Consider the following 456,515-nt stretch of genomic DNA (forward strand, 5'->3'; position numbering starts at 1 on the left):
GTCCTCAAACTGCACGGTAATGCCGCGCGCTTTGGCCTCCTTGTCGATCGCCTGGCGGATAATGGTGAGGAAGTTCTGGTCGAAATAGGCCATCGATACGCCGATGGTTTGCGCCCATGCCGGCGCGGAAGCGCACAGCGCCGCCGCCAGCCACAGCCCTTTCAGAAAGTTCATGATGTGTCCCCCCGGGTAAAAAAACGCCGCCGGCCAACCTTGGCGCCGGCGGCAATTCACGGCAATCAGTGTTTTTTGCGGTTGCGACGCATGTCGATCGACACGGCGGCGACGATAATCACGCCTTTGATGATGTCCTGAATGTAAGAATCGACGCCGATAAAGGTGAAGCCGCTTTTGATAAGGCCGAGGATCACCGCGCCGATCAGCGTGCCGGTAATGCGCCCGACGCCGCCCATCAGGCTGCTGCCGCCGATCACCGCCGCGGCGATGGCGTCCAGCTCATAGGACATGCCCATGCTCGACTGGCCGCTGCTGACGCGCGCCGCCAGCACCACGCCCGCCAGCCCCGCCAACCCGCCGGCGATGGTGTAAACCGTCACCAGGTACTTATTGACGTTGATGCCGGAAACCCGCGCCGAGGTCATGTTGCCGCCGATGGCGTAGATGTATTTGCCATAACGGGTGTGCTTCAGCGCGATGTGGAAGATCACCGCGATCACCAGGAAGATGATCACCGGCATTGCGCCCTGGCCGATCGCCGTGAAGCCATCCGACAGGAAGCTGACCGGGTTGCCCTTGGTGTAGTACTGCGCCAGACCGCGCGCCGATACCATCATCCCCAGCGTGGCGATGAACGGCGGAATGCCGGTGCGGGTGATCAGGAAGCCGTTGATAAAGCCGCAGACGATGCCAACCCCGATCCCCGCACCGATCGGGATCGCCGCCGGCAGATCGAGCAGCCCCGGATACATCGGCGAAATGCTGTCCGAGGTCTGCGCCAGGCTGGCCGCCACCACCGCGGTCAACGCAATCAGCGAACCGGATGAGAGATCGATGCCGGTGGTGATGATGACCTGGGTGACGCCCACCGCGATGATGCCGATGATCGCCACCTGCAGCACGATCAGCAGCAGGCGGTTCGGGTTAAGCAGGAACGACTGATCGCGCATGTACCAGCCAAGGATTTCGAAGATCAGCGCAATGCCGAGCATCACGATGAAAATACCGGTGTCTTTCGGCATTTTGCCGCTCAGCCCGGAGAACAGCGATCCCTTGCCCGTTGAATCGGCGGAGAGCGGCTTCTCAATCTTTACGTTACTCATGATGTTCACCCTTCGTTATTCTGAGGCCAGCGCCAGGATCTTTTCCTGGTCCGCGTCGTCTTTGTCCAAAATGCCGGTGATGCGGCCACCGTGCATCACCATCACCCGATCGCTCATGCCGAGGATCTCCGGCAGCTCGGAAGACACCAGAATGATGGCGACGCCGCGGTTGGCCAGCTCGCTGATCAGGCGGTAGATTTCCGCTTTGGCTCCCACGTCGATGCCGCGCGTCGGTTCGTCGAGTATCAGGATTTTCGGCTGCGCCAGCAGCCAGCGCGCGATCAGCACCTTCTGCTGGTTGCCGCCGCTGAGGTTATTGATGATCTGATCCATGGTCGGCGTTTTGATGTTGAGCTTCTTGATCTGCGCCATGCAGTCTTTGGCCATCTGCACATGGCTGACGAAGCCGTTCTTGCCGATGTATTCCGACAGGTTGACGATGCTCATGTTTTCGACCACCGACAGCACCAGAAACAGGCCGGACTTCTTGCGATCTTCGGTGAGAAACGCCAGCCCGCTCTCGATCGCCTTCGCCGGGGAATCCACCTTCACCGCCTGGCCTTCGATAAAGATCTCGCCGCCGTCCGCCGGGTGCATGCCGAACAGGCTTTCCATCACTTCGCTGCGTCCAGCGCCCACCAGCCCGGCGACGCCGAGGATCTCGCCGCGTTTGACGCTGAACGAGACGTCGTGGAACCAGCCGCTGCGGCGCAACCCGGCCACCCGCAGCACTTCCTCGCCGATGTTGTTGTTGAATTTGGGGAACATCTGCGTCAGCTCACGCCCCACCATCATGGTGATCAGCGACTGTTTGGTCAGATTTTCGGTTTTGTCGCAGGCGATGAAGGTGCCGTCGCGGAAAATGCTCACTTCGTCGGTGATGGCGAAGATTTCGTCCATCTTGTGGCTGATGTAAATGATGCCCTTGCCCTGCTCGCGCAGCTCGCGAATGATGGCGAACAGGTGCACCACTTCACCTTCGGTCAGCGCCGAGGTCGGCTCATCCATGATCAGCACGTCGGCGTTGTAGGATACGGCCTTGGCGATCTCCACCATCTGCTGGCTGGCGATGCTCAGTTCGCCCACCAGCGTTTCCGGCCGCAGTTTGATGTTCAGCCGCGCCAGCAGCTCGCGGGTTTGTTCATTCAGCTGTTCGTGGTTGACGAACCCCAGCCGCGCCGGCTCACGCCCCAGCCAGATGTTTTCCGCCACCGTCATGTAGGGCACCAGGTTCAGCTCCTGGTGAATCATGGAAATGCCCGAATGCAGCGCCTGCAGCGTGTCGCTGAAGGTCACCGGCCGGCCTTTGATTTTGATCGAGCCCTCATCCGGGTGATAGATGCCGATCAGGCATTTCATCAGCGTCGACTTGCCCGCGCCGTTTTCGCCCATCAGCGCATGCACGCTGCCGGGTTTGATTTTAATCGAGACCTTATCCAGCGCTTTGACGCCGGGGAACTGCTTGCTGATGCCTTCGGCCTCAAGAACATAAGGGTACATACCGCTTACCTCCGCACTGACCCACGTTTTCTGCGGCGGGCGCTCAGGTGGAGCGCCTGCGGCAGGCTTCAAGGCTTATTTTTTGTTTTTATCGGCGAATTGCTGGTAATTGGCCTGGGTGATCAACTGATAAGGGATCAGCACGTTGCTCTCCACCTTCTCGCCTTTCACCAACTGAACGGCGGTTTGCACCGCGCCTTCGCCCTGGCCTTTGGCGTCCTGGAACACGCTCAGCGCCAGATCGCCTTTTCTGATGAATTCCAGCGCATCGGGCGTGCCATCCACGCCGGCCACCCGCACGCCGGACTTTTTAGCCTGCTTGAGCGCCAGGATGGCGCCGATGGCCATTTCATCGTTGTTGGAGGCGATGGCGTCGATCTGCTGGCCGGTCAACACCCAGTCAGTGGTGATATCCACCGCATCTTTACGCGTCCACTTGGCGGTTTGCTTATCGACAATCTTGATGCCGGGATAGTTGGCCGCCACCTCTTCCACGCCGCGGGTGCGGTCGCGGGTCGATTCATTCGACAATTCCCCCATCAGGATCATCACGTTGCCCTTGCCGTTCATCAGCTTGGCTAACGCTTCCATCTGCAGTTTGCCGGCCAGCTTGGAATCGGAGCCGACGTAGGCCATGCCGGCCGGGAGCGTCACTTCCGGCTTGCGGTTGACGAACACCAGCGGGATCTTGGCGTTCTCGGCCAATTTGATCATCGGCTTGACGCCCTGGGTATCCACCGGGTTGAGGATGATGGCGTCGACGCCCTGGCTGACGAAGTTTTCGATTTGTTGAATTTGCTGCGCGATGTCGCCCTTGGCGTCTTCGAACTGGCCGCTGACGTTGCCGTCGGCTTTCATTTTGTTTTGCATCGACTGGCGCAGAATAGTGAGGAAGTTGTCATCGAAGTAAGCCATGGAAACGCCGATCTTGATGTCTTTCGCCAACACGCTGGCCGGCAGCATGCACATCAGTACGGAGGCGGCGATCAGTTTCTTCAGCTTCATGTTCGTTACCCTTTAATCGTTAGAATGAAGTGGTCTGTTGATTGACAGCTAATGAAAGATATTTTTTACATTCAAACAACATTACGGTCGGTGTTATCCCTTTGATACGGCGAAATTACCGCGTTATCCCCGTATTAAGGCCGTGAACAAAATGGTGATCGATATCTCAAAACAGATTAAAAACAATCAATTGAAATAAACCCCTGGCAGAGCAAGCCGCGTCTTCGCCGCTTTTTTAAATGTTTATTTCATAATTGAGATTATTGAAACTTTTTAACCCAAACAAGCGAAACATGCGTTTTGGAATGGCTTATTAACAAAAACATGACACGGATCTAACAAATGCAGTGAAAGCCATCGGGTAACGCGCCCCGCGCGTGCGCCACGCCGGGCGTCGGCAAAAACTGCGAGCGGGCGCGCAGTTTGCGGTTTCCGCGTTTCCCGACCATCCTTACTCGGCAATAATGGACATATCCCTATCTCAGGAGGACCTGACATGCAGCTCAGCAGTAAGGTGCGGATGAACCGCCTGTTCAATAACGGCAAGTGCCTGGATGTGGCGATCGATCACGGCATCGCCAACGAACCGGATTTCTTAATCGGTCTGGAAGATATCGAACGGGTGATGGGCAACCTGATCGCCGCGCGCCCCGACGCCATTCAGGTCAACTACGGCCAGGCGGAGCTGCTGCAGCGCGCGCCGCAGCGCGAAAAGCCGGCGCTGGTGATGCGCACCGACGTCGGCAACGCCTATAACGCAGCACGCCACCGTGAGATGTGGGCGGTGTTGCACAACCCGGAAGCGCCGATCCTCGCCGCGCTGCAAATGGACGCCGCCGCGGTGGTGGTCAACCTGTATATGATCCCGGATGAACCCGGCATTTTCCGCCAGTGCGTAGAGAACATCGGCCGCCTGCGCCACGCCTGCGATCGCTACGCCATGCCGCTGATGATCGAACCGCTGGTGATGGCCCCGGCCGGCCAGGGCGCCGCCTACGGGTCGCTCGGCGACGTGGAAAAGATCGTGCCGCTGGTGCGGCTGGCGCGCGAACTGGGCGCCGACATCATCAAGGCCGACCCGACCGAACGGGTGGAAGATTTCCACCGCGTGGTGGAAGCGGCGCGCTGCCCGACGCTGGTGCGCGGCGGCGGCAAGGGGGAGCTGGGCCCGGTGCTGGAGAAATCCGCGGCGCTGATGGCCCAGGGCGCGTCCGGCATGGTCTATGGCCGCAACGTCTATCAACACAGCAATCCGTCGCAGGTGGTGCGCGCCCTGATGGCGATCATCCATCAAGGCGCCAGCGGCCAACAGGCGCTGGAGATCTACCACCAGCAGTGACCCGCTTTTGTAACTAAAATAACCCCTTCGCGACCCGGCAGCATGCTATAACCTGCTGCCGGTAACTGCAGCTTGCCTCATTCCTCGCTAGAATACGCCGTGATATCGCCATTCGGAGAACCGCCATGCCAAAACAACGGGTGCCGCTCAAGCTGAGCACCTCCATCACGCTGATGGTGTCCGCCATCATCGCTTCGGTGCTGCTGGTGGTGTTCGCGCTGTTTTTCGTGCAGATGAGCCGCGAAGGGCAAGATCAGCTGCAGCAAAAAGCCATCGCTATCGCCAACACGCTGGCGCTCTCGAGCACCGTGATAGACGGCCTGCAGCGACGCGATCAAAGCGGCGCCGTGCAGCGCTTCGCCGAGCAGGTGCGCCATCAAAACGAGCTGCTGTTCGTGGTGGTGGTGGATATGCAGGGCATCCGCTATTCGCATCCCAAACCCTGGCTGATCGGCAAACATTTCATCGGCGAAGATCTGGCGCCGGCGCTGCAGGGCAACGTCAACAGCGCCATCAACCGCGGCACGCTGGCCCCGGCGCTGCGGGTGGTGGCGGAAAGCCGCTGGATCATCTATTGGACCATCGCCTTCGCCGCGCTGGTCGGCAGCCTGGGCACTTTTTTCCTGGTCTCCGCGCTCAAACGCATCATGCTGGGTTTCGAGCCTTACGAAATATCCAACCTGTTCGAGCAGCGCAACGCCATGCTGCAGTCGATTAAAGAAGGCGTGATCGCGGTCGATAATGATTCCCGCATCACCATCGTCAACGACGAGGCCAAGCGCCTGCTGCGCCAGAGCGGCCCGGTGGAAAACCTGCTGCTGGACGCCGCCAGCAAGCATTGGCCGGCGCAGCTGCATCTGGCGGAAGTGCTGGCCAGCGGCAAGCCGCTGCGCGATCGACAGATCAGCTTCAACGGCAGCGAACTGCTGACCAATACCGTGCCGGTGATCGTCAACGGCCAGGTGACCGGCGCCATCGCCACCTTCCGCGACAAGACCGAGGTCAGCCGGCTGCTGCAGCGCCTGAGCGGCATGGCGCACTACGCCGATGCCCTGCGGGTGCAGTCGCACGAATTTATGAACAAGCTGCACGTGATACTCGGCATGCTGCACATGAAGGCTTATCAGCAGTTGGAAAACTACATCATCAATACCGCCAGCAACTACCAGGAAGAGATCGGCGCGCTGCTGCGCAAGATCCACTCGCCGGAAGTGGCGGGCTTCTTCATCGGCAAGATCAGCCGCGCCCACGAAGCCGGCATCGAACTGACCATCGAGGAAACCAGCCTGCTGCCGGAAACCGACGACGCGGAAACCACGCACGTGCTGATCAGCGTGCTCGGTAACCTGATCGAAAACGCCATCGACGCCATCGACGGCGTTGAAGGCCACGAGATCGGCCTGAGCTTCCATCACCACGACGATCAATTACACTGTATCGTCAGCGACGACGGCCCCGGCATCGATCCGGCGATCGCCGCGCACATCTTTGAACACGGATTTTCCACCAAGGGAACGGGACGCGGCATCGGCCTGGCGCTGATCCGCAGCCATCTGGAGAAACTGGGCGGCGGCATCGATGTCGAGTCCGAACCGGGCGAGCTGACCCAATTTTTCGTGCACCTTCCCTATCAGGCCAAGAGCGAAACCCATGATTAACGTACTGATTGTCGACGACGACCCGATGGTGGCGGAGCTGAACAAATATTACCTGAGCCAGATCGGCGGTTTTCACTGCCAGGCGACGGTCGCCACCCTGGGCCAGGCGCGCGCCCTGCTGGCCGACGCCAGCGTCAGCATCGATCTGGTGCTGCTGGATATCTACATGCAGCAGGAGAACGGGCTGGATCTGCTGCCCGGCCTGCGCGAGCTCGGCGAGAAGACCGATGTGATCATCATCTCTTCCGCCAGCGATGTAAACACAGTGCAAAAGGCGCTGCACTACGGCGTGGTGGATTACCTGATCAAGCCGTTCCAGTTCAGCCGCTTCAAAGAGGCGCTCAGCCACTATCGACAACAGTCGCAGCTGCTGGCGCAGCGCGAGTTTTCGCAGGCTGACGTCGACAGTCTGCTGCGCCGCCAGCCCGGCGGCCAGGAGAGCAAAAAGCTGCCGAAGGGCCTGACCAGCATCACCCTGAGCACGGTCTGCGAGTGGATAGAACAGCAGCACGACAGCGAATTCTCCACCGACAACCTGGCCAACGCCATCGGCATTTCGCGGGTGTCCTGCCGCAAGTACCTCATCTATCTGGCGGAAAGCGGCATTCTCGGCACCCGCATTCTGTACGGCGCGACGGGCCGCCCGGTTTATCTATATCAGCTGAAGCCGGACGCGATCGCCATGCTGAAAGAGCATTGCCGCCCGGCATAAACGACGCCGGGCGCTGCAAGCGCCCGGACGTTGAAAGCTAGAAGTTGTACATGTAACACCTCGCCTCGCGGTGAGGATCTTTCGAGTGTATCCGCAGGCAGCGCTGCTTTTTCTGCTGTTGCTCCAGGTGTCGCTGCTGCCGCTTGGCGGCTTCTGCGGCCTCGCGCTGCTGTTCGCGTGCAATCGCCTGCTCATTGGCCTGCGTCAGGCTGTCGACATTCCACACCTTGTGGCGCAGCGCGCTGCGTTTTTTCTGGTACTCCTCGGGGACTTTATTGTCCTTCGGCGGCGCCGCGTGGTATTCCAAATCCACCCGCGCCTGCGCAAAGCAGGCGCAACATAGGGCCACGCCGACCAACACTAGCCTTTTCATCGATAAACTCCTGACAAATCCCTGTTCTCATCTTTAGCAATTCAGCGGCCGGCCATTCAGCCAGGCGCGGCAATAAACGCCGACAAACGGCCGATGCGGCCCCGTCAGAGACGTCCGCCGCAGACGCAGCGACAGGCAACGGACGATATCGGCACCCTGTTCACAGGCCGATCGGGCGCTCTGATGCCCCTGTGCGGAAGGTCTCGCCGCTTCCTGCGTTTGCAACCGGATTTCCAACGCTTCCCGCTCCGCACGCAGCAGCGCCAGCTGCATGCGCTCCGCCTGAATCTGTTCAGCCAACCAAATATGCTGCAACAAGCCATCCAGCCGCGCCGGACACCCCGCCGCAGAGGGACTTTCCGTCGAGGCGCCGGGCGAGGAATGGCGATCGATGAACGCCTGACTGCAAAATGAGGCCAGCAGCGCCAGCGCCGCAGCGATTAACGAAGGTAGTTTCAATACACAAGCTCCATGAATAAGCCGACTGGGGCGCGCCGCGAAAAACGACGCAGAGAACCGTTCAACAGCCGTTGAGTGAAGACACCTGAGGCTCCGCGGGATCGGGCGCATGTTGCCCTCCCGTCGCCGGCGCTTTCGCGTTTTCGGCATCGCATTCCGCCAGACGCGCCAAGGTTTCGGCCTCATTCTCCGTGGGCGGGGTCGGCTCAGCCATCTCTTGTCGCAGGCCATGCGCCAGCTCTTTCAATTTCTTCTGAAACAGCACGGGAGAAATTCCCTCGCATTGCCGATCGTAACGGGCCGCATTTGCTTGCAGACTCAACAACGACATTATCAACATGGCGACAATACGCTTTGCCATTGAAAACTCCTGTAAGGATGTCTGGGTATGTTGATATATATTCAACAAGCAGAGATTCATCGTTTAAAGATAAATAACGCATCAAAAAAACAGAGTAGCGAATTAATAATAAACCGTTCCACAATATCTTTGAGATAACGTCTGCCGCCCCGCCGAATAAAGAGCGGCGGTTAGCGCCCCCCTATTTTCGACCAGTCCAGCGTACCGCCGATACCGACCCGGCCTTCATTCAGTACGGCAGCGGCGGATTCGCCGGCGATAATGCGCTGTTTCTGTTCTCGCGTTGCGGGCTGCGGTGTCCCCCAATTCCCCCAGTGAGTGGAGGAGGATGAGGATGAAACAGTGGGGTGAATGGCACTGCATCCGTTTAATACAAGACACAATGCCAGAAGAGAATTACGCCATGTCATACTATTTCCCTTAAAATAACGCTATTGGTAGTGACGGTAAATGAAAAACGAGTTTATTTAGTTTAATAACTTTCGCCGCATGCAATCGCCTGCGACAAAAAGAATAAGCAAGTGTTAATCACCCGTTATTTTAATTAACCTGAATCAAACAAATATCGTTCAATAAGACAACGCTAATCGCAGAAATGGGCCAGCAGGCTCAGCGCACTTCCGAGTGCGCTGGGATCTTACTCTTCGCCGTCCGGCTGCCAGGCCAGCAGATCGCCAGGCTGGCAGTCGAGAATGCGGCAGATCTTGTCCAGCGTTTCCAGCCTGACTCCCTTGACCTTGCCGTTTTTCAACAGAGACAGGTTTTGCTCGGTGATCCCCACCTGCTCCGCCAGCTCCTTTGAACGCATCTTCCTTTTGGCCAACATGACATCAAGACTTACGATTATTGCCACTCTATTCTCACACGAAAGAAAGCTGTTCTTCATTCAGCCGCAACGCTTCCAGAAATACCCGGCTAAATACCAGGATTGCGCAGCCTACGATCAGCGAGCGCACCGACTCGCTATTGACGCCATAATAAAGGATAAACAGCATTTTTTCATCGGCGGTCAATACCATCACCTGCAGCAGACCGGCTAACGACGGGAACAACACATCGACGATCAGCAAGATGCCAATGATCTGCAACAGCACCATATTGTTGCGATGCCACACGTTGCCGCGGAAGAATTGATAAAACAGCCCGGCGCCGCACAGCAGCGCGCTGTAATAGGGCAAATAACCGAGCATGTCGATAACCAGCGTGGCGAACAGCGCCCAGCGTTGCTGCGGGATCGCGTAGGCGAGCAGCTCCGGGTAATATTCCCGGTAAGAGGCGACGATATCGCGATAGGCTACGCCCTGCAGCCAGTCCCGCACGATGATGAACATCTCAACGCCGGTGCTGACGATCAGCATCGCCATAATGAGCAAACACAGACAACGCACATACAGCGGCAGATGGATCCTTGGCGCAGCGCCCATAATTTTCTATCCCTTAATCAACAGCAATAAATTATCGTAAAACGATAATTTATTGCTGTCAATGATCAAGTGGACTGATGAGTCAGGCGGTGGTCGCCAACGCGCGGACAATAAAAAAGGCCGGGCTAACCCGACCTTGTTTGACCGCTCGACGCGCTTAGACCAGTTCGATCACATCGAAGTTGGCTTCGCCGCTCAGATCAGCATCGTAATCAACGCCCTGCAGACCGAAGCCGAACAGGCGCAGGAATTCCGCCTTGTAGCCCTGGTAATCGGTCAGTTCGTTGATGTTGCTGTCGTTCAGCTGCTTCCAGATTTCACGGCAGGTTTCCTGCACTTCGTCACGCAGTTCCCAGTCATCCAGGCGCAGACGGTGTTTCTCGTCGGTATCCGGCGCCGCACCGCTGTACAGCTTGGTGGCGAACAGACGCTGGATCTGCTCGATGCAGCCTTCGTGAATGCCCTGCTCCTTCATGATCTTGAACACGATGGAGATATACAGCGGCATCACCGGAATGGCGGAAGAAGCCTGCGTCACCACCGACTTGAGCACCGCAACGTAAGCCGCGCCGCCTTTGGCCTGCAGCTTCTGGTTGATGGCGTGCGCCGCGCGATCCAGATCTTCTTTCGCCTTGCCCAGCGTACCGTGCCAATAGATTGGCCAGGTCAGATCGGTACCAATGTAGGAGTAAGCGACAGACTGCGCGTTATCCGCCAGCACGCCCGCTTCGTCCAGCGCGTCCATCCACAGCTGCCAGTCCTGGCCGCCCATCACCTTCACGGTGTCGGCGATTTCTTGCTCGTTGGCCGGCTCGACCACGGCCTCAACCAGCACGTCTTTGTTGGTGTCCAGCGCGACGGATTTGTACGGCTCGCCGATCGGCTTCAGTGCGGAACGCACCACTTCGCCGGTTTCCGGCATCTTACGCACCGGCGAAGCCAGCGAGTAAACCACCAGGTCAACCTGACCCAGGTCTTTCTTGATCAGATCGATAACGGTCTGACGGCACTCGTTGGAAAATGCGTCACCGTTGATGCTTTTCGCGTACAGGCCTTCTTCTTTAGCTGCCTTGTCGAAACCGGCGGAGTTGTACCAACCGGCGGAACCGGTTTTGCCTTCGCTGCCAGGCTTCTCGAAAAATACGCCGATGGTGGCCGCACCGCTGCCGAAAGCGGCATTGATGCGCGAGGCCAGACCGTAACCGGTGGATGCACCAATGACCAGCACCTTTTTAGGCCCGTTTTTCAGTTCGCCGCGCGACTTAACGTAGGCGATTTGCTCACGGACGTTGGCTTCACAGCCTGCCGGGTGAGCGGTGGTGCAGATAAAACCACGAATTTTAGGTTTGATAATCATAGTAATTTTTTCTTGGTAGCTAAAAACCGAAGGACAATATACCTGATTTTCTCGATATACTTAAGAAAGTGCGAAAACAAGCGCAGTGAACAGACCAGTTTAGTCGAGGGATCAGGGTTGCCCAACTCCGCATCGTGATGCCTCCACGCGCCACGCTTCGCACCCTCAGCGCGTTCAAGCCTTCCCTCTTAAAATCAGCAAAAGTTGATCATGCTTCTGGCGTTGCGTTATGGTGTGGCTGTTTTTCGGTCGAAATCCAGGGAGGAACAAAGAAAAATGGATAATCCACTGTTACTAAAGGAACGTTTAAATACCTACTCGCAAACGATGGCTCGTCAACAAGGACGTATGCTTTTAGAACTCTCAGAGCGCGTTAATAGGGACTTTTTAAAAGATCGGACAGTCGGTAATGCCTTCAGACATGAGATGCACTGCTTTGTGAATGATAAATTGCAAAAATGCCAACAAGTAGGTGAAGCGGCGAATGTTGCAATGAGAGAAATGAAGCAAGAATATCAATCGCTTTCTGAGCAAGAGCGCTTATTGCGAACTGACGCCGTGACACCTTATGCCGTAATGAGAAAGAAAGTCAGTCATGACGCCGTAGTGACCTACGTGTTAGCCGGCGTTGGCTTCCTCTCGGGAATAGCACAAATTTTACTCGGCGTGGGCTTGGATTGGACTGGCGTCGGAGCCATTCCAGGAACGTTACTTTTAATCAATGGCATCAATAATGTCTACGAAAACGGTTATACGCTGTTATTTGGCAAGAATACTATTGGTCCAGGCCGAATGATGTACCGTTCTGCGGCTTCAACGCTAGGCTATTCCCATTCAGCAGCAGACATGGCGTTAGGTGGCGTAGACTTACTGTTATCAGGCTATGGTTTACTAAAACTGTCGCTGAAACCAGAAGCCTGGCGATTATTTCGCTACATCAATACAGACTATATTCGCGGTTGGAGAAACATGGGAAGAACCAGCTTGATGCTTGAAGGTGGCGCAGATGTCTCAACCCTTAATTCCATTTATAAAGGCAGCCAGGAACAGTGATGGAACCAACTTTATATTATATTCTTTCTACTCTCGCTGCCGCGGCCTGTCTGGCCGTGAAATACGGCTTCAGACCGCCTCTGGGTTCCAAGGGTTATGTCGTTCTGGTTACGATATGTTTTTTAATCCTTTGCTGGCAATTTACCCTTTTTGCCAACGGCAACGCGATGTTTATTGCTGACTCTGAAACATGGACCAAAGAAAATTGGCCTCTACGCTACTGTGCGTTGGGGTTTGCTCTTGCACATGCCTTCGCCACTTTCGAATCCTCCAGAAGAAAGAAAAAAGACAAACTTTCCTGAAGTCGTCACCACCAAATGAAACGCCATTTGGTGGTGACAAGGTAGATCCATTACGCCTTGTTCTTTTCCAACTGCTCGATCAGCGTGTAACGCAGCGATGAGGCGTCGGCCGGTACGTTCTCCACCGGGGTGACGCGCACTTTCAGCCGATACTGATAGCCTGGTTCGAAGGTGAAACCCTCGATGCCGGTATAGAACAACTCCCACGGCTGCTGCGCGGAGCGGCGCACCTGCATGCACTTCATCGGGCCGACGCCCACGCAGTCCACCAGCGCGCTGTTGACCAACAACACTTCCGTTTGGCCGCCTTTCTCGTTTGCGGGCTGATTCATCGAGGTTCCCTCCTGGCTGCAGCCGGCCAGCGCGGCCAACGCAACAAATAACAACGCTTTAATTTTCAATGTACTGCACCAATAGTCATCCAGGGGCGCCATGCTAACAAATTAACCGGCTCAAGAGAACGGATAGCGATACGGATCCACACCCCCAGAATATCATTCCTCGGTGCTCTATCAGTCTGGAAAATATCGCAAAATAAACCCCCTGTTCTTATCCGAACCGGTAATTACCCCCGCTATTTTTTCTGTTAAAAACAGCTGGCTTGCGCAAGCTTTACTGAATTTAACTGAATCGATAAAGAGGGAATTTTATGCAAGAGATCGATGCCAAACACTTTCACCTGATCGCCGGCGCCGGTAACTTTGCCGACAACCGCGGCAGCAATGGCCGCGTCAACAACAACGGCGGCAACAAGAACGGGGGCGGGTCATCCAATCAGGGATTCTACGGCAAGCACACCTCGCCGGATTGCGTTAACGGCGTGATCACCGGTTCTCTGGGCGGCCTTGGCGGCCTGGCGGTGGGCGCGCTCAACGGCGGCTGCTTCAAGGAAGGCAGCAAAGGCGGCGGCAACGTCGGTATGGGGAAAGGCGGCAACAAAAACAGCGGCAGCAACTGCAATAGCAATAAAGGCGGCAATACCTGTTCGCGCTAAGCGGTTTTAATTAATCAAAGCCCCGGCTGAGCCTCTCCGTTCGGTCGGTGCTTTCCGTATTTTTGGTGATAACCATGTTTAAACTGTTTCGTACCTTATGCCTGCTGCTCGGCTTCTGGATCGCCACCCTGCTGCTCAGCGGCGCGGGGGTCTCCTTTACCCACGGCTACGCCGCGCCTAAAAATCTGTCGCATTTCGTCGTCTCGCTGGTGGTGGTCGGCGCCATCCTGCTGTGGACCCATAAATTGCTGCGGTTCTTTTTTGCCGAGAAATTTGAGAAGAAACCGCGTTAAGCCGTGTTCTTATTGGGAGCGCCGCCCGCAACGATAAAACCGGCATCGCGAATCGCCGCCTTAACCTGCCTGGCGTCCATCACGGCCGTTTTCACATAGCCAAAAAAGGCCACCCGTGCGCCGGGCAAACGGATTGGCGTCGCCAGTTGGGCCATAAGATCACGATTGCGCTGCGCCATCAGCTCGGCGCGCGCATGCCAAAACGCGGTGGCGTCGGCGCGTGTTTCAGTGGCGGTGTCGAACCGAGACGCCAACTCGCTGAGCGCCTCCCACTCCGCCAACAGGGCGGCGATCACTTCAGGATTAGCCACCTGCTCCCAGTCAGAGGGTAAGGCCCCCTCACGCCACGCCTCGAGATAGCCGGGCAACATCATCTTTAATTGACTCAGTTGCTCGTTCACTGCGGGTTACCTTTTATAGCGCCTGATGCCGGGATATTTCCCATAATGACACTCTCGTTAAACCGTTGATGGGAGCAATGGCAGAAGCTTATCAGCGCCATAGATGACGTAATGACTTTTGGTGCGGCCAAATTAGCGATAGGTGCGGTTGGGGGGTGAGACGGGAGCTCGGGCTGATGGCTGTGACGCGAAAAGAGAAACGGGGATTGTTGCTGGCATCTTAGGTGAAATTTACTTATAAATCAATCACACAAAAAAAGACCGAATACGATTCCTATATTCGGTCTAGGGAAATGGCTCTTGGGAGAGAGCCGTGCGCTAAAAGTTGGCATTTAATGCAGGGCTTGTTCAGCCGTGCACTTTAAGAGTAGCCTACCGCGCCAGTTTTGCCAGCCGCCCGGCGGCCGCGTGATAGTTCCGTGACGAAATAACTATGCGGCAAATGCGCATCAATCTGCGCGCGCTGGGCAAGGCGTTGGCAAACAAGCGGTTAGTCAGCGCACAGCTTCTCGGCGCGTTCGATAAACGGCGCCATGCTCATTTTTTTCCCCGGTTCAGCGGGATCGTCCAGCAGGATCACGTCCAGCGGTTGCGCGCGCTGATGGCCCTTCTTCACCTGCTGCTCCGCCGCGTCGTTGAGCGGGTATTGCATCAGGGTGCTGTTATTCAGCACGAACAGCGCGCCGCCGCTGCGGCACTGCAGCGTCACCTCTTCCTTGGTGAACGCCCACTGTTTGCCGTACTCCAGTTTGGTGATGTTAACCAGTTTGTCTGCCGCCAGCGCGCCGGTCGCGGTTGCCAGCAGCGTAATGCCGAGTAATACCGATTTCATGTGATGGCCTTAAGGTTGCTATTCGCGTCGATTTTCCCGCAGCTTGCCGGCCTGCGGCAAGCTGAAATGTCAAACCGGCGCATAGGTTGCAAATAAACTGACCAGCAGCAGCACCGCTATGCCCAGCCCGACTTCGAGCCAGCAGGCCAGCACCACCCCGCGCTGCGCCAGCGCCGGTACGCGGCTTATTGCCGGTACGATGGCGTAGCGATTGGCCAGCGCCACCATCACCATCAGCGCCACCAGCGCGGTTTTGATCAGCAGCAGGCGCTGATAAGGCGAGCTGAGATTAAGCGGCCAACCGCCGAGTATGATCAGGCTGTTGACGATGCCGGTGACGATCACCGCCGCCACCGCCAGGTGCCCCCAGCGCGAGAAACGGATTAGCGTGGTGATGGCATCGCTGCGCCATTGCGGCGGCTGCAGGTAGCGCAGGCAAACCAGCAGCGGCGCCAGGCTGCCGAACCAGTAACCGGCGGCCAGCAGGTGCGCCGCATGGTTGGCGCGGTGCAGCGCGCCCAGCGCGCCTTCGTGCATCGCCGCGTGGCCGATGAACGCCAGGCTCACCAGCAGCAGCGCTGAGCACAGCGCCAACGCCTGCGCGCGCGGCCGTTCCGGTAGCAGCAGGCTCAGGATCGCCAGCAGCGACAGGCCCAGATGCCAGCGCCACACTTCGCCGAAGGTGGTGCCGAGCACCGCCCACCAAACCTCCAGCCGCCAGGCGTCTTGCCAACCGTCACCCATCTGCCCGGCCTGAATGGCCAGCAGCGCCACGGCGGAAAGCCCGGCAATCCAGGTGCCGGCAAGCAGCAGCGGACGCACATCGCGGGAGAGGATCGGGGAAAGGCGCTGCGGTGCCAATAAGGCGGTGAACAGACTGATGCCAAACATCAGCATCACCGCCGCAAAGTGCACCAAGCGACACAGAACGAACAGGGTCGCCAAACTCACGATCAGTTTACGGTGAAGCTGTACTGGCCTTTGGTTTTATGCCCGTCGACCGACACCACATGCCAGCTGACGTTGTATTTGCCCGCGCTCAGCTCGCCTTCGATCGGCACGTTGACCTGGGTGTTGTTGTTCGGATCGAGCTGCAGCTTGCCGGTTTTCACCACGGCGTTATCCGGGCCGGTGATTTTCACGCCGCTGAAGTTCGGCTCGATGCCTTCGGAGAAGCTGAGAGTCAGCGCCTTCGGCGCCGGGCTGACGCTGGCGTCGGCCTTCGGCGTTTCCACTTTCAGGTGAGCGTGCGCCAAGGCTTGCTGTGAAGACAGGCCAACGAACAGGACGAAAACGGTGGAAAGCAGGCGACAGGAGGAACGAATTTTACCGATCACAGTGGTATCCCTTAACAATATAAAGAGGGTCATAAGGGTTAAGGCCACAGCCAAGACGAGGTATCAGCGGCCCCAACCCACCGCAAATGATTGCGCCACGGGTAAACAGAAAAACGGGTTGTATCGGCTAACCCGCTGTTTTGACTCTACCATCCCTGTAGCGTATCGCGGTAAATCATAACGAGCACGCCTCAGCAAGTCGAGCGCATCACTGGCATTTTGCGATCCGGCAGCACGTATCGCCGCATAACCGCGATAAACGCAGGGTAAAAAAAACCACGCGTCGGGTTTGCCCCGCGCGCGGTTTTTCAATGTTCAGTCAGGGATCAGGCCTGGCCGTTGCCGCCCTGGCCCATCGCGCCCATTTTCTTCAGGTCTTTGTCGATGAAGAACAGGCCTTTGCCGCTGGTGCCCACCAGCGCCAGCTTATCCAGCACGGATTTGAACAGTTTCTCTTCTTCGTGCTGCTCCGCCACGTACCATTGCAGGAAGTTGAAGGTGGAGTAATCGTGAGAGGACATTGCCGCGTGCGCCAGCTCGTTGATCTGACGGGTGATCAGCTTCTCGTGTTCGTAGGTCTGTTCGAACACGTCCGCCAGCGACTCAAACGCCACCGGCGGGGCCGCGATGGTGCCCAGCAGCGGCAGAGAGCCGGTGTCGCTCAGGTAGTCGAACAGACGTTGCATATGCTGCATCTCTTCCTGAGAGTGCTCTTTAAGAAATGCGGCGGCGCCTTCAAAGCCTTTGTCGCTGCACCATGCGCTCATCTGCAGATACAGGTTGGCGGAGTAGAACTCCAGATTCAGTTGCTCATTCAGCTTTTGAGTCATTTCTTGCGTCAGCATAATCATTCCTTTTATTTTGCAGGTCATGAATTTAATTTCCGCGCATTATGCCCTGTCGCCGTAAAAATAAAAACACCTTATTTACATTCAAATCATATTAATTACAAAAATCATAAATATCAATAAATTAAAATATCACCAATACATTGAGAATTAACATGAGAATTATTTAGATCTTTTATTTTAATCAAAAAGCGAATCATTCTTATTTAAAAGAATAAATAGATTGCATTACTCTTGGATAAATATCGCCCACCGCCGCGGCGCAACGGGCTTGCCAAGCGCCGCCGGGTGGATTACCTTCTGCGCAGATTCAATGCGGCAAAGTAAGGAGCATAAGGTGGGTTACAATCTGGCCGAGTTGTCCAAAGAAGAAATGGACAGGGTGAATGTGGATCTCGCCGCCTCAGGCGTGGCGTACAAAGAGCGTTACAACATGCCGGTGATCCCGGAAGTGCTGGAGCGCGAGCAGCCGGAGCCGCTGCGCGACTATTTTCGCGAGCGCGTGGCGCACTACCGCGCGGAATCCCACAAGTTTTCGCGTCTGCCTTACGAACCGAAGGCCAAATAACAAAACCCGCCGTTACGGCGGGTTTTCGTGTCACTTGCCGGCGAACCGGTCGGTGGCGATCATCAGCTGGTGCAAAATGCCCGGTTCATCAAACGAATGCCCCGCCCCTTCCACGATATGCAGCTCCGCCTCCGGCCAGGCCTTGGCCAGATCCCAGGCGTTCTGCACCTGGCAGGCCATGTCATAGCGGCCGTGGACGATCACCGCCGGGATATGGCGGATCAGCGGCACGTTGCGCAGCAGTTGGTCATCGCTCTCCAGGAACCCCAAATGCGTAAAGTAGTGGTTTTCAATGCGGGCGAACGCCAGCGCGAAATCATCCTCGCCGAACGAAGCGGATTCACGGCTTGGCAACAGCGTCACCGTTTCCCCTTCCCACACGCTCCACAGTTTGGCCGCTTCGAGCTGCACCTGCGGATCGGCTGAAGTCAGCCGCTGCCGATAGGCGGCAATCACGTCTTTGCGCTCGTCATCCGACAGAATGGACAGCACGCGCTCCCACTTGTCCGGGAAGAAGCGCGAAGCGCCGTCCTGGTAATACCAATGCAGCTCCTGCTTGCGCAGGGTAAAGATACCGCGCAGCACCATTTCACTGACGCGCTCCGGGTGGGTCTGCGCATAGGCGAGCGCCAACGTAGATCCCCAGGAGCCGCCGAACACCAGCCACTGCTCGACGCCGGCCATTTCGCGCAGCCGCTCGATATCGGCCACCAAATGCCAGGTGGTGTTGTTGTCCAGACTGGCGTGCGGACGGGAGCGGCCACAGCCGCGCTGGTCGAACAGCAATACCTTGTAGCGCTCGGGATCGAACAGCTGGCGATGATGCGCAGAGATGCCGCCGCCCGGCCCGCCATGAATGAAGACCGCCGGTTTACCGTTCGGGTTGCCGCTCAGCTCCCAGTAGATCCGGTGGCCATCCCCAGTGTCCAGCCAACCGCTGTCGTATGCCGCTAACGGCGGGTACAAACCTCGTAATTGTTCCATGGCGCTTTCCGTCTCTCTGTGAGTCATGCTTTCATCAAAGCGGAAGCCGCCCGGCAGGTCAACGGTAAAACCTGAAAACTCGAACGCGCGCCGGGAACTCGGCGCGCGTTTGCTCAAAATCGCAACGACCCGCCTGCAAAATGCCCACAGGCCCGATCAGTTCACGTCTTGTTACGCCTACACGCCTTTACGCATATGCGGCTCGCGCATCTCCTGTGCGGTTTTCGCCTCGATGCTCAGTTCCGCCGTCGGGCGCAGCAGCAGGCGTGCCAAGCCGATGGGTTCGCCGGTTTCCCGGCAGTAGCCGTATTCGCCGTTCTGCAACCGCGCCAGCGCCGCATCGATTTTCGGCAGCAGGCGGCTTTCGCGATCCAACTGGCGGAACAACAGGCGCAGTTCTTCTTCGCGCGCCGCCTTGTCGGCTTCATCGCCCGTCGCTTCGCCGCTGTCGATCGCCTTCTTCAGCTCATCGATGTGCAGCAGCAGTTTTTGCCGCTCATCCTGCAGCAGCTGGCGGAAAAAAGCCCGTTGAACCGAGTTCATGTAATCAGAATCCGGCATGGCCAGCAGTTGCTGCGCATCCGGTAATGTCATCACTGTCATTGCGTTCTCCGAACCCTAAAAGTGTAATATTATAACATAATGATTATTTTAAGCACCCGGTCATCCAAAAACAAAATTTCACGTGCAAACAGCCAGTTACATACTACTTGCACTTTGTCGCTTGCATCCTGTCGGCTTTAGGCGGTTAATGGCTGAGCAAGCCACCCAATCATAGGTAACGAGAGGCCATCATGAGTAAGGGAATGGATAGCAAAAAAAATGCGAAGAAGAAGCCGTTGAAAACCCCAGCAGAGAAACGTGCGGAGAAACGCGCTAAAAAAGCGCATCCGTCTGGTGAGTAAACGTCCTTCCATCCGTCATTAAACCCGCCAAGGCGGGTTTTTTATTGCCTCACTGGAGAGATGGCCAATGCCGTGCTTTACCCTCGCCGCAGCCCAATACCCCGCCGCTGCGGCCAATATCGCCTGCAACCTTGAACGTCACCTTGAATTTGTCGCGCAGGCAGCCGAACAGCAGGTGCAACTGCTGGTTTTTCCCGAACTGTCGCTAAGCGGCTATGAGCTGACCGATGCCGCCGAACTGGCACTGACGCTGGACGATCCGCGTCTGCAACCGCTCGCTGCGGCGGCGCAATCGCATCAGATGACGATCATCGTCGGCGCGCCCTTGCGCAGCGGCCAGGCGCTGCATATCGCCGCCTTGATCTTTCACCCCAACGGCGCGGTGGCCGCCTATACCAAGCAACATCTGCACGGCGCGGAACAACAACGGTTCTTGCCCGGTAATGGCGGCACGCTGCTGGAAATACATCGGCAACGCATCGCGCTGGCTATCTGCGCCGACACCTCGCAACCCGGCCACGCAAGCGCCGCCGCGCTGGCGGGTGCGCAGATTTATGCCGCCGGCGTGCTGGTATCTGAAGCCGGTTACGCGAAAGACAGCGACGCGCTGGCAGGCTATGCCCGTCGTTATGGCATGGTCACGCTGATGGCCAACCATGCGGCGCTGACCGGAGGCTGGATCCCGGCAGGCCGCAGCGCCATCTGGGATGAAACGGGAGCGCTTTTGATTGCCGCACCGGATGACGCCCCTGGTCTTGTCATCGCCGGCAAGACCCGCGACGGTTGGCACGGCCGCCTGTGCCGGTTAAGCTGAGGGTTGACGGCAACGCGGAGGAAAACATGACGTTACGCGTAATAGATACCGAGACCTGCGGGCTGGACGGCGGCGTGGTGGAAGTGGCCTCCCTCGATCTGCTCGACGGTCAATTGGCCAACCCGATGAGCGATCTGGTCAGCCCGGATCGCCCCATCAGCCTCGACGCGATGGCGATTCATCACATCACCGAACAAATGGTGGAAGGTAAACCGCGCATCGCGGTGGCGATCGGCCGCTATCAGGGCAGCCCCTACTACGTGGCGCACAACGCCGCTTTCGATCGCGGTGTGCTGCCGGAGATGAACGGCGCCTGGATCTGTACCCTCAAGCTGGCGCGCACGCTGTATCCGGACATCAAGTACGGCAATCAGTATCTGCGCTATGCGCTGAACCTGGATGTGCAGCTACCGGCGGACGCCACGCTGTACCCGCACCGCGCGCTGTATGACTGCTACGTCACCGCCGCGCTGCTGCAACGCATCATCAAGGATTCGGGCTGGACGCCGGAGCAAATGGTGCAGATCACCGAACAGCCGGTGCTGCTGAAGAAGTTCAAGTTCGGCAAGTATCGCGGGCAGGAGATCGACCGCATCGCCCAGGAAGACCCCGGCTATCTGCGCTGGATGCTGAAATCCATCGACGATCTGAGCCCGGACATGAAACACACGCTGAGATACTATCTGATTGGCTAACACAGCGGGCGGCGCAGGCCGCCCGCCGCACGCCGTTATTCCGCCAGCGCCAGAATGAAGGCGTACTCCAACGCAATATCCTCATAGGCCTTGAAGCGGCCGGATTTGCCGCCGTGGCCGGCATCCATGTCGGTATACAGCAGCAGTTGTCGATCGTCGGTTTTCAGCTCGCGCAGCTTGGCCACCCACTTGGCCGGCTCCCAATACTGCACCTGCGAATCGTGCAGGCCGGTGGTCACCAGCAGATGCGGATACTCCTGCGCTTTCACCTGATCGTACGGGCTGTACTGCTTGATGTAGTCGTAATAGGCCTGCTCGTTCGGGTTGCCCCACTCGTCGTATTCGCCGGTGGTCAGCGGAATGGACTCATCCAGCATGGTGGTCACCACGTCGACGAACGGCACCTGCGCCACCACGCCGTGGAACAGCTGCGGCGCCTGGTTGATCACCGCGCCCATCAGCAGGCCGCCCGCGCTGCCGCCCATCGCGAACACTCGCTTGCCGTCGCCGTACCCTTGGGCGACCAGCGTTTCGGTCACGTCGATAAAGTCGTTGAAGGTGTTCTGCTTGTTGAACAGCTTGCCGTCTTCATACCACAGTTGCCCCAGCTCGCCGCCGCCGCGAATGTGCGCCAGCGCGAACACGACACCGCGATCCAGCAGGCTCAGGCGGCTGGCGCTGAACGCTGGATCCATGCTGCTGCCGTAAGAGCCGTAGCCATACACCATCAGCGGGTTGGCGCCGCGCTGGAAGCTGTCCTGGCGATACACCAGCGAAACCGGCACCTCGACGCCGTCGCGCGCCTTCACCCACACCCGCTCGCTGCGGTAGTTTTCCGGCGTGAAATTCTTCACTTCCTGCTGTTTGAGCATCGTCCGCTCGCCGCTGTCCATGTTCAGCTCGTACAGCGTGGTCGGGGTGGTCATCGACGAATAGCCGTAGCGCAGCAGCGCGGTTTCTGGATCCGGGTTATACGCCAGCCAGGTGGTGTAAGTCGGATCGTCGAAGGCGATGCGCTTCTCTTCGCCGCTTTGCCAGTGGATCTGGCGCAGCAGCGTCAGGCCGGCGCTGCGCTCCTCCACCACCAGCCAGTCGCGGAACAGGCTGAAGCCCTCCAGCATCACGTCGGCGCGGGGGGCGATCAGCGTCTGCCACTGCGCTTCGTCCGCCTGTTCGCTTTGGTACAGGCCGAAGTTCTTGCCGTCCTTGTTGGAGCGGATGTAGAAATGCTGGTGATAGTGATCGATGGCGTACTCGTGATCCTTGCGGCGCGGCACGAACAGCTGCGGCTTGGCGTCCGCGCGATCGGCGTCCAGCAGCAGGATCTCAGAGGTGGTGGTGCTGCTCAGATGGATCAGGATAAAGCGCTCGGAGGTGGTCTTCTCCAGCCCGACGTAGAAGGTGTCGTCCTGCTCTTCGTAAATCAGCTCGTCCTGCTGCGGATCGCTGCCGACTACGTGGCGATAAACCTGATACGGCAACAGCGTCTTGGCGTGCTTGCGCACGTAGTACACCGTCGAGGAATCGTTGGCCCACTCGAAGCTGCCTGAGGTGTTTTCCAGCACTTCGTCGGCCCAGCTGCCGTCGGCCAGATTCTTGAAACGAATGTCATACTGGCGGCGCGACAGGAAATCCTCCGCCACCCCCAGACGCTGATTGTCGGGGCTGACGTCCAGCCCGCCCAGGGTGTAAAACTCGTGGTTCTCGGCGCGTTGGTTGCCGTCGATAAGCACATCCCACTGCTCGCTCTCGGCCTGCGGCTGGCGCACATAAATCGCGTATTCGTTGCCCGGCTCGTAGCGCGTCTGATAGCGATAGCCGTGGCGCACGTAAGGCACCGAATGTTCCTGCTGCGGGATGCGCGCCACCATCTCTTCGTACAGGGCTTCGCGCAGCGTCTGCTGCGGCTTCAACATCGCATCGGTGTAGGCGTTCTCCGCCTGCAGGTAGTCCAGCACCTGACGGTCTGCGCGCTCATCGTCGCGCAGCCAGTAGTAGTCATCCACGCGCGTATCGCCGTGGATAGTGATGGGATAAGGCCGTTTTTCCGCTTTCGGTGGGGTCATCATTGCTAAATCATCCGCTTACATAGATTGCGGCAAGAGTGACACGATTCCCCCCGGCTTGCCAAGCGGCGCTATGCCAGCTCGCGCTTTTTCTCGTTGACGTCGCTCTCGATGCCCTGTTTGACGTCCGCCGGGATCTTCAGCGCCTGCGCCAGCGCATCAAGATAGCCGCGCTCCATAAAGTGATCGACGTCGATTACCAGGCAACTCAGGTAATAAACCTCCAGCGCCTCGTCTTCGTTTTGCACGCTGCGGGCGATTAACGCCGGGTTGAGCGGCTGGTCGAGCGCTTCCTGCACCCAGCCCTGCGCCTCTTCCCCCACCTGCAGTTGCGCCAGGCTGTGATCGATGGCGCGCTGCTCGTCGGCATCGATATGGCCGTCACTCTTGGCGGCGAACACCAGCGCCTGCACCAAACGCTTGGCGCGCAGATCCACCGGCGTGGTTTGCAAACCGAACTGCGGTTCGTCCTGATGGGTCTCTTTCACCCGCTGCTTGTACTTATTCCACAGCACCGCGCCCACCGCCGCGCTGCCGCCGATAATCAGCGCATTCTTGCCGAACTTACCCACCAGCTTGCGCGAAGATTTGTTGGCCAACAGCACGCCGACCAGGCCGCCCAGCGCCGTGGGCGCCAGCAGTTTGCCGATGCCTTCTGCCCCGCCCATCGCGCCGGCCTTCTGCCCGATCAACGTTTGAATCTGCTGCATCCAGTTACTTTTCATCATCTACCCCTTGCGTGAGAAAACGCGGCGCGCAGGCGCGGCCGAACCGACGGTAAACCGCCAGATTAGGGGATCTTTTGTCAATTTACGTCTGGGGGATGCAAACCTGTGTTTAGCGGGCCGGGCGGCCCGCCTGGATGGCTGCGACGTTACGCGTCTTCGTCGCCCGCTTCGTCGTCCTGCTCGTACTCGGCCAGCTCGTCGCGCATCGCCTGGAGGGCATCGCGGGTCATCAACGCCAGCGTGCGGTAGAAACCGGTGGTGGCGTGCGCTTCCACTTTACCGAGGAAGCGGCCGCACCACGGCAGCAGGAACTCGTCGAACAGGGCGATCTGCGCCTGCGCTTCATCTTCCTGCGACTGATCTTCCAGCCAGGACGCCGCCAGCAGCAGCTGGCCGAAATGGTCGGCCGGGGCCTCCGCCAGCGGCATGCCGCGCTGCTGCAGGAAGGTGCGCACTTCCGCCTCGCTGGCGCCTTCAACGTAGTCGGAGCGGAACGGCGACACGCTGCACTCGCTGCCGACGAACATCGCGTTGAAGTCGGTCGCCAGCTGGTTGACGTCGCCGCCCTGCTGCAGGCGCTTCAGCAGGTCATCCTGCTCCAGCGGCCAGTGCTGCTGCAGCTTGCCCTCTTTAATCAGCGCGAACAGCGGCACCAACAGCGGATCCTGCGGCTGGCGGTAGAACAGCGTACCCAGCACGCGGCAGACAATGGAAAACTCATTCATGATAAGGCCTTATACAATACGGAAAATTTTGCCGGGACGATGTCACAAATCGGCCAATTCCGCAATCGCCGGCTTGCCGCGCCGTTCGAGAAAGTCCAGCAACCGGCGCGGGCTGACGTTGAGAATGCGCTCCTGCGGGAAGCCCACCTCGTCGATGATGCGTTCGCAGTGCTCAAAGTTACCCAGCGAAAAGGCGACGTGCGAATCCGAACCCAGCGCCAGCCAGCCGCCGGCGTCGCGCACCGCGGCGGCGATCGCCCGACAGTTGGCCTCGCTGCCCTTGCGGGAGTGGGTGAACGACGAGTTATTCAGCTCCAGCGCCACCTCGTATTTGGCCGCCGCCGCCGCGACGGCGGGAATGTCGATCGGATAACGCGGGTTGCCGGGGTGGCTGATGATATGCACGTCCCCCTGCGCCATCGCGGCGATCATCGCTTCAGTATTGGACGCTTTATCCTGCGGCGCAAACACCGGCTCATGGAAACCGGCGATGATCACGTCGGTGGCCGTCAGCATCGGGCCGGTGCAGTCGATATCGCCCTGCAGGTTTTTGATGTTGGCTTCGATACCGCGCAAAATGCCCACGCCGTTCACCCGGCGCGGCCAAACGTGCATGTTCATAAAGTGCCAGTAGTGCGGCGCATCGGCCATGTCCGGGCCGTGATCGGTGATGGCGAACAGCTGGATGCCCTTCTGCCGGGCTTCGGCGATGTAATCGTGCAGCGTGCTGTAAGCGTGCGTGCTGGCGACGGTGTGCATATGCAAATCAACGGGATACATTGTTTCTCCTTCCAGAGGGCCTGCCCGCAGCGGTGCGGGCGGGCGCGATGACGGTGTCAGCTTATCAGTTACCGAACGGCGGCTGAAGGATCAGTACCCCCGTTGCCTGTCGACCACGCCGGCAGGGGTATGCCCCGCCTCCAGCGCGCGAATGTTGGCGGCGATCTGATCCATCGCCTGCTGCGGCAACGTGATGGCAGCAATATGCGGGGTAATGGTGACACGCGGATGACGCCAGAACGGGTGATCCTGCGGCAGCGGCTCGCGGGCGAACACGTCCAGCGTGGCGGCGGCCAGTTGCCCCTGTTCCAACGCCGCCAGCAGATCGGCTTCCACCAGGTGCGCGCCGCGCGCGATGTTGATGAGGTAGGCGCCCGCGCTCAACTGTGCGAACAGCTCGCGGTTGAGGATGCCAACGGTCTCCGGCGTATTGGGCAGCAGGTTGATCAGCAGTTTGACGCCGTCGAGGAAGGCCGCGCGCTGCGCCTCCCCAGCGAAGCTTTGCACGCCGTCAATCTGTTTGGCGCTGCGGCTCCAGCAGCGCACGCTAAAGCCAAACTCGGTCAGCTTACGCGCCACGCTCTGCCCCAGCACGCCGGCGCCTAGGATGCCGATGGTGAAATCATCCAGCGAGTGCGGATCGAGCGGCTGCCATTCCTGCCGCTGCTGCAACGCCTGATACTCGTCGAAACGGCGGAAATAGCGCAGCACATAGCTCAGCGCATATTCCTGCATCTGCTGCGCCATGCCGGTATCCTCCAGCCGCAGCAGCGGCACACCGGCGGGCAGCGTGCCGGGGTGTTTGCGCTCCTGATCGAGAATGGCGTCGACGCCAGCGCCGAGGGCGAACACCGCTTTCAGATCGCGGCGGTTGGCTAACATCTCGTGCGGCGGGCGCCATACCAGCGCGTAATCCGCCGGCCGCTCGTCGCCGCGCTGCCATTCGCGGATCTCGGCCTGCGGCAGGCGTTGCTTGATGCCGGTCAGCCATTCCTGGGCGTTAAATAAGGGATGGTAATAGATGATGTTCATACTGCGGGCTCCCGTTTGTTTTTATTGGTTTTCCTTCAGCCTTCCGCGATTCATCGCCGGATGCAAGCGTTAAAGCCCAAAATAAAAACAGCCCCGACCAGTGGGGCTGTTGTGCATGTGCACAAAATCAGGCGGCAGACGCGCCGTCGCGCCGGATAAGACGCCGCAACAGCGGAATTAAAATCAGCATCGCCACGCCGACGCCCGTCGCCCCCCAACCCAGCGCGCTGAAGATTTCGCTGTAGCCGGGATTGGTTTGCAGCGGCGTGCTGCCGCTATTTTCCGGCATCAGGCCGGATACGTAGCCCGCCAACACCGAAGCGACGCCGGTCACCATCATCCAGCAGCCCATCATCACGCCCTGATAGCGCGGCGGCGCCAGCTTGCCGATCATCGCGTAACCGATCGGCGAGATCATCAATTCACCGACGCTTTGCAGCACATAGCTGATGACGATCCATTTAAACGCCACCAGCCCGTCGCCGCCCGCCATGCTGATGCCCAGCGGCAATACCAGCATGCCGAGCCCGATGCAAAACAGCGATCCGGAGAACTGCAGCGGAATGTCGATGTTGCAGCCGCGAGCGCGCAGGCGGTTGAACCACCAGGCCAGCAGCGGGCCGCCCACCACGATCACCAGCGTGTTGATGTTCTGGATCCACTGCGGCGCCACCTGAATGCCGTAAACGTTCAGATTGATGTTGTGCTCGGAGAATAGCATCAGCCCCATCGGCGCCAGCTGATACAGCGCCCAGAACACCAGCGACCCCAGCGCCAGGATCAGATAGGCCGCCATTCTGCGGCGCTCATCGCGCGGATGGTGGCGCAGCGTCACGACGCACAGCATCAGGAAGATCAGCGCGCCGAGCACGATCACGAAATGGCCGCTGAACTCGGCATGGGTCAGCATCACGCGGATAATCGGCACCAGCGCCACCAGCACCGCCAACCCGACCAGCATGCGCCAGCGGTATTGGCTGCGGCTGGCGTCGTGGAGCGGCGTATTGAGATCGGCCAGAATGCGCCAGCGACAGACGGCGACGATGATCGCCGCCGCGTTGCCCAGCGTGGCGAACAGGAACAGCGCGCGATAATTTTCCGTCAGTTGGAAATACCCGGCCACGGTAAAGCCAACGAAGAACCCGAGGTTCATGCCGGCGTAATTCCACAGGAACGCCGATTCGCGCCGATCATCGTCCGGTTTGAAACGCTGGGTGAGCATCATATTGATGCAGGTCACGTTGAGACCGCTGCCGGTCAGGAACATCGCCAACCCCCAGTACAACCCCCACACGCCCGCGACGGCAATCAGCGCGCAGCCGAACACCTGCAGCACCATACCGAGCACGAACAGGTTGCGGTTGCTGAGGAAACGGCCGCCGAGATAGCCGCCGAACATGTGCAGGCCATAGTTGAAGGCGCCGAACACGCCCATCATGGCATTGGCGCTGCTTTCGTTGAAACCCAATCGCTTGGTGGCGTACAGCACCAGCGTGGAATAGAGCACGGCGAAACCCAGCGTGGCGAAGATCTGGATGAAGAACAGCGCCCCCGCGCCGGGGGGAATGGCATGGCGCGCTTGCGGCGCCGGCATGGCATCTGAAGGAGTCAAAACGAACCTCTACTGCATTATTATGTAATGAGTCTGTCCCTGTCTGCGGTATCGCCGGCCTGTCAACCGGCAATCTGCGCGGCGACGTGATGTTCCTTGCCAAAAACGCCGCGCCGACATGATTCCATTTAGCGACACATCTGACTAATAATCCAGTATTAATGCATATAACAGCAAACAACCCAACCTCAATGGCGAGATATTGAGCTATCTGTACAGAAAAAAGTCAAACAATCGGCTTTCACGCATTTTGCTCGCTGCCGCCCTGTCCGCCGGCGGCCGAGAGTCAGGATATCGTTCGGTAAATCAGCAAATTGCTGCAAGTTTGGCTAAACAGTCATGAGAATGAAATAAGAGGGTTGACGCTGAGATCAGATTCTCCTACATTAGCGCCCGTCGACAGCGCAAGGCGTTATCGGCAACAAAACGGTGAGGTGTCTGAGTGGCTGAAGGAGCACGCCTGGAAAGTGTGTATACGCGAAAGTGTATCGAGGGTTCGAACCCCTCTCTCACCGCCAAATTCAAAGAGAAAGCCTGGATTCGCGTCCAGGCTTTTTTTTTGCATGGTGCACCGCCGAGAGGGGTGAGAAGCCTCGACAGGGTTCGACAAAACGCCCGCGTTTTGGACCGCCAACGGCGGCCCGTAGGGTGAGCGCAGCGAATCAAGCCCTCTCTCACCGCCAAATTTAAAAAGAAAGCCTGGATTCGCGTCCAGGCTTTTTTTTTTGCATGGTGCACCGCCGAGAGGGGCGAGAAGCCTCGACAGGGTTCGACAAAACGCCTGCGTTTTGGACCGCCAACGGCGGCCCGCAGGGTGAGCGCAGCGAATCAAGCCCTCTCTCACCGCCAAATTTAAAAAGAAAGCCTGGATTCGCGTCCAGGCTTTTTTTTGCATGGTGCACCGCCGAGAGGGGTGAGAAGCCTCGACAGGGTTCGACAAAACGCCTGCGTTTTGGACCGCCAACGGCGGCCCGCCGCGAACGCCTCCCGCCTTACGCTGCCGAGGTTCCCCTTTTTCTCGGTTCTCCTCGAACCGTCTCTCTGATTTTCTCGCCCTTTCATGACTTCTGACGTGTAGTTCGCCGCAGTTTTCAACAAAGTGAACACGGCTTGAGCGGACAAGCAAAAACACAGAAATTATTCTTGACCGGATCGGCCCCACTCCCTATAGTAGCGCCCCGTTGCAGCGATGATTTCGCAACAAAAAAATATGGTGAGGTGTCCGAGTGGCTGAAGGAGCACGCCTGGAAAGTGTGTATACGCGAAAGTGTATCGAGGGTTCGAATCCCTCCCTCACCGCCATATTCTAACGAGAAAGCCTGAGCGAAAGTTCAGGCTTTTTTGTTTGCATAGCGCATCGACCGGGAGGGGGAGAATCCTCGACAGGGTTCGACAAAACGCTCGCGTTTTGGACCGCCAACGGCGGCCCGCAGGGTGAGCGTAGCGAATCAATCCCTCCCTCACCGCCATATTCTAACGAGAAAGCCTGAGCGAAAGTTCAGGCTTTTTTGTATGCATAGCGCACTGACAGGGAGGGTGAGAACCCTCGACAGGGTTCGACAAAACGCCTGCGTTTTGGACCGCCAACGGCGGACCGCAGGGTGAGCGCAGCGAATCTATCCCTCCCTCACCGCCATAAAAAAAGCCCGAACGCAAATTCAGGCTTTTTTATTCCCACTGCCAAACCGCTCAGTGGTGCGTGCATCTCACCGCCGTCGGCTGCGCCAGTGCGCGGCGCCAGTCCCCCGGCGTTTGGCCGAACTGGCGTTTGAAGCTGCGGTTGAACGACTGCTGTGAGTCGAAGCCGAGCGAGATCGCCACGCTGACGATCGGTTCGCCGCTGTTGGCCAGGCGCTCCGCCGACACCTTCAGTTTTTGCATGCGGATATACTCCCCCAACGCATAGCCGGTCTGGCGCTTGAACATGCGCTGCAGATGCCATTTGGAGTAGCCCGCGCGGTCCGCTACGGTGTTGATATCCAGTTTTTCTTCCAGATTGTTGTCGATCCACGTCTTCAAATCGGTAATGAAACCCGTCGTGTTCATGCTGATGCTCCCATCATGTCGGCAGGGTCCCCCTCTGCCCAGTGCGCATACGTTGCAACAGTTTCGCTTTAAATGCAATTTTTATTATTGCATTTACCAGAAAGCCGCCTCTATACTCCACCCAATTAATGTAACCGATATTGATACATTAATGTGACACCAATATGTTTCAAAACCTAACGTTGCGCCATGACAAAGCGCGGCGCCCCTTCCGTCGAACGCCGGCATGAAGGGAAAAGCCCGGAAAACAGGGCTGGGTATGGGGCCAGACAGCGCTTACTTATCGGAATAAAAATAATGCCAAATCAACCAAACTCATCGTTCAACGCCGGCGGCCGCACGCGCGCCTTCGCTCTGGGCCAGCGGCTCTCCGGGGTGGCGCTGCTGGCCGCCCTGCTCGCCGGGTGTGACAACAGCGTCGCGCACAACGCCCCGCCACCGCCGCCGGTGGTCAGCGCCGCCAGCGTGGTGGTCAAACCGATCAGCCAGTGGGATGCGTTCAATGGCCGGGTCGAAGCAGTGCAAAGCGTACAGCTGCGCCCGCGGGTTTCCGGCTACATCGAGCGGGTCAACTACACCGAAGGCGACGAGGTGAAGAAAGGCCAGGTGCTGTTCATCATTGACGATCGCACCTACCGCGCCGCGCGCGAACAGGCGCAGGCGGAGCTGGTGCGGGCGCGCAATCAGGCAGCCCTCGCGCGCAGCGAATCTTCGCGAACCGAGAAACTGATCGGCACTCAGGCCATCTCGCAAGAGGTGTGGGAACAGCGCCGTTCGTCCGCCGCGCAGGCGCAAAGCAACGTGCTGGCGGCGCAGGCCCAGCTCGATATGGCGCAGCTTAATCTCGACTTTACCCGCGTCACCGCCCCGATCGACGGGCGCGCCAGCCGCGCGATGATCACCGCCGGCAACCTGGTCACCGCCGGCGACAGCGCCAGCGTGCTGACGACGCTGGTATCGCTCGATAAGGTTTACGTCTATTTCGACGTGGATGAGGCGACCTTCCTGCGCTATCAGCAGCAGGGCCGACACGACGCGCGCCTGCCGGTGAAGGTGGGCCTGGTGGGCGAAGACGGCACTCCGCATCAGGGGCTGGTGGACTTCACCGACAACCAGTTGAACGCCGGTACCGGCACCATCCGCATGCGCGCCCTGCTCGACAACCGCGATCGCCGCTTCACGCCGGGGCTGTTCGCCCGCGTGCAGATGCCCGGCAGCGCCGAGTTCAACGCCATGCTGATCGACGACAAAGCGGTGATGACCGATCAGAACCGCAAGTTCGTTTACATCGTCGATAAAGACGGCAAGGCGCAGCGCCGCGACATCGACGTGGGCCGGATGGCCGAAGGATTGCGCATTGTGCAAAAAGGCCTGGTGAACGGCGATCGGGTGATCGTCGACGGCATGCAGAAAGTGTTTATGCCGGGCATGCCGGTCGACGCGAAAAGCGTCGCCATGACCACCACCGCCTCCGCCCTTAACTAAGCTCCCAGCAGAGAATTCTGACCCATGGACTTTTCCCGTTTTTTCATCGACCGGCCGATCTTCGCCGCGGTGCTGTCGATACTGATTTTTGTCGCCGGGGTGATCGCCATTCCGCTGCTGCCGATCAGCGAGTACCCGGACGTGGTGCCGCCCAGCGTGCAGGTGCGCGCCGAATACCCGGGCGCCAACCCGAAAGAGATTGCTGAAACGGTGGCGACGCCGCTGGAAGAAGCGATCAACGGTGTCGAAAACATGATGTACATGAAATCGGTCGCCGGCTCCGACGGCGTGCTGGTGACCACCGTCACCTTCCGCCCGGGCACCGATCCCGATCAGGCGCAGGTACAGGTGCAAAACCGCGTGGCGCAGGCCGAAGCGCGCCTGCCGGAAGATGTGCGCCGCCAGGGCATCACTACCCAGAAACAGTCTCCGGCGCTGACGCTGGTGGTGCATCTGGTATCGCCTTCCGGCAAGTACGACTCGCTGTACCTGCGCAACTACGCCACCCTGAAGGTCAAGGATGAACTGGCCCGCCTGCCGGGCGTCGGCCAGGTGCAGATCTTCGGCGCCGGCGAATACGCAATGCGCATCTGGCTCGATCCGAACAAGGTCGCCGCGCGCGGGCTGACCGCCTCCGACGTGGTGAGCGCCATGCAGGAGCAGAACGTGCAGGTCTCCGCCGGCCAGCTCGGCGCGGAGCCGATGCCGACGCGCAGCGACTATCTGCTGTCGATCAACGCCCAGGGCCGCCTGCAAACCGAAGAAGAGTTCGGCAACATCATTCTCAAGAGCGGCGATAACGGCGAGATCGTGCGGCTGCGCGACGTGGCGCGCATCGAAATGGGTTCCGGCAGCTACGCGCTGCGCGCCCAGCTCAATAACAAGGATGCGGTCGGCATCGGCATCTTCCAGTCGCCGGGCGCCAACGCCATCGAGCTGTCGGATGCGGTGCGCGGCAAGATGGCCGAGCTGGCGACCCGCTTCCCGGACGGCATGAGCTGGAAATCGCCGTACGATCCGACGGTGTTCGTGCGCGATTCAATCCGCGCGGTGGTGGATACCCTGCTGGAAGCGGTGATCCTGGTGGTGCTGGTGGTCATTCTGTTCCTGCAGACCTGGCGCGCCTCGATCATTCCGCTGTTGGCGGTACCGATCTCCGTGGTCGGCACCTTCGCCGCGCTGTATCTGCTCGGCTTCTCGCTCAACACCCTCAGCCTGTTCGGGCTGGTGCTGGCGATCGGCATCGTGGTGGATGACGCCATCGTGGTGGTGGAGAACGTCGAGCGCAACATCGAAGAAGGGCTGTCGCCGCTGGCGGCGGCGCACCAGGCGATGCGCGAGGTCTCCGGCCCGATCATCGCCATCGCCGTGGTGCTGTGCGCGGTGTTTGTGCCGATGGCGTTCCTCTCGGGCGTTACCGGCCAGTTCTACAAACAGTTCGCCGTCACCATCGCCATCTCGACGGTGATCTCCGCCATCAACTCGCTGACCCTGTCGCCGGCGCTGGCGGCGCGCTTGCTGAAGCCGCACGGCGCGCCGAAAGATCTGCCGTCGCGCCTGATCGACCGGCTGTTCGGCTGGCTGTTCCGGCCGTTCAACCGCTTCTTCGCCAGCGGCTCGCAGCGTTATCAGCACGGGGTATCCCGCGTGCTGGGCCGACGCGGCGCAGTGTTCGTCGTCTACCTGCTGCTGCTGGTCGCCGCTGGGGTGATGTTCAAGACCGTGCCGGGCGGCTTTATCCCGACGCAGGACAAGCTGTATCTGATTGGCGGCGTGAAGATGCCGGAAGGCGCCTCGCTGGAGCGCACCGATGCGGTGATCCGCAAGATGAGCGCCATCGGCCTGAGCGTGGACGGCGTCACCGATGCGGTGGCCTTCCCCGGCCTGAACGCGCTGCAGTTCACCAATACGCCCAATACCGGCACGGTGTTCTTCGCGCTGGAGTCATTGAGCACCCGTACCCGCACCGCGGCGCAGATCAACGCCGAGATCAACGCGCGCATTTCGCAGATCCAGGAAGGTTTCGCCTTCTCGATCATGCCGCCGCCGATCCTCGGCATCGGCCAGGGTTCCGGCTATTCGCTGTACGTGCAGGATCGCGGCGGGCTGGGTTACGGCGCGCTGCAGACCGCGATCAACACGATGTCCGGCGCCATTATGCAAACGCCGGGCATGGGCTTCCCGATCTCCTCTTATCAGGCCAACGTGCCGCAGCTGGACGCCAAAATCGATCGCGACAAGGCCAAAGCTCAGGGGGTGCCGCTCAATGCGCTGTTCAGCACGCTGCAGACTTACCTCGGTTCGTCTTACATCAACGACTTTAACCGTTACGGCCGCACCTGGAAGGTGATGGCGCAGGCCGACGGCCAGTTCCGCGACAGCGTGGAAGACATCGCCAACCTGCGTACCCGCAACGACAAAGGCGAAATGGTGCCGATCGGCAGTATGGTCAGCATCGGCACGACCTACGGCCCGGATCCGGTGATCCGCTACAACGGTTTCCCGGCGGCGGACCTGATCGGCGACGCCGATCCGCGCGTCCTCTCCTCTACCCAGGCGATGAGCGCACTGACGCAAATGGCCGACAAGCTGTTGCCGAACGGCATGAACATCCAGTGGACCGATCTGAGCTACCAGCAATCGACCCAGGGCAACGCCGCGCTGGTGGTGTTCCCGGTCGCGGTGCTGCTGGCGTTCCTCGCGCTGGCGGCGCTGTATGAAAGCTGGACGCTGCCGCTGGCGGTGATCCTGATCGTGCCGATGACCATGCTGTCGGCGCTGTTCGGCGTATGGTTGACCGGCGGCGACAACAACGTGTTCGTGCAGGTCGGGTTGGTCGTTCTGATGGGGCTGGCCTGCAAGAACGCTATTCTGATCGTCGAGTTCGCCCGCGAGCTGGAAATGCAGGGCAAAGGCATCGTCGAGGCAGCGCTGGAAGCCTGTCGCCTGCGGTTGCGACCGATCGTGATGACCTCCATCGCCTTCATCGCCGGCACCATCCCGCTGATCCTCGGCCACGGCGCCGGCGCCGAAGTGCGCGGCGTCACCGGCATCACGGTGTTCTCCGGCATGCTGGGGGTCACGCTGTTCGGGCTGTTCCTGACGCCGGTGTTCTACGTCACCCTGCGTCGCCTGGTGGCACGCAAAACGCAGACGCAGACGGCGTAATCCTCGTCTTAACATGCAAAAAGGTCGGGCATTGCCCGACCTTTCTTTATGCATCAGAACTCGCGATTATTTATCGGCGGTTTCGGCCTCTTGCGCGGCGGCGTATTCCGCACAGGCGCGCTTGTCACCCCGCTCCAGTTCGGCCAGCGAGTCAGCCACGGTGTGGCGCGCCAGCACCGCGAGCGAAGCCTGCTCGGCCTCGTTCACCACCGATTTGAAATACCAACAGGCGTTGGCGCTCACCAGGCAACGGGCCGGCACTTCAGGGCGTGAGGCCCAGATGCGCTTGTCGTCGATCACCGCCAGGTAGATATCCCGCAGGGTAATCTCTTCCGCCGGGCGGCCAAGGTGGATAGAGCCGTTTCGGCCCAGGGTGGAAACGATGATGCCGTCTTTGGTCAGCGGCACCATCAGTTTGCGGATAAAGCTCGGGTTAGCTTCCAGAGTGGCGGCGAGCGTGGCGCTCGTCGAACGCATGCCCTGCTTCTCAGCTACGGCGACGCTAAGGACCATTTGCAACGCTGTCGGAAAGCGAAAATCTAACATGTCGTTATCTCTGCGAGACGAAATACTCGGGTTTGGCCGGTGCGGCGATTAGCGCCGAACACACCGCTTAATCGCACAATAATATAACAAACGCGGGGGCTTTTTTGAAGTTTTGCCCAGTGATATCGCACGCAGACATTAGAACGATCGTCGAATTCGCGGGCAGACAAAAAGCAGAAACCCGCGTCAATGTTAACGCCGCTCGCTTAACCGAGTTAAACGATCAGAACTAACACTGCCCGCGGGTTTAATTCGAATGCGTCGATCAGGCTCTGTTCAGCACCAGCTGGCCGTTTTTGTCCAACGGGATTTGGGTGCCCGGATCGTGATCCATGCGGATCTTGCCCTGCTGATTGCCGATCTTGTAGGTCACGTCATAGCCCAGCATTTTCTGAGACTTGTCGTAGACCGTTTTGCAACGCTGCTGAACGCTGGTGGTGACGTCGTTATTCTGCATCGCCCCTTGCACCTGGTTACCGGCGTAGCCGCCGCCCAGAGCGCCCACCACGGTCGCCACGTCGCGTCCGCGACCGCCGCCGAACTGGTGGCCGATCACGCCGCCCGCCACTGCGCCCAGCACAGAACCGGCGATGCGGTTTTCATCCTGCACCGGTGCACGGTGCGTGACGGTGACGTTGCGGCATTCCTGACGCGGCGTTTTGATGGTTTCTTTAATCGGCGTTGCGGCGAGCACCTGCGCATATTGCGGACCGGCAGAAAAGACGTCCAGGCTGGCTACCGCGGCAATCCCCAGAGCGGCAGCGATGCCAATCCCAACACCGGCTAACATTGACTTGTTCACAGGAAACCTCCTGAAAGTGTTACCACGCATTTTTTCCGGGTCTGTTACCGGCATGGCACCGCGCTTATTATTTTGCGCATGGGCGGCTTGCGGTATCCCGGTTTACGGCGTGCGCGACGCGCCGTCTGTAAACGAGGTAAAGTCTGCACAATGATTTGAGGGCTCGCAATAAGACAAGGGGACCAAAAATGCGGGAAAACGGCCGTTTTGCCGTTGTTTAGGAGGAATCTTAAGAATTTTACCCATATCGGCGACAGCTTATGCTGAAGAATCAAGCAACCGCCGCCGTTAGCCTCGCCCCGCCATAAAAAAACCCGCGCGGGCGAACCGGCGCGGGTTGATCGACAACGGCGGGATCAGTGCATCTTCAGACGCGGGCGGATCACCCGGTTAATGCCGCCCACCAGCATCATCAGGCCGGTTTTGATGTAGCCGTGCAGCGCCACCTGGTGCATGCGGTACAGCGAGATGTAGACGAAACGCGCAATGCGCCCTTCCACCATCATCGAGCCGCGCATCAGGTTGCCCATCAGGCTGCCGACGGTGCTGAAGCGCGACAGCGACACCAGCGAACCGTGGTCTTTGTACACGTAAGGCTTCAGCGTCTGACCGTTCATCAGCGCCAGGATATTGGTGGCGCAGCGTGAGGCCATCTGGTGCGCCGACTGAGCGCGCGGCGGCACGAAACCGCCACCCTCTTTCGGGCAAGAGGCGCAGTCGCCGATGGCGAAGATGTTCGGATCGCGCGTGGTCTGCAGCGTCGGCTCCACCACCAACTGGTTGATGCGGTTGGTTTCCAGGCCGCCGATGTCCTTCATAAAGTCCGGCGCTTTGATGCCTGCCGCCCACACCATCAGATCGGCGTCGATGAACTCGCCGCCCTTGGTATTCAGGCCTTTGGCATCCGCGCTGGTCACCATGGTGTTGGTCAGCACGCGCACGCCCAGCTTGATCAGCTCCTGGTGCGCCGCAGCGGAAATGCGCGGCGGCAGCGCCGGCAGAATGCGCTCGCCGGCTTCGACCAGCGTCACGTTGAGCGCGCTGTTGTCCAGGCCTTCAAAACCGTAGCTGTGCAGCTGTTTCACCGCGTTGTGCAGTTCGGCGGACAGTTCAACGCCGGTGGCGCCGCCGCCGACGATGGCGATGTTGACCCGCTCTTTTTGCCCCGGCTGCGCCGAGAACTTCAGAAACAGGTTAAGCATTTCGTTGTGGAAACGACGTGCCTGATGCGGGTTATCCAGGAAGATGCAGTGCTCTTTCACGCCCGGCGTACCGAAATCGTTTGAGGTGCTGCCCAGCGCCATCACCAGGATGTCGTACGGCAGTTCACGCGCCGGCACCAGCTCGCCGCCCTGCTCGTCGCAGATCTGCGCCAGCTGCAGCGTTTGCGTCTCGCGGTTGATGTTGGTCAACGACCCCAGCTGGAAACTGAAATGGTGATTGCGCGCGTGCGCCAGGTAGCTGAGCGCATCCACGCCGTCATCGAGGGAGCCGGTCGCCACTTCGTGCAACAGCGGTTTCCACAAATGGCTGTGGTTGCGATCCACCAGCGTGATCTCGGCTTTGTTCTTACGGCCAAGTTTATGGCCCAGGCTGGTCGCCAGCTCCAGACCACCGGCGCCGCCGCCGACAATAACGATTTTCTTCTTTGGCGTTGTCAAAATAACCCCCTAAATGTGAACCATTTGTTATCCCAGGGTAAATAAATAATATCCTTAGAATACATAGGGTTCGCGTAAAATAAATCGGCTCTCTGCAGCCAGAATAGCATGTGAGGTTATTTGGTCATACCAAAATTGACGTACATCAATTTTTTTTGGTTAAAGGCTGGACGAGGGCATTTTTTGGGGATTGCGATTCAAATAGTTAGCGCTGAGTCACAGTTTTAAATTTTGCCGATTGCCACGCAAAATCTGGCTTTGGCGCACAAAAAAGCCGCACTTTCCGTCGGTGAAAAACGGGGAGCGCGGCTCGCGGCAGCGTTATGAAACTGTTAACCCAGCGCCTTGAACGCCTTGAGCCGCTGCAGATGCGGCGAGATGTTTTTGAACTTGTGCGTCTGCTGTTCATCCCACACGATCTCGTAGTAGTGATGCAGCAATTCGGCGCTGCGCCGGTTATCCAGCACCTCGTCGTGGCGCGACAGCACCACCAGACAGCGATCGCGGTTTTTCTCGCGGAAATCCTCCACGCACTTGGTGGCGATATCGCGATACTCTTCCGGCCGGTCTATCTTGCCGTGCATGTGCTCTTCCGGGTACAGGTTGGGATTGAACATCGCCTGGCGAATGCCGCACAGGAAGCCGATGCGCTCCGCCCAGAAGCCGCCAAGGCCGACCCCGCAGATCAACGGGTGCGCATCGCCGCCCTGCTGCACCGCCTTGTCCACCTCTTTCAACAGATGCTGCATGTCGTGACGCGGGTGTAGCGTGCTGTAGCTGATAAAGCGCACATCCGGATCGATAAACTGCAGCTGTAACACCTTTTCATGATTGCCGGGGCTGGTGGAATCGAAGCCGTGCAAATAGATAATCATGTGGATCCTCGCAACAAGCCAAGGGCCGCGGGCGCGGCCCTCATCATTTCCGCTCTGCGCCGCGATGCGGCGCCTGGATTCACCCTTGCGAACGCTGCTTGTGCTCCTCCCAGCGTTCGCTCAGCGCGCTGAGCGCCTTGTGCGCCTGCTGCCAGCGCTCGGAGTCGCGCAGTTCCTGACGGGTGAACTGACCGCGATGATATAACCGCTTCACCTTCTCTGCTTTGACCGGGGACAGGTTATCCAACACGCTGACCGCGCCTGCGCGGTGGTTGCACACCAGGATCATGTCGCAACCGGCATCAAGCGCCGCCTGGCCGCGTTCGGCATAGCTGCCCATGATGGCGGCGCCTTCCATCGACAGATCGTCGGAGAAAATCACGCCGTCGAAGCCCAGCTCCTGACGCAGGATCTGCTGCAGCCAGTACGGCGAGCCGCTGGCCGGACGCGGGTCCGCTTCAGTATAGATGACGTGAGCCGGCATGACGGCGTCCAGCAATTGACGATTGATCAGCTCGCGGAAGATCGCCATGTCATGCTCGCGGATCTGCGCCAGCGGCCGCGGATCGCGCGGGGTTTCCTTGTGCGAATCGGCGCTGACGGCGCCGTGCCCCGGGAAGTGCTTACCGGTGGTTTTCATGCCGGCGCTGTGCATGCCGAGGATAAAGCGCTCCGCCATCGCCAACGCCTGCTGCGGATCGCTGTGGAACGAACGCTCGCCGATCGCCGCGCTGGCATGGCCGATGTCCAGCACCGGCGCAAAGCTGATGTCGATATCCTGCGCGATCATCTCCGCCGCCATCAGCCAGCCGGCCTCCTGCGCCAGGCGGCCACCTTCTTGCGCATCGTTCAAGGCGGCGAACGATTGCGCCGCCGGCAAGCGGGTGAAGCCTTCGCGGAAGCGCTGCACGCGCCCGCCCTCCTGATCCACGGCCACCACCAGCCGATCGTGCGAAGCGGCGCGGATCTGGCGCACCAGCTCACGCAGCTGCTCCGCATCGTGGAAATTGCGGGTAAACAGGATCAATCCGCCAACCAGCGGATGTTTCAGAATCTCGCGTTCTTCTGCATCCAGCTCGTAGCCGGCGACATCTAGCATTACTGGGCCCACGGGCACCTCACTTCATATTGTTCGTTCAGAATTCGGATGATGATAAACAGAATTGCCGGCGCAGCGCCGCGCCCCAGCGCAAAAATTCAACGTCGCCGCTCTGCTGCCAGCGCACTTCAAACCACAGCAGCATCAGATAATCCACCCACGGCAGCCAGCGCTGCACCTGCGCCTGCAGCCGGGCGACGTCGTGATAGCCCTGACGCGCGTAGTGCTGCAAAAAGCGCTGCTGCGGCTCAGCCGCCCAGCCGTTGCCGCGAAACAGCGCGGCGATATCCAACGCCACATCGCCGTCGGCGGCATACTCCCAGTCGATCAGCCGCAGCCCCTCGCCAGTCGCGAGCAAATTGCCCGGGTGGATGTCCATGTGCAGCGGCGCCAGGCGTAATGGCCGCGGCGGCGCGCAGCGTAAGAAATGACGCTGCCAACGCAGCCAGGCGGGGGTTAAACGCCGCGTATCCAGCTGCTGCCAGTAGCGGAGGAACTGCCGCCGCAGATCCAGCCGGTAACCGCTGAGCGGCCGCCGGTGCAGCGTCGTCGCCATCGCCGCCAGCTCGCCGCGTTGATTCAGCATGTCAAACTCAGCTTCTGTGACGATGTCACCTTCGAGCCATTCGAGGACAAGCCACTGATTATTCTGCGCGAAAACCCGTGGCCCCAGCCCCGACGCGCAGCGACGCAAGACCTGCGCTTCCCGCCGTCTGCTCACGCCCAGCGCGCGTTTCTCCGCGCTGTTTTGCCGCGCCAGCAGCGTAATGCCCGATCCGTCGATGCGCCAGCTCTCGCCGGTCAGCCCCTGCACCGGGCTGAAATGACAACCGGCGGTATTCACCGCCGGCAGTCTGGTTTCCATCAATTGTCGCAGCGCGGCCTCAGCGTTTAACGGCGCCATTGCCCGACCAGACGATCTCGCCGGTTTGCACCAGCATCAGCTGCATATCCAACGCCGGCGACTTCACGTCGCCGCTGACGTCGCTGTACAACACGTACTGCGCGCCGACGATGCGCGCCAGGCCAATCGCCTTGCTGCGCGAGCCGAAGCTGTCATCCGCCGACAGGCCCAGCGTTTGTCTGGCGCTCGTCAGCTTCGCTTCCGGCACCACGCTGAAGGTGGAGTTCGATGCCAGCGCCTTATACAGCGCCGCGGTGGCTTTGCCCATCTGCAGCGAGCCGTTGGTGTTGTTCTTGACGCTGTCCAGCAGCAGCACGCTGCCGGCCGTGACGCCATCGGCCTTCAGCATCTGATTCACCAGCGGCTGAACGCTGCCCAGCCAGTCAAGCTGCTGGATTTTCGGCGGCTGCGGCACCGGCTCGGTGGTTGGCGGCTGCGGTTGCTCGACCGGCGGCGTCGGCTGTTCCGGTTCGACGGTGACCGGCGGCAATGGCTGATCCGGCTCAGGCGGGCGCGACAGACAGCCGCTCAGGGTGAATGCGGCCAGCGCCACTAAGACGTACTTTTTCATGCTTTTTCTCCAAACCTGGCAAGCGCTTACAGGTACAGATACAGACGCGCGCTTTTAGCTTCCAGATTACCGTTAATCGAGTAGATTTTGGCGTCCGAGTTAGGCGCCACGACGATCTCACGCGGTTTCTCGAAGGGGCGAATATCCAGCCCCTGCGCGTCGTACCAATAGAAACGATAATGCACGGTGACCGGCGTCGGTTGGCTGTTATTGAGCACCGAAGTCGCCATCACCCGCCCGGAAGCGTTCGAGACAGAGGGCGTATCGGCAAAAATGCCGGCGGTCAGCACCGAAGGATCCATCACCACCGTTTGCCCCCGGTTAACCGCGATGCCGGATGGCGAACTGCACCCCATCAGCAACGCGGCAGGCAGCGCCAACGCCATCAGACAACGCAGAGTTTTTTTACCGCGCATGATTTCCTCGCTTAACGTGACAGCAGCGGCCCCAGCGAGCGGCCACCGACCAGGTGCATATGAATATGATAGACCTCCTGACCGGCGTGGCGGTTGCAGTTGACGATCAGGCGGTAGCCGTCCTCGGCGATGCCTTCCTGTTCGGCGATTTTCGCCGCGGCGGTGATCATGCGGCCCAATGCGGCCTCATGCTCCACGGTCACGTCGTTGACGGTTGGGATCAGCACGTTGGGAACGATCAGCACATGGGTAGGCGCCTGGGGGGAGATGTCACGGAAAGCGGTGACCAGTTCATCCTGGTAAACCACATCAGCAGGGATTTCGCGGCGGATAATTTTACTGAAAATCGTTTCTTCGGCCATCTGGCGTTCCTTGTTTTACACAATTAGCTGTACGCAGTATGAGTGACAAATTCTACTGCTTTCAACCTGATTGCGCACTTTCCACGTCGAGTGCTGCAGATTCGCGCAGGCCGTCGCCCCGCTTGTGCATCTTTTCACTTTGGTTATTCACTATTGTTGCTTTACTTGCCCCGCGCCGCCGCCAATAGTAACCCCATGATTAACAAAGGATAGAGGGCACTATGCCACTGAAGATTGCGGCGCTGTGCGCGCTGTTGCTGAGCGCTGCCGTGCAGGCGGCCACGACGGGCGGTATCGATCTGCAGGCTAACCGAGAGCCGATACACACAGAGAAAAATCCCGCCGCTATCGCGCTGATCCCGGCGAACTTTCACTTCGCGGTGCCCGGCAAGCTGACGGTGGCGGTAGCATTCGAGAACTCTCCGCCGCTGGCGCTGTTCGCCGAAGACAATAAAACGCTGATCGGCAGCGATCCGGACATCGCCCGCCTGGTGGCCGACAGCCTCGGGCTGGAGCTAAATCTGGTGCCCACCTCCTGGGAAGATTGGCCGCTGGGCATCAGCGCGGGCAAATACGATGCGGCGATCTTCAACATCGCCGTCACCAAACAGCGTAAAACCAAATTCGATTTCGCCACCTACCGGGTGGACACGCTGGGCTTTTACGTCAAATCCACCAGCCACATCACCGCGATCAACCGCCCGCAGGACGTGGCCGGGCTGCGGATCATCGTCGGATCCGGCACCAATCAGGAAAACATTCTGCTGGGATGGGATAAGCAGAATCGCGCCGCCGGGCTGCCGCCGGTACAGCCGATCTACGTGACCGACGACGCCGCCACCAACCTCAGCATTCAGTCCGGGCGCGCCGATGCGTTCTTCGGCCCCCACTCCACCGGCGCCTACAAGGCGGCGCTGACCGGCAAAACCAAAATGGTCGGCATCGGCCCCAACGTGGCCTACGTCGCGGTCACCACCAAAAAAGGCAACGGATTGGTGAACGCCGTCAACGCCGCGATCAATGGCGCGATCGTCAGCGGCGAATACGCGCAGGTGCTGGAACGCTGGGGCGAAGGCGACGAAAAGGTCGAGCGTTCAACCATCAACCCGCCGGGCATCGGCGACTAACCACCGATCAGCTGCGGGGCATGCCGACGCATCCACTCGGCCAACGAGTCCAGCGTCGGCCGCAGCGATTTGCCCAGCGCAGTGACCTGATACTCCACCCGCGGCGGCACTTCGGGATACACCTGCCGCGTCACCAGACCGCGTTGTTCGAACAGCCGCAGCTGGCGCGTCAGCTCTTTTTGCGCGATGGGCGCCACCGCCCGCTGCAGCTCGCTGAATCGCACCGGGCCATCGATTATGATCAGCCGGTACAGGATGGGTATCGCCCATTTGCCCGACACCAGATTGACGAAGTCCACCATCGGGCAGGGTTCGCCCGCCGTCGGCAGCGCCGACAAATTATTTTCCGCCGTTAAGGGCGCTTGCGTCGTCATTTCATCCCTCCTCGTCCTTTAGTATCCAAAAGGTGCCTACTATGCAAAAGGAACTATAGCGCAAATAATGCCGCAACAGACGCTAAAGAGGAATCGGTTATGTCACGACTGCAAGGCAAATACGCATTGATTACCGGCGGCACCAGCGGCATCGGGCTGGAAACCGCCCGCCAATTCATCGCCGAGGGCGCAACGGTGGCGATCACCGGCCGCAGCCAACGCGCCTTGGACGCGGCGGGCCAGGCATTGGCAGGCAACGCGCTGCTGCTGCTGAGCGACGCCGGCGACATCCCACAGCAGCGCGCGCTGGCGCAGCAGTTGGAGCAACGGTGGCCGCGGCTGGACGTGCTGTACGTTAACGCCGGCGACGTCACGCATCGCCCGCTGCAGGAGTGGGATGAGCAGAGCTACCAGCGGCTGATGGACATCAACCTGAAGGGGCCGTTCTTTCTGATCCAGGCGCTGCTGCCGCTGCTGGCCAACCCTTCTTCAGTGATCCTGTGCGGTTCGGTCAGCGCCCATATCGGCCTGCCGCAGAGCAGCGCCTACGCCGCCAGCAAAGCCGGTTTGTTGTCTTTGGCCAGAACGCTCTCCGGCGAGCTGCACGCGCGCGGCATTCGCGTCAACGGCCTCAGCCCCGGCCCGACCGAAACCCCGGCGCTGGGTAAGCTGGGGCTGGCGGAAGCGGATGAGCGGGCCTTGCGCGACGATATCCGCGCGCTGGTGCCGATCGGCCGCATGGGCAGCGCGTTGGAGCTGGCCAAAGCGGCGGTGTTTCTGGCGGCGGATGAGTCGGCCTTTATGGTCGGCGCGGAGCTGCAGATGGACGGCGGCGTGGGGAATCTTTAGCCGTCGCGCGACACAATAAGGCCGCTTGCGCGGCCTTTGTCAGTGTCACTCAACTCACCCCTTGAATCGGGTTGGTATTAAAGGTGTAGACCACGATCTTCCACTGGCCCTGCTGTTTCTCCAATACAAATACTTCACGGTTTAAATCGATCAAGGTGGCTCCGTCGCTTATTCGGGTTACCGTCGCGCCGCGATGATGGTGCGTGCGCACATAGGCCATATTCCCGTTCACACTGATGCTGTCATAAGCAAACTCGGTTTCAAATTTCTCGTTTTTAAATAAATTGTCATATTGTTGTCGGCGTTTTTCATTGCTGTCCGCCGTCGGTTTTTCGTTCCATTGCGAGTAACTTTCCGGGGCAAAAAGTGACAAAATTGTTTGCGTATCGCCGGCGTTAAGCGCTGCCTGGTAGCGGTTTATCAGGTTATACACCGCCTTCTGCTCGGCCGCGACGCCCGCCTCAGCGGAAACCCTGTAACTTTGCGATGCGGCCTCGCTGCTTGCGGCATAACTTTGGCCACACAAGCCCACGCCCGCCAATAACAATACGACAGTTAATTTTTTCATATAAATATCCTCTCAGGCGTTATTTCATTATGGCAATACAGGATGCGATTTCAGATAAATAAAAACGCTGGAAATAAATTATCCAATGCCGCGTTAAATTGACAGCCGGCATATTTAAAAATACTCTTTTAATAATTTAAATAATGGAAGCCGTTAACATGAATGAACTGCACGCGCTGCGCGTATTCTGCCAGGTGGTGGAAATGGAGGGGTTCAGCCAGGCGGCAACCAAAATGGGGCTCTCCCCGGCCAGCGTCACATACAGCATCAATCAGCTTGAAAAACAGTTCGGGCAACGCCTGTTCAAGCGTTCAACCCGGCGCTTCTCGCTGACCAGCGCCGGGGAGCGTTGCTATCGCACCGCGCAAGAAATTTTGCAGCAGTTTGACCGGCTGAAAAACGACATGTCGTGCGATTTTGAACAACCACGAGGACCGCTGCGGGTCGAGATAGCCTCGATGCTCAGCAGCATGCATATCGCCCCGGCGCTCCCGGCTTTTTTGGCGCAATACCCAGAGTTGCAGCTCAGCGTGTCGGTCAGCGATCGCTTGGTCAATCCGGCGGAAGATCGCGCCGACGTGTTTATTCGCATCGGCGCCGGCAACATCCCCGAGATGGTCAGCCGCCCATTGCTGCAACCCCGTTATCTGTGCTGTGCGTCTCCCGATTATTTTGCGCGCCACGGCCGGCCGGAACACCCGGAGCAGTTGCAACGCCATCAGCGGCTGGGATTTATCCGTTCAGGCGCGGCGGCGGCGGACGACTGGCAGTTCATTCGTGATGACGAGCGCTACCGTCTGGCGCCCAGCCCGCTGTTGAGCTTCAACCATTCACAAACGCTGTGTGAGGTGGCCAGGAACCATCTCGGCCTGGTTTACTTGCTGGACTGCACGCTGGAAAACTATCTGAAGGCGGGCGAACTGGAACCGATACTGCAGGAGTGGGCGCCCCTTGGGGCGCCAATCAATATTCTCTATCCGCGCCTGCGGGATCGCAGCCATAAAATTCGGGTTTTCGTCGACTTCATCAGCGAACTGTTCGCCGGTAAATCCGCCGGGCACTGATCGCGCAGCTCATCCCAACCCGGGGATATCGACACCGAAAGTCTGCAGCAGCAACACCACGTTGAGCAGCACAATCACCACCGTGCCGACCACCGCCGCCAGGCTGGTCCAGCGGCCGTTGGCGAACTCGCCCATGATGTCGCGGCGGCGAGTGAACATTACCAGCGCAATCATCGGCGCCGGCAGCGCCAGACTCAACACCACCTGGCTGTAGACCAGCGCGTCGGTGGCGTTGACGCCCATCGCCACCACGATGAACGCCGGCACCATGGTGACCAGACGGCGCACCCACACCGGGATACGGAAACCGACGAAGCCCTGCATGATCATTTGCCCGGCCATGGTGCCCACCACCGAGCTGGAAATACCGGAGGCGATCAGCGAAGCCAGGAAGATGCCGGCCGCCGCCGCGCCGAACAGCGGCGTCAGCGTATGGTAGGCGGTGCCGATTTCGGCCACGTCGCTGTTACCGGCGTGGAAGGCGCTCGAGGCCATGATCACCATCGCAATATTCACCAGCCCGGCAAGGGCCAGCGCGATCACCACTTCAATATTGGAAAAACGCAGCAGCTTGCGCCGCTCGCCGTTGTCGCTGGCCGGGCTGCGGTGCTGGGTCAGCCCCGAGTGCAGGAAAATGGCGTGCGGCATTACGGTGGCGCCGATAATGCCGACGGCGATGGTCAGCGCCTGCGCATCCGGCAACTGCGGCGTCACCATACCGATGCCAGCCGCCTGCCAATCCACCGGCACGATGAACATTTCCACCAGGTAGCACAGCGCGATGATGCCCACCAGGCCGCCGATCATCAGCTCAACCGGACGAAAACCTTTTTTCTCCACCATCAGCAGCGCATAGGTGATCACCGCCGTCACCCCCATGCCCGCCAGCAGCGGCATATGGAACAGCAGCGCCAGCGCGATCGCCCCGCCGAGAAACTCCGCCAGATCGGTGGCCATCGCCGCCACTTCGCTGAGCAGCCACATGCCGATCACCACCGGCCGTGAAAACTGGTCGCGGCACATCTCCGCCAGATTGCGGTTGGTGACGATGCCGAGCTTGGCCGACAGCGCCTGGAACAGCATGGCGATCAGGTTGGCCATCACCACCACCCACAGCAGGCTGTAGCCGTATTTCGCCCCGGCCTGGATGTTGGTGGCAAAGTTACCGGGGTCCATATAGGCAATAGAGGCAATCACCGCCGGACCGGCGAACAGCAGTGGCGTAAAGGCGCCGCGCTTGCGCCCGGCAAGGGCGGCGCCAATCGCGATGTTGGTCCGTTCGGTTAACGATGAGGGGGTTGCCGCGTCTCGCATGAAGTACCCTTAATCTTTTACTGGTTATTTTTCCACCGATCATGCTGACAATGTAGCATCGGCTACACTTTATGCAACAGGCGAAATTAATGGGCTTTGTGTAGAGATATTTCTAACTACCACAATGCATGGCATCGAATTGATAATGTGTGCTATTTGGACTAACTTAGGGCAACCCTCCCCGCATTGCCGGGAGACGCCTTTTTTATTCTTACAGGACGCCCTACGCTATGGTTACCCGCGCGCCAGATAACGCCGACCGCCACGCCCAGACCGACATGCCGGACGAGGCCGAGCACGCCCTGCGTTTTAGCCGCGCCCGCGAAGCGCAGTCCAATGCGCTGATCGAAGATTACGTTGAGCTGATCGCCGATTTGCTGCAAAGCACCCGCGAAGCCAGAACCACCGATATCGCGCGCCGCTTCGGCGTCTCTCACCCGACGGCGATCAAAAATATCGCACGGCTCAAAAGCGCCGGGCTGGTGGAGTCGCGCCCTTATCGCGGGGTGTTTTTAACCGAGGAAGGCGAACAGCTGGCGCAGAAGGTGCGCCGCCGTCACCGCATCGTGGTCGATCTGCTGATGTGCCTCGGGGTGCCGAGCGAAACCGCCGAGCTGGACAGCGAAGGGATTGAACACCATATCTCGGACGAAACGCTGGCGGTGTTCGAGCATTATCTGCAAAAACATGCCAACCCCTGAATCCCGGAGCACCGATGAGCTACGCCGTGCAGCAAATCCATGATCTGTGCCTGGTGGTTTTCGCCGAAGCCGGGCCGATGTTGAAAGACGAAAACGACGTCAGCCTGTTTATCGCGCCCGCCTTTGAACATGAGGCAGGGATGATTGCCCTCCCCGTCAACCGCCTGGACGCCACCTTTTTCCAGCTCAGAAGCGGCATTGCCGGCGCCGTATTGCAGAAATTCATCAACTATCGCCTGCGCGTGGCGCTGCTAGGCGATATCACCCCCTGGCTGGCGAAAAGCAACGCGCTGCAAGATTTCGTGCGCGAAGCCAACCGCGGCGAACAGGTCTGGTTCCTTCCTTCTCTCGCCGAACTCGAACAGCGCCTTAGCGCCTGACGACAGGCAACAAAAAAAGGGAGGCTTTCGCCTCCCTCGATAACTCCCCTGCCTGAATCAATGATTACGGATGTATTCGTCCATATCGGTTTTCAGGTTGTCGGACTTGGTGCCGAAGATGGCCTGCACACCGGAGCCAGCGACGACTACGCCGGCTGCGCCCAGTTTCTTCAGGCCCGCCTGGTCAACTTTGGACACGTCGGCCACGCTGACGCGCAGACGGGTGATGCAAGCATCCAGGTTAGTGATGTTTTCTTTGCCGCCGAAGGCCTGAACCAGCGCCGCGGACATTTCGGAACCGCCCTGCGCAGACTGCTCGGCAGCGGTGTCTTCACGGCCCGGCGTTTTCAGATCCAACTTGGCAATCAGCACGCGGAAGATGGTGTAGTACACCAGACCGTAGATGATGCCGACGATTGGGAACAGCCAGATTTTGCTGCTGTTGCCGCTCAGTACGATAAAGTCGATCAGGCCGTGCGAGAAGCTGGTACCGTCACGCATGCCCAACAGGATGCAGATTGGGAACGCCAGGCCGGCCAGGATAGCGTGGATCACGTACAGGATCGGCGCGACGAACATGAAGGAGAACTCGATCGGCTCGGTGATACCGGTCAGGAACGAGGTCAGCGCGGCGGAGATCATGATGCCGCCGACTTTCGCGCGGTTTTCCGGCTTGGCCGAGTGCCAGATGGCGATGGCCGCAGCAGGCAGACCGTACATTTTGAACAGGAAGCCGCCGGACAGTTTGCCCGCGGTCGGGTCGCCCGCCATGTAGCGAGGGATATCACCGTGGAATACCTGGCCCGCCGCGTTGGTGAACTCGCCAATTTGCATTTGGAACGGGACGTTCCAGATGTGGTGCAGACCGAACGGCACCAGAGCACGCTCAACCACGCCGTAGATGCCGAAGGCCACGACCGGGTTCTGATAAGCCGCCCACTGCGAGAAGGTCTGGATAGCCGTACCGATCGGCGGCCAGATGAAGGACAGCACTACGCCCAGAACGATCGCCGCCAGACCGGAAATGATCGGCACGAAACGCTTACCGGCAAAGAAGCCCAGGTATTCCGGCAGTTGAATGCGGAAGAAGCGGTTAAACATATAGGCCGCGATGGCGCCGGAGATAATCCCCCCGAGCACACCGGTATCCGCCAGGTGTTTGGCCGCAATTTCTTCAGCCGGCAAGTGCAGCACCAGCGGCGCAACCACCGCCATGGTTTTCACCATGATGCCGTAAGCCACCACCGCCGCCAGCGCGGAAACGCCGTCGTTGTTGGTGAAGCCCAAGGCGACGCCGATGGCGAAAATCAGCGGCATGTTGGCGAAGACCGAACCGCCCGCTTCCGCCATCACGTGGGAGACTACCGCAGGTAGCCAGCTAAAGTTGGCGGAACCGACGCCCAGCAGGATACCTGCGATAGGCAACACGGACACCGGCAGCATTAGCGATTTACCTACTTTTTGCAGGTTTGCAAATGCGTTCTTGAACATAGTTGAGTGTGCTCCTGAGTAATAATGCTTTGCTACTTCTTGTCGCGATTGGTCGCGCTGCAAGGGGGGGAGAAAAACCCCTGCAATTCAGGGTGTCTGAGCACCCCTTGAATTTATTACGCAGAGTAAAATAAATAGTCTGCGCAATGTTTGATGACAATCACGTTTCGATGATCGAGCCGCGGCAACTTTGCATAAACCGGCTTTTTTTTGGCAAAACAGAGCAAAAAACGCGCACCAATCACCCTGAAACGGGAACGAACCTTACCCGTTTCAGTGATTAATTACGAGCTTAAAAAAAATTACGCAGACAATGACCTACCGCTATAGCCTAGGCCAAAGATCACAGTTCGAGGTGAAATAAGCGTGAAAAGTTGGCGGTGGTCGCTTCGGCCAGCTGTTCCAGGCTGACGCCCTTCAATACCGCCATGTATTCAGCCACATCACGCACATAGGCGGGTTGGTTTTCTTTGCCGCGATGCGGCACCGGCGCCAGATAAGGCGAGTCGGTTTCCACCAGCATGCGATCCAGCGGCACGTAGCGTGCCACTTCGCGCAGCTGTTCGGCATTGCGGAAGGTGACGATGCCGGAGAAGGAGATGTAGAAGCCCAGATCCAGCAAGGCTTCGGCCGTGGCCAGATCTTCGGTGAAGCAGTGCAGCACGCCGCCGCAGTCTTGCGCGTTCTCTTCACGCAGGATCGCCAGCGTGTCCGCGCGCGCCTCGCGGGTGTGGACGATCACCGGCTTGTTCAGATCACGGCCAATGCGGATATGTTCGCGGAAAGAGTCCTGCTGCAGCTCAAGGTTGTCTTTCTGGTAGAAGTAATCGAGCCCGGTCTCTCCCAGCGCCACTACCCGCTCCGCCGCCGCCAGGCGACGCAGCTCGGCGTAATCATAACCCTCTTCCAGATTAAGCGGATGCACCCCGCAGGAGAAAGCCACATCGTTGCGCTCGCCGATCAGTTCGGTCATGGAACGGTAACCCGGCAACGTGGTGGCGACCGCCAGCACATAGCCGACGTCGCGCGCCTTGGCCTTGGCCAGCGCGTCGTCCACATTGTGGTGCAGCGTTTGGTAATCCAGACCGTCAAGGTGGCAATGAGAATCGACTAACAACATAATTTTTAACTCTTATACTTTACAGCGAATGAGGTTGGGAATAGCCGGCGGCGCCAAGCATCTGTTCCCAGCGAAGTAACTGTTCGGTCAGCAGCAGCTCGCGGTTGACGCCCACCACGCTGAGCAGCTGGTGACGGCAGTTCAGCCACTGCTGCACAATCTGTTGCAGCGAGGAGCTGCTCAGCAGGCTGGCCAGCTGATGCACCAGCGGCTGCTGATCCTGATTCAATACATAGTGATGCGCGCCCTGTTGCCACTTCATTGCGTCCACCAATAACGCGCACAGCCAATGCAGGCGTTCGGCGACGTCTTCATGGTTTAGCACCGGCAACAGCGACAGCATATCGCGTTGCGGCAGCGCGGCGCTCAATGCGGCGCACAGGGCGCCGCGCTGTTGCCACTGCTGCGGTTGCAACAGCTGTTCGGCGGCCAGGGGCGCGCCGTCGTGCAGGCGCAGCGCCGTGACTCGGTCTGTCTGAGAGCCCGCCGCCTGCCGGCCCAACCACTGCAGGCTGAGCTGCTCATCCGGGCTGGCCAAATGCCAGTACAGGCAGCGGCTGCGCAGCGTCGCCATCAGCCGCGACGGCTCACGGCAACCCAACAGAAAATAGGTTTTCTCCGGCGGCTCCTCCAGCGTTTTCAACAGCGCGTTGGCCGCCGCCTCGGTCAGCTGTTCCGCCTGCGGCAGCCAAATCACCTTGGCGCCGCCCTGTTGCGCGTGGGCGTACAGCGTTTCAATCACCTGGCGGATCGGTTCGATGCCCAGGCTGCTCTTGCCCTTTTCCGGCGCCAACACATGATAATCCGGGTGATTGCCCGCCAGCATCAACCGGCAGCTGTGGCACTCGCCGCAGCTTTTTTCGCCGTTGCGCTGTTGGCAGATCAACCAACGGCTCAGGCCGTAGGCCAACGCATCGTCACCATTGCCTGCCGCCGCATGCAGCAGCAGCGCATGATGGCCACGGCCGTCGGCGTACTGCCCAATCAGCTGGCGATAAGGGCCATTCAGCCACGGGTACCAGTTCATTATGCGCCTTCCTGCTGCCGCAGCCAGTGGCTGACGCAGTCGCGGATCGCCGCAGTCACCTGCTCCAGCGGCTGGGCGGCGTCGACGGTGACGATCGTTTCGTCCTGCGCCGCCAGTTCGAGATAGCGAGCGCGGGTGCGTTCGAAGAACGGCAGCGCCTCCTGCTCGATGCGATCCAGCTGACCGCGCGCCTGCGCGCGTTGCAGGCCAACCAGCGGAGGCAGATCGAGATAGACCGTCAGATCCGGGTGAAAATCCCCCAGCACGGTGTCGCGCAGCGAGGTCATCAGCTGCGGATCCACGCCACGGCCGCCGCCCTGATAGGCTTGTGAAGAGAGATCGTGGCGATCGCCCACCACCCAGGCGCCACGCGCCAGGGCGGGTTTGATCACGGTTTCCACCAACTGCACGCGCGCAGCGTACAGCATCAAGACTTCGGCCTTGATGGTCGGCAATTCGCCGTCGATGCCGCGCTTGAACAGGTCGCGCAGCTTCTCCGCCAACGGCGTGCCGCCGGGTTCACGGGTGAAGACGATGTCGTTGATGCCATGTTCACGCAGCACATTGACTACCGTGTCGCGCGCGGTGGTTTTGCCCGCGCCTTCCAGCCCTTCGATTACAACGAATTTACTTTTCATTCTTTTCCTTTAACGCCTGGCGGTACACGCGCACCGCCTGGTTATGGCTCGCCAGATTGGTGGTGAAGGTATGCCCACCCTTGCCGTCGGCGACAAAATAGAGATAAGGCGTTTTGGCCGGATTGGCGGCCGCTTGCAGCGAGGCCTCACCCGGCATGGCGATCGGCGTTGGCGGCAGGCCGGCGATCACATAGGTGTTGTAAGGCGTCGGCGTCTCCAGATCCTTGCGCGTGATGTTGCCATTATAGCTCTCGCCCATGCCGTAGATCACCGTCGGATCGGTCTGCAGACGCATGCCGAGACGCAAACGGTTGACGAACACCGACGCCACCTTGCTGCGCTCTTCCGGCACTGCGGTCTCTTTCTCGACGATCGATGCCATGGTCAGCAGCTCTTCCGGCGTTTTGTACGGCAGACTGGTGTCGCGGCCGTCCCAGGCGGCCTGCAGCGCTTTGTTCATGCGGACGTGGGCGCGTTTGAGTAGCGCGATGTCGCTCATGCCGGCGGTATACTGGTAGGTATCCGGGTACAGCCGCCCTTCCGGGGTTTCTCCTGCAGCAATGCCGAGCGCGGCGGCGATCTCCGCGTCACTTTTGCCCGCCAGGGTGTGTTTCAGGTATTTGGACTGCTGGAGCACCTGCTGCCAGTCACGCAGGCGTGAGCCTTCGATAAAGCGCGCGGTGAACTGCGCCTCTTTGCCGCTGGCCAACAGTTTCAGCATCTGGCGCACCGTCATGCCCGGCGTGAACCGGTAGGTTCCGGCCTTGAACTCCGCCAGCTCCGGTTCCAGTTTCAGCAGCCACTGGAACCAGTGGCCGCTGCGCACCAGTTTATCGCGCACCAGTAACCCTTCCAGCGCCACCCGGCCAGTGCCGGCAGGCAGTTTGAAGATAGTCTCTTGCTGGATAGCCAGCGGCGTATCGGCAAAGCGTTCGATCTTCTGGTAGCCCCAAAACAGCAGCGCCAATGCCAGAACAACAATAACAGACAGGACCTTCAGCTTTCTTTTCTTCATCAATCAGCCATGGTTAACAGTGTGGACGCAAAAAATCATACAGCTGGCGCGAATGATAACGCCATGATTGAGCAACGTTTACCGGCAGCAGCGGCATCAGCGCGTTGCTCACCAGGACTTCGTCGGCATCGGCCAGCGTCTCCAGCGGCTCGCTGACGCAGTGCAGACGGTATTCCGATCCCGCCAGCAGCGCGATCACCCGTCGCCGCATCAGGCCCGCGACGCCCGCCTGGCTCAGGTCAGGGGTAAACACCGCTTTTCCCTTACGCCAGAACAAATTAGCCGCACAGCATTCCACCAGCATACCGGCAGTGTCAAGCACCAGCGCCTCGTCGGCGGCCGTCTGGTCAAGATGCGCGCGGATCAGCACCTGCTCCAGGCGGTTCAAATGCTTCAACCCCGCCAGCAGCGGATTGCGCGCCAGCGCCACCGGGCTGAGCGCAAGCGTGATGCCCTGCTCGCGCCACTGCAAATAGTGCGCAGGGTAGCTGCTGCGGGCGACGATGCGCGTCGGGTTTTCGCACCCCGTCGGGCTATAGCCTCGTCCACCGCTGCCGCGCGTCAGTATCGCTTTGACCACGCCGAGCGAAATTGATTCTGCCGCCTGCGCCATCTCGCGCTCGAAAGCCGGCCAATCGGTGGCGGGCAGCATCAGCCGTTGGGCCGCCTGCTGCAGCCGCTCCAGATGCCAGGGCAGCAGCTCGATTTTACCGTCGATAACCCGGGCGGTAGTAAAGCAGCCGTCGCCGAACTGCAGGCCACGATCGCTCGGCGCCAGCGCATCGTGGCGTTGTCCGTTAATCCAGTACATGCTTCCTCCTGTTGCCGGGTGATTTCATTACGCTCGCAGAATAGCAGGCAGCGAGGCAATACGCAGCCCTGCTGACGGCCGGACGCCAGGCGTAAAAAAGCCCGGTTAAAAAACCGGGCTTTTCATCAGCGAATAACCGCGCGAGTTACACTCGGCGGAAGATCAGCGAGCCGTTGGTGCCGCCGAAGCCGAAGGAGTTACACAGGGTGTACTCCATATCGCTGACCTGACGCGCTTCGTGAGGCACGAAGTCCAGATCGCAACCTTCATCCGGGTTATCCAGGTTGATGGTCGGCGGTACCGCCTGATCGCGCAGCGCCAGCACGGTAAAGATGGACTCGATCGCGCCCGCCGCACCCAACAGGTGGCCGGTCATCGATTTGGTCGAACTCACCAGCACACGCTGGGCATCAGCGCCGAAGACGGATTTCACCGCCTGCGCTTCCGCCTGGTCGCCCGCTGGCGTAGAGGTGCCGTGTGCGTTGATGTAACCGATTTGTGACGGGGTCACACCAGCGTCAAGCAGGGCATTTTCCATCGCCAACGCAGCGCCAGCGCCGTTTTCCGGTGGTGACGTCATGTGATAAGCATCGCTGCTCATCCCAAAGCCAACCACTTCGGCGTAGATTTTCGCGCCGCGTTTTTTCGCGTGTTCGTACTCTTCCAGCACCATCATGCCGGCGCCGTCGCCCAGCACGAAGCCGTCGCGGTCTTTATCCCACGGACGGCTCGCCGCCTGCGGGTTGTCATTACGGGTGGACAGGGCGCGCGCTGCGCCAAAGCCGCCGACGCCCAATGGGGTGCTGGCTTTCTCTGCCCCACCGGCCAGCATCACATCCGCATCATTGTAAGCAATGATACGCGCGGCATGGCCGATGTTGTGTACACCTGAAGTACAGGCGGTGGCGATGGAAATGCTTGGGCCACGCATGCCGTACATGATTGTCAGGTGACCTGCAATCATATTCACAATGGTGGAAGGCACGAAGAACGGACTGATTTTCCGTGGGCCACCGTTAACCAGTGAACTGTGGTTTTCTTCAATCAAACCCAGGCCGCCGATGCCGGAACCGATCGCGGCTCCAATGCGGCTGGCGTTAGCCTCGGTGATGTCCAGACCTGCATCCTGCATGGCTTGCATGCCGGCAGCGATACCGTACTGGATAAAGGCGTCCATCTTGCGCGCATCTTTGCGAGAGATGAAATCCTCAGAATTAAAATTCTTTACCAGGCCAGCAAACTTGGTCGCATAGGCAGTGGTATCGAAATGGTCGATCAGGCTGATGCCACTCTGACCGGCAAGAAGAGCGTTCCACGTGGACTCTACCGTATTGCCGACAGGAGACAACATGCCCAGTCCGGTCACAACTACTCGACGCTTAGACACGTTTGTCCTCCAGGGAGGGAAAAATATGACACTAGGGATAGAAAAAACTTAGGCGGTCGAACGACCGCCTAGATATGTTCTCTTACTGCTGGCTAGCGTTGATGAAATCAATAGCTGCCTGAACAGTAGTGATCTTCTCAGCTTCTTCGTCTGGAATCTCGGTGTCGAATTCTTCTTCCAGTGCCATTACCAGCTCAACGGTGTCAAGAGAATCAGCGCCCAGATCTTCAACGAAAGAAGCGTTGTTCAAAACTTCTTCCTGTTTAACACCCAGTTGCTCAACAATGATTTTCTTAACGCGTTCTTCGATAGTGCTCATACTCTTAAATTTCCTATCAAAACTCGCTTTCGCGATGGTTTTCGTAGTGTATAAAATGCTGAAAAAGATGCAACTAAATCCCGGCTGGTCAAACCACGATTTTACGCTATTTTGCGGTTTTTGCCTCAAATAACGCAAATGGTTTTCACATTTTTTAAATCATGTACATGCCGCCATTGACATGTAACGTTTCACCGGTGATATAGCCGGCCTCATCAGAGGCCAAAAATGCAACAGCGCTGGCGATTTCTTTAGCATCGCCCAGCCGGTTGGCTGGAACTGATGACAAAATGCCTGCGCGTTGATCATCTGTCAACGCCCGTGTCATGTCCGTCTCAATAAAGCCAGGTGCCACGACGTTGACCGTAATGCCACGAGAAGCAACTTCACGTGCCAAAGATTTGCTAAAACCAATCAGACCGGCTTTAGCCGCCGCGTAGTTCGCCTGCCCTGCGTTCCCCATGGTGCCGACAACGGAACCGATGGTGATGATACGGCCAAACCGCTTTTTCATCATAGCGCGCATTACCGCTTTTGACAGGCGGAATACGGAAGTCAGGTTAGTGTCGAGGATATCCTCCCACTCATCATCCTTCATACGCATCAGCAGGTTATCACGCGTAATGCCGGCATTATTCACTAAAATGTCGATTTCGCCAAATTCGGCGCGAATCGATGCCAGCACGCTGTCGATAGATTGCGCATCAACAACGTTCAACATAAACCCTTTGCCGTTTGCGCCCAGGTAGCCGCTGATCGCTTCAGCGCCGCTCTCGCTGGTCGCGGTGCCGATCACTTTGGCGCCGCGGGCCACAAACGTTTCTGCAATAGCTCGGCCAATACCGCGGCTCGCGCCGGTGACCAGAACGATTTTACCTTCGAAGCTCATCATTTTCCTCTTTATTGTTCAAGCGCCGCCGACAGGCTGGCGGTGTCGTTCACCGCCGCAGCCGTCAGGGTGTCAACAATACGTTTAGTGAGACCGGTCAGCACTTTGCCCGGCCCCACTTCCAGCAGCGACGTCACTCCCTGTGCTGCGATAAATTCTACGCTCTCGGTCCAACGCACCGGGCTGTACAGCTGACGCACCAGCGCACTGCGGATCGCTTCAGGATCGTTTTCGGTGCGTACGTCGACGTTGTTCACCACCGGCACCTGCGGCGCGTTAAAGGTGATGTCCTTCAGCGCCACGGCCAACTTGTCGGCGGCCGGTTTCATCAGCGCGCAGTGCGAAGGCACGCTCACCGGCAGCGGCAGTGCACGTTTGGCGCCCGCCGCTTTACAGGCGGCGCCTGCACGTTCAACCGCTTCTTTATTGCCGGCGATAACCACCTGGCCCGGCGAGTTGAAGTTGACCGGAGAAACCACCTGTCCCTGCGCGGACTCTTCGCACGCCTTGGCGATCGCGTCGTTGTCCAGGCCGATGATGGCGTACATAGCGCCGGTGCCTTCCGGCACCGCTTCCTGCATCAGCTTGCCGCGCAGCTCGACCAGGCGGATCGCCGCCTTGAAGTCCAGCACGCCGGCGCAGACCAGCGCCGAGTATTCGCCCAGGCTGTGGCCAGCCATCAATGCGGGCGCTTTACCGCCCTGCTGCTGCCACACGCGGAAAATCGCCACGGAAGCCGCCAGCAGAGCCGGTTGGGTCTGCCAGGTCTTGTTCAGCTCTTCCGCCGGGCCTTGCTGCACCAGCTGCCACAGATCGTAACCCAGCGCGGAAGAGGCCTCGCCGAAAGTCTCTTCGACGATCGGGAACTGTGCGGCCAATTCGGCCAGCATGCCAACGGCCTGTGACCCCTGGCCCGGGAAAACAAAAGCAAATTGCGTCATTTTTTATTCCTGTTCAAATCAGAAACGAACCAGCGCCGAGCCCCAGGTAAAGCCGCCGCCGAAGGCTTCCAGCAGCACCAGCTGGCCACGCTGAATTCGCCCGTCTCGCACGGCTTCGTCCAGTGCGGAAGGCACCGAGGCGGCAGAGGTGTTGCCGTGACGATCGAGCGTCACCACCACTTTGTCCATCCCCATGCCCAGTTTTTTCGCCGTTGCGCTGATGATGCGCAGGTTGGCCTGGTGCGGCACCAGCCAATCCAGCTCGCTGCGGTCCATGTTGTTGGCCTGCAACGTCTCATCGACGATGCGCGCCAGTTCGGTGACCGCAACCTTGAAGACTTCATTGCCCGCCATGGTGACATAGGCCGGCTTGTCTTGATTCTGACGATCCTTGTAAGGCAGCGTCAGCAGGCTGCCGTAGCTGCCGTCGGCATGCAGGTGGGTAGACAGAATGCCCTGCTCTTCAGAAGCCCCCAGCACCACCGCCCCTGCGCCATCACCAAACAGAATGATGGTGCCGCGATCTTCAGGATCCAGCGTGCGCGACAAGACGTCCGCGCCGATAACCAGCGCATGTTTGACCGCGCCGTTTTTCACGTACTGATCGGCCACGCTGAGCGCATAAGTAAAGCCGGCGCAGGCCGCAGCCAGATCGAACGCCGCGCAGTCTTTGATGCCCAACATTTGCTGCACCAGGCACGCCGCACTCGGGAACGCGTGAGTCGTCGTGGTGGTCGCCACGACGATAAGCCCAATGTCTTCTTTAGCCACACCTGCCATTTCCAGCGCTTTCTCAGCGGCCTGGAAGCTCATCGTCGCGACGGTTTCATCCGCAGCGGCGATGCGACGTTCGCGAATACCGGTACGCGTGACGATCCACTCGTCAGAGGTATCCACCATTTTTTCCAAATCAGCATTGGTGCGCACTTGTACGGGCAAATAACTCCCCGTACCGAGAATCTTTGTATACATGTACGATCAGTCACTCTTAGGTAATACAGCCTCAAGGCGCGCAGCAATCCTTTCCGGGACTTGCCGCTGCACCGCCTGCACAGCCTGTTCGATTGCGACTGCAAACGCGTGAGGGTTCGCAGCGCCGTGGCTCTTGACTACGGTGCTGCGCAATCCTAACAGACATGCGCCATTATACTGGTCGGGGTTCAGGTGGCCGAACCGCTTGACCACCCGTTTTTGCAACCAACGGCCCAACAATTTCAGCCACCAGGCTCGCTTGTTTCCATCGCCGGACGATTTCAGCAGCGATAAGAACACCCTGACCACCCCTTCCATGGTTTTCAGCGTGACGTTGCCCACGAAGCCGTCGCAGACCAACACATCTGTCTTGCCGGTGAGCAGTTCGTTTCCTTCCAGGTAACCAATATAGTTGATTGCCGGAGTATTTTTTAGCACAGCGGCCGCTTCGCGGATATTATCCAGGCCTTTGGTCTCTTCTTCGCCGATATTCAGCAGCGCCACCCGCGGTTGCGCAATGCCGATCACCTCTTCCGCCATCACCGCGCCCATCACGGCAAACTGCACCAGCATGGTGCTGTCGCACTCGACGTTAGCACCCAGATCCAGCACCACGGTTTTGCTGCGCTGCTGGTTCGGGATCACCGTCATCAGCGCCGGGCGCTCAATGCCCTCCAACGGCTTGACCAACAGCTTCGCCAATCCCATCAGCGCGCCGGTATTGCCGGCGCTGACGCAGCCCTGCGCGTTGCCGCTGCTGAGCTGTTCGAGCGCAATGCGCATCGACGTGCCGCGGCTGGCGCGTATCGCTTGTGAAGGTTTGGCGTCGCCGGCGATCACAGACTCGGCGGGCACGACTTGCAGACGCTCCAGAAGAACCGGATCGGCGTGGGCAAGCAAAGGGGAGATGGCGTCGGGATTACCGACCAGCAAGAGATGAAGCTGTAAATTAGAGGCCAGTGCCTGCAACGAAGCAGGCACTGTGACGCAGGGACCGAAGTCCCCGCCCATTGCATCTAACGCCAGGGTTAGACGAGTCAAGGTATCGCTACTTAGCCGATAACCTTGCGACCGCGGTAGAAACCGTCGGCAGTGATGTGGTGACGACGGTGAGTTTCACCGGATACTTTGTCTACAGACAGAGTAGTCGTGGTCAGAGCATCGTGAGAACGACGCATGCCACGCTTGGAACGGGTTGGTTTATTCTGTTGTACGGCCATGGACCTTACTCCTCAATTACTTACGCTTTAAACTGGCTAATACGGCAAACGGATTCGGTTTCTCCGCCTCGGGAGGCAGTTGGCCAAATACCATGTCCGCTTCGGACACTTCACAGTGTTCAGATTCATGTACCGGAACGACAGGCAGTGAAAGAATAATTTCGTCTTCAATCATTGCCAACAGATCGACTTCGCCAAACTCGTCAACTTCGATCGGTTCGTACGCTTCCGGTAATGCCTCAGCCTGCTCATCATTGACGACCGGGCTAAAACAATATGTTGTGTGAACCTGATGTTCGAACGGGACTCCACAGCGTTGGCACATCAACGTTACCGTGACGTCCGCATGCCCTGTTATCACCGCGAGGCGTTGATTGTCGATATTAAACGACAACGACACCTCAACATCACTATCCACACTGACCACGGAGTCGGCAACACGAGTAACCTGCTCAGGCGCATAGACACCAGCATAGTCCAGGCGTTTCTGAGCGGTACGTACCGCATCAATGGTCAAGGGTAATTTTACCTTTTGCATAGGGCGCGCATATTAACTTTGTAACGACATAGAGTCAAAGAAAAAGGCCGTAAAACGGCTCCTTTCACCAATATTCGCTTCCACAGCGGCCGACAGTTTAAAATGCCGTACCCATTTACGCTACGGTTTGCGAAAAAAATTATGCAGAGATTGCTTTTAGCCTCCACCTCCCCCTATCGAAAAATGCTGCTGGAGAAACTGCAGCTGCCGTTCGACTGCGCCGCGCCGGAGGTGGATGAAACCCCGCTGCCGGGCGAAGGCGCGGAAGCGCTGGTGCTGCGCCTGGCGGCAGCGAAGGCCCAGGCGCTGGCCCTCGCCTACCCCGAGCATCTGATCATCGGTTCCGATCAGGTCTGCGTGATCGATGGCAGCATCACCGGCAAGCCCCATACCGAGGAAAACGCCCGCGCGCAGCTGCGCCAGGCAAGCGGCCAGGCCGTGACCTTCTATACTGGCCTGGCGCTGTACAACGGCCGCAGCAAGCAGCTGCAGGCCCTGTGCGAGCCTTTCCACGTGCATTTTCGCGCGCTGAGCGAAGCGGAGATCGCCGCCTATGTGCGTCTGGAGCAACCGCTGAACTGCGCGGGCAGTTTCAAGAGCGAGGGGTTGGGGATCGCGTTGTTCGACAGGCTGGAAGGCCGGGATCCGAACGCCCTGATCGGCCTGCCGTTGATCGCGCTGTTGGAGATGTTGCGGGCTGAAGGCATCAACCCGCTGGTGTGACGCGGATTATTTGGCGGCCTGCCGGCGCAGCACTTGCAGGCAATGACGCAGTTCTTCGTCCATCGGCGCTTCGATACGCATCGTTTCGCCGGTGGCCGGATGCTCGAAGCGCAGCGCCGCAGCGTGCAGGAACAGACGCTTCAGGCCGGTACCCGCCAGTTGACGATCGAACTCGCGGTCGCCATAGCGATCGTCAAAGGCGATCGGATGCCCGGCATGCAGGGTGTGCACGCGGATCTGGTGGGTACGCCCGGTGATTGGGCTGGCCTTCACCAGGGTGGCGAATTCGTAACGCTCCTCCACCTTGAAGCGGGTTTCCGAAGGCTTGCCTTCGCTGTTGACGCGCACGATACGTTCGCCGCTTTGCAGAATGTTTTTCAGCAGCGGCGCCTGTACGGCCTTGCAGTGGGACTGCCACTGGCCGCGCACCAGCGCCAGATAATCCTTCTGCATGCCCTTCAGCCGCAGTTGCTCATGCAGCGAACGCAGCGCGGAACGCTTCTTGGCAACCAACAGCACGCCGGAGGTATCGCGATCGAGCCGATGCACCAGCTCCAGGAAACGGGCCTCAGGGCGCAGCGCCCGCAGCCCTTCAATCACGCCGAAGCTCAGGCCGCTGCCGCCGTGCACCGCGGTGCCGGAAGGCTTGTTGAGGATCAGCAGGTGGTCATCTTCATACAGAATGCAGTCGGCCAGCGCCGCCACCTTATCCAGCTTCGCCGACACCGGCGCCTCTTCGCGCTCGGCCACGCGCACCGGCGGCACGCGCACCACGTCGCCGGCCGCCAATTTGTATTCGACCTTGATGCGCCCTTTATTAACCCGCACCTCGCCTTTGCGCACGATGCGATAAATCATGCTCTTCGGCACGCCTTTCAGGCGAGCGAGCAGAAAGTTGTCGATTCTCTGACCGGCTTCGTCGTCGGAAATCGTGATGAATTGTACTGCTGGATTGTTCGTTTTCATGGTGCGGGATTCTAAATAGAGCGCGTGAATAGCGCCACATCTTTTTCTGTGCTTAACTGTCTCTCTGACGGCGGGCGAAACCCCAGCGGACAATAAGGCAGCAAGCCGATTTGAACGTTTGCGATTTCTTCCGCAGTTAAGGAAAAGTCACCTTGCTATAACGGCATCAGCAGTGGAATAATGCAGTCACTTTCCGCGTTGATTCTCGTTAAACAGGGAAAACGGTGGAATTATAAAATTTGTCTGATCGCGCAAAAACGCAGCAATGGCGTAAGACGTAATGCGAAATCAAACAATTAGCGGGCTGCGGGTTGCAGCTTGGCCGGCAAATGGAATCAGATCTGTCGACGTAAATCAGAGGCTATTCCCCTAGTAAAAGTGCTGTCTTTCACAAAGAAAAGCAGGCTTACCGAGATAATGCGCCCCTATGCAGGCGACAACCGTGAGGTTGACGACTTTGCGAGAAGACACGGGGCTTTCGGTTTAACTCCGGCCATGAGGTTATTTTGCCCGCAGCTTTGTCGATAATGTAAAAATAACGAGTAAGTTAAGATGAAAAGAATGTTGATTAACGCAACTCAGCAGGAAGAGTTGCGTGTTGCCCTCGTAGATGGACAGCGGCTGTATGATTTGGATATCGAAAGTCCGGGTCATGAGCAGAAAAAAGCGAATATTTACAAAGGCAAAATCACCCGCATTGAACCAAGTCTTGAAGCAGCGTTCGTGGACTACGGCGCAGAACGACATGGTTTCCTCCCTCTTAAAGAAATCGCCCGCGAATACTTTCCTAGCAATTACTCTTCCCATGGCCGCCCGAACATCAAAGATGTCCTGCGCGAAGGCCAGGAAGTCATCGTTCAGGTAGACAAAGAAGAACGTGGCAACAAAGGCGCCGCCTTGACCACCTTCATCAGCCTGGCGGGCAGCTATCTGGTGCTGATGCCGAATAACCCGCGCGCCGGCGGTATTTCTCGCCGCATCGAGGGTGACGATCGCACCGAGCTGAAAGAAGCGCTCTCTTCGCTGCAACTGCCGGACGGCATGGGCCTGATCGTTCGCACCGCGGGCGTAGGCAAATCCGCCGATGCGCTGCAGTGGGATCTCTCCTTCCGCCTGAAGCACTGGGAAGCGATCAAAAAAGCCGCCGAAGGCCGCCCTGCGCCGTTCCTGATCCACCAGGAAAGCAACGTTATCGTGCGCGCCTTCCGCGATTACCTGCGCCCGGACATCGGCGAAATCCTGATCGACAACCCGAAAATTCTCGATCTGGCCAAAGAGCACATCGCCGCGCTGGGCCGCCCGGATTTCAGCAGCAAAATCAAACTGTACAGCGGTGAAATTCCTCTGTTCAGCCACTATCAGATCGAATCGCAGATCGAATCCGCCTTCCAGCGCGAAGTGCGCCTGCCGTCCGGCGGCTCGATCGTCATCGACAGCACCGAAGCGCTGACCGCCATCGACATCAACTCCGCACGCGCAACCCGCGGCGGCGACATCGAAGAGACGGCGTTCAACACCAACCTGGAAGCGGCGGACGAAATCGCTCGCCAGCTTCGCCTGCGCGACCTCGGCGGCCTGATCGTCATCGACTTCATCGACATGACGCCGGTACGCCACCAGCGCGAAGTGGAAAACCGCTTGCGCGACGCCGTGCGTCAAGACCGGGCGCGCATCCAAATCGGCCGCATCTCCCGTTTCGGCCTGCTGGAAATGTCGCGTCAGCGCCTCAGCCCGTCGCTGGGTGAATCCAGCCACCACGTGTGCCCACGCTGTAACGGCACCGGCACCATCCGCGACAACGAATCGCTGGCGCTGTCCATCCTGCGCCTGATCGAAGAAGAAGCGCTGAAGGAAAACACCAAAGAAGTTCACGCTATCGTACCGGTTCAGGTCGCTTCGTACCTGCTGAACGAAAAGCGTGAATCCGTCAGCGCGATCGAAAAACGTCAGGGTGGCGTGAAAGCCGTCATCGTGCCGAACGATGAAATGCAAACCCCGCACTACTCGGTGCTGCGCGTACGCAAGGGCGAGGAAACCTCTACCCTCAGTTACCTGCTGCCGAAACTGCACGAAGAAGACATGGAGCGTCCGCTGGAAGATGCGCCGATGGAACGCAAGCGTCCGGAGCAACCGGCCCTGGCTTCCTTCTCCCTGTCCGCCGATGTGCCGCCGCCGGCTGAAGAACCCGTCGCCGTTGCCAAACCTGTCGCTGCAGCCGCCAAGGCTAAAGCCGCAGCGCCGGCCGCCGCCAAGCCGGGCTTCCTGGGCCGCCTGTTCGGTGGTTTGAAGAGCCTGTTCGCCGGTGAAGAACAACCTGCCGTCGAAGAAGCCAAACCGGCCGAAACACCGAAGGCGGAAGGCAACGGTGAAAACCGTCGTCAGGATCGTCGCGGTCAGCGCCGTCAAGGCACCGGCCGTAAAGAGCGCGGTGAGCGTAGCGACCGTGGCGATCGTCCGGAACGCGGCGAACGTAAAGAGCGCGGTGAAGGCCGTGACAATCGCGAACGCGACAACCGTGAACCGCGTGAGAACCGTGAAAGCCGTGAATCGCGTGAATCCCGCGATGAGCAGCGCCGTAACCGCCGCAACCAGCAGCAGAACGCGCCGGTAGCGGAGGAAACTGCCTCGGAAGAAAGCGCTAAAGCGCCGCGCGAAGATCAGCAGCAGCGCCGTGAACAGCGTGCTGAACGCCAGCGTCGTCGTCAGGAAGAGAAACGTCAGGCTCAGCAGGAAGTGAAAGCGCTGGAAAGCGTTGACGCGGTCGAGAGCACCGACGAAGAGCAGGAAGAACGCCAGCAGCAGAACATGCAGCGCCGTCAGCGCCGCCCTCTGACGCAGAAAGTGCGCATCCTGTCCGCGGAAGAAGAGCTGCAGCGCGCAGCGGAAGAGCTGTTGGCGCCGAAAGCGCCGGTAGCGAAAGCCGAAGATGCGCAGCCAACCGCCGACGACAGCGTGAAGCTGCTGCCGGAAACCGTTGCCGCTCAGGCGGAAGACGATGCCCAGGGCGAAAACCGCGGCAACGGCGAAGGCATGCCGCGTCGTTCCCGTCGTTCACCGCGTCACCTGCGCGTCAGCGGCCAGCGTCGCCGTCGTTACCGCGACGAGCGTTACCCACTGCAATCCCCAATGCCGTTGGTGGGCGCGTTCGCTTCTCCGGAAATGGCATCAGGCAAAGTCTGGGTAAGCTACCCGGTCGCTCAGGTTGAAGAAGCCGAAGTGCAAACCGAAGCCGTAGAGCAGGCGCCGGTTGTCGCCGCAGCGGTTGAACAGCACAGCGTTGCCGTGGAAGAAACTCAGGCCGCGGCCAGCGTCAACGAACCGGCACCAGAAGCCGCCGTTGAAACTGCCGCCGTCACCGTAACGGAAGAAGCGGCAGTCGTAGCGCCGGTTGTTGCCACCCCGGCCGAGGAAACTCCGGCGCCGGTGGAAACCGCCCCGGCAACGGTTGCGGTTGAAGAACCGAAAGCGGAAGAGACTGCCCCTGCAGTGGAAGCTGAGCCGGTAGCTGAAACCGTAGCGGCAGAGCCAGTGGTTGAAGCTAAGCCAGCGGAAGACGAGCCTGTGGTCGAAACTGCACCGGTAGAAGCCGCACCTACGGAAGAAGCGCCAGTGGTAGAAGCCGCACCTGCAGCGGCAGCCGCTCCGGTAGAAAAAGCGCCGGAACCAACGGCCGCCGAACCTGCGCCTGCGGTTGCTCAGCAGCCGGCACCGGTGAAAGCCGTGCAGGACGCGCTGTACAAACACATCGCCACTGCACCGATGACCAAAGCGCCTGCGCCGGCCTATGTGCCGGAAGAACGCAAGCACAGCGACTGGCAGCGCCCTTCCTTCAACTTTGAAGGCAAAGGTTCAGCCGGTGGTCACTCGGCAGTGAGCCAGGCCACCGCGCCGGCCACCAAGCCGCAGCCGGTTAACGAATAAGTTAATCTGCACACCTAAAAAAACCCGCCGACGGCGGGTTTTTTCTTGCCTGCAAAAAGCTCAGGCGATCTTTTTCAGTTTTTTGATGTCCAGAACATCCAACTTGCCGTCAAGTCGACTGACGAACTGCTGAAAATGCGCCGTCTCATTATGCTTATCCAGCGCTTCGCTGCTGGCCCAACGCTCAAAGAACACGAAGGTGCCCGGTTTTTCCAGATCGCGATGCAAATCATATTGCAGGTTGCCCAGCTCCTGGCGGCTCGGCTCGAGAATGTCGTGCACCGCTTCACTGACTGCGGCCTCAAATCCCGCTTTCGCTTGCAGGGTGGCGATAACGCGTACTTCCATTGTTTTCTCCCTTTCCACTTGATGAAAGTCGACGGTATTGGCGTCGGCATCGTTGAAATCATTGTCACTATGCGCCTGCTGCGCCGTTGATTTCAACTTGTCGCCAACAAACAGATGCATCTGCGGCACTTTCCGCTTATCCTTACACCCCGGCGTGAATAAACCCATTATTCGCTTTTCATTAGACGTATTTGACCGCCGGAGCCTAGCTAGATGACCGCACAACCTCAAGTTCTGAAAATCCGCCGCCCAGACGACTGGCATATCCACCTGCGTGACGATGAGATGCTGAAAACGGTGGTGCCCTATACCAGCCAGGTATTTGGCCGGGCGATCGTGATGCCGAACCTGGTTCCGCCCGTGACGACCGTGGCCGCCGCGCGCGCCTACCGCGATCGGATTCTGGCGGCGGTGCCGCAGGGTCACAACTTCACTCCGCTGATGACCTGTTACCTGACCAACTCTCTGGCGGCCAGTGAACTGGTCAGCGGTTTCGAGCAAGGGGTGTTTACCGCCGCCAAGCTGTATCCGGCCAACGCCACCACCAACTCCAGCCACGGCGTCAGCGACGTGACCGGCATTTACCCGCTGTTCGAGCAAATGCAAAAAATCGGCATGCCGCTGCTGATCCACGGTGAAGTGACCGATCCTGCCGTCGATATTTTCGACCGCGAGGCGCGCTTTATCGAACAGGTGATGGAGCCTATCCGCCGTCACTTCCCGGAACTGAAAATCGTCTTCGAACACATCACCACCAAAGAAGCGGCGCAGTACGTGCAGGCAGGCAACCGTTTCCTCAGCGCCACCATCACCCCGCAGCACCTGATGTTCAACCGCAACCACATGCTGGTCGGCGGCATTCGCCCACACCTGTTCTGCCTGCCGATCCTCAAGCGCAACGTCCATCAGGAAGCGCTGCGTCAGGCGGTGGCCAGCGGCTCGGACCGTTTCTTCCTCGGCACCGACTCGGCGCCGCACCTCAAGCATCGCAAAGAGTCCAGCTGCGGCTGCGCCGGCTGCTTCAATGCGCCGAATGCGATCCCGGCTTACGCTGCCGTCTTCGAACAGCTCGGCGCGCTGGAGCACTTCGAGGCCTTCTGCTCGCTCAACGGCCCACGCTTCTATGGCCTGCCGATCAACGAAGATTTCATCGAACTGCAGCGCGTGCCGACCACCCAGCCGGAAGAGATCGCCCTGGGCAATGAATCCGTGATCCCATTCCTGGCCGGCGAAACCCTGAACTGGTCGCTGAAAGGCTGATATTTTTGCTTCGCCCTCTTGCCCTCGCTTACGGTTAACTGTATAAATAAACAGTAAATCGCTTCGGGGGCAATTATGCGTGTTGAAGTCACTATAGATAAAACCCGGCCGCTGCCGTCGGGCGCCATTGAGGCGCTGACCGGCGAGCTGGGCAAACGGGTCAATCGCCAGTTTCCAGGCGCCGTCGTGCACGTCCGTTATGCCGGCGCCAACGGGCTCTCTGTGCTGGGGGGCGCCAAAACCGACCGGGATCTGATTGAGGAAATCCTTCAGGAAACCTGGGAAAGCGCGGACGAATGGTTCAGCGCAGAATAACACTGCAATGCTGTTTTTGCCGGGGGTCGCTCTCCGGCTTTTTTGTTTCTGGCGCCCTGCCCATTCATCGCTTACCCTTACTCTGGAACCAAATCCGCCTCAGCGCTGTATTTAACGCAAAGGAGTAAGCATGGCCCCGGACAAGGTGAAATCCGAAGACGCAATGACGTTTGGCGAATTGCTGGCGCTGATTGCCGATCAGAAAAGACGCTTGAACGTACTGGAAGTGGCCTTCTCTTACCTGGCCTTCAGCCTGGATGACAAAGCCAACCAACGGCTGATCCACAGCCTGAGGCTGGAATCGCAAAGCCAGAATCGCGACGCCGAAACGCAGAAACATTTCGCGCACTTGGCAGAAGAACTGGAAAAATGTCTGCACGGCTCCGCCCCACCCACCGGCGGCGCGGAATAACGCCACAGGCTTTACTCATCGCGCGTTCGCACCCGAATTTGTAGAATAATTGTTCAAATAAATATTTATTTTGCAATTTTAGGTGACAACCCCTCCACCGATGAAAGCGGATGCGTATACTGTAATTGCTCTCATGATGATGAGCCGCATTGATCCTCGTTAGTCACTCACGGTAGTTACTACTCAATAAGGGGTCTTTATGGACAGAAATGATGAAGTAATTCAGACGCACCCGCTTGTCGGTTGGGATATCAGTACTGTCGACGTTTACGACGCCATGATGATACGCCTTCATTACCTGTCTTCACTAGACCAAACGCCCGAAGAAGCCCAAGTAGACCGAACGCTTTGGCTGACCACAGATGTCGCCCGTCAATTAATCAATATCTTAGAGGCCGGCATCGCCAAGATTGAAGCTACGGATTACCAGGATCTTGATCGCAGAAAACATTGATTCATCGTCTCCTACCCCCTAAGGCGCCGCGACCTTTCCCGGCGCCTTTTCTTCGCCTTTCGCCGTTCAATCAGTGCATTGCGTCTGCCAACCTTTTATCATGGGGGCATAAGAAATCGCTATCAAAGAGGGTTGGCACGTGGAATATGATTTGATTGTGGTGGGCAGCGGTTCCGTCGGCGCGGCGGCAGGCTATTATGCCACGCGGGCCGGCTTGAAAGTGCTGATGATCGACAGCGCTATCCCTCCGCACCGAAACGGCAGCCATCATGGCGATACCCGCATTATCCGTCACGCATACGGCGAAGGCGAAAAGTACGTGCCGCTGGTGCTGCGCGCGCAGGCGCTGTGGAATGCGCTGATTCAACAATCCGGCGAGGAACTGTTCCAGTCGTGCGGCGTGCTCAACCTGGGGCCACAGCACTCCGAATTCATTCGCAATTCGCAGCTCAGCGCGCAAAAATTCCGCCTGAACGCGCAAACCCTCAGCGCCGAACAGATCAATCAGCGCTGGCCGGAATTCCGAGCACCGGAAGGTTATGTCGGCGTATTCGAGCCAGACGCGGGGTTCCTGCGTGCCGAGCTGGCGATAACCAGCCTGATCAAGCTGGCGAAAGAAGCCGGCTGCAGCCAGCTGTTCAACTGCCCGGTCAACGCGGTAGAACCCATCGATGGCGGCGTTGAGGTCATCACCGGCGAAGGGCGTTTCACGGCGCGAAAAGCGGTGATCGCCGCCGGCACCTGGGTCAAAGCGCTGTTGCCGCAACTGCCGATCGCGCCACTGCGCAAAGTCTTCTCCTGGCATCAGGCAGATGGCCGCTACAGCGTGAACAATCGTTTCCCTGCCTTTACCGTCGAAGCGCAAGACGGCACGCACTATTACGGTTTTCCGGCGGATAACGACGGCCTGAAAGTGGGCAAACATGACGGCGGCCAGCCGATGGATGCCCCCGAGCAGCGCAAACCCTTCGGCAGCTACGCCAGCGACGGCACGGAAGTTTTCTCCTTCCTGCGGCAATTTTTGCCGGGTGTAGGCGTATGTTTACACGGTGAAGCCTGCAGCTATGATATGAGCCCCGACGAAGACTTTATTATCGATACCCTGCCGGATTGCGATCGCCTGATGGTCATCAGCGGATTGAGCGGCCACGGCTTCAAGTTCGCCAGTGCACTGGGCGAGATCGCCGCGTTGTTCGCGCAGGACAAAGCGCCGCCGGTTGACGTCTCAAGCTTTGGTCTGAAACGATTTAGCTGACCGAAGGATTTCGCTGTCCAAGTCCCCCTCAGGCACTGGACAGCGAAATTTGGCGGTTACAATTTGTTAACCTGCTAACTCTTTTAAATACCAAGTAAAAATCCTGATAACGGAAATTTCTTATATTCAGCAGTTGAATTTCCGAATTGAACACTTGCAGTGTAAGTCCTATTTTACAGAAGATATGCTCCATCGGCTTTCAACAAGGACGTCACCATGAAACTACTTGTCGTGGACGAATGCTGCTTCACCCGGGTCGGTATAGCCAGCTACTTTGCTGATAGTGGGATCACGACGATCAAGTGCTGCCACAGCATTGAATACGCTACATCGCTGTTGGCCAGCTTTCAGCCGAGCCACATTCTGGTGAACCTCAGCAACCAATGCCGCTATAACGAAGCGGACGCGCAACTGCAGGCCTTTATGGAAGCCAGCCAGTCCGCCTTGCTATTTATCTATCTCGACACACCTTACCCTTACAGCGAAGCGCCAATGCGCATCGCCGATAACGCTTTTCTGTTCAATAAAAGCATTCTGCCGCTCACCTTACGCACGCTGCGCGAGAATCCGCTGGCGCTGGCCGATGACGGCGAAGAGCGTTCCCTGTTCAGCCCGCAGGAGCTGACGGTAATGAAGTATTGGATGGCAGAGATGCCTAACTACCGCATTGCGAAAAAACTGCAGATCAGCTCCCATACGGTCTATGTGCACAAGCGTCACATCACGGAAAAGATCAACGCGCGCAACCGGCTGGAGTTTTACTCGCTGTATAACGTGCTGCGCTATTTCTACCCGCCGAGCACGCCGGCGAATTCAACGCCGCTGGCGCTGTTGGCCGTGTAACCTCAAGCCTGCGATAACGCAGGCTTTTTTATCGTCACTTTCCCGCCCCTCACGCGCGGCGCGCTATAAATGACGCCGAGAAAAGGACTATAATCAAGGGTCCTTCTCTTCAGGCGGCTGAAATGTTAAACCGAATACTGGCGGCTATCGTCAACAATGTGCGTGAGCACCTGGTGCTGTACCTTTGTCTGTGGCTGGTGCTGCTGGTGTTGGATGTCTATTTCTTCTTCGTCATGTAATCCATGCCGCCGTTATTTCCCCGATTGAGCTTCAGCCGCTTCGGCGATCCCGCCCAGGTGCTGGAATTCCAGCAGATGAGCAGACCGCTGCTGCGCCCCGGACAGCGGTTATTGCAGATGCGCTATGCCCCGCTCAACCCTTCCGATCTGATCCCGATCCACGGCCAATACGCGCACCGCATCGCCCTTCCTCAGGTGCCGGGATATGAAGGCGTGGGCGTCGTCGTCAATCCGCAGAATGGGCATTCAACGGGCCGACGCGCGCTGGCGGTAGCGGGTAACGGCAGTTGGCAAACGTTCGTCACGCTGCCTGAAGATCGGGTGGTCTGGGTGCCGGACGACATCGACGACGCCTGCGCAGCGCAAATCTATATCAACCCGCTCACCTGCTGGGTGCTGTTGACCCAATGGCTGCCGCTCAGCGCCGGCGACGTACTGCTGCTCAACGGCGGCGGCTCCGCTGTCAGCCTGCTGCTGGCGCAGCTGACGGCGCTGCGCGGCATTCGTCTGGCGGTCGTGGTGCGCAATGCCGCTCATCGCCAGGCGTTGCTGGCCGCCGGCGCCTGGCGCGTTATCGAAGCGCCGCAGCTGGCGGAAATGACGAATTTTGGCGCCCGTGCGGCCATCGACTGCATTGGCGGAGAAGACGGATTGCAGTTGGCGCGGGCGGTTCGCACCGGCGGCGATTTTGTGGCGCTGGGCCTGCTAAGCGGCCGCCAGGTAGACTGGCGGCGCGTGGTGGACGAGTTAAAGCTGCGCGCTTCGCTGTTCCACTTGCGCAAATGGAACGCACAGGCAGCGTCGGCGCAATGGCAGACGGCGTTTTATCAGTTATTCCTGCTGCTGCGACGCGGCCAGCTGGCGCTGCGCCCACCCGCCGCGATTTATCCTTTGCGTCAGTACGCAGCGGCGCTGCATCACGCCGCCCAGCCCGGCGTGAATGGCAAAATCTTCCTCACTCCGGAGGCTGGCGCGGCGGGCGGCCGTCCCCCAGGATAACCGCCAGCCGATAGCCGCCCTCGGTAGTCTCCAGCGCGATGCGCGCCACGATCGTCAGCGGCACCGACAGCAACATGCCCACCGGGCCGAGCAGCCAGCCCCAAAAGATCAGCGACAGGAACACCACCAGCGTCGACAGCCCCAGCCCGCGCCCCATCACGCGCGGCTCGAGGATATTGCCGATCACCATGTTGACAGCGATAAAGCCGCCCGCCACCACCAGCGCATCACCCAATCCGTTGAACAACAGCGCCTGAATCAGCGGCGGAATGGCGGCCAATACCGAGCCAATGTTGGGAATGTAGTTAAGCAGAAATGCCAGCAGCCCCCAGATAAAGGCAAAACGCACGCCGACCGCCGCCAGGAAGATCCAGACGATTACCCCGGTGGCCAGGCTGATGATGGTTTTAATCACCAGATAGCGCGTCACGCCATCCAGCGCCCGCCGCATCGCGGCGAGCCCCTCGTTCGGCTTATCCAGCGCCTGCTGCAGCTTGTAAGGCAGCAACTGCACTTCGAACAGCATAAACACCACGGTCATCAGGAGCAGGAAGACGTTGGTCATCGCGCCAGACAGGTGCCCCAGCATGCGGGTGACCAGATTCATCGCCGCGCTGGGATCGACATACTGCAGCATCGCTTCGCTGGAAAGGCTGATATTGAAACGGCCGGCGTAATGCTGCAGCTCGCGCAGCTTCTCGATCATCATGCCGCGGTACTGCGGCAGCGAACGGGCGAACTCATTCAGCGAAGCCCCCAGCATGCCGATAAACAGCATCACGACCACGATCACCGCCGTCACCAGCAGCGTCACCCCGACGATACGCGGCACCCGTTTACGCTCCAGCATCGCCACCAGCGGATTCAGCACCATAGCGAGAAATACCGCCAGCAAAAACGGCACCACAATGTCGGCGGCGGCTTTCACCCCGGCCAAAATGATCACCAACATCGCCAGCAGGACGGCCAGACGCAGGCTGCTGTCGGTCACACGGGTTCGGCCCATGACGTTTCCTTGTTATTTCACTGGGTTAACCGGCGCCAGGGCGCCGGCTCTTGGCGCTAATGGTAGCAAAATCCGCCGCTGCACCGCAGGGGATTTAGCGCAACCGTTCGACAAAGTTAATCTTTCCGCCCTGCCCTGCGCCGCAATAAATAGGCATAACCTTTGCCAACAAATAATCTCGCCGGGCAACTCACGAGGGGTTTACGTAAAATGACAAAAGCTGACATTAATAGATAATAGCCCCATTTTTCAATGATTAGCATGAACCTCTCGTGAGCGAAACAATATTATCTCCAACGATTTATCTGATTAACTCCGAACATCTCGAACAAATTCACTGACTAATATTTCAAAGTAGTAACATAGTTAAATTTATTATTGATTTTATGTTTCCTAAAGTTTAATTATTGCAGCCAGCCAATCGGTAATCGAAGGAAACAGGATGCTCTGGAAAAATACCGCCGATCGTTTCGGCCATGTGTCAGTGTTGATCCACTGGCTGGTGGCGCTGACGGTGTACGGCATGTTCGCACTCGGCCTATGGATGGTCACGCTGGGCTATTACGACGTCTGGTACCATCAGGCGCCGGAGATCCACAAAAGCATCGGCACGCTGCTGTTCATCGTGATGGTGATCCGCGTGGTCTGGCGCTTTGTCTCACCGCCGCCCAAACCGCTGGCCAGCTATGGCCGCCTCACTCGCGTCAGCGCCATTCTCGCGCATCTGGCGCTGTACGCCGTGTTGTTCGGCATTCTGATCAGCGGCTATCTGATCTCCACCGCAGACGGCCAACCGATCAGCGTGTTCGGCTGGTTCAACGTGCCCGCCACCGTGACCGGCATGGCGGAACAGGCCGACACCGCCGGCGCCATACACCTTTACCTGGCCTGGGCCGTGGTAGTGCTCTCGATACTGCACGGGCTGGCCGCGCTTAAACATCACTTTATCGATCGTGATGTCACTTTGAAACGGATGCTGGGTAGCAGCGCCGATTAACCTTTGGATTTATGGAGATTGCTATGTTGAAAAAGACCGTATTGGGCCTGACCGCAGGCGCCCTGCTGCTGAGCGCCGGTTCCGCACTGGCGGCAGACTACAAGATCGATAAACAAGGCCAACACGCCTTTATCGAATTCCGCATCCAGCACCTGGGCTACAGCTGGCTGTACGGCAGCTTTAAAGACTTCGACGGCGGCTTCACCTTCGACGAGAAAGATCCGTCCAAGGACAAGGTCAACGTGACCATCAATACCGCCAGCGTCGACACCAACCACGCCGAGCGCGACAAGCACCTGCGCAGCGCCGAGTTCCTCAACGTGGAGAAGAACAAGCAAGCCAAGTTTGAATCCACCGAAGTGAAGAAAAGCGGCGACGGTTACGCGGTGGTCGGCAACCTGACGCTGAACGGCGTCACCAAACCGGTTACGCTCGATGCCAAACTGATTGGCCAGGGCAACGATCCGTGGGGCGGCTACCGCGCCGGCTTTGAAGCCAACGGCAAGATCAAGCTGAAAGATTTCGGCATCACCACCGATCTTGGCCCGGCGTCGCAAGACGTTGAGCTGATCATCTCCGTAGAAGGCGTGCGCGAGAAATAAAAAAAAAGCCCGGCTTGGCGGCCGGGCTTGTCGGTTCCTCAGGCTCAGCGGGCTGGGCCTTCTTCTTCCGGTGCCGGAATGTGCATCGTGGTCTGCAACAATCCTTTCGATTTATTGAAAATCTTGACGCCGTTTTCGCGGCCGGCACGGCGCGCGCGCTGCTCTTCGCGCGGCAGCTTCAGCTCTTCGCGGCAAATCTCGCTGCAGCATCCTTCAAACTTGGCGGCGCAGCTCGGGCACTGAATGAACAGCAGATGGCAGCCGTCGTTCTTGCAGTTGGTATGGGTGTCGCACGGTGCGCCGCACTGGTGGCAGTTGGCGATCACATCGTCGGAGATGCGCTCCCCCATACGCTCATCGAACACGAAGTTTTTGCCGATAAACTTCAGCGGCAACCCCTGTTCTTTCGCTTTGCGGGTGTACTCGATAATCCCGCCTTCCACGTGGTAGATGTTTTTAAAGCCGTTGTGCAGCATATAGGCGCTGGCTTTTTCACAGCGAATGCCGCCGGTGCAGTACATGACGATATTCTTGTCTTTGCTGTCCTGCAGCATCTCCACCGCCATCGGCAGCTGATCGCGGAAGGTATCCGACGGCACCTCGATGGCGTTTTCGAAATGGCCGACTTCGTACTCATAGTGGTTGCGCATATCGACGAATACCGTATTCGGATCGTCGATCATCTGATTGACGCGATCGGCCTGCAGATACTCACCGACGTTGCTCGGATCGAAGCTCTCGTCATCGATGCCGTCAGCCACGATGCGCTCGCGCACCTTGAGGCGCAGCACCCAGAAGGATTTGCCGTCGTCTTCCAGCGCGATATTCAGGCGGACCTGATCCAACGCCGGGTGCGAGGCGAACAGCGCGGCTTTGAACGCGTCGAAGTTATGCTGCGGCACGCTGATCTGCGCGTTGATGCCCTCTTTCGCCACGTAGATGCGGCCGAACACCTTCAGTTTTTCGAACTGAACGTACAGGCTGTCGCGAAACGCCTTGGGATCGTCGATGGAGAAGTATTTGTAAAAAGAAACTGTGGTGCGCGGCTCGGTTTCCGCCAGCATGCGCGCCTTCAGTTCCTCATTAGAAATTCGGTTATGTAACACTGGCATGGTGTACTTTCCTGTCTTTCGGGAGGTGACTGATTACCGCGCGCAGCCAGCCGGCCCGCGCGCGGCGCACATCATACCCGAAAAACCGCCGCCGCGCAGCCCTGGCGCTCGCGTGCGCATACCTGCATCGCGCACTCATCCCGGATGCCACCGTATTGACCTTCCTGATAAGGATATCGCCATGGGCTTTTGGCAGGAAACATTGTGGAAAAATTCGGCACTCGATGCATATTTAACGCCCAAAAGGGGATTTTAATGCGTTGTGTTTTCCCGGATCGTCAGAAAAATGCCACAATAGTCGCAAACAATCGGCAGAAACGAACCTAGCGACCGAGCCCACCCGGCCGTCAGACCATGCTATGACTCTGTCATTACACTTAAACAACCGTATTAAAACAGAGAACCCATGACTCAAGTTCCTACTTTCAATCGCTCCTTACTGCACCCGCGCTACTGGCTGACCTGGGTAGGCATCGGCTTGCTGTATCTGCTGGTGTTGCTGCCTTATCCCGTCATCTACTGGCTCGGCACTTCGATCGGGCGATTTTCCATGCGCTTTCTCAAGCGACGCGTCGTTATCGCCCAACGTAACCTCGAACTCTGTTTTCCCGACATGCCGCAGGCTGAACGCGATGCGCTGGTGGTAAAGAATTTCGAATCGGTCGGCATGGGGTTGTTTGAAACCGGCATGGCGTGGTTCTGGCCGAACTGGCGCATCGAGCGCTGGTTCAAGGTCAGCGGCCTGGAGCACATTCAAAAAGCGCGCGACAACCATCAGGGCGTGTTGCTGATTGGCCTGCACTTTTTGACGCTGGAGCTGGGCGCGCGCATTTTCGGCATTCACAACCCGGGCATCGGCGTTTACCGCCCGCACGACAATAAGCTGATGGACTGGCTGCAAACCTGGGGGCGGATGCGTTCCAACAAATCGATGCTGGATCGTAAAGACGTCAAAGGCATGATCCGCGCCCTGAAACAGGGCGATATCATCTGGTATGCGCCGGATCACGACTACGGCCCGCGCAGCAGCGTTTTCGTGCCGCTGTTCGCGGTGGATAAAGCCGCCACCACCACCGGCAGCTACGTGCTGGTGCGGATGGGCAAACCGGCGATCATTCCCTTCACCCCGCGTCGCCTGCCGGACGGCAAAGGCTATGAGCTGATCATGCAGCCGGCGGTGGAAAACTTCCCGCTGGACAACGAACTCGACGCCGCCGCCTTTATGAATAAAGTGGTGGAAAAAGAGATCCTGATGGCGCCGGACCAATACATGTGGCTGCACCGCCGCTTCAAGACCCGCCCGGAAGGCGAGCCTTCGCTGTACTGATCACGCAAACCCGCCGCCGGCGGGTTTTTTATTGCGCGCCCCTTGAGAATCGCCGGCGAGGGTGGGATGGTAATGCTTTTGCCGCCACCCTTGGAGCCGCCATGTACATTGTCAGCCTGACCTATCATCGCCCGATCGCCGACGTCGACAGCCACCTTGACGGGCACATCGCCTGGCTTAAGAAATATTTTCAGGACGGCACCTTCGTCGCCTCCGGCCGCAAGAATCCCCGCACCGGCGGCGTGATCCTGGCCAAAGGCATTGAGCGTGCTCGGCTGGACGCCATCCTGGCCGAAGATCCGTTCAACGCCGTGGCCCACTACGAGGTCACCGACTTTAGCGCCACCACCACCGCCGCCGGTTTCGAGGCGCTGGCCGGACTATAAAACGCTGTAAATTCCGCGCGCCAAGCGCGGAATAAGGTTTAAACGCCATTTTTAAAACTTTATTTCATTTTTTGCCCTATCTGCGTCCCCTCGTTTGCCGTCGCCGCGCCTGCGGCGCATACTTACCACGCTAACTTTCACGTTTTGCCCCATCATCTCGCCACCGGCAAAACGCGTCACCTTTCGGCAGTGGACATTTATGGCTTCGGCAGCAGAACCCGTTAACTGGAAACGCAATCTTTTCGTCGCCTGGCTGGGATGTTTTCTCACCGGCGCCGCCTTCAGCCTGGTGATGCCGTTTCTGCCGCTGTACGTAGAGACGCTGGGCGTTACCGGCCATCAGGCGCTCAACATGTGGTCCGGTCTGCTGTTCAGCATCACCTTCCTGTTTTCCGCTATCGCCGCACCGTTCTGGGGCGCCCTGGCCGATCGACGCGGCCGCAAACTGATGCTGCTGCGTTCGGCGCTCGGTATGGCGATCGTCATGGCGCTGATGGGCATGGCGCAAACGGTCTGGCAGTTTCTCGCGCTGCGTGCGGTGCTGGGGCTGCTCGGCGGGTTCATTCCCAACGCCAACGCGCTGATCGCCACCCAGGTGCCGCGCAACCGCAGCGGCTGGGCGCTCGGCACCCTGTCCACCGGCGGCGTCGGCGGTGCGCTGATCGGCCCGCTGATCGGGGGGCTGCTGGCCGATTTATACGGTCTGCGCCCGGTGTTTTATATCACTGCCGCGGTGCTGTTCGTCTGCTTCGTGCTGACGCTGCTGTATGTCAAAGAACAATTCACCCCGGTGCAAAAGCGCGACATGCTGCACGCAAAACAGGTGTTCGCTTCGCTGAAAAACCCGAAGCTGGTGCTCAGCCTGTTCGTCACCACCATGATCATCCAGATCGCCACCGGCTCGATCGCGCCGATCCTGACGCTGTATGTGCGCGATTTGGCCGGCGCCACCCACAATCTGGCGTTTATCAGCGGGCTGATCGCCTCGGTGCCCGGTGTCGCGGCATTGATGAGCGCCCCGCGGCTGGGCAAGCTGGGCGATCGCATCGGCCCGGAACGCATACTGGTGTTCATGCTGATCGTTTCGGTGCTGCTGCTGATCCCGATGGCGTTCGTGCAAACGCCGTGGCAACTCGGGGTGCTGCGTTTTCTGCTGGGGGCGGCCGACGGCGCGTTGCTGCCGGCGGTACAGACGCTGTTGATTTATAACTGCACCAATCAGGTGGCCGGCCGTATTTTCAGCTATAACCAGTCGTTCCGCGACGTCGGCAACGTCAGCGGCCCGCTGCTCGGCGCCGCAGTCTCCGCCGGTTACGGTTTTCGCGCGGTCTTCGGCGTCACCGCGCTGGTGGTGCTGTTCAACGCCGGTTATTCCTGGTGGTGTCTGCGGCGGCGGCCGGGCTACATGCGGGAAGATACGCTGCAGGAGGAGCAATAGCTGCATTTATCGCCAGTTTCCGCCGTTGGCCGGATCAACGGCGCGTTTCCCCTATTTTTAATAATGCTTTCTCGCCGCCGGTAAATTTTCACCTAACTCAGAACTTTCTTAATACAACATATTGTTTATCAACAAATAATTAACTTCCAGCACATAAAACCCGCTGTCAATCATATTTCTGTCACAACCAACAGAAAAACCAGAAAAGGAGATGCTTGTCGACTTTTCGTCTAAAAAATGGGATACAGGTACTAGACAAAACCAACGACCAGTTATCAAATGGTTAAATAATATCACGCCAGATGTGAACCATCGGCCAAGTGAAGAAAAGGTCAGCACGCTTTCCACGGTTTATCAGCGTTGCAGCCGCGGTTTTGTCGGGTAATCCGCATTGGGCGGATCGCCTTCATTAAATACACATACATACCACAGTACGGGCTGCAGCCTTGCAGCGCCTTTTATTGGGAAATCGTTATGCAATCCTCTGTCAATAAGTCAGAAAGCCGGACCTTCTTCGGCCATCCCTATCCGCTGGGTTCTCTGTTCTTCACCGAAATGTGGGAGCGCTTCTCGTTCTACGGCATCCGTCCGCTGCTGATCCTGTTTATGGCCGCCACGGTGTACGACGGCGGCCTGGGCCTGGCGCGCGAGAACGCGTCGGCGATCGTCGGCATCTTCGCCGGCAGCATGTACCTGGCGGCGCTGCCGGGCGGCTGGCTGGCGGACAACTGGCTCGGCCAACGCAAGGCCGTCTGGTACGGTTCGATTCTGATCGCGCTCGGCCACCTGTCGATCGCGCTGTCCGCAGTGATGGGCACCAACCTGTTCTTCATCGGCCTGATGTTCATCGTGCTCGGTTCCGGCCTGTTCAAGACCTGTATCTCGGTGATGGTCGGCACGCTGTACAAGAAAGGCGATGCGCGCCGCGACGGCGGTTTCTCGCTGTTCTACATGGGCATCAACATCGGTTCGTTCATCGCCCCGTTGATCTCCGGCTGGCTGATCAAATCACACGGCTGGCACTGGGGCTTCGGCATCGGCGGTATCGGGATGCTGGTGGCGCTGGTGATTTTCCGGGTGTTCGCCGTACCGGCGATGAAACGCTATGACCGCGAAGTGGGCCTGGATTCCACCTGGAACAGCCCGGTCGCGAAGAAAAAAGGCGTCGGCGCCTGGCTGCTGGCATTGGCGGTAGTCCTGGCTGCGGTCATCGTGCTGATCGCTCAGGGCACCATCGTCATCAACCCGGTTGAGGTAGCCAGCGTGCTGGTGTACGTCATCGCCGCGTCGGTCACCCTGTATTTCATCTACCTGTTCGCCTTTGCCGGCCTGAGCCGCAAAGAGCGTGCACGCCTGCTGGTGTGCTTCATTCTGCTGATCTCCGCCGCGTTCTTCTGGTCGGCGTTTGAACAGAAGCCAACCTCGTTCAACCTGTTCGCCAACGATTACACCAATCGCATGGTCGGCGGCTTCGAGATCCCGGCGGTGTGGTTCCAGTCGATCAACGCCCTGTTCATCATCCTGCTGGCGCCGGTGTTCAGCTGGGCCTGGCCTGCGCTGGCGCGCAATAACGTGCGTCCGAGCAGCATCACCAAGTTCGTGATCGGTATCCTGTGCGCCGCCGGCGGTTTCGGCCTGATGATGCTGGCCGCGCAGAATGTGCTCAGCAACGGCGGCGCCGGCGTATCGCCGATGTGGCTGGTGGGCAGTATCCTGATGCTGACGCTGGGTGAGCTGTGCCTGAGCCCGATCGGGCTGGCCACCATGACGCTGCTGGCGCCGGAGAGAATGCGCGGGCAAATGATGGGGCTGTGGTTCTGCGCCAGCGCGCTGGGCAACCTAGCCGCCGGCCTGATCGGCGGCCACGTCAAGGCCGACCAGCTGGATATGCTGCCGGATCTGTTCGCTCGCTGCTCAGTCGCGTTGCTGATCTGCGCCGCCGTGCTTATCGTGCTGATCGTGCCGATTCGCCGCATGCTGGAAAATACCCAGTCCAAGAGCGCGCAAAAACCGGCGACCAACGCCTGACGGATAGCCCGTTTTATCTCGCAAACCGGCGCTCGATGCGCCGGTTTTTTTATGCTTGCCAGGCCTGATGCTGCAATACCACTCGGTAGCCATCAGGATCTTCAAAGGTTTGCCCCGCCCGATCCCAATAGGGATTATAGGCGGCGACCGATAAGAATCCCGCCTCCCGCATCCGCTCACACGCGGCCCGCCATTCGTTCTCATCCGGCAGATAAAATACCAGCAGATGATCCTGCGTCGGCGCCTGCCCGACCCGTACCCCGCGATGCTGCGTGAACTCCAGATGGTAGGCATGCTGCGGATGCCCGATCATCATGCCGTCGAACCCCTGATGATCGACAAACTCGCCCAGCTTTTCGAACCCCAGCCCGCGGCAATACAGCGTAGCAATCTCTTGCAACCGATCGGTCGGGCGCGCGATGCGCAACACCGCTTTGGCTATCGACATGTCCTCCTCCTCCTCATGATAACGTCATACAGCGCCATGCCCGCCAGCATCGCCAGCAGGAACGGCCATACCCGGCTTATCTCCGCCCCGGCCAACACCCAGGCTGGACCGGGGCAAATACCCGCGATGCCCCAGCCGATGCCGAACAGCACGCTGCCCGCCAGCAAACGACGATCCAGACGCCCGGCGGCCGGGATCTGCAGCGTTTCCCCCAACAGGCTACGCTCTCGTCGCCTCGCCCACAGGAAGGCCGGCGCCGCCACCGCGATCGCACCAGCCATCACCAACGCCAGCGAGGGATCCCACGCGCCGGTAACATCGAGAAACGCCAACACTTTGGCCGGATTGGCCATGCCGGCGACGATCAGCCCCAGACCAAAAATGACGCCGCTCAGCAGCGCCAACAGCGTTTTAAGCATTCTCAACCTCCCACCAGGTGGCGCATCAACCACACGGTCATAAAGCCCAGCAGCATAAACACCGCCGTGGCGGCCAGCGAACGCGGCGCCAACCGTGCGACGCCGCACACGCCGTGCCCGCTGGTGCAACCGCTGCCCAATCGAGTGCCCAATCCCACCAACAGCCCTGCGGCCGCCAGCCCACCGTTGCCGACCGCGATCTCACCGGACGGCAAAGCCGCAGCGGCAGCATACAGCCAGGGAGAGAGCAGCAACCCGCCAATAAATGCGGCGCGCCAGCCCCGCTCCTGGCCACCGGCACTCAATACACCGCCGGTAATGCCGCTGATGCCGGCGATCCGGCCGTTGAACAGCAGCAGCAGCGCCACCGCGCCGCCGATAATGGCCCCGCCCGCCAGCGCGGAATAAGGCGTGAAGTGTTGCCAGTCAATGGTCATCGCGGTTCTCCGGTTGTGGGCAATAAAGCTGATACAGGGTATGGAGCAGCGCCAGCGCTTTGGCATCGGCCACCGCATAGTAAATCTGCTTGCCGGCGCGCCGGGTGGACACCAACCCTTCCTCCCGCAGCACGCCAAGCTGCTGGGACAGCGTCGGCTGGCGGATATCCAGCGCCTGCGCCAGCTCGCTTACCGCCATCTCGCCCTGACTGAGCCGGCACAGCAGCAGCAGCCGATCTTCGTTGCCCAGGGTGCGCAGCATCGCGCCGGCCTGCGCCGCCGCCTTACGTATCGCGTCAATATCCATTGCCCCTCCATCAATATATAAAATTATATAATATTATTTTATAAAGTATTCGCACACAAAGCCACCGACTGGCGTGAAATAACGCCGCATGGCATGCTGTTTGGTCTTATCCTTTTGCCGCGCGGAGGGCGCCAGCGATGCTGTTTTTTCACGACGTTCTGCCGCCCGATCAGCCTGTCCGGCCGTTTGCCAGGGATTATCATCATGGCGACAGCGAGCCGGAGCACTACCATAACTGCGCGCAGCTGATCCACAGCCTGAGCGGCGTGGTGCAGGTCACTACCCGGCTCGGCAGTTGGGTGGTGCCGCCCGGCCGCGGCGTCTGGGTACCGGCGAAAGTGGTGCACAGTCTACGCATCACCGGCCAGGTAGCGGCCAGGACGTTGTTCATCGATCCGCTGGCGCGCGCCGATCTGCCGGCTCAGTGCCAGGTGGTGCAGGTGTCGCCGCTGCTGCGCGAGCTGATTATCAGCGCGATGGAGATTGCGCCCGGCTACCCCAGCGGCGGGCGCGACGAACGCATCATGGAATTGATTCTGGATGAATTACGGGTGCTGCCGAGCCTGCCGCTGCACCTGCCCGAACCGCGCGAGGCCTCGCTGCTCGCCCTGTGCCGCCATATTCAGGCCACGCTGGCGCAGCCCTGGACGCTGGAACAGGCGGCCGAACGCCTCAATGTCAGCGGACGCACCCTGTCGCGGCGCTTCCAGCGAGAAACCGGGCTGCGTTTTGGCGATTGGGTGCGACGCGCCCGTTTACTGGCGGCGCTGAACGCGCTGGCGATCGGACGTTCGGTGTTGGAAGTGGCGCTGGATCTCGGCTATGACAGCCCCAGCGCGTTCAGCGCCATGTTTCGCCGGGTGCTGGGGGTAGCGCCCAGCGACTATTTCAGCCGGGCCGCGCCGACGTTGACGCCAGATAGCGCCCGGCGACGTTGAACAACGCCTGCAGCGAAGCGCTGGCGGAGTCGACGTCGATGCCAACGCCGTAGCTCGCCTCGCCGTGCGGCAAAACGCAGCGAATGTAAGCCACCGCTCGGCTGTCGCTCTGATGCCCCAGCGTATGCTCGTGGTAATCTTCGATAGCCAACGGCAAACCGAAGCGTTGGCGCAGCGCATCCACCGCGCTGGAAAGCAGGCCGTTGCCGGCCCCCTGCAGCTGCAGAGGCTCCCCCTGCCAGGCGACTCGCGCGTTGAAACTGTACGCTTCCACGCCGTGACTTTCCGTTTGATAGCTCAACAGCTGCAAGCGCGGCTGCTCCACCAGCCCGTAAGTGTCGCGGAATAAGCGCCACAGCTGCGCGACGCTCATTTCCTTACCGCTGCCGTCGGTCGCCCGCTGGACCACCTGGCTGAAATCAATCTGCAAACCGCGCGGCAGCGCCAGCCCATGGTTCTGCTCCAACAGCCAGGCGGCGCCGCTTTTGCCGGACTGGCTGTTAACCCGGATCACCGCCTCATAGCTGCAGCCGACATCGGCGGGATCGAGCGGCAGGTAAGGCACCTGCCACCAGCCATCTTGCCGCTGCCGTTGCGCGGCGAAGCCTTTCTTGATCGCATCCTGATGCGATCCGGAGAAGGCGGTAAACACCAATTCGCCGGCATAAGGATGGCGAGGATGCACCGGCAGCTGATTGCACTGTTCCACCACCTCCACCACCTGCTTCAAGCGGCTGAAGTCCAGGCCCGGCGCCACGCCCTGGGTATAGAGATTCAACGCCAACGTGACCAGATCGACGTTGCCGGTACGCTCGCCGTTGCCGAACAGGCAGCCTTCGACCCGATCGGCGCCGGCCAGCAGCGCCAGCTCGGCGCAGGCGACGCCGGTGCCGCGATCGTTATGCGGGTGCACGCCGATCGTCACATCAGCGCGACGGCTGAAGTGGCGACAGAACCATTCGATCTGATCGGCATACACGTTGGGCGTACTCACCTCCACCGTCGCCGGCAGGTTGATGATCATCGGCCGCTGTGCCCCCGGTTGCCAAACATCCGCCACCGCTTCGCAGATCTCCAGCGCGAACGCCAATTCGGTAAAGCAGAAGGTTTCCGGCGAATATTCGAAGCACCAGACGGTATCAGGCTGCGCCTCGCAATGCCGGCGAATGCGCCGCGCGCCGTTCACCGCTAGCGCCACGGTAGCCGCCTTATCCTGGCGGAACACGATGTCGCGAAACATCGGCGCCGTGGCGTTATACAGATGCACGATAGCCCGCGGCGCCCCCTGCAGCGCCTCGAAGGTGCGGTCGATCAGATCGTCGCGCGACTGCGTCAGCACCTGAATGGTGACATCGTCCGGGATCAGCCGCTCGTCGATCAGGGCGCGCACAAAGTCGAAGTCCGTTTGCGACGCCGAAGGGAAAGCCACCTCAATCTCTTTGAAACCGCACTGCAACAGCAGCTGATAGAACTCGCGCTTGCGCGCGTTATCCATAGGCTCCGCCAGCGCCTGGTTGCCGTCGCGCAGATCGCTGGAGCACCAGCGCGGCGCCTGTCGCAGGGTACGCGAAGGCCACTGGCGATCCGGTAACGTCACCGGCGGGAACGGTCGGTATTTGCTTGAAGGGTCGATTAACATGGGCTTCTCCTGATGCCTGAGTGAACGATACCGTCATTATTTCCCGCCTCCGCGCCTGCTTCTCCCGCTTTGCGGACAACCGTCGTCGCAGAGCGGACAACAAAAAAATTTGCATCCTGCGCCAGTGAGACAACAATTAGTTTTGACGTTTCCCCCACCGCGCCGGCAGCACGCCGGACGCTTTACTCTCATTGTCAACGGAGGCGAACATGAGCCTGTATGCAACCCTGGAAGAAGCCATCGAGGCCGCACGCGAAGAGTTTCTCGACACCGCCGAAGGCGGCGGCGGTGACGAACCGCCGGTGCCGCAGCAGTTCAATCTGCAAAAGTACGTGATGCAGGATGGCGACACGATGTGGCAGGCGGAGTTCTTCGAAGAAGAAGGCGAGGCGGTGGAATGCCTGACGCTGCGCAGCGGTGCGGCGGCGCAGGCGATCTTCGACGGTGACTACGACGAGGTGGAAATCACCGCCGAGTGGATAGACGAAAACACCCTGTACGAATGGGAGGAAGGCGACTTCCAGCTCGAGCCGCCGTTGGATACCGAAGAAGGCCAGGCCGCCGCCGATGAGTGGGATGAACGTTAACCCGCACGACGCTTTGAACGCCAAGGAGGCAGCATGAACATTCGCCAGGCCCGCCCCACCGACTACCCCGCCATTTTGCAGCTGCAGGCGGAAAACGTGCCGGAAGCGCTCGATGAGCGCCAAAAACGGCAGGGATTTATCGTATCGCGCATGAATGAGGCGCAGCTGACGGCGATCAACCGCGGCATCGGCATATGGGTGGCGGAACAGGAGGGCCAACTGGCGGGGTTCGTTTGCCTGATGCCCGCCGACGCGCAGCCGCGGCCGCCGGTGGTGGATGCGATGCTGGCGACGCTCGCCACGCACTCATTCGCCGGACGGCCGCTGAGTGAGCAGCGGGTATTTCTCTACGGCCCGGTCTGCCTCGGCATGGCCTGGCGCGGCAAAGGCGTATTAAAGCGCCTCTACGCCGCAGTCAAAGCGCACACCCGCCATGATTACGACGTGGGCGCACTGTTTATCGACGACGACAATCCGCATTCGTTGGCCGCTCACGTGCAAGGGCTGGGGATGACGGCGCTGGCGCCTTTCCATTGCGGGCAGAAAGGCTACCAGCTGGTGGTGTTCGCCACCCGCTGAGCAGGTTTATTCATAGGGGCCATGCTGCGCATCGAACGGCAGCATAAAGGTGTCCACCACCATCGACAGCGGCACATCTATCACCGTGACGTAACGCCAGGGCGTATCGCGCAAATCCCACTGCACGCCGGGATAGTACTGGTGGCCATGCCCCGCACCGGGCACGGTGCGGCTGATGATGCTGCCGCAACCGGTTAAGACCATCACGCTGGCCGCCACGCAGGCCAGCCGAAGGTAGGAAGAGAGCTTCACGACATTGACTCTGAGCAAAGGGTTGTTTCGCGAGTGAACAACGCATCGGCCGCAGTCTACCACAGTTCCCTTTCTCCACCGGTACCGGCGCGCGTAAGCAAAAGGTAAAAAAAACGGGGAACGCGCCATGCGCATTCCCCGTCTGAGCGTTACCGTTCAGCGATTAACGTCGGCCCGTTGGGTGTGCCAGCGGGTTGTGCGGCAACTGCTGATAGTGCTCACGCCAGGCGGCGCCTTCCGGCAGCAGCCAGACGCGCTGGTGCAGACGAGCCAGCGTGACCGGATCGCTCAGCAGTTCCAGACGCTTGCCCTTCACCAGCTTCTCCGGCCCCAGCTGCAACGCTTCGTTTACCCGCTCCTCGCGATTGCGATCGAGCGTCGCGCGCAGGTGGTGACGCGCCGTCGCCAGCGCCGTCGCCAACGCGTTGAAGGACGGGTTGACCACCGCGTGCATAAAGCCGTTGGTCAACGCGCGGTTGCGGTTGAGATGCAGGTACTCTTCCGTCGCCAGCAGCTCACGCGGCGGATTGTACTCTTCCGGGATCAGGAACAGCTTGGCGCGTTTGCTTTTCATGCCCAGCGTCGCGCGGCTCGACAGCACCGACACGAACGGCGACAGGATCAGCGAGAACACGATTGGCGACAGCCACCACAGGAAACGCAGATCCAGCCACGCCATGCCGCCGGCCCACACCAGGCCCAGCAACATCTGCGAGCCATGGCGGCGGAACGCTTCGCCCCACGGCGTGTCGTCGTCGTCACGCTGCGGCGAATTCCACACCACTTCCCAACCGAGGAAGGCGCTCACCACGAACACGGTATGGAACAGCATGCGCACCGGCGCCAACAGCACCGAGAACAGCATTTCCATCAGCATCGAAATGAACAAACGGAACGCGCCGCCATACTCTTTCGCCCCCTTGGCCCAGATCAGCACGATGCTGAGCAGCTTCGGCAGGAACAGCAGCACCAGCGTGGTGGAGAACAGCGCTATCGCCAGCTCGGGCCGCCACTGCGGCCAGACCGGGAACAGCTGCCGCGGCTGCAGGAAGTATTGCGGCTCCATCAGGGTATGCACCACCTGCAATGCGGTGGAGAGCGCCAGGAACATGAACCACAGCGGCGCCGACAGGTAGGACATCACGCCGGTGAGGAACACCGCGCGGTGCACCGGGTGCATGCCCTTCACCAGGAACAGGCGGAAGTTCATCAGGTTGCCGTGGCACCAGCGACGGTCGCGTTTCAGCTCGTCCAGCAGGTTCGGCGGCAGCTCTTCGTAACTGCCCGGCAGATCGTAAGCGATCCACACGCCCCAGCCGGCGCGGCGCATCAGCGCCGCTTCAACGAAGTCGTGCGACAAGATAGAACCGGCGAAGGAGCCCTCGCCCGGCAGCGGCGCCAGCGCACAGTGCTCGATAAACGGCTTCACGCGGATGATGGCGTTATGGCCCCAGTAGTGCGACTCGCCCAGCTGCCAGAAATGCAGACCGGCGGTAAACAGCGGCCCGTAAACGCGGGTAGCGAACTGCTGCACGCGCGCGTACAGGGTATCCATGCCGGACGCCTTCGGCGCGGACTGGATGATGCCGGCGTTCGGGTTGGCTTCCATCAGGCGAACCAGCCCGGTGAGGCATTCGCCGCTCATCACGCTGTCGGCATCCAGGATCACCATGTAGCTGTACTCACCGCCCCAGCGACGGCAGAAGTCGTCGATGTTGCCGCTCTTGCGTTTGACGCGGCGGCGGCGGCGGCGATAGAAGATGCGGCCGTGGCCGTCGACATCGCGGCACAGTTCCATCCACGCCTTTTGCTCGGCCACGCAGATGTCCGGATCGTAGCTGTCGCTCAGCACGTAGATATCGAAGTGTTCCAACTGACCGGTCGCGGCGACGGACTCATAGGTCGCGCGCAGGCCGGCGAACACGCGTTCGACGTCTTCGTTGCAGATCGGCATGATCAGCGCGGTGCGGTGCGCCGGGTTGATCGGCTCATCGCCCTTGATGGTGGAGGAAATGCTGTATTTGTCCTTGCCGATCAGCAGCTGCAGGAAGCCCATCAGCGCGGTCCAGAAACCGGCCGAGACCCAGCAGAACAGCACGGCGAACAGGATCAGAATGCCGGTTTGCAGCACATACGGCAGCAGCTGCAGCACCGACTGCATCAGATCTTGGTCCAGCATGGCGATAGGATCGATCAGCGCCCAGCCCTGGTAAGGCAAGATGGTTTTCATATACCAGGTGGCGATGCCGGTTTGCACCAGCATCAGCACCAGCAGCACATAGCGGCGCATGGAGCCGACGGTACGCCAGCGGTTCTCGGCCTCGGCCTCCTCTTTGGTGGCGTGCCGATTGTGCGGCGACCGCCCCAGCAGAGAATCCCAGAAGCGCGCCACCGGGTTGGTGCGCCAGGCTTCCGGGAACATGGTGGTGCGTTTGATCGGCGGCGTCGCCTTCAGAATGGCGCGCCCTTCGGCGTCGGTATCGAAGTCGTCATCGCTGACCGCATCCGGCCAGGCGCTTTCGATGCGCGGTTTGACCGAGGCCAGCGCCACGTCATCCGCCGACAGGCTATTGACGTTGGCGTCGGCGGCGCCCATCTGCCGATGTAGCGCCTCCAGAGCCTGAGCGTCATCCGCCGTTTTAGGGGTAAGCGCCTCCGACCGCTCGGCGGTCAGAGGCAGCGCCGCAAGATAATCCTGGGCGGGTTGAGTAGGCTTATTCATTGGCAGGTAGCTGATAGCTCCAGGTTTCCGACAGTGTCTTATCGCCATTGACCAGCGCCGCGCGCATTTCTACCGGCTTCTTGTCGTCTTTCACTTTCAGACGCACCGTCAGGCGCCAGCCTTTGGTCACTGGGTTATAGCGGACGTTGTTTTCTACCATTTCACCGTTGTCGCCGATGCTGATCTGAGAAGCGACCGGCGTATTGGCGTCCAGCGCTTTCAGCACCGGGCCGACGAAATCGACCAGGAAGGCGACGCTGCCGTCAGGCTCGCGGATCAGGTTGGACTGCTTCACGTCACCGGTCGAACGCATGGTCCGCGCCACATAGGCGATGTCTTGCGAATGCAGTTTGTCTTCATCGCGGGTGAAGTTCAGACGGTAGCTCAGCGTCAGCGGTTTTTTGGCTTCCGGCAAGGTATCCGGCGTCCAGAACGCGACGATGTTGTCGTTGGTTTCATCCGCCGTTGGGATCTCCACCAGCTCGACCTTGCCTTTGCCCCAGTCGCCTTTCGGTTCGATCCAGGCGCTCGGGCGCAGATCGTAACGATCGTCCAGATCTTCGTACTCTTTGAAGTTGCGACCGCGCTGCAGCAGACCGAAGCCTTTCGGATTCTCAACGGTATAGGTGCTGACGGACAGGTGTTTAGGATTGTTCAGCGGACGCCAGATCCACTCGCCGTTGCCGGCATGGATAGACAGACCGTTGGAATCGTGCAGCGCCGGGCGGTAGTTCAGCGTCGGCGACGGCTGGTTCGGGCCGAACAGGAACATGCTGGTCAGCGGCGCCAGGCCCAATTTGCCCACCTTATCGCGCAGGAACACTTTGGACTCGACGTCCACGGTGGTGTCACGGCCCGGGATCACCGTGAAACGGTAAGCGCCGGTGGCGCGCGGGGAATCCAGCAGCGCGTAGATCACCAGGTGTTTGTCGCCCTGCTTCGGACGCTCAACCCAGAATTCGCGGAAACGCGGGAACTCTTCGCCGGAAGGCAAAGCGGTATCGATAGCCAGGCCACGAGCGGAAAGCCCGTAAACCTGCCCTTTACCCACCACGCGGAAATAGCTCGCGCCCAGCAGGCTCATAATCTCATCGTTTTTGTCGGCGCTGTTGATCGGGTAGAGCACCTTGAAGCCGGCAAAGCCGAGGTTCTTCACTGATTCAGGATCGTGTTTGACCGAGCCGAAGTTGAAGTAATCCGGGCTGTACTTGATCTGTTTTACGCTGGTAGAGGTGACTTCGTTGATTTTCACCGGCGTATCGAAATACATCCCCTGATGATAAAACTCAAGCTTGAAAGGGGTTTTCAGCTTGCTCCAATAGGCTTTATCGTGATTGAACTGAATCTGCTGATAGTCTGCGAACTTCATCTCGCGGAACTGAGAAGGAAGGTTGCTCTTCGGGGCTTCGAAACCTTTCGCAGCCAGATCCTGCGCCTGCTTGGCCACATCATCAATAGAAAAGGCCCATGCCGGCGAACTGAACAGCGTGAACAATACGGTAGCACCTAACCAACGAACGCTCGCGGCGCGTGGTTGTCCGGATAATATATTAACTAGCACATCCCCCCCTATTCGTGTGCTCAAATCATTTAAATCCATATTAATGGATTACTCAGCTTTCCGACAACATGATAAATGGATGGTTCATGTTTACGGCTCATTGTTTAAGCAGCTGATGGAGCACCAGCGTAGCAAGCCGCGCAACAAGACGCTATGGAAAAATGCGAGGGGCTATAGTAGGGTTCCGGATAACAATTTAACGTTTGACGACTTATTAAGCGTGTTAATGAGCACCCGATTAAATCACCAGCGGTAATCTATGACTAAAGGCAGCAAACAGCGCGAGTTTTTCCTCGATTCGATCCGAGCCTATTTGATGCTGCTCGGCATTCCGTTTCACCTTTCCCTGATTTATTCCAGCCACGTCTGGGCGGTGAACAGCGCGTCGCCCTCCTTCTCACTCACGGTGCTGAACGACTTCATCCACGCCTTCCGCATGCAGGTGTTCTTCGTGATTTCCGGCTACTTCTCCTACATGCTCTACGAACGTTACGAGCGCCATCAGTGGCTGAAGGTCAGGCTGGAGCGGGTGGCGATCCCGCTGTTGAGCTCCATCCCGCTAATTACGGTGCCGCAATTTTTCATGCTGAAATATTTCACCGATAAATTAAACGGCTGGGACGAGTTTTCTCTCTATCAGAAAATAAATGTAACAGTTTGGGAATTGGTGTCTCATCTGTGGTTCTTATTGACCCTGTCATTGTTAACCTTCGCCTGCTTTTATCTGTTCCGCAAAATCAAGCGTCAAACCCGCGAGCCTATTCCAGCGTTAATAAACAGAATGCGTGGATTAGGAAACATCTCACTGTGTTTCTTTATTTATGCGGTATGCTACTCGGCCGCGCACCGTATTATTTTAATTTTCGCGCCGCAGCTATTATCCAATGGCCTGTTCAATTTCGTGGTGATGGAGACGATGTTCTACCTGCCGTTCTTCATCCTCGGCGCCTATGCGTTTAAGTATGTGTGGCTTAAAGAGATTTTCCTGCGCCGTTCGCCGCTGGCGCTGCTCGGCTCGCTGCTGCTGTTTATCGCATATATGCTGAACCAGAAACTGTTGGCGCACAGCAGCTATATGTTCGAGCTGGAAGTGGTGATCAAAACCCTAATGGGGATCCTGATGACCAATGTGGTGTTCTCTTTCGGGCATAACCTGCTGAATTATCACTCGCCGCGCATCACCTATCTGGTCAACGCCTCGCTGTTTATATATCTGGTGCACCATCCGTTGACCCTGATATATGGCGCTTTCGTGACGCCTTATATCGGCAACAACCTGTTGGGGTTCTTGCTGGGCCTGCTGTTTGTGTTCTCGCTGGCCTTCGCTTTATATGAGCTGCACAAACGCATCCCGGTGCTGCGCTTCCTGTTCTCCGGCAAGCCGCAATAAACCTGGCCCCTGTAAACCTGAATGTTTGCAGGGGTTTTCTGTCATATTACCGCCGCGCAAAAAGCCTATACTGGTCGTTTGCATGCAGAGCACACATTGTTCAGCTTGACGTCGTCCGTTAAGGCAAAGTGATACGGCGGCATAGATAACATGGCCGTTATAACTGCAATGCATAAGTAGAAATCCGGATCCCTGCCTTACGGTAGTGATTGGGCTCAACCCCCGAAGGGCTGCGCGATCGCTTGATTGATTCGATGGCGTTACCTGTCTCTCCCTTCCGTCACGACAGAGAGGATTTTGAATGACCGATAAAAATACCCAGGCTCAGGAAGCCGTAGCGGAAAACGCCACCCTGCTGAAGATCCTCAGCAGGTTGCTGTCCGCGCTGGACGCTTCGATCAGCGGTAAAGAACGCAGCGTTTTGGTCGCTGAGCTCTCCAACTTCAATCTCGACGGCATTTCCGAAGCGGAACGCAAACTGGCCACCGAGCTGATCAAACGGTCGCTGGAATCGCTCGACCATTAACCCTACCGCGCCTGCAAACCATTAAGCCTGCCTGCGCGGGCTTAATGGTTTTTCCCGCCGTGCAAACCCGGCATTGTTGCCAAAACCGAAATACAGCAGCCTGATAATGTTGGATAAAAGGCAGAACTTCACCTCTTCCCCTCACTTTCTTAGTTTAATCGCACCAAAGGGTAATAATTGATCGATTGTTTTCGCAATCAGCCTTGGCGTTTTACCCACTAAACACGTTATCATCGAAATACGCGCAGAGTCCCCTATCCCCCAGCCTCAGGAGAACGATATTTTGGATGCCAGCACCATTAACAGCTTGTTCGTCATCGGTGCCGTGCTGGTGGGGGCAAGCATTCTGCTCAGCTCATTTTCTTCCCGGCTCGGCATTCCGATCCTGGTGATCTTCCTGGCGATCGGCATGCTGGCCGGCGTTGACGGCCCCGGTGGCATCGTCTTCAGCAATTACCCGGTCGCTTATCTGGTCAGCAACCTCGCGTTGGCGGTGATCCTGCTCGACGGCGGCATGCGCACCCGGGTCAGCTCGTTCCGCGTGGCCCTGTGGCCGGCACTGTCTCTCGCCACCGTCGGCGTGGTGATCACCGCCGGGCTGACCGGCATGGCCGCCGCCTGGCTGTTCAATCTCGATCTGTTGCAGGGGTTGCTGATCGGCGCCATCATCGGTTCTACCGACGCCGCCGCGGTATTTTCGCTGCTGGGCGGCAAAGGCCTGAACGAACGCGTCAGCGCCACGCTGGAGATCGAGTCCGGCAGCAACGATCCTATGGCGGTATTTCTCACCATCACGCTGATTGCGATGATCGCCGCCGGTGAAACCGCGCTGAGCTGGACCTTCCCGCTGCATCTGATGCAGCAGTTCGGCATGGGCATCGTCTTCGGTCTCGGCGGCGGCTGGCTGCTGCTGACGCTGATTAACCACATCAAGCTGGCGGACGGCCTCTACCCGCTGCTGGCGGTGAGCGGCGGCATTCTTATTTTCGCGCTGACCACCGCGCTGGACGGCAGCGGCATTCTGGCGGTGTACCTGTGCGGCCTGCTGCTGGGCAACCGTCCAATTCGCAACCGTCACGGCATCGTGCAAACCTTCGATGGCCTGGCATGGCTCAGCCAGATCGGCATGTTCCTGGTGCTCGGCCTGCTGCTCAATCCGCATGAGCTGTTGCCGATCGCCATCCCTGCCCTACTGCTGTCGCTGTGGATGATCCTGTTCGCACGCCCGCTGTCGGTGTTTATCGGCCTGCTGCCGTTCCGCAGCTTTACCCTGCGCGAACGCGGCTTTATTTCCTGGGTTGGCCTGCGCGGCGCGGTACCGGTGATCCTGGCGGTGTTCCCGATGATGGCCGGGCTGCCCAACGCCCAGCTGTTCTTTAACGTGGCGTTCTTCGTGGTGCTGGTCTCCCTGCTGCTGCAAGGCACCACACTGTCGTTCGCCGCCAAAAAGGCCAAGGTGATCGTGCCGCCGGCGCTGACGCCGATCTCCCGCGTTGGGCTGGACGTGCACCCGGAAAACCAGTGGGAACAGTTTGTGTATCAGCTTTCGGCGGAAAACTGGTGCGTCGGTGCCGCGCTGCGCGAGCTGAAAATGCCGCCCAATACCCGCATCGCCGCCCTGTTCCGCGGCAAAGAGCTGCTGCACCCTAGCGGCAGTACCCGGCTGCGCGAGAACGATATCCTGTGCGTTATCGGCCATGAGCACGATCTGCCGATCCTCGGCAAACTGTTTAGCCAAGCGCCGGCCGTGACGCTCGACGAACGCTTCTTCGGCGACTTTATCCTGCAATCCGACGCCCGTTTAAGCGACATCTCGCAGGTTTATGGCCTCAATCTGCAAGACGATGTCGACGAGCAACAGACGCTGGGGCAGTTCGTCATTCAGCTGATCGGCGGTGAACCGGTGATCGGCGACCAGGTGGAGTGGGACGGCCTGACCTGGACCATTGCCGAAATGGAGGGCAATCAGGTCAGCAAGATAGGCGTCAGGATCGTGACCGACTAACGCGGCCGCGATATCAGATGAGGGAACTTCTGGCCTTAAGAACGTTCTTAATCACTATCATGATGCATGAAGTACGGCGTCGCTGAATTATATCCGTTTGATATAAAAACAATTTAACAGCGGCGCCAACGGGGATTAGGGATGTGAACGGCAAGACTCGATTTCTTTCGGTGATGATGATCATGGCGCTGGGCGTAGCGGCGCTCGATCTCAGCATCGCCGGTTTGGTCCATAGACTTTTAATTGGATAATTTCAACGTGACGCAGCGGGAACAAGAAAAAGACATTCTGGGGAAAATACTGGTGACGGTGTCCGCGCTTTGCCTGATTCTGGTGGCGGCGTTCCTCATCTGGGGATTCATGCTGGACTGATGCCGAGGACGCTCAGAGATAAAAAAAACCGCCGCGGCGGTTTTTTTATGGGTCAGGCGATCAGATCTTGCAACCTTCGCAGTCCGCTTCGTCTTCGAGGAATTCAGGGACCTCTTTTACCTTCTGCGCCGCTTTTTCTTCGGCTTTCGCCAGTTCGGCATCGATATCAAAATCGAAAATATCATCACTCATCGCTTGGTCCTCATTCTGCTTCGCGTTCAAACGCTGAGTATAATCGACAAGCCACCGGCCGGAAACCTTTCAGTTTGCCGCCGCCAGCTGCGGTGGCTCATCCTGAGGCTTTTTTCCGTAGGCCATGTCGTACACGTCGTAGAAGTCGATTTCGCCCTTGTTGCCGATGATGACTCTCATCTTCTGTTTCAGCGCGGCGCCGATGGACGGCTCATCCAGCAGTTGCTGCACCGCATAAGGCGACAGCGCGCGGGTGAAGTACCACTCGCCGTTATAGCACACCCGCAGATCCAGCACCCCGATGTCTTCAAAGCGGTAGACCGGCCGGATCTCTATCAGCAGCATGGCGAACATGAACAGCACAAAGGCGGTGAAGCCGAGGAAGGCATACATCCCCATGTACGGCACCTGATACATCACGGCGATCACCGCGAAGTAACCGGCGAACATGGCAAGGCACAAATAGCGGTGAGTGCGGGCGAATTCGCTGTTGAAGCGCGGCTTGCCGTCGCGCCCTTCGCGCCGATTGATCTGTTCAATCTCTTTAACCAAGATGCTTTTAATCGCGTCCATCGTTACAACCTTATGCTGGAAACAGCATTGCCATCAAATCTCACCGCTAAAAGTAACACAAGTACAGTTTTGCCGGGTAGATCAGTTAACCAACTTAATGGCGGCAACTGTTATAGTTCGGCTTCAGCGCGGTTGAGCGGCTTTGCCTTGCGCAAACATGAACATGCGCTGGGCGACGTCGTCGGCCTGTTTGATTTTCTGCTTTTGCGGTTCGTTGCTGCGTTGAATGGCGCGGGCGTAGGCGATTTCATGGGCCTGATCGATCATCGCGATGATGCGATCACGTTCAGTCTTCTCCATATTGCCCAACATGGTGGTGATAATCGCCTGGTAAGCGTTGGACGCGGCGGTCAGCGCCTTCTCTCTCGCCTCGAGGGCGGCGACGCGTTGCAAGAGTTCCTGCAGTTGCTCGGAGTGGGACATATCGACCTCCTGTTGCCGGGCAGCAAGCCTGCCTGATTACAGTTTAGCAAAGGATCGAGAGAGAAAGAGGAAGGAAAGCCAGCGGTTACGGTAAAGCACACCCGAAAATCCCAACGAGGAGCCGATAGTGCAAATCAACCCGGGTGCGCTTTACGATAAGCGCGATGAGATGAAGTGAAAGAAAGCTGGCGCGCTATGCAGGACTCGAACCCGCGTCTATCAATTTTCAAGCCAAAACAAGCCATTATAAAACCAATCACTCTGCCAACTGAGTTAATAGCGCGTTCCTTCGCTTCGGGGCGTTATTATCCATAACAACATTATGGACTCAAGCTTTTTTAGCATAATGCCCTGATTTTACGGATAAGTCTTAGGTTATCGCCAGCGTTATGGCCTTATGGCAGCTCAATAATCGGGTAATCGCCGGCGATAAGCGGCTTGCACAAAATCTTGTAGCCATCGCTGTCGAAATGGCTGGCCGCGCTCTGTAGCCGCTCCGCCTGCGCCAGATTGCCGACCGAGCCCAGATAAAACCAATTGTGGATCACATGGTACTGACGCAGCGTCTCGCCCTGCTCCTCCAGCGCCACGCGCCCGGCGAACGGCCAACAGGTGATACGCAGCTGCTCAAGCGCCGCGCTGAGCCGCAGCGCATGCTCCTGCGCCGACTCCACGCCACAGCAGGCGCCCGCGCACTTGCGCAGGCTGTAGCGGAAACAGGCTCGCCCCGCCGGCAGCTTGTCGATCCCCAGCTTGCCGTAACATAAACGATGCTCGTCGGCGATGGCGCGCAGCTTTTCCAGCGCGGCGTGGCGATTGGCAAACAGCCCGTAGAGATGGGGCGTGACGGCGAAGTCGATCTCTTTGGCGTGAGCAATCGTCACCGCATCAGCCTGCAAGCGCAGCGCGCACAGCTGTTTCGAGCGCCGCAGACGTTTGTTGAACAACGGCTGTTGTTGTTTGATCAACTGCGCCTCCAGCAGCAATGCGCCCAACTCACCGGCGGTCTCGATAAAGCTGATGCGTCGGGTTTGGCGCAGCATTTTAGCCTCGTCCTGCGCGCGAAAGTGCGCCATCACCCGGCTGCGTATATTGACGCTTTTACCGATGTAAAGCGGCAGGCTCTCGCTTTGACCGTGAAACACATACACGCCCGGCCCTTTAGGCAACGGCGTCAGGCAGGCGCGCAGGTGCTCCGGGTATTGATAAATGTCGAGTTCTGGCTCGAGGCGGTTTGGCATCATGGCGGTGGCATTATCCTGCTGATGAATGAATACTGGTTTTTTACACAGTATAACGCCCAACGCAGCCGGTTGCACACCCAGCGGATAATAACTCACCGTGATCTTTAACGGGAAAGCCTTTACTATCCCCTTTCCAGCGGGAAAGCGCCTCACGTTTAGCGCCAGTTCAAGCTGGCGCTGCCATGATGGCAGACTGGAACCGCCGCTTTTATCGTTATGGAAAACCTGGGTATGTCATCACTGAAACTCCCCTCCCGCCGTCTGGCGTTGATCGCCGCCATCGTTTTCATCGCCGTCGCCGTCGCGCTGGCCATCTTTTGGCAACGCCCGCCGCAGCAGGATTACGTTACCGCGCCGGCCCGCCTGGGCGATATCGAAAACGCCGTGCTGGCCACCGGGCGGCTGGATGCCATCGAACGCGTCAACGTCGGCGCCCGCGTCTCCGGCGAAGTCAAATCGCTGAAGGTCAAGCTGGGCGATCGCGTCACCAAAGGGCAACCGATCGCCGACATCGACGATCTGCAACAGCGCAACGATCTGCGCAACGCCGAAGCGGCGCTGAACGTAGTCAAAGCCAATATGTTAGCCAAACAGGCCTTGCTGAAACAGGCGGAGTCGCGTTTCAAACGCCAGCGCCGCATGCTGAACGACGAAGCCAGTTCTCGGGAAGACTTCGAGACCGCCGAAGCCTCGCTCGCCACCACTCGCGCCGATCTGCAGGCGCTCAATGCGCAGTTGGTGCAATCGCAGATCGAAGTCGAGAAGAAAAAAATCGATCTGGGCTATACCCGCGTGGTTGCGCCGATGGACGGCATTGTTATCGCCGTGGTCACGCAGCAGGGACAAACGGTCAACTCCAGCCAAAGTGCGCCGACCATCGTCAAGCTGGCGCGGCTGGATATGATGACCATCAAGGCGCAGATCTCCGAAGCCGACATCACCCGCATTTCGCCGGGACAAAAGGCTTACTTCACTATTTTCTCCGATCCGGATAAACGCTACGACGCCACGCTGCGCACTATCGAGCTGGCACCGGAATCGGTGATGAAAGACGACTCGCTCGCCGGCACCAGCTCCGCTTCCGGCTCCGGCACCTCGAACGCCTCGGTCTATTACAACGCGCTGCTGGACGTGCCAAACCCGGAAAACCGCCTGCGCATCGCCATGACCGCGCAGGTGTCCTTGCTGCTCGGCGACGCGAAGAACACCCTGCTGGTGCCGATCCAGGCGGTGCATAAAATCGATGGCAAAGAGCAGCAGGTGCAGGTGCTGACCCAGGACCAGCGGTTGGAAACGCGCAACGTGACCACCGGCATCACCAACAATGTCGACATTCAGATCCTCAGCGGCCTGAAAGCCGGTGAAACCGTGGTGCTGTCGCAGCCCGCCGCCAAATCGGCTGAGGATGGCATCTTCCTGTGAACGCGATCATCGAACTAAAAGGCATCAGCCGAACGTACACCAACGGCGGTCAAGCGTTAACGGTGTTGAAAGACATCGATCTGACCATCGCCGCCGGCGAGCTGGTGGCGATCATTGGCGCCTCCGGTTCCGGCAAATCGACGCTGATGAACATCATGGGCTGCCTCGACGTGCCGGATCGCGGCGATTACTACATCAGCGGCCAGAACGCCGCCCACCTGTCGCCGGACGAATTGGCCCGCCTGCGCCGCGAACATATCGGTTTTATCTTCCAGCGCTATCACCTGATGCCCGATCTCAGCGCGCTGGGCAACGTCGAAATCCCGGCCATCTACGCCAACGCCCGGCGCGATCAGCGTCGGCAGCGGGCGGCGCAATTGCTGGCGCGGTTGGGGCTTGAGGGACGAGAAGACCACAAGCCCGGCCAGCTTTCCGGCGGCCAACAGCAGCGCGTCAGCATCGCCCGCTCCCTGATCAACGGCGGTGAGATCATCCTGGCGGACGAACCGACCGGCGCTCTGGACACCCAATCCGGCCAGGAAGTGCTGGCGATCCTGAGCGAACTGAATCAGCGCGGCCATACCGTGGTGATCGTCACCCACGATATGAAAGTGGCGCAACATGCGCAGCGCGTCATCGAACTGCAAGACGGCAAGATCATCGCTGACAGCGGCCGCAAGTCGGCGTCCGGCCCATCGTTGCCGCCGCCGAACCGCAGCCGGCAAAGCGGCTGGCAACGCCTGATCGACCGCACCCGTGAATCGCTGCACATGGCGCTGAAAGCGATGAACGCTCATCGTCTGCGCACCGCGCTGACCATGACCGGCATCATCTTCGGCATCGCCGCCGTGGTCACGGTAGTGGCGCTGGGCGAAGGCGCCAAACAGCGCACGCTGGAAAACCTCAAAGATCTCGGCACTAACGTGGTAAGCATCTATCCGGGCCGCGATTTCTTCGACGACGCCATCGACAGCATCCGCACCCTGGTGCCGGCCGATGCCGACGCGCTGGCGCAGCAAAGCTTCGTCGACAGCGTCAGCCCGGAAGTAGACGCTTCCGACAGCATCCGTTTTCGCAGCAAATCCGCCACCGCCTCGATCACCGGCGTCGGGCGCGACTATTTCCGCGTTAACGGCGTCGAGCTGTTACAAGGCGTGACTTTCCGCGACGATCGTAATGCGCTGCAGGAAGTGATCATCGACGACAATGCGCGCCAGGCGCTGTTCGGCGATTTCGGCGTCGAGCCGCTCGGCCAGATCGTGTTTCTCGGCTCGGTGCCGGCCCGAGTGATCGGTGTGGCGAAAAGCAATCGCAACTACGCGCCCAATCGCATTACTGTTTGGATGCCCTACAGCACGGTGATGTATCGCATGGTAGGCAAACCGACGCTCAGCGGCATCACCGTTCGGCTAAAGGACAATGTCGCCAGCGAATCGGCCGTCACCGCTATCACACAGCTGTTGACCCAACGCCATGGCGTAAAAGATTTCCGTTTGTACAACTTCGATAAAATCCGAAAGTCCATCGAACGCACGTCAATGACTTTTAGCCTGCTGATCCTGATGGTGGCGTCCATCGCGCTGGTGATCGGCAGCCTGGGCGTGATGAACATCATGCTGGTCTCGGTGACCGAACGCACCCACGAAATCGGCGTGCGCATGGCGGTCGGCGCGCGGCGCAGCGACATCATGCAACAGTTCATGATAGAGGCGGTGCTGGTCTGTCTGATCGGCGGCGCTTTGGGCATCGCGCTGTCGTTCGCCGCCGGGTCGCTGTTCACCTCGCTGGCGGGCGGCATGTTCACCGCCATCTATTCCTGGCAAGCCGCCGCCACGGCATTTTTCTGTTCAACCTTAATCGGCATGATCTTCGGTTATCTCCCCGCCCGCAAAGCGGCAAGGATGGATCCGGTCGTTTCATTGGCCAGCGAGTAACCCATGAAAATTTTATCTCCCCTGGCGTTAAGCCTCGCCGCCCTGCTCACCGCCGGCTGCGGCAATGCCCTGAAAAGCGACTACCGGGCGCCGCAGGTCAACTATCCTGCGGGGTGGCAATACGCTGCCGACAACGCCGCGCCGACGCCGTTCGACTGGCGCGATTTCCACGATCCCGAGCTCGATCGTTGGCTGCAACAGGTGATGGCGAGCAATAACGATCTGGCCGCCGCCGTGCTGCGCGTTTACCGCGCGCGGCTCGAGGCGGAACGCGTCGGCATCAGCACCGCGCCCGGCGTCAGCGCCTCATTAGGCAGCGGCATTAATCGCCCGCTGTCCGAGTCCTCCGCGTGGAATAAAACCAGCAACGCGTCGCTCACCACCAGCTATGAGGTCGATCTGTGGGGCAAGCTGGCGCGCCAGCGCGACGCGGCCGAGTGGAGCAGCCAGGCTTCCGTGCAGGATCTGCAGGCGGCGCGCCTGAAGCTGTTGGCCGACGCCGCCACCAACTACTGGCGCATCGGTTTTCTCAATCAACAAATCAGCGTCAGCCAGGCGAGCATCGCCTATGCCAAAACGACGCTGCGGCTGGCCAACGCCCGTTATCAGGCCGGCAGCATCTCGGCGCTGGACGTAGTGAATGCGGAACAAAACTTGCTGACGCAGGAACGCAGCCTGGTGGCGTTACAACACGATCGTCAACAGGCGCTGAACGAACAGGCGGTGCTGCTGGGCGCGCCATCAGGCCAGGCCACCATCGCGCCCGCGCGCCTGCCGACGACGGCGATGCCGCAGATCAACACCGGCATTCCCGCCAGCGTCCTGAGCCGTCGCCCGGATCTCAGCGCTCAAGAGCTGCGGTTGCGCGCCGCCCTGGCCAACGTCGATGAAAAACGTCTGCAATACTATCCCGCGTTCAGCCTGACCGGTTCACTGGGCGCCAGCAGCAGCGCGCTGCTGGAATTCCTGCGCAACCCGACGGGCAGCCTCAGCGCCGGCCTGACGCTGCCGTTCCTGCAGTGGCGGCAAATGGGCGTGGAGATCAAGATCGCCCGCAACGACTATGAACAGCAAGTTCTGGCCTTCAAGCAGGCGCTGTACAAAGCGATGGGCGATGTGAACAACGCGCTGTCACTGCGCACGCAGCTGCTGGCGCAGGAGACGCAGTTGCGCGCCTCATTGGCGTTGGCGCGTAAATCGGAGCGGTTGAACGAGGTGCGTTACCGACAGGGCGCCGTCACCATTACCGACTGGCTGAACGCTCAGGAACAACGCCGTCAGGCGGAACTGGCGGTGGATGAGAACCGCTTCGCGCAGTACCAGAATCTGGCGAAAATCTATCTCGAATTCGGCGGTTCATCGGCGCCGTAATCTCACCGGCCTGGCCACCTGGCCAGGCGTTTTTTTAGCGGCGAACACATCAATTTTTCCTGTTTTATCTCCCGTATTCTCTATACTGGAAACACCATCAATCAGCCGAAAAATCGCCAGATCGCACAATTATCAGACCATTCTCGCACCAAATCGGTGCAAACACTTAAGTTAAACTGCTGGATTTGATCGCCGCAAGATATAACGTTAAGCTATAGATGCAAAATAATTAGTCACCTAAATGACATAACATCGGCATGAGCGACGCTATTTTGTGATCCACATCTCAACTTAAATGTGGATAATGAATCGTCTTGAACCGCGATTCGATTAGCCGATTTGATAACTCGAAAACAACAGTGAACGGAGATTACGCTTTCACGAACAACGAATAATTCATTAAGGGATGATTATATGAAGTTAAGAAAAAAACGACATAAACCGATGCACATTAACGACATCACCATCATCGATGACAGCAAACTCAAGAAGGCCATTACCGCCGCGGCCCTCGGCAACGCAATGGAGTGGTTCGACTTCGGCGTATACGGCTTTGTCGCCTATGCGCTTGGCCAGGTCTTCTTCCCCGGCGCCTCTCCCGGCGTGCAAATGATCGCCGCACTGGCGACCTTCTCCGTCCCCTTCCTGGTGCGTCCGCTCGGCGGTCTGTTCTTCGGCGCCATGGGCGACAAGTTCGGCCGTCAAAAAGTGCTCTCGGTCACCATTATCATCATGGCGGTCAGCACCTTCTGTATCGGCCTGATCCCGTCCTATGCGTCGATCGGCATCTGGGCGCCGATCTTGCTGCTGCTGGCCAAACTGGCGCAAGGCTTCTCCGTCGGCGGTGAATATTCCGGTGCGGCGATCTTCGTCGCCGAATACTCACCGGACCGCAAACGCGGCTTTATGGGCAGCTGGCTGGACTTCGGCTCCATCGCCGGCTTTGTGATGGGCGCAGGCGTAGTGGTGCTGATCTCCAGTATCGTCGGCGAAGCCAACTTCCTCGACTGGGGCTGGCGTATCCCGTTCTTCATCGCCGCGCCGCTGGGCCTGATCGGTCTCTACTTGCGCCATGCGCTGGAAGAAACCCCGGCGTTCCAGCAGCACGTGGACAAGATGGAGAAAGAGGATCGCAACGCCATCGAGAATCCGCCAAAGACCTCGTTCAAAGAGATCGCGGCCAAACACTGGAAAAGTTTGCTGGTGTGCGTCGGTATCGTGATTTCCACCAACGTGACCTATTACATGCTGCTGACTTACATGCCGAGCTACCTGTCGCATAACCTGCACTACTCGGAAGATCACGGCGTTCTGATCATCATCGCCATCATGATCGGCATGCTGTTCGTGCAGCCGGTGATCGGCCTGACCAGTGACCGCATCGGCCGTAAGCCGTTTATCATCGGCGGCAGCATCGGCCTGTTGGCGTTGGCGATCCCGTGCTTCATTCTGATCAACAGCAACGTCATCGGCCTGATTTTCGTCGGCCTGCTGGTGCTGGCGGTGCTGCTCAACTCCTTCACCGGGGTGATGGCCTCCATCCTGCCGGCGATGTTCCCGACGCACATCCGCTACAGCGCGCTGGCGATTTCGTTCAACATTTCGGTACTGATCGCCGGTGCGACGCCGACCGTTGCCGCCTGGCTGGTGGAAGCGACCGGCAACCTGTACATGCCGGCCTACTACCTGATGGTTGTTGCGGTGATCGGTCTTATCACCGGTCTGTACATGAAAGAAACCGCCAACAAGCCGCTACGCGGCGCGACGCCGGCCGCCTCTGACCGCTCCGAGGCAAAAGAGCTGCTGCAGGAAACCTACGACAACATCGAACAGAAAGTCGAGGACATCAACGCGCAGATCGCCGAACTGGAAAAGAAAAAACAGATCCTGATCGACCAGCACCCCAAACTGGACTGATTCGCACTGACAAGCAAAAACCACCCGCCCGGGTGGTTTTTTTTGCCTGGCGTGCACAGAGTGGTAACTTGACCCGGCGGATGCCGAAGGAGAGATGAATGAATCAGTTTCAGGAGATGGCGACCTATATCGCCGTGGTCGAGGCCGCCAACATCAGCGCCGCCGCCCGCCGCTTGGGCACCACCAAGTCGGTGGTCAGCAAACGCATCCAGCAGTTGGAGACGCGCCTTGGGACTGTGCTGTTCGAACGCGGGAAAACGCTTGGGCTGACCGACGCCGGCCATCTGTTCTATCAGCGCGCCGTTCTCATATTAAGCGAAGTGAGCGATGCCGAAGAGTCGGTGCGAACACTGCACGGCCAACTGCAGGGCCCACTGCGGTTAACCGCGCCGATGGCGTTCAGCATCCGCTATCTGGCGCCGCTGTTATCCGCCTTTATGGAACAATACCCGAACCTCAATCTGGACGTGGAGTACAGCGATCGCCTGGCCAATCTGAATCAGGAAAATTTCGACGTCGCCATCCGTATCGGCGCCTTGGCGGATTCCGACCTGATCGCGCAGCGCATCTGCGCCAACCGTCACTTGATTTGCGCCAGCCCAGCCTATCTTGCGCGTCAAGGCACGCCGACGCACCCGCAACACCTGCAACAGCATCAGGGGTTGCTGTATATTCACCGCGAGCCGACCGGCATGCTGCAACTCCCCATCGAAGGCGAGATCCGATCGTTTCGTATCGGCAAACGCCTGCGCACCGATAATGCTTTTCACCTGCTGGCGGCGGCGAAAGCTGGTTTGGGCCTCGCCATCCTGCCCGCATTTATCGCCGCCGACGCGATACGCGCAGGGGAACTGCGCATTGTGCTGGCCGCCTATTCACCCGACGGCGGCGACATTTCCGCCGTCTATCGCCGTTCAAAACGCGCATCCCCCAAGATCAAGGCGCTGGTGGACTTTCTGAGCGAGCACATTGGCCCTACGCCCAGCTGGGAAACCGCGCTGTCCCCTTTCCTGACGTCAACCTGAAAGGTTCGCAGAACGCGAACGGCAGGTTCGAATTTCGCCCGCTTGTCGCTTTTATCTCCGGGTTTTAGTCTGCAGAACACACCTTCCGCCCGCTCTGGAGACTACGCCATGAAAGACCTGTCACGCCGTCAGCTGATATCCCAAACGCTGGCCGTTTCAGCCGCCGCCACGCTCAGCGCTTGCGCATCGAGTTCCGCGTCGGCGGCGCAAACACAACCGGCCCAACGCGCCAGCGAGCCATCCACCTTCGACGTGATCATCGTCGGCGGCGGTTCCGCCGGCGCGGTGATGGCGGCTCGCCTCAGCGAAAACCCAACGCGCCGGGTCCTGCTGATAGAGGCCGGACACAGTTACGAGCCCTACGATTATCCGCGCCTCATCGCGAACAGCGACGTGCTCGGCGCCAATGGCGACCCGGAATTCGAATGGGGATACCGGACAGAACCCGGCTATGTCAGCCACGCGATCGGCGCCATCCGCGGTAAAGTCCTGGGCGGCAGTTCAGGCGTCAACGGCGCCGTGGCGATCCGCGCCCGCCCGGAAGATTTCAAACGCTGGGATCTGCCGGGATGGCGCTATCAGGATCTGCTGCCCTCCTTCAAAAAACTGGAGACTCGTCATGGCCTGCACGACCGCGCAATCCATGGCGATAGCGGTCCTTTCCCCGTCGTGCAACTCACATTGGATGACATCACGCCAATGCAACGCGCTTTCGTCGCCGCCACGCGCGCCAACGGCTATGACGCCATCGACGATTTTGACGGCCCTTCAGCGAATGGCGTCGGCCCCTACCCGATGAATATCGTCAACGGTGTGCGCGTTAACACCGGCATGGCCTATCTGGATGAGAAAACGCGCGCCAGAGACAATCTCATCCTGCGTGCCGATACGCTGGTCGACCGCGTGATATTTGACGGGCAGCGCGCGATCGGCGTTCGCCTGGCCAGTGGCGAAGAAATCCATGCCGCTGAAGTGATCCTGAGCGCCGGAACCTACGGCAGCGCCGCCGTTTTGATGCGATCCGGCATTGCGCCTGCGCAACAGTCGAAGCGTCTGGGGATCCCCGTCGTCGCCGATTTGCCCGTCGGTGAAAACCTGGTCGATCACCCCTTTTATTACAATGCCTACGCAGCCCGCCCCGACGTCATCGGCAGCCAATCGCCGGTTATCGGCGCCAAGCTGTGGACCCGCAGCAGCCGAGCGGAACCGGAGGAGCTCGATCTGCACATTACCGCGACGCATCTGTTCCCACATGACCAAAGCCCCACCGGCGTCGGTTTTGTCCTGGCGGTGGCGCTGACTCGGCCGCAATCCACCGGACGCATCTGGCTGGAAAGCCGCGATCCGATGGCAGCCCCTCACATTGACCTTAACTTCCTGGCGCAAGAGAGTGACCGTGTTCGCTTGCTGGAGGGGGTTAAACTGGCGCGAAAAATAGGGCAAACCGCTCCGCTGTCTACGCTTATCCACAGCGAGCTTGCGCCTGCCGCAGACAGCGACGAGGCCATTCTGGCCTCGATGGCGGCGACGTTGGATACCTATCATCACCCGACCTCCTCCGCGCCAATGGGGAATGCCGGCGACCCGAAGGCGGTCGTTGACCTTCAGGGCCGCGTGCACGGCGTGCACGGGCTTCGGGTTGTCGACGCATCCATTTTCCCCGACGTGCCCTCCGTCGCCACTAATGTGACGACGATCGCCACCGCCGAGCATATCGCCCGCCACTATGCCTGATCGTTTGGCGGCAAGATAGGCTGTTGAAACCCGGCCGGTCACCCTGATGGCCGGCCTTCGCCATTCCACAGCGGCACAATCGAAATAACGGCGGCACATTTTATCCTGCCGGAAAACGGTGTTACCCTTGTGGCACCGTCACCTCTGCAAAACATTCTCATGGGCAAAATGGATCTTCCCGTCATCATCGGCATCCTGGTTATGCTAACCCTGTGGCTCGGCGCGCTCTTCAACATCGGCGATCTCAGCCTCACCATTTCGCGTCTGTTTCACTGGTTCGAAAGCCAGCGTGGATAACCTGGATTCGCGATAACGCAGGCGGCGAGCAAACATCGGCTATGATTGATAGACGTTACGTCATTTTCCGAGACTGTCGCTCGCGATAAAGAGGACCGCATCATGACCGACTATGTGTTCTACAATCAGATCCTGACCCGACTGGCCGCCAATCATCCCGGCACGCTGGATGAGAAAACTTACGAATTGTGGAAGCAGGACGCCACCAGCCCGCACGCCTTCGCGGATCCCTTCGCCTATCTCAAAACCAAGGGGCTGATACAGGCCTACGTGATGAGCGACATCGACGAGAACAACTATGATATCGATCCGCACCAAACGCGGATCACCGCCGCCGGTCTCGACTTCATCCGCAGCGGCGGGTTCAAATAAGACGCAAAAAACCGCCCAACGGCGGTTTTTTTACCCTAAAAAGCGTCCGGACCGTTTCAGGCGGGGAAAGGCCGATAAAAAATACGCAGCACTTCACTGTCGCCCTGGCGTAGAAAACCGCCTTCCGGCTGCCAGCGCAGATCGCGCGCCAGATTGAGATTCTCCCAGCCGACCGCGCCTCCCACGCCGATGCAAAGATTTTTATTGCCTGCGGCAAATCCCGCGCCGGTGCCGATCATGGCATGCAGCAATCGGGGCGAGGCCGCGTCGCGCATGGAGAATATCCCGATAAAACATCCCTGCGGGGCGCGCAGCATATCCGCCATGGTGCGGATCTCGGTATCGTCGGGGCTGACGAAATGTTTGTACTGCTTATCGAACACCGTCAGCCACAGCTGCTTGTATTTCGCCTTACTGAGCGCGCCGGAACGGTGGGCGCACAGCACCACCGCATCCCAACACATCTCCCCGCTGAGCGAAAGATACTCTTCCGTATTCTCCTGCGGCTTATCGGCATAATGCCGCGCAAATTCAGCGGCATTCAGATGCGGCGGCACGGCCTGTTTGGCGACGTCACTCTTGTAGCGCTTGAAATTCAACCAATGCATGGGAAGTCTCCTCTTCACCCGATAGATTAATAAATCCGCAGCCGTGAATGAGACGAGCCATCAAATCCAGCGCGTCGTCGGCAACGGCGGTGTCGTCGTCGTTCAGCCCCTGTTCCACCGCCCGCTCAATGGCGCTCATCACCGACGTCGCGCTGGTTTCTTCCCCTTGCGCTACCACGTCCAATACGGCTCTGCCGATCGCCAGACAAAGCTCATGATCAAACTCAACCTCTTTATACGGCTGCATACTCACCCCGATAAATTTTTACCCAAGAATACTAGACCACAATGACGCATCGCGCCTGCAGCCGTATCGCGGCGATCGGTGCAGCCGACAGAGAAATGCATCAGGCCCCGGATGGAAGAACCGGGGCCTGATAAATGGCAGGTTATTGTGGCGGCTGTTCGGTAGAGCGAATGATAAAGCAAGTGGCGGTTGCCGAAGCCAGCAATTTTCCTTCCGCCGTTTTGAGCGTGCCTTCCGCGAAAGCGACGTTTTTCGACGCATAGACCAGACGCCCCTCGGCGATCAGATCAATCTCCTTCGGCACCGGGCGCAACATTTTCACCTGCAGATCGACGGTGCCATAACCCGTCCCTGCGCCCAGCGTACTGTGCACCGCGCAACCGGTCACCGAGTCCAAAACCGTGGCGGCGAAGCCGCCATGAACGCCGCCCAGCGGGTTAAGATGGCGTTCGTCGGCCCGCGCCACGATGCGGATATATCCCTCTTCAACCGCGGCCGGTTTCATGGGCACCGTTTCAGCGATCGAAGCCGGTGGAATTTTGCCGGCCATCGCTGCCTGTAATAACGCCAGCCCCGTCATTTTTGTCGGATCCATAACTCTCTCCTCTGGTGGTAAATCCGTCATATAGGAGAGGTCTGACCTCTTGGCTTGCTTTTTCGTGCTGATACCGCTTTCCGCCCGCTCTCTATGTTCTTTGAATGTGACCGACATCACTCTTTAAGGTTAATAACCACAATTTATTAATGCCTTTAGATTTAAAACAACTTTCTGCTGTAAACGCCGCCGGAAACTGAACGTAGTTAAGTTCAACATTATTAAGGCGTATCTATCATGGATTTCTTTCTGCAATTAGCGGTTATATTGGCATGCCTGCTGTATGGGGCGCGTAAAGGCGGCATTGCGCTGGGGTTGCTGGGCGGTATCGGTTTGATGATTCTGGTGTTCGGCTTTCACCTGCAGCCCGGCAAACCGCCGGTAGACGTGATGCTGGTGATCATCGCGGTGGTGGCGGCCTCCGCCACCCTGCAGGCCTCAGGCGGGTTGGACGTCATGCTCCAGATCGCCGAGCGGATGCTGCGGCGCAACCCGCGATATGTCTCGATCATCGCGCCGTTCGTCACCTGCATTCTCACTATCCTGTGCGGCACCGGCCATGTGGTGTACACCATCTTGCCGATCATCTATGACGTGGCGATCAAAAATAACATCCGCCCGGAACGGCCGATGGCAGCCAGCTCGATCGGCGCGCAGATGGGCATTATCGCCAGCCCGGTCTCGGTGGCTGTCGTTTCACTGGTGGCGATGCTCAGCAGCTACACCTTCAATGGCCGCCATCTGGAATTCCTCGATCTGCTGTCGATCACCATTCCTTCCACCCTGTGCGGCATTCTGGCGATCGGTATCTTCAGTTGGTTCCGCGGCAAAGACCTGGACAAAGATCCCGAGTTTCAGAAATTCATCTCGGTGCCGGAGAACCATCGCTACGTCTATGGCGACGCCGCCACCCTGCTGGACCGGGTATTGCCACGCAGCAACTGGATCGCCATGTGGATTTTCCTCGCCACGATCGCCCTAGTGGCGGTGCTGGGGGCTTTTTCCGACCTGCGGCCCAGCTTCGGTGGCAAGCCACTTTCCATGGTTCTGGTGATCCAGATGTGCATGCTGATGGCCGGGGCGCTGATCGTCATCATTACCCGCACCAACCCGGCGTCTATCTCTAAAAACGAGGTGTTCCGTTCCGGCATGATTGCCATCGTGGCGGTGTATGGCGTCGCCTGGATGGCGGAAACCATGTTCGGCGCGCACCTGACGCAGATAGAAGCCACGCTGGGCGTGCTGGTGAAAGAGTACCCCTGGGCCTATGCGCTGATCCTGCTGCTGGTGTCGAAATTCGTCAATTCGCAGGCCGCCGCGCTGGCGGCGCTGGTGCCGGTGGCGCTGGCGATCGGCGTCAACCCGGCCTATATCGTCGCTTCGGCGCCGGCCTGCTACGGTTATTATATTTTACCGACCTACCCCAGCGATTTGGCGGCAATTCAGTTCGACCGCTCCGGCACCACCCGCATCGGCCGCTTCGTGATCAATCACAGCTTCATTCTACCGGGCCTGATCGGCGTCAGCGTCTCCTGCGTCTTCGGCTGGATCCTCGCCGCGGCGTTCGGTTTCTTATGATCTGTAGTGTGGAGCCCTGCGGGGCTCCCTGCAGGCAGGATGGCGGCATGACAAGAAAGGAAAAAAATGCAGGCGTAATGCGAATTTCAGACACAAAAAAACCGCCTCTCGGCGGTCTACGACATTACTACTTATTGCTTTGATTATTCGGTATTTTCGTTCCCTGGTACCCGGGGCGGGACTTGAACCCGCACAGCCATAAGCCGAGGGATTTTAAATCCCTTGTGTCTACCGATTTCACCACCCGGGCTCGGGAAAGTTGGAGGCGCGTTCCGGAGTCGAACCGGACTGGACGGATTTGCAATCCGCTACATAACCGCTTTGTTAACGCGCCTTTATTCTGTTTTGCCTTTTCAGGCCAAAGCCGGTGAATCACCCACTTCGTTTTGTTCTTCGGGATTGCGATGATAAAATCGCTTATCCTAATCATCTGATTCTTAAGTAATTTATTTCGTTACTGCCGAATCGATGGACTGCATTATGGACTAAACCCCCCACCTTGGCAACCCCCCGAAATAGCAAAAAGTTCTCTAACGCTTTCAACTGCTTATTTTGTGGGCGCACTGTTCACAATGCCAACGAAAAGGCAAGCGGAATGTTGATATTATATGCATCGGCTCAGGAATTCACGGGCAAAACGGTTCTTTTTCTCGACAGGAATGGCCCTCCCCGGCTTTTCGCTTGCTTATGGCGAAGGGCTATCGTGCAAAACCTCATCAGTCGGGGCATCACGCAATCTCCGACGCCACCATAAAAACCCGGCGAACATTCCCGGTAAGACCGCGATCGCGCCAAAAATACGCTGATCGGCATTCAGCAAACCGGGGGCAATGGCGGACACCACCGCACACAACAGCAGAAACCACCGCAATTGGCGAATGCCTGAATGGACGATACCGGCAATAGCCCCCGCCAAACATGCCGGCAAAAAACCGAGCGCATAAGAAAAAATGCCGATAAACCCCGCCATGCCCAGCAAGTCGCCGGCATCGAGAAGACTTATTCCCACCCACTCACCGCTGCCGAACGCCATCAGCAGAAACATGAGCACGCCCCCCAACGGCGGGGCGACCAGGCCGAAGAACAGCGCACATCCCGCCGCCGTTCTTATCAGATGCTTTAAAGCACCAGATTCCATACATCCTCCTATACCCGGTTCCAAAAGACCGACCTACCGCTTCGCTTTGCCGATAACCCAGCTATTTGGCGAGGCGACAGCGCAGCACGGCTGTGCCTGAGTGCTCGGATGGTGTCATACGCCGCGTTATTTTCTTCTTGCATGGCGAACCGCCGGACGTACCAAATTATTGTTTCACCGTTTAACGGCTGCATCCAACAGTATGACAACGACAGGAAAGATACGTGAGAAGAGTCAATAATCGATATGGGAAGATGAAGAAAGGTTTCGCCGAATGGCGCAGAAGCAGAAAACGAAAAAGGGGCCGAAGCCCCTTTTCCTTACCTGCCGAATCACGGGGGATTCAACAGGCTAATATTTGGAGCGGGAAACGAGGCTCGAACTCGCGACCTCAACCTTGGCAAGGTTGCGCTCTACCAACTGAGCTATTCCCGCATTACCAGAACTGACTGATTTCTTTGCTATCTTTTGCAATTCATCGTTGTCGTCTGATGCGATGCATTCTACTTACCTGACGTGATGAGTCAATAAAATTGTTGGCCCACCACGATCGTTTGCCGCTTTTTGCAGCGTATCGATCACGGTTCCAGCAAATCGTTACGCGCCGCGTTCAAATATTGGAACATCGACCAGAAAGTCAGCACCGCCGCAATATACAGCAAGCCGATCGCCACATATTCCACAGAGCGATCCGGGCGCCACAGCAAGCCCACCAGCGACATCATCTGCGCCATGGTCTTCACTTTGCCGATCCAGGACACCGCCACGCTGCTGCGTTTGCCAATTTCCGCCATCCACTCGCGCAGCGACGAAATGATGATTTCGCGGGCGATCATGGTGGCCGCCGGCAGCGTGATCCACCAGCTGTGGTAGTGCTCCGCCACCAGCACCAGCGCTACCGCCACCATCACTTTGTCCGCGACCGGATCCAAAAACGCCCCGAAGCGCGTCGTTTGTTTCCAGCGGCGCGCCAGGAAACCGTCAAACCAGTCGGTGACAGCGGCAAACACAAAGATAACGGCGCAAACCATCGGAGCCCAGCTGAACGGCAGGTAAAACGCCAGCACAAAGAATGGGATCAGAACTACGCGAAACAGGGTAAGCCAAGTCGGTATATTCAATTGCATAATGCTACGGTAACTATCTGGCTAAAGTGGAAATTAAGAGTATGTTGCTACATTGCCCTCAGTGTTTCAATGCATTGTAGATCTTTTCTGCCAATGCTTGTGAAATACCCGGCACTTTTGCAATTTCCTCCACGCTGGCGTTCAACAAAGGTTGCAGTCCGCCCATATACTTCAACAGCACCTGGCGCCGTTTCGGCCCTACGCCCTCAATCAGTTCCAGTGCGCTGGTATTTCTGACTTTCGCCCTTCTCTGCCGGTGACCGGTAATCGCATGATTATGTGAATCATCGCGGATGTGTTGGATCACATGCAGCGCCGGCGAATCCGGTGGCAACGAAATCCCTTCGCCTTCCGGCACGAAGAACAACGTTTCTAACCCGGCCTTGCGATCGGCGCCTTTGGCGATGCCGATCAGCAACGGTTTATTCTTGTCCCAGGTGACGTTCAGCGAGTTGAACACGTCGATCGCCATGCCGAGCTGCCCTTTGCCGCCGTCGATGAAAATGACATCCGGGATTTTTTTCTCTTCCAGCGCTTTGCCGTAACGGCGTTTCAGCACCTGCGTCATCGCCGCGTAGTCATCGCCGGGGGTGATGCCGCTAATATTGTAGCGCCGATACTCCGAACGCACCGGGCCGTTTCCGTCGAACACCACGCACGAAGCTACGGTCTGTTCGCCCATGGTATGGCTGATATCGAAGCACTCCATACGATTGATTTCCGCCAGATTCAGCACCTTGGCCAATTCCGCCAGCCGCTGATGGATCGTCGACTGTTGCGAAAGCTTGGTGGTCAACGCCGTTGCCGCGTTGGTACGGGCCAGCTTCAGATAACGGGCGCGGTCGCCGCGCGGCTTGCTTTGAATTTGGATCTTGCGCCCCGCCAACTCGGAGAGCGATTCTGCGAGCAGGTCCTTTTCCGGCAAGCTGAAATCCAACAGGATCTCGCCGGGCAACGTGCGCGCCTGGCTGCCCTGCAGGTAAAACTGGCCGACGAAAGTCTGCACCACTTCGCTCATATCCGTACCGCCCGGCACCTTAGGGAAATAGCTGCGGCTGCCCAACACCTTGCCCTGACGGATGAACAGCACGTGCAGGCATGCCATACCGGCGTCGAACGCCACGCCGATGACATCCAGATCGTCACTGTCGCCCGAGACGAACTGCCGCTCGGTAACGCGGCGCACGGCCTGAATTTGATCGCGTATGCGCGCCGCCTCTTCGAAATTGAGCAGCTTGCTGGCTTCTTCCATGCGGGCAATCAGCTGGTGCAACACCTGTTGATCTTTGCCCGAAAGAAACAGCCGCACATAGTCCACCTGTTGCCGGTACTCTTCTTCACTCACCAGGCCGGCGACGCAAGGGCCCAGACAGCGGCCGATCTGATACTGCAGACACGGGCGCGAGCGGTTGCGATACACGCTGTTTTCGCACTGGCGGATCGGGAACAGCTTCTGCAGCAGCGCCAGCGTTTCGCGCACGGCGTAAGAGTTGGGAAAAGGACCGAAATATTCGCCCTTGGCGTGTTTGGCGCCGCGATGCACCGCTAAACGGGGATGGGTATCGGCGCTGAGAAAAATCAGCGGATAAGATTTATCGTCTCGCAAAAGAACATTATATCGCGGTTGGTACAATTTAATGTAGTTATGTTCCAACAACAGCGCTTCTGTTTCGGTATGGGTAACCGTTACGTCTATTTGCGCGATATTTTTAACCAGCGTTTCGGTTTTACGGCTGCTGACCTGCTGCCGAAAATAGCTGGCGAGACGTTTTTTCAGGTCTTTGGCTTTACCGACATAGATCACCGTGCCAGTGGCGTCATACATACGATAGACGCCAGGTTGGCTGGTGACGGTACTCAGGAAAGCTTTGGCATCAAAACGGTCATTCACTGCTTAACAACGTCTCCGCATTGAACAATCCATGTCGGATGGCCAGGTGGGTCAGTTCGACGTCGCCGCTGATATTCAATTTGCTGAACATACGGTAACGGTAACTGTTCACCGTTTTCGGGCTGAGACTCAGTTGCTCCGAGATCTCATTCACTTTTTTGCCTTTGGTGATCATCAACATGATCTGCAGCTCGCGCTCAGACAGGCAGCTGAACGGCGTTTCGGCCTGCGGCTCCAGCTGGCTCAGAGCCATTTGCTGGGCGATGTCAGACGCGATGTAGCGCTGCCCCGCATGCACGGAACGCAAGGCGTTAATCACTTCCTGCGGCGCGGCGCCCTTGCTCAGGTAGCCGGCGGCACCCGCCTGCATCACCTTCGCGGGCAAGGGATTTTCGGTATGGATAGTCAGCATGATGACTTTGACGTCGGGTGCATAACGCACAATCTTGCGCGTGGCTTCCAGCCCGCCAATGCCCGGCATATTCATGTCCATCAGCACGATATCGACAGCGTTGCCACGGCACCATTTTACGGCGTCTTCACCGCACTGGGCCTCACCGACAACTTTTATACCTTTGATATCTTCAAGAATGCGTCGTATCCCTGCGCGCACCAGTTCGTGGTCATCAACAAGAAGAACGCTAATCAAGGAAAATTCTCCAAAAAAAGGGAGTAACGCAATCAGCCTCTGTTTTCGCCAGAGATATTACTTGTTTTTCAGACAAGAATGAACACAGATTAATACATACTTCCGAATAACTTTGCGGAGCATAGCTGATTTTTCAATTTTAGCCGTCTATGCCGCCGATAAATCGTCACGTCGGAAAAGATCGAGCGACGAAAATAATTTCGTCGCGCTGCGTCAGACACAGGATAGCGCGACAATCATGCCGCGAGGGAGAAATCTGTGTAAGCAATCACGACATGAATAATATTAACACGGCTGTTGGCTGTTTGTAATCATTTGATATTTAAAGCCGCGGCCAACGCGAGCCTGACAGCCGGCGTACAAAACTATTATTACCGACCAACGCCGGCAAAATCAGTGCCACCCGCCCCTAATAATTATAATAACCCCGATTGTTCAACAATAACGAGCCGGGCAAATACTTGTTAACCGCCTCGAAATAACTGGCCGACAATGGATGACCCGGACGTGCAATGAGCAAACTTCACCCACCAGCGCCGCCAGAGCAAGCCCGGTGCAGATGGCTGACGCATGCTATGCTATACTCCGCGCCCAGTTAAATTCGCCGCCGTGCGTGGGCAACTTGCCTATAGTCCGCGCGCGGTGCGCTAAAGCAGCTTGTATCAGGCTACGGCCTCAAAAATCAGGAGAGAAAATGAGCAACGTTGATTTCACTACGTCTGCAAACCCGGAGATCTTGGCGACCGAGGTTGCCTGCCTCAAAGCCACGCTGACGCTGATCCTGAAGTCGATCGGCCAGGCCGATGCCGGGAAAGTCATCATCAACATGGAACGTTTCATCGCCCAGATTGAAGATCCGACTCAGGCGGAAATCTTCAAGAACAGCATTCAGCAAATCAAGCACGCTTACCGCCAGTAAACGTTGCCGCTCAGACCCGCGATTCATGCGGGTCTGTTTTTCCCCGCACTACGCAATACGCCATTGATTCTGCTCAGGCTTTCGGGCAGTGTGTTGGCTTTCCCCCGACACCCGAGACCGTTATGGGCATCTTTGTCAAAGCGCTGATAGGCGCGCTGGTCGTGGTTCTGATCGGCCTGCTGGCCAAAACGCGCAACTATTATATCGCCGGTTTAGTCCCGCTCTTCCCCACTTTCGCTTTGATTGCGCATTATGTTGTCGGCAGCGAACGTTCAATAGCGGCGCTGAAAACGACGCTGATTTTCGGCATGTGGGCGGTGTTGCCCTATCTGGTGTATTTGATTTCGCTGTATTTCCTGATTAACAGTCTGCGGCTGTCGTTAGCGCTGGGGGCGGCGGTACTGTGCTGGATTGCGGCGGCGTGGCTATTAATTACGCTGTGGGGATGGTGGCAAGGACGTTAACGCCCTTGCCTGGGCGGTTACGGCCGCCCTGCCTGCAAAACGAAGCCTCGCTGCCGATCGCCGGCGATACGCAGATAGCGGCTTTCACCGGCGCGCAGCGTCATCGGCACGCTGCCGCTGGTATCTCGCCAAATACACAGAGAGTTCTCTATCATATCTTGCCCGATGCTCACCGAAGTATTGCCCGGCGGCACGCGAAACTCCGCTTTTTCTTTCGCGCCCAGCGAAGCGGCGAACTCCCCATTCACATAAACGCCGGTGCGGCAGCTACCCGCCAGCATTCCACTGTCGCGCACCACCACCACCGTGGCGTATGGCGTATCCGGGATATTCTGATAAAGCATCAGACGGCTTGGGGGCGGTAATTCAGCCTGTTGCGGTGGTACGGCTTGGGTCGCACATCCCGTCAACAGTGCAGAGGCGAACAACAACGCGGCGTAATGCTTCATCCTTGGCTCCTGAAAAAAATAATGCTTATCGTAACAAGAGAATAGCTGCTGTCAGTAGCCTTCATGTCGCAAAGACGAAAAAATCGGATAACTTCCCACTTATCGCCCTGCGCGTCTTTCCGGATAAGAAGATTCTGTATTAAAGACCTTGAAATAAAGGCGATTTTTACAAATTTAAAACTTTACCATGCCGCGTTGGATATCTGCCGCAAACGCGTCACTGACGTAGCTGAAGCCATCCGGCGTGACGTAAACCCGGGTATGACCGGTCTCTGACAGCACTGCCACCATATATCCCAGACTGAGCATTTCATGCGAAGGAACATTCATCGGCGTTAGAAATCCGCGTCCGCGGCACCACTGATAAAAGCGAGTTCGCCCATATCCCAACACGGTGCCAACATCGGAAAGGTGCTTAAAATTATCATAATCCCCTGATGGTGAAGGCAAACCGCCATGGCTTTCAGGCGTTTTCTTTATCCCAGACAAAATAAACTCCTTTTTTGAACCTGTCGCTAACGGTTATCCCTCATCTGAGCTGAATTTAAAAAATCCAAATTTAAAATGCAAATGAATTCCCTGTAACTAAAAAGTATTTAATGGAAGAATTCCGAAAATAAAGGCACAATAAAAAAACAGAAATAAAAAAATAGAGCATTAATACCGTGCATTAAAACTTGGCCATGGGTAAATATCTTAATTCAAAATTCCATTTAAACAGGATAAGAAAATACTTAGCTTGCATACTGTTCTTCCCTCTCATAACGCTGAGATAATGACCAAGCCATGCAGCAAAAAGAGAAAAGATATAAAATCGCTCTGCCCACACACTCTCATCGTCAGATCTGCCCCTTGTAAGCCTCTCCCCTATCGCCGACGGCGCATTTCAGGGTGCCGTTGCCTCAATCACACCTAAACAATAACCATTATCATTTCCAATTGTGTCGTCAGTTGATTACACTTTTTCGCATCGCTGGTTGGGAAGATTCCTAGTCAGTGATCACCAGGATAGAGGAAGAGTTAGGGACACCATGAAGAATTACCGTTGTTTGATTGTTTTGCCGTTATTGATGATGACTGCTTGTACCCAATGGGAAAGACCCGGCGCAGTTGAGAGCACCCGAAATGCCGAATATGCCGAATGCCGCAGTCGTGGCTACGATCGCTTCCCGCCAGACGTCGTGCGGGACGTAGAGTTCAGCTACGAAAACAAATACATCCCTTGCGAGAAGAATAAGAAAGATTGTCCATCGGGATATCGCTATGACAAAGAGCCGTCGATCAAAACGGTACAGACCGATCGCAATCAGTCAGCCCGAAACGCCACCATCGAGGCTTGTATGTACGGCAAGGGCTGGCGAGAGAAAACCTACTATTGGCCGCAGTGGTGATGCAGCGAAATCGATTTGGACTGAAACGCCACTGCCGCGATGCCCCATCAATTATCGTCGTCGCTGCAATGCCTTCCCAGAGCAACCAGCGTTTCCGTCCGCACCGGCGTTAAAGGGACGCGTGGCGGCGGCAAAGGCCACCCCAACAGGTGCCGCGCCGCCGTCGCGCAAACCTTGCCCTGACAGGCTCCCATACCACAGCGGCTGCTCAGCTTGGCCGTGTTCCAGTCAGGTTGATGGCATACCTGTTCCAGCGTGACGTCTTCGCAGCGGCACAGCAGCGTCTGCGGTTTGGCCAGATAACTCATGCGTTCATCAAGCGCAAAAGCGGCCGCTGTCGACGTGGCGAAACGCCGCCATCGCCGCCGCTGCGCCGTCAGGGATTCGGCTTTTGCCTTTTGCCCGGTGGCGGCATAACCGGCGATGGCGCCGGTGGTGAGCGCCAGTTCACTGCCGCCGATACCGGTACACTCCCCGGCGGCATAAATTTGCGCCTGGCTGGTTTGCTGCCAATAATCCACCGCGACGGCGTCGTGTGCGATCCGGCATCCCAGCAGCATCGCCAGTTCAATATTCGCCACCAAACCGAAGCCGCAGGCCAGCCTGTCGCAGGCCACCGTACTTTCCCGCCCGCCGTTGCCGACGCGCACTGACGTCAAGCGCTCTTGCCCCAATGCCGCCAATACTCGGCTATCGGCACGGTAATGAGGCTGAATCAGAGAAAACGACTGACGCAGCTTGGGCGGCCAACGCCACAGGCCGCCGGCGAATGCCGCCAATCGCCGCAGCGCCGCCTGTTCCGCGACCAGCACGACCTCGCCACCGGCCTGTTTCACACTTTTCGCCACCGCCAACAGCAACGGACCGCTGCCGGCTATCACCACCCGCTCACCGCGGATCGCCAGCCCCTGCTTGATTTGCGCCTGTAGACCACCGGCGCCGCTCACTCCCGGCAACGTCCAGCCAGGAAACGGCAGCAGCAGCTCACGGGCGCCATTGCATAGAATCAGCTTTTGATAGCGAATCACGCCGCAGCCTTCGGCGTCTTCATACGCCAATCGGTTAGCGCCACACTGCGCCACCAGCTTGCAGCCGGAGTGCAGCACAATATTTTCCCGCGCCGCCATCGCCTGCCGATATCGTCTCGCCGCTTCAGGCAAAGCCACCTGCGGCCCATCACGCCAGATTTGCCCACCGGGGTGCGGATTATCATCGATCACCCGTATCTGCCCCTCGTTTTCCGCCGCCGCCAGCGCTGCCGCCATGCCGGCCGGCCCGGCGCCGACGATCAGCACCTCGCAATCGAAGTCACTCATCATCGCTCCTCTCAATCCGCATGCCGGATTGGCACAACGTCTGGCACGCCAGGCAGCGCAGACCGTTAATGGTTACCCGGCACTCCTGACAAACGCCCATGCCGCAAAATGGTGCGCGCGGCTGGCGTGAAATCGACAACCGGCAATGATCCCCGCCGCACAAACTGAGCGCCGCGGCAACGCTGATGCCAACCGGCACCCGGTAGGGTTTGCCATCGATGCTCAACGCGAGCGTGTTTTGCCTCTCTTTCATACGGACAACTCCTCGGCGGCAAACGCCCGCGCCGCCAAATACGGGGAATCATCAATCTCCGGCGCCTGCCGGCCGATCTGCGCAGCAAGCAGCGCGGCGCTGCCGAGGGCGGTCGTGACGCCCAGCCCCTCGTGCCCCAACGCCAACCACAACCAGGTATGCCGCGGATGTGCGCCCAACAGCGGCAATCCATCGGCAGAGGCGGCGCGCAGCCCGGTCCAACAGCGAATGATGTTCAGCTGCGCCAGTGTGGGCAAGAAATGCTGCGCGCGCATGAGCATCGCCGCCAGCAGCGGCATATCCAATGACGAATCGACGGAATCGAACTGGCGGGAAGAACCGATCAGCCATTGCCCGGTGGGCCGCGCCTGCACATTGAACGCCACGGAAGCGCCGTCGCTGGCATGCGCGCTGGCGCCATACCCCAGCTCCACCAACTGATGCCGCACCCGCGGCGGATAACGATCGGTGATCGCCAGGTGGCCCTTCTTGGCACGCAGCAACGGCTGCGATAACAAATCATTGGCCCGCAGGCCGCAGGCCAAGACGACCACCGGCGCCGCCAGCTCTCTGCCGTCCGCCAACCGCACAGCCGCCTCGTCCAGCGCGATCGCTTCACCCTGCACCACATCGATCGCCACGCCAGCGTCGGCCAACAGCCAACGCGCCGCCTGCGGCGCATACAAAATGCCGTCGCCCGGCACCCGCAGCCCACCAGCGAGCCCCTGCCGCAGCATCGGCTCCATGGCGGCAACCTGCTCCGCCGTCAGCAGTTCCGCCGCCACGCCCTGCTCCGCCAGCCGCGCCCGCTTTTGTTCGGCGATGGCCATTTCATTCGCTTGCTCCGCTAACCACAGCGTTCCGCAGCCGCGCCAGGCGCAGGCTTGCGGCATCCGGCCCGTCACTTCACGCCATAACCGCAGCGAATAAGCGCTCAACGCCAGCTCGGCCGGGTTGTCGTCCATGCATACCAAGTGCCCCATGCCGGCGGCGGTGGCGCCAGCGCGACAGTCGTCCACCACCGAGACGCGGTACCCCTCCCTCGCCAACCGCCAGGCGCAGGCGGCGCCGATGATGCCGGCACCCACCACGATGGCATCAACTCCCCGTCCGCCGCCCATCAGCGTATGCCCCAGACAAAAGGATCGCGTTCGTCGAGCAGCAGTTGGCTATCGGCGCATACATAAGCCTGCCCACGAATAAAGGGGGTGATGCGCTCGCCGTTCCAGCGGTAATAAGCCTGGAATTCGCTGCCGATGACGCTGGCCTGGCGCCAGTGCATATCGGGCGCCAGTTTGCCGTCCGCCGCCAGACACGCCAGCTTGGCGCTGGTGCCGGTGCCGCACGGCGATCGATCGTAGGCTTTGCCGGGGCACAGCACGAAGCTGCGGCTGTCGGCCTGCGGATCGTCACCGAACAGCTCGATATGGTCGATCGCCCCGCCGTCTTCGCCACGAATGCCCGCCTGTTCAAGCGCCTGCCGGACCGCCCAGGTGAACGCGGTCAGCGCCTCCAGATTGTGTTTATCGATGGTCAACGGCGACTCGCCGATGAGAAAAAACCAGTTTCCCCCCCAGGCAATGTCCCCCGTCACCGGGCCGTAACCGGCCACCTCAACTCGCACCTGGTGGCGATAACGATAAGCCGCCACGTTCTCTACGGTAACGCTGCCGTCATCATGCAGCGTGGCGTTCACCGGGCCGACCGGGGTCTCGATCAGATGACGCCCGGCGCGGATGCGCCCGAGATGCGCCAACGAAGCAATCAGCCCGATAGTGCCGTGGCCGCACATGCCCAGATAGCCGGTGTTGTTGAAAAAGATCACCCCGGCGGTAGCCTGCGGCGAACAAGGCCGACACAGCAACGCCCCCACCAACACGTCATTGCCGCGGGGTTCGAGCATCACCGCGCAGCGCCAATCGTCATAATGTTGCGCGAAATGCGCCCGCCGTTCCGCCATGCTGCCTTCGCCAAGGTCGGGGAAGCCTTCGACGATCAGCCGGGTCGGCTCCCCGCCGGTATGAGAATCGATCGCCCGCAAAGCGGTGATATGCGCAGAAAGTGCCATCGGCGTCTCCAGGGTTAATGAGATGTTACCAATGGCGTTAGCCTGAACGAATGCGCGCATGACGGCTTGATGCGTTTCGGCGTGGCGAATGAAGAAATCAGCACAATGAGGACAGGCTAGCCTGGCCCATCACGGGCATACGTTTAACGCAACCATAACAATAATTTATTTATCATGACGTTACTTTCATGCTAAACCACCGCGTAGCGAGAAATACCGCAGTTTTCAAGCAACCGGCGCGCGCCGTCCGGCAAAAGTATGCGGCGATCCGCATATTTGGTAGCCAGCCGGAAATAGCGCTTGATTCGTTACAAAAAAGTTAATATTGATGCGAAAGCGCCAACCTGGCCGCCTGTTTTTCCGGCTAACGACCGAAAAGGGACTGCTATGCGATCCATTTCAGACCATCAACATCAGATTTCTCCCTCACCGCCTGCCCTGGTGGAGCTGCCGGATCAGGAGGACGTTTTCGCCGTCGAACATTTGTCGCGCCTGTGCGACGGGCTGGCGCAGCAGCGTCCGAACAACCTGCGCGATCTGCTCAATACGCTGGCGCTGATCGCGCCGTTGCTGAACGCGATTCCCAATGTGGTGTTCTTTATCAAAGACGCCCAGGCGCGCTACCTGTTGGCCAACCTGACGCTGGCCAGGCGCTGCGGCTTCAAGACCGTCGCGCCGCTGCTGGGCAAGACGTCCGCCGACGTTTTCCCCGCGCAGCTCGGATCCGGCTACACCGAGCAAGATCTGCGGGTATTGCGCCACGGCGTGCTGATCCAGGATCAGCTGGAAATGCACCTGTACAACGGCCGTGAAACCGGCTGGTGCCTGACGCAAAAGCTGGCGCTGTACGACGCGCAGGGAAAAATCATCGGAATGGCGGGCATTTCACACGATCTGCAAGAGGCCAAAGCCAATCATCCGGCTTACCAACGGCTGGCCGCGATCGACGTATACATCCGCCGCCACTACGCCCGGCCGATCGCGCTCGAGGAGCTGACGGCGTTGACCGGGTTATCGGTGGCGCAGATAGAACGCTACTGCAAACGTATCTTCCACCTCACTCCGCGCCAGATGATCCACAAAGTGCGGCTGGAAAAGGCCACGGAACTGCTGGCGGGCGAGCTGCCGATCACCGACATCGCGCTGCAGTGCGGCTATACCGATCACAGCGCCTTCAGCCGTCAGTTCAAAGCGATGACTGGTTCCACGCCGCGCGATTTCCGCCTGACGCTTTCCGCTTAATTCTCTGATTTACCGCATAAAAATCATTCTTTATGGCGCACCGGCGCCCGATTTCTGCATGCCCGCTTTCCGGCGCCATTGTGCCAATTTCGTCGCAGCAATCGGCGAAAAGCGTCAAGCCTCCCTGTGCAATACCGGTCAATCTGTCGGTGAGCCTCACCAAAGATTCACTTTTTATTAACACTTTCGGATGACAGGACAAACACGATGAGCCATAAAACCCTAAGCTGGAGCGGCGTATTCCCGGCGGTGACGACCCAGTTCCGCAACGATTTTTCTCTGGACCTCGACGCCACGCATACGGTGATCAAAAACCTGGTGCGTGACGGCGTCTCCGGCCTGGTCGTCTGCGGCACCGTCGGTGAAAACACCTCGATGACGGTACAGGAAAAGCTGGCGGTGATCGAAGTGGCTAGGGACGCCGCCGACGGCCAAGTGCCGGTGATCGCCGGCATCGCCGAATTCACCACCGCCTTCGCGCAAAACATGGCGCGTGAAGCGCAAAAGGCCGGCGTCGACGGCATTATGGTGATGCCGGCGCTGGTCTACTCCGCCAAGCCGCACGAAACCGCCGCGCACTTTCGCAGCGTCGCCGGCGCTACCGATCTGCCGATCATGGTCTACAACAACCCTCCCATTTACAAAAATGACGTCACGCCCGACATCCTGACCTCACTGGTCGACTGCGAGAACATCGTGTGTTTCAAAGACTCGTCGGGCGACACCCGCCGCTTTATCGATCTGCGCAACGAAGTCGGCGATCGCTTCGTACTGTTCGCCGGGTTGGATGATGTGGTGCTGGAGAGCATCGCCGTCGGCGCGCAAGGCTGGATCTCCGGCATGTCCAACGCTTTCCCGCGCGAAGGGGAAACCCTGTTCCGTCTGGCGAAGGAAAAACGCTATGAGGAAGCGCTGGCGCTGTACAGCTGGTTCATGCCGCTGCTGCATCTCGATGCCCGCCCCGATCTGGTGCAATGCATCAAGCTGTGCGAACAGCGGGTCGGCCGCGGCAGCGCCATCACTCGCCCGCCGCGTCTGGCGCTGCAGGGTGAAACGCTCTCCGAAATCAACGCCGTGATCGATAAAGCGCTGGCCACTCGTCCCGCGCTGCCGAACGTCGGCCTGTAACGCCTTCACCGCCCGGCCACGCCGGGCGTCGCACTTTCTCTACCGGGGGGACCCATGCCCAACGCTCGCGATGCCGCCATCAGCGGCCAACAATTTATCGGCGGCCAGCGCCGTGCTACGGGAGAAGCGGCGCTGCTCAGCCTGCGCGCCGACGACGGTCAGCCGACCGGCTACCGCTTCCACCAGGCTACGGCGGCAGAAACCGCCGCCGCCGCCGAAGCCGCCGCGGCGGCCTTTGATCCCTATTCGCAATGCAGCGCCGAACAACGCGCGAGTTTTCTCGACGCCATCGCCGAGGAGCTGGACGCGTTGGATGAGACCTTCTTCGCCTTCGCCATGCAGGAAACCGCTCTGCCGCCGGCGCGGTTAAGCGGCGAACGCGCCAGAACCAGCGGCCAGATGCGGCTGTTCGCCACGCTGCTGCGACGCGGCGACGTCGAGGGCGTGCGCATCGACTGCGCGTTGCCGCTGCGTTCTCCTCTGCCGCGTCCCGATCTGCGTCAATATCGCACGGCGCTCGGTCCGGTGGCGGTGTTCGGCGCCAGCAACTTTCCGCTGGCGTTTTCCACCGCGGGCGGTGATACCGCCGCCGCGCTCGCCGCCGGCTGCCCGGTCGTGTTCAAGGCACACAGCGGCCATATGATCACCGCCGAGCTGACCGCTCAGGCGATCGAGCGCGCAAGGGAACGTATGGGCATGCCCGCCGGCGTCTTCAACATGATCTTCGGCAACCGTGTGGGAGCCGAGCTGGTGCAGCATCCGGCGATTCAGGCCGTGGGGTTTACCGGCTCACTGCAAGGCGGCCGGGCGCTGTTCGATCTGGCCGCGCAGCGTCCCCAGCCGATCCCGGTCTTCGCCGAGATGTCGAGCATTAACCCGGTCGTGATCCTGCCGCAGGCGTTGGCTCGGCGCGGGCAGCACATCGCGCAGGAACTGGTCTCCTCCTTCACGCTCGGCTGTGGCCAGTTTTGCACCAAGCCCGGCGTGATCGTCGCGCTGCGCGGCGTCGCCTTCGAACGGTTGGCCGCGACGATGAGCGCATTGGTCGACGCCGCCCCCCCACAGCCGATGCTGAATGCCGGCACGCTCGAACACTACCGGCGCGGGCTGGCCGCGCTCGATGCCCATCCGCACATACGGCATCTGGCGGGGGAGCGCGAGATTCTGCCTCACCGGGCAGCGGCGCAGCTTTATCAGGCGGAGGAAACATTGCTGCTGCAGGCCGATCCGCTGCTGCAAACAGAGGTCTTCGGCCCGGCCAGCGTGCTGGTGGCGGTAGATAACGAAGCGCAGCTGCATGCGGCGCTGGCGGCGTTGCAAGGCCAGCTGACCGTCACGCTGCTGGCGGAAGACGGCGATCTCGATATGGCCGCCGGGCTGACGGCATTGCTGACGCGCAAAGCCGGCCGGGTGCTGTTCAACGGGTATCCAACCGGGGTAGAGGTGTGCGACGCCATGGTGCACGGGGGCCCTTATCCGGCGACCAGCGACGCACGCGGCACCTCGGTAGGCACGCTGGCCATCGAGCGTTTCCTGCGGCCGGTCTGCCTGCAAAACACCCCAGCGGCGCTGCTGCCGCCGCCGCTGCAGGACGCCAACCCGCTCAACCTGCTGCGGCTGGTGAACGGCGTTTACACCCGAGATCCCATAGTTTCACCTGCCCAACATTAGCCCGGCCGCATCTGCCTGCCACTCAATAACAAAAGGGTAATACCATGACAACCCAAGGCAAATTCAAGAAGCAGCTTACGCTCACCGATCTGACGTTCATCGGTCTGGGCGCCATATTCGGCTCAGGCTGGCTGTTCGCCGCCAGCCATGTCTCCTCCATCGCCGGCCCCGCCGGCATCTATTCCTGGCTGATCGGCGGCCTGGCGGTGCTGCTGCTGGGCATCGTCTACTGCGAGCTGGGCGCCGCCCTGCCGCGCGCCGGCGGCATCATTCGCTATCCGGTGTTCTCGCACGGCGAATTGATGGGCTATCTGCTGGGGTTTATCACGCTGATCGCCTTCTCCAGTCTGATCGCTATCGAGGTCGTCGCCGCCCGTCAGTACGCCGCCGCCTGGTTCCCGCTCCTCAGCCAGCCGGGTTCCGGCGATCCGACAGCGCTCGGCTGGCTGGTGCAGTTGGCGCTGCTGTGCTTTTTCTTCGCGCTCAACTACTACAGCGTCAAAACCTTCGCCAAATCCAATAATCTCATCAGCGTGCTGAAGTTTCTGGTGCCGCTGTTGGTGATCGTGGTGCTGTTCAGCTTTTTCAAACCGGAAAACCTGCACAGTCAGGGCTTTGCCCCCTTCGGCTCCGCCGGGGTTGAAGCCGCCATTTCCGCCGGCGGCATCATCTTCGCCTACCTCGGCCTGACGCCGATCATTTCGGTCGCCAGCGAGGTGCAAAAACCGCAGCGCACCATTCCCATCGCGCTGATCCTGTCGGTAGTGCTGTCCACCATCATCTATGTGCTGCTGCAGATAGCGTTTCTCGGCAGTATCCCCAGCGAGATGCTGAGCGGCGGCTGGGCCGGCATCAGCCAACAGTTTTCCCTGCCTTTCCGCGATATCGCCATCACGCTCGGCATGGGATGGCTGGCGTTTCTGGTGGTCAGCGACGCGATCGTTTCGCCCAGCGGCACCGGCAACATCTACATGAACGCCACGCCTCGCGTGATCTACGGGTGGGCGCGCGCCGGCACCTTCTTCAAACTGTTCACCCGGGTGGATGGTGAATCCGGTATCCCGCGCCCGGCGTTGTGGCTGACCTTCGCCCTCTCGGTCTTCTGGACGCTGCCGTTCCCATCGTGGGAAAAGCTGATCGGCGTGGTGTCCGCCGCGCTGGTGCTGAGTTACGCCATCGCCCCGGTCACCGCCGCCGGGCTGCGGCGCAATGCGCCCGATATGCCGCGTCCGTTCCGGGTGCGCGGTTTCTGCGTGCTCGGCCCGCTGTCATTTATCATTTCGGCGCTGATCGTCTTCTGGTCCGGCTGGGACACCGTCTCCTGGCTGCTCGGCTTGCAGATACTGATGTTCTTCATCTACATCCTGTTCAAGAATCAGGTGCCGACCCACGCCGTTAGCCTCAGGCAGCAAATTTGGTCCTCGCTGTGGCTAATCGTCTTCTATGCGCTGACGATCGCGCTTTCCTACCTCAGCAGTTTCGGCGGCATCGGCGCTATTGCTCATCCGTGGGACACCCTCACCATGGCGGTGATTGCGCTGGCGATTTACTACTGGGGCGCCTATACCTGTTTACCCCAGGCCAATTTTATCGGCGATGAAGAAGAATGACCCAGGGAGGACATCGAAATGACAACCATGCACGTTTTGTCGCTGGAACACGCTTATCAACTGGCGCTACGCGCACTGCGCTGCAACGGCTTCAATCAGGCGCATGCTGAGACAGTGGCGCAAAATGTCATTCAGGGCGAGCGCGACGGCTGTGCTTCGCACGGGTTGTACCGGCTGTTGGGCTGCGTCCGCTCATTACGGGCGGGCAAAGTCTCTGCCGATGCGAAACCCAGGCTCTTCGACCAGGCGCCGGCCATCTTGCGCGCCGATGCCGGCGGCGCCTTTTCCCTGCTCGCCTACCGCACCGCTCTGCCGGCCTTTATCGATAAGGTGCGCGCCAACGGCATCGCCGCCCTGGCGATCAACCGCTGCGTGCATTTCTCCGCGCTGTGGGCCGACATCGAACCGCTGACCGAACAGGGTTTAGTGGCCTTAGCCTGCACGCCCAGCCACGCCTGGGTGACGCCGGCCGGCGGCTCACGCCCGCTATTCGGCACCAACCCCATCGCCTTCGGCTGGCCGCGCCCGGCTCGGCCGCCGTTTTTGTTCGACATGGCCACCAGCGCGGCGGCGCGCGGCGAAATCGAATTGCATCGCCGCGCCGGCACCCCGCTGCCGGAAGGCTGGGGCATTGATAAGGCAGGCAACCCCTCCACCGACGCCGCCAGCGTGTTGGAGGGCGCGATGCTGACTTTCGGCGGCCATAAAGGCTCGGCGCTGGCGGCCATGGTTGAATTGTTGGCTGGGCCGCTGATCGGCGACATGACCAGCAAAGAATCGCTGGCCTATGACGACGGCACGGGTTCATCGCCCTACGGCGGTGAACTGATCATCGCGTTCGATCCCGAGCGTTTTCTCGGCGCGGATAAGGAGCGGTATTTCGCCAGCGCGGAGGCGATGTTTGCCGACATGCAAGCGCAAGGCGCACGCATTCCCGGCGAGCGGCGCTATCGGCAACGACGCCACAGCGAACAATACGGCGTGGAAATCCCCAGGACGCTGTACGACGAGATAGCGGCGCTGTGCGATTAGCGCCGAATTGATGCCCCCGCGCCGCCAATCCGGCGCGGGGCGAAGTTTAGCCTGCCTGAGCCAAGTCGCTGTGCAGGCGCTTGCGCCACACGGGTTTGCTGTCCCATTGGGCGAAATGTTTCGCCTCTTTACCAGGTTGCACTTTGTGCCACATGCCCTCTTGCCACCGGATCGGTTCCTTTCCGCGCAACGTTGGGCGGGTCTGTTTAATCGTTCGTTGCAAGACGCTCGCTTCTTCCGTAGTAATGTTCGGCGCCTGTCTGGCGGCGTCCAGCGCGCGGCTTCCCAGCGGCGCCATCACCTGATACAACACTTTGACCTGCTGCAGCGTCGCTTGCTGATTCGTGCTCATGCCTTTGCCGGACCAGTCGTCGAAATTTTCACCGGGATCGTCACCCTGCGCGCGATATTCGTTACCCGGCCCCTCGACGATATTCCAGCCTTGCCAGGTCACCAGGGTATGTAACCCATCGCGATCCTGCAGATTTTCATTCTTGATCTGTTTGAGCACCTCGGCGCGGTTAGGCACACCGATCAGATTCATAAACTCGTCGAGCGCGTTCCAGTGCTCGCCAGCCACCAGACCATTCCAGACATTACGTAAACAGTTCCAGGGGATGGTGTGATGCCAGGTCAGCGTGACAAGCGGTTTGGTTGGCGTATGTTGCCAATGGCTCGGTTCACTGCCTCGATCGCCTCTGATGATCCCATCGACTTCTAATGGCATGGCTGCCCCTCTTCTGGCTGAAATAAAGAATATGCGCAAGGCCGCTGGCCCGGTCGGCATAAAAAACGTCAGCTAAAATCGTAGCAGCTCAGGCTGAGATGGCAATAAAGCAGCCTGCGTTCTGCGGCCGACCGGCGACCGCAGAACGCGCATGAAAACGGCGGGCTTAAAGGAGGATTATCGAACCACCATCACCGATATATTGGCATGGCGAACGATGGCGGCGGCGTTGGAGCCCAACAGATAAGTTTTCACGCTCGGGCGACGTGAACCGATGATGATCAGATCGGCGTCGATCTCTTCCGCCAGTTCCAGCGCCTGATCGCGCGCAGAGCCAAAGCTGACGGTGTAATTGAGGCGATCTAACGGCAGATCGATTTCCGACATGATTTTCTTCAGCTTCTCCACCGCCTTCACTTCCGCCTGATTCTCAAACTCCTTGAGACCGAACGAATAGGCAGTAACAAAAGCCGAGGCATCCGGCAGCGCATGGAAAAAATGCACTTTAGCGCCGGACATCTTCGCCAAATATTCCACATGCTTCAGCGCATGCTCGGTCAACAGATCCTCTTCAATATCTATCGGCACTAAAATAGTCTTGTACATATCACATCCTTTCTATGTAAACCGGGTGCCTACAGAGTACTGCCGCGCACGGGCGCGGTGAACCGCTTTATCACGCTTTTGTGATCGGAGGTAAATACTGATAAGGACAATGCTTAATTTAACAAAATATAAACATCGCGCCGCTAACTGATAGGCGATTAATTATTTATTTCTCGCAATTAAATCAGCTGTAAATAAACCGCTTTGGCGGTGGCTGCGGTCTTATTGGCGACCGAAAGTTTTTTAATCGAGTTACCGATATGGAAATTGATCGTACGTTCACTCACCCCCATCAGCAGCGCGATCTCTTCCGCCGTTTTGCCTTCGCTGCACCAGCGCAAGATATCTTTCTCGCGCAGCGTCAGCACATCTTTTATCGCTTCGTCGTTCACCGATATCAACGCTTCACGCAGCGTTTTGTGGGCGGTTTGCGCCAGCCAAAGGAAAAAGAGTTCATTCACCGCGCCGGCCTGCGGCGTTTGCTGCGGCAGCGTCTTGCCGGCAAAAGTCAGGATCCCCAGGCGACCATAGCAATCCTTGACCGATTGCGACCACCCGGTGTGCAGACCAAACTGCGACATGCGCTGCCAAAGCGCCGGCCGCTCGTGATAAAAACTTTCGTCCCACTGGAATTGCAGCGTGGAATGGTGGGCTCGCTCGATGACAGGATCCTGCAAATACGCCCGCTGCCGCCGATAATCCTCGAGATAGCGCGCCGGAAACGTTCCTTCAACCCGCATTTTTGGCCGGCTCGCCGGATAACAGGAAAAAACGATGTAGGAGAAATAATCAAAACCCAGCGCCTCGACGCAGCGCCCCAGTTGGGTCAGAAAACGTTCGCGATCGGTCAAACTGCCAATCACCTCCGCCATGAGCCGTTGAGTGCGGGTATCCATAACGCAGGTTCTCCAAATAGCGATGTCGATTTATCGATAGGTCAGACTCACTATAGGATATCGCCGCCCGGCGCCAATAGCCGTTTCATATAATAAAAAATACGAACGCTATAACGAAAAAAGCTATTCCCCGGTTTATTTCCCTCAGAATAAGCCTTTTTATTGGGCTGAGCCTAAAAACTACGCGAATAGCATAACCCCGTCTGCAGGTAAACCTGTCATTTCTACCGTTAGACAGCCAAGACACCGCCAATTACTTTCCTCACAGGCACCCGGTGCCGCCGTAAATCCAAAGAGATAATAAGCATTTGCGAATTTCGCATGGCATACAGTGACGGGGATTTTCTATGGCAGAAAGTAATGCGGCAATTCAATCGGCTGCGATTATCGGCGCGGGAACGATGGGCAGAGGCATCGCTTATCTTTTGGCGCAAAAAAGCATTCGTACGGTGCTTTATAATCGCAACGGCAATACCCTCAATCAAGCTCGCGACGCTATCGTGCAAGACCTGAACAAAAAGGTGGAACAGGGCAAGCTCGCGCTGCAGGACAAAGACGCGGTGCTGGCTAATCTGACGTTCTCCGCGGAATTTGGGGCCATCGCCGACAGCGATCTGGTGATCGAAACCATCGCAGAGCATGAGCAAGCCAAACTCGAGGTGCTGGCGGCCATCGCCGCGACGGTCAAGCCCGACACGCTGATCGCCACCAATACCTCCTCACTGTCGCTTAATAAGCTGGCGACGGCGGTGACGCACAGCGAACGCTTTATCGGTTTGCACTTTTTCAACCCCGCGCCGCTGATGAAGCTGATTGAAATCATTCCGGCCTATTTTACCGCACAGGTCACCACCGAACGTTGCCGTCAACTGGTGGCGGCGTTGGGGAAACGCGATGTCGTCTGTCAGGCCACGCCGGGATTTATCGTCAACCGTATGGCCCGCCCCTACTATCTGGAAGGGTTCCGCCTGTTGGAAGAACACGTGGCGCGTGCGCCGCAGATCGACCGCGCCCTCAAAGCCGGCGGACACTTTCGCATGGGGCCGCTCGAACTGACCGATTTTATCGGTCAGGACATCAACTATCAGGTCAGCCGGCAAATTTGGCAGGACATGCAGTACGATCCGCGCTATACCCCGGGCCATCTGCAGCGCTCGCTGGTCGATGCCGGTCTGTTGGGCAAAAAGAACGGCCGCTCCTATTTTTCCGCCGAAGAATCTCCTCCGCCGCTTGCGGCCGCCGTCGATGCGGAGGTCGAGACGCTACGCATTTACGGTGAACATCCTCTCTTTACTCTGCTACAGCAGCGGGCCACCCTGCAATGGCCGCGGCTGCGCGTGGAACAACGGCCGACATTACCGGGCCTGGGCGCCGCCATTCAGGTTAATGACGCTTTCACCGTCAGCGTTACCGATGGCCGCACGGCAAACCAGCTTGCCGAACAGACCGCGGCGGACGCCTTTGTCGTCGATGTCGCCCTGAACTACGGCGATACGGCGTACCTGGTGGCGGCGCATAGCCGCCACGCCTCTGCAGCCAATAAGGCGCTGTTTTTACGCCTGCTGCACACCGCGATCCCGCAGGTGGAATTTATCAAGGATTCCCCGGCCTTGATCGTCGCCCGCGTGCTCAGCAGCCTGATCAACGAGTCGGTGATCATGGTGGAAAGCGGCGTCTGCAGCCGGGAAGACATTGATGTCGCCGCCGTCGCCGGCGTGAACTACGCCGACGGTATTTTCGGCTGGCTCACTCGCCTCGGGGAGGAAAATGTCAGGACGACGCTGAGCAACCTGGCGCAATTGCTGCACGCGGCGCGCTATGCGCCGCATTACACCCTTCTGCACGCCGCCCAACCGGCGCTGACCACCACGCCTTAAGGATCCATGATGAGCATTAAAGATGACGGTGTTTATCTGATCGACGGCACGCGCACGGCGATCGGCGCCTATGGCGGCAGCCTGGCGCATACCCGCCCCGATGATATGGCGGCGACGATTATTCGCAGCCTGCTTCAGCGCCATCCGGCGGCGCAGCAGGCTCTGGATGAAGTGGTGCTGGGCTGCGCCAACCAGTCCGGCGAAGACAACCGCAACGTCGCCCGCATGGCGACGCTGCTTTCCGGGTTGGATCAGTCGGTGCCGGCCATCACCCTCAACCGCCTTTGCGCCTCCGGGTTGGATGCGGTGATCTACGCCGCGGCGAAAATCCGCAGCGGCCTCAGCGAACTGATTCTGGCCGGCGGCGTGGAAAGCATGAGCCGCGCGCCCTATGTGCTGAGCAAGGGCGAAACGCCGTTCGACAAGGGGGTAAAGCTGTACGACACCACGCTGGGATGGCGCTTTGTCAACCCGCGCCTGGCGGAACGCTACGGCAGCGATCCGCTGGGCATCACGGCGGAAAACGTGGCCCAACAGCAGAGTATCTCGCGAGAGGAACAGGATATGTTCGCGTTGGGCTCGCAGCAAAAAGCCCGCCGGGCGATCGACAGCGGTCGATTGGCGCGGGAAATCACGCCCGTGGATGTGCCGGCGGATCGTAAAACCACCCGCATATTCGCACAGGACGAATTCCCCCGGCTCAGCACGTTGCAGCAGTTGCAGGCGCTGAAACCGGCCTTCGCCGCCGGTGGTTCGGTCACCGCCGGCAACGCTTCCGGCATCAATGACGGCGCCGCCGCGCTGCTGCTGGCCTCCGGACGCTACGTGAAACGCCAGGGCTGGCAACCGCTGGCGGAGATCGGCGACAGCGCGGCCGCCGGCGTCGCGCCGGCGCTGATGGGGCTGGGGCCGATCGCTTCCACCGAGCGCTTACTGCAGCGCGGCGGGTTCACCTTGAACGACTTCGACATCATCGAGATTAACGAAGCCTTCGCCGCGCAGGTTCTGGCGGCGCTGAAACACTGGCGCATCGACGCCGGCGACGCGCGCGTCAACCCAAACGGCGGCGCCATCGCGCTCGGCCATCCGCTGGGAATGTCCGGCGCGCGCCTGGTGCTGTCGGCGGCGCTGGAATTACGCGATCGGCAGGCCGGCAACGCATTGGTCACAATGTGCGTCGGCGTCGGTCAGGGGCTGTCATTAAACCTTAAAGCCGTTTAACACAAGGAACATGCTATGAGCGTACTGAACATTCTTGAAGAAAAGTTGGCGGAAACCAAAAAGCAGGGGCGTTTTCGCGAGTTCCTCAACCTTGAACGCGGCGTGCAGGACAAACCCTGGGCCACCAGCCACGGGCAGCAAGGCGAGCGCCGTCTCAACGTCTGGTGCTCAAACGACTATCTGGCCATGAGCCACCACCCCAAAGTGCTGCTGGCCACCACCGACGCGGTTAACCGAGTCGGGTTAGGCACCTGCGGCGCCCGCAGCATTTCCGGCACCTCGGTCTATCACACTGAACTGGAAACGCTGCTGGCCAGCGCCTACGGCAAAGAGTCGGCGCTGCTGTTCACCACCGGCTTCGGCGCCAACGACGCCACCTTGTCCACCCTGTGCGACGCCATCCCCGATCTGATCGTGTTCTCTGACGAACTGAATCACGCCTCGATGATTTACGGGATTCGCTACAGCAAGGCGGAGAAAAAAATCTTCCGCCATAACGACGTGGCGCACCTCGCCGAGCTGCTGCAGGCCGCCGATCCGGCGCGGCCAAAGCTGATCGCCTTTGAGTCGCTGTATTCCATGGACGGTGACTTTGCTCCTCTGGCGCAGATTGTGGCGCTGGCGGAACAGTATCAGGCGCTGACCTATCTCGACGAAATTCATTCGGCCGGCGTGTATGGCGAACGGGGGCTGGGCTATGCCGAACAGCTGGGCCTGTTGGATAAAATCACCATTATCCAGGGCGGGTTCGGCAAGTCTTACGGTGCGGCGGGCGGCTATATCGCCGCGCCCCGTTCGGTGGTGGAAGCCGTGCGCAGCTGGGCGCCGGCATTCGTCTTCAGCACCTCGTCGCCGGCGCCGGTGGTGGCCGCCGCGTTGGCCAGCTTTAAATACAACCTCGAGCACGACACCCAACGCAAGCACCTGCTGGCGATCGTCGATCACCTGAAGACCGGTCTGCGCGCCGCCGGCATCCCGCTGGTGTCGGCAGACAGCCATATCCTGCCGCTGCTGATCGGCGATCCCCATCGCAACAAACACATCAGCAAAGTGCTGCTCGATGAGCACGACATTTACGTGCAACCGGTCAATGCCCCGACGGTGCCTGCGGGCAGCGAACGGCTGCGGGTAACGCCGACCTCGGCGCATTCCCATGCCGACGTGGAGACCTTCCTGGCGGCGTTGAGCCGGGTCTGGGCGGTAAACGATCTGCGGAGGGCGGGATGAAGTTAGCGGATTATAACGGCCATCTGGTCACGCTGTGTCTGATGGCGACCGGGACCTTCGCCATCGGCACCGACGCCTTTATCGTCGCCGGCGTGCTCAGCGACATTTCCGAGACCTTTGCCGTCAGCCCCGCGCAAGCGGGGCAGTTGATATCGGTATTCGCGCTGGCCTACATGCTGTTTGCGCCTCTGACCGCCTGGCTGCTGGGCAACGTCAACCGCAAGCACATCCTGCAGTTGGCGCTGGTGCTGTTCATCGCCGGCAACCTGGCCTGCGCCTGGGCCACCAGCTACCTGCAGATATCGTTCGGCCGAGTGTTGGCGGCATTGGGCGCGGCCTGTTACACCCCGCAGGCCGCCGCCGCCGCGGTGGGGCTGGTGGCGGAAAAACGCCGCGGCCTGGCTATTTCCATCGTCTATGGCGGCATGACGCTGGCCATCGCGCTCGGCATTCCGTTCGGCACCTTTCTGGCCAAACTGATCGGCTGGCGCGACATCTTTCTGTTCATCGCCCTGCTGGGGGCGGTGGCGCTGCTCGGCCTGTCGCTGGCGCTGCGCGCCATTGCGGCGCCGGGCAAACATTCGTTGAAAGAACGGCTCGCCCCGCTGCGGCAAAAGGCGGTGCTGACCACGCTGCTGATCACCTTTTTCGCCGTGTGCTCGGAGCACATTGTTTACAGCTACGTCAGCGTGCTGTTGAAAGACACCCAGTTCGGCCCGGAAGCCATTCTGCCTTTGGCGCTGCTGGTGTTCGGCATTGGCGCGGTGATCGGCAATTTTGCCTCCGGCGCGCTGACCGACGCCCTAGGCAGCAAATTCGTGCTGCTGTTTTCGGTGGCGATCCAGACGCTGTCCCTGTTCCTGCTGGCCTTTTACGTCACCTCGCCGTGGTGGGTATTGGCCATCTTTCTTATCTGGGGCATTACCGGCTGGATGTATCTGGTGCCAATCCAACATCACCTGTTGTCGCTGTCGAAGCGTTTTGGGGCGCTGACCGTGTCGCTCAACAGCTCGGTGCTGTACGCCGGCATCGCGGCGGGCGGCATGCTGGGCGGCCTGACGCTCTACGCGTTGCCGGCCCACTATTTGCCGCTGTTCTCGCTACCGCTCGGCGCCATCGCCCTGCTGTTGACGCTGATCTTTTTCCGCGGGGAGGCCAGCGATGAGTGAATCACCGCCGGTGCTTTACGAACGTTATGGCGCGCAGGTTGCGGTCATCACCCTCAATCGGCCGGAGAAAAAGAACGCCATCAACCTGCAGATGGCCAAGTTGATCCGCAGTTACCTGCGGCAGGCGGATAATGACGATACGATACGCGCGATCGTCCTGGCCGGTCAGCCGGCGGTATTTTCCGCCGGCATGGATGTCACCGCGTTCCGACAGGGCGAACTGCCCATCGTCACGCCGGAGGGATTCGGGGGACTGATCCATGCGCAGATCGCCAAGGTGATCATCGCCGCCGTTGACGGCATCGCTTACGGGGGCGGCTTTGAGCTCGCCCTGGCTTGTGATCTGATCGTCGCCGGCCAGAACGCGCGCTTCAGCTTCCCCGAAACCGGGCTCGGCTTGGTCGCCGCGCAAGGCGGATGCGCGCGCTTGCCGGCGCGAGTTTCTCCCTATGTCGCCCTCGACTGGCTGCTGACCGGCAGAACCGTCGGTGCGCGGGAGGCCCTGTCACACGGCGCCATTTCCCGCATCAGCGAGGGCTCGGCTCGGGAAGAAGCGCTGCGCATCGCCGAGCAGATCGCCGGGAAGGATCTCGCCGCCAGCCTGGCCGTGAAGGCCATCGTGCGCCAGGGGCTGACGCAGCGCGAGGCGCCATCGTTCGATTTTCAGCAGGCGCCGGTCGAACGCCTGCGTCAGGCGGCCGCTCGTCGTTAATCCCCTTATTGCTTGCCGGCTTGCCTGAGCCGGCATTTCCCGCTGCGCCTCCCCGCCACAGCTCATTTTACGCAGCCCGCCTCTCGGCGCTGGGCTACACTGCCGGTAGCCCTCATGCGCTGATAAGGAAAAATAATGCGCCACTTGCCTCTGCTGACCCCCAGACTGATCTTGCGTCCGTTCACCGCCGACGATCTGCCCCACTTTACCGCCTACCGCAACCATCCTGACGTGGCGCGCTACCAGAGCTGGAGCGACTACAGCGCCGCGCAGGCGCAGGCCTTTTTCGCACAGCAACAGCGGCTCGCGTTCAACCGTGATGACACCTGGTTTCAACTGGCGGTCGAGCGCCGCGAGGACGGCGCGTTGCTGGGCGATGTCGCGGTGCATTTTTTCGATGAAGGGCGTCAGGCTGAACTGGGCGTGACCTTCGATCCGGTTCATCAGCGGCAAGGACAGGCGCGCGAGGCGCTAAGCGCCGTCATCGCCCTGCTGTTCGGGCCGCTGGCGAAACACCGCATTACCGCCGTGGTGGACGCGCGTAATCTTCGCGCCGCCGCGTTGTTCAGTAAGCTGGGCTTTCGCCGTGAGGCCTGTTGGCGGCAAAACGTGTTTTTCAAAGGCGCATGGGGTGATGAATTCGGTTTCGCCCTGCTGCATAGCGAATGGCGGGAGCATGAACGACATGACGCTGTTGAATAAATACCTTGGGCAATACCAGTTCTCTGAGCGGCATACGATCGTCATCACCGCGCCGCAATCGCGGGTGTTGGACGCCGTGGCCGCTTACGATCCCAAGCGCGATCGTTTTTTCCGCAGCATGATAGCGCTGCGCGAATTGCCCGCGCGGCTGATGCCACGCGATAAGCCCCGTCCTCCGCCGTTTGGCCTGCATAACTTTTGCCTGCTTGAGCAGGATGAAACCGCGTTGGTCTATGGCCTGATCGGCCGGTTTTGGCAGGCTGAATACGGTTTGGTGAAGGTCGCTGACGGGGCGGACTTTCAGGCCTTCGCTCAGCCCGGCGTCGCCAAACTGGCGCTGGGGTATGCCGCGAGCCCCCTGGAGGACGGGCGCTGCCGTCTGGTAACGGAAACGCGCATCTTCTGCCCCGACAGTGCCAGCCGGCGGCGGTTTACCCCCTACTGGTATGCGATTCGCCTGGTGAGTGGGTTGATAAGACGCCGCATGCTGCGTGCCATTAAAACCGCCAGCGAAAAGCAGACGGCGAATCATTCACCAGATTGATTAATTTAAGAGCATTCCTAGAGAATGAAAATCATTATCAGCCTATTTTTTAATCACAACAAGATAGTGTTGAGAAGCCATTGACCCCGCCCCCTGCGGGGATTTTTTCGCCTATTTATCGCCTGTTTCAGGGAACGCCTGCATAAACAGGAAGGTGCAAGGCTTGCGCTGATACTGATTGATCTGCGGCACCAGCCGGGTGAAATGCTCGGTCTGGCAATGCACTTCGAGAGCCGCGCGATCCGGCCAGCTTTCGATAAAAATAAAGTGCCCGGGATCCTGCTGGTCGATGCACAGTTCATAACTGATGCACAGCGGCTCCTGCCGGGTTTTCTCCACCAGCTCGCGATACCACGGCATAACGGTGTCAATGTGTTCCGGGTGAATGAAATCTTCAGCAATGACCTTCAGCATGTTGCGCTCCTGCGTTCTGTTGTGCCGTGCTTCACCTTATCGCCCTCCCTCGCGAGATGAAAGCGCCACTCTCCAGTGTCGGTCCTCGGGTTCCCAATTCGGTGATAGCGCACACAGATCTCGATCAAAGCGCTTGAACGCCTCCTGGCCCTGTGTGAACTTTCAATTAACAAAAAGGCAACACACCATTCACCATGGTGATATCTGTACCGATATGCCGACGCAATACGCGGCGTTTTTTTCGCCCCTAAAGGCCTGACCATTAGTCCTTTAGACCTTTAAGGCTCACGCAGAAAAGCCATGTCATCGCCGCATGATGGGCCACGGCGCCAGGACGGTCCTTATGACCGACGTTTATCATTCTCAGAAGAGAGGTTACCGCCAGTGAATCACGCCACCTATGCCGCTCCAGCGCTCAACGCCGCCATCCGCAAAACCTGGCGCAGACTGGTGCCATTGATGTTCGCCATGTACTTCATTGCGTTTATCGACAGGGTCAACGTCGGCTTTGCCAAAGACGCGATGGCCATCGATATCGCGCTGTCGCAATCCGCCTTTGCGCTGGGCGCGGGGATATTCTTTGCCGCCTATGCGCTGTTCGGCATTCCGGCCAACCTGTTGATGAATCGCTGGGGCGCCAAACGCTGGCTCAGCGCCACCACCGCGCTGTGGGGGGCATTGTCGGCCTGTACCGGGCTGGTGGCCAACGAGCAGCAATTTATTGTCCTGCGCTTTCTGCTGGGGATCGCCGAAGCCGGCTTTTACCCCGGCATCCTGCTGCTGGCGTCGATCTATTTTCCCAATAAGGTGCGCGCCTCGGTCATTGGCATTTTCGTGCTTGGCGTACCGGCGGCCCTGACGCTCGGCTCACCGCTGTCGGGGGCATTGCTGGAGATGCACGGCGTGTTGGGCAAGCCCGGCTGGTTCTGGATGTTCGTGCTGGAAGGGTTGCCGGCCGTCGTCCTCGGCGTCTTCGCCTTTTTCTATCTCGACGATAGCCCAGGGCAGGCCCGCTTTCTGACCGAGGAAGAACGCAATGCGCTGGTCACACAGCTGGCCGCTGAACAGCAGCGCACCGAAACCAGCAGCGTTAAAGCGGCGATGAGAAGCGGCAAAGTTTGGCATCTGGCGTTGATCTACGGCACCCTGCAAATCGGCGTATACGGCCTGATGTTTTTTCTGCCGTCGCAGATCGCCTCGCTGATGGGCACCCATCTCGGCTTCAAGGCCTCGTTGGTGGCCGCCATTCCCTGGGCATGCTCCGCGCTTGGCGTCTATTTCCTGCCGCGCTATGCCGACAGAAAAACCGCCAGAAGATTGCCGATCGCCGTTGGCTGCATGGTCGCGGCAGCGCTGGGGTTGGTCGTCTCTTCCTATGCCGGCCCGTTGCTCGCTATCGTCGCCCTGAGCTGTTGCGCAGTCAGTTTTCTGGCGGTACAACCCATTTTCTGGACGTTTCCCGCTCAGCTGCTCACCGGTCCGGCGCTGGCGGCCGGCATCGGTTTTTGCACCACGCTCGGCGCCGCATTCAGCTTTTTAGCCCCGCTGATCCGCACTGAGGCGGAACAGCGTTTTCACAGCCCGCATGCCGGGCCGCTGGTGCTGGCCGCCTTTTCGCTGCTGTGCGCCGTGCTGTTAGGGGCGCTCAGACATCGGCATGCTGAGGCACGCAAGCAAGACGCAGAGATAACCGGATAGCGACGCGTTATTTAGCCATTATTGAACCTGCGGATGGGACACTGACAGTCAGCCCTCTCGCCCACAGGTGTTAAATGGATGAATTGACGCACATTATCGCCAAATACAGCCCGGAACCGGAGATGTTGCTGCTGCTGATTTTCCTGTTCGCGTTGGGAAAATCCGTGATCGTGGTGTCCTCCGTCCTGCCGCCTGCCTCGGTGACGCTGCTGATGGGCATCCTTGCGGGCAAACATGCGCTGCCGATCGGCGCGGTTTGGGCGGCCATCGCCCTTGGCGCGGCGTTGGGCTCAATCCTGTCTTTCCACTGCGGCGCACTGCTCTGCCGTCGCGATCTTGGCCGCCGGCTGCCGGCACGCTTTCACGCCCCGCTGCGCAAAGCGCAACGTTCCTTGCAAAAGCGCGGGCTGCCGCTGCTGTTCGCCTCGCGTTTTCTGGCGGTGATGCGTTACACCGTGCCGCTGATGGCCGGCATGCTGCAACTGCCGGCGAGGCACGTCTATGCCACCGCCGCACTCTCAGCCGCCGTTTGGGCACTGCTCTTGATGTCGGCCGCGCATGTGTTCCCCGTTTCTTGACCTGAAAGATTCTTGGGCAAATGCCCCATCCCTGCGCCGACGTTGCGCCAGCGCACAGCCTCCCTTGCCGTATAAAGTACGGTGCAACATCGCAGTTTGCGCCAGATCACCTTTCTGAACATCAGTCGAAAAATGCGAATTTTTTTGCAGAATACGCGCTTAAAACGGCGCCATGAGGGCACAATCAAAGAAATGTCTGAGCGTAACACGCTGATTTGGTTGGCGGGCCGTACAGGGGGCGAACCTCTGTCTCGTTGATTAGGCGTCAACGGCTCATCCGCCTGAGCTAACGGCCCAACGAGATAAATCGCCCTTCTTGTCAGCCTCGCTGTCGAACGCTTACACCCATTACTTTTTCTCATGCGAATTTTACAACCCTTTGTTTAATCAACGAGATAAGCCGCATAAGGTCTGTTAATCCCACCGTTTGAAGAGTAATCTTCCGCTCCCTGAACGTCCGATTTGCCTCCTCTCGTGTAAAGATTGATCGACTTTTATCCCGCGTATAAATGTTGTAAACATGTTGCACAAAGGTGGCGTTATTGCACTACCTTACTAAAGCCGGACCAACCGGATAAATGTATAAAAAAGAGCCACTTCAGAGCTCACGACTTCACTAATGACAGGTAAAACAGGACATCATCAGATGGTAGATCACTCTAAAATAGCGACTGACGCGACGCCCGCCTCAGAAGATCATCTACGGCGAAACCTCACTAACCGACATATTCAACTGATCGCCATCGGCGGCGCCATCGGCACCGGTCTGTTTATGGGCTCCGGTAAAACCATCAGCCTGGCAGGCCCTTCGATCATCTTCGTGTACATGATCATCGGCTTTATGCTGTTCTTCGTGATGCGCGCCATGGGCGAGTTGCTGCTGTCCAACCTGGAATACAAATCGTTCAGCGATTTCGCCGCGGATCTGCTCGGCCCGTGGGCCGGCTTCTTCACCGGCTGGACCTACTGGTTCTGCTGGGTGGTCACCGGCATCGCCGACGTCGTGGCGATCACCGCCTACGCCCAGTTCTGGTTCCCTGAACTGTCGCAGTGGATCGCTTCGCTGCTGTGCGTGCTGTTGCTGCTCGGCCTTAATCTGGCGACGGTGAAGATGTTCGGCGAAATGGAGTTTTGGTTTGCGATGATCAAAATCGTCGCCATCGTCGGGCTGATCGTCGCCGGGTTGGTAATGATCGCCATGCAGTTCCAGTCGCCAACCGGTACCGTAGCCTCGTTCACCCATCTGTGGAATGACGGCGGCATGTTCCCGAAAGGCATCAGCGGTTTCTTCGCCGGCTTCCAGATCGCGGTATTCGCCTTCGTCGGCATTGAACTGGTGGGCACCACCGCGGCGGAAACCAAGGATCCGGAGAAGTCACTGCCACGCGCCATCAACTCGATTCCGATCCGCATCATCATGTTCTACGTGTTCGCCCTGATCGTCATCATGTCGGTGACGCCGTGGAGCTCCGTAGTGCCGGACAAGAGCCCGTTCGTTGAATTGTTCGTGCTGATTGGCCTGCCGGCCGCGGCCAGCGTGATCAACTTCGTGGTGCTGACCTCCGCCGCCTCCTCCGCCAACAGTGGGGTGTTCTCCACCAGCCGCATGCTGTTCGGGCTGGCGCAGGAAGGCGACGCGCCGAAATCGTTCGCCAACCTGTCCAAGCGCGCGGTGCCGGCCAACGGCCTCACCTTCTCCTGCATCTGCCTGCTGGGCGGCGTGGTGCTGATTTACCTGATCCCGAACGTGATGACGGTCTTCACCCTGGTGACCACCGTGTCGGCGATTCTGTTCATGTTCGTCTGGACCATCATCCTGTGTTCGTATCTGGTCTACCGCAAACGGCGCCCGGCGCTGCACCAGAAATCGATCTACAAAATGCCGGCCGGCAAACTGATGTGCTGGGTGTGCATGGCGTTCTTCGTGTTCGTGTTGGTGCTGTTGTCGCTGCGCGAAGACACCCGCCAGGCGCTGATCGTCACCCCGCTGTGGTTCATCCTGCTCGGCCTGTCTTACGTGTTCCTGCGCAAGAAGAAAACCGCGTGATGCAAAAAGGGGCGGATATCTCCGCCCCTTTGCTCTTTTTTGCCTCTGCGCTAATCCGCTTCCGTCGCCACCGCCGCTTTCCCCTTGCGCCGTACGCGCAGCTCGCTGACCACCACCCCGATCACAATCAACGCGCCCCCCAACAACGCGACGCCCGGCAAACGCTCACCGGCGAGCCGCCCGACGATGCCCGCCCAGACCGGTTCGCCGGCGTAGATCACCGTAGCACGCGTGGGTGAAACGCTGCGCTGCGCCCAGTTCATGGTCAGCTGAATCAACGCGCTGGCCAGCCCCAGCCCAATGGCGCTATACAGCAGGTAATCCGAATACGGCGGCGGCGATTCGCCGGTCGGCACCATCATCAAAAATGAGGCCAGCGAGGCGGTCGCCAGCTGCACAATGGTCACCCGGCGGATATTCACCTTGCCGGCGAAGGCGCCGATCAGAATGATCTCTGCCGCCATGCCCAGCGTGCCGGCCAGCGTCAGAATTTCGCCGAGGCTCAGCGACATGTCCGTGCTGCTCGGCGCCGCCAGCAGCATCAGGCCGGTAAAGGCCAGCAGAATACCGATCCACGACATGATGCCGGGGAACCGCCCCAGCACCAGCCATTGCAATAGCGGCACGATCGGCACGTACATGGCGGTGATGAACGCCGATTGGCTGCTGGTAATCGTCTGCAGACCGACGGTTTGCATGCTGTAGCCGAACATGATCGCCAGCCCGATAAGTACGCCCGCCTTCAGTTCATACAGGGTCAGGCCGCGCAGCACGCGCAGCGAAAACAGCGTCAACGCCAGCGTGGCGGTGGCGAAACGCAGACCGACGAAAAAGAACGGCCCGCTGACTTGCATCGCGTGATGCACGGCCAAAAAGGTGCCGCCCCAGATCATGGTGATGAAAATCAACACCGCTTCCGGCAACCTGATTTGCGGAACCACGGCGGAAATAAAGGATTTTTTTGCTGCTGACACCGGCTTGCCCTTCCTGCTGAGTGCAATATAATGCACAGATCCTGCCAGTATGAGATAAAGTCCGGCGATGAGCAATACGGCGCATAACGCGAAAACCGATCCCCCCAAAGTGCTGCAGTACCTGAGCAGCAATCTGCGCGGCTACCGCCAACAGGCGGGCCTGAGCCAGATGGCGCTGGCCGAACTTTCCGGCGTCAGCCGCCGCATGCTGGCGGGCATCGAGGCCGGCGATCGCAACGTCAGTCTGGCGGTGCTCGACAAGATCGCCGCCGCCCTGGCGATTTCGTTCACCGATCTGATTCAGGCGCCAGAGGCTCGCGGCAGCCATCTGGTAGGCGAGTTGGCCTGGCAAGGCGCACAGCCGGGCAGCCAGGCGCTGTTTGCCGCCAGCGTACCGGCGCGCCAACGGGCCGAGCTGTGGGAATGGACGCTGATGCCGGGCGAGCGCTACGACTCGGCGCCGGACGCCGAAGGCTGGAGCGAAATCCTCTACGTGATTGCCGGCACCCTGACGCTGGAACTGGAACAAGGCACGCTGACGCTCAGCGCCGGCGCCACGCAAGCCTTCAACAGCGATCAGCGCTACGCTTACGCCAACCACGGCGATCTCCCGCTGCGCTTTATCCGCAACGTCGCCTTCTGACTGCCCGCCGGCCCGCGCCGGCGGCGGATGTCGTGTCGCTGTCGTGCCGCTGTCGTGGCGCCGCTACCCCGCGCCTCCTACACTGGATGACAGTGACAGCGAACTCGGGAGTGCACCATGCAAAAGTACCGCATCAGACCATTACGCCTGGAAAAAGGCTGGTCGCAGGAGCAGTTGGCGACCATCGCCGGCCTCAGCACCCGCACCGTACAGCGGATTGAAAACGGCGAACAGGCCAGCCTGGAAACCTTGACCGCAATCGCCGCCGCACTGGGCGTGCAGGTCAGCGATCTCAACGCGCCGCCGCAGGCACCGCAGGAAGAGACGCCTGAGGCGCAGCGCCTTCGTCGCCAGGTTGCGGCAGAGGGTAAACTGCTGAGCATGGCGGTGCGTTTCGCCGTCATCGGCGCGATATTGCTCGCTGTCAACGTCTTTACCCACCCGCACTATCTCTGGGCGCTATGGGCGATCGGCGGCATGAGCCTCGCGCTGATCATGCGGGCGGTGCGCACCCTGCTGCTGCGCAACGTCTTCAGCCGCTGGCAGGAACAGCGGCTGGCGCAAAAACTCAGGCGCCTGCCGTGAGCGTTAGCCACTCGGCCAGCCGGGCCAACGCGCTGCCCGGCACGATAGGCTGCGGCGACAGCAGGTAATAGCCGCTGCCGTCGGGCGTAAAACCGAACGGCGCGCTCAACAAGCCGGCGGCCAGATCGTCTCGCACCTGCAGCCATGGGCCGATTGCGATACCAAGGCCGGCTACCGCGGCCTGCAGGCTGAAATAGAAATGGTCAAAGCGCTGTTCCGGATGCCCCGCCAATGTCACCCCCTGCTGATGCGCCCAGTGCCGCCAGGCATCCGGCCGGGTCGCGGCATGCAGCAGTTTGGCGCCCGGCCGCAAAAGCCGCCGTCCGTCCACAGAGGCCGTCAGCCTCGTCAGCGCCTCGGGTTGGCACACCGGCCCGACCTTTTCATTGAACAGCGCCAGGCTATGCGCCTGCTTTCCCCAATCGAAGTCATTGCGCCGGATCGCCGCCGTGATGCCGTCATGGAACGAAAACGGACCGCCGCCCGCCACCAGCTGTAAGTTGATGTCCGGGTGCGCCCGCTGAAAAGCCGGCAAACGCGGGATCAGCCAACGCATCAATAAGGTCGGTTCACACGACAAGATCAGCGGCGCATTGAGCGCCTGCTGGCGCAGCTCCAGCGCGGTATGGTCCAGAATGCCGAAGGCCTGCTGTGTCGCCTGAAACAGCTTGCGGCCCGCCGCCGTGAGCAGTACTCGCCTATGGCGGCGCTCAAACAACGCCACGCCCAATTCCTCTTCCAGCGCCCGCACCGCCCGGCTGATGGCGCCATGCGTCAAATTCAGCCCCTGCGCCGCCTGCGTGAAACTTTCCAGCCGCGCGGCGGCCTCGAAGCAGCGCAGCCCGCCCAGCGGCAATGGCCTGGCTCTATTGCGTGAGTTTTTCTCACCGATATCGTCACTATTCATCGTTTGTCACCGAGAAAAATTACTCTTATAAATCAGTCACTCTATTGATAAAAATCGCAAGGATAACTATGACTGAACTCATCGCTGTCGTCACCATTACTTTACTCGCTGTAATCAGCCCCGGACCGGATTTCGCCATGGTATCGCGCAACAGCCTGCTGCTCTCCCGCCGCGCCGGCATCTTCACCGCCTGCGGCATTGGCGCCGGCGTACTGATCCATGTCAGCTATACGCTGATTGGCGTCGGCGTGTTGATCCAACAGTCGCCCTGGTTGTTTAACCTGCTCAAAGGCATCGGCGCCGCCTACCTGATCTACCTCGGCTTTACGCTGCTGCGCAACGCAACCCATCACGACGCCGCGCCCACCACGACGCCGGCCGCCATCAGCGATCTCGCCGCCCTGAAAACCGGCTTTCTCACCAACGCGTTAAACCCGAAAACCACCATCTTCATCGTCAGTCTGTTCATGCAGGTGGTCTCTCCCCACACCGCGCTCGGCGTACAGATCGGCTATGGCCTCTTTATCGCCGCCGTCCATGTATTCTGGTTCGCCGCCGTCGCGCTGCTGTTTTCCGCGCCGGGCGTCAATGCGCGCTTTTTGCGTTTGCGCCGCGGCATCGATCGCACCTTTGGCGGGCTGCTGATTGTCTTTGGCGCCCTGTTGGCGATCGCCGGCATCAGGTAACGCCACGACGCCAAGTTCGTCATTCGCTTCTATGCTTATCAGGGGTTTTTGTTAATCATCTGAGCGGGAGTACGAAACATGACGAAACTGTTGGTGCTTTATTACTCAATGTACGGCCACATCGAACGCCTGGCGCAGGCGGTGGCCGAAGGGGCGAATCGGGTCGATAACGTGGACGTAACGGTCAAACGCGTGCCGGAAACCATGACGCCGGAAGCCTTCGCCAAGGCCGGGGGCAAACAACACCAGCAGGCGCCGGTCGCCACCCCGCAAGAGCTGGCGGACTATGATGGCATTATCTTCGGTACGCCAACCCGCTTCGGCAACATGGCCGGACAGATGCGCACCTTCCTCGATCAGACCGGCGGCCTGTGGGCTTCCGGCGCGCTGTACGGCAAGGTGGGCAGCGTCTTCTCCTCCACCGGCACCGGCGGCGGCCAGGAGCAAACCATCAGTTCGACCTGGACCACGCTGGCGCACCACGGCTTCATCATCGTGCCGATCGGCTATGCGACGCCGGAGCTGTTTGACGTTTCGCAGGTGCGCGGGGGCACCCCCTATGGCGCGACCACCATCGCCGGCGCCGACGGTTCGCGACAGCCGAGCAACGAAGAGCTGACCATTGCCCGCTATCAGGGCGAGCACGTGGCGAAAATCACCGCCAAGCTGAAAAGTTAATCGCCCTCCTGCACCCGTGATTCAAAGGGCCGCGCATTCGCACGGCCCCATCTTGTTGCCGACCCGCCGCAAGGTTAGAATGCCCCTCCCCCGGCCATTCAGCGTCTGAAGGCCAGGCCCGAATTCGTTCTGCCCGTCGCTCATCGGCTTTCAGCCCGAGGACGGGCGTTCTGTTTTTTGCGCACAGCGAAGGGAATAAGTCAGTGTCTAAAGATTTTGATGAACTAATAAGAGACATGGATCTTATTATTGAAAATGTAGACAGCTTCAAAGCTCTGGCTCCGCGCGTGCCCGAGCCGGCTCCGGCCCCGCCGCCGCCGGTTCATCACTACGACTCGTTCTGCGAAAACATCGCGTTGAAAGTGGTATTGAAGGTGCTGCTGTCTTCGGTGGACAAGATAGTCAAAGTGCAGATCGCCAACAAGGTCGAGCAAGAGATCGCCCAAATTGAGCAGCAGGTGGTGCGCGCCGGCGGCGGGCCGGTATCACCGGACGATCTGGCGCAGATGACGCACTACGTTCGCCGCACGGTCAACGACCTGCTGGAATAACCCCCTTTTGAAACGGCGTCTGTTGGACGCCGTTTTTATTTCTGCCGACTTTAACGTGCGGTATCGCTGTACCATGACTGACACATTCACAACATGAATGTGTTGCATTGTTGTATTCGTTTCACTGCGATAAGTTTAATTTACTGTAAATATATACAGTATTTTTTTTAACTTATTGAGGATATGAATATGCGCTTTAACAACAAGATGTTGGCCCTGGCCGCCCTGCTGTTCGCCGCACAGGCGTCGGCCGAGACGCTCGAATCTATCGACAACTGCGCGGTTGGCTGCCCGACCGGCGGCAGCAGCAATGTGTCGATCGTGCGTCATGCTTATACGTTGAACAATAACAGCACCACCAAATTCGCCAACTGGGTGGCCTATCACATCACCAAAGACACGCCGGCCAGCGGCAAGACGCGCAACTGGAAAACCGACCCGGCTCTCAATCCGGCAGATACCCTGGCCCCTGCCGATTACACCGGCGCCAACGCGGCGCTGAAGGTCGATCGCGGCCATCAGGCGCCGCTGGCCTCGTTGGCCGGCGTTTCCGACTGGGAATCGCTGAACTACCTGTCCAACATCACGCCGCAAAAGTCCGACCTGAACCAGGGCGCTTGGGCGCGGCTGGAAGATCAGGAGCGCAAGCTGATCGATCGCGCAGACATCTCTTCGGTCTATACCGTGACCGGGCCGCTGTATGAACGCGATATGGGCAAACTGCCGGGCACCCAGAAAGCGCACACTATCCCCAGCGCCTACTGGAAGGTGATTTTCATCAACAACAGCCCGGCGGTGAACCACTATGCCGCTTTCCTGTTCGATCAAAACACGCCGAAGGGCGCCGATTTTTGCCAATTCCGCGTGACGGTGGACGAGATCGAGAAACGCACCGGCCTGATCATCTGGGCTGGTCTGCCTGACGACGTACAGGCTTCGCTGAAGAACAAGCCCGGCGTTCTGCCGGAGTTGATGGGCTGCAAAAACTGACGGAAAAACCCGCTTCGGCGGGTTTATTTTTACTCGGGCATCAGACGGCGCTCACTCCGCCAACGGCATCACGCTTACACTCGCTCATCCGCCGCAACAATAAATTGGTGAAAACGTTCGATTTCCAATTTACGCATGGCGTTCATTTTATGCTGGCTGACGGTTTTCTCGGAAATGCCCAACGCCTTAGCGACGCCGGTATTCGGTTTTCCCGCCAGCAGCATGGCCAACACCGAAAGCTCGCGCGGCGACAGGCTCTGCCCTTTGCAGCTCGCGGTGAACATTTTTATTGCCTCAACGAACGTCGTAAGACCGATGTTTTTTTTCAGGCAGTTAAAATTCGCCAGTCGCGGCGTTTCCACGCCGGTTAAGACGATCGTATTGTCAGGCCTGTCGACAATATGCGATAAGAAATTCATAACCCGACAGATAGACGAGAAAGAGACGATGACCACTTCTGCATGACAATACATGGCATGTAATCCACGGCGTGCAGATGAATGCAGACCCATAACTTCAACGCCCTCCAACGACATTAAGATCTGCGATATGCCATAGAATAAATAGTAATCATCAGAAAATATAGCCACTCGCACAGGATCACCCCATTGCTATTTGTCATGGGCGCGTTTTTAACAACGCCCCCATGGCAGTCATGTCAATTAACTTTATTGGTCCGACTTACTTAAGTGAAGAACATAATGAGATCAGCAATGCGGACAGCGATGAAAGATATTTTTCATCCAAATTCATAATGCCATCTTCACTGTATTTCACGTTATTATCTAGAATTTCATGAATACTCTCGACGGCGCATACGGCATCCTTCCAAACTACGCGCCGACCGAAAGGCGAAGCGCCGAGATATTGCGCGCTTTGGCGAAAACCAACGATAAAGTCGCGCAATATATCGAGCACAATCAATACTTCCTCCCTGCTGACACACCGCTTCATTTGCACTTTATCCAGGAAAACGCTGAGCGTGCTTTGTAAGGAAAACAGGTTCTTGAACAACCCGCCGGCGATATCCTTCGGTGTTTTCACGCTGGTTGATATGACAAAAGGGAGCTCTCCATGCTGCGAGATATATTGATAAAGCCCATTTATCGCCGTCGTCGGCTTAATATCCAAACCGCGAAGAATGACGTCAACCTCATCTTTTAGCGATTTTTCCACTTTGACACCGATCTGGATTTGTTCCGTCATACAATTCATCCTCAACATAGAGATCCGGATTAAACACCAATATTATTCAAGCAAATAATATTCGCCACCAATTACCATGTTAAGATTTTTCTTATATGTGGCAACCTGTTTTTTATTATTAAAAATAACAAAAGAATTATTTATATATAATGTTAAGCGTAGCCGATGTGTTAATTCCCCCGCTGCTCATTGCGGTGGGGCTGTAAGGATAATAATAGGCCGCCATGCCGATGGAAAATTGCGCATCCAAGGCATTGCCGGTTCCCACATGAAATAATGAAGTCGCCGCGCCTGGCGTCACGCTGGAAAGCGACAGCGTGACGGGATTATTCGGCGAAGCCGTCTTGACCAGCCGGATGCCAATGCCTTTTGCCGCCTCAGCGCTTTTATCAATCAAAACCGTATTATCCGAAGACAACAGATTATTGCTGGATAAAAACATATTGATATCCCGATCGGCCGTGCCGCCACTTTGCCGATTCTGGCAGCTGAAATTCAGCGTAAAGGGCGTCAGGCCATTTTGCGCCCCCTGAGTAATCTGCGATATCCCCAGCGTCGGCAACTTCACCGCCAGGCCGGCATTGTCGAAAGTGCAGGTCGTCATCTTGGGCGCATACTTGATGGTCATCGGCTGCCCGTACATGTCGCGCTGATCGTAAGGCCAATTGAAACCGTTGAGCAGCCAGGTCAAGATCTTCACCAACTGCTTGGCGGGCCACAAAATGATCTCCAGCAAGGACATCCCGCTCAGATCGGTCACGAACATCACGTCCTTAAGGCTAACCGTGTCGCCGGGTATCGATGTGCCCGTCTTGCTGACCAGACTGAAACGAATATTCATCGGCTGATTCAATTCCGAAGCGGAGTGCGATCCCCAACCGCTAAGTTTTTTGTTGGCGATGTCGTTGGTTATTTCAGCGCGTATCCAATATTTACCGTTGTTGAATCCCAGAATGGTCGCCTTTGTGCTGTCGGTTGACAGGATGCGCGTATAGCCGAATTCGCTGCTCGAGGTTGAACAACTGAATGAACCGCTGTATTGCGTATAAAAACTGCCTTCCCAGACCGGGGTTTTATCGCTGAGCTTATCCGACAAATCGACGTAGATAGGCGGCGCATATTGGATGCCGTTGCCGTAGCATGAAGCGTAACTGTAACCGCTGAACAACAGGGACAGGGTCAGTGCGAGTATCCTGAGCATGGTGTAATTATCCTTTTATCGACATGTGTTGGCTGCGCTGTCCATCGAGATTTTCGGGCGTTCAATCTTGCAGACACCGTCATTCAGCCTGACCTCCAGTGACGTTGGCTGCTGCTCCACCCGCAGATACAGGACGCTGGCCTGCCCGACGAAGCCAATGGCATGCCCGCTTTGATCCGCCACCTCCGCACCAAATGGCAGGGGCTTATTGCCGGGCTTAAAGGCGCGCAGCGTATAAGGCCGACGCCGATCGGTTTCGAATCTCAAATAGTTGACGGCGCCGGCATAGGGCACGCTGTTGGCGATATTGCCGACGATCTCGGCGCCGGAACTGTTGCCGGTATCCGACAATGTCACGGAGTTTTGCCGGTAAGGCGTGGCGTAAGGCACCAAAGCCAGCCCTTCGTCGTTAGTGACGATGCTCTCGTCGCCGTTCACCATCAGCCCTTTGGCCTTGGGCGCGTCCACCACCATCATGGTGTTGCCCATTTCGTTGGACGCCAGCAAATGCCAAGGGATCGCCACCAGACTGCCGCGGGCGCTCATGCCCAACTGTCGATAGTCTGATGATTCACTGTAGGAGCCGCCAACGGTCGTCGCGTTGGCGCGATAGGCGGCATTCACGCTCGCCATGCTGTTGCCGCCGCTTTGATTGCTGCCGGCAAGCGCATAACTCAGACGGTTTGATTCCAGCGCATTGCCGCTCAGGCTCAGCGAGCTTTGCTGATAGTGCGAATCGGTGGCGGATAAGCTGGTGCTGAGATAGGCATTGTTGTCGAACATCGACAACGGCACGCTCAGAGAGAGATAAAACCGCGTCTCTTCTTTGCGATCGGAATTTCTCACGCGACTCGCGGAAATGTTGTAACTGACCCGCGCGAAGGCATTTGAATACCCGAGCTGGTATTCCCGGCTTTTATTCGTATCCGACCAATAGTCGCGCTGGGTGCCGGAGAAATAGAGCGTGCCCCACCCGTCTGCGAGCCTCTGATTTAGGTTCAAATTGAAGGTATTGCGCGGACGAGCGGCGCGAACGGCGTCCCAGGTATTCAAATCCAGCGGGGCAAGCTCATCGTCATCCCGATCGTTCCAATAATCGTGAAAGCGCTTGTCACGCTCGCGGTAGCCTTGATGGGTGTAGATGGCATCGTTGAAACTGTAATAACCTTTGGTCGAATAACGGTAAGCCGCCAGCGTGAAGTTGGTTGCGGTAGCGTCCAAAAACTTGCTGTAGGCGATCCGAAAACTTTGCCCATTCTCATTGCGATCCTGCAAATGCGTCGAGGCCTGAGTCACATCGACGGATACCGCGCCGAACGGCAGATTCCAGCCACTGCCCAGCAGCCAGGCGCGATAGTCCTCGCTGAGGATCGTACCGGCGTAACCGGTGACCAGATTATTGAAGCCGTACTGCAGCGTGCCCTGCACGAAAGCGGGCGCATAGTCGGTATCCGCCTGATTGACCTTACCGGCCACCAGGCCATATTTGCTGACGCCCTGCTTCAACATGTTGGGAACGGCGGAAAACGGCACGGTAAAGGATTGTTCCCGCCCGTCGGCTTCCCTGACCACGACCAACAGATCCCCCGCAGAACCGGTCGGCAATATATTGTCCAGCGTAAAGGCGCCCGGCGGCACGTTCTCCTGATAGATGAGGTTGCCGTTTTGCAATACTTTCACCAGGGCATTGCTCTGCGCCACGCCCCGTACTATCGGCGAAAAGCCCTGCTGCGAATTGGGCCGCATGTTGATATCCGAGGCTAAAGCGCCGCCCCGCACCCGAATCGAGTCGAACAAATCACCCGGCGAATAGAAATCGCCCATCGTCAGGTTCGATTTGATGGCGGCGAAGCCACGCTGCACATAGCGAGTATTATTTTGCCAATCGCTGCCTTGCCGCGAACTGCTGCGGAAATTGCTGCTGTCTCTGAATTGCCAACCCGCCAGATTGATCCCCGATTCCAAACCGGTATAGAAATCGTCGTTTGACGCCTTGTCGCCCTGCAACGACTGCACGTGGTAATAGGTGGCGTTATAGGCCAGCAGCAACGCAGGCACGCCGCGATCCCAAAATTTGGCGTCAACATAGCCGGCCTCTGCGCGAATCACTCGCGACTGGGGCACCGTCAGCTTAAGGCTCAACGTCCCCACATCGAAGTCCGCCCTTCCTCCTTGCACTAACGTTTGGACGGGGATCGGCCCCTTGTCCACCCCGATGGACAAACGACTCATATCGATGCCCAACAGGGCGGCGTCACGATGGGCGATGCGAATATCGCCTTTATGTTCGCCGAACTGCAACGAGAACCGCCCTTTCCAACTCTGGTTGACATACACGTCGACCGTTTGCGTGCCTGCCGGCATGTCATTATTGAGGTAAAAACGCGACAGATCGGATTCGCTGGACGCACCGGCCAATAGAGAAGTGTCGAATTTCATCGCCGATGCTTTATTTAACGGTATGAATACAGATGCGGTCAGTATCGAAAGCAATTTTAGTTTAAGCTTCATGGCCGTTCTTCACGTTAGCGGGCTGTAATGGCTTTAGATTTATAAGCCCCCAGGTCGTCGATATAGAGCAGGGTGTAGGGAATATTCCGGCTCACGCCAACTTTGGTCGGGGCAAAGAGGCTGGAATATGGCCCGACCATCACTGAATCGACCAACAGATTCTTTTTGCCTTTCTGATCAACATTGGCCAACGTAAAATAGTAAGGGCCTTTGTTGATAACCTTAAATCCCTTCCCCGCCGCCTGGAGTTCAATGAAGTCGGTGATGTTATTGACACTGCCGGTTAACCCTGCCGGGCGATAAAATAGCTTGATGCGTGATTTGATGGCTAATTGCAGCGTATTGACGCCCTGCAAATTCTCCGGCGTAGGCGGGATATCCAGCACATTCAAATAAAATACCGACTCACGATCGCCGGGAAGCGCCGCGCTCATTTTTTGTATGCGTAATTGCTGGCCATTATTTCCGGCAACTTTCACAACCGGCGGGGATAACAAGAACGGCACGTTTGCCGTTTCAGGCGTCGAATTTATATCACCGTCATCAATCCATGCCTGCACCAGTGCCGGATCGTCACCATTGTTGACTAACTGAACGATAACATCCTTGTTTTTTTCCGGATAAATAACGCGCGTTCCATTAATTACAATATTGGCATCGGCGCAAAAGCTGCTGAGAAACAATCCAGCAAAGATTAAGCACTGTTTCATAGTCACCCCAGAAGCCAGGCCTTTGCCTTGGGCGCAGGCCTGGCTTAATTGCAATTACAGGTAAGAAATGGTGTAAGTCACGTTGGAACTCAATTCCCCCACTTTTGCTTCCAACGCATTGGTCTTGTAGTAATAGGCGTCCAGCGTCAGCGTTTCGGCATCCGGCGCCGTTTTATCGCCTTTGATCTTGGTGACATAAGGCACGTTCAACGGAATCGGCGTGGATGAACCCGGCTCAGCCAGAGAAAAACCGACGTTTTTCGCTACGGCGGCGTCGCTTTCATTCACGGAGCTGTTCAGCAGATATTTCCCGTCGGTAGAGATATTATTCGCCGAAGAGAAGTAGATCTTCAGCGGCGTACCGGCCGTTCCCGCCGCCGGCGTGCAGCCGGAGAACGTCAGCGAGAAAGATTTCTTGTTTTTGGTGATGGGGCCGACCACGGTGCCCGCATCAGTCACGGAAATCGGGCTGAGCGCAACGGTAAAATCGGCGCTTTTCCCGCCATTGATGGTACAAGTGGTATCCGTAACGGCACCGCTAAACGAAATAACGCCACCGGCGGAATTATCTGCCGCCGTTGCGCCCACAGATGTTAACGCGGCAGCCAATACCGCCAAAGAGATGCCTTGCTTAATCATAATAAACCCCATTACTTTCTTCGCTGAGAGAGCATATATAAAATGACCTACACCATTAAACCGTTTAGAGGCTAACGAAGCTTAGGCAATAGCAGAGTATTGACAGCATCCTGCCATCTAAAAGTTTATATGCGACGGTATATATTTATATATATCCAAGTGTATTCTAAAAGATATCCGACAATGGGAAAAATCTCATTCACCGCCAGATGCAGGACATATTAATTCCAAAGACAAAAAAATTGCAACATCGAATCAAATAATTTTCATAACAATAAAAAAAATGAATCGAGCAATGGCCGGAAGGATGCGCGCCTTAAAAGAGTGAGTACGACAGCCTGCTTACTGCGCGGGTTCAATGAGCGCCGCCATTTCCTCATAAAAGCGCTTGTGGCGTAAAAAACAAAAAACCATTGATATAAAAAGAAAAAACACATACAAAGAAAAATCTTAGATTCCTTAACCCTCCTCATCCCTCCACGTAAGGTTTACTTTTCCCCTACCTTAAAAATTATCCGACCTACCGCTATAGGAGTAGCCCGGAAATGCGATACTCTCTGCACATGAATATTCAGACACACAAGAAACAGCGTCCGAATTTTTCTTTGCTCAGTCGATAAGGGTGAATTTTTCAGAGAAAAATATATCTTTCCCTATCAATATAAAACCCACCTTTAAAGTATATTAAAAAATATACTGAAAGATAATTCATTTAAATAAATCGCTACAGGGGTCAAACAAGATAGGGGAAAAGGGATGCTTCGCGAGTAACGGCGGGAATAAAAAACCCGAGCGCCACAGGCTCGGGTTGATAGCAACACAGATATTCGACGATCAGAGCGGCTTTTCAGTCCGTACGATGCCGTGATTCTTCATCACCTCTTCCATCGTAAGGCTATCGTCATACGGCGTCTCGTCGACCACAACGTCTTTCGGACGCTCATAGGGTTTGGTCGCACGTTTGAACATCCACCACCATACGAACACCAGGAAAGCGCCGGACTTGAGAAAAATCATGGTCCATAGGGCGACTTGATACCAGTTCATCTCTGTCTCCTAAGAGTATTAAGCAAAATCGATAAGGCGGCGTTAATTATCGTGCCGGTCACGCCTGACAGCAGCAGGCATCCGAGCAGCCTGCCTTGATGACCGCATAATCTCACCGATGCGTAGCCCTTATCAATAGCCGTTCGCGTTTCCTGCGAGCGACCGTCAAGTTCTCAGCACGCAAAAGCAAAAAACCCCGCGCTCTAAGAGCGCGGGGTCAGAATGTATGGCGGAGGAGCAGAGATTCGAACTCTGGAACGGTTTCCCGTCGACGGTTTTCAAGACCGTTGCCTTCAGCCACTCGGCCACCCCTCCGCAACGACGCGCACTATAAACAGAGCTTATTCGCTTGTAAAGCCCAGGCGCGTTCAACCGCGCGAAAAATCGACGGAATGATGCAAGCCGGCGAACAAACGCGCGGCCGCTCCCCCCGCTGTTGCAACAATGATAACTAAGGGTAAAGATTGGTAAACAAACTTTAATCAAGCGCTTGCGCTGCCTATCATCGGGATTATTTTGTGATGGCCTGATAAGAGAGATCATTATGGACCGCATTGTCGTCTCGTCTTCCTCGCGCGACTCCCTGCTCAGCACGCATAAAGTCCTGCGCAACACCTATTTCCTGTTATCCCTGACGCTGGCTTTCTCGGCGCTGACCGCAACCGCCAGTACCCTGCTGGGCCTGCCTGCGCCGGGCTTGCTGCTGATGCTGGTTGGCTTCTACGGCCTGATGTTCCTGACGCATAAACTGGCCAACAGCCCGGCAGGCATTCTGGCGGCGTTCGCGTTGACCGGTTTCATGGGGTATGCCCTCGGCCCGATCCTCAGCTCGTTCCTGAACGCCGGCGCGGGCGATCTGATCATGCTGGCGCTGGGCGGCACCGCCGCGGTGTTCTTCTGCTGCTCGGCCTACGTGCTGACCACCCGTAAAGACATGTCGTTCCTGTCCGGCATGATGATGGCCGGTTTTGTGGTGCTGCTGGTGGCGGTGATCGCCAACCTGTTCCTGCAGATCCCTGCTCTACACCTGGCGATCAGCGCGCTGTTCATTCTGTTCTCCGCCGGCGCGATCCTGTGGGAAACCAGCAACATCATTCACGGCGGCGAGACCAACTACATTCGCGCCACCGTCAGCCTGTACGTATCGCTGTACAACATGTTCATCAGCCTGTTGAGCATTCTGGGCTTCGCCCGCAGCAACTGATCGCGTGTTACCCCGCCTTCCAGGCCCCGCTCCGGCGGGGCTTTATTTTTTGCGGCTGAAAAAATTTGCTAAACTGGCGGCCGTTCCGAATTATCCGTTATCGAGGCAGTATGTTGGAGTTTGAAGGTCGGGTTATCGACACTGACGCGCAGGGCTATCTGAAAAACAGCGCCGACTGGCATGAAGGCCTGGCGCCGCTGCTGGCCGCGCAGGAAGAGATCGTGCTCACCGAAGCACACTGGGAAGTGGTGCGCTTTGTGCGCGACTTCTATCAGGAATTCAATACCTCACCGGCTATTCGCATGCTGGTCAAAGCCATGGCGCAGAAATACGGTGAAGAAAAAGGCAACAGCCGCTATCTGTACCGCCTGTTCCCGAAAGGGCCGGCCAAACAGGCCACCAAGATCGCCGGATTGCCCAAACCGGTAAAATGCATCTGACCGCTCCGCCCGCAGCGCCGCTGCAGGCGAGCGCTTAATAGCGAATGCCGAACCCGTCGTAGTCGGTCACGCCCTGCGGCTCCACCAGCACGCGTTCGACGCGCGCGCTGCGCGGGCCGCCCTGCTTCAGCCATGCGACCAGCGAGTCCACCTGCTCCTGTGTGCCGCAGGCCACCACCTGAACGCTGCCGTCATCAAGGTTGCGCGCATAGCCCGTCACCCCCAGCGCCTCAGCCTGCCGCTGAGTGGAATAGCGAAACCCTACCCCCTGCACCACGCCATACACATACGCAGCAATGCAAACTTGTGTCATAATCGCCCCCTTAATTCAGTTTTCGTTATGGCATTGCCGTGCCTTTGCACCGCCGTGTCACTCTTTCTATCCTAGCTGGCAGCATTATTAATTATGACCGTACGCCTGTTTCTCGCCAAAGGACGTGAAAAGTCCTTACTCCGTCGCCACCCTTGGGTGTTCTCCGGCGCCGTTCAACGCGTCGAGGGCAAAGCGCTCTCCGGTGAAACCATCGATATTCTCGACAGCCAGGGCAAATGGCTGGCTCGCGGCGCCTATTCGCCCGAGTCGCAGATCCGCGCACGCGTCTGGACTTTCCAGCAGGATGAAGAGATTAACATCGATTTCTTCATTCGCCGCCTGCAGCAAGCGCAAAGCTGGCGTGATTGGGTCGCGCAGCGCGACGGCCTGGACGGATACCGCCTGATCGCCGGCGAATCCGACGGCCTGCCGGGCATCACTATCGATCGCTTCCAGAATTTCCTGGTGCTGCAGCTGCTGTCCGCCGGCGCCGAATATCAGCGCCCGGCGCTGCTTTCCGCTCTGCAGCATTGTTACCCGGAATGTTCGATTTACGACCGTTCCGACGTGGCGGTGCGTAAAAAAGAAGGCCTGCCGCTGGCGCAGGGCCCGGTGCTGGGCGATCTGCCGCCGGAGCTGCTGCCGATCACCGAACACGGCATGAAACTGCTGGTGGACATTCAGCAAGGGCACAAGACCGGTTTCTATCTCGATCAGCGCGACAGCCGCCTGGCGGCGCGTAACTACTCCGCCGGCCGCCGGGTGCTGAACTGCTTCTCCTACACCGGCGCCTTCGCCGTTTCCGCTCTGATGGGCGGCTGCGCGCAGGTGATCAGTGTAGATACCTCGCAGGCGGCGCTGGATATCGCCAGACAGAACGTCGAGCTCAACAAGTTGGATCTGAACAAGGCAGAGTTCGTTCGCGATGACGTGTTCCAACTGCTGCGCAACTACCGCGCCCAGGGCGAGAAATTCGATCTGATCATCATGGATCCGCCGAAGTTCGTCGAGAACAAAAACCAGCTGGCCAGCGCCTGCCGTGGCTACAAAGACATTAATATGCTGGCGCTGCAGCTGCTGAACCCGGGCGGCATTCTGCTCAGCTTCTCTTGCTCCGGGCTGATGCCGACCGATCTGTTCCAGAAAATTTTGGCCGACGCCGCTGTAGATGCCGGACGTGATGTACAATTTATAGAACAGTTCCGCCAGGCTGCCGATCACCCGGTGATCGCCACGTACCCTGAGGGGCTGTATCTGAAAGGCTTCGCTTGTCGGGTGATGTAACTTGAAATGCGCTGCCTTGCCCCCATATATGAGCAAGGCATTGTTTCTCAGGAGGTCATCATGATTGCCAGCAAATTCGGTATCGGACAACAGGTTAGGCATAAACTGCTGGGGTATTTGGGCGTCGTTATCGATATCGACCCTGAATACTCTTTGGAACAACCCAAAGCTGACGAGATAGCGGCGAACGATGAACTGCGTTCCGCTCCTTGGTACCACGTGGTGATGGAAGACGAGGAAGGCCAACCGGTGCATACCTATCTGGCGGAAGCGCAGCTGGATGGCGAGCCCCAGGAAGCGCATCCCGAGCAACCATCGCTGGATGAACTGGCGGAATCCATCCGTCACCAGTTACAGGCGCCACGCTTGCGCAATTGACCGCGCCAAGACCTGAGAAACCCTGAAAGAGCCCGGCATCGCGCCGGGCTCTTTTTATTTAGCGCTCCAGCCCCAAACGCGGGATTTCGATTTTCGGGCAGCGATCCATCACCACCTGCAGCCCGGCCTGTTGTGCCAGCACTGCCGCCTGGTCATTAATCACGCCGATCTGCAACCACAGCGCCTTGGCACCGATCGCTATCGCCTCTTGCGCCACGCCGTAGGCTGCCTCCGAATTGCGAAAAACGTCGACCATATCGACCGGCTGCGGGATGGCGGCCAGCGTGGCATAAACCGGCTGCCCCAACAGCGTCTGCCCCGCCAGTTTTGGGCTCACCGGGATCACCTGATATCCCTGCGACAACAGATAAGCCATCACCCCATAGCTGGGCCGCGACGGGTTATCGCTGGCGCCCACCAGCGCGATGGTTTTCACCTGCTGCAATAACTCAACAATCTCTTGATCTTGCATCTTCAACTCCCGTTTATCACTGCGTCACTCTTCCGTTTCGAGTGTAACCGATCGGCATTCGCGCAGCTAAACGCTACGCGCAGGAAACTTCAGCGTAATCTTATGGTCTGAGGCTGTCGCGGTTCAGCCACGCACATACGTGTCTAATTACAAATAAATATGTGAAAATGTAAATAAAATACCCGATTGAAAAATTTTGACACAACCTATGCCATGTTCAACACTTAGAGCTACGTCACTTTATAAGGAGATAATGATGAAATTTGGTCTGGTGGTTGCGGCGTTGCTCAGCATCAGCATGCCTGCCGCGGCTACGACCCTGAAACTCTCCCCGGACATCGATCTGCTGGTGGTCGACGGCAAGAAAATGACAGGTTCGTTGTTAAAAGGCGCCGACAGCCTTGAACTGGATGGCGGACAGCACCAGCTGCTGTTTAAAGTGACCAAAACCGTACGTTCCGGCCAGCATACGCAGGCCTATGCGTCCCTGCCGCTGGTTGCCACCTTCAATACGCAAAAGATCAGTCAGGTGGCAATCGAACTGCCGCGCATCGAGAACGATCGTGACACGCAACGCTTTGATAAAACGCTGAACTATCGGGTGGTGGATAAAGAGGGTAATGCCCTGCCGTTCCAGCATGATGTGCTGCATCCCGACAGTGTCACCTTCAATGCCGATTTGGAAAAGGTGATGACGGATTACAATCGCCAAAACCGCCCGGCTTCCGTCCCGCTTTTCGTCCAGCCGAACACAGGCAACACAATAGCCTCCCTGCCGGCCGGCGCACCGGTGAATGCCCCGACGGTGACGCTGAAAGGTGAAAACGTGTCGGAACAGATGCTGCAATACTGGTTCCAACAGGCGGACAAGGAAACCCAGAAGCGCTTCCTGCACTGGGCCAACAAACAACCGGTTCGCTGATCCCTCCCGGCGCCTTAGCCGCAAAGGCGCCTTTTCTTCGCATTTTCAGCTGCAAACGCTAGGCAGTGAAAAACAGTTTCAGTAATCTGTCGCACATCCCCGATTAGCGAAGGACACTGAGATGGAATTGACCACCCGCACTATCGCCGAGCGCAAGCACATTGCGCTGGTGGCGCACGATCACCGCAAACAGGCCCTGCTGGAATGGGTTGAAAGCCACAAGACCATTCTGGCGCAGCACCAGTTGTACGCCACCGGTACCACCGGCAACCTGATCCAGCGTGCCAGCGGCATTCCCGTCACCAGCATGCTGAGCGGCCCAATGGGGGGCGATCAGCAAGTCGGCGCACTGATTGCGGAAGGCAAGATAGACATGCTGATCTTCTTCTGGGATCCGCTGAACGCGGTTCCGCACGATCCGGACGTGAAGGCGCTGCTGCGGCTGGCGACCGTCTGGAATATTCCGGTAGCGACCAACCGTTCGACCGCTGATTTTTTGATTGACTCTCCGCTGTTCAAAAGCGAGGTGGCGATCGCCATCCCCGACTATCAGCGTTACCTGCAAGACCGCCTGAAATAGTCCTTTCGGCCTGGCTGCCGCCAGGCCTGCTGCTTACGGTTTTTTCTGCACCGGAACGCCAAGCTCACGCAGGTGGTCGACGAACACCGAAGGACGTTCACGATCCTGCAACAGCCATACCTGATGTTTGGCGCGAGTCAACGCGACATACAGCAGACGGCGCTCTTCAGCATCCGGAAAGTCCTCCGGCTGCGGCAGTAACACCTCTTCCAACACCGACTCGCGCGCCACGGCGGGGAAGCCGTCACGCCCCTCATGCAAACCGGCGATGATGACGTATTCCGCCTGCTGCCCCTTGCTGGCGTGGATGGTCATAAACTCCAGATCCAGCTTTGGCCAGCGGGTGGCCGCTTTCGCCAGCGCTTCCGGTTTCAGATGGTGGTAACGCGCCAGCACCAGGATGCGCTCATCCGGCTTGGCGTAGCCGCTCAGCTTGTCCAGTAGCGGCTCCAACTGCTCGTGCGGCAGGATCGTCACCGACTTTTTATTGCCCTTGCTCAGACTATTGAGCGGTTTTTTCAGCTGGTGCGGGTTCTGCTGCACGAACCGGTTGGCCACCTCGCCGATGCGTTCATTGAAACGATAGGTGGTATCCAGCGCGCACTGCGCGCCTTCGCCGAAGTTCGTGGCGAAGGCCGTGGTTAACGTCAGTTCTGCGCCGCTGAAGCGATAAATCGCCTGCCAGTCATCCCCTACAGCAAACAGGCAGGTCTGCTTGTTCTGTCGGCGCAATGCCGCCAGCAAGAGCGCACGCTGCGGTGAGATATCCTGAAACTCGTCGACCAGAATATGTTTCCACGGGCTGACGAAGCGCCCCTTGTCGAGAATGTTGACCGCCTGATGGATAAGGCCGGAGAAGTCCACCGCCCCTTCCTCTTTCAAGGCGCTTTTCCAGGCTTTCAGCAGCGGCGCCATCAGCCTGATGCGTTTTGAAAACAGATCGCGGATTTCTTCATCCGCCTGCTCGATCATTTCCGCCTGGCTGCCACCGTGCATGCGCATCAGCCCCAACCAGCGTTCCAACCGGCTTGCCAGGCGATCCGCCAGGCGCTTATCCTGCCAGAAGTCGCCTTCCGGCACTTCCCATTCCAGCTCTTCGGTCAACCATTGACGCCACCCCTTGGCCTGCGCTTTCTTCTCCGCGCACTGTTGGCGCCAATGGGTGATCAGCAGCTCTTTGCGCGCTTTGGCATCGGTTTCCAACCGGCTGATGGCCGGCGCTTTGCGGCTGCCTTGTTGAATGATTTGCAGCGCCAAGGCATGGAAGGTCTTGGCCTGAATACCGACATCACCCAAACGTTCTTTGATGCGGTCGTTCATCTCGCCGGCGGCCTGACGGCCGAACGCCAACAGCAAGATTTGACCCGGTTCAGCCTCCTGACGACGCAACAGCCAGCCGGCGCGCGCCACCAGCACCGACGTTTTGCCGCTGCCGGCGCCGGCCAACACCAGCACGGAATCCTCGCCATTGACCACCGCCCGGCTCTGGGCGTCGTTGAGCGGCGAACTCTCGACGGTCTGGAAGAAATCATGGTGTTGATCCAGCATGCGCTCGGTCCACTGCCGGTTGCGTTGCTCGATGCTGCGCTCCCCCTGCTGCAACCATTGCAAACACAGATGGTAATCAGCCCGGCAGTTATCGAATTCCTCCAGGCGCGCCACCGGCATCGGCAGCGCGGAGAAAGCCTCGCGAATTTGCTGCTGCAGCTTGCCCAGCTCAGACTTTTTGAACCATTTATCTTGTTGTTCAATGCGCTTAATCTGCGCCACCTGCTGTTGCAACACGCCGGCGCTGACGTCGCTCATCTCGGCGCTCCACTGCTGCCACGCCTGCTGCAGAAAGTGATAAAAACGCTGCGTTTCCTGCCATTCGGTGCCGTGCAACCGCACTACTTTTTCGTCCGGTAATTCAAATTCCAGCTCGCCCCAGACGATGCCACGCTTGCACCTGACCTGAATCAGTTGATTGAAGGGGATCAGGTATTCATGTTTTTCCCCGCTCACCTCAACGCCGGCGTGCAGCAACCGCACGCGGTTATAAGGGTGCTGAGCCAGGTGTTTCCCCAGCGATGTCGCTTTAAGTTCCATATCGTCGCGCCATGACTATGTTGAGATTAAATAACGGATATCTGCCAGTTTACCTGCGATAAGCAGTGGCACTCTAGCGCTAAAAAAAGGGTAGAATAGATTTTGCGTTTTTATCGTGAATACGCCCGCATCGCGGTTTGGCTATCATTAGAGCAGAATGACGTCTATGCGTACTGTACTGAATATTCTTAATTTTGTGTTGGGCGGTTTCTTCACCACGCTAGGCTGGCTTATTGCTACGGTGTTCAGCGTGCTGCTTGTCATCACACTGCCGCTTACCCGCTCCTGTTGGGAAATCACCAAGCTGTCGCTGGTGCCGTTCGGCAACGAAGCGATACACGTCGATGAACTGTATCCGGAAAAAAGCAATGCGCTGCTCTCCGCCGGCGGCTCGCTGCTCAACATTATCTGGCTGGTGCTGTTCGGCTGGTGGCTGTGTCTGTCACACATTGCCGCCGGTATCGTGCAATGCGTTTCAATCATCGGCATTCCGGTCGGCATCGCCAATTTCAAAATAGCCGCCATCGCGCTGTGGCCGGTGGGACGCCGCGTCGTCTCGGTAGAAATGGCTCAGCAAGCCCGTATTGAGAATGCTCGCCGCCACTATCAACAGCGTTAATTTTTTCTCCGTTTGAGGAGTTTTTCGTGCTCTCTTTTGCACCCGCAGTTCGTCGTTATACTTACAACAGCAATCTGCTGTATCACTTGCGCATCCTCATTGCGCTGATCGGCACCACCGCCGTTCCCTGGTGGCTCGGCATTCCCAAGCTGACTATCCCGTTAACGCTGGGCGTGGTGGCAGCCGCCCTGACTGATTTGGACGACCGCCTGGCCGGCAGATTACGCAATCTGCTGATCACGTTGGTATGCTTCTTTATTGCTTCCGCCTCGATTGAGCTGCTGTTTCCCTACCCTTGGTTGTTCGCGCTTGGCTTAACCACCTCGACCTGCGGTTTTATCCTGCTGGGCGCCTTGGGGCAACGTTACGCCACCATCGCCTTCGGTGCGCTGCTGATCGCGGTTTACACCATGCTCGGCACTTCCATGTACGATGCCTGGTATCAGCAACCGCTGCTGCTGGTGATCGGTGCATTGTGGTACAACTTGCTGACGCTGGCGGGCCACCTGCTGTTCCCGATCCGGCCGCTGCAAGAAAACCTGGCGCGCTGTTACGATCAACTGGCCAACTATCTGGATGCCAAGGCCAATCTGTTCGATCCCGACGCCGAACGCGCCGCCGACCTGCCATGGATGGATGTCGCGATGGCCAACAGCGCGTTGGTCGCGTTACTCAACCAGACCAAAGCCTCGCTGCTGACGCGCCTGAAAGGCGATCGCGGCCAGCGCGGCACCCGCCGCACCTTGCACTACTATTTTGTCGCGCAGGATATCCACGAACGCGCCAGCTCTTCCCACGTTCAGTACCACGCGCTCAGCCGGCAATTCCGTCACAGCGATATTTTATTCCGCTTCCAGCGTTTGCTGAGCATGCAGGCGCGCGCCTGCCGCCAGCTGGCACAATCGATCCTGCTGCGGCAAAAATACCAGCACAACCCGCGTTTTGAGCCGGCTTTCAGCCGCATTCAGGAGGCCTTGGCACGCATCGCCGAAACCCAGGGCAATAGCGAACAGACCAAGGCGCTGGCGCATCTGCTGAAAAACCTGCATGCGATAGATGCGCAGTTGGCCAATATCGAGTCCGAGCAAACGCTGGCGAGCGGACAAGCGGAAGAGAACAGCCTGGCCGACGATCGCTTGACCGGTTGGAGCGACATCCGGCTGCGCATCAGCCGCCATTTAACGCCGCAGTCGGCCCTGTTCCGCCATGCGATCCGCATGTCGGCGGTGCTGTGCGTCGGTTACGCCTTTATCCAGTTCACCGGTATGCAGCACGGTTACTGGATCCTGCTGACCAGCCTGTTCGTCTGCCAACCGAACTACAACGCCACCCGCCGGCGCCTGGCACTGCGCATCATCGGCACTCTGGCAGGTATCCTGATCGGCCTGCCAATCCTCTATTTCGTGCCTTCCGTAGAAGGACAACTGGTGTTGATCGTCATCACCGGCGTCCTGTTCTTCGCTTTCCGCACCGTGCAATATGCCCACGCGACGATGTTCATCACGCTGCTGGTGTTGCTGTGCTTCAACCTGTTGGGTGAAGGATTCGAAGTGGCCGCCCCGCGCGTTTACGATACCTTGCTGGGCTGCGCCATCGCCTGGGCGGCCGTCAGCTTCATCTGGCCAGACTGGAAGTTCCGCCAACTGCCGGCGGTGGTGGATAAAACGCTGAATGCCAACTGCCGCTATCTGGACGCCATTTTGGTGCAATATCATCAAGGTAAGGATAACGGCCTCGCTTACCGCATCGCACGACGAGATGCCCATAACAGCGATGCGGAACTGGCTTCGGTCATCTCCAACATGTCAGCCGATCCCAAGGCCGACAAAGCGCTGCAGGAAGCCGCCTTCCGCTTGCTCTGTCTGAACCACACGCTCCTGAGCTATATCTCCGCATTGGGGGCGCACCGCGAGCGGCTGAACACCCCGGCCACGCTCGATCTGCTCAATGACGCCGTGTGTTACGTGGACGGCGCCCTGCATCAGGAAGAACGGAACAGCCAGCGCATTGCGCAGGCGTTGGAACAGCTGGCGGAGCGCATCAGCAAAGCCGTTCCGGAACCTGAAAGCAAAGAACAATTGGTCTTGCAGCAGGTGGGATTGGTGCTCGAGCTGCTGCCGGAGCTCACCGCGCTGCATGCCCAAATCAATAAGGCAGCCTAACTATTCAGGGCCCGATCGATGGGCCCTGAATAACTGGCTCATGCCCATGGCGGCGCATCGCCATCGTATGATCGAACCAACGCACTAGCTCGCTGCGTAATTCGGCCGGCAACGCCGCCTGATGATAACCGGCTATCGCCCCGCCCAGCGACAGCAGCACTCGTAGCCCCAAATTAGTCTGCTGTTTCAATAAACGGAGATAGCTGCGTTTGGCGCCATGCAGCCGTAGGTCATAAGCGTTGCGAATGCCCGCTCGCCACAGCAGACGTTCCATATTGACGTCAATATTCGGCAATGCCTTCAGTCGGCCGTGATCGCCAGCCTTAAGCCGCTGCTCCCGGCGCGCCTCCCTGACAGCCTGCCAGGCCAGCCCCACCAGCTCGTTGCGTTCCCGCCACAGCGACTCGTCAACCCAGTAATAGCGCAAGGTAATGGGCACACCGCGTTTGGAATAGACCATATTGACCATTCCGCGGGCGCGAAAGGCGGGTTCCATGCTTGCCGTAGCCCGCAAATACAGCTCCCCCTCCGCTATCACCGCAAACATGACGCCCTCAGCCAGCAGACCGTAACCGCCGAACTGCGACCGAGTCGTGATGGCCCCCAATGCCGCAAAGCAATTTTTAGCCTGCGCGATTCTTCTCGTCGACATCCTTTTCATAGCGTTCCTCCTTTTTAGGTTCTGGCCTTTAGGTTCTGGCCGTATTATTTCTCTCATCAATGAAAAAAGTAACGTGAACAACTAATTAGAAAAATACGCACTATCCGCCCGCCTGCCAATCACAAAAACCATCGGTACAAAAAATGATCGCAATTATGCGAGCCGCTACGAAAATTTGGGTTGATCTTATCCTAAATCAGGGATACTGTATAAACATACAGTAACACGACGGGCGGGAACTTTATGCGTACTCAATCACTCTACCAACCTCATTTCGGCCATGGCTCTTATACAACGCGCAATGTTGCGAAGAACACGGATGTCGGCAAAGAGAATGGCTTGATCAGTGAACTTGTTTACAACGAGCGCCAGCCCGCAGTGGCTCAATTGCTGTTGCCCCTGCTGCAGCAACTGGGCAAGCAGTCTCGCTGGCTTCTGTGGCTCACGCCGCAGCAAAAATTAAGCAAACAGTGGCTGCAGCAATCCGGCCTGCCGGTGGATAAAGTGGTGCAATTGAGCCAGATCAGCCCGGTGAATACGGTTGAGGCAATGGAAAAAGCGCTGCAAACGGGGAATTACAGCGTGGTTCTCGGCTGGTTGCCCGAGCTAACAGAGGAGGATCGTCTAAAATTAAGACGAGCGGCAGAATTGGGTAACGCATACGGGTTTATCATGCGTCCACAACGTGACATTAGCCCGACTCACGGACAGTGTTCTACCCTAAAAATTCACTCTTCTTTGTATCATTAAGTAAATTTAGGATTTTTCCCATCATTTTCGCACCCCGTAAAGGGAACCTTTGCGGGATAAGGCAAAAAGCTAGTCCGGCCGCGGTTCGGCAAGGAAAAACGCCCTGTTGATCGCCGCTTTTTTGAGCGGAGAATGTTAGCAAATATGTACGATTCTGCGTTTTTTTTTAGAGCCTTATCACATCACACTTGTAACTTTCGCGCCACGTTGTAGACTTTACATCGCCAAGGTTGCTCTATAACGTCAGAAAAACTGGCGAGTAACAAACGAGGGCTTAAACCTTGGCGAAGGAATTTAACCAAGGGCTTAAACAGCTTTAAAGCTCATTGCCTATTTGGATGATAACGAGGCGCAAAATGAAAAAGACAGCTATCGCATTAGCAGTGGCACTGGCAGGTTTCGCTACCGTAGCGCAAGCCGCTCCAAAAGATAACACCTGGTACACCGGTGCTAAACTGGGCTGGTCCCAGTACCACGACACTGGTTTCTACGGTAACGGTTACCAGAACGGTATCGGCAATGGCCCAACCCATAAAGATCAGCTGGGTGCAGGCGCGTTCCTGGGCTACCAGGCAAACCAATACCTGGGCTTCGAACTGGGCTATGACTGGCTGGGCCGCATGCCTTACAAAGGCAGCGTGAACAACGGTGCTTTCAAAGCGCAGGGCGTTCAACTGGCCGCTAAACTGAGCTACCCAATTGCTGACGATCTGGACATCTACACTCGTCTGGGTGGTATGGTATGGCGCGCAGACTCCAAAGCGAACTACGGCCGTACTGGTCAGCGTCTGAGCGACCACGACACCGGCGTTTCTCCGCTGGCTGCTGTGGGTGTTGAATACGCACTGACCAAAAACTGGGCTACTCGCCTGGACTACCAGTTCGTAAGCAACATCGGTGACGCAGGTACCGTTGGCGCGCGTCCAGACAACACCATGCTGAGCCTGGGCGTTTCTTACCGCTTCGGTCAGGATGACGTAGTTGCTCCAGTTGCTCCAGCTCCAGCTCCGGCTCCAGTTGTTGAAACCAAGCGTTTCACTCTGAAGTCTGACGTGCTGTTCAACTTCAACAAGTCTACTCTGAAAGCAGAAGGCCAGCAGGCTCTGGATCAGCTGTACACCCAGCTGAGCTCCATGGATCCTAAAGACGGTTCCGTAGTGGTTCTGGGTTACACCGACGCCGTTGGTTCTGACCAGTACAACCAGAAACTGTCTGAAAAACGCGCACAGAGCGTTGTTGACTACCTGGTCTCCAAAGGCATCCCGTCAGACAAAATCTCTGCACGTGGTATGGGTGAAGCAGAGCCAGTTACTGGCAACACCTGTGGCTACAAATCTGGCCGCGCTACCAAAGCTCAGATCGCTTGCCTGGCACCAGATCGTCGCGTAGAGATCGAAGTTAAAGGTATCAAAGACGTTGTAACTCAGCCTCAGGGCTAAGTTTACTCGCCTAATAAAAAACCCCGCAATGCGGGGTTTTTTTTCGTCCTGTTTTTGTCAGAGCATTCAAGGCCTGGTGCAACGAAGGCGCTCTGCCCCGTTTATTTAGGTTCTTTGCCGAGAATCGCCTTCAGGTCTTCTTTCAACGACGACATCTGATTCGCATACTTCTCTTTGCGCTCAGCATCTTCGATAAGCTGCACGACGGTTTCCGACAGCGTCACGCCGCGACGACGCGCCAGGGCAGCCAAACGTTGCCAAACCAAAAACTCCAGATCGATAGATTTTTTACGCGTATGCTGGTGTTCTGCGTTAAAATGACGTTTGCGGCGGGCGCGGATCGTTTGTTTCATCCGGTTATCCAGATCCGGATTCATATGAGCGGCAATCCATGCAAGTACCTTTACCGGCTCATTTTCCAGCTTCAGCAGCTCGTTAACCGCTTCCTGAGCAGCGCTGTTTTCAATGTAGCGGGTAATGAGTTCCCCTTCCCGGTGCTTCTTCACCAGGTACTTCCATTTCCAACCGCTCTCCAGATTTTCCAGTTGCTGATATTTCATCTTGAGCTCTTCAGTGACCGCGTAACTTCAAATAAGCATAACAGCTTTACGCCGAATTTCCCCGGCAATTAAGCCGTCTTTTAGACTGTTTTTTGCACAGTCATCGCGCGATGTCAAACTCCCTGATGCCAACTGGCACTCCACATGTATCAAGCTGCCGTTATTCTTGTATAATCGCCCTTTCCCTTTTTAACGATTGCATCTAACACTTTGACCAATAACCGACTTGAATGGCAATCTTTATTGCCGGACGTAACGCCTTATCAGGCGATATTTGATACCGCCGCTCAGTTGGCACCCGTGCCCTTTTCCGCCATTCAGCCTCGGCTGGAAAATGCCCTGACGCTATTTTGTCACCCCCAATCGCCACCGCGATTCATGCTGTTGAAAGCGCAAGAAACGCGAGAATACCTGGAACTGATCGCTAACGCCGTCAAACCGCTGCTGCCGCAAAACACGGCATGCCTCGGCAGCCACTATGTCATTCAGGATGGCAAGGTCAGCGTAGAGCCTGCCAGCCATGGCGATGAACCTTTCGCTGCCGGCGGTGCTTGCGTGTTCCAAGAGTGGATTGAACCGGAGCAGCTGTTTGGTTGCGTGCGGATCCACAATGGCGACATCACTCTGCAGCCCGGCCTGGTGCACCAGGCCAACGGCGGTATTCTGATCCTGTCAGCCCGGGCGCTGCTGGCCCAGCCGTTGCTATGGCTGCGGTTGAAGCAAATGATCGGCCAGCGTCAGTTCCATTGGGTTTCGCCTGACGAAACCCGCCCGCTGCCGGTCGCCATTCCGTCGATGCCGCTGGACCTGCGGCTGATTGTGGTCGGCGACCGCCACGGCCTGGCCGATTTCCACGATATCGAGCCAGAACTGAGTGAACAAGCGGTCTATGGCGAATATGAAGACGATCTGCAACTGACTGAAGTTGATGATATGGCGCAGTGGTGCGGCTACGTCAACGGTGTGATCGCCGAGCGGCAGTTACCGATGTTGGCGGCCGATGCCTGGCTGCCGCTGATCGTTCAGGCGGTGCGTTATAGTGGCGATCAGGGCATCCTGCCACTCTCGCCGGTTTGGCTTGGGCAGCAGTTGTCCGAAGCGGCACTATATGCCGAAGAAGACCGCATTACGGCCAAAGCGTTTGAAGCGGCATTGAATGCCCGCGAATGGCGTGAAAGCTATCTCGCCGAGCGTATGCAGGATGAGATCGAACTGGGTCAGATCCTGATCGAGACCGAGGGTGAAGTGGTTGGGCAAATCAACGGCCTGTCAGTCCTGGATTATCCCGGCCACCCACGCAGCTTCGGCGAACCGTCGCGCATCAGTTGCGTTGTGCATCTCGGCGACGGCGAATTTACCGACGTCGAACGCAAGGCCGAGCTAGGCGGCAACCTGCACGCTAAAGGTATGATGATCATGCAAGCGTTCGTGATCGCCGAACTGGACCTGGATCAGCAGCTGCCCTTCTCCGCCTCGATCGTCTTTGAACAATCTTACGGTGAAGTGGACGGCGACAGCGCCTCGCTGGCTGAACTGTGCGCCCTGATCAGCGCCCTGTCACAGCAGCCGATCACACAACAGATCGCCGTCACCGGCTCCGTTGACCAATTCGGCAACGTACAGCCGATAGGGGGCGTTAACGAAAAGGTCGAAGGTTTCTTCGAGGTTTGTTTACGCCGCGGCCTGACGGGCAAACAGGGCGTCATACTGCCCGTGACCAACGTGCGCCACCTGTGCCTGCGTCAGGATGTCGTTGACGCAGTGCGCGAGGGACAATTCCACCTGTGGGCGGTAGAGAGCGCGGCGGAAGCCTTGCCTTTGCTCACCGGTTGCCTCTACTCTGACGAACAACAGCCGAATTTGTTGGCGGCCATTCAGGAACGGATTGCGCAGGTGAGCCTGCAGGAACGCCGTCGTCCATGGCCGCTACGCTGGCTCAACTGGTTCAACCACGGCTGATCGGACTTGTTCAGCGTACACGTGTTAGCTAACCTGCGTCCTTCATTAAAATAAGGCTTACTGAGAACATGGTAGATAAACGCGATTCCTATACGAAAGAAGACCTCGAAGCATCCGGCCGCGGCGAGCTGTTCGGCGCCGGTGGCCCGCCGTTGCCGGCGGGTAACATGTTGATGATGGACCGCGTGGTCAAAATGACCGAAGACGGCGGGACTCACAACAAAGGTTATGTGGAAGCGGAGCTGGATATTAATCCGGACCTATGGTTCTTCGGTTGCCACTTTATCGGCGATCCGGTCATGCCGGGCTGCCTGGGCCTGGATGCGATGTGGCAGCTGGTCGGTTTCTACCTCGGTTGGCTCGGTGGCGAAGGCAAAGGCCGCGCGCTGGGCGTCGGTGAAGTCAAGTTCACCGGCCAGGTGCTGCCGACCGCGAAAAAGGTAACCTATCGTATTAACTTCAAACGCGTCATCACCCGCAAGCTGATCATGGGCGTCGCCGATGGCGAAGTGCTGGTTGACGGTGAAGTGATCTATACCGCCACCGATCTGAAAGTGGGCCTGTTCAAAGATACCACCGCGTTCTAATCACGCTGACGAGAAGGCGGCCACTGCCTTCTCTCTAACGTTCTTCGCATGCCGTCATGTTCGACGTGATGGCATTTCTTTCTCTTATCCTTTCCCGGCCTTTCAAAGACTCCCGCCCCTCTTTTTAACCGCCGTTAGCATCATCTTATTATTCAGTTCTCATCAAAGAGGGTTAGGGCCGATAGCGAAGATGCGCTGTTGGGCGATATGAAAACGTTGGGTGCTCCTTATTTCATCGCCCGACACCGAAATGTCTTCCGCCACCGCTCTCTGCCCTATGCTTACCCGAAGCGGCCAAAGCAACAGGCAGCCTGAAAGGCGGCCTCCCTCAATACCCGCATCAGTGCGATAGCGGTTTTTTTGCATCCGGTTATTCTCTTGCCCCTCAAGATCCTCTAACATGACTAGCATGGTAACTACAATTATTGTACTTAGTGAGGAAGGTATGCAAAAAACCCGCTTTAGCGACGCGCCTTGCCCCGTAGCGCGTGCATTGGATCGCGTGGGGGAATGGTGGAGCATCCTGATCCTTCGCGATGCTTTTCAGGGGCTGTCCCGGTTCGACGAATTCCAACAAAGTCTGGGGATGTCACCCACGCTACTGGCGCGTCGCCTGAAGGATTTGGTGGCCCACGGCATTCTGTATAAAGAACGTTATCAAACGCGGCCGGTGCGCTATCACTACCTGCTTACTGAGCGCGGCAACGATTTTCTCCCGGTGTTGGCGGCGCTCTCACAATGGGGCAACAATCATCTGACCGACGGGGACGTCAGCGCCCTGTTGGTCGACGGACGCAACGATCGGCCGATCCAAGTCCAGTTGGTCAATCGTGATACCCAACAGCCGGTGCCGCCGCAGTTCATTACGCTGGCGCCAGGGCCGGCGGCAAGCGACGGCATACATCAACGCGCCGAACTGATGCGGCAGCGGCGCCTCGCCGACTTACCCGAATTTACCAAGGAGCCATCATGAGCAATCGTCGTATCGTCATTACCGGCATGGGCGCCGTTTCACCGCTAGGGTGCGGTGTTGAAGCCATCTGGCAACGTTTGTTAAAAGGAGAATCCGGCATTCGAGCGTTGCCTGACGAGATCGTTGCAGATTTACCGGTCAAGGTCGGAGGACAGGTCCCGGCGCTGGCGCAGGATGCTGAAGCGGGCTTCAACCCCGACGCCTCCGTCGCCCCCAAGGACCAAAAGAAAATGGACCGCTTTATCCTGTTTGCTATGGCGGCGGCGGACGAAGCCATTCGTCAGGCCGGCTGGATAGCCGATACGGACGAAAAACAAGAGCGCACAGCCACCGTCATTGCCTCGGGTATTGGCGGTTTCCCGGCGATTGCCCAGGCGGTGCGCACAACCGACAGCCGCGGCGCCAAGCGGCTGTCGCCGTTCACCATCCCCTCATTCCTGGTCAATCTGGCGGCCGGCCACGTTTCAATCAAACACCACTTCAAGGGGCCGATTGGCGCGCCGGTCACCGCCTGTGCCGCCGGCGTGCAAGCCATTGGCGACGCAGTGCGTATGATCCGCAATGATGAAGCCGATATCGCCGTGTGCGGCGGTACCGAAGCCGCTATAGATACCGTCAGCCTGGGCGGGTTCGCCGCCGCGCGCGCCATGTCCACCGCTCCAGCCGAATTGGCGCAACAGGCCTCTCGGCCCTTCGACAGCGCCCGGGACGGATTTGTCATGGGGGAAGGCGCCGGCATGCTGGTCATTGAAACGCTGGAACACGCGCTGGCGCGCGGCGCCACCCCGCTCGCGGAAATCGTCGGCTATGGCACCAGCGCCGACGCCTACCATATGACATCCGGCGCTGAAGACGGCAACGGCGCCTATCGGGCGATGAAAATCGCGTTGAAGCAGGCGAACGTCGTTCCCGAGGAGGTACAGCATTTAAATGCGCACGCGACGTCGACACCCGTAGGGGATTTGGGCGAAATCAACGCCATCAAACACCTGTTTGGCACGGCCGGGACTGTCGCCGTGACCTCAACAAAATCAGCGACGGGGCACCTGCTGGGCGCCGCCGGCGGGCTGGAAACCATCTTTACCGCCTTGGCTCTGCGCGATCAGATAGCCCCTGCCACGCTAAATCTGGATAACCCCGACCCGGCGGCGGCAGGTTTGCATCTGGTCGCGAAACAGGCAGAATCGATGAACATGACCTACGCCTTATCAAACGGCTTCGGCTTTGGCGGCGTGAATGCGAGTATTTTGTTGAAACGCTGGCGGGATGAATAAGCGCCTGAAACAAAAACCTCCGCCAGGGGGCGGAGGTTATTCCTTTTATTTGACAGGGAGCCGCTTAAGCGGTCACAGCCCTGTCTTCCATGGCTTCTCGCCAACCTCCCAGCCATTGAGACCGGGCGTCCACTGATGATTGGTAGGGACAATGTTCCCTGGAACGCCCTAAAATACCTGCCTGATACCCTCTCGAATGCGCCCTTTCCAGACGATCGCGTTTCTGTCTCTTCATGCCTCGTTTCCCTCATTTTGGTCTGGTGGAAAGAAAACAATGGCTGCTTTTTGCGCAGCCACGAGTAATCAATAGCGCTAAAAGAAGAGAAGATCAATGCGCAAAATTCACGCCAATGTCATATTTGTGAGCTACGCCCGAGGAAAATGCTAAGTGGCTGATCTGCAGAGGAAGGAGTTAACCAATTGAAATTAAATATAAATCCCTGCCAGCGAGAAAAAACGACTTTTCACGCCGACAGGGATTAGACGATTTTAGACCAAATTATGACTAAATGCCGCCCATCTGTGCTGCGATAGCCTGGGCTTCCTGCTGCCACCCCTGCGCCAGAGTGCGCACCAGGGCATCATAGCCGTCTTCACCCTGTTTCAGCTCCAGGCTGAAAGGCCTTTTGATCAAACGCCCCTGGCGGTTCAGCACCCACTCGCCGCGAATGATCGCTTTCCCGTCAAAGCGGCCGTGGAAGCCGCTGATGGTCACGTTCAGCACATCCTGATCGCTGCTCATCGGCTGCGAAGAGACCACCCACCCCGGCAGCGCGCTGCTCAGGTTGGTGACCAGCGTTTGCTGCAGCTGCTGATCGAGCGGGCTGGCCCACAGGTTGTTCTGGGCTATCACATACTGCACGTCGTTGGTCTGATACACCACGCCGCTCTGCGCCAGATAATCCGCCACGCTCACGTGCTCCAGCCACAGCTGGCGCGTGGAGGCGGCGCTGCTGCCGACCACGGCCGGCGCGCCCAGCGCCGGCAACTGATAGTAAGTCTTCTGTGGCGAACTGCTGCAGGCGCTGAGCAACAGCGCCAGGGCTACCGGGATCCATTTCATCATTTCGTGGCCTTCTTCGGCTGAGGGTCATTGCTGCCGGCGGCTTCAAACACCAGCGCGTTGCTCTTCTCATTCAGGGTGCGCAACACCGGTTGCAGCTCACGCAAGACCTGATCGAGGCGCTGCATGTCGCCCACCATCTTGTTGTAAGCCGGTGAACCAGGCTGGAACCCTTTCATGCTGCGGTTCAGCTCCAGCAGCGTTTTCTGCATGTCCTGCGGCAGCGCCTGCATCTCTTTGCTGGCGATGATGTCGTTCAACGACTTCATGGTCTGCTGCGTCGACTTCATGGTTTTCTGGCTTTCCGCCAGCGTCTTGGTCGCTTCGCTGATCATCGGATTGATCGGCATCGAATTAATCTTATCCAACGTCTGCATCAGCTTCTGCTGGATCTGCGCCAGACCGCCGCTGGTGGTCGGCATCAGCGGATAACCGAACAGCTCGCGCGGCCCTTTCCACGGTTTCTCCTGCGGATAGAAGTCGAGATCGATGTACAGCGAACCGGTCAGCAGGTTGGCGGACTTCATCGAGGCGCGCATGCCGCGGGATTCCGCATCTTTCAAGTGCCCTTCAATATCGAAGTTGCCGCCCAGCTGTTTCTGGAAGCGATCCGGCTCGATGCGGATCAGCACCGGAATGCGGTAGTCGTTATCCAGACGCTGCGCCATGCCGTCTTTATAGAACGGCACCTGCGCCACCGTCCCCAGACGGATGCCGCGGAACTCGACCGGCGCGCCCGGCTGCAGGCCGCGTACCGAATCGGAGAAGAACAGCAGGTAGTCTTTATGCACGGTATACAGCGAATCCTGCGTGCTACGCTGGTTGTCGAACAACCGGTACTCCGCCTTTTCTTTCGCCTGTTCGCCGCGATCCCAGCCGTCCGGCACATCGAAGCTGACGCCGCCGCTGAACAGCGTGGTCAACGAGCCCATCTCCACCCGCATGCCCTGTGCCGACATGTCAAACGCCACGCCGCTGTCTTTCCAGAAGCGCACGTTGGTGGTGACCAACTGATCGTAAGGCGCAGTGATGAACAGCTGATAGCGCATGGCGCGCTCTTTAGGATCGAAGTAGCTGGTTTCCACCGACCCGACGCGATAGCCGCGGAACAGCACCGGATCGCCGGCGTTGAGCTGGCCTGACTTCTCGCTGTCCAGCACGATGCGCAACCCTTTGGCGTCCGGGGAAGCCAGCGGCGGCGCATCGAGAAGCTGATAGTTGTCTTTGCCGTCTTTGCCTTTGTTGCCCGGCTGCAGTTCGATATAGGCGCCGGAGAGCAGCGTGCCCAGCCCGGAGACACCTTCACGGCCGATCTGCGGCTTCACCACCCAGAAGGCGGAATCCTGGCGCAGCAATTTCTCCATGCCGGAATTGAGACGCGCCTGCACCATCACCTTGCTCAGGTCATCGCTCAACGTGACGGTTTCCACCACGCCGACGTCAACGCTGCGGCTTTTGATTTTGGTTTTACCCGCTTCCAGCCCTTCCGCCGTCGTGGTCACCAGCGTCACCACCGGCCCCTGATGGCTGAAGTGGTAAAACAGGATCCAGGCGCCGATCAGCGCGGTCACGATGGGAATGATCCACACCGGCGACCAGCGTTTGATCTTCTCGACGTCCGCGACGCTATGATTATTTTCCGTCACCTTGCGGCTCCTTGTTTATTGTTTCACTTGCGCGATCCCAGGTCAGCCGGGGATCAAATGTCATGGCGGCGAACATGGTGAGGATCACCACCAGCGCGAACAGCACGGCGCCCGTCGCGGGATAAATGCTCATCAACTGCCCCATTCGCACCAACGCCGACAACACGGCGATCACAAACACGTCGATCATTGACCAACGACCAACGAATTCGACCACTTCATAAATCAGATGCATACGCTCGCTGTCGGCGCGCGGTTTCTTCCTGCCGTTCGCATCCCAGCACAGCCAACCGATCGCCAACATTTTCAGCGACGGCACCATGATACTGGCGATGAAAATCACCATCGCTACCGGATAAGAGCCGTCCCCCCACAGCAGGATCACCCCCGCCATGATGGTGGAATTCATCTTGTTACCCAGCGCCTCGGTCACCATGATGGGCATCAGGTTGGCCGGAATATACAGCATGACAGAGGTCACCAGCAGCGCCAGCGTCCACTGCAGGCTGTGGCGGCGACGCACGTAGCCCTTGGTGTGGCAGCGCGGGCAGCGCACCTGATCGGCCGGCAGGATCGCCGTGCAGCACGCGCAGGAGCGCACGCCCTGGCGCATGCCGGTGCGCCCCACCGTCAGCGGGCGATTAAGCCGCGGCGCCGGTTCGATATCCTGCCACAGCCAGCGCCGATCCACGCACTGGAAAGCGCGCACCTGCAGCAGACAGAACAGGCAGTAAGGCACGAAGCTGCTGCCGATGCCGATGTCGCCGTAGGCCATCAGCTTGACGAAGCTGACCAGCACCCCGGCGAGGAAAATTTCCACCATGCACCAGGTCTTGAACTGGAACAGCACCCGGGCCATCCACTCTTTGAGACCCAGCGGCAAGCGCACCCTGGCGCACAGCAGGATGATCGCCACCATGCAAAACGCCGGGATCAGCTGCACGAACACCATAAACAAGGTGGCCATGCTGGCGTAGTCTTCCGCCACCATGACTTCCGGGATTTGGATCAGCCGGATTTCGTTGCCGAGGCCGGCGACGCGCATGTTGATAAACGGGAAAATGTTGGCCAGCACCAGCATGAACAAGGCGCTGAGCGCGTAACCGATCGGCCGCTTACGCGGCTCGTCCCAGCGGGCGCTGAGCGTGGTTTTGCAGCGCGGGCATACCGCTTTGCTGCCATAGGCCAGCGGCGGCAGCGCCACCAGCATGTCGCACTGCGGGCACAGCATCAGGTTATCCTGCTGCGCCGCCGAGGGTGCGGAATGACTATGCTGCTGATGATTGTTGTGGGAACACACCATATTCCTCCTAAATAACGTTGCTCACCGGCACGTCGATACCGCCCGCAGCAGCGCGCGGGCGGTATCGCAACGGTCAGCCGTTTTTCATCGCTTCCAGCTCTTCCCAGCGGGCGAAGGCCTGCTCGAGCGCCTGCTCGGCGTTAGCCAACGCCGTCAGCACTTCTTGCGTTTCGCTGTGCGGCCGCGTGAAGAAGTCGGCATCGCTCATCTGCGCCTGCAGCGCTTCGATTTCCGCTTCCAGCTGTTCGAGCCGCTGCGGCAGCTGTTCCAGTTCGCGCAGCAGGTTGTAACTCAGCTTGGCCGCCGCTTTCTTCGGCTGTTCGGCCTTTTTCTCCGCCGCCGGTTTGCTCGCGCTCGGCGCCGCCTGACGAATCGGTTTCGCTGTCGCGCGCTGGTGATGCGCATCGTAGTAACCGCCGACGAAGGCGTTGATCACGCCATTGCCTTCGAAGATCCAGCACTCGGTCACCGAGTTGTCGACGAACTGACGATCGTGACTGACCAGCAACACGGTGCCCTGATAGCCGTCGATCAGCTCTTCCAGCAGCTCCAGCGTTTCGACGTCGAGATCGTTGGTTGGTTCATCGAGGATCAGCAGATTGCTCGGTTTCAGAAACAGCTTAGCCAACAGCAAGCGGTTACGCTCACCGCCCGACAGCGCCTTCACCGGCGTCATCGCGCGTTTCGGGTGGAACAGGAAGTCCTGCAGGTAGCCCAGCACGTGGCGAGGACGGCCGTTGACCATCACTTCCTGCTTGCCTTCCGCCAGGTTGTCCATTACCGTGCGCTCCGGATCGAGATCGGCCCGGTGCTGGTCGAAATAGGCCACTTCCAGCTTGGTGCCGCAGTGCACGCGGCCGCTGTCGGCTTTCAGCTGACCGAGCATCAGTTTCAGTAGCGTGGTTTTGCCGCAGCCGTTCGGCCCCACCAGCGCAATCTTGTCGCCGCGCTGCACCTGGGCGGAGAAACCGCGCACCAGCACCTTTTCGCCAACCTGATAATTGACGTCTTCCAGCTCGAATACGATTTTGCCGGAGCGGGTCGCCTCTTCCACCTGCATCTTGGCGGTGCCCATCACTTCACGGCGCTCTGAACGCTCGACGCGCAGCGCCTTCAGCGCGCGCACGCGGCCCTCGTTGCGGGTGCGGCGCGCCTTGATGCCCTGACGGATCCAGACCTCTTCCTGCGCCAGCTTGCGGTCGAACTCGGCGTTTTGCAGCTCTTCCACCCGCAGCGCTTCTTCTTTGCTCTGCAGGTACAAATCGTAGTTACCCGGCCAGGAAACCAGCTTGCCGCGATCCAGATCGACGATGCGCGTCGCCATGTTGCGGATAAACGAACGGTCGTGCGAGATGAAGACGATGCTGCCGTCGAACTCTTTCAGGAAGCCTTCCAGCCAGTCGATGGTTTCGATATCCAGGTGGTTGGTCGGTTCGTCGAGCAACAACACGCGCGGCGAGCTCACCAGCGCGCGGCCCAGCGCCGCTTTGCGCAGCCAGCCGCCGGACAGCGAGGAAAGCTCGGCGTCGCCGTTCAGCCCCAGCTGCAGCAGCACTTCGCTGATGCGGCTGTCGAGCTGCCACAGCCCCTGGTGATCGAGGATCTCCATGATTTGCGCCATGCGCGCCAGGTTTTTCTCGCTCGGATCGCTTTCCACCAGGTGAGAGATCGCGTGATAGGCCTTCAGGTGTTCCGCCTGCTCCGCGACGCCTTCCGCCACAAAGTCGAATACGCTGCCGCCGATATTGCGCGGCGGATCCTGTTGCAGACGCGCCACGATCAGATCCTGTTCGTAGATCACCCGGCCGTCATCCAGCGGGATCTCTTTGCCTAGGATCTTCAGCAGCGTGGATTTGCCGGCGCCGTTGCGCCCGACCAGACACACGCGCTCGTTGTCTTCGATATGAATTTCGGTGTTGTCTAACAATGGCGCATCGCTGAAAGAGAGCCAGGCGCCGGACATGCTGATTAACGACATAGTAATTATTTTCCTTCGCCGGCGTGAGTCACCAGCCAGCAGTTGTGGATCTGACGGTTACGGGCAAAGTCCTGCGACAGCGTCTTGGCGGTGATCTCTTTCGCCTCCAGGCCCAGTGCGCTCAGCCCTGCCATATCCATTTGGAAACCGCGCTTGTTGTTCGAGAACATGATGGTCCCGTTGCGGCGCAGCAACCGTTTCAAATCTTTCATCAGCGCTAGGTGATCGCGCTGGACGTCAAAGGTGTTCTCCATCCGTTTGGAGTTGGAGAACGTCGGCGGATCGATGAAGATCACGTCGAACTGTTCATTGGCATTGCTCAGCCACGACAGGCAATCGGCCTGGATCAGCCGATGCTGGCGGCCGGTCAGGCCGTTGGCGCGCAGGTTCTTCTCCGCCCATTCCAGGTAGGTGCGCGACATGTCCACCGTGGTGGTGCTGCGCGCGCCGCCCAGCCCAGCATGCACGCTGGCGGTGCCGGTATAGGCGAACAGGTTGAGGAAGTCCTTGCCGCCGCTCATCTCGCCCAGCATACGGCGCGCAATGCGGTGATCGAGGAACAGGCCGGTATCGAGATAGTCGGTCAGGTTGACCCACAGCTTGGCGTTATACTCTTCCACCAGCAAGAACTCGCCCTTCTGCGCCAGTTTCTCGTACTGGTTTTTGCCCTTCTGCCGCTCGCGGGTTTTCAGGATCAGCTGATTCGACGGCAATTCCAGCACCGCCAGCGTCGCGTTGATCACATCGAACAGGCGCTGACGCGCCTTCTGCGCATCGACGGTTTTCGGCGGCGCATACTCCTGCACCACCACCTTGCTGCCGTAACGATCCACCGCGACGTTGTATTCTGGCAGATCGGCATCGTACAGGCGGTAGCATTCGATGCCTTGTTGCTTCGCCCACTTGTCGAGCTTCTTCAAATTCTTGCGCAGACGGTTGGCGAAATCTTCCGCCACCTGCACGCCGCCGGTAGCATTGCCGGCCGGGCTTGCCGCCAGCTGATAGTTTTTCTGCACGCACTCCAGCGGGCCGTTCTTCGCCTTAAACTGGCGCTCGGCGCGCAGCTGCAGGCAGCTCAACAGCTCCGGCGAGGCGCTGAACAGCGACAGCTGCCAACCGCCGAAGGCGCTTTTCATCACGCGCCCCAGCATGTTGTGCAGCGCGATCAGCGCCGGTTCGCTTTCCAGACGCTCGCCGTACGGCGGGTTGCTGATCACCGTGCCGTGCGGGCCTTCCGGCAGCGGGTTGGTCAAGCGCGCGACGTCGCCGACGTTGAAGGTGATCAGCTCGGCGACGCCGGCGCGGCGGGCGTTGCCGCGCGCCATCTCAATCACCCGACGATCGATATCGGAACCGAAGAAGCGAGAGGTAGTTTCCTGCAGGCCGCGACGCGCGCGCACCTGCGCTTCGGTGGTGACTTCACGCCACAGTTCGGCGTTGTGACCATTCCAGGCGCTGAAGCCCCAGTGTTGACGGTGCAGGCCCGGCGCGCGATCGGCGGCGATCATCGCCGCTTCGATCAACAGCGTGCCGGAGCCGCACATCGGATCGAGCATCGGCGTGCCCGGCTGCCAGCCGGAACGCAACACGATGGCGGCCGCCAGGTTTTCCTTCAACGGCGCCTGGCCGGTGAGATCGCGGTAGCCGCGCTGGTGCAGGCCTTCGCCGCTCAGATCGAGCGCCACGCTGGCCATATCGCGTTGCAGAAAGACGTTAACGCGAATGTCCGGCTGCTGTTTGGCAACCGTCGGGCGTTGGTCGAGCTTACGGGTGAAGCTGTCAACGATGGCGTCTTTCACCTTCAGCGCGCCATACTGGCTGTTGCGGATCTCTTCGTTCACGCCGCTGAAATGCACGGCGAAGGTTTTATCCACGCCAAAAATGCTCGGCCAGTCAATCGCCTGCACGCCGAGGTACAGATCCAGGTCGCTGTGCACGCGGAATTCGTTCAGCGGCAACAAAATGCGCGAAGCCAGGCGGCTCCACAGCAGGCTTTGGTACAGAAGACGATCGTCACCCTGAAAATGTACCCCGCCCTGCACCACTTTGCAGTCGTGAGCGCCAAGCGTTTCCAGCTCGCTTTTTAACAGTTCTTCCAATCCACGCGCCGTGCTGGCAAACAGAGAGTTCATATCGTACTTATCACCAAAAAGAAAATTGTTGCGCATTATAGCTAATCCGCACCGCTTGTCATAAAGTTGCTCCCTTCTATTTAATCATCGCACGGAGATAAGGGTGATCACGCTTTCCAGACTCTACGTCCATCCGGTTAAATCACTGCGCGGCTTGCAGCTTTCCTACGCCCAGGTCGGCAGCAGCGGTCTGGCCTTTGACCGCAACTTTATGATCACCGAACCGGACGGCACCTTTATTACCGCGCGCCAATATCCGCAGATGGTGTTGTTCACGCCGGCGCTGTTGCCGGACGGGCTGTTTCTGACCGCGCCGGACGGTGAAAGCGCCGCCATTCGCTTCAGCGACTTCGCAGCCACGCCGCAGCCGACCGAGGTGTGGGGCAACCATTTCACCGCGCTGATCGCGCCGGATGAGATCAACCGCTGGCTGAGCGGCTACTTCCAGCGCGACGTGCAGCTGCGCTGGCTGGGGCCGGAGCTGACCCGCCGGGTCAAGAAACACCCTGAAATCCCGCTGACGTTTGCCGACGGCTACCCTTATCTGCTGATTAACCAAGCCTCGTTCAACGACCTGCAGCAGCGTTGCCCCGGCAGCATCAAGCTGGAACAGTTCCGCCCCAATCTGGTGGTGAGCGGCGCTACCGCCTGGGCTGAAGACGGCTGGCAGGTGATCCGCGTCGGCGATGTGATGTTCGATCTGGTGAAACCCTGCAGCCGCTGCGTGCTCACCACCGTCAGCACCGAGCGTGGCCGCAAGCACCCGAGCGGCGAACCGCTCAGCACGCTGCAAAAATTCCGCTCCGCCGACAACGGCGACATCGATTTCGGCCAGAATATGATCGCGCGCAACAGCGGCATCATTCGCGTGGGCGATACGGTGGAAGTCTTGTCAACCAAGCCGCCGCGCCCTTATGGCGCAGGTAAAGTGGTGGAGAGCGTGCAGGCGCCGCAGGACAGCGCGCACAGCGTCACGATCGAATATGAAGGAAAGGTATTTACCGGCAATAACCAGCAGATCCTGCTCGAACAACTGGAACAGCAAGGCATTCGCGTGCCTTACTCGTGCCGCGCCGGGATTTGCGGCAGCTGCCGCATTACATTGCTGAGCGGTGAAGTCGCGCCCCTGAAGAAAAGCGCGCTGGGCGACAACGGCACCATCCTGTGCTGCAGCTGCATCCCGAAAACTGATTTGACGTTGGCGTAATCCGCCTTATACCGCCCTGTCGTAAGCCGGGGCGGCGCTTTCATCCTGCGCGCAAGGTTTCAGCCGATCGTGCATCACCTTGATGGCGTCACCCAAGACCATGGTGCGGCCGGCGACCGTCAGCTGATTTTGCGCCAGCAGGCACAGGCTGGCGTTATCCCCGGCCTCGACCACCAGCAGGCGCGCTTCCGCGCCGCTTTCCATCACTTTCACCGCCGCCAGCTCGCCGTTTTTCGGCTGCAACGGGTAGTGCTGCTGCGAGAAATGCCAGCTCTTCGGCATCAGCGGTTTCAGGAAGCGGTAGGCGACCAGCGCATTCAACACCAGCTCGGCGCGCTGTTCATGGCTCAGCTTGACCTGCTTGCACTGTTCTTCATAGGTGAAATAAAGGGCGGCGTCATCCACGCAAAAAGCGCATTCATCGAAGGCGTCCGGCGTTAACATTTTGGCCGGGAAACGTGAACGAAAGATCATACCATTAGCTAAATCCAGCATTAGCCGATCGTGTTCGGCATCAAAATACCAACGCCAATTATCGTCAGGTTTTATCTTCATTTCGTATCCTTCTCGCTGCCCATGCCAACGCCGCACTCACCCTAAAAGGCGATTTTATCACCGATGAAATAGCTTAAACATCGGATAATTCCGCGAACGATATTTAAGCTAACGAACAAAATATAGACGAGCCGGGGGCAGAAATAAACCCCCGGAATAAAATGAGAGGAAAAATATTAGATATGGGTAACGATATCTTTAATCAAACGCGGGCCGTGATAGATAAATCCGGAATAAATTTGCAGCAGGCTCGCGCCGGCCTCCATTTTTTCGCGCGCCGCCGTCAGCGAATCGATGCCGCCTACGCCGATAATCGGCAGACGCCCTTGCAGTTCGGTGGAGAGGCGACGGATCACTTCGGTGCTGCGTGATTGCAACGGACGCCCACTTAACCCGCCCGCTTGTTCGCAGTAATTCAGCCCTTGGATCAATTTTCGATCCAACGTGGTATTGGTGGCGATCACGCCATCGATATTATGCCGCACCAGGCTATCGGCAATTTGGATCAATTCTTCTTCAGAAAGATCCGGCGCGATCTTTACCGCCACCGGCACATATTTGTGATGGCGCGCATGTAATTCCTGCTGCTTATTTTTAATCGCAGCCAAAAGATCGTCCAACGCTTCGCCATACTGTAAGGATCGTAACCCCGGCGTATTCGGTGAAGAGATGTTAATCGCGATATATCCGGCATACGGATAAACTTTATCCATGCAGATCAAATAATCGTCTTTGCCCTGCTCGACCGGCGTGTCTTTATTCTTGCCGATATTGATCCCAAGAATGCCGCCGAAATGGGATTTCTTAACGTTTTCAACCAGATTGTCCACACCATGGTTATTGAACCCCATGCGGTTAATCAGGCCTTCCGCCTCAACCACGCGGAACAAGCGCGGCTTGTCGTTGCCCGGTTGCGGACGCGGCGTCACGGTGCCGACTTCCACATGGCCGAAGCCCATCGCGCCGAACGCATCGATGCATTCGCCGTTTTTATCCAGACCGGCGGCCAATCCCAGCGGGTTTTTAAACGACAGCCCCATGCAGCTGACCGGTTTGGTCGGCACGGACTGACGGACAAGAAACGCTAATGGGGTGCCGGTAATACGGCTGAGCTGACGAAAGGTCACTTCGTGCGCGCGCTCCGGATCGAGCTGGAACAACGCTTTCCTGATGAGGGGGTAGTACATGGACTCTCCTGATTTCCCGGTTGCAAACCGGGGGCGTATTATCCGGTATCCCCCGCCTAATTGGAATTGATTAAAGGCAAAAAAAGCCGTTTTTACGCAATCGTTTTCCCTCTTCATCGCCAAATCGGCGCCAATCCGCTTTTACGCATATCCAAATCAAAAAATGAGATTTAAAAAACGCGCCCGGTTGCTGGTAGGTTTAAAACACTTCCCATTAATTTTCTAATTAAACCTAACTTTTAGTTATAAGGAGTGGCAATGCGCGTTATATCACTGGCCGGTAGCCCACGCATCCCATCACGTTCCGCCGCGCTGCTCTCGCTGAGTCAGAACTGGCTGCGGCAACAAGGGGTGGAGGTGACGGCCTATACCCTGCACGACTTCGATGCCGAAGATCTGCTGTACGCCAACTTCAACAGTCCGGCGATCAAGGCGTTTGCCGACCAGCTGGCGCAGGCCGACGGCCTGCTGATTTCCACACCGGTTTATAAAGCGTCGTTCTCCGGCGCGCTGAAAACCCTGCTGGACCTGCTGCCGGAACGCGCGCTGGACCATAAAGTGGTGCTGCCGCTGGCGACCGGCGGTTCTGTCGGTCACATGCTGGCGGTGGACTATGCGCTGAAACCGGTGCTGGCGGCGCTCAAAGCGCAAGAGGTGCTGCACGGCGTGTTCGCCGACGACAGTCAGATCCAGCTGACCGGCGAAAGCGCCACGCTCACCGACGCCGTGGCCGCCCGGTTGGAAGAAGCGCTCGCCAGTTTCTATCTGGCGCTTGGGCGCCGCAAACCGCCCGCGCTGCGCGTCGCCTCGCCGCTGACGGCGCGTCAAACCGCCTGAAATGCCTGGAAAAGGAGAGCCTGAATGAAACAACGCAACGCTTTGCGACGTTGGCTGAACGCAGCGGCCTTCACCGGCCTGCTGTCGCTGGTCTGGGCCAACGCCGCCGTCGCGCAGGATCCGGCGCAATTTCGCATCGGTTACCAGAAAGGATCGGTGAGTCTGGTGCTGGCGAAAAGCCACCGGCTGCTGGAGGAGCGCTTCCCCGCCACCCGCATCAGCTGGATTGAATTTCCCGCCGGCCCGCAGATGCTGGAAGCCTTGAACGTCGGCAGCATCGATCTGGGCAGCACCGGTGATATTCCGCCGATCTTCGCGCAGGCCGCCGGGGCGGACCTGCTGTATGTCGGCGTTGAGCCGCCCAAACCGAAGGCGGAAGTGATCCTGGTGCCGGAAAACAGCCCGATCAAAACCGTCGCCGATCTGAAAGGCCATAAGGTCGCATTTCAGAAAGGATCCAGCTCACACAACCTGCTGCTGCGATCGCTGCAAAAGGCCGGCCTGAAATTTACGGATATCCAACCCGCCTACCTGACCCCCGCCGATGCGCGCGCCGCATTCCAGCAGGGCAACGTCGATGCCTGGGCTATCTGGGATCCTTATTATTCCGCCGCGCTGCTGCAGGGCGGCGTGCGGGTGCTCGGCGACGGCACCGATCTGAACCAGACCGGTTCCTTCTATCTGGCGGCGCGCCCTTATGTCGAAGCCAATGGCGCCTTTATCAGCCAGGTCCTGACGGTGCTGACCCAGGCCGATGCGCTCACCCGCAGCGACCGGGCGCAAAGCGTGACCTTGCTGGCCAACGCCATGGGGCTGCCGGAACCGGTGATCGCCAGCTATCTGGATCACCGTCCCCCGACCGCCATCACACCGCTCGATGCGCATACGATCGCCGCGCAGCAGCAAACCGCCGACCTGTTTTACGCCAACCGGCTGGTGCCGGTGAAGGTCGACATCTCGCAACGCATCTGGCGCCCAAGCGCGCAATAAATACGGGAGAGCATTGACGATGAGCCTGAACGTTTTCTGGTTTTTACCCACCCACGGCGACGGCCACTATCTTGGCAGCGCACAGGGCGCTCGCAGCGTCGATCACGGTTACTTGCAACAAATCGCCCAAGCGGCGGACCGGCTGGGATTCGGCGGCGTGCTGATCCCCACCGGTCGCTCTTGCGAAGACTCCTGGCTGGTGGCCGCCTCGCTGATCCCGGTCACCCAGCGGCTGAAATTTTTGGTCGCGCTGCGGCCGGGTATCATCTCCCCTACGCTGGCGGCGCGTCAGGCGGCGACGCTGGATCGCCTGTCCAACGGGCGCGCCCTGTTCAATCTGGTCACCGGCGGCGATCCGGAAGAGCTGGCGGCGGAGGGGTTGCATCTCAGTCATGAAGAGCGTTACGAGGCCTCGACCGAGTTCACTCATATCTGGCGCCGGGTGCTGGAAGGTGAAACCGTCGATTTCCACGGCAAGCATATTCAGGTGAAAGGCGCCAAACTGCTGTTCCCGCCGGTGCAGCAACCGCGCCCGCCGCTCTATTTCGGCGGATCCTCCGCCGCCGCGCAGGATCTGGCCGCCGAGCAGGTAGAAATGTACCTCACCTGGGGAGAGCCACCGGCACAGGTCAAAGAGAAGATCGAAGAGGTGCGCGCCAAAGCGGCGGCGAAGGGCCGGCAGGTACGCTTCGGCATCCGTCTGCACGTCATCGTGCGGGAAACCACCGAAGAAGCCTGGCGCGCCGCCGATCGGCTGATCGCTCACCTCGATGAGGAAACCATCGCCAACGCGCAGCAGGCCTTTGCGCGCTTCGACTCCGTCGGCCAACGGCGCATGGCGGCGCTGCACGGCGGCAAGAAGGATAATCTGGAGATCAGCCCGAACCTGTGGGCCGGCATCGGCCTGGTGCGCGGCGGCGCCGGCACCGCGCTGGTGGGCGATGGCCCGACGGTCGCGGCGCGCATGCAGGAATACGCCGATCTGGGCATCGACACCTTTATTCTCTCCGGCTATCCGCATCTGGAAGAGGCCTACCGCGTCGGCGAACTGCTGTTTCCGCACCTCGATCTGGCGCAGGAGGAAACGCCCGCGCGCCTTCAACCGGTGCGCCCGCAGGGCGAAGTGGTGGCCAACATCTATGTTCCGCAAAAAGTGTCGCAGAGCTGAGGAGCGCCCCGATGGCAAAGAACGCGCAACGCATCCTGTACCGGCTGGCCCCTTGGGCGCTGCCGCTGGCGCTGGTGATCATCTGGCAAGTCGCCGTCGAAACCGGCTGGCTGTCCAACCGCATTTTGCCGGCGCCGAGTGCGGTGCTGGCCGCCTTCTGGCGCCTGAGCCAAAGCGGCGAACTGTGGCAGCACCTGAGCATCAGCAGCCAGCGTGCGTTGTTAGGCTTCGCCATCGGCGGCAGCATCGGACTGATTCTCGGCTTTATTACCGGGCTGTCGCGCTGGGGTGAACGCCTGTTGGACAGTTCGGTGCAAATGATCCGCAACGTGCCGCACCTGGCGCTAATCCCACTGGTGATCCTGTGGTTCGGCATCGATGAATCCGCCAAGATCTTTCTGGTGGCGCTCGGCACGTTGTTCCCGATTTATCTCAATACCTATCACGGCATCAAAAACATCGATCGCGGCCTGCTGGAGATGGCGCGCAGCTACGGTCTGAGCGGTTTTCGCCTGTTCACGCAGGTGGTGCTGCCGGGCGCGTTGCCGTCGATTATGGTCGGCGTGCGTTTCGCCCTCGGGTTCATGTGGTTGACGCTGATCGTCGCCGAAACCATCTCGGCCAACTCCGGCATCGGTTATCTGGCGATGAACGCGCGTGAATTTCTGCAAACCGACGTGGTGGTGGTGGCGATCGTGCTGTACGCCCTGCTCGGCAAGCTGGCGGACGTGGGCGCACAACTGCTGGAACGCGTCTGGCTGCGCTGGCATCCGGCCTATCAACTGAAACAGGGAGAAGCGCTATGACCCTTCCCGCTCGCCTTGCGCAAGGCACGCCGGTGACGCTGGAGTCCATCGGCAAACGTTACGGCAACCGCACCGTGCTGGATAACATTCAGCTACGCATCTCTGCCGGGCAGTTCGTGGCGGTGGTCGGCCGCAGCGGCTGCGGCAAGAGCACCCTGCTGCGTCTGTTGGCCGGCCTGGAACAGGCCAGCAGCGGCGCGCTGCTCAGCGGCAATGCGCCGCTTGCCGCCGCCAAAGAGGATACCCGGCTGATGTTTCAGGATGCTCGCCTGTTGCCGTGGAAAACGGTGATCGACAACGTGGGTCTGGGGCTGCGCGGCCACTGGCGCGACGCGGCGCTGCAGGCGCTGGCCGCGGTCGGTTTGGCGGATCGCGCCCGCGACTGGCCGGCGGCGCTGTCCGGCGGACAAAAGCAGCGGGTCGCCCTGGCGCGCGCGTTGATCCACCGCCCCCGCCTGCTGCTGCTGGACGAACCGCTCGGGGCGCTGGATGCCCTGACGCGCATCGAGATGCAAGGGCTGATAGAATCGCTGTGGCAACAGCACGGTTTTACCGTACTGCTGGTGACGCACGACGTCAGCGAAGCCATCGCGCTGGCGGATCGGGTGATCCTGATTGAAGAGGGCCACATCGGACTGGATCTGAGCATCGATCTGCCGCGGCCACGCCGCAAAGGCTCGGCCAGGCTGGCGGAACTGGAAGCTGAAGTGCTGGAGCGGGTGTTATCGCCGCCGGTCACCGCGGCCAGCCCACGCCAGGCGGCGAATTGAACGAAAAAAGGGACGGCGCAGGCCGTCCCTTTGGGTATTCACGGTGAGAAGATTAGGCGTCGAGCGCCTTGCTGATCTTCTCGTACAGATCGCCGGACAGGTTTTCCAACCCTTTCAGCTGTTCCAACGCTTTGCGCATCAGCGCCTGGCGACCGGCGTCGTAACGCTTCAGGCGAATCAGCGGTTCGATCAGGCGCGCGGCGATCTGCGGGTTGCGCTGGTTGAGATCGCTGAGGATCTCCACCAGGAATTGATAACCGCTGCCATCCGCCGCATGGAACGCCGCCGGATTGCCTGAAGCGAAGCCGCCGATCAGCGAGCGGGTGCGGTTCGGGTTGCTCAGGCTGAACGAGCGGTGTTGCAGCAGCGCACGCACCTTGCTCAACACATCCGCCGACGGGCTGCTCCCCTGCAGCACGAACCATTTGTCCATCACCAGGCCATCCTGATGCCAGCGCTCGTCGAACGCCGCCAACAGCGCATCGCGACACGGCAACTGGGCCGCAACCGCAGCGGACAGCGCCGCCAGCGAGTCGGTCATGTTATCCGCCTGGCGATACTGTTCGCTCACCAGTTGGTCCGCCAGCGCCGCATCTTCGCCGAACGCCAGATAACCCAGGCACACATTGCGCAAGGCGCGCTTGGCGATGTCGGCGTGCTCCACGCGGTAGCCGTCGGTCTTGTTGGCGTGATACACCGCCAGCCACTCATCGGCCAACTCCCGCGCCAGGCAGCGAACGATCGCTTCGTGCACCGCGGCGATCGCTTCCGGATCGATGGTGGCGAACAGTTCAGCGATTTCGTTCTCCGACGGCAGCGTCAGGATCTGCGCCGCCAGCGCCGGATCCAGCGTCTCGTTCAGCAACACCGCACGGAACGCGTCGGCCACGTGCAGCGGCAGCGACAACGGCTGCTTCTGCTGGTGCCGCGCCACGTTCAGTTTGATGTAGGTCGCAAGCAGGCTCTGCGCCGCATCCCAACGCGCAAACTCATTGCGCGCGTGCTGCATCAGGAAGGTCAGTTGCTGATCGCTGTACGGATAATCCAGTTTCACCGGCGCAGAGAATTCACGCAGCAGCGACGGCACCGGCTTGTGCGCCACGCCGTCGAACACGAAGGTCTGCTCCGCTTCGGTGACGTTCAGCACGTTGTTGACCGGCAGGCCGCCCTTCTGCAGCGCGATGACGTTACCTTCGCTGTCGTACAGCTCGATATCCAGCGGGATATGCAGCGGCAACTTCTCAGGCTGATCGGCGGTCGGCGGGGTTTTCTGGCTGACATGCAGGCGATATTGCTGAGTTTCCGCATCGTACTCGTCGCGCACCGTCAACAGCGGCGTGCCGGACTGGCTATACCAACGGCGGAAGCGCGACAGATCCACGTTGGACGCGTCCTCCATCGCCTGTACGAAGTCATCGCAGGTGGCGGCGCTGCCGTCGTGGCGTTCGAAATAGAGCTGCATCCCTTTCTGGAAGTTCTCTTCCCCCAGCAGGGTGTGCATCATGCGGATCACTTCAGAACCTTTCTCATACACCGTCAGGGTGTAAAAGTTGTTCATCTCGATGACTTTATCCGGACGAATGGCATGCGCCATCGGGCTGGCGTCTTCGGCGAACTGCGCGCCGCGCATCACGCGCACGTTATCGATACGGTTGACCGAACGCGAGCCCAGATCGGAACTGAACTCTTGATCGCGGAACACCGTCAGCCCCTCTTTCAGGCTGAGCTGGAACCAGTCGCGGCAGGTGACGCGGTTGCCGGTCCAGTTGTGGAAGTATTCGTGGCCAATCACTGCTTCGATGTTCAGGTAATCTTTGTCGGTGGCGGTTTCCGCCTTCGCCAACACGTATTTGGAGTTAAAGATATTTAACCCTTTGTTCTCCATCGCGCCCATATTGAAGAAATCGACCGCCACGATCATATAAATGTCGAGATCGTATTCCAGACCGAAGCGGGTCTCGTCCCACTTCATCGAGTTTTTCAACGAGGTCATCGCCCAGTCGGCGCGATCCAGGTTACCGCGATCGACAAACAGCTCCAGCGCGACCTTACGGCCGGAACGGGTGGTGAAACTGTCGCGCAGCACGTCGAAGTCCCCCGCCACCAATGCGAACAGGTAGCAAGGTTTCGGGAACGGATCCTGCCATTGCACCCAGTGGCGACCATCGGCCAATTCACCCTGGCCAATACGGTTGCCGTTCGACAGCAGGAACGGATAGCGCGCCTTGTCGGCCACGATGCGGGTGGTAAAGCGCGCCAGCACGTCCGGGCGATCCTGGTAATAGGTAATATGATGGAAGCCTTCGGCTTCGCATTGCGTGCACAGCGCATCGCCGGACAGATACAGCCCTTCCAGCGCGGTGTTTTTCGCCGGGTGAATATCGTTGACGATGGTCAGAGTGAATTGTGCTGGCAACGCTTCGACGATCAGCTGGTTATCCTGCTGACGATAGGCGCTCCACGGTTGACCGTCGACCTGAATGCTCACCAGCGTGAGATCTTCACCATCCAGCACCAGCGGTGCGTCGGCTGCGCCCTGACGTTTGATTTTACTGACGGCGGTCACGCGCGTGGTTTCCGCGTCCAGACTGAAGTCCAAATCGATGTCGGTCGTGGTGTAATCGGGCGCGCGATAATCGTGGCGATATTTTGCCTGTGGCTGTTGTGTCATAAAAACCCTTAAACGTCTCAGTGAGTTATAGGTGCCAGGTCGCTCTTCTCCTCCGCGCCGTCGCTGGAGATTTCCCCTGCGGCGCTCGGCGAACCTGATTGTGAATAAACTGTATCACAGCTGGCTGAAAAGCCCAGATCCGCCGGGCAAGCGCGATAAAGAAATCAGAGGCAAATCATAGTTCACCCACCAGATGGCAGCGCGGGTGACCAATGGCTAAATAAAAATCAGCATTTAATGCTAAAAAACCGCCTTCGCGGCGCTCCGGCATTGTTGAGGCGGCACAGGCGGCATGATGGTATAATTGCCGAATCAGGCTCAGGGATGACTCGCACTATGAAAATCAAATACGCTATCTATTTTTTCACCCTGTGCCTGATGACCTCCTTCTCGCTGTTCATCGTCGAGGAACTGCTCGAAGCCCATACCGAGTACCGCGATAACCAGCTCAACCTGTATAAGATCGATCGCGCCAAAGAAATCTCCGAGGCCTTTCAGGCTTCGCTGCAGGCTCACCGTCTCAAACGCTTGAGCCTGATCGATCCGCAAATCACTCGCGCGCAGTGTCTGGCCGCCGATCGGGTGGCGCGCGAGAAAATCGCCCGGATCCGCGAGCATCTGAACGACACGGTCGCCAGGGAGCTGGGTGTGCGGCAAAAAATCGCCGCGCTGTCGATGATCGGCCTGATGGAACAGTTGCTGGATAACGACAACCTGCAGCTTTCGCAGGTCAACAACGCCAACGCCAACCTGTTCAACATCAACAGCGCCTATTACATCTCGCAAACCAGCAAGAGCTATTACCGCTACACCTACGATACCCGAATGGTGGATACCGACTCCTTTATGTTTCTCGAGGCCATTCGCCTCAACAACCGGCTGAATATGTCGCTGACGGAGTTAAGCGATCAGATTATCGACGTCAACGTCAGCCCGCTCGATCGCAAAGACGCCTATCTGAAGTCCATTCAGTTGACCGGCGTCCTGAACGCGCTGAGCACCCGGTTGATCTTCATGAAGCTCAACTACGACGACGTGCAAACCACCAGCATCGTCAATCAGTTGCTCAGCCAGGTGTCTACCGAACGCCTCAAGCAGATTACCGATGGGCTATACACCGCCATCAATACCCAAAAGCCCTACCCCGCCGCGCTGATCTCGCGCTATGTCGACGAGTTGAGCGGGCTTTCTCAAACGCTGTATCAACGCAGCTTCGAGCTGGAAACCGTCGCTTCGCGTCACAAGATTTATGACAGCCAGACCACCATTTACGGCATGATCGCGCTCGCCGGTCTGGGGGTGCTGCTGTTCATTTTGCCGGCGCTGGTGTTCTGCACCAACATCAACCGCTGGTTGACCAAAACCCACAACAATATCGTGCGGCTGTCGCGCGGCGAGATGAATATCGATCGCAACGACGCCTTCTACAGCCGGGAACTGATCGCCATCAGCGACGCCATTCAGCAGCTCAGACAATATCAGTTGGACAAGGTCTCGCTGGAAAGCGAGAAACAGCTGCTGATTAAAGAACTTGAGGCCTCTTCCTTCCTCGATCCGCTCACCAACATTTATAACCGCCGTAAATTCTTCCTCGAATGCCAGCTATTGGGCGACGGTAGCTACCCGCAGGCCTTTTGCCTGATCGATATCGACAACTTCAAACAGCTCAACGACAGCTACGGCCACGATGTCGGTGACCGGGCGCTGGTGGAATTCGGCCATCTGTTGCAACGCGCGTTTCGCGCCAGCGACATCTTCTGCCGCTACGGTGGCGAAGAGTTCGCGGTGCTGCTGGGCAACTGTTCGTTGGACAACGCGCGGGACATCATGGAGCAATTGCGCGCCCGCACCCATCGCCTGACGCTGAATCTGACCGACGGGCGGCAAGTGCGTTTCACCACCAGCTGCGGCATTGCGCCGGTCAACGCGTTCACTGCGCTGCAGGCGGCGATCAAACAGGCGGACGAAGCGCTCTATTTTTGCAAAAAGAACGGCAAGGATCGGGTCAGCGTGCACACCCAGGCCGGGTTTATCTGATTTGTTGTTTAAAATAATTAACATTATAATTTTTATGACTAATTAGGCTAAGTCATTCACCTTACAGGCATATCTGGCTTTTTTCCCCCGCCGCCGTCGCCAGCCCGCCATAAAGGCACGTTTAATCCTCGACCCGCTTCGGTGATTTATGGTGTGATGCAGCTTCAATAACAGGATAATCCGGGTATACTCCACCCCCACTTTTATGATTATCCGGATTTGGACACGCGCCTGACGAGGATGCTGTAACGCGCTATGACTCAATACGCTTCCCCGATTTTGACATCACTGCTTGATACCGATGCTTACAAGCTTCATATGCAGCAAGCAGTGTTCCATCGCTATCCCGCGATCAGCGTGGCGGCGGAATTCCGCTGCCGCGGCGACGAACTGCTGGGCGAATATGCCGACGAGATCCGCGCGCAGGTCGCCCTGATGAGCCAGCTGGCGCTGACCGACGCCGAATTCGCTTACCTTTCGGGCCTGCCTTTCTTCCGTCAAGATTACCTGAGCTGGCTGCGCACGTTCCGATACGATCCGCAGCAGGTGACCATCAACAACCGCGACGGCAAGCTGCAAATCCGCATCGCCGGGCCGTGGCGTGAAGTGATCATGTGGGAAGTGCCGCTGCTGGCGGTGATCAGCGAAGTGGTGCACCGCCGGCGTTCTCCGCTGGCGACGCCGGAACAGGCGGTAGCCCACCTGCAAACCAAGTTGGCGCAGTTCAAGACGCTGGCGGGCGATTTGGATCTTTCACGCTTCAAGCTGATGGACTTCGGCACCCGTCGCCGTTTCTCCCAGGGCGTACAACAGGCCATCGTCAGCACCTTGCAGGCCGAATTCCCGTACCTGTCGGGCACCAGCAATTACGATCTGGCGCATCAGCTCGGCCTGGCGCCGGTCGGCACGCAGGCGCATGAATGGTTCCAGGCGCATCAGCAGATAAGCCCGGTGCTGGCCAACAGCCAGCGCGCCGCATTGCAGGCCTGGCTGGATGAATACCCGGATCAGCTTGGCATCGCGCTCACCGACTGCATTACCATGGATGCTTTCCTGCGCGACTTCGGCCCGCAGTTCGCCGAGCGTTATCAGGGGCTGCGCCACGATTCGGGCGATCCCGTCGAGTGGGGTGAGAAAGCCATTGCCCACTATCAGAAACTGGGCATCGACCCCATGAGCAAAACGCTGGTGTTCTCGGACAACCTGGATCTGGAAAAAGCGCTGGCGCTCTATCGCCACTTCTATCAGCGCATCAATCTCAGCTTCGGTATCGGCACGCGCCTGACCTGTGATATTCCGGGCGTTAAACCGTTGAATATCGTGATCAAGCTGGTCGAATGCAAAGGCAAACCGGTGGCTAAGCTCTCCGACAGCCCCGGCAAGACCATCTGCCAGGACCAGGCATTCGTGCGGGCCTTGCGCAAGGCCTTCGATCTGCCGCTGGTGAAGAAAGCCAGTTGAACCTTCTCTATTATATAGAGAGAAAGAAAGCCGGCCCGATTTACGCGCCGGCTTTTTTGTTTTTATCCCGAACGCCCTCTTTTCAGTCAGCCGCGATAAATGTTGCGCCAATCCGATGATTTCTGCTTGTGCTCTGCACCGCGGCAAGTAACATAGCCATTACCCCCATATTCTTGGGTTGTAAGCTATTTCTAAACCAAATTATTAAAGAGAGAAATCTATGAGCGTAGTGCCTGTAGTCGACGTACTGCAAGGTCGTGCTGCGGTTGACAGTGAAGTCACCGTACGCGGCTGGGTACGTACCCGGAGAGATTCAAAAGCTGGTATCTCCTTCCTGGCCGTCTATGACGGTTCCTGCTTTGATCCGTTACAGGCCGTCGTTAATAATTCTCTGCCGAATTATCAGGATGAAGTGCTGCATCTGACCACCGGTTGTTCGGTTGAAGTCACCGGCAAAGTCGTCGCTTCACCGGGCGAAGGCCAGAGCTTCGAACTGCAGGCTACCGCGATCAACGTGGTCGGCTGGGTCGACGATCCGGACACTTACCCGATGGCGGCCAAGCGCCACAGCATCGAATACCTGCGCGAAGTGGCTCACCTGCGCCCGCGCACCAACCTGATCGGCGCCGTGGCGCGCGTACGTCATACTCTGGCGCAGGCGATCCACCGCTTCTTCCATGAAAATGGGTATTTCTGGGTCTCTACTCCGCTGATCACCGCCTCCGATACCGAAGGCGCCGGCGAGATGTTCCGCGTGTCCACGCTGGATCTGGAAAACCTGCCGCGCACCGACAAAGGCACCGTCGATTTCAGCGAAGACTTCTTCGGTAAGGAAGCCTTCCTCACCGTTTCCGGCCAGCTGAACGGCGAAACCTACGCTTGCGCGCTGTCGAAGGTTTACACCTTCGGCCCAACCTTCCGCGCCGAAAACTCCAACACTAGCCGCCACCTGGCGGAGTTCTGGATGATCGAACCGGAAGTGGCCTTCGCTACGCTGGACGACGTCGCCGGCCTGGCCGAAAGCATGCTGAAGTATGTGTTCCAGGCGGTGCTGGATGAACGTGCCGACGATCTGAAATTCTTCGCCGAGCGCGTGGATAAAGACGCTATCGCTCGTCTGGAGCGCTTCGTGTCTTCCGATTTCGCCCAGGTGGACTACACCGACGCCATTGAGATCCTGCTGGCTTCGGGCCAAACCTTCGAAAACCCGGTTTCCTGGGGCATCGATCTCTCTTCCGAGCATGAACGTTACCTGGCGGAGAAACACTTCCAGGCACCGGTGGTGGTGAAAAACTACCCGAAAGACATCAAAGCGTTCTACATGCGCATGAACGAAGACGGCAAGACCGTCGCGGCCATGGACGTGCTGGCGCCGGGCATCGGCGAAATCATCGGCGGCTCGCAGCGTGAAGAACGCCTCGACGTGCTCGATCAGCGTCTGGAAGAGATGGGGCTGAATAAAGAAGACTACTGGTGGTATCGCGATCTGCGCCGGTACGGCACCGTGCCGCATTCCGGTTTCGGCCTGGGCTTTGAACGTTTAATCGCCTATGTCACCGGCGTGCAAAACGTGCGCGATGTGATTCCATTCCCGCGCACGCCGCGTAACGCAAGCTTCTAATTTATACGATCACACGTTTTTTAAACGATTTCGTTACAAAACAAAGGCCAGCATCGCTGGCCTTTCGCATTTTTTAATATTGACGCACGTCACAAAGTTCCCGAAAAATTACATTTGGTTACACATACTTTCCTTTTGCAACCTGATTGGGACATTGGTATCATTTTCGTCCTAGATTAACCCGCCTGTGAATGGAACACTGCGTTCAGACACAGGACGACACCAATCTATCAACAATAGTTCCCAAAGGATTATTGGCGGCAGTGGCAAAGGTGTCCGAATAACACCAATGAGGGTAATAATGATGAAGCGCAACATTCTTGCAGTGGTAATCCCGGCTCTGTTGGCTGCTGGTGCAGCAAACGCAGCTGAAATCTACAACAAAGACGGCAACAAGCTGGATCTGTACGGCAAAGTTGACGGTCTGCACTACTTCTCCAAAGACAAAGGTAATGACGGCGATCAGACCTATGTTCGTTTCGGCTTCAAAGGTGAAACCCAGATTACTGACCAACTGACCGGTTACGGCCAGTGGGAATACAACGTTCAGTCCAACCACGCCGAATCTCAGGGCACCGAAGGCACCAAAACCCGTCTGGGCTTCGCCGGTCTGAAATTCGCTGACTACGGCTCCTTCGACTACGGCCGTAACTACGGCGTACTGTACGACGTGGAAGGCTGGACCGATATGCTGCCAGAGTTCGGTGGCGATACTTACACCTACTCCGACAACTTCATGACCGGCCGTACCAACGGCGTTGCGACCTATCGTAACAACAACTTCTTCGGTCTGGTTGACGGTCTGAACTTCGCTCTGCAATACCAGGGCAAAAACCAGAACGACGGCCGTGACGTCAAAAAACAAAACGGCGACGGCTGGGGCATTTCCTCTACTTATGACATCGGCGAAGGCGTAAGCTTCGGCGCTGCATACGCTTCTTCCAACCGTACCGACGACCAGAAACTGCGTTCAAACGAGCGTGGCGACAAGGCTGACGCATGGACCGTGGGCGCGAAATATGACGCCAACAACGTCTACCTGGCGGCAATGTATGCAGAAACCCGTAACATGACTCCGTTCGGTGGCGGTAACTTCACCAACACTTGCGCAGCGACTGAAAACTGCGGCGGCTTCGCTAGCAAAACTCAGAACTTCGAAGTGACTGCTCAGTATCAGTTCGACTTCGGTCTGCGCCCAGAAGTGTCTTACCTGCAGTCTAAGGGTAAAAACCTGAACGTCCCAGGCGTGGGTTCTGACCAAGATCTGGTTAAATATGTTTCTGTTGGTACCACTTACTACTTCAACAAAAACATGTCCACCTATGTTGATTACAAAATCAACCTGCTGGATGACAACGACTTCACCAAAGCAACCGGCATCGCAACTGACGATATCGTAGGCGTTGGTTTGGTATACCAGTTCTAAGTTGTCTCGCTTATCGGCGGTTCACCGTCGACTAAGTTAAAAAAACAGGGCTTCGGCCCTGTTTTTGTTTGTATCAGCCGGTAACTTTTTATCCTGCCGATTCCCCCTTCCCCATCATTTTTTCTGTCGAATCCTTCACGTTCATAAGATCGCGGTGTTTTTATCGCAAACGGTTGGCAAAGCCGATAACTGGCGCTACCCTGATGCTTCTGTCTGCTTAACTCCGAGATTTGGAAGCACCTGACATGTTTGAAAAAATCACCGCCGCACCCGCCGACCCGATCCTGGGCCTGACCGACATTTTCCGCGCCGACGCCCGCCCGAATAAAATCAATTTAGGCATTGGCGTTTATAAAGACGAAACCGGTAAAACCCCGGTGCTGACCAGCGTAAAGAAAGCTGAACAGTATCTGTTGGAAAATGAGACCACCAAAAACTATCTCGGCATTGAGGGCATCCCGGCGTTCGCCAGCTGCACGCAAGAGCTGCTGTTCGGTAAAGAGAGCCCGATCGTCGCCGATCGCCGCGCGCGCACCGCACAGACGCCTGGCGGCACCGGCGGCCTGCGCGTGGCGGCAGACTTTATCGCCAACCAGACCAGCGCCAAACGCATCTGGATCAGCAACCCAAGCTGGCCGAACCACAAGAACGTCTTTAGCGCCGTGGGCCTGGAAGTGCTGGAATACGCCTACTATGACGCCGCCAACCACGCGTTGGATTTTGACGGCCTGCTGAACAGCCTGAAACAGGCGCAGGCCGGCGATGTCGTGCTGTTCCACGGCTGCTGCCATAACCCGACCGGTATCGATCCAACGCCGGAACAGTGGGCGCAGCTGGCTGAACTTTCCGTCGCCAACGGGTGGTTGCCGCTGTTCGACTTCGCTTATCAGGGCTTCGCCAACGGCCTGGAAGAAGATGCGCAGGGCCTGCGTATTTTCGCCGCCAAACATAAAGAACTGATCGTCGCCAGTTCCTATTCGAAAAACTTCGGTCTGTACAATGAACGCGTCGGCGCTTGCACTATTGTAGCCGCCGATGCCGAAACCGCCGATCGCGCCTTCAGCCAGGTGAAAGCGGCCATTCGCGCCAACTACTCCAACCCGCCGTCACACGGCGCCGCCGTTGTCGCCACTATTCTGGGCAACGATGCGCTGCGCGCGATGTGGGAACAAGAGCTGACCGATATGCGCCAACGCATTCACCGCATGCGTCAGCTGTTTGTGAACACCCTGCAGGAGAAAGGCGCGCAGCAGGACTTCAGCTTCATCATCCAGCAGAACGGCATGTTCTCGTTCAGCGGCCTGACCAAAGAGCAGGTGCTGCGTCTGCGTGAAGAGTTTGGCGTTTACGCTGTGAACTCGGGTCGGGTGAACGTGGCGGGCATGACGCCGGACAATATGGCGCCGCTGTGTGAAGCCATCGTCGCCGTGCTCTAAGCGCGTCGGCGAAAGCCACCAGTTTGAAGGGGCGCGCTATGCGCCCCTTAATTATTTCTGCCGGGAAATGATCGTTACCACACCGCCGGCTCTTCGCGCAGGAACGGGTTGGTCTGGCGCTCGTGACCGAAGGTCGACATTGGACCGTGGCCGGGAATAAAGCGCATGTCGTCGCCTAACGGCAACAGCTTGGTGCGAATAGAGGCGATCAGCGCCTGATGGTCACCGCGCGGGAAGTCGCTGCGCCCCACGCCGCCGTTAAACAGCACATCACCCACCAGCGCCAAACGCGCCTGCTCATTGATAAAGACGATGTGGCCCGGTGTGTGCCCAGGACAATGCAACACCTTGAGCTTCATCTCGCCCACCTGCATCTCATCGCCTTCCGACAACCAACGGGTCGGGGTCAGCGGCGCACACTCTTCCAGCCCGAACATCCGGCTCTGCGCCGGCAAACCATCCAGCCAAAAAGCGTCCTCTTTATCCGGGCCGTAAATCGGCACCTGATAATGTTCCGCCAGCTCCGCCGCCGCGCCGACGTGATCCAAATGGCCGTGCGTCAGCAAAATCTGCGTGATTGTCACACCCTGCTTCGCCACTTCCGCTTTGATTTTTTCCGCTTCGCCGCCGGGATCGACCAACGCCGCCTGCTGCGTGTTTTCACACCAGATCAGGCTGCAATTCTGGCTAAAAGCGGTAACGGGAATAAGATGGTATTTCATAAGGCTCCAACGACAATAACGCCGCCTCCGCAAGGAGCGGCGTTATTCACTGAGGGCACCGCGATTACCAGCTCCGAACCGGGCCGGTATCGATGTGCACGAAGTTGCTACGTGGGTAATATCCTACACCACCAGCGCGCATTTTTAACGCCGCTTTACGGATATTACTCAATTGGATACCTTCAATATGGAAATCCATCGCCTGGCCCTTGGTATGGTAGCTGTGCTTGGCCACACCACGGCTGTGCGCGCGCAATTCGTTGTTGGTATCTACGGAACGGTAACCGGAGATCAGCTGCACCGGCTTGCTGGTACCCAGCAGCCCCTGCAGGCGATAGAGGTGATCAAACAAACTGGGATCGATCGATTTAACCTTGTTGGCGCGATAATCGCGGAACAGATGATTTAGCCGAACCAACTCTTCTTTATTGTAGCCTTTGCCGTCAAAGAACTCGGCTTTAATAGATTCACCGGTATTCAGGTTATTCAACACTAAAATACGCGGTCGAGCGGTGGAAAGACTGGCAAACGCCTGCCCTGGAAGCAGCGCTATGCCCATAGCTGCGCCGCCTAGCGCCAGCCATTTACGGCGATGATGATCAATTTTGTCCATGACTCTGTTAAACCCGGCAAGAATGTCAAAATAAATGCACAAAGCAGCGCACTGTCCGAACCATAACCGCCTGCGTATGCTGAGTCAACCCGCGATACGCCTAGGTTTACAGGCCCCCAGGTAAGAGGGCCTGCGGTATAGCCAAACATTCTGACCGTTATTTATTTATAATTACTGCATTTACTGCATTAATTTTTTGGCCTGAGCTAAAATTTGTGCGCCCGATCTCACCGTATTATCATAATTGTAAATATCTGTACGGAATTGCGGTTGGCCGTCATCCGAAACCCAGGCGGTCAGATAATACAGTTTTACGGGAATACGCTGGCGAATATTCACATAAGTGGTATTCCCTTCTTTCAGCGTGGAGGAAACGCGGCTATTGTTCCAGCCGGCATCCTGCAGCAGCATATTCGCCAAATCGGAAGCCTTGTTCACCCGCACGCAGCCGGAGCTGAGCGCGCGAATGTCTTTCTGGAACAGGCTGTGGTTCGGGGTATCGTGCAGGTAGATCGCGTCCGAACTCGGCATATTGAACTTGAAACGCCCCAGCGAGTTGGTGGCACCCGGCGCCTGGCGCACACGATACGGGAAGTTGCGCGCAGAGACCATGCTCCAGTCGATCATCGCCGGGTTGATCACCTCCGCATCGTTGCTCCAACCCGACAGCACGGTATAGCCGTGTTTCTGGAAATAGTTACCGTCGCGCATCGCCTTCGGCACGATATCCTCACGCACCAGCGTAGTCGGTACGTTCCAAGGCGGGTTGACCACCACGTTGTTCAACGCGCTGCTCATCAGCGGTGTCTTGCGGCTCGGCCGCCCGACGATAACGCGGGAGGACAGCACTTCGTTGCCGTTCTGGTAGTAGGTCAGCGAGTAGTTGGGAATATTCACCATAATGCCGGTGCCGACATGCCCCGGTAAAATTCGCAGACGTTGGATATTCAGCGCCAGCAGCGCGGCGCGGGTTTTCGGTGACACGTTGAGCCACTCGCGAGTGCGCACGCCGATCACGCCGTCCGCCGTCAGCCCCTGCCATTTCTGGAAACGTTTGACGCCCTCCACCAGCTCGTTGGTGTAGAGGTTGTCGCTCACCACGCTGCCGACCTGCGGCGGCGTCTGTTCAGCGGTCAACTCCGTCACTGGCGCCGCCGACGGACTGACCGTCACACGCCCCTTCTCTTCGTCTACCGTCAGCCCGCCGTCATCAGGCTCATTGCTCTTCGCCGAGACGACCGCCGGCTCCGGCTCGGCCTCCGGTGCCGAAGCGGCCAACATGCCGGTGCGCGTCAGGATCTCACGCAGCGCAGGAATATCGTTGCTCATTTGTCCTGGGCGCAGGCTCGGGCCGCTGCCCACCTGCGGCCAGGGGCGGTTATCCGCCAGCATATCGCGCAGCGCCTGATGCATCTTGGCGTATTGCGGGTGCTGCGGCGCGAGCGAATTCACGTAGCTCAGCGTGCGCGCCTGACGCACCGCCAGCTGCCATTGGTTGATCACCGCAGTGGGCGGCAAGCTAAGCTTGTAGGGAATATTGCTGTACAGCCAACTGGTGCCGTTGGCGCCGATAGCGGACACGAACTGCAAATAGCCCAGCATCGCATCGGACAGCACCACATCGCGGCCTACGTCATTGAGCGCCGGATTGGTCAACATCTTCACCCATTGGGTGAACTGCGGCTGCACGCCGGACATCGCCAGCTCGGCCAGCTGCTGTTGAAACTGCTGAACGGCCTCGCGATCCTGCCACATCGGCTGCATATGATTCGCCGCATACAGCGGCGCCAGCGTGGAAAGGTAGTGCAGATCCATGCCGCGCGGCAACGCGGCCAGCAGTTCAGAACGGCTCTGCGCAACGGACATGCCTGCTGATGCCACCGGTAACGCCGTTACGGTGGCCAATGCGGAAAACGACGACACAAGACTACAGGCGATAGCGCCACTCAGCGCCAAACGTCGTAGAGAGTTTCCCTTTTTAAGCAACATCCCTTGCCCCCTGTATGCTCACAAAAAAAACGTCAAAAAACTGCATATAGCTTCAGTATACAAACAGAAAGGCCGTTTCGCCCTGCGGACGTCGAATTACTGTTTATCTGATTAAACTAACCGCTTTTCAACGGATAAAAAAGCAGGACTATCATCCACGCGCACAAAAAAATAGCCACCCTGCGGCGGCTATTTTCAGATTTTTAGGGCGTTTTTCTGCGTTACGGCGTTTCGACCGGCGCAGTGCCCAGCGCCGGCGGCTCGCTGGCGAAACCGCGCAGCCCCACCACGTGCACATGCTCGTGGTTCTGGAACACCTTACGCACCAGTTTATAGGTGGTGCCCTTCTCAGGACTGATGTTTTCCGGCGCCGCGATAATCAGCTGCATCTCCAGACGGTCACATAACTCGAACAGCGTGGCGATCGATTTGGCATCCAGACGCGCCGCTTCATCGAGGAACAGCAAGCGACATGGCGAGATGTCTTTACCGCGCAGGCGGCGGGATTCTTCTTCCCAGCTCTGCACCACCATCACCAGAATTGACATCCCGGTACCGATGGCTTCACCGGTAGACAAGGCGCCGCTTTCCGCACGCAGCCAGCCGTCGGAGCCACGGTACACTTCCACTTCCATCTCCAGGTAGTTGCGGTAGTCCAGCAACTCCTCACCGATGGTCTGCGGCGTGCGCTGCCCCATATCGATCTGCGGATTCAGACGCTGATACAGCTTGGCCAACGCTTCGGAGAAGGTCAGGCGGTTGCTGTTGAACAGATCCTGATGCTGTTCCTGTTGCTCGGAGAGCACGTCCAGCAGGGTGGCGTGCGCTTCGCGCACGTTGACGTTCAGACGGACGCTCTTCACCTGGCCGAAAGCAACGGCCTGCAACCCCTGGTTCAGCATGCGAATGCGGTTCTGCTCGCGCTGAATGGTTTTGCGAATGATGTTGGCCACGCTTTTCGAACTGATCGCCAGCTTCTGCTCGCGCGCGGTCAGTTCTTCGGTCAGACGGCCCAGCTCAATCTCCATCTGCTCGATGGCCTCGACCGGATCATCGGTACGGATGATGTCCTGGCGGATACGTTCGCGCAGGTGTTGGTACACCGCAATATAGAACTGAATCTTACGCTCCGGCCGCTTCGGATCTTCCGACAGACGCAGCACGTCGCGCAGGTGTTCGTTGTCCGCCACCGCCAGACGCAGCGCGCCGAGCGCCTTATCCGACATCGAGCGCAGCTCGTCGCCATCCATATACGCCAGCTCGCGGCGGTGCAGGCGGCGTTCCACGCCGTTGTCTTTCACCAGACGCATCACCGCGCACCAGCCCGCCTTGGCGGTCACCACCTGCTCGCGCAGCTGATGGTAGTCGCGTTCCAGCTTGCGCAGTTTCTTCTGCAGGCCATCCATTTCGGCTTCGCAGAAGGTCAGCTGTTTCTCCAACTGATTGCGGCGAGCGCGGTTGTTGCTCAGCGCCGCATGCAGCTCGTCGCGGCGCTGACGCGCGCGCGCTTCCGCGTTGGCGTCGGCCTGCACGCCGATATCCACCAGCTCCTGGCTCAGCTCTTTCAGCATGTCGCGCTTGGCGTCATACGAGCTTTTCAGCGAGGCCAGCACCTGACTGTATTGGGTGAACTGGGTTTGATATTGACGCAGCTGCTCACGGGCGCGGGCGCGTTCGGCTTCCGCCTGTTCCAGACGCTGGCGCAGCTTGTCGTTGAGATCGTTGTTGGCATTCTGCATGCCGGCGGAGTCGGTATAGCTGAAGTGCGCGCGACGCTGCACCACTTCTGTCAACGCGAACGCCTGCTGTTTGGCCTGACGCTGCACGCTTTGCGCCTGCGCGTAGTCCTGCTGCAGCTGTTCATGCTGCTGCGGATCGCTCTGCAGCACCGACAGCAGCGGCTCCAGTTTGGTCAGCGACACCCCGTGCTGTTGAATGTGGCGCGCGGCGTCCTGCGCTTCTTCCAGCTCTTCACGGATCTCGTCGACGCGGTCCTGCAGCGTTTCATCGTTCAGCACCGACACCAGCGGCATCAGGCGGTTGAGCGCGGAAATGCCCTCTTTGGCCTGATCGTACTGCTGGCGCTGCTGCTGATTCTGCGCTTCGTGATTGTTCAGCGCACGCTCGATCTCGCCGCGACGGGCGTTCAGATTGCGGATCTCCGCTTCCGGGTCAGCGTCGAACGCCACCGCCAGATGGGTGCCGATAAAGCGGCTGAAGGCCTGATGCGAACGCTGGGTTTTCTGCACGTCGAACGACAGCGTGGCATAGCGCTCCGCCAGCGTTTCACGCTCGGCATGCAGCACTTCCAGACGGTTTTCGCGCGCCGCGCGGCCGAACAACGGCACTTCCGGGTAGCGGGAATAACGCCACTGGCGATCGGCGATCTTCACCACCACCGCTTTGTCCTGCTCTTCGACGGCGAATACGCTGTCATCGAACGACTGCGGATCCCCTTCGATCAGGTAAAGATCTTCCGGGCAATCCTCCAGCCCTTCCAGCATCTCGCGCACCAGCGACAGATCCGGCACCACGATGGCGTGGCGCGAAGGGCCGTACAGCGCCGAGAAGTAAGGCGCGTCGTCGATGGTGACGTCATCGTAAATTTCCGACAGCAACACGCCGCCGAAACGTTCGGCCAAGGTGACCAGGCGTTGATCTTCCGCGCCGCCCGGCTGGCTGAGACGTTCGATCTGCGCTTCCACTTCGCGCTTGCGGGCCGCCACTTCGTCGCGCTCGACGGTGGTTTCACGCTCGCGCTCCAGCAGCTGCTGCATGTATTCGGTCACCTGCTGGCTATTTTCCAGCGGCTCTCCGCTCTGATCGCTGAGCTGGCTCAGGGCGTCCTGCGCCGCCAGCCACACCGGTGCGCGCGCCGTCAGCTCACGGATGCGCTGCTGGATCTGCTCCAGCTCCTGGCGCATCTCCATGCGGCGTTCACCGGCTTCGCTGACGTTCTGCGACAGCGCTTCCAGGCGCTCTTCCAGCTCCTGCTGCAGCATGTCGAGATCGTCCGGCTGGTACTCCTGACCATGGCGTTTGCAAAATTCTTGCAGCAGCCGCTCGGCGTCCTGCTGCGAGCGCAGGCGCTGTTCCAGTTCGCTCAGGCGCAGTCGCAGCGGCTGAACGCGCTCGGCGAGGTGTTGCTGCGAAGGCCAGTCGCGCAGCAATTCGCGCGCGCACTGCCAGGCTTCGCTGCGGCTGACCTGGCCGGCGATTTTACCCACCAGCTGATAGGCCTGCTCGAACTGGCCGTGCGCGGCGTCGGCCACGCTCAGCTTTTGCTCCAGCATCAGCAGCGCTTCGGTCGCCTCCTGCTCACGAGCCTGGAAGGTGTCCAGCCACTGTTCGGCGTTGTCGGCGGTCAGGTCCGGCAGTTGGCACAGCGCGCGCGCGCGCTCCAACGCCTGCAGCGCCTGTTGGTACTGAATGGCGCGGGTCTGCTGCACGTCAAGCGCCTGCTGGTAGTCGGCCAGCTGGCTCTTCAGCTCGTCCACTTCCAGCTCGGCCGCTTCGGCGCGCGCTTCGTTCTCGGCCTGCTGCTCGCTCGCCTCGGCCACCACTTCGTTCTGCTCTTCCAGGCGGTAGGTCAGCTCTTCCAGATCGGCTTCATAGCGTTCGATCTTCTCCTGCTGACGCATCGCCGTCTGCACCAGGTTCAGGTGGTCGCTGGCGGCCTGGTAATCGGTTTCCAGATCGGATTCGGCGCCGCTCTGCTCGCTCAGCTCACGCGCCATTTCCACATGGCGATACTGTTCGGCGGCCAGCTGCTTGCGGCTGCCCAACAGATCGCTGCGCAGCGCCAGCGCCCCGTCCAGGTGGATGCGGCGTTCGTTGGCGTGGCGCATATAGTCCGCCGCCACATAGGAGGTGGCCTCGGAGATCAAATGCTTGAACAGGTCGCGATCCGACTGGGTAACGCGGATCGCTTCCAGCGTCATGCGGTTTTCGCGCAGCGCCGCTTCCATGTCCTGGAACGCCTTGCGCACGCCGCTGTTTTCCGGCAACAGGTAGTCGCGCAGCGAGCGGGTGATGGCGCTGGAGATGCCGCCGTACAGCGACGCTTCAATCAGACGATAGAATTTGCTGCGATCGGCGGACGAACGCAGGCGTTTTGGGATCACGCCCAGATCGAACATCAGCGAGTGGTAATCGGTGATCGAGTTGAACTGCTTGAACTGCACGCCTTCCATCTCTTCCACGCGCTCTTTCAACTCTTGCAGCGACAGCACGCGCGCCTGGCGCTCACCCACGGTCTGGGTCAGCAATTCAGTCGGCTGTACCGCGGTCGGCAGGCCCTGGATGGTGAAAGGTTTGATATCGACCTTGCGATCGCGTCCCGCCACCTGCTGCAGACGCACGCCAACCACCACGCGCTGGTGGCGCGAGTTGACGACGTCGAGGGTGGAGTAACATACGCCGGCGCGCAGCTTGCCGTGCAGGCCCTTGTCGCGCGAACCGCTGGTGGCACCCGCTTCGGTGGTGTTACGGAAGTGCAGCAGCGTCAGATCGGGGATCAGTGCGGTGACGAAGGCCGCCATGGTGGTGGATTTCCCCGCCCCGTTCCCGCCGGACAGCGTGGTCACCAGCTCATCGAGATCAAAGGTGCGGGCAAAGAAGCCGTTCCAGTTAACCAGCGTCAGCGAGCGAAATTTACCGCGTTCAATCATTCCTGTTCATCCTCTGCACCGTCAGGAGCGTTATCAACCTGCTGATCCTCAGCGTCATTCTCATCGTTAAGCGACAGGCTGGTTTCAACCGGCATCGCCTCGCCGTCGCGAATCATGCGCAGCTGCGCTTCACGCGGATCGTCGCCGCTGCGCACGTCGGCGCCGAAGCGGAACACCGCCTCGGTAATGCGGAACTTGCTGCTGTCATTGCCCATGAAATAGACCATGCCGAGGCGGCGCAGGCGGTTGAGCGAGGTGCGCACCTTCTCGTGCAGCTTCTGCCGATCGAGATCCGAACCGGTAGAGCGCTGGTTGACGAACTTGAGCAGCTTGTTCTCATCCGCCAGGCTCAGCAGTTCATCGTACAGCTCCTGATGGCTGAAAATGCCTTCATGCGCCAGGCGCTCGGGGCTGAGATACAGGTAACACAAGATCTTGCCGACCATCATATCCAGCTCGGACAGCACCGAACGCGGGATCAGCGTGGTGGAGCGCGGGCGCAAATAGAAGAAACCTTCCGGCGCCCGAATCAGCTCGACGCTGTAACGGTTGTAAAACTCTTCCAGCTCATCCTGGAAATCCATTAAAAAGGCGTGGTTGTCCAGCTCATCGATACCGATGTGACGACCCGCGCGCAGTTGGCTGTCCAGCGCCGGGAACAGCGAGTTGGACAACGCTTTGGCCAGCTTGACTGGCATTACTTGTTCAATATTTGTCGATGACATGGGCCTGGACCTTGGCTCCGTAATCATTGATTGCCTGCCATTCCGCCGGCAACCCTGAGAAATCTGCTTCAGCCACACCGAGGCGCACTGCCTGGTCGACCACTAAACGTGCCACGTCGAAATGACGCGCACGCGGATATTGCGCCAGGTAATCGCGCATCACCGCTGCAAGGTTGAGCGGCATCTGCTGTTCCTGGTACACCTTCAACGCCTCTTCGATCATCGCCGCCAGCTGTTCGCGAATCTCGCTGAACTCTTCGAACTCCAGATCCGGCGGCAGTTCCCCGGTCACTTCCTCGCTGCGCAACGCCAGTTCTTCGTCGCGCATGTCCAGCAAACGATCGGCATTGGCATGGGTCAGCGCCCACGGGTGGTCGAAATAGGTTTGCACCGACTGGCGCAAGCGTTGGGCGAACACGCGGTTTTTATCCATATCGATAGCGGTACGGATAAATTTGTGTACGTGGCGATCGTAGCCGATCCACAGGTCGATCGCCTGTTGACCCCAGCTGATGATGCGATCCAGCTTGCTCTGCAGATCGAACACCAGCTTGTCGACGAAGCCCAGCTCCACGTTGCCGAGGGTCGCGTCCTGGATGCGCAGCAGGTTGGCCTGCAGCTTATCGCCCGCCGCATCCAGCGTATCCTGCAGTTCGCGCAGGGTGCCTGAGGTTTCCGACAGCAGCATTTCGCAGCTGGAGATCGCCGCCCGCCAGTCTTTGCTCAGCAGCGCCGCGATGTCATTTTTCACGCTCTGCTGCTGCTCGTCCATCACGCGTTGCGTCATGTCGATGCTGTCGAAGATTTCCGCCACCGAATATTTCAACGGCGCGAACACGTTGCGGTGCCAATGGAAATCGTCGCCGCCCTCGTCGGCGGCATCGGCGGCGCGCTTCAGTTCCTGCGCCACGATCGACAGCTGCATCGACAGACGCAGCGTGGAGAATTCGCGTTGGCGAATATAGTAATCGGTAATGCCGATACCCAGCGGCGTCAGGCGGTAAATCGCGTTACCGTCCGCCAGTTCGCTGGTAAAGCGGTTCAACAGGCGCTGGCGCACCATGTCGTTGATCGCATTGTTGGCGCGCATCGCCACCGTTTCATGCGTCTGTTCAAAACCCTTGCTGACATGGCGAAATGCATCAACCAGCTCACCTTCGCTCATCTCGCCGTCCAGCCGTTCGCCATTCAGGGTGGCGATAGCGAGCAGAAATGCGAGACGCTCCGTAGGGAGCGAAATAGAGAAATCATTTTTCCGTGCCCAGGCGACCAGTTCGGGTACTGTCTGGGAAAATTCACTCATAGTTCGTCCTTCAGGTTTGGTTTATGCGCCATGACGTGAATATAGCGCCCCAAACTCACGTACGGCTCCTGCCGGCAATAGTGCTGTTCAAGCGCCAGTAACTCTTCAAATTTTTGGGTTTGCAGCTGTCTGCTCTGCAGATAGTCGTGGAACACCCGCACGCCGGTTTTGCCGCTGATGCGCATGCCCAGCTGTTCCAGCCAGCCGTAGACCAATAGCGGATCGTGCGGATATTGCGGCGACAGCGAACGCTTGCGGCGCCGTCTGACCTCGGGATCCACCAATTGGAAGTTACCCAACACCACGTTACGCATCAAGAGACCGTTGGCGTTGAAGAACATCAGCGACAGCGCGCCGCCCGGCGTCAGACAATCGCACAACGCCTGCAGCGCCGCCACGGGTTCAGCGATCCATTCAAGCACTGCATGAAACAATATCAGATCAACCGGCTGTTCCAAATGTTGAGCGATATCCTGCGCAGAACTTTGTACGAATTGCATGTTCTGGCTCACACCTTTCTGCTCCGCCAGCTGCGCGGCGCGCTGGATCATCTCACCAGAAAGATCGCACAACAACACCTGATGTCCTAATTCTGCCAGTTGGCAAGCCATATGGCCTTCACCGCCCCCGGCATCAAGGATGCGCAGCGGCCGCTGCGGCAACTGGGCCAGCAGCCCGGTCAGATCCTGCCAAACCACCGCCTGGCGGATTTTTCCTTTCGTGGTGCCGTAAATATTACGCGCAAATTTTTCAGCAATATCGTCAAAATTACGATCCTGCATGGACAACGGCTCCGCTGATCTCAGTCTTGTCGGCGGCAAAGCGCACGCCCATTCAAACCTGCTATTTTGGCACAGACTGGCTTAGAATGTATCTTCTTGCGGCCTGTTTATGCCTGGATGCCGTTTTTTCACTCAAAAGGATCTGATTTTCGATGCTGTTCAACCTGAAAAAGTTCTTTGGCGCTCTGCTGATGCCGCTGCCGCTGTTGATGCTGCTGATGGGGCTGGCGCTGCTGCTGCTGTGGTTCACCCGCTGGCAAAAAAGCGGTAAGACGATTTTCACGCTGAGCTGGCTGTTTTTACTGCTTTTCAGCCTGCAACCGGTGGCCGACCGCCTGCTGCGGCCGATCGAAGCCGAATACCAGACATATCGCGGCAACGATGCGGTCAGCTACATCGTGGTGTTGGGCGGAGGCTATACCTACAATCCCGACTGGGCACCCAGCTCGAACCTGCTCGGCAACAGTCTGCCGCGCGTGACGGAGGGCGTGCGGCTCTATCTGGCGCACCCTGGCGCCAGGATGGTGTTTACCGGCGCGCCCGGCGGACGCATGCAGAGCAACGCCGCCACGGCAGCGCTGGTAGCGGAAAGCCTGGGCGTGCCGCGCAGCGACATGGTGATCCTGGGGGAACCGCGCGATACCGAGGAAGAAGCCGCTCAGGTAGCCAAGTTGGTCGGCGAACACCCCTTCCTTCTGGTGACTTCCGCCAACCATCTGCCGCGCGCCATGCGTTTCTTCGAGGCTAAGGGCCTGCACCCGATCCCGGCCCCGGCCAACCAATTGGCGATCGACTCGCCGCTGAATATCTGGGATCGCGCCACGCCGTCGTCCATGTTCCTCGGCCATACCGAGCGCGCCTGGTATGAAACGCTGGGCAGCCTGTGGCAACGGCTGAAAGGCGTGGATAGCGCCGGCGCCGAGTAAGGCCCCGTTCAACCGGCCAGCCAGGGCAGCAGCTGTTGCGACGCATAGTCGAACGGCTGCCGCTCCAGCTTGCCGGTATGGATCAAACGCCCTACCGCTTCCCACACCACGTACAGCCAGCGCCGCGCCAGGAAAGCGTCGGCGACCGGCGCCCGCTGCAGATAGCTGAACAACAGTTGGCTGGGCATGCCCGCTTCGCAGAGGCGGAAAAGATCGTATTCGCGCGGCGCCCACAGCACCACACCGGGATTAAGCATCGCCAACAGCTGATCGCTTTTGGGATCTTTCAACATGCTGCGCAGCGACAGGTTACCGTGCACCAGGACGCAGGGATCGTCGAAACCGACGAAGAAATGGGTCAGCGCTTCGCGCGTGCGATACAGCAAACGCCGATCTGCCATGGTCAGCTGTGGGGTGGTGAGATTGACCACCGTCGCCCACAGCACTTCGACCCGCTGTTGATACCAGCAAAACCAGTCATTCTCCTGCGTACTGTCAACGGTGCCGACGCTGCCATGGCTGTCGATGCGGTGCCAGGCCAACATCCCGTCAACGATCTGCTCCATCAACATGTTCCAGCGATCCGGCGAACGCGTTGGCGCTTCGGCCGACACGCCGCGCAGACGCTCGATCAGCAGGATTTCCGTATACGGCGCCTGGTGGGTGCATACCACGCCGTACACCGTGGGCAGGCGGATATCCCCGTCGCGCGCCAGCATCGACAGCTTGTACGCCTCCTGCTGGGCGATGCCCTGGCAGATAAAGCTTTTCGCCATCAGCGGGATGGCGTTGCCCTGGCGATCGTACAGTGAATACATGTGCGCATAAGGCTGTTCGCTCACCCGTTCCAGCCGGCTGACGGACTCACCCAGCACGATGCTCAGTTCGGCGCGTAACTGCTCCATAAGGCATTCACCTCAGGCTAATAAGGGGGTATGCGTAACATCATCGAACGGTGAGCGGAAAAATTCTTCAACGCAGATCAACAAAACGGGGATCAATAATGGGAGGTATTGCATCGTCGGCGCGTTGCGCGCCGCGCCGACGAAATCAGGCTCAGGGTTGAATGCTGTCGCGCACGCGCTGGAGATCTTCCGGCGTATCGACCCCCACGCTCGGGACCGCTTTCGCGACCGCCACGTGGATTTTTTCACCGTACCACAGCACGCGCAGCTGTTCCAACAGCTCGATCTGCTCCAACTGGCTCGGCGCCCAGCTGACGTAGCGGCGCACGAAACCGGCGCGGTACGCATAGATGCCGATGTGGCGCAGCAGGCTATCGCCGATGCTCTCCTTCGACGCGGCGAAACGCTCGCGATCCCAGGGAATGGTGGCGCGCGAGAAGTAGAGCGCGTAACCCTGCGCGTCCATCACGACCTTCACCGCATTGGGGTTGAATGCCTCTTCGGCGCTGTCGATCGGCACCGCCAACGTCGCCATGCCGGCCTGGCTGCCCGCCAGGTTTTCCGCCACCTGCTGCACGATAACGGGTGGGATCAGCGGCTCATCGCCCTGCACGTTAACGATGATCTGGTCGTCGGCAAAGCCGTAGTGCGCGATCACTTCCGCCAAACGCTCAGTGCCGGAATGGTGATCCGGGCTGGTCATGCACACTTCGCCGCCGGCGGCTTCTACCGCTTTGGCAACTTCAGGGTGATCGGTCGCCACGATGACGCGGCTGGCGCCGGACTCACGGGCGCGTTCCATCACGTGCACCACCATCGGCTTGCCGTGAATATCGGCCAGCGGTTTGCCCGGCAAACGGGTTGAGGCGTAGCGGGCGGGAATAATAGCGATAAAACTCATGCGTGCTTCTCGTCCAGCGACAGCGCACGCGCTTCATTTTCCAACAGCACAGGAATGCCGTCGCGCAGCGGGTAAGCCAACCCGTCCGCTTTGCACACCAGCTCCTGGTTTTCTTTATTGAAATAGAGTTTGCCGTTGCATACCGGGCAGGCAACGATTTCGAGTAAACGGTGGTCCATGCATCCTCCGCAAGGGGATAGGTCATCTGGGAAGGCTGTGAGGATAGCATAACGCCCGGCCTCAGGTTAATCATCGGCGGCGCCAAGCCGCCGATATTTCCTCATGGCGCCCGCGCAATGGCTTGAACTGCGGCGCCACACGGCGTAGAATTTTGTGATTAAAATCACAAAAAAGACCGTAATACGTGATCAAACGTCTGCATAAAATCATCGCTCTGTTCGCTAACTTCAGCCACTGAGCCCCCTTTGTAACGAGCGGCGCTTAACTTCGTTTTACCCCACCGACGGCGTCGCTCGTTATCCCACTTCCCAGCCAGCTCCCCATTCAGCGGCCAACGCCGCCGGAATGTCGCCCAGCGCAACGCGTTGCGCGCCGTGCCAATGAGCCGTGCGCGCGATGGCTTGCCGGATATCCTGCGTTCGCTGTTTACCGAAGCGCACCTGCGGCTCCGCATGGAAACTGATGATCTCGAAGATGCCCTGGCGTCGGTGAGCCTTGGCGTCAATCCGCCCTACCAGATCGCCCCGATGCAGCACCGGCAACGTGAAGTAACCGTAGCGGCGTTTTTCTTTCGGCGTGTAACACTCCAGCCGATAGTCAAAGTTGAACAGCTCCAGCGCCCGACGACGATCCCACACCACCGGATCAAAAGGCGACAACAGGCTGGTGACCGCCGATTTGAGTTTGCCCTGCTCCGCCAGCGGCAGCAGTTCCGCCAGTGATTCATGCACATAAAACGGCCCTTCCAGCCCCTCGACCCGCACCGGCATAATCTCGCCCTGCTCCTGCAGCGCTGCCAGCAAGGCTTTTGGCGCCACGCGCTTCAGCCGATAGTAGTCCGCCAACCACTCGGCGCGGAAAATGCCCAGATAGCGGCAGGTGCGGCACAGCATCTGCCGGCGCGCCTGTTCCACGGGCAGCGCATGCCGCGCATCGTCCCAGGCCGGCAGCAGCCTTTCGGTCAGATCGTAAACCCGGTGGAAGTTGCGACGTTCGGCCACCATCAGTTTGCCGGCGGTAAACAGGATCTCCAGATGCCGTTTCTCCGGTTTCCAGTCCCACCACCCGCTGTTGCCCTTCTTCTCGGCGCTGAAATCCGCGGAGCGCACCGGCCCCTGTTGTTCGATGTGCCGCAGCAAGCTGTCCATCGCGGCCTGGTGCTGCTGCACCCAGTCGGCGGAGTATTTCCAGCCCATATCATGCGGCGCCAGCATGCGGTGGCGCAGCAGACCAAAATCTTCGATCGGCAGGAAACAGGCCTCGTGCGCCCAATACTCGAACAGCTTGCGGCCGGCGAGCGCCTGTTCAAGCCACTCCGGCTGATAGGCTCCCAAACGGCTGAACAGCACCAGATACGGGCTGCGAGCAACGACGCTAATGGTATCGATTTGTAACAACCCCATGCGCTGGATCGCATTCACGACGTCATCGGGCCGAGCCTGGCGTTTAAGCGGAGAAAGCAGCCCCTGGGCGGCAAGGTGCAGCGCGCGAGCGGCGGTAAGGGAAATGGTCGGGGTGGTCATCCTGATATCCGTGGCGAGTAGGCAATGGCCTGATAATAGTGGATATCGCGGGATTTATCTTCGCCAGTGCTTGCGGGTGGCGACACCGGCACTGGCGAGGAAGGAGGATGCGATCAGAACGCGATAACGTCTGCCGCGGACAGCCCATGCGAGCTGCGATAGATCGAGAACTCAACGTTCTGACCTTCGTTCAACGACTTATTTTTGGTGTTGGCGATAGCGTTGCGATTGACATAGATTTCGTCGCTGCCATCTACCGGTGAAATAAAACCATAGCCTTCGGCCTGATTAAACCATTTCACACGGCCCATTTTTAACACAGTATTTTTAAACATAACTTATATCCTTTTACTTGAGCATCCTTGACAACGTCATTTTTTATATTGTCTGGACGCTACCAGCCCATCCTAAAGTTTTTCGTAACAAACCTCTCGTGAGCAAAAAATTAAAAAACCCGCACTAAGGCGGGCTTGTTGAACTTAATATCTTCCGCATGACTCAGCGCTGAGCGTCACCATGGTTGTATTAAGATCTCTTTATACGCGTTCCCTGTCTTCTTACAGAGCAACTACGTTGGCGGCAGCCGGCCCGCGCGGGCTGTCCTGGATGGTGTACTCGACGCGCTGGCCTTCAGCCAGGGTCTTGAAACCGTCGGTCATGATTGCGGAGAAGTGTACGAATACATCTTTGCCGCCATCGTGCTGCTCAATGAAACCAAAACCTTTGCTTTCGTTGAACCACTTAACTTGACCCGTCTTCTTAGACATTACTTTTACCTTTAAATATATTTACAAAATCTGCCATAAGAGGCAATTGCGGCCATTTCAGAAACATTACTTATGGGAGGTACTTAGAAGGTTCGTCTTTGAAGCGGAATCGGATGATAACGTTTTTGGAGGAACTGCTTAACTCTAAACTCGAACATAAATAGGTCTGGATTACAGGCCGACTTGCATTTACTCATAAAAATGGTGAATGCACAAGGGGTTTATTGCATTAAATTCATAAATACGCCGAATTTATTTTTATCCCTCTGAATATGCATGACTTAATTTAACGCTCGCCGCGGCCGAACCATCGCATTCCCCTCCTCACCGGGGCATCATTTGTCCGTCCGTGCGCTGCAAATGAGAGCTAACGCATAAAACTCTAATATGCTTGCCACGTCTATAACAAATCCCAAATCAGATGGCTAAACTTGAGGGGAAAACAAGGCAGACGGCTTTTTCGCCAGCACTTTTGCCGCTAAAAACACTATTTTTCAGATTATGCTGAATCAAGGAGCTATGCGCATGACCGCCCAGCAGTTCGTTTCACCTAATGAAATCCGCGCCAGATTCTCTCACGCGATGTCGGACATGTACCAAAAGGAGGTACCGCTGTACGGCGATCTGCTGGAACTGGTGGCGGAAACCAACCGACAGGTTCTGCGCGAAGATGCCGCACTGGCTCATCAACTGCAAATCACCGGCGAGATCGAACGCCTTGCGATGGAGCGCCACGGCGCGATCCGGGTCGGCACGGCGGACGAACTGGCCACCCTGCGCCGTCTGTTCCGGGTGATGGGCATGGCGCCGGTCGGTTACTATGATCTGTCGGTGGCGGGCGTTCCCGTGCACTCGACCGCCTTTCGCGCCGTACACGAAGACGCCCTGCAAATCAGTCCGTTCCGCGTGTTTACCTCCCTGCTGCGCCTGGAGCTGATAGAAGATCCCGCGCTGCGTGAGCTGGCTGAGCGCTTGCTGGCGCGCCGCCGCATCTTTACCGATCGCGCGTTGGAACTGATCGCGCTGCAGGAAGCGCAAGGCGGGCTGAATGAGGTGCAGGCGCAAGAATTTGTCGAACAAGCGCTGGAAACCTTCCGCTGGCACAACCAGGCGACGGTCAGCGCCGAAGAATACCGGCAGTTGCACGATCAGCATCGCCTGATCGCCGACGTGGTGGCGTTTAAAGGGCCGCATATCAATCATCTGACACCGCGCACGCTGGATATCGATCGCGTTCAGCAGGCGATGCCCGCCCGCGGCATTACGCCCAAGGCGGTCATCGAGGGCCCGCCGCGTCGCCGTCGCGCGATCCTGCTGCGCCAGACCAGCTTCAAGGCGTTGGAAGAACGCGTCGATTTCGTCGAGCATGACGGCCGCGTCGTCGCCGGCCATCATACCGCGCGCTTCGGCGAGATCGAACAGCGCGGTGTGGCGCTGACGACTAAAGGAAGAGAACTCTACGACCGTCTGCTGAAGGCCACCAACGATGCGCTGCAGGCGCCGCCGAGCGAGAAAAATGCCGAACGCTATTATCAGCTGCTGGAAGAAAACTTCCGGGCGTTTCCGGATGATTACGCCACGCTGCGCGAGCAACAGCTGGCCTGGTTCCGCTATTTCCCGACCGAATGCGGCCTGGCGGCCAAAGAATCACTGGATAAGCACAGCACCCTGGAGCAACTGATCGATAAAGAACACGTTCGCTTCCAGCCACTGGTATATGAAGATTTTCTGCCGGTCAGCGCGGCGGGGATTTTCCAATCGAATCTGGGGGACAGCCGCCATGCACAGTACAATGCGGCGTCAAGCCGGGCAGCGTTTGAACAAGCATTGGGCAGTGAGGTGATCGACGAGCTGGCGCTGTATCAGCAAACCCAGCAGCGCTCGCTGGAAGCCTGCGCGCAAGCCTTGGGGCTTGTCACGCTGGCATCCTGAGATTACTTAGACAGCAGGGACTCGATATCCTGCAGCAGTTGCTCAGCCTGAGCGGACGGTAGCACCGCATCAACCGGTAGATACCACCAATTGGGCTGGGCAAAGGCGCGACACTTCACCGCGTCCTTCTCCGTCATCAACAGCGTTTGATCTGCATTAACCAACGCCGCCAGCTGCGCCTGCTGATATTCCTGATGATCGGCAAACGCCACTTCCTGCACGACTTCGACGTTCAACTTTTCCAACGTCGCGAAGAAACGCGGCGGATGGCCGATACCCGCCATCGCCACCACGCGCGGCAGCTCGGCCACCGGGCGACGTTCACCGCTCAGCAGGTTCACCGCATCACGCGCCTGCAGACGCATGGCAATTTCCCCGGCCTGCGCCACGCCGCCATTGGCGACGCGCGCATCGACACTGCCAAGCCGCGCAGCGCGCTCGCGCATCGGCCCGGCCGGCAACCACCAGCCGTTACCGAACCGACGCACACCGTCGATGACCACCAGCTCGAAGTCACGCTGTAAAGCATAGTGCTGCAAGCCGTCGTCGGTGATGATCACATCCAGCGGCTGTTGTTGCAGCAGAGCCTGCACCGCCTCGGTGCGCTTGGGCGCGATCGCCACGGGTGCCCCGGTACGCTGATAAATCAGCACCGGCTCATCACCCGCCTCGCGGGTCGACGTATTCTGACCCAGCACCAGAGGATAGACCGCCGACTTGCCGCCGTAGCCGCGCGACACCACCCCAACACGGTAGCCCCGTTGCTGCAGGTGCTCCACCAGCCAGATCACCATCGGCGTTTTGCCGTTGCCGCCGGCGGTGAGATTACCCACCACCACGACCGGCACCGGCGAACGCCAACTTTTACGCAGGCCGCAGCGGTAACTGAGGCGGATCAGCCAACTGAACAGGCCATACAGCCACGAGAGCGGCAATAGCGCCAGATAAAGCAGCGAACCGCCGGACCAGATGCGCTCAATCATTATTGACCAAACTGCATGCGGTGCAGCTGCGCATAGGCGCCCTGCCGCTCAAGCAACTCGGCGTGCTCACCGCGTTCGACGATGCGGCCGTCTTCCACCACCAGGATCTCGTCCGCCTTTTCAATGGTCGACAGACGGTGCGCGATCACCAGTGAAGTTCGGTCTTTCTGCAGTTCGTCCAGCGCGGCCTGAATGGCCCGCTCGGACTCGGTATCCAGCGCAGAGGTCGCCTCATCCAGGATCAGGATCGGGCAGTCACGCAGCAGCGCGCGCGCGATGGCGATGCGCTGGCGTTGGCCGCCGGACAGCATGACGCCGTTTTCACCGATCACCGTATCCAGGCCGTTTTCCATCTTGTTGATGAAGTCCATCGCGTACGCCATTTCGGCCGCTTTTTCGATCTGCTCGCGGCTGTATTCGCTCTCACGCGCATAGGCAATATTGTTGGCGATGGTGTCGTTGAACAGGTGCACGTTTTGCGAAACCAGGGCCACCTGATTACGCAGTGAGGCCAGGGTGTATTCGCGCAGATCGTGGCCATCCATCAGAATTTCGCCTTCCTGGATATCATAGAAACGCGTCAACAGGTTGGCGATGGTCGATTTCCCCGAACCGGAACGGCCCACCAGCGCTACGGTCTTGCCTTCGGCGATGTTCAGGTTGATATCACGCAGCGCCGGCGTTTCCTTGGACGGGTAGTAGAAGGTGACATTGCGGAATTCGATATCGCCTTTCGCGCGCTTCACTTCGCGGGTGCCGGTATCTTTTTCCTGTTCCATATCCAAAATGGAGAACAGCGTCTGGCACGCCGCCATCCCGCGTTGGAACTGGGCATTGACGTTGGTCAGCGACTTCAGCGGACGCATCAGCGCAATCATCGACGAGAACACCACGGTAATGGTACCGGCGGTCAGGGTTTCCATCACGCTTGGGAAGCTGGCGGCAAACAGCACGAACGCCAGCGCCAGCGAAGCGATCAGCTGAATGATCGGATCGGAAATCGAAGACGCGGAAACCAGCTTCATGCCTTGCTGACGCATGCGGTTGCTGACCGAATTAAAGCGCTCGGTTTCCACCTGCTGGCCGCCGAAGATCAGCACTTCTTTATGGCCTTTCAGCATCTGTTCGGCGCTGGTGGTCACCTGCCCCATCGTGTTCTGCATGTTCTTGCTGATGTTGCGGAAACGCTTGGACACCAGGCGAATGGCAATGGAGACGATCGGCGCCAGCACGATCAGGATCACCGACAACTGCCAGCTGTAATAGAACATCATGATGAACAGGCCAATGATCGAAGCCCCTTCGCGCACCACGGTCACCAGCGCGCTGGAAGAGGAGGAAGCCACCTGTTCGGAATCATAGGTAATGCGCGACAACAGGGTCCCGGTGGACTGTTGATCGAAGAAGGCCACCGGCATTCTCATCATGTGGCCAAACAGGCGGCGGCGCATCTGCATCACCACCATGCCGGAAACCCAGGAAATGCAGTAGCTTGAAACAAAGCTGGTTACGCCGCGCATCAACATCAGCGCGATGACGGCCAACGGCATCCACACCAGCACGCTGCTGTCGGTTTTTCCAAACCCATCGTCCAATAGCGGTTTAAGCAGAGACAGCATCAGCGTGTCCCCCGCTGCGTTCATAATCAACGCAATGGCGGCTACAATCAGCCCGGTCTTAAAAGGAGTGATCATCGGCCAGAGTCGACGGAATGTCTGCCAGGTCGAGAGATCTTTATCATTCATCATGCAAATACCAGCATCGGAAGAAATAGCGGCCTATTTTACTCATTATCACCCTCTACGCCAAACCGCTGATGGTACCAACGGGGCATTAATTGTTCGCGAAAGCCCTTAATTTGCCAATCGTTGTCGAAAAAAAGTACCGATAACTGGCCGGAGCGCGTCGTATCGCGCCATATAATGCCATTTGCCCGGTATCTGGCGACCACTTTACGCGCCGGCAAACGCCATTTGTTGTAACGAGATGCTGACGCCAATGCCGCCTGAGGATTGACCGCGCGCAGAAACGGCGGCGTGGAAGAGGTTTTGCTGCCATGATGCCCCACCTGCAACACCGTCGCCGCCAAGCGATCGCGCCGCAATCGGAGCAGCTGCGCCTCCGCCTTTTTTTCCGCGTCGCCGGTCAGCAGCAGGCTGTGTTTCCCGTCGTCGATACGGATCACGCAAGAGTCGTCATTGCCCGGCTTTTTACGCGTTTTCGGCGGCCACAGCACCTCGAATTGCAACCCCTGCCAGCGCCAGCGCGCACCGGCGACGCAGGGCAAGTGCCCCTCCCCGCGCATCGGGCTGCGCACCGTAGCCTGTGGAAACACCCGCCGCACTGCAGGCAGCCCACCGGTATGATCGAGATGGTCATGGCTGATAATGATCTGTTCCAGTTCAATACCCCGCCAGTTTAGCATCGGCAAAATATGGCGCTCGGCGGCGCTGCCACCCGGCCAACGATCGCCGGTATCATACAGTACTCCCTTGCCGTTTTGCTCAATGACCACCGCCAAACCGTGCCCGACATCAAGCATATCGACTCGCCAGCGGTAAGCCGGTTCTTTTTCCCGCCACAGCACGCAGCATATCGCTATCGTCGCCAGCCCCGACGCATAACGCCACCACCAATGAAAACGCCAACAGAAGACGATGAGCCACCCCGCCACGCTGGCCAACAGCGAAGCCGCCCCCAAATCAATCCAACCACGCTGCAGGTAATTCAGCGGTACAAATACCCACTGCAGCGTGAAGTCCGCCAACCACCATAACCCGTAGCTTAACGAGGGGAAGAAACCGACCATCACCGCCAGCAAAATTAACGGCACCGTCACTAAGGAGACTATAGGTACCGCCCAGAGATTGGCCGGCAGCGAGGTGAGCGTCAGGCCCAGAAACAGCGCGGCCTGCATCGGCACCAGCAGCAGCGTCATGCCGAGCTGAATATGCAGCCAGCGCACCGGCGCCAAATACCAGGCCGACCGGAATCGCTCACCGAGCGGCGCCCATTCAAACCAAAAAATCAGGCAACCTACCGCCAGCACCGATAGCCAGAAACTGTCTGACAATACCGCCAGCGGATCGCACAGCAAAATCAGCCCGATACACCATAGCCACACCTGCCAGGAAGAACAATGAACGCCGCGCAGGCGCAGCAACATCCACAATGTCATGGCCAACACGGTACGCACCGCCGGCGGCTGGGCGCCCACCAACCAGACATAGATCAGCGTCGCCACCCAGCCCGCGACCAGAGGAAAACGATAGCCAATCAGATGGGAGGGCAGAAAAAACTGCAGCGCCCGCAGCGCAGCCCAGAACAAAATGGCGACCATCGCCACATGAAGCCCTGAAATGGCCATTAAATGCGCAATGCCGGTTTTCAGCATCAGCGTGCGTAAAGGCTGTTCCAGCGCGGTTCGCTCCCCAAACGCCAGCGCCAACAATACCGCCTTGTAACGCAGCTCACCGATGTTGGTTTCCGCATGGCTGATTATGCGCTGACGCAGGCTACAACCGCCATCCAGCAAACGGGCCTGCCTGACCAGGCCCGTCAACGGCTGGCGCTGTGCGATCGCCCAGCGTTGGCTGTCGAAGCCCCCTTCATTGAGCTTGCCGTGCACCGGCCGCAAGCGCAGTTTCAATTGCCAACGCTGCCCGGCGCACAGCCGCTGCTGTTCCGGGGCCCATAGCGTGGTAAACATCAATGCAGGCGCCAGCCAATGGCCATCGATCCGCTCGATACGCATTAGCGTCTGCTTGCTGGCGGCCGGATTCAACGCGATGCTGCTTACCTGCACCACCGCCGTCACTTCCGGCCCGCGGCTCAAACGCTCCATTTGCCCGATCAGGCTTCCGGCATTGAAAACCGCCCAGGCGAACCCCAACCCCAGGCAGGCCAAATAACGGCAGAATGGCCTGCGCGTGCGCAGCAGTAAACAGACAACAAGCAAAAGCGGCCACAGCAGCCATTGCTCAGGCAACTGCGGTAAAACCAACAGCGGCAGGATGCCGCAGATAACGGCGAATATCGCCAGATCCAGCGAAATTTTGATCGCTTTTCTCCCATCGGCTCAGCCATGAGCAAAGACGCGTCACGGCAAGCAAGCAGGATCATTCAGGCGACACGTCGCCGCCAGCGGGCTTTAACGAAGATGCGCTGAACATGGCAGGATAAGAGAGATCTATGCAGGAGCCACATCGTCAATGCGGCGCAATACGCAACTCGCGAGCGTATCGCGGAGAATTGCAGGCAAAAAAAACGGCGCCTTACAGGCACCGTTTTATATTCTTTTCAAGCAACAACGCTATGAGCAGTCAGCGACTAGCCATAGATATTGGCGCGGTCACGCAACTCTTTGCCTGGTTTGAAGTGAGGAACGTACTTGCCGTCCAGCTCAACTTTGTCACCGGTTTTCGGGTTGCGACCTACACGCGGGGCACGGTAGTGAAGAGAAAAACTGCCGAATCCGCGGATCTCAATGCGTTCGCCCTCAGCCAGCGTAGCGGCCATGTGCTCAAGCATCTCTTTCACTGCATCCTCAACGGCCTTCGCCGGAATATGAGATTGCTGGCCAGCAAGTCTTTCAATAAGTTCAGACTTGGTCATAGTACCTCCAAGCTTTGCAGCTAAACTACCGTATCGGGGCGGTCAGAGACCGCCCCCCGTCATTACTCGCCTTTAGCCGCTTTGAAAGCTTCAGCCATTGCGTTAGAGAAGTTGCCTTCTTCCTGTTTGTTGTTAACAGTTGCGATGGCGTCTTTCTCGTCAGCTTCGTCCTTAGCACGTACGGACAGGCTTACAACGCGGTTCTTACGGTCAACGCCGGTGAATTTAGCTTCAACTTCGTCACCTACGTTCAGAACCAGAGTTGCATCTTCAATGCGGTCGCGAGAGGCTTCAGATGCACGCAGGTAACCTTCTACGCCGCCTGCCAATTCAACTGTAGCACCTTTGGCGTCAACTGCAGTGACTTTACCAGTAACAATAGCACCTTTCTTGTTCATAGACAGGTAGTTATTGAACGGGTCTTCAGCCAGTTGCTTCACGCCCAGGGAGATACGCTCGCGCTCTGCGTCAACTTGCAGAACAACCGCAGCGATTTCGTCGCCTTTCTTGTATTCACGTACTGCTTCTTCGCCTGCAACGTTCCAGGAGATGTCAGACAGGTGAACCAGGCCGTCGATGCCGCCGTCCAGGCCGATGAAGATACCGAAGTCAGTGATAGACTTGATTTTACCTTCAACGCGGTCGCCCTTGTTGTGGGTCTCTGCGAACTGCTGCCATGGGTTGGATTTGCACTGCTTCAGGCCCAGGGAGATACGACGACGTTCTTCATCGATGTCCAGAACCATCACTTCCACTACGTCGCCCACGTTAACAACTTTGGACGGATGGATGTTTTTGTTGGTCCAATCCATTTCAGAAACGTGTACCAGACCTTCAACGCCTTCTTCGATTTCTACGAAGCAGCCGTAATCAGTCAGGTTGGTTACACGGCCAGTCAGCTTGGTGCCTTCTGGGTAACGTTTCGCGATAGCAACCCATGGATCTTCGCCCAGCTGTTTCAGGCCCAGGGATACACGAGTACGCTCGCGGTCGAACTTCAGCACTTTAACAGTGATTTCATCGCCAACGTTGACGATTTCGCTTGGATGCTTAACGCGTTTCCAAGCCATGTCAGTGATGTGCAGCAGGCCGTCTACGCCGCCCAGATCAACGAATGCACCGTAGTCAGTGAGGTTCTTAACGATACCTTTAACTTCCATGCCTTCCTGCAGGTTTTCCAGCAGTTGATCGCGCTCAGCGCTGTTCTCGGATTCGATAACCGCACGGCGAGAAACGACAACGTTGTTGCGCTTCTGATCCAGCTTGATGACTTTGAACTCAAGCTCTTTGCCTTCCAGGTGCAGAGTGTCACGTACCGGACGCACGTCAACCAGGGAACCTGGCAGGAACGCGCGGATGCCGTTCAGCTCGACGGTGAAGCCACCCTTCACTTTGCCGTTGATAACACCGGTTACAGTCTCAGCTTCTTCGTAGGCTTTTTCCAGCGTGATCCAAGCTTCGTGACGCTTAGCTTTCTCACGGGACAGCAGGGTTTCACCGAAGCCGTCTTCAACAGCATCCAGAGCAACGTCAACTTCGTCACCAACCTGGATTTCCAGCTCGCCCTGGGCGTTTTTGAATTGCTCAGCCGGGATGGCAGACTCAGATTTCAGACCGGCGTCAACCAGTACGATATCTTTGTCGATAGCAACAACGACGCCACGAACGATGGAACCCGGGCGGGTTTCGATTTCTTTTAAGGATTCTTCAAAGAGTTGAGCGAAAGATTCAGTCATGTTGTTAATCTTCAGGGTTCTTTAGTTTAACGTCCATTTAGCGTCCCGCCGAATGGGGTTGTTTCACATACCCCGCCATTGGCTCCATGCCGACAGGGTTTAAGGTTACAGGGGTAAAATTTTACCCGATATATTGCGATACCGCTATGACAAATATGACAAAAAGCCAATAGCGCCGCCGCGCTTATTGCTGCGGCAACGCCAACACTTTCTGTGCATACGTCAACGCCTGCCGGATCACTTCTTCAATCGACATGCTGGTAGAATCCAGCACGAGGGCGTCAGAAGCGGGCACCAGAGGCGCGATAGGCCGATTACGGTCACGGTCGTCCCGTTCCTTTATCTCGGCTAAAAGACGTTCAAAGTTAACATTAAAGCCCTTTTCCTGCAACTGCAGCATGCGGCGGTGCGCGCGCTCCTCCGAGCTGGCGTCGAGGAAAATCTTGACCGGCGCGTCCGGGAACACCACCGTGCCCATGTCGCGGCCATCGGCAATCAGGCCGGGGGCCTCGCGAAACGCGCGCTGGCGGCGCAGCAGCGCCTCGCGCACGCGCGGAAACGCCGCCGCTTGCGACGCGGTGTTGCCGACGGTTTCGGTGCGGATCTCATTGCTGACGTCCTCACCTTCCAAAACCACTTGCAGCTTGCCGTCCTGGGCAACGAAGCGAACATCGAGATGTGCGGCCAGCGGAACCAGCGCTTCCTCAGAAGTGATATCCACCTGATGATGCAACGCCGCCAGCGCCAGCACGCGATAGATCGCGCCGGAATCCAGCAAACGCCAACCAAGGGACTCGGCCAACGCTTTACACAGCGTGCCTTTGCCTGCGCCACTTGGTCCATCAACGGTTATCACCGGGGCTGTAGCCGTCATTTCTCTCTCCTTCAGGTAGAAAACCTCACAGAGACACGGCGCGCTTCGACTCGAAGCCCGGGCGCTCTGTCACCTGCCCAATCAGGGGCAAATACGGTGGCGTATTATACGCTGCCCTACGGCGATCTGTTACCCTGGAACTGTCCGGTTGTTGAAAATAAGCGCACAACCGCGAAAAAGTATAGAAGAAACGCCGGTCGCCGGGGGTTAAAAACGATAAAGGCCCGCAAAGGGGCCTTAAAAGAAATGATCTGACGGTTACGCCGGCTGGCTGATGCGCGCCAGCTGTTCGAAATAGTCCGGGAAGGTTTTCGCGGTGCACTTCGGATCGAGGATCGTGACCGGGGTATCCGACAACGCCACCAGCGAAAAGCACATCGCCATGCGGTGATCGTTGTAGGTGCCGATCTCGGCGAACTGCAGTTTGGCCGGCGGCACGACGTGAATGTAGTCTTCGCCCTCGTCCACTTCCGCCCCCACTTTACGCAGCTCGGTGGCCATCGCCGCCAGACGGTCAGTTTCCTTCACCCGCCAGTTGTAGATATTGCGGATGGTAGTCGGCCCCTCGGCGAACAGCGCCGCGGTGGCAATGGTCATCGCCGCATCCGGAATGTGGTTCATGTCCATATCTATGCCGCGCAGTTCACCGCGGCTGCACTCGATAAAATCGTCGCCCCAGGTGATGCGCGCCCCCATCTTCTCCAGCACATCGGCGAATTTGGTGTCACCCTGCACGCTTTTGCGGCCGATGCCGGTCACGCGCACGGTGCCGCCTTTGATCGCCGCCGCCGCCAGGAAGTAGGACGCGGAAGAAGCGTCGCCTTCAACCAGATAGTCGCCCGGCGCGATATACGTCTGGCGCCCCTGAATATGGAACACCCGGTAATTGTCGTGGCTCACCGATACGCCGAAGGTGCGCATCAGGTGCAACGTGATGTCGATGTACGGCTTGGAAACCAGCTCGCCTTTGATGTGGATTTGCGTATCCTGCGGCGCCAGCGGCGCGGTCATCAGCAACGCGGTCAGGAACTGGCTGGAGACGCTGCCGTCAACGGTGACGTCGCCGCCCTGGAAGCCGCCACGCAGGCGAATCGGCGGATAATCGGTCTGTTCGAGGTAATCAATCTGCGCCCCGCCCTGGCGCAACGCGTCCACCAAATGGCCGATCGGACGTTCTTTCATACGCGGTTCGCCGGTCAGCACCACGTCGCCTTCGCCGAGGCACAGCGCCGCCGCCAGTGGGCGCATCGCGGTGCCGGCGTTGCCGAGGAACAGTTCCAGCGGCTGGTCGGCCACCAGCGGCCCAGCCACGCCGGTGACTTCACACACGGTGCGGTCGGCGGAAAGCCGGTAGTTCACGCCCAACGCCTGCAGCGCATTCAGCATATGACGCACATCGTCGCTGTCCAGCAAGTTGGTCAGCCGGGTCGTTCCCTCCGCCAGCGCCGCCAGCAGCAGAGCGCGGTTAGAAACGCTCTTGGAGCCGGGTAAGTTGACGGTGCCATTGACCAGGGCGACCGGTTGTAAAGTCAGGGAATCCACCATGTGAACAAAACTCTCCAATTCTGATAAACGAAACGGCTCCGGAATAATGCCGGAGCCGCTTTAATGCAAAAGGACAACAGCCTGGTCAGCCCGCGCCCGGCGAGCTGACGGGATCAACCGTGACGACGTTCGAAATCGGTCATAAAGTCGGTCAGCGCCTGTACGCCGGCCAGCGGCATGGCATTGTAAATAGAAGCGCGCATGCCGCCAACTACCCGGTGGCCTTTCAGCGCCTGCAGGCCGATGGCCTCGGCTTCGCTGAGGAACACCTTATCCAGCGCCGCATCGGCCAGCTGGAACGGCACGTTCATCCACGAGCGGTTGGCGATCGCCACCTGGCTGCGGTAGAAGTCGGATTTATCGATGGTCGCGTACAGCAGCTCGGCCTTGGCCTGATTGCGTTTTTGCATCTCCACCAGGCCGCCCTGCTCTTTCAACCATTTGAATACCAGCCCGGACAGGTACCAGGCGAAGGTCGGCGGGGTGTTGAACATCGAATCGTTCTCGGCCAGCACAGTGTAATCGAGGATAGACGGCACTTCTTTACGCGCCTTGCCCAACAGATCGTCACGCACAATCACCAGCGTCAGGCCGGCCGGGCCGATATTTTTCTGTGCCCCGGCGTAAATCACGCCGAAGCGGCTGACGTCGAGCGGGCGGGACAGGATGGTCGAGGAGTAATCGCCGATCACCACTTTGTCGCCGAAGTCCGGCGTTTCATCGATGGCTACGCCGTCGATGGTTTCATTTGGGCAATAATGCACGTAAGCCGCGTCGTCGCTCAGCTGCCACTCTTTCATCGGCTTGATGCCGCTCAGGCCGTCGATGCGGGTTTTCACGTCGATGACGTTCGGGGTGCAATACTTTTCCGCTTCCTTGATGGCGCTATGCGCCCAATAGCCGCCGTCGATGTAGTCGGCGGTGGCCTTGTCGCCCAGCAGGTTCAGCGGCAGCGCGGCGAATTGCGCGCGGGCGCCGCCGTGGCAAAACAGCACTTTATAGTTGGAGGGGACTTTCAGCAGATCGCGCAGATCCTGTTCCGCCTGCTCGGCTACGGCGATGAATTCTTTGCTGCGGTGACTGATCTCCATCACTGACGTTCCCAGGCCGTGCCAGTTGCACAGTTCCTGTTCCGCACGACGCAACACTTCCACCGGCAGCATCGCCGGGCCAGAGCTAAAATTATAAACCTGAGTCATTTCCCCTCACCACATTCACTGTTCGCCGCAGAAAAGCGACCTGTCGAAAAGACGCCCGAAGTTAACGCTCGCGTTAACCAACCCTTCGGTTTTATCACTCACGCCCCATGGCTGCAACGCTTATTCGCCCGCCGGCGGCAAACAGGCGCACCGGGTGATGACAGGCTCTGCGGTCGGCGCGTTTTTTTGGACGATAAAACCCTGCGACATGGGGAAATTCAGCGGGTTAACGCGGTGTTTTATGCTGTATTCAGCCGAGATGGCTGCGGGAGCCCGGACGGCCCCCGCAGGAGAGAAAACGATCAGTACTGATTGAACATTTGCTGGATCTGCTTCGCATCTTTGGTTTGCGTCAACGCCAGCTGCAGCAGAATGCGGGCCTTTTGCGGATTCAGCGTGCCGGCGGCCACGAAGCCGTACTTGGCGTCGTCCACTTCCGCATCCTCCGTGGTGGCGCCGGTCGGCACGCGCGAAGAACGCACTACCGCCACGCCGCTGTGCGCCGCCGTCGCCAGGGTGTCGAACACGGTTTTATACAGGTTGCCGTTGCCGACCCCGGCGCTGACGATGCCCTGGTACCCTTTGGCGATCAACGCCTTGACCGGCGCATCAGAGGCGTTGGCGTAGTTGTAAATGATGCCGACCTTCGGCAGTTCGTTCAGCTTGCTGACGTCGAACGGCGTCTCCCGGGTGTGCTTGCGCTGTGGCGAACGCTGATAATCGATCTTGCCGTTGTGGATATACCCGAGCGGGCCGAAGTTCGGCGACTGGAAGGTTTGCACGGCGGTGGTGCTGGTTTTGGTGACATCTCGTGCGTCCAGCACGCTGTCGTTCATCGCCACCAGCACCCCGCGGTTGGCCGATTGCGGATCCGCCGCCGTCACCACCGCGTTATACAGATTGAACGGGCCGTCGGCGCTCATCGCCGTCGCCGGCCGCATCGCCCCGACCAGCACTACCGGCTTGTCGCACTTCACCGTCAGATCGAGGAAATAGGCCGTCTCTTCCAGCGTATCGGTGCCGTGGGTGATGACGAAGCCGTCGGTTTTGCCGCAGTCGGCGTCAATTTTCTTCGCCAACGTCAGCCAGACCTGATCGTTCATGTCCTGCGAGCCGATGTTAACCACCTGCTCCCCCTGCACGTTGGCGATGTTCTTCAGCGCCGGCACCGCATCGACCAGCGCCTCTACGCCCAGTTTGCCCGCGGTATAGTTGGATTTTGTCGCCGAATCGCCGCCGCCGGCGATGGTGCCGCCGGTCGCCAGCAGGGTGATGTTGGGCAGCGCCAGCGCCGAGGCGCTGACGCCGGTCAACAAAAGGGTTAACACGCTGAGTTTCACTGATTTCATTAGATTTCTCCGTGACAGATAACTCGCTGAATTATGGCCTTTATCCTTAAAAAAACTGTGACTTTGCCGCCGCTTTAGGAATACGTGGAGCTCCAGCGTAAAACCCCGTATCATTGCGCGTTTTTAGTACGCGCAAAAAGTGAAGACAATGACGCAAACTTTTATCCCCGGTAAAGACGCCGCCCTGGAAGATTCCATCGCCCGTTTCCAGCAGAAACTGAGCGATCTCGGTTTCAACATCGAAGAAGCCTCCTGGCTGAACCCGGTGCCGCACGTATGGTCGGTGCACATTCGCGATCGCGATTGTCCGCTGTGCTTCACCAACGGCAAAGGCGCCAGCAAAAAAGCCGCGTTGGCCTCTGCGCTGGGTGAATATTTCGAGCGCCTGTCCACCAACTACTTCTTCGCCGATTTCTATCTGGGCAAGCAGATCGCCGAAGGCGACTTCGTACACTACCCGAATGAGAAATGGTTCCCGATCCCGGCGGACGATGCGCTGCCGGCCGGCATCCTCGACGAGCGTCTGCACGCCTTCTACGATCCGCAACAAGAGCTGAGCGCCAGCGATCTTGTCGATCTGCAGTCCGGCAATGCCGATCGCGGCATCTGCGCGCTGCCGTTCACCCGTCAGTCCGATCAGCAAACGGTATACATTCCGATGAACATCATCGGCAACCTGTATGTTTCCAACGGCATGTCCGCCGGCAACACCGCCAACGAAGCGCGCGTGCAGGGCCTGTCGGAAGTGTTCGAGCGCTATGTGAAAAACCGCATTATCGCAGAATCCATCAGCCTGCCGGCGATCCCGGACGAGGTGCTGAACCGCTACCCGGGCGTGGTGGAAGCCATCGCCAAGCTGGAAGAGGAAGGTTTCCCAATCCTCTCCTACGACGCCTCGCTGGGCGGCAACTACCCGGTGATCTGCGTGGTGCTGTTCAACCCGACCAACGGCACCTGCTTCGCCTCGTTCGGCGCGCACCCGGACTTCGGCGTGGCGCTGGAGCGCACGGTGACCGAACTGCTGCAGGGCCGCAGCCTGAAAGATCTCGACGTGTTCACCGCGCCGACCTTCGATGACGAAGAAGTGGCGGAACACACCAACCTGGAAACGCACTTCATCGACTCCAGCGGTCTGATCTCTTGGGATCTGTTCAAGCAGGACGCGGACTATCCGTTCGTTGACTGGAACTTCAGCGGCAGCACGCAGGAAGAGTTCGCCACCCTGATGAGCATCTTCGACAAAGAAGACGCGGAAGTGTACATCGCCGACTACGAACACCTGGGCGTCTACGCTTGCCGCATCATCGTGCCGGGCATGTCCGATATCTACCCGGCGGAAGACCTGCTGCTGGCCAACAACAGCATGGGCGCGCACCTGCGCGATACGCTGCTGGCGTTGCCGGGCAGCGAGTGGGAGCCGGAAGAATACCTGGCGCTGATCGAGCAGTTGGACGACGAAGGGCTGGACGATTTCACCCGCGTACGCGAACTGCTGGGCATTGCCAGCGGCAAAGACAACGCCTGGTATACCCTGCGCGTGGGCGAGCTGAAGTCGATGCTGGCGCTGGCGGGCGGCGATCTGGATCAGGCGCTGATTTGGACCGAATGGACGCAGGACTTCAACGCCTCGGTGCTGAGCCCGGCGCGCAGCAACTACTACCGTTGCCTGCAAACGCTGTTGCTGCTGGCGCAGGAGCCTGAGCGCGAAGCGGCGCAATACTATACCGCGTTCGTGAAAATGTACGGCCAGGAAGCGGTGGACGCGGCCTCGGCCGCCATCAGCGGTGAAGAGCGCTTCAACGGGCTGTTCGCCGTCGATGCCGATCTGAAGGCGTTGCCGGCCCATCAGGCGCTGCTGGCGGCCTACGAGAAGCTGCAGGCGGCCAAGCGCCGTCACTGGGCCAAGGCCTAATCGCCATTGGGGGTACCGCCACTTTTGGGGTACCCTCCCCGGTCAAACGCCGCACTGCGCTGCGGCGTTTTCATTTTGCGGTTTATTTCAACGCATTCTGTTTTATTTTCCCGCAGGAAAATAGGCGGTTAAACGAGCATAAGAATAAATAAACCGGCGATTGTTGCCGGACGGTGAAATAATAATTAACCGATAATTAAACTTTCAGCGACGAACGGCGACAAAACCCCTAAAAATTTAACTTTGACACCCTCGGCACATTGGGTGGATTCAAAAAAAATTGCAAACATTAAAAAATTGTTTTTTGTTTAAATTCAATAAATTAACCATAAAAACCACACAGAAAACATGCCATCTTGGCGCTCTACTTCCCCGCCTTATGATCCAAATCAAATTTTCCCCTATACTGCTTTGCTAGTATCTCATTGCGTTGTTTTAACCCTTAAGAGCGAGAGTTAGTTTGAAAACTGACAGCCCATTCGATCTGATTTTACCTGCGGCAACGGCGAAAATCGCTGAAGATGCCGGCGTGTATAAAGCCACCAAACATCCGCTGAAAACGTTTTATTTGGCGATCACCGCCGGTGTCTTCATTTCCATCGCCTTCGTTTTCTACATCACGGCGACCACCGGCACCGCCGGCGTGCCTTTCGGGCTGGCTAAACTGGTCGGCGGCATCTGTTTCTCTCTCGGGTTAATGCTGGTGGTGGTGTCGGGCGCCGACCTGTTCACCTCTACCGTGCTTATCGTCATCGCCAAGGCCAGCGGCCGCATCAGCTGGGGCCAACTGGGCGCCAACTGGCTGAACGTTTATCTCGGCAACCTGGTCGGCGCGCTGTTCTTCGTGGCGCTGATCTGGTTCTCCGGCGAGTATATGGTCGCCAACGGCCAGTGGGGCCTGAATGTTCTGCAAACCGCAGACCACAAGCTGCATCACACCTTTATCGAAGCCGTCTGCCTCGGCATTCTGGCTAACCTGATGGTCTGCCTGGCGGTCTGGATGAGCTACTCTGGCCGTACCCTGACCGACAAGATGCTCGCCATGGTGCTGCCGGTCGGTATGTTTGTCGCCAGCGGCTTCGAACACAGCATCGCCAACATGTTTATGATCCCTATGGGCATCGTGGTCAAACACTTCGCCACGCCGGAATTCTGGCAAGCCGTAGGGGCGGTACCTGAGCAATTCGCTCATCTGACAGTAAGCAATTTCATCATCGACAACCTGATTCCGGTCACCATTGGTAACATCATCGGCGGCGGTCTGCTGGTTGGGTTGACTTACTGGGTAATTTATCTGCGCGGGGGCCGCGAACAGCACTAAGCTGTGAGTTACCGCGCGCAGAGTTAGAAATCCACAATCAAAGGTAGGTGTACAATGACCGAACTTAACGAGAAATTAGCCAACGCTTGGGAAGGTTTCAGCAAGGGTGACTGGCAGAATGAAGTCAACGTTCGTGACTTCATCCAGAAAAACTACACGCCTTATGAAGGTGACGAATCCTTCCTGGCTGGCGCAACTCAAGCCACCACCACCTTGTGGGACAAGGTTATGGAAGGGATCAAACTGGAAAACCGCACTCATGCGCCGGTTGATTTCGACACCAACGTTGCTTCAACCATCGTTTCTCACGACGCGGGTTACATCGCCAAAGAGCTGGAAACCATCGTGGGTCTGCAGACCGACGCCCCTCTGAAACGCGCGCTGATCCCGTTCGGCGGCATCAAAATGGTCGAAGGTTCGTGCAAAGTGTACGGCCGCGAACTGGATCCGCAGCTGAAAAAAGTGTTCACCGAATACCGTAAAACCCACAACCAGGGCGTATTCGACGTTTACACCAAAGACATCCTGAACTGCCGTAAATCCGGCGTGCTGACCGGTCTGCCAGACGCTTACGGCCGTGGCCGCATCATCGGCGACTACCGCCGCGTGGCGCTGTACGGCATCGACTTCCTGATGGCCGACAAGCTGAACCAGTTCAAATCGCTGCAGGAAAAACTGGAAAACGGCGAAGACCTGGAAATGACCATCCAGCTGCGCGAAGAGATCGCTGAACAGCATCGCGCTCTGGCTCAGATCAAAGAGATGGCCGCCAAATACGGTTACGACATCTCCGGCCCGGCCACCAGCGCCCAAGAAGCGGTGCAGTGGACCTACTTCGGCTACCTGGCCGCGGTGAAATCCCAGAACGGCGCCGCCATGTCCTTCGGCCGCGTGTCCACCTTCCTCGACGTGTTCATCGAACGCGACATCAAGGCGGGCAAACTGACCGAAGAGCAAGCGCAGGAACTGATTGACCACCTGGTGATGAAACTGCGTATGGTGCGCTTCCTGCGTACCCCTGAGTACGATGAACTGTTCTCCGGCGACCCAATCTGGGCGACTGAATCCCTGGCCGGTATGGGCGTCGACGGCCGTACCCTGGTCACCAAAAACAGCTTCCGCTTCCTGAACACCCTGTACACCATGGGGCCGTCTCCGGAGCCGAACATGACCATCCTGTGGTCTGAGAAGCTGCCGCTGAACTTCAAGAAATTCGCGGCGAAAGTGTCCATCGACACCTCTTCCGTACAGTACGAAAACGACGACCTGATGCGTCCTGACTTCAACAACGATGACTACGCCATCGCCTGTTGCGTCAGCCCGATGATCGTCGGTAAGCAAATGCAGTTCTTCGGCGCCCGCGCCAACCTGGCGAAAACCATGCTGTACGCCATCAACGGCGGCGTTGACGAGAAACTGAAAATGCAGGTCGGCCCGAAAGAAGCGCCGATGATGGACGAAGTGCTGGACTATGACAAAGTCATGGCCCGCATGGACCACTTTATGGATTGGCTGGCCAAGCAGTACGTGACCGCGCTGAACATCATTCACTACATGCACGACAAGTACAGCTACGAAGCTGCGCTGATGGCGCTGCATGACCGTGACGTTTATCGCACCATGGCTTGCGGCATAGCCGGTCTGTCCGTTGCGGCCGACTCCCTGTCCGCCATCAAGTACGCGAAAGTCACCACCATTCGCGACGAAGACGGCCTGGCTATCGACTTTAAAGTGGAAGGCGAGTATCCGCAGTTCGGTAACAACGACGCCCGCGTCGATGACATCGCCTGCGACCTGGTGGAACGTTTCATGAAGAAAATTCAGAAACTGCGCACCTACCGCAACGCGGTACCGACCCAGTCCGTACTGACCATCACCTCCAACGTGGTGTACGGTAAGAAAACCGGTAACACCCCGGATGGCCGCCGCGCAGGCGCACCGTTCGGCCCAGGTGCCAACCCGATGCACGGCCGTGACCAGAAAGGTGCAGTCGCCTCCCTGACCTCGGTAGCCAAACTGCCGTTTGCCTACGCGAAAGACGGGATCTCCTATACCTTCTCCATCGTGCCTAACGCGCTGGGTAAAGACGACGACGTGCGTAAAGCCAACCTGGCGGGCCTGATGGATGGTTACTTCCACCATGAAGCCTCCATCGAGGGCGGTCAGCATCTGAACGTCAACGTAATGAACCGCGAAATGCTGCTGGATGCGATGGAAAATCCTGAGAAATACCCTCAGCTGACCATCCGCGTTTCCGGTTACGCCGTGCGCTTCAACTCGCTGACCAAAGAGCAACAGCAGGACGTCATTACTCGTACCTTCACTCAAACGATGTAATAACGCCGACCGGGCGGGAAACCGCCCGGTGCCAACGTCGGGGCCGGTTCTGCCGGCCCTTTTCTCCCACCGCTCTCCCCTGACTCTGTACGAGTCTGTTTTGCCGGACATCTATACTGAAATGGATAGCCGGCAAAACAGTTATCCGGCAACTGACCGGCCGACAGGCATCATTACCCCCGGTGGCGGATCCCCCGCCGCTGCATCGCAGATACCTGGCCGGCGGCCACGCGCCTATTTTTAGACTGCGTTTGACAGTCCATATTGGAGAAAACCCCGCAATGTCAGTAACTGGTCGCATCCACTCCTTCGAATCCTGCGGCACCGTCGATGGGCCCGGGATCCGCTTTATCGTCTTCTTCCAGGGCTGCCTGATGCGCTGCCTCTATTGCCATAACCGTGACACCTGGGACACCCACGGCGGCAAAGAAGTGACCGTCGAAGAGCTGATGAAAGACGCGGTGGCCTACCGCCACTTCATGAACGCTTCCGGCGGTGGCGTGACCGCGTCCGGCGGCGAGGCGATCCTGCAGGCTGAATTCGTGCGCGACTGGTTCCGCGCCTGTCATGCCGAAGGCATCAACACCTGCCTGGACACCAATGGCTTCGTGCGCCGCTACGATCCGGTGATCGACGAATTGCTGGACACCACCGATCTGGTGATGCTGGATCTGAAACAGATGAACGACGAGATCCACCAGAATCTGGTCGGCGTCTCCAACCACCGCACGCTGGAATTCGCCCGCTATCTGGCGAAACGCAACCAGCGCACCTGGATCCGTTACGTGGTGGTGCCGGGCTGGTCAGACGACGATAAATCGGCGCACCTGCTGGGCGAGTTCACCAAAGACATGACCAACATCGAGAAAATCGAGCTGCTGCCTTACCACGAGTTGGGCAAGCACAAATGGATAGCGATGGGGGAAGAGTACAAACTGGACGGCGTACATCCGCCGAAGGCCGAGACCATGGATCGCGTCAAAGGCATCCTGGAAAGCTACGGCCACAAAGTGATTTACTGACTGACGCAGCGCCAAAGAAAAAACCGGCTCATGGCCGGTTTTTTTTTATGCTCAGGCGGCGGCGAACGGCGTGTGATGGCGATCCGGCTTCTGCTTTTTCAGCAGCATCAGCAGGTAAACCAACGCCACGGCGGCTATCATCACGAACAGCACGCGGTCGGAATAGTTCTGCATCAGCAGCGCCGTCATCGATGGGCCCAGCAAGCTGCCGATGGTATAACTCATCAGCAGCGCCTGGTTCATCGCCACCAGTTCGTGCGGCATTGCCTTCTCACAGGCCCAGGACATCGCCACCGGATACAGGGTAAAGCCGGCGCAGCCGAGGATGAACAGTGAAGGCGCCATGGCGTAGTTGCCGAGCATCGCCACGCTGGCGAGGATCACCACAAACACCTGAATGCGCAGCACCAGCAGGCGCCCGTAACGATCGGCCAGGCGCCCGACAGGCCATTGGCCGACGATGCCGGAGCTGACCAACAGCGCCATCCAGTAACCGACGTTGGCATCGCTCATGCCCTGATGAGAGAGATACAGCGGCATCAGGCCATACAGCGAGCCGAGCACGATGCCGGAGATGATGCAGCCGTTGATGCCGAGACGCGCGCTGCGGCGTCTCAGCATTGTCCACACCGCCGCCTGCTGCGGCTCGTCTTCATGGCGGTTGACCCGCGCAAACAGCATCGGCAGCATGGCGCTGATCACAATGGCGGTCACCCACGGCACCACGTGCAGCAATTCGGTCGAGGTCATGCTCAACAGCAATTGGCCGGTCACCGTACCGAGGTAATAGACAATCATATAGGCCGCCAGCAGCTGACCGCGGTTGCTCAGGTTACCGCTGCGCAACAGCGCGCTCTCCACGATCACCCAAATCCAGGCGCAGCCGACGCCGGCGAAGAAGCGCCAGCCCAGCCAGCTCCAAAAATCGATCGACAGCACCATGCCGGCGGTTGCGGCGGCGAACACCAGACAAGAAAGATGATAGCTGCGGGTAAAGCCGACGCGCTGGATCAGTTTGCCCGCCACCAGCGTGCCCAACAGGTTGCCGCTGAAATAAGAGGAGCTGACCATTCCCACCTGCCAGGTCGACAGCTGAGCATGGGTTAACCAAAGAGGCACGAGCGTATTCAAAACGGCAATGGATACCGTGAGCAGCAAGAGGCCGCAGAGCAATAAGAGCACTGGGCGAGAGTATGCGGACATAGTGAGATTGTGACCGAACGCGCAATGAGAGTGCGCGCATCATGCCACTGGCGATAAAAAAGTCAATCGCCTCTTATCATTCCAGCGCACGATTTGTTTCCGGCTAAGCGGCTGAAAAAGCGCTATGCTCAGCGCAGAGCGGATTTAACGACGGAGAAGCGAGATGATTCAGGCAAATGATGCGGCGGTCGAAACCTTGCTGGCAGACATCGGCAGCACGCACGGCGAGCTGCTGGAGATCGTACAACAGGTGCGCCGGGTCGCTGCGGCGAGCGGCAGTGGCATCACCGAATCGGTCAAATACGGCGGCATCATGTTCTCGCATACTCAATTTTTCTGCGGCGTTTTCGCCTACCGCAATCACGTCACGGTGGAATTCGGCCAAGGGCACCGACTGGTAGATCGCTATCAGCAACTTGAAGGCAACGGCCAATATCGGCGGCACATCAAGCTCCACACGCCCACCGAAGTGAAAAGCAAGCACCTGGCGGACTACATTAAACAGGCCTACGCGCTGGCGACAGACTGAATTTCCGACATAAAAAAAAGCGCCCGCAGGCGCTTTTTTCAAATGCTTTGCCGTTTAACCGATGTATTCCAGGCCGCCCATATAAGGACGCAGCACTTCAGGCACCTGAATGCGACCGTCGGCCTGCTGGTAGTTTTCCAGCACCGCCACCAGCGTACGGCCGACCGCCAGGCCGGAGCCGTTCAGCGTGTGGACCAGACGCGGCTTCTTGTCGGCCTTGCTGCGGCAGCGAGCCTGCATGCGGCGCGCCTGGAAGTCCCACATGTTGGAGCAGGACGAGATCTCGCGGTAGGTGTTCTGCGCCGGCAGCCACACTTCCAGATCGTAGGTCTTGCAGGCGCCGAAGCCCATGTCGCCGGTGCACAGCAGCACCTTGCGGTAAGGCAGGTTCAGCAGCTGCAGCACTTTCTCCGCATGGCCGGTCAGCTCTTCCAGGGCATCCATCGAATCTTCCGGACGGACTATCTGCACCATTTCGACCTTGTCGAACTGGTGCATACGGATCAAACCGCGGGTGTCACGGCCGTAAGAACCGGCTTCCGCACGGAAGCATGGCGTGTGCGCGGTCATCTTCAGCGGCAGAGTTTCCTCTTCCACGATCTCGTCGCGCACCAGGTTGGTCAGCGGCACTTCCGCCGTTGGGATCAGCGCGTAGTTGCTGCTGTCGGCTTCTTCTTCCAGCGGACGGGTATGGAACAGGTCTTCGCCGAACTTCGGCAGTTGGCCGGTGCCGTACAGCGTGGCGTGGTTGACCAGGTAAGGCACGTAGGCCTCCAGGTAGCCGTGCTGTTCGGTGTGCAGATCCAGCATGAACTGGGACAGCGCGCGGTGCATGCGGGCGATTTGCCCTTTCATCACCACGAAGCGCGAACCGGTCAGCTTAACCGCGGCGGCAAAATCCAGCCCGCCGGCCATTTCGCCCAGATCGACATGATCGCGCACCGCGAAGTCGTATTGGCGCGGTTCACCCCAGCGGGTGACTTCCAGGTTTTCGCTGTCGTCTTTACCGTCCGGCACGGCGTCGTCCGGCAGGTTAGGCAGCGTCAGGGCATAATCGCGGATCTCGCTCTGCAGCGCATCCAGTTCCGCCTTGGCGGCATCCAGCTTGTCACCCAGCTCGTTCACTTCGCGACGCAGCGGCTCGATGTCTTCCCCACGCGCTTTGGCCGCGCCGATGGATTTCGATCGGGAGTTGCGTTCCGCTTGCAGCGTTTCAGTTTCTACCTGCAGAACTTTGCGGCGTTCTTCCTGCGAACGCAGCAGATCCAGATCGAGTTTAAAGCCTCGGCGAGCCAGTTTGACGGCGACTGCGTCTAGCTCATTACGCAGCAGATTGGGATCGAGCATGCTAATCCTGTGCTTGTTGTTATTGAAAGAAGTGTTGTTGTTCTATGCGGCTGATTTATAGCCGCATAAAAGAAGAGTGATACCCGCTAACCTTACCGCAACGGCCACGCTAGCGGTAGCGTTTTGTCGGGCTATTTTGATCCTGCTCAGCCAGCCATGCCAACTTTTCGCCGATTTTCCCTTCCAGCCCGCGCGAGGTCGGTTGGTAGTAGCGCGTGTTGGCCATTTCGGGCGGGAAGTAGTTCTCGCCGGCGGCGTAGGCGTTGGGTTCGTCGTGAGCGTAACGGTATTCCGCCCCCAGCCCCATTTCCTTCATCAGCTTGGTCGGCGCGTTGCGCAAATGCTCCGGCACGTCATAATCGGCCTGCTCTTTGGCGTCGCGCATGGCGGCCTTGAACGCGGTGTAAACCGCGTTGCTTTTCGGCGCGCAGGCCAGGTAAACAATCGCCTGCGCAATGGCGCGCTCGCCCTCCGCCGGCCCCACGCGGGTGAAACAATCCCAGGCGGCGATCGCCACCTGCATGCCGCGCGGATCGGCGTTGCCCACGTCTTCAGAGGCAATCGCCAACAGACGGCGCGCCACATAGAGCGGATCGCCGCCGGCGGTAATGATGCGCGCATACCAGTACAGCGCGGCGTCCGGCGCCGAACCACGCACCGATTTATGCAGCGCGGAAATCAGGTCGTAATAACGGTCGCCCTTGTTGTCGAAGCGCGCGCTGCGTTCGCCCGACACCTCTTTCAGCAGCTCCGGTGTCAGCACCCGCACGCCTTTGGCGTCGAGCTCCGCCATGTCCGCCATCATTTCCAGGCTGTTCAGCGCCCGGCGCGCGTCGCCGCCCACCAGCTCCGACAGCAGGCGGCGCGTTTCCGCCGGCAGCTCGACGTTCTGGCCGCCAAAACCGCGCGCCTTGTCGCCCATCGCCTGATCCAGCACCTGGCCGATATCTTCGGCGGTCAGCGCCTTCAGCAGATAAACGCGGGCGCGGGACAACAGCGCCGAGTTCAGCTCGAACGACGGATTTTCGGTGGTGGCACCGATAAAGGTGATGGTGCCGTCTTCGATGTGCGGCAGGAAAGCGTCCTGCTGACTTTTGTTGAAGCGGTGCACTTCATCGACGAACAGGATGGTGCGGCGGCCGGCGTCGCGATTTTGCCGCGCCCGCTCGATCGCCTCGCGGATCTCCTTGATACCGGAGGTCACGGCGGAGATCCGTTCGACATCCGCCTGACCGTAACGGCCGATCAACTCTGCCAGCGTCGTCTTCCCGGTGCCCGGCGGCCCCCATAAAATCATCGAGTGCAGCTGCCCGGCCTCGATGGCGCGCGGCAGCGGCTTGCCGGCGGCCAGCAGGTGCTGCTGGCCGATATACTGCGCCAGCGTGGTCGGCCGCATACGCGCGGCCAACGGCTGGAACTCGTTCTGGGAAAAATCGAGCGACAGATTATTACTCACTTGCACCTCACTGGCGCTGGTCGTCCAGCGTCACCCCCTTCGGCGGGGTAAATTTGAATTTGGCCGGATCGGCGGCGACGTTCTGCTGGCTTTTCAGCGTGTAGGAACTGCGCTGGCCATCCTGCTCCACCGCAGCGAAGCTGCGAATGGTACCGCTGTTGGTCACGCTGATGGCGAACTGCTTCAGGTTGCCGCTGGCGGACTTCGGCGTCAGCTCAAAATCATCGCCCTTTTGCTTCACGTTGTACTGTTTCCAGTCGCTGGCATTATTGCGGGTGATCAGCATAAACGGCGTATTGCCGGTGGCGTTCTTCAGCCAGGTCGCCGTCACCTGCTCGACGAACGGGTTATAGAACCACAGGGTCTGGCCATCGGATACCAGCACGCTCTCATCGGGCGACGTCATGTGCCAGTTGAACAGGTTTGGCCGCTTCACCCACAGCTCGCCTTCCCCCTGTTGCACCGCGGCGCCGTCGGCGCTGGTCACGGTTTGTGAGAAGCTGGCGTGGAAACTGTTCACCTTCGCCAGGCGACTTTGCAGATCCTGTGCGGCATCGGCCAGCACGGAGGTAGAAGCGAATCCCGAAAGCAGACAGCAGGCAACTAACAGTTTTTTCATTATTCCAGATACCTTATGAAATGCGTTAACCGCAGGGCGACGCCGTGCGGGTCAAATCAACCCTTTACCCGCTTACTTTACCCGAAGCCGGCGATCGGCCGGTAGGCCAATGTTCCGAGAAGAAACGGGTTTACGCTTCTTTGCACAAGGGCCGCTTAAGCGGCCCTTTCTTATTGAATTGCAATGGCTAAACGACCATCAATCGTGCCGAGGCGGCGCCAACACCTCGCGGTTGCCGTTGTGCCCCTGCTCGCTGACGATGCCCTGCGCTTCCATCTGTTCGATGATGCGCGCCGCGCGGTTATAACCGATGCGGAACTGGCGCTGCACGCCGGAGATGGAGGCGCGGCGTTTATCCACCACGAAATCCACCGCCTGGTCAAACAACGGATCCAGCTCTTCGTCACCGTCCATTCCGCCGCCGGCACCGCCCTCGCCGTCTTCGCCGCCGCTGAGAATACCCTCTTTATATTGGGGCCGCTCGCGCGCTTTCCAATCCTTGACCACCGCGTGCACTTCCTGATCGCGCACGAATGCGCCATGTACGCGCACCGGAATTGAGGAGTTCGGCGCCAGATAGAGCATGTCACCCATACCCAGCAAGGACTCGGCGCCCCCCTGATCGAGGATGGTGCGGGAGTCGATTTTGCTCGACACGGTAAAGGCGATACGCGTCGGGATGTTGGCCTTGATCAGGCCGGTGATCACATCCACCGACGGACGCTGGGTCGCCAGCACCAGGTGGATGCCCGCCGCACGCGCTTTTTGCGCCAGACGGGCGATCAGCTCTTCGACCTTCTTGCCGACCGTCATGATCAGGTCGGCGAATTCGTCGACCATCACCACGATGTACGGCTCTTTCTCCAACACCGGCGGCGTGATGTCCATGCTGTCGGTCGGCTTCCAGAATGGATCCGGGATCGGACGCCCCATCGCTTCGGCCTGATCGACGCGCTCGTTGTAGCCGGCCAGGTTACGCACGCCCAGAGCTGACATCAGCTTATAGCGGCGTTCCATTTCGCCCACGCACCAGCGCAGCGCATTGGCGGCGTCTTTCATGTCGGTGACCACGTCGGTCAACAGGTGCGGAATGCCTTCGTAAACCGACAACTCCAGCATTTTCGGGTCAATCATGATAAAGCGCACTTCTTTCGGCGTGGCCTTATACAGGATGCTCAGGATCATGGCGTTGACCCCGACCGATTTACCGGAGCCGGTGGTACCGGCGACCAGCAAGTGCGGCATTTTGCCCAGATCGGCCACCACCGGCTCGCCGGAGATGTCTTTACCCAATACGATGGACAGCGGCGACGGGTTGTCGCGGAAGGCCGGGCAATCCAGCACCTCGCGCAGGTATACCGTTTGCCGCTTGGCGTTCGGCAGCTCCAGACCGACATAAGGCTTACCGGGGATCACTTCCACCACGCGCACTGCCGAAGTCGACAGCGAGCGCGCCAGATCGCGCGACAGGTTGGAAATGCGCGCCGCTTTAACGCCCGGCGCCAGATCCAGCTCGAAGCGGGTGATGACCGGCCCCGGCAGGATGTCCACCACGTCGGCTTTCACGCGATAATCGGCCAGGCTGGCCTCCACCAGGCGCGCTTTCTGTTCCAGCGCGAAGGAATCGACCGGCTCCACTTCTTTCGGCGCTTCGGTCAGCAGATCCAGCGTCGGCAGAGGCGTGGTCGGTTTCTGCAGCGGCTGATCGTTGCGCATCAGGAACGGGTGAATCAAGCTGTCCATCGCCGGATGCTGCTCGGCCTGAGGTTGCTGAGGCTGCTGCACCTGCGGCTGTTGCTGCTGATATTGCTGCTGATACGGTTGCTGCTGCGGCTGTTGGTATTGTTGAGGCTGCGGGTGCGATTGCTGAGGTTGGGCAGCCGGCGCCGCAGGCTCAAACTGGCCGAACGGCACGTCGTCCTCTTGCTCGCTTTCCAGTTCAATGCGCTCTTCAAGCTGCGGCGACAGCGTGAACATCGGCTCGCTCGGGCCATCGTCCACCAGATCCGCCATCGGCGAGAAGCTGAAAGCATTGCGGGTATCGACCGGGCTGGCGGCCGGCGCCTGCGGAGCAGGCTCTTGCTGGCCATAACGCGCCTGCTGCTGCTCGGCGAATGCCTGACGCAGCGCAGCCTCTTGCCGCGCCGCTTCGTCGTCCTGCTGGTCTTCGCCGTAACGCTGGCTCTGTTGCTCGGCGAACGCTTTGCTCAGCTCAGCCTCCTGCTGAGCCTGTTCATCATCCTGCTCCGGCGCGTAGCTTTCGCCGTAGCGCTGGCTTTGCTGCTCGGCGAACGCCTGGCGCAGCGCGGCTTCTTGCAGCGCCTCTTCTTCCTGCGGGTTCGCCGCCGTCAGCTGTTGAGGCTCCGCCTCTGTCTGGCGCTGTTCCTGTTCGGCCGCACGCTGCGAAGGCAGCTTGATACCGTAGGAAGCCAGCTCGCGACGGGTCGGGATGCGCACCGGGTTCGGCCGCGGCAGCTCAGGACCGATGCCCTGCTTAACCTGCGGGTTGCCGTCGCTGGTCGCCGTGAAGGCCGGCATAAAGGTCGCCGCCGCAACGCCCGCAGCAGCGGCTGCCGCCGTATCCGGCTGCGGTTTGGCGCCGGTGGCGCTGAAACCGCTCGAACTGCCGATGTCAACGCTGTCACGCTGTGCGGCGGTAAAATCAAAGGGAGAACGCGCCGGCGGCTGCGGCGCGGCCGGCTCTTGCCAGTTGCCAAGGCGCGGCTCATCGTCATCCTGATAAGGATCGACAGGACGCGTCGCCTTAGGCGCAGGCGTTTCTTCCGGGATCTCGAAGGAATACAGCGGCGGCGTAGCGTCTTGCGCCGGCGCACTTACCGGGTGCTGATTGACCGAGGCCGGCGCGGCCGGCGCCACCGTTACCGACGGCGCCTGAGCGGCGATCGGCGCAGCAACGGGCTCGTGGATCTCTGCCTTCACCGTCGGTGCAGGCGAAGCCACCGGCGCGCTGGGTGCGGCTACTGCTTCAAGCTCACCATCGTCGGCGCGCAGGCCGCTGAGCAACGGATCGGCGGCGTCTTCCGCCGCCGCTTTGGCGCTTTCGGTAACCGAAGGCGCGGAGAACAGCACGTCGTCATCGGCGGCCGCGGCTCCGGCGGCGGTCGCGGCAACCGCTGCGGCGGCACCCTTCCCTGCCTGCTCAGGCTCGTCGTCAACGTAACGCTCGTCATCTTCGAAATAGCGCTCTTCGCGGCGTGAGCGATTGGTCATCACCGTCGCAACGCCCAACACCGCCCCGCCGATCTTCTCGGCGATCACCAGCCAGGACCAGCCGGTAAACAGTGTCAACCCCGCCGCCCATACGCACAGCAGCGCCAGCGTAGCGCCGATGCCGTTGAACCACGGCAACATGGCGTTGCTCAGCAGGCTGCCGATCACGCCGCCGGAGGCGAAGTAATAGAGATCGTCAACGTTCAGCGCCGCCAACCCACAGGAGGTGAGCACTAACGCCAGGGTGCCGATCAGGCGCAGGGAAAGCGCGAAATAGTCGATGTAGTCTCTGTTGCTGCGTTGGCGATAAGCCGCCCAGCACAGGACCAGCATGATCGGCGGTATCGCGTAGGCGAGCACCCCGAAGGTGAAGAACAGCGTATCGGCCAACCAGGCCCCGACACCGCCGCCCAGATTGTGAATCGGCTCATGCCACGCGGTCTGCGACCAGCTTGGGTCAGACGGGTTGAAACTGACCAACGCAGCCATGAGGTAAACGGCAAAAATCGCTACCACGATAAGCACAGCTTCCAGCAAACGCCGGCCACTGCTGAGTCTTTTCAGGGTAACTTCTTTATCTTCTGTATATTCCTGGCTCAAGAAAGGCTCTCCAGGTTCCTGTTAGCTGACATAGCAACAGCGCCGAGAAACTGCCCCGGCGCCGAAACTGTATGAATAAACAGGAGTGTAACCAATTTAATCAGGTTTTGCACCTGCACCTTACCGTGTTTTGATAACCAGACGGTTACTCTGTTTCACTTCTTCCATCACTACGTAGGTACGGGTGTCGTTAACCCCCGGCAAACGCAGCAAGGTTTCACCCAGCAATTTGCGGTAAGCCGACATGTCCGGTACGCGGGTTTTCAACAGGTAGTCGAAATCGCCGGAAACCAGATGACACTCCTGAATCTCTTCAAGCTTCTGCACTGCCGAGTTGAATTGCTCAAACACATCCGGCGCGCCGCGGTTCAATGTGATCTCCACGAAAACCAGCAGGGACGCATCCAGATAATGCGGGTTCAGCAATGCGGTATAGCCATGAATGAAACCCTGGCGCTCGAGACGGCGCACGCGTTCCAAACATGGTGTCGGGGATAACCCCACGCGCTTCGAAAGCTCGACGTTCGAAATACGCCCATCCTTCTGCAGCTCATTCAGGATGTTGCGGTCGATACGGTCAAGATCTTTACCCGGGCGTTTCTTGTTGTCTGCCATTATTATTGTCTCTCTTATTTTCTTCCGTGCACTTGCCACACCCTAGCCAACGTCAATGTGTAAGGGTTCGTTCCAAGCGAAGACCCGATGCCTGTCATGTGCTTCTTCACTACCATCATTCCACGCCGCGCAGCCTGTCTGTCCAACTCCGCGCAGCGCCGGCAACGATGTTTCGGTCGAGAAAAAATCAGCAAACGCTTGCGCGCCCTGCTCCGCACTCCCGCTGCGTATCGTCGCCTTGCGGCGCAAATACGTACGATTTGCTGGTGTTACGGGGATAATTTCTTCTTCCTATGATGTTTTCGCAAATGCGCAGCGGATTGTCAAAGTAAAAGAAGCAAAATCAGAACAACGTACCGTCATGAAAAGTCTGCATCCCATTTTTGATTATGAATCGCTGGCTGATAAACCCCGGTCGGGAGCGGCGGAAGCCGCAGAGTGCGCCGTTTTTGCACGGTTGGCGATTCGCTGGCCGAATGCGGCTTTGATAAGTTAAATTTCTGCGTTCGACGACCGATTTACCGACAACGGATGCATTAATAGGCGACAACTATCATACAAATCGTTAACAACGTCGCCCGGCGCTTTTTTTACTGCGCCATTTTCCCTACAATCGGCTTCATTGTCCGCCATTGTGGAATAAAGAGGTTATTCATGGGCACGGCTAAACATAGCAAATTACTGATTCTGGGTTCCGGCCCGGCCGGTTACACCGCCGCCGTCTACGCGGCGCGCGCCAACCTGAACCCGGTGCTGATCACCGGTCTGGAACAAGGCGGCCAGCTGACCACCACCACCGAAGTGGAAAACTGGCCCGGCGACGCCGAAGGCCTGACCGGCCCGGCGTTGATGGAGCGCATGCGCGAGCACGCGGAGAAGTTCCAGACTGAAATCGTCTTCGACCACATCAACAGCGTCGATCTGCAGCAGCGTCCGTTCCGCCTGTTCGGCGACAGCGGTGAATACAGCTGCGACGCGCTGATCATCGCGACCGGCGCCTCCGCCCGCTATCTTGGCCTGCCTTCCGAAGACGCGTTCAAGGGCAAAGGCGTTTCCGCCTGCGCAACCTGCGACGGTTTCTTCTACCGCAACCAGAAAGTCGCAGTGGTCGGCGGCGGCAATACTGCCGTTGAAGAAGCACTGTACCTGTCAAACATCGCCGCCGAGGTTCACCTGATCCACCGTCGCGACAGCTTCCGTTCGGAGAAAATCCTGATCGACCGGCTGATGGAAAAAGTGAAGAGCGGCAACATCGTGCTGCACACCGACCATACGCTGGACGAAGTGCTGGGCGATGAAATGGGCGTGACCGGCGTGCGTATCCGCAGCACCAAAGCGGAAAACGAAACCCGTGAGCTGGAATTGGCCGGCGTGTTCATCGCCATCGGCCACAGCCCGAACACCGGCATCTTCGGCGGTCAGCTGGAGCTGGAAAACGGCTACATCAAGGTGCAGTCCGGCATTCACGGCAATGCGACCCAAACCACTATCCCTGGCGTCTTCGCCGCGGGCGACGTGATGGATCACATCTACCGTCAGGCGATCACCTCAGCTGGCACCGGCTGCATGGCGGCGCTGGACGCAGAGCGTTATCTGGACGGCATCGCTGGCGCAGAAGTCTGCTAAGACGTTTTCATCATCGGCAAAAAGCGGCTCTCGAGCCGCTTTTTTTGTTTCTGGGTTCAGCAATCTCTCTCTCCCATCTGTTATAGCCATATTTGCCCGCTTTATTCTTTTCAGTCTGCCGGGTCACGAGGTAACATGAGGCCTCGCTTGTTTGTCGCCGATTGCGCCAAACACTATTATTTAACAGTACGTTAACCCAGCCCGTAACAAACGGGCGCCGGCGACGCAGACGCATATCTGATGAAAAAAACCAGACAGCAACAGTTAACCCGTTGGCTTAAAACCCAGAGTTCGTTAGCGCAGCGTTGGCTGCGCCTTTCCATGCTGTTGGGGTTGTTCAGCGGCCTGCTGATCGTGGCGCAGGCGTGGCTGCTGGCCAGCCTGCTGCACGCCCTGATCATCGAACACACCCCGCGTGAGCAACTGATCCCTTCGTTTATCTGGTTGGCCGTCGCGTTCGCGCTGCGGGCGCTGCTGAGCTGGCTGCGGGAACGGGTCGGTTTTCTGTGTGGGCAGGTGATCCGCCAACGCATGCGCCGGCAGGTGCTGGATAAGCTGCAGCAGCTCGGGCCGGCCTGGATCCAGGGCAAACCGGCGGGCAGTTGGGCCAGCATCATCGTCGAGCAGATCGAGGATATGCAGGATTATTACTCGCGCTATCTGCCGCAGATGTATCTGGCGGTGTTTATCCCACTGCTGATCTTGATCGCCGTCTTCCCGATCAACTGGGCCGCCGGTTTGATTCTGTTGGCGACCGCGCCGCTCATCCCGCTGTTTATGGCGCTGGTGGGCATGGGGGCCGCCGACGCCAACCGCCGCAACTTTGTGGCGCTGGCGCGATTGAGCGGTAACTTCCTCGACCGCCTGCGCGGCCTGGACACCCTGCGGCTATTCGACCGCGCGCAGGCCGAAACCGCGCAGATCGCCAAATCCTCCGAAGACTTCCGCAGCCGCACCATGGAAGTGCTGCGCATGGCCTTCCTCTCCTCCGGCGTGCTGGAGTTCTTCGCGTCGATCTCCATCGCCGTAGTGGCGGTGTATTTCGGCTTTTCTTACCTCGGCGAACTCAACTTCGGCAGCTATGGCCTCGGCGTAACGCTGTTTTCCGGTTTTCTGGTGCTGATTCTGGCGCCGGAGTTCTTCCAACCGCTGCGCGATCTCGGCACCTTCTATCATGCCAAGGCGCAGGCGGTCGGCGCGGCGGAAGCGCTGGAAACCTTCCTCAGCGCCGAAGGCGAGCAGATGGGCAACGGCACGCGGAAGTTGCCCGCCGATCAATCGCTGACGCTACAGGCGAACGAATTGGAAATTCTGTCGCCGAACGGCGTGTTGCTGGCCGGGCCGCTGAGTTTCACCCTGCAACCGCAGCAGCGCGTGGCGCTGGTCGGGCTGAGCGGCGCCGGCAAAAGTTCGCTGCTCAATCTGCTGCTCGGCTTCCTGCCCTACCGTGGATCGTTGACCGTCAACGGCATCGAACTGCGTGACCTGTCCGCAGAGAACTGGAGGCAGCAGCTGAGCTGGGTCGGGCAAAACCCGCACCTGCCGGCGCAAACCTTGCGCGCCAATATCCTGCTGGGCTGCCCGCAGGCCGATGAAACGCAGCTGCAGCAGGCGGTGGAACACGCCTACGTCAGCGAGCTGTTGCCGTATCTGCCGCAGGGGCTCGACACCGAAGTGGGCGATAACGCCGCCCGCCTGTCGGTCGGCCAGGCGCAGCGCGTGGCGGTCGCCCGGGCGCTGATCGGCCCGCGCCGCTTGCTGCTGCTCGATGAACCGGCCGCCAGCCTCGATGCCCATAGCGAACAACGGGTGATGCAGGCGTTGAATGCCGCTTCGCATCAACAAACCACCCTGCTGGTGACGCATCAGCTGGAAGATACCGAAGACTACGATCAGATTTGGGTGATGGATAACGGGCGTATCGTGCAACAGGGCGATTACGCCACCCTCAGCGCCCAACCGGGCCTGTTCGCCACTCTGATCGCCCACCGCCGCGGGGAGCTTTAATCATGCGCGTGTTGCTGCCGTTTTTGGCGTTGTATCGCCGCCATAGCCTGCTGATTAGCCTGGGCATCATTTTGGCGATCGTCACCCTGCTGGCCAGCATCGGCCTGCTGGCGCTCTCCGGCTGGTTCCTGGCCGCCTCTTCGCTGGCCGGATTGGCGGGCCTGCTAACCTTCAACTACATGCTGCCCGCCGCCGGCGTGCGCGGCGCGGCGATCTTCCGCACCGCCGGGCGCTACGCCGAGCGTGTGGTCAGCCACGACGCCACCTTCCGCGTGCTGTCGCACCTGCGGGTGTTCACCTTCAGCAAGATCCTGCCGCTGACGCCGGGCGGCATCGCCCGTTTCCGCCAGGCCGACCTGCTCAACCGCCTGGTAGCGGACGTGGACACGCTGGATCATCTTTATCTGCGGGTGATCTCGCCGCTGATCAGCGCGGCGGTGGTGATCCTGGTCGTCACTTACGGCCTGAGCTGGCTGGATCCTGTGCTCGCCCTGACGCTGGGCGGCATTCTGCTGCTGTTGCTGCTGCTGGTGCCGCCGGTGTTCTATCGCGCCGGCAAACCGATCGGCGGCCAACTCACCGCGCTGCGCGGTCAATACCGCACCGACCTGACCGCCTGGCTGCAGGGGCAGGCGGAACTGGTGGTGTTCGGCGCCGTCAACGACTTCCGCCAGACGCTGAACGCCACCGAACAGCGGTGGCAACGCCGCCAGTGGCAGCAGGCCTCGCTGAGCGGCAAGGCGCAGGCGCTGATGATCCTTGCCAGCGGGCTGACGGTGACGCTGCTGCTGTGGCTGACCGCCGCGGGCATCGGCGGCGATACCCAACCCGGCGCGCTGATCGCGCTGTTTGTCTTCGCCGCGCTGGCGTCGTTCGAAGCGCTGATGCCGGTGGCCGGCGCCTTCCAGCATCTCGGTCAGGTGATCGCCTCCGCCACGCGGGTCAAACAGATCATCGATCGCCAACCGGAAGTCACCTTCCCTGCCGCCGGCCCGGCCGTTGCCGATCGGGCGCAGCTCAGCCTGCAGCAGTTGAGTTTCACCTACCCCGATCAGCCGCAGCCGGTGCTGCGCGACGTTACGCTCGAGGTGGCAGCAGGCGAACACATCGCCTTGCTCGGCCGCACCGGCTGCGGCAAGTCCACCCTGCTGCAGCTGCTGACCCGCGCCTGGCGCACCGACGGCGGCAAAATTCTGCTCAACGGCGAACCGCTGGAGGATTATGATGAAACCACGCTGCGCCGAATGACCACGGTCGTCAGCCAGCGAGTGCATATCTTCAGCGATACGCTGCGGGAAAACCTGCGGCTGGCCGCACCGGATGCCGACGACGCTCGTTTGAGTGACGTCCTGCAGCAGGTGGGGCTCGGCAAATTGCTGGCCGGCGACGGCGGACTGAACGCCTGGCTCGGCGAAGGCGGCCGGCAGCTGTCCGGCGGCGAACAGCGCCGACTGGGCATCGCCCGCGCGCTGCTGCATCCGGCCCCGCTGCTGCTGCTTGACGAACCGACCGAAGGGCTGGACGCCGAAACCGAGCAGCAGATCCTGGCGCTGCTGCGCCGGCATTGTCAGGGCAAGACGCTGATTCTGGTGACGCACCGCCTGTACGGCCTGGAACATCTCGACCGCATTTGCGTGATGGACGACGGCCGGATTGTCGAACAGGGCAATCACGCGGCCCTGATGCGCCAGCAGGGCCGCTATGCCCGCTTTCGCAACCGTATCAGCAACCTGGCGCCTTAATCGGCCCGTAGAGGACGCAGAGACCCTGTATGCGCATCGTTAAACTCTCCCCGCAGTCGCTGGCGTTTCCCTCGCCTGAGGGCGCCCTGCGCGATCCCAATGGCCTGCTGGCGATCGGCGGCGATCTCACGGCGCCGCGGCTGCTGGCGGCCTATGAGCGCGGCATCTTCCCCTGGTATTCGCCGGGAGAGGCCATCCTGTGGTGGTCGCCCGACCCGCGTGCGGTGCTGTTCCCGGCCGAGTTTCATCTTAACCGCAGCCTGAAACGCTTTCTGCGCCACGATCCGTTTCGCATCACGCTCAATCACGACTTCGCCGCGGTGATCGCCGCCTGCGCCCACCGGCCGGATGAAGGCACCTGGATCGGCCCGGAGGTGCAGCGCGCCTATCAGCATCTGCATCGCCTCGGCTACGCGCACTCGGTGGAGGTCTGGCAGGATGATCAACTGGTTGGCGGCATGTACGGCGTGGCGCAGGGCGCGTTGTTCTGCGGCGAATCGATGTTCAGCCGCGTCACCAACGCCTCAAAATGCGCATTGATGGCCTTTTGCCGCCATTTTGCCGCTTATGGCGGGGAATTGATTGACTGCCAGGTGCTGAACGCTCACACTGCCCGCCTTGGCGCGCGTGAAATTCCGCGCCGTCAATTCTTGCAGCAGCTCAGCACCCTTCAACGGCGGCCTTTGGCACCGGCGTGCTGGGCGCCGCAAGTCATATCCCCACAGCCGGTTGAACCGCCCTATCCAGTAAACTAATTGATGGAAACGGTGCAATGTTCACCGACACATCTTTACATAATGGGGGTTTTTCGGCATTATCTTGCCGGTTAAAAACTAAGGTAGTTAGACCTAGAGGATTCGATGGCCAAAGAAGACAATATTGAAATGCAGGGCACCGTTCTTGATACGCTGCCCAACACCATGTTCCGCGTTGAATTGGAAAACGGGCACGTGGTAACCGCACACATCTCCGGTAAAATGCGTAAAAACTATATCCGCATCCTGACGGGCGACAAAGTCACTGTAGAGCTGACCCCGTACGACCTGAGCAAAGGCCGCATTGTCTTCCGTAGCCGTTAATCGGCTCACCGCGCGCCACACGCTGGCGGCATCGAGGATGTAATCCCTCGGGAGCCCTTTCCGTTTACCCCCGCAGCGACGTTAAACAACGGGTTGCAGGTGCGCAGGTAAACTGAGAGGGCTCACTCGTTTCTGTTGTACGGTGAATCTCACCCATAAAAAAAGCGATGCCGAAGCATCGCTTTTTCTTTGCCTGCAGGCAGCCTTAGTGCACCGCGCCCTCGTCCGCCTTGCGCTTGGCGGCGCTGAGGAAGTGGTAAGTCAGCTGTTTCTTGTCCTTGTCCAGCTCGACCTTCACGGAACCGCCGTCCACCAGCGAACCGAACAGCAATTCGTTGGCCAACGGTTTCTTCAGGTTTTCCTGCATGACGCGCGCCATCGGACGAGCGCCCATCGCACGGTCGTAGCCCTTCACCGACAGCCAGTCGCGCGCTTCGTCGCTCACTTCCAGCGAGACGCCCTTCGCATCCAGCTGCGCCTGCAGTTCGACGATAAACTTGTCGACCACCTGCTGGATCACCTCGGTAGACAGATGGTTGAACCAGATGATGTTGTCCAGACGGTTGCGGAATTCCGGCGTAAACACCTTCTTGATCTCTTCCATCGCGTCGGTGCTGTTGTCCTGCTGCACCAGGCCGATCGACTTGCGTTCGGTTTCCCGCACACCGGCGTTGGTGGTCATCACCAGGATCACATTGCGGAAGTCCGCCTTGCGGCCGTTGTTGTCGGTCAGCGTACCGTTGTCCATCACCTGCAGCAGCAGGTTGAACACGTCCGGGTGCGCCTTCTCGATCTCATCGAGCAGCACCACCGCATGCGGATGCTTGATCACCGCATCGGTCAGCAGCCCGCCCTGATCGTAACCGACGTAGCCCGGAGGCGCGCCGATCAGACGGCTGACGGTATGCCGCTCCATGTACTCGGACATGTCGAAACGCAGCAGCTCGATATCCATCGCCTTGGCCAGCTGTACGGTGACCTCGGTTTTCCCGACCCCGGTCGGCCCGGCGAACAGGAAGGAGCCGACCGGCTTGCGCTCGTGGCCCAGACCGGCGCGGCTCATCTTGATCGCTTCCGTCAACGCTTCGATCGCCTGATCCTGGCCGAATACCAGCATCTTCAAGCGATCGCCCAGGTTTCTCAGCACGTCGCGATCGCTGGCCGACACCGTTTTCTCCGGGATGCGAGCGATACGCGCCACCACGGATTCGATATCGGCCACGTTGACGGTTTTCTTGCGCTTGCTGGCCGGCATCAACCGGCTGCGGGCGCCCGCCTCGTCGATCACGTCAATCGCCTTGTCCGGCAGATGGCGATCGTTGATGTATTTCACCGACAGCTCCACCGCGGCGCGGATCGCCTTGGCGGTATAACGCACGTCGTGGTGCGCTTCATACTTGGTCTTCAGGCCGTTGATGATCTGAACGGTCTCTTCCGCCGTCGGTTCGGTGATATCGATCTTCTGGAAACGGCGCGCCAGAGCGCGATCCTTTTCGAAGATGTTGCTGAACTCCTGGTAGGTGGTCGAGCCGATCACCCGGATCTTGCCGCTCGACAGCAGCGGTTTGATCAGGTTGGCGGCATCCACTTGCCCGCCGGAAGCCGCACCGGCGCCGATGATGGTGTGAATTTCATCGATGAACAGGATGCTGTTCTGATCCTGTTCCAGCTGCTTGAGCAGCGCCTTGAAGCGTTTCTCGAAGTCGCCGCGGTATTTGGTGCCGGCCAGCAGCGAACCGATATCCAGCGAATACAGCGTGCAGTCCGCCATCACTTCCGGCACGTCGCCCTGCACGATACGCCAGGCCAGGCCTTCGGCAATGGCAGTCTTGCCCACGCCGGATTCGCCGACCAGCAGCGGGTTGTTTTTACGACGACGGCACAGCACCTGAATCGCGCGCTCCAGCTCACGATCGCGGCCGATCAGCGGATCGATGCCGCCCACACGGGCCAACTGATTGAGGTTGGTGGTGAAGTTTTCCATACGGTCTTCCCCTCCGGACTGCTCTTCGTTCACCGGGTTTTCCGCATTCGGCGCTTGGCCCGGCTCGTCTTTACGCGTGCCATGTGAAATGAAGTTCACCACGTCGAGACGGCTGACGTCGTGCTTGCGCAGCAGATAGGCCGCCTGCGATTCCTGCTCGCTGAAAATAGCCACCAACACGTTGGCGCCGGACACTTCGCTGCGGCCGGAGGATTGCACATGGAAGACCGCGCGCTGCAGCACGCGCTGGAAGCTGAGCGTCGGCTGAGTGTCGCGCTCTTCTTCGCCGGCGGGCAGCGTCGGTGTGGTTTGTTCGATGAAGGCTTCCAGCTCCTGGCGCAACGCGGCCAGATCCACCGTACATGCCTCGAGCGCTTCTCGCGCGGCAGGGTTGCTCAGCAACGCCAGCAACAGGTGCTCCACGGTCATAAACTCGTGTCTGTGCTCACGCGCCCTGGCGAAAGCCATGTTGAGACTGAGTTCCAGTTCTTGATTGAGCATAAGCACCTCCCCAATAGATTGCCTTATTCAGGCTTTTTCCAGCGTACAAAGCAACGGATGCTCGTTCTCCCTTGCGTACCGGTTCACATGGACGACTTTGGTTTCCGCCACCTCGGCGGTAAAAACACCACAGATCGCCTTGCCTTGATAGTGGACCGTGAGCATCAGTTGCGTTGCGCGTTCAATATCATAAGAAAAGAACTTTTGCAGAACGTCAATCACAAATTCCATCGGTGTGTAATCGTCGTTGTTAAGTATAACTTTATACATAGACGGCGGTTTTACCGCATCGATTTGTTTTTCTTCGGCCAAGTGTTCAAAGTTTAGCCAATCGTTGTTATTGCCCATCGCTGCTCATCTTCTCTGCTCTGCCCTCTGATATGGGGACAGGTTTCGGTTATTCAAAGTGGGGATAGTTACTATTTTATCATCTTCGGCATCGTCCCGCCGCACTGTAACGTGCGCAAAAAAACAGGCCAATTGTGACTGAATCGTGGCAATAGCGTTACCTGCTTCAAACTTTGGTGAACTGCTCCCCGCCGACAAAAGCCGATCCCTTGACGCCCCGATCATTTGCTCTAGAGTGTAAATTCGTGGCTGGTGGTCTTTTAACCACCCCTTGTCCACCCTGCTACTCGCCCACGGCGAGTGCGAAATCAGTTATTCATCTCACTTAAAATAGCGTTGCGAGGGATGTAAAAGCATGGAGACGGGTACTGTTAAATGGTTTAACAACGCCAAAGGTTTTGGCTTCATCTGCCCAGCCGGCGGCGGCGAAGATATTTTCGCGCATTATTCCACAATCAAGATGGATGGTTACAGAACGTTGAAGGCGGGCCAGCAGGTCAGCTTTGACGTGCATCAAGGGCCCAAAGGCAACCATGCCAGTCTTATTGTGCCAGTGGAAAGCGAGGCGCTGTCCTAAACGCTTCCGGCAGCGTCGCGCTGCACTGACTCTGACTGCGATAAAAATGCCAGCCGCCGTGTGACTGGCATTTTTTATGCCTGTGACTTACTCGCGCGCCAGCGCATCGATCGGATTCAGCCGCGCGGCATTGCGCGCCGGCAGATAGCCGAACACCACGCCGATGCCGGTGGAACAGAGGAACGCGCTCAGCAACGCCGCCGGCGGGAAACTGATCTGCCAACCCGGCAACACCAGCTGCACCGCCAAACCGATAGCGAACGACAACGTAATCCCCAGCGCGCCCCCCACCAGGCAGACCAAGACCGCCTCGATCAGAAACTGCTGCAACACATCGCCGGAACGCGCGCCCACCGCCATGCGGATGCCGATCTCACGCGTGCGCTCGGTCACCGACACCAGCATGATGTTCATCACGCCGATGCCGCCCACCACCAGCGAAATCACCGCCACCAGCGTCAGGAACAGCTGCAGCGTGCGAGTGGTTTTCTCCGCAGTTTGCACCAGGCTGTCCATGTTATAGGTGAAGAAATCCTTCTTGCCGTGGCGCAACGTCAGCAGACGCGACAGCTGTTGTTCCGCTTCCTTGCTGTCGTAGCCGTCGCGGATGCGCACGGTGATCGAATCGAAATAGTTGTTGCCCATCAGCCGGTTGGCCATGGTGCTGTATGGCACCCACACGTTCAGCGTCTTGCTGCTGCCGAACATCGACTGCTTCTCTTTAGCCACGCCGACCACCGTCGCCGGCATGTTGCCCACCAGGATCACCTCGCCCACCACGTTTTTTTGGTGCGGGAACAGCCGCCGTTGGGTATTGGCGTCGATCACCACCGTCTGCGCCTGTGACTGCACCTGCATCGGGTCGATGCCGACGCCCTGGGTAAAGCTCATGCCGTACACGCGGAAGAACTGCTCGCTGACGCCGTTGACGTTGGCCGCCGCGTCGACGTTGCCCAGCCGCAGCCGCATGCTGCTGCTGATGCTCGGCGACAGCGCGCTGATGTACGGCTGTTCGCGCAGCGCGTCGAGATCGCCGTATTTCAACGATTGCCGGTAGGTCGGATCGTCGTCGCCGAAGTCCTTGCCGGGGTAGATATCGACGGTGTTGGTGCCGATCGATTTGATGTCCGCCAGCACCATCTGCTTGGCGGCGTCGCCGATCACCAGGATCGATACCACCGAGGCGATGCCGATAATGATGCCGAGCATGGTCAGCGCGGTGCGCATCTTGTTGGCCGCCATCGCGCGCCAGGCCATCACCAGCGCTTCGCGAAAGCGGCCGCCCATCTGCCGCCAGGAAGGCGCCGCGGCGGCCAGCGTCAGCGGCTTGGCCTGGGCATCCTCCGACGGCGCCGGACGGGAGTCGGCGATGATTTCGCCGTCGCGGATCTCGATGATCCGTTCAGCCTGACGCGCCACCGCCGGATCGTGAGTCACCAGGATCACCGTGTGGCCCTGGGCGCACAACTGTTTGAGGATCGCCATCACCTCTTCGCCGGAATGGCTGTCGAGCGCGCCGGTCGGCTCATCCGCCAGGATCACCTGCCCGCCGTTCATCAGCGCGCGGGCGATACTGACGCGCTGCTGCTGGCCGCCGGAAAGCTGGCTCGGCCGATAGTTGACGCGCTCCCCCAGCCCCAGACGGCGCAACAGCGCCTCCGCCCGTTCGCGCCGCGCCGCTTTGCCCAGCCCGGCGTACACCGCTGGCACCTCGACGTTATGCGCCGCGCTCAGGTGAGGCAGCAGATGATAACGCTGAAAGATAAAGCCGAAATGCTCGCGCCGCAGCTGCGCCAGCGCATCGTCGCTCAGCGTCGCCACGTCCTGGCCGGCCACCCGATAGACGCCGGCGCTCGGCTTGTCCAGGCAGCCGAGAATGTTCATCAGCGTCGATTTGCCGGAGCCGGAAGCCCCCATGATCGCCACCATTTCACCGGCGTCGATGCTCAGACTGATCCCCTTCAGCACCTCCACCGTCTGCTCGCCGGAACGGTAGCTGCGGCGAATGCCGTTCAGCTGCAACAGCGCCGCCATCAGCCGGCCTCCACGCCGCCGCGGCTGACGATCACCTCATCGCCCGCCTCGAGCCCGCTGAGGATCTGCACATCGATATTGTTGCGCAGGCCGATGGCCACCTCACGCTTCTCTTCCTTGCCCTGTTTCAGCACCGAAACGTGGTAGCGATTGTCGGCGATCTGATCGCCCAGCGCCGCCAGCGGGATCACCAGCGCCTGCTGGACGCCGGCCAGTTGAATGTGCACCTGCGCCGTCATTTGCAAGCGCAGCAGCCTTTCCGGGTTGGGCACTTCGAAACGCGCGTAATAGAAGATGGCGTTGTTGACCTTTTCCGGCGTCGGCTGAATGTCTTTCAGCACGCCGTCGAAGCGCCGGGTCGGATCGCCCAGCACCGTGAACCAGGCCTTCTGACCCGGCTTGAGGTTAATGACGTCGGCCTCCGAGACCTGCGCCTTCACCAGCATGGTGCCGAGATCCGCCAGCGTCAGAATGTTCGGCGCCTGTTGCGCCGCGATCACCGTCTGGCCCTGCAGCGTGGTGATCTGCACCACGTCGCCATCCATCGGCGCTTCGATGCGGGTATAGGCCAAATTGATCTTGGCGGTATCCAGGCTGGCCTGGTTGCGGGCGATCTGCGCATTGATGGTGCCTACCTGCGCCTTCTTCACCGCCAGCTGCGTCGCCGCCTGATCCAGATCCTGACGCGATACCGCCTGCAGTTTGGCCAGCGCCTGGTTGCGCTGCAGCGTAACCGCCGCCAGCTGCTGTTCCGCCTGCGCCTGCAGCAGCTGCGCATGCAGCTCGCGCAGCGTCGCCTCGCCTTCACGGATGCTGTTCTGCGCCTGTTGCGGATCGATAACCCCCAGCAACTGACCTTTTTTCACCTTGTCGCCGATCTCGACATACAGCTTTTCCAACTGCCCGCTGACCTGCGCGCCGACGTCAACCTTGCGCACTGCGTCCAGCTGGCCGGTCGCCAACACGTTCTGCTGCAGATCGCGCTTGGTGACCTTTACCGTTTTGAAATCGGTCGGCGCCGGATGGCGGAAGTGCCAAACGGCCGCCGCGGCAATCGCCGCAATCACCGCCAGTGCGAGTATCCAGCGGCGTTTATGTCCTTTAAACCCTGTCAAAATTGACCTGCCTGTGCTTGTGAATATCGACCGCCCATTGCGGCGGCGGAGCTAAATTAGCACGCACCGTAGGGAATAACTAAACCTTAGCTCAACACAATGTGGAGACACGCTTGGTTACAGTTCGGCATTGAACTCCCGTTTAGTGAAGCCTTGATGAAATAGCGCCATTCAACACAGCCAAGGATTTCATCATGTCACAGCTCAGCTACCCACTCGCCTCCGCCCGGCCGCTTAACGGCTGGCAACTGATGACGGCGCTGATCAATGGCGAAAAGGCACCGAGCAACGCCTGGAAAAAAACCTCGTTTCGCCTGAAGTTTCTCGGCCGTTCGCTGCTCAACTGGCGCACCACCAGCGGCCTGCTCAGCACCCTGGCCAGCAATCCGCTGCTGGAGGAGATCCTGAGCGCGCAGCCGAACCTGCCGTGCAAACTGCATCGTCCCTACCTGGCGGCCAACATGAGCAAGATCGAATGCCTGTTCGCCCTGCGCGATCATTACGATCTCATCGTACAGCGCATGCCGCTGAAGATGCGCCTCGGCCACCTCGGCCCGCACGCCTTCGTGCTGGCCAGCGCGATGGGCAAGAACGAAGCGCCGATCACGCTGGAGCTGGCGGCGATCGACAAACTGAATAAGGAAGGGGAAGCCACGCTGCTGCTGCGCAACGCCAACGGCGTGATGCTGGCGGAGATCACCTTTGCGCTGATGCATTATCAGCAGCAGCCGACGTTGTTCATCGGCGGCCTGCAGGGCGCGAACCATGACGTGCCGCACGCCGAGATCCAGCACACCACCAAAGAGTGTCACGGCCTGTTCCCCAAACGTCTGGTGCTGGAAGGCATTTGCACGCTGGCGCGGCACCTCGGCATCCGCCAGATCGTAGCCGTCGGCAATGCCACCCATATCTATCAAAACTGGCGTTACCAGAGTAAGAAGAAGGACCAACTGCACGCCGATTACGATCAGTTCTGGCTGTCGATGGGCGCCAAACCGCTCGACAGCGGCTATTTTCTGCTGCCCGAACGCATCGCCCGCAAGCCGATCGAAGAGATCGCCAGCAAGAAGCGCGCCGAGTATCGCCGCCGCTATCAGCTGCTGGACGAGCTGGAACAGGGATTGGCGGCGCACTTCTGCGCCCGATAACACCCGGCGGGCCGTCAGTCCGCCCGGCCGCGCGCCAGCCAGATCACCCGTGAGAACATTTTCTTCAGCAGCGGCGGCACCGAGTCCGTGCCCCATTCGCCGGCCTGCATCGCGACCTCGATCGCCAGATCCGGCTTCGAAGAGTGGTGGACCGCTTTCAGGATCACCTTGCGCACCGGCATCTGCGCGTTGATCGGCACCGACGCCATTCGGTGATAGACCGGGGCGAACCCTTCGCGGAACATGAAGTGTTCCATGTCCGGCGCCGGCAGCGCGGTCAGCCGATCGCGTTCGTTGTCTTCATGATTGTCCAGCAGGCTGCGCACGGTATTGGCGTACTTTTTGCCCGCCTCATCGCCGTCCACCAGCGCATGCCACTCGATGCCCATGCGGCGGGCGAAGCGCAGCAGCGGCTTCAGGCCGCACTGAGCGAATTCGATGACCCTTACCCCTTCCGCCTCGAAATGATAGCCGCACTGGCGCGCCAGTTCGTTCAGCAGCCACACTTCGGTCTCGCCCTCCACCAGCAGCCAGCAGCGGGCGAACAGCGACGACGGCCGGTTGAAACGGATGTGAAACGCGATGCGCCGCCCGTCTTCGGCGCTCAGCCCGCGCGGCCCGAGACGGTAGGTCGCGACGCGGCCCGACTCGCGCACCAGCCGGCAGACGTGCTCCACCGGCACCAGCGACACCAGTTCGCTGGAGTTGGTGGTGGTGATGCGCTGCAGCGGCAGCTGATTGAGCAGCCCCCAGGCCACCGAGAGCATGATCGGATGCAGGCGAGTTTCCGGGTCTTCCACCAGCAGCAGCGGCCGGGCGTGCGGATCCAGCTTGACGTCGCCCTTGGCCTGCAGCAGGGTGGAAAACATGCCCAGCAGGATCAGACGCATGCTGCGGCTGTTCGGCTCGGCGACCATGCGGTTGATGCCGTCCAGCGCGCGCCAGGCGTCCTGCTCCGGTTCACCGCCGCGGCGGCGCGGCCGCGCCACCTGCGAGCTCTGCTCGGCAAAGTAGTGCTCGAGCAACTGCTGCATCGCCGCCAGCCCCTGACGCAGCTCGCCGTTGGTCAGCTTCTGCGGATTGCGCACCAGCTCGCGCGTCAGCTGATCCAGCTGCTGCGCCAACGCCTGGGTATCGGGTTTGCGTTCATCGCCGAGGCTGCTGGGGCGCAGGCGGCGAATAAAGCGCGCGTCGCGCAGGCGCAAAACCGGGTGGATGCGGATGATGGCGTGGGCCAGCTGTTCGATATGGTGCAGTTGAAAGGCGTTGCCGTCGGCGTCGAGAAAACCGCGCCAGGTGCACACCGTGCCGTCATCGGCCAGCTCGCCCTCGCAGCGGTAGTGAATGCGGCTCAGGCCGTCTTCCCCCTTGACCCACAACGGCGTCAGATGGCGGTAGCGCGGCAGGTGCGCGTGGCCGATGTCTTTCTCGCAGAAGGTGAATACCACCTGCAGGTGGCGCTCTTTGGCCGCCTCCTCACCGGGGGGAAAATGGAAGTCGTGCGCTTCAAATCGATACAGTTTCTGCTCCGGCGCCAGCAGCAGCGTCAGCGCATCCAGCAGGCTGGATTTACCCCAGGCGTTTTCGCCGAGCAACAACGTGTTATCGTCCAGCATCAGGGACAGCCGATTAATACCGCGAAAACCTACAATTTCGATACGCTCCAAGAACATCCGCCGCCTCCCGTGCGCGCCGTCGCCTCTTCAATGAGGCGACTTTCACAGAGCATGGTCAAAAAACCCCTTGCAGGTCAAGCGGCCAGCGTCAAATCTGCCGCTTTACTCCGGCCGGGCTTTTGGTTAGCGTGTGCTCCTCGCCGCCGTTCGTCGCGCATCAAAACTCAAGGACACTCGTTGCACCATGTACTCAGGACTGTTGATTATTCTGTTACCGTTGATTGTCGGTTACCTCATTCCCTTACGCCATCGCCCGCTGCTGGTGCTGATCAACCGCCTGCTGAGCTGGATGGTGTATGTGATCCTGTTTTTCATGGGCATCAGCCTGGCGTTTATGGAGAACCTCAGCAGCAATCTGATGCTGATCTTCCAGTACAGCGCAGCGTTCTTCTTCTGCATTCTCTGCGCCAATCTGCTGTTGCTGGCGCTGCTGGAGCGGCGCATGCCGTGGCGCAGCAGCCATAAACAGGAAAAGCTGCCTTCGCGCGTGCATATGGCGCTGGAGTCGCTCAAGCTGTGCGGCGTGGTGCTCGGCGGCTTCCTGCTCGGCCTGACGCAGTGGCAATGGCTGCAGTTCGCCCATAAAGGCAGCGAATATGCGCTGATCTTCCTGCTGTTGCTGGTCGGCATTCAGCTGCGCAACAGCGGCATGACGCTGCGCCAGATCGTGCTCAACCGCCGCGGCACGCTGGTGGCGCTGGCGGTGGTCGTCGCGTCTCTGGCCGGCGGCGCGCTGGCGGCGCAGCTGCTGGGGCTGCCGGTCAAGGCCGGGCTGGCGATGGCCTCTGGCTTCGGCTGGTACTCGCTGTCCGGCATTCTGATCACCGACGCCTACGGCCCGGTGATGGGCAGCGCCGCGTTCTTCAACGATCTGGCACGCGAGCTGGTGGCGATCATGCTGATCCCGACGCTGGTGCGCCGCAGCCGCTCCACCGCCCTCGGCCTGTGCGGCGCCACCTCGATGGACTTCACCCTGCCGGTGCTGCAGCGCAGCGGCGGACTGGACATGGTGCCGCCCGCCATCGTGCACGGCTTCCTGCTGAGCCTGCTGGCGCCGGTGCTGATCGCCCTGTTCTCCTGATCCTTTCCCCTTGGGGGCCACCCGGCCCCCAAAGCGTAATCATTCCCATCCGCACGGTAAAATTGCGCTAAATCAAACTTGCCCGCAGTAGTCGCACAAAAGCCTTTTGCAACCCCGATCGCCGATCTATGCTTTTAAACAAGCATTATAAATGCAACTTTAAAAATAAAAGGAAGCGACTATGTTCTGTGTGCAATGTGAACAAACCATTCGAACCCCGGCAGGCAACGGCTGCGCGTATGCTCAGGGCATGTGCGGCAAAACGGCGGAAACCTCCGATCTGCAGGATCTGCTGGTGGCGGCGCTGCAGGGCCTCTCCGCCTGGGCGCTGCAGGCGCGTTCGCTGGGCATCGTCAACCACGAAATCGACAGCTTCGCCCCGCGCGCCTTCTTCTCCACCCTGACCAACGTCAACTTCGATTCCCAGCGCATCATCGGCTACGCGCGGGAAACCCTGCTGCTGCGCGACTCGCTGGCCGCCCGTTGCCGGCTGCTGGATGCCGGCGTGCGCGTCGATCACCCGATGGCGGCCCTGCAGCTGGCCGGTGACGCTATGCCTGCGCTGCTGCAGCAGGCGGCGCAGTTTGCCCTCGACAGCGACAAGGCCGAGGTCGGCGACGACGTACACGGTTTGCGCCTGCTGTGTCTGTATGGCCTGAAAGGCGCGGCGGCCTATATGGAACACGCGCACGTGCTCGGCCAGTTCGACGAACAGCTCTATGCCGACTACCACGCTTTCATGGCCTGGCTCGGCACCCAGCCGCGCGACGTCGACACCCTGCTGAACAACGCCATGGGCATCGGCAAGATGAACTTCAACGTGATGGCGATCCTCGATCGCGGTGAGACCCAGGCCTACGGCGATCCGCAGCCCAGCGCGGTCAACGTGCGCCCGGTGGCCGGGAAAGCCATTCTGATTTCCGGCCACGATCTCAAAGATCTGCGCATGCTGCTCGAGCAAACCGAAGGGCAAAACGTCAACGTCTATACCCACGGCGAAATGCTGCCGGCGCACGGCTATCCGGAACTGAAAAAATTCAAGCATCTGGTGGGCAATTACGGCAGCGGCTGGCAGAACCAGCAGACGGAATTCGCCAAATTCCCCGGCCCGATCGTGATGACCTCCAACTGCATCATCGATCCTAACGTCGGCAACTACGGCGATCGCATCTGGACCCGCAGCATCGTCGGCTGGCCGGGCGTCAACCATCTGGAAGGCGACGACTTCGGCGCCGTGATCCGCCAGGCTCAGGGCATGAACGGCTTCCCTTATACCGAGATTGAGCATCTGATCACCGTCGGCTTCGGCCGCCAGACGCTGCTGAACGCCGCCGATACGGTCATCGACCTGGTGTCGCAGAAAAAACTGCGCCACGTCTTCCTGGTCGGCGGCTGCGACGGCAGCCGCGACGAGCGCAGCTACTTCACCGACTTCGCCCGCAGCGTGCCGCAAGACTGCCTGATCATGACGCTGGCCTGCGGCAAGTACCGTTTCAATAAGCTGGACTTCGGCACGCTGGAAGGGTTGCCGCGCCTGCTGGACGTCGGCCAGTGCAACGACGCCTACTCCGCCATCATGTTGGCGGTCAAGCTGGCGGATACGCTCGGCTGCAGCGTCAACGAGTTGCCGCTCAGCCTGGTGCTGTCGTGGTTTGAACAGAAGGCGATCGTCATTCTGCTGACGCTGCTGTCGTTGGGGGTGAAAAACATCGTCACCGGCCCGACCGCGCCGGGCTTCCTGACCGACAACCTGATGGCGGTCCTCAACGAGAAATTCGGCCTGCGTCCGATCACCACCGTCGAGCAGGATATCAACGCGCTGCTCGCCTGATGCCGTTACGTTATGGGGCCGCCTGCGCCGGCCCCTTTGCTTTTTGAGGTGCCCCGATGACTCAACCCACTCCGCTTTGCCCGAACCGCATGCAGGTGCATTCCATCCGGCGTGAAACCGCCGACGTCTGGACGCTGAACCTGATCTGCGACGTTTTCTATCCCTATCAGGCGGGCCAGTTTGCGCTGGTCAGCATCCGCAACAGCGAGGAGACGCTGCGCGCCTATACGCTCTCCTCCTCGCCTGGCCAGAGCCGCTTTCTCAGCATCAGCGTGCGCTGCCTGCCGGACGGCGCCGGATCGCGCTGGCTGACGCAAGAGGTCAAGCCCGGCAACACGCTGTGGCTGTCCGACGCACAGGGCGAGTTCAGCTGCGAGCGTCACCCGGCCGATCGTTATCTGATGCTGGCCGCCGGCTGCGGCGTGACGCCGATCGTCTCGATGTGCCGCTGGCTGACCGCCAACCGTCCAACCTGCGATATCGCCGTGATCTTTAACGTGCGCACCCCCGCCGACACGATTTTCGCCGATCAGTGGCGCGCGCTGTGCGCCGCCCATCCGCAGCTGCGCCTGACGCTGATGGCCGAGCAGGATCTGCAACCCGGCTACCTCAGCGGCCGTATCGATGAACAGACGCTGCGGCAGGCGGCGCCGGATATCGCCGAACGCACGGTGATGACCTGCGGTCCTGCGCCCTACATGGATCAGGTGGAGCAGCTTTGTCGCCGGCTCGGCGTGCCGGCCGAGCGTTTCCATAAAGAGCAGTTCCACACGCCGACGGCGCAGGCCGATGCCACCGAAGGGCTGACGCTGCGCGCCGCCCGCCCGCTGCGCGAATTCCGCGTGCCGGTCGGCAGCACGCTGCTGGCGGCGATGGAGGCCCATGCCCTGCCGGTCAACGCCGCCTGTCGCGCCGGGGTGTGCGGCTCATGCAAAACCCGCATCCTCGAGGGCGACTACACCACCACCAGCACCATGACGTTGAGCGAGGAAGAGGTAGCGCAGGGCTACGTGCTGGCCTGCAGTTGCCAACTGCAGGGTGACGTCACGCTGGCGTGATCCCCTGGCCCCATCACCGCGATGGGGCATTTATCGGCAAGTTCCCCGCGCCCAGCCCGGTTACACTTTTCCCCGTTCTACGCTCTTTACCCTTCCTGACCGCATCTCGTCCACAGCCGGTAAGCTATGCTTGCAGTTGTTCTGCTGCCACTCACCGGATCGAGTACACATCGTTTTTCAAACCATGTTTGGGGGAACCATGAAGCAAACCGTAGCCACACTGATCGCCAAAACGCTGGATCAAGCCGGCGTAAAACGCATTTGGGGCGTGACCGGCGATTCGCTCAACGGCCTTAGCGACAGCCTGCACCGCATGGGCACCATCGAATGGCTGGGCACCCGCCATGAAGAGGTGGCCGCCTTCGCCGCCGGCGCCGAAGCCCAGCTTACCGGCCAGTTGGCGGTGTGCGCCGGTTCCTGCGGCCCCGGCAACCTGCATCTGATCAACGGCCTGTTCGACTGCCACCGCAACCATGTGCCAGTGCTGGCGATCGCCGCACACATCCCTTCCAGCGAAATCGGCAGCGGCTACTTCCAGGAAACCCATCCGCAGGAGCTGTTCCGCGAATGCAGCCACTATTGCGAGCTGGTTTCCAACCCGGAACAGCTGCCGCGCGTGCTGGAGATCGCCATGCGCAAGGCGATCCTCAACCGCGGCGTCTCGGTGGTCGTCTTGCCGGGCGACGTGGCGCTGCGCATGGCGCCGGAAGACGCGACCCTGACCTGGCATACCCCGGCGCTGCCGCTGGTGCAGCCACCGATGAGCGAGTTGAACAAGCTGGCGGAAACGCTGAACAAGGCGAAGAACATCACCCTGATGTGCGGCAGCGGCTGCGCCGGCGCGCACGATGAAGTGGTCAAGCTGGCCGAGCTGCTGCAGGCGCCGGTGGTGCACGCGCTGCGCGGTAAAGAACATATCGAATGGGACAACCCGTACAGCGTCGGCATGACTGGACTGATCGGTTTCTCCTCCGGTTATCACGCGATGATGAACGCCGACACGCTGGTGCTGCTCGGCACCCAGTTCCCCTATCGGGCGTTCTACCCCACCAACGCCAACATCATTCAGATCGACATCAACCCCGGCAGCATCGGCGCGCACTGCCCGGTCAATATGGCGCTGGTGGGCGACATCCACACCACCCTCACCGCCCTGCTGCCGCAGCTGGAGCCGAAGCGCGATCGGGCGTTCCTAGACAAGGCGCTGGAGCATTACCGCAACGCGCGCAAGGATCTCGACGGGCTGGCGACCGCCGGCGACGACCAACCGATCCACCCGCAGTATCTGGCGCAGCAGCTCAGCCACTATGCCAGCGACGAGGCCATCTTCACCTGCGACGTCGGCACGCCGACGGTGTGGGCCGCCCGCTACGTGAAAATGAACGGCAAGCGTCGCCTGCTCGGTTCGTTCAACCACGGTTCGATGGCCAACGCCATGCCGCAGGCGATCGGCGCTCAGGCCACCGCGCCGGATAAACAGGTGATCGCCATGTGCGGCGACGGCGGCTTCACCATGCTGATGGGCGATTTCCTGTCGCTGGCGCAGCTCAAGCTGCCGGTGAAAATCGTGGTGTTCAACAACAGCGTGCTGGGATTCGTGGCGATGGAGATGAAGGCCGGCGGCTATCTGACCGACGGCACCGATCTGCATAATCCGGACTTCGCGGCGATCGCCAATGCCGCGGGCATCAAGGGCATCCGCGTGGAAAAAGCCTCCGATCTGGACGGCGCGCTGCAGGAGATGTTGGCGCACCCCGGCCCGGCGCTGCTGGACGTGGTCACCGCCAAGCAAGAACTGGCGATGCCGCCGCAGATCAAGTTCGAACAGGCGAAAGGCTTCAGCCTGTACATGCTGCGCGCCATCATCAACGGCCGCGGCGACGAAGTGGTCGAGCTGGCGAAAACTAACTGGCTGCGCTAAGCAAGCTGCCCCGGTGAAATAAAGGGTATATGATGCCATGTACCCTTTTCCTCTCCCTTATATTCCAGGAACCCTATGCTTATCGATCTACGCAGCGACACCGTCACCCGCCCCAGCGCCGCCATGCGCCAGGCGATGGCTCAGGCAGAAGTCGGCGACGACGTCTACGGCGATGATCCGACGGTCAACGCGCTGGAGGCGGAAGCGGTGCGTCTGTCGGGCAAAGAAGCGGCGCTGTTTCTGCCCAGCGGCACCCAGGCCAACCTGGTGGCGCTGCTGAGCCACTGCCAGCGCGGCGATGAATATCTGGTCGGCCAGCAGGCGCACAACTACAAATACGAAGCCGGCGGCGCAGCGGTGCTGGGCAGTATCCAGCCGCAGCCGATCGAGGCCGACACCGACGGCACGCTGCCGCTGGACAAGCTCGCCGCCGCCATCAAACCCGACGATATCCACTTCGCCCGCACCCGGCTGTTGAGCCTGGAAAACACCATCAGCGGCAGAGTCTTGCCGCAGGCCTACCTGCAGCAGGCGTGGCAGTTTACCCGCGAGCGGCAGTTGGCGCTGCATATCGACGGCGCGCGCATCTTCAACGCCGCAGTGGCGCTGAACCTGCCGCTAAAAGAGATCGTGCAGTATTGCGACACCTTCACCATTTGCCTGTCGAAAGGGTTAGGCGCGCCGGTCGGCTCGCTGCTGTGCGGCAGCGAGGCTTTCATCCAACGCGCGCTGCGCTGGCGCAAGATGACCGGCGGCGGGCTGCGCCAGGCCGGCATTTTGGCGGCGGCCGGCCTCTACGCGCTGGAGCATAACGTCGCGCGGCTGCGCGAAGACCATGACAACGCGGTCTGGCTGGAGCAACAGCTGCGGCAGATCGGCGTAGAGATTGCCGAACCCGGCGCGCAGACCAACGTGCTGTACCTGCGCCAAACGCCGGCGCTGGCGGCCAAACTCGGTCCGTGGATGCGCGAACGCGGCGTGCTGATCAGCAGCGGCCCGCTGACGCGCATTCTGACCCACCTCGACGTCAGCCGTCAGGATCTGCAGCGGGTGGTCGAACTGTGGCGGGAGTTTCTTCAGCAGCACGCCTGATCGCTCGGGGCGCAGACCGCGCCCCGCACTCAGAAGATCCAGCGGCCGTAAACCCAGTACCACAGCCCCAGCACCGCCGCCAGATTGAGCGCCACGCTGAGGATGAACCAGGTTTTAAACGGCTGCTTCTGGGTCTTGTGGCGAAACAGCTGCTGCGCCAGCAGCGCGCCCAACCAGCCGCCCAACGCGCCGAACAGCAACAGCGTCGTCTCCGGCACCCGTCGCCATCCCTTGCGCGCCGCCAGCTTATCGCCGCCGTAGATCAGAAACGTCAGCAGGTTGGCCGACAGCAGCCACATCCACACCGGATGCGGCGAGAACAGGCTGGCGATCAGCGCCAGGCCCAGCAGGGCGTAACAAATCACATTGAGTTTCATGGCATTCGGTTTTTCGTGCGATAAGGGGCGCGTAGTGTGAACTCGCGCCGCGGCGGATGCAACCGGCTTATACCCATACAAAAAGTGCATTTAAACCCTGAATTTGGCATCCTGTCGTTCTGCCAATCCTCTACCGCACAAGGCGGCCCGATGACACCCCAACGCGTACTGGTTCTTGGAGCCAGCGGCTATATAGGCCAGAACCTGATCCCGCACCTGATCGAACAGGGGCACCAGATTACCGCCGCCGCGCGGCGCATCGAGTGGCTGCAGGAGCAGAACTGGCCGCAGGTCAACTGCCTGTATGTCGATCTGTACCGCCCGGAAACCCTGAGCGCGGCGCTGTGGGAGATAGATACGCTTTACTATCTGGTGCACGCGATGGGCGACGGCGACGACTTTATCGAGAAGGAACGCCAGGCGGCGGAAAATCTGCGCGATGCGCTGCGCAATGCCGGCGTCAAGCAGGTGATCTTTCTCGGCGCGCTGCAGCCGAACGACGACAGTTCGCCGCACCTGGCGGCGCGCCGCCTGACCGGCGAGATCCTGCGCCAGAGCGGCGTGCCGGTGACCGAGCTGCGCGCCGGCATCATCGTCGGCCCCGGCTCGGCGGCGTTCGAAGTGATGCGCGACATGGTCTATAACCTGCCGGTGCTGACGCCGCCGCGCTGGGTGCGCTCGAAGTCCTCGCCGGTGGCGCTGGAGAACCTGCTGGTTTACCTTGCCGATCTGCTGGCGCACCCGGCGGAGGAACACCGCATCTTCGACGTCGCCGGGCCTGAATACCTCAGCTATCAGGATATGTTCAAACGCTTTATCGCCATCAGCGGCAAGCGGCGCTGGCTGATCCCGATCCCCTTGCCGACGCGACTGATTTCAGTGTGGTTCATCAGCCTGATCACCTCGGTGCCGACGCCGATCGCGCGCGCGCTGATCCAGGGCCTGAAGCACGATCTGCCCGCCGACGGCAAACCGTTGCAGGCCCTGATCCCGCAACGTCTGCACACCTTCGATCAGGCGGTCACCGCCACGCTGCAGCGCGAACTGGAGGTGGTCGATTCCGCCGACTGGGGCTACGATCCGGCGGCGCGGGCCCGCTGGCGCCCCGGCTACGGCTATTACCCGAAACAGGCGGGATGTTCGCTCGACACCGCCGCTTCCAGCCAGGCGCTGTGGCAAACGGTGCAGCAGTTGGGGGGCGAGGAAGGCTATTTCTACGCCAATATCCTGTGGCGGATCCGCGCCCGCATGGACGACATGATCGGCAACGGCGTGGTCTATGGCCGCCCGGCGCGCGCGTCCCTGGCGCTGGGCGACGAGATCGACGGGTGGAAAGTCATCACGCTGAAGCCGCTGCGGCAGCTGGCGCTGCTGTTCGGCATGAAGGCGCCGGGGCTGGGGCGGCTGAGCTTCACCATTACCGATCGCGGCGATCGCCGCACGCTGGACGTGCGCGCCTGGTGGCATCCGGCCGGCTTCAGCGGGCTGCTGTATTGGTTCGCCATGATGCCCGCGCACCTGTTCATTTTTCGCGGCATGGCGAAGCGCATCGCGACGCTGGCCGAGAACCTGGACCGCCAACAGCGCTGAATGCCGTTCATTTGTCGATCAACCGCACAGTTTGCCGCTGTGCTTCGGGGCTTTCCGATTGCATAGCGCACGAAATCACGGAAGAATGGCATCTTATTTGCTGGGAGCGCCGCAAGCGCCCGCCGGTATTCCGATTTTGGGTGAGAATAGAGTCCGTTATGAAGGTATTGGTCACCGGTGCAACCAGTGGGTTAGGCCGTAACGCCGTTGAATATCTGCGCCGCCAGGGCATCAAAGTGCGCGCCACCGGTCGTAACCAGGCGATGGGTGGCCTGCTGGAAAAAATGGGCGCGGAGTTCATTCATGCCGATCTCACCAACCTGATCTCTTCGCAGGCCAAAGCGATGCTGGCGGACGTCGATGTGCTGTGGCACTGCTCCAGCTTTACCTCGCCCTGGGGCACCGAAGAAGCCTTCGAACTGGCCAACGTCCGCGCCACCCGCCGCCTCGGCGAATGGGCGGCAGCCTATGGCGTGGCGCAGTTCATTCACATCTCTTCCCCGGCGATCTATTTCGACTACCACCATCACCGCAACGTAACCGAAGACTTTCGCCCGCAGCGTTATGCCAACGAGTTCGCGCGCAGCAAGGCCGCCGGCGAGCAGGTGATCCAGCAATTGGCGCTGTCCAATCCGCAGACCCATTTCACCATTTTGCGCCCACAGGGCCTGTTCGGGCCGCACGACAAGGTGATGCTGCCGCGGTTGCTGCAGATGATCAAACGCTACGGCAACCTGCTGCTGCCGCGCGGCGGCGCGGCGATGGTGGACATGACCTATCTGGAGAATGCGGTGCACGCCATGTGGCTGGCGACGCTAAAAGAAGACACGCCGTCCGGCCGCGCCTACAACATCACCAACCAGCAGCCGCGCCCGCTTCGCACCGTGGTGCAGCAGCTGATCGACGATTTGGGCATGAAGTGCCGCATCCGCTCCGTCCCCTATCCGATGCTCGACATGATGGCGCGCGGCATGGAGCGCCTGGGCAGCAAAAGCGAAAAGGAGCCGGTGCTGACCCATTACGGCGTCGCCAAACTCAACTTCGATCTCACGCTCGATACCACCCGCGCGCAGCAAGAGCTGGGCTATCAGCCGATCGTCTCGCTGGAAGAAGGCATCGCGCGCACCGCCCGCTGGCTGAAAGATCACGGCAAACTGCACGGCCTGTAATCAACGCCACGCGCCGTACTTCAACAGCAGCGCATCGATAATCGCCTCACTCTCTGCATCCGGCTCGCCGCGAACATCGTCGGGCCGGAAATGCATCTGAAACGCCGCCAGCACATTGCGCTGCTGCCGCGCATCCCACGACGGGTCGATCGCGTAGCCGTAACGCGCCAGCTTTTCGAGCAGCGGTGCCAGCGGCACCGGCGCCTGTCTGTCTCGCCCCGCCAGCAGCCGCTGCACGTCTGCCTCGTCCGGCCATGCGCCGATGCCGGCCTGCGCCAGTTGCCGCCAGGGGAACAGCGGGCCGGGATCCTGTTTGCGCTGCGGCGCGATGTCGCTGTGCCCCACCACGTCCTGCGGCTGAATGCCATAGCGTTGGATAATGTCGCGGCTCAGCGGAATCAACACGGCGATCTGTTCCGCCGTGTAGGGCTGCCAGTGGGTGAACAGCATGCTGCGGGTGAAACCCTTGTTGACGATTTCAATGCCGATCGAGGTGTCGTTGAGATTGCTGCGCCCGCGCCAGCCGCTGGTGCCGGCATGCCAGGCGCGCATCGCCTCCGGCACCAACCGGTACACCGTCGGTTTGCCGTGTTCGCGCTGCGGGTGCGCCGGCAACAGGTAGTGTGCGCTGACGTGTTCATCGGTCAGCGTTTTCAGTGATGAATGAAAGTCTTCCGCCGTATAGTGCATCACCAGAAACCGAATGCGCTGATCGGCGCCCTGCGCCTGATGCAAGGTTTCGAGCTGGTAAGCGCCACGATCGACGAGCGTGTCCTGCTGCGGATTTTGGCATCCCGCCAACAGCACGGCGGCGATGATCCCTGGCCAAATTTTCACTTATCCTCCTGATTGACGTCCGAGAAAGATGTAACGCGACGCGATTGATCTGTATCCAATCATCACGCTCATCGAGAAATAATGACAGATAGCGCCGATGTGCAAGCGAGTGTTGCTCCCGGCTGGCGGCCTTTCCCGCCCATGATAGTCTCAAAGTATCATCTGCGCTGAAAGAGCGGAGTCGAACATGTTCACGCCACGCTATCTGTCCTGGTTGCTCTGTGCCGCCATGCTGCCGCTCAGCGGCTGCGATCGGCAAAAAGTCGCCGATGCGATGGGCGGGAGCGCCCCGCCCTCGGCCGCGCCCGTCACGAGTGCCAGCGCGCCGGCCTATACGCCGCTGAGCGCCGATCAACTGTACCAGTTGGTCAGCCCGGTGGCGCTGTTCCCCGACAAGCTGCTGGCGCAGGTGTTGGCCGGCGCGGGCTATCCTGACCAAATCAGCGCCGCGGATGCCTGGCTGGCGCAAAACCGCGGCTTGCAACCGGCGGCGCTCAGCTCAGCGGCCGACGCTCAGCCCTGGGATCCCAGCGTGCGCGGCCTGGTGCAATTCCCCGACGTGCTCGATCAAATGGCGAAAAACATCCCCTGGACCACCGCCCTGGGCAGCGCCTACCTGAACGATCCCACCGACGTGATGAACGCCATTCAGGTGATGCGTCAACGGGCGGCCAGCCAAGGCACGCTGAAAAACACCCCGCAGCAGCGCATCGTCGTGGCGCCGACGACGCATTATGTCGAACAGCAGCCCTATCGCCAGCGCGTGGTAGCGGCGCCGGGCGAAACCATCGTCATCGAACCCAGCCAGCCGGATACGGTTTACGTCCCGCATTATGATCCCTGGGTGGCCTACGGCACGCCGATCCCAGCCTATCCGAGCTATCGGTATCAACCTTCGGGCTACAGCGGCGGCGACATGTTGGCGGCCGGCGTGATCAGCTTCGGTGTCGGCATTGCGGTCGCCTCATTGTTCAATCAGCACAACAGCGGCTGGCACAACTGGGATATGCGCTGGGACGATCGACGCCAACCGGTGGTCTACCGCGATGCGCCCTACGTATCGCATTCCACCACCGTGGTGAATCGCGTCACCAACATCAACCAATATAACAACGTGAACACTGTGAATCGCAGCAGCACCAGCACGGTGAACAACTACAATACCGCCGCCGCGCCGGCGCCCCGCGTCACTCAACCGACGCCCATCGGCGCGCCGCAACAGCCGCACGTCGCGCCTGCGGCCCACGCGCCGATGACGTTGCCGAACTTTGCGCATACCCAGCCGGTGGTGCCTCACGTACAGCAGCCGGTAGCGGCCGTCCCGCACGTGCGACAGCCGGTCATCGCGCCTCATGCACAGCAGCCGATGAGCACGCCGACGTTCACGCATGCCGTTCCGACGGCGCCTCACCCGCAGCAGCCGACAGCCGTACATTCAGCGCCGCTACAGACGCATCCGATGCCGGCCGCTGCGCCGGTGCATCCAGCCGTCGCGCGCCCGCAGGTTCTGCAGGCCCCACACGTCGCTCAGCCGGTGATCCGCGAACCGGCAGCGCCGCAGCATCCGGCGGCGATAAGCCCGATGCCGGCGCCGCAACAGCGCATCATGCCGCATGCGGCCCCGGCGCCGCAGCGCCATCAGACGTCCGTTCAGCCGATGCCGCATCGCCAGGAGCCGGTGCCCACGAAGCCGCAGGAACACCGCCCAATCGTCGAGCAGCACAAGGTGGGATAAATCAAGAGGATGTCGCCCCGGCGGAATGGCCGGGGCGAAAAGAAAGCATGGCGTTAGCGGCTCACTTTCACCGCGGTGCCGCTGACGGTCACCATCAGCATGCTGCCGTCTTTACCAACGGTTTCATAATCGATATCAATGCCGACCACCGCGTTGGCGCCCAGCTCTTTCGCCTGGTCTTCCAGCTCTTCGAATGCGATCAGGCGCGCCTTGCGCAGCTCTTTCTCATAAGCGCCCGAGCGGCCGCCGACGATATCGCGTACGCCGGCGAAGAAATCACGAAAAATGTTGGCGCCGAGGATCGCTTCGCCGGTGACGACGCCGCAGTATTCGGTGATGGTAAACCCTTCCAGGGTCGGGGTAGTTGAAAGCTGCATCAGAACTCCTTGTTTGATTAATTCAACGTATCTATGACCAGAAGATTGGCATTATGTTCGCTTAATCAATGGCACGCAGTACGAATGCAAGGCCAAAAAACGCATTTATACTGTAAGCTATCGGTCTTCATGGTAGAGACTTTCACATAAGGTAATAAGATGAAAACAAAAACGATTGCGGCTGTTTTACCCTTAGCGCTGTTGCTGAGTGCCTGTACCACGGTGGAACCGGCATACAAGGATATCGGCACCCGCAGCGGCAGCTGTGTGGAAGGCGGCCCGGATACGGTCGCGCAAAAGTTCTATGACCTGCGCATCCAGCAAGGTTCCAGCCTGCCGGACAGCAACCGCCTGGCGCAGCTGCAGCCTTATCTGAGCAAAGTGCTGTATCAGGATCTGGTCAGCGCCGCTCAAAATCCGGGCAAGCATCAGATAACCGGCGATCTGTTCTCCGGCAACGCGCAAGGGCCAAGCAGCGCGTCCGTCGCCAGCGCCTCGACCATTCCCAACACCGATGCGAAGAACATCCCGCTGCGCGTTGACTTGAGCTACCAGAAAGACGCCAACAGTACCGTGAACTGGCAAGACGAAGTGCTGATGGTGCGCGAAGGCACCTGCTGGGTGGTTGATGATATTCGCTACCTGAATGTTCCAGCACACGCCACCAACGGCAGCGTGCGTCAGGTGCTGGAAAACCGATAACCCGCACTCCCCGGCCGACGCGGACCCGCCGCGTCGGTCGTTCCCGTCTCCCCTTGCGCCGCTCAGATTTCGTCCGATAGAAAAAATTTCGCTACCGATCTCACAGCCTGCGCCACAAATCCCCTCCCTCGGCCTGAGTCGCGGTATCTTGTGCTAATCTTTTACTGTCCCGCCGCACACTCATAAATTTTAACGCACAAAGATTGCATAAGTATTCTGTGGAAGTTAACATTTGCGGCATCAATGTCTATTCAATTCTGGCGCATGAGTATTCAACTTAACGGTATCAATTGCTATTACGGCGCTCACCAGGCGCTGTTTGACATCACGCTGGAATGTCCAGCCGGGGAAACCCTGGTGCTGCTTGGCCCAAGCGGCGCCGGGAAAAGTTCATTGCTGCGGGTGCTGAACCTGCTGGAAATGCCGCGTTCGGGTCAGCTAAAGATCGCCGGCAACCAATTCGATTTCAAGCAGGCGCCGGGCGAAAAAGCCATTCGCGAACTGCGGCAAAATGTCGGCATGGTCTTCCAGCAATACAACCTGTGGCCTCACCTCACCGTGGTCCAGAACCTGATCGAAGCGCCTTGCCGCGTGCTGGGTCTGACCAAGGCTCAGGCGATGGAGCGCGCCGACAAGCTGCTCAAGCGTCTGCGCCTGACCGACTTCGCCGATCGCTTTCCGCTGCACCTTTCCGGCGGCCAGCAGCAGCGCGTAGCGATCGCTCGCGCCCTGATGATGGAGCCGCAGGTGCTGCTGTTCGATGAACCGACCGCAGCGCTGGATCCGGAAATCACCGCTCAGATCGTCAGCATCATTCGCGAACTGGCCGGCACCGGCATCACTCAGGTGATCGTCACCCACGAAGTGGAAGTGGCGCGCAAGACCGCCAGCCGCGTGGTGTACATGGAAAACGGCCATGTGGTGGAGCAAGGCGACAGCAGCCACTTCACGCAGCCGCGGACCACCGAGTTTGCCAACTACTTATCACACTAACAATTAACTTGCTGTAATTTGGGGAGTTTGCGATGAAAAAACTAATAATCGCCGCCGTTCTGGCCGGCATCAGCGTTTCCGCCTCCGCAGCCGAAACCATCCGTTTCGCTACCGAAGCCTCCTATCCTCCATTTGAATTTATTGACGCCGGCAACAAAATTCAGGGTTTTGATGTCGATCTGGCCAACGCGCTGTGCAAAGAGATGCAGGCCGAGTGCACCTTCACCAATCAGGCGTTCGACAGCCTGATCCCAAGCCTGAAGTTCAAGCGTTTCGATGCGGTCATGGCCGGTATGGACATTACACCGGAGCGTGAAAAGCAGGTGCTGTTCACCAAGCCGTACTACGATAACTCGGCGCTGTTCATCGCGCAGAAAGGCAAAATCGCCGACGTGGCGGCGCTGAAAGGCAAGAAAGTCGGCGTGCAAAACGGCACCACTCACCAAAAATACCTGACCGACAAGCACCCGGAAATCACCACCGTGCCTTACGACAGCTACCAAAACGCCATTTTGGATCTGAAGAACGGCCGCGTTGATGCGGTGTTCGGCGATACTGCGGTGGTCAACGAGTGGCTGAAGCAGAATGACGCGCTGGCGACAGTGGGCGCCAAAGTAACGGATAAAGACTACTTCGGCACCGGCCTCGGCATCGCGGTACGCCAGAAAAATACCGATCTGCAGGGCAAGTTCAACGCCGCCCTGGACAAGATCAAGCAGGATGGGACCTATGAAACCATCTACAAAAAATGGTTCCAGCAGTAATACGCCCCGATGAATGAATTACAACCTTTAGCAAGCGCCGCCGGCATGACCGTCGGCCTTGCCGTTTGCGCCCTGATCCTCGGGCTGATTCTGGCGATGCTGTTCGCCGTATGGGAATCGTCCCGCTGGAAAGCCGTCAGCTGGCTCGGCACCGCCTGGGTGACCGTGCTGCGCGGCCTGCCGGAAATCCTGGTGGTGCTGTTTATCTATTTCGGCTCGTCGCAGCTGCTGCTGATGCTCTCCGACGGCTTTACCCTTAACCTCGGTCTGTTTCAGTTGCCGATTCAGCTGGCGATCGACAATTTCGAAGTCAGCCCGTTCCTGTGCGGGGTGATCGCCCTGGCCTTGCTCTATTCCGCCTACGCCTCGCAGACGCTGCGCGGCGCGCTCAAAGCGGTGCCGCAGGGGCAGTGGGAATCCGGCCAGGCGCTGGGTCTCGGCAAAGCGGCGATCTTCTTTCGCCTGATCATGCCGCAGATGTGGCGCCATGCCCTGCCCGGCCTCGGCAATCAGTGGCTGGTGCTGCTGAAAGACACCGCGCTGGTGTCGCTGATCAGCGTGAACGATCTGATGTTGCAAACCAAAAGCATCGCCACCCGCACCCAGGAACCCTTTACCTGGTACGTGATCGCGGCGGCCATCTATCTGCTGGTGACGCTGTTCAGCCAATACGTCATCAAGCGCATTGAGCTGCGCGCCACGCGGTTTGAACGGGGGCCGGTCTGATGATTGAATATTTACCGGAAATCCTCAAAGGGCTGCATACCAGCCTGACCCTGACCGTCGCCGCGCTGCTGGTCGCGCTGCTGCTGTCGCTGCTGCTGACGGTGATCCTGACGCTGAAAACGCCGGTTCTGACGCCGCTGGTCAAGGCCTACGTGACGCTGTTCACCGGCACGCCGCTGCTGGTGCAGATCTTCCTGATCTACTACGGCCCCGGTCAGTTTCCGGCGATTCGCGACTACCCTTGGCTGTGGAACCTGCTGTCGCAGCCCTGGCTGTGCGCGATGATTGCGCTGGCGCTGAACAGCGCGGCCTATACCACGCAACTGTTCTACGGCGCGGTGCGCGCCATCCCCGCCGGACAATGGCAGTCGTGCGAAGCGCTGGGCATGTCGCGCCGGCAGACGCTGCGCATTCTGCTGCCGTTCGCCTTCAAGCGCGCGCTGTCGTCTTACTCCAACGAAGTGGTGCTGGTGTTCAAAAGCACGTCGCTGGCCTACACCATCACGCTGATGGAAGTGATGGGCTATAGCCAGCTGATGTACGGCCGTACCTACGACGTGATGGTGTTCGGCGCCGCAGGTCTGGTGTATCTGTGCGTCAACGGCCTGCTGACGCTGCTGATGCGGCTGGTGGAGCGCCGCGCGTTGGCGTTTGAGCGCCGCAACTGAAGCCATCCCCCTTTCCAGCCCCGCCATTGCGCGGGGCTTTTTTTATCCCCATTGCAATATTTAATCATTTATATTGCATTTTAATTCACTCAGTGGCAGGGTTGTCAGCAGGTGTCCTCGCAAAAACCTCTGGCGATTACCAGTAAAAACAAACGATAGCGAAATAATCACTTTCAGGATCCAGACAGGAGCTCTACGCATGAAAAAACTGCTGCTTGCCGCGACGATGTTGGCCGGAATGACCTTTAACGCCACCGCAGCCGAGACTATCCGCTTCGCCGCCTCCGCCACCTATCCGCCGTTCGAATCGCTGGACGCCAACAACCAGATCGTCGGCTTCGATATCGACTTGGCCAACGCGTTGTGCAAACAGATGCAGGCGCAGTGCACTTTCACCAACCAGGCGTTCGACAGCCTGATCGCCGCGCTGAAATTCAAAAAATACGATGCGGTGATTTCCGGTATGGATATCACGCCGGAGCGCAGCAAACAGGTCGCCTTCACCCAACCTTACTATGCCAACTCGGCGATTGTGATCGCGCAAAAAGGCAAGTTCAGCTCGCTGGCTGATCTGAAAGGCAAAAAGCTCGGCATGGAAAACGGCACCACCCACCAGAAATACATGCAGGACAAGCACCCGGAGATTAATACCGTCTCTTACGACAGCTACCAGAACGCTATTCTGGAGCTGAAAAACGGCCGTATCGACGGCGTCTTCGGCGATACCGCCGTAGTGAACGAGTGGCTGAAAACCAACCCGCAGCTGGCGCCGGTCGGCGAACATATCACCGATGCGCAATACTTCGGCACCGGCCTTGGCATCGCGGTGCGTCCGGACAATCAGGCGCTACTGGCCAAGCTGAACGCCGCGCTGGACGCCATCAAGGCCGACGGCACCTACAAGGCCATCAACGACAAATGGTTCCCGCAGTAAGTCCGCATGTGGAGTCGCCATCCTTCGGCGGCTCCATCCGATTGCCACCCCATTCGGTTAGTGCTAAATTTGATACTGAATTTAGCATCAAGGATAACATCATGACGGTTCAACCCATTCTCGCCGACTCCGCAGTCAGCATCAGCGATTTTAAAAAATCGCCCAACGCCGCCCTTAAAGAGGCACAAGGGCAACCGGTCGCCGTCCTGACCAACGGTAAGATTTCGGGATATTACGTCTCTCCGGAAACCTGGGAGGCGATCGCGGAATACCTGGAAGATATCGAACTCGCTGAAATCGTTCGTTCACGGATGAACGGCAAACGCATTAAGGTCAATTTGGATGACTTATAAGCTTGAATTCGAAGAACATGCGCTGAAGGAATTTAAAAAACTGTCCCCGGTGATCCGGGAACAGTTCAAAAAAAAGCTGGCATCGGTGCTGGTTAATCCCCACGTCCCCGCCAACAAACTCGCCGGTTTGCCCGATTGCTACAAAATCAAACTCAGAGCCTCAGGCTTTCGTTTGGTATATCGCGTCATGGAAACGGAGATCGTGGTTCTGGTCCTGTCTGTGGGCAAACGCGAACGTTCAGCGGCTTACACGGCTGCCAAAAAGCGCCTTTAACGCCGCACCAACAGCGTCAACACTTCGTAGTGCGCGGTATGCGGGAACATGTCGAACAGCTGCACCCGTTCGATGCGGTATCCCGGCAACATCTCGATATCTTTCGCCATGCTCTCGGCGTTGCAGCTGGAATACAGAATGTAATCCGGCGCCATCCGGCTCAAATAATCGCACAGCGCCTGGCCGATGCCGCGGCGCGGCGGGTTGACCAACACCAACTGCGGCACCTGCCCTTCGGCGGTGGCGAAGCGGGTGGAATCGAGCGCCTGAAAATCGACCTGCAGCATCCCCAATCGCTGCGCCGACTGGCGCGCGCAGGCGATCGCTTCCGCGCTGATTTCGATGCCGGTCAGGCGAGTTTGCGGCTGCGCGCAGTGCAGACCGAAACCGCCGACGCCGCAAAACAGATCCCACATGCTGTCGATACCCAGCGCGCGCACCCAGTCGCGGGCGGTGGCATACAGATCGGCGGCCACCTGCGGGTTGGTTTGGAAGAAGCTTTGCGGGCGGATGAACAGCGGCACCTGATTGAACTGTTCCTCCAGCGCCTGCTGTTCGGTCAGCGCGATCTCGCGCTCCCCTTCCATGATCGCCATATGCACCGGCTGAATATTGGCGGAGATCACCTTGAGCTGCGGCAGCTGCTGCTGCAGCCACGGCAGCGCGGCGCGCAGCTGCGCCAGCTTGGTTTCCGAGCGCAGCACGAAGCGCAGCATCACGCCGCCGTCGAGCGTGCTTTCGGTCAGCAGCAGGTATTTCAGCTCGCCGCGTTTGCGCGCCACGTTATACGGCGTCAGGCCGGCGCGGGCGATGAAGCTTTTCAGCACCGCAAACATCGGCGCAAAGCCGGCGGGATACAGCGGGCAGTCGCTCAGATCGACCGGCGTGCCGTCGCGGTGCAGCATGCCGAGCAGCGGGCGCTCCACGCTGCCGCTGACCACCATCTTGGCTTTATTGCGAAATGCGCTCAGTTCCCCCGCCGCCGGCTGCAGCCACTGCGCGACATCGCGCCCGGCCAGCAGCGATTGCAGGTGATGCTGTTTGTCGGCCAGCTGCTGCGAATAGGGCTTTTCCAGCCACTGACAGGAACGGCAGGTGCCCGCCGTATACAAAGCGCAATGCATGAAGATACCGTGAAGTCCAGGATGACGAATTAAGGGCGCAGAGTTTACCACTCCGCGCGCCTAAAATCTCACTTGCGCGCGGTGAAGAAGCGGCGGCTGGCGGTGGGGACGAACAGCAGCGCCAGGATCACCGCGTCGGGGACCTTTTGCAGGATCAGAACGTGCAGGATTTGGCCGCTGGTTTCCCCTTCCACGGTGAATACCTCGGGGAAGACGCTGCCGATGGTGGCCAGCAGCAGGTAAAGCACCACGATGCACTGACAGGCCACGTAGCCCCAGCGCCCCCAGTTGCGGCCGCGCATCACCGCAAAACCGCAGCTGATTTGCAGGCACAGCAGCATCAGCCCGGCCAGAAAGATAAAGGTGGAATCCCACGCCTGCGCGCTGGTGCTGACAAACTCCTTCGCGCCGTCGACGCCCAGCTCGCCCAGCAGCAGCACCACGCTGATACACTTGATCGCCACCATGGCGGTGCCCGCCACCATCACCGGCACCGGCGCATCTGAAGTCGATCTTATTCCCTGCCCGCTTTTCAGCATGTCTGACATATCCGTGTTCCGCTACGACGCGCCACTGCCCCTACGCCTTTCGCATTGCCGCGTTGTTGGCGGCAGTGTGAAATTCATTGGAGCCATTCAAATGGCGCATGTAAAGTCAGGTAGTTAGTTGCAATACTTATTGATTGCAAAAATAGCAGGTTTGTTACGATTCAGCTACGGGCCGCCCGCTGCAATTCACGCGATCGTTGTTTTTCCGAGCGCGCCATAAACCACCAGGCGATCAGGCCGAGAATGCCCACCACCAGCAGGATCAGGCTGGCCAGCGCGTTAATTTCCGGATTCACCCCCATGCGCACGCTGGAGAACACCAGCATCGGCAACGTGGTGGCGCCCGGGCCGGAGACGAAACTGGCGATCACCAGATCGTCCAGCGACAGGGTAAACGCCAGCATCCAGCCGGAGATCAGCGCCGGCGCAATCATCGGCAAGGTGATGACGAAAAACACCTTCAGCGGCGGCGCCCCCAGGTCCATCGCCGCCTCTTCAATTGAGCGATCCACCTCGCGCAAGCGCGAACTGATCACCACCGCCACATAAGCGGTACAGAAGGTGACATGCGCCAGCCAAATGGTGAACATGCCGCGTTCCGACGGCCAACCGAAGGCGTGCCCCATCGCCACGAACAGCAGCAGCAACGACAGGCCGGTGATCACGTCCGGCATCACCAGCGGCGCGGTCAGCATAAACGCGAAACCGGTCGAACCGCGAAAACGGCCGAAACGCACCATCACCACCGCAGCGATGGCGCCCAGCACCACCGCGGCAGTGGCGGCGGCGGCGGCGATGGTCAGGCTGAGCCCCACCGCGCTAATCATCGCCGAATCGTGGAACAGTTCGCTATACCAGCGCGTGGACCAGCCGGCCCACACCGTCACCAACTTGGAGCTGTTGAAGGAGTAAATCACCAGCATCAGCATCGGCGCATACAGGAAGGTAAAGCCGACAGTCAGGATGGCGATGCGCCACGGTGAACGCACTACCGGCAAGTTGTTCATGCCTGGCCTCCCATTTCCTTGTTCTGGTGCTTGTGGAACCACAATATTGGCACGATCAGCAACAGCAGCATGATGGTGGCGACCGCCGAGGCCACCGGCCAGTCGCGGTTATTGAAGAACTCCTGCCACAGCACGCGGCCGATCATGATGCTGTCCGGCCCGCCGAGCAGCTCCGGGATCACGAACTCCCCCACCGCCGGAATGAACACCAGCATCGAGCCGGCGATGATGCCGCCGCGCGTCAGCGGCACGATCACGCTGAAAAAGGTTTTCAGCGGCCGGGCGCCCAGATCCAGCGACGCCTCCACCAGCGAGTAATCCAGCCGGATCAGCGCCGTGTAGATCGGCAACACCATAAACGGCAGGTAGGAATAGACGATGCCGATATATACCGCCAGGTTGGTGTGCAGGATCACCAGCGGCTGGTCGATCACCCCTAACCACATCAGAAAGTTGTTCAGCGTGCCGTTGTTTTTCAGAATGCCCATCCAGGCATAGACGCGGATCAGGAACGAGGTCCAGGAAGGCAGGATCACCAGCAACAGCAGAATGTTGCGGGTCGACGCCTTGCTGTGGGCCACCGCCCAGGCCAGCGGATAGCCGATGATCAGGCAACACAGCGTCGAAATCGCCGCCACGCGCAGCGACTGCAGATAGGCGTCGATATACAGCGGATCGTCGGTCAGCTGCAGGTAGTTGGCGAAGTTGAGCGCGATGTTCAGTTTGCCGTCCACCCAGCTCATCAGCTCGGTGTAGGGCGGCACCGCCATCGCCAACTCCGCCAGGCTGATCTTGAACACGATCAGGAAAGGCAGCATAAACAGCAGCGTCAGCCATAAATACGGCAGCGCGATCACCAGCTTGCGGCCATGGGCCATCAGCAGGCGATGGAACAGCGCCCTGAGGGCGCCGGGCGCTTTGGCCGGCGGTTCCGGCGCGCGTTCAGAAAGCAGGGTCATACGGGTTACTCCTCACCGGATCCACTACACCGTCAACACGACGCAGCTGTCGGTTTCCCAACATAGACGCACTTCATCGCCCCAGGTGGGCATCCCCTTGCGGAAGCGGTGGCCGTTTTGCAGCTGGGCGCTGATGATCTGCCCGCTGTGCAGCTTCACGTGGTAGATGGACAGATCGCCCAGATAGGAAATGTGCGCCACTTCCCCCACCGCGAAGTTGCAGCCGTCTTCCGGCACTTGTTCGCACAGCAGGATCTTTTCCGGCCGCAGCGCGACCTGGATCGGCACGCCGTCCACCACCGAGGCGTCCGGATCCACTTTGATCGCATGGCGCAACCCCGGGCTTTGCAGGATCAGCGCATCGTCGTGGCGCTCTTGCAGCACGCAGTCGAAAATGTTGACCGAACCGATAAATTCGGCGCTGAAGCGGCTGTTCGGATGCTCGTAGATCTCTTCCGGCTCGCCGATCTGCACGAACTTGCCGCGGTTCATGATGGCGATGCGCCCCGCCATGGTCATCGCTTCTTCCTGATCGTGCGTCACCATCACGCAGGTCACGCCGACGCGCTCGAGAATGTCGGTCACTTCCAGCTGCATGCGGTCGCGCAACTTCTTGTCCAGCGCGCCCATGGGCTCATCCAGCAGCAGCAGCTTCGGCCGCTTGGCCAGGCTGCGCGCCAGCGCCACCCGCTGCCGTTGGCCGCCGGAAAGCTGGTGCGGTTTGCGCTTGGCGTACTCCTGCATGTGCACCAACGCCAACATTTCCGCCACCCGTTCGGCGATCTCCGCCCGCGGCATTTTGTCCTGCTTAAGGCCAAACGCGATATTCTGCTCCACGGTCATGTGCGGGAACAGCGCGTACGACTGAAACATCATATTGATCGGCCGCTGGTACGGCGGCACATGCGACATATCCTGCCCGTCGAGCACGATCTGCCCTTCCGTCGGCGGTTCGAAACCGGCCAGCATGCGCAGCAAGGTGGACTTGCCGCAGCCGGACGGGCCAAGCAGCGCAAAGATCTCACCCTTATAGATGGTGAGGCTGACGTCTTCGACCGCATTCTGCCCGTCGAAGGTTTTGGTGAGGTTACGGATTTCCAGCAGAGGGGTGAAAACCTTCTGCGACTTGGCTTGAGGACGAGGAATAGCGTCGTTCAATCGGGGTGCTCTCCGGCGTAAAGCGGCACAAAACCACGGCGAGCGCCGTGGCCCAAAACGGCAATGCAGGCGGGGAACACCCGCCTGCCGGTTTACCGACGATGGGGGGCTCCCCCATCATCACTTCCCGCTTTTAACTTTAGTCCATGCGCGGGTAATGACACGGTCCAGCTTCGGCGACTGCACGTTGAGCGTGAACAGCTTGGCGCGCAAATCGGCCGGCGGATAGACGTTCGGGTTATCGCGCACTTCGGCGTTCACCAGCGGCGTGGAATCTTTCACCGCATTGGCGTAGTAAATGTGATTACTGATGTCCGCCATCACGTCCGGCTTCAGCAGGAAGTTCAGGAACTGGTAGGCGGCGTCCTTGCTTTTGGCGTCCGCCGGCATAGCGAACATGTCAAAGTAGGTCAGCGCCCCCTCTTTCGGGATCGCATAGGCCACATTCACGCCGTTCTTCGCCTCTTTGGCGCGGTTGGCCGCCTGCATCACGTCGCCGGACCAGCCGATCGCCACGCAGATGTCACCGTTCGCCAGATCGTTGATGTACTGAGAAGAGTGGAAATAGCGGATGTTCGGCCGCAGCTTCAGCAGCAGATCGTTGGCCGCGCCGGTGTAGTCCGCCGCGTTGGTGCTGTTGGGATCTTTGCCCAGATAATGCAGCACGGTAGCGTAGACTTCGCTCGGCGCATCGAGGAAGGAGACGCCGCAGCTCTTGAGCTTCTCCAGGTTTTCCGGCTTGAAGATCAGATCCCAGCTGTTGACCGGCGCGTCTTTGCCCAACGCCGCCTTCACCTTGTCGACGTTATAGCCGATGCCGGTGGTCACCATCATGTAAGGGATGCCGTATTTGTTGTCTTTGTCGTTATGCGCCACCAGCTTCAGCATCTCGGGATCGAGATTTTTGTAGTTGGGGATCTTGCTCTTGTCGAGCGGCTCGAAAATGCCGGCCTGCGACTGACGCTCGAGGAAGTTGGATGAAGGGACCACCAAATCGTAACCGGTGCTGCCCGCCATCAGTTTGCCTTCCAACACTTCGTTGGAGTCAAAGACGTCGTACACCACTTTGATACCGGTTTCTTTCTGGAATTTGGCCAGGGTATCCGGCGCGATATAGTCGGACCAGTTATACACGTGCAGCGTTTTCTCTTCGGCTGACGCCGTGACGGACGCGGCCATCAACAGACCGGCAACCACACCCGATAACCACTTTTTACGTTGGGTGACCATCCGTAACTTCCTCCAAAACAGGGTAAATCATAGAATTGAACTTGTATCTGCAGCGATACAAAACCTTTCCTGATTGAGCGCAATCGTTGCAACCGCGAAATGAATGGCTATGCATATGATTGCATGCGCCTTTTTGCACTGCCCTGCTCGCGTGGTTACAAGGGAAATCGCAAGCCCTTTGCAGAATCAGCAGCATAGCCGCTGCCATCGCAACCCGCCAGCCCCCAGGGTAAAAAACGCCATTTATCGATTTTTTATGCAATTTTTCTCTATGTGATACGGCATTAACGGCTTAAAAGCCGAGAAAGATCGGGCGACAGAGGCCAAAGTGCAGAATATTTAATTGCGGAGGGGAATCACGGCAACATGCCGCCGGAGCGACGGCATGCTTAAGGTACAGCGAGGATCAGTGCAGCATCGGCTGACGCACGGCGCCAGCGGGGATCTCTTCTTCGTCCCCCATAAACAGCAGATCGTTCGCCCGCGCCTCGAGGATCACCATCGAGACCTGCTCTTCGCCCTGCTGCATGAAGTGGGTGAACTGCTCGTAGGTGATGCCGACCGCCACGCTCAGCGACTGGCAGACGATCAGCTTCGGCAGGTTGTCGTCCTGAATGTCGACAAAGGCCTTGATGGTCAGCGAGCTGGCGTTGATCTGGCTCAGATCCGCCACCAGCGGGATCAGCGCGGTCGGCTTCACCTCGGCCAGCGCGGAGAACAGAATGACGTTGTCCACCAGATCTATCTTGGCGTCGAACACGCCGTCGAAGTTCTGCATGTGCGGCAGGTGCAGCGCCTGGCAGGAATCGCACTCAAAGAAAGAAATGCCCGACTGATCCAGCCAGCGCCGCAACAGCGCCAAATCGGGGACAATGAGTGAATCCATAATAACCAGCCTCACAATATTCAAAACGCGAAAAGGCGCATAGCTTACGGAATATTCACCCGATACGCCACGATCAATGCGGCTTAATTCACTAATTAAGATATTGCTCGGCGGGAAAAGCGCAACGCGCGTACCGTCAGCCGCCCGATTTCAGGCGGAACCCCGGCCGGCCGCGCTGCTCGATGTATTCGATCATCATGCCGGCAATGTCCAGCCCGGTAGTGGTTTCCACCCCTTCCAGCCCCGGTGAGGCGTTGACCTCCATCACCAGCGGGCCGCGCTCGGCGCGCAGGATATCCACCCCGGCGACGTCCAGCCCCAGCGTGTTCGCCGCTTTGACCGCAATCGCCCGCTCCCTGGCGGTGATGGTCACTTTGCGGGCGGTGCCGCCACGGTGCAGGTTGGAACGAAACTCGCCGGGCTTCGCCTGCCGCTCGATGGCGGCCACCACCCGGCCGCCCACCACCAGGCAGCGCACGTCGCGGCCCTGCGCTTCGCGCACGTACTCCTGCACCAGAATATGGGCGTTCAGGCCGCGAAAGGCGTCGATCACGCTTTCCGCCGCCTGGCGAGTTTCCGCCAGCACCACCCCGATGCCCTGCGTGCCTTCCACCAGCTTGACCACCAGCGGCGCGCCGCCGACCAGTTCGATCAGATCGCCGGTATCGTCCGGTGAATGGGCGAAACCGGTGATCGGCAGATCGATACCCTGCCGGGCCAGCAGTTGCAGCGAACGCAGCTTGTCGCGGGCGCGGGTAATGGCCACGGATTCGTTGAGCGGGTAGCTGCCGAGCAGCTCGAATTGGCGCAGCACCGCGGTGCCGTAAAAGGTGATGGCGGAACCGATGCGCGGGATCACCGCGTCATAACGCTCCAACTGACGGCCGCGATAGTGAATGGTCGGCGCCGCCGGGTTGATGTTCATATAACAGGAAAGCGGATCGATGATATCGATGCTGTGCCCGCGATCTTCCGCCGCTTCACGCAGCCGCTTGCACGAATAGAGCGATCCGTCGCGAGAAAGAATGGCAATTTTCACTCGTCACCCCAAAAAAGGCCAACGCCTGCCCCGCAGGCGGGTTAGCGGCCGCGGCGCTCAGGCGCGCGGATCGCTGTCCTGATGATTTTTCGATGCGTCCGCATCTTGCGGCTTGCGGCGATCGTTTTCCGGCGGCAGGCCGCCGCGCATCAGCGGCCCGAACCCCTGCACCACGCGCCATACCAGAAACGCCGCCGCCGGCACCATCAGCGCCACGCCGAGGAAAATCATACCGACCGCCGCCTGTTGCGACGCCAGCCAGCCCGGCAGCTGCAGGTGGCCGTGAATACTGAGGTAGGCCAATACCAGCATCACGATGCCCAGCCCTTCCAACACCAGCACCGGGCGCGGTAAGTCACCGAATGAACGCATATTTTTCTTCTCCAGAAGGTCTGCCCCCAGTGTAGTGAATTCCCGTCGGCGGCGACAGCCCCGGCAGACTAATTGGTTACATGAATCAGATTAACAGGTAATTCCTGCTTTTTTTTCACCGCCTCAACGGGCATAGTAGGCGCCATCTGACGCAGGTAATGACTTTTTCGGTGACGGGATGTCGTTGCGGTAGCGAACAATTTTTTGAAAATCCAATTAAGGAGCGTTGCATGTTTGCAGTAATCTTCGGGCGTCCTGGCTGTCCTTATTGTGTCCGCGCTAAAGAACTGGCGGAAAAACTGACTGAAGAACGCGACGATTTCAACTTCCGTTACGTTGACATCCACGCGGAAGGCATCACCAAGGCCGATCTGGAAAAAACCGTCGGTAAACCGGTTGAAACCGTGCCGCAGATCTTCCTGGACGAGAAGCACATCGGCGGTTGCACCGATTTCGAAGCTTACGCTAAAGAACACCTGAACCTGTTCCAGTAAGTTTTTGAACGACAAAAAAGGCGCTTAACGCGCCTTTTTTTATTGCCGCCGATGCAGCTGATGGAGCGTGTGCAACAGACCGAGGGCGAACAGCATCAGCATCGCGCCGAACACGCACCAGAACACCGCGCTGGTGGCGTAAGCCAGCTCCTGCCAGAACGAATAGGACGGCGTCAGCCAGAAGTGACGGATCAGCAGGCAGAGCGGCAAGGCATAAAGCGCCCCCAGCAGCGGACACAGCAGCCGCTTGCGGCTCGACAGATAGCTGGCGATCGCGCCGGGGATCACAAACAGCAGCAGGCCGGTTTCCCCGTGGTGCTCATGATCCGTGCTGCCGAACAGGCCGGTTTGCTGGCCGAGAAACACCAGGTTGAACAACAGAAAACAGCTGAGAATGCCCAGCCAATATCGATAACTCGTCATGCGAATTCTCCCCCGCCCAATTACCGCATCAATAGAAATCAGCCCGGCCACCCGTCAGGTGACGCTGAACCGAATTTTTTCCTTGGTCAAAAGAGAGTTAAATGCGCACGGCGGCGCAGGAAATCAGCTTTCTGTGCTGGCTGTCATCGGTCATAGCGTCTAGAATGAACGCCGCCGAACGATGGTTCGCTTCGCTTTCTGCTGGTGGTGATTTATGACGTCGTTTTAAGGCTGAATTTATCTCTTATAGTTATCTATATCAAGCACTTACTGGTAAACAATAAGTTATCCTCCGTGAACATAAACGTCGCTAGTTTGTTAAACGGTAACTACATTCTGTTACTGTTCGTGGTACTCGCGCTGGGGCTGTGCCTCGGTAAACTCCGTCTGGGCTCCGTCCAACTCGGTAATTCCATTGGCGTTTTAGTGGTTTCCCTGTTGCTCGGCCAGCAACACTTCGCCATTAACACCGAGGCGCTGAATCTCGGCTTCATGCTGTTTATTTTCTGCGTCGGGGTGGAAGCCGGGCCTAACTTTTTCTCGATTTTCTTCCGCGACGGCAAAAATTACCTGATGCTGGCGCTGGTGATGGTCGGTTCGGCGATGGTGATCGCCATCGGTCTCGGCAAGCTGTTCCACTGGGACATCGGCCTGACCGCTGGCATGCTGGCCGGCTCGATGACCTCCACGCCGGTGCTGGTGGGGGCCGGCGATACGCTGCGCAACACCATCGTCAACGGCCCGGCGCTGCTGGCGGCGCAGGATCATCTGAGCCTCGGCTATGCCCTCACCTACCTGATCGGTCTGGTCAGCCTGATTTTTGGCGCGCGCTACCTGCCGAAGCTGCAGCACCAGGATCTGTCCACCTCCGCCCAGCAAATCGCTCGTGAACGCGGCCTGGACACCGACAGCCAGCGCAAGGTCTACCTGCCGGTGATCCGCGCCTACCGCGTCGGCCCCGAGCTGGTGGCCTGGGCCGACGGCAAGAACCTGCGCGAGCTGGGCATCTACCGCCAGACCGGCTGCTACATCGAACGCATCCGCCGCAACGGCATTCTGGCCAACCCGGACGGTGACGCGGTGCTGCAGGTGGGCGATGAGATTTCGCTGGTCGGCTACCCGGACGCCCACGCGCGGCTGGATCCGAGCTTCCGCAACGGTAAGGAAGTGTTTGACCGCGATCTGCTCGACATGCGCATCGTGACCGAAGAGATCGTGGTGAAGAACAGCAACGCAGTGAACAAACGCCTGAGCCAGCTGAAGCTGACCGACCACGGCTGCTTCCTCAACCGCGTGATCCGCAGCCAGATCGAAATGCCGATCGACGACAGCATCGTGCTCAACAAAGGCGACGTGCTGCAGGTGAGCGGCGACGCGCGCCGGGTGAAGAGCGTGGCGGAGAAAATTGGCTTTATCTCGATTCACAGCCAGGTGACCGATCTGCTGGCGTTCTGCGCCTTCTTCATCATCGGCCTTTTGATCGGCCAGATCACCATACAGTTCAGCAACTTCTCGTTCGGCATCGGCAACGCCGCCGGCCTGCTGATGTCCGGCATTATGCTCGGCTTCCTGCGCGCCAACCACCCGACCTTCGGCTACATTCCGCAGGGGGCGCTGAACATGGTGAAAGAGTTCGGCCTGATGGTGTTTATGGCGGGCGTAGGCCTGAGCGCCGGCGCCGGCATCGGCCACAGCCTGGGCGCGGTCGGCGGCCAGATGCTGATCGCCGGGCTGATCGTCAGCCTGGTGCCGGTGATTATCTGCTTCCTGTTCGGTGCCTACGTGCTGCGCATGAACCGCGCCCTGCTGTTCGGCGCGATTATGGGCGCCCGCACCTGCGCACCGGCGATGGAGATCATCAGCGATACCGCGCGCAGCAACATCCCGGCGCTGGGTTACGCCGGCACCTACGCCATCGCTAACGTGCTGTTAACGCTGGCGGGTTCACTCATCGTGGTGCTATGGCCGGGCATACTCGGCTGATCGATTAGCGGGAGAGATGGATCGGCGATAAAAATATTTTGATTTTTTTGTCGCCGGCCAGAACTTTCGTTGGGGGCCGCAGTCTGAATTAGTGCCACTGCTTTTCTTTGATGTCCCCATTTTGTGGAGCCCGATAATCCCGCCTTTTAGGTTCAAGATTATCGGGTTTTTTGTTGCCTGAAGCAGCCCGCAACACCTGCTGTCGCGGCCTCGTCGTCAGGCATAAAGCATCCTATCTCTGAGCGTCGCTTACGCCAGCCTCCCTATCAATGTGCAGGTTTCAACATAGAAACGCTGCTTGTGGGTTCGCCACTGTTCAAAGAGATGGCGTCACAAACGGGACTTAACAACAGCACTCTCGTCGCCGTCGGCTGGGTGCTCTTTGGTGGCTCATTCCATCATCTTCCTGTATATCATAACGTCATGTTACTGCACTGGAAGAAGACCAGCATTGTCCCCCATGATAGTCGAGACTATCTAATTCACCTGTTTTATTTTTTCTTTAATTTTAATTAGTTTCTTTATATACGCATTGCTCTTATCCCCTTTAGCTATTTCCGCAGAAATCAGCGAGAGGAAGCTATCATTAAAATCATCTTTGGCTAATGGATTAGCTCCATGAGCCAACAGAACCTCAATGTGTTCTGGGCAACTGTTATACAGCGCATTAATTAATGGCGTTTTGTTCATAGCCCCTTTGATATTAACATCAGCTTTGTAAGCTATTAGAGTACTCAATGTCTCTGTATTAACCGCTTGAAAACTTTTGAAAATTATTGGCTGATTGTTTATTTCATCCCTTGCATTAGGCGATAGTCCGCCTTCAAGCATAGCCTGTATCCAGACGCCTTTATCCGCTTTCATGACATACTCAGCCGGGCTACTTCTCCCTTCCGGCCTTGGCTGCAATGGGTCTGCTCCCGCCTTGACCAAATCCGTAATGATCTTGAGCCGCTCTGGCGTGTTCTTGTCAAAGATAGCGTTATTGATCGCCCAGAATAGCAACGTCATATCCGCCTTAGCCGGCCGATTTAACGTTTCTTTGCTTACCGTCGGTAACATCGCATTCAGCTTCTGTCTCTCGCCTTCGTAGATAGTTTTGGCGATGGCCAGCTGCGTCCCTTCAAAATAATCTTGTGGCTGTAGATCCCTACCTTGTTCGCATCCCTGCATCATGAGCATCGACAGCAACATGATAATGATAAGAGCCCTGTGCCTCATGCCATCTCCATTTTAAGCGTAACCACGGTTCAACTTTGCTTTTTCACCGTATCAGCATCCCTCTATGCCCTTGAATACTGAGAACGGCTTATTTACTGACAGGGAGAGGTGGCCATTTCCCACCACGCTTAATTAGCTCGTCTTTGATGCGCTCAAGAGACGCTTTCGCCTCACTACCGTCCGGGCTTCTATTAATCAGCCGTTGTAGTTGATTACCCATCGTCCAACCCGAGTTGCCTCTTATATCACTATCGGCGCCTTTTTCTAATAGAAGAATGACGTGGTCATAGGAGTGATAATCTAAAGCATCGATGAGCAGCGTATCACCCAGTGAATTTCTTATATTTATATCAGCGCCATAATCCAACATGACCTCTAATGTCTCTGTGTTCTTCGCAAGAATACTTTTAAATATAATTGGCTTATTGTTGACTTTATCTTTTGCATTAGGAGATAGCCCCCCATCTAACATGGATTTTATCCAGATTCCCTTATCTGCTTTCATAACAAATTCAGCGGGACTACTTCTCCCTTCCGGCCTTGGCTGCAGTGGGTCTGCTCCTGCCTTAACCAGATCTGTAATTATCTTAAGCCGCTCTGGCGTGTTCTTGTCAAAGATAGCGTTATTTATCGCCCAGAATAGCAACGTCATCTCCGCCTTGCCCGGTCGATTTAACGTTTCTTTGCTTACCGTCGGTAAAACCTTATCCAGCTTTTGCCTGTCACCCTCGTAGATGATGTTGGCGATGTCCAGCTGCGTCCCTTCAAAATAATCCTGCGGTTGTAAATCCATACCTTGTTTGCACCCCTGAATGATGAGCATAGACACTAGCATCGTGATAATGAGTATGATTTTTTTCATATTCGTCCCTTGATTGTGGCAATGTCATCGTCTTTCTCATTTTCAATGCATTGTATCGCCTGGTCTATACCGTGCTTATCCAGCAGTGAACCTGTTCCACCGGGAAGCGTGTGCTTTACTCCCACGGCGTCAGGCGCCAACATGGACAACCGCTCTTTCGCCATCACCGCCGGGGGATAAAATTTAAGGTCTTTGGCATCTTCCCACAAATCAACCTCCTGCAGCTTGGTCAACAGCTCCCCTTTTACGCGATACGCCTGAATATTATCGGCGCTGCCTATTATAGAGCCACCGTATTTTTCGACGGTTCCCGCATTCAGGCCTGCTGCATTAAACGTCCAAGCCGGTTTGCCGCTGGCTATGGAGGTCGCAGAGGCCATACCGCCTCCTAATGAATGACCCGCAACGTCAATATTTGATACTTTCGAAATTTTATCGCCAATACCAACCGCTTTTTTGTAGTATTCAGAATTAAGTCCCATTCCTTGAGCACCGTTGTTTTTCCAGTCACTGAGATTTTTAACGCCTGACAAGTCCCCCCTTAATAAGGCTTTTTGGGCTGCGTGGCTTATCCCCTCCGGGAATTCTGGTGCGCGCGATCCGCGGAACACCACCGTCGGGTTCATCGCCTTACCAAAGACACTCTCGTCTGGCTGATAAACTCGGGCTAAAAAATCGGGATTCATTGGTTTGTCATAAAGCATGTTACTGCTCAAACCTAGCCGACCCAGCGCCCCATCATTGTTACTGATATCCTTCCAGCCTTCAGGGATGTCTATCGTGTCCTTGAGCGGGTTAGTGGTCTTGTAAACATTCTCAGCCAGCTTCGCCTTTTCGACCGCAACGTTGTTCTCTGCCAGGCGCTGTGCCGCCATGCGCGCATCCGGATAAATGCTGCGGTTGCCTCGCCCTATCAGATACTGGCGTTCTTGCCAGCGTTCTGCCTTGGTCATCGGACGGATGGCCTGCACCGTGGCGGCAACGGTTGCCACTGCGGTCGCGATGGCTTGCTGCAGAGGGGGATTGCGGGTCGTATTCTGCCTCGGCGGCAGCACCGTCGGTTTTGCCCGGTGACCATAGCGGCTGACCATTTCTTCATAGCGGGCTATCACGCGCCCGGTAGGATAAAAGGCGGGAAGAGAGCTGCCTGGGTAGCGCTGTAATCGGCCTTCCGCATCGACGTAAAAAGCGTATTTTGTCGGTGACCAGGCGCCCATTCCCTTATCAATCGCCAGCAAGCCGCCCCGGTTGATCTCATCGAGTACGCTGCGCTTCATAGCCACGTCCTCACGATAACCGGTGACGCCAATCCCGGATTGAGCATTGCGGGTAATCGGATACCGGCTGCTTATCGATATGCCGGCTGCGCCGCCGAACAGATAATGCCGTTCCAGCTCATACCGCGCTGCTGTTGGGTTAAGTATCCTGGAAAAACTTTCCGGCGCCGTGTGTTCAGAGGAGAAATGAATCAGTTTCATACGGTGCCTGCCCACTCGCAGGGTTCCGTGGTCGGCACAGGCGCACCATCATCAAGCAACTCGCCAGGTGTGCGGCTTTTACGGGGCTCGTCGAGCGTTAGCGAACGATAACGCATTGGATATCCTTATCTTCTGTGTCATTCCATTAATAGGGAATGCGCAAAATTATCACACTTCAGTAAAGATTTCTTTGCTCTATTTCTATACGCGCGCATCCTCTCCCATCCATGCAGCTGCGTGCTTCCTGTGCCCTTGTGAAGAGGTATTGACTTGCGTATTTCGTTGCCATGTCGCGCCTAAAAGCCACGTCCGAAAGCAATCAGTCGAGTGTCAAAGATGCGGGAATGATAAGGAGACAGGAAGGAGAAAGGCTCCGCCAACCAGGAATGGCCAGCAGAGCGGCGTCAGGCGGCGGTTATTTCTGCTCAGCCTGGCTTACGGTGTCTTCGGCTTTCCAGATGCGGTATTTCACTTCCGCGTCTTTCGGCGCATACACCACGATCGGCAGGCGGCTGTTGTAGCGCTGCATCGCGGCGTCGCCCAGGTTGGCAGCGATGAATTTCTTGGTCTTGGTATTGTCCGGGCAGGCCATCATGGTCGAGGCCGGTTCAGACAGCTTCTCCAGCACCAGGTAGTCGTAACCCCAGCCGGACAGGGTTTTGGTCTCCAGCGTGCCGCCAATCATATGGCGGTTGCAGTCCACTTCCAGCGTCTTGCCGATCAGCAGTTCTACCTTGTAGTTCTCTTCGTGCTCTTGCTTCGGCAGGTAGATCACCTGGCGATTCATGCCCTTCTCGGCTTTCGGGTAAGGCGCGACTTTTTCCAGCGGCTGTTTGCTCATGTCTGCGTCATCGCCAGAGGTCGCCGCCATAGCGCCAGCGGAAACGGCCATCAGCAGGCCGGAAAATACAACGGATGCCTTGTTCATGTTTTATCCCTACACTTTGTCAAATAATCCGACTATAAACTAATACACTACCGCCAAGCCCGCCACAGGTTTAATCTTCTTTACAATAGGTGATAAATAGTGACAATCGCCTGATATAAACCGTTAAGCGGAGCAATTAGCCAGCACACCCTCGGGTTAAGACGAGAAAAACAAGCGATTACCTTCGCACAAGCGGGTGTATCAGATAGGGTTTTCTTGCCGGCGGACTAAGGTTTTCTTAAGACAGAATTATTACAGTGACGTCATTCAATCCTGTCACCGAGCCTGCGCGTGAATCCAGAATCGTCATTAAATCAATCCTCAACGACACCGCAAATTAAGACAACCGCCCTTTACTCCCTGTCGACATCCTTTTACCGTTGGCAGGTTTTTGGCCTGCTGATCAGCGGTCTGGCGTTTCTGTGGCTCTCCCGCAACGAACAGCTGGATTGGGCGATCAGCAACTATTGGTACGATGCCGCCAGCGGGCATTTCCCGTGGCAAAACAATTATTGGCTGGATCTGATCAATCACCGCCTGTTGAAGCAGATAGTGATCGTAGGGGCGGTGCTGACGCTGTTTTGGGGCATCTATCGCCGCAGCGCGCGCCTGATCGTGACCATGCTGCTGATTGGCATCGGCCCGCTGGTGGTGGGCATTCTCAAAGCCACCAGCGCGCACTCCTGCCCGTGGGATCTGATTGAGTACGGCGGCAAAGCGATGTCTTTCCCGCTATTCGGCGCGGTACCGGCGCTGCCGGGCCCCGGCCGCTGTTTCCCCGGCGGGCACGCCTCGAGCGGTTTCGCGGTGATGGCGTTGTTTTTCCTGTTTTATCCGCAGCGTCCGCGCCTCGCCTGGTGGTGTTGGTGCGGCGGCATCGCGCTTGGCATGGTGATGGGCTTTGGTCAGATCATGCGCGGCGCACATTTTCTTACCCATAACCTGTGGGCGGGTTGGTGGGTTTGGTTAAGCCAGTTGGCTATTTATTGGACGGTTAGCGGCTATTGGCGCCGCAAGACGAGGTAACGGTTATGGAACAGTTGAACCATTTTCTTTTCGCCTGGATCAATGCGACTCCGGCGTCTCCCGAATGGATGATCGATTTCGCCACCTTTTTGGCGCGCGATCTGATCATCATCGTGCCGCTGCTGATCGTCGGTCTTTGGCTGTGGGGGCCGCAAAGCCAGCTGGTTTCGCAACGCCAGGTGGTAGCGAAAACCACTATCGCGCTGCTGTTCGCCATGCTTGCCGCTTCCGCTATCGGCGCGCTGCTGCCGCATGAGCGCCCGTTCGTCGCCGGCGTTGGTTATACCTTCCTGCCACACGCGCCGGACAGCTCGTTCCCGAGCGATCACGGCACCGCCATCTTTACCTTCGCGCTGGCGTTCCTGTTCTGGCACCGCGTTTGGTCCGGCGTGCTGCTGATGATCGTCGCCGTCGGCATCGCCTGGTCACGCGTTTACCTCGGCGTGCACTGGCCGCTGGATATGGTCGGCGGTTTCCTGCTCGGCCTGGTGGGCTGCCTGTTCGCCCAACTGGTGTGGAATCTGTTCGGCGATGTCATCGCCGACAGGCTCTCGCGCCTGTATCGTTTCCTGTTCGCCTTCGCCATTCGCCGCGGTTGGGTGAAAGAGTAACCGCACAACATGGCAGGGGCGTTACCGCCCCTGCTTATTTCACACCACGCCGGTAGTCACGCAGAACGCCCGCGTTTTTCCCGCTCCCAGCATCACTCCCTCACCCTCTGGCGCATTCGGGCGGCAGTTTGCCGGCTGGATAAAGGAAAGCAACTGCCGGTTGCCCTGAACGGCGATGCGCCGGAGACCATAGTTGAATTGCCCGGTGGCGAAACGCGTTACATAGCGCCGGCCTTGCGGCGCCAGCATAAAGAATTCGGCTCGGTCCACGTAGCGCGACAGATCCTCGGAACACAGCAGTTCCTGCCCGAGCGCCTCCCCCAACAGCGCCGGCGTCGGCAAGTTTTGGCGGAATACCGCGTCGGGAATGCAATCGTAGTTGAGGCGGCACACATAGCGCAGCGGCTGCGGCCGATCGGCCAGATTGGTGACTTTCATCTCAATGGCGAACTGCGCGCTCTGCGCCGCCAAACGCAGCGCCGGGCCGATGCGCCATCCCTCGCCCAACCGCTCGCCTTCGCCCTGCAACGTCAGCTCGTCGCCCGCCAGCTGCAGCCACACGCGTTGCATCTGGAGCGATGCGCCGTCGTGACTCGGCCAGGCGGGGCAGAACGCGGCGACATCATCGCGCTTTCTTCCAGCGCCCCGCCCGCTGCGGCGGCCCGATTTCAATGAGTAACCGTCAAATTCAGCATCCCAAATCGCCAGGCCCTGATACGGCAAGACCGTCAATGCCCCGCGCCGATTCGCCAGCGTCAGCATTGGCCCGCGCTCTGCGCAGCGATGGGCGCTCACCGCGAAATCCGCATTGCGGAACAGCGCCTGCCGATGCGCCCCGAACGCGGCAGGAACCAGATCAATGTTGATTTTCATCGTTTTCCCTCGACATTTCGCCCGCGCAGGCCGCGAGCGGCCGCTGAAAATGTTATTTAAATAACAAATACACCTCCCCTAAGTTATACATATAACAGTGAGATAACTATGATCTCGTCGACATTTTTCAAATCCCGCTAGGTTTACCCGCATTGTAATGTTATTATTTTCACATTCTCTATCAACGCTCTTTTCTCAACTTCATTAAGGAACCGCGATGACCTCCGAAAACATCGATTACGCCCGCTATGTCGACCACACCCTGCTGGCCATGGACGCCACCGAAATGCAGATCGCCAAACTGTGCGAAGAAGCCCAGCAGCACAACTTCTATGCGGTGTGCGTCAACTCCGGCTACGTGCCGTTGGCAGCCCAGCTGCTGCAGGAAAGCACCGTGAAAGTCTGCTCGGTGATCGGTTTCCCGCTGGGTGCCGGCCTGACCGTCGCCAAAGCCTTTGAAGCCAAAGCGGCGATCGCCGCCGGCGCGCAAGAGATCGATATGGTGATCAACGTCGGCTGGCTGAAAAGCGGCCTGCTGGACGAAGTGAAAGCCGACATCGCCGCCGTGCGCGAGGTTTGCGCGGCGATCCCGTTGAAGGTAATATTGGAAACCTGCCTGCTCAGCGATGCGCAGATCGTCCAGGTTTGTGAAATGTGTCGCGAACTCGATGTCGCCTTCGTTAAAACCTCCACCGGCTTCAGCACCGGCGGCGCTCGGGAAGAGCACGTCAAACTGATGCGCGAGACGGTGGGCAGCGAAATGGGCGTGAAAGCTTCCGGCGCCGTGCGCGATCGCGCCACCGCCGAGAAGATGATCAAAGCCGGCGCCACGCGTATCGGCACCAGCTCCGGCGTTGCCATCGTATCCGGCGCGCAGGCGGCGGCTGGCAGCTACTGATCGTCGGCGCGCCTTGACGGGCGCAGCCAATACACTCCGATGCGGGACAATACGGGCGGCCGATGCGGCCCGATATTGCCCCGCATCGTTGTGTTTAGCGCCGGAAACGGCGGCACGCTTTTTTACCTCTACTACCTGTGGGAAGACGGATCTATGGAAACGCGGCGCGAAGAACGTATCAACCGGTTAGTTCAGGCGTTAAAACGCGCTGACAAGATCCACCTGAAAGAAGCCGCCGCGCTGCTGGGGGTCTCGGAGATGACCATTCGCCGCGATCTGAGCGCCGAGCCGGCGGCGGTGGTGCTGCTCGGCGGCTATGTGGTGACCGATCCGCGCAGCAACGGCGTGACCAACTACTTCGTTTCCGATCAAAAAGCCAAACAGGTCATGGAGAAACGGCGCATCGGCCTGCTGGCGGCGCCGTTGATCAATGAAAACGACACGGTGTTTTTCGACTGCGGGACCACCACCCCGACGATCATAGACGCCATTGCCGACGAACTGACCTTCACCGCCGTGTGCCATTCGCTGAACACCTTCCTGGCGCTGCAAGACAAACCGAATTGCAAGGTGATCCTGTGCGGCGGCGAGTTCAAACCGAACAACTACATCTTTTCCAGCGTCGGCGGCCGCAATGAGCTCGATCACATCTGCCCGAACATCGCCTTTATCTCCGCCGCCGGTCTCAGCCTGCGGCACGGCGCCACCTGCTTTAACTTCGACGAGCTGGAGATGAAGCATCGCGCAATGGCGATGGCGCAGCAAAAGATCCTGGTGGCGGATCACAGCAAGTTCGGCAAAATCAAGCCGGCCTGTATCGGCCCGCTGACGCAGTTCGATCGGGTGATCACCGATCGCCAGCCGGACGCCGACTTCATGGCGTTCTTCAACGATAACGCCATCGCTACCCGCTATTGATCCCCCTTCAGCGCCGTCGGAAGCGACGGCGCGCCGCTGAAATCTCTCTTTTCCCACAGCCCGAGATGAACAAATAATGCGCAATCGATACGCATTTTTCGCTTATCCTCACGCAACATCAGGTTAATAAAATGCAACAGGTCACCCGAGTGATTATTTTCTCTCTGGTCAAACCTGCTTTCAGCTGGATGAATTAACGACTATTTATGGCTTTTATATGATAAATCGCGCCAAAGACCGGGATGTTTAAATAAACGGCCGGTTAGGCTATTGCAGCAAATCTCGCCAATACCTGTTAGCTATCTGTTATTTATATGATGAATGGTTACGCATTTTTATCCGCTAACCACGTAAGTAATTTCCCTTCGTTACTAGCGGTGCTTTTCAATTAAAATCCTTTAAAAACAAATCAATACAGATCATTTGACTTAAAAATACAATGTGATCTACGTCACTAAAACTGCTTAATCCGGGTTTTTAGCTAGATCCAAAACCACGCATAAAATATATTGCTCGGCTTGCTGCTGAGCACAGCGCTTTATCCGGCTAATTATTGTACAAGCCGCATAATCGCAGAAATTTTTATGAGAGCGTTCTCAGCACAAAATCTTACACAAATGTGCAACAAATGCGCGAAAAATCGATAAAAAAGCAGATAACTGCACATATTACGCATTTGAGAGCAGGATCACGGTTGTTTCTACTGTAAATCGTTATCTTGCCGCCAACAAAAATCGACAGGCAAAGACCTGTCGGCAGCGGTAACGACTTTTATCACCCCGTGGCGGTGAAAAGTCTTTGGTGAATTACCCGGCGCTGTGCCTGTGGTAATGAACACAATAAACAACCAGGGGGACGCCAAAACATCCCCGCAAGCAACACCTGATTCTTACCGCAAGCGTTGCCTGAATAGGACGTTTGACGGTTTAACCTTAAGTTTTGCCTTTTAATTTTAAATTCGTGTTCACTTCGGAGATATTTATGGACACTACACAGACCGGCACAATTGCCTCTGCGGCTTCGGGTTCCAGCACTACCTGGCGTAAAACGGATACCATGTGGATGTTGGGCCTGTACGGCACCGCCATCGGCGCAGGCGTCCTGTTCTTGCCAATCAACGCCGGCATCGGCGGTTTGATTCCTTTGATCATCATGGCCATCATCGCTTTCCCGATGACCTTCTTTGCCCACCGCGGCCTGTGCCGTTTCGTTCTGTCCGGTAAAAATCCCGGTGAAGACATCACCGCCGTGGTAGAAGAGCACTTCGGCATCACCGCCGGTAAACTGATTACTCTGCTGTACTTCTTCGCCATCTACCCGATTCTGTTGGTTTACAGCGTGGCGATCACCAACACCGTCGACAGCTTCATTACCCACCAGTTGGGCATGACGTCGCCGCCGCGCGCCATCCTGTCGTTGATCCTGATCGTCGGCCTGATGACCATCGTGCGCTTCGGTGAGCAGGCCATCGTGAAAACCATGAGCATCCTGGTCTTCCCGTTCGTGGCGGTGCTGATGCTGCTGGCGGTATACCTGATCCCTAACTGGACCGGCGCCATCTTCGAAAACGTGTCGCTGTCCGGCAGCGGTACCGGCATGGGTCACGGCCTGATCATGACCCTGTGGCTGGCAATCCCGGTGATGGTGTTCTCCTTCAACCACTCGCCGATCATCTCCGCCTTCGCCGTCGCCAAACGCGAAGAGTACGGCGCAGACGCCGAGAAGAAATGCTCCCGCATTCTGGCTTATGCACACATCATGATGGTGCTGACCGTGATGTTCTTCGTGTTCAGCTGCGTGCTGAGCCTGACACCGGAAAACCTGGCGGAAGCCAAGGCGCAGAACATCTCGATTCTGTCTTACCTGGCCAACCACTTTAACAACCCGATGATCGAGTACATCGCGCCGGTTATCGCCTTCGTCGCCATCACCAAATCGTTCCTGGGCCACTACCTGGGCGCCCGTGAAGGCTTCAACGGCCTGGTCGCCAAGTCGATGAAGAGCCGCGGCAAAACCGTCAGCACCGCCAAGTTGAACCGCATGACCGCTATCTTCATGCTGGTGACCACCTGGATCGTCGCCACCCTGAACCCAAGCATCCTGGGCATGATCGAAACCCTGGGTGGCCCAATCATCGCCATGCTGCTGTTCCTGATGCCGATGTACGCCATCCGTAAAGTGCCTGCCATGCGCAAGTACAGCGGCCACATCAGCAACGTGTTCGTGGTTGTGATGGGTCTGATCGCCATCTCTGCCATCGTGTTCAGCCTGCTCGGCTAATCACGCCCGGCCGGCGCCGCTTGCGCGCCGGCCCTCCCGCACTCCCCCATTTCCCGTATTCACCGCCTGAAACCTGAAGAAGGAGGCGAGACCATGGTCAGCGTTTTCGATATTTTCAAAATCGGTATCGGCCCATCCAGCTCCCACACCGTTGGCCCGATGAAGGCCGGCAAACAGTTCGTCGACGAGCTGATCGCGCACCAGCAGTTGCAGGACACCACCCGCGTGGTGGTCGACGTCTACGGTTCGCTGTCATTGACCGGTAAAGGTCACCACACCGACATCGCCATCATCATGGGCCTGGCCGGCAACCTGCCGCACGATGTGGACATCGACAGCATTCCGGGCTTTATGCGCGACGTTGAGCAACGCGGCCGCCTGCCGCTGGCCAACGGCCACCACGAGGTGGATTTCCCGCTGCACGGCGGCATGAACTTCCACAGCGACAACCTGCCGCTGCATGAAAACGGCATGCGCATCCGCGCCTTCGCCGGTGAACGCCTGCTGCACAGCAAAACCTATTACTCGATCGGCGGCGGTTTTATCGTCGACGAAGAGCACTTCGGCCAGTCCGCCGAGGGCGCCACGCCGGTGCCCTATCCGTTCAAATCAGCGCACGATCTGCAGCAGCATTGCAAGGAAACCGGGCTGTCCTTGTCCGGCCTGGTGATGCAAAACGAGCTGGCGCTGCGCAGCAAGGCGGATATCGACGCGCATTTCGCCGATGTCTGGCAGGTGATGAGCGCCGGTATCGAGCGCGGCATCAACACCGAAGGGCTGCTGCCCGGCCCGATGAAAGTGCCGCGCCGCGCCGCCGCGCTGCGCCGCATTCTGGTGACCGGAGACAAGAACAATATCGATCCGATGAACGTGGTCGATTGGATCAACATGTTCGCGTTGGCGGTCAACGAAGAGAACGCGGCCGGCGGCCGCGTGGTCACCGCGCCGACCAACGGCGCGTGTGGCATCATCCCTGCGGTGCTGGCCTACTACGACAAGTTCATCCGCCCGGTGAACGCCAACTCCTACACCCGCTATTTCCTGGCGTCCGGCGTGATTGGCGCGCTGTACAAGATGAACGCCTCGATCTCCGGCGCCGAAGTGGGTTGCCAGGGGGAAGTGGGCGTGGCCTGTTCAATGGCGGCGGCCGGGTTGACCGAGCTGCTCGGCGGCAGCCCGGCGCAGGTGTGCATCGCGGCGGAGATCGCCATGGAGCACCATTTGGGGCTGACCTGCGATCCGCTCGCCGGCCAGGTTCAGGTGCCGTGCATCGAACGCAACGCCATTTCCGCCGTTAAGGCGGTCAACGCCGCACGCATGGCGATGCGCCGGACCAGCGAACCGCGGGTTTGTCTGGATAAGGTGATCGAAACCATGTACGAGACCGGCAAAGACATGAACGCCAAATACCGCGAAACCTCACAGGGCGGGCTGGCGATCAAGGTCGTGGCCTGCAACTGATCGCCACGGCGAGGCACTTAAGGCGCCGGCCGGTGTGACTTGGCCGGCGCCGTTTCAATAGCGATCCTTTCCTGCCGCAATGCCGGGCTGAATGCCCGCACGAAGCCCCACAGCCCCGGGACGAGCGCTGTGCCGCAGCCAGCCGTAAAGTTCGGCATTACGCCGGAATCCCATTTTGCGCATGACGCTCATCTTGTGATTGCTGACCGTCTTCACGCTAATATCCAGCATCCGGGCGATTTGCGTGACTCCCATCTCCCGCGTCATGCAGCGCATGATCTCTTGTTCGCGCAACGTCAAGCCCCGGTGTTGGCATGCGCAGTTCCTGCCACAGCTCAGTCGGCCCGACCATTTGCTGCGCCGCTCCAGCTCGGCGCTCACCTGATACAGCGCCGAAACCAACGGCATATCGTGGTAGATGACGCCGGCCTCCAGCGAGCAGCGGTTACCGACGGTGCGTTTATGCCGTCCCTCCGGCGTTCGCAACGAGAAATACAGCGTTTTACGCCCCACGGGCTGCGCCTCAGAGAGGTGACAAAAACAGCTTTGCACGCCGGGAGGAAAATAGCAGAACACCAGATCGGCTTCATGAGCCTGCCGCGCATCCACTAACAGCGTGCGCTTGCCGTAAGTGCTGAAGTGCAGCGCCAGAGCCTCTTGCCAACCGGCGCTGAAGTATCGATTCTCATCAAATAACGCGATTTTTATCATCGTGTTCATCCCTGCCCTCCCGCCGTGTCGGCTTCCCGTTTAACCGCCTGGACGCCCTTTGCCGGCGCCTGGCTGTTGTCGATGCGCAATTCATAAACCATGGTGGCGTTGGGCGGCACCTTCGGCGGGTAGCCGGTTTCACCGTAGGCCAGCGCCGGCGGCACGACCATCGTCAACGAGCCGTGGTTGTGCAGATGACTTATCGCCTCCCGGAACAGCGGCGGGTATTCGGACAGCGGTTGCGACAGCACCTTGCCGCTCAGATCCATATCCTGGATCACCGTGCCGTCGGTCAGCTTCTCTTTCACCACAACATCGACCACCGCCGTTGGCGCCAGCGCCCCCTCCCCGGCATAATCCACCCGATACCAGAAGCCCATCGCCGACTGCTTTACGCCCTTTTGTTGACTGAACTGCGTCAGGTAATCGTCATCGCGCCGCCGCTGCTGGTTAACGCGTTTCTCACGCGCGGCCACGGCGGCGGCATCCGCCTGCGCCGTCAACGTATTCAGTTCCTGCGGCGACAGCTGCAAACGTCCCGACACGCTGTCGATAACGCCCGCCAACAGGCTGTCGCGATCCACCGGCACGCCCCAGCTTTGACGCTCCGTCATCAACCCCTGAATATCCCGCCCCAGCGCACTGCCCGCCGCATAGGACAAACGCTTGCGTTCATCCTTCAACTGCTCCGGCGTCATCTCCCATTGCAGCCGCTTACGCAACGCCAGCAGGTCTTCGCGCGCCTGCTGAGTCGCCTTCTGCTCACCGGCCCGCTTCTGCTCGCTTTCTTCCAACGCGGCGCGCAGAGCGTGCAACGCCTCCTGGTGCTCGCGTTGGCGTTGTGCAAGCGTTTGTGCCGATGCCTGTGCGGCAGACTCAAGTTCGGTGACGCGCCGTTCGGCCTGCGCCGCCGTCGCTCTGCTTTTGGCGGTTTCCTGCGTCGCCTGACGCAACAGCGCCTCGGCGCGCTGCGCGTCGGGCGAACCGCGCCAGGCGGCGCCCAGCCCGGCGATCCACTGTTGAAGCGTTGACGAGTCCGGCAACGCCGCGACGGGTGGCGCCGCTTTCTCCGCCCGCAGCGCGGCGAGCTCCTGGCGCAGCGCCGTCAGCGCCATTCGCTGGCGCGCCAGCTGTTGATCGCGCGCCAATAACTCCTGGCTCAGCGTAAACGTTTTGGCCGGTGAGGTGGATTGGCTGTTGTCCGACAGGCGCTTCGCCGGCTCACGCTTTTTTTTCCCTGACTCACGGTCGTCCGGCGCCGTTTTTTCGGTCGCCGGACCGATATTCTGCCGTTGATACTGCTCGGCAAACTGCAGCAGCGCCGGCACGCCGTCGTCCGCTTGCGCGACGCCGGTGAACAGCAAAGCGACACAGCCCAGCAGACGCAGCCTCATTTAACCTGCTCCCCGCGATCCGCCAGCCCGGTCAACACCGCCTGATTCACCCCGGCGCACAGATAGTTGACCTTGTAGCGATATAGCGCATCCACCGTCTCCTGCGTGTCACCGTTTACCCGGGCGCGCAGGTTGGCGTACTGGGAAGCGCCGCTCATCAGGCTGTCGAACGCCTGTTTGTAGCGCTGATACTGTTTCTCGTTGATCGTGCGCAACGCGCCCAGTTGCTCCTGACACTGGCGCAGTTGCTCGGCCTCACGTTGCTTGCGCAACACCTCTTCTGACGGAGGTTGCGCAGCCTGATTTTGGGTGTTCACGGCAGGCTTGCCCGGCTTTTGGCTTTGGCAAGCGGCGGCGCTCAACGCCAACAGGCACAGCATCCCCATGCGCAGGGCGTGATTGACGTGCTTTCTCATCATTGCGTTTCTTGTCCTTGTAGGCGCTTATTCGTATTCCAACGTGAAGGTGGCCACCGCGCTGAAGGTGCCGCGGCCGATGGACTTCGTCTGGATGGCTTCCGGCTCTCCCTGCACATAGGCTTGCAGCGTGAGTGTGGTGTTGCCGGCGTTCAGACGGAATTTATCGCTGGCGCGATTGAGCGGCAGCGCCTTGCCGCTGCTGTCCTCCAGCCCGATGCCGATCCCCGACGCCAGGCTGCCGCCATCCAACGCCAACAGGCCGGGCAGTTTGGCGTTCTCAGAACCGGTAAACGTAATGGCCACCGTATTGCCCAGGCTGAGATCACACTCGGTCAGGTGCAACGCGAAGGTTTGGCTGTGGGTGCGGGTGTTCAGGTACAGGTATTTGTCGACGATGGTGCCGAAATCCAGTTGGATGTCCTCATCCCCCGGTTGTATGACACACGGCTCGGCCACCAGCGTACCGTGAAAGCGCATGTTTTCCGCCGCAGCCGCCGGCTGCGCCATCATGCCGGCCAGCATCACCATGCCGGCTCCCAGCAGCGCGCTTCGGCGCCGGTTCGTCTCTGTCGCGCGCATGACGCCACTCCCTTTGGTTATGCTTGCGCCTGCCAGGCGCAAGCGGCGTATTAGTCGTAATAAAGACGGAAATCGATCGCCGCGCGGTAAGCGCCGGCGCTCAGCGTCGCCGGAGTGCGCACCGGCGTCACCGTATACGTCAGGGTGTTTTGTCCCGGCGTCAGCAATACCGGTTTGTTGCGCGCGCCGAGGCGGACCGGCAGACCGCGGGCATCCGCCAACTGCAACCCCAAACCGGTGACGCCGGCGACCCTGACCAGACCCGGCGCGTCGTCATCCGTCAGCGCGGAAAATGCGACGGACACCGCAGGCTGGCTGCCGCTCCAGGCCAGAACCCCGGTCCAGGCGTCGCGGTTGCTCGCCGGCGCCCGCAGGCAGTCTTTCAGCGTCAGCTCGAAGGCGACCGGCGTGCCGCGATCGCCCGGGCTCTGGAAGTGCGCCGTTCCCGTCTCGCCCAGCCATACCTCCTGGCGGGCGGTGGTCATTTCCAGGCTGCAGGCGCTTTCCGTTAACGCGCCGTAGACGTGGAGCGTGCCGTTCGCCCCCTCAACGTCCCAGTTATCCACCGCGCGGGCCGGCGGCATCAGCATCAACATCGTGCCCACCGTCAGCGGCACCATCAGCGCGGCCAACACCGTCAGGCCAATAGTGTGTCGCTGATGACGTTCATAGGCCTTTCCCAACAGCATGGGGTTCTTTCGTTGCATGATTCGTTCACTCCGCTGTGTTCATGACTTGGTCTTCCCTGCTTGCGCGCGGCGCGTCATTTGGCGACCGGCACGACCTGGCAGGCATTGCCGGCGCAGCGGAAGTTCAACTGCGGCCGACCACCGTAATCGTTGATGTACGCCAGCGACGGGCCGCTGCCGAGGCTCGCGGCTGAGACGTTCAGCGAGGCGCTGGCCTTCGGTGCCACCATCAACGGTTCAAAGCCGGCGGCCCCTTTCCCGCCCTTGCCGGCGCTCGCCTCAACGATCGTCACGTAATACGGGGTCGGGTTGTTCACCACGTACTTGTCGCCCTGCCGGGTCAGCGTCAGCTGCTCCTGCCACGGTGCGGCGTTCTTTTTCGGGGCGAGCGCCGCCGGGCGATAAAACATTTTGATGCGCGTCTGCAACGCTATCTGCAGCGTGTTCGGCTTATTGCTGCGCGGCGGGATCTCGCGCAGGTTGAAGTAATACAGCGTCTCCCTGTCCTGCGGCAGCTGACGCGCCGCCGGCAGCGACTGGATCTTCACCTGGCTCGGTTTGCCCGGCTCCACCCGCTGCACCGGCGGCAGCACGGTGAAAGGGCTTTGGATCTTGTTGCCGCGCTCGTCTTCAATCCACCCCTGGGCCAGATAGGGCAATTGCTTATTCTGATTGCTGATGTTGAGGCTGACCGTTTTCTGGTCGCCGTCGAAAATCACGCGCGTGCGATCCAGCGCGATAGCCGCATGGGCGGGCAGGCCGATCGCGCCGATCGTCAACGCGGCGGCGAGCGAGCTCAAAAGGGAAACGGTCTTTCTGGTCATAGTCAGATTCATCATGTCTTCACGGTTCCAGTCAGCCGAAGGCGGGCGATTCCGCCCCGGCGGTTTAGCGGCGAAGCACGCTCCGCCGGGGGTATCAGTTGGCGTTCTCCGCCGGCTTGTTACCGGTGAGAGGACGGCAAGGCAGCAGCAACGTGTTCATCAGCATTTCGGCCGGCAACGGCGCCGGCAGCTGGATTTCACACTGCGCCGCGCCGTTCCAGTGCACGCTCATGCGCTCGCCGGGGTTGAGGCCGGACAGGTAAACGCTGCCGCCGTCATTGATGATGCCGGTCTCCTGTTTGCGGGCATTCAGCACCGTGGCGCCAAACGGCGGCTCACTGCCGTCCGCCAGCTTGACGATCGCCATCGCCTTCTCGCCGGCAATCACCTCGAACTTGCGGTAGCCGATGGCGCCCTCGGTCAACGTGGCCTGCACCACGGAACGCGTCGCCTCGACGTTGTCGCCCAGGCTGTTGAGATCGATGCTGGCCTTGTTGCGGTAGTAGCTGTTCACATCCGCCACCACCGCCTTGCCGTAACGGTTGGTCAGCACCGTACTGCCGTAGCCACGCACCGGCACGCCGGCGACGCCTTCGGTATCGAGCAGCAAGCGCGTGCCGCCCGGCGTATTGACGCGATGCAGCACCGCCCCTTCCGCCGCCATCGTCAGGCCGCCCTGCGCGCCAATGCCGACGGCGCTATAGCGGCCGGCCTGGTAGCTGGCGTTGGCGTTGATCTGCGCCATATCGCCCTGATGGCTGTAATACCCGCTGGCGGTCGCCCCACTGCGCGCGGCACCCGCGCTGATCTGATAGTTGTTGTGTTCATCGACCCGGTTGTAGTAACCGACCCGATGGGCGTTCTCTTCGCGATCGAGCGTCATGTTGTAACTGAGCGTCCCGGCGCTGCCCCAGGGCAGCGACAGCGACAGGTACATCCCGTCGTCGTTGCGCTCGTTGTAACGGTTGCGATAGGCCGACAGCGATACGCTGACGTTCTTGAAATCGCCGATATCGAAGTAGCGCGATACCATCAGGTTGTAACGATCGTTCGGCGCCCGATCCCAATAGGTTTGGTGGCTGTAGTTGAGATAGGTGCTGAGCCCCAGATCGCGGAACTGTTTGTTGAAGGTGATGGTGTACATCTCCTTGCTCTTGCCGCTGCGTCCCCCTTCGTAACGCGCATCGAGGTAGTCCCCCATGCTCATGAAGTCCTCCTGGGAGAAGCGGTAACCGGCGAAGGTGACCTGGCTGTCGTATTCATCGAAGTTCTTCGAATAGCTCAACCGATACGAACCGCCGGTAAGCGTGCCCTCCTGCGGCAAACGCGCGCGCGACTGCGTGGCGTCGAACGACAGCGCCCCCAGCGCCATCAGATCGCGCCCGATCCCCAGCGACAGCGCGTTGTAATCGCCGCCGGCGATGCCACCGCCGTACAGCGACCAGCCGTTGCTGATGCCCCAGGAGAACTCGCCGGTGCCGAACATCGGCCCGCGCAGGTGATGCCCCCACTCCGACGGTTTGCCCGTCGCCAGCTTGTAACGCACCGTGCCCGGGCGCGTCAGGTAAGGAATGTTGGCGGTGTTCATCTTGAACTCCTGCACACTGCCGTCCTGCTCTTCGACGCGCACGTCCAGCTCGCCGGAAACGGCGTCGTTGATGTCCTGAATGCGGAACGGCCCCGCCGCCACTTGCGTTTCATACAGCACGCGCCCTTGCTGGCTGACCACCACCTTGGCGTTGGTTTTCGCCACGCCGGTCACTTCCGGCGCATAGCCGCGCAGGTTGGGCGGCAACATGCTGTCGTCGGATCGCAGACTGACGCCGGTAAAGCGCAGGCTGTCGAAAATGTCGGAGTTCAGGTAATCCTCCCCCATCGTCAGCCGCGAACGCAGCGCCGGGATCGCCCGATAGGCGTAATAGCGGCTCCAGTCGAACTGTTTGTCAGTCGGCTGAGAAGATCCGGTCTGGTGGTTGAGGTTGGCCTGCCAGTCGGCGCGCAGGCGCCAGGCGCCCAGGTTGGCGCCGCCGGTGCCGTTGCCGCTCAGGCTGTAGCTGCTGCCGCCTTTCTGGTGCTTTTGCGTTTGGGCGTTGACGTTATAGTCAAACAGCAGCCCGGGAATACCGTCATCCCAGCGCGAAGGCGGATCCCAGTTTTCCGAGCTGTACTCCAGATAGGCCTGTGGGATGTTGAGATACAGCGCGGAACTGGCGAGATCGCCGCGCGCTTCCATCCCCGCCAGACTGGAGGCGTCAAGACAGCGGCCGCCGTGTGTCCAGTTCAGCGTGCTTAACAGCTTTTCTTTCAGCCCCAGTTGGTTGACCAATGCCGGTGAAAGACAGGCTTCACTGCCTTTAGGATCGTTCTCAGGCGCCAAAAACGTCACCGGCTGTTCCGGCAGGTCGTTCTTATTGACGTGCACCACCATGGTATAAACGCCCGGCATGATGTAGCCGCTGCGCGTAAATTGGCTCAGATCGATATTTTTACGATCGTTGATGTCTAATACGTCAGTATTGAATTGAATAACGTCGGCGGCATAGACCAACGCGATCGGATTTCCCAGAGAAAGGGCAACACAGAGCCCCAAAGCTTGAAGACGAAATAACTTCCCTGCCGGTGAAAGCATAATAAAAGTCCTTTCAATAACGAATTAACCGTCAGTACGAGAAAAAATCAAAAATAATCCAGCTTAAAACGCACTGTGGAAAAATACGCTCCCGCCTTCAACGGCTGATGATTCGGCATCAACGTCATGGAATAATTCAGCACTCTATTTCCCGGTATTATTCCTTCCATCGGTAAGGGTTTCCCTGGAATAACCGGCGTGCCGTTGCTGTCTTTTATCTTCAATGCGACGCCGCGCGCCTCGCCCTGTACGCCAAACAGAGCGCCTTCCGCATAACCATCAAACGTGACCTGAAAGAATTTCCAATCAGGTTTATTTTCCGGCCGTTCCAAAATGCAGTTGACCAATTCAATACTGAAAGGTTTGGTCATCCCCTGGCCGTCACGAATGATCTGCCCGAGAGGAAGAGTGTCCATATCGATCGTCTGATCGCGGCTGCCGGCGGCAATGGCGCAGGCGGTGTCGATAATGGCGCCGTGCATACTGACCTTGCCCCACCCCTGCGCGGCGGAAGTTGCATAGCCGGGCGCAAACGCCAACGACGCCAAAAGAACGGCACCCGCTCGATTCCTTGGTAAAAACATCGCGACATTCCTTTGACAGGGAGATTCACCAGGCATGCGGCGAACCCCATGCCTGGTTGATTAAGCCTTCGGACTCACTTACTGATAAGCCAGGGTGAAATCGGCTACGGCGGTGAAGTCGCCCGGAACGATGGCGGCGGAAGCGCCTTCGCCCTGCAGGTAGGCGGCGAAATGCAGGGTGTTGTTGCCGGTGTTCAGAGTCTGCGCGGTAGTCGCTTCACCCAGTTTGATCGGCTGACCATTGTAAGAGATGGCTACGCCGGCGCCGCTGGCGGTGCCCGCGATGCCCAGCAGATCCTTATCGGTAGACGATGCTACGCCGCTGAAGGTTGTTTTAACGGTTTTCAGGGTGGTGATGTCGCACTGCTCCAGCTTGATTTCAAACGGACGCGGGTTGGATTTGCCGCCGTTTTTCAACGCCACGTTGGACACCTGGCCCAGATCAACGGTCTGATCGATCGACTCAGGCGCAATAGAGCATGGCGCATCAATAATAGAGCCCGTGAAGGTGACCTTACCGTGTCCCTGATCGGCTGCCTGTGCAAAAGAACTTGCGCCAAATGCAATCACTGCAGCCATCATGATTTTGTTAAGTTTCATAGAACCTATATTCCTTATAAGAAAAAATGCATATTCCAATCAAGAAAAAGAGCAACAGGAAACCTGCTCGCGCTTATATGTGCGCAGCCCTGATTCTTTAGCATCTTGCTAGTTGGTTAACTGCCAAAACCCAAAGGCACCGACAATAAAAAGTCGATAACGGTAAGTCTGCAGCGGCCCACCCATTAATGAATTCGTCCTATAAAAATAAACGAAATCACAACGAGCAGGAGCCAATACTTTCTAATCCGCCCTTCTTGTCCGGCGATGAATATTCTGGCAAATGCCTCTCAGCAAAAAAAGGCTTTTTTTGATCAAGGCGAACATTCGCAATTTATTTCCTAATTAAAGTTAATTTACTGTTATTTTTAGGCTCATAGATCGTAAAAAATACTTTTATAGAGCAATATCCTGTTTTTGCGAGATTCACAAGTAATCAGATCGCAAAGTGGCACTTTGTGAATATAATAAACCAAAATTTTAGGTTTCTGCGTGACACCCCCCTGCCTGAACATAGGTAAAAACGGGGCGGGCAACGCCTTTTTTTTCAATCCTGATAAATAGATAGGAATTTTCTTTGTTCGCGTTTTACCTCGTTGTTGGTAGACGGCGAATGTTTGTTTTTTCTTAGGAATACGGCAATCGGAATACAGAGGAAGTGCTATGGAAGCGTTATCTCCGAAACAAAAGGAAATACGGCAATTGCAGCACGATCTGCTGCAAACATTATTCGCGCAATCGCCCCGTCAATGTCCCGTCGCCGGGCCGCCGCCACAGCAGCAGTGGCTCTCGACACGGCAACTGGCCAATGCCGTCAACGTCGGTGTTTACCGGGCTCGACGGCTGTTATTGGATCTTGTCGCCCGACAAGAAGTGATTGTGACGGACGGCTCCATCAACAACTCGTTGAGGTGGTATCCCACCGCGTTGCTGGGCGGTGGCGATAACAACGGCATACCCAACAAAGATGCATCTCACTCTCCTTTAACGGAATAAATATGGCCAGCCGGCCTGATTGGCAATATTTCATTGCGGAGTAACGCCGCACACCATTTATATATATCGGGATATTATCGTGAGAAAAACAGCCCTGCTATTTTTACGTTGCTGCCTGGCACTCTCTTTCTTCCTGCTGTTTGGCAACGCCAACGCATTTACTTGCCGCACGTCCGATGGCGGACTTATTCCCCCAGGGGGATCGGCCACGCCGGTTGACGTCCGGGTTCGCATCGGACCGCAGCTTTCTTATGGCAAAAACGAAATCGTCAACGTCAGCCAGGTCACCTGTAAAAACGACGTCGCGAGCTGGTACGACTATCTCAAAACCGATAGCCCGGCGCTGTCGATGAACGGCGCGATTTTTGGCTCGATCGGCAGCGGCACGACCATCAACGGCAGCGACTATAACTCCCCGGTGCCTGCCGGCATCAGCGTACTCAGCCTCACCGGCTTGCAGACCCAGTCTGTCGCCATCCGGGTCTATATCGTGTTGAACCGTTTCCCAACGCCGGACATCAAGGTGAATAAGGGTGACGTCATCGGCCAAATCAACTTTATTCAGACCAACGATCAACCGGGCTGCCCACAGTGCGGCGTTTATCGCTGGCGCCTGATCGCCGACAACGACGCCTATTTCGTCACCACCAGTTGCACCATCAACAACGGCCAGCAAATTAATGTCGATTTTGGTCAGATCCGCCAGGACTTCCTGACCCAGAGCGCCAACGACGCCCAGATCAAACAGGACAAAGCGCTCAGCTACCAGTGCGACGATCAGAGTGCGACGCAGGATATTCTGATCCGGATGGTCAGCGACGCCAGCGGCTTCTCCAGCGATTTTATCAAGACCACCAACCCCAACGTCGGCGTGGCCATGGTGCACAACGGCGCGGTGGTAAAGCCCAACAATGCCTTCAGAACGCGCATCGTCAACGGTCTGGGCAACGACACCGTCACCTTTGTGCCGGTGAAGAACAATGTCCCTTACACCAGCATCGCCACCGGTCCGCTGTCGGGCTCGGCCACGCTGATCTTCAGCGCACCTTGAGACGGGAGCCAGAATGAACATGACGATAAAAACGGGCTGCGCCCTGCTGTTGGCGCTGGAATTGATTAGCTCGGCCGCTCAGGCCGCCGATCAGGGCACCAAAGTCAACATCACCGCCACCGTGGTGGCGCCTCCGCCTTGCGTGATCAACGACGGGCGCACCATCGATATCGACTTCGGCAAGGTCGGCATCAAACGCATCGACGGCAGCCGCTATATGCAACGCATCGATTACAGCATCAAATGCGAGTTTCTGGATAACAGCCGCCAGTTGAAAATGAAGATCATGGGCAGCGCGGCGGCCTTTGACAACAGCGTGTTGACCAGCAGCGTCACTGGATTGGGCATCAAGCTGTTGGCCAACGGTAAGGCCTTCGCCATCAATACGCCGCTGAACATCGACTACGCCAATCCGCCGACGCTTGATGCAGTGCCGGTGAAAAACAGCGCCGTCACCCTGGCGGAAGGCGACTTCTCCAGCGGCGCCACCATGCTGGTGGACTATTTTTAAAGCGCCGCTTCGGCCGGATACTGAAAATAAAAAAAGCCGCAACGTCTCCGTTGCGGCTTGGTCGAGGATGGTGCGCCCGGGGCGCTCCTTACATCAGGCTATTCAGCCGAAGATCCCGCCGAACCACTGGCTCAGCTTCATCATCACCATATCCCAGATGCGGCTGAAGAAGTTGCCCTCTTTCACCTCTTGCATCACCACCAGCGGGTGCTGTTCGATGGTTTTGCCGTCCAGCTGGAAATCGATGGTGCCGACCACCTGGTTTTTCGCCAGCGGCGCTTCCAGCGTCGGTTGGGTCAGCTTGTAGCTGGCCTTCAGGTTTTTCATCTGCCCTTTCGGAATGGTGACCGAGGCGTCTTTCGCCACGCCGAGCGGCACTTCGCTGACGTCGCCGAACCACACTTTCTGGGTGACGAATGGTTTATCGGCCTTGATCGGCGTCGCGGTTTCATAGAAGCGGAAGCCCCAGGTCAACAGCTTTTCGCTTTCGCTAAAGCGCACGCGATCGCTCGGCGCGCCCAGCACCACCGAGATCAGGCGCATCGGGCCGTCGGTGGCGGACGCCACCAGGTTGTGACCGGCGCCGCTGGTGTAGCCGGTCTTGATGCCGTCAACGTTCAGGTTGCTGCTCCACAGCAGACGGTTGCGGTTAATCTGGCGGATCTTGTTGAAGGTGAACTCTTTCTCTTTATGCAGCGCGTATTCGTCCGGCACGTCGCGGATCAGCGCCTGACTCAACAGCGCCATGTCGCGCGCGGTGCTGTACTGCCCTTCCGCATCCAGGCCGTGCACCGTCAGGAAGTGGGTATTCTGCAGGCCCAGGGATTTGGCGTAGTTGTTCATCAGGCCGACGAACGAATCCTGGCTGCCCGCCACGTAGTCCGCCAGCGCGATGCTGGCGTCGTTGCCGGACTGGATCACGATGCCCTTATTCAGTTCCAGCACCGGCACCTGATCGCCCGGCTTGATGAACATCAGCGAAGAGCCGCGCAGCGCCGGGTTACCGGGCGCCCAGGCGTCTTTGCCGACGGTGACCATGTCTTCCGGCTTGATCTTGCCGGCCTTGATCGCCTGGCCGATCACGTAGCTGGACATGATCTTGGTCAGGCTGGCGGGATCGAGACGGGTGTCGGCATTGCCTTCGGTCAGCACCTTGCCGCTGTTGTAGTCCATCAGAATGAAGGCCTTGGCGTCTACCTGCGGCGGCGCCGGCGGCTCGGCCGCGTGTACGGCCGGGGCGGCCAGCAACAGGATGCCTACGCTGAAGGTCAGTTTTTTCAGGGAAGTGGATAAGTTTTTTTTCATCATGACGTCGCCAGAGTGTCCATTCAAAACCATTGAAATAGCGTTAACTTTCAAACATGTTCACGTTTTAAGCCAACCAGCGAGAGTGGCCCGGTGCGCGCGTGCCGGCCGCAACCCCCTGCGGCGCCCGTAGCGGGTAACACAACACACCGAAAATGCCCTTGCTGTGAGTTTATGTGATTTATCTTATTTTTGCAGGGTTTAGCGTGAATTTTCAGCATTTTTACATAACTGTACGCAGGCACGCATTTATCGTTCAAAAAAGCATCGAGACGCGCACTTTCGCCCCCATCCACGGCTAAACGGCCAAGCATCTGCACCGCTAAACATCTGCGCTTCCATACGTCTAAAAAAGATTAATATATTCCATAATGGCATATAGAACCGTTATTTGTTCTTTTTAAAGCGCTTATCCTCAGCGCTATCATCCGCACAACGACTTTTATACCGAATAATCCTGGAGATGAGTCATGGCGATCCCCCATTCCGTCATCGAGATGATTGGCAATACCCCGATGTTGGAACTGACCCAGTTTGATACCGGCCCGTGCCGGCTGTTCGTCAAGCTGGAGAACCAAAACCCCGGCGGTTCGATCAAAGACCGCGTGGCGCTGTCGATGATCGAGCAGGCCGAGCGCGACGGCAAACTGCAGCCGGGCGGTACCATCATCGAAGCCACCGCCGGCAATACCGGCCTGGGGTTGGCGCTGGTGGCGGCGCTGAAAGGCTATAAGCTGCTGCTGGTGGTGCCGGACAAGATGAGCCGCGAAAAGATCTTCCACCTGCGCGCGTTGGGGGTAGAGGTGTTGCTGACCCGTTCGGACGTCGGCAAGGGGCACCCGGCTTATTATCAGGATTACGCTAAACGCCTGGCCGGGGAGATCCCCGGCGCCTTTTATATCGATCAGTTCAATAACCCGGCCAACCCGGCGGCCCATACCACCACCACCGCGCCCGAACTGTGGCGGCAGATGGATCATGACGTGGACGCCATCGTGGTCGGCGTCGGTTCCGGCGGCACGCTGGGCGGGTTGAGCCGCTATTTCTCCGAGGTTTCGCCGCAGACGGAATTCGTGCTGGCCGACCCTGCCGGCTCTATCCTGGCGGACTATCTCGACCACGGCCAAATCGGCGAAGCGGGCAGTTGGCTGGTGGAAGGCATCGGCGAAGACTTCGTCCCGCCGCTCAGCGACTTTGACCAGGTGCGCCACGCTTACCGCATCGGCGATGAAGAAGCCTTCACCACCGCGCGCGATCTGCTGCGCAAGGAAGGCGTGCTGGCGGGCTCCTCCACCGGCACCCTGCTGGCCGCCGCTCTGCGTTACTGCCGCGCGCAAACCGAACCCAAGCGGGTCGTGACCTTCGTTTGCGACAGCGGCAACAAATACCTGTCTAAAATGTATAACGACCACTGGATGCTGGAGCAGGGCCTGCTGAGCAAACCGCAGCACGGCGATCTCCGCGATCTGATCGCTTATCGCCACGACGAAGGCGCCGCCGTTTCCGCCGCGCCGGACGACACGCTGGCGATCGTGCACGCCCGCATGCGGCTGTACGACATCTCGCAGCTACCGGTGCTGGAAGGCGATCGGGTGGTCGGATTGATCGATGAGTGGGATCTGCTGAACGCCGTCCAGGCCGACGCCGCCCACTTCAGCCTGCCGGCCGGCAGCGCGATGACCAAGCAGGTCCAGACGCTGCAAAAGGAAGACGGCTACGAGGAATTACAGGCCACCTTCAACCATGGCCACGTCGCGGTGGTGCTCGACGGCGAGCGCTTCCTCGGCCTGATTACCCGCACAGACGTGCTTAACGCCTGGCGCCAAAAATTACGTTAATAAGGATCCATTATGGCCAAGTTTGATACGTTGACCGTTCACGCCGGTTACACCCCGGACGCGACCGGCGCAGTGATGCCGGCGATTTACGCCACCTCCACCTACGCCCAACCGGCACCGGGCGAACATACCGGCTACGAATACTCCCGCAGCGCCAACCCGACGCGCACCGCGCTGGAAAGCGCCATCGCCGAACTGGAAGGCGGCAGCCGCGGCTACGCCTTCGCCTCCGGTCTGGCGGCCTGCTCCACGGTGCTGGAGCTGCTCGATAAAGACAGCCACCTGATCGCGGTAGACGACCTGTACGGCGGCACCTATCGCCTGCTGGAAAAAGTGCGCAGCCGCACCGCCGGCCTGCGCGTGACTTACGTGTCGCCGGCGGATCTCGCCGGGCTGGAACAGGCGATCGAGCCGGATACCAAAATGATCTGGGTCGAAACGCCGACCAACCCGCTGCTCAAGCTGGCGGATCTGAGCGCCATCGCCGCGATCGCCAAAAAGCATCAGCTCATCAGCGTGGCGGACAACACCTTCGCCTCGCCGTATCTGCAACGTCCGCTGGATCTGGGCTTTGACGTGGTGGTGCACTCCGCCACCAAATACCTTAACGGCCACTCCGATGTGGTGGCGGGCGTCGCGGCGGTGGGGAATAACCCGGCGCTGGCGGAACAGCTCGGTTTCCTGCAAAACGCGGTCGGCGGCATTCTCGATCCGTTCAGCAGCTTCCTGACGCTGCGCGGCATTCGCACTCTGGCGCTGCGCATGCAGCGCCACAGCGATAGCGCGCTGCGCATCGCCCAGTGGCTGGAGAGCCAGCCGCAGGTGGAAAACGTCTATTACCCCGGCCTGCCGAGCCATCCGCAGCATGAGCTGGCGGCGCGCCAGATGACGCGCTTCGGCGGCATGATCTCGGTACGGCTGAAAGGCGACGACGCCTATGCGCGCCGGGTCATCCAGCGTTCGCGCCTGTTCACCCTGGCGGAAAGCCTGGGCGGCGTGGAAAGCCTGATCAGCCAGCCGTTCAGCATGACGCACGCCTCCATTCCGCTGGAACAGCGCTTGGAAACCGGCATCACGCCGCAGCTGGTGCGCCTGTCGGTAGGGATTGAGGATGTGGAAGATCTGATCGCCGATCTGCAGCAGGCGCTGGCGGAATAATCACCGCATCAGCGCACCATCAGCCCGGCCGACGCGCCGGGCTTTTTTACGCCCGGCGTTCAGACGCCGATGACGTCCTGATAAAAACGGTGCGCCACATCGGGGTGAGAGCGGATGCGCCCTTTCAGGTAATTGTCGCCCACGTCGCGAAACAGCGGGTTGAGCGGATCGCTGGCCGGGCCGCGCGCCTGCGCCGCCAGCTGCGGCGGCAGTTGATACAGCGGCACCACCGCGTCCAGCCGCGCGCCGAGGAAGAAAGCGATCGACAACCTGTCGCGCCCCGCCGGCGGCGTTTCCACCCGGTGCACCGTGGCGCGCAGGTAGCCGTTGGTCGCGAGTTCCAGCAGCTCGCCGATGTTCACCACGAAGGTGTCTTCACGCGGCTGCGCGTCTATCCATTGCCCTTCGCTCACCTCTACCTGCAGCCCTTTTTGCGCGTCCTGCAGCAAAAAGCTGAGAAACCCGGAGTCCTTGTGCGCGCCGACGCCCTGTGCGCTGCCGGTGGCGTCCCGCCCCGGATAGCGGATAAGTTTGATGTGCTCGTTGGGCTTCTCGCCGTACAAGCGATCGAACGCCTGCTCCGGCAGCGACAGCGCCAAAGCGAAAGCGCGCAGCAGCCGCAGCGACATGGCGGTCATGGCCTGTTGCCACTGCAGCAGCAGCGGTTTCAGCGTCGGCAGCGCCGCCGGCCACTGGTTTGGCCCCTGCAGGCGCGCCCAGCGCGGCGTGTCATCAGACAGCGTCAGCGCCGGGCGCTCGGCGCCGATATCGAACTGCTCGCGCCAGTCAGGCTGCCCGCGCGTGAGTTCCGCCGCCGCCCGGTTGTAACCGCGAAAGTGCGGTGAATGCACCATCTGCACCGCCAGCTTGTCGGCTTCCGGCAGGGCGAAGAATTGCCGCGCGGCGTGCTGCAGCCGCGCATTCAGCGCGCCGTCCACGCCGTGGCCGCGCAGATAGAAAAAACCGACGTCGCGAGCCGCCGCGCGCAGATCGTCGAGAAAGGCGCGCCGTTGGCGCGCATCACCGTCAAGCTGCGAAAGATCCAGCAGCGGCAGCGTCTTCTGCGTCGTCAGATGCGTCATCATGCGGTTCCTCTTCTTCCCCGATCACGATCGGGCTGCCATACAGGCGAATAATCAACATTGTCACTCCCCAGCGGGTAGCTGCATTTGCTTCATAGTTATCACCGCGCTCGCCGGAGCGGCCAATATTGTTGCGTTCTAAGTTATGCAAACGTTCAACAAACTGTCGCAAAACCGTCATCAATGTTTCTTATGCTCTGCGCAATTTCGCCGACGCCGCTGGCTGGCGACGTGCGCTATCCGCTATCCTGTAAACGACCTCATACCCTGCCTGCCGGAGAAATACTGATGGATTTAGCCTTATTCGACCTGGATGAAACCCTGATTGACGATGACAGCGCCAGCCTGTGGATCCGCTGGCTGGTCGGCCAGGGGTTCGCGCCGGCGGAGCTGGAACTGCAGGAGCAGCAGCTGATGCAGCTCTATTATCAGGGCAAGCTGTCGATGGAGGACTACATGCAGGCCACGCTGGCGCCGCTGGCCGGCCTGAGCGTGCAAACCGTGGCCGGCTGGGTGCAGCGTTACATCCGCCGCGACATCCTGCCGCGCGTCTATCCCGCCGCCCGCGAACGCCTGCAGTGGCACCGCGAACGCGGCGACTGCATCCTGGTGATCTCCGCCACCGGCGAGCATCTGGTGGCGCCGATCGCCGAACAGCTCGGCGCCGACGATGCGCTGGCGATCGGCGTGGAAATCAGCGATGGCCGCTTCACCGGCAACACCTACGGCACCATGACCTATCAACAGGGCAAGGTGATCCGCCTGCAGCACTGGCTGGCGCAGCACCCGCACCTGAAGTTCGAGCACAGCCACGGCTACAGCGACTCTCTCAATGACAAGGCGATGCTGCAATTCGTCGACAGCGCCACGGTGATCAACCCCGACAGCGAACTGAGCGCGCTGGCGGCGGAGCGCGGCTGGGAAGTGTGCCGCTGGGAACGCTGAGCGGCAGACAAAAAGTGCCCTGCGGTGTGACAAAAAGCGCGTTGTGGCGTAGGTATAGAGGGTCCTTATTATCCGCTAACGGAGTTATCCCATGCTGACCATTTGGGGTCGTGAGAATTCGAACAACGTCAGGAAGGTGCTGTGGTGCGCCGCCGAATTGGGGCTCAACTATACCCACATCAACGCCGGCGGGGCGTTCGGCAAAGTCAACAAAGAGAGTTACCGCGCGTTGAACCCGAACGGCCTGGTGCCGCTGCTGCAGGACGATGACTTCGTGCTGTGGGAGTCCAACACCATCGTGCGCTACCTGGCGGCGAAATTCGGCGACGCGACGTTCTATCCGCAAGATCTGCAGGCGCGCGCCGCCGCCGACAAATGGATGGACTGGACCACCTCGACGATTGTCCCGGCCTTCACCATCGTCTTTTGGGGCCTGATACGCACCGCGCCGGAGCTGCGCGACATGGCGAAAATCGAAACGGCGATCGCCACGCTGGAAAAACACTTCGACGTCATCGAACAGACGCTGGCGCACCAGCCTTACCTCTCCGGCGGCGCGTTCGGTTTCGGCGATATCCCGCTCGGCAGCTTCGCCTACGCCTGGTTCGAAATGCCGATCGCCCGCCGCCCGCGGCCGAACATGGAGCGCTGGTATCAGCAACTGCGCGCACGCCCGGCCTACCAGCGCGGCGTGATGAGCGCACTCACCTGACGCGTGCGGGGCGTTACGACGCCCCGACCTTCAGCAGCTTGCCGTCCCGTTCGTCCGTCAGCAGATACAGGTAACCATCCGGCCCGCTGCGCACCTCGCGGATGCGTTCGCCGCGATCGCCCAGAAGCCGCTCTTCCGCCACCACCTTGTCCCCCTTCAGCGTCAGGCGAATCAGTGCCTTTTGCGCCAGTGCGCCGATGAACAGCGAGTGCCGCCAGGCGGGGAAGCGCTGCCCATCATAGAACGCCATGCCGCTGAGGCCGGGCGAAACCCGCCAATAGTGGAGCGGTTGTTCGGTGCCGGGCACCCGCTCCCCTTTCGCCTCGGGGATCGGCTGGCCGGAATAGTTGATGCCGTAGGTGGCCAGCGGCCAGCCGTAGTTTTTACCCGGCAGCGGGATGTTGAGCTCATCGCCGCCGCGCGGGCCGTGCTCATGCTCCCAGATTGCGCCACTCCACGGGTTCAACGCCAGCCCTTGCGGATTGCGATGGCCGTAAGACCAAACCTCCGGGCGTTTACCTGCCTGGCCGACCCAGGGGTTGTCCGGCGGCACGGCGCCCTCGGCGGTCAGCCGCACCAGTTTGCCCTGCAGTTTGTCGGTCTCTTGCGCCGTCGGCCGCTGATTGTTTTCGCCCAGCGTGATAAACAGGTAGCCTTGCCGATCAAACGCCAATTTGCCGCCGAAGTGATTGCCGACCGACAGCTTGGGCTGCTGACGGAAGATCACCTTAAAGTTTTCCAGCCGCGCGCCATCGTCGCTCAGGCGGCCATAGCCGACCGCCGTGCCGGCTTTGCCGCCCTCGCCCGGTTCGGCGAAGCTGAGATACACCCGGCGGCTGGCGGCGAAATCGGGCGCCGGCAGCACCTCCAGCAGGCCGCCCTGCCCTTCGGCGTAGACCTGCGGCACACCGGCGATCGGCGGCGACAGTCCTTTATCCTGCTGCCACAGCCGCAGCCGGCCGGGCCGTTCGGTGATAAGCAGGCCTTGTTCCGCCGGCAAGAAGGCCAGCGACCAAGGGTGTTCCAGGCCGTCCTGCAATTGGCTGACCGTCGGCGCGGCGTGCGCCAGGCCGCTGCACAGCAGCAAACCGGCCAGCAGAGTCAATCGGGGCATGGCGTCCTCCTGAAGATGAAATGACCCGTTTAGTGTAGCCCACTCAGCGGCCGCGGTCGTTTGCATTACATTTCAACGGGTTGCCTTTTAGCCGCCATGTGCTTAAGTTAATCCATTACCCAGGAGGAAAAATGGACATTACCGTTACCGACGCGATCGACGAACAAACCCTCGATGCGATCAGGCAAGGCCTGCGCGCTTACAACCTGCCGCATATCGACGCCAGCCACCGCAAGCCGCTCAGCGTCTATGCGCGCGACGAAGCCGGCGCGGTGATCGGCGGCCTGACCGCCGAAACCTGGGGCAACTGGCTGAGCGTCGAGTGGCTATGGGTGGCGGATACCCAGCGCGGCAGCGGCCTCGGCGGCCGACTGATGCGCGCCGCCGAGCACGAGGCGCAGGCGCGCGGCTGCCGCTACGCCCGCCTCGACACCTTCAGCTTTCAGGCGCGGCCGTTCTACGAAAAGCTCGGTTATCAGCTGCAAATGACGCTGAAAGAGTATCCGGTGGAACATGAGTGTTATTTACTTACCAAAACGCTGACTGATTAATGGATGGACGGATGGACAGCAAAAGCATGGTGGTGAACTGTGTAGCGTACAAAGCCGGCCAACGGCTGGGCGAAGTGACCATCGACGATATCAGTGAGGTGGTCAAACAGCCCGACACCTTCATCTGGCTGGGATTAAGGCAGCCGGAGCCGGCGTTTATGCGCAAGGTGCAGGAGGAGTTCGGGCTGCACGATCTGGCGATCGAAGACGCGCTGTGCGCGCACCAGCGGCCGAAGCTGGAGACCTACGGCGACTCGCTGTTCATCGTGGTGAAAACCGCGCAGTGGGGCGAGCACGACGAAATCGAATACGGCGAAACCCACTTCTTCGTCGGCAAAAACTTTCTGGTGACGGTGCGCCACGGCGCTTCGCCCAGTTACGCGCCGATCCGCGCCAAGGCGGAAGAGAACCACAAGCAGATGTGCCGCGGGCCGGGCTTCGCCCTCTATTCGGTGTTGGACTTCGTGGTGGATAACTACCGCAGCGTGGTGGCGCGCTTCGAGAGCACCATCGAGAACATTGAAGCCAACATGTTTCAGTCAGAGTTCGATCAGGCGGCGATCGAGAACGTCTATACCCTGCGCCGCCATCTGCTGGCGCTGCGCAACGCCGCGCTGCCGATGGATGAAATTTGCAACCAGCTGATCCGCCTGCACGAAGAGGTGATCCCGAAAGAGCTGCGCGCCTACGTGCGCGACGTGCAAGATCACGCCCATCAGGTGGTCAGCAATATCGACGACATGCGCGAAATGCTGACCAACGCCATGCACGTCAACCTGGCGCTGGTGACGGTCAAACAAAACGAAGTGGTGAAACGGCTGGCGGGTTGGGGGGCAATCTTGGCCATCCCGACGGTGGTCTTCAGCCTGTACGGGATGAACTTCGCCGACATGCCGGAACTGAAGTTCCCGTGGGCCTATCACGCCACGCTGGGAGTGACCGCCGTCGGCTGCATTTTCCTGTATCAGAAACTGAAGAAATCGGGCTGGCTGTAAGCGCCAGAACGGCGGATTTTCCCCACCGGCGAAGACGATCTGCGGAGCAGCCGGGTCCACCGACCGCCCCGCCGCTTCAATACAGCATCGGACGCCGATCGCGATGCACGTGATTGTGGCGGCCGATGTGCTTGTCATCAGCCGCGCCGATATCCATCGATGCCAGCACCATGCCTTCGCCTGTCAGGCTCTGCGTCAACGGATAGCCGTCGGCGTCGACGATCACCGAACCGCCGATCCACGCAACGCCGCGCTCCGTTTCGCAACGATCGCACACCGCGATGAACAGCCGATTGACGGCGGCGTTGGCCTGCGCCTTCACCATCTCCGCCGGCCGTTCGCCCTGCGGGCGCGGCGCCAGCGGCCAGTTGACCGGCGCGCACAGCAGCTGAGCACCGGCCAACGCAGGCAAGCGCACCCACTCCGGAAACTCGAGGTCGTAACAGATCATCACCGCCAACCGGCCAAAACGCGTCTCGACGACCGGCGGCGGCCGATCGCCGGCGGTAAAGATCAAACTCTCTTCATGCCACAGGTGCACTTTGCGATAAATCGCCCTCACCCCCTGCGCATCGATCAACGCCGCGCTGTTGGCCACCTCGCCATCAGGCAGACGCTCGCAAAAACCGGCGACGATCGCCACATCCAGCTCACTCGCCAGGGCACACCACAGGCTGAGGCTGGGCCCATCTTCGGCCTCGGCCAACGCCCGCGCCTCCGCCTTGTCGCGCAGCACGTAGCCGCTGTTCACCAACTCCGGCAACACGATGACGTTGGCGCCGCGCTGCGCTGCCCGGCGGATCGCCTGGGCGGACAGCGCCCGATTATGTTCCGCTTCCCCTACCCGCAGCGCCAACTGGCAGCATGCGACGCTGATTTTTTCCTTCACTCCCGTTCTCCTTCCAATAATCCCTCGCAACGCAACGCCACCCGCCGTTCGGCTTCGAGATCGAGCTTTCGGCACATGACGACATAAACGCTCCCGGCCACCAGCAAGCCGATCAGAAAAGCGATATCCGCGCCGCCCAGTAAAACAGCAAAGGGGCCAGTGTAAAAGCCCAACGTCATGAACGGCACCATCGCCAGCAGGCCGATCGCGTAGGCCGTCAGACCGGAGCCGCCCCAACGGCCGTAGATCCCCGCCGGGTTGAAGATTTCACCTATCGCGTAATGTCCGCCGCGCACCACGTAAAAGTCCATCAGATTCACCGCCGTCCAGGGCACCAGGAAATACAGCATCAGCAGCACGAAGGTATTGAAGCTGGCGAGATAGCTCGCCGGGATAGCCAACGCCACCGCGAACACCGTCAGAGCGACGACGCCGATGCCGGCCATGCGTAATTTCAACGTTGGCGTCACTTTACGGAACGCGTCAATCGCGCTGAGGCTGGTCAGCATCGCGCCATAACAGTTGACCGCCATGATGCCGACCAGCGAGGGCACCGCGATCAGCACGGCCAGCGTGCCAAACCCCGGGTAAACGGCATTACCCACCGCCTGTACGCTGCCGATCGCATCGGGGGCCGGTAGGGCTGAGGCCAGAAATGCGCCCAGCGACATCAGCCAAAGCGCCGATCCGGCCGCCCCCAGATAAGTCCAAAAGATCACGTTGGCCGACGGCGTTTCATGCGGCAAATAGCGCGAGTAGTCGGAGACATACACCGCGTAGCTGATCTGGTAGCCGGCGGCCGCCGACAGCTGAATCAAAAAAGCCGCCCACGAAAAATGCCCGGCGCCGACGACGGCGTCCATCCGCAGCGACAGCACGGCACCGACCGTCAGCACGCCGAACACCGCCATCATCACATAGGTCAGCCAGCGCTGCACCGCATGCAGCATATCGTGGCCGACGATCGCCAACAGCACGGCCACCGCGATCAGCAACGCATACCAAGGCGGACGATGACCCGGCAATACCGTGTTGATCGCATCGGTCGCGAGAATAACGTTGAACACGTTGAAACCGATGTAAACAAACACCACGGCGGCAAAGGGAACGATGGCGCCACGCAGGCCGAATTGGGCCCGCGACTGGATCATCTGTGGCAGCCCCATGCGCGGCCCCTGATTGGCATGACACGCCATGAAGAACGTGCCGAACCCCACGCCGACGACAATGGCCAGCATTGAATAAAGCGCGCCCACCCCCAACGCCGGGCCGGTGAAACCGACCACCATCGTCGTCAAAACGAAATTACCGGTGAACCAAAACGGCGCCTGATGCCAAACCTTGCCATGCCGCTCGTGACGGGGCACATAGTCTATCGAGCGCACTTCAATTTTTGGGCGTGGCGCCACATTGCGATTGTTCATGTCCCACCTCGTCGTTTCAACGCTCGGTTTGGGTCTGCAGCTGCGGCGCCGGGCGGCTCAGCAGGCTGCCCAGCACGAAGGCGACGCCGCCGCCCACCGCCGTAGATCGGGCTGTTGGCGTCGATGCCGTGCCAGATCATCAGCCCCACCACGCACAGGCTGCCGGTCAGCATGCTGGCGATAGCGCCGGCGCTGGTGGCGCGCGGCCAGAAGATAGCCCCCACCAACGGGATCAGCATGCCGCCCACCAACAGGTTGTAAGCCAGCGTTAGCGCCGCCAGCACGTCGCGCACCACAAACGCCAGCCCCAGCATGACCGCGCCCATGAAAAGCGTGGTGAAGCGCCCGGCGGCCAGCCCGCCAGAAGGTTTGCGCCGGATGGCCGGCAACACGTCCTCCAGCGCGATGGTCGAAGAGGCCAGCAGGCAGGCGCTGGCGGTGGACATCAGCGCCGCCAGGGCCGCCGCGGCCACCAGCCCGCTGACGCCGACCGGCAACACCGCCTGCGCGATGGCGGCGAAGGCGCCGTCGGTATTACTGAGCGACGGCAGCACGATCTTGCCGGCCATGCCGATCAGCGCGCCGGTCACGCCATACAGCACGCAATAGACGCCCGCCCCCAGCCCGGCGAAGCGCGCCACATTGGCGCTACGGGCGGTGAACACCCGCTGCCAGATGTCCTGACCGATCAAAATGCCGAAGAAGTAGATCAGGAAAAATACCAGAATAGTATCCAGCCCGATCGACGACAGCTGGTAGTAACCGGCGGGCAGCAGGCTGGTGAACGCCTCCCAGCCGCCGGCCTTGACGATGCTCATCGGCATCAGCACCAGCATCATGCCGACGGTCATGATGATGAACTGAATGATGTCGGTCAGCGTCAGCGACCACATGCCCCCCAGCGTCGAATACAGCACCACCAGCCCGCCGCCGAGCAGGATAGACGCGCTGAACGACAGGCCGAACATCACCTGCATCACGCTGCCGATGGCGATGATCGAGGTCACCGCCACCATCAGGTCATACGCCAGCATGATCGCGCCGCTGGTGACCCGCGCCGCCGGGTGATACCGCCGCGACAGCACCTGGCTGACGGTATACAGTTTCAGTTTGAGCAGCGGTTTGGCCAGCACCAGACTCAGCACCACAATGCCCAGCCCGAGCGCGCCGCACAGCCAGACGCCGGAGATGCCGTAGGTGTAGCCGAGCTTGACGCTGCCGATGGTCGACGCGCCGCCGAGCACCACCGCCGACAGCGTGCCCAGATACAGCCCCGGCCCCAGGTTGCGCCCGGCCACCAGATACGCCTCTTTGGAGTTGGCGCGGCGAATGCCCATCCACCCCACCGCGCCTATCACCAGAAAGTAAATCACCACAACCAGCAGATCGAGATTCATGGGTACCTCCACTCCGTTGTTATTGTTATCGGGGGCCCGACGCAACCGCTCCGCCGGCAGGGTCAGTACGACGGCCTCAGCGGGCCGGCAGCACGCACAGCATTTCAAACAGCAGATTGGCCGCCAGCAGCGCCGTATTGCCGGAACGATCGTAAGGCGGCGACACCTCCACCACGTCGCCGCCAATCAGGTTCAGCCCACGGCAGCCGCGCACGATCTCCAGCCCTTGCCAAACCGACAGTCCGCCGACCTCCGGCGTGCCGGTGCCCGGCGCGAAGGCCGGATCCAGCCCGTCGATATCGAAACTGAGATAAACCGGCGCATCGCCCATCTGCTCGCGGATCTCCGCCATCAGCGGCGTCAGCGACCGATGCCAGCAAGCTTCGGCCGGCACCACGCGAAAGCCCTGGCGCCGTGACCAATCGAAGTCATCCGCCGCATAGCCGCTGCCGCGCAGACCAATCTGCACCACTTTTTCCGGTGCCAGCAGCCCCTCCTCAAACGCGCGGCGGAAGGTGGTGCCGTGCGCCAGCTGTTCGCCAAACATCTCCTCGTTGGTGTCGGAATGCGCATCGACGTGGATCAGCCCGACCGGGCCATGTCGATGGGCGATGGCGCGCAGCACCGGCAGCGTCAGGGTGTGGTCGCCACCAAGCGTCAACGGCGTGCAGCCGTGCGCCAGGATCTCGCGGTAAGCCGCCTCGATGCGCCGTACGCTGTCCGCCAGGCTGTAGGGGTTAATGGCGACATCCCCCAGATCGGCCACCTGCAGCCGTTCGAATGGGGCGGAGCCGGTGCCCATGTTGTAGGGGCGGATCATCACCGACTCCTGGCGGATCTGGCGCGGGCCATAGCGGGTGCCGCTGCGATTGGAGGTGCCGATATCCAGAGGAATGCCGACAAAGGCGGCGTCCAGACCACGCGCCTGATCGGCGGCGGGCAGGCGCATCATGGTGGGGAGACCGGCAAAGCGCGGCATGTCGTTGCCGCTTTGGGGTTGGTTCAGCATGGCGTTTCCTTGTCTTGGGCTTGCGATAAATTGAAACATTTAAGCAACATTCGCAGACTACCCCGTTGACCGCACCGGCTACCATTCCCGCTTTTGCATGTAAACATCGAAAAACACGATGTAACTAACCCATTGAAGCGTTGATTTTTATTTCAATCTCATGCCATAAGAAAGGCCATATCTTCAGCGCCGCGCCTATTTCTTCGATGTTAAAAATGGGTTAAGCGGCCGACGTTCTGCGGAGGGGGCGATGCTCACTAACCTAAGCGATATCGATCTGAAGCTGTTGCGGGTGTTCGTCGCGGTGGCGGAAGCCCAGGGCGTCAGCGCCGCACAGGAAACGCTGCTGATGAACCAATCCACCATCAGCACCCATCTGGCCTCGCTGGAAACGCGACTGGGTTTTCGCCTGTGCCAGCGCGGGCGCTCCGGCTTCCGGCTGACGCCAAAAGGGGAACGCATGCTGATCGCCTGCCGCTCCTTGTTCAACGCCGCCCGCGACTTCACCCGGGTCAGCCAGTCGCTGAACGGCCTGCTGACCGGCGATCTGCAAATTGGTTTGGTGGATAACCTGGTTTCACTGCCGGGCAACCCGTTCAGTCAGGCCATCAAGCACTTTCAGCGGCGCCACCAGGACGTGCAATTGCAGTGCCGCATCTGTTCACCGAACGAGATTGAACAAGGGCTGCTGCACCGGCAGCTCGATCTGGGCATCGGCTACTTTGGCCAGCAGTTGGAGGCGTTGCGTTATCAACCGTGGCTGGAGGAGACGCAGGCGATCTATTGCAGTGAGGATCACCCGCTGTTCGCGGTGGAAGAACCCGAGCGCGAGCAGATTGAAAACGCGCGCTGGGTCAAACGCGGCTACCTGCTGGCGCACCAGCTGTGCCCGATCGCCCCGCCGCATCTGGCCGCGGTGGCCCACCACATGGAGAGCGTCGCCCATCTGGTGCTGAGCGGCACCTGTCTCGGTTATCTGCCCACCCACTATGCGGCGCGCTGGGTGGAGCAAGGGCTGCTGCGGCAGTTGGGCGGCGCAGCGCTCTCTTACCGCGCCACGCTCAGCCTGGTCAGCCGCCCCGTCCAACCCGACGAGGCGTTGAACGCGCTGTTGGAGGATTTGGCGCGCGCCGGCGAAAAAAAGCCCCGCATGTGCGGGGCCTGACGGACGTTAACTGACCGGCATGCGCGCCGGATCGGGATACTGGTATTCAAAACCCAGCTCGTTGCAGATGCGGTTGCCGTCCACCAGCCGCTCATCCTGTTCCGCTTCGTCGGCAAACTGCGGCGGCTCCAGGTGCAACTGCTCGGCCAGGGCCGGATAGAAATCGCGCTTGGCCGGATGACGCGGCGCGCACAGGTTGTACACGTGGCCGCCCTTGGGCAGCTTGAGCAGCAGTTGGATGGCGGCGATGACGTCGTCCTGATGCACCAGATTCACCCCCTGCGAGCCCCCCTTCACATCGAGTTTTCCCGCCAGGAAGCGGCCTGGGTGGCGATCGGCGCCCACCAGCCCCGCCAGGCGCAGAATGTCCACCGAGGTATTCGGCAGTTCGTGCAGCCAGCGCTCCAGCTCGGCCAATACCCGGCCGGAAGGCGAGACCGGCCGCAGCGGCGACTCTTCGCGCAGCGTGCCGGCGGTTTCGCCATACACCGAGGTGGAACTGGTGAAGATCACCCGCGGCACGCCGAAAGCCATTGCGCTGTCCACCAGCATGCGCACCGCATTGAAATAATTCTCGCTGCCTTCGACGGTGCGGCGCGCGGGCAGCGTGACCACCAGCGCATCCACGCGCAGCAACGACGCCAGATCGTCCGGATCGCAGATCAATTCCGGCGTCAGCTCCAACTGATAACATTCAATGCCGCTCATCCGCGCGGCCTCGACGCCGTCCGGCGTGGTTTTGCTGCCGACCACGTCGTACCCGCGGCCCATCAGCGACAACGCCAGCGGCATGCCCAACCAACCCAGACCAATAATGGCTACCTTTTTCATCCTCTTCCTCTCCTGAAGATCGCAGCGCCCTGCCCTTAAGGCTACGCCACTGCGCGCGGCGATACAATCTGACCGGCTTAAGGTTAGGTAAAGCCGTGTGTGGCTAATAACTCAACCTGTTTCAATAAATTAAATTTATGACGATAAAAAAGAGTTGCACGGCGGACAGCGGATAGTTTAGCTTAATTGCCATACGGTTTTTTACCGACTTTTGCTGAGAGAAAACACCATGACACGCGTTCAGTTCAACCACCATCATCACCATCACCCTGACTAGTCTTTCAGGCGATGTGTGCTGGAAGACGGTTTGTTAATCTTCCAGTGGCGCGCAGAACGCAAGAGAGAGCCCTCGGAAGATTTCTTCCGAGGGTTTTTTTTTTGGCTCCGGACAGACAGAAAAGAATAGTTTTTACAATAGATTCATAAAATTACAGATTAAACAGAGGTTACCATGCTGGACAAGACACGTTTACGGATCGCAATGCAGAAGTCGGGCCGCCTGAGCGATGAATCCCAGGAACTGCTGGCGCGCTGCGGCATCAAGATTAACCTGCAGCAGCAGCGTCTGATCGCCTTCGCCGAAAACATGCCGATCGATATCCTGCGCGTGCGCGACGACGACATTCCGGGTCTGGTGATGGACGGCGTGGTCGATCTCGGCATCATCGGCGAGAACGTGCTGGAAGAAGAGCTGCTCAGCCGCCGCGCCCAGGGTGAAGACCCGCGCTACTTCACCCTGCGCCGCCTCGATTTCGGCGGTTGCCGCCTGTCGCTGGCCACCCCGCTCGACGCCGAATACGCCGGCCCGCAAAGCCTGCAGGACGCCCGCATCGCCACCTCTTACCCGCACCTGCTGAAGCAATACCTCGACAAACAGGGCGTGCGCTTCAAATCTTGCCTGCTGAACGGCTCGGTGGAAGTGGCGCCGCGCGCCGGCCTGGCCGACGCCATCTGCGATCTGGTCTCTACCGGCGCCACGCTGGAGGCCAACGGCCTGCGCGAAGTGGAGGTGATCTACCGCTCCAAAGCTTGCCTGATCCAGCGCGACGGCGAAATGCCTGAAGCCAAACAGCAGCTGATTGACCGCCTGATGACCCGCATTCAGGGCGTGATCCAGGCGCGCGAATCCAAATACATCATGCTGCACGCGCCGAGCGAGAAACTGGATGAGATCGTCGCGCTGCTGCCGGGCGCCGAACGCCCGACCATTCTGCCGCTGGCCGGTGCGCAGAACCGCGTGGCGATGCACATGGTCAGCAGCGAAACCCTGTTCTGGGAAACCATGGAAAAACTGAAAGCGCTCGGCGCCAGCTCGATTCTGGTGCTGCCGATTGAAAAGATGATGGAGTAACGCCATGTCGACCTTCAACACGCCGATAGATTGGGCAACGTGCAGCGCCGAACGCCAGGCCGAGCTGCTGATGCGTCCGGCGATCGCCGCTTCCGACAGCATCACCCGCACGGTGAATGAGATCCTCGACAACGTGGAGGCCAACGGCGATCGGGCGTTGCGCGACTACAGCGCCCGTTTCGACAAGGCGGAAGTCTCGACGCTGCGCGTCAGCGCCGAGCAGATCGCCGCCGCCGCCGCGCGGTTGGGCGACGACATCAAACAGGCGATGGCGGTGGCCGTCGCCAACGTGGAAACCTTCCACAACGCGCAGCGACTGCCGCCGGTGGACGTCGAAACGCAACCGGGCGTGCGCTGCCAGCAGGTGACCCGCCCAATCGACTCGGTGGGCCTGTATATTCCCGGCGGATCGGCGCCGCTGTTCTCCACCGTGCTGATGCTGGCGACGCCGGCGCGCATCGCCGGCTGCCGCCGGGTAGTGCTGTGCTCGCCGCCGCCGATCGCCGATGAGATCCTGTATGCGGCGCAGCTGTGCGGCGTGCAGGAAGTGTTTCAGGTCGGGGGCGCGCAGGCGATCGCCGCCCTGGCGTTCGGCACCGAAAGCGTGCCGCGCGTGGCGAAGATCTTCGGGCCGGGCAACGCCTTCGTGACCGAAGCCAAGCGGCAGGTCAGCCAGCGCCTTGACGGCGCGGCCATCGATATGCCGGCCGGTCCTTCAGAAGTGCTGGTGATCGCCGACGCCGGCGCCACCCCGGCATTTGTCGCTTCCGATCTGCTGTCGCAGGCCGAGCACGGCCCGGATTCGCAGGTGATCCTGCTGACGCCGGACGCGGCGATGGCGCAGGCGGTGGCCGACGCGGTGGAAAGCCAGCTGGCCGAGCTGCCGCGCGCCGACACCGCCCGTCAGGCGCTGGCGAGCAGCCGCCTGATCGTGGCGCGCGATCTGCCGGAGTGCGTGGCCATCAGCAACCGTTACGGCCCGGAGCACCTGATCATTCAGACCCGCAATGCGCGCGATCTGGTGGACGGCATCACCAGCGCCGGTTCGGTGTTCCTCGGCGACTGGTCGCCGGAGTCCGCCGGCGATTACGCCTCCGGCACCAACCACGTGCTGCCGACCTACGGCTACACCGCCACCTGCTCAAGCCTCGGGCTGGCCGATTTCCAAAAACGCATGACGGTGCAGGAGCTGACGCCGCAGGGCTTCAGCAACCTGGCCGCCACCATCGAGACGCTGGCTGCCGCCGAGCAGCTGATCGCCCACAAGAACGCCGTGACCCTGCGCGTCGCCGCCCTGAAGGAGCAAGCATGAGCATCGAAAAACTGGCGCGCGCCAACGTTCGCGAACTGACCCCTTATCAATCGGCGCGCCGCCTCGGCGGCAAGGGCGACGTATGGCTGAACGCCAACGAATACCCGATCGCCCCGGAATTCCAGCTGACTGCGCAAACCTTCAACCGCTATCCGGAGTGCCAGCCGGCGCAGGTGATCGAACGCTACGCCGCCTATGCCGAGGTCAAGAAAGAGCAGGTGCTGGTCAGCCGCGGCGCCGATGAAGGCATCGAGCTGCTGATCCGCGCCTTCTGCGAGCCGGGCAAAGACGCCATTCTGTTCTGCCCGCCGACCTACGGCATGTACGCCGTCAGCGCCGAAACCTTTGGCGTGGAGCGCCGCACCGTTGCCGCCAAAGAGGACTGGCAGTTGGATCTGCCGGCCATCGCGGACAGCCTGGACAACGTGAAACTGATCTACGTCTGCAGCCCGAACAACCCGACCGGTAACCTGATTGACCCGGACTCTCTGCGCAGCCTGCTGGAGATGGCCAAAGGCAGAGCGATCGTCGCGGTGGACGAAGCCTATATCGAGTTTTGCCCGCAGGCCTCGGTGGCCGGGTGGCTGAGCGACTATCCGCACCTGGCTATTCTGCGCACGCTGTCGAAGGCCTTTGCGCTGGCCGGCCTGCGCTGCGGCTTTACGCTCGCCAACGAAGATCTGATTGCCCTGCTGCTGAAGGTGATCGCGCCTTACCCGCTCTCGACACCGGTGGCGGATATCGCCGCGCAGGCGCTGAGCGAAGAAGGCATCCGCACCATGCGCCAGCGCGTCACCGACATCGCCGCCACCCGCAGCTGGCTGCAGCAACAGCTGGAAAAATGCGCCTGCGTCGAGCAGGTTTTCGCCAGCGACAGCAATTACCTGCTGGCCCGCTTCACCGCCTCAAGTAATGTGTTTAAAAGCTTGTGGGATCAGGGCATTATCTTACGAGACCAAAACAAACAGCCCGGGTTGTCCGGCTGCCTGCGCATCACCATAGGCACCCGCGACGAATGTCAACGCGTGGTGGACGCCTTGTCCGCCCTGCCCGGCGCCAACCAGACTCGCCAGGAGCCAATGTGAGCCAAAAAATCCTCTTTATCGATCGTGACGGCACGCTGATCGCCGAGCCACCGGAAGATTTCCAGGTTGACCGCCTGGACAAGCTGGCGCTTGAGCCGGACGTGATCCCTTCCCTGCTGGCGCTGCAACAGGCGGGGTATCAGCTGGTGATGATCACCAATCAGGATGGGCTCGGCACCGCCAGTTTCCCGCAGGAAACCTTCGATCCGCCGCACAACCTGATGATGCAGATCCTTAGCTCGCAGGGCATTCAGTTCGCCGATGTGTTGATCTGCCCGCACCTGCCGGCGGACAACTGCGACTGCCGCAAGCCGAAGACCGCGCTGGTGAAGGGTTATCTCGAACCCGGCGTGCTCGATACCGCCCACAGCTACGTGATCGGCGATCGGCCGACCGACGTGCAGCTGGCAGAAAACATGGGCATTCAGGGGCTGCGCTACCAGCGCGGCGTGCTGGGCTGGAAAGAGATCGTGCGCCAGCTGACCCTGCGCGACCGCCATGCGCGGGTTAACCGCGTGACCAAAGAGACGCAGATCGATGTCAACGTCTGGCTGGATCGCGAAGGCGGCAGCAAAATCAAAACCGGCGTCGGCTTCTTCGACCACATGCTGGATCAGATCGCCACCCACGGCGGCTTCCGCATGGAGATCGACGTCAAAGGCGACCTGTATATCGACGATCACCACACCGTAGAGGACACCGGCCTGGCGCTGGGCGAAGCGTTGAACAAGGCGCTGGGCGACAAGCGCGGCATTGCCCGCTTCGGCTTCGTGCTGCCGATGGACGAGTGTCTGGCGCGCTGCGCGCTGGATATCTCCGGCCGCCCGCACCTGGAGTACAAGGCCGAGTTCAACTATCAGCGCGTCGGCGATCTCAGCACCGAAATGGTCGAGCACTTCTTCCGCTCGCTCTCCTACACCATGGGTTGCACGCTGCACCTGAAGACCAAAGGCAAAAACGACCACCACCGGGTCGAAAGCCTGTTCAAAGTGTTTGGCCGCACGCTGCGCCAGGCGATCCGCGTCGAGGGCAATACCCTGCCGAGCTCGAAAGGAGTGCTGTGATGAACGTGGTGATTTTGGATACCGGCTGCGCCAACCTGGCCTCCGTCACCTATGCGGTGCGGCGCCTGGGCTATCAGCCGGAAGTGAGCCGCGATCCGGAGATCGTGCTGCGCGCCGACAAGCTGTTCCTGCCGGGCGTCGGCACCGCGCAGGCGGCGATGGATCAGCTGCGCGAACGCGATCTGATCGAACTGATCAGGGCCTGCACTCAGCCGGTGCTGGGCATCTGCCTCGGTATGCAGCTGCTGGCGGCCAGCAGCGAAGAGAACGGCGGCATAACGACGCTCGGCCTCATCGATACGCCGGTAAAGCAGATGACCGACTTCGGCCTGCCGCTGCCGCACATGGGTTGGAACCAGGTATCCGCGCAGGCGGGCCACCATCTGTTCCGCGGCATCGATGACGGCGCCTACTTCTATTTCGTTCACAGCTATGCGATGCCGATATGCCCCAGCACCATCGCTCAGGCGAACTACGGCGAGCCCTTCACCGCCGCCGTGCAAAAAGACAACTTCTTCGGCGTGCAGTTTCATCCAGAACGTTCTGGAGCGGCCGGCGCGCAACTGTTGAAAAACTTTCTGGAGATGTAGGCAGCATGATTATTCCGGCTTTGGATTTGATCGACGGCAACGTGGTGCGTTTGCATCAGGGCGATTACGGCCAACAGCGCGACTACGGCAACGATCCGCTGCTGCGCCTGCAGGACTATCAACAACAGGGCGCCCAGGTGCTGCACCTGGTCGATCTGACCGGCGCCAAAGATCCGGCCGCGCGCCAGATCCCGCTGCTGCGCAAGCTGCTGGCGGGGGTTAACGTGCCGGTGCAGGTCGGCGGCGGCATCCGCAACGAGCAAGACGTCAGCGCCCTGCTGGAGGCCGGCGCCACGCGCGTGGTGATCGGCTCCACCGCGGTGAAACAGCCGCAGTTGGTGCAAAGCTGGTTCGAACGCTATGGCGCCGACGCGCTGGTATTGGCGTTGGATGTGCGCATCGACGCGCAGGGCGTGAAGCGCGTGGCCATCAGCGGCTGGCAGGAAGACTCCGACGCCACGCTTGAACAGGTGGTAGAGCAGTTCCTGCCCTACGGGCTGAAACACGTGCTGTGCACCGACATTTCGCGCGACGGCACGCTGGCCGGTTCCAACGTGGCGCTGTATCAGGCGATCAGCCGCCGCTATCCGCAAGTGGCCTTCCAGGCCTCAGGCGGCATCGGCAATCTGGACGACATCGCCCAGTTGCGCGGCAGCGGCGTTGCCGGCGTGATCGTCGGGCGCGCCCTGCTGGAAGGTAAATTTAGCGTTGAGGAGGCGATTGCATGCTGGCAAAACGGATAATCCCGTGTCTGGATGTTAAAGACGGGCAAGTGGTGAAAGGCGTGCAGTTCCGCAACCACGAAATCATCGGCGACATCGTGCCGCTGGCGCAGCGCTATGCGCAAGAAGGCGCGGACGAGCTGGTGTTTTACGATATCACCGCCTCGAGCGACGGCCGAGTGGTGGACAAAAGCTGGGTTTCGCGCGTGGCGGAGGTGATTGATATTCCGTTCTGCGTCGCCGGCGGCATTAGAAGCGCCGAGGATGCCAGCCAGATCCTGTCTTTCGGCGCCGACAAAATCTCCATCAACTCACCGGCGCTGGCCGATCCCGCTCTGATTAGCCGCCTGGCAGATCGCTTTGGCGTGCAGTGCATCGTGGTGGGCATCGATACCTGGTTCGACAGTGAAACCGGCAAGTATCACGTCAATCAATATACCGGCGACGAGAGCCGCACCCGCGTCACCCAGTGGGAAACCCTCGACTGGGTGCAGGAAGTGCAGCGCCGCGGCGCCGGTGAGATCGTGCTGAACATGATGAACCAGGACGGCGTGCGCAACGGTTACGATCTGCAGCAGCTGCGCCGAGTGCGCGAGGTCTGCAAGGTGCCGCTGATCGCCTCCGGCGGCGCGGGCACGATGGAGCACTTCCTGGAAGCGTTCCGCGATGCGGACGTCGACGGCGCTCTGGCGGCATCGGTGTTCCACAAACAAATCATCAATATCGGCGAACTGAAAAGGTTCCTGGTCGAACAAGGCGTGGAGATTCGCGTGTGCTGACAGAACAACAGAGAAACCAGCTGGACTGGGAGAAAACCGACGGCCTGATGCCGGCCATCGTGCAACACGCCGTTTCCGGCGAAGTGCTGATGCTGGGTTACATGACGCCGGAAGCGCTGGCGACCACCGAGCAGAGCGGCAATGTCACCTTCTTTTCGCGCACCAAGCAGCGCCTGTGGACCAAAGGCGAAAGTTCCGGCCACTTCCTCAAGGTGGTCAGCATCACGCCGGACTGCGATAACGACACGCTGCTGGTATTGGCCAACCCGATCGGCCCGACCTGCCACCTGGGCAACAGCAGCTGCTTCCATCCGGCCGCCAGCGACTGGACGTTCCTCTATCAGCTGGAACAGCTGTTGGCGGAGCGCAAGCATGCCAGCCCGGACAGCTCATACACCGCCAGCCTGTACGCCAGCGGCACCAAACGCATCGCGCAGAAGGTCGGGGAAGAAGGCGTGGAAACCGCGCTGGCCGCCACGGTCAACGATCGCGAAGAGCTGACCAACGAGGCCTCGGATCTGATCTATCACTTGCTGGTGCTGCTGCAGGACCAGGATTTGGATCTGAGCGCGGTGATCGGCCGGCTGCGCGAGCGGCATCAGAAAAAAGCGTGACATTAAATCACGCGCAATAAAAAAGCCGCCGGGCGTTAACCTCGGCGGCTTTTTTTATCGCTCAACGAGTGGGCTTATTCCATCCATTCGGTATGGAACACGCCTTCCTTGTCGATGCGTTTGTAGGTGTGCGCACCGAAATAGTCGCGCTGCGCCTGGATCAGGTTAGCCGGCAGCACCGCTGAACGGTAGCTGTCGTAGTAAGCGATCGCGGCGGAGAAGGTTGGCGTAGGGATACCGTTCTGCACGGCATAGGCCACCACGTCACGCAGCGCCTGCTGGTACTCGTCGGCGATTTGCTTGAAGTATGGCGCCAGCAGCAGGTTGGCGATATCGGCATCCGCTGCGTAAGCGTCGGTGATCTTCTGCAGGAACTGGGCACGGATAATACAGCCGGCGCGGAAGATCTTGGCGATTTCGCCGTAGTGCAGATCCCAGTTGTTTTCTTTGGACGCGGCTTTCAGCTGAGAGAAGCCCTGCGCGTAGGATACGATCTTGCCCAAATACAGCGCGCGACGCACTTTCTCGATGAACTCGGCTTTGTCGCCGGTGAACGGTGCCACTTTCGGCCCGGTCAGCACTTTAGACGCGGCAACGCGCTGATCTTTCAGCGAGGACAGGTAGCGTGCGAACACCGATTCGGTGATCAGCGACAGCGGTTCGCCCAGATCCAGCGAGCTCTGACTGGTCCACTTGCCGGTGCCTTTGTTGGCGGCTTCGTCCAGGATCACATCGACCAGGTATTTACCCTCTTCGTCTTTCTTGGTGAAGATGTCTTTGGTGATGTCGATCAGGTAGCTGTTCAGCTCACCCTTGTTCCAATCGGCGAAGGTTTCGGCCAGCTGTTCGTTGCTCAGGTTCAGCGCCTGCTTCAGCAGAGAATAGGCTTCGGCAATCAGCTGCATGTCGCCGTATTCGATGCCGTTGTGCACCATCTTCACATAGTGGCCTGCACCGTCAGCGCCGATATAAGTCACGCAAGGCTCACCTTCCGCAACCGCAGCGATTTTCTCCAGGATCGGCGCCACCAGCTCGTAAGCTTCTTTCTGGCCGCCAGGCATGATGGAAGGCCCTTTCAGCGCGCCCTCTTCACCGCCGGAAACGCCGGTGCCGATGAAATTGAAGCCCTGGTCGGACAGTTCGCGGTTACGACGGATGGTGTCCTGATAGTAGGTGTTGCCGCCATCGATCAGGATATCGCCCTTGTCCAGATGCGGAGTCAGCGAGGCAATGGTTTTATCCGTCGCTTCGCCCGCTTTCACCATCAGCAGGATGCGGCGTGGTTTTTCCAGCGATTCAACAAACTCTTCAACGGTGTAATACGGCGCCAGGTTTTTGCCCGGGTTCTCAGCGATCACTTCGTCAGTCTTGTCGCCAGAACGGTTGAAAATGGAAACGGTGTAACCACGGCTCTCGATGTTCAGCGCGAGGTTGCGGCCCATTACCGCCATGCCGACAACGCCGATTTGTTGCTTGGACATTTAGGAACTCCTGTCTGAGATAATTACTACATTGTAATCATATAGTTATACAACATAGTAGGGATGCATTGCTTTATTGTACATGATTATTCCTAAGCATGTACCTATCGCAGCCATAACAATCTTTACAAAATCACGCACAGTTGGCAGTTCTGTATACGCCCTGAGCTCATTGCTACATTACCGGTAACATTGCAGAAAAGAAAAGGTTCGGATGTGCGGTCTGCCGCATCATGTCAACGGTTAAAAATCAACCAGAATATGTGGACCAAGATGAGGATACCGCATCGCCGAACCTGCTCCATACCCTCGGAAGAAACCATCCAATGACGCGCCACGCTTGCATTTTGGCCTGTAATCCTACAATTCCTAGCAATTGCACATATCTCATTTGAATATGTCACCACTGGTTACTAGGAACAGACTGAAACCCTGAAAATCCAGAGGCATTACAAGTGATTTGGTGGTAGGATAATAAAGGTTTTCTAGCCTATTTTTGCTGAAAATAGTTTCAGCATATAAATGAAAACTGACAACCCCACCCTCTATTGGTTCTCGCTTACCAAGGGCGGTAGCGTGCTTTTTTAGGCTGAAAACGCTTATGCAGAGCAATGTCCAGCCTAAAAATCAGGCAATCTGTATGCAGGGAATTCAGTGTTCACTTCTGTTTCATCGAGAAATGCGGTGTTTTTTTGCCGAAGTGAACGCATCGAAAAACAGAAGAAAACCTTATATATCACTAATGTGTTCCCCGGCATTACAGTAAGATAGAAACACGCTGGACAATAGCCCGCGGTAATACCATGCAGGTTGCGCGGGAATGAAACAGATTCTGTTTACGATGTGAAAATCTCCGAGAGAAAATGTTGGCGTATTTTCCATGGAGTGCTTACGGAAACGTGTGTTTAGCCCTATAGCTATTTTCACACCCTCCGTCATATCAATAACGCATCCGTTCTACATGATTATATTGCGAAGAAAGTTAAACCATGACGTCAAAAAAGTTAATCAATAGCCTAGGTGTTAAATGAATATTTTCTCTATTCTTGTTAAGACTTTTTATCGGTGTCTTCATACACTTGCCACCAATAAGAATCTTGTTATTTCACTTTCTAAACGGGAAATCGGCAGTAAATACAAAGGGTCATTTATCGGGCTTCTTTGGTCGTTTATTAACCCAGTATTGATGATGGTGATTTATACCTTCGTTTTCAGCGTTGTATTCAAAATTCGCTGGAGTGCTGGAGTCGATTCCAAAGGAGAATTTGCGTTAGCATTATTCATCGGTTTGATTTTCTTCGGGCTTTTTTCTGAATGCATTAACCGCGCTCCCTATTTGATCGTCAGTAACGTCAACTACGTCAAAAAGGTTGTCTTCCCGGTTGAAACACTCCCCATTGTTTCACTCTGCACAGCTTTATTCCAAATGGTGATTAACTTCGTCGTTTGGTTGCTGTTCTATGTCGCTATCGTAGGGATCCCTACGTGGCACATTCTATGGCTACCCGTCATCATCGCACCGTTCCTTATGATGGTTCTGGGCGTATCCTGGTTCCTTTCTTCGCTTGGCGTTTACTTGAAAGATATCGCTCAGGTTATTGGCGTGCTTACCATGATTCTGATGTATCTTTCGCCGATCTTCTATCCGATCTCCATGTTGCCTGACGCATATCACATCTTCATGCAACTCAGTCCATTGACTTATGTCATTGAGCAAGCGAGGGATTGCATGATGCTGGGCAAAAATATCGCCTGGGGGAGCTGGGGCATTTACACCCTCATCTCTTTCGTCATCATGCTGTTAGGTTATGGTTGGTTTATGTTCACGCGTAAAGGGTTTGCTGATGTCATCTGAATTCGCAATTTCAGTCAAAAATATTTCGAAACGCTTTGAAATGTATGCAAATCCTAAGCATCGTTTGTACCAAATGCTTTCTTTAGGCCGCCGTACATTCTTCAAAGAGTTCTGGGCGCTAAACGGCGTTTCTTTTGACGTTAAGCGCGGTGAAACGCTTGGCATTTTGGGCCGTAATGGCGAAGGCAAAAGTACCCTGCTGCAAATTATTGCCGGCACCTTGACAGCCACCTCGGGCAGCGTTGAGGTCAATGGCAAACTGGCTGCGCTGCTGGAACTCGGCGCGGGCTTCAATCCTGAGTTTACCGGCCGTGAAAACGTTTATCTGAGCGGCATCATTCTTGGTATGACGCACAGTGAAATGGAACAGAAATTCCCTGAGATCGAAGCCTTTGCCGACATAGGCGAACATATCGATCAGCCGGTCAAAACCTACTCCAGCGGGATGTATGTGCGTTTGGCCTTCGCCGTTCAGGCTTGCATTAAGCCCGAAGTGCTCATCGTAGACGAAGCGCTGTCGGTCGGTGATGAGAAATTCCAACGCAAATGCTTCGATTATATCGAATCGCTGCGCGCGCAAGGGTGTTCAATCATCCTGGTGACGCATTCCACGTCGACCGTGGAGAAGTTTTGCCAGCGAGCCATTTTGTTGCGAAAAGGCCGGGTAGAAGCCATTGGCAGTGCCAAAGAAATCATCGACCAATACCATGCCCTGCTGTACTCAGATGAAAAAACTTACCTGCGCTATCTGAACAACATTGCTAAAAACACCAATCAGTCCATCAACGCGCCCCAGAAAGAAAGCCAGGACGGCGTCGCCGCCCATGAGGCCTCCATCGCGGAACAAGCCGAGATACAAGCTGAAAGCGAACTGACCAGCGGTGCCCTTATTGAAAGTTGGATCATCAAAGATGCCCACGATCAGCCTTGCGATCTATTCCGCGTAGGTGAAAAAGCCATCATCAGCTTCGATATCAGCGTATTTGGGCCGATAGAAGAGCTGCAAGCCGGCTTGGTCATTAAGACCGTTGAAGGTATTACGGTATTTGGCACCAGCACCTTATACCATAAGAAGAATATGCATAACGCCAAAGGCGGAGATGTTCTTAGGGCAACGTTTGAACTTGACCTGGCACTGTGCGAAGGCAGCTATTTTATTTCACTCGCTATCGCCAACGCCATCAGCCACGCCGATATGTCCTATCTTGATAAGAAAACCGACGTGATCGTCCTTAAGGTTATAGAGCCTCGCACGACAATGTCAGGTATTGCCGCATTGCCTGTTTCTTTATCACTCGAAAAGTGGTCAGGAGAGCATGAATAAATCAATACTTATCATAACTCAGTATTACTCAATCGGTGGGTTGGAAACCTATATCAACACTCAGGTAAAGGATCTGGTCGCCCACGGTTACCAGGTTCATCTTATGTACGCCGTTGTCGCAGACCCGTCATTACTCCCTGACGGGTTGAGCTCGTGCCATGAAAATATTCATTTAAGCAACGGCTCTATCGAACAACTCGTTCAAGGCGTAGACCTGATACGACAGGTTATCAAAGAAAAAGGCATCGATGTCATTCATGTGCATCCTTTTGACTGCATTTTCCCTGCCGTTATCGCCGCAGACTGCGAAAAAATACCGTCGCTATTAACATTGCACGGCCCTCTGTCGCTGCAGCATTTTACTCGGAATATTTATAATCAGGCGTTGGCCATTTATTTTCTCAAAACGCTACATACCATATTTTGCGTTTCGCAGGAAACGGCGGATCAATTGGCGGAGATCATAGACCACCCCTCGGTGATGATCGTTCCTAACCTGATAGACACCGCCCAAACGCATCCCGCTATCACGGATGAGACTGTTGAGAAAAGATGGCTTATCGCCAGCAGGCTGGATGAGGATAAATCCGCAGGGATTATGAAGTTCATTGACTTCGCCAGCCGCTGCCAAATGATTCATGGTATTGATATTTACGGTACCGGTAGTGATGAAGACACTATAAAAACCTACGTTAGCGATAATAACTTCAACGAATGGGTTGGTTTCAAAGGCGTTGTCAGTGACATCCCTTCCGTCATGCCGCAATACGCGGGGTTTGCCGGCATGGGCCGCGGAGTACTGGAAGCCGGCATTAGCCAGCTTCCGGTGTGTCTGGTTGGCTACGACGGCATTAAAGGCATTCTGGACGATGAAACCTTTAAACATGCCGCTTACTGTAATTTCTCAGGCAGAAATCTGGCCAATGCCGAAGAAGATGTGCTTCAAGAGCAATTTGCCGCCGCTCGTCCCCTGCCCCCAGACTTGCTTATTGAATACCAGAGCGATGGCCGTTGGAGCCAAATCCTCGAGAATATGGTTCTCCCGGACAAAGAGCGATACGACAACGGTGATTCGCTGCAACTCTACCAGCAGCTGTGTAAGGCACCATCATCACAGGAAAACGAAAGTTTTTTGATCGCGAATGCCTTTACTGTCGCTATATTTAAAACGCTAGCAAACCAACTGATCGCCAACAGTATCAAGATCAACGCTCATGATGATAGCGTGAAAGAGACCGTCAAAATGGAAGATAAAGCGAGCCAGGCTCCCCTGGACACCCCTGTTAATGCTAATGCAGCAAGTTCAGGGAATGATGTCATCGCCAAGTTAGCTGCGTTGGAAGAACAGAATCTCTCTTTGCAGAATGACGTTAAATCGTTAGTACAACTCCTGACATCGGTAGCGGCAAAACAAGAAGACTATTTCAGAACTTTGCCTCACGCGGTTGCACCGAGTGCAGGGCAAAAACTTCGATATTTGGTTCAGGTTGCCGTTCAATCACTGACCAGAGCGGACAAACGCTATGAACTGGCCAAAACTCTTTATTGGAGACTGCCCGAGTCTGTCAGGCTAAAACTACAGACCCAGCGGCACCGTTACGTTCAAAAACACTTCGAGCACGCTTGCAATAGCGCGATGACGGATACCTCTACACCTGAAGACATTCCAGACTGGGTCGCAGCGGTAAACCAATCAGAGAAAGTCGTCTTCATTCCATGCAGCTTCGAATTCGATGAGCTGGTGAACCAACGGCCAATCAACGCGGCAAAATATTTCTCGGAAAAAGGCTATCAGGTTATCTTTATCGCCTGGCAATGGACGCCACAGGAAACGTTGTCGAAAGGTTGTTCGCAAGTCTGGAACAATGTCTATCAGGTTCCGCTGTATGATTTTGTGAAATACACCCGTCAGTGTCATCTGCATGACAAAACCGCGTTCTTTGTCATCACGATGCCGGCGAAAGTCTTCCTCACTCCGCTCTATGAGTTTAGAGCGCAAGGCTGCAACATCATCTATGACATTATGGATGAATGGGAATGCTTCCATAAGGTCGGACAAGCTCCTTGGTACCAGAAAGAGATTGAAGAAACCCTCATTCTACAAAGCGATTACGTCTGTGGCGTTGCTCCATCACTGCGTGACAAATTTGCTTATCTTCGCAGTGATATTGAAGTAGTCGGTAATGGCTATTCCGAGAAGGTCTTGGGCGATACACGTAATATAGCGAAAGACAACGGCAACAAAGTGGGCTATTTCGGCCATCTAACGGACTCGTGGTTCGACTGGGATATCGTATTTAAATTAGCTGAACAATTCCCACAATATCACTTCGAGATCATTGGTTACGGTGAGCCTGAGTGGGTGGTCAATAAAGCGAAAAATATTGCTAACATCACACTGGTGGGCAAAGTAATGCCAAAAGACCTTCATCAATATGTCAAAGAATGGTCGATCGGCCTAATTCCATTCAAAAGTGGCGAGCTGGCTCAAGCGGTAGATCCGATCAAAATTTATGAGTACCTCTATTTTGGCTTACCAACTCTAGTGACCGGCATTGAGCATATTAAACGCTATCCGATGACCTATTTCTCTGACGGCAGCGACGTTGTCGATCTGTTTGAGAAAACAATCAATAGCGAGCGCCACTCTGACGAGTTGGAAACCTTCTTGCAAGAAACCACTTGGGCAGCCCGATTCGAAGAAATGGAGTTGAACACCCTGAAAAGAAAAGGAATTAGGGAGTTATATGCTTCGTAAAATAGCATTTATCTATCCTTGGGCGACGCATGGCGGTGTTGAGAAAGTCATGCTCACCCGTGCCCGTTTATTAAACGATATAGGCACCTATCAGATTGACCTTCTTTTTACTCATGATTCCGGGGCGGCGAAGGCGATCACCGCCGCACTCTCGGACTGTAAAAATGTCGATGTCAAAATCATCAACTTCGATTATTTATTAACGCAAAATTACAGCCTCATTTTTTGCATTGATTTCCCTGCGGCTCTGACATTTTGCCATACGCACAAATTGAAATACTTTGCGGAATGCCATACAGCCTATAAAGAAAACAGGGCTTACTTGAATAAAATTCCGGACAGTTGCTCGGCAATATTGTGCCCATCCGCGTTCTTTATGAAGCAGCTAGAGCCTGAATTGCACAAAAGTGCCTGTCCATTGTTATTGCTGCGTAATTTCGTTCCTTGGGATCATGTCTCTCAAGAACCGCATGCGATTCCCTCTCTGCCAACATGGTCGAGAAGACCTATTCTCTTCCTGGGACGGATGGACAAGCTAAAGAACCTGACTGAATTACTGGACGCATTCGTTATTTTAAAAGAACGACACGCGGAAAAATACATGCTAGTTCTGTGCGGCCCGCAGTCTTCTGAAATCAACACCAACGCCGAGCTGGAGAGCAGAAATCTAGTGGGCGACACCGTATGCTTGCCGCCAGTGCCATTCTTGAATGTGGACAAGCTGCTGTTGGCGATCTCTCAAGCCAACGGGATTTTTGTGTCGCCATCAACCGGAGAATCATTTGGCTTATCGGCTTCAGAAGCGATTTGTGCAGACGTCCCCGTTGTTTTGTCCAATATCGAAGCACATAACTATTTAGTTGCCACGCGTGAAAATGAGTTTACTTACTCGTTGCATGATGCTCGCCAATTGTCAGAAAAAATAGCCTCTATATCTGACAATTATGCGCAATCTAAAGCATCACTTGCCGCTCTGAAAGAAAAATTTTCCGCCCATGCCTTTATGAACGATTGGGACGAATTGCTACGCAGAACCGAATAGCTATTCGATTACCACCTCCCCATACCGATTTTTATCGTCAGTATGGGGATATTAATTATTGAGACAACCATGTTAAAGAAAATTATGTGCGTTGTGGGTACTCGTCCGGAAGCGATAAAAATGGCGCCGGTGATCAAGGCACTTCATGCCTCCGGTGAATTCGACGTTTGCGTATTGGCGACGGCCCAACACCGAGACCTGTTGGATCAGGCTTTCCAACTTTTCGAAATTGAAGCCGATTATGATCTTAATGTCATGACACCTGGGCAAACATTGCCAGAGTTGACCGCGCGCCTGATGACCAGCATCGACCGAACTCTCGAAGAGGCAGCACCGGATTTGGTTATCGCACAAGGCGATACGACGACCGTCTTCGTGACGTCACTGGCCTGTTTCTACAAGAAAGTGCCTTTCGCTCATCTCGAGGCGGGGCTGCGTACACACGACCTCTATTCACCTTTTCCTGAAGAAGCAAACCGTATTCTTGCCGGACATTTAGCACGCTTGCATTTTGCTCCGACTGAAGTATCTAAAAGCAACCTCTTGCGCGAAGGCATTCCTGCAGAGCATATTCACGTTACGGGAAACACCGTGATTGATGCCTTGCTGACGACCGCACAAAAGACGTTTGATATCGGCGTCGATATTCCCCAAGACGCCCGGATGCTTCTTATCACTTCTCATCGCAGAGAGAACTTCGGCCAACCTATTGTCAATATCTGCAACGCAGCTCTTGAACTTATCGAAAAGTATAGTGATATCTATATTCTTTTCCCCGTTCATCCCAACCCAAACGTGCGCGAAGTCACGGATCGTCTGTTAAAAGAACACGAAAGAATTAAGCTGGTCAGCCCATTTGACTATGGCCCTTTCGTTGCCGCCATGAAGAATGCCTACCTGATTCTTTCCGACTCTGGCGGCGTGCAAGAAGAAGCTCCGGCCTTGGGCAAACCCGTCTTGGTCTTACGTCGCGATACCGAGCGCCCAGAAGCCGTCTCGGAAGGCGTGGTGAAATTAATCGGAACGGAACAAGCGGACATCGTAAGAGAAGCGTCTTTGCTGCTTGATAGCCCTCAGGCCTATCAAAAAATGGCAAAAGGAAGCTCTCCTTACGGTGATGGTGAGTCCAGCCAGCGTATCGTCCGTATCGTCCGCAATTTCTTTACTGAACAATGCCAATGAAAATCGTCTATCTTTCAGCTGTTCCCTGGTTGAGCATAAGTCAGCGCCCTCATTTTTTCGCCAAATATGCGCTGACCCATGCCACCCAGGAACTTTTGTGGATTGAGCCTTATCCTAGTCGTTTTCCCACCCTCGCCGATCTGACCCCCGGCCGCCATGCCCCTGAACCTGCAGGATTGGATTTGATAGAGGGTCTGCAACTGGCTCGGTTGGGTTTTGTAGCCCCCGTGGAGCCGATACCTGCGTTGTTTAAGCTGCTCAACCAAGGGAAAATAAAGAAAATTATTGACGATATAAAGAATTTTATATCTGAAGATACCACTCTGGTTATCGGCAAACCCTGTCTGCTGGCCAACATGCTTATCAAGCAATTTAAATGGCGGCAAGTGTGGTATGACGCCATGGATGATTTCCCTTCGTTTTATTCTGGCCTATCAAAGAAAAACACGGCTAATCTTGAAAAAGAAATCGCCCGACAAGTTGACCGCATATTCTGTTCAAGTCATGCCTTAATTGAGAAATTTTCGTCTATCGCCCCCAGCAAAACTGAGTTGGTGTTGAATGCGTGTTCAGATGACATGCAGAAAATTCATATCCCGAAAACATCGCATGAAAAAATCACATTTGGCTATATCGGCACAATCGCAAGCTGGTTTGACTGGAAGTGGGTGTTCGAGTTGGCCACTAAAAATCCGGAAGCAATCATAAACCTCGTAGGGCCAAGAAAAACCGGAATTCCGGAAAGCTTACCTCAAAATATCATCCTGGAACCCCCTATCCCACACCCCCAGGTAATGAAAAAGATATCCACATTTGATTATGTGATTATTCCATTTTTGCAGAACGACATTACTAAATATGTCGATCCTGTTAAGTTCTACGAATACAGGTTGGCAGGAAAAGCCATCCTATCGACTCCATTTGGCGAGATGCTATGGCATCACAAAGAAGAAGCCTACAATTCTGACACAACGCTAGGCATTACTATACCTGACAACACGCTAGTTTTTCCTTCACCTAAAAAACCAAACGACATCCCAAGATGGAGTGGACGATTCTCTCATGTCTTTACCGGCTATTGAAGATGAAAAATTTCTTACAATCTCATTAGTAATTTTCAAACCGAATCTTGTAGATTTAAGAAAAACCCTTGCCGCACTTGTTGAGACAAACGTTTTTAAAGCACGCGACTGTTATTTATTGGTTGTTGATAACTCGCCAACTACTGATCCTGCAGTCACTTCGCTAATTAAAGAGTTCCTTGACGTTATTCCCGGAAATTACATATCACGACCAGACAATCCTGGCTTTGGAGTGTCACATAATTTAAGCTTAGCTATTAAGTCAAAATACACCCTTATTTTAAACCCCGATTTAGAGATGGATAAAAATGCATTAGAGAATGCATTCTCCTTCATGGATGCTCACCCTGAATGCGGCTTAATTACGCCGTATGCAACCTGGGGGAGCGGGGAAACACAATATTTGTGTAAGCGATACCCTTCTGTATTTGTATATTTATTGCGTTTCTTTGCCTCGGTTAAAGGAAAGCGTTTTTTCAAAAGTTATCTTCGACGCTATGAAATGGCTGATACGCTAACGCCTCACGATGTTTATTTCGATCCGCCTATCGTGAGTGGCTGCTTTATGTTTTTCCGCTACAGCGTACTGAAAGAATTATCCGGATTCAATCCTAAATTCTTTCTTTATTTCGAAGATTTCGATCTCAGCATCCGTACGGCAAAAATTACCAGAATAGCCTATGTCCCTGATGTCAAAGTCGTGCATTACGGTGGCCATGCGGCGCGAAAAGGCTGGGCGCATATTAAGCTATTTTCACGCTCAATGATTACTTTCTTTAATATTCACGGCTGGAAAATTTGGTAACTCCATAGCGAATAAGCTATGCGCCAATTACTGTCGGGTGAGCATGAAAATAACAAAATACATCATGCTCACCCACACGGTGCCGACATTACTCTTGTAAGTAACCCATTTTTCTCAATCGAGAAATCACGTATTCCAGGGCTGACTGCCAATTGGAAGCAGGAATACCTATCTCATTGATTTTATTGCAACTCAAGGTTGAATATTTAGGACGTTTAGCCAAAGTCACATATTGTTCTGATGTTATTTTACTGACCTTTGGCATGCGAGAAATCGCCCCCATCTCCGTAGCAACTTTAAATATGTGCTCCGCAAACTCACTCCAGCAGACCTCTTCATCCCCGCAGAAGTGATAAATCCCTCCCTGAACCTCACAAAGCAACATTTTTATCATCGCGTCTGCGATGTCCCCCGCATATGTCGGGCAACCGCGTTGATCGGCTACGATATCAAGAGATTCACGTTGCCGAGCAAGCCTCAGCATGGTTTTAACGAAATTTTCGCCATATTCACTGAAAACCCAAGAAGTGCGAAGAATTATCGCATCTTGCATTTCTGATACGATGGCCAATTCGCCATCACGCTTGGTTTTCCCGTAAATGCACAGTGGGCGGGTACCAGCCAACTCATTGTAGGGAAGCTTGCCCAGGCCATCAAAAACATAATCTGTAGAAATATGAAGCAGTCGGCAATCCATTGCCTTTGCAACCAAGGCCAAATTGGCTGGGCCCACAACGTTGGCTAACAACGCAGCCTCGCAATCTTGTTCCGCTTTATCAACGGCGGTATAGGCTGCAGCATTTATGATCGCCGTCGGTTTAAACTCCTGGACGACGGCCTTAACCTGCTCCAATTTGGAAATGTCCATCGTATTGCGGTCGGCCGCTAAAATAACCCAATCGGCGGGTACCCGATCGATAAAACAGCGCCCGACCTGCCCTTTAGCCCCGGTTAAAAGAACTCTCATTAAATCAGTTCTCTGAGAAATTTGCCGTTCTTGTCCTTTTCCGACAAAACAGGGTGCCGAACAGGCCAGGCCACGCCGACATCGGGATCATTCCACATCAGGCACCTTTCATGTTCTGGCGAATAGTAATCCGTGCACTTATATTCAAAATCCGCGATCTCAGAGAGCACGACAAAACCGTGGGCCAAACCTGGCGGGATCCAAAGCTGAGTTTTGTTCTCTTCCGATAGCACAATGCCTTCCCACTTGCCAAATGTGGGTGAGTCTGGGCGAATATCTACAGCAACATCATAAACTTCGCCTCGCACCACACGAACCAACTTGCCTTGCGGCTTGATATCTTGATAGTGCAGTCCGCGCAAAACCCCCCGAGAAGAGCGTGAATAATTGTCTTGGACGAAGTCCAAATCAATATCCAGCATGTCTTGAAAGCGACGCTTCTCGAACGTTTCCATAAAAAAACCGCGAGTATCACTAAATACCGTTGGTTGAATGACTTTGACTCCATCGATTTTAGTATCGATAACCTGCATTCTGCGTACCTCATAAGACGCGAGAATTTGTGCTCAAAAATTCTCGCAAAATACAGTCACTTACAACATCTTAGCTTTATTGGCGCGATGGCGAAAAACGTAAACAAAGCCTAATCCTCCTTATCGCCACCTGTTAACAACATGAGAACAGAGGCAAACAAGGGAGCCAGGAAGCATCATTTTGAGGTAAACGATTGATAAAATCCGTGACCAACCACAGCGTCTTCCTCTCAACGGCTTGATACTCACTACCATTAGCGCAAAACTTCAGTGTACCTTACTGATGCAAAGTAAGAGAAATGGTGGAGTTTATCGCTTCACAAGCCTGATAGGCTAACATACTCGCTGCTCTTGTCTCTCTCAACAGATCTTCAACAAGGCATTTCCAGGAGGGAACATCTCATATTCACACACCAGATACCGTGACCATCAATACCCTGCGGTTTTATGCCATAACGACATATCGTCCCAACAAAGTATCTTCAATGGCACCAGTATAATCTGATAGCGCGGATTTTTCATAAGGAAGTACTGATTATTATCAGATAAAGCCCATAAAAACGAGGGTGATCAGCCCTCGTCGATAGGTAGTCTCACACTCTTGGCTTTCGATTGTCTTGCAGCTGGCCTAACACCTCTCTGAGCGCCGGTAACAGATATGCTTAACGGTAGCCCTGCGGGTTTTTCTTCTGCCAATTCCAGGTGTCACGCATCATGTCATCGAGACCCCGGTTAACTTTCCACCCCAACTCTTGGTAAGCCAGATCGGCATTCGCCCAAAACGCGGGTAGATCGCCTTCGCGACGTGGCAAAATTTGATAGGGGATCGTTACGCCTGACGCTTTCTCAAACGCCTGAACCATCGCCAGTACAGAATGCCCTACGCCAGCCCCCAGGTTGTAGGCCTTAAACCCATTGATCTTCGGCAGATGATCCATCGCTTTCAGATGGCCTTCGGCCAGATCCATGACATGAATGTAGTCACGCTCACCCGTACCGTCTTTCGTCGGATAATCCCCACCGAAAATCCCCAGTTTATCTAACTTACCGATCGCTACCTGCGAGATGTAAGGCAGCAGGTTATTGGGAATACCGTTCGGATCTTCGCCGATCAAGCCCGATTCATGGGCTCCAACCGGGTTAAAGTAGCGTAAAGCAATAATCGAAAATTGCGGCTCAGCCTTAGCAAAATCCTGCAGAATCTGCTCCACCATCAGCTTAGACGTGCCATAAGGGCTGGTCGTGCCACCGATTGGCGTAGTCTCGACGTAGGGCACCGGCGAGTTGGCACCATAAACGGTGGCGGACGAACTGAAGATAAACGCATGAACGCGGGCACGGCGCATAGCGTCCAGCAACACCAGTGTTCCGGTGACGTTATTCTGGTAGTATTCCAGCGGCTTACGCGTAGATTCCCCTACCGCCTTAAGACCAGCGAAGTGAATGACGGCCGTAATCGGGTGCGCTTCAAAGATCCGATGCAGGCATTCCTCATCCTGGACATCGCCTTGATAGAACACCGCCGCTTTCCCCGTCAGCTTTTCCACACGGTGCAACGATTCCGCAGACGAGTTCGACAGATTGTCCAACACCACCACATCTTCGCCTCGTTCCAACAGAGATAAAACGGTGTGAGAACCAATGTAACCCGTGCCGCCGGTGACTAAAATTGTCATTCCAACCCCTTATACTCCGGATGTACCGAAAAATATCTCTTCGTTCTGTAAGAAAGCCTCTTACCAAGCCGCCTAAACAGGCTTGCATCGCCTCCCCGAAAGACATCATACCGCTCTCTGAATACGGCATGAAGCGAGAGCGGTAAAACCGCTCTCGTCACTGACTTATCACAACCCTTCAAAACAAACATTACGCTCCTGCGGCCAGCAGCGCCAAAATTTCGTCAGTTTTCTCTTGCATCAGCGCAACATCGGCACGCGATTCGACATTAAGACGCACCACCGGTTCCGTATTAGAAGAACGCAGATTGAAACGCCAGCCTGCGAACGCCATGCTGATGCCATCGGTGTAGTCCACCTCATCGGCATGCGGTAAATAGTGTTGTTTAACGCTTTCAATGGACATGGCAGGCTGAGCCAGCTTGATATTGATCTCACCGGAAGACGGGTAGGCGGCAATGCGATCCTGTACCAGTTGTCCCAGCGTTTGTCCCTTCACACTGACCAGCTCAGCGACCAGCAGCCATGGGATCATGCCACTGTCACAATAAGCAAAATCACGGAAATAGTGGTGAGCGCTCATCTCTCCACCATAAATGGCGTCTTCCGCACGCATGCGTTCTTTAATGAAAGCATGGCCGGTTTTCGACATCACAGGTACGCCCCCGGCATCGGTGACCACATCGACGGTGTTCCAACTCAGGCGTGGATCGTGGATGATCTTCGCGCCCGGCTGTTTCTGCAAGAAGGCCTCCGCCAGCAAGCCGACGATATAATAGCCCTCAATGAAATCGCCTTTTTCATCGAACAGGAAGCAGCGATCGAAATCGCCGTCGAACGCAATGCCCATATCAGCGCCATGCTCACGCACCGCATCGGCGGTATCCGCACGACACTCAGGCAGCAATGGGTTGGGAATACCGTTAGGGAAAGAGCCGTCCGGCTGGTGATGCACCTTGATAAACTCCAGCGGCACACCCCGCGCCTTCAATTGCGCCTCAATAGCATCGATCACATGCCCTGCCGCACCGTTGCCCGAGTTGATCACTAGCTTCAATGGCTTGAAGTTGTTCACGTCGACGTAGGACAGAATGTGCTCTACATAAGCCCCTAATACGTCCTGGCGAACATAGCTACCGCGCGTTGCAGCCGGCGCCTGAAACTGATTTTTCTCCGCCAGTTCTTGGATCGCTCGTAATCCGGTATCGCCGCTAATTGGGCGGGATCCTTCACGCACCAACTTCATGCCGTTGTAATCAATAGGGTTATGGCTGGCGGTCACTTCCACGCCACCATCCGTTTTCAAATAAGTCGTGGCAAAATAGATTTCTTCGGTGCCGGTTAAGCCGATGTCGATAACATCGGTACCCGCATCCTGCAAGCCTTTCGCCAACGCCAGCTTCAGGCTTTCACTGGTTAACCGCACATCGCTTCCCAACACGATATTTCTGGGCTTCAAAAACTCGCCGTAGGCGCGTCCAATACGATACGCGATGTCCTCATTCAGCTCTTCACCCAGTTTTCCCCGAATGTCATAAGCTTTAAAACACGTTAACTTTTGCATTGCCAAACCCTTTCTTAAACTCTGCCATAGCGATCTTGCAAACGTTCAATATCATCTTCTTCCAGATAGTGTCCCGACCTGACTTCGATCATTTCCAAATCGATTTTTCCCGGATTCTCCAACGTATGAACACTACCCGCGGGGATAAAGGTGGACTGGTTTTCCGACAAGAAGAACGTTTTATCATCAACGCTAACTTTCGCTGTCCCACTCACAACTACCCAATGTTCAGCACGATGGAGATGTCTCTGCACGGAAAGTCCTTCCCCCGGCCGTACAATGATTTTCTTCACCTGGAAGTGCGTACCGCTGTCAATGTCACAAATCTTGCCCCAAGGACGGTAGGCGGTGGAGTGCTGGCGAAAATGATGGAGATTGCGCTTTTTAAGCTCATCGACCACTTTCTTAACATCCTGCACTTTGTCTTTGTGAGCAATCAGCAGCGCATCATTGGTATTAACCACGATAAGGTTTTCCAATCCAATGGTCGCGACCAACGCAGATTCAGACGAAATGTAGTTGTCACTGGAGTCGATCGAGATAACCTCACCCACGTTGACATTGCCCAACGGGTCTTTTTCTGACACTTCCCACAATGAGGACCAAGAGCCGACGTCGCTCCATCCCGCATCAATAGGGATCACAACAGCATCATGTGTCTTTTCCATCACCGCATAATCGATGGAATCACTTGGGCAATGTTTGAAGATATCTTGTTCAACCCGGATAAAATTCATGTCGCGTTGACTTTTAGATACAGACTGCTGGGTTGTGCTGAAGATGTCGGGACTGAACTGCTGCAATTCCTGCAAGAACTTGGCCGTCTTAAACATGAACATACCGCTGTTCCAGCTGTAATCACCACTGGCAAGGTATTCTATCGCTTTCTCTAAACGTGGTTTTTCCACGAATGAATCAACCTTAAAGCAATCATTGGATAGGTGACTGCCGCGTTTTATGTAACCGTATCCGGTTTCCGGATGCTCTGGAATGATGCCAAACGTGACCAGTTGATTGTTGTCGGCAAAAGACATTGCCGTCTGGATCGCCGCATGGAAATTCTCTACTTTCGTGATCAGATGGTCTGCAGCCAGCACCAAAAGCATGCTGCCCTCGTCTTTTTCAGCAGCAAGATGAGCAGCCAGCGCCACGGCGGGTGCTGTATTGCGCCCTACGGGCTCCAAAATAATATTGGTCGCTAATTGCCCAATCCCTCGTAATTGCTCTGCAACCAAAAAGCGATGTTCCTCGTTACAGATGACCAAAGGAGCGGCAACTTCGATACCGGTCAGACCCGACAAGCGCTGTAACGTCTGTTGCAGCAAGCTCACGCCGCTGTCATCAATAGATAAGAACTGTTTAGGAAACGATTCTCGCGACATCGGCCACAGGCGACTCCCAGTACCGCCGGCCATAACCACAGGAATTAGTTTGGACATTATCTACCCTTTACTCAGTCATCATTCTTATAAGGACGACGCCACGTATCAGCAGCATCATACTAAATACCGTACAATTATTAACCAATTGTTACACTTTGCGAAAAGCATGTATCCCTCTAACCTACCGTTCCTTAACAGAAAGTTATGTATAGAAATTAGTCAGGCAAGCATAAATATCGAAGGAACCACCAGCCGATAACATAACGTATTAACGCAAAAAAGAGCAGCATAGTGCTGCTCTTTCAGATTAATGCTCATAGTGAATATGTTGTTATCGACTGCGGGTAAAATACTGCGCCACGCGCAGTACATCTTTCTCGTCTAACGTGCCGGAGTCACTCAATAGGGTGATCCAGGATTTGATATAAGTGTATTTAGCAGAGGCCAAATCGCGCTGTGCGCTATAGAGCTGCTGTTCGGCATTGAGCACATCGACGTTGACACGTTGCCCAGCCAGCACGCTTTGCCGGGTCGCCGTCACCTGGGTCGTCGCCGATTGAACCGCCAGTTCATAGGCCGCCACTTTAGCGCTGCTGCTAATACACAAATTGTACTGTTTGCGCAGATCGTTGAGCGTGGTGCCCGTTTGCGCATCCATTTCATACATCGCTTGCCCGTAACGCGCCGCTGCCTGGCGGGTCGATGCCGAAACACCGCCACCGGAATAAATAGGCATGCTGACCTGCACGCCAATGCTGTCAGTACGGTATTTCTGGTTAACCGTGTTGTCGCTGCTGGAGTCGTTTTCCGAATGCGAAGCATACAGCTGAACCTGTGGCATAAAGCCAGCCCGGTTCCTTTCGACATCATACTTAGCAGCATCCACGCCATGACGCGAGGCGGCCAATACAGGGTTGTTCTCCAACGCGATCTTTTGCCACTCTTCGAACTTGGACGGGATTAACGGCGCCACTTTGAATTTACCCGGCCGCAAGACCTGCAATTCATCCAGTTGGTTCAGCGGCATGCCGATAATTACTTCCAATTCACGCTGTGCGGCATCCAGTGCATCGCGCGCTTCTATCACCTGTGCTTCAGCCAGGCTATAGCGCGCCTGAGTTTCGGATACGTCGGTAATGGTACCTTCACCGGCGCTCATCAGGCGATCGTTCAAAGTCAGCTGTTCCTTGTAAGCCGCCTTTTGCGCTTCGGCCAACGCGATTTGATCCTTGGAATAAGCCACTTCGACATAGGCGTTAATCACCCTCACCGCCAAATCCAGCAACTTACCGCGATAGCGCTCGTCCGACATCATGGTCTGCGCTACGCCGGCTTTGTACCTGGCGTAAGCTTCATAATCGAACAGCGGCTGCGTCAGCGTGATCGAACTGGAATAGCTGCGATATTGCTGCCGCCGGGTAACCTCCGAAACATTGCCGAAAAAGTCGCTTTGCGGGTACTTCTGAGTTTGCCAGTTGCGCGGCGAATTCTGGTAGTTCAGCGATACCTTCGGCAGCAGCCCTGCCCTGCCGATATTTTCGTTTTCATCTCCCGCTTCTTTCTCTTTTATAGCCGCCCGAAAGGTCGGGTCCTTTTCTAATGCCAGCGAATATGCGTCTAAAATCCCTATCGAATAAACCGGCGCAGACATCGCAAACAAAAGGGTGCCGATAACCAGACCGGCAGCCTGTCGTTTTGAATGAATCAAAATTATTCCTCGGTTAATGAAGTATGAGCGCGATCCAAAATAGGTTTAAACAGATAGCTCAACAGCGAGCGCGACCCCGTTTTCACGAACACCTCCACCGGCATCCCCGGCTTGATGTCCTCGCCACTGAGCATTTTCATGCCCTCCGGCGAGACCGTGACCTGCATCTGGTAGTAAGGTTCGCCATTGGCTTTGTCGACCAGGCGGTCGGCGGAAACCAAGGTGACGGTTCCCGGAATTTTCGGGGTTTTGTTTTGGTTGAAGGCGGTAAACATCAGATCCACCGGCAACCCGTTGTACACCTTATCGATCAGGTCGACTTTGAGGCGAGAATCCACCACCAAAGTCGCCTGGCTGGGCACAACGTCCATCAGGTGGTCACCCGCTCCCACGACGCCCCCCTGAGTGAAGATATTCAATCCAACCACGGTGCCGTCCACCGGTGAGGTGATGGCGGTGTTGCCCAGATCGAAATCGGCCATTTGCAGCTTGTTGCGGAATTCGCTGGCGTCCATTTGAGTTTGCGCCAGCTGCGTTCTGACTTCGCGCTGGTAGTCGGCGAAACGCTGATCGATGCGTTGCTGTGATTCCAGCAACTGCTTTTGCAATTGGCCAATCCGCCCCACCGTTTCATCAATGCTGCTATTTACCTCGGCAAACTGGCGCTGCACTTCCAGGTAACGGTTACGCGGTAGGTAACCGTCCGCCGCCAACTGCTTCATGCTGTTCATCTGCTCACGCAGGCTGGAAAGCTGGATCTGTTTGTTACCGCGCGAATCCTGCAGTCCTTTTAATTGGAAACGGATTCCGTCCATTGACTGCTTATAGCCGTCGATTTCACTTTGCAGCGCTTGGCGGCGGGAGGCGAACAGCTGCGTTTGCAATGCAATGATTTCTGCCACGCGAGGTTTATCTTTCACCGCGTCCAAAATGGGTGAGAAAGTCACTATGCTCAACCCATCGCGTTCTGCCAGCAAGCGCCCTTCTGTCGCCAGCGTGGTGTAGTACTGATCCCGCAGCGAATCAACCTGAGCTTGAGCCTGCACCTGGCTGAGCTGCACCAGCACCTCACCGGCTTTCACTTTGTCGCCATCTCTGACCGCAATATTCTTAATGATGCCGCTGGCCGGGGCCTGCACCGTTTTGCGGTTGCCGGAAACGGTTACCGATCCCGGCGACGCCACCCCTTTATCCAACGGCGCAAAGGCCGCCCAGGCTAAAAACCCGAACAGACCGATCCCGACCACCAGCCACCCCATACGGGTAAACCGCCGTTCATCTTGTGGGATCTCTTCAGTATACGAGTCTTGCGGCTCGCCAATATGCGTAGACATACCAACTCCTTTGACTGTCGGCGACGCAAAAGCGCCGCCGGGCAAGTTCACGGCTTAATTAATTTGAGTTTTAGGGATTTCGCCTTCATCCGGCTCGGAGTTCACCGCACGCACCGCCTGCGGAGGCACCTGCGCTTTTTGCGCATTCGCCAACGCCTGCAGCACCTGCTGCGTTGGGCCGAATGCATTGACGTTCCCGTTAACCAACAGCAACAGCTTGCTGGTCATCGACAGCAGATTGGTGCGGTGAGTGATCAGGACCACCGTCTTATTACGCTGTTTAAGGAACATGATGGCCTGGTTCAACGCTTTCTCGCCGGCATCATCCAGGTTGGAGTTAGGCTCATCCAACACTACCAACGCGGGATCGCCATACAATGCCCGCGCCAAGCCGATACGTTGCTTCTGCCCGCCGGACAACCCTGCACCACCGTTGCCGATCACCGAATCGTAACCGTTAGGGAAACGCAGGATCAGTTCATGCACACCAGCCAGCTTGGCAGCCTCAATCACTTTCTCTGAATCGATGTCGTTAAAGCGAGCGATGTTCTCGGCGATAGTGCCGGCGAACAACTCGATGTCCTGCGGCAGATAGCCGATATAGGGCCCCAGTTCGTCTTTGTTCCACTGGTAGATGTCGGCATTATCCAACCGCACTATCCCTTCGCTCACAGGCCAAATACCGACCAGTAAGCGCGCCAATGTTGATTTGCCCGACGCACTCGGACCGATAATCCCCAGCACATCGCCGGGTTGAATGGCAAAACTTACGTTATGCAGCACCGCATCCCCTTTCGATCCCGGAGGCGTGGCGGTCACGCCTTCTACGGAGAGCACACCTTCCGGACGCGGCAGCGACATGCCGGTACCACGCTGCGGATGCGTTTCCAGCAGCTTGACCAAGCGGCCATAAGAAAGTTTGGCCGCGCTATAGCTTTTCCAAACGTTAATGACCTGCTCGATCGGCGCCAACGTTCGCCCCATCAATATAGAACCGGCGATCATCATGCCGGGCGTGATGTGCCCATCAATCGCCAACCATCCCCCCAGGCCCAACACTAAGGACTGCAGCGACATACGCACGAACTTGGTGATTGACGTGACCCGCGATGCGCGTTCGCTGGCGATGCGTTGGCTGTTCAAGAACCGCTGGTGCAGACCGAACCACCGGCGTTTCAGGTTAGGCAACATCCCCAAAGCCTCGATCACTTCGGCATTTCGCAGATTGGTGCTGGCCAAATTACCTGACATGATCGACAGCTTGCTGGCTTCTCCCAGCGGCTTTTTCGAAACCACTTCATTGATTACCGCCAATGCGATCAGCAACAGCGCACCGACCAGGGCGAAAAGGCCCAACCAAGGGTTAAAGAGGAATATCACCAACAGATAGATCGGAAACCACGGCGCATCAAAGAAGGCGAACAGCGCGCTACCGGTGAGGAATTGGCGCAGATTGGTCAAATCGCTCAGCATCTGACCGGCGTCAGACGAACCGTTTTTCAGATTCGCTTCGTAGGCCGCGGTATAGACTCGCGTGTTGAGACGCATATCCAGCTGGCTGCCGATGCGGATCACCACCATGCTGCGCACGTATTCCAACAGCGACATCATGCCGAACATGCCCAGCATGATCAGCGTCAGCATTAACAGCGTGATTTCATTGCGCGAAGGCAGCACCCGGTCGTAAACCTGGAGCATATAAATGGAAGGAACCAGCATTAACAGGTTAATAAACGCAGTAAATATACCAACGGTCCAGAAGACTTTGCTGCGTGTACGTATAACATCCGCAATTTCGTTGCGCGGGATAAATTGATTCACGTTCTGCCCTTACATCATGTGCACTGTCAGTCCAATCCGCATTGACCCCCTCCCTAAAGAAATTCCTAAAAAAAGAATTATCCCGAGAAGGCTCACCTCAAAGAAATGCCCGAGACTGCAGATACTTTCGTTAACTATAGGTAGAGAAAGTGAAAACCGGCAAGGTGGGCCATAAAAAAAAAGCCGATCAACGCGCCTGACAAAAGCCAAATAAAACAATGCGATATGAGAAAATAAAAGCAAGAAGGGAAGATAACGAAATGGAATAACTTAGAGAGAATGACGCCGCTCACAAAATTAAACATGCGGGGGATTACGCCCCCGCATTATTTAACCCCAAATAGTTCCATGTGAAATTATTTGTTCTTGCAGCTTTACCCTTAGGCGTAGTGCAGAGTATCCACCAATTGCTGGTGGTTCTGGCCAGTCAGGTATACGACGGTATCGTTAAGATCCAGCGCGTGGTTATCATTGTTGTCGATAATCACATAGGAGCTGGCGGTATTGCCGCCACCGCTGAATACAACGGATGCCACACCCACTTTCGACGTCAGCGAGTTGTTGCCATCCAGACCGAGAATACCGCCCAGAAGGCCGATAACGCCATTGGTCAAACCGCCCACCAGGGTCCCCAACAGCGCATCCAGCGTATCTGCTGAGCGCGTGCCGTAGTCCGCGACCGCCGTGCCGCTGGCGTCATTGGAGATAGTCAGGCCGCCATGGTTAACATCGACAATCTTGTCTTTGAGGCTGCTAAAGTCTTTGATGGTCACACCGGCCTGCGTATTACTCGCTTTGATGTCGTAGATGTTCGCACCCGCACCGCCGGTCAGCGTGGTGTTGCCAATCACGCCCAAAGTGTCGGCAGCGCTTGAGCCTTCTACGGTCAGTTGATAACCGTTCAGACCCAACGCCGTCAGCACAGGCGCAAGCAGGTTGGTAGTGACGACGCTCAGCGGCAGAATGTTCAGCAGTTGAATGATAATGCCGTCACCGGTGCCGCCATGGCTGGAGTCGAGATTCAGACCAGCGGTGTTAGTGGATGCATTGATATCACGCACGTTGCTAAAACCGCTGCCCAGCGTCAGATCCAGCGCGTGATCACCGGTCACGTTGATGGTCTGAACCTGCGCATTGGTGCCGGCCAACGACAAGATATTGTCAAAACTACCGGTCCCGCCCGAAGCCACGTTCACCGTACTCAATGCAGTACCACCAATCAGGCTGCTGCTGCTGTTCAGGCTGATGGCGCCGGCATTCACGTTGGCAGAACTCACCGCATCAAAGTTGATGTTGAAGTGGTCGGTGGCGTTTTGGACGAAGGTAAAGTTCAGCGTACTGGCGGAGGTCGCGTCACCTTTCACTTCCAGCTGTGCGGCGTTACCGCCGGCAGCGTTGATGACGTTGACGTTAGCCAGGCCGGAGATCACGAAGCCTTGCGTCCCCAGGTTGGTCGCCGCTGCGTTCTGGGTGACTGTGCCGCCCGTAGTGCCTTCTACCGTAGACGTGCCGTTGGTCAGGCCAAAGTCGAAGGTGTTGGTTGGCGTAGTGACGCTGGTGGTGGTCGGTGAACCAATCAGCGGTGTCGTAATCAGCGTACCGACAGACTTACCGATATAGCCGGTCAGATCAATCTGCTCAAAGTTCGAGAAGTTGTTGGCGTTGCTGCTCACTGTGCTGGTGCGAACGCCCAGGGCGTTCTGGTTAGTCACTACGGTTTTGGTGATGAAGTTGGCGGAGATGGAGTCGGTACCTGCGCCGCCATCAGCCTTAACCGTGTTCGCGACAGTGTTCGCCCCACCGGAAACACCGTTGCCCGCCCAGTGCAGGCTGTCGTTACCGGCGCCGAGGTTAAACTTCGCCGTGCCGGTCGCGATGTTTGCCGTCGAAGTAACGACCACGTTGTCTGCGCCGGAGCTGGCATTCAGGATCACGTTGCCGTTGTTGACGGTGACAGCAACCCCTGGGTTGACACCGTTGTCAGACAGGTTAACCGTTGCCGCGCTGGTGCCGTTGATGGTCAGGTTGGCCAAGTGATCGGCGAACTTCAGGTTGACCAGGCTGGCGGCATTGGCGTTCAATTGGACATTCGTCAGTACAGCTGTTTCGGCGTTGCTAATTTGGTGTGAAGCCCCGGTATTTACTGCTCCCGTAGCGTTACCGCCCGCAGCCGTTGCGGTCAGCGAAGCTGCCGTTTTGTACAGCAGACTGGTACCGATATCAAACTCAAATGCGTGCTGCTGAGTCACGACTGTCGCATCAGTTGCCGTTGAACTCCGCAGATCATTGATGATGGCTAATGTGATAGCGGTTTTATCCGTACCCAACGCAATATACGGCGCGAGCTGGGCAGCGGTGCCAGCAACACCATGAACATCAGTATAAACAAGCTGAATAAAATCGCTTAAAGTAATGCCTTTCGGGAAATGAATACCAAACTCGCGAGAAACTAGAAACTCTTTAATGATCCCGTCATAATTTTTTGCGCCACGCTCGAGTTGTCGCGTATAGCTACTCAACCCTAAAGCATCAATTTGACGGTCAAAAACAGATAAGTAAAGAGATGCAAGTTGCTCTTTATTAGCCATGTTTGAAGGCAAGTAACCATCATTATAACTTGGAGAACTAAGCACTAGTTTTTGTTTAGCTGCTAAATCGGAGCCTGATGTGATAGTTTTCAATGTATCATATACATGGACGATCACTTGAGCTCGACTGGCTCCAGATGACAGCTCATTAAGATATCCATTGAGCTCAGTGGTCGTCGGATCCCGCAAGTAACCAGCTTTAAAAATACTTTTGACAAAGTTAGTCGCGGTTGCAGTGACCAATCCTGGACGAAGTTGTAGTAAAGCAGTTGCTGCATCTATTTCTGTAGCAGTACCACCATTAATGCCGGTACCAATGGATTGCAAGATAGCATCAGTTGGGTAAGTGCCCATAATATAAGCAATTCCCTTAACTGTAGTCCCTCCCAATCCTGTCGCAGCACCGTCCCCCGCATAGAGGGCCGTATTCAAAATTTGTTGAAAACTTTGCTGCTGAGATAATAAAGTACTGTCAAAACCGTTATAAGTAACCAGGTTAATAGTAAGTGATGCAATGTTTTGTGCCAAAGTGTTGCCGTTAGTTAAATACCCCGAGAGCACGGTGCTAGAAGGTGCAACACCATAAACCTTAGTATATATGGTAGTTAAAATATCGGAGTCCGATTTTCCAGCATAGAGCGCTTGTCCATCGGTTGATGTCAGTACAGTGTTAACAAAATCACTCGTTGTTTGCAGGCCATACTGGATATTTTGAGCCTGGAGGTCAAAAAAAACCTGGTTAGCCTTTTGACCCAGTATAGCGTAGTACATCGCGACAACGTTCGTTTGAACTGCTAAAGAAGCCATAAAACCCCCAATCATTCAATATGATGGACGATAAAAAAGCAAAAGATAACCACGACTAGCAATTTAAGTTAAGTACAGCTTTTTTTTACTGTCAAGAATAGAAAATAATAATTTTCCTACAAAACAAAAAAATAAGCCAAACTACTAGCCCACTAATTAAAAGACAGTCACATACGATAAAGAAGATATCAAAACAGATAAAAAAACTTAAAGTCACATAGTTGTTTAGAAGAGTCCAACTATCAGCGCGCTCTTGTCTGAAATAATCATTAAAGTGTAAAATTAAATCCACATTCTAAATAATCCTATTAATAATAATTTAATTCATCGATAGAAAAGCACTGAAATATAGTTGACAACATTATCCACACCCACTATATCTCGCCGGTTAAAAGAAAGAATACTTTATTTTTCTACATCCAAATAGGCTTACAGACCATAAAGACCCACCCATTCAGTAGGAATGGCTGATTTTACTTTGGTATAGGTGAAACAGGCTATCGTTGGGGAAATCTGCTGAAAGATGAGTGAATTGAGATCACGAATAAGAATTGGAGAGGTTTTGGGATGGCATAACTACAACATTATTCAAAACTAAATAATGAAAGCCAGCAACAGCCAAACTGGCACCATATTCAACTCAGGATAAGCATATATAGTAACGGCTCAGAAATGCCAGAAGATCAGCTTTACTGGGACTCGAGCTAGCTCAGTATGCACATACTGGTTTTTTATAAAAAGCAGAATCAGAGCAATACCAAAGAGTACTTGTGGCACATACGAGAATTTATAGAAGTCCGTTTTTAATACGGCTGTTCAAACAGTTAGCTACATTGTAAAAATTAATTGATTAACCAAATATTTATTGCCTATACGGATTACATCTAAGATACAAGCCCACCGCCCTACGTTATGGCAACTCAATGTTTACAAAGATCGGCAAAGAGTCATATTAATCAATGCAGGATATGGGCTTTGTGTCAGGTAATTTTCTTTACGGCGTCACAGCCATTGATTTAACACGGAATTATAATTGTGAATGCCTAGCGATCCATACAGTTAAGACACCAAGATAAAATGAGGCAAGTATAATGCAAGCTCTCAAACTTGCCAACAGCTAGATTTACATGCAACTTCAAGAATAATTTAGCGAAATGGAACCTAGGATAAAAAATTGGCCTAATGAAGACTACGAAGACTACGAAGACTACGAAGACTACGAAGACTACGAAGACTACGAAGACTACGAAGACTACGAAGACTACGAAGACTACGAAGACTACGAAGACTACGAAGACTACGAAGGGAGAGTGAAACACAAGAACCTACTTATAGAAGAATTTAACAATAGCAGATGAAGCAAAGCCCTTAATATCCATTGACTCTTTACACTGAGTATAACATGAAAACGAGGATATTAACGCAGCGTAGCTAGTCAGATATAAAAGGTAGCGCTTCAACTAAATACTTTCTGTATTTTAAAAAAGCAATAATAATATCGAAGAAGTTCTGTTTATGAGCAATAAATTAAAAAGATAATATAGAAGGTGCAATAATCATGAGGATTATTGTTAGATCAAGAGAGGACTCATCTTAGAATGAGTCCTCCTGTGTGAAAATCATCATTGAAGTTAACTACTTCATGAAGATTGATAAGGCAGGATTGAATTAAGAAGAATATTACTATTAAAATGAGAGCCCCTCCTCCAGATTTTTAGGAGGGTGTAAAAATATTGTATCGTGAATAAGAAATCGTTCAATAAATAAAAATCAGCACTTCCGCATCATCCCGCAATTTTTTTTGTTTTGTGATTGGTAATAATATAGAAATAAGTCAGTATTATAAAACTATCGACAGTAAAGAAAGAAACCGTTGCTGTGAATATAGCCACGATAGCAACATCATAACTATCCAGTTTAAGTATCAAAAACGCAAATATCACTCCAACAAATCCTAACAGTCCCATATCCATAATTAATCCGGATAGCCCTACAGCAGGAATTAGGCCTTGTTCAGTGAGATAACCAATCAAGGGTTGATAATCTACGATACAGTTGTACTCAGTGTTGCATCCATAGAGAAGATTACCAATATTCATATGGAGCATAAGATATGATGCCGACAAACGGTGAGCAATGGAGTCATTAATGGTAAAGTAGCTCGGAGCCCCAATATTTAAAAATTGTGCCAATGATACAAAAATAACAATGAACCCGATAAAGGTTACAATAACCGGAACCTTTCTCAACAATTTTCTCATAGGGTGAAGAATAAAGAAAAGAACGAGCGTAATCGATGATTTCGAGAGACTGAAAAGATAACCAAGAAGAAAAAGTGATTTCTCGATGAAATTAAGCTTATGATCTCTTGAGCGTATCATGAAAGAAATAATTAGCAGAGAAGCAAAAAAACCGGCCTCTCGCGATAAACCTGACATGCGGGGAAAGAGGAAGAGTGTATATTGATTCGTAAAAGTCATCGTTGCGAACTCGCCCCAGAAAAACTTCGATATGGAGCCTGGACCAATCGCCGCAGAATAAGAGGGATTAATCTGATACGCAATGAATTGTATTATACACCATACAATCGATACGAGCATGCAACAATAGACTTTATTGGTAATAGGTGTTCCCACTTTGACGAGATAGGATACCCCTAAGATAAGCACAAAAGACTTAAGTGCTAAATCATATCTAAAGAATAAAAAACACATACTTAACCAAATAAAGATACAAAGCAAAACGGCCTTAGAAACCGCCCTAAAAGACCTAATATATTGATAATCAAAAAACACTAGCGGAATCCACAAGTAAATCGTCGTATTGGCAACGAAAGGACTTAAAGGACTTGCAATTATAAACAGTGCTATTAACCACCTTAAGGCTTTTAGATAAAAAGACTCACTACACTTACTGTTCTCAAGAAGCATATTCTCTGACACTATTGTCATCATATTTCCTTTCTTAGAAACTTATGACAGGCTAAAATCATTATAAAAATATGCACTTAACGGATGGACGCAAGTGCATATAAACTTAAATCACTTAATAAGCGCCATCTTTTTTAAGCACGACATTAATAGTTTTAAAAAGTATGGCGATGTCGTTCCATAGCGCCCAATTCTTAACGTACCATGCATCAAAATAGACTCGGGTATCATAATCAATATCATTACGACCACTAACTTGCCATAGTCCCGTCATGCCAGGTTTTGCCATCAAATAGTAGTCAACATCACCTGCATAACGCTCAAGCTCAGCCTCAACTATAGGCCGCGGTCCAACCAAACTCATTTCGCCAATAAAAACATTCCAAAGTTGTGGAAGTTCATCAAGACTAGTTTTCCGTATGAAAGAACCTATCTTAGTAATACGCGGATCATTTTTTAATTTGAAATCTTTATCCCATTCTTCACGCGCTACAGGATCATTAGCAAGTAATTCAGCCAAAACTTCTTGCGAATTTACAACCATTGAACGGAATTTTAAACACTTGAATTTTCTTCCGTCACGGCCGATTCTTTCATGCCCATAGATTGGCTTTCCACCATCACGTGATACCGTATAAGCTAAGAAAAGCAACACTGGTGACAAAACGAGCATTATTGCAAATGAACCGAAAATGTCAAAGATACGTTTAAGAAAACGCGATGAGCGTTTTGCTAAATTATTGCTGACCCTCAGAATCATTACCTCATGACTGAAAATAAATGACATATCCGTACCGTAAAGAGGTACTCCTCGCAGAGTAGGAATGACAGATACTGAACGACAATTATGCTTTGCTAAATTTTTTAGCCACCAATCACGCAAGCTATGTTGCTCAAATTCAAGAGCCACAATGAATTGAGTATTTTCTATGTCTGCAATTTCCCATAATTCCTTTTCACTATTAATTACAGAAATACCATTGTATTCTCTTTCACATGGTGAATCTGTGCACACAAACGCGGAAACGTTGAATCCTAAGACTTCTTCACTTTGTAGAGCAGCATATGCCTCAAATGCGTTGCGGCCAGATCCGATGATAATCGTATTCTTTTTCCACAAATTGAGTTTATTAAGAATGTGTTTGGCTAAGCTACGACCTAACGGAACAGCGACAAGGATCACCGCCCAGGTAACCAACCATAATAACCGAGAAAAGTTCCATTTTGAGAATGCAACTAATGCCAGATCTAGAACCGCGAAAATAATTAATGTTCTAATAATTTCTTTCAATTCAAACCAAAAAGGCTTCCGGTAAGAATAGTGTCTAAGTCGGGTCCAAAACCATCCAATGCAAATGACAGACAGGAAAAAATGAGATAAAAACCTCATATTAATTTCGTTTGCGGGAATAAAAGCAGACACGTTATCAAAAACAGAATATACAATACAATAAGCAAAAACAATTGCTAAATTGAAAAATAATAAATCAGCCGCAGCAAGAAATATTTTTGGGATAGCCCCCCCCCAAAACATATTATTTCTTTTCATCAGTTTTACCCATTTCTGAATAGCCTTAATCGTTTTATAAAAACCCGAATAAAATAAAATGCTACACTTATCTCAGCTGAAGCATTCTATTCGAGAACCTACGATAATAACTTAGTATGCTATTTTCTTACTCTCTTCAAATTGTTCCCACTTGGATGTGATATATTCACCCATTTCTTTCTTGAAACGTTCACATGAAAATTTCATCGCATGATTTCGACAATCTTCAGCGACAAAGTCATCTTTTATTTTTTCAAAATGCTGAACAGCAGCTATCACAGACTGAGGCGTTTGCTGATCAAACAGAATACCCGTTGGTTGTGTAACTCCAAACGGCCTTACCGTTTCGAGAGATCCCCCTTTTCCGTAAGCGATTACAGGAGTTCCACAAGCCTGGGCTTCCACTGGAGTAATACCGAAATCTTCTTCCGCTGCAAAAATAAATGCACGAGCTTTTTCCATGTATTTTTGCATTACATCATTGGGTTGATAACCTAAAATTTCAACATTCCCGGCTGCTTTCGACTTTATCTTTTTCATCTCACTGCCATCACCAATCACAACCAATTTTTTATCTGGCATGGCACTGAATGCATCAACAATAAGATCGACTCTTTTATAAGGTACAAGGCGTGATGCGGTGACATAATAATCTTCTTTTTCCGAGCAGAAGTTGAAACTCTCGACATCCACAGGCGGATAAATAACATCAGCATCGCGTCCATAAACTTTTTTTATTCTACGAGCAATAAATTGAGAGTTTGCCACAAAATGGTCAACGCCATTAGTAGTTCGACAGTCCCAAATCCTAATTTTATGTAGCAACCATTTCGCAAGCATTCCTTTCAATCCGCGATCTAAACCAGACTCTTTCAAATACTGGTGCTGTAAATCCCACGCATAGCGAATTGGTGAATGAACATAACTAATATGCAATTGGTCAGGTCCGGTGAGAACTCCTTTTGACACAGCATGTGAACTAGAAAGAATAACATTGTGACTAGAAACATCTAGTTGCTCTATGGCAAAAGGCATTAATGGAAGATATTTTTGGTATGCTCTCTTCGCCTTTGGCAAGGTTTGTATAAAAGTAGTTTTAGCTTTCTTTCCTTTGAAATTAATACGTGACTCATCCGATAAGAAATCAACAACAGAATATAAGTCAGCTTCTGGATAAATTTCAAAAAACTCTTTAATAACCTTCTCTGCACCGGCATACGTGACTAGCCAATCAGCAATAATTCCGACGTTGATTTTCTCTTGAAACATAGAAATTCCTTGAGCCATAACATTTATTCTCAGATGAACTGATGTGATATTAAGCGGATCAGTTTCTAATTTAAGCAATCAACAAGAGTATTCAATTGTTGTGCTGAGTTCACCCAAGAAAATCTTTTAACATTTTCGCGACCTTTTTCGATTAACTGAACACGAAGCGTTGGGTTATCTCTTATCATATACATTGCATTGACAATTTCAGATTCATCTTCTGGATTGAAGAAGATTGCACTATCCGACAAGACTTCTGGCATTGAAGCTGCGTTAGATGACAGAACAGGGCAATCACATGCTTGCGCCTCCAAAGGAGGAATACCGAATCCCTCATATAGGGATGGAAATATGAATGAGTATGCGTTTGAATAAAGTTCAACGAGTTCATCATCTGAAACTCGACCGAGAAATTCAATTTTATTTTTGCAATTTTTGATCAACTCATCCAAATCTATGCCGCCAAGATTCTGACTCTTCTCACCGATTATTTTTAAAGAGTAGCCATCAAATTTTTCTGCTTTTGAAAAAGCTTTTATTAAACCATGAAAATTCTTATGGAAACTAGGAGAAGAAACAGCCAAAAAATATTTATTTGCCTCCTGAGAGTTAGAGGTTATTGCTTTTTTTTTGAAAACATCACTTGATGCATTATAGATGACATTTATTCTATCTTTGCCATAATGGTAAACACTATCAATTTCATCCTTAGAAAACTCACTAACCGTTATTAATGCACGGCTATTCTTCAGCATCAAAGGAATAAAAGTGTTATAAATTGAGCGAAACTTCCATGAATAGCTTTGAGGGAATTTTTTATATGTAACATCATGGTGCGTTACGACCTGATTTCTATAAAAAACTGGGCCAGTATTGCCAAGATTAATCAGGAGTCCTCCTCCATTCTTCTTAAGGTAATTAGGAAGGGTTATTTGTTCCCAAAAGTGACCTCCCCTTTCTCCGATTTTAATTACATCAAGCTTAGATGCTATCTCGTCTCTCAAAATATCCGGAGGTGCCAGGAATACAACATCGCTTCTTATTTTTTTAAACTCAAGACTAATTTGCTCTGCAAATCGCTGTACTCCAGTCAGATTTTGGGTTAAAAATCTCGCGTTGACATATATCATAACCAGGTAAATACCTTATTTTTGACTATTAACTTTTAAACTAAGCACGCTAAAAAACTAGGGTAAGAGAGAAGTCTTACCCTAGTGTTAAAAACTAAATCCTAGCTTTTATACTCATATTGATAATAATCATAATAGTTAGTAGCCCGCCGCTCAACAGCATTCAAGATAATACCTTTAACTTCGATGCCATTTTGCTCAAAACGCCTCATACTTACTTCGATCTCTTTCACTGTATTCATCGCAAACCTAGCAACCATTAAAGATGTTCCAACATGGTGACCTATGATAGCTGCATCAGTAACAGCTAAAATCGGTGGCGTATCAATAAGCACGAGATCGTAATTTTTAGTAGCCCAATCAACAAGGTCTCCAAAACGTGAGGTCATCAGTAATTCAGCAGGGTTAGGTGGAACCTGACCACGAGAAATGAAGTCCATACCTTCTATATCAGTTTTCTTTATCGAGTTCTCTATTGCTATTTTTCCAGCTAAAATATCTGATAAGCCATTTGTTCCTTCAAAACCCAGCAAACTATGCGAATAACCTTTTCGCATATCGGCATCTATAATAAGAACCCTTTGCCCGGTTTGAGCAATAACAGCAGCTAAGTTAATGCTAACAAAAGTTTTACCAATATTAGGACTAGCACCAGATATCATTAAAACATTGTTTTTTGCCTCAAGCATTGCGAAATGCAAACTAGTACGAAGACTTCGAATAGCTTCAATAGCTAGGTCTGCAGGGTTTTCTGTAGAAAGAAGATTACCTTTGCCTGGTTGATAACGTTTTTTATAGTGAACAAACGTCTCTCTATCTTTCTTTTGTTGCCACTCAGAAAATGGAATGCTCGCATATACGTTTATTCCTTCCTGTTCAAGCTGCTCTGGGCTTTCAATGCCCTTATGCAACATTGTTTTTAGCAAAACAATACTTACGGATATCAGCAGGCCTAAAATTGTTGCAATGATAATAATTAACAACGTGCGTGGTTGTACAGGTTTGATCTGAGTGATGGCCGGATCAACCACACGGACATTACCAACTGTGCTCGCTTTGGTAATGCTTAACTCTTGCTGTTTATTTAATAACTGCATGTAAATTTCTTTACCTGCATCAACATCACGTGTTAACCGAATAATCTCTTGTTGAGTCTTCGGCATGCCATTAATTTTCTTATTTAAGTTACCTCGCTCTGTCTCCAATGTTTTACGCTTTTCTAACAATGCCCGATAGGCAGGGTGTTCTTTAGTGTAAAGCTTGGATATCTCGGCCTCTTTGAACGTTAACTCATTGAGTTGTGACTCTGTGGCTACAATAGTATCCAGCATGGATTTCGCTTCAAGAGAGAGGTCGACAGAAGAGTTTTGTTGTCTGAAAAGATTCAGCTTATTTTCAGCCGTATCTAGTGACTCTCGTACGATCGGTAATTGCTCTTTTAAGAATGCCAGACTTTTTGCGGCCTCTTCCGACTTTCTTTCAACATTTTGCAATAAATAATTATTACTAATGCTTTGCAACACTTTTTTGCCTTGAACAGGATCAGTACTCAAATAACTGAGATTAAGAACACCGGTATCCTTTCCTTTATCCACAACAGTCAAAGCTTTTAAAACTGTATTTATCGCATTAATTTTGTGCACTTTTTCAACAAAAAAGCTCGTTTCCGGATCCGCATCAATATCTGTTACAAGTAAACTTGCAAAATCCGATGTTGATAGTGTACCAACTTGCCCTTTAAGAATTTCCTTATCATCAGCTAACAGAATATAATTATTTTTATCGACAACCTTAAGTTCCATCTGGGAACCAATCAGATCTTCACGTACATTAAGGCGCGAGAGTGCAATTTTTGGCTCTTTCTCTGAGATTAGCTGCTCCCAGACACGACCAAGAATAGGGAATCTTTTGACGGAAACTATAGTATCGAGACCAAGATCATCGACAGTTTTCCCTACTACCATCCTGGACTGGATCAATTCTATTTCGGTCGATGATGTACTGGAGTCATTGTTAGAGATCATTTGTGAAAGATCGCTAAGTATTGCATTCCCTGCCTTGTTTTCAACCTGAATTAAAGCATCTGATTGATAGACGGGAGTTGCGAATATGACATATACCATGCTCACAACAGAGAATAAAAGGGTTATACCAATAATCAACCAACGATGATCAATCAGTATTCCAAATAACCTGCCGAGATCGATGTCATCCTGACCATTGCCAGTAGTGCCAGCTCTTTTATTTTCAGTCATTATCATCTCTATTCATCAATTTAGTGCTTTAACCCATTTCTGAGCTGACTCAGCTAACAGCTTATAGACAAACTCAAAGACTTCGTCGCTCTTACGATAAGGGTCGACTACTTCTTTTCTATCGTTCCAATGGCCATAAAGCATCGTTTTGCCACGTGCCTCAGGTGCGAATTGACACACCGCATCAATATGCTTACGTTCCATAACAAGAATAAGGGAGCTCTTCCTGCACATTTCGGCGGTTAATTGGCGTGCAACATGCCCATCCAGACTTAACCCATGCTCATTAGCAACGTTGATGGCTTTGGCATCAGCAGAATTGCCCACCAAAGCAGAAATGCCTGCTGAGCTAATTTCTTTATGAGGAAGCAACTCCTTTAATAAACGCTCACCGATAGGCGAACGACATATGTTTCCGACACAAACAATTAAAATTGAATCAAACATGTCTCAATTCCTACGGCCAGTTTCGGATACGTAAGCTAGCTTCGGTTAGATTATTGAAGCTAGAGATTGTAGGCGCAAGCTGTACTATTACGCGGTTCCAACGAACGACAGGTGCAGCTGTAACATAAACAACATCATAAGGCTGCAAATGGAATTCAGTACCCATAACCATAGCAGTAGCATCAGCCATATTAAGTTGATATATATCCGCAATCTTTTTGCCTTGCGTTCCACGCAATGGTCGAATAACAAACACACCTGTTGCATCAGCAGTGTTTTGATCCAAGCCGGCAGAGTTACCTAATGCTTCTGTTAAGGTCATACCACTGCGATCCATTTTTAATGTCGCCGGGGATTTAACTTCACCCATAACAAAAACTTTTAAATCATCGTTACGTGGTACATAAATAATGTCACCAGGATAGAGCAACTGATTTTGAGTTAAATCACCATTCTGCATCAACTTTTGAAGCGATATTATTTGCTCTTTACCATTGTGCGTCAAAACTACATTTCGCCAATCGGCATTAGCACTGAGTCCGCCTGCAGCATTAATGGCATCTAATACTGTCAATGGAATATTGGTAATTGGCTGTTGACCTGACTTCTCAACCTCACCAGTAATGTAAGCTTTCTGAGATCTAAAGGCAGCTATATTCACATCTACTTGAGGACTTTCAATATATTGAGTCAGACGACTAGAGATTTCACTTCTTACCTGGCTGGCTGTTTTCCCTGAAACTTTTACCTTTCCAATGTAAGGGTAGAAAATAGTCCCATCGGATTGTACCCAGTTACCGGTATCACTCGCACTGCGATACTGACCTGCAGGCGTAGTTAGTTCTGGATGATCCCACACTGTGATGTTTAAAACATCACCAACACCAATTCTGTACTCATAATTCTTCGTTGCTTGCTCTAATAGCACGTTAGGCTGAGCAACAACTTTTACCGGTCTAAGTTTGGCGATAAGTGAGGGGGTCAAAGGGTAAATGTTGACTAGCTCATCAATCTGAAAGTCGCTATCTTCTTGTTTTACAACATTTTTGCTATCAGTTGTTAGGTGCTGACCGGGAGCAATTGCACATCCCGTTAGCATAGCTCCATATACAATGATTGCTAAAGCTTTAACTTTTGGATTTATCATTATTGATCACTACCATCTGAATATTTAAGTTAAATTTTTGGCGTTCGCTGGCGAATGTGAGCGATTATTTTACTCCGAAGAGACATCACAGAATCACCACTGACATCATATAGGCTGTCCGTAGGTAAGTAATCTAACATACCATCCCTAGCAGCAGCAATGATTGGCACATTTCTTTCCAAAGCTTCCAGCATAACAAGCGGCACGCCTTCGAACAGCGATGGTATTACTAGAAAATCAATCTTGTTCTTTTCTGCGACATCCCAAGAGTTGGTTGCCCAGCCATGAAACACCATCGATATATTATCTGGTAATTTTCCCTGCATGTTTTTTAAATTGTTTAGATCAGGACCATCACCCACTACATGCAATGCAATTTGATATTCGCCAATCCCTGAAAGGGCCTCTACTAATACATTATGTCCTTTTTGATGAAATTGCACACGGCCAATGATGAAAATATTAACGACATCAGTGACACAAAATTCCCGCACTGTGAAAGATGCTGAGGTTTTTTCAACGAAATTATGAACAATAAGGACTTTTGCTTTTCTATTTCTATTTATTATTTCTTTTTCAAAAACCTTCGATATCGTTATATAATTATTGCATAGCCTATAAGCTATGGTTGAAAAACTGTCTTTTAACCATGCAGCTTTTGCCGCCATTCTCTTGAAAGAATGAGCGTAAGGTATATAACTACTGACAGTTTTATTAAGCAATTTCCCCGCAACAAAGTAGCCCACCCCCTGGAGAATATCACCTTGAACAACAATGATTTTACTTCCCTTTGGGGTTGAACGCAGCAACCTTATGCAGCGCAGTACGTATACCGGATTAAAAAGAGCATGGAGAAACTCGGGTTTGAATAAATTAGCTTTAAATGATTCGTACGCAATTTCATTTTCTAACAGTGTTTTTTTTATTTTTATATTATCGCTAGGAACATACGCCAGAAAACTTCTTTCTTTAAATTCTTTTTGCTGTCTCAGTAACTTGATAAGTTCTATCGCCATAATCTCATGTCCACCCACTATTTTGGAGGGAAAAATGAAACATACTGGACAATCTTCAAGCGCTGAGGAAAAGAGTTTAATATCACTTTCTATCATATCATTCATACGCAGGGCTACCCGTACCTATACTACAATTTGGTTTTTATTTATAGGCAGTATTCATAAAAATAATGACTACTTTGTTTTAATAGCTAAAAGTCAAAGCAGTCCTTATTAGTATATTAAAAAATGTCTATGTCTATAGCGGCCAAGAAAAAATCATCCAACTAGAATATGGTGAACACTTGCGCTGAAGCTTTATAAATAAAACAAAATTTGCTATGACAATATCCATATAATGACGAGGATTTATTTTCGAGGCATTAAGCTAAATAGCATGCTACGGTGTAGCATCAAAAAATTAGCTCCGTGCAAAATCTTTGCATTTTGCTATCAATTCATTTGCATATTGAAGGTGAATGTCTTTGTTTTTGATAACAGTTCTAAGCCCTATTTTTTCACCAGAATACTCAAAGTTTGTAGTCGACTCAGCTTTATCATCAACATCAATTCTATTGAAGAAGTCAAACAGACCATCAAATCGACAATTGTCGACCTTATTCTTGAAGCCGCCATTAACGAAGATAACCGGAGTTCCCATAGCTAAGCACGGTAATGCTGTGTGAATTCTCGACGTCACTACCAGTCTTGCATTAGCCAAGCGTTGTAGGAAATCATCGGCTAACTTGAACCCTTCCTTCGCATCAATATACGGTATAATTTGTGTTTCAAACTTGGCTTGCTCTAATAATTCTGCATCGAAATACTGATTTAGTATTTTTTTACGGTGAGTGAATTCAAAAGCACGCCCATTTAGAATTCGTTTACCAAAGCGGAGAGGCTGACGGATTAGTTCAGGCAGCGTCTTTGAGTCATACATTACGTCGATGAAGTAGATATCATCAGTAACATTATTTCGCTTGTAAGTCTCTCCCAGGGTTAATGTCATACACCCCGAGTAATACGCATCAACCCCTTTTTTTTGTAACAAGTCACGTGTATAAAAATCGCGACAACCGATGGGAGAGTACTTTTTAAAATGCTCGATCGCTGCCGGAGTCAACATTTTTTCTGCGACAGTCGAGTTAATATGTATCGATACATATAACGGACTGACATCATCTGATGGTGGGAAATTTTCAGGTAAATCCATATACCAGGCATTCATAATCATTTTTGTTTTATTGCCTGCATATGAATTCATATGGTCACGAGGGATGAAATTATCCACATGCGGGAAGAATTGTTTAGCAGCTGTACTTTGGACATAGTCCCCAAGGTTAATCCAATTACGCTTAACATATACTTCACTTTCGTAAGTTAATACGCCATATTCATTATTCATTATTCAACCTTAATATATTAAACCCGTTTAAACCGATTTTTAATCATCATGATAATATTTACCCTCTCTTTTTTGCTCACAATAATTATAGAGAACATGAACAAGACGGCAAAGAGGTTAATTAACACCAGACTTACGACACCGAAGAAACCACCTACTATATAATAACTACAATAATGACTAAAAAAGATACAAACCAGAGCTACAAATACCAATCGAGGGAAGTCATATAATAAGAAACGATTGACGCTCACCCCTATGACCTTGCTTACATAAATGACTCTGAAAATCAATAAACCTAAAGTGCAAAATATTCGTGCTGATACTGCGATATAAATAGAGTAGCCGGCAGAGTAAAGAATTAGTGTCAGTACTAAAGAAAGTAGCATGATTGAAGAAACTATAATTTGATAGTTCCTTAGCTTTCCCACTGCATAGATTGCAGTCACATAAGGACCCGACATCGAATCTATCAGGACATATATAGCTACTATCTTTATAAGACCGACCAAATACTCGGGAGGCGTATTTAGCCAAATTCCGGCAATAATTTTCGCATCAATAAAAACCGGTATTGCAGAAACCATGACAACAAACGCAGTTAGTTTGCAAGATAGCGATAATAGAGACTCTACTTCACGATGGTTACCAATCGTATACTGCTTTATTATTTGAGGGTTAAATGCTGTCTGCAAGGTACCGATAATTCTATTAAAGGCAATTAATACTTGTTCTGCTAACCAGACAGCACCGTTCGCTACGACGCCTACAAAATAATAGGTTAGCAACGCTATCCCCTGAGACAACCCAACCACGCTTAGTGATCCCAGCATCGACCAGCTTGAGAAGAAGAAAATTTCCTTCAGCAAACCCGCGCTATCCTTCTGGCGAAGATTTATTTTACAAATACTTAACCGAGAAGTACAAAACTTAAGATAAACTGAAAAGACAAGAAAATAGCCTATTAGCAAGAATATCGCATACCAGATAATTTTATTTTCAGTCACCGAGACCGAGAAAATAAACACCATAAACCATCGCTGGAAGGCATCAAATATACCGATCTTGGCGAATAAATCCATTTTTTCACATGCAATCATTGATGCTATAAATGGCGTTTGCATTATTTGGAAGAGCAAAGAAAGAATTGATATTTGATAGACCCAAAATATATCATCGAGCCTTGCCTCTGGCACTTTTAACTTATGCAGCAAAAACCAAAGTCCGACTGTCTCTGCAATGATAATTATCAGGGCACATATAATCAAATGAACAATTATACTGACGTTAAATACTTTACTCGTCCAGGAAAAATCCATCTTTCCCAAGCCAACAGATAGAAAACGCTGTGTAGCCAACGCCGAAACATTCTGAATGAACGAGAACAGTATGATTATACTACCGACCAAACTATACAAACCGAAATCATAAACACCCAAGGCTTCCAGAACCATTCGTGATGTATATAGCGTCGCAAACATGATTAACAACATGCGACCATACAGCATGAAAGTATTTTTCGCCATTAATTTTTTATTGACCACTTAGAGTTCTCTTCTCAGTAAAATAAAACTGACGTCGAGCGCCCATAACTCACCTCCCCTTTCAGCCCCCTATCCTTATGATGTAAAGAGCATAATGAATTGCGGTTCTAGATACATTACATTGAGGCTTCGTTTAACCGAATTAGATTATCATAAACAATAAACTAATTTTCTCTTGTTAACATCAAGGACTTTTACGTAGCAAAAAGAAAGACGAGCAAACTCCCGATTGCTCGACTTTTTTAAATAATTTCTATACGGCTGTAGTTACTTAGCTGGCAGCGATCCAAAATCAAATTGTTTAAGCCATTCTCGAAATGCGCCACCCTGTATTGGATGGCGTATCCCATAAGTCACGAATGCCTGTAGATAACCAAGCTTCTCACCGCAGTTAAACGACTCGCCAACCAATCCAGTGGCCTCGACCGTCTGATACTTCAGTAATTCGGCTATAGCGTCCGTCAGCTGAATACGCCCCCAGGCGCCCGGCTCGGTTTTTTCCAGAATGGGCCAGATAGCGTCTGACAGTACATAGCGCCCAACAGCTGAATAGTTGGATTTTAGTTGAACACCGCTGTCCGGTTTTTCGATAATCGCGGTAATGGGTGAAGACTCACCTTGCCGCAACGCATTGTTCTGGCACTCCACAACGGAGTAATTGCGCAAAATGCGCTCATCCACAGGCTGTATCAGCACCTGGCTCAATCCCGTCTCTTCGAAACGAGAAATGAGGTGCGGCAGGTTATCTTTTCTAAGATCAGCTTTAGCATCGTCAAGCAACACATCTGGCAACAGCACCACGAAAGGAGAGTCTCCGATCAGTGGTTTAGCACAAAGCACTGCATGACCCAGCCCTTTAGGTTGCCCTTGCCGAATATGCATCAACGTTACGCCTTTCGGCGTTATCGATTGGACTTCATCCAACAACTGGCGCTTAACGCGTGCCTCGAGCATCGCTTCCAATTCAAAGGACGTATCGAAATGGTTTTCTATTGCATTTTTAGATGAATGCGTAACCAGAATGATCTCTTTGATGCCTGCCGCTACGCACTCATTAACAATATATTGAATCAAAGGCTTATCGACGATCGGCAACATCTCTTTAGGAATCGCTTTGGTCGCCGGTAGCATATGCATGCCAAGGCCAGCGACAGGAATGACAGCTTTCAACTTCGTCATGCTCGTCCTCTTCAATCTTGTGAACGTACTCAGCCACAATGTTAGTTGTTATTCAAGGCCTGCTTCAACCATCGCGAGAAATCTTCACCTTCTGTGGCATGGCGCAGACCGTATTGCACAAAGGCCTTCATATAACCGAGTTTATCGCCGCAGTCGTGTGATTTACCGCTCATATGGAAGGCTTCCACTATTTGCTCATCCATCAGCATGGCGATAGCATCGGTCAATTGGATCTCATCGCCGGCGCCAGGCGGCGTCTTCTCGAGCAGCGGCCAAATAGCGGCGGAAAGCACGTAGCGCCCCACAACCGCCAAGTTAGAAGGCGCTTCCTCACGCGAGGGTTTTTCAACCACTGCCGACATCGGCGCACTTTCGCCTGCAGCCAGTGCTACTCCCGCACAATCCACTACGCCATATTTTGACACATCCTGCTCTGGCACCGGTTCAACCATGATTTGGCTGCACCCTGTCGCCTCAAAACGCTGGATCATTTTAGCCAGGTTTTCTTTACGCAGATCCGCGGTGGCGTCATCCAGCAACACATCCGGCAACAAGACGACAAAAGGGGAATCCCCTACCATGGGTTTCGCGCACAATACCGCATGCCCGAGCCCTTTCGCTTGCCCCTGGCGCACCTGCATCACAGTCACATCCGGCGGACAAATGTTTTGCACTTCGTCCAGTAGCTGGCGTTTTACACGCGCTTCCAGCACGGCTTCCAATTCGAAAGAAGTGTCAAAATGGTTTTCAATCGCATTCTTGGACGAATGAGTGACCAATACGATGTCTTTGATACCAGCGGCAACACACTCGCTGACAATGTATTGGATAAGTGGCTTATCGACCACCGGCAACATTTCTTTAGGGATCGCCTTGGTGGCCGGCAACATCCGAGTTCCTAAACCCGCCACTGGGATCACAGCTTTCAGTCTTTTCTGCATTTCCACTTCCACAAGCAATTAACTGATTTATATAGTATAAACAACGAATTTTAGGCAAAATATGGCAGCGCAAACAATTCGATCAGACACGCTACCGCCCTTGGCTTATAGCTGCCAAAACGCTGTTATGAAAATTCCTGTACACAATCCAATGAACGCTAAGCACACTTCTGTACATGACAAAGAGCGCGCATCACACGTTGGTATTTCGCAGCTTGAAGAACAACGAGAATCTATGCCCTTATAACCAAAAAACGCGAGTTATCTTCGCTTATATGGCTAAGATTCTTATACTATTGACTTGCTGATACAAGCCTTAGATACCCGTGGCTAGGTGTTTTCAGAATAAGACTACTAACTCGCTGGAGCCGTGCAAATAATAGCATAAGAATCCTATTTCAATACGTTGATATCATTGATATTTAAAGCGTGTGTCTTTTATGAACAGCTTAGTTAGCATTCTCATACAGCGTTTCTCCATGATGCCAAGTACACCTGAATGAGCTTTGAATTATTGGTTTTTTTCTACCGAAATAACCTGTTTTCATCCATCTCCCCGGATTAGAGTTGAATTTTACCGCCTCAGCGCCCATCATTCCCGTGCGGCATAAGCCGTAGAACTTACAGGTGAAATTGGGCGTATGGAATGGATCGCTGATCCAACAATTTGGGCCGGCCTGGCCACATTGGTCGTGCTGGAAATCGTTCTGGGTATAGACAACCTTGTCTTCATCGCCATTCTGGCGGATAAACTACCAAAACAACAAAGAGATAAGGCTCGTGTCGTCGGTCTGTTGCTGGCGCTGGTGATGCGTCTGGCGTTGCTCGCCTCCATCTCGTGGCTGGCGACGCTGACCAAACCGATGTTCATCGTCGCAGAACACCCCTTCAGCGGCCGCGATCTGATCATGCTGGTCGGCGGGATATTCCTGCTGTTCAAAGCCACCATGGAGCTGAACGAGCGGCTGGAGGGCAAGGATGAAGAACAGCATGGCACACGCAAAGGCGCGCGCTTCTGGCCGGTGGTGGCGCAGATCGTGGTGCTGGATGCCGTCTTCTCGCTCGACTCGGTGATCACCGCGGTCGGCATGGTCGACCACCTGGCGGTGATGATGATCGCGGTCTGTATCGCCATCGGCCTGATGCTGCTGGCCAGCAAGCCGCTGACGCGCTTCGTCAACGCTCACCCGACTATCGTCATTCTGTGCCTGAGCTTCCTGCTGATGATCGGTTTCAGCCTGGTGGCGGAGGGCTTCGGCTACCACATTCCGAAAGGCTATCTCTACGCGGCGATCGGCTTCTCGGTGATGATCGAAGCATTGAACCAACTGGCGCAATTCAACCGCCGTCGTTTCCTGTCGAAGGTGCGGCCGCTGCGCGAGCGTACCGCCGAGGCGGTGCTACGCATGCTGAGCGGCAAACATGAAGAAGCCGAGGTCGACAGTCATTCCGCCAATCTGCTGGCCGACAGCGACAGCGAAAACGGCGAGATCTTCAATCAGCAAGAGCGGCGCATGATCGAACGCGTGCTGGGTATGGCGCAGCGCACGGTCAGCAGCATCATGACCTCGCGTCACGACGTCGAATACCTTGAGCTGAACGATCCGCAGGAGAAGCTGACGCAATTGCTGGAGCGCAATCAACACACGCGCATCGTGGTGGTAGAAAGCAGCGCCAGCGATGAGCCGTTGGGCGTTATTCACACTATCGACGTCCTCAAACAGCAGCTGGCGCAGGCGCCGCTGGATCTGCGCGCGCTGATACGCCAACCGTTGATCTTCCCGGAACAGCTCACGCTGTTGAGCGCCCTTGAGCAATTCCGCCAGGCACAGACGCACTTTGCCTTTGTGGTCGATGAGTTCGGTTCCGTCGAAGGCATCGTCACCCTGACGGACGTGATGGAAACCATCGCCGGCAACTTGCCGGAGGCCGGCGAAGAGGTGGATGCACGCCACGACATTCAGCAAAACGAGGACGGCAGCTGGATCGCCAACGGCTATATGCCGCTGGAAGATCTGGTGTTGTACCTGCCGATGCCGCTGGAAGAAAAGCGCGAATACCACACGCTGGCGGGGCTGCTGATGGAACACAGCCAGCGCGTGCCGCAAGAAGGCGAACAAATCACGATCGGTGACTACCTGTTCGAGCCGTTGGAGGTCAACAGCCACCGTATCCTGAAAGTGAAAATCACCCCGCCTCCCCCACCGGAGGACTACGAGGTTTAACATTGAGGCCGGGTATTGCCCGGCCTTGGTTTTACTGGGGAACCAGCAACTCCGTCGCCACGATCACCACCACCAGCCCGACAATCACCGGCACCGAAGTGCGCTTCACCACGTCGAACGGTGAGATTTTCGCCATGCCGGAGACCGCCACCACCACGCCGGAGACCGGCGACAGCGTGCGGCCGAGGTTAGACGCCTGCAGCATCGGGATCACCAGATAAGCCGGGTTAACGCCCATTTGCGCCGCCAGTTTCGGGATCAGTTCGACAAACGCATAGAACGGCGCATTGCCGGAGCCGGTGGTCATGGCCGCCAGCATGGTGATCACCACCAGCACCAACATCATGATCAAACCGCCGGTGCCGAACGACTGCGCCAGCCCGATCAACCCGCTGATAAAGCCGACGGTGCTCAACCCTTGCGCGAAGACCCCGGCGGCCACCAACAGCATGACCACGCTGGAGAATGCGTCCGCCATGCCGCGATAAGCCACTTCCAGGCCGCTGAATACCTGTTTCGCGCTGAAACTGCGCACGAACTCAATCAATGCCGCCAACAGTATGCAACCCACCAACACGGTAATGATGTGCAGCTCCGGTCCCCATTTGCCGTCGAAAATCAGCACGCCGAGGATCGGTGTAAACGGCAATATCGCGTAAAATCCCGGCGCATGGGTTTTGATTTCGCTGACGTCCATGATGTGATGCTGTTCATTGCTCTTTCTGTCGAGATAACGCTGCCAGAAAAAATGCGCCACAGCCATGCAGACAATGGCGGCAATCGAGATAGGCAGCGTGGTTTTGAACGCGAAGTCCACCAGCGGCATCTCCGCCGCTTTGGCCGCCAGCACCACGTCGCCGGAGGTCGGTGCCAGAATAATCGCCGCCGGCGAAGCGCAAATGGCAGCCGCCGCGCCGCGGCTGATGCCCACGTTCACCATCAACGGGAACAGCGTCGCCATCAGCAGCACGCCGAGGCCAGTGGCGGAAGAGACCGCCAGCGACATCAGGCAAGCGACAAAATACGCCGCCACCATCAGCAGATAAGGCGAATTGATCATCTGCAGCGGACGCGAAGCCAGCTTGACGACCACGTCGTTGGCGCCGATATGCGTCATGTAGGCGGCAAAGCCGCACAGCATCATGATCATCATGCCGAGATCGCCGCCGCGGCTCATCAGCAAAATCTTGACGTATTCGATCATGTCGGTCGCGCGCCAGCCGGTTGAGGCGGCGCCGGACGGCAACAGCGTTTTCCCCATCAGGGCGCTGATGCCGAGCAGCAGCAGCCCTCCCACCAACAAGACGCCGGTAGCGGAATATCCCTTGATAATGTAACGGCCCACACAGGCAGCAACGGTAATCCCAATAGCGAGCTCAATCATAAGTAACCCCGGAGAGAATAGACCAATATAGACTATGGAAACTGAACGCCTTAATCGTGATACAAATCAAACAAAATAGGAAATCTCTCAATTAATTGATTACACCTTGAACAACAAGAATAATCTAATAATAACGCCATCTCTTTTTATAAAAACAATTCAGTAACACCTTGAAAAAACATTTAACAACTTGTGATTTACAAGCTTTTATCAGATGCTACTATCGCAGATGACCGTCATCTGACAGTGTTTTTTATGGGTGGACATATGAACAGAAGAGATTTGGTAAAAACTATTATAGCAAGCACTTCAGGTATTTTAGTAGGAAAATCTTATGCTGAAGATAATGTCAGAAGTATTATATCCAGCAGCACAGAACAAGATCTATCTTCAAGTAACAGTTTATCTGTCCTCTCATCAAAACTATCCGGCTACGATGGTGCCAAGTATATAGGCCGCTGCCCCGACATTGATACATTAAGAAAAATAACCCCTCAATTTCCTGGGCAAAAAATTGATGTGGTTAGCTTTTACTCAACTAATGACATTAAATCGACAGGAGGGGGGGAGTTTTATTCTGCTCGATCAAAAGACCTAAAAGAAAAAAATGGCATTGTTGTTAGGGTTGATGAAAGCTGGTGTTGGATACGAGTTGACTCCGTATCGACAAATATTTGGCCAATTGAATGGCTAGGTGTCAGGGTCGGTTCAGCTCAGTACGGCGAGGACAACTCAAATATTCTCCAAGAGTCAATGGTAAATAACTACCGAGTTGAATTAGTTTTTCCGAGCGGCGTCACTTACCTCAAGCCAGGAATATTGCGGATACCTGGTAATTGGGCAGGAGTTCTGAGAGGGAGCAATACAAGAAACTGTATAATATCGCCAAGCGAAGACCCTAAAAATCCCGACACGATACTTTTAGAATATAATCATGAAAAAATATTCAGCTGGGGATTAAGAATAGAAAATATTTCGTTCGATGGTAATAACTATACGTTGAGCGCCCTACGTATTAATAATGTCGGATATATTTATACCAATAATCTACAGATCTACTCTTTTCATGGTTGCAATCTTTGGTTGGATAAAGTACAAGACTCTGTTTTTGAAGCAACTAATATTCAAGATGGAGGTTATTCTAACGGTGATGCTAGCGATAATTCGCAAACAACACATCCTGCATTATTATTAACGAGCACAATAAAAAATGATGCATGCAACATGATAAGATTTAATAACTGTCAAATAGAAAATAATAAGTGTAGTCCTTATGTTCGCATTAAAAGTGGAATTGGCCTCATGTTCACCCAAACACATGCTGAGGTTAGAAACCCAAATCAATGGGGGAAAAGAGACTTTTTAGAGGTTGATAGTGCTGATGTACAAATAATCGAGCACGCAGGTTCTCGTTTCAGAAATGCAGTATTAATTAAAGGATATGGCGCAACCACGATAAGCGGAGGGCGTGCATTAGGTGGTGATATTAAGACCATAGCGGAGGGGAAAAGAGGTGCTATTTCTTTATCCAATTGCCGCACAGGAAATATATTAATTTCAGCCTACGGTGGAAATCACCAGTTTTCAAACGTCTACGCAGCTGATGTCATATTAAATAAAACTGCGGGCTCTATAAGATGGTTTGGTGGCGCGATAGGTCAATTGTCAGTAAATGGCTCGGTCAATCCATCTCTTGGGGTTCATTTTGATGGTGTTATCGCATCTAAAGACGTTTATTTCAATGATAAACTCAATAACAGAAATTTATCTCATTCATTTATAAATAGTACTGTACTAGGGAGTGTGATTTTTAACTGCATTAATGGCGTATATTACGCAAACAATGTTGTAGGGAAAGAGTCAATAGGAGCAGAACAGAAAATTTCAATCCCAAGCAATGTGCGAACAATTTACAGTAATGCGGTGCCTACATCTGGTAGTTACAATCAAGGAGATAGAGTCATAAATAATCTCCCCATAGCTGGTAGCTGGGATGGTTGGAGATGCGTAGAATCAGGCTCTCCAGGTGTATGGAAAGGTTACGGAAAAATCGCCGATTAATTCCACTCATGTTAGATCAAGGGGGCAAAGCCCCCTTGATGTTATTCAAAGCTTGTCGAGCAGCTTTTTCAGATCCTGACCTTCGCGCGAATCCTTGTTCTTTTCAGCCCATTTGTTCAGCGCATCTTTAGCCCGATCCTGCAGCGTTTTACGCAACACCTGATCGACCTGCAGTTGATAGTTGAGCTGTTGCCACGGCCCATAGACCCGCAGCGGGATCGGCGTTTTTTGCAGTTGCTCGATCAGCTCGCCTCGCCCTTGCCATCCGCCGGTGACGCGCACGTTAAGCGCCATATCGCACTGTTTGCCCGGCATATCGATGCTGCCGGCGCCGGTCAGCGCCAGCAAAGGAGAATCCGCCGTCAGACCGCTGAGCTTGATCGTGCCCTGATTCAGACTGGCCTGCGCCGAGACGTTTTTGACCTCGGTATAACGCTGATAGCTGTCTTGCCCGCGCACGCTGTTATCGTTGCGCGCCACAGCCTGCTGGATCAGCTGCTGAATGTTCAGGCCATGCAGTTGCGCATCCTGCATCGCCAGCTGCGCCGTACCGCGCCAGCGGCGCTCAAATGACTGTGAAGAGAGGCGATCGCCGGTCAAATCCCCTTTCATGCTGAATTTGCCGGTCAACATCTGCGGCATGTCGAAGGCTTTGAGCACCGTGCCCAGTTCAACCTGGTTCAGCGCCGGCTGCACGCTGATCACCGGTTTATTGCCGCGCGCGTCCAGCGAGCCCGGCAAGGAGAAATCACCGCCGGCCAATTGTCCGGCGAGTTTATGCAGCGTCAGCAGTCCGCGTTGGTTGTCCGCCACGACGGCCAACTGAGTGACGTTCATACCGCGATAGGTCAACTGCGCGGCCTGCAGATTCAACTGCGCATTGAAATCGCGCAGCGCCTCTAAATTCTGCTGCCGATCGTCAACCTGGCTGGCGATCACCGGCGCGGAAGTCACAGCGGGTTGTTCGGCGGTATTGGTGCTGGATTGCCATCCGGAGAGCGCATCGAGATCGAGGTTAGCCGAATTGAGGTTCACCACATAGCCGGGCACCGCCCCCAGCGTGGCGCTGATATCGCCGGTCAATTGGCTGTTATTGGCACTGACGCTCAGCTGGCTGACGGCAATCTGCGCCGGCGTCTGCTGATAGACCACCTGCGCATTGCCCTCTCCCTGAATACCGCCGTTCGGAATATCCGCACCCGCCAGTTGATAATTGAACTGGGTGACTTTGGCGCCAATCTGGCGAGGGAACTGCTGCAAGTCGACATCGGCCGCCATGCTGAAGGTCAGGTCGCGCTGATCGCGATTGACCCGGCTGGAAAGTTCCAGCTGCGCCTGTCGCGTCTGCGTTTGTTGCAGGGTGAGATTGATATCCCGGACATTAATTTGCTCATTGTCGGCGCGCTGCCAAATCAGCAGACTGTCCACGACCCGCAGATTATCGATATCGAACTTCCAGGCCGCATCTGCCGCGTCTGTGCCAGTGCCGGCCGGCGCGATCGGGGCATCCATCTGCGAATGCTCTTCGCTATCGGGTGTGAGGAGAATGACGGCGTTTTTCAGCATCACCTGTTTCACAAACAGCTGATGCGACAGCAGAGGCAACAGTTTGACATCGAGGCGCATATTTTCCGCGCTCACTACCGGCGCTTTCGCGCCCGGCGCGGTCAGCGTCATGCGCCCGGCCAAAATGCTGAGCTGCGGCCAGATATGCCAGCGCAGGTCGCCTTCGAGCGTCAGCTGATAGCCGCTCTTCTGCTCGACCTTTTTGACCATGTAACCGCGAAAATCATTCGGATTGACCAGCAGTACCAGCGCGGACATCCCCGCCACCACAACCACCAGTAAAATCGCCAATGTCGTCAGTAATCTTCTCATGCCACCCTCTTGTCAGCGCCACACCGACGGTGCATCCCGCGCCGTTAGTCCTTGTCGATTCGACTGGCTACTGCGCCCTGCTGATCGCGATATTTTGCGTCCTGCCGGCTGTTGTATGGCCGGGCCGCCGGGCCGGACAACGGTTCAAAGCTCAAGGCCCCGATCAGCATGCCCGGCCGCAGCGCCAGCGGCAGCTTGCCGGAGTTGTAAAATTCCAGCACGATGCGTCCGTGCCAGCCCGGATCGATACGGTGCGCAGTGACGTGCACCATCAACCCGAGGCGCGCCAGAGAAGAACGGCCATCGAGCCAACCCACCAGATCGTCCGGCAGCGTCACGGATTCGAACGTCACCGCCAGGGCCAGCTCGCCGGGATGAAGGAAAAACGCCTCGCCTTCCGGCAGGACAATCTCGTCGCTCATCACGCGATCCAACGCAGCGCTGACTTCGTCTTTCGGCCCGCTCAGATCGATAAAAGGCGCGGTATGGCCGCTGAACACGCGGAACTGGTTGCCCAAACGGACATCTACTGTGGCCCCGTTGATGCGTTCGAGCGGCGGACGCGGGGAAATCACCAGTTTCTCGCTATCCAGCCAGGCTTCTATATCGCGGTCGCACAGTCTCATGTCTCTCTTCTCCATCAAAACGCGTAACTAAACAAAAATTGCCACACAACGGGCGAAAGGTCTACGCCGGGGTGCAAATAGTTGGCCACCGGCCGGAAATACACATTCCCGGCCATTAAACGGCATTATTCAAAGAATTGGCTGATTTTGGCTTTCAGAATATCGATCGCGATGCGGTTTTTGCCGCCGCGCGGGACGATGATATCGGCGTATTGTTTGGAAGGTTCGATAAACTGCAGGAACATCGGGCGCACGGTCTTCTGGTATTGCGCCATCACCGAATCCATCGAGCGGCCGCGCTCGTTGACATCGCGCTTCATGCGGCGCATCAGGCAGATATCCAGCGGCGTGTCGACGAAGATCGAGAAATTCATCTCCTGGCGCAAGCGGATATCCGTCAGCAGCAAGATCCCTTCCAGAATAATGACTTTTTTAGGTTTCAGGTGGACGGTTTCTTTCTTGCGCGTGTGCTCGGTGTAGCTGTACAGCGGCAGTTCGATCGCTTTGCCGGCCTTCAGCATCTGCAAATGCTGGAACAGCAGGTTGTGATCCATGGCGCTCGGGTGGTCATAGTTGGTTTTGACCCGTTCTTCCATGGTCAGGTGACTCTGGTCTTTATAGTAACTGTCTTCTGGAATAACGCCGATGTGCTCATCGCCGACCTGCTCGCGGAGTTCGCGGTACAACGTGCTGGCAATAAGGCTTTTTCCGGAGGCAGATGCGCCAGCTATACCAATAATGACGCACTGATGCGGATTGTCAGTCATAAAATTAAAGACCTGATTTCGTAATGTGAAGGGAGGGAACTAAAACGCGACAATTATAGGGAGTCGTCGGGGTTTGCGCCACTGTATATTGCGCGACGGCGGGCGAATTCAGGCTATCGCGCCGTACCGGCGATATGACATTTTAAGAATCTCACGGCTAGGGCAATGCCCCGCAACAGGTTACACTCCTGCGCTGACTTAGGGACCCCGTAGTCTTTCATCGGAGAGTGATGTGCTGGATTGGTATTTTTTGACTTTTTTCGGCGACAGTATGCTGCTGCTGCCCTGCGCGCTGATTCTGTTTTTGTTGCTGATCGTGTTTCCCGCCACTCGCGCGGCAGGCTGGCAATGGGCGCTGATCTTCGGTTTCACCGGCGGGCTGGTCTGCCTGTCCAAGTTGGCCTTTATGGGCTGGGGCATTGGTAGCGCAAGTTATGACTTCACTGGATTCAGCGGCCATTCGGCCCTCGCCGCGAGCATCTGGCCGCCGCTGCTTTGGGCTTTAACCGGTCGATTTTCCCATCCGGTGCGCAGCATCGCGTTGTTGACCGGGTGGATATTGCCTTTCACCATCGGCGTGTCGCGCCTGGAAATCCGCGTGCATTCGGTATCCGAGGTCATCAGCGGGCTGATTTTAGGCTACCTGGCCAGTGCGCTGTTTTTATGGCTGCAGCGAGGGAAAGCGCGACCACAGCTTGCCTGGTCGCATTTGGCCATTGCGCTGGCCTTGCCGTTGGCGCTGATGGGGCAGCGGCAGCCGGCCCCCACCCAGGGATTGCTGGAACATATCGCCAAAACGCTGGCGCAGATCGAACGCCCTTATATCCGTGCCGACCTGCACAAGCCTACCCGTACCCCATAAAAAACCCGGCGTTTAAGCCGGGTTCTTGCATTGCGATAGGCTGATTACAGCGCGCGGAACGCAATCTCCGTCGGGATCGCCTCGCCCTGCCAATACATCTGCGCAGCCACGCGGCCGGCCAATTGACGATACATGTCGGCGAATTCGCTCTCCGGGCGGCTGATCACCGTCGGCGTACCGCGATCCAGATCTTCACGCAGCGAGATATGCAGCGGCATCTGCCCCAGCAGACGGCTGTTATATTTCTGCACCAGCTTCTCGGCGCCGCCGGTACCGAAGATCGGCTCATGGTGGCCGCAGTTGCTGCAGATATGCACGCTCATGTTCTCGACAATGCCCAGTACCGGCACATGCACTTTCTCGAACATTACGATGCCTTTGGCGGCATCCAACAAGGCGATATCCTGCGGCGTGGTGACCACCAGCGCGCCGGTCACCGGAATGTTCTGCGACAGCGTCAGTTGGATGTCACCGGTGCCCGGCGGCATGTCCAGCACCAGGTAATCCAGATCCGGCCACAGCGTATCCTGCAGCAGCTGCATCAACGCCTTGCTGGCCATCGGGCCGCGCCACACCATGGCGTTGTCGTCGGTCACCAGATAACCGATGGAGTTGGTCGCCAGCCCGTGCGCCATGATCGGCGCCATATGCTGACCGTCCGGCGAGGTCGGCCGCTCGTGTTCGGTGCCCAGCATATTGGGGATCGACGGGCCGTAAATGTCGGCGTCCAGAATGCCGACCTTGGCCCCTTCGGCGGCCAGCGCCAGCGCCAGGTTGACGGCGGTGCTGGATTTCCCCACTCCGCCTTTGCCGGAGCTGACGGCGATGATGTTGCGCACGCCTTTGATCCCGGCCTGCGCGTTGGCGCGCTTCAGCGTCGTGATATCGTGTTTCAGCTTCCAATCGATGGCGCCGGCGCCGGTCACGCGCAGCAGCTCAGGGCCGACGCTCGCCTGCAGCGCTTCAAAGCCGCTCTGCCAGGCAAAGGGCATCGTCAGTTCGATATGCAGTACATCGTCCAGCAACGCGCAGTGATGGATAGCCTTCAATGCGGTCAGGTTGTTTTTCAACGTCGGGTGTTCAAAGGCGGCCAGTACACCGGTCACCAGGGCGCGCAGAACTTCGGGGTTGGTCTGCTCAGGGGATTTTGCGTTCATCCCGGCTCCTTGATTTTGAATGGGTAGCTTCCGGCTAAGCATACCAGAACTGCGCGGCGGCTGGCGCGTATAACCTGTAAGAAACCGCCCTAGCAGCGAAGGGCGCGATCGGTTAACATCGAAGGCCCTTTTATTCATTACAGAAAGCAAGTTCTCACTATGGCTCAAGTCGCGAAAAAATTATTGGTGACGTGCGCGCTACCGTACGCAAATGGTTCCATCCATCTCGGCCACATGCTCGAGCACATCCAGGCGGATATCTGGGTGCGTTACCAACGAATGCGCGGCCACGAAGTGCATTTCATCTGCGCGGACGACGCGCACGGCACGCCGATCATGCTGAAAGCGCAGCAACTGGGCGTTAAACCGGAAGAAATGATCGCGGAGATGAGCCAGGAGCACCAACAGGATTTCGCCGGCTTTGGCATCAGCTATGACAACTATCATTCGACCCATAGCGATGAAAACCGTGAGCTGTCCACCCTGATTTACAGCCGCTTGAAAGAAAACGGGTTTATCAAGAACCGCACCATTTCTCAGCTGTACGATCCAGAGAAAGGCATGTTCCTGCCGGATCGTTTCGTGAAAGGCACCTGCCCGAAATGCAAATCGCCAGACCAGTACGGCGACAACTGCGAAGTGTGCGGCGCCACCTACAGCCCGACGGAACTGATCGATCCGAAGTCCGTGGTTTCCGGCGCGACGCCGGTGATGCGCGACTCCGAGCACTTCTTCTTCGACCTGCCGGCCTTCAGCGAAATGCTGCAGGCGTGGACGCGCTCCGGCGCGCTGCAGGAGCAGGTAGCGAACAAGATGCAGGAGTGGTTCGAATCCGGCCTGCAGCAGTGGGACATCTCCCGCGATGCGCCTTACTTCGGCTTCGAAATCCCGGATGCGCCGGGCAAATACTTCTACGTCTGGCTGGACGCGCCGATCGGCTACATGGGCTCCTTCAAGAACCTGTGCGACAAGCGCGGCGATCTGGACTTCGACGAGTTCTGGCGCAAAGACTCCACCACCGAGCTGTACCACTTTATCGGCAAGGACATCGTCTACTTCCACAGCCTGTTCTGGCCGGCGATGCTGGAAGGCAGCCAGTTCCGCAAACCGAGCAACCTGTTCGTGCACGGTTACGTGACGGTGAACGGCGCCAAGATGTCCAAGTCGCGCGGCACCTTCATCAAGGCCGGCACCTACCTGCAGCACCTCGACGCCGACTGCCTGCGCTATTACTACGCCGCCAAGCTCTCTTCACGCATTGACGACATCGATCTCAATCTGGAAGACTTCGTGCAGCGCGTCAACGCCGACATCGTCAACAAGGTGGTGAACCTGGCTTCGCGCAACGCCGGCTTTATCAACAAGCGCTTCGGCGGCAAGCTGGCCGACACCCTGGCCGATCCGGCGCTGTACCAGACCTTCGTCGACGCGGCACAGAGCATCGCCGAAGCCTACGCCGCCCGCGAGTTCAGCCGCGCAATCCGCGAAATCATGGCGCTGGCCGATCTGGCCAACCGCTATGTGGATGAGCAGGCGCCGTGGGTGGTGGCGAAGGAAGAAGGCCGCGACGCCGATCTGCAGGCCATCTGCTCGATGGGCATCAACCTGTTCCGCGTGCTGATGACTTACCTTAAGCCGGTGCTGCCTTCGCTGACCGAACGCGCCGAAGCGTTCCTCAACGCCGAGCTGAGCTGGGACGCGATCCCGCAGCCGCTGCTGGGCCATCAGGTGAACGCGTTCAAAGCGCTGTTCAACCGCATCGATCTGGACAAGGTCAACGAGATGGTCAGCGCCTCGAAAGAAGACATGGCCGCCGCCAAGCCGGTGACCGGCCCGCTGGCTGACGATCCGATCCAGGAAACCATCACCTTCGACGACTTCGCCAAGGTCGACATGCGTATCGCCCTGATCAAGAGCGCCGACTTTGTCGAGGGCTCCGACAAGCTGCTGAAGCTGCAGCTGGATCTGGGCGGCGAATCGCGCCAAATCTTCTCCGGCATTCGCTCCGCTTACCCGGACCCGAAAGCGCTGGAAGGCCGTCTGACCATCATGGTCGCCAACCTGGCGCCGCGTAAAATGCGCTTCGGCGTGTCAGAAGGCATGGTGATGGCGGCAGGCCCTGGCGGGAAAGAGATCTTCCTGCTGAGCCCGGACAGCGGCGCGCAGCCTGGCATGCAGGTCAAGTAATCGCGCAGATGCGCGGCATAGGGAGGGTCGAGCTTGCTCGGCCCTTTTTTTTTTTATTGCCCCAACCCCCACGTTATAAGCATGAAGAAAAAGTCATAACCGCCCTGATTCCCCTGCCCGCCGCATCCGGCTATGATGCTCCGAAACCCAAAATAGACGTCCAGACAGAAAGACTGCTATAACAGACCTTCACCGGGATCGTTTCCCTGCTTTTTTGGAGCCTATAATAATGAAAAACCTCAAGACTTCGCTGCTCGCCCTCAGTCTGTTGTCCGCCCTGCCGCTGCAGGCGGCGGAAAACGCCACCGTACCCGCCGCCATCGCTCAGCATCAGGGGCCGGTGCGCATCGCGGTGATCCGCAACCTCGGATCCGACGACAACACCACGCAATTTTTGGCGGGCGCCATTCAGGAAGGGCGCAAGCTGGGCTTTAAGGTGGATACCTTCCTCAGCAATGGCGACGACGCGCGCTTCCAGGACTTCGTCAATCAGGCTATCAGCCAGAAATATGACGGCATCATTCTCTCGCAGGGGCGAGCCCCCTATTCCACCGACCTGGTCAAGCGCATCGCGGCGGCCGGCATCGCCGTCGCGGCTTTCGATACCGACGTCAGCGGCAGCGTTCCCGGCGTCACCGTCTCGCAGCAGGACGACGCTTCACTGGCCAATGCCTCCTTCGGCCAACTGGTGAAGGATTTCAACGGCCAGGCCAATATTGTCAAACTGTGGGTGGCCGGCTTCCCGCCGATGGAACGCCGTCAGGCCGCTTATCAGCAGTTGCTGAAACAGCATCCGGGCATTCATGAGCTGGAATCGATCGGCGCGGTCTCATCCGACGTGCAGGGCGATACCGCCAATAAGGTGGGCGCGGTGCTGGCGAAATACCCGAAAGGCAAGATCGACGCCATCTGGGGCACGTGGGACGCCTTTACCCAAGGGGCTTACAAGGCGTTGAAAGAGAACGGCCGCACCGAAATCAAGCTGTACAGCATCGATATCTCCAATCAGGATTTACAGCTGATGCGCGAGGCCGGCAGCCCGTGGCAGGTCAGCGTGGCGGTGGATCCGAAGCTGATCGGCGCGGTCAACCTGCGCCTGGTGGCCAACAAGATCGCCGGGGAAAGCACGCCGGACAACTATCAGTTCAAAGCGGCGATCATTCCGCAGGCGCTGCTGCTGGCGCAACCGGGGCCGGTCAACGTCGCCGGCCTGGCGAAGATCATCCCCGGCTGGGGCAGCAGCAGCGATTTCGTTCAGCCGTGGTTCGCCACGCTGCAGGCCGAACACGGTAAATAATGCTGTTTTTCACGAGGCTGCCGACGCAGCCTCTGTTTTTCAGATAAATATCGGCAGCCCCCTTCCGTCCCCGCCAAAATGCGCTATGTTATCTGCATCGCCCAATAACTGTATGCATAAACAGGTTTCAAATGAAGGGATTCCCCTCGCTGATCAACGTACTGCTGGCCAGTTCGCTGGTGTTGACCATCGGCCGCGGCGTCACGCTGCCGTTCATCACCATCTACCTCACCGAGCACTTCCAGCTGTTGCCGAAAAGCGTGGGCGTGATCCTGGGCGTCAGCCTCACCCTCGGCATCATCGCCAGCCTGTACGGCGGCTATCTGGTGGACAAATTCAGCAAAAACCGCCTGATCCTGCTGTCGATTTTATTGTTCGCGCTGAGTTTCTTCGCCATTCCCTGGATCCCGCGTCCCGGCGGCGTGATCGTGGTGCTGGCGATCCTGCATACCTGTTATTCGGTGCTGAGCATCACCATTAAGGCCTGTTTCGCCGACTGGCTGCCGGTCGAGCAGCGCATCAAGGCTTTCTCAATCAACTACACGCTGGTCAACGTCGGCTGGGCGATCGGCTCTGCGCTCGGCGTTCTGGTGGCCGGGCTAAGTCCGCTGCTGCCGTTCTACCTGTCAGGCGGCCTGGCGCTGGCGACGGTGACGGCGCTGAGCCTGCGCTTGCGCGGTGGTGAACAGCGCCCGGCACCCAGCGCCGCCGCACCGGCCGCGCTGGCCAACTTCCGTCAAACGCTGGCCATCTTGCGAAGCGATCGACGGCTGATCTACTTCACCCTCGGCAGCACGCTGGGCGCGGTGGTGTTCGGTCAGTTCACAGGCTATCTGTCGCAGTACCTGATCACCGTCTCCAGCGCCGAGTTCGCCTACAAAATCATCGGGTTGGTGATGATCGTCAACGCCGGTATCGTCATCGCCCTGCAATACCTGCTCAGCCGCGGCATGCGCCAGGAGAATATGCTGCGCTGGTTGGCGCTGGGCACGCTGTTTTTCATCGTCGGGCTGCTCGGTTTTATGGTGGCCGGCCAGGCGGTCTGGCTATGGCTGGCGGCGATGGCGGTGTTTACCTTAGGCGAGATCATCGTTATCCCGGTGGAATACATGTTCATCGACTTTATCGCGCCGCCGCACCTGAAAGGCAGCTACTATGGCGTACAGAACCTCAGCGCATTGGGCGGCGCCATCAACCCGGTGCTGTGCGGGGTCATGCTCAGCTACGCCGCGCCGCCGCTGATGTTCGTGATGCTGATCGTCGCCGCGCTGCTCAGCCTGCTGTTTTTCTTCCTCGGCCATCGTTTGGCTGAACGTTCTGCGGCAACGGCCGAAGACGCGCGCTGACCCTGCCTGCAACTCTCAAAGCAGGATGTCAACCCGCCGATCGCGCATGGCAGGCATAGCGAGAATTCATAGTGCGATCTGTGGCGTGGCTCACAGTTTAATTGTATGATGAATGCGTCAGTTAAACGGGAAAAGACAATGGCCAACGTGCTCACACTGTGCTGGAAATACCTCAGGGCCCTGCTCCTCATCTACCTGTGTCTGTTCGTCGGCAACGCAGTGGCGGCGCTGCTGCCTTTCGCCATTCCCGGCAGCATCATCGGCATGCTCTTGCTGTTCGCGCTGCTCTCCACCCAGATCCTGCCGGCCAAATGGGTTAAACCCGGCTGTCATTTGCTGATCCGCTACATGGTGCTGCTGTTCGTGCCGATCGGCGTCGGCGTGATGAAATATTACGACCAGATCGTCGCGCATCTGGGCCCGCTGGTCATTTCTTGCCTGATCAGCACGCTGATGGTGCTGGTGGTGGTCGGCTATACCTCACACTATTTTCACCGCGAGCGCCGCATTGCCGGCAAGCCCGACGACACGGAGGGCAACTCATGATCCACGAAATCTGGTGGTCGCTGCCGCTGACGCTGGCGGTCTATTTCGCCGCGCGCTGGCTGGCGCGCAAGTTGAACATGCCGCTGCTCAATCCGCTGCTAGTGTCCATGGCGGTGATCATCCCGCTGCTGCTGCTCAGCGGCATTTCCTATGAGCGCTACTTCCAGGGCAGCAGGATCCTCAACGATCTGCTGCAGCCGGCGGTCGTCGCGCTGGCCTTCCCGCTGTATGAGCAGTTGCACCAAATCCGCGCACGCTGGAAGTCAATTATCACGGTGTGCTTCATCGGCAGCCTGACCGCCATGATCAGCGGCGGCGCCATCGCCCTGTGGTTGGGCGCCACGCCGGAAATCGCCGCCTCTATCTTGCCGAAATCGGTCACTACACCGATCGCGATGGCCGTCGCGGACTCGCTCGGCGGCATTCCGGCGATCAGCGCGGTTTGCGTTATTTTCGTCGGCATCCTCGGCGCTGTGTTCGGCCACACGCTGTTCAACCTGTTGAAAATCACGACCCCCTCGGCGCGTGGCCTGGCGATGGGCACGGCTTCCCACGCGCTGGGCACCGCGCGCTGCGCGGAGATGGACTATCAGGAGGGCGCCTTCGGCTCGCTGGCGCTGGTGATCTGCGGCATCATCACCTCGCTGCTGGCGCCGTTTGTGTTTCCGGTGCTGTTGCATCTGTTCGGTTGATCAGGATGAAACTTGCGATACATCTCGCATTTACGCCTTTTATTACATTGATTTCATCATTTAAGAGATATTGATCACACTTTAATGTCTCTGGCCTGCCTAGAATGTGATCCCGTTAACCTGTAGAGAGACCTTCCATGCATCCGCGTTTTCACACCGCTTTCAGCGCACTGCCCGCGACACTGCAATCCGCCCTGCAGCCCTATCTGGACGCGTCCGACTTTCCGGCGATGTTCACGGCCGAGCAAGCGGCGGCGATCCGCTCAGGTTGCGGGTTGGACGATGACGCGCTGGCATTCGCGCTGCTGCCGCTGGCGGCGGCCTGCTCGTTAACCCCGATATCGCATTTCCACGTCGGCGCCATCGCGCGCGGGCAAAGCGGCAATCTCTATTTCGGCGCCAATATGGAATTCAGCGGCGCGCCGCTGCAGCAATCCGTACATGCGGAACAAAGCGCAGTGACTCACGCCTGGCTGCGCGGCGAAAAAGCGCTGGCCTCGATCACCGTCAACTATACGCCGTGCGGCCACTGCCGCCAGTTTATGAATGAGCTGAACAGCGGCGGCGCGCTGCAAATCCGTTTACCTGGCCGCGCGCCGGCCACGCTGGCGGACTATCTGCCGGACGCCTTCGGCCCGAAAGATCTGGATGTCGCTTCACTGCTGATGGACGAGGTCAATCACGGGCATCAACTGCCGCTGAACGATGCGCTGACGCAAGCGGCGCTGGCGGCGGCCAACCGGAGCCACGCGCCGTACAGCAACGCCCACAGCGGCGTGGCGCTGGAAACGGCAGACGGCAATATCTACGCCGGCCGCTATGCGGAAAACGCCGCTTTTAACCCGAGCCTGCCGCCGCTGCAGGCCGCGCTGATCCTGCTGAACCTCTCCGGCGGCGACTGCCGAGCTATCCGTCGCGCCGTCCTGGCCGAGCCGCAGGACGCGAGCATCAGCCAATGGGACGCCACCCGCGTCACCCTGGCGGCGCTGGGTTGCCAAAACGTCAGCCGCGCCGCCTTCTAAGCGCACGACGGCGGGGCCATCCGGTTCCGCCGTTAACAGCACCGCCCGCCAAATACAATGCCCCGACGCCGCCAGAGACACTTTCTTTAGTTAAAAAATCATTTGATTGTCGATAATTACGCCAACCTGGTTCATCATCGGGCAACAAATGCTGTACATCTTCTCTTTATCTTTTAGGATCGTCGGCAATACAGTTATCTGATACGTGAAGAGTAAAACTGATGGAACTAGAATACGAAAGCAAACGCCCGCTCTACATCCCTTACGCCGGCCCGATTCTGCTGGAATTTCCGCTGCTGAACAAAGGCAGCGCTTTCACCGAGGAAGAACGTAGCCACTTCAACCTGCACGGCCTGCTGCCGGAAGCGGTGGAGACCATCGAAGAACAGGTGGAACGCGCCTACCGTCAGTATCAGGATTTCAAGAACGATAACGATAAGCACATCTACCTGCGCAACATCCAGGACACCAACGAAACCCTGTTCTATCGCCTGCTGGACTCGCACCTGAGCGAGATGATGCCAATCATCTACACCCCGACCGTCGGCGAGGCCTGTGAGCACTTCTCCGATATCTACCGCCGCGCGCGCGGGCTGTTCATCTCCTACCCGAACCGCGATCGCATCGATGACATGCTGCAAAACGCCACCAAGCAGAACGTCAAGGTGATCGTGGTGACCGACGGCGAACGCATTCTCGGCCTGGGCGACCAGGGCATCGGCGGCATGGGCATTCCCATCGGCAAGCTGTCGCTGTATACCGCCTGCGGCGGCATCAGCCCGGCCTATACCCTGCCGGTAGTGTTGGACGTCGGCACCAACAACCCGCAGCGCCTCAACGATCCGCTGTACATGGGCTGGCGCCATCCGCGCATCTCCGGCGAGGAATACCACGCCTTCGTCGAAGAGTTTATTCAGGCGGTCAAACGCCGCTGGCCGAACGTGCTGCTGCAGTTCGAAGACTTCGCGCAGAACAACGCCACCCCGCTGCTGAACCGCTACCGCGACGAGATCTGCTGCTTTAACGACGACATCCAGGGCACCGCCGCGGTCACCCTCGGCAGCCTGATCGCCGCCAGCCGCGCCGCCGGCAGCCAGCTGCGCGATCAGACCGTCACCTTCCTCGGCGCCGGTTCCGCCGGCTGCGGCATCGCCGAGCAGATCATCGCGCAGATGAAGTCCGAGGGGTTGAGCGAAGACGAAGCGCGCGCCCGCGTATTCATGGTTGACCGTTTCGGCCTGCTGACCGACAAACTGCCGAACCTGCTCGACTTCCAGAGCAAGCTGGTGCAGAAGAGCGACAACCTGGCCGGTTGGGAAACCGCCAGCGACGCCATCTCGCTGCTGGACGTGGTGCGCAACGCCAAGCCGACCATTCTGATCGGCGTTTCCGGCCAGCCGGGGCTGTTTACCGAAGAGCTGATCCGCGAGATGCACAAGCACTGCGAACGCCCTATCGTGATGCCGCTGTCCAACCCAACCTCGCGCGTGGAAGCCCGTCCGGAAGACATCATCAACTGGACCGACGGCGCCGCCCTGGTCGCGACCGGCAGCCCGTTTGCGCCGGTAAGCTACAAAGAGCAGCTGTACCCGATCGCCCAGTGCAACAACTCCTACATCTTCCCGGGCATCGGTTTGGGCGTGCTGGCCTCCGGCGCCACCCGCGTCACCGACGCCATGCTGATGGCCGCCAGCCGCGCGCTGGCGGATTGTTCGCCGCTGGCGACCGACGGCCACGGCGCGCTGCTGCCGAATATCGACGATATTCAGGGCGTATCCAAGTGCATCGCCATGGAAGTGGGCAAAGCGGCGCAGCTGCAGGGTGTGGCGATCGTCACCTCCGAAGACGCACTGTCGAAAGCCATCGAGCACAACTTCTGGCGGCCGCAGTACCGCAGCTATAAGCGCACCTCGTTCTGATTGACGCGCTGAAATGACCCAGCCCGGCTCCGCCGGGCTTTTTTGTGCGGCAAAACCGTCGAAAAATGCGGCGACGCGCGTGCTTCAGGCGGTTCGCGTCTTGCGTCGGTCGGTCAGGTAAAGTAGCCTTGATCCATCTTTTTCAGCCCGGCGCGCGTAAGGCAACAACATGTGGAAACGCCTGATAATCAGCCTGTTCATCATCATTGCGGTGTTGATGGGCTCGGCTATTGCGCTCGATCGCTGGATCAGCTGGAAAACCGCGCCTTACGTCTACGACGAACTGCAGGAATTGCCGCATCGCCAGGTCGGCGTAGTGCTCGGCACCGCCAAGTATTATCGCACCGGCGTGATCAACCAGTATTACCGTTACCGCATTCAGGGAGCGATCAACGCCTATAACAGCGGCAAGGTGAAATACCTGCTGCTGAGCGGCGACAATGCCCAGCAAAGCTATAACGAACCGATGACCATGCGCCGCGATCTGATCGCCGCCGGCGTGGCGCCGAGCGATATCGTGCTGGATTACGCCGGCTTCCGCACCCTGGATTCCATCGTGCGCACCCGCAAGGTGTTCGACACCAACGATTTCATCATCATCACCCAGCGCTTCCACTGCGAGCGCGCGCTGTTTATCGCCCTGCACATGGGCATTCAGGCGCAGTGTTACGCGGTGCCGTCGCCGAAGGACATGATGACGGTGCGCGCCCGCGAGATCTTCGCCCGTCTGGGCGCGCTGACCGATCTGTACATCCTCAAGCGCGAGCCGCGCTTCCTCGGCCCGCTGATCCCGATCTCCGCCATGCACACCGTGCCGGAAGACGCCCAGGGTTATCCCGCCGTCTCGCCGGAACAGTTGGTGGAGCTGGAGCACAAGCTGAAAGAAGAGAAGCAGAAAGCCAAACAGCCTTGACGCGGCAAACGCCCAAAAAAGCCGGAAAAATAGGCCTAATGCCGGTCACTTAAGCCTGACTGGTATTTTTTATCCAGTCTCTTTACGTGACGTGCAGGATGAATTGCCGTAAATCCCCCGAATTTCTCTGTTACTACAATGAACGGCAATTGGAGGGGCCGAAGGCGCGGCCCCTCCACCCGCGCCCTTGCTTAACACCGTCTGTCCGCTGTGCGGAAATTACTCGGCCCACCCTGGGCCTCGCCCCTTCGGGGCCGCTGCAAGCAGCGTTCAAATCTGCTCCCGGCAGATTTGTCCTCGCCGCGTCTGCATTGTCGGGCGGGTCGGCTGCGACAAATGTCCCTGTTAGTCTCGCCTCAACCGGCCTTCCCTGGCCGGTTGCCCCTGACTATGCCGTCTTGCTCGGCAGCCGGTGATGCGCGCCTAAGGTCAACACCCGAGCTGGCAGCTACCGGGCAACCTGTCCCTTATGAGGTTATGACAGAGAAGCGAAATCGGAGATGAGCACGGTATTGGACGCCCTTGAAGACGCCGAACGCAGGCATAGTGCATTAGGAGAAACCGCCATGGACGGCGGTTTCAGGTGAGACAGGCAGGGACGCCTGTCGCAACCGGCCTCAATGCGGTATGGCGGAGAGAGGACAAATCTGCCTGGAGCAGATTTGAACGCTGCTTGCAGCGGCCCCGAAGGGGCGAAGCCCAGGGATGGGCTGAGTAACGTTGGCAAAGCCAACCGTCTGATAGGGCAAAGGCGCGGGTTGCCAGGGGCCGCGCCTTCGGCCCCTGGCTCGGTCGAGGTGCTGGAGCCTCATGATGCACCTCTCATTTATCGACCGAAAACGACTCGAGTACTTCAAAAAAACGCTAACTGACCAGCATTAGGCAATAGGCCGGCCTTGTCGTCTGTGCTGCGGTAAATCTACTTCTTCTTGGCGTATTTCAACGAGTCCAGCGCCACAGCGAAGATGATGATGCTGCCCTTGATGATGTACTGCCAGTACGGGTTGATGCCGATATAGGTCAGGCCGTAGTTGATGACGGTAAAGATGATCACCCCGGTCACCACACCCCACACCGTACCCACCCCGCCGGCAAACGAGACGCCCCCCACCACGCAGGCGGCGATGGCGTCCAGCTCATACATAAAGCCGAGGTTGTTGGTGGCGCTGCCGATGCGCCCCGCTTCCAGCAAGCCGCCGAAGGCATAGAACACGCCGGACAGCGCATAGATCATGATCAGGTTCAGCGGCACATTGACGCCGGAGACCTTGGCCGCTTCCGGGTTGCCGCCGATGGCGAAGATGTTCTTGCCGAAGCGGGTCTTGGTCCACAGGATCCAGACAAATATGATGGCGAGCAGCGCATAGAAGGTGATGTACGACAGCTTGAAGTCGCCGAAGCGCAAGAAGCCTTGGGCAAAGGTGGAGAACTTCGGATCGAAGCCCGCGACCGGCGACGCGCCGACCGAATCGTAATACAGCGAGTTGATGCCGTAGACGATGATCATGGTGCCCAACGTGGTGATGAACGGCGTCACGTTGAGGTAGGCGATAATCAGGCCGTTAACCAGACCGATCACCGCACCGACCGCACACACCAGCAGGATGACCACGGGAATCGACCAGGTTTCCATGTGCGGGAACACTTTGTTGACGTTATCCATCGACTGCAGCAGCGTGGCCGCCACCACCGCCGCCAGCCCCACCTGCCGCCCGGCGGACAGGTCGGTGCCCTGGGTAACGATCAATCCCGCCACGCCCAGCGCGATGATGATGCGCACCGAAGACTGCGTCAGGATATTGCTCAGGTTCATCAGGCTGAGGAAAGTGGGGTCCTGAATGATGATGATGGCCAACAGCACCAGCAACACCACGTAAATGCCGCCTTCCTTGAAATAGGTAAATAAGGTTTTTTTATTTAGCGCGTTCATAATTCGAATCCTTAAAGGTGCAGGGAGGCGAGACGTAAGATTTCATTCTGCGAGGTCTGCTTGGTATTAACGATGCCCGCAACCTGGCCGTTGCTCATCACCAAAATGCGGTCGGTGATCCCCAAAAGCTCCGGCATTTCGGACGAGACGATAATGATCCCCTTGCCCTTCTTCGCCAGCTCGGTCATCAGCTGATAGATCTCGAACTTGGCGCCCACGTCGATGCCGCGCGTCGGTTCATCCAGCATCAGGATCTCCGGCTGCGTCAGCAGCCAACGGCCGATGATCACCTTTTGCTGATTGCCGCCGGACAGCGAGCCGATATGGGTGTGATGCCCCGGCGTTTTCACCCGCATGGCGTCGATCACCCACTGGGTGTCGCTCTTCATCCGCGCGTTGTCCAGCAGGCCGAGCTTGTTTTTATAATTGCGGATGTTGGAGATCAGCGAGTTGAAACCCACGTCGAGGTAGGCGTAAATCCCGGTGGATCGGCGCTCTTCGGTCACCAGCGCGAAACCGTGGTTAATCGCTTCGTTGGCGCTGTGGTTGTCGATCGCCTTGCCGTGCAGCTTGATAGTGCCCGCCACCTTCTCGCGAATGCCGAACAGCGTCTCGACGATGTCGGTGCGCTTGGCGCCCACCAGCCCGGCGATGCCGAGGATCTCGCCCTGGTGCAGATCGAAGGACACATCGCGGATCGAAGGCTGGCGCAGCGACGTCAGGTTCTTCACCTCAAGGATCACCTCACCCGGCGTGTTCTGCCTGTCGGGGAAACGCTGGCTCAGCGAGCGGCCGACCATCATGGCGATGATCTTGTCCATATCCAGCCCTTCCAGCGGCTGGGTGGCGATCCACTGGCCGTCGCGCAGCACCGTTATCTCGTCGCACAGCTGGAAGATCTCTTCCATCTTGTGCGAGATATAGACGATGCCGCAGCCGCGCTCTTTCAGCTTGCGGATGATGGTGAACAGGTGATTGACCTCTTTCTCCGTCAACGAAGAGGTCGGTTCGTCCATGATGACGATCTTGGCGTCATAGGAAAACGCTTTGGCGATCTCGATCATCTGCATCTGCGACACCGACAGGTTGCCCACCTTTTCGCGCGGGTTGATGTCGATATCCAGCTCGTCGAAGATCGCCTGAGTGTCTTTGAACATCTTGTCCTGATCGACGAACAGGCCTTTGGTCGGGTAGCGTCCCAGCCACATGTTGTCCATCACGGTGCGCTGCAGCACCAGGTTCAGCTCCTGATGCACCATGGAAACGCCGTGCTCCAGCGCTTCCTTCGAGCTCTTGAAGTCGATTTCCCGGCCCTGAAATACAATGCTGCCGCTGTCTTTTTTGTAAATGCCGAACAGGCATTTCAACAACGTCGATTTCCCCGCGCCGTTCTCTCCCATCAGGGCGTGAATGGAGTGCGGACGGACGCGTAAATTGACATTGTCCAAGGCTTTGACGCCGGGAAATGACTTACAAATATCCGTCATTTCCAGCAAAAATTCGCGTGAGCTATCGGCCATAAATACACCTGGCTTAACGATCTTGCAGTCGTAAACATCCCCGCCGGCGGTATCCCTGGTGTTGGCGCCGCAGGCGGGGTCTTAGCGGGATCTCAATTCTTATTTAATGAACTGAGACAGGTTGTCTTTATCTACGCCGACGTAAGGGATACGCACGACTTTATTTTCGATTTTATATTGGGTGCCTTCGGTGGCCGGTTTGCCCGCCGCCAGGTTTTTCGCCAGCTCGAAGGTGGCCTTCGCCTGATTGTCGGCGTCATTCAGCACCGTGCCCGCCATCGCACCGGATTTCACCAGCGCCAGCGCTTCAGGCAGCGCATCCACGCCGAACACCGGAATACTGGTCTTGTTGTGCGCTTTCAGCGCTTCCACCGCGCCCATCGCCATGGCGTCGTTGTTGGCGATCACCACTTCGATCTTGTTGGCGTTCGGGCCGGAGAGCCAGGCGTCCATCTTGTCTTTCGCCTGCGCGGTATCCCACATCGCGGTATCCAACTGCAGCTGTTGGGTCTTGATGCCTTTCTCGTTCAGCGTTTTCACCACGTAGGTGGTGCGCGCTTCGGCATCCGGGTGGCCCGGCTCGCCCTTCAGCAGCACGAATTGGATCTGGCCGTCTTTGTTCAGATCCCAGGCCGGATTGGCTTTCCAGTGTTTGGCGATCAGTTCGCCCTGGATCACGCCGGACTCTTTGGAATCGGTGCCGACGTAATACGCCTTGTCATAGCTGTCCAGCGCTTTGCGGGAAGGTTCTTTGTTGTAGAACACCACCGGGATATCGTTTGCGCGCGCCTTATCGATAACCACCGGCGCCGCGGCCGGGTCGACCAGGTTGATCGCCAGCGCTTTCACGCCCTTGGCCAGCAGCACGTCGATCTGATCGTTCTGTTTGGACTGATCGTTCTGCGAGTCATTCATCAACAGGGTAACGTCCGGTGAAGCCTTGGCGTCTTTCTCGATCGCTTTGCGCACCACCGACATGAAGTTATCGTCGTATTTGTAAATCGTGACGCCAATACGGGTATCAGCATGGGCTGCGGCGCCAAACATCATGGCAGCGGCCATGGCGGCCAGGGTGAAAACCTTCTTATTCATTGTCAATCTCCGGTTCTGTGTAGGGTATTACTCGTCTTTGAGCCAATGGTCACCGGCAGTGCGCGCACCCCAGGCCAGGCGATTTCCACTCAACACCTGTCGTCCGTGGATCTTGTTATTTCCGAGAAATGCTGTGTCAGCGCGAGATAAACGGTTACAGCGGCAAGGGCCTTTGCGCCTGAAAACGCCTAGAGCATAGACGGCGTGATGTTAATATTCTGTGAATTTTCTCACAGATTGAAAACGGTTACACAAGATTAAATCGTCAGAGAGTGACCGTCGCCTCACTTTGCCAGGGGGCGACAGAATGGCGCCGCACCAGCGTCGGCATGAACAGATGGCTCGCCTGCGGCTCCGCCAGGCCTGCTGCGCCCTGTAATGCCAGCTCGGTCGCCAACGTGGCCATCGAAACGATCGGGTAACGCACCGTGGTGAGTTTGGGGCTGGTGTAGCGCGCGATGGGAATGTCGTCGAAGCCGATCAGCGAGAAATGCTGCGGCACCGTGATACCGTTTTCTTTCAGCACCGCCATGGCGCCGGCGGCCATGGCGTCGTTGTAGGCAAACACCGCGCTCAGCTGTAAGTTGCGCCCCAGCAGCTCGACCATCGCCGCCTCGCCGCCCTGCAGATCCGGCGAACCGTACGCGCGCCAGCTGTCGGGCGTCGCCAGCCCGGCGGCGGCCATCGCCTGCGCATAGCCTTGCTGACGCAGCGGCCCGTCTTCGATCGGGTGATTGGAGCCCAGATAACCGATGCGCCGATGGCCCTGCGAGAGCAGAAGACGCATCGCCATGTCAGCGCCACTGACGTTGTCCAGCCCAACGCAGCGCGGCTCATAGCCGGGGATAATCCGATTGATCAGCACCATGCCCGGCACCTGATCCAGAAAGCCGATCAGCTCGGCGTCGCTCAGGGCTTTGGCGTGGACAATCAGGGCATTGCAGCGCTGACGGATCAGCACTTCGATCGCATGGCGCTCTTTGTCCGCCTGATGATAACTGTTGCCGATCAGCAGATACTTGTGGTGTTTCTGCGCCACCGTGTCTACCGCTTTCACCAGCGCGCCGAAGAACGGATCGGACACGTCCATCACCACCACGCCCAGCGTATCGCTGCTTTGGGTCGCCAGCGCCTGTGCATTGGCGTTGGGGCGGTAGCCCAGTTCCGCCACCGCCTGCAGCACCTGTTCGCGCGTCTCTTTGCTGGTCAGCGCGCTGTGATTGAGCACGCGAGACACGGTCGCCACGGAGACGCCGGCGCGTTTCGCCACGTCGCGAATAGTGATCGGATGAACTGGAGGCATGCGGGATCCTGAAATCGGGGTAGTGGCCGGTGGCGCTATCCTACCCCGATTGACCCGCAGCGCTGCGTGAATTACGTCACAGGAAAGAAAACGTTTACATACATTTTTTTAACCTGCCGATGGGCGCTCACTTCAGCGCTTTGGATTCCGTTTCACCGGCGGCCATCTGCGTCAATTTGCGCCACAGCCATTCCATCGGCCCCTGTTCGAAGTAACGCAGCCACAGTGCGGAAAAGACCAGGTTGACCAACCAGACCAGCGGCACAAACGCCAACAGCTGAAGCCGGTCGAACTGCTCATAGAGGCCAAAGCGATAAAACAGCGTAGTGCAGATCAGCGTTTGCAACAGGTAGTTACTCAGCGCCATGCGCCCCACCTGGCTCAGCCAGTGGGCGATGCGCAGGCGCGACAGCGCGGGCCAGAAACCGTAACACAGCGCCAGATAGCCCAGCGCCTGCAGCGGCGCGCCCAGCTCGCGCGGCACCTGCAGCAGGAAACCGCTCCAGCGATAGTCCCAGTGCACCTGCCATTGCAGCGCCACCGCCGGCAGTTGGATCAGCACGGACAGCGGCAATAGCCACGCCGCCTGCCGCAGGTAATAGCCGGAGGAATAGCTGCCGCGCAGCCAGCCGCTGCGCATTAGCCCGGCGCCGAACAGCATCAGCCCCGCCAGCTCCCAGCCATACTGCGCGCCGATGGCCAGCAGGCTGGACGAGAGCAGATCGGCGCGGCTGCGCCAGGCTTCGAAACCGCCCTGCAGCTTCCAGAACTTCTCGTACTGCAACTCCGCCACGCCCGGCTGCCAGAAGCTGCCCGGTTCACCGTGCGAGACAAAACCGAGCAGCAGCAGCACCGCCACGCCGATCAGGTAGAGCACCACGCCGGTTTTCAGCAGTTGGAATGTGTCTTTGGCTTCGCGGATCATGCGCCAGCACACCAGGCCGATCAGCCCGTAGGCCAGCAGAATATCGCCGTCCCACAGGAAGATGGCGTGCGCGAGGCCGAACAGCACCAGCCACGACAGCCGCGCGCGGATCCAGCTTTTGCCGCGCCGCAGCAGCATTTGCAGCCCGGCGCCGAACAGCAGCGCGAACATCGCCAGGAACTTGGCCTGGGCGAAGAGATCCAGCAGCACCCAGGTCCAGGCGTCGCGCGATGACGGCATCCCCAGATAGGCCGGATTGAGGTAGGCGGCCTTCGGCAAGCCGAAGGCGCTGATGTTCAGCAATAAGATGCCGAGGATGGCGATGCCGCGCACGCAGTCCAGCGTGGCGATGCGCGGCAGAGGATGACTGTTCATTTTTTATCGCTGTCTTCCGCTCATGAAAAAGGCGCCCGCAGGCGCCTGTTGTCGTTTTGCGAGTCGCCCCGCAACGCCATCACCCCTGGTGATGGCGCACCGCGCGCAGGAACTCCTGGCGGGTATTTTGGCTGGACTTGAACAGCCCCCCCAACGAGGTGGTGGTGGTGGCGCTGGTCGCGTCGCGAATGCCGCGCGCTTTGACACAATAATGGACTGCATCGATCGATACCGCCACGTTATTGGTGCCGAGCAGGGTCTGCAGCGCAACCAGGATCTGCTGGGTCAGGCGCTCTTGCACCTGCGGACGCTGGGAGAAGAACTGCACAATGCGGTTGATCTTCGACAGACCGATCACCGAGTCTTTCGGGATATAGGCCACGGTGGCCTTGCCGTCGATGGTGACGAAGTGGTGTTCACAGGTGCTGGTCAGCGTGATATCGCGCACCGTCACCATCTCATCCACCTTCATTTTGTTCTCAATGACGGTGATTTTCGGGAAGTTGGCGTAGTCCAGACCGGAGAAGATCTCGTCGACATACATTTTGGCGATGCGATGCGGCGTTTCCGCCAGGCTGTCGTCAGACAGATCGAGATTCAGCAGCTGCATGATTTCGGTCATGTGCTCTTTGATGCGACGCTTGCGCGTTTCGCGATCCAGCACTTCCCCGCGCAGCGGTGTCTCCAGACCACGCTCTTCCAGTGCCGCATGCACCAGCGCGGCTTCTTTACTTAATGATGTCATGTATTTGTTCTCCTGCGGACGGAACCCGCCGGCGGCCTGATAGGGCGTGCGGCCGGCGAATTGCTTGCTCTCGTGACGGCAGAGTTTTCGTGGTGGATAACGTGAACCCGGTCAAGATTTTGCCCCCACTGTAGATGAGAGCGCGGCGATTATCCAGTGATAGTGCTTCATCCAGAGGTGAAATCTTCGCATTTAGCACAATCAGGCCGGCTGCGGGTCTCCACGCTTTTTGTATGGATTTTAATCACCGAGTCGCCGTTTTTTGCGCCAACCGCCGCGCCGGGGTATTTACCGCCAGCCCTCCAGCCACCAACAGCGCTATCACCGCCACATACAGCGCCGGTTCCAACCGATGGGTCAAGGCGGTCGACAGCGCCGACAGCATCGGCCCAACCAGCTGGCCGATCGCATAACCGGTGGTCAGCAATCCGGCCATGTAACGCGCATGGCGCGGCGCCAGTTCACGGCCGTGCTGAAGGGCGAGCTGCACCACACAGAGGAAACCGCCGCCGGTCAGCAACGCCCCGAGCGCCAGGCCGGCCACGCCCGGCACCACTTCGGCGCTCAGTACGCCGAGCGCCTGTACCCACAGCGTGATCGCCAACCGGGTTTGGGTAGTCAGCCGATGGCGGGTCACAATGCCGATAACGATCCCCAGCACCGCCGCGCCGCCGAACACCGGCCAGACGAACTGTGCGAACAGGCTGTCGGGAAAACGCGCCGCCGCCATCTGCGACAAGAAGGTCGCCGGCAGGATATAGCCGAAGCCGGCCAGGCTGTAGCTCCACACCAGACGCTTGAGCGCCGGCGTCAGCAGCAGCGGCTCCGGGGCCACGTCCGGGCGATGCAGCTCGCCGCTGCGCGGCAGAAAGGCGCTAATCCCCCCGACCAGCACCAGCGCCAGCCCGCCATACACCAGCCAGGCCTGCGCCGCCGTCAGCCCCAGCGCGTTGATGCCCACCGCCAGCATGCCGCTGAGGAAGATGCCGGCGCCCGGCCCGGCGAACACCGCCGCGCTCAGCGCCGGCCGGCCGTAGTGCGCCAACCGCTCGTTGGTCCAGGCCGCCACCAGCACCATCGCCCAGCCGCTGGCCCAGCCGATGACGAAGCGCAGCGCGCCGTGGATCCATTCATCCTGCGCCAACGCCGACAGCAGCGTCAGCGCCATCGCACCCCATACGCCCAGCCACAGGCGCCGCTCGACGTGGCGCGTGGCGCGCATCGCGTCGTAGGCGCCGCACAGGTATCCCAAATAGTTGATCGCCGCCACCAGCCCAGCGCCGGTCAGGCTGAACTGGTGGTCAGCGATCATCAGCGGCACCTGAGGGGTGAAAGCGAAGCGGCCAATGCCCATCGCCACGATCAGCGCGGCAAACCCGCTCAAGGCAATACGTAAAGCCATACCGGTATCCAAAAGGTTAAAAGAAAGTTGCCAGTATCATGCCGCAGTATTAAACTCACAAAAACTGAATAATAGTTATCAAGTTCATCACGAAACGAGAATATTATGGATCTGACTCAGCTTCGCATGTTCTGCTGCGTAGCGGAAACCGGCTCGGTCGCCCGCGCCGCCGAGCAGCTGCACCGCGTGCCGTCGAATCTGACCACCCGGCTGCGCCAGCTCGAGCAGGAGCTGGGCGCCGATCTGTTTATCCGCGAAAAACAGCGCCTGCGCCTGTCGCCGATGGGCCATAACTTTCTGTGCTACGCCAATCGCATCCTGGCGCTGAGCGACGAGGCGATGAGCATCACCCATGCCGGCGAACCGGCGGGCAACTTTGCTCTCGGCTCGATGGAGAGCACCGCCGCCACCCGCCTGCCCTCGCTGCTGGCAGCTTACCACCAGCGTTTCTCGCAGGTGTCTCTGTCGCTGACTACCGGCACCTCCGGCGAAATCGCCGATCGGGTGCGCGCCGGCACGCTGGCGGCAGCGCTGGTCGACGGCCCGGTGCCCTATGACGAGCTAAACGGCTGCATCGCCTATCCTGAACATATGGTGGTGATCTCCTGTCTCGATCACGCGCCGATCCACAGCGCCAAAGACGCCAACGGCGAAACGCTGTTCGCCTTTCGCGCCAGCTGTTCCTACCGCCTGCGGCTGGAGGCCTGGTTCAAGCGCGAAGGCGCGCGGCCGGGGCAGATCATGGAGATCCAGTCCTATCACGCCATGCTGGCCTGCGTCGCCAGCGGCGCCGGGCTGGCGATGATCCCGCATTCGGTGCTCAGCCTGCTGCCGGGCCATGAGCGGGTTCGGGTTCACACCCTGCCGCCGGACGTGGCCGACACCGCCACCTGGCTGCTGTGGCGCCGCGACGCGTTCGGGCCGAACGTGCGCGCGCTGAAAGAATTGATTATTGAACAGACGGAAACCGCCGCTGTTGATGAAAGCACCCCCAACGATTTATCAGACGTTGTCGATATCGCCTGATTTAAAAAGAAAACCACTGAGGAGACTATGATGGAGATGATCAAAACCCGCGCCGCCGTTGCCTGGGGCCCGAACCAGCCGCTGAAGATCGAAGAAGTCGAGCTGATGCCACCGCAAAAAGGCGAAGTGCTGGTGCGGATCGTCGCCACCGGCGTTTGTCACACCGACGCCTACACCCTGTCCGGCAAAGATCCGGAAGGCGTGTTCCCGGCGATCCTCGGCCACGAGGGCGGCGGCGTGGTGGAAGCGGTCGGTGAAGGCGTCACCAGCGTGGCGGTCGGCGATCACGTGATCCCGCTCTACACCCCGGAGTGCGGCGAGTGCAAATTCTGTAAATCCGGCAAGACCAACCTGTGCCAGGCGATCCGCGCCACCCAGGGCAAAGGCCTGATGCCGGACGGCACCACCCGCTTCTTCAAGGACGGCAAGCCGATCTTCCACTACATGGGCACCTCCACCTTCTCCGAATACACCGTGGTGCCGGAAATTTCACTGGCGAAAATCAACAAGGAAGCGCCGCTGGAGGAAGTGTGCCTGCTGGGCTGCGGCGTCACTACCGGCATGGGCGCGGTGATGAACACCGCCAAAGTGCAACCGGGCGACACCGTGGCGATCTTCGGCCTGGGCGGCATCGGCCTGTCGGCGATCATCGGCGCGCAGATGGCCGGCGCGGGCCGCATCATCGGCATCGACATCAACACCAGCAAGTTCGATCTGGCGCGCAAGCTGGGCGCTACCGATCTGATCAACCCGAAAGACTATGACAAACCGATTCAGGAGGTGATCGTCGAGCTGACCGACGGCGGCGTCGACTTTTCCTTCGAGTGCATCGGCAACGTCAACGTGATGCGTTCCGCGCTGGAGTGCTGCCACAAGGGCTGGGGTGAATCGGTGATCATCGGCGTCGCGGGCGCCGGCGAAGAGATCTCGACCCGGCCGTTCCAGCTGGTCACCGGCCGCGTCTGGCGCGGTTCGGCATTCGGCGGCGTCAAGGGCCGTTCGCAGCTGCCGGGCATCGTCGAGCGCTATCTGGACGGCGAATTCGCGCTGAACGACTTTATCACCCACACCATGGGGCTGGAGCAGATCAACGAAGCGTTCGATTTGATGCACGAAGGCAAATCGATCCGTTCCGTCATCCACTTCGACAAATAAGCCAGGAGGCAGAGATGACGTTGTCATTGGAACTTCTCGAAGAGCACCGCATGTTCGGCGGCTGGCAACAGCGTTACCGCCACGCGGCGCAGAGCCTGAATTGCAACATGACATTCAGCATCTACCTGCCGCCGCCGCGCGATGACAACCCGCCGCCGGTGTTGTACTGGCTGTCGGGGCTGACCTGCAACGACGAGAACTTCACGTTGAAAGCCGGCGCGCAGCGCATCGCCGCCGAGCTGGGCCTGGTGCTGGTGATGCCGGATACCAGCCCGCGCGGCGACGAGGTGCCGAACGACGAAGGCTACGACCTGGGCCAGGGCGCCGGGTTCTACCTGAACGCCACCCAGGCGCCGTGGGATCGTCACTTCCGCATGTACGACTACATCAGCGCCGAATTGCCGGCGCTGATCGAACAGCACTTCAGCGTCAGCGATCGTCAGTCGATCTTCGGCCACTCGATGGGCGGCCACGGCGCGCTGATGATGGCGTTTCGCAACCCGCAGCGCTTCCGCTCGGTATCGGCCTTCGCGCCGATCGTCAACCCGTGCCAGGTGCCGTGGGGCCGCAAGGCGTTCACCGCTTATCTGGGCAGCGACGAGAGCCAGTGGCTGCAGTACGACAGCTGCCATCTGCTGGCCAGCGGCGCGGAGAAAATGCCGGTCCTTATCGATCAGGGCGACGACGACCAGTTCCTGGCCGATCAGCTGCAGCCGGCGCGGCTGGCCGAACTGGCGCGCCAGCGCGACTGGCCGCTGACGCTGCGCATTCAGCCGGGGTACGATCACAGCTACTTCACCATCGCCACCTTCGTGGAAGATCACCTGCGTTTCCACGCCGAGCACCTGTTCCGCTGATAAAAAAATCCGGGCGGTTTAACCGCCCGGATTTCTTCAAAAGCCATCAATCATCTTCGTGCTAACAATACAGCTTATTGAACGGATAATGGCACTGAGACGTCATTTGAGCCCGTTCAAATATGCGCCATACGTTAAAGCATCACCCCTTCAGTTTCGGATCGAGCGCGTCGCGCAATCCGTCGCCCAACAGGTTGAAGGCCAGCACGGTGATGAATATCGCCAGGCTGGGGAAGATCGCCACGTGCGGCGCGATCACCATATCGGCGCGCGCTTCGTTGAGCATCGCCCCCCACTCCGGCGTCGGCGGCTGGGCGCCCAGCCCCAAAAACGACAGGCTGGCGGCGGTGATGATCGAGGTACCGATGCGCAGGGTGAAATAGACCACGATCGAAGACAGGGTGCCCGGCAGGATGTGCCGCAGGATGATGGTCCAGTCCGAGGCGCCGATGCTGCGCGCCGACTCGATATAGGTCAGGTGCTTCAGCACCAGCGTATTGCCGCGCACCAGGCGGGCGAAGGCCGGAATGCTGAAGATCGCCACCGCGACGATCACGTTGGCCATGCCGCTGCCCATGATCGCCACCACGCCGATCGCCAGCAAAATACCGGGAAACGCGAACAGCACGTCGCAGACGCGCATGGTGAGGCGATCCCACCAGCCCTCATAGTAGCCGGCCAGCAGCCCCAGCAGGGTGCCGATCGCCCCACCCGCCAGCACCGAGAACACCCCGGCCGCCAGCGAAATGCGCGCGCCCATCAGGATGCGGCTGAAAATATCGCGCCCGAGGGAATCTACGCCCAGCCAGTGCACCAGCGAAGGCCCCTCGTTCAGCCGGTCGTAATCGAAATAGTTTTCCGCATCGAACGGCGCCAGATAAGGCGCCAGCAGCGCCGCCGCAATCAGCAGCAGCACCAACAGGCCGGCGACCAGCGCCGCCCGCTGACGGCGAAAACGCCGCCAAAATTCGCCCCACGGCGTGCGTACCGCGTTGGGGTCGATAAGCGGCATCGCCTTCAATGCGGCGCTGCGCCGCCAATGCTTAATCATGCCGCGTCCTCATTGGTAACGAATCGCCGGGTTGATCGCCGCGTACAGCATATCCACCAGCAGGTTGATCAGGATGAACTCCAGCGAGAACAGCAGCACCTCGGCCTGGATCACCGGGTAATCGCGCATTTCCACCGAGTCCACCAGCAAGCGCCCCAGCCCCGGCCAGTTGAACACCTTCTCCACCACGATCGAACCACCGAGCAGGAAGCCGAACTGCAGCCCCATCATGGTCACCACCGGGATCATCGCGTTGCGCAGGCCGTGTTTCATCACCACCACGCTTTCCCGTACGCCCTTGGCGCGCGCGGTGCGCATGTAGTCCTCCTGCAACACCTCGACGAACGAAGCGCGGGTGAAACGCGCCATCACCGCCGCCACCGCCGCCCCCAGGGTTACCGAAGGCAGAATGTAGTGCCGCCAGCTGTCGGCGCCCACCGTCGGCAGCCACCCCAGCTCGACCGAGAACACCTGCATCAGCAGCATGCCGAGCGCAAAGGCCGGGAACGAGATCCCCGATACCGCCAGCGTCATGCCGAGGCGATCCGGCCAACGGTTACGCCACACCGCCGACACCACGCCGATCGCCAGACCGAACGCCACCGCCCACAGCATGCTGGCCACGGTCAGCCAGAAGGTCGGCATAAAGCGCGAGGCGATCTCTTCGCTCACCGGGCGCTTGGACACCATCGAGATACCGAAGTCGCCCCGCAGCGCGTTGACGAAAAAGTGCGCGAACTGCTGCGGCAGCGGCTTATCCAGCCCCAAATCCTTGCGCACCAGCTGCACCACCGCCTCGTCGGCCTCCGGCCCCGCCGCCAGCCGCGCCGGATCGCCCGGCAGCAGGTGGACGAACAGGAACACCAGCACCGCCACGATCAGCAGCGTCGGGATCAGGCCCAGCAGTCGTTTCAGAAAATAATTGAGCATCTCATTCCTTCCCCCGCCCGCCGCCGTCGGGCCGCAGGCGGGGATGGGCGCCTTATTTCAGATCGGCGTTATCAAAGTTGAACGAGGTATCCGGCATCACGTAGAAACCGCTCAGCTGTTTGCTGTTGGCCGACAGCAAGCGTTCGGTCGCCAGGAAGATCCAGGGCGCGTCGGCCCAGATGCGATCCTGCGCGTCCTGATACAATTTCTGCTTCTCGGCGCGATCGGTGGTCGCCAGCGCGTCGGTCAGATCCTTGTCCACCTGCGGGTTACTGTAGAACGCGGTGTTGAACTGCTTCGGCGGCGCCGCCTGGGTGGAGAACAGCGGCGACAGCGCCCAGTCCGCTTCCCCGGTCGAGGCCGACCAGCCGGTGTAGAACAGCCGCACGCCGGTGTCTTTCACCCCGACGCTCTCCACCTGCGCCGCGCGCTGCCCGGCGTCCATCGCCGTCACCGTCACTTTCACCCCCACCTGCGCCAGCTGCTGTTGGGTGAACTGCAGCACTTTCTGCGCGGTGCTGTGGTTGTGGGACGACCACAGCGTTGTGGTGAAGCCGTTCGGGTAGCCGGCCTCTTTCAACAGCTCGCGCGCCTTGGCCGGATCATACGGCCACGGCTTGTAGCGGGCGGCGAAATCGATGGCCGGGGGCACCGGCCCTTCCGCCGGCACCGCATAACCGGCGAACGCCACCTTGATCAGCGCGTCCTTGTTAATCGCGTAGTTGAGCGCCTGGCGCACCTTCGGGTTGTCGAACGGCTTTTGAGTGACGTTCATGCTGATGTAACGCTGCAGGATCGACGGCGCAGCCACCACGTCCAGCTTGGCGTTGCCCTCCAGCACCTTGGCCTGCTCGTAAGGGATCGGGAAGGCGAAGGTCGCCTCGCCGGTCTGCAGCATCGCCGCGCGGGTGTTGTTATCCACCACCGGGCGCCAGGTGATGCTGTCGAGCTTCGGCAGCCCCGGCTGCCAGTAGCCGTCGAACTTCTTCACCTTGACGAAATCGGTCTGGTTCCAGGTCACGAACTGATATGGCCCGGTGCCGACCGGATGGAAACCGATCTCCTTGCCGTATTGCTTCAGCGCCGCCGGGGAGATGATCGCCGCCGCCGGGTGCGCCAGATTGTTGACGAACGCCGAGAACGGCGCCTTCAGCACGATCTTCACCGTATTGGCGTCCACCGCCTCGGTTTTGTCGATCATCTTGAACAGGTTATAGCGCTTGAGGTGGCTGTCCGGGTTGCTGGCGCGATCGAGGTTGATCTTCACCGCTTCGGCGTTGAACGCGGTGCCGTCGTGGAATTTGATGCCCTGGCGCAGTTTGACGGTATAGCTCAAGCCGTCTTTGCTGACCTCATAGCTGTCCGCCAGCACGTTTACCAGCTTCATGTCCTTGTCGAAGCCGAACAGCCCCTGATAGAAAGACTTGGCCACCGCCTGCGACAGCGTGTCGTTGGCGTCGTAAGGATCGAGGGTGGTGAAGTTGGAGGCCACGGCGATCACCGCGTCCTTCGCCGCCCAGACCGGGCCGGTTCCCGCCGCCAGCAGTACGGCGGCCAACAGCGCATTGCGTTTGAATGTGTGCTTCATGTCGCTTGTCTCTCCTGAGGTCTTTAAAAAGCACCGGCGATCGGGTGGCGGGCGACAAAGTGCCCGGCGCCAACCTGCACCAGCGGTGCGGTAACGGGTTCATCGCCCAGCGCGCGCACCGGGCTGGGGATCTCATCGGCCGGCAGCGGCTGCCGTTTGTGGGCGTGAGCGGGATCGGCCACCGGCACCGCCGCCATCAGCTTGCGGGTATAGGGGTGCTGCGGGTTGTCGAACACCGCCTGCCGCGGGCCGATCTCGACAATTTGCCCGAGGTACATCACCGCCACCCGGTGGCTGATGCGCTCCACCACCGCCATGTCGTGTGAAATAAACAGAAAAGCGATGCCGAACTCGCGCTGCAGATCGAGCAGCAGATTGACGATCTGCGCCTGAATCGACACGTCCAGCGCCGAGACCGCCTCGTCGGCGATCACCACTTTCGGGTTCAGCGCCAGCGCGCGCGCGATGCAGATGCGCTGGCGCTGGCCGCCGGAAAATTCGTGCGGGTAGCGGCGCGCATGCTCCGGCTGCAGACCGACGCGTTCCAGCAGCCAGGCCACCCGCCTTTCCGCCTCACGGCCGCGCATCACGTTGTGCACCAGCAGCGGCTCCATGATGGAGAAACCGACCGTCAGGCGCGGATCGAGCGAGGCGTAAGGATCTTGAAAAATGAACTGAATATCGCGCCGCAGGTGCTGCAGCGCCGGCCCCTTCAACCGATCGATTCGCCGCCCGGCGAAGGTGATGGTGCCGCTCTGGCTGTCCACCAGCTTCAGCAAAGAACGCCCGGTGGTGGACTTGCCGCAGCCGGACTCGCCCACCAGCCCCAGCGTCTCGCCGGGGTAAAGATCGAAGCTGACGTTTTCCACCGCGTGCACCCGGCGAGTGACCCGATTGAACAGCCCGCCGCGCAGATCAAAACGCGTGACCAGATGCTCCACCCGCAGGATCGGCGCGGCGTCTGGCGGCACGGTATCCTGCGGCGCGGCATCGCCCTCGCCATCCGGCAGCGGAAACTTCGCCGGCAGCGGCCGATCGGCCATCGCCCCCAGCTTCGGCACTGCCGCCAGCAGCGCCCGGGTATAGGCCTGTTGCGGCGCGGCGAACAGCTCGCGCACCCGATTCTGTTCCACCTGTTCACCACGGCGCATCACCAACACCCGATCGGCGATCTCCGCCACCACGCCCATGTCGTGAGTGATGAAGATCACCCCCATCTGCATCTCCTGTTGCAGCACGCGGATCAGCTGCAGGATCTGCGCCTGAATGGTGACGTCGAGGGCGGTGGTGGGCTCATCGGCAATCAACAGCGCCGGCTTGCAGGAGAGCGCCATGGCGATCATCACCCGCTGGCGCATGCCGCCGGAAAGCTGATGCGGGTAGCGCCCCAACACCTCTTTAGCCTCCGGAATACGCACCAGATCGAGCATGCGCAGCGCCTCCTGGCGCGCGCTGCGGTGGTCCATGCCCTGATGCAAACGCAGCGATTCGGCGATCTGCTCGCCGACCGGAAATACCGGATTGAGCGAGGTCATCGGCTCCTGGAAGATCATCGCCATGTCGGCGCCGCGCACCGTGCGCAGCGTGTGCTGCGAGGCGCGCGCCAAATCGAGCAGCGCGCCGTCGCGCCGGCGCAGCGTCATGGCGCCGCTGACGATACGCCCGCCGCCCTGCTCCACCAGCCGCATCAGCCCCAGCGAAGTGACCGATTTGCCGGAGCCGGACTCGCCGACGATCGCCAGCGTCTCGCCGCGATCGAGATCGAACGACAGGTTGCGCACCGCGTCTACGGTGCCGTCCGCTTGAGGAAAGCTGATGCTCAGATCGCGCACCGTCAGCACCCGCTGCGGCGGCAATGACAGCCCGTCGCCGGCGGGCCGGAATGAAACGTCGGTCATACACCCTCCCGGTGAACGCTTAGCGATAAATCCCGACGGACGGCGCATCGCCGACATAGCCAAAACCGCGGTACATCCCCTCGCTGTTGAACGGCAGCGCGATATTGCCGTGGCGATCGACGGCGATCATGCCGCCGCTGCCGCCCAGCGCCGGCAGCTTCTCCATCACCACCCGATCGCTGGCCTCTTGCAGGCTGAGCCCGCCGTATTCGATCAAGGCGGAGACGTCATAGGCCGCCACGCCGCGCATGAAGATTTCGCCGGTGCCGGTGCTGGAGACCGCCACGGTGGCGTTGTTGGCATAGCAACCGGCGCCGATGATCGGCGTGTCGCCTACCCGCCCGGCCTGCTTGTTGGTCATGCCGCCGGTGGAAGTGGCGGCGGCGAGGTTGCCCAGCGCATCCAGCGCCACCGCACCGACGGTGCCGAATTTGCGATCGGGATCGAGCGGCTCGCCGGCCTGCACCGCGCCGTCGTGATCGAGCAATACCCGCCCCTGCTCCGCCTGGGCGCGGTGCAACTGATCAAAACGTTCTTGGGTAAAGAAGAAGTCGGGAGTAACCATTTCCAGGCCGTGGGCGGCGGCAAACTTCTCGGCGCCTTCGGCGGCAAACAGCACGTGTTCGCTGTTTTCCAGCACCGCGCGCGCCGCCAGCACCGGGTTGCGGACACGGCTGACGCCGGCGACAGCGCCGGCGTCGCAGGTGCGGCCGTCCATCACACAGGCGTCCAGTTCGTGGGTGCCCTGATGGGTAAACACCGAGCCTTTGCCGGCGTTGAACAACGGGCACTCTTCGAGCAGCCGCACCGCTTCGGTCACCGCGTCCAGCGCGCTGCCACCCTGTGCCAATATCGCCTGACCGGCGGCCACGATCTCGGACAGCGCCTGAATGTACTGCCGTTCCTTTTCCGCACTCAGCGCCGCCCGGGTAATTGCGCCCGCGCCGCCATGAATGGCAATCACTGGTTTGCTCATTTGCCTGACACCCTGTGTTAATCCCGCCGTAGCACAGCGAATAAGCTGAGCGCGGTATCATTATTATTCAGTCTTTTTTCGATGCTATTTAGCCCGACTGTGGAAGTACAGCATAACGTCCACGCCCCACTTTTAGCGTAGTCCGCTTAGACCGTTTCGCACCTTGAAATAGCTTATTGGAATAAAAACAGCAGGTTATAAAAAGCAGCAAACCGCTGAGAGTGCGGCTGGGATTATTGGTAATTTCGCGAGAGGAAATAGCGGTATGGGGTCATGAAATAAACGTTCACGCTGAATAATCATTATTTCGACGCCCGGCCTGCCGTTTTTTTCCCGGCCGGGCGAAGATACTCCGCGATTAAAAACCGGAACCGGGTTGCTGTAAAAAGGCCTCTTCTTCCGGCGTGCTGATGCGCCCCAATATCGCATTGCGATGCGGGTAACGGCCGAAACGATCGATGATCGCCTTATGACGCAGTTCGAATTCCAGCTGATCGCCGTTATTGAGCTCGGTATACAACACCAGCGCCTGTTGGTGAATCAGCGGCGATTCCGAATGCATGAACGGCAGATAAAGGAAGCCGCGCTGCTCGCGGCTCAGCCGTTCGCACTCGCCGCTGCGGATCGCCTCCTGCGCCATAATCAACGCCATGCCGTCGCAGGCGAACGACTGCGGCGTGCCGCGGAACAGGTTGCGGCTGAACTGATCCAGCACGATCACCTCCGCCAACCGCCCTTCGATGGTGTCGCGCCAGTGCGCCAGCTCCCCCGCCGCCGCCGCCCGCCAGATTTCGCCGAAACGGCTGTGCAGCAGACGATCGAAATCATCGTCCTTTTTGAACCACATCACCGGTTCGATCTCGTCGAACCAGAACTCGATAACCTGTTTATGCATCATGATTCTCCTCTGTTTTACGCAGTTTATACCCGATCGCCCCAGCGCCGCAGTGCGAAAGATGGCGGGCATAACCCGTTCTCCCCCCCGGCGTTCTCTGCCATAATACCCGCACTTTGTCGCTATCAATGCGCACCCTGATTACGGAGTTCCCCTTATGGATCATTGCCATACTTCCGATCTCATCTCCCTGGAGCAAGCGCTGGAAAAAATGCTCGGGCAGATCGCCCCGCTGCAACAGACCGAATCCGTCGCGCTGACCGCCGCCGCCGGCCGCATCACCGCCGCGCCGGTGGTCTCGCCCCTCGACGTGCCGCCGTTCACCAACTCGGCGATGGACGGCTATGCGGTGCGCCTCGCCGATCTGGCGGCCAATGCGCCGCTGCCGGTCGCCGGGAAAGCCTTCGCCGGCGCGCCGTTCGACGGTGAATGGCCGGCCAACAGCTGCGTGCGCATCATGACCGGCGCGCCGATCCCGGCCGGGGCGGACGCGGTGATCATGCAAGAGCAGGCCGAAGTGAGCGACCAGGGCGTGCGTTTTACCGCCCCGGTAGAAGCCGGCCAGAATATCCGTTTGGCGGGTGAAGACATTCGCCAAGGCGCCAGCGTGTTGCCGGCCGGCGTGAAGCTGGGCGCCGCGCAGCTGCCGCTGCTGGCCTCGCTCGGGGTCGCCGAAGTGCAGGTGATGCGTAAGCTGAAGGTGGCGGTGTTCTCCACCGGCGACGAACTGCAGCCGGTCGGCCAGCCGCTGCAGGCGGGCCAGATCTATGACACCAACCGCTTCGCGGTGCGCCTGATGCTGGAGCAGCTGGGCTGCGACGTGCTCGATCTCGGCATTATCCGCGACGATCGCGATGCGCTGCGCGCCGCCTTCGAACAAGCGGACAGCCAGGCCGACGTAGTGATCAGCAGCGGCGGCGTCTCGGTCGGCGAAGCCGACTACACCAAACAGATGCTCGACGAGCTGGGCCAGGTCAGCTTCTGGAAGCTGGCGATCAAACCCGGCAAACCGTTCGCCTTCGGCAAACTGGGCCACGCCTGGTTCTGCGGCCTGCCGGGCAACCCGGTTTCCGCCGCCCTGACCTTCTACCAACTGGTGCAACCGCTGCTGGCGAAGCTGGCCGGCCACAGCGACTGGCGCCTGCCGCCGCGCTTGCGCGCGCGGGCGCTGACGCCGCTGAAGAAATCGCCGGGCCGCCTCGATTTTCAGCGCGGCGTGTTCAGCAGCAACGCCGCGGGCGAACTGGAGGTGAGCACCACCGGCCACCAGGGCTCGCACGTCTTCAGCTCCTACAGCCAGGGCAACTGTTTCATCGTGCTGGAGCGCGAACGCGGTTCGGTGGCGGCGGGTGAAACGGTGGAGATTGAGCCTTTCAACGCCCTGCTGAGGAGCTGAACATGTTGCCGGAATTGACCGATGCCGAAGCGCTGCGCTACAACCGCCAGATCGTGCTGCGCGGCTTTGACTTCGACGGCCAGGAGAAGCTGAAGGCCGCCCGCGTGCTGATCGCCGGGCTGGGCGGGCTGGGCTGCGCCGCCGCGCCTTATCTGGCGGCAGCCGGGGTCGGCCATCTGGTGCTGGTGGATTTCGACACCGTCTCGCTCTCCAATCTGCAGCGCCAGATCCTGCACCGCGACGATCGCATCGGCCAGAGCAAAGTCGCCTCCGCCAGGCAGGAACTGAGCGCCATCAATCCGCATATCCGCATCGACGCCATCGACGGTCGTCTGGAAGACGATGCGGTTACAGCAGAGATCGCCGCCTGCGATCTGGTGCTGGACTGCACCGATAATGTGGCGGCGCGCGACGCGCTGAACCGCCTGTGCCACGCGCAGCAGAGGCCGCTGGTTTCCGGCGCGGCGATCCGCATGGAGGGCCAGCTCAGCGTGTTCACCTATCAGCCGGGCGAGCCCTGCTACCGCTGCCTGAGCCGGTTGTTCGGCGACAGCGCCCTCACCTGCGTCGAAGCGGGCGTGATGGCGCCGCTGGTCGGCACTATCGGCACCCTGCAGGCGATGGAAGCCATCAAGCTGCTGGCCGAGTATGGTCAACCGCTGCGCGGCAAGCTGTTGATGTTCGATGCGATGAGCATGCAGTTCCGCGAGATGAAACTGCCGAAGGATCCGCACTGCGAGGTGTGCGGCGGAGAATGACGGATAAAAAAAGGGCGGGGTAATTCCCGCCCTGATGCGTTGCCGCGAGGGTTATACGATGCCCTGGCTGCGCAGATAGTCTTCGTAGTTGCCGGTAAAGTCGATCACCTTGTTCGGGGTGATTTCCAGAATACGCGTCGCCAGCGAGCTGACGAACTCACGGTCGTGGGAGACGAAGATCAGCGTGCCTTCGTACATCTCCAGCGCCATGTTCAGCGATTCGATGGATTCCATATCCAGGTGGTTGGTCGGTTCGTCCATCACCAGAATATTTGGGCGCTGCATCATCAGCTTGCCGAACAGCATGCGACCCTTCTCACCACCGGACAGCACCTTCACTTTCTTCTTGATGTCGTCCTGGCTGAACAGCAGACGGCCCAGCACGCTGCGCACCGCCTGCTCGTCGTCTTTTTCCTGCTTCCACTGGCTCATCCAGTCGAACACGGTCAGGGTGTCGTCGAACTCGTATTCGTGATCCTGCGCGTAGTAACCGATACGGGCGTTTTCCGACCATTTCACGGTGCCGCTGTCCGGCTGTGCGTCGCCCACCAGCGTTTTCAGCAGGGTGGTTTTACCGATGCCGTTGGCGCCCAGCACCGCGACCTTCTCGCCCACTTCCACCATCAGGTTCAGCTTGCTGAACAACGGGCCTTCATCGAAGCCCTTGGTGAGCGCTTCCACTTCCAGCGCATTACGGAACAGCTTCTTGTCCTGCTCGAAGCGGATGAACGGGTTCTGGCGGCTGGAGGCTTTCACCTCTTCCAGCTGGATCTTGTCGATCTGGCGAGCGCGCGAGGTGGCCTGCTTGGATTTGGAGGCGTTGGCGCTGAAGCGGCTGACGAACGATTGCAGCTCATTGATCTGCGCCTTCTTCTTGGCGTTGTCCGCCAGCAGACGCTCGCGCGCCTGGGTGGCGGCGGTCATGTATTCGTCGTAGTTGCCCGGGTAAACGCGCAGTTCGCCGTAGTCCAGATCCGCCATGTGGGTGCAGACCATGTTCAGGAAGTGACGGTCGTGCGAGATGATGATCATGGTGCTGTTGCGCTCGTTGAGCACGTTTTCCAGCCAGCGAATGGTGTCGATGTCCAGGTTGTTGGTCGGTTCGTCGAGCAGCAGGATTTCCGGATCGGAGAACAGCGCCTGCGCCAGCAACACGCGCAGCTTCCAGCCCGGCGCGATTTCGCTCATCGGGCCATAGTGCTGCTCAACCGGAATACCGACGCCAAGCAGCAGTTCGCCGGCGCGCGCTTCGGCGCTGTAGCCGTCCATTTCGCCGTAGGCCACTTCCAGATCGGCCACTTTATAGCCGTCTTCTTCGCTCATCTCCGCCAATGCGTAGATGCGGTCGCGCTCTTCCTTCACCGCCCACAGTTCGGTGTGGCCCATGATCACGGTATCCAGCACGCTGTACTGCTCAAAGGCGAACTGATCCTGACGCAGTTTACCCAGGCGCTCGTTCGGATCGAGGAACACGTTGCCGCCGCTCGGCGCCAGATCGCCGCCGAGGATTTTCATAAAGGTGGACTTGCCGCAGCCGTTGGCGCCGATCAGGCCGTAACGGTTGCCGCCGCCGAATTTGACAGAGATGTTTTCAAACAACGGCTTACTGCCGAACTGCATGGTGATGTTGTTAGTGCTTAACACAGCGCTCGCTCTTTATACATAGGGAATGTGATTTGGCGCGCATTATGCCACAACGGGGTGCAGAGATCGCGGGAAGTTTCGGTGACATTTTGAGCGGCGCCTACGGCATCCGATCCTTTTCGCAGGCGGCATAGCTGAATTAACGCGGCGGGAACTTCGCGGCAATCATCGCCGCCGTCGGCTGCACGCCGCCCAGGCTCCATTGTTCGGGCGCATGTTCATCGATTCGGACCCAAACCGACTGCCTGAACGCCGGATCGCCTCGCCCTTCTATCTCTACCAGCAGTTCGGTAATGCGGGACAGCAACTCGCTTTTTTGCCGTTCATCCAGCATGCCTTTCACCGTTTGCACATTAACAAATGGCATTATACTCTCCTTGAATATAGATAAGTCTAAAAACAAGACTTAGATTAGCGAAGGAAAATGCCCATGTCAAAATCTCCCGATCTCCCTACCGTTTCTCTTGCCCTGTGCGGGCTGGCGCAGGCCGCGGATCTGCTTGGCGATCGCTGGACGTTACTGATCCTGCGCGAGTCATTCTACGGCGTCCGCCGTTTTGAAGAGCTGCGCGAGAATATCGGTGCTTCACGCCAGGCGTTGAGCAACCGTCTGAATGCCATGGTAGAACAAGAACTGTTGGCCAAACGCGCTTACCGGGAGCCGGGCGAGCGCGAACGACATGAATATGTCTTGACGGACAAGGGGCGCAGCCTGGGGCCTATCCTGGTTGCGCTGATGGCATGGGGCCACCGGCATATTCTGCATGACAGCCCCCACGTTCAACTGGTGGATAAACGCAGCGGGCTGCCGGTGCAGCTGGCATTTATCGATGCGCAGGCGCACGTAGTGCCTGAAGACGCGCTGCAAATGTCGGCCGTTGAGCTCCCCCCGGCCTGACTTACCCATTCTGGTCTACGCTTGATACCAGACTGATTTAGGACAAGGATGCTGAACCATGCCACACCTCTATAACACCGCGCTGCTGATCGGCGCCGCGCTGAGCGCCATCGCCGCCCTGCTGCATATTTGGGTGATCGCCGCCGGGCCGCGCGGCTATCGACTGTGCGGCGCCGGCGATCGCTTCATTAAGGCGGCGGAAGCGGGTAAAAAGTTCCCGGCCGTCGTCACCGCCGGCATCGCGCTGGTGCTGTTTATTTGGGCGCTTTACGCGCTGTCCGGCGCGGGCCTGATCGCGCCGCTGCCGCTGCTACGGCCCGCGCTGTTTATTATCACCTTTATCTACCTGCTACGCGGCGTCGCCGGCCCTTTCGCCCTGCGCGATACCGGCCGCAGCCAACGCTTCATCGTCGTCAGCTCGCTGATTTGCCTCGGCTTCGGGCTGGTGCATCTGCTGGGGATGACGCAGCGCTGGAGTGCGTTGGCGTAACGCCCTGTTCCTGCAAGACGGCGATAAACGCCTGCGCGGCGGCGCTGCGGTAAGCGCCTTGGCGCTGCAGCAATACCGCCTGACGGGCCGGCATGGCGTTGGCCAGCGCCACCTTTTTCAACTGCCGGTTCTCGCGCGCAATCGCGGCCGGCAACAGCGTGGCGAGCTGCCCGCGCCGCACGATCTCGACGATGGCGCCCAGCGCATTGGCCTCCACCGCCACCTGCGGCCGAAACCCCAACTGCGTGCAGTAGCGATCGATAAACTGCCGCGTGGCGAAGTCGCCACTCAACAAGGCCAGCGGCAGATGTCGCCACTCCGCCAGCGTCAGCGGCTGGCGCCGCGCCGCCAGGGGATGTTCAGCGCCGACCATCAGCTCCAGCGTCTCGCTGAACAACACCGAGGCTTCCACCTCCACCGACTGCGCCATCTCAAAGGCAATCCCCAGATCCAGCCGATCCTGCGCCAGCAACGCCTCGATCCGTTCTTGCGCCATCTCCTCAATGCTCAGCGTAATCCCCGGGTAGCGGCGATAGAACGCATCGATCGTCGGCCCCACCAGATAGGCGGTGAACGTCGGGGTCATCGCCAGCCGCAAATGGCCGCGCGCCAGCGTCGCCACGTCATGGATCGCCCGCGCGCCGGCGTCCAGATCCTGCAGCGCCAGGCGAGCATAGCGCATCCAGGCCTCACCGGCGTCGGTCAGCTGCACCCTTCTGCCGCTGCGATCGAACAGCGGCGCTCCCAGCGCATCCTCCAACTGTTTGATCTGTTGGGAGAGCGTCGGTTGCGAGACGTGCAGCGCTTCGGCGGCGCGGGTGAAATTGCCCTGTTCGGCAACGGCCAGAAAATATCGGATATGTCGCAGCAGCATAGCGCCCCAGCTATTAGTAAAACCTATAGCCAGCATTATAAATGGGTCTTAGACCCTATAGCCAGAAGCGTTCATCATGCCGTCATCGCTTACCCCCTAGGGAGAAAGACAATGAAAGAGGTGATTGAAGGCTTCCTGAAGTTTCAGCGCGAAGCCTTTGTTGAACGCACGGCGCTGTTTCAGCGGCTGGCGACCCGCCAAAATCCGCGCACGCTGTTTATTTCGTGTTCCGACAGCCGCCTGGTGCCGGAGCTGGTCACCCAGCGCGAGCCGGGCGATCTGTTCGTTATCCGCAACGCCGGTAACATCGTGCCGTCTTTCGGCCCCGAACCCGGCGGGGTTACCGCCTCGGTCGAGTACGCCGTCGCTGTGCTGGGCGTGGAAGATATCGTGATCTGTGGCCATTCCGACTGCGGCGCGATGACCGCCATCGCCACCTGCCAGTGTCTGGATCACCTGCCGACGGTCGCCGGCTGGCTGCGTTACGCCGATTCCGCCAAGGCGGTCAATCAGGCTTATCCGCACGCCTCTGACGAAGCCCGGGTCGCGTCGATGGTGCGCGAGAACGTCATCGCCCAACTCAACAACATCAAAACGCACCCTTCCGTCGCGCTGGCACTGGATCAGGGCCGCCTGGCGCTGCACGGCTGGGTCTATGACATCGCCAGCGGCGCTATCGAGGCGCTGGACGGCGAAACCCGCCGCTTCGTACCACTCGCCACCCACCCCGAGGTGACCGCCACCCCGGCGATCGCCCGTTTTTAAGCCGACAATAAGGAGCTAACATGACACACTCTCTGCATAACGCCGCCCCGCGCGAAGCGCTCACCGACACCATCATGGCCGCCAAAATTCGCCATAACCTGACGTTCGAAGCGCTGGCCGAGGGCACCGGTCTCAGCCTGGCGTTCGTCACCGCCGCGCTGCTCGGGCAGCATGCGCTGCCGGAACCGGCGGCGCGCACGGTAGCGACCAAGCTGGGGCTGGACGAAGAGGCGGTGCTGCTGCTGCAAACCATCCCGCTGCGCGGCAGCATTCCCGGCGGCGTGCCGACCGATCCGACCATTTATCGCTTCTATGAAATGCTGCAGGTTTACGGTTCCACGCTGAAAGCGCTGGTGCACGAGCAGTTCGGCGACGGCATCATCAGCGCCATCAACTTCAAGCTGGATATCAAAAAGGTCGCCGATCCGGAAGGCGGCGAACGCGCGGTGATCACCCTGGACGGCAAATACCTGCCGACCAAGCCTTTCTAATTGGCCTTTCGCCGGCGGCCTGCGTCGCCGGCAAATTGACAGCCAACCGGCCATTGGCTACATTATCTGCGCTGAAACGCCACCCTGGCGTTTTTCACTGCCCGAGGCCTGTATGTTGGAGATTGTAACCACCCGATAGTCGCTTCCTTGCCGTATGGCGAGGGACTCTGACGTATCCGACGCGCGTTTGCGCGGGGATGCGCGTATCTGGGGTTATTACAGGATCTCCCAACATGAACATTTCCAAAGCGGAACAACGCGTGCTGCACGTGTTGGCCAAAGGCGGCTATATCGCCTTCACCCGCAACGACGCCGGTCGCGTCACCCACGTCGAATGCTACACCCGCGAAGGGCTCGGCCTGGCCGACTGCTCGCTGGCCGTCTTCACCAAGCTCAAAACCAAACGCCTGATCCTCTCTCGCCAGGGGCGCCCTTATCGCGTCACCTTCGCCGGGCTCAAGGCCGTGCGTGCGCAGCTGGATAACCGCTAATCATCGATACCGGCCGGGCAGGCAGCCCGGTCGGTTCAGCCTTATTTAATCAGGATACAACCATGGACATTACTTTACGCCACGAAACGCCGGCCGACGTCGGCGCCATCGCCACCCTGACCGCCGCCGCGTTCCTGCATGCCGAACACAGCAGCCACACCGAGCAGTTTATCGTTAATGCGCTGCGCGCGGCGGGAGCCCTCACCCTGTCGCTGCTCGCCGAGCAAAATGGCACACCGATCGGGCACGCGTCCGTCTCGCCGGTCGCACTCAGCAACGGCGCCGCCGGGTGGTACGGGCTGGCGCCGGTGTCGGTGCTGCCGGCCTGTCAGAGCCAGGGGATCGGCAGCCGGCTGATCCGCCAGTTGCTGGCCGAGCTGCAGGAACGCGGCGCCGCAGGCTGCGTGGTGCTGGGCGATCCGAACTATTACGGCCGTTTCGGCTTCCAGGCGCAGACCGCGCTGACCCTGCCGGGCGTGCCGCAAGACTACTTCCGCGCCATTGCCTTCCAGGGCACGCTGCCGTGTGCGGAGGTCGCCTTCCACAACGCGTTTAACGCCGAATCCTAACCCTGTTGCCGGCGCCGTCATGGCGCCGGTTTTCAGTCCCGTTCGCCATAACGCAAGACGGTCATCCCTTCCTCTTCCGCCGGGGGAACAAAGTACTGTGCCAGGCGCTCAAACTCCGCTTCGCTCAGTGTAAACGGGTGCTCGCCGCGCGCGTTTCTCAGCGTTATCCGGCTCAGGCACTGCGCATGGCTGACGTCGAGAAAATGCAGGCAGTGCGCGACGCCGGCCTCCTCCGCCAACGCTTTGGCCCAGCGCCGCCTGTCCGGCGTATTCATCGGGAAATCGAGCGCCACGGACCAGCCGCCGCGCAGCAGCTGAACGAGGTGCCCGCCCAGCGCCCGCCGTAACCGTTCGGAACAGCGCGCATAGTCTTGCAGGCTGGCCATCTCCTGTTCATACAGCGTCGCCAGCCACGCATCTTCGACCAGCAACAGCGTTTGCGGTTGCTGCGCCAAACGCTGCGCCAACGTCGATTTGCCTGCGCCGGCCTTGCCGCACATCAGGTGTAAAACTGCAGGGTAGGTTTTCATGCCGTTCTCCGGTCGTTGCCGGAAGGGGATAAAAAAACCCGCCTTGCCGGTGGGTTTTTTATTGGCGACACACGCGCTATCCCACCACACGAAGCATGGTGATAATAATTTGCGCGAATGGGCGATAGGATCTTTTCATAACTAAGGAATATGACAACCGTGCGCCGTTGTCAATTCGCCGTCATCACTCCCTGTTCTCGCACAAACTCGGTGAATAAACTCACTTTCTGCTGCACATGCCGGCGCGTCGGGTAAACCGCGAAGACCTGATGCGCTTCGGCAATCTGTTCAGGGAACAGCCGCACCAGCCTACCGGCGGCGATTTCGGGATCCGCCACGAACGACGGCAGCGAACCGATGCCCAGTCCCGCCACCAGCATGTCCCGCAGCATCAGGCTGTTGTTGGCGATCAATCGGGGAGTGAACGTCACGCTCAGGCTCTCCTCGCCGGCGGTGAACTGCCACTGCCCCGGCCTTTCCGCCAGGGAATAGGCCAGACAACTGTGACGCGGCAAGTCATTCGGCGTTTGCGGCACGCCGTGCTGCGCCAAATAGCCGGGTGCGGCGCAAATTCGCTGGTGCACTTCACCCAGTGCCCGGGCACTGAGGGAAGAATCCGGCAGCCGTCGGCGAATGCGCAAGGAAATGTCGAAACCGGCCGCCACCACGTCCAATACCCTGTCGTCCAGCGTCAGTTCCACCTGCAGCTGCGGGTAGCGTTGCATAAACGGCGGCAGCAGCGGCGACAGCACCGTCAGGCCGAACGAGAGCGGCGCATTGACCCGCAGCGTGCCGGAGACCTGCTGCGCACTGGCTGCAACCGTCTGCTCCAGCGCGTCAAACTCGCCAAGCAACCGACAGGCTTCCTGGTAATAGAGCTGCCCGGCTTCGGTCAGGCTCATGCTGCGGGTGGTGCGCACCAGCAACAATGTCCCCAACCGGTTCTCCAACTGCTTAATCTGCTTGCTCAACGCCGCCGGCGTGATCGCCAGATCCTCCGCCGCCTTATAAAAACTGTTGCGCTCAACCACGCGGCGAAAGGCGCGCATCGTCAGTAGCACGTCCACATTATGTCCTATTGGTTAATTATAAATTCAATAAAACACAGATTATTAACCTCAACAACCTCAGTAGACTTTATTCAACCGCTTCCCTGAGTGGGAAGTGAATTTAATCTACTGATAATCATGGAGTTAATAATGAAAAAGACCCTGTTCGCCCTGATGCTCGGCCTGAGCGCCGCCGCCGCCCCCGTCGCCGCGTTGGCGCAATCCCCCGCCGCCGACAGCCGCCAGACGGGTTATGTGCAACCGCTGACCGCCGACAACAGCCTGTTGCTGCTGGTCGATCTGCAGGACATGTTCGGCATGACCATTTCCTCTATCGATCAAACCAATCTGGTGAATAACGCCGCCGGCATCGCCAAGGCCGCCAAGGTGTTCAACGTGCCGACCATTCTGGCCTCGGCCAACGCCAAAAGCTTCGCCGGGCCGGTATTCCAGCAGGTGACGCAGGCACGTCCGGATCTGCAGGTGTACGATCGCACCGCCATCAACGTCTGGCAGGATCGGCGCGTAGTGGATCTGATTAAACAATCCGGCCGCAAGAAAATCATCATCGGCGGATTGTGGACCGCCAGCTGCGTGATGCTGCCGGCACTGTCCGCTCTGGGCGAGGGGTATGAGGTTTATATCCTGTCGGACGTCACCGGCGACATTACGCCAGACAGCCAAAACAACGCCATGCAGCGCCTGATACAGGCGGGCGCCACGCCCATCAACTGGGTGGCGTTGATGCTGGAATGGCAGCAGGACTGGAGCCGCAAAGCCACGGCGGGAGGCGTATTGCAGATCGCCCGCGACCACGGCGCCGCCTGGGGGATGGGCGCCCGTTACGCCGGGGCGATGAAGGTGGGCAGCGAGGCGAAATAAGCGGGTGAAAGCCCGCCGGCGGCGGGCTTTTTCTCAGGTACGGTGATAACAACGGCTATCCTGTGGCGCCTGGTCGCGGCTCTCCAGCCCGTAGTCCCGCACCACTTCCGCCACCCGCAGCCGATACTGCGCCAACACCTCGCCACGGCCGCGCGCCTGCGCCGCCCGGTGCTGTTCGAGATTGCGCCACTGCTGCACCGCCGCTTCGTCGCGCCAAAAAGAGAGCGACAACAAGCGCGCAGGATCGGCCAGGCTTTGAAAGCGCTCGATGGAAATGAATCCGTCGATCTGCGCCAGCAGCGGCTTCAGCGCCGCCGCCAACTCCAGGTAGGTATCGCGCTGCCCATCGGCGGCCTGCAGTTCAAAAATCACGGCGATCATTATCTTCTCCTCTCAACGGTAAAATTACGGTACGCGCGCAGGGTAAGAATGGCGCCACTGCACCGGTTTCAACGCCCGCTCATCAATATCCAGCGAATACGGCCGCACAGCACCAAAGTGCGATGACCACAGGCTAGCAATGGACGCACAGCCATACTTCGTCTAACCTCGAAGTATGTATAACATCGAGATAGAAGATCGTTTAGCGGCGCTGAGCGCCGCCATCGCCGACCGCACCCGGGCGCGCATGCTGTGCCTGTTGATGGACGGGCGCGCCTACACCGCCACCGAGCTCAGCGCGGCGGTCGAGGTCGCCCCGTCCACCGCCAGCGCACATCTGGCGAAGCTGCTGGAGCAGCAGTTGATTGCCTGTGTCAAACAGGGGCGCTATCGCTATTTCCGACTGGCCGGGCAACCGGTGGCCGCAGCGCTGGAAGGCCTGATGGCGCTGGCGGGCGTGCCGCGCCCGTCGCTGAAAAGCCGCACGCCCACCTCGCTGCAATATGCTCGCACCTGCTACGACCATATGGCGGGCGAGGTGGCGGTGAAGCTGCACGATCGGCTGCATGCGCTGAACTGGCTGACCGGCGAGGCAGACTACCGGTTAAGCGACATCGGTCAGGCCGCGCTGGCGCGGCTGGGCGTCGATTGCTCCCCCGCGCCCACCCGCCGCCGCTTCGCCTGCGGCTGCCTGGATTGGAGCGAACGCCGATCTCACCTCGGCGGCGCGCTGGGCGCCGCGCTGTTAGCCGCCTTTATCCAACGCGGCTGGATCCTTCGCCGGCTCGACAGCCGCGAGCTGCAGCTGACCCCCGCCGGTAAAAAAGCGCTGGCCGCACATTTTGACCTCACGGTGTAACCCGGCGACAGGGTAGTTTTACTGCAATACTCTAGGGGTACGCTTAAGCGACCCCGCCAACCCGAGGAGTTTCCATGCTCGATTCCACCCAATTCCCGATCGTCAAACGCTGGCCGGCTCAGCATCCAGAACGGCTGCAGCTCTACTCTCTGCCGACGCCGAACGGCGTCAAAGTCTCCATCATGCTGGAGGAGATCGGCCTGCCTTATGAAGCGCACCTGATCGACATCGGCAACAACGAAACCTGGACGCCGGAATTCCTGGCGCTGAACCCGAACGGCAAGATCCCGGCGATCATCGATCCCGATGGCCCCGGCGGCCGGCCGCTGCCGCTGTTCGAATCCGGCGCCATTCTGCTCTACCTGGCGGAAAAGAGCGGCCGTTTCCTGCCGCAGGACCCGGCGCAGCGTTACGAAACCATTCAATGGGTGTTCTTCCAGATGGCCGCCGTCGGCCCGATGTTCGGCCAGCTCGGTTTCTTCCATAAATTCGCCGGGCGCGAATATGAAGACAAGCGGCCGCTGGAGCGCTACAAAAACGAATCGAAACGCCTGCTCGGCGTGCTGGAAACGCGACTTGAAGGCCGCGACTGGATCATGGGCGCGGAGTACACCATCGCCGATATCTCGCTGCTGGGTTGGGTGCGCAACCTGATCGGCTTCTATGAGGCGCGCGAACTGGTGGAGTTCGACAGTTTCCCTCGCGTCGCGCAGTGGCTGGAGCGCGGTCTGGCGCGCCCGGCGGTGCAGCGTGGGCTCGCTATCCCGGCGCGCGCGGCCTGAGCGTCAAACGGGATGGCCGCCGGGCCGTCCCGCCTTCCGCTGTCATAAAATTGTCATCCCTCTGCTCTACTCTCCTTTCGTAACAATTTGATGTTATTTACATTGTTGTATTACGACAAGGAGCTTACCCCATGCAACCTGCTGTATCCCTGATCGCCGGCGCCGTACTGTCCGCCCTGCTCTGTTCCTCCGCCATCGCGGCGGAAACCTCGGCCAATGCCGATGGCCTGACCGATCGCGCCGCGCGCGGCAACCTCGTCGAACCGGGCGGCGCCCGCCGTCTGGCCGGCGATCAGACCACCGCGCTGAAGGCATCGCTGTCGGACAAAACGGCGAAAAACGTGATCCTGCTGATCGGCGACGGCATGGGGGATTCCGAGATCACCGCCGCGCGCAACTACGCCGAAGGCGCAGGCGGTTACTTCAAGGGCATCGACGCCCTGCCGCTGACCGGACAATACACCCATTACTCGCTGGACAGGAAAACCCACAAGCCGGACTACGTGACCGACTCCGCCGCCTCCGCCACCGCCTGGGCCACCGGGGTGAAAACCTATAACGGCGCGCTCGGCGTGGACGTGAACGGCAAGGATCAACCGACGCTGCTGGAGATCGCCAAGGCGGCCGGCAAGGCCACCGGCAACGTCTCCACCGCCGAGTTGCAAGACGCCACGCCGGCGGCGCTGGTCTCGCACGTCATCTCACGCAAGTGCTATGGGCCGGAGGAAACCAGCGAGAAATGCGCCGCTAACGCGCTGGAAAATGGCGGCCGTGGCTCCATCACCGAACAACTGCTGAAAACCCGCGCCGACGTCACGCTGGGCGGCGGCGCGAAATCGTTCAACCAGCTGGCAAAAAGCGGCGAATGGCAAGGAAAATCGCTGAAGGACCAGGCGGCGGCGCAGGGTTATCAGTGGGTAAGCAACGCCGACGAACTGCAGGCCGTTACCCTCGCCAACCAGCAAAAACCGCTGCTGGGGCTGTTCGCCGACGGCAATATGCCGGTGCGTTGGCTGGGGCCGAAAGCCAGCTACCATGGCAACCTCGACAAACCGGCAGTGACCTGCGAAAACAACCCGGCGCGCACCGCCGCCACGCCAACGCTGGCGGCGATGACCGAAAAAGCGATCGCGCTGTTGAAAGACAACCCGAACGGCTTCTTCCTGCAGGTAGAGGGCGCGTCGATCGATAAACAGGATCACGCCGCCAACCCGTGCGGGCAGATTGGCGAAACCGTCGATCTGGACGAAGCGGTACAAAAAGCGCTGGCCTTCGCCCGCGCCGACGGCAACACGCTGGTGATCGTCACCGCCGACCACGCGCACGCCAGCCAGATCGTCTCCGCCGACGCCAAAGCGCCGGGCCTGACCCAAAAGCTGACCACCAAGGACGGCGCGCCGATGACCCTCAGCTACGGCAACTCTGAAGAGGAATCTCAGGGACACACCGGCACCCAGCTGCGCGTCGCGGCCTACGGCCCGCACGCCGCCAACGTAGTGGGCCTGACCGATCAGACCGATCTGTTCTTCACCATGCGCGATGCGATGGGTATCAAGTAACCGCCCCCTGAACGATGGCCGCCCGCCACGGCGGCCATTTATTATTGGTTACCGCTAGGTATTTGCAATTTAACCGCAATTATTGTGTGATAACGAAATAACGTCTAATTACGCGGCAATTAACCCATGAAAATAACGCGGTTATACGGCCTTTCTTCCCTCTCTGTTTATTCCTGCGACAGCAACCGGCCGTTTTTTGCTTATATTCATTTTTTTTAGTTACAAAAGTAGTTTTTAACATTCTCGCAAACAATAATACCCCGCCAGTAACGTGAACCGATCAATTTGCATCCGGACGGCCTGCAATAGTTCACTTTTCGTTAAAAACCCTATTAACAAAAAGGCATTATCGCTGCCTATCGGCTCACGCCGGGCGGTCGGCTTCATTATTTTCCAGGGTAACTCCCGCTAAATTCTTTCACCTGCAATGAGTAGAATTTACACACAAGAGATTTAATTCAATGAGAAAATTACTCGTCCTGATTTTCAGTCTCAGCCTGTTTAGCGTTACGCAGCAGGCGGCGGCTGAAGAGAAGAATAAAACCGTCGACGTGGTGTTGATCGGCGGCGGCATCATGAGCGCCACCTTGGGTACCTATCTGCATGAGCTGGAGCCGACCTGGACCATCGACATGTACGAGCGCATGAACGGCGTGGCGGAAGAGAGCTCCAACGGCTGGAACAACGCCGGTACCGGCCACTCCGCCTTCAGCGAAATGAACTACACGCCGGAAAAAGCCGATGGCACCATCGACATCAGCAAGGCGGTGAAGGTCAACGAGTCTTTCGAAATCTCTCGCCAGTTCTGGTCTTATCAGGTGAAAAACAATGTCCTGAAAGATCCGAAATCTTTCATTAACAGCGTGCCGCACATGAGCTTCGTGTGGGGCGACGACAACGTCAACTTCCTGCGTAAACGCTATGCGGCGCTGCAGCACAGCACCCTGTTCCGCGGCATGGAATACTCCGAAGATCCTGCGCAGATCAAGCAGTGGGCGCCACTGGTGATGAACGGCCGCGATCCGGCGCAGAAAATCGCCGCGACCCGCATGCCGCTGGGTACCGACGTCAACTTCGGCGTGATCACCCACCAGCTGGTTGACGCGCTGAGCGCCAGCGACAAGTTCAAGCTGAACCTGAGCCACGAAGTGCGCGACATCAAGCGCAACGCCGACCAGACCTGGAGCGTGACCGTTGCCGATCTGAACCGCGACGGCAAAGAAACCACCGTTAACGCCAAGTTCGTGTTCATCGGCGCAGGCGGCGCGTCCCTGACCCTGCTGCAGAAGTCCGGCATCCCAGAAGCCGACGGCTACGGCGGCTTCCCGGTCGGCGGCCAGTTCCTGGTCACCACCAACCCGGAGATCGCCAACCAGCACCTGGCCAAAGTGTATGGCCTGGCCAGCGTAGGTTCACCGCCGATGTCCGTGCCTCACCTGGATACCCGCATGCTGGACGGCAAGCGCGTGCTGTTGTTCGGGCCGTTCGCCACCTTCTCCAGCAAGTTCCTGAAGAACGGTTCGCTGTTCGATCTGATGCACTCGCTGAGCACCTCGAACCTGATGCCGATGACCCACGTCGGTCTGGATAACTTCGATCTGGTGAAATACCTGGTCGGCCAGCTGATGATGAACGACGACGACCGCTTCGCCGCGCTGAAAGAGTACTTCCCGGACGCCAAGCAGGAAGACTGGAAGCTGTGGACCGCGGGCCAACGCGTACAGATCATCAAGAAAGATGCGGATAAAGGCGGCGTGCTGCAGTTCGGCACCGAAGTCGTCAGTTCTGAAGACGGCAGCATCGCCGCTCTGCTGGGTGCTTCGCCGGGCGCTTCTACCGCTGCGCCGATCATGCTGCATCTGATGGAAACCGTGTTCAAAGACAAAGTGGCGACGCCGGAATGGCAGAGCAAGCTGAAAGAGATCATCCCGTCTTACGGCCACAAGCTGAACGGCGATATCGAGATGACCAACAAGATCCGCGGTTACACCAGCAGCGTGCTGGGTCTGAACTACATTGAAGTGAAACCGGAAACTAACTGATTCCCCGTGGTTTCCTGCTGACAAGGCCGCTTTATGCGGCCTTTTTTCTATACCCCTGCCGCTCAAAGAGCATTTTTGGCCACCTATTTACCCCCGGTTTACCCTTGCGTAACGGCGTAGTCACGCCTATTATCAAAGTATATTCTTGGATAATTAAGCTAAGTCACTGTGACCTGAATGTCGTTTTTGCGGGAGAACTAAAACCATGGATCGCGTCAATATCATTCACGATTTACTAGACTGGATTGAAACTCATCTGGACCAACCGCTGCTGCTGGATAACGTCGCCGCCAAGTCAGGCTACTCCAAATGGCACCTGCAGCGCATGTTCCGCAGCACCACCGGCCACGCGCTCGGCAGCTATATCCGCGAGCGGCGCCTGTCGCAGGCGGCGCAGGCGCTGCGCTCCACCCCACGCCCGATCCTGGATATCGCCCTGCAATACCACTTCGATTCTCAGCCGTCGTTCTCGCGCGCCTTCAAGAAACAGTTCGGCAAGACCCCGGCGGTGTATCGCCGCACCACCCGCTGGGATGTCGCGGAGTGGCCGGCGCAGCCGGCGCAGACGCAGACTGAGCAACACCGCGACGCCCCCGCCTTACCGCGCTGGTTTGCCGGCAAACTGCCGGAAGGCGTATGCACCAGCTGGATGGGGCTGCGTTAATCCTCATGGTAAAGGCACAAAAAAGGGTTCAGTTCGCGAGAACTGAACCCTTTCTTTATTGACGAGACACCGAATTATTTGAAGGTGACGTCAATATTCGCCGATGCGCTGAACGGCCCCACTTTCGGGTTGGTGCTCAACCATTTCAGGCTGGCCATAAAGTTCTTTTCAACGATGGTGCCGTTGACCAGGCCCAGATCGACCGGACTGTTCATCATGATCGGCGTATTCGGCGTCGCCGCCTGCGAGATCAAAATCCCGAAACCGCTGTCGCTGGTCGGCAGGATCACGCTGTTATCCTGCAGTGGATAGGTGGTGCTGAAGCTGGCCTGCAGCGTCTCCCCCTGGCAGTCCTGTCCGGTCGTCGGATCGGACATATTGGCGGCCACCGAGAACGGTACCTGTTTCTCGATTTTACCCACCACCGCATTCTGACGCGGGATAGTACCGAAATTCACCGTCGAACCGTTGTTGGCCACCACGGTGATTTTTGGGTTGCAGGAAATAAACTGAATGTTGCCCAGCCCGGAAATGTAGGCGTTAAAGTTACTGTTCGGCGTGCCGTTCAAGCCGCCGACGCCATCAACCTGAAATACCGAGTACGAGTTGTTGTCGTTGATCTTGCCGCCGGCCGGCGGCGCCTTGCCGGTTGCTTTAATGTAGATGGCGTAAGACACGGTTACCGTCAGCGATCTGGCCGGAGACAAACAACGGCTGCCCGAACGGCGACATTCCGTGCCGGGACCGACGTCCTGACGTGCGCCTTTAGTCGGTTTGACATCAATCCCCTGATAAGTGACACCCACTTCGATCGAATTATGGATCTGACTCATCCGGGACTGCGGATCCCAGTACAGGTAGGCGTTCTCCCCTTTCGGGTTGTTCCAGTCATCCGTACATTGGAAGGTCGAAGTAAAAGTCTGCGAACGCCACAGCAACGCGCCCGGCGCGGTGTTGGCGGTCGACACCTTGATGGCTTTATCCAGCACGATATCCTGGCGAATGCTGCCGTTCTGCTTACAAGACAGCGCATAGCTGCTCTGAGAAAACGCGCCCAGCGTGACCAGCAGCCCAGCCGCCAACCCGAGATTCTTGTGCTTTAACAAAGAAGACATATCCTTTCCTTTTACGGTTTTCCGCAGGTCAGCGAAAGTTCCTGATAACCCATCAGCTGTTCGGTCGCCGCTTTCAATTCCGGCACCACCAGTGAGCAGCTTTCGCCCGCGTCGTTGCCCCATTTCACCAGCAGGCGATCCCCTGCGGAAGCCCCTGAAATATAAATATCGCCGTTGGTACCGACAGTACCGTTGTTCTTGCCGTCCGCACTGAAGACGTTGGCGCCAATCGGCGGTACGCTGCCGTCGGCCATCTTGCTGTGCACCAACAGGCTTTGGCCCGTGTGCGTTTCAAACTTCACGCGGGTGATTGCGCCGTAAGTCGGCACCACGTCTCGCGCCGCCATCGGGATATCCAGGCCGTTGCCGATATCTTCGGTGCGCAGCGCCACGCGGTTATGACGGTATGGCGACGCCGAGGTCATTACCGCGTAACCGAAGCGGTCGATGGCGACGCCCGGTTGGTTTTCGATGCGAACGCCTTTGGCGTCTTTGGCTTCCACCAGCACAAAGGTGTTCTGCAGCGGCTGGGTCAACGTCACGCCGCCGGAGTGTGCGACGATGCCGCCCGCCACGCCCAACGAAGATTGTTGATAATCTTTGCTGTAGCTGTAACCGGCATTGATGTTCCCCATGCTGCCCTGGTAACCGACGTTGGCCGAGCTGGTTTGGCCCGAATAACGATCATGGCCGCTTTGCACCGCATAGTTCAAGCGGTTGTCATCCAGCGCGGTACCGCTCAGGCCGGCGCTGTAGGTATTGCCGCTCTGCTTGCTGTGGCCGGCGTTGAAGCTGGCGGTCATATCCGACGAATCCTTGCTGAAGAAGCTGAACGGAATCGATACGGTCAGGTTGACGCTGCGATCTTTATAGCCGTAGTTGCTGCGGCTGTCCTGATAGAAGACGCCATAGCTGATATTTTTATAGCTGCTGTTGAAACCGGTCTGAACGGTGCGGTCTTCGCCGGATCCGCCCCAGTAAGACTGGTTGCTGAGGTTGGCGTACAGCGTCGAATTACCGGCGATGCGCTGGTTGACAGACAGCTCAACGCGCTGGCGTTTGTTGTTGAACCGGCTGGTATAATAACTGCGACGGCGCGACTCCGCCCAGTCCGGCACGCCCAGGTTGCGATCGTTTTGATCGTAGTAATCGTTACGGTAATAGCCGTTCTCATAGCGTTCGCGCTCGGCAACCGCATCGGAGAAATCATAATAGCCGGAGGTCGAGTAACGGTAACCGGCAATGCGGAATTCCGTCCCCCAATCGTTGAGCGACTTGGAATACAGGAAACGGAAACTTTCCCCTTGCTTGTCATCGCCGTTCACCAGGTTGGTGTCGGAATAGGACATATCAAAGGAAACGGCCCCCCAGTTCCCCAGGTTTTTACCCAGGCCCACAACCGCTGAACGGTAGTTTTCCGCCACCAGCACGCCGCCGTAAGGCGTGATGTCATACGACATGCCGTGCGACAAGGTACCTTGTACAAACTTGGGCTGATAGCGGCTGGTGCCGTCGTGGTATTTACCGGCGGTCAGCTGATAGTTCCAAATCCCTTCGCGCAGCATGTTCGGCACCGAGGAGAATGGCACGACGAATGAGGTTCTCGAACCGTTGGCTTCGATGACCGTCACATCCAGGTTACCGCTCAAGGTGCTTGGGAAAATGTCCGTCAGCGCAAACGGCCCTGGCGGCACGTTGGTACTGTAAATGGTATAGCCGTTCTGACGCACTTCAACGCGCGCGTTGGTCGTCGCCACACCGCGCACCACCGGCGCATAGCCGCGCTGGCTTTCCGGCAGCATGTCGTCGGCGCTGGACATCTGCACACCGCGGAACTGAATGCTGTCGAAAACATTGTTATTGGTGTTGGTCTGGCCGATCACCAGACGGCTGCGCAGAGAAACGATGTCCGTTTCCGCCCAGCTGGAAATGTTCTTCCAATGCGTACCGGCGCCCGACTGTTGGTTCAACGTCGAGTTGTTGCGCAGGCGCCAATCGCCGATATTGAGGCCGTTGTTGAGACTCAAAAAGTAATAGTCTGAGGTCTTGTCGTTCTGGTTGTTGCCGTAGCGGTTATGAGTGCCGCTAAAGTTATAGTTAACAAAGCCGGCATTGATGCCACGATCGTAAACTTTCGGTGAAATGGCGCCTTGCGGACGCGGGATCAGAAACACCTGCGGCACTTCCAGATCCATACGCTGTACGGCGGCGTCATAGTTCAGCTTGGCACCGGAGATCTGCTGCGGCAATGCGTAGCATTGCTCGGCACCTGCGGTGGTCAGATCGCCAGGCAGCTTTACGCCGTAATCCTGATAGTCCGCCGCCGTCAGGCACGGGGCGACAGGAGAGTCCTTGGATTCTTTCTTGAACTCGATTTCACGGTGATCGATACGCTGCCCGTTGAGATAGATATCAAACGGATATTTACCCGGCAGAATATCATCCCCGCTGGCCAACGACGCCACCTGGGCGATATTGTCATCGCCATGGATGAAGGAAGTGTTGAACTGCTCCTCCGCCATGGCCATATGTGAGAATGAAAAAGGCACAGCAGAAAAATAAATTACACCATTAATCAGCTTCACCAAACGTTTTGGCGCGAGGGTTGTTATTCTTTTGTGTGCCATTTCTTTCATTCCTTGAAGTGCTTCAAATCAATTCAGTGCGACGTTTTTAATCTCGGTGTGACCGCCATAGTCGTTGATATAGGTAAACGACATATTGCTGGCTGATTGCGCCCCCTGAGGCAGGGAAATACGCAGACTGTCGTGTGGCTTGACCATGTCGGCGTTCACTTTCCAGCTTTTACCGCCGCTCTTGAGGTTCAATACGCCCAGCGTGACGAACAGCGGGCCATCGTTGGTCACGACCAAATTGCCGCCCTGGCGCGTCCATTTCAGCGCTTCTGCCTGCTGCTGCAGGTTGGTTTTCAACGAATCCGGGCGGTAGAACAGCTTGATACGGGTACGGATCGCCACCTGCAGCACGTTATCTTGCTTAGGCGTTGGCGGAATTTCCTGTACGTTAACCCAGAGCAGAGATTCTCTGTCCTGCGGCAAACCGCTGCCGGAATAAATAAAACGCAAAATGGCGTCTTTCTTGGCAGCCAGCTTCAAAATGGGTGGTGTCACCACGATCGGCAAATTCTTAGGCATCTGGCTTGCGTCGCCAGTATCCAGCCAGGTTTGCACCATGTAGGTATCGTCGCTGTCATTGCTGATTGAGAGCGATGCGGATTTACTTGCACTGTTATAGATGACACGCGTCGCATCAACCTGAATGCCGGCAAAGGCATTAACAGAGAATGCGAATAAAATACCAGTCAGAATTTTTTTCATCGGAATGTCTCAACTCTCAAAATTTAGCCATCCTTGGCCAATAACTCTATCTATCCTGCCAGCGAATTATTTGTATTCGATGGTGAAGGTAGCGTTAGAGTTTGCCTGACCGGCAGTTACCAGATCCTGGAAGGATTTGTAACGAGCGCGCAGGTTGAAAGTCGCAGCGCCTGGGTTATCGCCATCAGCAGCAACAGTTACGGTAGCTGGGGTAGCCACTTCCTGAGAGATTGGCAGAGTAGAACCGTTGTTATCCAGAATTTCAACGCCAACGCCAGTTGCGCCGCCAGTTACAGCCAACAGCTCTGGGTGGCCAGCTGGAGTGTTACCGTCGAAACGCAGGGTGTAGTTACCCGCTTCACATTTCTCCAGGCTAATATCGAAAGCTTTAGCACCGCTGGTAGAACCGGCAGTTGGGAAAGCGGTGGTAGGATATTTACCCAGGTAAACTTCTTTATTCTGGTCTTTATCAACAACTTTACAGGTGGACTGTACAATTTCACCGGTGAATTTAACGTTGCCGTTTGCTGCCATTGCGTTGGAAGCAGTTGCAGACAATACCAGGGCAGCCAAAGGCAATAATACTTTTTTCATTTCCAGCTCCATAGAACAATAAAATAATCGATTCAGTGGCGGGCTTATATATATATTGCCGCCACTGAGCATACACTCAGCGATAGCACTCCCTTGCTGAAAAGGAGCGTTGCCTCGATGAACTCATTGCCGGACGAAATATAGACTAAGCATATTCTTAATGTTAAATCGTTTAAAACATTCATAAGCCCCCTCTTGATAGGAATAAACTATCGGCGGATACCTATCGATCGATGTTGACGATTCATATGAATAGGAATAATCTGTGTTTGGGAAAGCTGCAGAGTTCAACATTTTGCGTTAAGGCCTGAAAATCAGAATATTATCCCGAATATTTACATTTAGTAACAGATTGCGACGTTTGGACTTTGGCACGAATTCCGCGTTAAATGGTCTGTCGACACGTTTCGGCCATCCTGACGCTTTAAATAAGAAATTTACCAAAAAATACGGAGTAACTTTCTTTTTAATCATTTAAAATCAACAAGTTAAATATCAATCCAAGGATTGGGAAATGAGCGGTTCTTTCAGAGATAAAAATAACGGCATTAATTATGTTTTCCAGCCAATGTTCGCGAAATCGGGACAATTGCTGGCCGTTGAATGCCTGTCTCGCTTTACGTTTAATAGCGAATATGCCCATTTTTCTCCTGAACAGTTCTTTCGCCATGCCGACAGCGCTACCCGGATTGAGATTTTGATGGATCAGATAAATCTGATCGATAAATACAAACACTGGTTTCATGAAAACCAAGTGATAGCCACTTTGAATGTTGACGATTATTCCCTGCAATCGCTGGCGAATACTCACTTTGCCGAAAGAATTAATGCCCTGCGCTGTATTCATTTTGAGATCAGCGAGAATTCAACCCGGCTGGTGAAAGATCGCGTGCACGGCGATCCGTCATTGAATAGTTATTCATTTTGGCTCGATGATTTTGGTTCTGGCTATGCGGGTTTTTCCGCGTTGTACAACAGCCAGTTCCGCTTCGTTAAGCTCGATCGTTTTCTGCTTTGGGACTTTATGAAAAAGTCCGGCGGCGAGGGCTTGATGCGCGCGTTACTGCGCTTCTTTTACCTTAATCATTACAAGGTAATTATCGAAGGAGTTGAAACTCCCGAACACAAGAAATGGCTGGATGAAATGCCATATTACGCACTGCAGGGAAAGCTGTGGAAGGAATCCAGCATCAAGGATTTGAACTCGCTTCTTACAGCTGAATACTTTTAACTCGGTATTGGTGTTTGCCCTATGTCTAAAAACAACGTTCTTGTGATTAGTGAGTGTAAGTACAGCTATGTTGGCCTGTCGGTGCTGTTGAAGAAACACTACGGCGCGTACGATATCCGCCTGTTTTCCGATTTCATGCACGGCGGTGCCAAAGCGGAAAAGATCACCAAGCACGATATCGCGCTGATTTTCACCTCGCAAAACCTGGAGCAGAGCGTCAACGTGATCGAAAGCCTGGTGTCCCTGCACCAGCAGTACAACAGCAAAACGCGCCTGTTGGTGTTCTATGACGACGAGCGCGTGGTGAAACTGCTGTCGATCCTGGGGATTTCCGTCGAGTTGGTCTCCACCCGCATTCCGCTTTATTCGCTGCAGGAAAAAATCCAGCGGCTGCTGGAAAGCAAAGAGCCGGGCGGTATCCGGGTGCAGAAAACCCGCGAGCTCAGCCCGGCGGAAAGCGACGTGATCTTCAATCTGCTGCGCGGCGACAGCCTGCTGCATATCGCGGAAAAACGCGGCACGCACCCGAAAACCATCTTCTCGCAGAAATACAGCGCGATGAAAAAGCTGCGGCTGCGCAGCATGAGCACCATCTTCGTCGCCGGCAAATAACACGCCCTGGTTTGTTGCGCGGTACGCCGCGCGGCAACCCGCCCCCTCGCCGAGTTAAATTAATGTAACAACCGGCGACAAAGCAGCAACAGACACACAACATCCTCTCCTATTGGCTACGATTTGCACACGGATTATCCGTGAGTCATGTCGTGTGGATTAAAAATAAACATCAGGAGATGTTATGAAGTCGTCCTTATTCAGCCGCTATACCTGCTTTGTGCTGAGCATCTTGCTCACCCTGGTTTTCTTGATCATGATGCACAACCATCCGTGGTTCTGGCTGCCGGCCCTGGCCTGCGGTTGCCTGATGGTGCTGGGTATCTACGATCTCACGCAGCAGCGCCACGCCATTTGCCGCAACTACCCGATCATCGGCCGCCTGCGCTTCTTCTTCGAGTTCATCCGCCCGGAACTGCGCCAGTATTTCCTCGAGCAGGATAATGAAGAAATCCCGTTCTCCCGCACCCAGCGCACGCTGGTGTATCGCCGGGCGAAAAACGAGATGGGCGACAAGCCGTTCGGCACCCTGCTGGACGTGTACCAAACCGGTTATGAATGCATCGGCCACTCGATGCGGCCGGTGGAAGCCGCCGATCCCACCAGTTTTCGCATCACCATCGGCGGCACCGACTGCCGCCAGCCCTACTCCGCGTCAATCTTCAACATTTCGGCGATGAGCTTCGGCGCGCTCTCCGCCAACGCCATTCGCGCACTCAACCTCGGCGCGGCCAAAGGCAATTTCTACCACGACACCGGTGAGGGCAGCATCAGCCGCTATCACCGCGAAAACAACGGCGATCTGGTGTGGGAGCTGGGCAGCGGCTATTTCGGCTGCCGCACCGCCGACGGCCATTTCGATCCGCGCCGCTTTGCCGAACAGGCGCAAAGCCCGCAGGTGAAAATGATTGAAATCAAGCTCAGCCAGGGCGCCAAACCGGGCCACGGCGGCATTCTGCCGGCGAAAAAAGTGGATGCGGAAATCGCCGCCACCCGCGGCGTGCCGGAAGGCGTGGATTGCATCTCGCCGGCCTCGCACAGCGCCTTTACCACCCCGCTGGAAATGATGCAGTTCATCCAGCAGCTGCGCGAGCTGTCAGGCGGCAAACCGGTCGGTTTCAAGCTGTGCATCGGCCACCCGTGGGAGTTCGTCGCCATCGTCAAGGCGATGCTGCACACCCGCATTCTGCCGGACTTCATCGTGGTGGACGGCAAGGAAGGCGGCACCGGCGCCGCCCCGCTCGAACTCTCCAACTATATGGGCATGCCGCTGCGCGAAGGGCTGCTGTTCGTGCATAACACGCTGGTGGGCTGCGGCCTGCGCGACCAAATCAAGATTGGCGCCAGCGGCAAGATCATCAGCGCCTTTGACATCGCCAGCGTGCTGGTGCTCGGCGCCGACTGGGTGAATTCGGCGCGCGGCTTTATGTTCGCCGTCGGCTGCATCCAGTCGCAAAGCTGCCACACCAACCACTGCCCGACCGGCGTCGCGACGCAAGATCCGCTGCGTCAGAAGGCGTTGGTGGTGCCGAACAAGGCGGAACGCGTCTATCACTTCCATCAAAATACGGTGAAAGCGCTGGCGGACATGCTGGCGGCGGCCGGCGTCAGCCGCCCGGAGCAGTTGACCTCACACCATATGCTGCGCCGCATCACGCCGACCGAGATCAAGGTGTACGCCGATATCTATTACTACCTGGAGCCGGGCGCGCTGCTGCAGCCGGAGATCAAAAGCGAGTTCTACGCTCGCATGTGGCGCATGGCGACGCCCAACAGTTTCGATCAGGCAATCTCGCTGCCGGCGGCATGATGGGATAAGGAATAAAAAGAGAGTTGCCCCCTCGCCTTGGGGAAGAGCATATGGAGAGGGGTTGCTTGCTACGGCGGCCCTCCCCCTCAACGGCGAGAGGGCGTGTCGGTTACTGCTTGCGCACCGGCGCATCGCCGGCGACGTAGTAGTCGGCGGTACTGCGCGGCAACGGCGCGCGCTGGCGAATGCGGTCGGCGATCTTTTCGGCGATCATGATGGTGGTGGCGTTCAGGTTGCCGGTAATGATCAGCGGCATAATCGACGCATCCACCACCCGCAATCCTTCCATGCCGTGCACCCGGCCCTGGCCGTCGACCACCGCCATCTCGTCTTCGCCCATCTTGCACGAGCAGGACGGGTGGAAGGCGGTTTCGGCGTGCTCGCGCACGAAGGCGTCCAGCTGCTCGTCGGTCTGCACCTCCGGCCCTGGGCTGATCTCGCGGCCGCGGTATTCGTCCAGGGCAGGCTGCGCCATGATTTCGCGCGTGATGCGGATAGCATCGCGGAACTCCTGCCAATCCTGTTCGGTCGACATGTAGTTGAACAGAATGCTCGGGTGCTGGCGCGGATCCTTCGACTTCACCTGCACCCGGCCGCGGCTCGGCGAACGCATCGAACCGACGTGGGCCTGGAAGCCATGCTCTTTCACCGCGTTGCTGCCGTTATAGTTAATCGCCACCGGCAGGAAGTGATACTGAATGTTCGGCCAGGCAAACTCTGCACGGCTGCGGATGAAACCGCCGGCCTCGAACTGGTTGCTGGCGCCGACGCCGGTGCCGTTGAACAGCCATTCCGCGCCGATTTTCGGCTGATTGAACCATTGCAACGCCGGGTACAGCGACACCGGTTTCTTACAGGCGTACTGCAGATACATCTCCAGGTGGTCCTGCAGGTTCTCTCCGACGCCCGGCAGATCGTGCACCACGTTGATGTCCAGACTTTTCAGCAGCGCCGCCGGGCCGACGCCCGAACGCTGCAGAATTTGCGGCGAGGCGATGGCGCCGGCGCACAGCAGCACTTCGCGGCGCGCTTTGGCATGGGTCAGCTGATTGCTGTCGCCCTGCAGATAGTTAACGCCCACTGCGCGCTTGCCATCGAACACGATGTGGTCGGTCAGCGCATGGGTGACGATCTTCAGGTTCGGCCGTGAACGGGCCTGATCCAGATAACCGCGGGCGGTGCTGGCGCGGCGCCCTTTCGGCGTCACGGTGCGGTCCATCGGGCCGAACCCTTCCTGCTGATAGCCGTTCAGATCGTCGGTGCGCGGATAGCCCGCCTGCACGCCGGCTTCCACCATGGCGTGGAACAGTTCGTTGTTACCGGCCTTCGGCGTGGTGACGCTCACCGGGCCATCGCCGCCGTGGTAATCGTTCGGGCCGATATCGCGCGTTTCCGCCTTGCGGAAATACGGCAGGCAGTCCAGATAGGTCCAGTCTTCCAGACCCGGCGCCTTGGCCCAGTTGTCGAAGTCCATCGCGTTGCCGCGAATGTAACACATGCCGTTGATCAGGGATGAACCGCCCAGCCCTTTGCCGCGGCCGCATTCCATTCGGCGGTTGTTCATGTGCGGCTCAGGATCGGTTTCATACGCCCAGTTATAGCGGCGGCCCTGCAGCGGAAACGCCAGCGCGGCCGGCATCTGGGTACGGAAATCCATCCGGTAATCCGGGCCGCCGGCTTCCAGCAGCAGGACGCTGACGTCGGCGTCCTCGGTCAATCGGGTGGCCAACACGTTGCCGGCTGAACCGGCACCGATAATGATGTAGTCAAATTCCATTCATTATCTCCTTACTTTATAGAGGCCTGGTCAGGCAAAGACGCGAAGCGCGGCTCGGCAACAGGCTGTGTATTTGGGCGCTCTAGAGATTGTCGGCCGCAGCCAACGCGGCTGCGGCTCGAAAGACGACGGGAAGATCAGAATACCGAGGCGTATTCGCCCAGCTCGACCTGCACCGATTTGATCTGGGTGTAGTGTTCCAGCGTCGTCAGGCCGTTCTCGCGGCCGACGCCGGACTGCTTGTAGCCGCCGACCGGCATTTCCGCCGCCGACTCGCCCCAGGTGTTGATCCAGCAAATGCCGGCTTCCAACTGGTGGATCACGCGGTGCGCGCGGGCCAGATCGTGGGTCACCACACCCGCGGCCAGGCCGAAGGTGGTGTCGTTGGCGCGGCGCACCACTTCCTCTTCGCTCTGGTAGCTGAGGATGCTCATCACCGGCCCGAAGATCTCCTCGCGCACGATTTCCATATCGTCGCGGCAGTCGCTGAACACCGTCGGCGCCACATAAGCGCCCTTGCCGAATTCGCCGTGGGTGACGCGTTCGCCGCCGCACAGCAGGCGCGCGCCGCTGTTTTTGCCGCTCTCGATAAAGCGCAGCACCGATTCCATGTGCGCGAAGCTGACCAGCGGCCCGAAGTTGGTTTGCGGATCGGTCGGGTCACCGAGGCGAATGCGCTTCACGCGTTCGAGGATTTTCGCCTCAAACTGCGCCTGCAGCGCCGCCGGCACGAAGACGCGGGTGCCGTTGGTGCACACCTGGCCGGAACTGTAGAAGTTGGCCATCATGGCGATATCGGCGGCGCGATCCAGATCGGCGTCGTCGAAGATAATCAGCGGCGACTTGCCGCCCAGCTCCATGGTGACTTCCTTCAGCGTCGAACCCGACGCGTTGGCCATCACCTTCTTGCCGGTTTTCACCCCGCCGGTGAAAGAGACTTTGGCGATGCCCGGATGGTCGGTCAGGTACTGCCCCACCTCCGCGCCGCTGCCGGTCACCACGTTGAACACGCCGTCCGGCAGGCCGGCTTCGGTGTAGATTTCCGCCAGCTTCAGCGCCGTCAGCGACGTGACTTCACTCGGCTTGAAGATCATCGCGTTGCCCGCCGCCAGGGCCGGCGCGGACTTCCACAGCGCGATCTGAATCGGGTAGTTCCAGGCGCCGATGCCAGCCACCACGCCCAGCGGTTCGCGGCGGGTGTAGACGAACGAGGTATCGCGCAGCGGGATCTGCTCGCCTTCAATGGCCGGGATCAGGCCGGCGTAGTACTCCAGCACGTCGGCGCCGGTGACGATGTCCACCGCGGTGGTTTCCGACATCGCTTTACCGGTATCCAGCGTTTCCAGCGCCGCCAGCTCATCGTTGCGCTCGCGCAGAATATCCACCGCGCGACGCAGGATGCGCGAACGCGCCATCGCCGTCATCGCCGCCCACACCTTCTGCCCGCTGGCCGCGCTGGCCACCGCACGATCGACGTCTTCAGCGCCGGCGGACTGGACTTCAGCCAGAACTTCGCCGTTCGCCGGGTTAATGGCGTTGAAGGTTTTTCCAGCGGTGCTGTCTACATAGGCGCCATGAATATAGAGCTTCTGCAAGCCAAAACGGGACATAGGATCTCCTTGAGTTAGCCTCCGGGCGGCGTTTGCCCCCGGAGTTGGAACGTGATGTATTCGGTCGTGAGCGCCAGCGCCTGCGCCTGATTGAACGCCGAACCGCGCAGCGCGCTGCGCAGCCACAGCCCATCGATCAGCGCCGCCAGCCCCTTGGCCGCCAACCGCGCCTGCGGCTGCGGCATGACGCGGCGAAACTCGGCGCACAGGTTGGAATAAAGCCGGCGGCCGTTCACCTGTTGCAGCCGGTTGAGCTGCGGCTGGTGCAGGCTGCTGGCCCAAAAGGCCAGCCAGGTCTTCATCGCCGCGCTGTTGATCTGGCTGTCGTCGAAGTTGCCGGCGACGATCGCCTGCAGCCGCGCCGCCGGGCTGTTATCGGTGAGCGCCTGCAAGCGCAACTTCACCGCCTCGCCCAGATGGCTGATCAGATAGCGCATCGTGGCTTCCAGCAGGCCGTTCTTGTCCTTGAAATAATGGCTGATGATGCCGTTGGAAACGCCGGCCCGCCGCGCGATCTGCGCGATGGTGGCGTCATGCATTCCCACTTCGTTTACCGCGGCGAGCGTGGCATCAATCAACTGCTGCCTTCTGATTGGCTGCATTCCTACCTTTGGCATATTTCGACTCTCACAAAACCGACTTCGGCCTTATCTCAGCGGGCAAATTTCACTGCCGTTTCGCCCGTGATTCAGGTCATCATGAGGACTATTAAACTTTTTTTTGATTGAACGTTCAATAAAAATTGCATATATTTTATTGCCGCCTGGTTAAAAAAATGTATTTTCTGGTTGTGGAACTGGCTGATTTTTGTGAGGTAATTAACGAATCTGACCAAAATCAGTGGCTGTAAGCGGTTCCCGCCGCGAAGCGCTCCGGTGCTTCATAAGCAGGCGAAAGCGGCATCGTTCAGGCCATTCCCATGGGGATGGCCGCCGCCTTCATTCGCCCGTTTTCCGGCGGCGCCAACGCGCCCCGAAATGCGGAGCGGCACGATTTTACTCAGTTCAGAGGATGACGATGACAACACGCGAAACCTCCTCCAAACCGCAGCAGGACCGCCTCAACCCTGTGGTTTTCTTCACCTCGGCGGGGCTGATCCTGGCCTTCTCGCTGATGACCATCTTTTTCACCGACTTCTCCGGGCAGTGGATCACCCGCACGCTGAATTGGGTGTCGACCACCTTCGGTTGGTACTACCTGCTGGCGGCGACGCTGTACATCGTGTTCGTGGTGTTTATCGCCGCCTCGCGCTTCGGTTCTATCAAGCTCGGGCCGGAACAGTCCAAACCGGAGTTCAGCCTGATGAGTTGGGCGGCGATGCTGTTCGCCGCCGGCATCGGCATCGACCTGATGTTCTTCTCGGTCGCCGAGCCGGTGACCCAGTACATGATGCCGCCGGAAGGCGACGCGCAAACGCTGGAGGCCGCGCGCCAGGCGATGGTCTGGACGCTGTTCCACTACGGCCTGACCGGCTGGTCGATGTATGCGCTGATGGGCATCGCCCTCGGCTACTTCAGCTATCGCTACAATCTGCCGCTGACCATTCGCTCGGCGCTGTACCCGATCTTCGGTAAACGCATCAACGGCCCGATCGGCCATAGCGTGGACATCGCCGCGGTGCTCGGCACCATCTTCGGCATCGCCACCACGCTGGGCATTGGCGTGGTGCAGCTCAACTACGGCCTCAAGGTGCTGTTCGAGATCCCGGAAAACCTGACGGTGCAGGGCTCGCTGATCCTGCTGTCGGTGATCATGGCCACCATCTCGGTCACCTCGGGGGTCAACAAGGGCATCCGCATCCTGTCCGAGCTGAACGTGCTGCTGGCGCTGGGTCTGATCCTGTTCGTGCTGTTCTTCGGCGACACCGAGTTCCTGCTCAACGCGCTGGTGCTTAACGTCGGCGATTACGTCAACCGCTTTATGGGCATGACGCTCAACAGCTTCGCGTTCGATCGGCCGGTGGAGTGGATGAACAACTGGACGCTGTTCTTCTGGGCCTGGTGGGTGGCGTGGTCGCCGTTCGTCGGCCTATTCCTGGCGCGCATCTCGCGCGGGCGCACCATTCGCCAGTTCGTGGTCGGCACGCTGATCA

At 57.8% G+C, this 456,515-nt stretch carries 423 protein-coding genes, 8 tRNA genes, 3 other RNA genes, 1 pseudogene and 1 other annotated feature (2 of these 436 cut by a window edge); of the genes and pseudogenes, 200 read left to right on the forward strand and 235 right to left on the reverse strand.

All coding sequences use genetic code 11. The features are described 5' to 3' along the window. From ACUTQY_RS07175 to ACUTQY_RS07190, 4 genes are all read right to left on the reverse strand, one after another. Positions 1 to 174 carry the 5' portion of a sugar ABC transporter substrate-binding protein gene (locus ACUTQY_RS07175; protein ID WP_033642732.1) on the reverse strand. 747 nt of this gene lie to the left of the window's left edge, so only the first 174 of its 921 coding nucleotides appear in the window; its start codon is at positions 172 to 174; the stop codon falls past the left edge of the window. A 65-nt stretch (positions 175 to 239) separates the two neighbouring features. After that, on the reverse strand, positions 240 to 1,280 hold the full coding sequence (locus ACUTQY_RS07180; protein ID WP_033652114.1) for an ABC transporter permease: 1,041 nt from the start codon (positions 1,278 to 1,280) through the stop codon (positions 240 to 242). Between the two features lie 15 nt (positions 1,281 to 1,295). Further along, the gene (locus ACUTQY_RS07185) at positions 1,296 to 2,780 is read right to left on the reverse strand and encodes a sugar ABC transporter ATP-binding protein (protein ID WP_033642731.1); all 1,485 of its coding nucleotides are present in this window, start codon (positions 2,778 to 2,780) and stop codon (positions 1,296 to 1,298) included. A 75-nt stretch (positions 2,781 to 2,855) separates the two neighbouring features. Then, positions 2,856 to 3,785 (reverse strand): sugar ABC transporter substrate-binding protein, encoded by a 930-nt coding sequence (locus ACUTQY_RS07190; protein WP_033652022.1) that lies wholly within the window; start codon positions 3,783 to 3,785, stop codon positions 2,856 to 2,858. Positions 3,786 to 4,281: 496 nt separating this feature from the next. On the opposite strand from ACUTQY_RS07190, the gene ACUTQY_RS07195 reads away from it, so the two are divergent. The 3 genes from ACUTQY_RS07195 (at position 4,282) to dcuR (ending at position 7,494) form a co-directional block, all read left to right on the forward strand. After that, positions 4,282 to 5,124: a class I fructose-bisphosphate aldolase gene (locus ACUTQY_RS07195; RefSeq protein WP_033642729.1), complete on the forward strand. Its 843-nt coding sequence runs from the start codon at positions 4,282 to 4,284 to the stop codon at positions 5,122 to 5,124. A gap of 125 nt (positions 5,125 to 5,249) precedes the next feature. Continuing rightward, complete coding sequence (locus tag ACUTQY_RS07200; protein ID WP_445583319.1) at positions 5,250 to 6,782, forward strand: sensor histidine kinase; 1,533 nt, start codon at positions 5,250 to 5,252, stop codon at positions 6,780 to 6,782. Further along, complete coding sequence (gene dcuR, locus ACUTQY_RS07205; protein WP_033642727.1) at positions 6,775 to 7,494, forward strand: two-component system response regulator DcuR; 720 nt, start codon at positions 6,775 to 6,777, stop codon at positions 7,492 to 7,494. Before ACUTQY_RS07200 ends, dcuR begins: the two co-directional genes overlap by 8 nt. 37 nt (positions 7,495 to 7,531) lie before the next feature. On the opposite strand, the gene ACUTQY_RS07210 is transcribed toward dcuR, so the two are convergent. The 6 genes from ACUTQY_RS07210 to fabV all read right to left on the reverse strand — a co-directional run bounded on the left by ACUTQY_RS07210 (position 7,532) and on the right by fabV (position 11,468). Further along, complete coding sequence (locus ACUTQY_RS07210; RefSeq protein WP_033642725.1) at positions 7,532 to 7,867, reverse strand: hypothetical protein; 336 nt, start codon at positions 7,865 to 7,867, stop codon at positions 7,532 to 7,534. Positions 7,868 to 7,900: 33 nt separating this feature from the next. Next, positions 7,901 to 8,326, reverse strand: coding sequence for a hypothetical protein (locus ACUTQY_RS07215; protein ID WP_050440156.1), 426 nt, complete (start codon positions 8,324 to 8,326; stop codon positions 7,901 to 7,903). Positions 8,327 to 8,387: 61 nt separating this feature from the next. Further along, positions 8,388 to 8,687: a hypothetical protein gene (locus ACUTQY_RS07220; protein WP_033642724.1), complete on the reverse strand. Its 300-nt coding sequence runs from the start codon at positions 8,685 to 8,687 to the stop codon at positions 8,388 to 8,390. A gap of 637 nt (positions 8,688 to 9,324) precedes the next feature. Continuing rightward, the gene (locus ACUTQY_RS07225; RefSeq protein ID WP_025302459.1) at positions 9,325 to 9,540 is read right to left on the reverse strand and encodes a helix-turn-helix domain-containing protein; all 216 of its coding nucleotides are present in this window, start codon (positions 9,538 to 9,540) and stop codon (positions 9,325 to 9,327) included. 7 nt (positions 9,541 to 9,547) lie between these two features. Continuing rightward, on the reverse strand, positions 9,548 to 10,111 hold the full coding sequence (locus tag ACUTQY_RS07230) for a DUF2975 domain-containing protein (RefSeq protein WP_033642723.1): 564 nt from the start codon (positions 10,109 to 10,111) through the stop codon (positions 9,548 to 9,550). 157 nt (positions 10,112 to 10,268) lie between these two features. After that, positions 10,269 to 11,468, reverse strand: coding sequence for an enoyl-ACP reductase FabV (gene fabV, locus ACUTQY_RS07235; RefSeq protein ID WP_033642722.1), 1,200 nt, complete (start codon positions 11,466 to 11,468; stop codon positions 10,269 to 10,271). Positions 11,469 to 11,744: 276 nt separating this feature from the next. Between fabV and ACUTQY_RS07240 the strand changes: the two genes are divergently transcribed. Next, a complete protein-coding gene (locus ACUTQY_RS07240; protein ID WP_157993238.1) occupies positions 11,745 to 12,521 on the forward strand; it encodes a DUF4225 domain-containing protein in 777 nt (258 codons plus the stop codon). Next, the gene (locus ACUTQY_RS07245; protein WP_016928136.1) at positions 12,521 to 12,823 is read left to right on the forward strand and encodes a hypothetical protein; all 303 of its coding nucleotides are present in this window, start codon (positions 12,521 to 12,523) and stop codon (positions 12,821 to 12,823) included. The genes ACUTQY_RS07240 and ACUTQY_RS07245 overlap by 1 nt, the downstream gene beginning before the upstream one ends. 50 nt (positions 12,824 to 12,873) lie before the next feature. Here ACUTQY_RS07245 and ACUTQY_RS07250 read toward each other — a convergent pair whose 3' ends face one another. Next, the gene (locus ACUTQY_RS07250; RefSeq protein WP_004940949.1) at positions 12,874 to 13,224 is read right to left on the reverse strand and encodes a DUF4377 domain-containing protein; all 351 of its coding nucleotides are present in this window, start codon (positions 13,222 to 13,224) and stop codon (positions 12,874 to 12,876) included. A 248-nt stretch (positions 13,225 to 13,472) separates the two neighbouring features. Here ACUTQY_RS07250 and ACUTQY_RS07255 point away from each other — a divergent pair, with 248 nt between their 5' ends. Beyond that, a complete protein-coding gene (locus ACUTQY_RS07255; protein WP_033642719.1) occupies positions 13,473 to 13,817 on the forward strand; it encodes a hypothetical protein in 345 nt (114 codons plus the stop codon). A 74-nt stretch (positions 13,818 to 13,891) separates the two neighbouring features. Continuing rightward, on the forward strand, positions 13,892 to 14,110 hold the full coding sequence (locus ACUTQY_RS07260) for a hypothetical protein (protein ID WP_004940942.1): 219 nt from the start codon (positions 13,892 to 13,894) through the stop codon (positions 14,108 to 14,110). Here the strand turns inward: ACUTQY_RS07260 and ACUTQY_RS07265 are convergent. The 5 genes from ACUTQY_RS07265 to ftnA form a co-directional block, all read right to left on the reverse strand. After that, a complete protein-coding gene (locus ACUTQY_RS07265; protein ID WP_046686877.1) occupies positions 14,107 to 14,511 on the reverse strand; it encodes a hypothetical protein in 405 nt (134 codons plus the stop codon). The genes ACUTQY_RS07260 and ACUTQY_RS07265 overlap by 4 nt on opposite strands. Before the next feature lie 490 nt (positions 14,512 to 15,001). Further along, entirely contained in the window at positions 15,002 to 15,343 is a 342-nt protein-coding gene (locus tag ACUTQY_RS07270) for a YebY family protein (RefSeq protein WP_016928154.1), read from the reverse strand. 69 nt (positions 15,344 to 15,412) lie between these two features. After that, positions 15,413 to 16,294, reverse strand: a complete 882-nt coding sequence (copD, locus tag ACUTQY_RS07275; protein ID WP_046686876.1) for a copper homeostasis membrane protein CopD — start codon at positions 16,292 to 16,294, stop codon at positions 15,413 to 15,415. A 2-nt stretch (positions 16,295 to 16,296) separates the two neighbouring features. Further along, positions 16,297 to 16,680 (reverse strand): CopC domain-containing protein YobA, encoded by a 384-nt coding sequence (gene yobA / locus ACUTQY_RS07280; RefSeq protein ID WP_004940886.1) that lies wholly within the window; start codon positions 16,678 to 16,680, stop codon positions 16,297 to 16,299. Between the two features lie 326 nt (positions 16,681 to 17,006). Continuing rightward, positions 17,007 to 17,525 carry a non-heme ferritin gene (gene ftnA, locus ACUTQY_RS07285; protein ID WP_033642716.1) on the reverse strand — a complete coding sequence of 173 codons (519 nt, stop codon included), beginning with the start codon at positions 17,523 to 17,525 and terminating at the stop codon, positions 17,007 to 17,009. Between the two features lie 340 nt (positions 17,526 to 17,865). Between ftnA and ACUTQY_RS07290 the strand changes: the two genes are divergently transcribed. Continuing rightward, positions 17,866 to 18,096 carry a DNA polymerase III subunit theta gene (locus tag ACUTQY_RS07290; RefSeq protein WP_046686874.1) on the forward strand — a complete coding sequence of 77 codons (231 nt, stop codon included), beginning with the start codon at positions 17,866 to 17,868 and terminating at the stop codon, positions 18,094 to 18,096. 30 nt (positions 18,097 to 18,126) lie between these two features. Here the strand turns inward: ACUTQY_RS07290 and pip are convergent, their stop codons facing one another. Together pip and dksA are read right to left on the reverse strand one after the other, a co-directional pair. After that, on the reverse strand, positions 18,127 to 19,080 hold the full coding sequence (gene pip / locus ACUTQY_RS07295) for a prolyl aminopeptidase (RefSeq protein WP_033644252.1): 954 nt from the start codon (positions 19,078 to 19,080) through the stop codon (positions 18,127 to 18,129). Between the two features lie 177 nt (positions 19,081 to 19,257). Continuing rightward, positions 19,258 to 19,683: an RNA polymerase-binding protein DksA gene (gene dksA, locus ACUTQY_RS07300; protein ID WP_033642714.1), complete on the reverse strand. Its 426-nt coding sequence runs from the start codon at positions 19,681 to 19,683 to the stop codon at positions 19,258 to 19,260. Between the two features lie 369 nt (positions 19,684 to 20,052). On the opposite strand from dksA, the gene ACUTQY_RS07305 reads away from it, so the two are divergent. Beyond that, positions 20,053 to 20,799 (forward strand): carbon-nitrogen hydrolase family protein, encoded by a 747-nt coding sequence (locus ACUTQY_RS07305; protein ID WP_128868886.1) that lies wholly within the window; start codon positions 20,053 to 20,055, stop codon positions 20,797 to 20,799. Positions 20,800 to 20,825: 26 nt separating this feature from the next. Then, the gene (exoX, locus tag ACUTQY_RS07310) at positions 20,826 to 21,494 is read left to right on the forward strand and encodes an exodeoxyribonuclease X (RefSeq protein WP_046686872.1); all 669 of its coding nucleotides are present in this window, start codon (positions 20,826 to 20,828) and stop codon (positions 21,492 to 21,494) included. Between the two features lie 35 nt (positions 21,495 to 21,529). On the opposite strand, the gene ACUTQY_RS07315 is transcribed toward exoX, so the two are convergent. The 6 genes from ACUTQY_RS07315 to ACUTQY_RS07340 all read right to left on the reverse strand — a co-directional run bounded on the left by ACUTQY_RS07315 (position 21,530) and on the right by ACUTQY_RS07340 (position 28,419). Continuing rightward, the gene (locus ACUTQY_RS07315; protein WP_046686871.1) at positions 21,530 to 23,563 is read right to left on the reverse strand and encodes a S9 family peptidase; all 2,034 of its coding nucleotides are present in this window, start codon (positions 23,561 to 23,563) and stop codon (positions 21,530 to 21,532) included. 68 nt (positions 23,564 to 23,631) lie between these two features. Beyond that, positions 23,632 to 24,285, reverse strand: coding sequence for a tellurite resistance TerB family protein (locus ACUTQY_RS07320; RefSeq protein WP_033642711.1), 654 nt, complete (start codon positions 24,283 to 24,285; stop codon positions 23,632 to 23,634). Between the two features lie 149 nt (positions 24,286 to 24,434). Then, positions 24,435 to 25,013, reverse strand: a complete 579-nt coding sequence (locus ACUTQY_RS07325) for a TorD/DmsD family molecular chaperone (RefSeq protein ID WP_046686870.1) — start codon at positions 25,011 to 25,013, stop codon at positions 24,435 to 24,437. A 42-nt stretch (positions 25,014 to 25,055) separates the two neighbouring features. Beyond that, positions 25,056 to 25,793, reverse strand: coding sequence for a phosphatase (locus tag ACUTQY_RS07330; RefSeq protein ID WP_122004076.1), 738 nt, complete (start codon positions 25,791 to 25,793; stop codon positions 25,056 to 25,058). Positions 25,794 to 25,883: 90 nt separating this feature from the next. Further along, the gene (ghrA, locus tag ACUTQY_RS07335) at positions 25,884 to 26,825 is read right to left on the reverse strand and encodes a glyoxylate/hydroxypyruvate reductase GhrA (RefSeq protein ID WP_046686868.1); all 942 of its coding nucleotides are present in this window, start codon (positions 26,823 to 26,825) and stop codon (positions 25,884 to 25,886) included. Between the two features lie 127 nt (positions 26,826 to 26,952). Then, the gene (locus ACUTQY_RS07340) at positions 26,953 to 28,419 is read right to left on the reverse strand and encodes a peptide MFS transporter (protein ID WP_046686867.1); all 1,467 of its coding nucleotides are present in this window, start codon (positions 28,417 to 28,419) and stop codon (positions 26,953 to 26,955) included. A 446-nt stretch (positions 28,420 to 28,865) separates the two neighbouring features. On the opposite strand from ACUTQY_RS07340, the gene ACUTQY_RS07345 reads away from it, so the two are divergent. From ACUTQY_RS07345 to ACUTQY_RS07365, 5 genes are all read left to right on the forward strand, one after another. Further along, positions 28,866 to 28,955 (forward strand) — tRNA-Ser (locus ACUTQY_RS07345). Between the two features lie 44 nt (positions 28,956 to 28,999). Further along, positions 29,000 to 29,120: non-coding RNA, RtT sRNA (locus tag ACUTQY_RS07350), on the forward strand. A gap of 529 nt (positions 29,121 to 29,649) precedes the next feature. Further along, positions 29,650 to 29,739 (forward strand) — tRNA-Ser (locus tag ACUTQY_RS07355). 47 nt (positions 29,740 to 29,786) lie between these two features. Further along, a non-coding RNA gene (locus ACUTQY_RS07360) (RtT sRNA) lies at positions 29,787 to 29,906 on the forward strand. A 47-nt stretch (positions 29,907 to 29,953) separates the two neighbouring features. Then, positions 29,954 to 30,073: non-coding RNA, RtT sRNA (locus tag ACUTQY_RS07365), on the forward strand. Positions 30,074 to 30,126: 53 nt separating this feature from the next. Here ACUTQY_RS07365 and ACUTQY_RS07370 read toward each other — a convergent pair. Continuing rightward, entirely contained in the window at positions 30,127 to 30,483 is a 357-nt protein-coding gene (locus tag ACUTQY_RS07370) for a helix-turn-helix domain-containing protein (RefSeq protein WP_033642706.1), read from the reverse strand. Positions 30,484 to 30,780: 297 nt separating this feature from the next. Here ACUTQY_RS07370 and sdeA point away from each other — a divergent pair, with 297 nt between their 5' ends. After that, on the forward strand, positions 30,781 to 31,968 hold the full coding sequence (gene sdeA / locus ACUTQY_RS07375; RefSeq protein WP_033642705.1) for a multidrug efflux RND transporter periplasmic adaptor subunit SdeA: 1,188 nt from the start codon (positions 30,781 to 30,783) through the stop codon (positions 31,966 to 31,968). A 24-nt stretch (positions 31,969 to 31,992) separates the two neighbouring features. Next, the gene (gene sdeB / locus ACUTQY_RS07380; protein WP_046686866.1) at positions 31,993 to 35,136 is read left to right on the forward strand and encodes a multidrug efflux RND transporter permease subunit SdeB; all 3,144 of its coding nucleotides are present in this window, start codon (positions 31,993 to 31,995) and stop codon (positions 35,134 to 35,136) included. Positions 35,137 to 35,202: 66 nt separating this feature from the next. On the opposite strand, the gene ACUTQY_RS07385 is transcribed toward sdeB, so the two are convergent. From ACUTQY_RS07385 to hinT, 9 genes are all read right to left on the reverse strand, one after another. Next, positions 35,203 to 35,682: an RrF2 family transcriptional regulator gene (locus tag ACUTQY_RS07385; RefSeq protein WP_033642703.1), complete on the reverse strand. Its 480-nt coding sequence runs from the start codon at positions 35,680 to 35,682 to the stop codon at positions 35,203 to 35,205. A 265-nt stretch (positions 35,683 to 35,947) separates the two neighbouring features. Further along, positions 35,948 to 36,484, reverse strand: a complete 537-nt coding sequence (locus tag ACUTQY_RS07390) for a glycine zipper 2TM domain-containing protein (protein ID WP_004928798.1) — start codon at positions 36,482 to 36,484, stop codon at positions 35,948 to 35,950. Positions 36,485 to 36,840: 356 nt separating this feature from the next. Continuing rightward, positions 36,841 to 38,145 (reverse strand): NAD(P)/FAD-dependent oxidoreductase, encoded by a 1,305-nt coding sequence (locus ACUTQY_RS07395; protein WP_004928794.1) that lies wholly within the window; start codon positions 38,143 to 38,145, stop codon positions 36,841 to 36,843. Positions 38,146 to 38,477: 332 nt separating this feature from the next. Beyond that, positions 38,478 to 39,020, reverse strand: coding sequence for an alpha/beta hydrolase YcfP (ycfP, locus tag ACUTQY_RS07400; protein ID WP_015377468.1), 543 nt, complete (start codon positions 39,018 to 39,020; stop codon positions 38,478 to 38,480). 79 nt (positions 39,021 to 39,099) lie between these two features. Further along, positions 39,100 to 40,119 carry a beta-N-acetylhexosaminidase gene (gene nagZ, locus ACUTQY_RS07405; RefSeq protein ID WP_046686865.1) on the reverse strand — a complete coding sequence of 340 codons (1,020 nt, stop codon included), beginning with the start codon at positions 40,117 to 40,119 and terminating at the stop codon, positions 39,100 to 39,102. A 37-nt stretch (positions 40,120 to 40,156) separates the two neighbouring features. Beyond that, positions 40,157 to 41,023, reverse strand: a complete 867-nt coding sequence (thiK, locus tag ACUTQY_RS07410; protein ID WP_033650751.1) for a thiamine kinase — start codon at positions 41,021 to 41,023, stop codon at positions 40,157 to 40,159. Further along, positions 41,004 to 41,594, reverse strand: coding sequence for a penicillin-binding protein activator LpoB (gene lpoB / locus ACUTQY_RS07415; protein WP_025302429.1), 591 nt, complete (start codon positions 41,592 to 41,594; stop codon positions 41,004 to 41,006). Before lpoB ends, thiK begins: the two co-directional genes overlap by 20 nt. 26 nt (positions 41,595 to 41,620) lie before the next feature. Continuing rightward, positions 41,621 to 42,010: a YcfL family protein gene (locus tag ACUTQY_RS07420; protein WP_025302428.1), complete on the reverse strand. Its 390-nt coding sequence runs from the start codon at positions 42,008 to 42,010 to the stop codon at positions 41,621 to 41,623. A gap of 11 nt (positions 42,011 to 42,021) precedes the next feature. Continuing rightward, positions 42,022 to 42,372 (reverse strand): purine nucleoside phosphoramidase, encoded by a 351-nt coding sequence (gene hinT / locus ACUTQY_RS07425; protein ID WP_004928776.1) that lies wholly within the window; start codon positions 42,370 to 42,372, stop codon positions 42,022 to 42,024. Between the two features lie 221 nt (positions 42,373 to 42,593). Here hinT and ACUTQY_RS07430 point away from each other — a divergent pair, with 221 nt between their 5' ends. Then, positions 42,594 to 43,499 (forward strand): transporter substrate-binding domain-containing protein, encoded by a 906-nt coding sequence (locus ACUTQY_RS07430; RefSeq protein WP_033642700.1) that lies wholly within the window; start codon positions 42,594 to 42,596, stop codon positions 43,497 to 43,499. Here ACUTQY_RS07430 and ACUTQY_RS07435 read toward each other — a convergent pair. Next, entirely contained in the window at positions 43,496 to 43,873 is a 378-nt protein-coding gene (locus ACUTQY_RS07435; protein ID WP_080273385.1) for a winged helix-turn-helix transcriptional regulator, read from the reverse strand. The two genes, ACUTQY_RS07430 and ACUTQY_RS07435, sit on opposite strands and share 4 nt — an antisense overlap. Positions 43,874 to 43,972: 99 nt before the next feature. Between ACUTQY_RS07435 and ACUTQY_RS07440 the strand changes: the two genes are divergently transcribed. Continuing rightward, entirely contained in the window at positions 43,973 to 44,722 is a 750-nt protein-coding gene (locus ACUTQY_RS07440) for an SDR family oxidoreductase (RefSeq protein WP_060659656.1), read from the forward strand. Between the two features lie 49 nt (positions 44,723 to 44,771). Here the strand turns inward: ACUTQY_RS07440 and ACUTQY_RS07445 are convergent, their stop codons facing one another. Next, positions 44,772 to 45,290 (reverse strand): YybH family protein, encoded by a 519-nt coding sequence (locus ACUTQY_RS07445; protein WP_069100828.1) that lies wholly within the window; start codon positions 45,288 to 45,290, stop codon positions 44,772 to 44,774. A gap of 158 nt (positions 45,291 to 45,448) precedes the next feature. Between ACUTQY_RS07445 and ACUTQY_RS07450 the strand changes: the two genes are divergently transcribed. Next, positions 45,449 to 46,354 carry a LysR family transcriptional regulator gene (locus ACUTQY_RS07450; protein ID WP_342188412.1) on the forward strand — a complete coding sequence of 302 codons (906 nt, stop codon included), beginning with the start codon at positions 45,449 to 45,451 and terminating at the stop codon, positions 46,352 to 46,354. Positions 46,355 to 46,363: 9 nt separating this feature from the next. On the opposite strand, the gene ACUTQY_RS07455 is transcribed toward ACUTQY_RS07450, so the two are convergent. Beyond that, positions 46,364 to 47,668: an Nramp family divalent metal transporter gene (locus ACUTQY_RS07455; protein ID WP_033642695.1), complete on the reverse strand. Its 1,305-nt coding sequence runs from the start codon at positions 47,666 to 47,668 to the stop codon at positions 46,364 to 46,366. A gap of 230 nt (positions 47,669 to 47,898) precedes the next feature. Here ACUTQY_RS07455 and mntR point away from each other — a divergent pair, with 230 nt between their 5' ends. Both mntR and ACUTQY_RS07465 read left to right on the forward strand, forming a co-directional pair. After that, a complete protein-coding gene (gene mntR, locus ACUTQY_RS07460) occupies positions 47,899 to 48,369 on the forward strand; it encodes a manganese-binding transcriptional regulator MntR (protein ID WP_046686860.1) in 471 nt (156 codons plus the stop codon). A gap of 14 nt (positions 48,370 to 48,383) precedes the next feature. Then, positions 48,384 to 48,749, forward strand: coding sequence for a DUF4180 domain-containing protein (locus ACUTQY_RS07465; protein ID WP_046686859.1), 366 nt, complete (start codon positions 48,384 to 48,386; stop codon positions 48,747 to 48,749). A 57-nt stretch (positions 48,750 to 48,806) separates the two neighbouring features. Here the strand turns inward: ACUTQY_RS07465 and ptsG are convergent, their stop codons facing one another. The 14 genes from ptsG to yceD all read right to left on the reverse strand — a co-directional run bounded on the left by ptsG (position 48,807) and on the right by yceD (position 61,117). Beyond that, complete coding sequence (ptsG, locus tag ACUTQY_RS07470; protein WP_033642691.1) at positions 48,807 to 50,240, reverse strand: PTS glucose transporter subunit IIBC; 1,434 nt, start codon at positions 50,238 to 50,240, stop codon at positions 48,807 to 48,809. 343 nt (positions 50,241 to 50,583) lie between these two features. After that, complete coding sequence (locus ACUTQY_RS07475; RefSeq protein WP_046686858.1) at positions 50,584 to 51,360, reverse strand: metal-dependent hydrolase; 777 nt, start codon at positions 51,358 to 51,360, stop codon at positions 50,584 to 50,586. 19 nt (positions 51,361 to 51,379) lie between these two features. Then, positions 51,380 to 52,387: a DNA polymerase III subunit delta' gene (holB, locus tag ACUTQY_RS07480; RefSeq protein ID WP_033642689.1), complete on the reverse strand. Its 1,008-nt coding sequence runs from the start codon at positions 52,385 to 52,387 to the stop codon at positions 51,380 to 51,382. After that, entirely contained in the window at positions 52,387 to 53,025 is a 639-nt protein-coding gene (gene tmk / locus ACUTQY_RS07485) for a dTMP kinase (protein WP_033642688.1), read from the reverse strand. The genes holB and tmk overlap by 1 nt, the downstream gene beginning before the upstream one ends. Beyond that, complete coding sequence (gene mltG / locus ACUTQY_RS07490; RefSeq protein ID WP_046686857.1) at positions 53,015 to 54,040, reverse strand: endolytic transglycosylase MltG; 1,026 nt, start codon at positions 54,038 to 54,040, stop codon at positions 53,015 to 53,017. Before mltG ends, tmk begins: the two co-directional genes overlap by 11 nt. 13 nt (positions 54,041 to 54,053) lie before the next feature. Continuing rightward, entirely contained in the window at positions 54,054 to 54,851 is a 798-nt protein-coding gene (gene pabC, locus ACUTQY_RS07495) for an aminodeoxychorismate lyase (protein WP_033642686.1), read from the reverse strand. A gap of 145 nt (positions 54,852 to 54,996) precedes the next feature. Beyond that, entirely contained in the window at positions 54,997 to 56,238 is a 1,242-nt protein-coding gene (fabF, locus tag ACUTQY_RS07500) for a beta-ketoacyl-ACP synthase II (protein WP_033642685.1), read from the reverse strand. Positions 56,239 to 56,320: 82 nt separating this feature from the next. After that, entirely contained in the window at positions 56,321 to 56,557 is a 237-nt protein-coding gene (gene acpP / locus ACUTQY_RS07505) for an acyl carrier protein (RefSeq protein WP_004719003.1), read from the reverse strand. A 154-nt stretch (positions 56,558 to 56,711) separates the two neighbouring features. Then, positions 56,712 to 57,446 carry a 3-oxoacyl-ACP reductase FabG gene (gene fabG, locus ACUTQY_RS07510; protein ID WP_004928729.1) on the reverse strand — a complete coding sequence of 245 codons (735 nt, stop codon included), beginning with the start codon at positions 57,444 to 57,446 and terminating at the stop codon, positions 56,712 to 56,714. Between the two features lie 11 nt (positions 57,447 to 57,457). Beyond that, the gene (fabD, locus tag ACUTQY_RS07515; protein ID WP_033642684.1) at positions 57,458 to 58,387 is read right to left on the reverse strand and encodes an ACP S-malonyltransferase; all 930 of its coding nucleotides are present in this window, start codon (positions 58,385 to 58,387) and stop codon (positions 57,458 to 57,460) included. An 18-nt stretch (positions 58,388 to 58,405) separates the two neighbouring features. Beyond that, the gene (locus ACUTQY_RS07520) at positions 58,406 to 59,359 is read right to left on the reverse strand and encodes a beta-ketoacyl-ACP synthase III (protein WP_033642683.1); all 954 of its coding nucleotides are present in this window, start codon (positions 59,357 to 59,359) and stop codon (positions 58,406 to 58,408) included. A 6-nt stretch (positions 59,360 to 59,365) separates the two neighbouring features. Next, positions 59,366 to 60,400, reverse strand: a complete 1,035-nt coding sequence (gene plsX / locus ACUTQY_RS07525) for a phosphate acyltransferase PlsX (RefSeq protein ID WP_071841648.1) — start codon at positions 60,398 to 60,400, stop codon at positions 59,366 to 59,368. A gap of 11 nt (positions 60,401 to 60,411) precedes the next feature. Further along, positions 60,412 to 60,579 carry a 50S ribosomal protein L32 gene (rpmF, locus tag ACUTQY_RS07530; protein WP_004927778.1) on the reverse strand — a complete coding sequence of 56 codons (168 nt, stop codon included), beginning with the start codon at positions 60,577 to 60,579 and terminating at the stop codon, positions 60,412 to 60,414. 16 nt (positions 60,580 to 60,595) lie between these two features. After that, positions 60,596 to 61,117, reverse strand: coding sequence for a 23S rRNA accumulation protein YceD (gene yceD / locus ACUTQY_RS07535; RefSeq protein WP_004927780.1), 522 nt, complete (start codon positions 61,115 to 61,117; stop codon positions 60,596 to 60,598). A gap of 141 nt (positions 61,118 to 61,258) precedes the next feature. On the opposite strand from yceD, the gene ACUTQY_RS07540 reads away from it, so the two are divergent. Further along, positions 61,259 to 61,840 (forward strand): Maf family protein, encoded by a 582-nt coding sequence (locus ACUTQY_RS07540; protein WP_033642681.1) that lies wholly within the window; start codon positions 61,259 to 61,261, stop codon positions 61,838 to 61,840. Between the two features lie 6 nt (positions 61,841 to 61,846). Here the strand turns inward: ACUTQY_RS07540 and rluC are convergent, their stop codons facing one another. Beyond that, the gene (gene rluC / locus ACUTQY_RS07545; RefSeq protein ID WP_004927787.1) at positions 61,847 to 62,806 is read right to left on the reverse strand and encodes a 23S rRNA pseudouridine(955/2504/2580) synthase RluC; all 960 of its coding nucleotides are present in this window, start codon (positions 62,804 to 62,806) and stop codon (positions 61,847 to 61,849) included. Between the two features lie 552 nt (positions 62,807 to 63,358). Here rluC and rne point away from each other — a divergent pair. After that, positions 63,359 to 66,727, forward strand: a complete 3,369-nt coding sequence (rne, locus tag ACUTQY_RS07550; RefSeq protein WP_046686856.1) for a ribonuclease E — start codon at positions 63,359 to 63,361, stop codon at positions 66,725 to 66,727. A gap of 60 nt (positions 66,728 to 66,787) precedes the next feature. Here rne and ACUTQY_RS07555 read toward each other — a convergent pair whose 3' ends face one another. Beyond that, positions 66,788 to 67,075: a putative quinol monooxygenase gene (locus tag ACUTQY_RS07555; RefSeq protein ID WP_025302406.1), complete on the reverse strand. Its 288-nt coding sequence runs from the start codon at positions 67,073 to 67,075 to the stop codon at positions 66,788 to 66,790. Positions 67,076 to 67,288: 213 nt separating this feature from the next. Here ACUTQY_RS07555 and pyrC point away from each other — a divergent pair, with 213 nt between their 5' ends. The 8 genes from pyrC to ACUTQY_RS07595 all read left to right on the forward strand — a co-directional run bounded on the left by pyrC (position 67,289) and on the right by ACUTQY_RS07595 (position 72,852). After that, complete coding sequence (gene pyrC / locus ACUTQY_RS07560) at positions 67,289 to 68,335, forward strand: dihydroorotase (protein WP_046686855.1); 1,047 nt, start codon at positions 67,289 to 67,291, stop codon at positions 68,333 to 68,335. Between the two features lie 75 nt (positions 68,336 to 68,410). Continuing rightward, positions 68,411 to 68,650, forward strand: coding sequence for a DNA damage-inducible protein I (gene dinI, locus ACUTQY_RS07565; protein ID WP_033650738.1), 240 nt, complete (start codon positions 68,411 to 68,413; stop codon positions 68,648 to 68,650). 130 nt (positions 68,651 to 68,780) lie between these two features. Continuing rightward, entirely contained in the window at positions 68,781 to 69,062 is a 282-nt protein-coding gene (locus tag ACUTQY_RS07570; RefSeq protein ID WP_046686854.1) for a hypothetical protein, read from the forward strand. Between the two features lie 199 nt (positions 69,063 to 69,261). Next, entirely contained in the window at positions 69,262 to 69,516 is a 255-nt protein-coding gene (gene bssS, locus ACUTQY_RS07575) for a biofilm formation regulator BssS (RefSeq protein WP_004927812.1), read from the forward strand. Positions 69,517 to 69,655: 139 nt separating this feature from the next. Further along, a complete protein-coding gene (gene solA, locus ACUTQY_RS07580) occupies positions 69,656 to 70,771 on the forward strand; it encodes an N-methyl-L-tryptophan oxidase (protein ID WP_046686853.1) in 1,116 nt (371 codons plus the stop codon). A 216-nt stretch (positions 70,772 to 70,987) separates the two neighbouring features. Continuing rightward, positions 70,988 to 71,614: a LuxR C-terminal-related transcriptional regulator gene (locus ACUTQY_RS07585; RefSeq protein ID WP_033642674.1), complete on the forward strand. Its 627-nt coding sequence runs from the start codon at positions 70,988 to 70,990 to the stop codon at positions 71,612 to 71,614. Positions 71,615 to 71,736: 122 nt separating this feature from the next. Then, entirely contained in the window at positions 71,737 to 71,853 is a 117-nt protein-coding gene (locus tag ACUTQY_RS07590) for a DUF2770 family protein (protein ID WP_046686852.1), read from the forward strand. A gap of 3 nt (positions 71,854 to 71,856) precedes the next feature. Then, positions 71,857 to 72,852, forward strand: a complete 996-nt coding sequence (locus ACUTQY_RS07595; RefSeq protein WP_046686851.1) for a zinc-dependent alcohol dehydrogenase family protein — start codon at positions 71,857 to 71,859, stop codon at positions 72,850 to 72,852. On the opposite strand, the gene ACUTQY_RS07600 is transcribed toward ACUTQY_RS07595, so the two are convergent. Further along, positions 72,809 to 73,858 carry an AI-2E family transporter gene (locus ACUTQY_RS07600; RefSeq protein ID WP_046686850.1) on the reverse strand — a complete coding sequence of 350 codons (1,050 nt, stop codon included), beginning with the start codon at positions 73,856 to 73,858 and terminating at the stop codon, positions 72,809 to 72,811. The genes ACUTQY_RS07595 and ACUTQY_RS07600 overlap by 44 nt on opposite strands. Before the next feature lie 442 nt (positions 73,859 to 74,300). Here ACUTQY_RS07600 and ACUTQY_RS07605 point away from each other — a divergent pair, with 442 nt between their 5' ends. After that, a complete protein-coding gene (locus ACUTQY_RS07605) occupies positions 74,301 to 74,855 on the forward strand; it encodes a cytochrome b (RefSeq protein ID WP_046686849.1) in 555 nt (184 codons plus the stop codon). Positions 74,856 to 74,878: 23 nt separating this feature from the next. Further along, positions 74,879 to 75,457, forward strand: coding sequence for a YceI family protein (locus ACUTQY_RS07610; RefSeq protein WP_016928208.1), 579 nt, complete (start codon positions 74,879 to 74,881; stop codon positions 75,455 to 75,457). A gap of 44 nt (positions 75,458 to 75,501) precedes the next feature. On the opposite strand, the gene trhO is transcribed toward ACUTQY_RS07610, so the two are convergent. Next, positions 75,502 to 76,569 (reverse strand): oxygen-dependent tRNA uridine(34) hydroxylase TrhO, encoded by a 1,068-nt coding sequence (gene trhO, locus ACUTQY_RS07615; RefSeq protein WP_033638032.1) that lies wholly within the window; start codon positions 76,567 to 76,569, stop codon positions 75,502 to 75,504. Between the two features lie 406 nt (positions 76,570 to 76,975). Here trhO and ACUTQY_RS07620 point away from each other — a divergent pair, with 406 nt between their 5' ends. The 4 genes from ACUTQY_RS07620 (at position 76,976) to ACUTQY_RS07635 (ending at position 81,748) form a co-directional block, all read left to right on the forward strand. Further along, positions 76,976 to 77,896 (forward strand): Kdo(2)-lipid IV(A) acyltransferase, encoded by a 921-nt coding sequence (locus tag ACUTQY_RS07620; RefSeq protein WP_025159951.1) that lies wholly within the window; start codon positions 76,976 to 76,978, stop codon positions 77,894 to 77,896. A gap of 101 nt (positions 77,897 to 77,997) precedes the next feature. Beyond that, positions 77,998 to 78,282, forward strand: a complete 285-nt coding sequence (locus ACUTQY_RS07625) for a YciI family protein (protein WP_033642669.1) — start codon at positions 77,998 to 78,000, stop codon at positions 78,280 to 78,282. Between the two features lie 199 nt (positions 78,283 to 78,481). After that, entirely contained in the window at positions 78,482 to 79,720 is a 1,239-nt protein-coding gene (gene mdtG / locus ACUTQY_RS07630) for a multidrug efflux MFS transporter MdtG (RefSeq protein ID WP_046686848.1), read from the forward strand. Positions 79,721 to 80,194: 474 nt separating this feature from the next. Further along, positions 80,195 to 81,748: a peptide MFS transporter gene (locus ACUTQY_RS07635; RefSeq protein ID WP_046686847.1), complete on the forward strand. Its 1,554-nt coding sequence runs from the start codon at positions 80,195 to 80,197 to the stop codon at positions 81,746 to 81,748. Positions 81,749 to 81,797: 49 nt separating this feature from the next. Here the strand turns inward: ACUTQY_RS07635 and ACUTQY_RS07640 are convergent, their stop codons facing one another. Genes ACUTQY_RS07640 through ACUTQY_RS07655 form a run of 4 tightly spaced genes read right to left on the reverse strand, consistent with a single transcriptional unit; the run spans position 81,798 to position 83,359 of the window. Next, positions 81,798 to 82,196 (reverse strand): VOC family protein, encoded by a 399-nt coding sequence (locus ACUTQY_RS07640; protein ID WP_046686846.1) that lies wholly within the window; start codon positions 82,194 to 82,196, stop codon positions 81,798 to 81,800. Further along, positions 82,187 to 82,615 (reverse strand): YeeE/YedE family protein, encoded by a 429-nt coding sequence (locus ACUTQY_RS07645; protein ID WP_046686845.1) that lies wholly within the window; start codon positions 82,613 to 82,615, stop codon positions 82,187 to 82,189. The genes ACUTQY_RS07640 and ACUTQY_RS07645 overlap by 10 nt, the downstream gene beginning before the upstream one ends. 2 nt (positions 82,616 to 82,617) lie before the next feature. Continuing rightward, complete coding sequence (locus tag ACUTQY_RS07650; protein ID WP_046686844.1) at positions 82,618 to 83,052, reverse strand: YeeE/YedE family protein; 435 nt, start codon at positions 83,050 to 83,052, stop codon at positions 82,618 to 82,620. Continuing rightward, positions 83,042 to 83,359, reverse strand: coding sequence for an ArsR/SmtB family transcription factor (locus ACUTQY_RS07655; protein WP_046686843.1), 318 nt, complete (start codon positions 83,357 to 83,359; stop codon positions 83,042 to 83,044). Before ACUTQY_RS07655 ends, ACUTQY_RS07650 begins: the two co-directional genes overlap by 11 nt. Positions 83,360 to 83,496: 137 nt before the next feature. Here ACUTQY_RS07655 and ACUTQY_RS07660 point away from each other — a divergent pair, with 137 nt between their 5' ends. Continuing rightward, positions 83,497 to 84,297 carry an AraC family transcriptional regulator gene (locus ACUTQY_RS07660; RefSeq protein ID WP_046686842.1) on the forward strand — a complete coding sequence of 267 codons (801 nt, stop codon included), beginning with the start codon at positions 83,497 to 83,499 and terminating at the stop codon, positions 84,295 to 84,297. Here ACUTQY_RS07660 and leuA read toward each other — a convergent pair. Continuing rightward, positions 84,248 to 85,936, reverse strand: coding sequence for a 2-isopropylmalate synthase (leuA, locus tag ACUTQY_RS07665; protein WP_046686841.1), 1,689 nt, complete (start codon positions 85,934 to 85,936; stop codon positions 84,248 to 84,250). The genes ACUTQY_RS07660 and leuA overlap by 50 nt on opposite strands. A 209-nt stretch (positions 85,937 to 86,145) precedes the next feature. Here leuA and ACUTQY_RS07670 point away from each other — a divergent pair, with 209 nt between their 5' ends. Next, positions 86,146 to 86,523 carry a MysB family protein gene (locus ACUTQY_RS07670; RefSeq protein ID WP_015377419.1) on the forward strand — a complete coding sequence of 126 codons (378 nt, stop codon included), beginning with the start codon at positions 86,146 to 86,148 and terminating at the stop codon, positions 86,521 to 86,523. 33 nt (positions 86,524 to 86,556) lie between these two features. Continuing rightward, positions 86,557 to 87,102 (forward strand): GNAT family N-acetyltransferase, encoded by a 546-nt coding sequence (locus ACUTQY_RS07675; RefSeq protein WP_046686840.1) that lies wholly within the window; start codon positions 86,557 to 86,559, stop codon positions 87,100 to 87,102. A gap of 6 nt (positions 87,103 to 87,108) precedes the next feature. Here ACUTQY_RS07675 and ACUTQY_RS07680 read toward each other — a convergent pair whose 3' ends face one another. From ACUTQY_RS07680 to mdoG, 3 genes are all read right to left on the reverse strand, one after another. Further along, on the reverse strand, positions 87,109 to 87,306 hold the full coding sequence (locus tag ACUTQY_RS07680; protein WP_046688460.1) for a YceK/YidQ family lipoprotein: 198 nt from the start codon (positions 87,304 to 87,306) through the stop codon (positions 87,109 to 87,111). A 211-nt stretch (positions 87,307 to 87,517) separates the two neighbouring features. After that, entirely contained in the window at positions 87,518 to 90,076 is a 2,559-nt protein-coding gene (gene mdoH / locus ACUTQY_RS07685; protein WP_033650723.1) for a glucans biosynthesis glucosyltransferase MdoH, read from the reverse strand. Then, complete coding sequence (gene mdoG / locus ACUTQY_RS07690; protein WP_169539530.1) at positions 90,069 to 91,637, reverse strand: glucans biosynthesis protein MdoG; 1,569 nt, start codon at positions 91,635 to 91,637, stop codon at positions 90,069 to 90,071. The genes mdoH and mdoG overlap by 8 nt, the downstream gene beginning before the upstream one ends. Before the next feature lie 259 nt (positions 91,638 to 91,896). Between mdoG and mdoC the strand changes: the two genes are divergently transcribed. From mdoC to ACUTQY_RS07710, 4 genes are all read left to right on the forward strand, one after another. Beyond that, entirely contained in the window at positions 91,897 to 93,027 is a 1,131-nt protein-coding gene (gene mdoC, locus ACUTQY_RS07695; RefSeq protein WP_047026307.1) for a glucans biosynthesis protein MdoC, read from the forward strand. 301 nt (positions 93,028 to 93,328) lie between these two features. Continuing rightward, positions 93,329 to 93,553 (forward strand): hypothetical protein, encoded by a 225-nt coding sequence (locus ACUTQY_RS07700; RefSeq protein ID WP_033642653.1) that lies wholly within the window; start codon positions 93,329 to 93,331, stop codon positions 93,551 to 93,553. Positions 93,554 to 93,836: 283 nt separating this feature from the next. Continuing rightward, a complete protein-coding gene (locus ACUTQY_RS07705; protein WP_004927894.1) occupies positions 93,837 to 95,558 on the forward strand; it encodes a potassium/proton antiporter in 1,722 nt (573 codons plus the stop codon). A gap of 243 nt (positions 95,559 to 95,801) precedes the next feature. After that, the gene (locus ACUTQY_RS07710; RefSeq protein WP_033642652.1) at positions 95,802 to 95,930 is read left to right on the forward strand and encodes a hypothetical protein; all 129 of its coding nucleotides are present in this window, start codon (positions 95,802 to 95,804) and stop codon (positions 95,928 to 95,930) included. Positions 95,931 to 95,990: 60 nt separating this feature from the next. On the opposite strand, the gene ACUTQY_RS07715 is transcribed toward ACUTQY_RS07710, so the two are convergent. The 5 genes from ACUTQY_RS07715 to cho all read right to left on the reverse strand — a co-directional run bounded on the left by ACUTQY_RS07715 (position 95,991) and on the right by cho (position 98,362). Beyond that, positions 95,991 to 96,122, reverse strand: coding sequence for a hypothetical protein (locus ACUTQY_RS07715; protein ID WP_015377413.1), 132 nt, complete (start codon positions 96,120 to 96,122; stop codon positions 95,991 to 95,993). A gap of 69 nt (positions 96,123 to 96,191) precedes the next feature. Then, a complete protein-coding gene (locus tag ACUTQY_RS07720; RefSeq protein ID WP_033642651.1) occupies positions 96,192 to 96,695 on the reverse strand; it encodes a YlaC family protein in 504 nt (167 codons plus the stop codon). 123 nt (positions 96,696 to 96,818) lie between these two features. Further along, positions 96,819 to 97,118 (reverse strand): sigma-S stabilization anti-adapter protein IraP, encoded by a 300-nt coding sequence (locus ACUTQY_RS07725; protein WP_033642650.1) that lies wholly within the window; start codon positions 97,116 to 97,118, stop codon positions 96,819 to 96,821. Between the two features lie 186 nt (positions 97,119 to 97,304). Further along, positions 97,305 to 97,401: transfer RNA gene (locus ACUTQY_RS07730), tRNA-OTHER, on the reverse strand. 112 nt (positions 97,402 to 97,513) lie between these two features. Then, positions 97,514 to 98,362: an excinuclease Cho gene (gene cho / locus ACUTQY_RS07735; RefSeq protein WP_046688459.1), complete on the reverse strand. Its 849-nt coding sequence runs from the start codon at positions 98,360 to 98,362 to the stop codon at positions 97,514 to 97,516. Positions 98,363 to 98,578: 216 nt separating this feature from the next. On the opposite strand from cho, the gene ACUTQY_RS07740 reads away from it, so the two are divergent. From ACUTQY_RS07740 to ACUTQY_RS07775, 8 genes are all read left to right on the forward strand, one after another. Continuing rightward, positions 98,579 to 99,784, forward strand: coding sequence for an efflux RND transporter periplasmic adaptor subunit (locus tag ACUTQY_RS07740; RefSeq protein WP_089194547.1), 1,206 nt, complete (start codon positions 98,579 to 98,581; stop codon positions 99,782 to 99,784). Beyond that, positions 99,781 to 101,718, forward strand: coding sequence for a MacB family efflux pump subunit (locus ACUTQY_RS07745; RefSeq protein ID WP_033642649.1), 1,938 nt, complete (start codon positions 99,781 to 99,783; stop codon positions 101,716 to 101,718). The genes ACUTQY_RS07740 and ACUTQY_RS07745 overlap by 4 nt, the downstream gene beginning before the upstream one ends. A 3-nt stretch (positions 101,719 to 101,721) precedes the next feature. After that, on the forward strand, positions 101,722 to 103,089 hold the full coding sequence (locus ACUTQY_RS07750) for a TolC family protein (RefSeq protein ID WP_033642648.1): 1,368 nt from the start codon (positions 101,722 to 101,724) through the stop codon (positions 103,087 to 103,089). A gap of 414 nt (positions 103,090 to 103,503) precedes the next feature. After that, entirely contained in the window at positions 103,504 to 105,006 is a 1,503-nt protein-coding gene (gene proP, locus ACUTQY_RS07755; protein ID WP_025302375.1) for a glycine betaine/L-proline transporter ProP, read from the forward strand. A gap of 98 nt (positions 105,007 to 105,104) precedes the next feature. Next, positions 105,105 to 106,031, forward strand: a complete 927-nt coding sequence (locus ACUTQY_RS07760) for a LysR family transcriptional regulator (RefSeq protein ID WP_033642647.1) — start codon at positions 105,105 to 105,107, stop codon at positions 106,029 to 106,031. 108 nt (positions 106,032 to 106,139) lie between these two features. Beyond that, positions 106,140 to 107,765, forward strand: a complete 1,626-nt coding sequence (locus tag ACUTQY_RS07765) for a GMC family oxidoreductase (protein ID WP_342188416.1) — start codon at positions 106,140 to 106,142, stop codon at positions 107,763 to 107,765. Between the two features lie 129 nt (positions 107,766 to 107,894). Next, positions 107,895 to 108,062, forward strand: coding sequence for a hypothetical protein (locus tag ACUTQY_RS07770; protein ID WP_154219868.1), 168 nt, complete (start codon positions 107,895 to 107,897; stop codon positions 108,060 to 108,062). Positions 108,063 to 108,164: 102 nt separating this feature from the next. Then, a complete protein-coding gene (locus ACUTQY_RS07775; RefSeq protein ID WP_033642645.1) occupies positions 108,165 to 108,434 on the forward strand; it encodes a hypothetical protein in 270 nt (89 codons plus the stop codon). Positions 108,435 to 108,490: 56 nt separating this feature from the next. Here ACUTQY_RS07775 and ACUTQY_RS07780 read toward each other — a convergent pair whose 3' ends face one another. The 3 genes from ACUTQY_RS07780 to ACUTQY_RS07790 form a co-directional block, all read right to left on the reverse strand. After that, positions 108,491 to 109,042 (reverse strand): hypothetical protein, encoded by a 552-nt coding sequence (locus ACUTQY_RS07780; RefSeq protein ID WP_033642644.1) that lies wholly within the window; start codon positions 109,040 to 109,042, stop codon positions 108,491 to 108,493. Then, on the reverse strand, positions 109,008 to 109,289 hold the full coding sequence (locus ACUTQY_RS07785) for a hypothetical protein (RefSeq protein ID WP_033642643.1): 282 nt from the start codon (positions 109,287 to 109,289) through the stop codon (positions 109,008 to 109,010). Before ACUTQY_RS07785 ends, ACUTQY_RS07780 begins: the two co-directional genes overlap by 35 nt. A 142-nt stretch (positions 109,290 to 109,431) precedes the next feature. Beyond that, complete coding sequence (locus ACUTQY_RS07790) at positions 109,432 to 109,884, reverse strand: PaaI family thioesterase (protein WP_033642642.1); 453 nt, start codon at positions 109,882 to 109,884, stop codon at positions 109,432 to 109,434. A 237-nt stretch (positions 109,885 to 110,121) separates the two neighbouring features. Here ACUTQY_RS07790 and ACUTQY_RS07795 point away from each other — a divergent pair, with 237 nt between their 5' ends. After that, the gene (locus tag ACUTQY_RS07795) at positions 110,122 to 111,462 is read left to right on the forward strand and encodes an anaerobic C4-dicarboxylate transporter (RefSeq protein WP_033642641.1); all 1,341 of its coding nucleotides are present in this window, start codon (positions 110,122 to 110,124) and stop codon (positions 111,460 to 111,462) included. A gap of 164 nt (positions 111,463 to 111,626) precedes the next feature. Here ACUTQY_RS07795 and ACUTQY_RS07800 read toward each other — a convergent pair. The 7 genes from ACUTQY_RS07800 to uvrY form a co-directional block, all read right to left on the reverse strand. Then, a tRNA-Leu gene (locus ACUTQY_RS07800) sits at positions 111,627 to 111,712 on the reverse strand. Positions 111,713 to 111,722: 10 nt separating this feature from the next. Further along, positions 111,723 to 111,796: transfer RNA gene (locus tag ACUTQY_RS07805), tRNA-Cys, on the reverse strand. Between the two features lie 351 nt (positions 111,797 to 112,147). Next, positions 112,148 to 112,600 (reverse strand): hypothetical protein, encoded by a 453-nt coding sequence (locus ACUTQY_RS07810; RefSeq protein ID WP_046686810.1) that lies wholly within the window; start codon positions 112,598 to 112,600, stop codon positions 112,148 to 112,150. 359 nt (positions 112,601 to 112,959) lie between these two features. Then, a tRNA-Gly gene (locus ACUTQY_RS07815) sits at positions 112,960 to 113,035 on the reverse strand. A 143-nt stretch (positions 113,036 to 113,178) separates the two neighbouring features. Beyond that, a complete protein-coding gene (pgsA, locus tag ACUTQY_RS07820; RefSeq protein ID WP_033642639.1) occupies positions 113,179 to 113,727 on the reverse strand; it encodes a CDP-diacylglycerol--glycerol-3-phosphate 3-phosphatidyltransferase in 549 nt (182 codons plus the stop codon). Positions 113,728 to 113,785: 58 nt separating this feature from the next. Further along, entirely contained in the window at positions 113,786 to 115,618 is a 1,833-nt protein-coding gene (gene uvrC, locus ACUTQY_RS07825) for an excinuclease ABC subunit UvrC (protein ID WP_071845073.1), read from the reverse strand. Then, positions 115,611 to 116,267: a UvrY/SirA/GacA family response regulator transcription factor gene (gene uvrY, locus ACUTQY_RS07830; RefSeq protein WP_004927947.1), complete on the reverse strand. Its 657-nt coding sequence runs from the start codon at positions 116,265 to 116,267 to the stop codon at positions 115,611 to 115,613. The genes uvrC and uvrY overlap by 8 nt, the downstream gene beginning before the upstream one ends. A 694-nt stretch (positions 116,268 to 116,961) precedes the next feature. Between uvrY and ACUTQY_RS07835 the strand changes: the two genes are divergently transcribed. Beyond that, entirely contained in the window at positions 116,962 to 117,186 is a 225-nt protein-coding gene (locus tag ACUTQY_RS07835) for a DUF2594 family protein (protein ID WP_004927950.1), read from the forward strand. Between the two features lie 122 nt (positions 117,187 to 117,308). Beyond that, positions 117,309 to 117,650: a GlpM family protein gene (locus ACUTQY_RS07840; RefSeq protein ID WP_033642637.1), complete on the forward strand. Its 342-nt coding sequence runs from the start codon at positions 117,309 to 117,311 to the stop codon at positions 117,648 to 117,650. Positions 117,651 to 117,667: 17 nt separating this feature from the next. On the opposite strand, the gene ACUTQY_RS07845 is transcribed toward ACUTQY_RS07840, so the two are convergent. Both ACUTQY_RS07845 and ACUTQY_RS07850 read right to left on the reverse strand, forming a co-directional pair. Continuing rightward, a complete protein-coding gene (locus ACUTQY_RS07845; RefSeq protein ID WP_033642636.1) occupies positions 117,668 to 118,099 on the reverse strand; it encodes a hypothetical protein in 432 nt (143 codons plus the stop codon). A 174-nt stretch (positions 118,100 to 118,273) separates the two neighbouring features. Beyond that, on the reverse strand, positions 118,274 to 118,588 hold the full coding sequence (locus tag ACUTQY_RS07850; protein ID WP_033642635.1) for a hypothetical protein: 315 nt from the start codon (positions 118,586 to 118,588) through the stop codon (positions 118,274 to 118,276). A gap of 542 nt (positions 118,589 to 119,130) precedes the next feature. Here ACUTQY_RS07850 and ACUTQY_RS07855 point away from each other — a divergent pair. After that, positions 119,131 to 119,490: a hypothetical protein gene (locus ACUTQY_RS07855; RefSeq protein WP_033642634.1), complete on the forward strand. Its 360-nt coding sequence runs from the start codon at positions 119,131 to 119,133 to the stop codon at positions 119,488 to 119,490. A gap of 47 nt (positions 119,491 to 119,537) precedes the next feature. Here the strand turns inward: ACUTQY_RS07855 and ACUTQY_RS07860 are convergent, their stop codons facing one another. From ACUTQY_RS07860 to ACUTQY_RS07875, 4 genes are read right to left on the reverse strand one after another with little or no spacing between them, the layout of a single operon-like run. Next, entirely contained in the window at positions 119,538 to 120,806 is a 1,269-nt protein-coding gene (locus ACUTQY_RS07860) for an NAD(P)/FAD-dependent oxidoreductase (protein ID WP_046686809.1), read from the reverse strand. Next, the gene (locus ACUTQY_RS07865; protein ID WP_046686808.1) at positions 120,799 to 121,059 is read right to left on the reverse strand and encodes a (2Fe-2S)-binding protein; all 261 of its coding nucleotides are present in this window, start codon (positions 121,057 to 121,059) and stop codon (positions 120,799 to 120,801) included. The genes ACUTQY_RS07860 and ACUTQY_RS07865 overlap by 8 nt, the downstream gene beginning before the upstream one ends. Beyond that, the gene (locus ACUTQY_RS07870) at positions 121,056 to 122,180 is read right to left on the reverse strand and encodes an NAD(P)/FAD-dependent oxidoreductase (RefSeq protein WP_033642631.1); all 1,125 of its coding nucleotides are present in this window, start codon (positions 122,178 to 122,180) and stop codon (positions 121,056 to 121,058) included. The genes ACUTQY_RS07865 and ACUTQY_RS07870 overlap by 4 nt, the downstream gene beginning before the upstream one ends. After that, positions 122,180 to 123,127, reverse strand: a complete 948-nt coding sequence (locus tag ACUTQY_RS07875) for a 4-hydroxyproline epimerase (protein ID WP_033642630.1) — start codon at positions 123,125 to 123,127, stop codon at positions 122,180 to 122,182. Before ACUTQY_RS07875 ends, ACUTQY_RS07870 begins: the two co-directional genes overlap by 1 nt. A gap of 387 nt (positions 123,128 to 123,514) precedes the next feature. Between ACUTQY_RS07875 and ACUTQY_RS07880 the strand changes: the two genes are divergently transcribed. The 5 genes from ACUTQY_RS07880 to ACUTQY_RS07900 all read left to right on the forward strand — a co-directional run bounded on the left by ACUTQY_RS07880 (position 123,515) and on the right by ACUTQY_RS07900 (position 129,810). Beyond that, positions 123,515 to 124,369, forward strand: coding sequence for an AraC family transcriptional regulator (locus tag ACUTQY_RS07880; protein ID WP_033642629.1), 855 nt, complete (start codon positions 123,515 to 123,517; stop codon positions 124,367 to 124,369). A 207-nt stretch (positions 124,370 to 124,576) separates the two neighbouring features. Next, positions 124,577 to 125,497: a dihydrodipicolinate synthase family protein gene (locus ACUTQY_RS07885; RefSeq protein WP_046686807.1), complete on the forward strand. Its 921-nt coding sequence runs from the start codon at positions 124,577 to 124,579 to the stop codon at positions 125,495 to 125,497. Positions 125,498 to 125,551: 54 nt separating this feature from the next. Continuing rightward, on the forward strand, positions 125,552 to 127,168 hold the full coding sequence (locus tag ACUTQY_RS07890) for an aldehyde dehydrogenase (NADP(+)) (RefSeq protein WP_046686806.1): 1,617 nt from the start codon (positions 125,552 to 125,554) through the stop codon (positions 127,166 to 127,168). Between the two features lie 44 nt (positions 127,169 to 127,212). Further along, on the forward strand, positions 127,213 to 128,778 hold the full coding sequence (locus ACUTQY_RS07895) for an APC family permease (protein WP_033642626.1): 1,566 nt from the start codon (positions 127,213 to 127,215) through the stop codon (positions 128,776 to 128,778). 18 nt (positions 128,779 to 128,796) lie between these two features. After that, complete coding sequence (locus tag ACUTQY_RS07900) at positions 128,797 to 129,810, forward strand: Ldh family oxidoreductase (RefSeq protein ID WP_128868879.1); 1,014 nt, start codon at positions 128,797 to 128,799, stop codon at positions 129,808 to 129,810. 46 nt (positions 129,811 to 129,856) lie between these two features. On the opposite strand, the gene ACUTQY_RS07905 is transcribed toward ACUTQY_RS07900, so the two are convergent. The 3 genes from ACUTQY_RS07905 to ACUTQY_RS07915 form a co-directional block, all read right to left on the reverse strand. Further along, a complete protein-coding gene (locus ACUTQY_RS07905; protein WP_046686805.1) occupies positions 129,857 to 130,537 on the reverse strand; it encodes a hypothetical protein in 681 nt (226 codons plus the stop codon). Between the two features lie 177 nt (positions 130,538 to 130,714). Beyond that, positions 130,715 to 131,143 carry a universal stress protein gene (locus tag ACUTQY_RS07910; RefSeq protein ID WP_033642623.1) on the reverse strand — a complete coding sequence of 143 codons (429 nt, stop codon included), beginning with the start codon at positions 131,141 to 131,143 and terminating at the stop codon, positions 130,715 to 130,717. Between the two features lie 179 nt (positions 131,144 to 131,322). Beyond that, the gene (locus tag ACUTQY_RS07915) at positions 131,323 to 132,039 is read right to left on the reverse strand and encodes an autoinducer binding domain-containing protein (protein WP_033642622.1); all 717 of its coding nucleotides are present in this window, start codon (positions 132,037 to 132,039) and stop codon (positions 131,323 to 131,325) included. Positions 132,040 to 132,386: 347 nt separating this feature from the next. Between ACUTQY_RS07915 and ACUTQY_RS07920 the strand changes: the two genes are divergently transcribed. From ACUTQY_RS07920 to ACUTQY_RS07950, 7 genes are all read left to right on the forward strand, one after another. Next, positions 132,387 to 133,916 (forward strand): 3-hydroxyacyl-CoA dehydrogenase NAD-binding domain-containing protein, encoded by a 1,530-nt coding sequence (locus ACUTQY_RS07920; RefSeq protein ID WP_046686803.1) that lies wholly within the window; start codon positions 132,387 to 132,389, stop codon positions 133,914 to 133,916. Positions 133,917 to 133,925: 9 nt separating this feature from the next. Next, entirely contained in the window at positions 133,926 to 135,137 is a 1,212-nt protein-coding gene (locus ACUTQY_RS07925; protein WP_342188322.1) for an acetyl-CoA C-acyltransferase, read from the forward strand. A 15-nt stretch (positions 135,138 to 135,152) separates the two neighbouring features. Continuing rightward, complete coding sequence (hemA, locus tag ACUTQY_RS07930) at positions 135,153 to 136,364, forward strand: 5-aminolevulinate synthase (protein WP_089196867.1); 1,212 nt, start codon at positions 135,153 to 135,155, stop codon at positions 136,362 to 136,364. Beyond that, entirely contained in the window at positions 136,361 to 137,533 is a 1,173-nt protein-coding gene (locus ACUTQY_RS07935) for an MFS transporter (RefSeq protein WP_046686801.1), read from the forward strand. The genes hemA and ACUTQY_RS07935 overlap by 4 nt, the downstream gene beginning before the upstream one ends. Then, the gene (locus ACUTQY_RS07940; RefSeq protein ID WP_046686800.1) at positions 137,526 to 138,245 is read left to right on the forward strand and encodes an enoyl-CoA hydratase-related protein; all 720 of its coding nucleotides are present in this window, start codon (positions 137,526 to 137,528) and stop codon (positions 138,243 to 138,245) included. Before ACUTQY_RS07935 ends, ACUTQY_RS07940 begins: the two co-directional genes overlap by 8 nt. A 135-nt stretch (positions 138,246 to 138,380) precedes the next feature. Continuing rightward, a complete protein-coding gene (locus ACUTQY_RS07945; RefSeq protein ID WP_046686799.1) occupies positions 138,381 to 138,947 on the forward strand; it encodes a GNAT family N-acetyltransferase in 567 nt (188 codons plus the stop codon). Beyond that, positions 138,922 to 139,491: a hypothetical protein gene (locus ACUTQY_RS07950; RefSeq protein WP_232094501.1), complete on the forward strand. Its 570-nt coding sequence runs from the start codon at positions 138,922 to 138,924 to the stop codon at positions 139,489 to 139,491. Before ACUTQY_RS07945 ends, ACUTQY_RS07950 begins: the two co-directional genes overlap by 26 nt. A gap of 111 nt (positions 139,492 to 139,602) precedes the next feature. Here ACUTQY_RS07950 and ACUTQY_RS07955 read toward each other — a convergent pair whose 3' ends face one another. Beyond that, complete coding sequence (locus tag ACUTQY_RS07955; protein WP_033633403.1) at positions 139,603 to 139,905, reverse strand: putative quinol monooxygenase; 303 nt, start codon at positions 139,903 to 139,905, stop codon at positions 139,603 to 139,605. A gap of 384 nt (positions 139,906 to 140,289) precedes the next feature. On the opposite strand from ACUTQY_RS07955, the gene ACUTQY_RS07960 reads away from it, so the two are divergent. Both ACUTQY_RS07960 and ACUTQY_RS07965 read left to right on the forward strand, forming a co-directional pair. Next, positions 140,290 to 141,603, forward strand: coding sequence for an MFS transporter (locus ACUTQY_RS07960; RefSeq protein ID WP_046686798.1), 1,314 nt, complete (start codon positions 140,290 to 140,292; stop codon positions 141,601 to 141,603). Between the two features lie 74 nt (positions 141,604 to 141,677). Further along, positions 141,678 to 142,181 carry a DedA family protein gene (locus ACUTQY_RS07965; RefSeq protein ID WP_033642614.1) on the forward strand — a complete coding sequence of 168 codons (504 nt, stop codon included), beginning with the start codon at positions 141,678 to 141,680 and terminating at the stop codon, positions 142,179 to 142,181. A gap of 220 nt (positions 142,182 to 142,401) precedes the next feature. Here ACUTQY_RS07965 and ACUTQY_RS07970 read toward each other — a convergent pair. Then, a tRNA-Arg gene (locus ACUTQY_RS07970) sits at positions 142,402 to 142,477 on the reverse strand. Between the two features lie 350 nt (positions 142,478 to 142,827). Here ACUTQY_RS07970 and cycA point away from each other — a divergent pair. Then, on the forward strand, positions 142,828 to 144,228 hold the full coding sequence (gene cycA, locus ACUTQY_RS07975; protein WP_033642613.1) for a D-serine/D-alanine/glycine transporter: 1,401 nt from the start codon (positions 142,828 to 142,830) through the stop codon (positions 144,226 to 144,228). A gap of 50 nt (positions 144,229 to 144,278) precedes the next feature. Here the strand turns inward: cycA and ACUTQY_RS07980 are convergent, their stop codons facing one another. Further along, a complete protein-coding gene (locus ACUTQY_RS07980) occupies positions 144,279 to 145,202 on the reverse strand; it encodes a DMT family transporter (RefSeq protein WP_046686797.1) in 924 nt (307 codons plus the stop codon). A gap of 67 nt (positions 145,203 to 145,269) precedes the next feature. Between ACUTQY_RS07980 and ACUTQY_RS07985 the strand changes: the two genes are divergently transcribed. Both ACUTQY_RS07985 and ACUTQY_RS07990 read left to right on the forward strand, forming a co-directional pair. Next, complete coding sequence (locus ACUTQY_RS07985; RefSeq protein ID WP_046686796.1) at positions 145,270 to 145,845, forward strand: helix-turn-helix domain-containing protein; 576 nt, start codon at positions 145,270 to 145,272, stop codon at positions 145,843 to 145,845. A 117-nt stretch (positions 145,846 to 145,962) separates the two neighbouring features. Then, positions 145,963 to 146,430, forward strand: a complete 468-nt coding sequence (locus ACUTQY_RS07990) for a helix-turn-helix domain-containing protein (RefSeq protein ID WP_046686795.1) — start codon at positions 145,963 to 145,965, stop codon at positions 146,428 to 146,430. On the opposite strand, the gene ACUTQY_RS07995 is transcribed toward ACUTQY_RS07990, so the two are convergent. Beyond that, positions 146,414 to 147,337, reverse strand: a complete 924-nt coding sequence (locus ACUTQY_RS07995) for a LysR family transcriptional regulator (RefSeq protein ID WP_046686794.1) — start codon at positions 147,335 to 147,337, stop codon at positions 146,414 to 146,416. The genes ACUTQY_RS07990 and ACUTQY_RS07995 overlap by 17 nt on opposite strands. Positions 147,338 to 147,405: 68 nt before the next feature. On the opposite strand from ACUTQY_RS07995, the gene ACUTQY_RS08000 reads away from it, so the two are divergent. From ACUTQY_RS08000 to ACUTQY_RS08015, 4 genes are all read left to right on the forward strand, one after another. After that, positions 147,406 to 148,023 carry a LysE family translocator gene (locus ACUTQY_RS08000; protein ID WP_033642607.1) on the forward strand — a complete coding sequence of 206 codons (618 nt, stop codon included), beginning with the start codon at positions 147,406 to 147,408 and terminating at the stop codon, positions 148,021 to 148,023. A 78-nt stretch (positions 148,024 to 148,101) separates the two neighbouring features. After that, complete coding sequence (gene wrbA / locus ACUTQY_RS08005; protein WP_033650699.1) at positions 148,102 to 148,701, forward strand: NAD(P)H:quinone oxidoreductase; 600 nt, start codon at positions 148,102 to 148,104, stop codon at positions 148,699 to 148,701. A 236-nt stretch (positions 148,702 to 148,937) separates the two neighbouring features. Further along, positions 148,938 to 149,252, forward strand: coding sequence for a hypothetical protein (locus ACUTQY_RS08010; protein ID WP_084710286.1), 315 nt, complete (start codon positions 148,938 to 148,940; stop codon positions 149,250 to 149,252). 189 nt (positions 149,253 to 149,441) lie between these two features. After that, positions 149,442 to 150,242, forward strand: coding sequence for a DNA/RNA non-specific endonuclease (locus ACUTQY_RS08015; RefSeq protein WP_033650698.1), 801 nt, complete (start codon positions 149,442 to 149,444; stop codon positions 150,240 to 150,242). A gap of 74 nt (positions 150,243 to 150,316) precedes the next feature. On the opposite strand, the gene ACUTQY_RS08020 is transcribed toward ACUTQY_RS08015, so the two are convergent. The 8 genes from ACUTQY_RS08020 to ACUTQY_RS08055 all read right to left on the reverse strand — a co-directional run bounded on the left by ACUTQY_RS08020 (position 150,317) and on the right by ACUTQY_RS08055 (position 157,871). After that, a complete protein-coding gene (locus tag ACUTQY_RS08020) occupies positions 150,317 to 150,754 on the reverse strand; it encodes a helix-turn-helix transcriptional regulator (protein ID WP_197665001.1) in 438 nt (145 codons plus the stop codon). A gap of 169 nt (positions 150,755 to 150,923) precedes the next feature. Next, positions 150,924 to 151,448, reverse strand: coding sequence for a hypothetical protein (locus tag ACUTQY_RS08025; RefSeq protein WP_049866670.1), 525 nt, complete (start codon positions 151,446 to 151,448; stop codon positions 150,924 to 150,926). Positions 151,449 to 151,584: 136 nt separating this feature from the next. After that, a complete protein-coding gene (locus ACUTQY_RS08030) occupies positions 151,585 to 152,649 on the reverse strand; it encodes a fimbrial protein (protein WP_004928073.1) in 1,065 nt (354 codons plus the stop codon). 15 nt (positions 152,650 to 152,664) lie between these two features. Beyond that, the gene (locus ACUTQY_RS08035) at positions 152,665 to 155,160 is read right to left on the reverse strand and encodes a fimbria/pilus outer membrane usher protein (RefSeq protein WP_046686792.1); all 2,496 of its coding nucleotides are present in this window, start codon (positions 155,158 to 155,160) and stop codon (positions 152,665 to 152,667) included. A gap of 14 nt (positions 155,161 to 155,174) precedes the next feature. Further along, positions 155,175 to 155,870, reverse strand: coding sequence for a fimbrial biogenesis chaperone (locus tag ACUTQY_RS08040; RefSeq protein WP_046688451.1), 696 nt, complete (start codon positions 155,868 to 155,870; stop codon positions 155,175 to 155,177). Positions 155,871 to 155,924: 54 nt separating this feature from the next. Further along, positions 155,925 to 156,521, reverse strand: a complete 597-nt coding sequence (locus ACUTQY_RS08045; protein WP_369825806.1) for a fimbrial protein — start codon at positions 156,519 to 156,521, stop codon at positions 155,925 to 155,927. 822 nt (positions 156,522 to 157,343) lie between these two features. Continuing rightward, on the reverse strand, positions 157,344 to 157,556 hold the full coding sequence (locus ACUTQY_RS08050; protein WP_004928089.1) for a hypothetical protein: 213 nt from the start codon (positions 157,554 to 157,556) through the stop codon (positions 157,344 to 157,346). A gap of 227 nt (positions 157,557 to 157,783) precedes the next feature. Further along, positions 157,784 to 157,871: transfer RNA gene (locus ACUTQY_RS08055), tRNA-Ser, on the reverse strand. 229 nt (positions 157,872 to 158,100) lie between these two features. Between ACUTQY_RS08055 and yccA the strand changes: the two genes are divergently transcribed. Continuing rightward, positions 158,101 to 158,760, forward strand: coding sequence for an FtsH protease modulator YccA (gene yccA, locus ACUTQY_RS08060; RefSeq protein WP_033642602.1), 660 nt, complete (start codon positions 158,101 to 158,103; stop codon positions 158,758 to 158,760). 110 nt (positions 158,761 to 158,870) lie between these two features. Continuing rightward, positions 158,871 to 159,200, forward strand: a complete 330-nt coding sequence (tusE, locus tag ACUTQY_RS08065) for a sulfurtransferase TusE (RefSeq protein ID WP_033642601.1) — start codon at positions 158,871 to 158,873, stop codon at positions 159,198 to 159,200. 34 nt (positions 159,201 to 159,234) lie between these two features. Here the strand turns inward: tusE and yccX are convergent, their stop codons facing one another. Further along, positions 159,235 to 159,513 (reverse strand): acylphosphatase, encoded by a 279-nt coding sequence (gene yccX / locus ACUTQY_RS08070; RefSeq protein WP_033642600.1) that lies wholly within the window; start codon positions 159,511 to 159,513, stop codon positions 159,235 to 159,237. Between the two features lie 93 nt (positions 159,514 to 159,606). Here yccX and rlmI point away from each other — a divergent pair, with 93 nt between their 5' ends. Then, complete coding sequence (gene rlmI, locus ACUTQY_RS08075) at positions 159,607 to 160,797, forward strand: 23S rRNA (cytosine(1962)-C(5))-methyltransferase RlmI (RefSeq protein WP_042784137.1); 1,191 nt, start codon at positions 159,607 to 159,609, stop codon at positions 160,795 to 160,797. 60 nt (positions 160,798 to 160,857) lie between these two features. Further along, the gene (gene hspQ, locus ACUTQY_RS08080) at positions 160,858 to 161,175 is read left to right on the forward strand and encodes a heat shock protein HspQ (RefSeq protein ID WP_004928104.1); all 318 of its coding nucleotides are present in this window, start codon (positions 160,858 to 160,860) and stop codon (positions 161,173 to 161,175) included. 58 nt (positions 161,176 to 161,233) lie between these two features. Here the strand turns inward: hspQ and ACUTQY_RS08085 are convergent, their stop codons facing one another. Next, positions 161,234 to 161,647, reverse strand: a complete 414-nt coding sequence (locus ACUTQY_RS08085; protein ID WP_033642598.1) for a CoA-binding protein — start codon at positions 161,645 to 161,647, stop codon at positions 161,234 to 161,236. 256 nt (positions 161,648 to 161,903) lie between these two features. Between ACUTQY_RS08085 and ACUTQY_RS08090 the strand changes: the two genes are divergently transcribed. Further along, positions 161,904 to 162,569, forward strand: a complete 666-nt coding sequence (locus ACUTQY_RS08090; RefSeq protein ID WP_046686791.1) for a DUF2057 family protein — start codon at positions 161,904 to 161,906, stop codon at positions 162,567 to 162,569. Between the two features lie 121 nt (positions 162,570 to 162,690). Continuing rightward, entirely contained in the window at positions 162,691 to 163,149 is a 459-nt protein-coding gene (locus ACUTQY_RS08095) for a methylglyoxal synthase (RefSeq protein WP_033642596.1), read from the forward strand. Between the two features lie 33 nt (positions 163,150 to 163,182). On the opposite strand, the gene helD is transcribed toward ACUTQY_RS08095, so the two are convergent. After that, entirely contained in the window at positions 163,183 to 165,237 is a 2,055-nt protein-coding gene (gene helD / locus ACUTQY_RS08100; protein WP_033642595.1) for a DNA helicase IV, read from the reverse strand. A 166-nt stretch (positions 165,238 to 165,403) separates the two neighbouring features. Here helD and ACUTQY_RS08105 point away from each other — a divergent pair, with 166 nt between their 5' ends. After that, positions 165,404 to 165,856: a YccF domain-containing protein gene (locus ACUTQY_RS08105; RefSeq protein WP_025302313.1), complete on the forward strand. Its 453-nt coding sequence runs from the start codon at positions 165,404 to 165,406 to the stop codon at positions 165,854 to 165,856. Positions 165,857 to 165,882: 26 nt separating this feature from the next. After that, a complete protein-coding gene (gene yccS / locus ACUTQY_RS08110; protein ID WP_046686789.1) occupies positions 165,883 to 168,018 on the forward strand; it encodes a YccS family putative transporter in 2,136 nt (711 codons plus the stop codon). 4 nt (positions 168,019 to 168,022) lie between these two features. Here yccS and ACUTQY_RS08115 read toward each other — a convergent pair whose 3' ends face one another. Then, positions 168,023 to 168,679, reverse strand: coding sequence for a TfoX/Sxy family DNA transformation protein (locus tag ACUTQY_RS08115; protein ID WP_046686788.1), 657 nt, complete (start codon positions 168,677 to 168,679; stop codon positions 168,023 to 168,025). Between the two features lie 243 nt (positions 168,680 to 168,922). On the opposite strand from ACUTQY_RS08115, the gene sulA reads away from it, so the two are divergent. Both sulA and ompA read left to right on the forward strand, forming a co-directional pair. Next, on the forward strand, positions 168,923 to 169,429 hold the full coding sequence (gene sulA / locus ACUTQY_RS08120; RefSeq protein ID WP_033642592.1) for an SOS-induced cell division inhibitor SulA: 507 nt from the start codon (positions 168,923 to 168,925) through the stop codon (positions 169,427 to 169,429). A gap of 356 nt (positions 169,430 to 169,785) precedes the next feature. Further along, complete coding sequence (gene ompA, locus ACUTQY_RS08125; RefSeq protein WP_033644244.1) at positions 169,786 to 170,868, forward strand: porin OmpA; 1,083 nt, start codon at positions 169,786 to 169,788, stop codon at positions 170,866 to 170,868. A 101-nt stretch (positions 170,869 to 170,969) separates the two neighbouring features. Here ompA and matP read toward each other — a convergent pair whose 3' ends face one another. Beyond that, complete coding sequence (gene matP / locus ACUTQY_RS08130) at positions 170,970 to 171,428, reverse strand: macrodomain Ter protein MatP (RefSeq protein WP_033642591.1); 459 nt, start codon at positions 171,426 to 171,428, stop codon at positions 170,970 to 170,972. A gap of 210 nt (positions 171,429 to 171,638) precedes the next feature. Here matP and ACUTQY_RS08135 point away from each other — a divergent pair, with 210 nt between their 5' ends. The 4 genes from ACUTQY_RS08135 to fabF (ACUTQY_RS08150) all read left to right on the forward strand — a co-directional run bounded on the left by ACUTQY_RS08135 (position 171,639) and on the right by fabF (ACUTQY_RS08150) (position 176,221). Then, on the forward strand, positions 171,639 to 173,387 hold the full coding sequence (locus tag ACUTQY_RS08135; protein WP_072055814.1) for an AAA family ATPase: 1,749 nt from the start codon (positions 171,639 to 171,641) through the stop codon (positions 173,385 to 173,387). A 68-nt stretch (positions 173,388 to 173,455) separates the two neighbouring features. Continuing rightward, on the forward strand, positions 173,456 to 173,974 hold the full coding sequence (gene fabA, locus ACUTQY_RS08140; RefSeq protein WP_004928144.1) for a bifunctional 3-hydroxydecanoyl-ACP dehydratase/trans-2-decenoyl-ACP isomerase: 519 nt from the start codon (positions 173,456 to 173,458) through the stop codon (positions 173,972 to 173,974). A 445-nt stretch (positions 173,975 to 174,419) separates the two neighbouring features. Then, positions 174,420 to 174,947: a winged helix-turn-helix transcriptional regulator gene (locus ACUTQY_RS08145; protein ID WP_033642590.1), complete on the forward strand. Its 528-nt coding sequence runs from the start codon at positions 174,420 to 174,422 to the stop codon at positions 174,945 to 174,947. Then, the gene (gene fabF / locus ACUTQY_RS08150; RefSeq protein ID WP_033650690.1) at positions 174,944 to 176,221 is read left to right on the forward strand and encodes a beta-ketoacyl-ACP synthase II; all 1,278 of its coding nucleotides are present in this window, start codon (positions 174,944 to 174,946) and stop codon (positions 176,219 to 176,221) included. The genes ACUTQY_RS08145 and fabF (ACUTQY_RS08150) overlap by 4 nt, the downstream gene beginning before the upstream one ends. 64 nt (positions 176,222 to 176,285) lie before the next feature. Here the strand turns inward: fabF (ACUTQY_RS08150) and rmf are convergent, their stop codons facing one another. From rmf to rlmKL, 6 genes are all read right to left on the reverse strand, one after another. Beyond that, positions 176,286 to 176,456, reverse strand: a complete 171-nt coding sequence (gene rmf / locus ACUTQY_RS08155; RefSeq protein WP_004928150.1) for a ribosome modulation factor — start codon at positions 176,454 to 176,456, stop codon at positions 176,286 to 176,288. A gap of 270 nt (positions 176,457 to 176,726) precedes the next feature. Continuing rightward, positions 176,727 to 177,287, reverse strand: coding sequence for a membrane integrity-associated transporter subunit PqiC (gene pqiC, locus ACUTQY_RS08160; RefSeq protein ID WP_046686786.1), 561 nt, complete (start codon positions 177,285 to 177,287; stop codon positions 176,727 to 176,729). Next, positions 177,284 to 178,930 (reverse strand): intermembrane transport protein PqiB, encoded by a 1,647-nt coding sequence (pqiB, locus tag ACUTQY_RS08165; RefSeq protein ID WP_033642587.1) that lies wholly within the window; start codon positions 178,928 to 178,930, stop codon positions 177,284 to 177,286. The genes pqiC and pqiB overlap by 4 nt, the downstream gene beginning before the upstream one ends. After that, positions 178,917 to 180,230, reverse strand: coding sequence for a membrane integrity-associated transporter subunit PqiA (pqiA, locus tag ACUTQY_RS08170; RefSeq protein ID WP_369825817.1), 1,314 nt, complete (start codon positions 180,228 to 180,230; stop codon positions 178,917 to 178,919). Before pqiA ends, pqiB begins: the two co-directional genes overlap by 14 nt. Positions 180,231 to 180,306: 76 nt before the next feature. Beyond that, complete coding sequence (locus tag ACUTQY_RS08175; protein WP_046686785.1) at positions 180,307 to 182,211, reverse strand: ABC transporter ATP-binding protein; 1,905 nt, start codon at positions 182,209 to 182,211, stop codon at positions 180,307 to 180,309. A gap of 5 nt (positions 182,212 to 182,216) precedes the next feature. Next, positions 182,217 to 184,343 carry a bifunctional 23S rRNA (guanine(2069)-N(7))-methyltransferase RlmK/23S rRNA (guanine(2445)-N(2))-methyltransferase RlmL gene (gene rlmKL, locus ACUTQY_RS08180; RefSeq protein ID WP_089192583.1) on the reverse strand — a complete coding sequence of 709 codons (2,127 nt, stop codon included), beginning with the start codon at positions 184,341 to 184,343 and terminating at the stop codon, positions 182,217 to 182,219. 103 nt (positions 184,344 to 184,446) lie between these two features. On the opposite strand from rlmKL, the gene ACUTQY_RS08185 reads away from it, so the two are divergent. Continuing rightward, positions 184,447 to 185,550, forward strand: coding sequence for a YcbX family protein (locus ACUTQY_RS08185; RefSeq protein ID WP_033642584.1), 1,104 nt, complete (start codon positions 184,447 to 184,449; stop codon positions 185,548 to 185,550). Positions 185,551 to 185,556: 6 nt separating this feature from the next. Here ACUTQY_RS08185 and ACUTQY_RS08190 read toward each other — a convergent pair whose 3' ends face one another. After that, positions 185,557 to 186,105, reverse strand: a complete 549-nt coding sequence (locus tag ACUTQY_RS08190; RefSeq protein WP_004928171.1) for a cell division protein ZapC — start codon at positions 186,103 to 186,105, stop codon at positions 185,557 to 185,559. Positions 186,106 to 186,281: 176 nt separating this feature from the next. Then, complete coding sequence (pyrD, locus tag ACUTQY_RS08195) at positions 186,282 to 187,292, reverse strand: quinone-dependent dihydroorotate dehydrogenase (RefSeq protein ID WP_019454516.1); 1,011 nt, start codon at positions 187,290 to 187,292, stop codon at positions 186,282 to 186,284. Positions 187,293 to 187,550: 258 nt separating this feature from the next. Here pyrD and ssuE point away from each other — a divergent pair, with 258 nt between their 5' ends. From ssuE to ssuB, 5 genes are read left to right on the forward strand one after another with little or no spacing between them, the layout of a single operon-like run. Next, positions 187,551 to 188,129, forward strand: coding sequence for an NADPH-dependent FMN reductase (gene ssuE / locus ACUTQY_RS08200; protein WP_033642583.1), 579 nt, complete (start codon positions 187,551 to 187,553; stop codon positions 188,127 to 188,129). 24 nt (positions 188,130 to 188,153) lie between these two features. Further along, positions 188,154 to 189,119 carry a sulfonate ABC transporter substrate-binding protein gene (locus ACUTQY_RS08205; protein ID WP_033642582.1) on the forward strand — a complete coding sequence of 322 codons (966 nt, stop codon included), beginning with the start codon at positions 188,154 to 188,156 and terminating at the stop codon, positions 189,117 to 189,119. A 19-nt stretch (positions 189,120 to 189,138) separates the two neighbouring features. After that, entirely contained in the window at positions 189,139 to 190,287 is a 1,149-nt protein-coding gene (gene ssuD, locus ACUTQY_RS08210; protein WP_016928301.1) for an FMNH2-dependent alkanesulfonate monooxygenase, read from the forward strand. Positions 190,288 to 190,298: 11 nt separating this feature from the next. Further along, positions 190,299 to 191,093, forward strand: a complete 795-nt coding sequence (gene ssuC / locus ACUTQY_RS08215) for an aliphatic sulfonate ABC transporter permease SsuC (RefSeq protein ID WP_033642581.1) — start codon at positions 190,299 to 190,301, stop codon at positions 191,091 to 191,093. After that, positions 191,090 to 191,863 (forward strand): aliphatic sulfonates ABC transporter ATP-binding protein, encoded by a 774-nt coding sequence (gene ssuB / locus ACUTQY_RS08220; RefSeq protein WP_042784124.1) that lies wholly within the window; start codon positions 191,090 to 191,092, stop codon positions 191,861 to 191,863. Before ssuC ends, ssuB begins: the two co-directional genes overlap by 4 nt. Before the next feature lie 52 nt (positions 191,864 to 191,915). Here the strand turns inward: ssuB and pepN are convergent, their stop codons facing one another. Next, positions 191,916 to 194,534 (reverse strand): aminopeptidase N, encoded by a 2,619-nt coding sequence (pepN, locus tag ACUTQY_RS08225; protein WP_046686784.1) that lies wholly within the window; start codon positions 194,532 to 194,534, stop codon positions 191,916 to 191,918. Between the two features lie 336 nt (positions 194,535 to 194,870). On the opposite strand from pepN, the gene ACUTQY_RS08230 reads away from it, so the two are divergent. From ACUTQY_RS08230 to ACUTQY_RS08250, 5 genes are all read left to right on the forward strand, one after another. After that, positions 194,871 to 196,571 carry a GGDEF domain-containing protein gene (locus ACUTQY_RS08230; protein ID WP_046686783.1) on the forward strand — a complete coding sequence of 567 codons (1,701 nt, stop codon included), beginning with the start codon at positions 194,871 to 194,873 and terminating at the stop codon, positions 196,569 to 196,571. Positions 196,572 to 196,826: 255 nt separating this feature from the next. Next, positions 196,827 to 198,032 carry a nicotinate phosphoribosyltransferase gene (pncB, locus tag ACUTQY_RS08235; RefSeq protein WP_046686782.1) on the forward strand — a complete coding sequence of 402 codons (1,206 nt, stop codon included), beginning with the start codon at positions 196,827 to 196,829 and terminating at the stop codon, positions 198,030 to 198,032. Between the two features lie 220 nt (positions 198,033 to 198,252). Continuing rightward, a complete protein-coding gene (asnS, locus tag ACUTQY_RS08240; RefSeq protein ID WP_042784118.1) occupies positions 198,253 to 199,653 on the forward strand; it encodes an asparagine--tRNA ligase in 1,401 nt (466 codons plus the stop codon). A 301-nt stretch (positions 199,654 to 199,954) separates the two neighbouring features. Next, positions 199,955 to 201,079: a porin OmpC gene (gene ompC / locus ACUTQY_RS08245; RefSeq protein ID WP_046686781.1), complete on the forward strand. Its 1,125-nt coding sequence runs from the start codon at positions 199,955 to 199,957 to the stop codon at positions 201,077 to 201,079. A 245-nt stretch (positions 201,080 to 201,324) separates the two neighbouring features. Continuing rightward, on the forward strand, positions 201,325 to 202,515 hold the full coding sequence (locus ACUTQY_RS08250; RefSeq protein WP_033642574.1) for an amino acid aminotransferase: 1,191 nt from the start codon (positions 201,325 to 201,327) through the stop codon (positions 202,513 to 202,515). Between the two features lie 74 nt (positions 202,516 to 202,589). On the opposite strand, the gene ACUTQY_RS08255 is transcribed toward ACUTQY_RS08250, so the two are convergent. The 7 genes from ACUTQY_RS08255 to cmoM all read right to left on the reverse strand — a co-directional run bounded on the left by ACUTQY_RS08255 (position 202,590) and on the right by cmoM (position 213,319). Continuing rightward, on the reverse strand, positions 202,590 to 203,237 hold the full coding sequence (locus ACUTQY_RS08255; protein WP_033642573.1) for an MBL fold metallo-hydrolase: 648 nt from the start codon (positions 203,235 to 203,237) through the stop codon (positions 202,590 to 202,592). A 64-nt stretch (positions 203,238 to 203,301) separates the two neighbouring features. Continuing rightward, entirely contained in the window at positions 203,302 to 203,850 is a 549-nt protein-coding gene (locus ACUTQY_RS08260) for a YcbK family protein (protein WP_004928217.1), read from the reverse strand. A gap of 180 nt (positions 203,851 to 204,030) precedes the next feature. Beyond that, positions 204,031 to 205,839 (reverse strand): L,D-transpeptidase, encoded by a 1,809-nt coding sequence (ldtD, locus tag ACUTQY_RS08265; RefSeq protein WP_072022477.1) that lies wholly within the window; start codon positions 205,837 to 205,839, stop codon positions 204,031 to 204,033. Between the two features lie 221 nt (positions 205,840 to 206,060). Next, a complete protein-coding gene (gene mukB, locus ACUTQY_RS08270; RefSeq protein WP_046686779.1) occupies positions 206,061 to 210,509 on the reverse strand; it encodes a chromosome partition protein MukB in 4,449 nt (1,482 codons plus the stop codon). Then, the gene (gene mukE, locus ACUTQY_RS08275) at positions 210,506 to 211,234 is read right to left on the reverse strand and encodes a chromosome partition protein MukE (protein ID WP_004928226.1); all 729 of its coding nucleotides are present in this window, start codon (positions 211,232 to 211,234) and stop codon (positions 210,506 to 210,508) included. Before mukE ends, mukB begins: the two co-directional genes overlap by 4 nt. Beyond that, on the reverse strand, positions 211,215 to 212,537 hold the full coding sequence (gene mukF / locus ACUTQY_RS08280; RefSeq protein WP_004928228.1) for a chromosome partition protein MukF: 1,323 nt from the start codon (positions 212,535 to 212,537) through the stop codon (positions 211,215 to 211,217). The genes mukE and mukF overlap by 20 nt, the downstream gene beginning before the upstream one ends. Beyond that, entirely contained in the window at positions 212,534 to 213,319 is a 786-nt protein-coding gene (gene cmoM, locus ACUTQY_RS08285) for a tRNA uridine 5-oxyacetic acid(34) methyltransferase CmoM (protein ID WP_033642570.1), read from the reverse strand. The genes mukF and cmoM overlap by 4 nt, the downstream gene beginning before the upstream one ends. A gap of 152 nt (positions 213,320 to 213,471) precedes the next feature. Here cmoM and elyC point away from each other — a divergent pair, with 152 nt between their 5' ends. Beyond that, positions 213,472 to 214,245, forward strand: a complete 774-nt coding sequence (elyC, locus tag ACUTQY_RS08290) for an envelope biogenesis factor ElyC (protein ID WP_046686778.1) — start codon at positions 213,472 to 213,474, stop codon at positions 214,243 to 214,245. A gap of 8 nt (positions 214,246 to 214,253) precedes the next feature. Here elyC and ACUTQY_RS08295 read toward each other — a convergent pair whose 3' ends face one another. The 6 genes from ACUTQY_RS08295 to cspE all read right to left on the reverse strand — a co-directional run bounded on the left by ACUTQY_RS08295 (position 214,254) and on the right by cspE (position 218,521). Further along, positions 214,254 to 215,150 (reverse strand): YcbJ family phosphotransferase, encoded by an 897-nt coding sequence (locus tag ACUTQY_RS08295; protein WP_033642568.1) that lies wholly within the window; start codon positions 215,148 to 215,150, stop codon positions 214,254 to 214,256. A 151-nt stretch (positions 215,151 to 215,301) separates the two neighbouring features. Continuing rightward, the gene (gene kdsB / locus ACUTQY_RS08300) at positions 215,302 to 216,051 is read right to left on the reverse strand and encodes a 3-deoxy-manno-octulosonate cytidylyltransferase (RefSeq protein WP_046686777.1); all 750 of its coding nucleotides are present in this window, start codon (positions 216,049 to 216,051) and stop codon (positions 215,302 to 215,304) included. Continuing rightward, a complete protein-coding gene (locus ACUTQY_RS08305; RefSeq protein ID WP_004928237.1) occupies positions 216,048 to 216,230 on the reverse strand; it encodes a Trm112 family protein in 183 nt (60 codons plus the stop codon). Before ACUTQY_RS08305 ends, kdsB begins: the two co-directional genes overlap by 4 nt. A gap of 297 nt (positions 216,231 to 216,527) precedes the next feature. Then, the gene (locus ACUTQY_RS08310; protein ID WP_046686776.1) at positions 216,528 to 217,754 is read right to left on the reverse strand and encodes a winged helix-turn-helix domain-containing protein; all 1,227 of its coding nucleotides are present in this window, start codon (positions 217,752 to 217,754) and stop codon (positions 216,528 to 216,530) included. 113 nt (positions 217,755 to 217,867) lie between these two features. Next, positions 217,868 to 218,089, reverse strand: a complete 222-nt coding sequence (locus ACUTQY_RS08315) for a cold-shock protein (protein WP_004928241.1) — start codon at positions 218,087 to 218,089, stop codon at positions 217,868 to 217,870. Between the two features lie 222 nt (positions 218,090 to 218,311). Further along, on the reverse strand, positions 218,312 to 218,521 hold the full coding sequence (gene cspE, locus ACUTQY_RS08320; RefSeq protein WP_004928244.1) for a transcription antiterminator/RNA stability regulator CspE: 210 nt from the start codon (positions 218,519 to 218,521) through the stop codon (positions 218,312 to 218,314). A gap of 525 nt (positions 218,522 to 219,046) precedes the next feature. Here cspE and hglS point away from each other — a divergent pair. Next, positions 219,047 to 220,453, forward strand: coding sequence for a 2-oxoadipate dioxygenase/decarboxylase HglS (gene hglS, locus ACUTQY_RS08325; RefSeq protein WP_046686775.1), 1,407 nt, complete (start codon positions 219,047 to 219,049; stop codon positions 220,451 to 220,453). Between the two features lie 2 nt (positions 220,454 to 220,455). On the opposite strand, the gene lpxK is transcribed toward hglS, so the two are convergent. The 9 genes from lpxK to ansB form a co-directional block, all read right to left on the reverse strand. Next, positions 220,456 to 221,436, reverse strand: coding sequence for a tetraacyldisaccharide 4'-kinase (gene lpxK / locus ACUTQY_RS08330; RefSeq protein WP_046686774.1), 981 nt, complete (start codon positions 221,434 to 221,436; stop codon positions 220,456 to 220,458). Further along, complete coding sequence (gene msbA / locus ACUTQY_RS08335) at positions 221,436 to 223,184, reverse strand: lipid A ABC transporter ATP-binding protein/permease MsbA (protein WP_033642563.1); 1,749 nt, start codon at positions 223,182 to 223,184, stop codon at positions 221,436 to 221,438. The genes lpxK and msbA overlap by 1 nt, the downstream gene beginning before the upstream one ends. Positions 223,185 to 223,219: 35 nt before the next feature. Next, a complete protein-coding gene (locus ACUTQY_RS08340) occupies positions 223,220 to 225,496 on the reverse strand; it encodes a ComEC family protein (RefSeq protein WP_084710285.1) in 2,277 nt (758 codons plus the stop codon). A 269-nt stretch (positions 225,497 to 225,765) separates the two neighbouring features. After that, positions 225,766 to 226,050: an integration host factor subunit beta gene (gene ihfB, locus ACUTQY_RS08345; protein ID WP_004928264.1), complete on the reverse strand. Its 285-nt coding sequence runs from the start codon at positions 226,048 to 226,050 to the stop codon at positions 225,766 to 225,768. 62 nt (positions 226,051 to 226,112) lie between these two features. Then, positions 226,113 to 227,786, reverse strand: coding sequence for a 30S ribosomal protein S1 (gene rpsA, locus ACUTQY_RS08350; RefSeq protein WP_004928267.1), 1,674 nt, complete (start codon positions 227,784 to 227,786; stop codon positions 226,113 to 226,115). 184 nt (positions 227,787 to 227,970) lie between these two features. Then, positions 227,971 to 228,660 (reverse strand): (d)CMP kinase, encoded by a 690-nt coding sequence (gene cmk / locus ACUTQY_RS08355; RefSeq protein ID WP_342188331.1) that lies wholly within the window; start codon positions 228,658 to 228,660, stop codon positions 227,971 to 227,973. Between the two features lie 258 nt (positions 228,661 to 228,918). Beyond that, entirely contained in the window at positions 228,919 to 230,205 is a 1,287-nt protein-coding gene (gene aroA, locus ACUTQY_RS08360; protein WP_046686772.1) for a 3-phosphoshikimate 1-carboxyvinyltransferase, read from the reverse strand. A 113-nt stretch (positions 230,206 to 230,318) separates the two neighbouring features. Continuing rightward, on the reverse strand, positions 230,319 to 231,404 hold the full coding sequence (gene serC / locus ACUTQY_RS08365; protein WP_046686771.1) for a 3-phosphoserine/phosphohydroxythreonine transaminase: 1,086 nt from the start codon (positions 231,402 to 231,404) through the stop codon (positions 230,319 to 230,321). 302 nt (positions 231,405 to 231,706) lie between these two features. Beyond that, positions 231,707 to 232,753, reverse strand: coding sequence for an L-asparaginase 2 (gene ansB, locus ACUTQY_RS08370; protein ID WP_046686770.1), 1,047 nt, complete (start codon positions 232,751 to 232,753; stop codon positions 231,707 to 231,709). Positions 232,754 to 232,901: 148 nt separating this feature from the next. On the opposite strand from ansB, the gene ycaO reads away from it, so the two are divergent. From ycaO to pflA, 4 genes are all read left to right on the forward strand, one after another. Next, positions 232,902 to 234,665, forward strand: coding sequence for a 30S ribosomal protein S12 methylthiotransferase accessory factor YcaO (gene ycaO / locus ACUTQY_RS08375; protein ID WP_033642559.1), 1,764 nt, complete (start codon positions 232,902 to 232,904; stop codon positions 234,663 to 234,665). 460 nt (positions 234,666 to 235,125) lie between these two features. Then, positions 235,126 to 235,986, forward strand: a complete 861-nt coding sequence (focA, locus tag ACUTQY_RS08380) for a formate transporter FocA (RefSeq protein ID WP_019454548.1) — start codon at positions 235,126 to 235,128, stop codon at positions 235,984 to 235,986. A 54-nt stretch (positions 235,987 to 236,040) separates the two neighbouring features. Continuing rightward, the gene (pflB, locus tag ACUTQY_RS08385; protein ID WP_004928286.1) at positions 236,041 to 238,323 is read left to right on the forward strand and encodes a formate C-acetyltransferase; all 2,283 of its coding nucleotides are present in this window, start codon (positions 236,041 to 236,043) and stop codon (positions 238,321 to 238,323) included. Positions 238,324 to 238,604: 281 nt separating this feature from the next. Then, on the forward strand, positions 238,605 to 239,345 hold the full coding sequence (pflA, locus tag ACUTQY_RS08390) for a pyruvate formate lyase 1-activating protein (RefSeq protein WP_031299859.1): 741 nt from the start codon (positions 238,605 to 238,607) through the stop codon (positions 239,343 to 239,345). A 51-nt stretch (positions 239,346 to 239,396) separates the two neighbouring features. On the opposite strand, the gene ACUTQY_RS08395 is transcribed toward pflA, so the two are convergent. Next, positions 239,397 to 240,548, reverse strand: coding sequence for an MFS transporter (locus ACUTQY_RS08395; RefSeq protein WP_046686769.1), 1,152 nt, complete (start codon positions 240,546 to 240,548; stop codon positions 239,397 to 239,399). Positions 240,549 to 240,711: 163 nt separating this feature from the next. Here ACUTQY_RS08395 and ACUTQY_RS08400 point away from each other — a divergent pair, with 163 nt between their 5' ends. Then, complete coding sequence (locus tag ACUTQY_RS08400) at positions 240,712 to 241,077, forward strand: DUF1801 domain-containing protein (protein WP_046686768.1); 366 nt, start codon at positions 240,712 to 240,714, stop codon at positions 241,075 to 241,077. Between the two features lie 54 nt (positions 241,078 to 241,131). Here ACUTQY_RS08400 and serS read toward each other — a convergent pair whose 3' ends face one another. From serS to lrp, 5 genes are all read right to left on the reverse strand, one after another. After that, entirely contained in the window at positions 241,132 to 242,424 is a 1,293-nt protein-coding gene (gene serS, locus ACUTQY_RS08405; RefSeq protein WP_033642556.1) for a serine--tRNA ligase, read from the reverse strand. Between the two features lie 109 nt (positions 242,425 to 242,533). Then, positions 242,534 to 243,820 (reverse strand): replication-associated recombination protein A, encoded by a 1,287-nt coding sequence (locus ACUTQY_RS08410; protein ID WP_046688448.1) that lies wholly within the window; start codon positions 243,818 to 243,820, stop codon positions 242,534 to 242,536. Between the two features lie 67 nt (positions 243,821 to 243,887). Beyond that, entirely contained in the window at positions 243,888 to 244,499 is a 612-nt protein-coding gene (lolA, locus tag ACUTQY_RS08415; RefSeq protein WP_019454555.1) for an outer membrane lipoprotein chaperone LolA, read from the reverse strand. Between the two features lie 198 nt (positions 244,500 to 244,697). Beyond that, on the reverse strand, positions 244,698 to 248,330 hold the full coding sequence (locus ACUTQY_RS08420; protein ID WP_046686767.1) for a DNA translocase FtsK 4TM domain-containing protein: 3,633 nt from the start codon (positions 248,328 to 248,330) through the stop codon (positions 244,698 to 244,700). A gap of 120 nt (positions 248,331 to 248,450) precedes the next feature. Beyond that, positions 248,451 to 248,945, reverse strand: a complete 495-nt coding sequence (gene lrp, locus ACUTQY_RS08425; protein ID WP_004928318.1) for a leucine-responsive transcriptional regulator Lrp — start codon at positions 248,943 to 248,945, stop codon at positions 248,451 to 248,453. 55 nt (positions 248,946 to 249,000) lie between these two features. On the opposite strand from lrp, the gene ACUTQY_RS08430 reads away from it, so the two are divergent. The 6 genes from ACUTQY_RS08430 to infA all read left to right on the forward strand — a co-directional run bounded on the left by ACUTQY_RS08430 (position 249,001) and on the right by infA (position 255,399). Further along, positions 249,001 to 249,441 carry a hypothetical protein gene (locus ACUTQY_RS08430; protein ID WP_129993320.1) on the forward strand — a complete coding sequence of 147 codons (441 nt, stop codon included), beginning with the start codon at positions 249,001 to 249,003 and terminating at the stop codon, positions 249,439 to 249,441. A 158-nt stretch (positions 249,442 to 249,599) separates the two neighbouring features. Continuing rightward, complete coding sequence (trxB, locus tag ACUTQY_RS08435; RefSeq protein WP_019454557.1) at positions 249,600 to 250,571, forward strand: thioredoxin-disulfide reductase; 972 nt, start codon at positions 249,600 to 249,602, stop codon at positions 250,569 to 250,571. A 240-nt stretch (positions 250,572 to 250,811) separates the two neighbouring features. Next, complete coding sequence (gene cydD, locus ACUTQY_RS08440) at positions 250,812 to 252,578, forward strand: heme ABC transporter permease/ATP-binding protein CydD (RefSeq protein WP_033642552.1); 1,767 nt, start codon at positions 250,812 to 250,814, stop codon at positions 252,576 to 252,578. 2 nt (positions 252,579 to 252,580) lie between these two features. Beyond that, a complete protein-coding gene (gene cydC, locus ACUTQY_RS08445) occupies positions 252,581 to 254,320 on the forward strand; it encodes a heme ABC transporter ATP-binding protein/permease CydC (RefSeq protein WP_033642551.1) in 1,740 nt (579 codons plus the stop codon). Between the two features lie 29 nt (positions 254,321 to 254,349). Further along, positions 254,350 to 255,075 (forward strand): leucyl/phenylalanyl-tRNA--protein transferase, encoded by a 726-nt coding sequence (gene aat, locus ACUTQY_RS08450; protein ID WP_033642550.1) that lies wholly within the window; start codon positions 254,350 to 254,352, stop codon positions 255,073 to 255,075. 105 nt (positions 255,076 to 255,180) lie between these two features. Further along, the gene (gene infA, locus ACUTQY_RS08455; protein ID WP_002211347.1) at positions 255,181 to 255,399 is read left to right on the forward strand and encodes a translation initiation factor IF-1; all 219 of its coding nucleotides are present in this window, start codon (positions 255,181 to 255,183) and stop codon (positions 255,397 to 255,399) included. A gap of 205 nt (positions 255,400 to 255,604) precedes the next feature. Here infA and clpA read toward each other — a convergent pair whose 3' ends face one another. Then, on the reverse strand, positions 255,605 to 257,884 hold the full coding sequence (clpA, locus tag ACUTQY_RS08460; protein ID WP_025302261.1) for an ATP-dependent Clp protease ATP-binding subunit ClpA: 2,280 nt from the start codon (positions 257,882 to 257,884) through the stop codon (positions 255,605 to 255,607). A 27-nt stretch (positions 257,885 to 257,911) separates the two neighbouring features. Further along, positions 257,912 to 258,232: an ATP-dependent Clp protease adapter ClpS gene (clpS, locus tag ACUTQY_RS08465; RefSeq protein ID WP_004928347.1), complete on the reverse strand. Its 321-nt coding sequence runs from the start codon at positions 258,230 to 258,232 to the stop codon at positions 257,912 to 257,914. A gap of 355 nt (positions 258,233 to 258,587) precedes the next feature. Between clpS and cspD the strand changes: the two genes are divergently transcribed. Beyond that, positions 258,588 to 258,809: a cold shock-like protein CspD gene (cspD, locus tag ACUTQY_RS08470; RefSeq protein ID WP_004928349.1), complete on the forward strand. Its 222-nt coding sequence runs from the start codon at positions 258,588 to 258,590 to the stop codon at positions 258,807 to 258,809. Positions 258,810 to 258,896: 87 nt separating this feature from the next. Here cspD and macB read toward each other — a convergent pair whose 3' ends face one another. Together macB and macA are read right to left on the reverse strand one after the other, a co-directional pair. Beyond that, entirely contained in the window at positions 258,897 to 260,843 is a 1,947-nt protein-coding gene (gene macB / locus ACUTQY_RS08475; RefSeq protein ID WP_046686766.1) for a macrolide ABC transporter ATP-binding protein/permease MacB, read from the reverse strand. Then, positions 260,843 to 261,958 carry a macrolide transporter subunit MacA gene (gene macA, locus ACUTQY_RS08480; RefSeq protein WP_033642548.1) on the reverse strand — a complete coding sequence of 372 codons (1,116 nt, stop codon included), beginning with the start codon at positions 261,956 to 261,958 and terminating at the stop codon, positions 260,843 to 260,845. Before macA ends, macB begins: the two co-directional genes overlap by 1 nt. Positions 261,959 to 262,152: 194 nt before the next feature. Between macA and ACUTQY_RS08485 the strand changes: the two genes are divergently transcribed. After that, positions 262,153 to 263,106, forward strand: a complete 954-nt coding sequence (locus tag ACUTQY_RS08485) for a VirK/YbjX family protein (protein ID WP_046686765.1) — start codon at positions 262,153 to 262,155, stop codon at positions 263,104 to 263,106. A 14-nt stretch (positions 263,107 to 263,120) separates the two neighbouring features. Here the strand turns inward: ACUTQY_RS08485 and ACUTQY_RS08490 are convergent, their stop codons facing one another. After that, positions 263,121 to 264,779 carry an ATP-dependent endonuclease gene (locus tag ACUTQY_RS08490; protein ID WP_033650660.1) on the reverse strand — a complete coding sequence of 553 codons (1,659 nt, stop codon included), beginning with the start codon at positions 264,777 to 264,779 and terminating at the stop codon, positions 263,121 to 263,123. A 187-nt stretch (positions 264,780 to 264,966) separates the two neighbouring features. Here ACUTQY_RS08490 and ACUTQY_RS08495 point away from each other — a divergent pair, with 187 nt between their 5' ends. The 5 genes from ACUTQY_RS08495 to ltaE all read left to right on the forward strand — a co-directional run bounded on the left by ACUTQY_RS08495 (position 264,967) and on the right by ltaE (position 271,765). Further along, positions 264,967 to 265,863 carry a lysine exporter LysO family protein gene (locus ACUTQY_RS08495; protein WP_033642544.1) on the forward strand — a complete coding sequence of 299 codons (897 nt, stop codon included), beginning with the start codon at positions 264,967 to 264,969 and terminating at the stop codon, positions 265,861 to 265,863. A 181-nt stretch (positions 265,864 to 266,044) separates the two neighbouring features. After that, the gene (gene hcp, locus ACUTQY_RS08500; protein WP_046686764.1) at positions 266,045 to 267,694 is read left to right on the forward strand and encodes a hydroxylamine reductase; all 1,650 of its coding nucleotides are present in this window, start codon (positions 266,045 to 266,047) and stop codon (positions 267,692 to 267,694) included. Positions 267,695 to 267,750: 56 nt separating this feature from the next. Next, positions 267,751 to 268,752 (forward strand): NADH oxidoreductase, encoded by a 1,002-nt coding sequence (hcr, locus tag ACUTQY_RS08505; protein ID WP_046686763.1) that lies wholly within the window; start codon positions 267,751 to 267,753, stop codon positions 268,750 to 268,752. A gap of 199 nt (positions 268,753 to 268,951) precedes the next feature. Further along, entirely contained in the window at positions 268,952 to 270,673 is a 1,722-nt protein-coding gene (gene poxB, locus ACUTQY_RS08510; protein ID WP_046686762.1) for a ubiquinone-dependent pyruvate dehydrogenase, read from the forward strand. A 75-nt stretch (positions 270,674 to 270,748) separates the two neighbouring features. Beyond that, complete coding sequence (ltaE, locus tag ACUTQY_RS08515; protein ID WP_046686761.1) at positions 270,749 to 271,765, forward strand: low-specificity L-threonine aldolase; 1,017 nt, start codon at positions 270,749 to 270,751, stop codon at positions 271,763 to 271,765. Between the two features lie 29 nt (positions 271,766 to 271,794). Here ltaE and ACUTQY_RS08520 read toward each other — a convergent pair whose 3' ends face one another. After that, positions 271,795 to 272,142: a DUF1294 domain-containing protein gene (locus ACUTQY_RS08520; protein ID WP_033642539.1), complete on the reverse strand. Its 348-nt coding sequence runs from the start codon at positions 272,140 to 272,142 to the stop codon at positions 271,795 to 271,797. 150 nt (positions 272,143 to 272,292) lie between these two features. On the opposite strand from ACUTQY_RS08520, the gene ACUTQY_RS08525 reads away from it, so the two are divergent. Both ACUTQY_RS08525 and ACUTQY_RS08530 read left to right on the forward strand, forming a co-directional pair. Next, complete coding sequence (locus ACUTQY_RS08525; RefSeq protein ID WP_046686760.1) at positions 272,293 to 273,732, forward strand: DUF2867 domain-containing protein; 1,440 nt, start codon at positions 272,293 to 272,295, stop codon at positions 273,730 to 273,732. A 158-nt stretch (positions 273,733 to 273,890) separates the two neighbouring features. Next, positions 273,891 to 274,901 carry an NAD-dependent epimerase/dehydratase family protein gene (locus tag ACUTQY_RS08530; protein WP_004928393.1) on the forward strand — a complete coding sequence of 337 codons (1,011 nt, stop codon included), beginning with the start codon at positions 273,891 to 273,893 and terminating at the stop codon, positions 274,899 to 274,901. Here the strand turns inward: ACUTQY_RS08530 and ACUTQY_RS08535 are convergent, their stop codons facing one another. After that, complete coding sequence (locus ACUTQY_RS08535) at positions 274,902 to 275,738, reverse strand: N-acetylmuramoyl-L-alanine amidase (RefSeq protein WP_046686759.1); 837 nt, start codon at positions 275,736 to 275,738, stop codon at positions 274,902 to 274,904. 187 nt (positions 275,739 to 275,925) lie between these two features. Between ACUTQY_RS08535 and ACUTQY_RS08540 the strand changes: the two genes are divergently transcribed. Then, positions 275,926 to 277,473 (forward strand): DUF3300 domain-containing protein, encoded by a 1,548-nt coding sequence (locus ACUTQY_RS08540; RefSeq protein WP_046686758.1) that lies wholly within the window; start codon positions 275,926 to 275,928, stop codon positions 277,471 to 277,473. A 53-nt stretch (positions 277,474 to 277,526) separates the two neighbouring features. Here the strand turns inward: ACUTQY_RS08540 and ACUTQY_RS08545 are convergent, their stop codons facing one another. Then, positions 277,527 to 277,850 carry a heavy metal-binding domain-containing protein gene (locus tag ACUTQY_RS08545; RefSeq protein ID WP_004928400.1) on the reverse strand — a complete coding sequence of 108 codons (324 nt, stop codon included), beginning with the start codon at positions 277,848 to 277,850 and terminating at the stop codon, positions 277,527 to 277,529. A 159-nt stretch (positions 277,851 to 278,009) separates the two neighbouring features. Here ACUTQY_RS08545 and ACUTQY_RS08550 point away from each other — a divergent pair, with 159 nt between their 5' ends. The 8 genes from ACUTQY_RS08550 to ACUTQY_RS08585 all read left to right on the forward strand — a co-directional run bounded on the left by ACUTQY_RS08550 (position 278,010) and on the right by ACUTQY_RS08585 (position 283,264). Continuing rightward, on the forward strand, positions 278,010 to 278,552 hold the full coding sequence (locus ACUTQY_RS08550; RefSeq protein WP_033642535.1) for a lipoprotein: 543 nt from the start codon (positions 278,010 to 278,012) through the stop codon (positions 278,550 to 278,552). Positions 278,553 to 278,816: 264 nt separating this feature from the next. After that, on the forward strand, positions 278,817 to 279,545 hold the full coding sequence (artP, locus tag ACUTQY_RS08555) for an arginine ABC transporter ATP-binding protein ArtP (protein WP_089192582.1): 729 nt from the start codon (positions 278,817 to 278,819) through the stop codon (positions 279,543 to 279,545). Between the two features lie 32 nt (positions 279,546 to 279,577). Further along, a complete protein-coding gene (gene artJ / locus ACUTQY_RS08560) occupies positions 279,578 to 280,309 on the forward strand; it encodes an arginine ABC transporter substrate-binding protein (RefSeq protein ID WP_033642533.1) in 732 nt (243 codons plus the stop codon). A 9-nt stretch (positions 280,310 to 280,318) separates the two neighbouring features. After that, positions 280,319 to 281,035 (forward strand): arginine ABC transporter permease ArtQ, encoded by a 717-nt coding sequence (artQ, locus tag ACUTQY_RS08565; RefSeq protein WP_025159684.1) that lies wholly within the window; start codon positions 280,319 to 280,321, stop codon positions 281,033 to 281,035. After that, positions 281,035 to 281,703: an arginine ABC transporter permease ArtM gene (gene artM / locus ACUTQY_RS08570; RefSeq protein WP_033650651.1), complete on the forward strand. Its 669-nt coding sequence runs from the start codon at positions 281,035 to 281,037 to the stop codon at positions 281,701 to 281,703. The genes artQ and artM overlap by 1 nt, the downstream gene beginning before the upstream one ends. 199 nt (positions 281,704 to 281,902) lie before the next feature. Then, the gene (gene artJ, locus ACUTQY_RS08575; RefSeq protein WP_015377297.1) at positions 281,903 to 282,637 is read left to right on the forward strand and encodes an arginine ABC transporter substrate-binding protein; all 735 of its coding nucleotides are present in this window, start codon (positions 281,903 to 281,905) and stop codon (positions 282,635 to 282,637) included. Positions 282,638 to 282,738: 101 nt separating this feature from the next. Beyond that, complete coding sequence (locus tag ACUTQY_RS08580; protein ID WP_004928423.1) at positions 282,739 to 282,990, forward strand: type II toxin-antitoxin system Phd/YefM family antitoxin; 252 nt, start codon at positions 282,739 to 282,741, stop codon at positions 282,988 to 282,990. Continuing rightward, positions 282,980 to 283,264 carry a type II toxin-antitoxin system RelE family toxin gene (locus ACUTQY_RS08585; protein WP_033633469.1) on the forward strand — a complete coding sequence of 95 codons (285 nt, stop codon included), beginning with the start codon at positions 282,980 to 282,982 and terminating at the stop codon, positions 283,262 to 283,264. Before ACUTQY_RS08580 ends, ACUTQY_RS08585 begins: the two co-directional genes overlap by 11 nt. Here the strand turns inward: ACUTQY_RS08585 and rlmC are convergent. The 9 genes from rlmC to ACUTQY_RS08630 all read right to left on the reverse strand — a co-directional run bounded on the left by rlmC (position 283,261) and on the right by ACUTQY_RS08630 (position 291,587). Next, positions 283,261 to 284,388 (reverse strand): 23S rRNA (uracil(747)-C(5))-methyltransferase RlmC, encoded by a 1,128-nt coding sequence (gene rlmC / locus ACUTQY_RS08590; protein ID WP_046686757.1) that lies wholly within the window; start codon positions 284,386 to 284,388, stop codon positions 283,261 to 283,263. The genes ACUTQY_RS08585 and rlmC overlap by 4 nt on opposite strands. A gap of 68 nt (positions 284,389 to 284,456) precedes the next feature. Next, positions 284,457 to 284,936, reverse strand: a complete 480-nt coding sequence (locus ACUTQY_RS08595) for a YbjO family protein (protein WP_046686756.1) — start codon at positions 284,934 to 284,936, stop codon at positions 284,457 to 284,459. A gap of 161 nt (positions 284,937 to 285,097) precedes the next feature. After that, positions 285,098 to 285,943, reverse strand: coding sequence for a putrescine ABC transporter permease PotI (potI, locus tag ACUTQY_RS08600; protein WP_042784088.1), 846 nt, complete (start codon positions 285,941 to 285,943; stop codon positions 285,098 to 285,100). Next, positions 285,940 to 286,902, reverse strand: coding sequence for a putrescine ABC transporter permease PotH (gene potH / locus ACUTQY_RS08605; RefSeq protein WP_046686755.1), 963 nt, complete (start codon positions 286,900 to 286,902; stop codon positions 285,940 to 285,942). Before potH ends, potI begins: the two co-directional genes overlap by 4 nt. 24 nt (positions 286,903 to 286,926) lie before the next feature. Further along, on the reverse strand, positions 286,927 to 288,060 hold the full coding sequence (gene potG, locus ACUTQY_RS08610) for a putrescine ABC transporter ATP-binding subunit PotG (protein ID WP_046686754.1): 1,134 nt from the start codon (positions 288,058 to 288,060) through the stop codon (positions 286,927 to 286,929). 120 nt (positions 288,061 to 288,180) lie between these two features. Next, positions 288,181 to 289,290 (reverse strand): spermidine/putrescine ABC transporter substrate-binding protein PotF, encoded by a 1,110-nt coding sequence (potF, locus tag ACUTQY_RS08615; protein WP_033642524.1) that lies wholly within the window; start codon positions 289,288 to 289,290, stop codon positions 288,181 to 288,183. Positions 289,291 to 289,696: 406 nt separating this feature from the next. Further along, positions 289,697 to 290,176 carry a type III secretion system chaperone family protein gene (locus tag ACUTQY_RS08620; protein WP_004938666.1) on the reverse strand — a complete coding sequence of 160 codons (480 nt, stop codon included), beginning with the start codon at positions 290,174 to 290,176 and terminating at the stop codon, positions 289,697 to 289,699. Positions 290,177 to 290,312: 136 nt separating this feature from the next. Next, positions 290,313 to 291,215, reverse strand: a complete 903-nt coding sequence (gene rimK / locus ACUTQY_RS08625; protein ID WP_046686753.1) for a 30S ribosomal protein S6--L-glutamate ligase — start codon at positions 291,213 to 291,215, stop codon at positions 290,313 to 290,315. A gap of 57 nt (positions 291,216 to 291,272) precedes the next feature. Further along, positions 291,273 to 291,587 carry a YbjC family protein gene (locus ACUTQY_RS08630; RefSeq protein ID WP_033642522.1) on the reverse strand — a complete coding sequence of 105 codons (315 nt, stop codon included), beginning with the start codon at positions 291,585 to 291,587 and terminating at the stop codon, positions 291,273 to 291,275. Between the two features lie 230 nt (positions 291,588 to 291,817). Between ACUTQY_RS08630 and ACUTQY_RS08635 the strand changes: the two genes are divergently transcribed. Further along, positions 291,818 to 292,081, forward strand: coding sequence for a GrxA family glutaredoxin (locus ACUTQY_RS08635; protein WP_004938676.1), 264 nt, complete (start codon positions 291,818 to 291,820; stop codon positions 292,079 to 292,081). Between the two features lie 39 nt (positions 292,082 to 292,120). Here ACUTQY_RS08635 and ACUTQY_RS08640 read toward each other — a convergent pair whose 3' ends face one another. Continuing rightward, positions 292,121 to 292,504, reverse strand: a complete 384-nt coding sequence (locus ACUTQY_RS08640; protein ID WP_046686752.1) for an inner membrane protein YbjM — start codon at positions 292,502 to 292,504, stop codon at positions 292,121 to 292,123. Between the two features lie 294 nt (positions 292,505 to 292,798). Between ACUTQY_RS08640 and ACUTQY_RS08645 the strand changes: the two genes are divergently transcribed. Beyond that, positions 292,799 to 294,487: an aspartate:alanine antiporter gene (locus tag ACUTQY_RS08645; protein WP_004938680.1), complete on the forward strand. Its 1,689-nt coding sequence runs from the start codon at positions 292,799 to 292,801 to the stop codon at positions 294,485 to 294,487. Positions 294,488 to 294,964: 477 nt separating this feature from the next. Here the strand turns inward: ACUTQY_RS08645 and ACUTQY_RS08650 are convergent, their stop codons facing one another. The 4 genes from ACUTQY_RS08650 to eco form a co-directional block, all read right to left on the reverse strand. Next, the gene (locus ACUTQY_RS08650) at positions 294,965 to 295,708 is read right to left on the reverse strand and encodes an ankyrin repeat domain-containing protein (protein ID WP_046686751.1); all 744 of its coding nucleotides are present in this window, start codon (positions 295,706 to 295,708) and stop codon (positions 294,965 to 294,967) included. Between the two features lie 88 nt (positions 295,709 to 295,796). Further along, on the reverse strand, positions 295,797 to 296,570 hold the full coding sequence (locus ACUTQY_RS08655; protein WP_046686750.1) for an ankyrin repeat domain-containing protein: 774 nt from the start codon (positions 296,568 to 296,570) through the stop codon (positions 295,797 to 295,799). After that, on the reverse strand, positions 296,567 to 298,048 hold the full coding sequence (locus ACUTQY_RS08660) for a hypothetical protein (RefSeq protein ID WP_046686749.1): 1,482 nt from the start codon (positions 298,046 to 298,048) through the stop codon (positions 296,567 to 296,569). The genes ACUTQY_RS08655 and ACUTQY_RS08660 overlap by 4 nt, the downstream gene beginning before the upstream one ends. Before the next feature lie 415 nt (positions 298,049 to 298,463). Beyond that, positions 298,464 to 298,976 (reverse strand): serine protease inhibitor ecotin, encoded by a 513-nt coding sequence (gene eco, locus ACUTQY_RS08665; protein WP_033642514.1) that lies wholly within the window; start codon positions 298,974 to 298,976, stop codon positions 298,464 to 298,466. 291 nt (positions 298,977 to 299,267) lie between these two features. Between eco and ACUTQY_RS08670 the strand changes: the two genes are divergently transcribed. After that, the gene (locus tag ACUTQY_RS08670) at positions 299,268 to 300,002 is read left to right on the forward strand and encodes a phosphatase PAP2 family protein (RefSeq protein WP_033642513.1); all 735 of its coding nucleotides are present in this window, start codon (positions 299,268 to 299,270) and stop codon (positions 300,000 to 300,002) included. A gap of 5 nt (positions 300,003 to 300,007) precedes the next feature. Beyond that, positions 300,008 to 300,613, forward strand: a complete 606-nt coding sequence (gene ybjG, locus ACUTQY_RS08675) for an undecaprenyl-diphosphate phosphatase (protein ID WP_033642512.1) — start codon at positions 300,008 to 300,010, stop codon at positions 300,611 to 300,613. A gap of 39 nt (positions 300,614 to 300,652) precedes the next feature. Here the strand turns inward: ybjG and ACUTQY_RS08680 are convergent, their stop codons facing one another. Then, complete coding sequence (locus ACUTQY_RS08680; protein WP_033642511.1) at positions 300,653 to 301,486, reverse strand: hypothetical protein; 834 nt, start codon at positions 301,484 to 301,486, stop codon at positions 300,653 to 300,655. 217 nt (positions 301,487 to 301,703) lie between these two features. On the opposite strand from ACUTQY_RS08680, the gene deoC reads away from it, so the two are divergent. The 4 genes from deoC (at position 301,704) to ACUTQY_RS08700 (ending at position 307,043) form a co-directional block, all read left to right on the forward strand. Next, positions 301,704 to 302,384 carry a deoxyribose-phosphate aldolase gene (deoC, locus tag ACUTQY_RS08685; protein ID WP_033642510.1) on the forward strand — a complete coding sequence of 227 codons (681 nt, stop codon included), beginning with the start codon at positions 301,704 to 301,706 and terminating at the stop codon, positions 302,382 to 302,384. Positions 302,385 to 302,537: 153 nt separating this feature from the next. Then, complete coding sequence (gene deoR, locus ACUTQY_RS08690; protein ID WP_033642509.1) at positions 302,538 to 303,302, forward strand: DNA-binding transcriptional repressor DeoR; 765 nt, start codon at positions 302,538 to 302,540, stop codon at positions 303,300 to 303,302. 981 nt (positions 303,303 to 304,283) lie between these two features. Further along, a complete protein-coding gene (locus ACUTQY_RS08695) occupies positions 304,284 to 305,582 on the forward strand; it encodes an HAAAP family serine/threonine permease (protein WP_033650641.1) in 1,299 nt (432 codons plus the stop codon). 93 nt (positions 305,583 to 305,675) lie between these two features. Beyond that, a complete protein-coding gene (locus tag ACUTQY_RS08700) occupies positions 305,676 to 307,043 on the forward strand; it encodes an L-serine ammonia-lyase (RefSeq protein ID WP_046686748.1) in 1,368 nt (455 codons plus the stop codon). Positions 307,044 to 307,097: 54 nt separating this feature from the next. Here ACUTQY_RS08700 and ACUTQY_RS08705 read toward each other — a convergent pair whose 3' ends face one another. The 9 genes from ACUTQY_RS08705 to ACUTQY_RS08745 form a co-directional block, all read right to left on the reverse strand. After that, complete coding sequence (locus tag ACUTQY_RS08705; protein WP_033642506.1) at positions 307,098 to 307,763, reverse strand: response regulator transcription factor; 666 nt, start codon at positions 307,761 to 307,763, stop codon at positions 307,098 to 307,100. Next, a complete protein-coding gene (locus ACUTQY_RS08710; RefSeq protein WP_046686747.1) occupies positions 307,760 to 309,148 on the reverse strand; it encodes an FKBP-type peptidyl-prolyl cis-trans isomerase N-terminal domain-containing protein in 1,389 nt (462 codons plus the stop codon). Before ACUTQY_RS08710 ends, ACUTQY_RS08705 begins: the two co-directional genes overlap by 4 nt. Next, entirely contained in the window at positions 309,145 to 309,567 is a 423-nt protein-coding gene (locus tag ACUTQY_RS08715; protein WP_046686746.1) for a hypothetical protein, read from the reverse strand. The genes ACUTQY_RS08710 and ACUTQY_RS08715 overlap by 4 nt, the downstream gene beginning before the upstream one ends. A 24-nt stretch (positions 309,568 to 309,591) precedes the next feature. Beyond that, the gene (locus ACUTQY_RS08720) at positions 309,592 to 310,146 is read right to left on the reverse strand and encodes a fimbrial protein (protein WP_046686745.1); all 555 of its coding nucleotides are present in this window, start codon (positions 310,144 to 310,146) and stop codon (positions 309,592 to 309,594) included. Positions 310,147 to 310,196: 50 nt separating this feature from the next. Next, entirely contained in the window at positions 310,197 to 310,835 is a 639-nt protein-coding gene (locus tag ACUTQY_RS08725) for a fimbrial protein (RefSeq protein WP_046686744.1), read from the reverse strand. Between the two features lie 74 nt (positions 310,836 to 310,909). Next, positions 310,910 to 311,674 carry a fimbria/pilus periplasmic chaperone gene (locus ACUTQY_RS08730; RefSeq protein ID WP_103681969.1) on the reverse strand — a complete coding sequence of 255 codons (765 nt, stop codon included), beginning with the start codon at positions 311,672 to 311,674 and terminating at the stop codon, positions 310,910 to 310,912. A gap of 79 nt (positions 311,675 to 311,753) precedes the next feature. Further along, a complete protein-coding gene (locus ACUTQY_RS08735) occupies positions 311,754 to 314,288 on the reverse strand; it encodes an outer membrane usher protein (protein ID WP_074446877.1) in 2,535 nt (844 codons plus the stop codon). Between the two features lie 47 nt (positions 314,289 to 314,335). Beyond that, on the reverse strand, positions 314,336 to 314,872 hold the full coding sequence (locus tag ACUTQY_RS08740; RefSeq protein WP_033642500.1) for a fimbrial protein: 537 nt from the start codon (positions 314,870 to 314,872) through the stop codon (positions 314,336 to 314,338). A gap of 78 nt (positions 314,873 to 314,950) precedes the next feature. Continuing rightward, positions 314,951 to 315,472 carry a fimbrial protein gene (locus tag ACUTQY_RS08745; protein ID WP_025302212.1) on the reverse strand — a complete coding sequence of 174 codons (522 nt, stop codon included), beginning with the start codon at positions 315,470 to 315,472 and terminating at the stop codon, positions 314,951 to 314,953. A gap of 663 nt (positions 315,473 to 316,135) precedes the next feature. Between ACUTQY_RS08745 and ACUTQY_RS08750 the strand changes: the two genes are divergently transcribed. From ACUTQY_RS08750 to ACUTQY_RS08760, 3 genes are all read left to right on the forward strand, one after another. Further along, positions 316,136 to 316,468 (forward strand): hypothetical protein, encoded by a 333-nt coding sequence (locus ACUTQY_RS08750; RefSeq protein WP_046686743.1) that lies wholly within the window; start codon positions 316,136 to 316,138, stop codon positions 316,466 to 316,468. Positions 316,469 to 316,700: 232 nt separating this feature from the next. After that, positions 316,701 to 317,519 (forward strand): fimbrial protein, encoded by an 819-nt coding sequence (locus tag ACUTQY_RS08755; protein WP_033633691.1) that lies wholly within the window; start codon positions 316,701 to 316,703, stop codon positions 317,517 to 317,519. Between the two features lie 19 nt (positions 317,520 to 317,538). Further along, positions 317,539 to 318,030, forward strand: coding sequence for a fimbrial protein (locus ACUTQY_RS08760; RefSeq protein ID WP_226772988.1), 492 nt, complete (start codon positions 317,539 to 317,541; stop codon positions 318,028 to 318,030). A 102-nt stretch (positions 318,031 to 318,132) separates the two neighbouring features. Here ACUTQY_RS08760 and ACUTQY_RS08765 read toward each other — a convergent pair whose 3' ends face one another. Continuing rightward, positions 318,133 to 319,338: a serine hydrolase gene (locus tag ACUTQY_RS08765; protein WP_033633487.1), complete on the reverse strand. Its 1,206-nt coding sequence runs from the start codon at positions 319,336 to 319,338 to the stop codon at positions 318,133 to 318,135. 467 nt (positions 319,339 to 319,805) lie between these two features. On the opposite strand from ACUTQY_RS08765, the gene ACUTQY_RS08770 reads away from it, so the two are divergent. Together ACUTQY_RS08770 and ACUTQY_RS08775 are read left to right on the forward strand one after the other, a co-directional pair. Beyond that, positions 319,806 to 321,173 carry a pyridoxal-phosphate dependent enzyme gene (locus tag ACUTQY_RS08770; protein ID WP_046686741.1) on the forward strand — a complete coding sequence of 456 codons (1,368 nt, stop codon included), beginning with the start codon at positions 319,806 to 319,808 and terminating at the stop codon, positions 321,171 to 321,173. Positions 321,174 to 321,185: 12 nt separating this feature from the next. Next, complete coding sequence (locus tag ACUTQY_RS08775; RefSeq protein WP_033642498.1) at positions 321,186 to 322,331, forward strand: trans-sulfuration enzyme family protein; 1,146 nt, start codon at positions 321,186 to 321,188, stop codon at positions 322,329 to 322,331. A gap of 59 nt (positions 322,332 to 322,390) precedes the next feature. Here the strand turns inward: ACUTQY_RS08775 and ACUTQY_RS08780 are convergent, their stop codons facing one another. After that, entirely contained in the window at positions 322,391 to 323,413 is a 1,023-nt protein-coding gene (locus tag ACUTQY_RS08780; protein WP_033644235.1) for an isopenicillin N synthase family dioxygenase, read from the reverse strand. Continuing rightward, entirely contained in the window at positions 323,358 to 323,594 is a 237-nt protein-coding gene (locus ACUTQY_RS08785; protein ID WP_071845076.1) for a hypothetical protein, read from the reverse strand. The genes ACUTQY_RS08780 and ACUTQY_RS08785 overlap by 56 nt, the downstream gene beginning before the upstream one ends. 107 nt (positions 323,595 to 323,701) lie before the next feature. Here ACUTQY_RS08785 and ACUTQY_RS08790 point away from each other — a divergent pair, with 107 nt between their 5' ends. After that, positions 323,702 to 324,358 (forward strand): HAD family hydrolase, encoded by a 657-nt coding sequence (locus tag ACUTQY_RS08790; protein WP_033642497.1) that lies wholly within the window; start codon positions 323,702 to 323,704, stop codon positions 324,356 to 324,358. A 91-nt stretch (positions 324,359 to 324,449) separates the two neighbouring features. Beyond that, positions 324,450 to 325,070 (forward strand): glutathione S-transferase family protein, encoded by a 621-nt coding sequence (locus tag ACUTQY_RS08795; RefSeq protein ID WP_046686740.1) that lies wholly within the window; start codon positions 324,450 to 324,452, stop codon positions 325,068 to 325,070. 13 nt (positions 325,071 to 325,083) lie between these two features. Here ACUTQY_RS08795 and ACUTQY_RS08800 read toward each other — a convergent pair whose 3' ends face one another. Then, positions 325,084 to 326,184 carry a PQQ-dependent sugar dehydrogenase gene (locus tag ACUTQY_RS08800; protein WP_033642495.1) on the reverse strand — a complete coding sequence of 367 codons (1,101 nt, stop codon included), beginning with the start codon at positions 326,182 to 326,184 and terminating at the stop codon, positions 325,084 to 325,086. A gap of 131 nt (positions 326,185 to 326,315) precedes the next feature. On the opposite strand from ACUTQY_RS08800, the gene ACUTQY_RS08805 reads away from it, so the two are divergent. Together ACUTQY_RS08805 and ACUTQY_RS08810 are read left to right on the forward strand one after the other, a co-directional pair. After that, positions 326,316 to 326,735: a GNAT family N-acetyltransferase gene (locus tag ACUTQY_RS08805; RefSeq protein WP_033642494.1), complete on the forward strand. Its 420-nt coding sequence runs from the start codon at positions 326,316 to 326,318 to the stop codon at positions 326,733 to 326,735. Positions 326,736 to 326,746: 11 nt separating this feature from the next. Continuing rightward, positions 326,747 to 327,730, forward strand: a complete 984-nt coding sequence (locus ACUTQY_RS08810; protein ID WP_033642493.1) for a magnesium and cobalt transport protein CorA — start codon at positions 326,747 to 326,749, stop codon at positions 327,728 to 327,730. Between the two features lie 76 nt (positions 327,731 to 327,806). Here ACUTQY_RS08810 and ACUTQY_RS08815 read toward each other — a convergent pair whose 3' ends face one another. The 4 genes and pseudogenes from ACUTQY_RS08815 to speB all read right to left on the reverse strand — a co-directional run bounded on the left by ACUTQY_RS08815 (position 327,807) and on the right by speB (position 332,449). After that, positions 327,807 to 328,619, reverse strand: coding sequence for a nitrilase-related carbon-nitrogen hydrolase (locus ACUTQY_RS08815; protein ID WP_046686738.1), 813 nt, complete (start codon positions 328,617 to 328,619; stop codon positions 327,807 to 327,809). Continuing rightward, a complete protein-coding gene (locus tag ACUTQY_RS08820) occupies positions 328,616 to 330,043 on the reverse strand; it encodes a purine-cytosine permease family protein (protein WP_046686737.1) in 1,428 nt (475 codons plus the stop codon). The genes ACUTQY_RS08815 and ACUTQY_RS08820 overlap by 4 nt, the downstream gene beginning before the upstream one ends. A gap of 16 nt (positions 330,044 to 330,059) precedes the next feature. Further along, positions 330,060 to 331,440, reverse strand: a pseudogene (locus ACUTQY_RS08825) (sodium:solute symporter). A 76-nt stretch (positions 331,441 to 331,516) separates the two neighbouring features. Next, positions 331,517 to 332,449 (reverse strand): agmatinase, encoded by a 933-nt coding sequence (gene speB, locus ACUTQY_RS08830; protein ID WP_046686736.1) that lies wholly within the window; start codon positions 332,447 to 332,449, stop codon positions 331,517 to 331,519. A 250-nt stretch (positions 332,450 to 332,699) separates the two neighbouring features. Here speB and ACUTQY_RS08835 point away from each other — a divergent pair, with 250 nt between their 5' ends. Further along, on the forward strand, positions 332,700 to 333,614 hold the full coding sequence (locus ACUTQY_RS08835; RefSeq protein WP_046686735.1) for a LysR family transcriptional regulator: 915 nt from the start codon (positions 332,700 to 332,702) through the stop codon (positions 333,612 to 333,614). Positions 333,615 to 333,620: 6 nt separating this feature from the next. On the opposite strand, the gene ACUTQY_RS08840 is transcribed toward ACUTQY_RS08835, so the two are convergent. Continuing rightward, on the reverse strand, positions 333,621 to 334,445 hold the full coding sequence (locus ACUTQY_RS08840; protein ID WP_033642487.1) for an SDR family oxidoreductase: 825 nt from the start codon (positions 334,443 to 334,445) through the stop codon (positions 333,621 to 333,623). A gap of 229 nt (positions 334,446 to 334,674) precedes the next feature. Here ACUTQY_RS08840 and hisL point away from each other — a divergent pair, with 229 nt between their 5' ends. The 9 genes from hisL (at position 334,675) to hisIE (ending at position 341,962) form a co-directional block, all read left to right on the forward strand. Further along, positions 334,675 to 334,722: a his operon leader peptide gene (hisL, locus tag ACUTQY_RS08845; protein WP_100396937.1), complete on the forward strand. Its 48-nt coding sequence runs from the start codon at positions 334,675 to 334,677 to the stop codon at positions 334,720 to 334,722. Further along, positions 334,698 to 334,824, forward strand: a sequence feature (His leader region). (Overlaps the previous gene by 25 nt.) A 72-nt stretch (positions 334,825 to 334,896) precedes the next feature. After that, positions 334,897 to 335,796 (forward strand): ATP phosphoribosyltransferase, encoded by a 900-nt coding sequence (hisG, locus tag ACUTQY_RS08850; RefSeq protein ID WP_015377256.1) that lies wholly within the window; start codon positions 334,897 to 334,899, stop codon positions 335,794 to 335,796. Between the two features lie 4 nt (positions 335,797 to 335,800). Beyond that, positions 335,801 to 337,108 carry a histidinol dehydrogenase gene (gene hisD, locus ACUTQY_RS08855; protein WP_046686734.1) on the forward strand — a complete coding sequence of 436 codons (1,308 nt, stop codon included), beginning with the start codon at positions 335,801 to 335,803 and terminating at the stop codon, positions 337,106 to 337,108. After that, entirely contained in the window at positions 337,105 to 338,193 is a 1,089-nt protein-coding gene (hisC, locus tag ACUTQY_RS08860; protein ID WP_046686733.1) for a histidinol-phosphate transaminase, read from the forward strand. The genes hisD and hisC overlap by 4 nt, the downstream gene beginning before the upstream one ends. After that, on the forward strand, positions 338,190 to 339,257 hold the full coding sequence (hisB, locus tag ACUTQY_RS08865) for a bifunctional histidinol-phosphatase/imidazoleglycerol-phosphate dehydratase HisB (protein ID WP_015377254.1): 1,068 nt from the start codon (positions 338,190 to 338,192) through the stop codon (positions 339,255 to 339,257). Before hisC ends, hisB begins: the two co-directional genes overlap by 4 nt. Further along, positions 339,257 to 339,847: an imidazole glycerol phosphate synthase subunit HisH gene (gene hisH, locus ACUTQY_RS08870; RefSeq protein ID WP_021504315.1), complete on the forward strand. Its 591-nt coding sequence runs from the start codon at positions 339,257 to 339,259 to the stop codon at positions 339,845 to 339,847. The genes hisB and hisH overlap by 1 nt, the downstream gene beginning before the upstream one ends. 5 nt (positions 339,848 to 339,852) lie before the next feature. Further along, complete coding sequence (gene hisA, locus ACUTQY_RS08875) at positions 339,853 to 340,590, forward strand: 1-(5-phosphoribosyl)-5-[(5-phosphoribosylamino)methylideneamino]imidazole-4-carboxamide isomerase (RefSeq protein ID WP_042784058.1); 738 nt, start codon at positions 339,853 to 339,855, stop codon at positions 340,588 to 340,590. Beyond that, complete coding sequence (gene hisF / locus ACUTQY_RS08880; protein ID WP_342188338.1) at positions 340,572 to 341,348, forward strand: imidazole glycerol phosphate synthase subunit HisF; 777 nt, start codon at positions 340,572 to 340,574, stop codon at positions 341,346 to 341,348. The genes hisA and hisF overlap by 19 nt, the downstream gene beginning before the upstream one ends. Continuing rightward, positions 341,342 to 341,962, forward strand: a complete 621-nt coding sequence (hisIE, locus tag ACUTQY_RS08885) for a bifunctional phosphoribosyl-AMP cyclohydrolase/phosphoribosyl-ATP diphosphatase HisIE (RefSeq protein ID WP_015377251.1) — start codon at positions 341,342 to 341,344, stop codon at positions 341,960 to 341,962. Before hisF ends, hisIE begins: the two co-directional genes overlap by 7 nt. 74 nt (positions 341,963 to 342,036) lie before the next feature. Here hisIE and gndA read toward each other — a convergent pair whose 3' ends face one another. After that, positions 342,037 to 343,443, reverse strand: coding sequence for an NADP-dependent phosphogluconate dehydrogenase (gene gndA, locus ACUTQY_RS08890; protein ID WP_046686731.1), 1,407 nt, complete (start codon positions 343,441 to 343,443; stop codon positions 342,037 to 342,039). Between the two features lie 1,027 nt (positions 343,444 to 344,470). On the opposite strand from gndA, the gene ACUTQY_RS08895 reads away from it, so the two are divergent. The 7 genes from ACUTQY_RS08895 (at position 344,471) to ACUTQY_RS08925 (ending at position 353,491) form a co-directional block, all read left to right on the forward strand. Next, positions 344,471 to 345,298: an ABC transporter permease gene (locus tag ACUTQY_RS08895; protein ID WP_033642482.1), complete on the forward strand. Its 828-nt coding sequence runs from the start codon at positions 344,471 to 344,473 to the stop codon at positions 345,296 to 345,298. Next, positions 345,288 to 346,622: an ABC transporter ATP-binding protein gene (locus ACUTQY_RS08900; RefSeq protein ID WP_033642481.1), complete on the forward strand. Its 1,335-nt coding sequence runs from the start codon at positions 345,288 to 345,290 to the stop codon at positions 346,620 to 346,622. The genes ACUTQY_RS08895 and ACUTQY_RS08900 overlap by 11 nt, the downstream gene beginning before the upstream one ends. After that, positions 346,615 to 349,380, forward strand: a complete 2,766-nt coding sequence (locus tag ACUTQY_RS08905; RefSeq protein ID WP_052752680.1) for a glycosyltransferase family 4 protein — start codon at positions 346,615 to 346,617, stop codon at positions 349,378 to 349,380. Before ACUTQY_RS08900 ends, ACUTQY_RS08905 begins: the two co-directional genes overlap by 8 nt. Further along, a complete protein-coding gene (locus ACUTQY_RS08910) occupies positions 349,370 to 350,422 on the forward strand; it encodes a glycosyltransferase family 4 protein (RefSeq protein ID WP_033642480.1) in 1,053 nt (350 codons plus the stop codon). The genes ACUTQY_RS08905 and ACUTQY_RS08910 overlap by 11 nt, the downstream gene beginning before the upstream one ends. 69 nt (positions 350,423 to 350,491) lie before the next feature. After that, the gene (gene wecB, locus ACUTQY_RS08915; protein ID WP_046686730.1) at positions 350,492 to 351,604 is read left to right on the forward strand and encodes a non-hydrolyzing UDP-N-acetylglucosamine 2-epimerase; all 1,113 of its coding nucleotides are present in this window, start codon (positions 350,492 to 350,494) and stop codon (positions 351,602 to 351,604) included. Next, positions 351,601 to 352,686: a glycosyl transferase gene (locus tag ACUTQY_RS08920; RefSeq protein ID WP_046686729.1), complete on the forward strand. Its 1,086-nt coding sequence runs from the start codon at positions 351,601 to 351,603 to the stop codon at positions 352,684 to 352,686. The genes wecB and ACUTQY_RS08920 overlap by 4 nt, the downstream gene beginning before the upstream one ends. Then, complete coding sequence (locus ACUTQY_RS08925; protein ID WP_046686728.1) at positions 352,667 to 353,491, forward strand: glycosyltransferase; 825 nt, start codon at positions 352,667 to 352,669, stop codon at positions 353,489 to 353,491. Before ACUTQY_RS08920 ends, ACUTQY_RS08925 begins: the two co-directional genes overlap by 20 nt. 88 nt (positions 353,492 to 353,579) lie before the next feature. Here the strand turns inward: ACUTQY_RS08925 and rfbD are convergent, their stop codons facing one another. The 21 genes from rfbD to galU all read right to left on the reverse strand — a co-directional run bounded on the left by rfbD (position 353,580) and on the right by galU (position 384,662). After that, positions 353,580 to 354,458, reverse strand: a complete 879-nt coding sequence (gene rfbD / locus ACUTQY_RS08930; RefSeq protein ID WP_046686727.1) for a dTDP-4-dehydrorhamnose reductase — start codon at positions 354,456 to 354,458, stop codon at positions 353,580 to 353,582. After that, entirely contained in the window at positions 354,458 to 354,991 is a 534-nt protein-coding gene (gene rfbC, locus ACUTQY_RS08935; protein ID WP_033642476.1) for a dTDP-4-dehydrorhamnose 3,5-epimerase, read from the reverse strand. Before rfbC ends, rfbD begins: the two co-directional genes overlap by 1 nt. Positions 354,992 to 355,653: 662 nt before the next feature. Continuing rightward, entirely contained in the window at positions 355,654 to 356,667 is a 1,014-nt protein-coding gene (galE, locus tag ACUTQY_RS08940) for a UDP-glucose 4-epimerase GalE (RefSeq protein WP_033642475.1), read from the reverse strand. Positions 356,668 to 356,857: 190 nt separating this feature from the next. Further along, on the reverse strand, positions 356,858 to 358,231 hold the full coding sequence (gene cpsG, locus ACUTQY_RS08945) for a phosphomannomutase CpsG (RefSeq protein WP_046686726.1): 1,374 nt from the start codon (positions 358,229 to 358,231) through the stop codon (positions 356,858 to 356,860). A 14-nt stretch (positions 358,232 to 358,245) separates the two neighbouring features. After that, entirely contained in the window at positions 358,246 to 359,670 is a 1,425-nt protein-coding gene (locus ACUTQY_RS08950; RefSeq protein WP_046686725.1) for a mannose-1-phosphate guanylyltransferase/mannose-6-phosphate isomerase, read from the reverse strand. A gap of 274 nt (positions 359,671 to 359,944) precedes the next feature. Then, on the reverse strand, positions 359,945 to 361,321 hold the full coding sequence (locus ACUTQY_RS08955) for a TolC family outer membrane protein (protein WP_046686724.1): 1,377 nt from the start codon (positions 361,319 to 361,321) through the stop codon (positions 359,945 to 359,947). Positions 361,322 to 361,323: 2 nt separating this feature from the next. Continuing rightward, the gene (locus ACUTQY_RS08960; protein WP_033642471.1) at positions 361,324 to 362,655 is read right to left on the reverse strand and encodes an HlyD family type I secretion periplasmic adaptor subunit; all 1,332 of its coding nucleotides are present in this window, start codon (positions 362,653 to 362,655) and stop codon (positions 361,324 to 361,326) included. Between the two features lie 54 nt (positions 362,656 to 362,709). Further along, positions 362,710 to 364,476 carry a type I secretion system permease/ATPase gene (locus ACUTQY_RS08965; RefSeq protein ID WP_033642470.1) on the reverse strand — a complete coding sequence of 589 codons (1,767 nt, stop codon included), beginning with the start codon at positions 364,474 to 364,476 and terminating at the stop codon, positions 362,710 to 362,712. Between the two features lie 380 nt (positions 364,477 to 364,856). Continuing rightward, positions 364,857 to 367,871 carry a DUF4214 domain-containing protein gene (locus ACUTQY_RS08970; RefSeq protein WP_046686723.1) on the reverse strand — a complete coding sequence of 1,005 codons (3,015 nt, stop codon included), beginning with the start codon at positions 367,869 to 367,871 and terminating at the stop codon, positions 364,857 to 364,859. A gap of 1,784 nt (positions 367,872 to 369,655) precedes the next feature. Beyond that, complete coding sequence (locus ACUTQY_RS08975) at positions 369,656 to 370,825, reverse strand: hypothetical protein (RefSeq protein ID WP_230328464.1); 1,170 nt, start codon at positions 370,823 to 370,825, stop codon at positions 369,656 to 369,658. 91 nt (positions 370,826 to 370,916) lie between these two features. Beyond that, entirely contained in the window at positions 370,917 to 372,350 is a 1,434-nt protein-coding gene (wbaP, locus tag ACUTQY_RS08980) for an undecaprenyl-phosphate galactose phosphotransferase WbaP (protein WP_046686720.1), read from the reverse strand. Between the two features lie 111 nt (positions 372,351 to 372,461). Next, positions 372,462 to 373,619 carry a glycosyltransferase family 4 protein gene (locus tag ACUTQY_RS08985; protein WP_046686719.1) on the reverse strand — a complete coding sequence of 386 codons (1,158 nt, stop codon included), beginning with the start codon at positions 373,617 to 373,619 and terminating at the stop codon, positions 372,462 to 372,464. A 65-nt stretch (positions 373,620 to 373,684) separates the two neighbouring features. After that, positions 373,685 to 374,749, reverse strand: a complete 1,065-nt coding sequence (locus ACUTQY_RS08990; protein WP_071845077.1) for a glycosyltransferase family 4 protein — start codon at positions 374,747 to 374,749, stop codon at positions 373,685 to 373,687. A 101-nt stretch (positions 374,750 to 374,850) separates the two neighbouring features. After that, positions 374,851 to 377,004, reverse strand: coding sequence for a tyrosine-protein kinase Wzc (wzc, locus tag ACUTQY_RS08995; RefSeq protein ID WP_342188340.1), 2,154 nt, complete (start codon positions 377,002 to 377,004; stop codon positions 374,851 to 374,853). Positions 377,005 to 377,019: 15 nt separating this feature from the next. Next, positions 377,020 to 377,451: an arsenate reductase/protein-tyrosine-phosphatase family protein gene (locus ACUTQY_RS09000; protein ID WP_046686717.1), complete on the reverse strand. Its 432-nt coding sequence runs from the start codon at positions 377,449 to 377,451 to the stop codon at positions 377,020 to 377,022. Positions 377,452 to 377,461: 10 nt separating this feature from the next. Continuing rightward, positions 377,462 to 378,598 (reverse strand): polysaccharide export protein, encoded by a 1,137-nt coding sequence (locus tag ACUTQY_RS09005; protein WP_071845078.1) that lies wholly within the window; start codon positions 378,596 to 378,598, stop codon positions 377,462 to 377,464. A 29-nt stretch (positions 378,599 to 378,627) separates the two neighbouring features. Continuing rightward, positions 378,628 to 379,719: a glycosyltransferase family 4 protein gene (locus tag ACUTQY_RS09010; RefSeq protein ID WP_046686716.1), complete on the reverse strand. Its 1,092-nt coding sequence runs from the start codon at positions 379,717 to 379,719 to the stop codon at positions 378,628 to 378,630. Between the two features lie 295 nt (positions 379,720 to 380,014). Beyond that, entirely contained in the window at positions 380,015 to 380,998 is a 984-nt protein-coding gene (locus ACUTQY_RS09015) for a polysaccharide pyruvyl transferase family protein (RefSeq protein WP_046686715.1), read from the reverse strand. Positions 380,999 to 381,015: 17 nt separating this feature from the next. Next, a complete protein-coding gene (locus ACUTQY_RS09020; protein ID WP_046686714.1) occupies positions 381,016 to 382,542 on the reverse strand; it encodes a membrane protein in 1,527 nt (508 codons plus the stop codon). Between the two features lie 267 nt (positions 382,543 to 382,809). Further along, positions 382,810 to 383,721, reverse strand: a complete 912-nt coding sequence (locus ACUTQY_RS09025; RefSeq protein ID WP_046686713.1) for a sugar phosphate nucleotidyltransferase — start codon at positions 383,719 to 383,721, stop codon at positions 382,810 to 382,812. Positions 383,722 to 383,762: 41 nt separating this feature from the next. Next, positions 383,763 to 384,662 (reverse strand): UTP--glucose-1-phosphate uridylyltransferase GalU, encoded by a 900-nt coding sequence (gene galU / locus ACUTQY_RS09030; RefSeq protein WP_046686712.1) that lies wholly within the window; start codon positions 384,660 to 384,662, stop codon positions 383,763 to 383,765. A 641-nt stretch (positions 384,663 to 385,303) separates the two neighbouring features. Between galU and ACUTQY_RS09035 the strand changes: the two genes are divergently transcribed. Beyond that, a complete protein-coding gene (locus ACUTQY_RS09035; protein ID WP_046686711.1) occupies positions 385,304 to 386,887 on the forward strand; it encodes a TerC family protein in 1,584 nt (527 codons plus the stop codon). 31 nt (positions 386,888 to 386,918) lie between these two features. On the opposite strand, the gene dcuC is transcribed toward ACUTQY_RS09035, so the two are convergent. Further along, positions 386,919 to 388,271 carry an anaerobic C4-dicarboxylate transporter DcuC gene (gene dcuC / locus ACUTQY_RS09040; RefSeq protein WP_046686710.1) on the reverse strand — a complete coding sequence of 451 codons (1,353 nt, stop codon included), beginning with the start codon at positions 388,269 to 388,271 and terminating at the stop codon, positions 386,919 to 386,921. A 267-nt stretch (positions 388,272 to 388,538) separates the two neighbouring features. Here dcuC and ACUTQY_RS09045 point away from each other — a divergent pair, with 267 nt between their 5' ends. After that, on the forward strand, positions 388,539 to 390,332 hold the full coding sequence (locus ACUTQY_RS09045) for a hypothetical protein (protein ID WP_071845079.1): 1,794 nt from the start codon (positions 388,539 to 388,541) through the stop codon (positions 390,330 to 390,332). A gap of 45 nt (positions 390,333 to 390,377) precedes the next feature. Here ACUTQY_RS09045 and asmA read toward each other — a convergent pair whose 3' ends face one another. From asmA to udk, 3 genes are all read right to left on the reverse strand, one after another. After that, positions 390,378 to 392,210, reverse strand: coding sequence for an outer membrane assembly protein AsmA (asmA, locus tag ACUTQY_RS09050; protein ID WP_046686709.1), 1,833 nt, complete (start codon positions 392,208 to 392,210; stop codon positions 390,378 to 390,380). A 44-nt stretch (positions 392,211 to 392,254) separates the two neighbouring features. Continuing rightward, complete coding sequence (gene dcd, locus ACUTQY_RS09055; RefSeq protein WP_019454407.1) at positions 392,255 to 392,836, reverse strand: dCTP deaminase; 582 nt, start codon at positions 392,834 to 392,836, stop codon at positions 392,255 to 392,257. A gap of 125 nt (positions 392,837 to 392,961) precedes the next feature. Continuing rightward, positions 392,962 to 393,603 (reverse strand): uridine kinase, encoded by a 642-nt coding sequence (gene udk, locus ACUTQY_RS09060; RefSeq protein WP_033642454.1) that lies wholly within the window; start codon positions 393,601 to 393,603, stop codon positions 392,962 to 392,964. 232 nt (positions 393,604 to 393,835) lie between these two features. Between udk and ACUTQY_RS09065 the strand changes: the two genes are divergently transcribed. After that, entirely contained in the window at positions 393,836 to 394,465 is a 630-nt protein-coding gene (locus ACUTQY_RS09065) for a phosphatase PAP2 family protein (protein ID WP_033642453.1), read from the forward strand. A 44-nt stretch (positions 394,466 to 394,509) separates the two neighbouring features. On the opposite strand, the gene apbC is transcribed toward ACUTQY_RS09065, so the two are convergent. Beyond that, positions 394,510 to 395,622: an iron-sulfur cluster carrier protein ApbC gene (gene apbC / locus ACUTQY_RS09070; protein WP_128868851.1), complete on the reverse strand. Its 1,113-nt coding sequence runs from the start codon at positions 395,620 to 395,622 to the stop codon at positions 394,510 to 394,512. Positions 395,623 to 395,781: 159 nt separating this feature from the next. Here apbC and metG point away from each other — a divergent pair, with 159 nt between their 5' ends. From metG to sanA, 8 genes are all read left to right on the forward strand, one after another. Continuing rightward, positions 395,782 to 397,809 carry a methionine--tRNA ligase gene (metG, locus tag ACUTQY_RS09075; RefSeq protein WP_046686707.1) on the forward strand — a complete coding sequence of 676 codons (2,028 nt, stop codon included), beginning with the start codon at positions 395,782 to 395,784 and terminating at the stop codon, positions 397,807 to 397,809. Between the two features lie 229 nt (positions 397,810 to 398,038). After that, a complete protein-coding gene (locus tag ACUTQY_RS09080; RefSeq protein WP_033642450.1) occupies positions 398,039 to 399,106 on the forward strand; it encodes a sugar ABC transporter substrate-binding protein in 1,068 nt (355 codons plus the stop codon). A gap of 131 nt (positions 399,107 to 399,237) precedes the next feature. After that, a complete protein-coding gene (locus ACUTQY_RS09085) occupies positions 399,238 to 400,452 on the forward strand; it encodes an MFS transporter (RefSeq protein ID WP_033650599.1) in 1,215 nt (404 codons plus the stop codon). Positions 400,453 to 400,590: 138 nt separating this feature from the next. Further along, a complete protein-coding gene (locus ACUTQY_RS09090) occupies positions 400,591 to 400,998 on the forward strand; it encodes a CidA/LrgA family protein (RefSeq protein ID WP_033642448.1) in 408 nt (135 codons plus the stop codon). Continuing rightward, positions 400,995 to 401,690 (forward strand): CidB/LrgB family autolysis modulator, encoded by a 696-nt coding sequence (locus tag ACUTQY_RS09095; protein WP_033642447.1) that lies wholly within the window; start codon positions 400,995 to 400,997, stop codon positions 401,688 to 401,690. Before ACUTQY_RS09090 ends, ACUTQY_RS09095 begins: the two co-directional genes overlap by 4 nt. 137 nt (positions 401,691 to 401,827) lie before the next feature. Beyond that, entirely contained in the window at positions 401,828 to 402,712 is an 885-nt protein-coding gene (gene cdd, locus ACUTQY_RS09100; protein ID WP_033642446.1) for a cytidine deaminase, read from the forward strand. Between the two features lie 221 nt (positions 402,713 to 402,933). Next, on the forward strand, positions 402,934 to 404,631 hold the full coding sequence (locus tag ACUTQY_RS09105; protein ID WP_004938945.1) for an NAD-dependent malic enzyme: 1,698 nt from the start codon (positions 402,934 to 402,936) through the stop codon (positions 404,629 to 404,631). A gap of 169 nt (positions 404,632 to 404,800) precedes the next feature. Next, positions 404,801 to 405,544, forward strand: coding sequence for an outer membrane permeability protein SanA (gene sanA / locus ACUTQY_RS09110; RefSeq protein WP_004938948.1), 744 nt, complete (start codon positions 404,801 to 404,803; stop codon positions 405,542 to 405,544). Between the two features lie 919 nt (positions 405,545 to 406,463). Here sanA and mglC read toward each other — a convergent pair. The 7 genes from mglC to ACUTQY_RS09145 form a co-directional block, all read right to left on the reverse strand. Further along, positions 406,464 to 407,474, reverse strand: coding sequence for a galactose/methyl galactoside ABC transporter permease MglC (gene mglC, locus ACUTQY_RS09115; RefSeq protein ID WP_046686705.1), 1,011 nt, complete (start codon positions 407,472 to 407,474; stop codon positions 406,464 to 406,466). A gap of 11 nt (positions 407,475 to 407,485) precedes the next feature. Then, entirely contained in the window at positions 407,486 to 408,994 is a 1,509-nt protein-coding gene (gene mglA, locus ACUTQY_RS09120) for a galactose/methyl galactoside ABC transporter ATP-binding protein MglA (RefSeq protein ID WP_004938959.1), read from the reverse strand. A 99-nt stretch (positions 408,995 to 409,093) separates the two neighbouring features. Continuing rightward, the gene (mglB, locus tag ACUTQY_RS09125; protein WP_033650594.1) at positions 409,094 to 410,086 is read right to left on the reverse strand and encodes a galactose/glucose ABC transporter substrate-binding protein MglB; all 993 of its coding nucleotides are present in this window, start codon (positions 410,084 to 410,086) and stop codon (positions 409,094 to 409,096) included. Positions 410,087 to 410,351: 265 nt separating this feature from the next. Then, the gene (gene galS, locus ACUTQY_RS09130) at positions 410,352 to 411,389 is read right to left on the reverse strand and encodes an HTH-type transcriptional regulator GalS (RefSeq protein WP_046686704.1); all 1,038 of its coding nucleotides are present in this window, start codon (positions 411,387 to 411,389) and stop codon (positions 410,352 to 410,354) included. A 127-nt stretch (positions 411,390 to 411,516) separates the two neighbouring features. Then, positions 411,517 to 412,689: a DUF418 domain-containing protein YeiB gene (gene yeiB / locus ACUTQY_RS09135; RefSeq protein ID WP_046686703.1), complete on the reverse strand. Its 1,173-nt coding sequence runs from the start codon at positions 412,687 to 412,689 to the stop codon at positions 411,517 to 411,519. A 79-nt stretch (positions 412,690 to 412,768) separates the two neighbouring features. Continuing rightward, positions 412,769 to 413,434 (reverse strand): GTP cyclohydrolase I FolE, encoded by a 666-nt coding sequence (gene folE, locus ACUTQY_RS09140; RefSeq protein WP_004938969.1) that lies wholly within the window; start codon positions 413,432 to 413,434, stop codon positions 412,769 to 412,771. 244 nt (positions 413,435 to 413,678) lie between these two features. Then, positions 413,679 to 414,836: a YbfB/YjiJ family MFS transporter gene (locus tag ACUTQY_RS09145; RefSeq protein WP_046686702.1), complete on the reverse strand. Its 1,158-nt coding sequence runs from the start codon at positions 414,834 to 414,836 to the stop codon at positions 413,679 to 413,681. Between the two features lie 105 nt (positions 414,837 to 414,941). On the opposite strand from ACUTQY_RS09145, the gene ptrR reads away from it, so the two are divergent. From ptrR to fghA, 3 genes are read left to right on the forward strand one after another with little or no spacing between them, the layout of a single operon-like run. Beyond that, entirely contained in the window at positions 414,942 to 415,862 is a 921-nt protein-coding gene (ptrR, locus tag ACUTQY_RS09150) for a putrescine utilization regulator PtrR (RefSeq protein WP_016928453.1), read from the forward strand. Positions 415,863 to 415,892: 30 nt separating this feature from the next. Further along, a complete protein-coding gene (locus ACUTQY_RS09155; protein WP_016928454.1) occupies positions 415,893 to 417,017 on the forward strand; it encodes an S-(hydroxymethyl)glutathione dehydrogenase/class III alcohol dehydrogenase in 1,125 nt (374 codons plus the stop codon). 14 nt (positions 417,018 to 417,031) lie between these two features. Beyond that, positions 417,032 to 417,874 carry an S-formylglutathione hydrolase gene (gene fghA / locus ACUTQY_RS09160; protein WP_015377214.1) on the forward strand — a complete coding sequence of 281 codons (843 nt, stop codon included), beginning with the start codon at positions 417,032 to 417,034 and terminating at the stop codon, positions 417,872 to 417,874. A 142-nt stretch (positions 417,875 to 418,016) separates the two neighbouring features. Here the strand turns inward: fghA and gsiD are convergent, their stop codons facing one another. The 6 genes from gsiD to ACUTQY_RS09190 form a co-directional block, all read right to left on the reverse strand. Further along, complete coding sequence (gene gsiD / locus ACUTQY_RS09165; RefSeq protein WP_169539470.1) at positions 418,017 to 418,925, reverse strand: glutathione ABC transporter permease GsiD; 909 nt, start codon at positions 418,923 to 418,925, stop codon at positions 418,017 to 418,019. 9 nt (positions 418,926 to 418,934) lie between these two features. Further along, positions 418,935 to 419,855, reverse strand: coding sequence for a glutathione ABC transporter permease GsiC (gene gsiC, locus ACUTQY_RS09170; protein WP_019454429.1), 921 nt, complete (start codon positions 419,853 to 419,855; stop codon positions 418,935 to 418,937). Between the two features lie 52 nt (positions 419,856 to 419,907). Further along, a complete protein-coding gene (gene gsiB, locus ACUTQY_RS09175; protein ID WP_060659741.1) occupies positions 419,908 to 421,443 on the reverse strand; it encodes a glutathione ABC transporter substrate-binding protein GsiB in 1,536 nt (511 codons plus the stop codon). Positions 421,444 to 421,466: 23 nt separating this feature from the next. Then, the gene (locus ACUTQY_RS09180) at positions 421,467 to 423,341 is read right to left on the reverse strand and encodes a dipeptide ABC transporter ATP-binding protein (protein ID WP_046686700.1); all 1,875 of its coding nucleotides are present in this window, start codon (positions 423,339 to 423,341) and stop codon (positions 421,467 to 421,469) included. Positions 423,342 to 423,360: 19 nt separating this feature from the next. After that, entirely contained in the window at positions 423,361 to 424,317 is a 957-nt protein-coding gene (locus tag ACUTQY_RS09185) for an isoaspartyl peptidase/L-asparaginase family protein (RefSeq protein WP_033642434.1), read from the reverse strand. 358 nt (positions 424,318 to 424,675) lie between these two features. Next, positions 424,676 to 425,212: a DUF924 family protein gene (locus ACUTQY_RS09190; protein ID WP_033642433.1), complete on the reverse strand. Its 537-nt coding sequence runs from the start codon at positions 425,210 to 425,212 to the stop codon at positions 424,676 to 424,678. A 157-nt stretch (positions 425,213 to 425,369) separates the two neighbouring features. Between ACUTQY_RS09190 and moeA the strand changes: the two genes are divergently transcribed. Both moeA and moeB read left to right on the forward strand, forming a co-directional pair. Continuing rightward, positions 425,370 to 426,608, forward strand: a complete 1,239-nt coding sequence (gene moeA / locus ACUTQY_RS09195) for a molybdopterin molybdotransferase MoeA (protein ID WP_033642432.1) — start codon at positions 425,370 to 425,372, stop codon at positions 426,606 to 426,608. A 2-nt stretch (positions 426,609 to 426,610) separates the two neighbouring features. Further along, positions 426,611 to 427,366 carry a molybdopterin-synthase adenylyltransferase MoeB gene (gene moeB, locus ACUTQY_RS09200; RefSeq protein WP_033642431.1) on the forward strand — a complete coding sequence of 252 codons (756 nt, stop codon included), beginning with the start codon at positions 426,611 to 426,613 and terminating at the stop codon, positions 427,364 to 427,366. A gap of 51 nt (positions 427,367 to 427,417) precedes the next feature. Here the strand turns inward: moeB and ACUTQY_RS09205 are convergent, their stop codons facing one another. Both ACUTQY_RS09205 and ACUTQY_RS09210 read right to left on the reverse strand, forming a co-directional pair. After that, positions 427,418 to 429,010 carry an ABC-F family ATPase gene (locus tag ACUTQY_RS09205; protein WP_033642430.1) on the reverse strand — a complete coding sequence of 531 codons (1,593 nt, stop codon included), beginning with the start codon at positions 429,008 to 429,010 and terminating at the stop codon, positions 427,418 to 427,420. 139 nt (positions 429,011 to 429,149) lie between these two features. Beyond that, a complete protein-coding gene (locus ACUTQY_RS09210) occupies positions 429,150 to 429,377 on the reverse strand; it encodes a tautomerase family protein (RefSeq protein ID WP_033650586.1) in 228 nt (75 codons plus the stop codon). Between the two features lie 63 nt (positions 429,378 to 429,440). On the opposite strand from ACUTQY_RS09210, the gene ACUTQY_RS09215 reads away from it, so the two are divergent. Beyond that, positions 429,441 to 429,908, forward strand: a complete 468-nt coding sequence (locus ACUTQY_RS09215) for a winged helix-turn-helix transcriptional regulator (RefSeq protein ID WP_033642428.1) — start codon at positions 429,441 to 429,443, stop codon at positions 429,906 to 429,908. Between the two features lie 58 nt (positions 429,909 to 429,966). Beyond that, positions 429,967 to 430,398 carry a hypothetical protein gene (locus tag ACUTQY_RS09220; protein ID WP_019454439.1) on the forward strand — a complete coding sequence of 144 codons (432 nt, stop codon included), beginning with the start codon at positions 429,967 to 429,969 and terminating at the stop codon, positions 430,396 to 430,398. On the opposite strand, the gene cynR is transcribed toward ACUTQY_RS09220, so the two are convergent. Next, on the reverse strand, positions 430,322 to 431,272 hold the full coding sequence (gene cynR, locus ACUTQY_RS09225; RefSeq protein ID WP_046686699.1) for a transcriptional regulator CynR: 951 nt from the start codon (positions 431,270 to 431,272) through the stop codon (positions 430,322 to 430,324). The genes ACUTQY_RS09220 and cynR overlap by 77 nt on opposite strands. Before the next feature lie 111 nt (positions 431,273 to 431,383). Between cynR and ACUTQY_RS09230 the strand changes: the two genes are divergently transcribed. From ACUTQY_RS09230 to ACUTQY_RS09245, 4 genes are all read left to right on the forward strand, one after another. Further along, complete coding sequence (locus tag ACUTQY_RS09230; protein ID WP_042784023.1) at positions 431,384 to 432,037, forward strand: carbonic anhydrase; 654 nt, start codon at positions 431,384 to 431,386, stop codon at positions 432,035 to 432,037. Between the two features lie 20 nt (positions 432,038 to 432,057). Then, positions 432,058 to 432,528 carry a cyanase gene (gene cynS, locus ACUTQY_RS09235; RefSeq protein ID WP_042784021.1) on the forward strand — a complete coding sequence of 157 codons (471 nt, stop codon included), beginning with the start codon at positions 432,058 to 432,060 and terminating at the stop codon, positions 432,526 to 432,528. Positions 432,529 to 432,761: 233 nt separating this feature from the next. Then, positions 432,762 to 433,019, forward strand: coding sequence for a YjhX family toxin (locus tag ACUTQY_RS09240; RefSeq protein WP_004939031.1), 258 nt, complete (start codon positions 432,762 to 432,764; stop codon positions 433,017 to 433,019). A gap of 62 nt (positions 433,020 to 433,081) precedes the next feature. Next, on the forward strand, positions 433,082 to 433,588 hold the full coding sequence (locus tag ACUTQY_RS09245) for a GNAT family N-acetyltransferase (protein WP_046686698.1): 507 nt from the start codon (positions 433,082 to 433,084) through the stop codon (positions 433,586 to 433,588). 32 nt (positions 433,589 to 433,620) lie between these two features. Here ACUTQY_RS09245 and ACUTQY_RS09250 read toward each other — a convergent pair whose 3' ends face one another. Further along, positions 433,621 to 434,118, reverse strand: a complete 498-nt coding sequence (locus ACUTQY_RS09250) for an AAA family ATPase (RefSeq protein ID WP_046686697.1) — start codon at positions 434,116 to 434,118, stop codon at positions 433,621 to 433,623. Positions 434,119 to 434,288: 170 nt separating this feature from the next. Continuing rightward, on the reverse strand, positions 434,289 to 435,185 hold the full coding sequence (locus tag ACUTQY_RS09255; protein WP_046686696.1) for a LysR family transcriptional regulator: 897 nt from the start codon (positions 435,183 to 435,185) through the stop codon (positions 434,289 to 434,291). 132 nt (positions 435,186 to 435,317) lie between these two features. Here ACUTQY_RS09255 and ACUTQY_RS09260 point away from each other — a divergent pair, with 132 nt between their 5' ends. Then, the gene (locus ACUTQY_RS09260; protein ID WP_084710284.1) at positions 435,318 to 436,049 is read left to right on the forward strand and encodes an isochorismatase family protein; all 732 of its coding nucleotides are present in this window, start codon (positions 435,318 to 435,320) and stop codon (positions 436,047 to 436,049) included. A gap of 33 nt (positions 436,050 to 436,082) precedes the next feature. Here the strand turns inward: ACUTQY_RS09260 and ACUTQY_RS09265 are convergent, their stop codons facing one another. Then, positions 436,083 to 436,430 carry an antibiotic biosynthesis monooxygenase family protein gene (locus ACUTQY_RS09265; protein ID WP_046686695.1) on the reverse strand — a complete coding sequence of 116 codons (348 nt, stop codon included), beginning with the start codon at positions 436,428 to 436,430 and terminating at the stop codon, positions 436,083 to 436,085. 175 nt (positions 436,431 to 436,605) lie between these two features. Here ACUTQY_RS09265 and ACUTQY_RS09270 point away from each other — a divergent pair, with 175 nt between their 5' ends. The 5 genes from ACUTQY_RS09270 to ACUTQY_RS09290 all read left to right on the forward strand — a co-directional run bounded on the left by ACUTQY_RS09270 (position 436,606) and on the right by ACUTQY_RS09290 (position 442,336). Then, complete coding sequence (locus tag ACUTQY_RS09270) at positions 436,606 to 437,289, forward strand: ArsR/SmtB family transcription factor (RefSeq protein ID WP_046686694.1); 684 nt, start codon at positions 436,606 to 436,608, stop codon at positions 437,287 to 437,289. Positions 437,290 to 437,363: 74 nt separating this feature from the next. Beyond that, positions 437,364 to 438,071 (forward strand): glutathione S-transferase N-terminal domain-containing protein, encoded by a 708-nt coding sequence (locus tag ACUTQY_RS09275; RefSeq protein WP_033642416.1) that lies wholly within the window; start codon positions 437,364 to 437,366, stop codon positions 438,069 to 438,071. A gap of 131 nt (positions 438,072 to 438,202) precedes the next feature. Beyond that, positions 438,203 to 439,630 carry an alkaline phosphatase gene (gene phoA / locus ACUTQY_RS09280; RefSeq protein ID WP_046686693.1) on the forward strand — a complete coding sequence of 476 codons (1,428 nt, stop codon included), beginning with the start codon at positions 438,203 to 438,205 and terminating at the stop codon, positions 439,628 to 439,630. 461 nt (positions 439,631 to 440,091) lie between these two features. Further along, positions 440,092 to 441,672, forward strand: coding sequence for a malate:quinone oxidoreductase (locus tag ACUTQY_RS09285; RefSeq protein WP_046686692.1), 1,581 nt, complete (start codon positions 440,092 to 440,094; stop codon positions 441,670 to 441,672). Between the two features lie 205 nt (positions 441,673 to 441,877). Next, positions 441,878 to 442,336: a helix-turn-helix domain-containing protein gene (locus ACUTQY_RS09290; protein WP_046686691.1), complete on the forward strand. Its 459-nt coding sequence runs from the start codon at positions 441,878 to 441,880 to the stop codon at positions 442,334 to 442,336. A gap of 74 nt (positions 442,337 to 442,410) precedes the next feature. Here the strand turns inward: ACUTQY_RS09290 and ACUTQY_RS09295 are convergent, their stop codons facing one another. The 4 genes from ACUTQY_RS09295 to ACUTQY_RS09310 all read right to left on the reverse strand — a co-directional run bounded on the left by ACUTQY_RS09295 (position 442,411) and on the right by ACUTQY_RS09310 (position 447,383). After that, a complete protein-coding gene (locus ACUTQY_RS09295) occupies positions 442,411 to 443,451 on the reverse strand; it encodes a fimbrial protein (RefSeq protein WP_033642412.1) in 1,041 nt (346 codons plus the stop codon). A gap of 11 nt (positions 443,452 to 443,462) precedes the next feature. Then, positions 443,463 to 446,078 carry a fimbria/pilus outer membrane usher protein gene (locus tag ACUTQY_RS09300; RefSeq protein WP_033642411.1) on the reverse strand — a complete coding sequence of 872 codons (2,616 nt, stop codon included), beginning with the start codon at positions 446,076 to 446,078 and terminating at the stop codon, positions 443,463 to 443,465. A 27-nt stretch (positions 446,079 to 446,105) separates the two neighbouring features. Further along, positions 446,106 to 446,789 (reverse strand): fimbrial biogenesis chaperone, encoded by a 684-nt coding sequence (locus ACUTQY_RS09305; protein WP_033642410.1) that lies wholly within the window; start codon positions 446,787 to 446,789, stop codon positions 446,106 to 446,108. A 66-nt stretch (positions 446,790 to 446,855) separates the two neighbouring features. After that, positions 446,856 to 447,383 carry a fimbrial protein gene (locus tag ACUTQY_RS09310; RefSeq protein ID WP_004939088.1) on the reverse strand — a complete coding sequence of 176 codons (528 nt, stop codon included), beginning with the start codon at positions 447,381 to 447,383 and terminating at the stop codon, positions 446,856 to 446,858. Positions 447,384 to 447,897: 514 nt separating this feature from the next. Here ACUTQY_RS09310 and ACUTQY_RS09315 point away from each other — a divergent pair. The 3 genes from ACUTQY_RS09315 (at position 447,898) to ACUTQY_RS09325 (ending at position 451,036) form a co-directional block, all read left to right on the forward strand. Then, entirely contained in the window at positions 447,898 to 448,614 is a 717-nt protein-coding gene (locus ACUTQY_RS09315) for an EAL domain-containing protein (RefSeq protein WP_342188318.1), read from the forward strand. 21 nt (positions 448,615 to 448,635) lie between these two features. Continuing rightward, positions 448,636 to 449,226, forward strand: coding sequence for a LuxR family transcriptional regulator (locus tag ACUTQY_RS09320; RefSeq protein ID WP_004939094.1), 591 nt, complete (start codon positions 448,636 to 448,638; stop codon positions 449,224 to 449,226). Between the two features lie 184 nt (positions 449,227 to 449,410). After that, positions 449,411 to 451,036 carry an FMN-binding glutamate synthase family protein gene (locus ACUTQY_RS09325; protein ID WP_046686690.1) on the forward strand — a complete coding sequence of 542 codons (1,626 nt, stop codon included), beginning with the start codon at positions 449,411 to 449,413 and terminating at the stop codon, positions 451,034 to 451,036. A gap of 109 nt (positions 451,037 to 451,145) precedes the next feature. Here the strand turns inward: ACUTQY_RS09325 and betA are convergent, their stop codons facing one another. The 3 genes from betA to betI form a co-directional block, all read right to left on the reverse strand. Further along, the gene (betA, locus tag ACUTQY_RS09330) at positions 451,146 to 452,813 is read right to left on the reverse strand and encodes a choline dehydrogenase (RefSeq protein WP_004939099.1); all 1,668 of its coding nucleotides are present in this window, start codon (positions 452,811 to 452,813) and stop codon (positions 451,146 to 451,148) included. 137 nt (positions 452,814 to 452,950) lie between these two features. Then, positions 452,951 to 454,423 carry a betaine-aldehyde dehydrogenase gene (gene betB / locus ACUTQY_RS09335; RefSeq protein WP_016928486.1) on the reverse strand — a complete coding sequence of 491 codons (1,473 nt, stop codon included), beginning with the start codon at positions 454,421 to 454,423 and terminating at the stop codon, positions 452,951 to 452,953. Positions 454,424 to 454,437: 14 nt separating this feature from the next. Then, positions 454,438 to 455,040, reverse strand: a complete 603-nt coding sequence (gene betI, locus ACUTQY_RS09340; protein ID WP_004939107.1) for a transcriptional regulator BetI — start codon at positions 455,038 to 455,040, stop codon at positions 454,438 to 454,440. A gap of 400 nt (positions 455,041 to 455,440) precedes the next feature. Here betI and ACUTQY_RS09345 point away from each other — a divergent pair, with 400 nt between their 5' ends. After that, a protein-coding gene (locus tag ACUTQY_RS09345) for a choline transporter (RefSeq protein ID WP_004939112.1) crosses the window boundary here: on the forward strand, positions 455,441 to 456,515 show its 5' portion. Its footprint extends 965 nt past the window's final position; 1,075 of the gene's 2,040 nt are visible here — the first part of the coding sequence; it begins with the start codon at positions 455,441 to 455,443; its stop codon lies beyond the right edge, outside the window.

The sequence above is a fragment of the Serratia sp. TSA_130.1 genome, from assembly GCF_052691795.1.

What these genes read in the sequence shown, in the direction of transcription:
- ACUTQY_RS07180 (WP_033652114.1), bottom strand. Translation starts at nt 1,280, where the DNA reads ATGAGTAACGTAAAGATTGAGAAGCCGCTCTCCGCCGATTCAACGGGC.
- ACUTQY_RS07185 (WP_033642731.1), bottom strand. Translation starts at nt 2,780, where the DNA reads ATGTACCCTTATGTTCTTGAGGCCGAAGGCATCAGCAAGCAGTTCCCC.
- ACUTQY_RS07190 (WP_033652022.1), bottom strand. Translation starts at nt 3,785, where the DNA reads ATGAAGCTGAAGAAACTGATCGCCGCCTCCGTACTGATGTGCATGCTG.
- ACUTQY_RS07195 (WP_033642729.1), top strand. Translation starts at nt 4,282, where the DNA reads ATGCAGCTCAGCAGTAAGGTGCGGATGAACCGCCTGTTCAATAACGGC.
- ACUTQY_RS07200 (WP_445583319.1), top strand. Translation starts at nt 5,250, where the DNA reads ATGCCAAAACAACGGGTGCCGCTCAAGCTGAGCACCTCCATCACGCTG.
- dcuR (WP_033642727.1), top strand. Translation starts at nt 6,775, where the DNA reads ATGATTAACGTACTGATTGTCGACGACGACCCGATGGTGGCGGAGCTG.
- ACUTQY_RS07210 (WP_033642725.1), bottom strand. Translation starts at nt 7,867, where the DNA reads ATGAAAAGGCTAGTGTTGGTCGGCGTGGCCCTATGTTGCGCCTGCTTT.
- ACUTQY_RS07220 (WP_033642724.1), bottom strand. Translation starts at nt 8,687, where the DNA reads ATGGCAAAGCGTATTGTCGCCATGTTGATAATGTCGTTGTTGAGTCTG.
- ACUTQY_RS07230 (WP_033642723.1), bottom strand. Translation starts at nt 10,111, where the DNA reads ATGGGCGCTGCGCCAAGGATCCATCTGCCGCTGTATGTGCGTTGTCTG.
- fabV (WP_033642722.1), bottom strand. Translation starts at nt 11,468, where the DNA reads ATGATTATCAAACCTAAAATTCGTGGTTTTATCTGCACCACCGCTCAC.
- ACUTQY_RS07240 (WP_157993238.1), top strand. Translation starts at nt 11,745, where the DNA reads ATGGATAATCCACTGTTACTAAAGGAACGTTTAAATACCTACTCGCAA.
- ACUTQY_RS07245 (WP_016928136.1), top strand. Translation starts at nt 12,521, where the DNA reads ATGGAACCAACTTTATATTATATTCTTTCTACTCTCGCTGCCGCGGCC.
- ACUTQY_RS07255 (WP_033642719.1), top strand. Translation starts at nt 13,473, where the DNA reads ATGCAAGAGATCGATGCCAAACACTTTCACCTGATCGCCGGCGCCGGT.
- ACUTQY_RS07260 (WP_004940942.1), top strand. Translation starts at nt 13,892, where the DNA reads ATGTTTAAACTGTTTCGTACCTTATGCCTGCTGCTCGGCTTCTGGATC.
- ACUTQY_RS07270 (WP_016928154.1), bottom strand. Translation starts at nt 15,343, where the DNA reads ATGAAATCGGTATTACTCGGCATTACGCTGCTGGCAACCGCGACCGGC.
- ftnA (WP_033642716.1), bottom strand. Translation starts at nt 17,525, where the DNA reads ATGCTGACGCAAGAAATGACTCAAAAGCTGAATGAGCAACTGAATCTG.
- pip (WP_033644252.1), bottom strand. Translation starts at nt 19,080, where the DNA reads ATGGAACAATTACGAGGTTTGTACCCGCCGTTAGCGGCATACGACAGC.
- dksA (WP_033642714.1), bottom strand. Translation starts at nt 19,683, where the DNA reads ATGACAGTGATGACATTACCGGATGCGCAGCAACTGCTGGCCATGCCG.
- ACUTQY_RS07305 (WP_128868886.1), top strand. Translation starts at nt 20,053, where the DNA reads ATGCCGTGCTTTACCCTCGCCGCAGCCCAATACCCCGCCGCTGCGGCC.
- exoX (WP_046686872.1), top strand. Translation starts at nt 20,826, where the DNA reads ATGACGTTACGCGTAATAGATACCGAGACCTGCGGGCTGGACGGCGGC.
- ACUTQY_RS07315 (WP_046686871.1), bottom strand. Translation starts at nt 23,563, where the DNA reads ATGATGACCCCACCGAAAGCGGAAAAACGGCCTTATCCCATCACTATC.
- ACUTQY_RS07320 (WP_033642711.1), bottom strand. Translation starts at nt 24,285, where the DNA reads ATGAAAAGTAACTGGATGCAGCAGATTCAAACGTTGATCGGGCAGAAG.
- ACUTQY_RS07325 (WP_046686870.1), bottom strand. Translation starts at nt 25,013, where the DNA reads ATGAATGAGTTTTCCATTGTCTGCCGCGTGCTGGGTACGCTGTTCTAC.
- ACUTQY_RS07330 (WP_122004076.1), bottom strand. Translation starts at nt 25,793, where the DNA reads ATGTATCCCGTTGATTTGCATATGCACACCGTCGCCAGCACGCACGCT.
- ghrA (WP_046686868.1), bottom strand. Translation starts at nt 26,825, where the DNA reads ATGAACATCATCTATTACCATCCCTTATTTAACGCCCAGGAATGGCTG.
- ACUTQY_RS07340 (WP_046686867.1), bottom strand. Translation starts at nt 28,419, where the DNA reads ATGCCGGCGCCGCAAGCGCGCCATGCCATTCCCCCCGGCGCGGGGGCG.
- ACUTQY_RS07370 (WP_033642706.1), bottom strand. Translation starts at nt 30,483, where the DNA reads ATGAACACGACGGGTTTCATTACCGATTTGAAGACGTGGATCGACAAC.
- sdeA (WP_033642705.1), top strand. Translation starts at nt 30,781, where the DNA reads ATGCCAAATCAACCAAACTCATCGTTCAACGCCGGCGGCCGCACGCGC.
- sdeB (WP_046686866.1), top strand. Translation starts at nt 31,993, where the DNA reads ATGGACTTTTCCCGTTTTTTCATCGACCGGCCGATCTTCGCCGCGGTG.
- ACUTQY_RS07385 (WP_033642703.1), bottom strand. Translation starts at nt 35,682, where the DNA reads ATGTTAGATTTTCGCTTTCCGACAGCGTTGCAAATGGTCCTTAGCGTC.
- ycfP (WP_015377468.1), bottom strand. Translation starts at nt 39,020, where the DNA reads ATGATTATCTATTTGCACGGCTTCGATTCCACCAGCCCCGGCAATCAT.
- nagZ (WP_046686865.1), bottom strand. Translation starts at nt 40,119, where the DNA reads ATGCTAGATGTCGCCGGCTACGAGCTGGATGCAGAAGAACGCGAGATT.
- thiK (WP_033650751.1), bottom strand. Translation starts at nt 41,023, where the DNA reads ATGGCGCCGTTAAACGCTGAGGCCGCGCTGCGACAATTGATGGAAACC.
- lpoB (WP_025302429.1), bottom strand. Translation starts at nt 41,594, where the DNA reads ATGAAAAAGTACGTCTTAGTGGCGCTGGCCGCATTCACCCTGAGCGGC.
- ACUTQY_RS07420 (WP_025302428.1), bottom strand. Translation starts at nt 42,010, where the DNA reads ATGCGCGGTAAAAAAACTCTGCGTTGTCTGATGGCGTTGGCGCTGCCT.
- hinT (WP_004928776.1), bottom strand. Translation starts at nt 42,372, where the DNA reads ATGGCCGAAGAAACGATTTTCAGTAAAATTATCCGCCGCGAAATCCCT.
- ACUTQY_RS07430 (WP_033642700.1), top strand. Translation starts at nt 42,594, where the DNA reads ATGCCACTGAAGATTGCGGCGCTGTGCGCGCTGTTGCTGAGCGCTGCC.
- ACUTQY_RS07435 (WP_080273385.1), bottom strand. Translation starts at nt 43,873, where the DNA reads ATGACGACGCAAGCGCCCTTAACGGCGGAAAATAATTTGTCGGCGCTG.
- ACUTQY_RS07440 (WP_060659656.1), top strand. Translation starts at nt 43,973, where the DNA reads ATGTCACGACTGCAAGGCAAATACGCATTGATTACCGGCGGCACCAGC.
- ACUTQY_RS07445 (WP_069100828.1), bottom strand. Translation starts at nt 45,290, where the DNA reads ATGAAAAAATTAACTGTCGTATTGTTATTGGCGGGCGTGGGCTTGTGT.
- ACUTQY_RS07450 (WP_342188412.1), top strand. Translation starts at nt 45,449, where the DNA reads ATGAATGAACTGCACGCGCTGCGCGTATTCTGCCAGGTGGTGGAAATG.
- ACUTQY_RS07455 (WP_033642695.1), bottom strand. Translation starts at nt 47,668, where the DNA reads ATGCGAGACGCGGCAACCCCCTCATCGTTAACCGAACGGACCAACATC.
- mntR (WP_046686860.1), top strand. Translation starts at nt 47,899, where the DNA reads ATGGTTACCCGCGCGCCAGATAACGCCGACCGCCACGCCCAGACCGAC.
- ACUTQY_RS07465 (WP_046686859.1), top strand. Translation starts at nt 48,384, where the DNA reads ATGAGCTACGCCGTGCAGCAAATCCATGATCTGTGCCTGGTGGTTTTC.
- ptsG (WP_033642691.1), bottom strand. Translation starts at nt 50,240, where the DNA reads ATGTTCAAGAACGCATTTGCAAACCTGCAAAAAGTAGGTAAATCGCTA.
- ACUTQY_RS07475 (WP_046686858.1), bottom strand. Translation starts at nt 51,360, where the DNA reads ATGTTGTTAGTCGATTCTCATTGCCACCTTGACGGTCTGGATTACCAA.
- holB (WP_033642689.1), bottom strand. Translation starts at nt 52,387, where the DNA reads ATGAACTGGTACCCGTGGCTGAATGGCCCTTATCGCCAGCTGATTGGG.
- tmk (WP_033642688.1), bottom strand. Translation starts at nt 53,025, where the DNA reads ATGAAAAGTAAATTCGTTGTAATCGAAGGGCTGGAAGGCGCGGGCAAA.
- mltG (WP_046686857.1), bottom strand. Translation starts at nt 54,040, where the DNA reads ATGAAGAAAAGAAAGCTGAAGGTCCTGTCTGTTATTGTTGTTCTGGCA.
- pabC (WP_033642686.1), bottom strand. Translation starts at nt 54,851, where the DNA reads ATGTACTGGATTAACGGACAACGCCACGATGCGCTGGCGCCGAGCGAT.
- acpP (WP_004719003.1), bottom strand. Translation starts at nt 56,557, where the DNA reads ATGAGCACTATCGAAGAACGCGTTAAGAAAATCATTGTTGAGCAACTG.
- fabG (WP_004928729.1), bottom strand. Translation starts at nt 57,446, where the DNA reads ATGAGCTTCGAAGGTAAAATCGTTCTGGTCACCGGCGCGAGCCGCGGT.
- fabD (WP_033642684.1), bottom strand. Translation starts at nt 58,387, where the DNA reads ATGACGCAATTTGCTTTTGTTTTCCCGGGCCAGGGGTCACAGGCCGTT.
- ACUTQY_RS07520 (WP_033642683.1), bottom strand. Translation starts at nt 59,359, where the DNA reads ATGTATACAAAGATTCTCGGTACGGGGAGTTATTTGCCCGTACAAGTG.
- rpmF (WP_004927778.1), bottom strand. Translation starts at nt 60,579, where the DNA reads ATGGCCGTACAACAGAATAAACCAACCCGTTCCAAGCGTGGCATGCGT.
- yceD (WP_004927780.1), bottom strand. Translation starts at nt 61,117, where the DNA reads ATGCAAAAGGTAAAATTACCCTTGACCATTGATGCGGTACGTACCGCT.
- ACUTQY_RS07540 (WP_033642681.1), top strand. Translation starts at nt 61,259, where the DNA reads ATGCAGAGATTGCTTTTAGCCTCCACCTCCCCCTATCGAAAAATGCTG.
- rluC (WP_004927787.1), bottom strand. Translation starts at nt 62,806, where the DNA reads ATGAAAACGAACAATCCAGCAGTACAATTCATCACGATTTCCGACGAC.
- rne (WP_046686856.1), top strand. Translation starts at nt 63,359, where the DNA reads ATGAAAAGAATGTTGATTAACGCAACTCAGCAGGAAGAGTTGCGTGTT.
- ACUTQY_RS07555 (WP_025302406.1), bottom strand. Translation starts at nt 67,075, where the DNA reads ATGGAAGTACGCGTTATCGCCACCCTGCAAGCGAAAGCGGGATTTGAG.
- pyrC (WP_046686855.1), top strand. Translation starts at nt 67,289, where the DNA reads ATGACCGCACAACCTCAAGTTCTGAAAATCCGCCGCCCAGACGACTGG.
- dinI (WP_033650738.1), top strand. Translation starts at nt 68,411, where the DNA reads ATGCGTGTTGAAGTCACTATAGATAAAACCCGGCCGCTGCCGTCGGGC.
- ACUTQY_RS07570 (WP_046686854.1), top strand. Translation starts at nt 68,781, where the DNA reads ATGGCCCCGGACAAGGTGAAATCCGAAGACGCAATGACGTTTGGCGAA.
- bssS (WP_004927812.1), top strand. Translation starts at nt 69,262, where the DNA reads ATGGACAGAAATGATGAAGTAATTCAGACGCACCCGCTTGTCGGTTGG.
- ACUTQY_RS07585 (WP_033642674.1), top strand. Translation starts at nt 70,988, where the DNA reads ATGAAACTACTTGTCGTGGACGAATGCTGCTTCACCCGGGTCGGTATA.
- ACUTQY_RS07590 (WP_046686852.1), top strand. Translation starts at nt 71,737, where the DNA reads ATGTTAAACCGAATACTGGCGGCTATCGTCAACAATGTGCGTGAGCAC.
- ACUTQY_RS07595 (WP_046686851.1), top strand. Translation starts at nt 71,857, where the DNA reads ATGCCGCCGTTATTTCCCCGATTGAGCTTCAGCCGCTTCGGCGATCCC.
- ACUTQY_RS07600 (WP_046686850.1), bottom strand. Translation starts at nt 73,858, where the DNA reads ATGGGCCGAACCCGTGTGACCGACAGCAGCCTGCGTCTGGCCGTCCTG.
- ACUTQY_RS07605 (WP_046686849.1), top strand. Translation starts at nt 74,301, where the DNA reads ATGCTCTGGAAAAATACCGCCGATCGTTTCGGCCATGTGTCAGTGTTG.
- ACUTQY_RS07610 (WP_016928208.1), top strand. Translation starts at nt 74,879, where the DNA reads ATGTTGAAAAAGACCGTATTGGGCCTGACCGCAGGCGCCCTGCTGCTG.
- trhO (WP_033638032.1), bottom strand. Translation starts at nt 76,569, where the DNA reads ATGCCAGTGTTACATAACCGAATTTCTAATGAGGAACTGAAGGCGCGC.
- ACUTQY_RS07620 (WP_025159951.1), top strand. Translation starts at nt 76,976, where the DNA reads ATGACTCAAGTTCCTACTTTCAATCGCTCCTTACTGCACCCGCGCTAC.
- ACUTQY_RS07625 (WP_033642669.1), top strand. Translation starts at nt 77,998, where the DNA reads ATGTACATTGTCAGCCTGACCTATCATCGCCCGATCGCCGACGTCGAC.
- mdtG (WP_046686848.1), top strand. Translation starts at nt 78,482, where the DNA reads ATGGCTTCGGCAGCAGAACCCGTTAACTGGAAACGCAATCTTTTCGTC.
- ACUTQY_RS07635 (WP_046686847.1), top strand. Translation starts at nt 80,195, where the DNA reads ATGCAATCCTCTGTCAATAAGTCAGAAAGCCGGACCTTCTTCGGCCAT.
- ACUTQY_RS07640 (WP_046686846.1), bottom strand. Translation starts at nt 82,196, where the DNA reads ATGTCGATAGCCAAAGCGGTGTTGCGCATCGCGCGCCCGACCGATCGG.
- ACUTQY_RS07645 (WP_046686845.1), bottom strand. Translation starts at nt 82,615, where the DNA reads ATGCTTAAAACGCTGTTGGCGCTGCTGAGCGGCGTCATTTTTGGTCTG.
- ACUTQY_RS07650 (WP_046686844.1), bottom strand. Translation starts at nt 83,052, where the DNA reads ATGACCATTGACTGGCAACACTTCACGCCTTATTCCGCGCTGGCGGGC.
- ACUTQY_RS07655 (WP_046686843.1), bottom strand. Translation starts at nt 83,359, where the DNA reads ATGGATATTGACGCGATACGTAAGGCGGCGGCGCAGGCCGGCGCGATG.
- ACUTQY_RS07660 (WP_046686842.1), top strand. Translation starts at nt 83,497, where the DNA reads ATGCTGTTTTTTCACGACGTTCTGCCGCCCGATCAGCCTGTCCGGCCG.
- leuA (WP_046686841.1), bottom strand. Translation starts at nt 85,936, where the DNA reads ATGTTAATCGACCCTTCAAGCAAATACCGACCGTTCCCGCCGGTGACG.
- ACUTQY_RS07670 (WP_015377419.1), top strand. Translation starts at nt 86,146, where the DNA reads ATGAGCCTGTATGCAACCCTGGAAGAAGCCATCGAGGCCGCACGCGAA.
- ACUTQY_RS07675 (WP_046686840.1), top strand. Translation starts at nt 86,557, where the DNA reads ATGAACATTCGCCAGGCCCGCCCCACCGACTACCCCGCCATTTTGCAG.
- ACUTQY_RS07680 (WP_046688460.1), bottom strand. Translation starts at nt 87,306, where the DNA reads ATGGTCTTAACCGGTTGCGGCAGCATCATCAGCCGCACCGTGCCCGGT.
- mdoH (WP_033650723.1), bottom strand. Translation starts at nt 90,076, where the DNA reads ATGAATAAGCCTACTCAACCCGCCCAGGATTATCTTGCGGCGCTGCCT.
- mdoC (WP_047026307.1), top strand. Translation starts at nt 91,897, where the DNA reads ATGACTAAAGGCAGCAAACAGCGCGAGTTTTTCCTCGATTCGATCCGA.
- ACUTQY_RS07700 (WP_033642653.1), top strand. Translation starts at nt 93,329, where the DNA reads ATGACCGATAAAAATACCCAGGCTCAGGAAGCCGTAGCGGAAAACGCC.
- ACUTQY_RS07715 (WP_015377413.1), bottom strand. Translation starts at nt 96,122, where the DNA reads ATGAGTGATGATATTTTCGATTTTGATATCGATGCCGAACTGGCGAAA.
- ACUTQY_RS07720 (WP_033642651.1), bottom strand. Translation starts at nt 96,695, where the DNA reads ATGGACGCGATTAAAAGCATCTTGGTTAAAGAGATTGAACAGATCAAT.
- ACUTQY_RS07725 (WP_033642650.1), bottom strand. Translation starts at nt 97,118, where the DNA reads ATGTCCCACTCCGAGCAACTGCAGGAACTCTTGCAACGCGTCGCCGCC.
- cho (WP_046688459.1), bottom strand. Translation starts at nt 98,362, where the DNA reads ATGATGCCAAACCGCCTCGAGCCAGAACTCGACATTTATCAATACCCG.
- ACUTQY_RS07740 (WP_089194547.1), top strand. Translation starts at nt 98,579, where the DNA reads ATGGAAAACCTGGGTATGTCATCACTGAAACTCCCCTCCCGCCGTCTG.
- ACUTQY_RS07750 (WP_033642648.1), top strand. Translation starts at nt 101,722, where the DNA reads ATGAAAATTTTATCTCCCCTGGCGTTAAGCCTCGCCGCCCTGCTCACC.
- proP (WP_025302375.1), top strand. Translation starts at nt 103,504, where the DNA reads ATGAAGTTAAGAAAAAAACGACATAAACCGATGCACATTAACGACATC.
- ACUTQY_RS07760 (WP_033642647.1), top strand. Translation starts at nt 105,105, where the DNA reads ATGAATCAGTTTCAGGAGATGGCGACCTATATCGCCGTGGTCGAGGCC.
- ACUTQY_RS07765 (WP_342188416.1), top strand. Translation starts at nt 106,140, where the DNA reads ATGAAAGACCTGTCACGCCGTCAGCTGATATCCCAAACGCTGGCCGTT.
- ACUTQY_RS07775 (WP_033642645.1), top strand. Translation starts at nt 108,165, where the DNA reads ATGACCGACTATGTGTTCTACAATCAGATCCTGACCCGACTGGCCGCC.
- ACUTQY_RS07780 (WP_033642644.1), bottom strand. Translation starts at nt 109,042, where the DNA reads ATGCATTGGTTGAATTTCAAGCGCTACAAGAGTGACGTCGCCAAACAG.
- ACUTQY_RS07785 (WP_033642643.1), bottom strand. Translation starts at nt 109,289, where the DNA reads ATGCAGCCGTATAAAGAGGTTGAGTTTGATCATGAGCTTTGTCTGGCG.
- ACUTQY_RS07790 (WP_033642642.1), bottom strand. Translation starts at nt 109,884, where the DNA reads ATGGATCCGACAAAAATGACGGGGCTGGCGTTATTACAGGCAGCGATG.
- ACUTQY_RS07795 (WP_033642641.1), top strand. Translation starts at nt 110,122, where the DNA reads ATGGATTTCTTTCTGCAATTAGCGGTTATATTGGCATGCCTGCTGTAT.
- ACUTQY_RS07810 (WP_046686810.1), bottom strand. Translation starts at nt 112,600, where the DNA reads ATGGAATCTGGTGCTTTAAAGCATCTGATAAGAACGGCGGCGGGATGT.
- pgsA (WP_033642639.1), bottom strand. Translation starts at nt 113,727, where the DNA reads ATGCAATTGAATATACCGACTTGGCTTACCCTGTTTCGCGTAGTTCTG.
- ACUTQY_RS07835 (WP_004927950.1), top strand. Translation starts at nt 116,962, where the DNA reads ATGAGCAACGTTGATTTCACTACGTCTGCAAACCCGGAGATCTTGGCG.
- ACUTQY_RS07840 (WP_033642637.1), top strand. Translation starts at nt 117,309, where the DNA reads ATGGGCATCTTTGTCAAAGCGCTGATAGGCGCGCTGGTCGTGGTTCTG.
- ACUTQY_RS07845 (WP_033642636.1), bottom strand. Translation starts at nt 118,099, where the DNA reads ATGAAGCATTACGCCGCGTTGTTGTTCGCCTCTGCACTGTTGACGGGA.
- ACUTQY_RS07855 (WP_033642634.1), top strand. Translation starts at nt 119,131, where the DNA reads ATGAAGAATTACCGTTGTTTGATTGTTTTGCCGTTATTGATGATGACT.
- ACUTQY_RS07860 (WP_046686809.1), bottom strand. Translation starts at nt 120,806, where the DNA reads ATGAGTGACTTCGATTGCGAGGTGCTGATCGTCGGCGCCGGGCCGGCC.
- ACUTQY_RS07865 (WP_046686808.1), bottom strand. Translation starts at nt 121,059, where the DNA reads ATGAAAGAGAGGCAAAACACGCTCGCGTTGAGCATCGATGGCAAACCC.
- ACUTQY_RS07870 (WP_033642631.1), bottom strand. Translation starts at nt 122,180, where the DNA reads ATGGGCGGCGGACGGGGAGTTGATGCCATCGTGGTGGGTGCCGGCATC.
- ACUTQY_RS07875 (WP_033642630.1), bottom strand. Translation starts at nt 123,127, where the DNA reads ATGGCACTTTCTGCGCATATCACCGCTTTGCGGGCGATCGATTCTCAT.
- ACUTQY_RS07880 (WP_033642629.1), top strand. Translation starts at nt 123,515, where the DNA reads ATGCGATCCATTTCAGACCATCAACATCAGATTTCTCCCTCACCGCCT.
- ACUTQY_RS07885 (WP_046686807.1), top strand. Translation starts at nt 124,577, where the DNA reads ATGAGCCATAAAACCCTAAGCTGGAGCGGCGTATTCCCGGCGGTGACG.
- ACUTQY_RS07890 (WP_046686806.1), top strand. Translation starts at nt 125,552, where the DNA reads ATGCCCAACGCTCGCGATGCCGCCATCAGCGGCCAACAATTTATCGGC.
- ACUTQY_RS07895 (WP_033642626.1), top strand. Translation starts at nt 127,213, where the DNA reads ATGACAACCCAAGGCAAATTCAAGAAGCAGCTTACGCTCACCGATCTG.
- ACUTQY_RS07900 (WP_128868879.1), top strand. Translation starts at nt 128,797, where the DNA reads ATGACAACCATGCACGTTTTGTCGCTGGAACACGCTTATCAACTGGCG.
- ACUTQY_RS07905 (WP_046686805.1), bottom strand. Translation starts at nt 130,537, where the DNA reads ATGCCATTAGAAGTCGATGGGATCATCAGAGGCGATCGAGGCAGTGAA.
- ACUTQY_RS07910 (WP_033642623.1), bottom strand. Translation starts at nt 131,143, where the DNA reads ATGTACAAGACTATTTTAGTGCCGATAGATATTGAAGAGGATCTGTTG.
- ACUTQY_RS07915 (WP_033642622.1), bottom strand. Translation starts at nt 132,039, where the DNA reads ATGGATACCCGCACTCAACGGCTCATGGCGGAGGTGATTGGCAGTTTG.
- ACUTQY_RS07920 (WP_046686803.1), top strand. Translation starts at nt 132,387, where the DNA reads ATGGCAGAAAGTAATGCGGCAATTCAATCGGCTGCGATTATCGGCGCG.
- ACUTQY_RS07925 (WP_342188322.1), top strand. Translation starts at nt 133,926, where the DNA reads ATGAGCATTAAAGATGACGGTGTTTATCTGATCGACGGCACGCGCACG.
- hemA (WP_089196867.1), top strand. Translation starts at nt 135,153, where the DNA reads ATGAGCGTACTGAACATTCTTGAAGAAAAGTTGGCGGAAACCAAAAAG.
- ACUTQY_RS07935 (WP_046686801.1), top strand. Translation starts at nt 136,361, where the DNA reads ATGAAGTTAGCGGATTATAACGGCCATCTGGTCACGCTGTGTCTGATG.
- ACUTQY_RS07940 (WP_046686800.1), top strand. Translation starts at nt 137,526, where the DNA reads ATGAGTGAATCACCGCCGGTGCTTTACGAACGTTATGGCGCGCAGGTT.
- ACUTQY_RS07945 (WP_046686799.1), top strand. Translation starts at nt 138,381, where the DNA reads ATGCGCCACTTGCCTCTGCTGACCCCCAGACTGATCTTGCGTCCGTTC.
- ACUTQY_RS07950 (WP_232094501.1), top strand. Translation starts at nt 138,922, where the DNA reads ATGAACGACATGACGCTGTTGAATAAATACCTTGGGCAATACCAGTTC.
- ACUTQY_RS07955 (WP_033633403.1), bottom strand. Translation starts at nt 139,905, where the DNA reads ATGCTGAAGGTCATTGCTGAAGATTTCATTCACCCGGAACACATTGAC.
- ACUTQY_RS07965 (WP_033642614.1), top strand. Translation starts at nt 141,678, where the DNA reads ATGGATGAATTGACGCACATTATCGCCAAATACAGCCCGGAACCGGAG.
- cycA (WP_033642613.1), top strand. Translation starts at nt 142,828, where the DNA reads ATGGTAGATCACTCTAAAATAGCGACTGACGCGACGCCCGCCTCAGAA.
- ACUTQY_RS07985 (WP_046686796.1), top strand. Translation starts at nt 145,270, where the DNA reads ATGAGCAATACGGCGCATAACGCGAAAACCGATCCCCCCAAAGTGCTG.
- ACUTQY_RS07990 (WP_046686795.1), top strand. Translation starts at nt 145,963, where the DNA reads ATGCAAAAGTACCGCATCAGACCATTACGCCTGGAAAAAGGCTGGTCG.
- ACUTQY_RS07995 (WP_046686794.1), bottom strand. Translation starts at nt 147,337, where the DNA reads ATGAATAGTGACGATATCGGTGAGAAAAACTCACGCAATAGAGCCAGG.
- ACUTQY_RS08000 (WP_033642607.1), top strand. Translation starts at nt 147,406, where the DNA reads ATGACTGAACTCATCGCTGTCGTCACCATTACTTTACTCGCTGTAATC.
- wrbA (WP_033650699.1), top strand. Translation starts at nt 148,102, where the DNA reads ATGACGAAACTGTTGGTGCTTTATTACTCAATGTACGGCCACATCGAA.
- ACUTQY_RS08010 (WP_084710286.1), top strand. Translation starts at nt 148,938, where the DNA reads ATGGATCTTATTATTGAAAATGTAGACAGCTTCAAAGCTCTGGCTCCG.
- ACUTQY_RS08015 (WP_033650698.1), top strand. Translation starts at nt 149,442, where the DNA reads ATGCGCTTTAACAACAAGATGTTGGCCCTGGCCGCCCTGCTGTTCGCC.
- ACUTQY_RS08020 (WP_197665001.1), bottom strand. Translation starts at nt 150,754, where the DNA reads ATGGGTCTGCATTCATCTGCACGCCGTGGATTACATGCCATGTATTGT.
- ACUTQY_RS08025 (WP_049866670.1), bottom strand. Translation starts at nt 151,448, where the DNA reads ATGACGGAACAAATCCAGATCGGTGTCAAAGTGGAAAAATCGCTAAAA.
- ACUTQY_RS08030 (WP_004928073.1), bottom strand. Translation starts at nt 152,649, where the DNA reads ATGCTCAGGATACTCGCACTGACCCTGTCCCTGTTGTTCAGCGGTTAC.
- ACUTQY_RS08035 (WP_046686792.1), bottom strand. Translation starts at nt 155,160, where the DNA reads ATGAAGCTTAAACTAAAATTGCTTTCGATACTGACCGCATCTGTATTC.
- ACUTQY_RS08040 (WP_046688451.1), bottom strand. Translation starts at nt 155,870, where the DNA reads ATGAAACAGTGCTTAATCTTTGCTGGATTGTTTCTCAGCAGCTTTTGC.
- ACUTQY_RS08045 (WP_369825806.1), bottom strand. Translation starts at nt 156,521, where the DNA reads ATGGGGTTTATTATGATTAAGCAAGGCATCTCTTTGGCGGTATTGGCT.
- ACUTQY_RS08050 (WP_004928089.1), bottom strand. Translation starts at nt 157,556, where the DNA reads ATGAACTGGTATCAAGTCGCCCTATGGACCATGATTTTTCTCAAGTCC.
- yccA (WP_033642602.1), top strand. Translation starts at nt 158,101, where the DNA reads ATGGACCGCATTGTCGTCTCGTCTTCCTCGCGCGACTCCCTGCTCAGC.
- tusE (WP_033642601.1), top strand. Translation starts at nt 158,871, where the DNA reads ATGTTGGAGTTTGAAGGTCGGGTTATCGACACTGACGCGCAGGGCTAT.
- yccX (WP_033642600.1), bottom strand. Translation starts at nt 159,513, where the DNA reads ATGACACAAGTTTGCATTGCTGCGTATGTGTATGGCGTGGTGCAGGGG.
- rlmI (WP_042784137.1), top strand. Translation starts at nt 159,607, where the DNA reads ATGACCGTACGCCTGTTTCTCGCCAAAGGACGTGAAAAGTCCTTACTC.
- hspQ (WP_004928104.1), top strand. Translation starts at nt 160,858, where the DNA reads ATGATTGCCAGCAAATTCGGTATCGGACAACAGGTTAGGCATAAACTG.
- ACUTQY_RS08085 (WP_033642598.1), bottom strand. Translation starts at nt 161,647, where the DNA reads ATGCAAGATCAAGAGATTGTTGAGTTATTGCAGCAGGTGAAAACCATC.
- ACUTQY_RS08090 (WP_046686791.1), top strand. Translation starts at nt 161,904, where the DNA reads ATGAAATTTGGTCTGGTGGTTGCGGCGTTGCTCAGCATCAGCATGCCT.
- ACUTQY_RS08095 (WP_033642596.1), top strand. Translation starts at nt 162,691, where the DNA reads ATGGAATTGACCACCCGCACTATCGCCGAGCGCAAGCACATTGCGCTG.
- helD (WP_033642595.1), bottom strand. Translation starts at nt 165,237, where the DNA reads ATGGAACTTAAAGCGACATCGCTGGGGAAACACCTGGCTCAGCACCCT.
- ACUTQY_RS08105 (WP_025302313.1), top strand. Translation starts at nt 165,404, where the DNA reads ATGCGTACTGTACTGAATATTCTTAATTTTGTGTTGGGCGGTTTCTTC.
- ACUTQY_RS08115 (WP_046686788.1), bottom strand. Translation starts at nt 168,679, where the DNA reads ATGAAAAGGATGTCGACGAGAAGAATCGCGCAGGCTAAAAATTGCTTT.
- sulA (WP_033642592.1), top strand. Translation starts at nt 168,923, where the DNA reads ATGCGTACTCAATCACTCTACCAACCTCATTTCGGCCATGGCTCTTAT.
- ompA (WP_033644244.1), top strand. Translation starts at nt 169,786, where the DNA reads ATGAAAAAGACAGCTATCGCATTAGCAGTGGCACTGGCAGGTTTCGCT.
- matP (WP_033642591.1), bottom strand. Translation starts at nt 171,428, where the DNA reads ATGAAATATCAGCAACTGGAAAATCTGGAGAGCGGTTGGAAATGGAAG.
- fabA (WP_004928144.1), top strand. Translation starts at nt 173,456, where the DNA reads ATGGTAGATAAACGCGATTCCTATACGAAAGAAGACCTCGAAGCATCC.
- ACUTQY_RS08145 (WP_033642590.1), top strand. Translation starts at nt 174,420, where the DNA reads ATGCAAAAAACCCGCTTTAGCGACGCGCCTTGCCCCGTAGCGCGTGCA.
- fabF (WP_033650690.1), top strand. Translation starts at nt 174,944, where the DNA reads ATGAGCAATCGTCGTATCGTCATTACCGGCATGGGCGCCGTTTCACCG.
- rmf (WP_004928150.1), bottom strand. Translation starts at nt 176,456, where the DNA reads ATGAAGAGACAGAAACGCGATCGTCTGGAAAGGGCGCATTCGAGAGGG.
- pqiC (WP_046686786.1), bottom strand. Translation starts at nt 177,287, where the DNA reads ATGATGAAATGGATCCCGGTAGCCCTGGCGCTGTTGCTCAGCGCCTGC.
- ACUTQY_RS08175 (WP_046686785.1), bottom strand. Translation starts at nt 182,211, where the DNA reads ATGTCGTTAATCAGCATGTCCGGCGCCTGGCTCTCTTTCAGCGATGCG.
- rlmKL (WP_089192583.1), bottom strand. Translation starts at nt 184,343, where the DNA reads ATGAACTCTCTGTTTGCCAGCACGGCGCGTGGATTGGAAGAACTGTTA.
- ACUTQY_RS08190 (WP_004928171.1), bottom strand. Translation starts at nt 186,105, where the DNA reads ATGAAGATAAAACCTGACGATAATTGGCGTTGGTATTTTGATGCCGAA.
- pyrD (WP_019454516.1), bottom strand. Translation starts at nt 187,292, where the DNA reads ATGTACTACCCCCTCATCAGGAAAGCGTTGTTCCAGCTCGATCCGGAG.
- ssuE (WP_033642583.1), top strand. Translation starts at nt 187,551, where the DNA reads ATGCGCGTTATATCACTGGCCGGTAGCCCACGCATCCCATCACGTTCC.
- ACUTQY_RS08205 (WP_033642582.1), top strand. Translation starts at nt 188,154, where the DNA reads ATGAAACAACGCAACGCTTTGCGACGTTGGCTGAACGCAGCGGCCTTC.
- ssuD (WP_016928301.1), top strand. Translation starts at nt 189,139, where the DNA reads ATGAGCCTGAACGTTTTCTGGTTTTTACCCACCCACGGCGACGGCCAC.
- ssuC (WP_033642581.1), top strand. Translation starts at nt 190,299, where the DNA reads ATGGCAAAGAACGCGCAACGCATCCTGTACCGGCTGGCCCCTTGGGCG.
- ssuB (WP_042784124.1), top strand. Translation starts at nt 191,090, where the DNA reads ATGACCCTTCCCGCTCGCCTTGCGCAAGGCACGCCGGTGACGCTGGAG.
- pepN (WP_046686784.1), bottom strand. Translation starts at nt 194,534, where the DNA reads ATGACACAACAGCCACAGGCAAAATATCGCCACGATTATCGCGCGCCC.
- ACUTQY_RS08230 (WP_046686783.1), top strand. Translation starts at nt 194,871, where the DNA reads ATGAAAATCAAATACGCTATCTATTTTTTCACCCTGTGCCTGATGACC.
- pncB (WP_046686782.1), top strand. Translation starts at nt 196,827, where the DNA reads ATGACTCAATACGCTTCCCCGATTTTGACATCACTGCTTGATACCGAT.
- asnS (WP_042784118.1), top strand. Translation starts at nt 198,253, where the DNA reads ATGAGCGTAGTGCCTGTAGTCGACGTACTGCAAGGTCGTGCTGCGGTT.
- ompC (WP_046686781.1), top strand. Translation starts at nt 199,955, where the DNA reads ATGATGAAGCGCAACATTCTTGCAGTGGTAATCCCGGCTCTGTTGGCT.
- ACUTQY_RS08250 (WP_033642574.1), top strand. Translation starts at nt 201,325, where the DNA reads ATGTTTGAAAAAATCACCGCCGCACCCGCCGACCCGATCCTGGGCCTG.
- ACUTQY_RS08255 (WP_033642573.1), bottom strand. Translation starts at nt 203,237, where the DNA reads ATGAAATACCATCTTATTCCCGTTACCGCTTTTAGCCAGAATTGCAGC.
- ACUTQY_RS08260 (WP_004928217.1), bottom strand. Translation starts at nt 203,850, where the DNA reads ATGGACAAAATTGATCATCATCGCCGTAAATGGCTGGCGCTAGGCGGC.
- ldtD (WP_072022477.1), bottom strand. Translation starts at nt 205,839, where the DNA reads ATGTTGCTTAAAAAGGGAAACTCTCTACGACGTTTGGCGCTGAGTGGC.
- mukB (WP_046686779.1), bottom strand. Translation starts at nt 210,509, where the DNA reads ATGATTGAACGCGGTAAATTTCGCTCGCTGACGCTGGTTAACTGGAAC.
- mukE (WP_004928226.1), bottom strand. Translation starts at nt 211,234, where the DNA reads ATGTCATCGACAAATATTGAACAAGTAATGCCAGTCAAGCTGGCCAAA.
- mukF (WP_004928228.1), bottom strand. Translation starts at nt 212,537, where the DNA reads ATGAGTGAATTTTCCCAGACAGTACCCGAACTGGTCGCCTGGGCACGG.
- cmoM (WP_033642570.1), bottom strand. Translation starts at nt 213,319, where the DNA reads ATGCAGGATCGTAATTTTGACGATATTGCTGAAAAATTTGCGCGTAAT.
- elyC (WP_046686778.1), top strand. Translation starts at nt 213,472, where the DNA reads ATGCTGTTCAACCTGAAAAAGTTCTTTGGCGCTCTGCTGATGCCGCTG.
- ACUTQY_RS08295 (WP_033642568.1), bottom strand. Translation starts at nt 215,150, where the DNA reads ATGGAGCAGTTACGCGCCGAACTGAGCATCGTGCTGGGTGAGTCCGTC.
- kdsB (WP_046686777.1), bottom strand. Translation starts at nt 216,051, where the DNA reads ATGAGTTTTATCGCTATTATTCCCGCCCGCTACGCCTCAACCCGTTTG.
- ACUTQY_RS08305 (WP_004928237.1), bottom strand. Translation starts at nt 216,230, where the DNA reads ATGGACCACCGTTTACTCGAAATCGTTGCCTGCCCGGTATGCAACGGC.
- ACUTQY_RS08310 (WP_046686776.1), bottom strand. Translation starts at nt 217,754, where the DNA reads ATGACCACCCCGACCATTTCCCTTACCGCCGCTCGCGCGCTGCACCTT.
- ACUTQY_RS08315 (WP_004928241.1), bottom strand. Translation starts at nt 218,089, where the DNA reads ATGTTTAAAAATACTGTGTTAAAAATGGGCCGTGTGAAATGGTTTAAT.
- cspE (WP_004928244.1), bottom strand. Translation starts at nt 218,521, where the DNA reads ATGTCTAAGAAGACGGGTCAAGTTAAGTGGTTCAACGAAAGCAAAGGT.
- hglS (WP_046686775.1), top strand. Translation starts at nt 219,047, where the DNA reads ATGACCGCCCAGCAGTTCGTTTCACCTAATGAAATCCGCGCCAGATTC.
- lpxK (WP_046686774.1), bottom strand. Translation starts at nt 221,436, where the DNA reads ATGATTGAGCGCATCTGGTCCGGCGGTTCGCTGCTTTATCTGGCGCTA.
- msbA (WP_033642563.1), bottom strand. Translation starts at nt 223,184, where the DNA reads ATGATGAATGATAAAGATCTCTCGACCTGGCAGACATTCCGTCGACTC.
- ihfB (WP_004928264.1), bottom strand. Translation starts at nt 226,050, where the DNA reads ATGACCAAGTCTGAACTTATTGAAAGACTTGCTGGCCAGCAATCTCAT.
- rpsA (WP_004928267.1), bottom strand. Translation starts at nt 227,786, where the DNA reads ATGACTGAATCTTTCGCTCAACTCTTTGAAGAATCCTTAAAAGAAATC.
- cmk (WP_342188331.1), bottom strand. Translation starts at nt 228,660, where the DNA reads ATGACGGCTACAGCCCCGGTGATAACCGTTGATGGACCAAGTGGCGCA.
- aroA (WP_046686772.1), bottom strand. Translation starts at nt 230,205, where the DNA reads ATGGTGGATTCCCTGACTTTACAACCGGTCGCCCTGGTCAATGGCACC.
- serC (WP_046686771.1), bottom strand. Translation starts at nt 231,404, where the DNA reads ATGACTCAGGTTTATAATTTTAGCTCTGGCCCGGCGATGCTGCCGGTG.
- ansB (WP_046686770.1), bottom strand. Translation starts at nt 232,753, where the DNA reads ATGAAATCAGTGAAACTCAGCGTGTTAACCCTTTTGTTGACCGGCGTC.
- ycaO (WP_033642559.1), top strand. Translation starts at nt 232,902, where the DNA reads ATGACGCAAACTTTTATCCCCGGTAAAGACGCCGCCCTGGAAGATTCC.
- pflB (WP_004928286.1), top strand. Translation starts at nt 236,041, where the DNA reads ATGACCGAACTTAACGAGAAATTAGCCAACGCTTGGGAAGGTTTCAGC.
- pflA (WP_031299859.1), top strand. Translation starts at nt 238,605, where the DNA reads ATGTCAGTAACTGGTCGCATCCACTCCTTCGAATCCTGCGGCACCGTC.
- ACUTQY_RS08395 (WP_046686769.1), bottom strand. Translation starts at nt 240,548, where the DNA reads ATGTCCGCATACTCTCGCCCAGTGCTCTTATTGCTCTGCGGCCTCTTG.
- ACUTQY_RS08400 (WP_046686768.1), top strand. Translation starts at nt 240,712, where the DNA reads ATGATTCAGGCAAATGATGCGGCGGTCGAAACCTTGCTGGCAGACATC.
- serS (WP_033642556.1), bottom strand. Translation starts at nt 242,424, where the DNA reads ATGCTCGATCCCAATCTGCTGCGTAATGAGCTAGACGCAGTCGCCGTC.
- ACUTQY_RS08410 (WP_046688448.1), bottom strand. Translation starts at nt 243,820, where the DNA reads ATGCGGCCGACCACGCTGGCGCAGTATATCGGCCAGCAGCACCTGCTG.
- lolA (WP_019454555.1), bottom strand. Translation starts at nt 244,499, where the DNA reads ATGAAAAAACTGTTAGTTGCCTGCTGTCTGCTTTCGGGATTCGCTTCT.
- lrp (WP_004928318.1), bottom strand. Translation starts at nt 248,945, where the DNA reads ATGGCAGACAACAAGAAACGCCCGGGTAAAGATCTTGACCGTATCGAC.
- ACUTQY_RS08430 (WP_129993320.1), top strand. Translation starts at nt 249,001, where the DNA reads ATGTGTAAGGGTTCGTTCCAAGCGAAGACCCGATGCCTGTCATGTGCT.
- trxB (WP_019454557.1), top strand. Translation starts at nt 249,600, where the DNA reads ATGGGCACGGCTAAACATAGCAAATTACTGATTCTGGGTTCCGGCCCG.
- cydD (WP_033642552.1), top strand. Translation starts at nt 250,812, where the DNA reads ATGAAAAAAACCAGACAGCAACAGTTAACCCGTTGGCTTAAAACCCAG.
- cydC (WP_033642551.1), top strand. Translation starts at nt 252,581, where the DNA reads ATGCGCGTGTTGCTGCCGTTTTTGGCGTTGTATCGCCGCCATAGCCTG.
- aat (WP_033642550.1), top strand. Translation starts at nt 254,350, where the DNA reads ATGCGCATCGTTAAACTCTCCCCGCAGTCGCTGGCGTTTCCCTCGCCT.
- infA (WP_002211347.1), top strand. Translation starts at nt 255,181, where the DNA reads ATGGCCAAAGAAGACAATATTGAAATGCAGGGCACCGTTCTTGATACG.
- clpA (WP_025302261.1), bottom strand. Translation starts at nt 257,884, where the DNA reads ATGCTCAATCAAGAACTGGAACTCAGTCTCAACATGGCTTTCGCCAGG.
- clpS (WP_004928347.1), bottom strand. Translation starts at nt 258,232, where the DNA reads ATGGGCAATAACAACGATTGGCTAAACTTTGAACACTTGGCCGAAGAA.
- cspD (WP_004928349.1), top strand. Translation starts at nt 258,588, where the DNA reads ATGGAGACGGGTACTGTTAAATGGTTTAACAACGCCAAAGGTTTTGGC.
- macB (WP_046686766.1), bottom strand. Translation starts at nt 260,843, where the DNA reads ATGGCGGCGCTGTTGCAGCTGAACGGCATTCGCCGCAGCTACCGTTCC.
- ACUTQY_RS08485 (WP_046686765.1), top strand. Translation starts at nt 262,153, where the DNA reads ATGTCACAGCTCAGCTACCCACTCGCCTCCGCCCGGCCGCTTAACGGC.
- ACUTQY_RS08490 (WP_033650660.1), bottom strand. Translation starts at nt 264,779, where the DNA reads ATGTTCTTGGAGCGTATCGAAATTGTAGGTTTTCGCGGTATTAATCGG.
- ACUTQY_RS08495 (WP_033642544.1), top strand. Translation starts at nt 264,967, where the DNA reads ATGTACTCAGGACTGTTGATTATTCTGTTACCGTTGATTGTCGGTTAC.
- hcp (WP_046686764.1), top strand. Translation starts at nt 266,045, where the DNA reads ATGTTCTGTGTGCAATGTGAACAAACCATTCGAACCCCGGCAGGCAAC.
- hcr (WP_046686763.1), top strand. Translation starts at nt 267,751, where the DNA reads ATGACTCAACCCACTCCGCTTTGCCCGAACCGCATGCAGGTGCATTCC.
- poxB (WP_046686762.1), top strand. Translation starts at nt 268,952, where the DNA reads ATGAAGCAAACCGTAGCCACACTGATCGCCAAAACGCTGGATCAAGCC.
- ltaE (WP_046686761.1), top strand. Translation starts at nt 270,749, where the DNA reads ATGCTTATCGATCTACGCAGCGACACCGTCACCCGCCCCAGCGCCGCC.
- ACUTQY_RS08520 (WP_033642539.1), bottom strand. Translation starts at nt 272,142, where the DNA reads ATGAAACTCAATGTGATTTGTTACGCCCTGCTGGGCCTGGCGCTGATC.
- ACUTQY_RS08525 (WP_046686760.1), top strand. Translation starts at nt 272,293, where the DNA reads ATGACACCCCAACGCGTACTGGTTCTTGGAGCCAGCGGCTATATAGGC.
- ACUTQY_RS08530 (WP_004928393.1), top strand. Translation starts at nt 273,891, where the DNA reads ATGAAGGTATTGGTCACCGGTGCAACCAGTGGGTTAGGCCGTAACGCC.
- ACUTQY_RS08540 (WP_046686758.1), top strand. Translation starts at nt 275,926, where the DNA reads ATGTTCACGCCACGCTATCTGTCCTGGTTGCTCTGTGCCGCCATGCTG.
- ACUTQY_RS08545 (WP_004928400.1), bottom strand. Translation starts at nt 277,850, where the DNA reads ATGCAGCTTTCAACTACCCCGACCCTGGAAGGGTTTACCATCACCGAA.
- ACUTQY_RS08550 (WP_033642535.1), top strand. Translation starts at nt 278,010, where the DNA reads ATGAAAACAAAAACGATTGCGGCTGTTTTACCCTTAGCGCTGTTGCTG.
- artP (WP_089192582.1), top strand. Translation starts at nt 278,817, where the DNA reads ATGAGTATTCAACTTAACGGTATCAATTGCTATTACGGCGCTCACCAG.
- artJ (WP_033642533.1), top strand. Translation starts at nt 279,578, where the DNA reads ATGAAAAAACTAATAATCGCCGCCGTTCTGGCCGGCATCAGCGTTTCC.
- artQ (WP_025159684.1), top strand. Translation starts at nt 280,319, where the DNA reads ATGAATGAATTACAACCTTTAGCAAGCGCCGCCGGCATGACCGTCGGC.
- artM (WP_033650651.1), top strand. Translation starts at nt 281,035, where the DNA reads ATGATTGAATATTTACCGGAAATCCTCAAAGGGCTGCATACCAGCCTG.
- artJ (WP_015377297.1), top strand. Translation starts at nt 281,903, where the DNA reads ATGAAAAAACTGCTGCTTGCCGCGACGATGTTGGCCGGAATGACCTTT.
- ACUTQY_RS08580 (WP_004928423.1), top strand. Translation starts at nt 282,739, where the DNA reads ATGACGGTTCAACCCATTCTCGCCGACTCCGCAGTCAGCATCAGCGAT.
- ACUTQY_RS08585 (WP_033633469.1), top strand. Translation starts at nt 282,980, where the DNA reads ATGACTTATAAGCTTGAATTCGAAGAACATGCGCTGAAGGAATTTAAA.
- rlmC (WP_046686757.1), bottom strand. Translation starts at nt 284,388, where the DNA reads ATGCATTGCGCTTTGTATACGGCGGGCACCTGCCGTTCCTGTCAGTGG.
- ACUTQY_RS08595 (WP_046686756.1), bottom strand. Translation starts at nt 284,936, where the DNA reads ATGTCAGACATGCTGAAAAGCGGGCAGGGAATAAGATCGACTTCAGAT.
- potI (WP_042784088.1), bottom strand. Translation starts at nt 285,943, where the DNA reads ATGAACAACTTGCCGGTAGTGCGTTCACCGTGGCGCATCGCCATCCTG.
- potH (WP_046686755.1), bottom strand. Translation starts at nt 286,902, where the DNA reads ATGACCCTGCTTTCTGAACGCGCGCCGGAACCGCCGGCCAAAGCGCCC.
- potF (WP_033642524.1), bottom strand. Translation starts at nt 289,290, where the DNA reads ATGGTCACCCAACGTAAAAAGTGGTTATCGGGTGTGGTTGCCGGTCTG.
- ACUTQY_RS08620 (WP_004938666.1), bottom strand. Translation starts at nt 290,176, where the DNA reads ATGGATTCACTCATTGTCCCCGATTTGGCGCTGTTGCGGCGCTGGCTG.
- ACUTQY_RS08630 (WP_033642522.1), bottom strand. Translation starts at nt 291,587, where the DNA reads ATGCGTTCATTCGGTGACTTACCGCGCCCGGTGCTGGTGTTGGAAGGG.
- ACUTQY_RS08635 (WP_004938676.1), top strand. Translation starts at nt 291,818, where the DNA reads ATGTTTGCAGTAATCTTCGGGCGTCCTGGCTGTCCTTATTGTGTCCGC.
- ACUTQY_RS08640 (WP_046686752.1), bottom strand. Translation starts at nt 292,504, where the DNA reads ATGACGAGTTATCGATATTGGCTGGGCATTCTCAGCTGTTTTCTGTTG.
- ACUTQY_RS08650 (WP_046686751.1), bottom strand. Translation starts at nt 295,708, where the DNA reads ATGAGGCACAGGGCTCTTATCATTATCATGTTGCTGTCGATGCTCATG.
- ACUTQY_RS08655 (WP_046686750.1), bottom strand. Translation starts at nt 296,570, where the DNA reads ATGAAAAAAATCATACTCATTATCACGATGCTAGTGTCTATGCTCATC.
- ACUTQY_RS08660 (WP_046686749.1), bottom strand. Translation starts at nt 298,048, where the DNA reads ATGAAACTGATTCATTTCTCCTCTGAACACACGGCGCCGGAAAGTTTT.
- eco (WP_033642514.1), bottom strand. Translation starts at nt 298,976, where the DNA reads ATGAACAAGGCATCCGTTGTATTTTCCGGCCTGCTGATGGCCGTTTCC.
- ybjG (WP_033642512.1), top strand. Translation starts at nt 300,008, where the DNA reads ATGGAACAGTTGAACCATTTTCTTTTCGCCTGGATCAATGCGACTCCG.
- ACUTQY_RS08680 (WP_033642511.1), bottom strand. Translation starts at nt 301,486, where the DNA reads ATGAAAATCAACATTGATCTGGTTCCTGCCGCGTTCGGGGCGCATCGG.
- deoC (WP_033642510.1), top strand. Translation starts at nt 301,704, where the DNA reads ATGACCTCCGAAAACATCGATTACGCCCGCTATGTCGACCACACCCTG.
- deoR (WP_033642509.1), top strand. Translation starts at nt 302,538, where the DNA reads ATGGAAACGCGGCGCGAAGAACGTATCAACCGGTTAGTTCAGGCGTTA.
- ACUTQY_RS08695 (WP_033650641.1), top strand. Translation starts at nt 304,284, where the DNA reads ATGGACACTACACAGACCGGCACAATTGCCTCTGCGGCTTCGGGTTCC.
- ACUTQY_RS08700 (WP_046686748.1), top strand. Translation starts at nt 305,676, where the DNA reads ATGGTCAGCGTTTTCGATATTTTCAAAATCGGTATCGGCCCATCCAGC.
- ACUTQY_RS08705 (WP_033642506.1), bottom strand. Translation starts at nt 307,763, where the DNA reads ATGAACACGATGATAAAAATCGCGTTATTTGATGAGAATCGATACTTC.
- ACUTQY_RS08710 (WP_046686747.1), bottom strand. Translation starts at nt 309,148, where the DNA reads ATGAGGCTGCGTCTGCTGGGCTGTGTCGCTTTGCTGTTCACCGGCGTC.
- ACUTQY_RS08715 (WP_046686746.1), bottom strand. Translation starts at nt 309,567, where the DNA reads ATGATGAGAAAGCACGTCAATCACGCCCTGCGCATGGGGATGCTGTGC.
- ACUTQY_RS08720 (WP_046686745.1), bottom strand. Translation starts at nt 310,146, where the DNA reads ATGCGCGCGACAGAGACGAACCGGCGCCGAAGCGCGCTGCTGGGAGCC.
- ACUTQY_RS08725 (WP_046686744.1), bottom strand. Translation starts at nt 310,835, where the DNA reads ATGCTGTTGGGAAAGGCCTATGAACGTCATCAGCGACACACTATTGGC.
- ACUTQY_RS08730 (WP_103681969.1), bottom strand. Translation starts at nt 311,674, where the DNA reads ATGATGAATCTGACTATGACCAGAAAGACCGTTTCCCTTTTGAGCTCG.
- ACUTQY_RS08735 (WP_074446877.1), bottom strand. Translation starts at nt 314,288, where the DNA reads ATGCTTTCACCGGCAGGGAAGTTATTTCGTCTTCAAGCTTTGGGGCTC.
- ACUTQY_RS08740 (WP_033642500.1), bottom strand. Translation starts at nt 314,872, where the DNA reads ATGTTTTTACCAAGGAATCGAGCGGGTGCCGTTCTTTTGGCGTCGTTG.
- ACUTQY_RS08745 (WP_025302212.1), bottom strand. Translation starts at nt 315,472, where the DNA reads ATGAAACTTAACAAAATCATGATGGCTGCAGTGATTGCATTTGGCGCA.
- ACUTQY_RS08750 (WP_046686743.1), top strand. Translation starts at nt 316,136, where the DNA reads ATGGAAGCGTTATCTCCGAAACAAAAGGAAATACGGCAATTGCAGCAC.
- ACUTQY_RS08760 (WP_226772988.1), top strand. Translation starts at nt 317,539, where the DNA reads ATGACGATAAAAACGGGCTGCGCCCTGCTGTTGGCGCTGGAATTGATT.
- ACUTQY_RS08765 (WP_033633487.1), bottom strand. Translation starts at nt 319,338, where the DNA reads ATGATGAAAAAAAACTTATCCACTTCCCTGAAAAAACTGACCTTCAGC.
- ACUTQY_RS08770 (WP_046686741.1), top strand. Translation starts at nt 319,806, where the DNA reads ATGGCGATCCCCCATTCCGTCATCGAGATGATTGGCAATACCCCGATG.
- ACUTQY_RS08775 (WP_033642498.1), top strand. Translation starts at nt 321,186, where the DNA reads ATGGCCAAGTTTGATACGTTGACCGTTCACGCCGGTTACACCCCGGAC.
- ACUTQY_RS08780 (WP_033644235.1), bottom strand. Translation starts at nt 323,413, where the DNA reads ATGACGCATCTGACGACGCAGAAGACGCTGCCGCTGCTGGATCTTTCG.
- ACUTQY_RS08785 (WP_071845076.1), bottom strand. Translation starts at nt 323,594, where the DNA reads ATGACGGTTTTGCGACAGTTTGTTGAACGTTTGCATAACTTAGAACGC.
- ACUTQY_RS08790 (WP_033642497.1), top strand. Translation starts at nt 323,702, where the DNA reads ATGGATTTAGCCTTATTCGACCTGGATGAAACCCTGATTGACGATGAC.
- ACUTQY_RS08795 (WP_046686740.1), top strand. Translation starts at nt 324,450, where the DNA reads ATGCTGACCATTTGGGGTCGTGAGAATTCGAACAACGTCAGGAAGGTG.
- ACUTQY_RS08800 (WP_033642495.1), bottom strand. Translation starts at nt 326,184, where the DNA reads ATGCCCCGATTGACTCTGCTGGCCGGTTTGCTGCTGTGCAGCGGCCTG.
- ACUTQY_RS08805 (WP_033642494.1), top strand. Translation starts at nt 326,316, where the DNA reads ATGGACATTACCGTTACCGACGCGATCGACGAACAAACCCTCGATGCG.
- ACUTQY_RS08810 (WP_033642493.1), top strand. Translation starts at nt 326,747, where the DNA reads ATGGACAGCAAAAGCATGGTGGTGAACTGTGTAGCGTACAAAGCCGGC.
- ACUTQY_RS08820 (WP_046686737.1), bottom strand. Translation starts at nt 330,043, where the DNA reads ATGAACAATCGCAATGTGGCGCCACGCCCAAAAATTGAAGTGCGCTCG.
- speB (WP_046686736.1), bottom strand. Translation starts at nt 332,449, where the DNA reads ATGCTGAACCAACCCCAAAGCGGCAACGACATGCCGCGCTTTGCCGGT.
- ACUTQY_RS08835 (WP_046686735.1), top strand. Translation starts at nt 332,700, where the DNA reads ATGCTCACTAACCTAAGCGATATCGATCTGAAGCTGTTGCGGGTGTTC.
- ACUTQY_RS08840 (WP_033642487.1), bottom strand. Translation starts at nt 334,445, where the DNA reads ATGAAAAAGGTAGCCATTATTGGTCTGGGTTGGTTGGGCATGCCGCTG.
- hisG (WP_015377256.1), top strand. Translation starts at nt 334,897, where the DNA reads ATGCTGGACAAGACACGTTTACGGATCGCAATGCAGAAGTCGGGCCGC.
- hisD (WP_046686734.1), top strand. Translation starts at nt 335,801, where the DNA reads ATGTCGACCTTCAACACGCCGATAGATTGGGCAACGTGCAGCGCCGAA.
- hisC (WP_046686733.1), top strand. Translation starts at nt 337,105, where the DNA reads ATGAGCATCGAAAAACTGGCGCGCGCCAACGTTCGCGAACTGACCCCT.
- hisH (WP_021504315.1), top strand. Translation starts at nt 339,257, where the DNA reads ATGAACGTGGTGATTTTGGATACCGGCTGCGCCAACCTGGCCTCCGTC.
- hisA (WP_042784058.1), top strand. Translation starts at nt 339,853, where the DNA reads ATGATTATTCCGGCTTTGGATTTGATCGACGGCAACGTGGTGCGTTTG.
- hisF (WP_342188338.1), top strand. Translation starts at nt 340,572, where the DNA reads ATGCTGGCAAAACGGATAATCCCGTGTCTGGATGTTAAAGACGGGCAA.
- gndA (WP_046686731.1), bottom strand. Translation starts at nt 343,443, where the DNA reads ATGTCCAAGCAACAAATCGGCGTTGTCGGCATGGCGGTAATGGGCCGC.
- ACUTQY_RS08895 (WP_033642482.1), top strand. Translation starts at nt 344,471, where the DNA reads ATGAATATTTTCTCTATTCTTGTTAAGACTTTTTATCGGTGTCTTCAT.
- ACUTQY_RS08900 (WP_033642481.1), top strand. Translation starts at nt 345,288, where the DNA reads ATGTCATCTGAATTCGCAATTTCAGTCAAAAATATTTCGAAACGCTTT.
- ACUTQY_RS08905 (WP_052752680.1), top strand. Translation starts at nt 346,615, where the DNA reads ATGAATAAATCAATACTTATCATAACTCAGTATTACTCAATCGGTGGG.
- ACUTQY_RS08910 (WP_033642480.1), top strand. Translation starts at nt 349,370, where the DNA reads ATGCTTCGTAAAATAGCATTTATCTATCCTTGGGCGACGCATGGCGGT.
- wecB (WP_046686730.1), top strand. Translation starts at nt 350,492, where the DNA reads ATGTTAAAGAAAATTATGTGCGTTGTGGGTACTCGTCCGGAAGCGATA.
- ACUTQY_RS08920 (WP_046686729.1), top strand. Translation starts at nt 351,601, where the DNA reads ATGAAAATCGTCTATCTTTCAGCTGTTCCCTGGTTGAGCATAAGTCAG.
- ACUTQY_RS08925 (WP_046686728.1), top strand. Translation starts at nt 352,667, where the DNA reads ATGTCTTTACCGGCTATTGAAGATGAAAAATTTCTTACAATCTCATTA.
- rfbD (WP_046686727.1), bottom strand. Translation starts at nt 354,458, where the DNA reads ATGAGAGTTCTTTTAACCGGGGCTAAAGGGCAGGTCGGGCGCTGTTTT.
- rfbC (WP_033642476.1), bottom strand. Translation starts at nt 354,991, where the DNA reads ATGCAGGTTATCGATACTAAAATCGATGGAGTCAAAGTCATTCAACCA.
- galE (WP_033642475.1), bottom strand. Translation starts at nt 356,667, where the DNA reads ATGACAATTTTAGTCACCGGCGGCACGGGTTACATTGGTTCTCACACC.
- cpsG (WP_046686726.1), bottom strand. Translation starts at nt 358,231, where the DNA reads ATGCAAAAGTTAACGTGTTTTAAAGCTTATGACATTCGGGGAAAACTG.
- ACUTQY_RS08950 (WP_046686725.1), bottom strand. Translation starts at nt 359,670, where the DNA reads ATGTCCAAACTAATTCCTGTGGTTATGGCCGGCGGTACTGGGAGTCGC.
- ACUTQY_RS08960 (WP_033642471.1), bottom strand. Translation starts at nt 362,655, where the DNA reads ATGTCTACGCATATTGGCGAGCCGCAAGACTCGTATACTGAAGAGATC.
- ACUTQY_RS08970 (WP_046686723.1), bottom strand. Translation starts at nt 367,871, where the DNA reads ATGGCTTCTTTAGCAGTTCAAACGAACGTTGTCGCGATGTACTACGCT.
- ACUTQY_RS08975 (WP_230328464.1), bottom strand. Translation starts at nt 370,825, where the DNA reads ATGATGACAATAGTGTCAGAGAATATGCTTCTTGAGAACAGTAAGTGT.
- wbaP (WP_046686720.1), bottom strand. Translation starts at nt 372,350, where the DNA reads ATGAAAAGAAATAATATGTTTTGGGGGGGGGCTATCCCAAAAATATTT.
- ACUTQY_RS08985 (WP_046686719.1), bottom strand. Translation starts at nt 373,619, where the DNA reads ATGTTTCAAGAGAAAATCAACGTCGGAATTATTGCTGATTGGCTAGTC.
- ACUTQY_RS08990 (WP_071845077.1), bottom strand. Translation starts at nt 374,749, where the DNA reads ATGATATATGTCAACGCGAGATTTTTAACCCAAAATCTGACTGGAGTA.
- wzc (WP_342188340.1), bottom strand. Translation starts at nt 377,004, where the DNA reads ATGACTGAAAATAAAAGAGCTGGCACTACTGGCAATGGTCAGGATGAC.
- ACUTQY_RS09000 (WP_046686717.1), bottom strand. Translation starts at nt 377,451, where the DNA reads ATGTTTGATTCAATTTTAATTGTTTGTGTCGGAAACATATGTCGTTCG.
- ACUTQY_RS09005 (WP_071845078.1), bottom strand. Translation starts at nt 378,598, where the DNA reads ATGATAAATCCAAAAGTTAAAGCTTTAGCAATCATTGTATATGGAGCT.
- ACUTQY_RS09010 (WP_046686716.1), bottom strand. Translation starts at nt 379,719, where the DNA reads ATGAATGATATGATAGAAAGTGATATTAAACTCTTTTCCTCAGCGCTT.
- ACUTQY_RS09015 (WP_046686715.1), bottom strand. Translation starts at nt 380,998, where the DNA reads ATGAATAATGAATATGGCGTATTAACTTACGAAAGTGAAGTATATGTT.
- ACUTQY_RS09025 (WP_046686713.1), bottom strand. Translation starts at nt 383,721, where the DNA reads ATGACGAAGTTGAAAGCTGTCATTCCTGTCGCTGGCCTTGGCATGCAT.
- galU (WP_046686712.1), bottom strand. Translation starts at nt 384,662, where the DNA reads ATGCAGAAAAGACTGAAAGCTGTGATCCCAGTGGCGGGTTTAGGAACT.
- ACUTQY_RS09035 (WP_046686711.1), top strand. Translation starts at nt 385,304, where the DNA reads ATGGAATGGATCGCTGATCCAACAATTTGGGCCGGCCTGGCCACATTG.
- dcuC (WP_046686710.1), bottom strand. Translation starts at nt 388,271, where the DNA reads ATGATTGAGCTCGCTATTGGGATTACCGTTGCTGCCTGTGTGGGCCGT.
- ACUTQY_RS09045 (WP_071845079.1), top strand. Translation starts at nt 388,539, where the DNA reads ATGAACAGAAGAGATTTGGTAAAAACTATTATAGCAAGCACTTCAGGT.
- asmA (WP_046686709.1), bottom strand. Translation starts at nt 392,210, where the DNA reads ATGAGAAGATTACTGACGACATTGGCGATTTTACTGGTGGTTGTGGTG.
- dcd (WP_019454407.1), bottom strand. Translation starts at nt 392,836, where the DNA reads ATGAGACTGTGCGACCGCGATATAGAAGCCTGGCTGGATAGCGAGAAA.
- udk (WP_033642454.1), bottom strand. Translation starts at nt 393,603, where the DNA reads ATGACTGACAATCCGCATCAGTGCGTCATTATTGGTATAGCTGGCGCA.
- apbC (WP_128868851.1), bottom strand. Translation starts at nt 395,622, where the DNA reads ATGAACGCAAAATCCCCTGAGCAGACCAACCCCGAAGTTCTGCGCGCC.
- metG (WP_046686707.1), top strand. Translation starts at nt 395,782, where the DNA reads ATGGCTCAAGTCGCGAAAAAATTATTGGTGACGTGCGCGCTACCGTAC.
- ACUTQY_RS09080 (WP_033642450.1), top strand. Translation starts at nt 398,039, where the DNA reads ATGAAAAACCTCAAGACTTCGCTGCTCGCCCTCAGTCTGTTGTCCGCC.
- ACUTQY_RS09085 (WP_033650599.1), top strand. Translation starts at nt 399,238, where the DNA reads ATGAAGGGATTCCCCTCGCTGATCAACGTACTGCTGGCCAGTTCGCTG.
- ACUTQY_RS09090 (WP_033642448.1), top strand. Translation starts at nt 400,591, where the DNA reads ATGGCCAACGTGCTCACACTGTGCTGGAAATACCTCAGGGCCCTGCTC.
- ACUTQY_RS09095 (WP_033642447.1), top strand. Translation starts at nt 400,995, where the DNA reads ATGATCCACGAAATCTGGTGGTCGCTGCCGCTGACGCTGGCGGTCTAT.
- cdd (WP_033642446.1), top strand. Translation starts at nt 401,828, where the DNA reads ATGCATCCGCGTTTTCACACCGCTTTCAGCGCACTGCCCGCGACACTG.
- ACUTQY_RS09105 (WP_004938945.1), top strand. Translation starts at nt 402,934, where the DNA reads ATGGAACTAGAATACGAAAGCAAACGCCCGCTCTACATCCCTTACGCC.
- sanA (WP_004938948.1), top strand. Translation starts at nt 404,801, where the DNA reads ATGTGGAAACGCCTGATAATCAGCCTGTTCATCATCATTGCGGTGTTG.
- mglC (WP_046686705.1), bottom strand. Translation starts at nt 407,474, where the DNA reads ATGAACGCGCTAAATAAAAAAACCTTATTTACCTATTTCAAGGAAGGC.
- mglA (WP_004938959.1), bottom strand. Translation starts at nt 408,994, where the DNA reads ATGGCCGATAGCTCACGCGAATTTTTGCTGGAAATGACGGATATTTGT.
- mglB (WP_033650594.1), bottom strand. Translation starts at nt 410,086, where the DNA reads ATGAATAAGAAGGTTTTCACCCTGGCCGCCATGGCCGCTGCCATGATG.
- galS (WP_046686704.1), bottom strand. Translation starts at nt 411,389, where the DNA reads ATGCCTCCAGTTCATCCGATCACTATTCGCGACGTGGCGAAACGCGCC.
- yeiB (WP_046686703.1), bottom strand. Translation starts at nt 412,689, where the DNA reads ATGAACAGTCATCCTCTGCCGCGCATCGCCACGCTGGACTGCGTGCGC.
- folE (WP_004938969.1), bottom strand. Translation starts at nt 413,434, where the DNA reads ATGACATCATTAAGTAAAGAAGCCGCGCTGGTGCATGCGGCACTGGAA.
- ACUTQY_RS09145 (WP_046686702.1), bottom strand. Translation starts at nt 414,836, where the DNA reads ATGGCTTTACGTATTGCCTTGAGCGGGTTTGCCGCGCTGATCGTGGCG.
- ptrR (WP_016928453.1), top strand. Translation starts at nt 414,942, where the DNA reads ATGGATCTGACTCAGCTTCGCATGTTCTGCTGCGTAGCGGAAACCGGC.
- ACUTQY_RS09155 (WP_016928454.1), top strand. Translation starts at nt 415,893, where the DNA reads ATGGAGATGATCAAAACCCGCGCCGCCGTTGCCTGGGGCCCGAACCAG.
- fghA (WP_015377214.1), top strand. Translation starts at nt 417,032, where the DNA reads ATGACGTTGTCATTGGAACTTCTCGAAGAGCACCGCATGTTCGGCGGC.
- gsiD (WP_169539470.1), bottom strand. Translation starts at nt 418,925, where the DNA reads ATGATTAAGCATTGGCGGCGCAGCGCCGCATTGAAGGCGATGCCGCTT.
- gsiC (WP_019454429.1), bottom strand. Translation starts at nt 419,855, where the DNA reads ATGCTCAATTATTTTCTGAAACGACTGCTGGGCCTGATCCCGACGCTG.
- gsiB (WP_060659741.1), bottom strand. Translation starts at nt 421,443, where the DNA reads ATGAAGCACACATTCAAACGCAATGCGCTGTTGGCCGCCGTACTGCTG.
- ACUTQY_RS09180 (WP_046686700.1), bottom strand. Translation starts at nt 423,341, where the DNA reads ATGACCGACGTTTCATTCCGGCCCGCCGGCGACGGGCTGTCATTGCCG.
- ACUTQY_RS09185 (WP_033642434.1), bottom strand. Translation starts at nt 424,317, where the DNA reads ATGAGCAAACCAGTGATTGCCATTCATGGCGGCGCGGGCGCAATTACC.
- ACUTQY_RS09190 (WP_033642433.1), bottom strand. Translation starts at nt 425,212, where the DNA reads ATGCATAAACAGGTTATCGAGTTCTGGTTCGACGAGATCGAACCGGTG.
- moeA (WP_033642432.1), top strand. Translation starts at nt 425,370, where the DNA reads ATGGATCATTGCCATACTTCCGATCTCATCTCCCTGGAGCAAGCGCTG.
- moeB (WP_033642431.1), top strand. Translation starts at nt 426,611, where the DNA reads ATGTTGCCGGAATTGACCGATGCCGAAGCGCTGCGCTACAACCGCCAG.
- ACUTQY_RS09210 (WP_033650586.1), bottom strand. Translation starts at nt 429,377, where the DNA reads ATGCCATTTGTTAATGTGCAAACGGTGAAAGGCATGCTGGATGAACGG.
- ACUTQY_RS09215 (WP_033642428.1), top strand. Translation starts at nt 429,441, where the DNA reads ATGTCAAAATCTCCCGATCTCCCTACCGTTTCTCTTGCCCTGTGCGGG.
- ACUTQY_RS09220 (WP_019454439.1), top strand. Translation starts at nt 429,967, where the DNA reads ATGCCACACCTCTATAACACCGCGCTGCTGATCGGCGCCGCGCTGAGC.
- cynR (WP_046686699.1), bottom strand. Translation starts at nt 431,272, where the DNA reads ATGCTGCTGCGACATATCCGATATTTTCTGGCCGTTGCCGAACAGGGC.
- ACUTQY_RS09230 (WP_042784023.1), top strand. Translation starts at nt 431,384, where the DNA reads ATGAAAGAGGTGATTGAAGGCTTCCTGAAGTTTCAGCGCGAAGCCTTT.
- cynS (WP_042784021.1), top strand. Translation starts at nt 432,058, where the DNA reads ATGACACACTCTCTGCATAACGCCGCCCCGCGCGAAGCGCTCACCGAC.
- ACUTQY_RS09240 (WP_004939031.1), top strand. Translation starts at nt 432,762, where the DNA reads ATGAACATTTCCAAAGCGGAACAACGCGTGCTGCACGTGTTGGCCAAA.
- ACUTQY_RS09245 (WP_046686698.1), top strand. Translation starts at nt 433,082, where the DNA reads ATGGACATTACTTTACGCCACGAAACGCCGGCCGACGTCGGCGCCATC.
- ACUTQY_RS09250 (WP_046686697.1), bottom strand. Translation starts at nt 434,118, where the DNA reads ATGAAAACCTACCCTGCAGTTTTACACCTGATGTGCGGCAAGGCCGGC.
- ACUTQY_RS09260 (WP_084710284.1), top strand. Translation starts at nt 435,318, where the DNA reads ATGAAAAAGACCCTGTTCGCCCTGATGCTCGGCCTGAGCGCCGCCGCC.
- ACUTQY_RS09265 (WP_046686695.1), bottom strand. Translation starts at nt 436,430, where the DNA reads ATGATCGCCGTGATTTTTGAACTGCAGGCCGCCGATGGGCAGCGCGAT.
- ACUTQY_RS09270 (WP_046686694.1), top strand. Translation starts at nt 436,606, where the DNA reads ATGTATAACATCGAGATAGAAGATCGTTTAGCGGCGCTGAGCGCCGCC.
- ACUTQY_RS09275 (WP_033642416.1), top strand. Translation starts at nt 437,364, where the DNA reads ATGCTCGATTCCACCCAATTCCCGATCGTCAAACGCTGGCCGGCTCAG.
- phoA (WP_046686693.1), top strand. Translation starts at nt 438,203, where the DNA reads ATGCAACCTGCTGTATCCCTGATCGCCGGCGCCGTACTGTCCGCCCTG.
- ACUTQY_RS09285 (WP_046686692.1), top strand. Translation starts at nt 440,092, where the DNA reads ATGAGAAAATTACTCGTCCTGATTTTCAGTCTCAGCCTGTTTAGCGTT.
- ACUTQY_RS09290 (WP_046686691.1), top strand. Translation starts at nt 441,878, where the DNA reads ATGGATCGCGTCAATATCATTCACGATTTACTAGACTGGATTGAAACT.
- ACUTQY_RS09295 (WP_033642412.1), bottom strand. Translation starts at nt 443,451, where the DNA reads ATGTCTTCTTTGTTAAAGCACAAGAATCTCGGGTTGGCGGCTGGGCTG.
- ACUTQY_RS09300 (WP_033642411.1), bottom strand. Translation starts at nt 446,078, where the DNA reads ATGGCACACAAAAGAATAACAACCCTCGCGCCAAAACGTTTGGTGAAG.
- ACUTQY_RS09305 (WP_033642410.1), bottom strand. Translation starts at nt 446,789, where the DNA reads ATGAAAAAAATTCTGACTGGTATTTTATTCGCATTCTCTGTTAATGCC.
- ACUTQY_RS09310 (WP_004939088.1), bottom strand. Translation starts at nt 447,383, where the DNA reads ATGAAAAAAGTATTATTGCCTTTGGCTGCCCTGGTATTGTCTGCAACT.
- ACUTQY_RS09315 (WP_342188318.1), top strand. Translation starts at nt 447,898, where the DNA reads ATGAGCGGTTCTTTCAGAGATAAAAATAACGGCATTAATTATGTTTTC.
- ACUTQY_RS09320 (WP_004939094.1), top strand. Translation starts at nt 448,636, where the DNA reads ATGTCTAAAAACAACGTTCTTGTGATTAGTGAGTGTAAGTACAGCTAT.
- ACUTQY_RS09325 (WP_046686690.1), top strand. Translation starts at nt 449,411, where the DNA reads ATGAAGTCGTCCTTATTCAGCCGCTATACCTGCTTTGTGCTGAGCATC.
- betA (WP_004939099.1), bottom strand. Translation starts at nt 452,813, where the DNA reads ATGGAATTTGACTACATCATTATCGGTGCCGGTTCAGCCGGCAACGTG.
- betB (WP_016928486.1), bottom strand. Translation starts at nt 454,423, where the DNA reads ATGTCCCGTTTTGGCTTGCAGAAGCTCTATATTCATGGCGCCTATGTA.
- betI (WP_004939107.1), bottom strand. Translation starts at nt 455,040, where the DNA reads ATGCCAAAGGTAGGAATGCAGCCAATCAGAAGGCAGCAGTTGATTGAT.